This is a genomic window from Duganella sp. SG902, assembly GCF_013376005.1.
Lineage (GTDB): Bacteria > Pseudomonadota > Gammaproteobacteria > Burkholderiales > Burkholderiaceae_D > Rugamonas.
Genome location: NZ_JABMJK010000003.1, coordinates 1 through 458042 on the forward strand (window position 1 = coordinate 1; position 458042 = coordinate 458042).

Genomic DNA, 458042 nt, shown 5'->3' on the forward strand with positions numbered 1-458042 from the left:
CCTTATTTCAGCGCGCCGAGACTGAAATATCGGGATACCGACGACGACGACGCCAGATGGAGGAATTCGCACAACTGCAACCTTCACTCTTTTGAAACCATGTCAACAAAATTATTCCGGACAGCAGTGCGCGCAGGCGGGGACCCATACGGCGCGGACGGCGATGCGGCGTATGGATTCCCGCCTGCGCGGGAATGACGCGGCGGCGGCGGGCAGCCTAGGTGCGCCACCTGCCGGCGCGGGCCAGTTCGGCGACGGCGGCGGCGAAGGCCTGTGGCGCTTCCTGCGGCAGGTTGTGGCCGGCGCCGGGAATGCGCAGGTGCTTGTGCGGACCGCTGAAGTGCGCGGCCGATGCGTTGCCGTCGGCGGCGTAGGCCGCGCCGTCGTCGGTGCCGTCCATGCTGATGGTGGGCACGCGGATCGCCGGCAAGGCCGCCAGCCTGGCTTCCTGTTCGGCGTAGTCGGGGAGGCCATCGGCGTGGCCGAGGCGGTGGCGGTAGGCGTGGATGACCACCTCGACGTAGTCCGGATTGCGGAACGCTTGCGCCGTGCGCAGGAAGGTCGGGCCGTCGAAGTGCCAGCTGGGCGAGTTCCCCTCCCACAGCAGGCGCGCGATGTCGTCGCGGTTGGCGGCCAGGCCCGCGCGCCCGCGTTCGGTGAGGAAGTAGAACTGCTGCCAGCCGCCCGCCTCCGCCTTGGCCGGCGCCGGCAGCGCGGCCTTGGCGATGTCGTCGATCAAATAGCCGTTGACCGCCACCAGCCCCACCACGCGGGTGGGCTTGAGCGCGGCCATCACGCAGGCCGCGCGCCCGCCCCAGTCGTAGCCGGCCAGCACGGCTTCCGGGATGTGCAGCGCGTCCATGAAGTCGATCAGGTCCTGGCCGAGGGCGGCCTGCTGGCCCGTGCGCGGCGTGGCGTCGTCGAGGAAGCGCGTGCTGCCGTGACCGCGCAGATAGGGCACCAGCACGCGGTAGCCCCGCTTCGCCAGCATCGGCGCCACCTCGGCGTAGCTGTGGATGTCGTAGGGGAAGCCGTGCAGCAGGATCACCGGGCGGCCGTCGGCGGGGCCGGCCTCGTGGTAGCCGATGTCCAGCGTGTCGGTCCGCACCTGCTTCACCGGCAGCAGCGGCAGCGGCGCGGTCGGGCGCGTCGGCGGCGCCAGCGGCTTGCCGCGGCCAGCGCGCGCGGGACCGGCCGCGCCAGTGACGTTGGCGGCGTGGGCGGCGTTGGTGGTCAGCAGCGCGCCCGCCGTGCCGGCGGCGGCCAGCAGGAAGCGGCGGCGGTGTTGGATGGCGTCAGTCATTGGTGTTCCTTTCGATGTCGGTGATCAGTTCACTGGCCAGCCATGCCGCCAGCAGTTCGCCGGCTTTCGCCACGCCGGCCGCCTCGCCGCAGCGCGCGGCCAGCCATTCGCACAGCGCGGCGAAGCCGCCGTCGCTTTGCAGCTGCAGCAAGGCTTCGTATTCCAGCAAGTCGACCTGCGTCAGGCAGGAGCGGTAGCCGCGCCGCCAGACCAGCAAGCCGCCCTGCTCCGCCAGCATTTCACTGTCCGGCAGCTCGCGCGCCTCCCACAAGGCCGACCACACCTGCTCCGAATTGGTGAGCGCCGTGGCGGTGCGCAGCGATGGCGTCAGCCGCAGGCGCGCGGTGTCCCAGTCGAGCCGCGCCATCGCCTCCGGCGCCAGGGCCTGCGTGTCCGGCGGCGCGTCGGCGGCGACGAAGGCCGCGCCCAGCGCGTGCTCGATCCACGCCAGCTCGTGCAGGTCAGGATTGTGCGGATACAGCGCCGCCAGCGTCCGCGCGAAGCCGTCGGCGTAGGCGTCCAGCGTCCACGCGTGCGGCGGATGGGCGTCGACGTGGGTGATGGCGGCGTGGCGGAACCCCTCCTCGCCCAGCCACACCCGCAGCTTGGGGTAGCACGCTTCCAGCGCGCCCACCAGCTGCGCGCGGTAGTTGTTCTGGTAGACCGCGAGGCCGGCCATGGCGCGCGGCCCGCCGCCAACGCCGGCCAACACCGCGTCCGGCGGGGCGCCGACCAGCCATCGCTCGAAGCCGCGCTGCAAATCGGCCAGCATCATGCCGCCTCCCGCCGCGCCAGCAGTTCGCGGTCCCACGCGTGCGTGCCGCCCAGCTGGCGCGCGATCCACAGTTCCTGCAGCAGCTCGTCCAGCGGCGGGATATGGTCGTCGCGCTCGATCATGGTGGCCACCGGGCCGACGCGCGCCATCACCTGCGCGTACAGACGCCACACCGCCTCGCACACCGGGCTGTCGTGGGTGTCGATCAGCAGCTCGGCGCCCTGGCTGTGGCCGGCCAGATGGATCTGGCGCACGGCGTCGTACGGCAGGCCGTCGAGGAAGTCGGCGGTGTCGAAGCCGTTGTTGGTGGCGCTGACGTAGATGTTGTTCACGTCCAGCAGCAGGCCGCAGCCGGTGCGCCGGCTCATCGCGCGCAGGAATTCCCACTCGCTCATGGCGGCGCCGTCGAAGGCCAGATAGCTGGACGGGTTCTCGAACAGCATGGCGCGGCCCAGCGCGTCCTGGGCCTGGTGGATGTTGGCGCACACCACGTCCAGCGCCTCCTCGGTGTAGGGCAGCGGCAGCAGGTCGTGCGAGTTGAAGCCGCCGATGCGCGACCAGCTCAGATGGTCGGACACGAACAGCGGCTCGATCTCGTCCACCAGCGCCTTCAGGCGCTTGAGGTAGTCGGCGCGCAGCCCGTCGGCCGAGCCGATCGACATCGACACGCCGTGCAGCACCACCGGGTGCCGCTCGCGCACCTGGCGCAGGATGTGGCGCGGCTGGCCGCCGTCCACCATGAAGTTCTCGGAAATGACCTCGACAAAATCCACTGCCACCTGGTTTTCCAGGAATTCGCGGTAGTGCTCTTTGCGCAGGCCCAGTCCATAGCCTGAGAAGGGTTGTAGGTTCATCGCTGGCTCGCTCTTGGGTTAAATGGCCCGGCGCTGACAATGGCCGGGCCGCGTGAGGGTTACTTCGGTTCGGTCAGGGTGCCGCCGGCCGCCAGGCAGGCGCTCCTGGTTTTCACCAGCACGCCCTCGCCCTTGCAGTTGTTCAGGCCCTTGCAGTCGTTCTTGGCGGTGGCGCACAGGCTGGTGCCCTTGCAGGTGTTGATGCCGTAGCAGCGGCCCAGCGGGTCGCTCTTGTCGGCCTTCTGGGTCTGCTCGGCGGCGTGGACGTTGGTGCCGACGGCCAGCGAGGCCATTGCCAGCATGGCGGAAGCGGCGGCGATGCTCAGACGGGTGGTGGTGCTCATGGGTGTACTCCTTCAGGTTAGTGCGCGTTGTGCGCGGCGGTCAAAATAACGTCGGCGACTTTCTCGGGCTGCGAGATGTAGACCAGGTGGCTGGCCTTGATCTCGGTCACCGTGGCGCCGGCGCGCTGGTACATCCAGCGCTGCAGGTCGGGGCTGAGCGCGCGGTCGTCGGTGGCGACGATGGCGTAACTCGGCTTGCTGCGCCACGCCGCCGCCCAGATCTGGGTGGTGAAGGCGGACGTGGTGGCCGGCACCTGGGCGGCGGCCATGAAGTTGGTGCGGTTCTCGGCCAGGTCGGCGCCGAAGTCGGCGTGGAATCTGGCGCGGTCGAAGAACAGGTGGCCGTCCTGGGTGGCCTGCACCGAGTTGCTCGGCGCGGGCATGGAGCCCAGCACCTGCGCCAGGCTTTCGCCGACGTCGGGCAGCAGCGCCGAGACGTAGACCAGGGCCTTGACCTTGTCGCGGGCGCCGGCGGCGGAGATGATGGCGCCGCCGGAGCTGTGGCCGACCAGCACCACCGGGCCGACCTGCTGGTCGAGCACCTCGCGGGCGGCGGCGACGTCGTCGTCAAAGCTGGTGTGCGGCTGGTTGGCGATGGTGACGTGGTAGCCGGCGTGGTACAGGATGTCGAACACCACGCGCCAGCCGGAGCCGTCGACAAAGGAGCCGGGCACGATGACGACGTTGCGCGCGCCGGCGGCGGTGGGGCCAGCGGCCGGCGGCGCGGCGGGCGCGGCCTGGGCCTGGGCCGGGGCCAGACCGCCGGCGGCGGCCAGCAGCGCGGCGGCGATGGCGGCCGCTTTCAGGGCCAGGATGGCGCGCATTATTTCTTCTCCTTCGGCGTCAGCGAGCCATAGCCTTTCGGCGTCTTGATCCTGGTGCAGGTGCCCTTCTCGACCAGGGTCCAGGCGTCGCCCTGATAGTCGACCGAGGAGGTGCCGGCGCAGCTGGTGCCGGCGCCGGCGGCGCAGTCGTTCTGGCCGGCCTTGGCCACGCCGTAGCATTTCTCGGTGGCCGGCTTGGCGGCGTCGGCGGCCTGGGCGCCGGTGGCCAGCGCGGCCAGGGTCAGGGCCAGCGAGGCGGCCAGCGCGGTGCGGGTGTTGGTCATGGTGTTTCCTTTCTCACAGGTTTAAAAGCGTATTCGATGACATCGGATACGAGTAATTACTTAAACAGCAGACGGTCGAGCGACCAGGCGCCACCGCCCTGGGCGATCAGCGGCAGCAGCACGGCAGTCCACAGCAAGTGGGTCGGCCAGGCGCCGGGGTAGACGAAGAGTTCAATCACGGCCGTCATGCCCAGCAGCGCCAGCGCCGAGACGCGGGTGCACAGGCCCAGCACCAGCAGCAGCGGGAACAGGTGCTCGGCGTAGGCGGCCATGGGCGCGGCCAGCTCGGCCGGGATCAGCGGCAGCGCGTATTCCGTGCGGAACAGTTCATAGGTGAAGGGCTTGATGGTCAGCCAGCCCTGCACCTTGGTGCGGCCGGACAGGAAGAACACGGCCGCGATGCCCACCCGCGCCAGCAGCAATTGCAGGGCGGGCGGCAGCAGGGCCGGCAGGCGGGCGCGCAGGGGCGCGGCGAAACTGAGTGCGTTCATGGGGGAACTCCGGTTATTAATCGCATCCGTTTGCATCGGACGAGATGAATCATACCCACGCGCGCCGGCAAAGTCAATCGCATTTGATTGAATCGTATCCGAATTATTTTTGCTTATTGCGTGGACAGCGACTGGCCGATGTCCAGCGGCCGGATGTCGAGCCGCATGCGCAGGATGGAATAGCTGTGCGGCGCGGCCGAGGCGTAGGCCACGCTGTCGCGCGTCTTGCTGAGGGTGAACTGGAAGCCCAGCTCGGGCAGCGCGCCGTTGCGCCCGCTGGTGGCGATGCCGATCGCCTCGCTGCGGCGGTTGTTCATCAGGTTTTCCATCAGCTGCACCAGCGCGCCGCGACCGAGGATGTCGGGCGAGAACACCGGCTCGGCGCCGAGGTCGGCGCGCGCGCCCAGCTTGCCGCCGGCCTTGGCCGCGGACGGGGTGAAGGTGTGGCTGGCCAGGTCGTACAGGTCGCCGCGGTCGAGGTAGCTGATCACGGCGTTGCTGACGTTGAAGCCGGGCCGCGCCGGGTCGGTGCTGGCGCGCGTCAGGTCGACCAGCAGCGCGCCCTTGCTGCCGACGATCTCCACGCGGCGCCGCGGGTCGACCACCATGGCGGTGTTTTCGTCGATGCCGAGGCCGTATTTATAGCCCTTGGCCAGCATGGCCGGGATCATGCGGGCGAAGCGGCCGCGCACCAGGAAGTGCTGGTCGACGAACACGTCGTCGCCGATGAAGCCGAGGCCGGGGGCGATTTCCTCGCCCTCGCGCACGCCGCCGCGCAGGGTGGCAAACACGGTCTTGGGCGCGTAGAACATGGTGCTGCTCATGACGGCCGCGCCGGCGCTGTTGCCGGCCACCACGCCGCCGCGCCGGTAGACGTCCCAGACGGCGTCCAGCACGGCGCTGCGGCTGCCGTCCGGCCGCACCAGCGCCTGGGTGATGCGGGCCTGGTCGCCGCCGGAGAAGAACACGCCGGCGGCGCCGCGCACGGCGTCGGCCAGCAGGGGGTCGTCGGCGGCCTTGCGGTAGTCGCTGTCGGCCAGCTTGACGGCCAGCGGCACCTGGAAGGCGTCGGCGCCGTAGCGGTTCAGGTAGTCGACGATGGCGGCCGCCACCGGGGCCGGGTCGGCCGCCGCCGACGCGAACACGGCGATGCGCGCGCCCTGCCCGCCCGCCAGCGCGACGATGCGCTGCCAGACGGCCTCGTTGTCGGGCCGCAGGCCGCCGCCGATGATGACCAGCGAGCCGCGCGGGGCGTCGGCCAGGGGGGCGGCCGGGGGGGCGGCCGGGGCGGCGCCGGCGCCGGCCGGCATGGCCAGCAGCACCACGGCGTGGAACAGGAAGTGGATCAGCATGCGCATGAGGGCTCCGGGCTTGCCCCGACCGCCAGGGTCCGGCCCGCCGGGGGCAGGCCCCGGCGCCGGCGGGGTGCGGGTTGCGTGGGTGCCCCTACTATACCTGAAGCCGCGCTAGCGGTAACGGTACAGCGGCTGCGCCAGCTGGATCGGCCGGATGTCCATGCGCAGCTTGAGCACGGAGTAGGCCTCGACCTCGGTCGAGCTGTAGCCGACGCTGTTGATGGTCTTGCTGAAGCGGAACTCGAAGCCCAGCTCGGGGTTGAAGTCGCGCGGGTTGCCGAAGGCGATGCCGATGGCTTCCTGCTGGGCGTTGTCGATCAGGTTGACCATCAGGTCCAGCACGGCGTTGTTGCCGAGGATGTCGTTGGTGTAGACCGGCTCGCGGGTGTCGGGCTGGTTCGGGTCGAGCTTGTTGTCGGCCTTGTCCGGCGAGGGCGTGAATTCGCGCGTGACCAGGTTGAACTTGTCGCCGCGGTCGAGGTAACTGATGGTGGCGTTGGAGATGTTGAAGCCCTTGATGCCGCGGTCGGTGATGGCGGCCGACAGGTCCAGCAGCAGCGCGCCGCTGTAGCCGATGATCTCGACGTCGCGCCGGGCGTTGACCACCATGGCGGTGTTCTCGTCGATGCCGAGGCCGATCTGGTAGCCCTTCTTCAGCATCACCGGGATCATGCGCGCGAAGCGGCCGCGCACCAGCAGGTGCTGGTCGACAAACACGTCCTCGCCGATGAAGCCGAGGCCGGGGGCGATCTCGTGGCCGTCGTTGACGCCCTGCTTGAGCATGTCCAGCGTCGACTTGGCGTCGTAGAACATGGTGGTGCTCATGATGGCGGCGCCGGCCGAGGAGCCGGCCACCACGCCGCCGTCGCGGTAGACGTCCCACACGGCGTCCAGCGCGGCCGTGTGGCTGCCGTCCGGGCGCACCAGCGCGCGCGTGATGCGGGCCTGGTCGCCGCCGGTGAAGTAGATCCCGGTGGCCGAATGGATCATGGCCACGGTTTCCGGGTCCTCGGCGGCCTTGCGGTAGTCGCTATTGGGCCAGGTGACGCCGAGCGGGATGGCGAACGCCTGGGCGCCGTACTGATTGAGCTTGTTGACGGTGGCCTGGGCCGCCGCCTCGGGGTTGATCGAGGCCGAGCCGAACACGCCGATGCGCGCGCCCTTGCCGCCGGCCAGCTGCACGATGCGCTGCCAGACCTCGGCGTTCTCGGTGCGCAGGCCGCCGCCGATGATGACCAGGTTGCCCGCCGGCGGCGCCAGCACCGGCTTGGGCGGCGGCACCGCCTTGGCCGGCTTGCTGCTCTTGCCCGGCACCTGCACCTTGGGCACCGGCGCGCCCGGCACCGGCGTCGAGGCCGCCTGGGCGGCGCCCGCCAGCGCCAGCAGCCACAGCATGCAGAGGCGCAAGCACAGCTGCCGCAGCGTCAAACCCGTTACTTTCATGTTCCCCTTCCGATGAAAACCGGCGCCGGGCTGTCGCCGGGCGCCGTTGCGTCTTGCCAGATGATACCAAGCAATTGCTTAAAAACGCATTACTTGAACGCGTAATTTACACTGGCGTACAGGCGGCGCCCGCGCACGTCGGTGTAGGTCGGATCATAGCCGGAGATGAAGTGGTAGGCCTGGTTGGAGAACGGCGGCGCGGTGTCGAACAGGTTCTGGATGCCGGCGCGCAGCTTGAGCGCCTTGCTGGCCTGCCACGACCCGGTCAGGTCCCACAGCGAGTAGGGCTTGACGCGGTTGGGCTTGACCACCGAGCCGTCGTCCAGGTTGATGGCCGAGTTCTGGTCCTGGTAGCCGCTGGAGAAGGTGTTGGACAGGGTGGCCGCCCACGGGCCCTGGTCCCAGTCCAGGCTGATGGTGTGGCGCCAGCGCTGCACCACGCCGTCGGTGACGAAGCGGCCCAGGTTGGACACATAGACGTCGCCCTTGTCGTTCTGGATCTTGGAATCGGTCACATAGGTGCCGGACAGGCGGCCGCCGAAGCGCCCGGCCCAGGTCTGCACGCCCTTGAAGTCGATGGTCAGGTCGAGCCCGGCCGCCTTCTGGGCGCCGCGGTTTTCCTTGAACTGGTCGATCCACAGGATGTAGTTGTCGTCGTCCGGGTCGCGGTGCACCAGGCTGGCGTACTTGACCGGGTTGGCCAGGATCAGGTCGTCGCCGACCTCGGCGATCAGGTCGGTGCGCTTGATGTTCCAGTAGTCGAGCGTCAGCATCACCTGCTTGGACGGCTGCAGCACCATGCCGAGCGAGAACTGGCGGCTCTTTTCCGGCTTCAGGTTGGGGTTCGAGTGGCGGTGGGTTTCCCAGGCCTCGGCGCAGGAGGCGTAATCGTTGTCGACCACGGCGCAGTAGACCGGGTCCGGCAGCACGGCGGTGCCGCCGACCTGCATCGGGCGGTACAGATCGGTCATGGACGGCGCGCGGAAGCCGCGCCCGGCCGAGGCACGGAACAGCATGGTCTTGTTCGGCATATAGGTCAGGCCCAGTTTCGGGCTGGCGGCGCCGCCCACCACCTGGTAGTGGTCGTAGCGGGCCGAGAGCTGGGCTTCCCACTGCTTGCTCAGCGGCAGCAGCAGCTCGCCGTACACGGCCTGGATGTTGCGCGCGTAGCTGGTGGCCTGGCCGCCCTCGGGCGCCGGGTCGTTGTTGATGTTGTCGCTCAGCAGCAGGGCCGACGGGTTGTAGTCGGTCTTCTCGCGGCGGATTTCGCCGCCGATGGCCAGCGCGGCCTCGCCGCCGGCCAGGGTGCCGACCGCGTGCGAGACCTTGAAGTCGAGCGAGTCGGTGGTGCCGCGCGCGTGGCGCACCTCGTCGTTGACCTGGAGGCTGTTGATCAGGTCGCGGCCGGCCTGGCTGGACGGGCCGAACGGGTTGATCAGGCCGTCGGCGATGCCCTGCACCAGTTCGTTGTACAGCAGGTAGCCGTGGGTGTCGCGGTCGCGCACCACGTTGACGCTGTGGTTGAGGCCGATGTCATAGTCGAAGCCGTTGCGCGAGCCGCTCAGGCCGACCACATAGCGCTGGCTTTCGCTGGTCAGCTCGCTGGTGCGGCGGCCGGCCTCGTTGAGGCGGATGCGCAGCTCGACCTCCGGGTCGCCGCCGGCCTCGTCCGAGCCGAGGTCGTAGCCCTTGAAGGCCGGGATCACGCTGGCGTCGACATAGGCGCGCACCCGCGCCGACGAGGCCGCGTACCAGGTCTTGGAGCGGCTCAGGGCGATCTCGGCGTACAGCTGGTTGTCGGGGTTGAGCTGCAGCACGCCGCGGGTCAGGATGTTGGTCTTCTCCGATTTCGGGTACAGCTCGGTGTCGCCCATGTAGTTGTAGGTGCAGCCCTCGGGGCCGCCGGTGCCGCTCGGCAGGTAGAGGTTGGCCGGCGCCGAGCAGGTCGGCACCGACGGGTTGATCAGGCGGCTGCCGATGGGCTGGCCGTTGATCTTGAAGCCGTTGGCGGCCAGGTAGTCGCGCTGGTCGGCGCTGAGGCGAATATTGGCCGGCGAGGTGTAGCCGGACAGGAGGTGCGGCAGCCGCTCGGGGATGCGCAGGTCGTTGATGAAGCCGCGTTGCGAGGTCGACAGGGCGTCGGTGCGCTGGAAGTCGGCCACCGCGAAGACGTTGTAGCCGTCCTTGCCGAGGTCGCCGTGGCCGGCGGTGATGGTGGCGGTGCGCTTGCCGGCGCCGCCCTCCTCGGTCTTGAGGCCGTAGGCGTTCAGTTCCAGGCCCTGGAAATCCTTGCGCGTGATGAAGTTGATCACGCCGCCGATGGCGTCGGTGCCGTACAGGGCCGAGGCGCCGTCCAGCAGCACCTCGACGCGGGCGATGGCGGCGGCCGGGATGTTGTTGAGGTCGACGCCGGTGTCGTCGCCGGGCGAGGCGAAGTTGGCCATGCGGCGCCCGTTCAGCAGCACCAGGGTGGACGAGGTGCCGATGCCGCGCAGGTTGGCGCTGTTGAAGCCGCGCTGGTCCTTGCCGTCGGTGATGGAGACGCCGTCGGTCAGGCCGCCGACGTTGGCCGACAGCCGCGCCAGGATCTCGCTGGCGGTGGTGACGCCGACCTTGTCGATTTCCTCGCGCGTGATGACCTGCACCGGCAGGGCGGTCTCGGCCTCGATGCGCTTGATGGCCGAGCCGGTGATCTCCACCTTGGGCAGCGGCGCCGCCGGGCTGGCCTCCTGGGCGATGGCCTGGCCCAGCAGGCCGACGCCAGCGCCCACGCTCAAGGCCAGGCGGACGGCGCGCGCCATGCCGGTCATGCGGGTTGCCTTCATATTCTCTCCCTGTTGTTCGATATGTAAATAATTCATTTAAACTAACTGTACGCACATGTGGCCAAAAACTCAAGGCGGCGGCGCGCGCGCGATTTACTTTGTGAAAATAGTGCTACATACTCAATGCTTTACGAACCAGCAGGGCAGGCCATGCAAGCAATCACACATCCATTGTCGGTGGCGCACGCCAACGCCGCGTACACGCTGACCAGTTTCCACTTCGGCACGCCGGGCAGCGGCAAGAAGGTGTACATCCAGGGCTCGCTGCACGCCGACGAGGTGCCGGGCATGCTGGTGGCGCAATTCCTGCGCAAGGAATTGCTGGCGCTGGAGGCGGCCGGGCAGATCCACGGCGAGATCATCCTGGTGCCGGCCGCCAATCCGATCGGGCTGGCGCAGGCCATCCACGGCGCCGCCTTCGGCCGTTTCGACCTGACCACCGGCGTCAATTTCAACCGCGCCTACAAGCACGTGGCCAACGATCTGAAGCGGTCGCTGGAGGGCAAGCTGGGGCCGGACGCGGCCGCCAATGTGGCGCTGATCCGCGAGCACGCGCGCGCCTCGATCGCCGACTGGCAGCCGGCCACCGACGCCGAGACGCTGAAGAAAACCCTGATGACCCTGGCGATCGACGCCGAAATCGTGCTCGACCTGCACTGCGACAACGAGGCGGTGCTGCACATTTACGCCGGCACGCCGCTGGCCGAGGCCATCGCGCCGCTGTCGGCCATCCTCGGCTCGCACGCCACGCTGCTGGCCTACGAGGCCGGCGGCGAGCCGTTCGACGAGGCCTGCAGCCGCCTGTGGTGGGATCTGGACCGGCATTTCGAGCACCGCTTCCCGATCCCGGCGGCCTGCCTGTCGACGACCGTCGAGCTGCGCGGCGAAATGGAGGTCAGCTACGAGCTGGCGCGCAAGGATGCGGCCGGCCTGCTGCAATTCCTGGCGCTGAACGGCGTGCTGGGCGACGCCAACGCGCAGGCGGCGGCGGCCACGCTGCCGGAGCCGCTGTGCGCGCCGACGCCGCTGGAGGGCGTGGAGCCGGTGTACGCGCCGCACGCCGGCATCCTGATCTACACGCGCGAGCTGGGCGCGAAGGTGGCGGCCGGCGAGGCGCTGGCCGACCTGATCGATCCTGTCAGCGGCGAGACCACGGTGCTGCGCGCCACGGTCGACGGCGTGTTCTTCGCGCGCAGCGCGCACCGCCACGTGATCCGCGGCATGAACGTCGGCAAGGTGGCCGGCGCCAAGGCCTATCGTGAGGGCGACCTGCTGAGCGCATGATGAAGAAAAAACTCAAACTCCCGCATACCTTCGTCCTGCTGTTCATCATCCTGGCGCTGATCGCGGCGGCCACCTGGCTGGTGCCGGGCGGGAAGTACGACACCCATCTGGTCAACGGCAAGCAGCTGATCAATCCGGACAGCTTCCACTACATCGACAGCAATCCGCAGGGGCTGGTGGCGCTGATGAAGGCGCCGATCAAGGGCTTCGTCGAGGCGGCGCAGATCATCGGCTTCGTGCTGATCGTCGGCGGCGCGTTCGCGGTGCTGCAGAAGACCGAGGCGATCGACGCCATGATCAAGTCGCTGGCGAAGGCGCACGCCAGCTCGGCGTTTATCCAGAAGGCGCTGATCCCGGTGTTCATCACCCTGTTCTCGATCGGTGGCGCCACCTTTGGCATGAACGAGGAGGCCATCCCGTTCATCCTGATTTTCGTGCCGCTGGCGCTGGCGCTGGGCTATGACACGGTGGTGGGCGTGTCGATTCCGTTTCTGGGCTCACAGGTGGGCTTTTCGGCGGCGTTCCTGAACCCCTTCAACGTCGGCATCGCCCAGGGCATCGCCGGGGTGCCGGTGTTTTCCGGCTGGGGCTATCGCCTGATCGTGTGGGCCATCGCCACCACGGTCACCATCGTCTTCATGATGTGGTACGCGGCGCGCGTCAAGCGCGATCCGACCTTGAGCCCGACCTACGCGCTGGACCTGGAGAAGCGCAAGGACTTGCCAGTGGGCGGCGTGGGCGAGTTCCACGGCATGACCGCGCGCCACAAGCTGGTGCTGTGGATCTTCGCCGGCTCGCTGGCGGTGATGGTGTTCGGCGTGGTGCATTACGAATGGTACATCGACGAGATCGCGGCGCTGTTCCTGTCGATGGCTGTCGTCATCGGGCTGGTCGGCAGGCTCGATTCGACCCAGATCGTGGAGGGCTTCATGCAGGGCGCGCGCGACCTGGTCGGCACGGCGCTGGTGATCGCGCTGGCGCGCGGCACGCTGGTGCTGGCGCGCGACGCCCACATCATCGACACCATGCTGCACGGGCTGATGCCGCTGGTGCAGTCGGCCCATCCGGTGTTTGCGGCGTGGAAGATGTTTGGCATCCAGACGGTGATCAATTTCTTCATCCACTCCGGCAGCGGCCAGGCCGCGCTGACCATGCCGATCATGGCGCCGCTGGCCGATCTGGTGGGCGTGACGCGCCAGACCGCGATCCTGGCGTTCCAGTTCGGCGAGTTCACCACGCCGATGATACCGACTTCCGGCATCACGGTGGGCGTGCTGGCACTGGCGCGCATTCCGTGGATCACCTGGGCCAAGTGGATGATCCCGCTGCAACTGATCTACGCCGTGCTGGCGCTGGCCCTGCTGGTCCCGCCCTGCCTGATGAACTGGCAGTAAATTTGCCGGGTATATAGACACGGTTTCTTAGTCCGGTAGGTTGCCTATTTCTGCCTATTTTCGCCTATTGAATGCCTATTCCGGTAACGCCTCTCCAGAGGGAAATCGGGTAAAAACCGCCTGAAAAATAGGCAAATCATAGGCGAAAATAGGCGAAAATAGGCAACCTGCATGAGGGAGGAACGGTGTGTATATCGCCGGCACGAAATGGCGCGGCTCCGGCTTTTCCCCGCCTGTATAGACAAGAGCGGCGCGTTTTACGGTTTATAATCGCTGGTTGATCCTCCGCGCACTTCCTCTATTTGACTATGACCTCACAATTTTCCAAAAAGGCCGAAGCCTGGTCGGCCCGCTTCAGCGAACCGGTTTCGGACCTCGTCAAACGCTACACCGCCTCGGTGTTTTTCGACAAGCGCCTGGCCAAGGCCGACATCCAGGGCTCGCTGGCCCACGCTGAAATGCTGGCCGCCCAGGGCATCATCAGCGCCCAGGACCGCGCCGAGATCGAGCGCGGCATGGCGCAGATCAGCGCCGAAATCGAAGCCGGCCAATTCGAATGGCTGCTCGACCTGGAAGACGTGCACCTGAACATCGAAAAACGCCTGACCGAGCTGGTGGGCGACGCCGGCAAGCGCCTGCACACCGGCCGCTCGCGCAACGACCAGGTGGCCACCGACATCCGCCTGTACGTGCGCTCGGCCATCGACGACGTGCTGGCCCTGCTGAACGCCCTGCGCGGCGCCCTGACCGACCTGGCCGAAAAGAACGCCGACACCATCCTGCCCGGCTTCACCCACATGCAGGTGGCGCAGCCGATCACCTTCGGCCACCACATGCTGGCCTACGTGGAAATGTTCGGCCGCGACGCCGAGCGCATGGCCGACGCCCGCAAGCGCGTCAACCGCCTGCCGCTGGGCGCGGCCGCGCTGGCCGGCACCACCTTCCCGATCGACCGCGTGCGCGTGGCCAGGACGCTGGGCTTCGACGACGTCTGCCACAACTCGCTGGACGCCGTCTCCGACCGCGACTTCGCCATCGAATTCACCGCCGCCGCGTCCCTGATCATGACCCACATCTCGCGCATGTCGGAGGAGCTGATCATCTGGATGAGCCCGCGCGTGGGCTTCATCGACATCGCCGACCGCTTCTGCACCGGCTCGTCGATCATGCCGCAGAAGAAAAACCCGGACGTGCCGGAACTGGCGCGCGGCAAGACCGGCCGCGTCTACGGCCACCTGATGGGCCTCCTGACCCTGATGAAGGGCCAGCCGCTGGCCTACAACAAGGACAACCAGGAGGACAAGGAGCCGCTGTTCGACACCGTCGACACGCTGGTCGACACCCTGCGCATCTTCGCCGACATGGCCGGCGGCATCACCGTCAAGCCGGAGAACATGCGCGCGGCCGCGCTGCAGGGCTACGCCACCGCCACCGACCTGGCCGACTACCTGGTCAAGAAGGGCCTGCCGTTCCGCGACGCCCACGAGGCCGTCGCGCACGCGGTGCGCGCCTGCGACGACCTGAAGATCGACCTGGCCGAGATGTCGCTCGAGCAACTGCGGGCCTTCTCGCCACTGATCGGCGACGACGTGTTCGCCGTGCTGACGCTGGAGGGCTCGGTGGCCGCGCGCGACCACGTCGGCGGCACCGCGCCCAACCAGGTGCGCGCGGCCATCGCCCGCGTGCGCGCCCAGCTGAAGTAGGCGCCGCGCCGCCCGCCGGGCGGCGCCACGTCCCGCGCGGGCCGGCCTCCATGCCGGGCTGGCATGGCCGGCGCTCCATGGGTTCCCGCCTGCGCGGGAACGACAGCGTCACTGTTTGATCTGGCGCAGTACCGCGCCGCGCCATCGCTCTAGCGTGAAGTCATCTACCACGGAGGATGACATGAACCCACGCACACCCTGGCCCGCCGCCGCCATCGCCCTGACCCTCGCCGCCCCGCACGCCCCGGCCGCGCAACTGATGGCCGCCCCGGTGGCCGTCGCCACCCCGCAGGACGCCGCCGGCCTGGTGGCGCGCCTCACCGCGCTGGACGCCCGCCCCGGCCTGACCAACGACTACAGCTTCCGCATCAGCAGCCAGCACCCCGGCGTGGTGGGCCAGAAGATCACCCGCGCCCAGCACACCTACAAGGGCCTGCGCGTGTTCGGCTCGGAGTCGGTGGTGGTGACCGACGCCAGCGGCGACATCGTCAGCGTCTCGGCCTCCGACCGCCGCCCCGGCCTGGCGCCGCAGGCCACCACGCCCGGCGGCGTGGCGCCGCCGGCGCCGCCGACGCCGGACCAGCTCACCCCCACGCTCAGCGCCGACCACGCCATCGGCAACGCGGTGCGGGCGGTGGCGCCGGCCGGCAGCCACCGCTGGCCGCCCAGCGCCGAGCTGCTGATCTACCCCATGATGAAAAGCGCGCGCACGGCCGCCGCCGCCGGCAAGCCCGAGGACCAGCTCAACGCGCTCGACCTGGAGGAGGTGGTGGAGCGCTACGCGCTGGCCTGGCTGGTGCAGCTGCGCATGGCGCAGGACGGCAAGCTGGTCTACTACGACGTGGTGGTGGACGCGCGCGACGGCGCCATCCTGACCCGCTGGCCGGCGCTGCAGACCGTGACCGGCGTCGGCCACAGCCAGTACAACGGCCAGGTGCCGATCAGCACCAGCGCCACCGCCACCGGCTTCCAGATGCTGGACGGCACGCGCGGCGCGGGCGGCCGCTTCGGCGCCATGGCCATCACCAACGCCAACCACAGCTCGCCCAACAACCCCGACCCCGGCGCCATCTACACCAACGCCAGCAACACCTGGGGCGACGGCCAGCAGTACAGCGGCGGCAGCACCACCGACGCCAACGGCCAGACCGCCGCCGTCAACGCCCTGTGGGGCCTGATGAACACCTACGACACCCACAAGAACGTGCTGGGCTGGCAATCGCTGGACGGCAACAACACCGCCACCCACATCGCCGCCCACGTCGGCACCGCCTACGACAACGCCTTCTACGACGACAGCTGCAAGTGCATGTACATCGGCGACGGCAACAGCTTCACCAGCCTGGGCGTGATCGACGTCATCGGCCACGAGATGTCGCACGGCGTGACCGCCGCCACCGCCGACCTGGTGTACACCGGCGAGTCGGGCGGCCTGAACGAGTCGCACTCCGACATCGGCGGCGAGATGGTGGAGGCCTACGCGCGCGCCGGCGCCAGCGGCGCCGCCATCCCGGCCAGCGGCAACGACTGGATGATGGGCGCCGAGATCAGCAGGAACGGCCAGCCGCTGCGCTGGATGTACAAGCCCAGCAAGGACGGCGCCAGCCCGGACGCCTGGAGCGCCGGCCTGAAGAACCTCGACGTCCACTACTCCAGCGGCCCCAACAACCGGATGTTCTACTTCCTGGCGCAGGGCTCCAGCGCCGACGCCGCCAGCGACCGGCACAGCCCCTACCTGACGCGCGCGCCGGCCGCCATGAGCGGCATCGGCGCCGACAAGGCCTACCGCATCTGGTTCAAGGCGCTGACCACCAAGTTCACCGCGTCCACCAACTACGCCGACGCCCGCAACAAGGTGCTGCAGGCGGCGCAGGAACTGTACGGCGCCGGCTCGCGCGAGGCGGTCGCCGTGCAGCGCGCCTACGCCGCCATCAACGTCGGCGCCGACGTCGACGAGGCCGGCGATGGCGGCGGCGGCGAGGCCGTCGAGCGCGTCGTCAACGGCGGCTTCGAGGACGGCGCCGCCGGCTGGAGCGGCAGCACCCGCGTGATCGGCGCGCACGGCGCCCAGCCGCCCTACGAGGGCGCGCGCTACGCCTGGCTGGGCGGCAACGGCCGGCGCTCGACCGAGACCCTGACCCAGTCCGTGCAGATCCCCGCCAACGCCGCCAGCGCGCAACTGAGCTTCGCGCTGCACATCGACAGCGCCGAAACCAGCAACACCGTGTACGACACCCTGACCGTGTCGCTGCGCGCGGCCGGCGGCGCCCAGCTGGCCACGCTGGCCACCTACACCAACCTGACCCCGGCCGCCGGCTACCAGCTGCGCAGCTTCGACCTGCTGCCGTTCAAGGGGCAGAGCGTGACCCTGTCGTTCGTCATGCGCGAGGACCGCAGCAAACAGACGTCCTTCGTGCTCGACAAGGTCAGCCTGCTGACCCGCTGATCAGCGCAGCGACACGAACACCGGGTTCGAATAGAACCACAGGCTGCGGTAGTTGCGGTCGTTGATGTCGTTGAAGCGCTGGGTGTTGTCGGCGCTGCCGGTGCGCTGGTCGGCCAGCGGCTCGCCGCCCGCCGTCAGGCCGGCCACGTCCACGCCCAGATTGGTGCCGCGCAGGCGGAAGTACTGGTTCTTCGACGCCGTGGTCTCATACGTCACGCTGTAATAGCCGTCCGCGTCGAGCTTCCAGTCGGCCGCCGTGAAGCGCTTCACCACGCGCGTGCTGGCATTGGTGGCCACGCTGTAGGCCGCGCTGCCCGGCGCCGCCCTGGCGCCGACATCGCCGGCGATCAGATCGACGTGATCGACCACCGGCTTGACGTTGGCCGGCGTGCCGCTGTCGACCGGCTTCTCGTAATTGTTCTTGGCCGGCGACTTGAAGCGGATGGTGATGGTGACCTTGTCGCCGCTGGCCACCTTCAGCTCGCCGCCCATCTCCTTGCGGTCATCCTTGCTGGCCAGGTTGAAGTCCAGCGCGTTGATCAAGTCGCCGTAGACCGAGAACATCTTGCCCGAGCGCAGGCCGGCCAGCAGATCCTTGACCGCCGGCGCGCCGCTGCCGCTGTTGAACACGTAATTCTTGGCGTACTCGCCGGGGAAATAACCGCTGCTGTTGCCGCCGACGATCTTGAAGTGCGTGTCCGAATCGGTCAGGTTCCAGATGCGGCGGCCCTCGCCCAGCAGCGCGTCCCACGGGCCGCCCAGCTTGGCCACCACATAATCGACGCCGCCGTACACGCGCAGCGGCGCGTTGTCGTCGGTGTAGGCCGCCGTGTAGCCGCCGCGGTCCGGCTCCATCTGATTGCCCACCATGCCCTCGATGGCGAACATGATGTTGGGCGCGGCGTCGTTGAAGGCGCGGAAGTCGGCGATGGTGTAGCTGCCCTTGTTGCGCGACGGGTGGTTGATCACCGCGTAGCTGCTGTCCGGATAATTCTGCTTCAGCCAATCGATCGCCCGCAGCGCGTCGGCGGCGGTCTTGTTGTAGCGCGTCTCGCCGTATTTGGCCTTCCACGCCGTCACGTCGGCCGCGTCGAACATGGCCGGGTCGCGCGTGGTGAACAGGTACTCGAACTCCTTCATGCCCTTGACGCTGGCGGCCGCGCCGTCGAACAGCCCGATGCCGATATGATCGTGGGTCGGCATGTCCCACTCGAAGCCGGAGAAAATCAGCTTGTCGGCATACGTGCCGGCCGCCTGCAGCGCCTTCACGCGCGGGATCTCGTAGCGCTCGACGCCCAGCGACATTGGGATCGAGGCCGCCAGCGCGGCGCCCTTCTCGTCGCGCGTCGACACCCGCAGGTGATTCGACACGGCCATCCAGTCCAGGCCATAGCTGGTGAAGGCCTTGGCCAGGATCTTGTCGAGCGTCTGGCTGACATCGGCGTCGGCCGACTGCGTGGTGTGGGTGTGCAGATCGCCGGCGATCCAGCGGCCGGCCGGCAGCGGCGGCACCGTGTCCGGCGGCGTGTTGTCGCCGCCGCAGGCGGCGATGATCAGCGCCATGGCGATGGCGGAAGGGAGCAGCAGTTTTTTGTACGGCATGGGGCTATCCTGAAGTGTGGAACAACGAAGCGCGCACCTTAACATTGGTGTATGACAGCCGGATGACCTGCTATCATCGTGGGCTCAAGCGGGCGATCCCCGCGCACAACAACGGGATATGAAAATGACTATCGGTATCGGCGGCAAAACCATCGACGAGGCGCTGGCCTCCCTGTCGGACATGACCGCGGGGGCGGTCCCCATCGGCAAAGACGAACACCTGCAGCGCATCGCGCGCGCGCAAGCCTACATGCGGGCGCAGGGCATCGCCGCCGTCTACCTCAACGCCGGCGCCAACCTGACCTACTTCACCGGCACCAAGTGGCACGCCAGCGAACGCATGGTGGGCGCCATCCTGCCGGCGCAGGGCGCCATCGAATACATCGCCCCCGCCTTCGAAGAGAGCACGCTGAAGGACTTCATGCTGGTGGACGGCGCCGTCAACTGCTGGCACGAGCACGAAAGCCCGTACGCCCTGTTCATCGCTGTGCTGAAACGCATGGGCATCGCGCCGAATTCCGCACAGCCGCCGCGCGTGGGCATCTGCGAAAGCGCCGCCTTCTTCATCTACGACGGCATCCGCCCGCTGGCCGAAGGCTACGCGCTGGAGAACGCGCGCGCCGTCACCGCCCACTGCCGCACCCGCAAATCGGCGGCCGAAATCGCCCTCATGCAGCGCGCCAAGGACATGACGCTGGCGGTGCACATCGCCGCCGCCAGCATCCTGCGCGAGGGCATCACCACCAAGGAGGTGGAGGAATTCATCGACCGCGCGCACCGCAAGGTCGGCGCGCCGGGCGGCTCCTACTTCGTGATCGTGCTGTTCGGCGAGGCCACCGCCTACCCGCACGGCGTCAGCTACGTGCAGACCCTGAAGCCCGGCGACACGGTGCTGATCGACACCGGCTGCAAGCTGCACAACTACATCTCCGACATCACCCGCACCTACGTCTACGGTCCGATCAGCGCGCGCCAGCGTTCGGTGTGGAACAGCGAAAAGAAAGCGCAGGCGGCCGCCTTCGCCGCCGCCCAGCTGGGCGTGCCGTGCGAGGCGGTGGACGCCGCCGCCCGCCGCGCGCTGGAGGCCGACGGCTTCGGCCCCGGCTACAAGCTGCCCGGCCTGCCGCACCGCACCGGCCACGGCATCGGCCTCGACATCCACGAATGGCCCTACCTGGTGGGCGGCGACAAGACGCCGCTGGACGTCGGCATGTGCTTCTCCAACGAGCCGATGATCTGCATCCCCGGCGAATTCGGCGTGCGCCACGAGGACCACTTCTACATGACCGCGGCCGGCCCGAAATGGTTCACCGAACCGGCCCACAGCATCGACGACCCGTTTGGCTTGAACCGTTAAACTCACCCGGAGGCTCACCATGAAGCGCGTGACTGGCATCGGCGGCATTTTCTTTTATGCGAAGGATCCCAAGGCGCTGGGCGCGTGGTACCAGCGCCACCTCGGCATCGACGTGCAGCCGTGGGGCGGCGCCGCGTTCGAGTGGCGCGACGACAGCGGCCAACCGGTCGGCGGCACCACCGCGTGGTGCATCAGCGCCGCCGACAGCAACGCCTTCGCGCCCGGCGCCAAGCCGTTCGTGGTCAACTATCGCGTGCACGACCTGGCGGCGCTGCTGCAGGCGCTGCGCGACGAGGGCTGCGAGGTGCTTGATAAGACCGACGAGTCGGAATTCGGCAAGTTCGGCTGGGTGATCGACCCCGAGGGCAACAAGGTCGAGCTGTGGCAGCCGCCGCCGGGCCAGTGACTCAGCCCTGCACGCGCTTCAGGCGGAAGTAAAAATAGTACGGCGCGGTCACCTGCAGCGCGCCGTCGACGGCGCGCTTGATCACCACCCGGTTGGAATCCCAGCGCAGCCAGCGCGGACCGCGCCGCACGTACACGCTGCCCTCGGCGCTCTCGCCGGCCGCCACGAAGCCGGCCTGCTCGACGCGGCCGACAAAGCTGTCGCCGTGCTGCGCCGCCACACTGCCGTGAACCGGCAGGCAGGCCAGCAGCGACGGCAGGCTGCCGCCGATGGCGCCGCACAGCGCACCGCGCCAGAACGGCGCCGCCGCTTCCGGCGCCAGCAGCAGCCAGATCACCACGATGACGCCGATGATGCCGCCGAAAATCAGCCAGTCGCGCGCGGTGAGCAGCGGGCTGGCCCCCATGGATTGTTTGATGAAGGTTGATCTCATGCCGACATCATACTCCGCTTCATCACCAGCGTCAGGATGTCGTAGCTGGCCACCAGCTCGTCGCGCTGGTTGGTCACCTGCACGTCCCACGCCACCACGCCCTGCCCCACGCCCCTGTCATCGACGCGGTTGCGGTCGACCTTGCGCTTGCAGGTCAGGCGCGCGCGGATGGTGTCGCCTATCGCCACCGGCGCCACGAAGCGCAGATTGTCCAGCCCATAGTTGGCCAGCACCGGCCCCGGCGCCGGCGACACGAACAGACCGGCCGCCGCCGACAGCACGAAATAGCCGTGCGCGATGCGCCGCCCGAACTGGGTGTCGCGCGCCGCCACCTCGTCGAAGTGCATGTAGAAGTAGTCGCCCGAGACGCCGCCGAAGTTGACGATATCGGCCTCGCTGACCGTGCGCCGGTGCGTCAGCAGCGAATCGCCGATCGCCAGATCCTCGAAGTGCTTGCGGAACGGATGCACCTCGCTCTCCCGCACCGCCGCCCCGCGCACGTACTCGCCGGTCACCGCCGCCAGCATGGTGGGCGAGCCTTGCAGCGCCGCCCGCTGCAGGAAGTGGCGCACCGCGCGCATGCCGCCCAGCTCCTCGCCGCCGCCGGCCCGTCCCGGGCCGCCGTGCTTGAGCTGCGGCAGCGGCGAGCCGTGGCCGGTGGAATCGACCGCCGCCTCGCGGTCCAGCACCAGCACGCGGCCGTGCGAGGCCGCCGCCACCGGCACCGCGTACGCCGCGATCGCCGGCTCCTTGGTCACCAGCGTCGACACCAGCGAACCCTTGCCGCGCGCGGCCAGCGCCAGCGCCTCGTCGATGCCGTGGTAGCCGATGATGGTGCTGACCGGCCCGAACGCCTCCACCTCGTGCACCGCCTCGTTGCGTGGGTCGCGGCACAGCAGCAGGGTCGGCGCGAAGAACGCGCCCTCGGCCACGCCCTCGCCCAGCGGCGCGAAGCCGTCGCGCGCGCTGAACACCACCTCGTTGCCGCGCGCCAGCTGCTCGACGCGCTGCGCCACATCGCGCTGCTGATCGCGCGACGCCAAGGCGCCCATGCGCACGCCCGCCACCGACGGATCACCGACGCTGACCTTGGCCAGCCGCTCGCGCAGGCGCGTGCCCACCGCGTCCACCATGTGGTCCGGCACGATGATGCGGCGGATCGCGGTGCACTTCTGCCCCGCCTTGCCGGTCATCTCGCGCGCCACCTCCTTGACGAACAGGTCGAACTCGGGATCGTCCGGCGTCACGTCCGGCGCCAGAATGGCACAGTTGAGCGAATCCGCTTCCGCGGTGAAGGGCACCGAGTTGGCGATCAGGTTGCGGTTGGCGCGCAATTTGGCCGCCGTGTCGGCGGAACCGGTGAACGTCACCACGTCGGCGCCGCCCAGCCGGTCCAGCAGGTCGCCGGTGCCGCCGATCACCAGCTGCAGCGCGCCTTCCGGCAGCAGGCCGGATTCGTGCATCATGCGCACCAGCGCCTCGGTCAGGTAGCTGGTGGCGCTGGCCGGCTTGCCGATGCACGGCATGGCCGCCAGGAAGCTGGGCGCGAATTTCTCCAGCAGCCCCCAGACCGGGAAGTTGAAGGCGTTGATGTGCACCGCCAACCCGCCGCGCGGCACCAGGATGTGGGTGCCGGCGAAGCCGCCATTCTTGCCCAGCACCATGGCCGGGCCCTCGTGCAGCACGTTGGACGACGGCAGCTCGCGGCTGCCCATGCTGGCGTAGGCGAACAGCGTGCCAGTGCCGCCCTCGATATCGACCCAGCTGTCGGCGCGGGTGGCGCCGGTCTGGTGCGAGATGGCGTACAGCTCCTCCTTGCGGCCGAGCAGATACAGCGCCAGCGCCTTGAGCCGCGCCGCGCGCTGCTGGAAATTCAGCTGCATCAGCGCCGGCACGCCGGTCTTGCGGGCGTAGCTGACGGCTTCGTCGAAGTCGATGCGGTCGGCGTGGGTGTGGTAGATGACGGCGTTGGTCAGGGCGCTGTGCAGCGGCGTGGCCGCCTCGCCGCCGATCCAGCGGCCGCCGATAAAGCTTTGCAGTGTTTGTGGCATGGTGCGGTCTCCGTTAATTGGTCTGATGCGGCGCGGCTAGGCGCTGGCATTCTTGTGCAGGTGGAGCGGCAGCGCGCTGTCCCACGCGATGCGCTTGCGGTCCGGCTCGGGCGCGCTCAGGGCTTCGGTCTCGCGCATGGTGTGCATCGAGCGCACCGCCAGCTCCTGATACTGCGCGGTGCCGTCGGTCTTCCATTGAATCTCGTCGTCGCTGAGCGCTCTCGCCACCTTGGCCGGCGATCCGACCGCCAGGCTGCGCGGCGGGATCTCCATCCCGGCCCGCACGAAGCTCATGGCGGCCACGATGCTGTCCGCGCCCACCACCGCGTTGTCCATGATCACGCTGTTCATGCCGACCAGCGCGTTGCGGCCGACGCGGCAGCCGTGCAGCACCGCGCCGTGGCCGATATGCCCGTCCCGCTCGACCACCGTGTCGCAGCCGGGGAAGCCGTGCATGACGCAGGTGTCCTGCAGGTTGGCGCCCTCCTCCAGCACCAGCCGCCCGAAGTCGCCGCGCAGCGCGGCCAGCGGGCCGACGTAGCAGCGCGGGCCGACGATCACGTCGCCGATCAGCACCGCGCTCGGATGGACGTAGGCGGTCGGATGCACCACCGGCGTCACGCCATTGATTTCATAGACCTTGACCATGTCAGCCCCGCTGGCGCAAATCGACCACGCGCCGCGCCTTGCCGGTCAGCGTGCGCTCGATGCCGTTCGGCGGCAGCGGCTTGACCCGCGTGCTGACGCCGACATGGGTCTTGATGCGCTGCTCCAGCTCGCGCGCCAGCGCCTCGGCCTCGGCGGCCGGCGTCTCCGGCCGCAGCTCGGCCAGCACCTCCAGCTGGTCCAGATGCCCCTCGCGGCTGACCACCAGCTGGTATTGCGGCGCCAGCTTCGGCATCCTGCAAATCAATTCCTCGATCTGCGACGGGAACAGGTTCACGCCGCGGATGATCAGCATGTCGTCCGAACGGCCGGTGATCTTGCCGATGCGGCGCATGCCGCGCGAGGTCGGCGGCAGCAGGCGCGTGAGGTCGCGCGTGCGGTAGCGGATGACCGGCAGCGCCTCCTTGCTGAGGGAGGTGAATACCAGCTCGCCCTCCTCGCCGTCCGGCAGCACCTCGCCGGTTTCGGGGTCGATGATCTCCGGGTAGAAGTGATCCTCCCAGATCACCGGCCCGTCCTTGCTCTCGATGCACTCGCTGGCCACGCCCGGCCCCATCACCTCCGACAGGCCGTAGATGTCCACCGCGTCGATGCCGGCGCGCCGCTCGATCTCGGCGCGCATGGCGTCGGTCCACGGCTCGGCGCCGAAGATGCCGACCTTGAGCGGGCTGGCCGCCGGGTCCAGGCCCTGGCGTTGGAATTCCTCGATGAGATTGAGCATGTACGACGGCGTCACCATGATGACGGAAGGCCGGAAGTCCTGGATCAGCTGCACCTGCTTTTCGGTCTGGCCGCCGGACATCGGCACCACCGTGCAGCCCAGCCGCTCGGCGCCGTAATGCGCGCCCAGGCCGCCGGTGAACAGGCCGTAGCCGTAGGCGATGTGCACCATGTCGCCGCGCCGGCCGCCGGCCGCGCGGATCGAGCGCGCGACGACGTTGGCCCAGGTGTCGATGTCGTTCTGGGTGTAGCCCACCACGGTCGGCTTGCCGGTGGTGCCGCTCGACGCGTGCACCCGCACCACGCGCTCGCGCGGCACGGCGAACAGGCCGAAGGGATAGTTGTCGCGCAACTCCTTCTTGGTGGTGAAGGGGAATCTGGCGATATCGGCCAGCGTGCGCAAATCGTCCGGGTGGACGCCGGCGGCGTCGAAGGCGGCGCGGTAGTGCGGCACGTTGTCGTAGGCGTGGCGCAGCGACCAGCGCATGCGTTGCAGTTGCAGCGCTTGCAGCTCGTCGCGGCTGGCGCGCTCGATCGGTTCCAGCTCGGATGGCGCGGGCATGCGTTGGACCATCGGTGCCTCCTTTATATGACTGCACCGCTGACGCGGTGCGATTTGCCGCGGAACAGGGCGATGGTGCGGCCGTCCTGGCTGGTGACTGTGACGTCGTAGATGCCGGTCTTGCCGGCCAGCGCCTGCTCGCTGGCGGTGGCGGTCAGGCGATCGCCCTCGCGGCCGGGCGACAGGTAGTCGATGGTGCAGCCGGCGCCCACGGTGGTGAGGTTGTAGCTGTTGCAGGCGAAGGCGAAGGCGCTGTCGGCCAGCGCGAAGATAAAGCCGCCGTGACAGGTCTGGTGGCCGTTCAGCATGTCGGCGCGGATGGTCATCGACATGCGCGCGTAGCCCGGCGCCACGGCGTCGACGGTCATGCCCAGCGCCTGAGAGGCGGGATCGCGCGCGAACATCGCCGCCGCCACGGCCTCCGCCAGCGCCTGCGCGTCCGCCAGCGCCTGCGCATTCGCGTGCCCCGCCAGGCCGGCCGGCGAGGTGGCGGCTTGGGGCGGCGCGGCGGCGGTGTCGCTCAGCTTAGCCATGGAAACGCCCTCCGCCGGCGTGCTTGCGGCGCAGCAGCGGCGAGACGCGGTAGCGGTCCTCGCCATAGCTGGCGGCCAGGTTGGCCAGCACGCGCACGATCTGCTCGATGCCGATCGCGTCCGCCCACGCCAGCGGCCCGCGCGGGTAGTTGACGCCTTTCCGCATCGCGATGTCGGCGGCGGCCGCGCCGCACACGCCCTGGTTGACCGCGTCCGCCGCCTCGTTGGCCAGCATGGCGACGGTGCGCATCACCGCCATGCCGGGCACGTCGTCCAGCCGGGTGACGGTGAAGCCGGCCGCCTGCAGCAGCCCGACCACCGCGTGGTATGCGGCTGGCGCGCACTGGTCGGCGCGCGCCACGGCGATGCGCGTGGCGGCGCCGTAGTCCAGCGCGAGGTCGAACAGCACCGTGTCCGGATGCTGGTTGTCACGCGCGCGCTGCGTGGCGCTGCGGCCGTCGGTGAGGTAGATGGCCGCGCCGTTGCAATGGAAGGCCGGCGCGTCGTCGTGGGCGCCGGCGTGGCGTATCGTCTCCGGCATCTTGCGCTGAGCGATCTCGATGCCGGCCGCGCGCAGGCGGTCCGCCAGCGCGTCGACCACCGCTCCGCCCACCGCATGCGCCGCGCCCTGCTCGATGGTGTAGCTCACATATTCCGGCTTCGGCTGCGGCGCCTCGGCCTGCGCAAGCGGCGCGGTCGCGTGGTCGCCGTACTGATAGCAACCACGCCCCGCCTTGCGGCCAAGGAAGCCGGCGTTGACCATCTCCTGCTGCAGCACCGACGGCGTGAAGCGCGGATCGCCGAAGTAGGCGTTGAAGACCGATTGCGTGACGGCGAAATTCACGTCATGCCCGATCAGGTCCATCAGCTCGAAAGGCCCCATGCGGAAGCCGCCGGCCTCGCGCATCACGGCGTCGATGGTGGCCGCGTCGGCCGCCTGCTCGCCCAGCAGGCGCCAGCCCTCGGCGTAGAACGGCCGCGCCAGCCGGTTGACGATGAAGCCCGGTGACGAGCGCGCGTGCACCGGGCTCTTGCCCCACGCCGCCGCCGTGTCGGACACCGTCGGCGCCACGCCGGCCTCGGTGGCCAGCCCGCTCACCACCTCGCACAGCGCCATCAACGGCACCGGGTTAAAGAAGTGCATGCCCGCCACGCGCCCCGGCAGCCGCAGGCCGGCCGCGATGGCGGTGACGGAGATCGAGGAGGTGTTGGTCGCCAGGATGCAGTCGTCCGCGACGATCTCCTCCAGTTGCGCGAACAGGGCGCGCTTGGCCGCGAGATCCTCCACGATGGCCTCCACCACCATGCCGGCGTCGCGCACCTGATCCAGCGTGGCGGCGGCGTGCAGGCGCGCGATGGCGCCGGCGCGGTCGGCGGCGCTCATGCGTTCCCTGGCCACCAGCTTGTCCAGCGCCGACGCGATGCCGGTGATCGCCTTGTCCACCGCCTCCGGCCGCGTATCGTGCAAGCGCACCGTGTAGCCGGCGACCGCCGCCACCTGCGCGATGCCGGCGCCCATGGCGCCGCCGCCGATCACGGCGACCACCCGTCCAGTATCCAGCGCCGCCATCTCAGCGCCCCTTGAACTGTGGCGCGCGTTTTTCCATGAAGGCAGCCACGCCCTCGCGGTAATCCTCGCTGCGACCCAGTTCGCTCATCATGCCGCACTCCAGCGCCAGCTGCTGCTGCAGGCTATTGTGGCCGCTGGCGTGCAAGGCCTGTTTGGTGAAGGCCAGTCCCTTGGTCGGCGCGCTGGCGAAGTGGCGCGCCATGGCCTGCACCTCGGCGGCGAAATCGGCGTCGGGGATGGCCTTCCAGATCAGGCCCCAGGCCTCCGCCTTCTCGGCGCTGAGTTTTTCGCCGGTCATGGCCAGCCCCATGGCGCGCGCGCTACCCACGAGGCGCGGCAGGAAGTAGGTGCCGCCGGTGTCGGGAATCAGGCCCAGTTTGCAGAACACTTCGACAAAGCTGGCCGAGTGCGCGGCCAGCACGATGTCGCACGCCAGCGCGATGTTGGCGCCGGCGCCGGCCGCCACGCCGTTGACGGCGCCGATCACCGGCAGCGGCAATGCGCGCAGCGATTGCACCAGCGGCGCGTAGTTCTTTTCCACCGAGTCGCCCAGGTCGACCGCGCGCGCGCCCGGCTCCACCGCGCGGTCCAACAAATCCTGCCCGGCGCAGAAGCCGCGCCCGGCGCCGGTCAGCACCAGCACGCGCGCGCTGCCGTCGCCGGCCGCGGCGGCCGTGCGGCGCAGCGCGTGGCGCACCTCTTCGTGCATGGCTTGCGTGAAGCTGTTCAATTTGTCCGGGCGGTTGAGCGTCAGCGTGGCCACGCCGTCGCGCAGGTCGAACAGGATGTTGTGGTAGTCCATGGGGGTCTCCGTTTTATTCCGCCTGGTCGAAGTCGATGACGACTTTGGCGGTGGTGGGGAAGCTCTGGCAGCTCAACACGTAGCCGCGCGCGATCTCGTAATCCTCCAGCGCGTAGTTGACGTCCATGTCGACCTTGCCCTCGATGACCTTGCAGCGGCAGGTCGAGCACACGCCGCCCTTGCAGGAGTAGCGCATGTCGAGGCCCGCGCGCAGGCCCGCGTCCAGCAGCGATTCCTTGTCCTGCTCCATGGTGAAGCTGGCGGCGTTGCCGTCCATGATGACGGTGACTTCGGTGTGCTGGTGGGCGACGCCGGCGGCGGGGCGCGGCTGGTGCGCGTGCTTCGGAACGCTGGCGGCGAACAGTTCGGTCTTGATGGCCGACTTCGGCATGCCGGCTTCCCGCAGCGCCTCGGACACGCCCAGCATCATGTCTTCCGGGCCGCAGATGAAGGCGACGTCGACGTCGTCCGCGCGCACCCAGTGGCGCAGGAATCGCGCGGCCTTGTCCTTGGTGATGCGGCCGTTGAATAGTTCGATATCCTGCTGTTCGCGGCTCATGACATAGGCGATTTTCAGGCGTTCGAGGTGGCTGTCCTTCAGGTCCGACAGTTCTTCCTTGAAGATCACCGACGACGAGGCGCGGTTGCCGTAGAACAGCGTGAAGCGGCTGTGCGGCTCGGCCGCCAGCGTGGTCTTGATGATCGACAGGATGGGCGTGATGCCGCTGCCGGCGGCGAACGCCAGGTAGTGCTTGCGGTTGGCCGCGTCCAGCGGCACGTTGAAGTGGCCCATGGGCGGCATCACCTCCAGCGTCTGGCCGGCCCGCAGGGTGTCGTTGGCCCAGCTGGAAAACAGGCCGCCGGGCGTGCGCTTGATGGCCACGCGCAGCGCGCCGTCCTGCACGGCCGAGCAGATCGAGTACGAGCGGCGCACGTCCTCGTCGCCTATCTTCGCGCGCAGCGTCAGGTGCTGGCCCTGCTGGAAGCGGAAGCTGTCGCGCAGCGCCGGCGGCACGGCGAAGGTGACGGCGATGGTGTCGCGGGTTTCGTTGCGCACGTCGGCGATGGTCAGCGGGTGGAATTTGCTCATGATCGGTTCAGTGGCACTTGAAGTAGTCGAAGGGCTCGCGGCAATCCAGGCATTTGTAGAGCGCCTTGCAGGGCGTGGAGCCGAACTGGCTGGTGATTTCGGTGTGCGTGGAGCCGCAGCGCGGGCAGGCGACGCGTGGCGCGGCCGGCGCCGCGCGGCGCGAGACGGCGGCCAGCGCGGCGCCGCCCGCGCGCAGGCCGCTGGTGTCGATCACCTGCCGCGCCGGCGGGGCGATGCCGTAGCCGCGCAGGGCGGCCTTGCCGGCCTCGCTCATCCAGTCGGTGGTCCAGGCGGGCGAGAGCTGGTTGTGCAGGCGGACCGTGGCCACGCCGCGCGCGTGCAGCGCGTCGGTGATGGCGTCGGCGATGACTTGCATGGCCGGGCAGCCGGAGTAGGTCGGGGTGATGGTGACGTCGCAGCCGCCATCGGCGGCCACGCGCACCCCGCGCACGATGCCCAGGTCGACGATGCTGATGACCGGGATTTCGGGATCGGGCACCTCGCCGAGCCAGGCCAGGATTTGCTCGGCATGGGCTCCGGCGTTCGCCGCAGCGACGGCGGGGGCGTTCATGGCTGGCGCGCCGTTACCACGCCGCGCCCGGATAGGCGCGCTGAAGGAACTGCATCTCGGCCAGGATGTAGCCCAGGTGCTCGCTGTGGCGGCCTTGCTTGCCGCCCCGCTGCATCCAGGCGTCGGCCGGCGGCATGCTCAGCGTGGCCTCGGCCAGCACCTCGCCCACGTGCGCCAGCCATTGCGCGCGCAGCGCCTCGGCCGGCGGCGCCACGCCGGCGGCCACCATGGCCTCGTCGACCGCGTCGTAGGCGAACACCTCGCCGCTGTACATCCACAGGGCGTCCACCGCGGCCTGGGTTTTCGCGTGGCTGACGGCCGTGCCGTCGCCCAGCCGCACCATCAGGTCGCCGCTGCGGCGCAGGTGGTAGGTGACCTCCTTGAGCGACTTCTCGGCGATGGCGGCGATGCGCGCGTCGCTGGCGCGCGTCAGCCCCTCGATCAGAAAATAATGCCAGGCGTCGAAGAGGAATTGCCGCACCAGCGTGTCGGCGTAGTTGCCGTTGGGCTGCTCCAGCAGCAGGCAGTTGCGGAACTCGTGGGCGTCGCGCAGATAGGCCAGCTGATCCTCGTCGCGCCCCGCGCCCTCCAGCTCGGCCGCGTATTCGTACCACATACGCGTCTGGCCCAGCAGGTCGAGCGCGACGTTGGTCAGCGCCATGTCCTCCTCCAGCGCCGGGCCCTTGCCGCACCACCGCGACAGCTGCTGGCTCAGGATCAGGGCGTTGTCGCCCAGCCGCAGCAGGTAGTTGACTTTGTTGTCCATGGCGCCCGCCCTCCCTACAGGTTCTTGACTTCTTCCGGCATCGGGAAGAAGGTCGGGTGGCGGTAGACCTTGCTGTTGGCCGGCTCGAACAGCGCGCCCTTGTCGGCCGGGCTGCTGGCGACGATGTCGGCGGCGCGCACCACCCAGATGCTGACGCCCTCGTTGCGCCGGGTGTAGACGTCGCGCGCGTTGTTGATCGCCATTTCCGCGTCCGGCGCGTGCAGGCTGCCGACGTGCTTGTGCGCCAGCCCGTGCTGGCTGCGGATGAAGACTTCCCACAGTGGCCATTCCTTGCTCATGCCGCGCGCTCCTTGTGTTTGTCCGCGTGCGCCACCAGCGCCTCGCGGAACCATTCGCCGTCCTCCCAGGCCTGGACCCGCGTTTGCAGGCGCTCGCGGTTGCACGGGCCGTTGCCCTTGAGGACGTTGTGGAACTCGGCCCAGTCGATGGCGCCGAAGTCGTAATGGCCGGTTGCCGCGTTCCAGCGCAGCGCGGGGTCGGGAATGGTCAGGCCCAGGTATTCCGCCTGCGGCACGGTCTGGTCGACCATGCGCTGGCGCAGCTCGTCGTTGGAGAACAGCTTGATGCGCCACTGCGCCGACTGCGCGCTGTTGACCGATTCCGCGTCCGACGGGCCGAACATCATCAGCGACGGCCACCACCAGCGGTTCAGCGCGTCCTGCGCCATGGCCTTCTGCGCCGGCGTGCCGCGGCACAGCGCCAGCATGATGTCGTAGCCCTGGCGCGCGTGGAACGATTCCTCCTTGCACACGCGGATCATGGCGCGCGCGTACGGGCCGTAGGAGCAACGGCACAGCGGGATCTGGTTGATGATGGCCGAGCCGTCCACCAGCCAGCCGATGGCGCCCATGTCGGCCCAGCTCAGGGTCGGGTAGTTGAAGATGCTGGAGTATTTGGCCTTGCCGCTGTGCAGGGCGGCCAGCAGCTCGTCGCGCGACACGCCCAGCGTCTCGGCGGCGCTGTACAGGTACAGGCCGTGGCCGGCCTCGTCCTGGATCTTGGCCAGCAGGATGGCCTTGCGCTTGAGCGTCGGCGCGCGCGTCACCCAGTTGCCCTCCGGCAGCTGGCCGACGATCTCCGAATGCGCGTGCTGCGAGATCTGGCGTATCAGCGTCCTGCGGTAGGCCTCCGGCATCCAGTCCTTGGGCTCGATGCGGACGCCGGCGTCGACGCGGGCCTGGAAGGCTTGCTCCTCGGGACTCATGTCGGCGGCCGCGCGCACTTGCCTGAGGCCGGTCTCCACCAGTTGTGCGTACATGGCTGTCTCCTCCTTCGCCACATCATACGATACGGATTTTATTTTAGCTACGATTATTTTGAGTCATATTAAAATAATGCGTCACGTTAATTTTTGCGCCGCGCAGCGGGTAAACTGGCGCTTCCGCGTTTAGCTTAATCAACCCTCTATGAATTGCAACGACTGGATCGCCGGCTTCCTGGCCACCGACCCGCCGCGCTCGAAGTCGCTGGTGGTGACCATCTTTGGCGACGCCATCGTGCCGCACGGCGGCATGGTGTGGCTGGGCAGCCTGATCGAGCTGCTGGCGCCGTTCGGGGTCAACGACCGCCTGCTGCGCACCTCGGTGTTCCGGCTGGCGCAGGAGGGCTGGCTGGGGGCCCAGCGCGACGGCCGCCGCGCCTCGTACGCCATCACGCCGGAGGCCATGGCGCGCTTCGTGCACGCCTACCGCCGCATCTACGCGCCGCCGAATGTGCACTGGGACGGCAGCTGGACCCTGGTGCTGAACGGCGACGGCGCGCTCAACGCCGCCGAGCGGGCGGCGGTGCGCAAGGAGTTGCTGTGGGAGGGCTATAGCGTGATCGCGCCCGGCATCATGGGCCACCCGGCCGCCGACGGCCCGGCGCTCGACGAGCTGTTGAGACGGCTGGGCGTGGCCGGCAAGCTGTTCGTGGTGCAGGGCAAGTCGATGCGCCAGGTCAGCGCCCGTCCGCTGAGCGACCTGGTGGCCGAGGGCTGGGACGTGGCCGGCGTGGCCGAAGGCTACAACAAGTTCATCGCCCAGTTCCAGCCGCTGCTGGCGGCCTGCGCGCAGGCGCTGACGCCGGAGCAGGCCTTCGTGGCGCGCACCCTGCTGATCCACGCCTACCGCCGGGTGCAGCTGCACGACCCGCAGCTGCCGGTGGAATTGCTGCCGACGCCGTGGCCGGGCGCGCTGGCCTACCAGCTGACGCGCGACATCTACCTGCGCGTGTACGCGGCGGCCGAGCAGCACATCGAGACCGCGCTGCGGCGCGAGGACGCCGCCGCCACCACCGCCGAAGCCGCCTTCTTCGACCGCTTCGGCGGCCTGGCCTAGCCGCGCGCCACCATCGGGAAGGCGGCCGGGTCGCGCAGCGAAGCGACGCTCAGGTCGACGTCCAACGCGGGCCAGTAAAGATGTCCGACGCTGGGCCGCCGCACCTCGCCGATCTGCTCGGCGGTGGCGCCGGCGAACCACGGAAAGTCGGCAAAGCCGGCGTACAAGCGCTCGTCGCCAAGATCGACCCAGAAGCCATGCCCCGACAATTCAAGGATTCTTACTGGATGAGAAGTAGCTTCGCCACGCATCTTTTAGCTCCGATTGGTTGTTTTTTACGAAGTGCTCGACGGTGCGCAATTGGCGCGACGATAAGCCCCGGTTTTCTGCCAGGCTGACCTCCGGCGACAGCCAGAATTTCGCCTCGCCGTCTGGGTGAGACACATGAACATGGATGCGAGTTTCCTCGCGCGGGTAAAAGCGAGGGTGGAAATCCGGCAGCGCCTGGCGCGACCCTGTATCATGTCGGCTCCGCGCCACAAGCGCGACCTCCTTTCCACATAGAATTCACCAGGATTCCGCCATGCCTATCAAAATCAGCCAGCAGTTCGACGCCGGCGCCATCGAGGTGGTGCGCGCCGACGACCCGGCCGCCATCGACCTGAACATCCGCAAGGATTCCCACGCCGACATCGTCCAGTGGTTCTACTACCGCGTGCAGGGCGCGCAGGGCACGCCGCTGACCATGAACTTCCTGAACGCCGGCAACGCCGCCTATCCGGACGGCTGGAAGGATTACCAGGCCGTGGCCAGCTACGACCGCGACACCTGGTTCCGCGTGCCGACCACGTATGACGGCCAGGTCATGACCATCAAGCACACGCCCGAGTACGACAGCGTCTACTACGCCTACTTCGAGCCGTACTCGTGGGAGCGCCACCTGGCGCTGCTGGACAACGCCCAGCTGTCGCCGCTGGTCAAGCTGGTCGACCTCGGCAGCACGGTCGACGGCCGCGACCTCAACATGCTGGTGATCGGCGATCCCGAGGCCGCGCAAAAGGTCTGGGTCATCGCCCGCCAGCACCCGGGCGAGACCATGGCCGAGTGGTTCGTCGAGGGCTTGGTCGAGGCCCTGCTGGACCCGGCCAACCCGTTCGGCCGCCAGTGCCTGAGGGAGGCGGTGTTCTACGTGGTGCCGAACATGAACCCGGACGGCTCGGTGCGCGGCAACCTGCGCACCAACGCCGCCGGCGCCAACCTCAACCGCGAATGGCTGAACCCGACCATGGCGCGCAGCCCGGAGGTGTTCCTGGTCAAGCAAAAGATGCACGAGGTAGGGGTCGACCTGTGCCTGGACATCCACGGCGACGAGGGCTTGCCGTACGTGTTCGTGGCCGGCAGCGAGTCGCTGCCGGACTTCACGCCGGACCAGGCCGAGGCGCAGCAATACTTCATCGACAATTTCCTGATCGCCAGCCCGGACTTCCAGGACGAGTTCGGCTACGGCGAAAGCCCGTACACGGAAGAGACGCTGACCATGGGCTCGCCGCACATCACCCACGCCTTCGGCTGCCTGTCGCTGACGCTGGAGATGCCGTTCAAGGACAACGCCAACGATCCGGACCCGGACACCGGCTGGAACGGCGCCCGCTCCGCCGAGCTGGGCAAGGCGATCCTGCAGCCCGTGCTGCAATCGCTGCTGGCGCAGCAATAAGCCAGACCCTGCGGCGCCACAAGGCGGGCGCCGCAGGGAAAAATACACTGGACCTCAGGCGGCGCACTGGCGCGCCGCGTCTGGAGGTCCATCATGTTGCCCCGCTCCCATTGGCGCCATCGCGCGCGCCGCGCCGTCCCGCTGCTTGTGCCGCTGCTTGTCTTCCCGCTGCTCCCCATCCTGTTGTGCGCGTGCGCCACGCCCTACCGTCCGCCGCTGCTGCCCGACACGCCGCCAGCGGTGTTCCCCGGCTTGATCGACCTGGCCGCGCAGGCCGGCGGCCGCGAGGCCGATGTGCTGTTGGTGCACGGCATCTGCACCCACGATGCCGGCTGGCTGGACCAAGTGCTGCCGCAACTCACGCGCGCGCTGCGCGACGCCAGCACCCCGGCGCCGGCGCACGCGGCCGGCATGGACGGCATGGCGCCGGCCGTGCAAATCGTGCCCGCCACCATCGCCACGCCGGCCGGCCGGCTGCGTTTCGACGCGCTGATCTGGTCGCCGCTGACCAGCGCCCTCAAGCGCCAGCTGTGCTACGACCAGAGCGCCAAGTCATCGCTGTGCGCCGGCACCCCGCCCTACCCGTACACGCGGGCGCGGCTCAACGCGCGCTTCAAGGATGGATTGATCGACGACTGCCTGCCGGACGCCCTGATTTACGCGGGCGCGGCGCGCGAAACCATGCAGCTGCGCATGCGCGAGGCGGTCTTGCAAGTGCTGTCCGGCATGCGGCCGGAGGCGCCGCTGGTGGTGATCTCGCACAGCATGGGCAGCAAGATCCTGTTCGATACGCTGTTGCGCATGAGCGATGAGCCGGCCGGATCGCCGGCGGCGGCGCTGGCGCGGCAAGCGCTGCGGCGCATGCGCTTGCTGATGATGGCCGCCAACCAGATTCCGTTGCTGTCGCTGGCGGAGCAGCAGCTGGCGGCGCCTGAGGCACCGGTGCGCGCCGCCGCGCCGCCGCCCGACAGCCTGCAAGCGCTGCTGCGCCTGCGCCATGCGGCCCGCCAGGGCGCGGCGGACGGCAACCGCCTGACACTGGTCGCCTTCACCGATCCCAACGACCTGCTGTCCTACCCCCTGCCGCCCGAGCGCTACGCGGCGGAAGGGGTCACGGTGTACAACATCCTGGTCTCCAACGCGCCCACCTACCTCGGCCTGCTGGAGCGCCCCGACACCGCCCACCTCGACTACCTGGGCAACCCCGACGTCGGCCGCCTCATCGCCTGCGGCCAGCCGGTCAGCAAACTATGCGACGGCGCACACCCATAGGGTTTGCCTTCCACGGTCACCGCCTATTTTTGCCTATTTCTGCCTATTGAATGCCTATTTTTTTGCATCTTTTTTGCCGAACTTCCCTATGAGAGGCAGAGTCTAACCATTAGAAAAATAGGCATTTTATAGGCACGAATAGGCGAAAATAGGCACCCACCATGAAAAAGACCCACAGGGTATATCTCGAACTGGACTACCAGATGCGCAAACGCGAAGACCTGCGCTCGAAGGAAGAAATTACGCTCATCGCGTTGCAGGAATGGATGGCGCGGCACTATGGCCAACCGACCGAGCACGGCTATCAATGGAAGGACTTGTTCCTGCCGCACGGCACCAGCCTGCGCATCAGCCATCGCGGCATGTGTTACTTCGCGCAAGTGGAAGGCGACCTCCTGATCGCCGATGGCAAGATCGTCACCCCCAGCGCCTGGGCGACCGAGGTCTGCGGCAGCGTGCGCAACGCATGGCGTGACATCTATCTCCGCCGCAACTACCGCGAAGCCTGGACGCAGGCCAGCGCGTGGCGCGCCGCCGCCGGCGAGCGGCCGAAACGCCCCGGCGTCGAACGCCGGCTGCGCGCCCGCCGCATCACCGATTAAGAACCGGCCACCACCATGTTCTCGATCAGGATCGAGCCGGTGGACTTGGTGCCGCGCACCAGCACGTCGTTGCCGACCGCCACGATCTGCGCCAGCATGTCCTTCATATTGCCGGCGATGGTGATCTCCTCCACCGGATACTGGATCACGCCGTTCTCCACCCAGTAGCCGGCCGCGCCGCGCGAGTAGTCGCCGGTCACGTAGTTGGTGCCCTGCCCCATCAGCTCGGTGACCAGCAGGCCGGTGCCCATCTTGCGCAGCATGCCGGCGAAATCATCCTCCGGCCGCGTCAGCGACGAGGTCAGCGACAGGTTGTGCGAACCGCCGGCGTTGCCGGTGGTCTTCATGCCCAGCTTGCGCGCCGAATAGGTCGACAGGAAATAGCCCTGCACCACGCCATCCTTGACCACGTCGCGCTTGACCGTGCGCACGCCCTCCTCGTCGAACGGCGCCGAACCGACCGCGCCGATCAGGTGCGGGTCCTCGTGGATCTGCACGTGCTTGGCCAGCACCTGCTTGCCCAGCGAATCGAGCAGGAAGGTCGACTTGCGGTACAGCGCGCCGCCCGAGGTCGCCTGCACGAAGGCGCCCAGCAGGCCGGCCGCCAGCGGCGCCTCGAACAGCACCGGGCAGGTGCGGGTGTCGATGCTGCGCGCGTTCAGGCGCGCCAGCGCGCGCTCGGCCGCGTAACGGCCGATGGCCTCCGGCGACGACATCTTGGCCGCGTCGCGCACCGACGAATACCAGTCGTCGCGCTGCATGTGCTTGCCCTTGCCGGCGATCGGCGCCACCGACAGCGTGTGGCGCGAGTACGGATAGCCGCCGATGAAGCCGCGCGAATTGGCCGCCACGAAGTGCGATTGCTGCACGTGCACGCCCGCGCCCTCCGAATTGGTCACGCGCGGATCGACCGCGAACGCGGCCGCCTCGGCGCGCTGCGCCAGCGTCACCGCCTCCTCGGTCGAGATGTCCCAGGGATAGAACAGTCGCAGGTCGCGCGGGTTCATCTCCAGCTGGTCCTCGTCGGCCAGGCCGGCGCAATCGTCGTCGGCGGTGAAGCGCGCGATGTTGTAGGCCGCCTCCACCGTCGCCTTCAGCGCCGCCGGCGAGAAATCGGAGGTCGAGGCGTTGCCGCGGCGCTGGCCAATGAACACGGTCACGCCCATGCCCTTGTCCTTGTTCTGCTCGATGGTCTCGATCTGGCTCTTGCGCACCGACACCGACAGGCCGCTGCCCTCGCTGATCTCGACGGCGCAATCGCTGCCGCCCTGGGCTTTCGCGTAGCCCAGCACATCGCGTGCGAGCTGCTTTAACTGGTCTTGGGTGTGGGTAAAATGGGTATCGCTCATGGGCTGTTTTCTTCGGATGGCCGCTAAAACAGTTATCATAGCAGTCGTTTAAAGTTTAAGGGCGCGGCCACGCGCCCGCGTGAAAGTTAATATTATGGTAAATCCCAATCGCAGCGGTGGCGGCGTCGGCTTCAGCTCGGCCGAATTCGAAGACGAATACGAGCGCCCCTCCAAGTCCGAAATGAAGCGCCAGTCCGACGCGCTGCAGAAACTGGGCCAGACCCTGGTCGACGCCCCGCGCGACCGCGTCAAGAAGGTGCCGATGCCGGAGGACGTGCTGGACGCCATCCTCGAATGCCAGGGCATCACCAACCACGAGGGCCGCCGCCGCCAGCTGCAGTTCATCGGCAAGAAGATGCGCACCCTGGACGCCGACGAGGTGGCCGTGATCCAGAAGGCCATCGACAGCTGGAAAGGCGCCTCGAAGGCCGAAACCGCCGCCATGCACGCGCTGGAGCGCCGCCGCGAGAAACTGCTGGCCGACGACAACGCCCTGACCGCCCTGCTGGGCGAGGCGCCGCACCTCGACGTCCAGCACCTGCGCACCCTGATCCGCAACGCCCGCAAGGAGCAGGCCGAGAACAAGCCGCCCAAGGCCTACCGCGAGATCTTCCAGATCCTCAAGCAGCTGGAGGCCGACAAGAAAAAGGCCGGCCAGGCCGGCGATGACGAAGACGACGACGCCACCGAAGCCGATGACGAATAACAGCGCCCCCGCCGCCGGCCAGCCGCTGCTGGTCGGCCTGGTCTCCATCTCCGACCGCGCCAGCGGCGGCGTCTACGCCGACCAGGGCATCCCGGCGCTGCAGGCCTGGCTGGCCTCGGCGCTGACCACGCCGTTCCGCGTCGAGACCCGCCTGATCGCCGACGAGCGCGCGCACATCGAGGCCACCCTGACCGAGCTGGCCGACCTCGCCCGCTGCCACCTGATCCTCACCACCGGCGGCACCGGCCCGGCCAGGCGCGACGTCACGCCCGAGGCCACGCTGGCCGTGGGCACCAGGGAAATGCCCGGCTTCGGCGAGCAGATGCGCCAGATCAGCCTGCACTTCGTGCCGACCGCCATCCTGTCGCGCCAGACCGCCGTGATCCGCGAGAGCGCCGATCACGCGGCCTTGATCCTCAACCTGCCCGGCCAGCCCAAGGCCATCGCCGAAACCCTCGGCGGCCTGAGGGACGCCGACGGCCGCCAGCTGGTGGGCGGCATCTTTGCCGCCGTGCCCTACTGCATCGACCTGATCGGCGGCCCCTACATCGAGACCGACCCGGCCGTGTGCCCGGCCTTCCGCCCCAAATCCGCGCTGCGCCCCCAAGGAAAAGCATGAGCCATCTACTGCAAACCATCGAACGGGAAACCGGCCCCAACCCGACCGCGGCCGTCATCTGGATGCACGGCCTGGGCGCCGACGCCAACGACTTCGTGCCGCTGGTCCCCGAGCTGGACCTGGCCGGCCTGCCGCCCATCCGCTTCATCTTCCCCAACGCCGACACCATGCCGGTCACCGTCAACGGCGGCTACGTGATGCGCTCCTGGTACGACATCGTCGCGACCGACCTCGGCCGCCAGGAGGACGAGGCCGGCCTGCGCGCCTCGCAGGCCAAGGTGGAGGCCCTGATCGCGCGCGAGAACGCGCGCGGCATCCCCAACCTGCGCATCATCCTGGCCGGCTTCTCGCAGGGCTGCGCCATGACGCTGCAAACCGGCCTGCGCCAGAGCGCGCCGCTGGCCGGCCTGATGTGCCTGTCCGGCTACCTGCCGATCGCCGCCAAGGCCGCCGCCGAGCGCACCGCCGCCAGCCAGCAAACCCCGGTCTTCCTGGCGCACGGCCGCATGGACCCGGTGGTGCCGATCGCCCGCGCCACCGCCTCGCGCGACCTGCTGCTGCAGTGGGGCTACCAGGTCGAGTGGCACGAGTACCCGATGCAGCACTCGGTGTGCCAGGAGGAGGTCCGGCACATCGGCGCCTGGCTCAGGCGCGTGCTCGGCTGATATCATACTTGCAATAACAATATGATAACTGAACGGAGCGCATCTTTTCTGTTGGTGTAGCATTGACCACGCCGCAAGCGGGCTCGAGCGGCGTGTCGATATTCCATCAAGACCAACCGAGAGGAGCTATTCCGATGAAACTGAAGCAGATCCTGAGCGGCGCCGCGGCAGCGGCACTGCTGCTGTGGGCCGGCGTCGCCAACGCCGCCCTCTACAACTTCACCGTGAGCGGCGACTACAGCGCCAGCTGGCGGCTCGACTCCGCGCCCACCCCGGACAAGGTCAGCGCCGGCGAGGGCTTCGTCCTGTGGGACGTCAGCGGCAACTTCCCCGGCGCCGTGTTCGGCTTCGTCGACCTGATCTTCTTCCACGGCGGCGGCGGCGGCGGCCTGCAGATCGAGGATTTCTCCGGCGACAAGGTGCTGCTGTCCTCCGACGGCGCCCAACTGTACACCGGCGCCGAGAGCCAGCCCGTGTTCAAGCTCGGCACCTTCGCCCTGAGCGAATTCCAGGGCGGCCGCAACTACACCCTGACCATCGCCGCCGCCGTGCCCGAACCGGCCACCCGCGGCATGCTGCTGGGCGGCCTGGCCCTGGTGGGCGCCGCCGCGCGCCGCCGCCGCGCCTAGGCCAGCGCCGCCACCAGCTGCTCCCAGTCCGGCACCACGCGGTCGCTGTTGGACAGCTGGATCACCGACAGCGCCTGCCGCGGCAGGCGCAGGATCATGGTGTTGAAGCCCCACAGGCAGCCGCCGTGGAACACCACCTCGTGGTCGCCGCGCCGCGTCCACTCCAACCCGAAGCGGTAACTCGGCGCCACGCCGTCGGCCAGCGGCGACGGCTGCAGCATCGCCCGCAACAGGCTGTCCGGCCGCCCCCACTGCCGGTGCCACTCGCGCTCCCACCGCGCCAGCTCCCGCGTGCTGGCGTAAAAGCCGCCATCGCCCACCGTGTTGGCGTTGCCCAGATGCTGCAGATAGCCGCCCGGCCGCGCCGCGTCGGCCTCGTAGCTCGACACCCGCCGCGCCAGCACGTTGCGCCGGTCCTCGTCAAAACCGCTGCGCGTCATGCCCAGCGGCAGCAGCAACCGCTCCCGCACATACGCGCCGAGCGACTGCCCGCTCAGCCGCAGCACCAGCGCCGCCAGCAAAATGTAGTTGCTGTTGCTGTAGCCATGCCGCTCGCCGGTGGTGAACGCCACGCTGTCCATGCGCGCGATCAGCGCCAGGATATCGTCGTTGTTGAAATAGTCCGCCTCGCGCCGGCCCGGCTGGCAGCGCAGGAACTGGAAATAATCGGGGATGCCGCTGCTGTGGTTCAGCAGCGACCGCAGCGGAAACGCCTGCCCGAAGCCGGCCAGCTCCGGCAGATGCGCGCACACGTCGTCATCCAGCCCGACGCGCCCGGCGCGCACCAGCGTCAGCACCGCCGCCGCCGTGAACTGCTTGGACTCGGACGCCAGGTAATACATCGACTCCGCCGACAACGGCACGCCCAGCTCCAGCGACGCCAGGCCGTGATGCAGCTCATACGCCACCTGCCCGTCCCGCACCACCACCGCGCTGAAACCGGGACCGTCGGCCGGCAGCGCGGCCCTCGCCGCCTCGAAGTAATCCCGCATCATGCCGGCAACGGCGCCGCCGCCGTGGAAGGCGCGGCCGTCTGCGCCGCGTTCATCACCATCGCCAGGAAGGTGTAGTAGCCGTTGATGCCCATCAGATCAACCACCCCATGCTCGCCGAACGCCGCCAGCGCCGCCGCGTAGGTGGCGTCGTCCACCCGCTGCCGCTGGTGCAGCTGCACGCAGAAGTCGTACACCAGCGCCTCGTCGGTCGCCAGCCGGTCCGGCCGCCGGCGCGCCGCGATCGCCGCGATGGTCTCGTCCGCGACGCCGTGATCGCGCGCGATCGGCGCGTGGATCGCCCACTCCACCTGCTGGCTCCAGTGGCGCGCCGTCACCAGGATCGCCAGCTCGGTCAGGCGCGTGCCGATCGCCGAGCGATAGCGCAGGTACTCGCCCATGCGCTGCGCCGCCGCCATCAGCTCCGGTGAGCGTATCAGCGGCACGAACGGCCCATACAACGCCCCGCGCGGCCCGTCGATCACCGCCTGCGCCGCCACCTGCTGCGCCGCGCTCATGTCCGCGAACGCGATCGGTCCCAAGCGATCCTCCATCCGGCCTCCCTCCAAAAAATATTGCGCCATGTTCCGGCATAAATCAAAAGCGCGCAAGCCGTTCCGGGCTATCGTCGGCAGTCCGCCCCCACCCGAAAGGACACGCCATGAGCCACATCATCCACCGCGACCTGCGCCGCGCCCCGCCGCTGGCCGTGCGCGCGGCCGGCCTCACCGTCACCGACGGCGCCGGCCGCGAATACCTCGACGCCAGCGGCGGCGCCGCCGTCTCCTCGCTCGGCCACGCCCACCCCGAGGTGCTGGCCGCCATGCACGCCCAGATCGACCGCAACGCCTACGCCCACACCGCCTTCTTCACCTGCGCGGCGGCCGAGGAGCTGGCCGCCCGCCTGGCCGCCGACGCCCCCGGCGACCTCGATCACGTCTACCTCGTCTCGGGCGGCTCGGAAGCCATGGAGACCGCGCTCAAGCTGGCGCGCCAGTACTGGTGCGAGGCCGGCCAGCCGCGGCGCGCCACCTTCATCGCCCGCCGCCAGAGCTACCACGGCAACACGCTCGGCGCGCTGGCCGTGGGCGGCAACCAATGGCGGCGCGCGCCCTTCGCGCCGCTGCTGATCGAGGTGCCGCGGGTGGCGCCCTGCTACGAATACCGCGACCGCGCCGATGGCCAGAGCCGCGAGGACTACACCGCCGCCCTGCTGCGCGAACTGGAGGCGGCCATCCTGGCGGCCGGCCCGGACCACGTGATCGGCTTCGTGGCCGAAACCGTGGTCGGCGCCACCGCCGGCGCCGTGCCGCCCACGCCCGGCTACTTCCGCGGCGTGCGCCGGCTGTGCGACCAATACGGCCTGCTGTTGATCCTCGATGAAGTCATGTGCGGCATGGGCCGCTGCGGCACGCTGTACGCGTTCGAGCAGGAGGGCGTGCTGCCCGACCTGGTGGTGCTGGGCAAGGGACTGGGCGCCGGCTACCAGCCGATCGGCGCGGTGCTGGCGCGCGAGCACATCGTGCGGCGCCTGCGCGACGGCAGCGGCGCCTTCCAGCACGGCCACACCTACATGGGCCACCCGGTGGCCGCCGCCGCCGCGCTGGCGGTGCAAAAGGTGATCCAGCGCGACAACCTGCTGGGCGCCGTCACCATGCGCGGCGCCGCCCTGCGCCGCCTGCTGCGCGACGCCTTCGGCGACCACCCGCACGTGGGCGACATCCGCGGCCGCGGCTTGCTGGTCGCGCTGGAGCTGGTGGCGGAGCGCGACCGCAAAACGCCGTTCGACCCGTCCCTGCGCCTGCACGCCCGCATCAAGGAGGCCGCCATGGCGCGCGGCCTGATGGTCTACCCCATGGGCGGCACCATCGACGGCCGGCTTGGCGACCACGTGCTGCTGGCGCCGCCCTTCATCGCCAGCGAGGCGCAGCTGGCGGAGATCACCGGCCGCCTGGCGGACGCGCTGACCTCGGCGCTGACCTCGGCGCTGACTTCCGCGCCTACTTGCGCGCCTGCCAGCCAATGACCTCGGCCTGCTGCTCGCCCAGGCCGGCGATCCCCAGCCGCAGCGTGTCGCCCTTCTTCAGGAAGCGCTGCGGCTTGCGGCCCATGCCCACGCCCGGCGGCGTGCCGGTGGCGATCACGTCGCCCGGCTCCAGCGTCATGAACTGCGACAGGTAGCTGACGATCTGCGCCACCGTGAAAATCATGGTCGAGGTGTTCCCGGTCTGCATGCGCTTGCCGTTCAGCTCCAGATACAGGTCCAGGTCCTGCACGTCGTAGATATCCTCCCGCGTCACCAGCCACGGGCCCACCGGGCCGAAGGTGTCGCAGCCCTTGCCCTTGTCCCAGGTGCCGCCGCGCTCCAGCTGGTAGGCGCGCTCCGACACATCGTTGACCACCGTGTAGCCGGCGATGAACTGGTGCGCGTCGGCCTCGCTCACGTACTGCGCGCGCGCGCCGATCACGATGCCCAGCTCCACCTCCCAGTCGGTCTTCTTCGAGCCTTGCGGCAGCATGATCGGATCGTCCGGGCCATTCAGCGCGCTGGTCGCCTTCATGAACACGATCGGCTCCTTGGGCGCGGGCAGGCCCGATTCGGCCGCGTGGTCGGCGTAATTGAGGCCGATGCAAATGAACTTGCCCACGCGCGCCAGCGGCACGCCGAAGCGCGGATTGCCGCGCACCAGCGGCAGCGAGGCGTGCGCGATCTTCTCCAGCTTGCGCAGCGATTTCGGCGCCAGCGCCGCCGCGTCGATGTCGGCGATCACGCCGGACAGGTCGCGCAGCTTGCCCTCCTCATCGATCAGGCCAGGTTTCTCTTTGCCGGGGCGGCCATAACGTACAAGTCGCATACTTCATCCTCAATTGAAAAGATGGCGACATTCTACCCGTAGCGCTCCTGCCGCAGCCACTTGTTGGCGATGATCTTGGTGCCGCTCACCACCGGCGCGCCGCCGTGCAGCGTCTGCGGGTCCGGCTGGTGATTGCCGTCGGTATTCAGGAACCACAGCGCATTGCCCTTCTTCGGAAACACCTCCAGCCCCAGGCCCGGGAACACCGTGCCGCCGCCCTGCTCCACATCGCACAGGTACAGCACAAAGGTCGCCAGCCGCTGGCCGCCGCGCGCCAGGTGGGCGCGGTGGCCGGCGCTGTCCGGATCGAGCCAGTCGTAATGCGGCCGGTACTCCTGCGTCACCCCATACTTTTGCAGCTGGAACGGCTCGCTGCACTCGGGCGACCAGTGCGCCAGCGCCGCCAGGCGCCGGTCCACGCGCTCGGCCACCTCGGTCTCGCCACGCTGGATGAAGGCCATCTCGCTGGTGCGGCCTTCGTGCACCACGCTGGCGCCGTCGGCTTCCGCCGTCACCGTGGAACGGGTGTAGCGCGTGCCGCAGTGGGCGATGATGGCGTCGCACTCCTCGTCGCTCAGCACATGCCCGAGCAGGATCACCTGCGGCTTTTTCAGCACGAACAGCACCTCCACCTCGCGGTCCGGCGCGGCGATGCGGTTGCTGGAGACATCGATATACGGCATCGCGCGCGGCGCCGAGAACGCGCTGGCGGCGGCCGGCGCCGGGGCGCTGACGTCGCCATTGGCGCCGGCGCGCTGGCGCAGCGCCGCGTCGATCGCCGCGCGCGCCGCGGCCATGCTGTGCTGCCCGGAGCGCGCCATGCTGTTGGCCATGTCGAGCGGACTGCAACCGCGCTCCAGGTTTTCCGTGATCCAGGCGCGCCAGGTCTGCGGCAGGGAGGCAAAGGCGTTGTCAGAGTCGGTCATCGCGTCATCGGGGCCCGGTCGGAGGGGAAACCCATTCTACCGGATTGCGCCGGCGGCGCCGCACGAACCACAGCAATCCGGGCAGCTGCAGCAACACCAGCGCGCCAAACGCCGCCTGATACGCCGGCGCCGGGTAATGGCCGGAAAAATCCGGCCGCCAGCAGCCCACTATCATGCCGAAACCCGCCTGCACCGCGAACGAGCCCAGGAAAATCAGCAGATTGAGGCAGGTGGCCGCGCGCCCCGTCAGCGCGCCGGGCAGGCTTTGCGCGACGATGGTGTACTCGATGCCGGTCACCGTGCCCACCAGCGTGAACAGCACCGACAGCAGCTGGTAGCTGGGCCGCCAGTCCAGCACAAAGCCCAGCTGCACCGCGACGAACAGCGCCACCCCGGCCGCCGCCACGCTGATCGGCCGCACGCCGCGCCGCGCCGCCCACTCGGTCACCATGCCCACCGCGATCGCGCCGAAGATTACCGCCGCCATGCCCAGGTACAGCAGATAGCCCACCGCCTCCTCCGAATAGCGCGCCACGTCGCTCAGCCAGCGGCTGATCCACAAGCCCTGGATGCCGAAGAACACCGTGTGCGGCACCAGCACCAGCCCCGCAGTCGCGCGGAAGGCCGGATGGCGGTAGACGTCGCGCATCGCCGCCAGCGGCGCCGTCCTGTGCGCGCCGGGCGGCTGCGGCGGCGACAGCGCGCGTATCAGGACGCCGATCAGCGCCGCCGCCGCCGCCAGCCACACGAACAGCCCGCGCCAGTCCATGTAATGCAGCGCGAGGCGCACCGGCAGCGTGGCCGACGCCGCGCCCAGGCCGCCCACCGCGATCAGATAGCCCTGCACCGACGGCAGCCGCGCCGGCGCGATCCAGGTCGAGATGGCCTTCACCGCCGACATGAAACAGCCGCCCAGCCCCAGCCCGATCAGCGCGCGCGCCGCCAGCAGCTGGGCGAACGTCTGGCCGCCGGCGAACGCCAGCGCGCCGACGCCGGCCAGCAGCAGCATCGGCAGCTGCACCTTGGCCGGCCCCCAGCGATCGAGCGCGATCCCGACCGGCAGCTGGGCCAGCGCGAACGCCAGGAAGAAGGCGCTGGTCAGCAGCCCAAGCTCGCCGGGCGTCAGCGCCAGCGCCGCCACCAGCTGCGGCGCCAGCGTCGCGTTCACCGTGCGCATCAGGCTCGAGAGAAAATGCCCGAGCGCGAACGGCAGGAACACCAGCACAAACATGGCCCGCCCCGACAGCGGCGCGGCGCCAGCCACCGGCGCCGCGGGAGCGCCCGCCGTGGGCGAGGGCTCGGCATGATCGCGCATCACCGCCGCCTAGGCCGCGCTGTGCGAATCGCAGCCCGCCGATGGCGCGGCGCCGCCGCCCTCCTGGCGCGCCGCCATCAACGGGATCACCTTGCGCGGCCCCGGCGCGCCGGATTCGCTGCGCGCCCCGCCCTCCTCCTCGAAGAAAAACCGCTCCTTGCCGAACGCCGGCTTCAGCTCGTCCATCCAGGTCGCCCGCGGATCGAACTTCGCGTAAAACGGCTTGCGCACCCAGTCCGCGTTACGCGCCTGCAGGAACTGCAAGGCGAACACCTTCTCGCCGCCTATCGTCGCCACCCCGTCGATCACCACCTTGCCCGGGAAAGCGCTCATCGACGGCCCGCGCACCGTGCGCGACAGGCCGGACACCATCTGGTAGGCCGCCTGGAAAATCTCGTGCGCGCGCGCCAGCGGCAGCTGGAAATACTCGCGCGGGCCGGTGTCGCGCTCGACGAACATATAGTACGGAATCGCCCCCAGCCGCACCCCGGTCTGCCACAGCTCCGCCCACGACGCCGGATCCTCGTTGATGTGCCGGATCAACGGCCCCTGCATGCGCAGGGTGGCCCCGGTGCCGACAATCCGCTTGACCGCCTGCTGCGCCAGCTCCTGCCGCAGCTCCACCGCATGGTTGTAATGCCCCATGATGGCCATGTTCTTGCCGGCCCGGACCACCCGCTCGAAAAGCCGCAGCAGATCGTCGGCGTCGCGGTCCGTCACGAAGCGCTGCGGCCAATACGCCACCGACTTGGTGCCGATGCGGATGTTCTGGATGTGCGCCAGCTCCGGCGCCAGCAGCGGCTCGATGTAGGCCTCCAGCGAACGCGTGTTCATGATCAGCGGATCGCCGCCGGTGATCAGCACATCCGTCACCTCCGGATGCATGCGCAGGTAGGACGCCAGCTCGTGCGACTCCCTGGCGTCGAACTTCATGTCGTCCATGCCGACAAACTGCGGCCAGCGGAAGCAGAACGTGCAGTACGCATGACAGGTCTGGCCCGAGCTCGGGAAGAACAGCACCGTCTCCTTGTACTTGTGCTGCAGGCCCTTCAACGGCGCGTCGTTCACGCGCGGCACGTTGTGCGTCATCTGCCCGGCCGGATGGGGATTCATGCGCAGCCGGATGCGCCGCACCAGCTCCGCCAGCGCCGCCTGGTCGGCCCGGCCCAGCACCAGCTCCTTCAGCCGCGCGTAGTCGTCCGGCGCCAGCATGTCCCGGTGCGGAAAGGTCAACCGGTAAATCGGATCGTCCGGGATATTGTTCCAGTCGATCAGGTGATCGAGCACATACTCGTTGGTGCGGAACGGCAGCACGTGCGACACCACCCGCACCGCCTCCTGCAGATCGGGCGGGATCCACTCCCACTGGCGCGCGTGCGAAATGGTCTGTCGTATGAACGGTTTGAATTTGGGCGTATCCATCGCGGCTTCCTTCATGGTCGGAAAACTCCATGCTAGGCCGCGCGCCGCCAGCCAAATTGCCACGCATCAACTGACTCACGGAAATGTTGCACGGCTTGCGCCAGCGCAATTCGCGCTCCCGGCAGGCACGTAAAGTTCATAGCGCCATCCACCACACAGGAGCCGCACATGAACATCCACACCGCCGCCGCCGTCCTCGCCGCCATCCTCGGCGTGCCGGCCCACGCCAGCGAACCGACCGAGAAGGACGCCATCGCCATGGCGGAAAAAGGCGCCGCCTTCATCAAGGCCAACGGCCAGGAAGCCTTCATCAAAAAGATCGCCGCCAAGGACCCCGATTATCTCCAAGGCTCGCTCTACGTCGACATCCGCGACATCAGGACCGGCATCGTGCTGGCGCACCCGGTCAACCCCTCCATCGTCGGCAAGGACCTGACCGACATCCCCGACGCCAGCGGCAAGAAATACCGCCGCGAGATCATCGAGCTGGCCGCCAAAAAAGGCCATGGCTGGGTCGACTACCAGTACAAGAACCCCACCACCGGCAAGATCGAACCCAAGACCACCTACATCCTGCGCGTCGGCGACGTCGTGCTGGAAGCGGGCATCTACAAGAAATAGCCGGAGCGCGCCATGCTGAACCAACTGCGTATCGGTCCCAAACTGCTGCTCGCGCCGATGCTGGTGCTGCTGCTGTTGATCGCCACCGCCGGCGCGGCCTATCTCGGCATGGTGCGCCAGAACGCCTCGCTGGAGAATCTGGTGCAGGTGCGCGCCGCGCGCCTCAAGGCGGCGGCCGACGTCAGCGGCGAGGCGCGCTACGCCCACGCCAACATCTACCAGCTGCTGGCGTGGGTCAACGGCAGCTTCGCCCAGAACCGCCTGGACGCGCTGGCGCGCGACATCAAGGCGCGCCACGCCGCCATCGACACCCAGTTGCGCAACCTCGACGCGCTGGCCGACGCCGGCGAGCGCCAGATCGTCGCGCAATCGCTGCGGGCGCTGGCGGCCTACCGCAAGGCCGTGCTGCAAACCATGGACATGGCGCGGATGGACCAGAGCATCGCCACCAATTCCATGGCCATCGCGGAAAAGCAGTTCCTGCTGCTGAACGAACAGCTGGCCAGCCTGGCGGCGCTGGAAAAGCGGCTGGGCGAACAGGCCCACGCGCAGGCCAAGGCCGACTTCCGCACCCTCAACACCAGCATGACGGCGATGGTGCTGCTGTCGATCGCGCTGTCGCTCGGCGTCACCATGGCCGTGCGCGGCGCCATGCTGCGCGACATCCGCGCCATCGCCGACGTGGTGATGGCGCTGGCCGCCGGCCGCCTGGCCGCCGGCGGCGGCGTCCACGGCCGCGACGAAATCGCCGACACCGCGCGCATGCTGGACCAGACCATGGCCAACCTCACGCAGACCCTCACCACCATCCTCGGCGCGGTGCGCTCGATCGACCTGGCCGCGCGCGAAATCGCCAGCGGCAATCTCGACCTGTCGACCCGCACCGAAGTCCAGGCCACCTCGCTGGAGCAGACCGCCAGCGCCATGAACAGCCTGACGCAAGCCGTGCAGGCCAACGCCGCCAACGCGCGCCAGGCCTGCCAGCTGGCGGCCGGCGCCAGCGACCTGGCGCAACACGGCGGCGCGGCGATGGCGGACGCGGTGCACACCATGGCCACCATCCGCGCCAGCTCGCGCCAGATCGTCGACATCATCGCCGTCATCGACGGCATCTCGTTCCAGACCAACATCCTGGCGCTGAACGCCGCCGTCGAGGCGGCGCGCGCCGGCGAGCAGGGCCGCGGCTTCGCCGTGGTGGCCGCCGAGGTGCGCACGCTGGCGCAGCGCTCGGCCGCCGCCGCCAAGGAGATCAAGACCCTGATCGCCGCCTCGGTCGCCACCATCGACAGCGGCAGCGCCACCGTGCAGCAGGCCGGCGAGCGCATGGCCGGCATCGTCGCCGCCGTGCGGCAGGTGAACGACGTCATCGCCCGCATCAGCGCCGCCAGCGCCGAGCAGGCGCAGGGCATCGCCGAGGTCAATCAGGCGGTGGGCCAGATGGATGATGTGACCCAGCGCAACGCCGCGCTGGTCGAACAGGCGGCGGCCGCCGCCGCCAGCCTGCGGGAACAGGCCGGGCAGCTGTCGCGCGCGGTGTCGGTGTTCAAGCTGGAGCCATCAGCCGACGGCGCGGTGGGGCTTGCTCAGGAAGCGCGACCCGGCCTCGACGAAGCGCCACGGCAGCTCCACCGCCTTGGAGATGCCGATGCGCATGCCGGCTAGCACCTCGACCTCGCGTTTGCGCTCGCGCGCGATCAGCTGGAACGGCGGCGCCGCCAACGGCAGGTTGTTGAAGTCGCGCGTCACGCCCAGCGCCTGGCACAGCCGCCCCGGCCCGGAGCACAGCAGGCGCTCCTCGTCCAACCCGCGCCGCGCGCGCATCAGTTCCAGCCCGTGGGTCGGCTGCAGCGCGCGGATCAGCACCCCGGCGCCGTGGCCCTCCTCGCGGCAGACGAAATTCAGGCACCAGTGCAGGCCGTGCGAGCGGTACACATAGCTGCGCCCGGGCGGCCCGAACATGGAGAAATTGCGCGCCGTCTCGCCGATGTAGCAATGCGAGGCCGGCTCGCCGCGGTCGTAGGCCTCGGTCTCGACGATGCGTCCGCCCACGCCGTCCACCAGCAGCGTCACGCCGATGAGCTGCCGCGCCACCTCGTGGGAGGGCGCGCTGAAATCGATGCCAGCCAGTTTGGTAATCATGCGTCTATTTTAAATGCCAATCTGGACGGCACGATTACAAAAGTCGTGACAAATGAATATCGAATCCCGCCGATAAATGAAAAAATTCGGCGCCGCGCGCAGAAAATCGCCATAAATTCGCGCAACAGCCCGCCGCTTGCGGCGATAATCGAGGGTACGATTGCCTTTACCCCTGAATAACACCATGACGCCAGTTGCTGCCCCTGCCATGCCAACAGAAAACGCGGTGGAAGACGCGCTGATGCGCTCCATCCGGATTCCGCCCCGGCCCAGCCTGCTCGTCGACCTGCAGCGCGAGCTGGCCCGGGAAGATCCGTCGCCGCGCCAGATCGCCCGCATCATCGGCAACGACGTCGGCATGTCGGGCGCCCTGCTGAAGCTGGCCAACTCGCCGTTCTTCGGCGCCGCGCGCAAGGCCAAGTCGGTCGAGCAGGCCATCAACTTCCTCGGCATCAACCAGTGCGCGGCACTGCTGACCGGCCTGCTGGCGCGCCAGGCGCTGGAAGGCAGGGAGGCCGACCTCAACGCCTTCTGGGAAGTGTCGGCGCGGCGCGCCCAGGCGCTGGTGTTCACCTCGCGCAAGCTGCGCATCGCCCCGCCCGACATCGCCCACACCTTCGGCCTGTTCTGCGACATCGGCGTGCCGCTGCTGATGAACCGCTTCGCCGACTACCGCGCCACCTACGAGCAGGCCTGCAACGACCCGCACGGCGTGTTCACCGCCATCGAGGACGCCCGCTACAGCACCAACCACGCCGCCATCGGCTGCCTGCTGGCGCGCAACTGGGGCCTGTCGCCGGACGTGTCGTGGGCCATCCTGCTGCACCACGACTACCGCGTGCTGGAGGACCCGTCCACCGACGACGCCATCCGCTCGCTGGTGGCGCTGTCGCTGCTGGCGGAAAAGGGCATCCAGCGCCTGCACGGGCGCGGCACCTCGCACGAGTGGGAGAAGGGCGGCGACAGCGCCTGCCGCCACCTCGGCCTGACCGAGGATGAAACCGAGGACCTGCTCGAAGAACTCAACGAAACCTTCCATACCGAACGCTGACAACAATGCCGAAGAACAAGCGCCCCGTCGCGCGCAAAGCCGCCAAGCCCTCCCCGGAAACCAAGGACGAGCAACAATCCACCGAGCTGTGCGCGCTGGCGCTCGAGCTGGCCGACGAATCGGCCGGCGCCGACATCGTGGCCGCCGCCACCCGCGCCGAGCTGGAGCAGAAGCACATCGACTTCCAGCGCCTGCTGCGCCGCCTGCTGGCGCAGGGCAAGGACGAGGCGCTGTACGGCGCCATCGAGCTGGCGCGCGACGAGTCGCTCGACGGCTACCGCTACCTGCGCAACGCCGTCGAGGAAGGCGCGGCCAACCTGCTGCTGCGCCGCGACGACGCGCCCGCGCTGGAGATCGACGCCTTCGCCATCCCGCTGTTCGTGCACAGCCAGGGCGGGCTCGACCCGGCCCACGACTTCCAGGACGGCGACGCCTACGACGCCCTGCTGGCCAGCTTCACCGCGGCCGGCCTGGAAAGCCCGCACGCCAAGGTGGTGCTGGTCAGCCACGCCTACGACGCCGCCGAGGTCGAACGCATCAGCTACGGCCAGCTGCACGCCATGCTGCGCGAGGCCGCGCGCTCGCTGACCGAGAAAAAAATCGCCGCCGCGCCGGCGCTCGAGCGCAGCCTCAGGCACGGCTGGTCGCCCACCGGCTTCGGCGCCGAGGACAGCGCGGTCGAGCTGCGCTTCCTGGTCGGCTTCGCCCTCAAGCGCGCCGACGACGCCTTCTACCAGGTGCCGGCCAGTGAAAAGGCGGCCGACGCCTACTTCGCCAGGCGCGCCGAGGCCTACCAGAAGTGGACCGAGCAATACGCGCCGCTGGTGGCGCGCTGCCTCGGCCGCGCGCGCGGCGCCGACCCGGCGCTCACGCTCAACTTCCAGTACCAGGACCTGTTCTTCGGCGCCCGCGCCCAGGGCCAGTCCGAGTACCACATGCTGCGGCTGCTGTCCGAACTCAACCAGGCCATCGCCGGCCACGACCCGGCCCGGGCGCGGGCCGTGATCGCCCCGTCCGACGACGACGAGGCGCTGCTGGTGCGCCTGTCGCTGGACGGCGCCGAGCTGGTCACGGCGGCCAAGCCGCACGACCCGGCGGCCGAGCTCGCCCTGGCGCTGGAGGACCTGGCCGACGCCCTGTCCAGCCTGGGCCTGAGCGATATCTCGGTCTCGGAAGATCCGCTGGACTGAAAGCGATTTCCTGTTTGACAGTCCCCTCCGAGCCGAGGATACTTTCCTGTACGCGGAACGGAGATTCCGCGGCGAAGGGAGACTGTCATGAAACCATGGGCCCTGATCCTGTGCGCCTGCGCCATCCTCGGCGGCTGCGCCAGCCAGCCGGTGGCGCGCCAGGCGCCCCAGCAGCAACTATTCCACGACCAGCTGTTCCAGCCGCCCAGCGCGCCGGTGGACACCAGCCGCGTGTTCGCCCTCAGCCCGGCCATGCGCGACTACGTCCAGCACGAGATCGGCGCGCAGGCGCCCGGCCGGGACGTGCGGCGCCAGCTGTTCGACGCGCTCTACCGGCGCGACAAGCTGCAGCTCGAATACGACTCCGCCATGACCCGCAACGCCGCGCAAACCTTCGAGGCGCGCGCCGGCAACTGCCTGTCGCTGGCGATCATGACCGCCGCCCTCGCGCGCGAGCTCAACCTGCCGGTGCAGTTCCAGCAGATCCAGGTCGACGAGGTGTGGAGCCGCGCCGGCAACCTGTACTTCGCCAGCAACCACGTCAACCTGGCGCTGGGCCGGCCGCGCACTGATCGCAACCCCTACACCGCCTACAGCATGGACACCGCCAACTCGCTGACGGTGGACTTCATCCCGGTGCCGGCCAAGGCGCGCGAGGAGGCGCGGCCGCTGGACGAGTCCACCATCATCGCCATGTACCTCAACAACCGCGCCGCCGAGCTGCTGTCCACCGGCCAGGTCGACGACGCCTACTGGGCCGCGCGCAAGGCCGCCGAGGTCGATCCGCTCTTCCTCAACGCCTACAACACGCTGGGCGTGATCTACCAGCACCACGGCAACCAGGACGCCGCCGAGCAGGCGCTGCGCTACGCCCACGCGCAAGCGCCCGACAACACCATCTACCTGGCCAACCTGGCGCAAACGCTGGAAAGCGTGAACAAGCCCGGGGAGGCGGCCGTGCTGCGCGCGCGCCTGGCCAGGCTGGAACCGTATCCGCCGTTCCACTTCTTCCTCCAGGGCCAGGAGGCGATGAAGCTGGGCGACTACGCGCGCGCCCGCAAGCTGTTCGAGCGGGAACTGGAACGGGTGCCCGACTACCACGAGTTCCACTTCTGGCTGGCCGTGGCCAACTACCAGCTGGGCAACCTGCGCGCGGCCGACGTCCACATGGCGCAGGCGATGAAAAACAGCACCACGCGCGGCGACCACGACCTGTACGCGGCCAAGCTCGACCGCATTCGCGCCCACGCGGCCGAGGTGCGCGCGAAATAAGGCATGGCGGTGGTATGCTGCATCGGCTTACGCTTGACACATTGTTGCGGTCGCGCAACAATTGCAAGTAAATTAAGCTGCACTTCTTCAGCTGCATACCACAAGGATCCCGTCATGCTCAGACCCTGGCCCGCCCACGCCGCCATTCCCCTCCTCGTCGCTGCATTGCTCGCCGGCTGCGGCGGCGGTGGTGGTGGCGGCGGCACCGGCGGCGGCCCCACCGCCCCCGTCGCCAGCCCGGCGCTGAGCTTCACCCCCGCCAGCGTCACGGCCAGCGTGCTCGCCGGCACCTCGCTGACGGTCAACGTGATGGCGGCCGTCACCCGCCCGGCCGACTTCAGCGGCGCGACCGTGTTCGCCAGCGTGACCGACGCCAACGGCGTCATCCTCCCGAGCTCCAGCGTGGTGCGCGACAGCGACAGCCAGTACCACGCCGTGCTGCTGTCCTCGCCCTCGCTGGCGGCCGGCAATTACAAGGGCAGCTTGAGCGTGCGGCTGTGCCGCGACAACGGCTGCGCCAGCCAGTTCCCCGGTTCGCCGGTGGCGCTGCCATATGACATCACCGTGCTGCCGGCCGGCAGCACCACCTTCAGCGCCGTGCCGGCCATGCCGCTGAGCGGCACCGCCCAGAGCGGCGCGCCGGCCCCGGCCCCGGTCAGCGTGGCGATCGGCGCCGTCGGCCGCAGCTGGACCGCCAGCACCGGCGGCGCCGCCTGGCTCAAGCTCAGCGCCGCCAGCGGCACCGGCGACGGCAGCCTGGCGGTCAGCTACGACGCCACCGGCCTGGCGCCGGGCGGCTACAGCACCAACCTGACCATCACCTCCAACGACAACCAGAGCGTGGTGTTGCCGGTGGCGCTCACCGTGCTGCCGCCGGGCCTGGTCCTGGGCAGCAACAGCGTGACCATCACCGCCATCAACGGCGCGGCCATCCCGAGCCAGATCGTCAGCCTCGACACCGACAACAAGCTCACCGCCAACTGGACCGCCAGCAGCAACGCCGGCTGGCTGAGCGTCTCGCCCACCGCCGGCGCCACCCCGGCCAGCACCGTGCTGAGGGTCGACCCGACCGTGGGCAAGCTGGCCAGCGGCACCTACAACGCCGCCGTCACCATCACGCCGCAGGGCTTGCCGGTGCGCACGCTGCCGGTCACGCTCAACCTGAACAAGGCCACGCTGGCCACGCTGATCACCTCGAACCCCTCGGCCACCACCGTCACGCTGGGCGGCACCTACGGCCGCGACGTTTCCAGCGGCCAGACCCTCCAGCTGAGCCTCAACACCGGCACCATCAGCTGGCCCTGGCAGCTGAACGGCATGCCGACCTGGGCCACGGTGACCGCGACCGGCGGCACTGTCAACGCGGCCGGCGCCACGGTCACCTTCAAGCCCAAGCCGGCCAACGCGCCGCCCGGCGTCACGTCCACGCTGCTGACCGCCGTGGCCAGCGTCAACGGCGACGCGGTGCCGGCGTCGGTGCTGCTGTCGATCAACAAGGACACCCACAAGCTGCTCCCGGCCGAGACCGCCGTGGCCTTCGTCAGCATGCCGGGCTGGAGCCGCCTGACCCGCACCATCACCGTCGGCGACAATTACAACTCCCCCAGCTTCGGCGGCATGAGCGCCACCAGCGACGCGGCGTGGCTGGTGGTCGGCGTCAGCGGCGACAAGCTGATCCTGACCGCCGACCCGAGCCAGCTGCTGAACGACACCCTCAGCACCGCCACCATCACCATCACCCCGTCCGACCCGGACGCGGTGGCGCCGGAAGTGATTCGCGTGGCGCTGTGGAAAGGCGCGGCCGCGCCGGCGGCCGCCGTCAAGGCCGCGCTGCCCTATGCCAACGTGGTGACCGACCCGGCCCGCCCTTACGCCTACGTGCACAACGGCGGCGCCGTGATCGACGTCTACAACGTCTACACCGGCCTCAAGGAAACCAGCATCACCGGCTTTTCGGCCCACCTGGGCGACATGGCGGTCACGCCCAACGGCGACACCCTGTACGTGGTGGACATCGACAACGCCCGCCTGACCGCGGTCAGCCTGAGCGCGCGCGCGATCAGCAAGCAGCTGGTGCTGTCCGCGCCCGGCACGGCCGCCACGCGCCTCAAGGTGATCCGTCCCAACGGCGTGGAGATGCTGCTGCTGAGTGACGGCCAGCTGTTCCTGACCTCCAGCTTCGCCCGCATCGGCACCCTGCCGTTGAGCACCGGCGGCGCGCTCTCGGCCAGCCGCGACGGCAAGCGCGTGGTGCAGCAGGACGAGGGCAACGCCACCGTCCAGCACACCAGCGCCAGCGTCGACTACGCCGCGCTCAACAACGGCACCCTGTTCGCCGCCAAGGTGGCGCCGGCCAGCCACGCCAGTCCCGGCGCCCAGGGCGCCGACGTGTGGGTCAGCGCCGACGCCACCCGCGTCTACAGCGCGGCCGCCACGCCCAAGTCCTGCGTCATCATGAACGCCACCGACCTCGGCATCCTCGGCTACATGCCGATCGGCGACGCCGCGCCCAACAACATCGAGGTGGCGCTGGACGGCCGCATCTTCTGCGGCGGCGCCGCCAAGTCCAGCAACAACGACATCTACATGTACGACAGCGCGGGCGCCAAGATCCTGCAGCAGTACAAGCTGAGCACCACCGGCCGCCAGCTGCTGCCGCGCCAGATGGCGCTGTCCGGCGACGGCTGGATGGTGGTCGCCATCACCGACGACAACGTGGTCACCTTCCTGCCGATCGGTCCATGAGCCTGCCGCGCGACCCCGTGCTCGACCACATCTTCTGGCGGGCGCTGAACGGCGCCCACCGCCAATGGTCGGACGGCACCGAAGGGGCGCGCCGCTACACGCGGGGCTTCTCGCCCATCATCGCCTTCGCCGATCCGGCCCGGCCCGACTTCGCCGCGCTGGCCTCATGCTGCGCCAGCGGCGAACATTTCTACTGCGATGGCTGGACCGGCGCCGCGCCGTCCGGCTGGCGCATCGAAGCGGAAAGCACCATGTTCCGCATGGTGTGGGACGGCGCGCCGCCGCCGGCCGACCCGGCGCCGGACGCGCTGGCGCTGGACGCGCGGCATGCGGAGCAGGCGCTGGCACTGGCCAGCCTGTGCAAGCCGGGACCGTTCGGCATCCGCACCATCGAGCTGGGCGATTACTTCGGGTATGTCGAGGACGGTCGGCTGGTGGCCATGGCCGGCGAACGCCTGCGCGCGCCGGGGCTGTGCGAGATCAGCGGCGTCTGCACCCATCCGGACCACACCGGGCGCGGGCTGGCCAGAAAACTGATCGGCAAACTGCTGCTGCGCCACGCCGCGCGCGGCGAGCGTTCCTTCCTGCACGTCATGCGCGACAACCCCGCGCACCAGCTCTACCTCGCCATGGGCTTCGAGGACTACCTCGAATCCACGGTGCGCGTGGTGGTGAGGGAATAGCTCAACCGTTCTCTTCAGGCGGCCGGCACGCTCGGCCTCGGCGATCACGTCCCGTAAACCGACACCATGCGCCAGCGATGCTGATGACGCGCATCGTAATCGGACGAACGCAGTGAACAGATCTAACTCAACCCCTCTCCCACGACTTTATGCAACGCTAATGTACGTCAGCCTGGCATTAATATGTATCGCATCATCCACTACCTAGATATTGATGGAAAAGATGCCTATCAGGAGTAGCTGGACTCATTGCGTGACCGTCAGGCAAAAATTGCGATCATTCGCCGCACCGCTCGTTTGGAAAGCGGTTTGGCTGGCGATCACAAGTCCGTTCGCGGCGGCATACAGGAACTGCGCGTCGATGTCGGCGCCGGATACAGGGTGTACTATGCTTTCGTTGATCGAACCATCATCCTTTTGACCTGCGGCGGAAACAAACAATCGCAAGATCGTGATATCGCCTCCGCCATTGAAATGCTGCGTGACTGGAAGAAAAGAAATGATCAAAGCACACCGCCCTCATGATGAAGCGACCACGGCCATGTTCCGGAACGACCCTGCGCTCGCCGCTGAATATCTCAACGATGTCCTCGCAACGGGCGACGAGGTGGACCTGATGCTGGCGCTCAGGGCCCTCAGCAAAGCGTTTGGAGGCGTACAAGAAGTGGCACGACAGGCGGACTCCAATCCTAATACGATGTATCGCACTTTGTCGAAGCAAGGAAATCCTTCCCTGAAGACTCTGCGAGCAGTATTGAATTTAATGGGCTTAAGGCTCACGGTTCAACCCGTCGACTACGCCCAGGCCGAGGCGCAGCGCTAGCCAGGCATCACGCTTCGCGGCGTAGGGCAGCGTGTAGGCCGGGCTGCTTGAGGGGAGATTGAAGATGCGGTAACACTGCGCCTGCCCGTTCAATATCTTCAGGCCCAGCCTGGCGGCGGTGCCGCCGTTGAAGGCGATGGCGTGAATGCTGGGATGGCGCGCCAGAAGAGCCGGCAGGTCGTTGTCGTCGCGGTTGCGGATCGCGCTGTCGAGGCTGCCGGGACGGTGGGCTTCCGCCACCACGTCCCACAAGCCGACGCCGTGCGCAAGCAACGTCCGCAGCCGCGCCGCGTACGCCAATGGCACCAGCTCCACGCCCAGCACTTCGGACATCAGCAGCCAGAACTTGTTCTGCCGGTTGGCGTAATACTGCTGTGCAGCAAGGGATTTTTCGCCCGGCAAACTGCCCAGCACCAACACGCGGGTGCGCTCATCCACCACCGGGTCAAAACAACGCTTGCGCAAATCATCAGTCATGGGCGTATTCTACAGGTGTAGAATCAGCCGATAACAATAATGTCCAGGAGACCACCATGCCGGAACACCGCACCATCGACACCCTGCTGGCCAAGTACAGCGAAAGCCACCTCCACCCGACCAACGAACTGATCCACTTCGTCTGCGTGCCGGTCATCGTGTTCACCTTGCTGGGCCTGCTGTGGGCGCTGCATCCGCTGGTGGCGCTGGCCTTCACGGCGGGCGCGATGTGGTATTACTTCAAGCTGTCCCGGCCGTTCGCGCTGGGCATGCTGCTGATGGCGGCGGTGATGTTGTCCATCCTGGCCGCGCTGCCGCCAGCCACCGTGCTGCCGCTGTCGATCACGATCTTCGTGCTGGCCTGGATCGGCCAGTTCATCGGCCACAAGATCGAGGGCAAGAAGCCCTCGTTTTTTGACGACCTGCGCTTCCTGCTGATCGGTCCGCTGTTCGTGCTGGGCTTCCTGTACCGCCGCCTGCACTGGGCCTACTGAGCGCTAGCGGAACCAGGAATGGGCGAACAGCGCCTGCGCCGCGCCCTGCATCTCATCGTCGGCCAGCAACAGCACCAAAGCGGTGCTCAGGGCCACATAGCCCAACAGCGTGACGACTTTGATTTGCAGCGCGGTATTCATGGCGCTCTCCAGAAATAAAATAGGTGTGAATTCACTATACTTGGTATGACGGCCAGCACCGTTGAATTTACACTTCCGTTACAACTTATACATCAATCTGTTGCGTCGCAACAAAAACTGGCTGCTAGGCAAGATATGGCGCGGCCAGCTATACTGGTTTGATGTCTTCTCCATTGCTCTTCGCCATCGCCTGCCTGATCTGGGGCTCCACGTTTTTCGCCATCACGCTGCAACTCGGTGAAGTGCCGCCCGCCGTGTCCGTGGTCTACCGCTTCGCGCTGGCCTCGGCCGTGCTGTTCGCCTGGTGCGCCGCGCGCGGCCAGAAGCTGGGCCTGCCGTGGCGCGCGCAACGCTGGCTGATCCTGCAAGGCGGCGCCACTTTTGCCGCCAGCTACATCTGCACCTACACCTCGGAGCAATACCTGGTGTCCGGGCTGGTGGCCGTGCTGTTCGCGCTGATGGTGTTCTGGAACCCCATGCTGAACCGCCTCGTCTTCGGCACCGCGCTCAACACCCGCACCTGGGCCGCCGGCGGCGTCGCCATCACCGGCGTCACCCTGCTGTTCTACCACTCCATCCATGACGCATGGAATGAGATCTCAACCGGCGGCAACGGCCATTTCCTGCTGGGCCTGATGTTGGCGCTGTGCGCCACCATCGCCAGCTCGGTCGGCAACGTGCTGGTCATCAAGGTGCGCGAACAATCGGACAATGTGCTGCTGACCATGGCCTGGTCCATGCTGTGGGGCAGCTCGCTGGTGGCGCTGTGGGTGCTGGTCAGCGGCCAATCCTTCGTGATGCCGTCCACCGCCAAATACTGGGGCGGCCTGCTCTACCTGTCGCTGCTGGGCTCGGTGATCGCGTTCGCCGCCTACTTCACCCTGATCCACCGCATCGGCTCGGACAAGACGGTGTACATCGGCGTGGTGACGCCGGTGATTTCCGTGCTGCTGTCGATCCAGCTGGAGCACTACCGTCCGGGCGCGCTGGAATGGCTGGGCATGGTACTGTGCCTGTCCAGCGTGGCCTGGGTGCTGAAACCGAATTCTTCCACTACCGCAAAAAACTGATGAGTACTTCCGAACTGACCATCCGCCCGGCCACGCCGGCCGACATCCCCGCCATCTTCGGCATGATCTTCGAGCTGGCCGTGTTTGAAAAGCTGGAGCACATGGTGGTCGCCAACGAAGCCGCCCTGCACGACAGCCTGTTCTGCGACAAGCCGGTGTGCGAGGCGCTGGTCGGCGAGACCGGCGGCGAGGTGGTCACCTTCGCGCTGTTCTTCCATAACTTCTCCACCTTCCTGTGCAAGAAAGGCCTGTACCTGGAGGACCTGTACGTGCAACAGGCGCATCGCGGCAAGGGTTACGGCAAGCAAATGCTGGTGGCGCTGGCGCAACTGGCGGTGGAGCGCGACTGCGGCCGCTTCGAATGGTCGGTGCTGGACTGGAACGCCAACGCCATCAAATTCTACGAAGGCATGGGCGCCACCGTGATGCCGGACTGGCGCATCTGCCGCGTCACCGGCGAGGCGCTGGCGCAGCTGTCGTCGCAGGCGTAAAAAAAATCCCACCCAACGGCAGGCGTTGGATGGGCGGAACCCGTTGTCAGTGGGAGGGAGATTGAATCAACGGATTCACTATATCCCTCCGCCGCGGCCGGCGCCGCGGGCCTTACAAATCATTACGGTGACTTTACATAAAGGTGATACCTGTTAGTGACCGTGCGTTCCAGCAACTCGAACAGGCCCTGCGTCAGCAACGCCAGGACCGCGGCGGGAATGGCGCCGGCCAGCAGCATATCGTTGTCGTTCAGCGCCAGGCCGATGGTGATGCGCTCGCCATAACCGCCGGCGCCGATGAAGGCGGCGATGGTGGCGGTGCCCACGCTCATCACGGCGGCGGTTTTCACGCCGGCAAGTATGACCGGCAGGGCCAGCGGCAGGTCGACGTGCAGCAGGCGTTGCATCGGCCGCAGACCAAGCGCCTGCGCCGCCAGCTTCAGGCCCTTGCGCACTTGCAGCAGCCCGGTGCAGGTATTGCGGACGATCGGCAGCAGCGCGTACACCACCAGCGCCACCAGCGCGGGCGCGGTGCCTATGGTGCCCAGCAACGGGATCAGCAACGCCAGCAAGGCCAGCGACGGCACGGTTTGCAGCATGCCGGTCAGGCCCAGCACCAGTTGGCGCAGGCGCGGCAAGGCGGCGGCCAGTATGCCGAGCGGGACGCCGATCAGGCACGCAAAGCCCACCGCCACCAGCACCAGCGTCAGGTGCTGTCGCGTGAGGCGCCACAGATTGTCATCGAAGACTTTCGCCAGCAGCCCGTCGCGGCGGGTCGCAGGCGCGGTCGACGCGGCGGCGCCGGACAGCGGATGCGCCGCCAGCCAGTCGGCCGCCACGCGCGCAAAGCTCTTGCCGTCGATTTCCGCGGCGGCGTTCATCGCGATCATATCGGCCTCGCTGATGCGCCCTTCCAGCTGGCTGATCGCCTTCCACGCCGCCGGAAAGCGCTGCGCCGCGTCCAGGCGGTACAGCAGCACCGCGTCGTAGCGCGGGAAGTAGCCGCGATCGTCCTCCAGCACCCGCAAGCCATATTGGGCGATACGCGGCTCGGTCGAATAGATATCGATGACATCCACCTGCCGCGCCTTCAGCGCATCATAAGCCAGGCCATGATCCAATCCCTCCGGCCGCTGCGTCAGGCCATAGCGCGCCGCGAGTCCCTGCCAGCCGTCCGCGCGGCCGATGAACTCGTGCGACAAGCCAAACCGCAACTGCCCACGCCCCGCCAGCTCGCTCAGCTTGTGCGGCGCATCGGCCCCGCCGCGCATCGCCAGCGCGTAGGTGTTATTGAAGCCCAGCGGCACCGCCACACCAAGCCCCATGGCCGCCAGCTCCTTGCGCATCCGCTCCATCGAGGTTGGCTGCTGGTGCTTGAGGATCTCCAGATCGATGGTGCCGACATATTCCGGGTAGACGTCGATCCGCCCCGCCTGCAAAGCCGCCAGCACAATCGCCGTGTTCCCCAGGCCCTGCAGGTGTTCGACCCGCGCATGCGGCGCCGCCACCTGCGCCAGCATCTCGCCCAGGATGTAGGATTCCGTAAAACGCTTCGAGCCGATATGCAGCGTATCGGCGGCGGCCGCCGCGCCGGCGCACAGCATCAGCACACCGGCCACCCATCGTCGCACCGCCGCCATCAAGCGCCCGCGCGCAGCATCGAGGCTTTCAATGCCTGACCCAGCGTCTCAACCGTCTCCGACAAATGCGCCTTGGCCTCGCGGCTGATCGGCTTCGCCATCGCGCCGCGCAGCTCGCGCTGCAACTGCAAGGCGTTCTCGCGCTGCAGGCTGCGCACATCGGCCGGCGTGCCGGCCGATGTGCGCAACAGCGCCGCCACCAGCCGCTTCAAATGCTCGCGCTGCAAATTGCGCCGCATGCCGCTGATGTCCTTGCCCGACTTAAGCTCGCTCCACACCGCGTCCTGCACCGTCGAATACAACTCGGCCAGCGTCAACGCCTGCCTGTGGTCGTCCAGCTTTTCCTGCGAATCCAGCAAACGGATCGCCACGCCGTCCGACATCAACTGATCCAGCGCCGCCGCCTGCAGCGACAGCACACGCCCGCCCACCGACACGTCCGGCCGCCCGCGCGAGGCGAAATGGTCCGGACCCAGGCGGCTGATCGTCGCCGGCGAAAATTGGAAGCTGTCCGCCTTGAACAGGCTGTCGGTCAGCATGCGCAACGCGGCACGCTGGCGCGGCAACGGCACCGGGGTGAACGTCGCCCGCCCGGTGCCCGCGTGATCGCGCAGATACGTCACCCCGCCCACGTACTTCACCACCACCGGCAAGGTACGCGCGAACTGCTGGAAGCCGTAATCGAAACTGCGGCGCAGCACCTCATAGCTTTCGCCCGGCTTGAGCGTGCGGTTCTGCACACGGTCCCACAGCTCGCGCGAGATCGTCAGCCGGCGCTGGAAGTAGGCCAGCGGATCGCTACCGAGGTCGTACACATTCACGTCCGGATCGAGGTTGAAGCCGTTCGCATCCTGGTCGGTGCCGAACGCCAGTTGCGGCTCGTTGGAGCGCGCGGCGATCCTTGCCAGTTCCTCCTTCTCCTGCGCCGGCTCGATCGGCTTGTAGGCGTATTCGATCGCCCAGTAATCGTAAGGCCCCAGCGTGGACGCCACATACTCGCCCTGCTTCTCGCCTTTCAGCGACAGGTTGAACGGCGTGTAGTCCATCACCGAGCCTGTCAGGCTGTTCTTCCTGGTGAACTCCGGGTCCTGCAGCTGCTGCAGCGAATAAATGGTCGAGGCGCGGAAGTTGTGCCGCAGGCCGAGCGTGTGCCCCACCTCGTGCATGACCACCGACTTCACATACGCCTGCGCCACCGCTTCCGCTTCCGGCCCGCTCATGTCGAGCAGGCCGCGCGCCTCCAGCACGTCCATGGCGAAGCCCATCTCCTGCGCCGACTCCTGCATGTAATCGCAGCGCATCCCGGCAGTTTGCGGCGGCAGCAGGGAGATGCTGTCCTCGCCCACCATGCGCCGCGCGCCGCGCGCGAACACGTCCGACATGGCGATATCCGCGTCCAGGATCTCGCCGCTGCGCGGATCGACCTGGCTGGGCCCGATGGCGAAGCCGACGTCGCTGCCGACAAACCAGCGGATCGACGCGTGGCGCGCGTCCATGGTGTCGAATTTATCTGTGGCCGCCTGCTGCCTGACCACGATGGCGTCCTTGAAGCCGATACGCTCAAACGCCGCGTTCCAGGCCAGCACGCCCTGCCGCACCGACTCGCGATACTTCTCCGGCACGTTGGCGTCTATCCAGTAGACGATGGGCTGCTTCGGTTCCGACAGCGCCGCCGCCGGGTCCTGCTTCTCCAGCCGCCAGCGCTCCACCAGATGCACCGCCGTGGTGGGCGTCACGTCGTCCGAATAATCCTGGCTGGTGCTGACGAAGTGGCCGATACGGTCGTCCGCGCGGCGGCCATGCATGGCTTGCGCCGGCAGGGGCATGAAGCTGTAGTAGAAGCCGAGGAACATGCTGCGCGGGTCCGGCAGCGTCGAGGGCGGACTCGGAATCGCGGCCGGGATCGGCGGCATCACCGCCGGCGGCGCCGGGATGCGCGGCGTGAAGTAATGCGCGTTGACCTGGAAACCGGTCATGGCCTCGTCCGAGCGGATGGTGAGGAAGCTGCTGTTGCGCGCGTCCATGGCGTAGGTCATGCGGAACGCCGCCTCCAGCCGCGTGGTCATCGACGGAATGTCGCCAAACAGCAGCACGTTCGCATCCACCAGGACCGCCTTCGATTGCGGATGCGGGGTGCTGACCACCGGCGCGATCGCCAGCAGGCTGTCCGAGTACGCCTGCTGCACCGCCAGCGCCTGCGGCGTGCCGCCCTTGGCGCCGAAATCGGTGTTCTTGGCGATCATCTGAACGATGTTGCCCACGCGGTGGAACACCACCACCTGGCTCAATCCCATCTGGCTGCCGTAGATGCCGCGTTCACCGATCCCGTTCGGCATATTCACCGACATGAACATTGGCCGGTCGAACTGGTCGGGCCGCAGCTCGATCCAGACTTTTTCCTCTTTCTGATACAGGTTCAGGAAGCCCGGCAAATGCGAGGCGCCGCGCACCACATCGACGTAAGGCCGCAGCGCGGCGGCCGGCGCGGGGGCGACGGGAACCGGCGTGGCCACCGCCGGTTGCGGCGTCGCGGCGGCGGGTGCATCCGGCGCGTGCGGTACGGGCGGTGTTGGTACAGGTTCTTGCGCCAGGGCGTGGACGCTGAGCGCCGCCAACACGGCGGCGCGCATGGAATTCAGGACGAACATAATGCTTCCCTTGATGACATCCGGATAATGTACCCGAAAGCCCGGCGAAGCGAGAATTTTTTACAATGCCGGAGAGCGCAATTTGCCGGCGTTGACGACCGCGCGGCAGGGATTCAGGCCAATGGCGTAGGACAGGTCGGCCGGCCGCGCGATGCGCCACAGCGCGAAGTCGGCGCGCTTGCCCACCTCCAGGCTGCCGATTTCCTCGTGCAGTCCAAGCGCGCGCGCCGCGTGCAGCGTGCAGCCGGCCAGCGCCTCCTGCGGCGTCAGGCGCCACAGGGTGCAGGCCATGTTCATCGCCAGCAGCAGCGACGTCATGGGGGACGTGCCGGGATTGCAATCGGTCGCCACCGCCATCTTCACGCCGGCGGCGCGCATGGCGGCCACCGGCGGCGGCGTGGTGTCGCGCAGGAAGTAGTAGGCGCCGGGCAGCAGCACCGCCACCGTGCCGGCGGCGGCCATGGCCTCGATGCCGGCCGCGCCCAGGTGCTCAAGATGATCGGCCGACAAACCCTGGTAACGCGCCGTCAGCTCCGCGCCGCGCTGGTCGGACAGCTGCTCCGCGTGCAGCTTGACCGGCAGGCCAGCCTTCCGCGCCGCCTTGAACACGCGCTCCGTCTGTTCGTACGAAAAACCGATTCGCTCGCAGAACGCGTCCACCGCGTCCACCAGCCCTTCGGCGGCCAGCGGTGCGATCATCTTGCAGACTTCGTCCACGTAGTCGTCGGCGCGGCCGGCGAATTCCGGCGGCAGCGCGTGCGCGCCGAGGAAGGTGGTCGCCACCCGCACCGGCAGCTCGCGGCCGATGCGGCGCGCCACGCGCAGCATGGCCGCTTCCGACGCCAGCGTCAGGCCGTAGCCGGATTTGATCTCGATGGTGGTCACGCCCTCTGCCAGCAGGCTAAGTACCCGCGGCAGGCTGAGTTTTAGCAGCTCATCCTCCGACGCCGCGCGCGTGGCGCGCACCGTGGACATGATGCCGCCGCCGGCGCGGGCGATGTCCTCATAGGTGGCGCCGTTCAGGCGCGCCTCGAATTCATCGCTGCGGTTGCCGGCGTGGACGATGTGGGTATGGCAGTCGATCAGGCCGGGCGTGAGCCAGCTGCCGCCGCCGTCGTGCACCGTCACCGCTGTCGCCACCTTCATGGCCGGCATGTCGGCCTGTGGTCCCAGCCACGCGATGCGGCCGTCTTTTACCGCGATGGCGGCGTCGCGCACCTCGCCATATGCGCCATCGGCCATCGTGGCCAGATGCACGTTCGTAAACAACACATCCCACATACCTGCTGCCCTAGTTATAGATGATATCAGCCACCAGCACGGTGGCCTGCTGCGCTTCCATGGTCCAGTCGTCGTCGGCTTCCATCACCACCGTATCGTAGCGCACCATGGCGATGCGTTCGCGCGCGCTGCTCAGCGTCAGGCTCTCGCCCTCAGCCAGGAACAGGATGGTGGTGCCGGCGCGGCGCTTGAGCGCTTCCTTGCCGCGCACCGCGCGCAGCTCCAGCCGGTGGCGGCACACGCCGCGCCGCGTCATGACATTGAAATCGGTGGTGTGCGGGCCGGTGACGGTGGCGTGCACCGCGTCCTCGCCGGCGAACTCGATCAACGGCTCGCTGGGGCTGAGCACAAAGCGCTCATCACCAAAATCCAGCAGCACGCCATCGCCGTCCACCAGCGCCAGCGAGCGGTCGACACCGGGGAAGGAGGAGAACGGGCCATCCTGCGCGATGGTGGCAAGGCTGACGCGCCACTCGAAATCATCGAGATGGGCGCCGGCTGGCGAGATGGCGATTTCCGTGGTGCTGCCGCCGCCGTTCTTCCACGGCGCGGAGCGCAGGTTTGCATACTGGATCAGCTGGGTCATCGGAACTCCCTCAGTTCGGCCAAGGTCTGCCTGAAGCGCGCAGCGATCGCCTGCTGCGCCACGTGCTGCTGATTGCGCACTACCCACTGGCCGCCGACCATGACGTCCTTGACCAGATTGTCGTTGCCGCTGAAGACCAGGCTGCCGAGTACCTCGTCCAGCGCCAACCCAAACATATTCGGATGCCCGTCATCCAGCACCACGATGTCCGCGCGCAGCCCCGGCGCCAGCGCGCCCACCGGCCGCCCCGCCGCTTGCGCGCCGCCACGCAGCGCGCCCTGCCACAAAAAGTCGCCGACGTTGCGCTGCGCCGCCGACACCGCGATATTGCGGCGCTGGTGCCACAGGCGCTGTCCGTACTCCAGCCAGCGCAGCTCTTCCACCGCGCTTTGCGACACGTGGCTGTCGCTGCCGATGCCAAACACCCCGCCCTGCGCCAGGAAGGGCTCCAGCGGGAACAGGCCGTCGCCCAGGTTCGCCTCCGTGGTCGGGCACAGGCCCGCCACCGCGCCACTGGCGGCGATACCGCTCACCTCATCGTCCGTCAGATGCGTGGCGTGGATCAGGCACCAGCGCCGGTCCAGCGCCAAATTCTCCAGCAGCCACTGCACCGGGCGGCGGCCGCTCCAGTCCAGCGACTGCCGCACCTCCGCCATCTGCTCGGCGATGTGGATGTGCACCGGACGCGCCGCCGGCAGCGTCGCCAGCACCTCCTGTATCTGCCCGACCGTGGCCGCGCGCAGCGAATGCGGCGCCACCCCGACCTCGGTCTGCGCATCGCGCAGCGGCTCCAGCGCCTCCACGATGCGCAACACGTCCCGCGCGTCGGTGCGGAACCGTTGTTGCTCGGGGTTCAACGCCTTTTCGCCAAAGCCGGAATAACTATACAACACTGGCAGCATGGTCACGCCAATTCCCGCCAAACGTGCGGCGGCAATGACACGTTCCGCCGTTTCCGCCGGGCGCGGATACATGGCGCCATCCGGCGCGCGCTGCACGTAATGAAACTCGCACAGCGAGGTGTAGCCATGGCGCAGGCATTCGCTGAACAGCTGCGCGGCAATCGCCTCGATATGCTCCGGCGTGATGTTGCGCGCGAAGCGATACATCAGCTCGCGCCAGGTCCAGAAGCTGTCCTTGCTGTCGCCGGCCTTTTCCGTGCGCCCGCCCAGCGCGCGCTGGAAACTGTGCGAATGCAGGTTGATCATGCCCGGCAGCGCGTATTCAACGCACTCAACGCCCTCCGGCTCGGCCGCGCCGGCACCGACGGCCACGATGCCGCCGCCCGCATCCCACTCGATCAGCACATCCTTATGCCAGCCATCCGGCAGCAACGCGTGGCGCGCGAACAGCTTGCTCATGCGCGCCCCCAATCGGCGGCGGCCCGCGTCATCGCGCGCAACGGCTCCTGCACCCGCGAAGCCAGATCAGCGCGATAGCCATACGGCGCCGCTTCATCCATGTAGGTGGATTGGCACATCTCCAGCTGGATCGCGTGCACGCCCTTTTCCGGCTGGCCGTAGAAACGCGTGATATGCCCGCCCTTGAAGCGGCCGTTGACGGCAATGGTGTAGCGCCCATCGGCCCGCGCCTGCGCGACAATCGCCTCGCTCAAGCCGGCCGCGCAGCTCTTGCCGTCGGCCGTGCCAAAGTTCAGGTCCGGCAGCTTGCCCTCGAAGAAGCGCGGCACCACCGAGGCGATCGAATGCGCATCCCACAGCACCACGCGGCCGTGCAGCGCCAGCAAGCGGTCCAACTCGGAGCGCAATTGATCGTGATATGGCTTCCAGTACGCCAGCAGGCGGCGCTGGACTTCCTGCTCGTCCGGCGCGTGGCCGTCGCGGTACAACGGCTCGCGATGGAAGGTATCGACCGGGCACAAACCCGTGGTGTCCTGCCCCGGATACAGATTGGCGTTCTCCGGCGGGCGATTCAAATCGATCACGTAACGCGACCAGCGCGCCGACAACACCGACGCGCCCATCTCCCCCAGGAATTCATACAGGCGGACCAAATGCCAGTCCGTGTCCTGCCTGTCGACGGCGGCCGGGGTCATCGCCGCCAGCACGTCGTCGGGAATATCGGTGCCCACGTGCGGCATGGACACCAGCAAGGGAATACTGCCTGCTTTGAACTGATAGTCCATGCCCCTCTCCTCTTACGGATGCAGCGCCGTGAACAACTCTTTGCACGAGGCGCTCAACTCGCCGCGCAGCACCATGCCCTTGGCCGCCTCGATATCCGGCGCGAAGAAGCGGTCCACCTCATAGAACGGCACCTTCTGGCGCAGCTGCTCATGCACGTGCTCCAGATGCGGCGACGTGGTCAGCGGGCGGTGGAAATCGATGCCCTGCGCCGCCGCCAGCAGCTCGATGCCGACGATGGTGGCGGTATTCTGCGCCATATCCTCCAGACGGCGCGCCGCATAGGTCGCCATGCTGACGTGGTCTTCCTGATTGGCCGAGGTGGGAATCGTGTCCACGCTGCCCGGATGCGCGATCGACTTGTTCTCCGACGCCAGCGCGGCGGCCGTCACATGCGCGATCATGAAGCCCGAGTTCACGCCCGGATCGCGCACCAGGAATGGCGGCAGGCCGGACAAGGTCGCGTCGATCAGCAGCGAAATGCGGCGCTCGGAGATCGAGCCGATTTCCGCGATCGCCAGCGCCAGCGTGTCGGCGGCGAAGGCCACCGGCTCGGCGTGGAAGTTGCCACCCGAGACCACCACCGACAGCTCGCCATCCTTGAACAGCAGCGGATTGTCGGTCACCGCGTTGGCCTCGATCAGCAGCGTGCGCGCGGCGTTGTTGATGATGTCCCAGCAGGCTCCCATCACTTGCGGCTGGCAGCGCAGGCAGTAAGGGTCCTGCACGCGCTCATCGCCCACCAGGTGCGAAGCGCGGATCGCGCTGTTGGACACCAGCTGGCGGTAAATCGACGCGGCGGCGATCTGGCCCGGCTGGCCGCGCACCTCGTGCACGCGCGCGTCGAACGGCGAATCCGAGCCCTTGGCCGCATCCAACGACAAGGCGCCCGCCACCATGCCCGCCTCCAGCAGGCGCTCGGCCATGAACAGGCCATGCAGCGCCAGCGCGGTCGACACCTGCGTGCCGTTGATCAGCGCCAGGCCTTCCTTCGCGGCCAGCACCACCGGCTCGATGCCGGCGGCCTTCAGCGCGGCGGCGGCGTCCTGCAACTCGCCGTTGACCCGCACCTGGCCCACGCCCATGATCGCCAGCGTCATGTGCGACAGCGGCGCCAGGTCGCCCGACGCGCCGACCGAGCCCTTGGCCGGAATCGCGGGCATGATGCCGGCGTTATAGATCGCGATCAGGGAATCGATGATCAGCGGACGCACGCCCGAGAAGCCGCGCGCCAGGCTGCCGATCTTCATCAGCAAAATCAGCCGGCACACCGCGTCCGACATCAATTCACCCGTGCCGACCGAGTGCGACAGGATCAGATTGCGCTGCAACTGCTCCAGCTTTTCATCCGGGATGCGGGTCTTGGCCAGCAGGCCGAAGCCGGTGTTGATGCCGTAGGCGGCATCGCCCTTGGCGACGATCGCCTGCACGGCGGCGGCCGAGGCCTCGATCACGGGATAGGCCTCGGCGGCCAGCGCCAGCGGGCCGGCCGCGTTCCACACGGAGCGCAGTTCCGAGAGCGTGATGGCGCCCGGTTTGAGAGTCAAAGTCATGGTAAAGCTCATTTAATCATTGGAAGGTTGAGGCCATTGCGCTTGGCGCAGGCGACCGCGGTCTCATAGCCCGCGTCGGCGTGGCGCATCACGCCCGAGCCGCTGTCGTTCACCAGCACGCGCGCCAGGCGCTTGGCGGCTGCGTCGGTGCCATCGGCCACGATCACCACGCCGGAATGCTGCGAGTAGCCCATGCCCACGCCGCCGCCGTGGTGCAGCGACACCCAGGTCGCGCCGCCGGCGGTGTTCAGCAGCGCGTTCAGCAGCGGCCAGTCGGAGACGGCGTCGGTGCCGTCCTTCATGGCCTCCGTCTCGCGGTTAGGGCTGGCCACCGAGCCGGTATCCAGATGGTCGCGGCCAATCACGATCGGCGCCTTGAGCTCGCCCTTGCGCACCATCTCGTTGAAGGCCAGGCCGGCGATGTGGCGCTCGCCCAGGCCCAGCCAGCAGATGCGCGCCGGCAGGCCCTGGAAGGCGATGCGCTCGCGCGCCATGTCCAGCCAGCGGTGCACCTGCGCGTGATGCGGGAACAGCTCCTTGATCTTGGCGTCGGTCTTGTAGATATCCTCCGGATCGCCGGACAGCGCCACCCAGCGGAACGGGCCCCGGCCCTCGCAGAACTGCGGGCGGATGTAAGCCGGCACAAAGCCCGGGAAATCGAAGGCGTTCTTCACGCCGTGGTCAAACGCCACCTGGCGGATGTTGTTGCCGTAGTCGACCACCTTGGCGCCCAGCGCCTGGAACTCCAGCATGGCCCGCACGTGCACCGCGCACGCCGCGGTGGCGGCGGCCTTCAGCTCCGCATGACGCGACGCGTCCTGCTGCGCCGCCTTCCACTGCTCGACAGTCCAGCCCTGCGGCAGGTAGCCATTGATCAGGTCATGCGCCGAGGTCTGGTCGGTGACGATATCCGGCACCAGGCCGCCGGCCCTGGCGCGGCGCACCAGCTCCGGCAGCACGTCGGCCGCGTTGCCCAGCAGGCCGATGGAGATGGCGTCGCCGGCCGCCTTGTGGTGCTTGATCATTTCCAGCGCCTCGTCGATGGACGCGGCCTGCTTGTCGAGGTAGCGCGTGCGCAGGCGGAAATCGATGCTGCTTTGCTGGCACTCGACGGTCAGCGACACCGCGCCGGCCATGGTCGCGGCCAGCGGCTGGGCGCCGCCCATGCCGCCCAAGCCGGCGGTCAGCACCCAGCGGCCTTTCAGGTCGCCGCCGAAATGCTGGCGCCCCGCTTCCGCGAAGGTCTCGAAAGTGCCCTGCACGATGCCCTGCGTGCCGATGTAGATCCACGAACCGGCCGTCATCTGGCCGTACATGAACAGGCCCTTGCGGTCCAGTTCATTGAAATGCTCCCAGTTGGCCCATTTCGGCACCAGGTTGGAATTGGCGATCAGGACGCGCGGCGCGTCTTCGTGGGTCTGGAACACGCCGACCGGCTTGCCGGACTGGATCAGCAAGGTCTGATTCTCTTCCAGCTCGCGCAGCGAGGCCAGGATCTGGTCGTAGCACTCCCAGTTGCGGGCCGCGCGGCCGATGCCGCCGTAGACCACCAGGTGTTTCGGATTCTCCGCCACTTCCTTGTCCAGATTATTCTGGATCATGCGGTAAGCCGCCTCCGCGCCCCAGTTCTTGCAGGTGCGCTCGGGGCCGCGCGGCGCGCGGATCTCGCGGCTGGCGTCGTAACGTGGATCACTGTCTAGTTGGATGGTCATAAGGGCTCCTGCCGCGAGGTTGTGAGTATCCTCGCAGCATAAGTTGTATATACAACCAAGTCAACAGGTTTTTTCTATCGCGTCACTTGCGGCTATAGACGCGGCGCCCGCCCATCCAGGTCTGCAGCACCGTGGTCTTGCCCAGTTGTTCAGGCGCGATCTTGAAGATGTCGCGGTCGACCACGATGAAATCGGCCCACTTGCCCGGTTCCAGCGAGCCAATCACGTTTTCCTGGTGCGCCGCGTAGGCCGCGTCCAGGGTGAAGCAACGGAACGCTTCGGCCAGCGTCATGGCCTGGTTCTTGTACCAGCCGCCGGCCGGCACGCCGGCGTTGTTCTGGCGCGTGACCGCCGCGTGCAGGCCCTCGAACGGATTCGGCGACTCGATCGGGAAGTCCGAGCCGCAGGCGATCTTCGAACCCTGGTCGAGGAAGCTGCGCCACGCGTACGCGCCCTTGATGCGCTCATGGCCCACGCGCTGCTCGGCCATGTTCTGGTCCGAGGTGGCGTGGGTCGGCTGCATCGACGGGATGATGCCCAGCTGCTTGAAGCGCGGGATATCCTCCAGCGCCACCACCTGCGCGTGCTCCACCCGGTGGCGCAGCCCGACGTTCTTGTACTGCGGGATCAGCTGGGCGTAGGCGTCCAGGATCTGGCGGTTGCCGGCGTCGCCGATGGCGTGGATGTTGACCTGGTAGCCCGCCTTCATGGCCTTGCTCATCTTGGCGCGCATCTCGGCGTCCGGATAGAACAGCAGGCCCTTGGTGGACGGCATGTCGGTGTAGGGCGCCAGCAGGGCCGCGCCGCGGCTGCCCAGCGCACCGTCCGAATACAGCTTGACCGCCGCCAGCGCGTACACGTCATTGGCGTAGGACTTGAGCGGGCCCTCCTTGGACAACTCGTCGAAATCGCCGGCCGTGTCGCCGATCATGGCGTAGACGCGGGTGGTCAGCTTGCCGTGGTCGGCGTAGTCGCGGTAGATATCGTCCTGCACCGCCTTGATGCCGGCGTCGTGCACGCTGGTCAGGCCGACCTTGGCCAGCGAGGCCAGGGCCACGTCCAGCGTGGCGCGCGCCTCGGCCGGCGTCGGCAGCGGCACCACCTTGTTCACCAGCTCCATGGCGGCGTCCACCAGCACCCCGGTTGGCCGGCCGCTGGCGTCGCGCTCGATCTTGCCGCCGGCCGGATCGCGCGTGTTCCTGTCGATGCCGGCCATCTCCAGCGCCTTGGTGTTGACCCAGATGGCGTGGCCGTCCACCCGGTGCAGCAGCACCGGACGGTCGTTGACCACCGCATCCAGCTCGGCGGCGGTGGGGAAACGGCCCAGTTTCCAGATCTCCTGGTTCCAGCCGAAACCGACGATCCAGGCCTTTTTCGGGTGCGAACGGGCGAAATCGGCCACCGCCCTGACCGCCGCGTTCAGCGAGGTGGGGCTGTAGAGCTCCACGCCGGAGGCGATTTCGCCCAGTTCAAACACATGGCCATGGGCGTCGATCAGGCCTGGCAGCAGGGTTTTGCCCTGCACGTCGATGTGCTCCGCCTTTGGCAGCGCGGCCGCCGTCTCGGCCTCGCTGCCCACCGCCACGATGCGGCCCAGGTCATCGAACGCCAGCGAGGTAAAGCGCTGCAACTGCCCGGCGGCGGTCAGCGTGTAGCCATTGGCGCGGTCGATGATGGTGTCGGCGTGGGCCGGCAGGGCCGCCAGCGCGGCGGCGATGAAAAGGGTGGTGCGCATCGAAATCTCCATTCAGCAGCAAGATTCAGAGTGTATCAGGCAAACCGCGGGAATTCAGTTGCGGGACGGGTACAATGCAGGCTTCCAAGCACCCAGAACACAGAGAACCAGTGTCCAGCCGCCTACTTTACCTTCGCCTGCTTAACGAATTCCGCCCTTACACGTGGATCGCCCTCGTCACGCTGTTCGCGGTCGGCCTGGCCGCCGCCACCGACGTGCTGCTGATCCGCCAGCTGCAAAACGTGGTGGACGCGCTGGCGCCGGCCCACTCCCTCGGCCCGGCCAAGGCGCAAGCCACCGGCATCCTGGCCTGGGTGCAGGACGCGCTGGGCCACCTGCTGCCCGCCGATCCGACCAGGGCCGCGCTGTGGACCATCCCGGCCGTGATCTTCGGCCTGGCGGTGATGCGCATGGTGTCCAGCTTCGCCGGCGAATACGGCGCCGCGTGGCTGAGCAGCCGGGTGCAGGCCAACCTGCGCGAGGTCATGTTCGCCCGCATCATGCGCCTGCCGAACGGCTATTTCGACCAATCGTCCACCGGCACCACCCTGTCGCGCGTGGCCTTCGACGCCGCCCAGGTGGCGCAGGCCGGCCTCACGGTGGTCAACGTGGCGGTGCGCGACTCGGTGGCCACCATCGGCTACCTGATCACCCTGTTCACCATCGACTGGCAGCTGGCGGTGTTCTGCCTTGGCCTACTGCCGCTGGTGGCGGCCATCGTCACCTTCGCCGGCCGCCGCATGCGCAAGTTGAGCAAGAGCGCGCAGGCGGCCATGGGCGATCTGACCAATGTGCTGGACGAGAGCATCAGCGGCCAGCGCGTGGTGAAGATCTTCGGCGGCCAGAAATATGAGCAGGAGCGCTTCGACAACGTGGTCAAGCTGAATCGCCAGCTGGCGGTCAAGCACGCGGCGACGTCGGCGCTCAACTCCGGCATCATCATGATGCTGATCGGGATCACGCTGTCGTCGGTGATTTACTTTGCGCTGCTGCGCGCGCAGGCGGGCGCCTTGTCGCCGGGCGCGTTCGTGGCCTTCATGTCGTCGCTGATGGCGATGCAGTCGCCGATCAAGAACCTGACCAAGATCAACGAGCCGATGCAGCGCGGGCTGGCGGCGGCGGAATCCGTGTTCGGCCTGATCGACCTGGAGTCGGAGGCGGACCAGGGCACCAGGACCATCGCCCGCGCCGAGGGCCGCCTGTCGGTGCAGGACGTGAGTTTCCACTATCGCGGCGCCGACGGCGCGCCGCTGGCCCCGGACGCGCGTCCGGCGCTGGACCATGTGTCGCTCGACATCGCGGCCGGCGAGACGGTCGCGCTGGTGGGCAGCTCGGGCAGCGGCAAGACCACGCTGGCCGGCCTGCTGCCGCGCTTCTACGATGTGAGCGGCGGCAGCATCCAGCTGGACGGCGTCGACCTGCGCGACTACACCATGGCCTCGCTGCGCCGGCAGATCGCGCTGGTGTCCCAGGACGTGGTGCTGTTCAACGACACACTGGCGGCCAACATCGCCTATGGCGACCCGGCGCCGTCGATGGAGCGCATCGAGGCGGCGGCGCGGGCGGCGCACGCGCATGAATTCATCGTGCGCCAGCCGGAGGGCTACCACTCGCCGGTGGGGGAAAATGGCTTGCGTCTGTCGGGCGGCCAGCGCCAGCGCCTGGCGATCGCGCGCGCGCTGTACAAGAACGCGCCGATATTGATCCTGGACGAAGCCACCAGCGCGCTGGATACGGAATCCGAGCGGCTGGTGCAGCAGGCCTTGGAAGTGCTGATGAAGGGCCGCACCACGGTGGTCATCGCTCACCGTCTGTCGACCATCGAGAATGCGGACCGCATCGTGGTGCTGGATCGCGGCCGCATCGCCGAATCGGGGACGCACGAGGCGCTGCTGGCGCGGAACGGCATCTACGCCCGGCTGTATCAAACGCAGAAGAGCGTTCAAACCTGACCCCCGTCGCTCCGGCGAAGGCCGGAGCCCATGGAACGCGAGCGCCACCACAACGCATGCGCCCTATGGATTCCGGCCTGCGCCGGAATGACGCGTCAGGCGGTGTAGCCGCCGTCCACGGTGAAGCTGGCGCCGGTCACGAAGCCGGCTTCTCCGCTCACCAGGTAGGCCACCATTCCGGCCACTTCCTCCGGCTTGCCAAAACGCCGCGCCGGGATCATGGTTTGCAGCGCCGGCGCGTGATGACCATCCACCGGATTCATGTCGGTCTCGGTCGGCCCTGGCTGGACGTTGTTGACCGTGATGCCGCGCGGTGCCAGGTCGATCGCCGCCCCGCGCACCAGCGCCGCCACCGCGCCCTTGGTCATCGAATACACACTGGACGTCGGAAACGCCACGCGGATGCTGGCGATGCTGCCAATGGTGACAATACGCCCGCCCTCTTTCATCACCCTGGCCGCCGCCTGCATGGCGACGAACACGCCCCGCACGTTGGTGGCCACCATGCGGTCGAAGTCTTCCAGCGCATAGTCCTCTATCGGCGCCAGGTTCAGGATGCCGGCGTTGGTGACGAGGATGTCCAGCTGCCCGAAATACTCCACCGTTTGCGTCACGGCCGCCTGCACGGCCGCCGCGTCGGCGCTGTCGGCGCGAATGGCCAGCGCCTTGCCGCCGCTGGCGATGATGGTGGCGGCCAGGTCGTTGGCCTTGTCAGGCGATGATACATAAGTAAAAGCCACAGCCGCGCCGTCCTGCGCCAGACGCTTGACGATGGCCGCGCCGATGCCGCGCGCGCCGCCGGTTACCAGAGCTACTTTCATGATATTTCCTTTCGTTTTGGATCGATTAGTCAAAAACCGAGGTCATGTTAGATTTTCTGGATCGAACGGTCAAGTAAACGTTTCGTGATAATTATCCGCGCAGGCCTTGGACGGCGAAGCTGGCGATGGCGCGCAGGGTAGCGATGGTGGCCCCGGCCTTGGCGCTGATTTTCATGCCGGACAGGGTGGCCGCGACGAACGCGGTAGCTTGTGCGATGTCGGTATCGGCGGCGATTTCGCCGGCTGCGGCGGCGCCGCGCAGTTGCGCTTCCACCGCGTGGTTGAGCAGTTTGGCGCTGGCGTCGCGCAAGGCGTTCACCTCCTCATCGCTGGTGCCGAATTCGGAAATGGCGTTCACGCCCATGCAACCCTTGACGTTGTCGCGCCTGGGGCGGGAGGCGAACGCCTGCAGCATGTTGTGGATGGCCGCCAGCGGCGTGTCGCCTTTCAGGTGGCGCAGCAGGTCGTTGACGCTGGCCTCGTTGTAGCGCCTCAGCGCCTCAAGGTAGAGCGAGCGCTTGTCGCCAAAGGTGTCGTACAGGCTTTGGCGGCCGATCCCCATGGCGTCCAGCAGGTCGGTGGTGGAGGTGGCCGCGTAGCCCTTCTGCCAGAAGACTTCCAACGCCTTGTTCAGTGTCTCGTCGCGGTCGAACTCTCTTTGCCTTGCCACAGATATTCCTTGGTTAGTTTGCGTCGTGGAAGATGATGCCCAGCGTGTGGCGCGATCCGGCGCGCAGCCGGCTCACGCCGTGCCGCAGGTTGACGCGGTAGATGCCGCGCGTGCCCTGCACCGGGCGATGATTGACGGCGAAGATTACCATGTCGCCGCGCTTCAGCGGTACGACCTCCACGCGCGACTGCATGCGCGGGCGCTGTTCGGTCAGCACGAACTCGCCGCCCTCGAAATCCTTGCCCGGCTGTGACAGCAGCACGGCCGCCTGCAGCGGGAAGACATGCTCGCCGTACAGGTCCTGGTGCAGGCAGTTGTAGTCGCCGGCGGTGTACTGGAGCAGCAGCGGGGTCGGGCGCTGCTGCCCGGCTGCGTGGCAGCGCGCCAGGAAGTCGGTGTGCTCGGCCGGGAAACGGTCCGGCAGGTCCATCAGCTCATGCCAGCGGTTGGCGATCGCGGCCAGGGGCCCATACAGGGCGTTGCGCAGGGCGGCGATGGTCGACGGCAGCGGGTAGCGGAAGTACTGGTACTCGCCGCTGCCGAAGCCGTGCTGCGACATCACCACGCGGCTGCGGAACAGTTGCGCCTGCGCATACTGCGCGGCCATGGCGGCGCACTCCTCGGCGGTCAGCATACCGGGGAGGATGGCGTAGCCGTGCGCGTTCAGCTCATCCGCGATGCCCTGCCAGTCGAGGCCGGCCACGTGCACCGCGATCCCCGCCGCCGCGCCGACCGCGCGCCGCGCCACCGCCTGCGCCGCCTCGGAAACGGCCGGGGCCGGCGGTGCGGGCGCCATCGGCGGCACGGTGCGCGGCTTGCGCTGCGCCGCCGCGTCACCGAAATCGAGCTCGCCGTTATTGATTGTGCTCACTGAGCGCCTCCCTGTTCAACAATTCCGCCTTGCGGTCCACGCCCCAGCGGTAGCCGGAGATCGACCCGTCATTGCGCACCACGCGGTGACACGGTATCGCCACCGCGATCGCATTGGCGGCGCACGCGCTGGCAACCGCCCGCGCCCCGCGCGGCACGCCGGCCAGGTCCGCCAGCTCGGCATACGTCACGCGCCGCCCGGCCGGTATCGCCCGCAACACCTGCCACACACGCTGCTGGAACGCCGTGCCGCGCACGTCGAGCGGCAGATCCAGCCCGACCGACGGCTGCTCCACCATGCCCACCACGCGCGACACCACCTGCTCATACTCCGGCTCCGCGCCGATCAACTCCGCGCGCGGAAAGCGGTCCTGCAGGTCCTTCACCAGGAAATCCGGATCGTCATCGATCAGGATCGCGCAGATGCCCTGCTCCGTGCTGGCCACCAGGATCGGCCCCAGCGAACACTCGGCGATCGCGAAGCGGATCTGCTCCCCCGCCCCGCCGGCGCGGAAGGTCGAAGGCTTCATGCCCAGCACCGCCCCCGACTGCGCATAAAACCGGCCGCTTGAATTGAAGCCCGCCGCGTACATGGCGTCCGTCACCGTGGCCTGAGCGGCCAGCCCGGCCTGCACCCGCCGCGCCCGCGCCGCGTTGGCGTAGGCCTTGGGCGTGATCCCCGTCACCGCCTTGAACATGCGATGGAAATGGAAACGGCTCACCCCCACCGCCGCGGCCAGGCTGTCCAGGTCCGGCGCCTCCTCCGCCTCGTCGATCAGGCGGCAGGCCTGCGCCACGATGGCGGCCTGGCGCTCGGCCAGCGGCGGCTGGTCCGGCTTGCAGCGCAGGCAGGGACGGAACCCGGCCTGCTCGGCCGCCTCGCGGCTGTCGTGAAACGCCACGTTCTTGCGCAGGGCCGGACGCGCGCCGCACGACGGCCGGCAGTACACCCCGGTGCTGCGCACCGAATACCAGAACACCCCGTCGGCGCTGGCGTCGCGCTGCCGCACGGCGGTCCAGCGCTTCTCATCGCTACCATACTTGCCCATCTCAGACTCCGTGGTTGGTGGAATGGGGCCATCTTAGCCAGCGTAAAAAAACACCGCACTCCGCCTCTTGCTTTTGAATTGTACTAGCATGCGGTGCTAGAATTCCTGCTTTCCGGGAGAAGCCGTTTGGACGATCAAGCCACGCAAGACAGCACACCTATTTTCCAGCGCATCAAAGACTACCTGCTGGCCGAAATCGCCGCCGGCACGTGGAAGGAGGGCGACGTGATCCCGTCCGAGCAGGCGCTGGTCAAGCAGTTCGGCGTCTCGCGCATGACCGTCAACCGCGCCGTGCGCGAGCTCACCGCCGAGCAGGTGCTGACGCGCCGCCAGGGCTCGGGCACCTACGTGGCCCAGCAAAAATACCAGGCCACCCTGCTGGAGATCAAATCCATCGCCGACGAGGTCCGCGCGCGCGGCCACGCCCACCGCAGCAGCCTGCAGCAGCTGGAGCGCGTCAAGGCCAGCGATTTGATGGCCAAGCAGTTCGACCTGCCGGCCGGCCACCCGCTGTTCCATTCGGTGATCGTCCACTTCGAGAACGGCGTGCCGATCCAGGTCGAGGACCGCTGGGTCAACCCGCTGTGCGCGCCGGACTACATGGAACAGGACTTCGCCCACATCACCCCCAACGAATACCTGATGCAGGCCGCGCCGCTGCAGGGCGCCACCTACAGCATCGAGGCGCTGGCCGCCCCGCGCGACATCGCCGACATGCTGGCCATCGACACCAAACAGGCCTGCCTGGTCCTCAAGCGCCAGACCCGCTCCGGCGGCATGATCGCCACCATGGCCACCATGTGGCACCCAGGCCACCGCTACCAGTTCGCCGGCAGCTTCAATCAATAGGCCCGCCGGCAAACTAGCACCGCGCAAGCCACCGCGCGGCGCGCATTCTCACCGATTGTCACGAAAACAGCCCTGAATTGTTAAATCGACGGCTGTTTCGCTGGCATTCAGGAAGCAATCGTCTTCTTGCCACGGATCCGCCAACGGCCCCGGCTTCGATGCTATAGTGGCCCAGACCCAGCCGCCATAGATCAACGAAAGGGAAGCTCTTGTTTCACTGCCGTTCGCGCTTGCGCCAGCCCCGCTGGCAAGGTTTGTCACGCCGGCTGACAACGTGCGCGCTCGCGCTTGTGCTGACGCCCCTGCTGCCCTGCGCGGCCGGGGCGGCGGAGAAGGTCACCATCCAGCTCAAATGGCAGCACCAGTTCCAGTTCGCCGGCTACTACGCCGCGCAGGATCAGGGCTATTACCGCGACGCCGGCCTCGATGTCACCCTGCTGGAGGCGCGCCCCGGCGGCGATCCGCTGCAGGCCGTGATGCAGGGCCAGGCCCAGTACGGCGTCGGCAACACCACTCTGCTGCTGGCGCGCGGCATCGGCCAGCCGGTGGTGGTGCTGGCCTCCATCTTCCAGCACTCCGGCGCCACCCTGCTGCGCCGCCTCGACGCCGCCGGCAAGCCGCGCCCGTGGCAGGGCAGCCGCCTGATGATCGCGCCCAACAACGAGGAACTGACGGTGTTCCTGAAAAAGCAGGGCGTGCGCATGGACAGCATCCAACAGATCCCGCACAGCTACAACTTCGACGACCTGGCCGAAGGCCGGGTGGACGCCATGTCGGTGTACCAGACCGAGGCCCCGTACGTGCTGGATCGCCTCAACGTGCCGTACGAACTGGTCTCGCCGCGCAGCCACGGCCTGGATTTCTACGGCGACGTGCTGTACACCACCGAGAGCGAACTGCGCGAGCACCCGGCGCGCGCGCAGGCGCTGCGCGAGGCCACGCTGCGCGGCTGGCTCTACGCCATGCAGCATCCGGGCGAGATCGCCGACCTGATACGCGCCCGCTACCCCGAGCGCCACAGCCGCGAGCACCTGGTGTTCGAGGCCCAGCGCATCGCGCCGCTGCTGGAGCAGCCGCTGATCGAACTGGGATACAGCAACCCCGAACGCTGGCGCGCCATCGCCCGCGCCTACGCCGAGCAGGGCATGCTGCCGGCCAGCTTCAACATCGATGGCTTCCTGTACCAGCCACCGGACGGCAATCCGCTGCTGCGCTACGGCGGCTGGATGGCCGGCCTGCTGTTGCTGATGGTCTCGGCGGCCGGCGCCTGGCGCCTGCACGTGCAGGGCCGCACGCTGCGCGCCACGCGCGCGCGCCTGGAAGACGCCGAACAGCGCGCCAGCGCCGCGCTGGAAAGCGCCCGCACCGGCAGCGCCGCCAGCGGCGCCGCCGAGGAGGCGCGCATGTGGGCGCTGGTGGACGCCACGCCCGGCGCGGTGCTGGTCGCCGACAAGCGCGGGCGCGTGTGCCACGCCAATCAGGCCTGCGCGCGCAGCTTCGGCTACGAGGGCAATATGGCCGGCCGCTCGATCGAGCAGCTGGCGCCCGAGGCCATGCGCAACAACGGCCGCGCGCGCGAGCTGTTCTCGCGCCCCAACCTGCCGGGCCGGGTGCTGTGCGCGGTGCGCGCCGACGGCGGCAGCTTCCCGGCCATGGTGCACATGTCGCCGGTGGAGCTGTGCGGGCAGGAGCTGGTCATCATGGCGCTGCGCGACATGACCCAGCGCCAGCGCGCCGAGGAGGCGCTGCACGCCAGCTCCGAGCGCTATCGCCAGATCGTGCAGACCGCCGCCGAGGGCATCTGGATGACCAACGCCGACGACCGCACCACCTTCGTCAACCCCACGCTGGCGCGCATGCTGGACTACGAGGTGGAACGCATCATGGGCCGCGCCATGACCGACTTCATGGACGACACCGGGCGCGAACTGCTCAAGCAGCACCTGCAGCGCCGCCTGTCCGGCGAGGCCAGCCAGGGCGACGTGTGCTTCACGCGCAGCGACGGCAGCACCGTCTGGTGCCTGCTCTCGACCACCGTGATGAACGCCGACTCCGGCCACTACGCCGGCATGCTGGCCATGCTGACCGACATCACCGCGCGCCGCCAGGCCGAAAGCGCGCTGCATGCGTCGAGCCAGCGCCTGGCGTCCATCTTCAACGCGGTCACCAACGGCCTGGTGATGATCGACGGCCAGGGCCGCATCATCGAACGCAACGCCGCCGCCGCGCGCATGCTGGCGCACACCGAGGAGCTGAGCGCGGGCGGCCTGTGGGCCGGGGTGCGCGAGGACGGCACGCCCTATGACGGCGGCAGCCATCCGGTGCAACTGGCGCTGGCCACCGGCATGTCGGTGCGCGACGTGGTGATGGGATTGCGGCAGCCGGACGGCGCCCGCTGCTGGCTGTCGGTCAACGCCGAGCCGATCCCGGACGACAGCGGCGCCGTGCACCTGGTGGTGGCCAGCCTGACCGACATCACCGACCGCAAGCGCGGCGAGGACGCGTTGCGCGAGTTGAACGAGCACCTGGAGGAACGGGTGGCGCTGCGCACGCGCGAACTCGATCAGGCGCGCATGGTGGCCGAGGAGGCCAGCCAGACCAAGGGCCAGTTCCTCGCCAACATGAGCCACGAGATCCGCACGCCGATGAACGGCGTGATCGGCATGGCCTACCTGGCGCTCAAGACCGAGCTCGATCCGCGCCAGCGCGACTACCTGGAAAAGATCCGCTTCGCCGGCGAGCACCTGCTGGGCATCATCGACGACATCCTCGACATCTCCAAGATCGAAGCCGGCAAGCTCGAGATCGAGCAGGTCGACTTCGCGCTCGACCACGTGATCCAGACCCTCAACACGGTGGTGGCGCCGAAGGCCGCCAGCCGCGAGCTGGAGCTGGTGTACGACCTCGATCCGACGCTGCCGAAGGTGCTGCGCGGCGATCCGCTGCGATTGGGCCAGGTGCTGATCAACTACGCCAACAACGCCATCAAGTTCAGCGAGAAAGGCCGCATCGAGGTGCGCGTGCGCCAGGTGGTGGGCGACGCCCATGGCTGCCTGCTGCGCTTCGAGGTGAGCGACTGCGGCATCGGCCTGTCGGAAAGCGAAATCGACAAACTGTTCCAGCAATTCCAGCAGGCCGACACCTCCACCACGCGCGAATACGGCGGCACCGGCCTCGGTCTGGCCATCTGCAAGCAGTTGGCGCAGCTGATGGGCGGCGAGGTGGGCGTGCGCAGCCGCCCCGGCCAGGGCAGCACCTTCTGGTTCACCGCGCGCCTGGGCATCAGCAGCGCCACCGTGCCGGCCCTGATCGACCGCGTGAAGGACGCCGCCGCCGAGCTGCTGGCCTCCTCGCGCAGCGCGGCCGTGATGTCGGCGCTGAAGAACGCCCGCATCCTGCTGGTGGAGGACAACACCTTCAACCAGCAGATCGCGCTGGAGATGCTGGAGGACGTGGGTTCCTCGGTGTGCCTGGCCGCCAACGGCATGGAGGCGCTGGAGCTGCTGCGCCAGACCGCCTTCGACTGCGTGCTGATGGACGTGCAGATGCCGCTGATGGACGGCCTGGAGGCCACCCGCCGCATCCGCGCCGACCCGCGCCTGGCCGACATGCGCGTGCTGGCCATGACCGCCACCGCCACCAGCGAGGACCGGGTGCGCTGCATCGAGGCCGGCATGGACGACTTCATCTCCAAGCCGATCCAGCCGGCGCTGATGTACCAGACCATCGCCAACTGGCTGCCGGCGCGCGACGGCGGCGAGGCGCGCGAGGCGCCGGCGCGGCCGGCCCGTCCCGCCTTCAAAACCACGCTGGGCGGCGACCCGGCCGTGATCGACCTGTCCATCCTGGCCAAGCTGCTCGGCTACCATCCGCACAAGGTGCGCAAGTTCGCCTTCAAGTTCTTGCAAAACACGCAAGATGGCCTGAACCAGATGGAGGCGGCGCTGCAGCGCGGCGACCTGGCCGCCGTGCGCGAACTCGGACACCGCCTCAAGTCGCCGGCGCGCACGGTGGGCGCGCTGGGCATGGGCGAGCTGCTGCTGGAGCTGGAACAATTGCCAGTGACCGACAGCGACGCCGATAATAAGCGCCACGCCCGCGCGCTGCTGCAGAAACTGTGGCCGCTGCTGGAGCGCATCACCGAACAAATCATGACCAATACCACCTTCGCCGACGACAACTGAGATGCGGATACTGCTGCTGGATGACGATGCCTTTATGCTGGAGCTGCTGGCCGACATGGTCGCCAGCCTGGGCGAGCACACGGTGGTGCGCGAGACCGACGGCCGCCGCGCGCTGATCGAGCTGCGGCTGCGCCCGCCGGCGCTGGTGATCTGCGACCTGTCGATGCCGGTGATGGACGGCATCGACTTCCTGCGCCTTGCGGCGGCGCAGCAGTACCGGGGCTGCGTGGTGCTGCTGTCCGGGGTCGATGGCGCGGTGCTGAAAACCGCCGCCCGCCTGGCCGAGGCCCAGGGCCTGGCCATCCTCGACGCCTGCACCAAACCGATGAGCATGGAGGCGCTGTCGGCCCTGCTGGAACGGGCCGCCGCCCGCTGTGCATAGCAAACCAAAACAAACAACCGCACATTTTTAAAAAATGGGTTATTATTTACGCCATCCCTCGCCTGCCGACCTTGTTGCCATCCCCTCTAGACATTGAAATCGTGCAAATGGCACCCAACTGCTGCTCATGGCGGCGTTTGAGGCCCAGTCCCCAGGCGTTATTACTTACCGACCTCGATTGAGGAAAATATGAGCGAAAATATCAAACACATTACCGATGCATCCTTTGACGCCGACGTGCTGAAATCCGACCGCCCAGTGCTGGTGGACTTCTGGGCCGAGTGGTGCGGCCCTTGCAAGAGCATCGCCCCGATCCTGGAAGAAGTAGCAAAAGAATACGAAGGCAAGATCCAGATCGCCAAGATGGACGTCGATTCGAACCAGGCCGTGCCGGCCAAGTTCGGCATCCGCGGCATCCCGACCCTGATCCTGTTCAAGAACGGCGTCGCCGCCGCTCAAAAGGTTGGCGCAATGGCAAAAGGCCAGCTGACCTCTTTCATCGACAGCAATATCTAAGATAAGATATCGCGTTGTACCAGCGGCGCCGCGCCCGCGGCCGCCGCTGAATAATACGAGACAACCCACGTAGTTCCCTCCCCTACCTTTACTTTCCCGTCACGGGACACTCAACAATATGCATTTATCTGAACTCAAGGCCTTACACGTCTCCGCTTTGCTGGAGATGGCGATCGGGCTGGATATCGACAACGCGGCACGCCTGCGCAAGCAGGAACTGATGTTCGCGATCCTGAAAAAACGCGCCAAATCGGGCGAGCAGATCTTCGGAGACGGCGCCCTGGAAGTGCTGCCGGACGGCTTCGGCTTCCTGCGCTCGCCGGACGCCAGCTACATGGCCTCCACCGACGACATCTACATCTCGCCGTCGCAGATCCGCCGCTTCAACCTGCACACCGGCGACTCGATCGAGGGCGAGGTGCGCACGCCGAAGGATGGCGAGCGTTACTTCGCGCTGGTCAAGGTCGACAAGGTCAATGGCGAATCGCCGGAGGCGTCGAAACACCGCATATTGTTTGAGAACCTGACGCCGCTGCACCCGAACGAGCCGCTGCGCCTGGAACGTGACATCAACGGCACCGAGAACATCACCGGCCGCATCGTCGACCTGATCTCGCCGATCGGCAAGGGCCAGCGCGGCCTGCTGGTGGCGTCGCCGAAGTCCGGCAAGTCGGTCATGCTGCAGCACATCGCCCACGCCATCACCGCCAACCACCCGGACGTCACCCTGATCGTGCTGCTGATCGACGAACGTCCGGAAGAGGTGACGGAGATGCAGCGCTCGGTGCGCGGCGAAGTCGTGGCCTCCACCTTCGACGAGCCGGCCACCCGCCACGTGCAGGTGGCCGAGATGGTGCTGGAGAAAGCCAAGCGCCTGGTCGAGATGAAAAAGGACGTGGTCATCCTGCTGGACTCGATCACCCGCCTGGCGCGCGCCTACAACACCGTGATCCCGGCCTCGGGCAAGGTGCTGACCGGTGGTGTCGACGCCAACGCGCTGCAGCGTCCGAAGCGCTTCTTCGGCGCCGCCCGTAACGTCGAGGAAGGCGGCTCGCTGACCATCGTCGCCACCGCGCTGATCGAGACCGGCTCGCGCATGGACGACGTGATCTACGAGGAATTCAAGGGCACCGGCAACATGGAGGTGCACCTGGAGCGCCGCCTGGCCGAGAAACGCGTCTACCCGGCCATCAACCTGAACAAGTCGGGCACGCGCCGCGAGGAACTGCTGATCAAGCCGGACCAGCTGCAGAAGATCTGGATCCTGCGCAAGCTGCTGTACTCGATGGACGAGATCGAGGCGATGGAGTTCATCCTCGACAAGATGCGCGCGACGAAGAACAACACCGAGTTCTTCGATATGATGCGCAGGGGCGGCTAAGGCCCCCCCGTCGTCGTACCGGCGCAGGCCGGTACCCATGGAACGCTGGCCCTCAAGCTCAGCATGGATTCCGGCCTGCGCCGGAATGACGGCAATAACAAACAGGCAACCACGGTTGCCTGTTTGCGTTTACAGGCGTATAATCGTCGATCGCATTATTTTTAAACTCTGGCAAGTGAGCGGCAATCGGGTCATGAAGTGGTACAGACCGACGAAGTGCTGTTTGGCTACCAAACTAACCGAGGTTCCCATGAAAGCAGAAGGCCATCCAGAATACCGTGAAGTTGTCTTCCACGACCTGTCGTGCGATTTCAAATTCATCACCCGTTCGACCATCGCCACCCGCGAAACCATCAACCACGAAGGTAAAGACTACCCACTGGTGAAGATCGAGGTTTCGGCCGAGTCGCACCCGTTCTACACCGGCAAACACAAAATCGTCGACACCGCTGGCCGCGTTGAGAAATTCCGCCAGAAGTTCGGTTCGGTTGGTTCGAAAACCGCCGTCGCTGCAGGCTAATTCGAGCCGCTCCGATAAAAAAAGCAGCCTCTGGCTGCTTTTTTTGTTTGCCGTGCCGTTTTCCTGCATACTCCGGTTCTACTCATAAAAACACACCATCGATGAAGCCAGTCCGTCTTCCCGCCGCCGCTACCCTGGCCTTGCCGCGCTGGGCGCTGTTCGCCCTCGGCCTGTTGTACATCCTGCCCGGCCTGATCGGCCGCGACCCGTGGAAGAACGACGACGCCGCCAGTTTCGGCATCATGTGGACCATGGCGCACGGCGGCTGGCAGGACTGGCTGTGGCCCAACATCGCCGGCCTGTCCTGGCCCGACGAGGGCCCGCTGGCGTTCTGGCTGGGCGCGCTCGGGATCAAGCTGTTCGGCTGGCTGCTGGGCGACGTGCTGGCCGCGCGCGTGGGCACGGTGGCGGTGTTCCTGCTGGGCGTGCTGTCGCTGTGGTACGCCACCTTCCACCTCGGCCGCCGCCAGGACGCGCAACCGCTGCGCCTGGCCTTCGGCGGCCAGCCCGAGCCGGATGACTTCGGCCGCACCCTGGCCGACGCCGCCGTCCTGATCTACCTCGGCTGCCTGGGCCTGCTGCTGCACAGCCACGAGACCACGCCGGAGGCGCTGCAGGTGGCCATGACCGCCTTCCTGCTGTACCGCACCGTGCGCTACGTGGAAAAGCCGTCGCTGCGCAACGCCGCCCTGGGCGGCCTGGCGATCGGCCTGCTGACCTTGACGCGCGGCTGGATCACCCCGGTGCTGCTGATGCTGGCCCTGTTCGCCTGCACCCGCTTCCTGGCCCAGCCGGCCATCCGCGCGGTGCGCGACCTGGGCGCCATGATCGCGGTCGGCGGCGCCGTCACCGCGCTGTGGCTGATCCCGGCCCAGTTGCTGGAACCCTACCACCAGCAGCCGCTCAACGCCTGGCTGGGCTGGAACTGGCTGCAGCTGGACTGGCCAAGCTGGGCCACCGTCAAATTCTTCTTCCGCGTCGGCGTCTGGTTCTTCTGGCCGGCGTGGCCGTTCGCCGCGTGGGCGGTGTGGGCCTGGCGCCGCCAGCGCGGCGTGCTGCACATCGTGGTGCCGCTGGCCTTCGTCACCATGGGCGCGCTGCTGACCCTGTGCCACCCGCAACCGGAACAGGGCCAGCTGCTGGTGCTGCTGCCGCCGCTGGCGGTGATGGCCGCGTTCGGCCTGCTGACCGTCAAGCGCGGCGCCATCAACGCCATCGACTGGTTCTCGGTGATGGCGCTGACCTTGTGCGCGGCCGTGATCTGGGTGTTCTGGATCGCCAAGCTGACCGGCTGGCCGGCGCAGGCCGCCAAGAACGCGCTCAAGCTGGTGCCGGGCTTCCACCCGGAGCTGGGCTGGGTCGCCTTCTTCGTGGCGCTGGCCGCCACTCTGGGCTGGTTCGCGCTGGTGTACTGGCGCGTGTCGCGCCGGCCGTCGGTGCTGTGGCGCGCGGTGGTGCTGTCCTCGGGCGGCCTGATCCTGATCTGGATTCTGTTGATGACCCTGTTCCTGCCGGACGTCAATTACAGCAAGAGCTACGCCGGCGTGGCGCGCCAGATCGCCGACAAGCTGCCGCCCAAGGCCGGTTGCATCGAAACCAACGTCGGCCCGGCCCAGCGCGCCTCGTTCGCCTATTACGCGCAACTGCCGTTCGCCGGCGTCGAGGGCGGCCGCTGCGACCTGCTGCTGTTGCAAGATAGCATCAAACTGCGCGATGACCGCGAGATCGCGCCGCAACATCGCGGCAAGCAATGGGTGCTGCTGTGGGAAGGCCGGCGCCCGGCCGACCGCGAGGAACGCTTCCGCCTGTTCCGCCGCGCCGACTAGGCGCGGGCGGCGGCAACACGGTAATACAGCCGTGTTGCCGCCCGGATCGCATTGCTGCTATGCTTTTCTCCAGAAAGCGGCCAGCCCATGCGATTTATCATCCCGACATTATTCCTGCTGGCGACCAGTAGCTGCGTGCGCGCCGCGCCGCTGCACATCACCACGGAGCACCTGCCGCCGGCCAGCATGGTCGGCGCCGACGGCGTCATCACCGGCCGCTCCACCGACAAGATCCGCGAACTGATGGCGCGCACCGGCACCGAGTACAAGATCGAGCTGCTGCCGTGGAAACGCGCGCTGATGATGGCGCAAACGCAGGCGCACACCTGCGTGTATTCAACCTCGCGCACGCCCGAGCGCGAGCCGCTGTTCAAATGGGTGGGACCGACCGACGAGGCCGAATGGCAGTTCTGGGGCCGCGCCGACCACCGCTTCCCGCTCAATAATCTGGACGACGCGCGCAAGCTGCGCATCGGCACCTCGATCGGCGACGCGCGCGACGACTACCTGCGCAGCCGCGGCTTCAATGTCGACGCCGCCACCAACGACCTGGTCAATCCACAAAAGCTGCTGCTCAACCGCATCGATCTGTGGGCGGTGGCCGTGCGCAACGGCGCCGCCTTCCCCGCGCCGCCCGAGTGGGCCGACAAGCTGGTGCCGCTGATGGTGTTCCATCGCGTGAAGGTCTACCTGGCCTGTAATCCCTCGGTGCCGGACGAGCTGATCGACAAGCTCAACGCCGCGCTGGCCGAGATGCGGCGCGACGGCACCCTGCAGCGCGTCGACCGCAAGTACGACCAGCCGGCCAAGTAGGCGCGCTCAACGGGCGGCCACCACGGTGGTGTTGGCCGGCAGCTGGGCGGCCATCGGCAGGCGCTCGTAGTTGTCGATGGTCAGCTCGTAGCCATTGTCCTGGAAGCTGATGCGGGTGCCGGCCTGGGTGACGAATTCACCGGGCGCGACCGGGAAGATCTCGACCTTCTTCTGGCCCTTGATCTCGGCGTAGTAATGGGCGACCTTCTGCGTGAACTTCAGTTGGTCGCCATTGCTCAGGGCGTAGGAATACAGGTAGTCCGAGAAATCCTGCGCCTTGAACTTGAAGTCGTTCGCGGCCGGCGCGCCGATCCTCACGCTCTCGTTGTCCGGCGGCGCGGCGTGCGCCAGGGCGGTGATCGACAGGGCGGCGGCGACGGCGATGCTCAGCAAAGTGGTTTTCATGATGAATCTCCAATATTGATCAGTGGATGCGGCTTAGCGGCGTGCCGTCATGCTGGTGTTGGCGGCCAGTTGGCTGGCGGGCGACAGCTTTTCAAAGTTGGCGATGCCCAGGGTTTCGCCCTGCTCGCGGAACTCGATGCTGGCGCCGTTTTCGGTCACGAAGGCGGTGCGCGAGACCGGGTAAATCCGCACGCGCTGGCCGTTATCGAGCTGGGTGTAGAAGCGCCCCATCACCGAAGTGAAACGGATGTGCTGGCCGTTCTCCAGGCCATAGACGCTCTTGAAGTTGTAGAACTCGTCCTCCAGCATGTGGTAGCGCTGCGGCGATTTGGAGGTGATTTCCACGCTGGTTTGGTCGGCGTGGGCGACGGTCATCAGGGACGACAGGGCGAGCGAAGCCGCGATGCCTGCAAGGATCGTTTTCATAGGTGTGCTCCATAGGTTGTCAGTTCGATTCACTACCGGAAGCCACCGCTGCAATCTTCAATTCAGCGGCAGACGTGAACAGATTAACAAAGCCTTCGTCAAAGATCCTGCGCATGCGACGAGCGGTCAAAGCGCACGCACCAACTGCAAAAAAACCGGAATAAACGGTGGACGGACGGCATCTGTTGCGCGTCCGGGCTTTTTGTGGGGGGGACGTGATACAAACGCCGCCACGGGCGCTATAGTTGCGCAATGAATGCGTTGCCGTACGGCAGCATATGACAGTCCCCCGGCCGCGCCCTGCTCCGCGTCGCCGGTCACGGCGGCCCCGGCTGCTGCGCCTCATCCCCGCGCCCAGCCCCGGCAGCATGCCTCTGGATGGCACCCATGTTCACCTTGCATAAACTTCAATCTGCCCTGCGTAACAACTACGTCCGCGCCGCCTTGCTGGCGTTGACCCTCGCCCTGGTGATCGTGCTGGGCCTGCGCGCCGACGTGCCGCAGGACAGCGCGCCGGTGCTGCACACCCAGGACATCGCCCAGATCACGGCGCTGCCGGCCAAGCGCGCCCAGCTGGAGTACCTGCTGGTGGCGGCGCCGCAGTCGGAGGCGCCGCGCTACATCATCAAGCTGAAGAACGACGCCAAGCTGGTGGTGGTCAAGGTGCCCGGCACCACCCACCTGAGCCTGGAGCGCGAAGTCCTGCTGCGCAACAACATCCCGTACGCCATCGCGCGCGAGGATTACCTGGCCTCGCACAAGGCGGTGCTGCAGGACGACGATGTCAGCAAGCTGGCCAAGGCGGGCGCCTTCCTGTCGCGCCACGCGCTCGACATCCTGCTGGTGGTGCTGGCGCTGTTCCTGCTGCGCAACGGCCTGCCGGGCATGGGCGTGAACGCCACCGTGCTGACGCCCGACCAGCTGGGCGGCAGCATGGACGACCTGATCGGCATGGAGGACATCAAGCAGGAAGTGCTGCACCTGGAAGACATGATCCGCAACCGCGCCCTGTACAAGGAACATGACATCGACAAGCCGTTCAACGTCATGCTGACCGGCCCGGCCGGCACCGGCAAGACCAAGCTGGCCGGCTACCTGGCCAAGCGCCTCAACATCCCGCTGATCCAGGCCTCCGGCTCGGCGCTGGAATCGGGCTACATCGGCGGCGGCTCGAAAGCGCTGCACGCGCTGCACCGCAAGGCCTGCGCGCGCGGCAACTGCATCATCTTCCTCGACGAGGCGCAAAGCCTGTTCATGCCGCGCGGCCGCGGCGAAAAGAAATGGGAGGACGACACCGCCAACACCCTGCTGAGCTTGCTCGACGGCGTGCGCAGCGACAAGGGCGAGGGCGTGATCTGGGTGGTGGCCTCCAACTTCGACGACAGCTCCACGCGCATGGACGAAGCCATGCTGCGCCGCTTCTCGGTCAAGATCAACTTCCGCCTGCCGAACAAGAGCGAGCGGCGCGAGCTGCTGCGCTCCTTCCTGGCGCGCAAGGCCGACGGCTGCGTCGACTGGAACGATTTGCAGCTGGACCACGTGGCGGAAATCACCGCCAACCTAAGCCCGGCCGTGTTGCAGACCGTGGTCGAGCGCGCCAGCATGCTGGCCATCCAGGAGAACAAGGTCATCAACACCGAGCTGATGTTCCGCGCCTTCGAACGCGCCACCATCGGTCTCACCGACCGCGCCACCACCGCCGAGAAAACCCGCCAGCGCGAACGCGTGGCCCTGCACGAGCTGGGCCACTTCTTCATGCAGATCGACCCATGGCTGCGCGAAGGCTTGTCGCTGGCCGAGGTGAAGGAACGCTCGCCGCTGCTGAAGATCTCGACCGAGTCGGTGTCCAAGCTGGGCGCGCTCGGCTACGTGCTGTCGGCCTCGGACGACGTGGCCCTGCGCACGCTGGAGGAACTGGAACGCGACGTCATCCAGCTGTACGGCGGCGTGGCGGCGGAGGAACTGTTCTACGGCGCGCGCGGCATCTCGGTGGGCAGCCAGAACGACATCGAAAAGGCCACCTCCATGCTGGACCTGATGGTCAACAAACTGTCGATGTACTCGCGCTCCAAGATCGACCACAGCCAGTTCAAGGACAAGGAAGCCGGCCTCGGCCAGGTGGAAGCCAAGGCCGACGAGCTGTACAGCTACACCCTGAACGCCATCGCCGACTACCGCGAGCAGATCGCCGAGCTCAAAGGCGTGCTGATGGACCAATACGTGCTGTCGAAAGACGCCATCTTCGCGCTGCTCGAACAGCAGCAACAAACCAAGGAGGCATGATCATGACCCAACCCAAGCAAGCACCGGTGCTGAGCGCCAAACGCAGCGCCCGCGACATCCTGCGCCAGACCCAGGAGCGCGCCAAGCGCCTGCTGCAACGCCACCTGCTGGCGAAGGACACCATCCGCCATCAAAGCGACTGATCACACCTTCATCGGCAGGATCACCATCTGCAGGCCCTCCAGGTGCAGGCGGCGTTGCGCCGCCAGCGCGGCCTGGTTGTGCAGCAAGCGCGTGAACCAGTTGTCGGAGGCGAAGATCAGCTTGCTGGTGAAGAAAATCGAGTGCGAGAACTCGCCGCTGATCTCCTCGCACAGCCGCGTCACCTCCTCCACCGCGTCGGTGCCGAAGCCCAGGTAGGACGAGGCCGCCATGCCATGGCTGTGGCAAAAGTCGACGAAGAACTCCAGCGTCTCCGCCGCCTCGCTGCGCATCTGCTCCAGCGCGCCCTCGCCGCCGTAGGCGTGCGCGTCGACCGTGCGCGCGTTCACGAACAGGAAATTCTTGAAGTGGCCGGGGAACATGCGCTGCACCCACAGCAAGGCGTGCAAGCCGCCGCCGCGCGAGGTGCCGACGATGAACACGGCGGTCTGATCGTCCACGTTCGGCTCGATCGGCTCCTGGTTGGGGCCGAACGGCTGCGAGGCGAACACCTCGTCCACCGAGTGGATGGCCTGCTTGGTCTCGCGGTAATGCTTGCGGATGTAGAAGCAGAACGCCGCCATCGCCGCGATGATGGCCGCCGTGGCCCAGCCGCCCTCGGTGAACTTCTCGACCAGCAGCACGGCCAGGATGCCGGCGCAAATCACAAAGCCCAGCGCCGACAGCAGCCAGCGCCGCTTCCAGCGCGTGCCCTTCTTGCGGTTGCGCGACCAGTACAACACCAGCCCGAACAGCGAAATCGCGAACGTCAGGAACACCGAAATCGAATACAGCACCACCAGCAAGGTCACGCTGCCGCCGGTCCACCACAGGATGGCGAGCGCGGCGATGCCCATCACCAGGATGCCGTTCTGCGTCACCAGCCGCGTCGACAGGTAGCGGAACTTGTGCGGCACCCACGAATCGGCCGCCATGTTCGACAGCACCGACGGCCCGCCGAGGAAACCGGTATTGGCCGCGACGAACAGCAGGCCGGCCTCGAACGCCAGCACCGCCACCAGCAGCATCTGGTTCACCACCTCGCCGCCCAGGCCCATGCTGGCGATGATGCTCTTGAAGGTGGACGCGTTCAAGGTCTGGCCCGGCACCGGCTTCGCGTCCCACAGCAGGTACAGCAGGATGATGCCGCCGGCCGTGAAGGCCAGCGACAAGGCCATGTACAGCATCGTCATCTTGCCCGTGCGCACGCGCGGCTCGGCCAGCAGGTTGACGTTGTTGGACACCGCCTCCAGGCCGGTGTACGTGCCGCCGCCCTGCGAATACGCCAGCAGCAACATGCCCGCCACGCCGGCCCAGCCGATATGGCTGGCCAGGTCGGTGGTCTCGGCCAGCGTGGTCGGGAGCAGTTCCGGCAAATGCGACGCGTGCGCAAAAATGCCATACACAATCAAGACCAAATGCGTGACCACGAAGCCGAGGAAGATCGGCAGCAGGATCTGGATCGCCTCCTTCAGTCCGCGCAGGTTCATCACGATCAGCAGGCCGATGAAGAATACCTCGGCCCATAGCTTGTAGGGCTGGAACCCCAGCGGCAGGAACGAAGCCAGCGCGTCGACACCGGAGGCGATCGAAATCGCTATGGTCAGCACGTAGTCGAGGATCAGCGCGCAGCCCGAGATCAGGCCCATGTACGGCCCCACCAGCTTGGTCGCCACGCGGTAGCCGCCGCCGCCGGTGGGGAACAGCTCGATCACCTGGTTATAGGCCAGCGCGATGATGAACACCGTCACCGCCGTGGCGATCGCCATGTACAGGCCGAGATGGGTGTGGCCGCCCAGCGCGCGGAACGTCTCTTCGGGGCCGTAGGCGGAGGACGAGAGGCCGTCTGCGCCGAGGCCGACCCAGGCCAGGAAAGCGACCAGCGCCATGGAATGACGCGTCTCGCTCTTCATCGGATCGAGCGGTTTCCCCAGGATAATTTCACGGATCTTATTATTTTTCATGCATCTCTGCGCCGGCGCGAACCGGCAAAGTCTGGCTGTAGGCGTGATGATACCTGCTTCGCGCGGGCAGAATACTTGTTGAAATATAAAAATCGGCGACAGGGTTGCGGCGTGGTTGCAAATCGGTGATAATGCGGGTCGCATTGCAATACACCTGCCTCGGTGGTGGAATTGGTAGACGCAGCGGACTCAAAATCCGCCGCCGCAAGGCGTGCCGGTTCGATTCCGGCCCGGGGCACCACGAACAAGCATCAAACTGTCTCATACAACATTAAAACCCGCACAGTTGCTTACTCTGCGGGTTTTTTGTTGTCTGAAGCCGTCTCAACCAATGTCATGCCATCGCATGTTTATACCGTCATTTTTGACGGTATAGGGCCGACACCGCAACTATGTATCCCGTCAGGATGGGAAATGGCATTAACTGATATTCTTGTTAAGAACGTCAAAGCCCAAGGGCGACAAGTACACTGATGGTGATGACATTTACCTGCAAGTACTCCCGACTGGGAAATACTGGCGCATGGACTATCGCTACCTCGGCAAGCGCAAGACGATGGCGCTAGGAGTGTATCCCGCAATCTCTTGCAAAAGCGCGCCTCAAGCGTACCGATATCCGCGATAGCGGACGGAGTGGATCCCGCATTGGCAAAAAGCGAAGAACGCGATGCGCAGCTCATTGATGCGACCATCACCTTTGAGTTGGTAGCACGCGATTGGCTGGCAAAAACTGCTTCTGAACGCGCAGCTACTACAACTAAAAAAAAGTCGCTGGCTGGACAAAAACTGCTCCCGCAAATTGGCAATATGCCAATCTCCGCGATCAAGCCACGCGACGTCCTCTTGACCGTCCAGAAAGTGCAGGCTCGAGGATTGAATCTGCACATCGCGTCAAACATGTATGCGGCCAGATCCTCCGTTTTGCCATCGCCAGCGGTTTGGCAGAGCGCGACGTGACAGCCGACCTAAGAGGCGCGCTTACTACGTCCGTCACCGAGCACTACGCCTCCATTAACACTTCGGTTTTACTAATCGATGGCTTCATCAACTCGGCGGCGGTACACTCGTCTGAGTGCAATAGCGAGGATGGCCTATGGTCGGTGCAGAACTAATGAGTTATGAACAAGGTACCGATCCAGTACCTGCGCCATCGCACAAAGTGGAGCTGGCAATGCTTCGGCTCGAGTATAGACTCGACTGCTCTAAATTGCACATCGACTTGGCCCTCACGGACATGAAGCACTCGATCATCAGGACGATTTTGCTTATGGCTTTGTTCCAGATCACCGTCGTCAAGGTGCTACTTCTGTACTTGTGGTCACCGCCAAGAGCTGAAACTCTGCCGCTCGATTTACAGAGATATTCGGTTTCTCACTCCGTTTCACCCGATTTTTTACCCGACTACCTCGCAAACCCGCATAAACACAGGGGGTGCAGATGCCTACTATAGGCATCTACCGTTTTCCTTATGATGACTACTCTGCCGCCGCCTGAAGTACCCTCATGTACTCGATGACATGGGCATTAAATACAGAGAGAGAGAAACGCCTTCCCCAACTCGGATGGTCAGCGTACAAACGGCGCCCCGGTTGCGAAGCTTCCTGATATAGCTCTTCTAAAGCTTGCGCAACGCTTTCTAACTCGATCTCTAAACCCATAAGCGCAGCTAGATCATCGGCTACTAGCCATGTCACGGCAGAGTCGATTCTCGCGTGTTTCCGCTGTAGGTGCTGATAAGCGTCTAAAAAAGATTTAGCAGAGTCTGCGATGCCCCGCCAACCATCGGGCTCGATAAGGTCTGGCTCAACGTCCGATGCAGGCCGTGAGGCCGAGGAGCGATGGCCATACAAGTACGTAACTTCTTCCAGAAAGAATGCCAAGGGTTGATGAAAGCGAAATACGAGAGCTGCGGCATTTCGTCGTTGAATGCGCAATGGAATGCTTGCTACCCAATATGCGCCAGCTACCGCGATAACAGCGCCCAGCGCCGCCCCCCACAACGTCGCTGCTCCATCCGGTAATTTGGCATCCCAAATGGCTGGCGCGGCGATTGGAAGAGCAATCAAGGTCCCGATGCCGATGCCTAGGATTAGTGTGGCCGAGGTCCGTGAGAGCATCCTATTTTTTAGTGACATTTTAACGATAGTCCGAGGGTAAAAGGGCCAGAAGGTCTAATATCAGCTCTTCTTTTTGAACGCCATCTGGTGACGCATCGTTCTGCAAATTCCATCCAAGCCAGGGAACATGGTGGCAGCAGACAGTCCCATGAATTGCAGATCTTGTAGTGCCTCTGCTGCGCTTGAAATAGGTATGTCAACGGCCGTGAGCAGTTCTGTATTCATGTTCTTTCCGACCACCCCTAGGTATCCCTCTAAGTTAACCAAATTGGTGAGCAAAAAACAGCCCTGCTGAGCTAGCAATCGCGGATTCTTCCACGGCACGATGCTGAGATGGCTCGCAATTGGTGCGGCAGCCGTCAATGTCACACGAAGACCTGACGCTTGCGATACTGCGGCGTTAAGTGCGTAGATACGGACATGCGTAGAGTCTGGCCTCGAACTCAAATTCTCCAGTGCATCAGAAAATGCAAAGAACGCCGCTACATAGGGGGACTTGGACCAGTCAAGCAATGGTGTGGGTAATCCATGATGCTGCGCAAGTCCAACGGCTATAGCAAAGTCTTCTGGACTCTTGCGATTGAAGCGTTCATCAAGAATAGATTCTGCTAGATTCTGGAATTCGGGCATGGTCTGGTAACAGAAGCGCTCGATACGTGCGCGACCAGCGCGATGAAATGAAGTGGATAAGCTAAATGTACTGCAACCATGACCGCGAAAATCAACGAATCTGCCTTCTAACCGCTGCGCGCTGGCCCATGTTTTGAATTGATCCCAACTGCGTAACTTGCGGGCCTTCACGGTGGGGTATCGTCGCGTCAATTCAAACGAAATTCTTCCCCCCGGACTGTCCGGCGCCGTCCAAGTGCCGGTCAGGCTATTTTCCTGTATCTGTAATTCTGCGGTGACTTGAATTAGCTGATTATAGTCTGCGACGGCCTCAACGGTTGGGAGGAAAAGACCTCCGCCCTCATCAGTTTTATAGACGGCCATCGTCCTTAGCTTGAAAGTCGTTGCCGCAGTTTTGGTGATGCGCATTAGAAGCCCCATACCGCTGGGCTGCGGGCCCAGTGCTATTGCCCATTGAATCATCACCTCGTCTGGACGGTCTGAATCTCGGCACATCATTGCAACGTATCGCTGAGCGCCATCCTCGACAAAGCCTAGTAGTTGAATAGGGAGATCCATGATCGCAATCAAAATTTTCCAATAGTGGCTATTCTGTCATGCGAGCAGTGGCATGCCTAGAAGTAAATCTCAAGGGGGGCGGGGCGCAGGCACCCCACCCCGCCACGCAATTTATCGCCCCACCCTCCTAAATTTTTTTTGAGATGGCCGAGCGAAAAATTTTTTCAGGTTTTTTCCTTGGCCAAAGTCGAATAGCTGGTCAGACGCCAGCATGAACATTCCTCCCTTGATTCGACGACATCGATGAAGCCGAAATTATTTACTCGCCATCAGGCCGTGCCTGACGCCAACGGCCATGTGCGGCGCAACGCCAACTGCCCAGCCATCCACTATCATCACTCCTGTCTGCACGGCAGCGGCTGACTTGGGCCGCCTTCAAAAGGGTAATGGAAAAGCTGGACCGTATTGAGGCGCTGATTGACTCAATTCCACCGCGCTGTGGAACTTCGAGGCTTTGCACCGCCGCAGATTAAGTCCATCAGCTTATATTGCACCAACCCTCGCCATTTGCTCTTTAAGCCGTCTGTCAACCTCCAACGGAAGTGGAGGAAGTCGGTTAGCAATCGTCGCAAGGTCCGCGATGAAATAACTGCGGACGCAGTCACAGAGGTAGATGAGCAATTGCGCTCCGGCCTCCGGGAATTGCACAACTAACTCATTTTTGCGCAACTCCAAGAGCAAGCTGCTGTGATCCAACACTACATGCGGTGCCTGAACCGCCAATGCCACTCCTTCGACAAAACTGTCGTCCAAATAAGCCAGCCAGTTCAACATTTTCTCGATTTCACCTTCGTCGAGCGGTGCATCTGTTCCATCCAAACGCAGCTCCCAGTACCGCTTCAGCCAGCGATCCCATAGCGCCCGTTTTGCCCCCGTCTCCATCGTGCGAAGGAAATTTCCAATGCAACCAGCGAATGTAACCCGATCATTAACGGCACCTAAGTGCATCAAATCGGGCAATAAGTTCTGCATGGGGTCGTCGGCATAGAACACGGCAATAGCAGCGTAGAATTCGATGAACCGACGTCGACGCGGCGCTTTATTCTTCATGCGGGACAGCGCCGCACGAAAACCCGGCAACATTTCTGCTGCCAGCGTCTGATTGAGTTGGCCCCAAGCCAAGAACCCATGCCAAGCTTGAGCGAACCTAGAAGAGTCTGAGTCCGTGAAAAGAGGTAACACTTGTTCTCTCGTCCATACATCGTCCATCCCAGAGAGAAAAGCAATTTGGCTTGCGAGCAAGGCACGTCCATAGCCTCCTTTAGGGCCCGGCTCGATTAGCACGCTCTCGAACCAACTCTTGTATGCGCTTGGTAGGAATCGTTCGTCGCCGGACTTTCCGTGCATTAGCACGGCGAGACTAGCCAGCCAGTATTCGACGATGATCCCGGAGGAACGGTTAATGGCTGTCGCCAGCCAGTCGGAAACTTGCTGGTCAGTTTCGTCATGCCGCTCCGATTGCCAAGTACCGAGAGCCACTTCGTTCGCTTTATCCAGAAGGTCAAGCGCGAAAGGCTTACCGCCATCTTTGACTAAGCCGACAAGCAGCCTGGCAATATCCGTACCGTGAGCCGCTTGGATCTCCAGCTTTCCAGCGATTGTAAGCAGCTCATGCCACTCGTCGGCAGTAAGTTCACTGTCATTGAAACCACGCAGCGCCGCCGCCAAAAGATCTGAGGAGTACGCACCTTTCGCTATCAATGCAACAATAAGGCCGAATGCCCACTGCGGGTTTCGTTTGCAAGCAGTGGTCACCGCCATTAATAAGCCAGACCGGCTTGGACCGAAAAGCCGCGCTCCCTCGTAGGTCAACAACTGGTCAAGCTGATCCTGCGCTGACTTGGCCAGCAGTTGCTCCGTCGGCCAAGGACTTTCATTACCGGCGTAACCAGTCATCCCACTGTAGTGCGTGAAATCCGGGTGTTCTTCAAGCTCCCATTCTGGATGCCGTTGCTTGATCGGTTCCAAAGCAGCTTGAGCGTAAATGCAGTCTGGACGAGCCTGCAAAAGCCAAGACAGCCATGCGAAGCGGGACCAATCCGTCATCTTCTCCGCAGACCAATCGACAGCCGCCGGCACCTTAATAGCAAGTACTGCATCAACCAGCGTTCGGCGCATATCGTCACTCGCTAGTGGATAACTGATTGCGGTTGCGCGGTACACCTCGTGGTGCTCCATTGTGCCCTCAAGACCCACGCGACGGAGTATCCAGTTTAAGCGTTCATCGGCGGACGTAGTGGTCCGTACTGTGCTCGCATGAACAGCGAGTCGTCGCAGCAGAGAGACCTCGACGTTGACGTTCTCGATCCACGCCTCAACAAACAATGGGTGACTCTCAACCATGTGCTCCAGCGCATCGCGCGCTGCGTCGATCAAGACGTCAATTGGTTCGGGGAAGCGATCCTGTTCGTGCCGCTCGATCGCCGAGCGGTGATAACTGTGTGGGTCCCAGCCATCCGATACCATGTCCCAAGTCGCCAGATCACGTTGGATATCTTCCAGTATTTTCGTTATTCCGGATAATAAAGGGAGCGCGATCACGGGCAAGTTCGGCTTGACGTGATCTGTCCATAGATCAGAGAGTAGATTCACATCACAACCGAGCACGCAGGCAGCCTCGAAGCGTCGATGCGGAGCCTCGTCCTCATCGACAATATTCCAATTGCTAGAGGTGGCAGTGAGGGTCGTTTCGTGCTGACACAGATACAAGAAAATTTTGAGGGTGAGCGTATTCTCTCCTGCATCCGCACATCTCTCGGCTAGCCAAACGAGGTTCGTGCGGTCTGTTGCTGGCGGGCGCGTTGCAAGCAGGATGGTTACCCACTTTGCCAGCACGCTCGCCTCTAATGGCACTTCTTTGTCTGTGCCGATCTGGAGCACGAATGCGCTCCACAGAGCAGTACTCAATCGCCCGCCGTGCAGCGCAATAAGTCTAAATACCTCATACGGCTGCTTCAGAGCGAAGTTGCTAACTAACCAATTCATCAGCATGCTTTCGCGTTCGCTTAATGCACCGGGACCGAACAGCGCATCGAAGTGATGCCGAGCATCGAACCAGCGAAGCCACTCGGCACCATTTGCCGCACGCAATAGGAAGCGCGTCGTATGCACCTCACGCAGTCCCTCTTCAATTTCATCAACTACTTCGTCATCGACTGGAGGGGCGCCTGTGCCTAGATCGGTCAGCCGCTGCCGCCAATCCAAGACGCCGCGCGAGGCCAATTCAACCAGTTTGTGCACCCCGTCCTCCAGCGCCTTGTAGCTATTGCCAGTTTCAGCCAACTCGAATCGGATCGGCGTGATGCCGAGGATTTTCCAGTTACCTTCTTTTTCGGTCAGGGCGAAGCGACCGACCACGCCGTCGGCGGGTAGCGCACGCGAAAGATAGTTCATGACTACGTCATCGTGGCTATAGCCGACAAACAGGACTGTGTATCGTCGGAACACTTCAACAAGAAAGCGTCGCGCCCAGCCTTCTGTCAAATAAGCCCGGCCGAAGTCAGCATCCGTAAGCACCAAGTCCGCTGGATGGGAAAGCGCACCGTGGACATGTATGATTCCGTTGAAGTCACTGCCCCGAGGGAGAGCGGGCGCTCTATAAAGGTCTGGTTCTTTCCCGAACGCTGCGATTGAAGCTGATTCAAAGTGAGAGTCGAAATTCGTCGTAACGATCCTGACGCGGTCGACTGTGCCAAATATCTTGAGAAGATCTTGATGAAGCTGTTTCGGCTGGCTTTCCGGCACGGATAACTGCTTTGCGGCGCGCTCATGCACTGGGATGCCTCGACCTTGTAAGTGCCCCAGAAAGCGGTCTAATGGTTCCCCTACTGCAACCCCAGTCCCATTAGCAATGCATTCGGCAAGCACTTGAAAGCTCGGTAGGTTCGACGGTGGGCCCATTGAAACCCCGGCACCAGCGAAGACGACAAGTGTTCCATTGCGCGCCGCGTCGAGTATCCGATTGTCGAAGTTGATTGAGCCTAATTTTGCCATGCTGAGTTCAGAGCGAGAAAACCGTAATGTGCCACTATAGCCTTCTTTGAGCACAGCGTAATATCGGATCGGCACGGTTTCGCTCGCAGACTTCTAATTGCTGCTGACTGGCCGCAGTTTTACTAGGTTAGACATGCATAGCGGCACCCCATACGTCCACGTGTCTCCCTGAGGAGCAGTCCACACAGCGTCAGGAAATGCCGGGAACGGTAGGGCCAAGTTACCAGCTACAGCTCGTACTGTGGTGAGCCGGGCTGCGGGGATGTCTGGCCGAATGGCGGCGTCATAACCATTCCCCCCGCAGTTAATGCACCTCCATCTCCATGGGGGTGTAATGACCAGGCTCCACGCAGGGCGTAATCAGGCCAAGGTCAACAAGACCTGCCGCGATATTGGCATCTTGGATGACCACTTCGCGCTGGCCGCTGACGGCTCAAACTCTTTAAGACCGGGATCGAACGGGAAATCAAAAGATAACGTGGGCATCGGTGGCCTCCGAAAACTGGAAGGTGGCCGCGCTCGCAACGTGATGAGCGGCCGGGAGTTTTACACGCAGGGGAATTGCAGGGTGGTTTGTGGGAACTGGCCGAAGGAACTCGCACGGTATATTGCGCCCGTGGCCTTTGATGGGCCACCTGATGGGTAAGATGTTGGCCTGACGGTATATTTGACGGTATAAGCCGCGCCAAAATGGCAAAGCTAAGGATTCATCAGTGTTCCAGGGTGGTTTTCGATTCCGGCCCGGGGCACCAGAACATAGAAAAAAGCACAGATTTCCCTGTGCTTTTTTTCGCCTTGACTGTTCTGTCCCCTGAATAATTAGCTCGCGCCTCATTTTCCATCATCGCGCCTCCAGACCTTCGCACTGGAACCTCTTGGTCATCCGCCGCCATGGTGCTCCGCGTTTTTTTGACTTGGCGCACAATGACCACTATCGCTCACGTCATCATGAACGCTCATTCCGGCAAAAGGCGCGATCATGTCCATTCCCTTTGACAGCCACAAGTACGCCAAGCGCCTGATGGCGGCCGGCTTGGCGCCCGCATTGGCCGATGTGCAGGCGGAGACCACCGGTGAGTTGATGAACGAACTGAGCCGGATTTCCAGCAAGCTGGAAGAGGTGGACATCCGGACCAACGCGAGGATCGATCAATTCCGAGTCGAACTGGAGGCAAAGATTGCGGAGAGCCGGGTTGAATTGGTACGTTGGGTGGTGGGCATCGCCATTGTGCAATCATCCTTGTTCACCGGTCTGATGTTGAAGTTGATGCCTTGATAAGATGCGATCATGTCCACGCCCTTCGACAGCCACAAATATGCCAAGCGCCTGATGGAGGCTGGCATGTCGCCGGCACTGGCAGACATTCAGGCGGAAACCACCGGCGAGATCATGAACGAGCTAAACCGTATCTCGAGCAAGCTGGAAGAGGTCGACGTCAAGAACAACGCGAAAATCGATCTGGTCGAGAATAAATTGAATACAAAAATCGATCAGGTCAAACTGGAACTGGAAGCGAAGATTGCAGAAAGCCGGGCCGAAGTCGTGCGTTGGGTGGTCGGCATCGCCATTCTGCAATCGTCGGTACTGACAGGCTTTATGCTGAAACTGCTGCATTAACAGCCGGCTTGATCAAATCCTCGCGCTTCACACCCAGCCACATGGCGACGGCGGCGGCCACGAATACGGACGAGTAAATACCGGGGGACAACGAATTGGAGTCGGGGAAATACATAAGAGTTAACCAAACCTGTCGACAATCCGCTTTCTGGGTCAGTGGCGAAGATTGCGACGCGATATGTGGAGCTGCTTGCGCGCCTGCTTCATTGCAAACTGGCGGCGATCGATTCCCCCTTGCCCGCTTTGGTCGATTTCTATAGAGGACTGGGTAACATTTGCTTACTCTAGAAACACTTTTTGCGTCACCGCATTCTTTCCCGAGCTCGTTATAGGAGCAAGCGCCACTGTTGGCGATATTCAGGAGAGAACAAATGGAAAACACCACCCGCACCCGTATTCATCCCATGATGGCTGTTGCCGCCGCTTCGGTGGCGCTGGTTAGCCTAGTTGGCGCCGCCTCGATCGCGGGCTTGCTGCCAAATTCGAACGCGAAGAATGCCCCGGTCGATACGCCTATCGCCGCCACCGCGCCCGAAACCGCCCCGGTCGCCGCGCCAGCCCCTGCGCCTGAACCACGCCGCGTGGTGGAGCATAAAACGGTGGTGCATCACGTCAACGCGCCGCAGCCTCAGCCGCAGCAACAGGTAGCGCAAGCGCCTGCTCCGGCGCCGGCTCCGGCCCCCGCTCCGCAGAACAGCGCGGTTGGCATCGGCATCGGCGCCGTGGTTGGTGGTTTGCTCGGCAATCAGGTAGGTAGCGGTAATGGCCGCAAGCTGGCGACCATCGCCGGCGCGGTTGGTGGCGGTTACGTCGGTAACGAGATCGCCAAGAAGAACCAGCAACAGCAGCAACAACCGCAGCAGTAACTCAGAAGGCGCGGGCGACGGTGAGGACGACGACGTGCCTCACGTCGCCACGGCTGCCGGTGGTTTTACCGTAGATGTCGGTGGTCGTGCCACCGCGCAGGCGCACCATATCGAGCGACACCTGCGCGCGCCATTCCTTGTAGGCGCTTGCCAGTCCCAACCGCGCCTCGACGCGGTTGGACTGCGCGTTATCGAGCGAATAGTAGTAACCGCCGTGCCAGAAAGCCTGCACCCGCGGCCCCAGCACCCAGCCGCCGTTCAACTCCCCATACAGCGAGCGCTCGCCCACGCCCAGATAGTCGGGCGAATAATGCAGCCGTCCGCTGAGGCTATCGCCGGCCAGTCCGACAAACAGTTCGCGGAAGCTCCAGCTTGAATTGTTCGGAAACGCGTAGGCCGACACGCCGGTCTCCCACGACACACCGGACGGCAGGCGCTGCGCATAGCCCGCGTAACCGGTCCACTGCGCGCTGCGATGCGTCTCCACCGCCAGTTGTCCCGTGACCACCTGTCCACCCGCGAACCAGCCGGTCGTGCCATCGTAATTGAGTGCCAGGCGTGCCGCCGGCTTGTCGTCGCTGAGCGAGATGCCGCGATACATGTAGTTGGAGACCAGGCCCGCGCTGCCGCTTAACTGTGCCCGTGCATCATGCGCCAGCAGCAACGGCAGGAGGCTCAGGGCGAGCGTGCGAATCGGTTGCTGGAACTGGGTTGGCACGCGCATGTACATTTTCCTGAAATACGGATGATGGTGGCACAGAGATCAACTCCCGTCAAAGGTGCGCTGCCTTCGTTGGACACGATGCCGTCCCGCAGGCGCGCCGCCGGCAGTTGCGGCTTGAGCTCCTCCAGCAGCGCCAGCATGCCCGAGATATGGGCGGCGGCGTACGAGGAGCCGGCCACCATGCCCCAGCGGCCGCCCGGCATGGTGGTGGGGATATCACGGCCCGGCGCCAGCAAGGCGTGCATGCCGGCGCGCGGCGGCGCGCCGTCCGAGGCCACCGCGAACACGCCTGGCACATTGGCCGGGAAGCCGCCGTCCGCACGCGCGGGATCGACCGCGCCCACCACGCGGACGCCGCGCACCTGCGCCGCCTCCACCAACTGCTGCAGCAATCTGTCCTGCGGTCCGGACAAGCTGAGGTTAATCACCTGCGCGCCGTTCGCCAGCGCGAAGTTCATCGCCTTGGCCAGCGTGAAGCTGTTGCAGCGCGTGGCGCCGCTGGCCTGCCAGCACGCGCGCAGGGCCAGCAGGCGCGCGTCCGGCGCCACGCCTTCGATGCCGACGCCATTGCCCGCCCTGGCGGCGATCACGCCCGCCACCGCGGTGCCGTGCAGCTCCGCCACGTATTTCTGGCCATCGACGAAGTTCTCTTCCAACGCCACCTGCCCCGCCAGGTCGGGGTGATTGCTCTCGATGCCGCTGTCCACCACGGCCACGGTCACCTTGCGTCCGGTGGCGGCCTTGCGCACTTCTTCCAGCTGCCACGGCCCGGCCGCTGGCTGGGTGCGATACAGCGGATCGCTGCCGCCTTGCGCCGCGAAGTCCTGGATCACCTGCGCCCATTCGATGCGGCGGTCGCGCGCCAGCGCTTCCAGCACCGGCGCCGCCGGCTGCCCGGCGCGCAGGCGCATGCGATAGCAGTCGATGTTCAGCACCGGCATGGCCCAGTCTTCAATCAGTTCCAGTTGATAGTCGGCCGCCACCGCGACGGCGATGCGCTTGCGCGCGCTGTGCCCCGCGTCCTCGCGGTAATCGAAGCTGCCGTAGTTATCGGGACGGAAGTGCGGCGCCGGCAGGTTGAACATGACGAGGATCTCGGCCGGCTCCGGCGCTTGCGGCGCCTCGGCCGCTGTCGCCGCGCGCGGCACGATGCGCGGCAGATCCAGCCCGTCCTGTGCCGGGGCAGCGCCACAGCACAGGAACAAGGCCAGCGCCAGCAGGCGCTTCATGGCTGGCCCGCCGCGGTCAGCGATTCGGCCAGTTCCACCGCCGGGTTGGCGCGCAAGGCGGACAGCAGTTCGGCGCGATGGCCGGCATCCACGTCCAGCATGTAGGCGCCGGTGACGGTGGGGCCGCCGATGATCTGCGCGCCGCTGGCTTGCAGCAGTTGTTGAACGTCCTGCAGGCGCGCATCGGCCTTGAAGACCACCAGCACGTCCGGCGTCGATGCGGCGCCGCGCCCCAGCGCCTGGTAGGCCGGCGGCGCCTCGCCGCCGTGCGGCAGCAGCTGCACCGCCAGCACCGCGATCACGCCCAGTTGCGCGGCGATCGCCCAGCCCTGCCAGCCGGTATCGCCCAGCCATGCGCGCAGGCGCGCCAGTGGCGTGGCGCGGTTGACGCGTGCGGCCGGTTGCTGCGGGACCGCGTCCAGTTGCGGCATCAGGCGCGCCAGCGCGCGCTCCGGGTCCAGCCCGGACGGCAGCGGCCCTTCCGTCACCAGCAGCTTGCGCTGCCATGACAGGTCTTCGCGGCAGGCGGCGCAGCCTTGCAGGTGCTCCTGCACGCGCAGCGCTTCGGCCTCGCCCAGCGAACCCGACGCATACCAGGGCAGCAAATCCTGCAGCGCCTGATGCTCGGTGTCGCTCATGCTCGTGTGGGTACTCATTGCATTTCTTCCATATGATCGGACAGCATGTCCTTCAACTTTTGACGCGCGTGGAACATGCGCGTTTTCACCGTGTTCACCGGGCAGCCCATGGTGTCGGCGATCTCCTGGTAGGCCATGCCATGATAATAGGTCAGGCTGACCACCATGCGCTGCTCCATCGGCAGCGCGTCGAGCGCGCGGCTGACGCCCCGCTGCAACTGGCGCGCCGCCAGCGCGTGCTCCGGCTCCGCGCCCGCCTCGCCCGGCTGGTCCTCCTGCGGCTCCAGCGGCACATCCAGTCCGCGCAGGGCCTTCAGCGCCTGCCGGTAGGCGATCGCGAAGATCCAGGTGGACAGCTTGCAGCTGCCGTCGAACGTGGCGGCCTTCTGCCACACCACCATCATGGTGTCGTTGATGATCTCCTCCACCAGCGGCACATTGCGGGTCATGCGGTCGAGGAAACGCGCCAGCCGCGAAAAATAGCTGCGATACAGCGCCTGAAAGGCAAGCCGGTCCCCGCCGCAGACCCGCCGCAGCAGCACATTCTCATCCAACTCGTCCGGCAACGCCATTCTTCCGCCCATCCGCATGCATTTTCTCCCCTGGTGCGGTAAATACGCGGTAGGAAAAAAAAGGTTCAAGCCCACGGCAAAAAATTAATTTCTCCAATTTTGAACCATCTTTGCCCGATTGGCTATTGACCGCAACAACATTAACAGATTGTTCAGCAACCGTGCTTGTCCCCTCCTTCTTCTGCGGCCCCGCCCTGCTTTCCCCGGACCCGGCCGCCGTGGCCCGCCTGCTGCTGGTGGCGCCGCTGCTGGAGGAATGGATTATCCGCGCGGGCGTGCACCACTGGCTGCTGCAGCGGGTGGCGCCGCTGCCCGCGCTGCTGCTCAGCGCCGTCGCCTTCAGCGCCCTGCACCTGGGCTCGGGCGTGGCGGCGGCGGCGCTGGTGTTCTGGCCCGGGCTGTTGTTCGGGGCGGCCTACCAGCGCTGGCGCGACTGGCGCGTGTGCGCGCTGATGCATGGTCTGTCGAATGCTTTTGCAATCACCTTTTGTGGATCCTAGTGACTGGAGAACCGATGAAACACCTACTCTCGACCCACCGCGGCGCGCAGCTTGCCGGTTTGTGGACCATGCTCGCGCTGGCCCACGGCGCGCACGCGGCCGACGCCCTGAATGGCAAAAGCCTGTACCTGAACGGACCGGTGTCCGGCGGCACGGCGTGCGCGTCCTGCCACGGCCCGACGCCGGCCAACAACGTCAACGGCATCCTGGCGGCGGCCAACAACCCCAGCGTCATCAGCGGCGCCTTCAGCGCCAACCGCGGCGGCATGGGTTCCCTGTACAACGGCAAATTCTCCGCCGCCGAACTGGCCGACCTGGCCGCCTTCATCGGCAATCCCAACGTGACGGCGGCGCCGGCCGCCTCGCTGGCGCCGGCCACCCTGGCGTTCGCCGGCACCACGGTCGGCCAGAACAGCGCCGCGCTCAGCACCACGCTGACCAATACCGGCAACGCCGCGCTGAACATCAGCGCCATCGCCGTGGGCGGCGCCAACGCCGGCGACTTCTCCATCACCGGCGGTAATTGCGGGGCCGGCTCCGCTGTCGCCGCTGGCGCCACCTGCAATGTGCAGCTCACCTTCCGCCCGACCGCGGCGGGCGCGCGCAGCGCGGCCCTGAACATCAGCCATAACGCCACTGGCGGCGGCAGCAGCGTGGCCCTGAGCGGCACCGGCAACGCCGTGGCCGCGGCCACCATCTCCGTCTCGGCCACCACGCTGAACTTTGGCGCGCTGGCGACCGGCGCGGCGTCGCCGGCACAGACCATCACCGTCAATAACGCCGGCCAGGCGCCGCTGACCTTCAGCGGCATCTCGCTGTCCGGCGCCAACGCCGCCATCTTCACCCTGGGCGGCAGCTGCGCCACCTCCGCGCCCGTGGCGGCGGGCGGCAGCTGCACCGTGACGGTGACGGCCACGCCAACCGCGGCCGGCGCCTTCGCGGCCAACCTGAACCTCGCCTCCAACGCCTCCAACGGCGCGGTCGCGATCGGCCTTGCCGGCAGCGCCAGCGCCCCGGCGCCTTCGCTGGCGGCCAACCCCAGCGTGGTGGCGTTCGGCTCCCAGACCGTGGGCGCCAGCGCCGCGCAGACCGTGTCCATCACCAACCGCGGCAACGTGCCGGTGACCTTCACCAGCGTCGCGGTGAGCGGCGCATCCAGCGTCACCATCGGCGGCGGAGCCTGCGCCGGCACGCTGGCGGTCGCGGCCAGCTGCAATGTGCCGCTGTCGTTCACCCCGACCAGCGAGGGCAACGTCAGCGCCACGCTGCTGCTGCGTTCCAACGCGCCGGACCTGTCGGTCGCCGTCACCGGCGCCGGCACCACGGCCGCCGTGGCGCGTCCGGTATTGTCGGACACCGCGCCCGTGGCCTTCACCGACACGCAAGTGGGCCAGCAGGCAGCCACGCACAGCGCCACGCTCACCAACAACGGCAACGCCGCGCTGAAGATCACGTCGCTGGTACTGGGCGGCAGCAACCCGGGCGACTTCGCGCTGGGCGGCAGCTGCGCGGTGGGCGGCACCGTCAGCCCTGGCGCCAATTGCACCATCGACTCCACCTTCAAGCCCACCACCGCCGGCGCCCGCAGCGCCGACCTGGTGCTGGTCACTGACGGCGGCGCGCAGTTCAGCGTGCGCCTGAGCGGCAACGGTCTGTCGGTGCCAACCACCACGCCTAGCCTGAGCACCAATCCCCAGTCGTTCGACTTTGGCAGCGCCACCGTCGGCGACACCGGTCCCGTCAAGCGCTTCACGCTGACCAATACCGGCAGCGCGCCGCTGACCATCACCGGCGCCACCTTCAGCGGTCCTTACGCGGCCGTCAACGACGCCACTTCCTGCGCCGCCTTCCCACTGACGCTGGCCGCCGGCGCCTCGTGCGAACTGCCGGTACGCTTCACGCCAACCACCGCCGGCAGCGCGGCCGGCAGCGTCGCCCTGCAAGGCGCCGGCGCCAGCTGGACCATCGCGCTGAGCGGCCAGGGCGCCGCCGCGGCGCCATCCGCTGGCGGTAGCCAGAACCGTGGCGGCGGCGGTTGCTCGTCCGTGAAAGACGGTAACGATCCGATGCTGGCCGTGCTGGTGGTGCTGGCCGCCGGTGTGCTGCTGTGGCGCCGCCGCAAGGCGCGCGCGGCGGCCGGCGCGGCGCTGGCCGCCGTGGCGGCATGCGGCGTGCTGTCGCTGCCGGCGCCCGCATCGGCGCTGGAAACCGGCAAACCCGCCCCCGCCTTCAACCTGAATGGCCTGGATGGCGCGGTCAAGCTGGATCAGTACAAGGGCAAGCTGGTGTACGTCGACTTCTGGGCCTCGTGGTGCGGTCCGTGCCGCCAGTCCTTCCCGTGGATGAACGAGATGCAGGCGCGCTACGGCAACCAGGGCTTGCAGATCGTCGGCATCAACGTCGACGCCAAGTCGGAGGACGCGCGCAACTTCCTGGCCGCCACGCCGGCCAGCTTCGTGATCGCCTTCGATCCTAACGGCAGCGCGCCGCGCACCTACGGCATCAAGGGCATGCCTAGCAGTGTGCTGATCGGCCCTGACGGCAAGGTGCTGTATGAGCACAGCGGCTTCCGTCCGGCCGACCGCGAGGCGCTGGAAAGCCGCATCAAGGCCGCGCTGGGAGCGTCCAAATGAGGGCCCGCGTCGTGATCGCGCTGTGCGCCGCCATGGCCGGCCTGTCCGGCTGTGCGCTGCCGCCGGTGCAGCCATGGGAAAAAGGCCAGCTGGCGCGCCCGGACATGCTGTTGCAGGGCGACGCCCTGGGCGCCCGCTTCAATGAACACATCTACGCCAGCAAGGAGGCCGCCTCCGGCGGCAGCGCCGTTGGCGGCGGCGGCTGCGGCTGCAACTGACAAGGAACACCATGGATAAAGACAAACAGCCATCCGTAGGACAAGCACTGCTGGCGGCGGCCATGCTGCTGCCGGGCCTCGCCCACGCCGAGGCGGCGCCGGAGCGCGGCGCCATCAGCGTCAAATACCTGTACTACAAGGAGGACCAACCGGACCTGGACCGCGTGCAGGTGCACGCGCCGTCGGTGTCGGTGATGGCGCCGATCGCCGGCGAATGGACGGTCGCCGCCAGCGCCACCATGGACGATGTCTCGGGCGCGTCGCCGCGCTTTCACACGGCGGTATCCGGCGCCTCGCGCATGGACGACCTGCGCAAGGCCGGCGACGTCACCGTCACGCGCTATCTGCCGCACGGCACGGTGAGCATGGGCGCGGCCTTCTCCACCGAACATGACTACCGTTCGCGCGCGCTGTCGCTGCAAGCCACCTTTGACAGCGAAGACAAGAACACCACGTGGGCGCTGGGGCTGGGCGGTTCGGATGACGCCATCAACCCGGTCAACCGCATGGTGCTGAACGAGGGCCGCCAGACCGTCAGCGTACTGGCCGGTGTGACGCGCGTGTTCACCCCGGTCGACGTCGGCCAGCTGACGTACACCCACAGCGGCGGGCATGGCTACTACTCCGACCCGTACAAGTTCCCCGACAACCGGCCGCGCAAGCGCGACCAGGACACGCTGCTGGCGCAATGGAACCATCGCTTTGTCGACGCCGACGCCACCAGCCGCCTGAGCTACCGCTACTACCGCGACAGCTTCGGCGTCAGCGCGCATACGCTGTCGGGCGAATGGGTGCAATCGCTGGCCAACGGATGGACCTTGACGCCGAACCTGCGCCTGTACTCGCAGCGCGCCGCAGACTTCTACTTCGATCCGGTGTACGACGCCAAACTGGGCGCGCCGTTCCCGCCTGGTTATGCGTTCGGCAGTTCGGCCTTCGTTTCGGCGGACCAGCGGCTGTCCGCGTTCGGCGCTGTGACCGCGGGCCTGAAGGTGACCAAGCAGATCGACCGCGACTGGAGCGTGGACCTGAAGGTGGAACGCTACGAGCAACGCGGCGCCTGGCGCGTGTTCGGCAACGGCAGCCCGGGACTGGAGCCGATGCGCGCCACCAGCCTGCAGGTCGGCTTCACGCGGCTATGGTAGAAGACATCTACACCGTCTCCTTCACCGCCATGGGCAGCCGCTGCGAGGTAAGAATCGCGGCGGCCGACGCGGCGGCGGCGCGGCACATCGCCACGCAGGCCATCGACGAGGTGCGCCGCATCGAGCAGAAGTATTCGCGCTATCGCAGCGACAGCATCGTCAGCCGCATCAACGCGGCGGCGGGGCTGGGCGCGGTGGATTGTGACGGTGAGACGGCGGCCCTGCTGGCCTATGCGGACGCATTGCATGACAACAGCGAGGGCCGCTTCGACATCACCTCCGGCGTGCTGCGCAAGGCCTGGGATTTCCGCGGCGGCGCGCTGCCGCGTCCCGGGGCGCTGGAAGCGCTGCTGCCGCTGGTCGGCTGGAGCAAGGTGGTGCGCGACGAGAGCTCGGTCTTCCTGCCGCAGCTTGGCATGGAGCTCGACTTCGGCGGCTTTGGCAAGGAGTATGCCGTGGACCGCGCGGCGGAACTGCTGGCGGTGCTGGGGGTCGATCACGGTTACGTGAACCTCGGCGGCGACATGCGCTTTCTCGGCCCGCGCCCGGATGGCAAGCCATGGGACATCGGCATCCAGGACCCGCGCGACATGTCGGCCACGGTGGCCAGCATTCCGATAGGGCGCGGGGCCCTGGCCACCAGTGGCGATTACGAACGATTTATTGAAGTGGATGGCCGGCGCTATTGCCATGTGCTGGACCCGCGCAGTGGCATGCCGGTGTCCTACTGGCGCTCGGTCAGCGTGGTGGGGCCGCTGGCGATCACCGCGGGCAGTTGCACCACCACCGCCATGCTGCTGGAACAGGACGGCATCGATTTTCTCGACCGTTCCGGCGTGAGTTACCTGGCCATCGATCACGAGGGCCGTATTTTTCGGAGAACATGATGAAGTCCATTTTCAAATGGCTATGCGCGCTGGTGATGGCCGCATGGCTGCCATCCGCGCTGGCGGATGATTTCCTGCCGCCCGAACAGGCGTTTGTGCTCAAGGCTGAACTGCGCGACGCGCAAACCGTGGCCCTGCGCTGGAGCATGCCGCCGGGCTATCACCTGTACCGCGAGCGCTTGTCCTTCACCGGTCCCGGCGTCGCGCAACCGCAGCTACCGGACGGGAAACGCAAGTTCGACGAGAACTTCGGCAAGGAGATGGAGACCTATTACGGCACGCTGGAATTGCAGGTGCCGGTGAGCGGCAAGGCGCCGTTCGACCTGACCGTCGGCTACCAGGGCTGCGCGGACGCGGGCCTGTGCTATCCGCCGGTGGCGCTGACCTACACCATCAATCCAACGGTGCCGGGCGTGCTGGCGGCGAAGACGGCGCTTGATGCTCCGGCCACCACCGCGACCGCAGCGCCTGCGGCATCAGTGGCACCGGCTGCATCGCCCACGCCGGCCGCAGCGGAGGATGACACCTCGCTGGCCCAGCGCACGCTGCAAAGCGGCAGCGCATGGCGCATCGGCGGCGCCTTCCTGGTGTTCGGCCTGCTGCTGTCCTTCACGCCGTGCGTGCTGCCGATGGTGCCCATTCTGTCCTCGATCATCGTTGGCGAAGGCAGCGTCACACGCAAACGCGGCCTGCTGCTGGCCGGCGCCTACAGCATCGGCATGGCGCTGGTCTACACCGCGCTGGGCGTGGCCGCCGGCTTGGCCGGCGAGGGCCTGGCCGGCGCGCTGCAAAAGCCCTGGGTACTGCTGACCTTTGGCGCCCTGTTGTTCGCGCTGGCGCTGTCGATGTTCGACGTCTACCAGCTGCAACTGCCTAGCGCCCTGCAAAGCCGCCTGACCGAATCGAGCGGCCGCCAGAGCGGCGGCAAGATGATCGGCGTGTTCGTCATGGGCGCGCTGTCCGCGCTCATCGTCGGCCCTTGCGTGGCGGGCCCGCTGGCCGGCGCCCTGCTCTACATCAGCCAAACCGGCAACGCCGTCACCGGCGGCTGGGCATTGTTCTCGATGGCCACCGGCATGAGCGTGCCGCTGCTGTTGACCGGCCTCTCGGCCGGCAGCCTGCTGCCGCGCGCCGGCGCGTGGATGAACAACGTGAAAAAGGTCTTCGGCCTGCTGCTGATCGCGGTGGCGATCTGGATGATCAGCCCTGTCCTGCCGGTGACCGCCAACATGGCGCTGTGGGGCGCGTTCGCCATCCTGTGCGCGGTATTCCTGCGCATCGGCGACAGCCTGCCGCAAGGCGCCGGCATCGGCGCCTACGCCGGCAAGGCGCTGGGCGTGGTGATGCTGCTCGGCGGCCTGTTTGAACTGGTGGGCGCGGCCAGCTCCGGCACCGACGTGCTGCAACCGCTGGCCCACCTGCGCGCGGGCGGCACGGCGGGCGGCGCGGCCAGCGCGCAGGCGGCCGCGCATGAAGGCCCGCGCTTCACGCGCATCCGCACTGTGGAGGAACTGGACAAGATGCTGGCCTCCACCACCAAGCCGGTCATGCTGGACTTCTACGCCGACTGGTGCGTGGCCTGCAAGGAGATGGAACGCATGACCTTCTCCGAAGGCCGCGTGGCCGCGGCCATGCAGGACATGCAACTGCTGCAGGTGGACGTCACCGCCAACAACGCCGACGACCGCGCGCTAATGAAGCGCTTCCAGCTGTTCGGCCCGCCGGGCATCATCATGTTCGACGCCCGTGGCAAGGAAGTGCCGCAGGCGCGCGTGATCGGCTTCATGCCGCCGGAATCGTTCGTGCGCCAGCTACAGCGCACTAGCGAACAAAGCTAGGCCGCTTGGGCGAGTAGACGAAATCCGGCACCAGGTAGCGCATCGCCATCGCGTCATCGCGCGCGGTGGTGGCGACTTTCTTGTAGAGCGCATGCGCGGCCTGGATGCGATCCATATCCGGCTCGATGCCCAGGCCCGGTTTTTGCGGCACCTGCACCGCGCCGCCGACGATTTGCAGCGGCTCGCGCGTCAGGCGCTCCTGCCCCTCCTGCCAGATCCAGTGCGTATCGATGGCCGTGATCCGGCCCGGCGCCGCGGCGGCGGCGTGCGTGAACATCGCCAGCGACACGTCGAAGTGGTTGTTGGAGTGCGAGCCCCAGGTCAGCCCCCACTGCTCGCACAACTGCGCCAGCCGCACCGAACCCTGCATGGTCCAGAAATGCGGATCGGCCAGCGGAATATCGACGGCGCCCAGCAGATGCGAGTGCGCCATCTGGCGCCAGTCGGTGGCCACCATGTTGGTGGCGGTTGGGATGCCGGTGGCGCGGCGGAACTCGGCCATGATCTCGCGGCCCGAGTAACCGTTCTCCGGGCCGCACGGATCTTCCGCGTAGGCCAGCACGTCGCCCCGGCCCTTGCACAATGCGATCGCCTCGCGCAGAGACCAGGCGCCGTTCGGATCCAGCGTCACGCGTGAATCGGGGAAGCGCCGCTTGATCGCGGCGACCGCCTCCATCTCTTCCTCCCCGCGCATCACGCCGCCTTTCAGCTTGAAATCCCGGAAGCCGTATTTTTCCACCGTGGCCTCGGCCAGCTCCACGATGGCGGCCGGCGTCATCGCCTCCTGATGGCGGCGCCCATACCAGCCGCTGGCGCCGTCGCCGCTCAGGTAAGGCAGGTCGGTGTGGCGGCGGTCGCCGATGTAGAACAGGTAGGCCAGCATCGGCACGCTGTCGCGCTGCTGTCCGGCGCCCAGCAATTCGCACACCGGCACGCCCAGGTGCTGGCCCAGCAAATCGAGCAGCGCCGCTTCCACCGCCGTCACCACGTTCTCCAGCCGCAGATTGATTTCGTGCGGCTGCTTCAGCACCTCAGCCTCCGCCGCCGACGTCACCTGGTATTGCTGGCCGGCCGAGTCCTGGCCGGCGATGGCCGCGCGCAGCGCGTTCAGCGTAAGGTTGTAACGGCCGATCTGGGTGCCCACCACCAGTGGCACGGCGCGCTCCAGCGCCGCCAGGATGCCGGCGCCGCCGGGAACCTCACCCATGCCGGTATGACCGGCGCTGTCGGTCAGCAGCACCAGGTTGCGCGTGAAGAACGGCGCGTGCGCGCCGCACAGGTTCAGCAACATGCTGTCGTATCCCGCCACCGGGATGACCTGCATTGCGGTGATTACAGGGCTTACATTGGTCACAGCGTTATCCTAAAAAAAAACCGCCCCGGCGGGGGCGGGTAAAGGCCCCGCTGGAGAACAGGGGCCAGACGATCAAATCGTTCAGAACTTGGCGCGCAGACCGAGCGAGTAGGTGCGGCCCGGCGAGTACTGCGAGAAGTTCGCATTACTGAACTGGAAGTACGTGCGGCGCGAGTCGTTATTCAGATTGACGATGTCGAAGCTGAGAGTCGGCCAGCCGTCCTTGTCGAACACTTCACCCAAGTCGATGCTCGACGAGAAGTCCAGCTGCTTGTAGTTGTCCGAGAACAGCGCGGCGTTGGTGATGCCGTTCTGGTTCGCGCCGGCGGCCTGGCTACCCTTGGAGAAGGTGTGCGACAGACGCGCCATGTAGCCGTGGTTCTCGTAGTAGACCGAGAAGTTGTTGGTACGCTTAGGCACGCCCAGCGCCACGAAGCCATTCGAACCTTCGCCGCTGGCACGCTGCGTGATGAAGGTCGCGGTTTCGTTGATGCCGAAGCCGCGGATCGGCAGGATCTTGTCCAGCGGTTGCACCCAGCCCAGTTCCAGGCCGCGGATGCGCAGGTCGCCGTCGGCGTTGCGGGCACGGGTCAGCACCACGGTCGCCACGTCAGGACCGCCACGCGAGTTGATCGCGGTCTGCTGGTTCGGCGTCAGCGTGTTGTAGTTGATGCCGTACGCGGCCAGCGAGCTGAATGGCTGGGTGATGTTCTCGTTGATGGTGAAGCCATCCACCGTCTTCTGGAAACCGGTCAGGCTGACGTAGCCTTCGCGGCCGGTGTACCAGTCGATGCCGATGTCGATGTTATCCGACAGGTAGGGTTTCAGGGCCGGATTGCCGACCGAACCCACGTCCGCCGATACCGACGAGAAGTTCACGCCGGGACGCAGCGCGTTCGGATCGGCGCGGGTCATGCTGCGCGAAATGGCGGCGCGGGCGATCACGTCGCTGCGCAGGTTGATCGCCAGCGTACCCGATGGCAGCGTGTTGCTGTAGGTCGTATCCAGGTAAACCCACTGGTCGATGTTCGGATACTTGCTGCCGTTGAGCGTGAGCGTGGCGTTGCGTGGATCGCTGATCGAGTTGAGCGAGCCCACCGACTGGCGGGTGCGCACATAACGCACACCGGCGTTGTAGCGGGCCGGGAAGCCTGCCAGTTCGGTCTTGCCGTTGGCCTCGAAATACAGGCCGGTGGTTTTCTCGCCGATGAAGCCCGAGCTGGCGCCAGTCGACGACGAGCCGCTGGCCGGCGCGTTGTCGTAGTACTGCTGGTACTTCGAATCGGCGGCGAAGCGGTCCCACGCGATGATCGGCTTGCCGTAAGGGCCAGGCACGATGTAGCTGGCCAGCGCCGATTGCGGAATCAGCGAGCCGCCATAGGTCAGCGACGTGGTGGCGCCGGCGGTGTAGCCGGTGCCGTAGCCCGGATACAGCGCGGCGGCGCTGGCGCCCGGCGTCGATGCGCCGTTGCACGGCGGCGCGCCGTTGGGGCCGAGCAGGAACACGCTCGGGTTGTTGCCGCACACCGCGGCCTGCCATGCGGCCGAGTTGTCGGTCGCGCGGATGCGGCGCTGGATGTCGTCATAGGCGACGCCGCCCTTCAGGTTGAACTTGTCGTCGCCCCAGGTCAGGTCGCTGTGGAAGCCTTTGGTCTCGGTGGTGCGGAATTCGTTCTGCACGTTGACGCGGCCGGTGTTCCACACATAGCTGGCCGGGTTGTTCAGGTCCGTGGTGGCCACCACCGACGGGATGCCGCCGTTGTTGTTGTTGAAGGTGACGGTGTTGCCGCTGTTCGGCGGCGTGATCACGTACACGGTCGGCGCTTCGTGGGTGAAGTTACTCTTGGTGTAGTTGAGCTGCGCGTCCAGTTTCAGGGTCGGGGTGATCTTCCACTCCATGCCAGGGTTGATGCCCTTCATGTCGACCTGATCGTGGCGGTAGCCGTGCTCGAAGAAGTTCTGGGTGTTGGCGAAGGTGCCGCCGGTGACGGTGCAGCCGTCGCTGCAATCGCTCTTGTCGACCGTCATGTTCAGCGGGATCATGGCGCCGTTGCGGACCGACCAGTCGTAGTCCATGCGCGTCATCTTGTCATCGCGCTTGCTGTAGACGGTGTCCAGGTAGAAGTGCAGGTTTTCGGTCGGACGGTATTCGGCGCTGAAGATGGCCGAACCCTTGTCCTTGGTGCCGAAATAGTCCATGGTGCGCCCCAGGCGCGGCACGATGGCGTTGTCGATCTGCTGGATGGTCAGGCCCGGGTTGTGCGCCAGCAGCCACGCCTGGTCGATCACCTCGCCGGTGACCAGGCCATTGCCCGCGCCGGCCGGCACCGTGGCCGGGATGGTGAAGTTGCCGCCGCCGGTGTTGTTGCGGTTGGCGGCGGGATTCTGCGCCGCCGACAGGTTGGCGTTGGTGTAGCCCACGGTTTCCCAACCGGTGGTGTGCACCTGCTGGCGCGACAGGCTGACGCCGCCGAGGATACCCCAGTTGCCGAAGGTCTGGCTGGCCAGGAAGGAGCCGCGGCCGCCGGTCTTGTTGGCGATCTGCTGGTTGGTGGCGGTGACGCTGGCCGAGATGGTGCGGCCTTCCTTGTCGAACGGACGCGCGCTGCGCAGGTTGACCACGCCGGCCGCGCCGCCCTCGATCATCTCGGCGGTGGGGCTCTTGCTGACGGTCAGCTTGGTGAACAGGTCGGTCGGCAGCAGGTCGAGGTCGACCTCGCGGTTGGTGTTGGCGCCGTCGATCGGGCCGGACGAGGCGACCGCGATCGGCGCGCCGTTCAGCAGGATCTTGGTGAAGCTGGAGCCCAGGCCGCGAATCTGGATGGTCGAGCCTTCGCCGGTGATGTCGCGCGAGACGCCCACGCCCGGGATGCGGCTCAGCGATTCGGCGATGTTCTTGTCCGGGAATTTACCGAAGTCCTCGGAGTTGATCGAGTCCTGGAAGCCGACGGCTTCCTTCTTGTCCTTGGCCGACGACAGCAAGCTGTTACGGTAGCCATTGACCTGCACCACGGTCATCGGCGCGGCGTCTGCCTGCGCGGCCGGGGCCGGGGCGGTGTCTTGTGCGTATGATTGCGCTATCAAACCTGCCATGACGGTCAGGCCGAACGCCACTTGCCGGCGCGCTTGCCGACCTTTCTGTTGTTTCACTTGCATTTACAGTCTCCTTCGGCGCATCGCCGTGGTTATTGTTATAAGTCACGCAACAGAAACATAAAATGGTTGCGCGATCATTTGAGTGTAAAAGCGTTGAAAAGTTATTGTCAACAGAAATTACACAGAAAATGTTATGCGCAACCATTTTGCTATGGCCGCAGGGAGAGCGGGTGTGGCGCGATTGATACGCCAGCGGCGGACGCATGTCGTTCCGGCGAAAGCCGGAACCCATAGACCGCCGAGCCGGTCTTAACGCATGCGTTCCATGGATTCCGGCCTACGCCGGAATGACGGTTCAACGGTTCAGTACTTGGCGGGCACGTTCCGCGCCGGGGTGGCGCGATTGATACGCCAGCGGCAGGACACCTGTCGTTCCGGCGAAGGCCGGAACCCATAGACCGCCGAGCCAGTCTTAACGCATGCGTTCCATGGATTCCGGCCTACGCCGGAATGACGGTTCAACGGTTCAGTACTTCGCCGCGCCGCTCGGGGTGGCGGACTTGATGAAAGCGCGCAGATCGTCGTTGGCCGTGGCCAGGTCCTCCGAGCGCAGATACATCATGTGACCGCTGCGGTAGCCGGCAAAGCTCAGGCGGTCCTTCATCTTGCCGCTCGGGTCGAGCTGCCACATGGTGTACTTGGCGTCGAAATAGGTGCAGGCGCCGTCGTAGTAGCCGGACTGGATGAACACCTTCAGATACGGATTGGCCGCCATCGCCAGCCGCAGGTTCTCGCCGGTCTTCTCGTTCTTGAAGTCCCACGGATGCACATCGCCAAACAGGTTGTACTTGATGTCGGTCTTGTAGCCGAGGTCATTGCGCAGGTACTGGTTGATGGCCGGCGTGAACGAATGCAGCCACGAAGTCAGCTCGGCGTTGTAATCCACCTTGTCGCCGGAATCGGTCTTGTCGATGCCGAGGTAGCGCGAGTCGAGGCGGCCGATGGTCTTGCCCTGCTTGCGCAGCAGCTCTTTCCAGAACTGCTCCGGTTGCACCGCCAGGTTGTTCTGCACCACGTACTCCACCGACAGGCCGGAATAGCGCGCCACCTTGGCGGCGATCTGCGCCTTCTTCTGCGCGTCGATGAAGCCGCCCCTGGCCAGCGCCGGCAGCAGTTCGTCGGTGGTGAAGGCTTCCACTTCCGGCAGCACGTCCTTCAAGTCCTTGGCTTGTAGGTCGGCCGGCAGCACCTTCTGATACCAGGCGGTAGCCGCGTAGTACGGCAGCTTGAGCGCATCGTCGATCGCGCCTTCGCGCTTCAGGCCAAGCTCCGTCGGCGACACCAGCACCACGCCGTTCAGGTACATCCACTGGGCGTTCTGCAGCTCCAGCGCCAAGCCGGCCACGCGCGAGGTACCGTAGCTTTCCCCGATCAGGTATTTGGGCGAAGTCCAGCGGCCCTCACGCGAGACGAAGGTGCTGACCCACTCGGCCAGGTACTGGATGTCCGCGTTCACGCCGAAAAAGCGCGCGCGGTCGGCCTTGCCGTCCAGGATGCGCGAGAAGCCGGTGTTGACCGGATCGATGTACACGATATCGGCCACGTCGAGGATGGAATGCGGATTGTCCCTCACGCCGTAAGGCTGGATCGGATAGCCTTCCGCGTCCAGGTTGAGGACCTTGGGACCGGTGTAGGCGATGTGCATCCACACCGAGGCCGAGCCGGGGCCGCCGTTAAACGAGATCACCAGCGGGCGCTTGCCCTTGTCGCTCACGTCGCTGCGCTGGTAGTACGTGTAGAACAGCGACGCCGACACCTTGCCGTCCTTGTCCCACACCGGCTGCGTGCCGGCCGTGACCTTGTACGGCACCACCTTGCCCTTGATGGTGACCTGGCCGCTCTTGCTGACCTGTGAATCGGCCTTGAGCAGGCGCTCGCTGGCCTGCAGTTCGGCGGCGCGTTCTTTGCTCAGGGCGGGCGCCTTGTCGGCGTCTTGTGCGTAGGCGGCTGCGCTTATGGCCAGCAGCACTGCAAGGGCAAGCTTGGATTTCATGGCATCTCTCAAGGTTGAAAGAGCCTATGTTAGTGACGAAGCGTTACGGCGTCCAGTCCAGCACCGTCACCGGCGACGGCGGCACAAAAGCCTGTCCTTCGCCATCAACTTGTTGAACATTCTGGACAAATAAACTGAGGATGCCGCTGCGGCGCCACAACTCGGTATCGTAGCTCGGCTCCCACGCGCCGACCGAGGTTGGCGTGAGATCGCGCAGCTGCCACACGCCGCCGGCGACGTCGTGCGCCTGCGCCACCGACACCTTGCCTCCGCGTTCCTCGTCGCGGAACACCAGCAGCGCGCCGGCCGCGCCCACCATGATCTGCGGGCGCGCGATCGGAATCCGTTTGGTGCCCTGCCCTCCCAGCGAGAACGGCGTTTTGCGGAAGTCCAGCGCCCGTACCCGCCACGCCGCTCCGGTGTGATAGATGACGTGATACTGCGGCACGGTGGAACCGGCATCGCGCCAGTAGCTGGCGATGTAAGGCCGGCCTTCGCTGTCGGCCGCCATCGAGGTCTGGTTGATCAACTCACTGTTCCGCGGGATGCGCAGCGCGTATTCCGCGCTGGCGGCGTTGATCGGCAGCGCGTACGGCGTGCCGTCCGAACGCTCCCACGTCACGCCGCCATCGCGCGAGCGCGCGTACGCCATGTCATGGTTGCTGGCCACGTCCGGCGACTCGCGCCACACCCACGACACGTGCAGCGTGCCGCGCTGGTCGAGGAAAGCCTGCCAGTAGGCGTTGCGCTTGCCCTCGCCGCTAATCAGGTTGGTGTGCAGCCGCGTCCAGCGCTGGGTGGCCACGTCGTAGCGGTTGATGATGAGATCACCGCGTCCCGATCCGCCCAGGCGATAAAAGAACAGCAGGTTGCCGTTGGGGAGCCGGTGGAACTCGGGATACGATACCTCGTTTTCATCGGTGCCGGTCATGGCCTGTTTGGGGCCCAACTCCAGCGATCCCGGCGCCACGCCGCGCGCGTAGCGCAGCGGATTGTTGTGATGGTCCCACGAGACGTGCAGATAGCCCGCGCCATCCACCATGATGCTGATGCTGTTGTGCGCATCGGCCGCGTTGCCCTGCCAGGCGGTGCGCCGCGTGGTCCATTGCGTGCCACCCAGCGTGCGCTTGCCCAGCACGAGATAGCGCTCGGCGTCGTAGTAGGCCACGTACTGCGTGTCGCCATGCGTCACCAGCGAATTCTTGCGGAACACCACCGCGTTGACCGAATTATTGGCCCAGCCCTCGCCCACCACCGAAGACACCGGCTCCGCCGCCGCCGCGTGCAGCGATGCGGCAGCGATGGCCGCGATGAATAAACGTTTAATCATGCGCTCCATGCTACGCAAAGCCAGGATGCGCAGCCAATACATTTTGCGCAACCAACCATATGCAAAAAGCATAGCGTAGATCAATACCAACATAGTTTCCATGCGGCAAAGTATGCGATAATTCCTGCCGCATTACCGGCGCCCTAAAATATTGTCGCTATGACCACGCAACACGACCATACTCCTTATCTTGATCAGCTGAACGACGATCCGCATACCTTCTGGGAATCGCGCATCAAGGCCAGCCGCTGGATGATCGCCAAGACCTTCGCGCTCGGCGTGGTGGCGGCCGGGCTGGGTGTACTGGGCCAGGGCTGGCTGGAACAGGGCGCGCCGCTGCTGCCCATCATCAGCCAGAACTACGGCATCTGGCAGACCGTGTACATCCTGGCGCTGCTGGTGATCTTCCTGCTGTGGGCCGCGGCCTTGCGGCAGAAATTCGGCCTGCTCCACAACAGCAAGCAGGGGCTGACCACGCAGCACCGCATCGACGAACAGAACGCGCGCCGCGAAGAGCGCGCTCGCGCCATCCGCGAGCGCCGCGAGCAGCTGCGCGAAGAACGCGCGGAGCACACCATTTACCACAAGGCCGGCGGCCGCAGCAAAAAGTTCGATTACTAAGCCCGTCATTCCGGCGCAGGCCGGAATCCATAGAACGCATGAGCTGTGTTAGCGCAAGCGTTCCATGGGTTCCGGCCTGCGCCGGAACGACAATCACTCGTAGCGCAGGCAATCGACCGGCAGCAGGCGTGATGCGCGCCGCGCCGGGTAAAAGCCAAAGAACACCCCCACCAAGCTGGAAAAGCCGCACGCCACAATCACCGCGCGCAAGGTGATGATCACGTCGAACTTGCCGGTCGCCGTAATCGCCGCCGCCGCGCCGCTGGCCAGCAGGATGCCGAACACGCCGCCGACAAAACAGATCACCACCGCCTCGGTCAAAAACTGCAGCAGCACGTCGCGCGGCTTGGCGCCGATCGCCATGCGGATGCCGATTTCGCGCGTGCGCTCGGTCACCGACACCAGCATGATGTTCATGATGCCAATCCCACCCACCACCAGCGAGATCGCGCCGATCAGGCCTAGCAGCAGCGCGATGCCGGCGCTGATCTTCTGCGCAGTCTCCGCGAACGACGCCAGGTTATCGATGCGGAAGTCGTCCGGCTGGTCGATCTTGATGTGGTGGCGGTCGCGCAGCGTCTCGTTGATGTCCTGGATCGCATCCTGCAGGTTGCCGCCGGATTTACCCTGCGCCACCACGTAGTGCACATTGCCGGGGAACTGCACCTTCACCAGGTTGGCCGCGGCGGCCGTAATCGGCACGATCACATACTCGCTCAAATCGCCGCCATCGACCTGCTTGCCCTCGCCGTAAAGCACGCCCACCACCTGGAACGCCACGTTTTCGATGCGGATGAATTTGCCCAGCGGGTCCTGCTTGTAGAAGAACTGGTCCGCGATCTTGCGGCCGATGACCACCATGCGCGCCGACGCCCGCACGTCGGCGTCGCTGAAGGCGCTGCCCTTGTCGACCTTCCAGCCACGGATCTTGAACATGGCCGGCGTCACGCCGTGCACGGTCTTCGATGCGTTCTCGTTGCCGACCGCCAGATTGAAGCCGCCCTGCAGCACCGGCGCCGCGCCAGCCAGCGACGGCAGTTCGTTGAGCGCCGCCGCGTCGCGTATGGTCAGCGCCGGCTGCGCGCCGTTGCGCAGGCGCTGCTGCTGCGCGCGGTCGCCGCCCGGGGAGATGAACAGCATATTGGTGCCCAGCTGTTCCAGCTCCTTGGCGATGAAGCGCTTCATGCTGTCGCCCACCGCCAGCAGCAGCACCACCGAGGTGATGCCGATGATGATGCCCAACATGGTCAGCAAGGTGCGCAGCCGGTTCGCCAGCATGGAGCGGAACGACTCGACGATGATCTGTAAAAAGTTCATACCGTTTATACCGTTGTGGCGTTCATCTGATGCAGCCCCTCGGCGGCCGGGCCGTCGTACAACACGCGGCCATCCTTGAGCCGCACCAGCCGCTTACTGTAGGCGGCGATGTCCGGCTCGTGCGTCACCAGCAGGATGGTGATGCCGCGCTCCTCGTTCAGCTGTTGGAAGGAGCGCATGATCTCCACGCTGGTTTGCGTATCGAGGTTGCCGGTCGGTTCGTCGGCCAGGATCAGCGGCGGATCACCAACCAGCGCGCGCGCGATCGCCACGCGCTGCTGCTGGCCGCCGGACAGCTGGTTGGGCGTGCGTTTGGCCATGTCCTTGAGCCCCACGCGCTCCAGCTCCAGCAGGGCTTTGGCGTGCGCCCTGGCGCGCGACACGCCGGCATAGATCAGCGGCAGCGCCACGTTCTCCGCCACGCTCATGCGCTTGATCAGGTTAAAGCTCTGGAACACGAAGCCGATGGTGCGGTTGCGGATGTTCGCCAGCTCGTTGCGCGACAGCGTGAGCGTGTCCACGCCGTTGAGGAAGTAGCTGCCGCCGGTGGCCTGATCGAGACAGCCGAGGATATTCATCAGCGTCGATTTGCCGGAACCGGATTGGCCCATCACCGCCAGGAAGTCTCCGCGCGGCACCGCCAGGTCGACGCCGAACAGGACCTGCGTCTCCACGCTGCCGGAGAAGTAGCTCTTGGTGACTTGCCGGATGTCGATCAACAGGCCGCTCACAGGCCGCCCTCTTTCTCGTTGCCGATGGCGCGCGTAATCACCTGATCGCCCTTCTTCAAATCGCCGCCGACGATTTCGGTGTAGCGGAAGTTGGACAGGCCGATCTTCACCTCCTGCGCCTTCGGCTGATTATGCGCATCCAGCGTGTAGACGCGGAACAGGCGCGCCAGGTCGGCCTTGCTGCGGAAACCCGCATCGTCATCCTGCGCGGCGACGGCGGCCGTGGCGCTCGCGCTGGCCGACGCCGAAGCGGAAGCCTTGGCGGCGGCAAGCTTCTTCTGCTTTTCGATTTCCTCATCGCTCAGGCGGAAGCGCAGCGCGGCGGTGGGAATGCGCAGCACGTTCTGGCGATTGCCGACCAGCAGACGCACCTGCGCCGTCATGCCCGGCTTGAGCAGCTCGTCCTGATTGTCCACGTCCAGCACCACGTTATACGTCACCACGTTCTGCACCACGTTGGCGGCCAGGCGGAACTGACGCATGCGCGCGCTGAATTCCTTGTCCGGATAGGCATCGACCACGAAGCGCGCCTCCTGCCCTTCCTTGAGCGAGCCCACGTCCGCCTCCGACACGCTGGTGTCGATCTGCATCTTGGTGAGGTCGCGCGCGATCTGGAACAGCTGCGGCGTGGTGAACGACGCCGCCACCGTCTGCCCCAGATCCACGGTGCGCTTGATGATCACGCCATCGATCGGCGCGCGGATCACCGAGTTGTTGAGGTCCGCCTGCGCGCGCGCCAGCTGCGCTTCCGCCAGCTGGATATTGGCCTGCGCCACATCCACCTCGCGCTTGGACTGGTCCAGCGCCAGCGGCGAGATGAAGCTCTGCGTCACCAACGTCTGATTGCGCGAGTGCGTGGCCTGCGCCAGCCGCAGCGAGGCGCGCGCCGACGCCAGTTGCGCCTCGGCCTGGCGGATCTGCGCGTTGAAGATGGTCGGGTCCAGTTTCAGCAGCACCTGCCCCTTGGTCACATGGTCGTTGAAGTCCGCCTTCAACTCGCTCACCGTGCCGGACACCTGCGAGCCGATGTTGATCAGGGCGACCGGATTGATGGTGCCGGTGGCCGTCACCGACTGCGTGATATTGCCCGTATCGACAGGCGCGGTGCGGAAACGTGGCGCTTCCACCACAGGGGTCTTGCTTTTGGAATAGAACGCGGCGGCGCCGCCGAAGATCACCAGCAAACCGACGGCCAGCGCGAGCTTCTTTTTGGTCAGGAAAGCCATTGTTTTCAATATGTTCCGTAGGGGGACCCGGCGACGTGCGGATCAGCCCGGCAAGTATCAAACAGATTTGCATTTAAAGCAACTCGCCAGTTATCTACCTCTTCCGGGTCACCCCTATCTACCCGCGTGGTGGGATATGCAAAATTGCAATTCGGCTTTGCAGGAATCTCCGTTCTCAAGAGGGAGAATCATCCCTAAGATGGCCTCTCCAAACCACGGAGGACAGCATGACAGAAACCCTCGCCATCAAGGTCGCCGACGGTAGTTTCAACTGCTACGTAGCGCGTCCACGCAATGTCGCCAGCGCGCCAGTGATCGTGGTGCTGCAGGAGATCTTCGGCGTCAACGCCGGCATCCGCGGCATCGCCGACGATTACGCCACCAAAGGTTATATCGCCGTCGCACCGGACCTGTTCTGGCGCGCCGATCCGGGCCTCGACATGTCCGAGGCCGAGCCGGGCGACTGGGCGCGCGGCTTCGCGCTGTACAGCGCCTATGACTTCGATGGTGGCGTGGGCGACATCGCCGCCACCGTGGCCGCCGCGCGGACGCTGCACGGCGCCTCGGGCAAGGTCGGCGTCACCGGCTACTGCCTTGGTGGTTTGATGACCTACCTGACCGCCGCGCGCGCCGACGCCGATGCCTTCGTGTCCTACTACGGCGGCGGCACCGAGAAGTATGCCGGCGAAGCGCGCAACGTCAGCAAGCCGCTGCTGTATCACCTGGCCGGAGAGGACGAATACATCGGCAAGGAGGCGCAAGCCATCATTGGCGCCGCCTTCAAAGCCAATTCGAATATCGAGCTGCATAGCTACCCCGATTGCAACCACGCCTTCGCGCGCCCGGGCGGCAATCACTACGACACCGCTGCCGCCACGCTGGCCAACGCGCGCACCGACGCATTCTTCAAACAACACCTTTCTTAAACCTGGGAGAACATCATGACCGACCAAATCAACCCATCCCGCCGCAATGCCATGGTTGGCAGCGCGGTCGCCGCAGCCGCCACCGCGTTGGCAGCGGTCGGCACCGAAGCCGTTGCGGCGCCAGCGGGCAAAGTGACCAAGACCGTCGCCACCATCACCACCCGCGACGGCGTGGACATCTACTACAAGGACTGGGGCCCGCGCAACGGCCAGCCGGTGATCCTGAGCCACGGCTGGCCACTGAGCTCGGACAGCTGGGAATCGGCGGCGTTCTTCCTGGCCAATAACGGCTTCCGCGTCATCACTCACGACCGCCGTGGCCACGGCCGTTCGAGCCAGCCCTGGGACGGCAACGACATGGACCACTACGCCGACGACCTGGCGCAGCTGATCGAGGCGCTGGACCTGAAGAACATCATCCTGGCCGGCTTCTCGACCGGCGGCGGCGAGGTGGCGCGCTACGTCGGCCGCCACGGCACCAAGCGCATCGCCAAGCTGGGCCTGATCTCGGCCGTGCCGCCGCTGATGGTGAAGACCGACACCAACCCGGACGGCCTGCCGATCGAAGTGTTCGATGGCATCCGCAAGGGCCAGATCGCCGACCGCGGCCAGCTGTACCTCGACATCGCCTCCGGCCCGTTCTACAACTACAACCGTCCGGGCGCCAAGCCGTCGCAAGGCATCATCCAGGCGTGGTACGCGCAGGGCATGCAAGGTGGTTTCAAAAACACCTACGACTCGATCAAGGCCTTCTCGGAAACCGACTTCCGCGACGACCTGAAAAAGTTCGACAAGCCGACCCTGATCATCCACGGCGACGACGACCAGATCGTGCCGATCAAGGCGGCCGGCATCGCCTCGGCCAAGATTGTGAAGAACGCAAAGTTGATCGTGTACCCAGGCGCGCCGCATGGCCTCACTGATACACATAAAGATAAATTCAATAACGATTTCCTCGCTTTCGCCAAGTCGTAAATCGTAAAAGCCAAAAACCGCCTCCGGGCGGTTTTTTTATGTGCTATGGTTTCCTTCATCATGATGGAAATCTTCTCCCCGCCGGACAATCCCGCCCTGCTTCAATACGGCACCTACTCGCCGTGGCTGGTGATCCTCTCGATCCTGGTTGCCATCTTCTCATCGTGGATGGGATTGCAAGTGGCGAGCCAGGCACGCCTGGCCAACACGCGCGGACTGCGTGCAGCCATGCTAGCCACTGGCAGCATGGCGCTGGGCAGCGGCGTGTGGTCGATGCACTTCATCGGCATGCTGGCTTTCAATCTGTGCACCGACGTCGATTACGATCACGGCCTGACCTTGTTATCCGGCCTGCCCAGCCTCGCCGCGTCCTACGTGGCGCTGACCTTCATCAGCCGCCGCCGCATGACCGCGGGTTCGCTGCTCACTGGCGGTGTGCTGGTCGGCGCGGGCATCGGCGCCATGCACTACACCGGCATGGCGGCGATGCAGATGGCGCTCGACCTGCGCTACGACCCGTTCATGTTCGGCCTCTCGATCGTGGTGGCCGTGGTGCTGGCCACGCTGGCCCTGTGGATACGCTTCGGCCTGCGCACGCTCAAGCTGCCGCGCTTTGTGCTGGGCGGGATCAGCGCCACCATCATGGGTTGCGCCATCGCCGGCATGCACTACACCGGCATGGCGGCGGCACGCTTCGTCGGCACGCTGCCGCTGGACGCAACGCCGGAACAGAACTCCACCTTCCTGGCGCTGGCGATCACGCTGATCACGGTCGCCTTCACCGTGTTCGTCATGGCCGCCAACGGCATGCTGCGCTACCGCGAGATGTACCGCCAGCAGGCCGAAAGCGAAGCCTGGATGCGCGCCCTGCTGACCACCACCGTCGATGGCGTGATCACGGTGGACCGGGCGGGCGTGATCCATGAATTCAACGCGTCGGCGGAACGCATCTTCGGCTGGCGCCGCGACGAGATCCTCGGCCGCAACGTGCGCGTGCTGATGGCCGACCCGGAACGCTCGGAGCGCGACGGCCTGCTGAACTACCTGAGCACCGGCGACGCCTCCGTCATCAGCCGGGGCAGCGAGGTGGTGGCCGTGCGCAAGGACGGCAGCCATGTGCCGATCCGGCGCGCGTTGGGCCACGCCAAGCTGGCGCAACGCGACCTGTTTGTGCTGTTCATTACCGACATCAGCGAGCGCCGCGCCATCATGCAGGCGCTGCGCGACAGCGAACAGCAATTCCGTTCGCTGATCGGCAACATCCCCGGCATCTCCTTCCGCAGCAGCATGGCGTTTGACGCGCCGCCGACCTTCATCAGCGACGGCATCGAACGGCTGGCGGGCTATCCGGCCAGCGATTTCGTCGGCGCCAACCGCAAGCGCACGCTGGCCTCCCTGATCTGCGAGGAGGACCGCGAGCGCGTGGCGGCCGAGATCTCGCGCGCCATCGCGGAGCTGACGGCGTATCAGGTCGAGTATTGCCTGATCCATGCCGACGGCAGCCTGCGTTTCATGTGGGAGCACGGCGCGGTCACCCAGGACGAAAGCAACCCCGCGATCCGCTGGATCGACGGTGTGATCTTCGACATCAGCGAGCGGCGCGAGATGGAGCGGCAGCTGCGCGCCGCCAAGGAAACGGCGGAACAGGCGGCGGCCGCACGCGCCAGCTTCGTGGCCAACATGAGCCATGAGATCCGCACGCCGATGAATGCCATCCTCGGCTTCACCGACGTGCTGCTCGATACCGACCTGAATGACGACCAGCGGCGCCACCTCGACACCGTGCGCAAGGAAGGCCGTTCGCTGCTACGCCTGCTGAACGAGATCCTCGACACCGCCAAGCTGGATAAGGGCGCGGTGGAACTGGAGCTGGACGACTACAGCCTGCTCGGCCTGATCGACGAGCTGGCGTCCACCTTCGGCAGCAACGCCCGCGGCAAGGGGCTGGGCATCGACATCATCTACGACCCGGCGCTGCCGGCGTGGCTGCACGGCGATGAGCTGCGCATGCGCCAGATCCTCGGCAACCTGCTGGACAACGCCATCAAGTTCACCTCTGCCGGCAAGGTGAGCCTGCGCGCCTGCGAGCGGCAGGGGCAGTTGCACATCGCGGTGCAGGACACCGGCATCGGCATCGCACCGGAGCGCATCAACGCCATCTTCGATCCATTCACGCAGGCCGACGCCTCGATGACGCGCCGCTTCGGCGGCACCGGCCTGGGCACCACCATCAGCCGCCAGCTGGTGGCGCTCATGGGCGGCAAGATCTGGGCCGAGAGCACACCGGGCGCGGGCACCACCTTCCACGTGCTGCTGCCGCTGGAACCCGCGCGCAACGGCGAGGCGCAGGCGAGCGAGCGCAGCGACTATCCGCTGCCGCCGCTGCACATCCTGGCGGCCGACGACGTGCCGCAGAACCTGGAGCTGCTGTCGCTGCTGCTGGCCAAGCGCGGCCACACGATGGACAAGGCGCAGGATGGCGCGCAGGCGGTGCGGATGACGGCCGAGCGGCGGTATGACGTGGTGCTGATGGACATGCAGATGCCGGTGATGGACGGCCTGGCCGCCACCCGCGCGATACGCGAGCGTGAGCGCGCGGCGCCGCACGGCGCGCCGCCGCTGCCCATCGTGGCGATGACGGCCAGCGTGCTGGCGGCGCACCGCGAGGCCAGTGTGGCGGCCGGAATGAACGGTTTCGCCTCCAAGCCGGTGGACTGGCATGCGCTGTCGCACGAGATCGCGAAGGTGCTCAAGCTGGCGCCCGTGCCGACCGCGCCGCCGCCGGCGGAAGCGCCGCGCCACCGCGTGCTGAATCAGAAGGCCGGCCTGCAGCGCTGGGCCGACGACGACGGCGCCTACCATCAGGCGCTGCACCGCTTCGTCGCCGATTACGGCACGGCGGCGGCCACGCTGGCCAAGCTGCTGTCCAACGCCAGCGCCGCACGGCTGGCGGAAGCACAGGCCTGGTGCCACAAGGTGCGCGGCGTGGCGGCCAACGCCGGCCTCGAACAATTGGCGGCGACGCTGGCGCAGATCGAGAAGCTATGCGGCTCGCCGCAGCGTAACGGCGACGCGGCGGATAACGGCGCGGCTGGCGGCGGTGCGCTGGGCGGCATCCCGATCTCGCTGCAGACCGAACTCGCGCAGGCGCAGCGCACCCTGGCCACGCAGCTGGATGCGGCGCTGAGCGCCATCCACGCGCTGGCGACGCCGCGCGGCCCAGGTGCGCGGCAGGACGAACCGCCGTCCGCCGCCTTCGATCCGGCAGCCGCGCGCCAGGAATCCGCTGCTCTGCTACCATTCCTCCAGCGCGGCGCATTGAACGACGCCGCCCTGGCCGCGCTGGCCGCCGCCCTCACCGGCGCCCCGCCCGCGCTCACGCGGCAACTGGGCGCCGTGCAAGACGCATTGAATGATTTCGACTTCCCGCAGGCCCAGGCCGCGCTGGAAGCGTTGTTGGCCAGCCTGGCCACGGAGTACCCATGACAAGCACGCATCAGCCACACCAGCCGCAGATTCTCGTCGTCGACGACGAGGCCAGCAACCTGCAGCTGCTGCGCCACATCCTGCAGGACCAATACCGCCTGCTGTTCGCCAAGGACGGTCCGCGCGCGCTGGAACTGGCGCGCAGCGAACATCCGCAACTGATCCTGCTGGACGTGATGATGCCGGGCATGACCGGTTACGAAACCTGCAAGCAGCTCAAGGCCGATCCGGCCACCGCCGGCATTCCGGTCATCTTCGTCACCGCCCTGAGCGACACCGACGATGAGCTGGTGGGCTTTGAGGCCGGCGCGGTGGACTACATCACCAAGCCGGTCAGCCCGCCCATCGTGCGCGCGCGCGTGCGCAACCACCTGTCGCTGGTGGGCGTGGATGAGCTGAAAAAAACCCGCCTGGAGATCGTCCAGCGCCTCGGCCTCGCCGCCGAGTACAAGGACAACGAAACCGGCCTGCACGTGATCCGCATGAGCCACTATGCGCGCATCCTCGGACTGGCGCTGGGCATGAGCGAGGCCGAGGCCGACGACCTGCTGCACGCCGCGCCGATGCACGACGTCGGCAAGATCGGCATCCCGGACAGCATCCTGCGCAAGCCCGGCGCGCTCGATGCCGACGAATGGAAAGTCATGCAGTCGCACGCCGCCATCGGCGGCGACATCATCGGCAAGCACCCGGGCGGCATGCTGGCCATGGCCTACGACGTCGCCGTCACCCACCACGAAAAGTGGGACGGCAGCGGCTACCCGAACGGCCTGAAAGGCGAGGAGATTCCGCTGGCCGGCCGCATCGTCGCCATCGCCGACGTGTTTGACGCGCTCACCTCCGCCCGCCCCTACAAGCAGGCGTGGCCGCTGGAGAAGGCCGTCGCGCACATGGAGGCCCAGCGCGACAGGCATTTCGAAGGCCGGCTGGTCGACCTTTTCTTTGAACAGATGCCCGCGCTGCTTGAGGTCAAGGAGCGCTGGGCAGAGCATTAGTTCAGGCGTTCGCCGCGTCCCGCCAGGCGCGCCATCACGCCCACCGCGTGATCGATCTGCGCCCGGGTGTGGCCGGCGTTCATCATGAAGCGCAGGCGCGCCTGTCCCACCGGCGCGGCCGGGAACTGGATCGAGTCCACGTGCACGCCCTCGGCGCGCAACGCCATCGCGTGGCGCTGACACAGCTCCGCGTCGCCGATCAGCACCGGCAAAATCGGCGTGGCGGTCGAGATGATGGTGTAACCCAGCGGCGCCATGCGCTCGATGAAGTAGCGCTGGTTGTCCCATAGGCGCTGGCGGCGCTGCGGCTCCTCTTCCAGGATGTCCAGCGCGGCCAGCAGCGCGGCCGCCTGGTCCGGCGGCGGCGGGCAGGTGAAGCCGTAGGCGGAGCTGGTCAGGCGGATCACGTCCGCCACGTCCTTCTCCACCGCCACGAAGCCGCCGATGGCGCCCAGCGCCTTGCTCAAGGTCCCCATCTGCATGATGTTGGCGCTGTAGCAGTTGAAGTGCTCCGAGGTGCCGCCGCCGTGTGCGCCCAGGATGCCGGTGGCGTGCGCGTCGTCGACGTACAGCAGCGCGCCGTAACGCTCGGCCAGCGCCACCAGTTCCGGCAGCGGCGCGATCGTGCCCTCCATGCTGAACACGCCGTCGCTGACGATGATCGGCGTGGTGCCGTCGACGGCGCCGGCGCGCAGCAGCGATTCAAGATGGTCCATGTCGCAATGGCGGTAGTTGTAGCGCAGCGCGCCCGACATCTGGATACCCTCGCGGATCGAGATATGATTGAACTCGTCCGAGTAGTAGGCGTACTTGTGGCGCTTGCGCGAGCGGAAACCATGCAGGCGCGCCAGCGTGGCCGCCTTGACGATCGACGACAACACGCCGATGTTGGTCATGTAGCCGGTCACGAACAACACCGCATCGCTCTTGTGTTTCAGGGCGCCGAGGCGGCGTTCCAGCTCGCGGTACACCTCCAGGTCGCCGCCCAGCAGGCGCGATTCGCAATTGCCCACGCCATAGCGGTCCAGCCCCTGCTTGGCCGCCGCCACCAGGCGCGGATGGTTGGCCAGCGCGAGGTAGTTGTTGGTGCTGAAGGACACCACCGTTTCGCCGCCGGTGACAAAGGTGGGATCGGGCAGCGTGCTGTGCACCGACGAGTCGTGATGGATGGGATGATGCTGAAGCCAGCTGGCGATGTCGCTTAAGTCGTGCATGATGTGGGAGGCCGGATACGATCAGTCCATCATAGGGCTGGGCGGCTTACCACAAGCTTGCGGTCACATTACCAATTGGTTAGCTAGCCCGCCGCCAGCGGCAGCACGATGCGCGCGACCAGTCCCGGCGCGCCATCCTCCAGCACCAGCTTGCCGTCGTGCGAGGTGGCGGTGGCGCTGACGATGGACAGGCCCAGTCCATTGCCCGGCATGTGGCGGCTCTTGTCGAGGCGATAGAAGCGCTGCGTCACCTTGTCGCGCTCCTCCGCCGGGATGCCGGGACCGTTGTCGTGTACCGAGATCGAGGCGTCGCCGAGATGCAGGCCGGCGCGCACGTGGATGGCGGCGCCGGGCCCGGCGTACTTGATGGCGTTGTCCAGCAGGCTGGCGACGGCGCTGGCCAGCAGGTTGCGGTCGCCGTCCACGTACAGCGAATCCGGCGCGTCCACGGTCAGCTGGATGCCGCTGTCCTCGGCGATGGCCTCGTACATCTCGCCGATGTCGGCCACCACGCGCCCCAGGTCCAGCCGCTCGAACAGGCGGCCGCGCATGCCCGATTCGGCCTCCGCGATCTGCAGCAGGCGCTCGAACAGCCGTATCAGGTCGTCGATATCGTCGATGGCGTCGTGCGCGGCGCCGGACAGGCGCGGCACCGTCATCTCGTGGCGCAGCGCGTCGTCCAGCCGGCCGCGAATCCGGCTCAGCGGCGTGCGCAGGTCGTGGGCGATGGCGTTGGAGACGTGGCGTATGCCCTCCATCAGCAGCTCGATGCGGTCCAGCATGCGGTTGATGTCGCGGTTGAGCAGCGCGAATTCGTCGTTGCCGGTGACGGGGATGCGCGGACTCAGGTCGCCGGCCTCGATCTGCGCGGCCGTGCGGCGGATCTCGCCCAGGCGCGCCTCGATGCTGCGGCGGAACAGCAGCGCGCCGGCGACGGTCAGCATCAGCGACACGCAGGCGCCGGCCAGCAGCGCGCGCCAGATCACCTCGCGCACCGCCTCCTCCTCGCTCAGGTCGCGCCCGACGATCAGCGTGCCGCCCTGGACCAACGGTCGCAGGTACAGCCGCGCCGGCGCGCTGCGGCCATTGCGCAGCACCTTGGAGGTGACCATGTCCGGCGCCTCGGCCACGCTGGGCCAGGAGGCGAGGTTGCCAGCCAGCGGCGAGCCGTCGGTGTCGAGGATTTGAAAGATCTCGCGGTCGCTGTCGACGCCGTCGCTCAGCAGGCGGGTTACGGCGCTCTGCAGGTTGCCGCCGCCGGCGTTGTCCAGCAGGCGCTCGGTCTGCGCCATGATCTTGCCATCGATGTTCTGGTCGATCACGCCGATGGTACCGCTGTAGAACACCAGCGATACCGCCACGATGGAGGCGATCCCCAGCAGGCCGTAGCCCAGCACCAGCTTGGCGGCGATCGAGGTGCGGAGCTTAAACACCCGCCATCTCCGCCTCGTCCGGCGGCGTCACGCCCATGCGGTAGCCAACGCCGCGCAGCGTGTGGATCAGCTGCACCGGGAAGTCCTTGTCGACCTTGGCGCGCAGGCGCGAGATCTGCACGTCGATCACATTGGTCTGCGGATCGAAGTGATAGTCCCACACCGACTCCAGCAGCATGGTGCGGGTCACCACCTGGTTCTCATTGCGCATCAGGTATTCCAGCAGGCGGTATTCGCGCGGCTGCAGCGTGATGACCTTGTTGCCGCGCGTGACGCGCAGCGTGCGCAGGTCGAGCCGCAGGTCGGCCACCTGCAGCTGCGTGCTGTCGGCGCCGGGCGCGCTGCGGCGCAGCAGCGCCTCCACGCGCGCCAGCAGTTCGGAAAAGGCGAAAGGCTTGGAGAGATAGTCGTCGGCGCCGCCGCGCAGGCCGGTCACGCGGGCGTCGATGGTGGTCATGGCGCTGACGATGATGACCGGCGTCTGCTTGCCCAGCGCGCGCAGCTTGTCGACGATGGACAGGCCGTCGATGCGCCCCGGCAGCATGCGGTCGAGGATGATGATGTCCCACTCCTCGCTGCTGGCGTAATCCAGTCCGTCCGGGCCGGTGGCGGCGGCGGTGACCACATAGCCGGCCTCGCGCAAGCCCTTGCAGATGTAGTTGGAGGTTTCGGCTTCGTCTTCTATAACCAGGCAGCGCACGCGATTCTCCGCAATTCAGTGATGATCGCGTATTCTACCTTGGCCGGCCGGCCAGCTCGCGGTACAGCGCATGGTAGTTCTCGGCCATCTTTTCGGCGGTGAACAGTTGCCAGTAGCGCGCCTCGGCGCGGCGGCCCATCCCGGCCGCCAGTTCCGGGTTCTCCCACAGCGTGCGCATGGCGGCGCCCAGCGCGGCCGGATCGTCCGGCGGCACCACCAGGCCGGTGTCCTGGTCGATGTTGATGTAGGTGGTGCCGGTGCCGATCTCGCTGGAGATCATCGGCTTGCCGTACATGGCGCCCTCCAGCAGCGAGATGCCGAAAGCCTCCGAGCGCAGGTGCGACGGGAACACCATGGCGTAGCTCAGCTCCAGCAGCGCCGCCTTGTCCTCTTCCGACACCGCGCCGATGAACCGCACGTGGGTCAGGCCGAGGCGCCGCGCGTGCTCCTTCAACTCCTGCTCGATCGGGCCGGCGCCGACGATCACCACCGGGTAGTCGACATCGGCCATGGCGTCCAGCAGGATGTGCAGGCCCTTGTAGTAGCGCAGCACGCCGACGAACAGGAAGAAGCGTTCGCCAACCTCGGCGCGCCACTTGGCCTTCAATTCCTCGGACGGTACCGGATAAATCGACTTGTCCAAGCCGTAGGTGATGGTGCGGGTCTTGTGCGCGAAGCGCTTCAGCACCGGCGACGAGGCCAGATAGTTGGGTGAGGTCGCCACCACCGTGTCCACGCTGCGCAGGAAACGGCGCTTGAGCGGGGTGTACACGCGCAGCAGGTTCTTCTGGCGCACGATGTCCGAGTGATAGGTCACCACGCTCGGCTTCTTCACGCGCGCCATGAAATGGGCCAGGTCCATGAACGGCCACGGGAAATGGTAGTGGATCACGTCCGCATCGCGCGCCAGGCGCGCCAGCTGGCGGATCGCCGCGAACGAAAAGCCGGTCGACGCCACCTCGAAGTCGAGCGGCACGCGGTGCACCACGTGGCCGTCGATCTCGATCCGCGACGGGCCGTTGCGGCTCAGCGTCAGCACTTCATTGGTCACGCCCAGGCGTCCCGTGCCCACGCACAGCTGGCGGATCACCTGCTCGATGCCGCCCCAGGTGTCGGGGTAATAGGTTTTGTAGAAATGGAGGACGCGCATAGCTTAAGACAGTACTTCCTGATAGACGGCGACAGTGCGGCGTGCCGCCTCGTTCCATGTGAGTTCCAGCGCGCGGCGATGGCCGGCGGCGATGCAGCGCGCGCGCGCGCCGTCGTCGCGCGCCAGCGTGGTCATGGCGGCGGTGATGTCGCCCACCGACAGCGGATCGAATTCCAGCGCCGCGCCGTTGGCCACCTCCGGCAGCGAGGTGGTGTTGGAACAGGCCACCGGCACGCCGCTGGCGAACGCCTCCACCAGCGGCAGGCCGAAACCTTCGTGCAGCGAGGGGAAGATGAAAGCGGCGGCGCCGGCGTAGATGTGGCGCAGGTGACGCTCGTCGGTCAACTGGTCCAGCCACACCACGTTCTCGCCGCGCTGCCGCGCATCCTTGATACGTTTCACCAGTTCCTCGCTGCGCCAGCCCGGCTGGCCGACGATCACCAGCTGGCGCGCCGAGCGCAGCACCGGTGGCAGCGCCAGGTAAGCCTCCAGCAGGCGCTCGACGTTCTTGCGCGGCTGCAGCGTGCCGACGAACAGGAAGTAGCCCTCGCGCAGACCGTGCAGGCCCAGCGTCACGTCGCGCTCATCCACCGACGGCTGCTCGAACCAGTGCGCGGCCACGCCATGGTGCACCACGCTGATCCTGTTTTCATCCACGCCAAAGCACTCCACCAGCTCGCGGATGGAGAAGCGCGAACCGGTGATCACATGCCGCGCCTTGCGCGCGGCCCTGACCTGCAGCCAGTTCTTCAGCTTGCGCATCTTCGGGCTGGCCCATTCGGGATGCGAAATCGGCAGCGCGTCGTGCAGCGTGGCCACCACGGGGCAGTCCATGCGCACGATGCGGTAATCGGTGGCGTGGAAGAGATCGAGCGGCGCCGCGCCCTTGCCCAGCGCAGCCTGAGTGCTCAGGTGCACGGACGACGGCAGGATCAAGTCGCCCAGCGTCGCCAGCGGGAACGACAGCGGCAGGCCGCGGCCCAGCCGCAGCTTGCGGGTATCGCCGTGCGGCGCGAACGACAGCGGCAATACCTCCACCCCGGCGTGCGGCAGGTGCTCCAGCAAGGCGCGGCTGTAGACGCCCAGGCCATCGAGGCGGCCGCCGGTCAGCACCGGTTCGGCCGTCGTCACCGACAGGCCGACGCGCAGGGCGGGCTGGGTGCTCACGCCGAATACATCCAGCGCAGCGTGTCGGCCAGCGGCACGATGTCCAGCGGGCCGGTGGCGGCCACCAGACGGCGATTGTCGCCCACCAGGCGCACCACCTCATTGGCGCGCACGAAGGCGGGATTGACGTGGACATTGATCTGGTAGCCGGCGATGTCGGCCATCATGTCCAGCGCCTCGCCCAGCGAGTAAGCGTGGCCGGAGCAGATATTGAAGGTGCCGCCCAGCGCGGCCGGCGCCGCCAGCAGCTTGCGGTAGCTGCGCGCCACCATGCGCACATCGGAAAAGTCGCGCCACACGTGCAGGTTGCCCAACTCGATATCGGCGGCCTTGCGGCGGAAGTGCGAGACGATTTTCGGCAGCAGGAAATTCTCGTGCTGGCCCACGCCGGTGTAGTTGAAAGGACGGACCATGATCAGCGGCAGCTTGTCCTGCCACAGGCGCGCCATGTACTCCATGGACAGCTTGCTGACTGCGTAATCGTTGGCCGGCGCCGCCGGCACGTCCTCGTGGATCACGCCGACGTCGGTATTGCCATAGATATTGGCGCTCGACGCCAGCAGCACGGCCGACGGCTTGCTCTCCAGCGCGGCCAGCGCCTCCAGCAGGTTGCGCGTGCCGGCCACGTTGACGCGGTAGATTTGTTCAACGTCGCCGTGGGCGACGAAGGCGATGGCGGCCAGGTGGGCCACCACGTCCGGCCGCACTTCCGCCACCACGGCGGCCAGGCCGGCGCGGTCGTTCAGATCGACCGCGTACTCGCCGGCGCCCGGCGCCTGGCCGGGCGTGATGGTGCCGAAGACTTCATAACCGGCCGCGCGCAGTTCCTGCGCGACGTACTGGCCGGTGAAGCCGGACAAACCGGTAATCAGGGCGCGCTTGCCCATGCCTTCAGCGGCCATCGCCACTCCTTAGAAAGAGAAGCCGGCTTTATTGCGGCGCAGGTCGGCCTCCACCATCATCTGGCACAGTTGTTCCAGCGTGGTCGATGGTTTCCAGCCCAGTTCCTTCGTCGCCTTGGCCGGGTCGCCGATCAGCAGCTCCACTTCCGCCGGGCGGTAGAACTTCGGATTCACGCGCACCAGCACCTTGCCGGTTTTCTTGCAGGTGCCGATTTCGTGGTCGGCCGCGCCGCTCCACTCCAGCGCCACGTCGACCGCCTTGAACGCCATCGACACGAAGTCGCGCACGGTCTCGGTGCGGTTGGTGGCCAGCACATAGGTGTCAGGCTGGTCGGCCTGCAGGATGCGCCACATGCCTTCCACGTACTCCTTGGCGTAACCCCAGTCGCGCTTGGCGTCCAGGTTGCCCAGCTCCAGCACGTCCAGCTTGCCGAGGTGGATCTTGGCGACCGAGTCGGTGATCTTGCGGGTGACGAACTCACGGCCGCGCAGTGGCGACTCGTGGTTGAACAGGATGCCGGAGGCGCCGAAGATGCCATACGACTCGCGATAGTTCACGGTCATCCAGTGGGCGTACAGCTTGGCCACGCCGTATGGGCTGCGTGGATAGAACGGGGTATCTTCCTTTTGCGGCACGGCCTGCACCTTGCCGAACATCTCCGAGGTCGAGGCCTGGTAGAAGCGGATCTTCGGGTTGACGATGCGGATCGCCTCCAGCAGGTTGACCGGGCCGACGCCGGTGATCTCGGCGGTGGTGACCGGCTGCTCGAAGGACACGCCGACAAAGCTTTGCGCGGCCAGGTTATAGACCTCGTCCGGCTGCACGGTTTGCATCAGGCGGATGCTGGAGCTCAGATCGGTCAGATCGTATTCCACCAGGTGCAGATTGGGGTGCGACTGGATGCCCAGCTCCTCGATGCGCCAGAAATTAACCGAGCTGGTACGGCGGTAGGTGCCGGTGACTTCATAACCTTTTTCCAGCAACAGTTCCGCCAGGTAAGCGCCATCTTGGCCGGTGATGCCCGTGACCAGGGCTTTTTTCATTTTCTGCATGGTGAATGACGATCAAATCGTGGGTAATCTTAGTAACCCGATATTGTAACAGAGGGCTATATGCGCATTTCTCACGAAAACCCTCGTTTTACATCACTTACATCTTGTTACAGGAGAAATAAATTCGGGGTCAGCTCTGGCAATCGGACATTTTGTCCGATTGCCAGAGCTGACCCCGACTCGGGTACGAATTACGCGTTGCGGTGGGCGACGGCGTCGACCACGCACAGCGCGGTCATGTTGACGATGCGGCGCACCGTGGCCGATGGCGTCAGGATGTGCACCGGCTTGGCGCAGCCCAGCAGGATGGGACCGACCGCGATGCCGTTGCCGGCCGCCGTTTTCACCAGGTTGTAGGCGATGTTGGCCGATTCGATGTTCGGCATCACCAGCAGGTTGGCGTCGCCGGTCAGGGTCGAGCCCGGCATGATCTGGTTGCGCAGCTTGGAGTCGAGCGCGGTGTCGCCGTGCATTTCGCCATCCACTTCCAGCGACGGGTCGCGCTGCTTGACCAGCTCCAGCGCCGCGCGCATTTTCTGCGCCGAGGCGTTGTTGGACGAGCCGAAATTGGAGTGCGACAGCAGCGCGGCGCGCGGCGACAGGCCGAAGCGGCGCATTTCATCCGCGGCCATGCAGGTGATGGCGGCCAGTTCGTTCGGATCCGGGTTTTCGTTGACGTGGGTGTCGACCATCACCAGCTGGCGCTGCGGCAGCACCAGCACGTTCATGGCGGCGTACACGCAGGCGCCCTCGCGGCGGCCCAGCACCTGGTCGATGTAGTGCAGGTGCAGCTGGGTGGTGCCGAAGGTGCCGCAGATCATGCCGTCGGCGTCGCCCTTCTTGATCATCATGGCGCCGATCAGGGTGTGGCGGCGGCGCATCTCCAGCTTGGCGTACTCCTGCGTCACGCCTTTGCGCGCGGTCAGCTCGTAGTAGTCCTGCCAGTAGTCGCGGTAGCGCTCGTCGTGGTCGGGGTTGATGACGTCGAAGTCCACGCCCTGCTTCAGGCGCAGGCCGAACTTGGTGATGCGCGCCTCCAGCACGGCCGGACGGCCGACCAGGATGGGACGCGCCAGTTTTTCATCGACCACCACCTGCACCGCGCGCAGCACGCGCTCCTCCTCGCCCTCGGCGTAGACGATGCGCTTGGCGTCCAGCGGCGCCTTCTTGGCCACCGCGAACAGCGGTTTCATGAAGGTGCCCGAGCGGTAGACGAATTGCTGCAGACTTTCCTCGTAGGCTTGCAGGTCCTTGATCGGACGGGTCGCCACGCCGGAGTCCTCGGCCGCCTTGGCCACGGCCGGGGCGATCTTGGTCAGCAGGCGCGGGTCGAACGGCATCGGGATCAGGTAGTCCGGGCCGAACGACAGGTTGCTGAAGCCGTAGGTGGTGGCGACGATGTCCGATTGCTCGGCGTGGGCCAGCTCGGCGATCGCGTGCACCACGGCGATTTCCATTTCGCGCGTGATGGTGGTGGCGCCACAGTCCAGCGCGCCGCGGAAGATGTACGGGAAGCACAGCACGTTGTTGACCTGGTTCGGGTAGTCCGAACGGCCGGTGCACATGACGGCGTCGCCGCGCACGGCCTTGACGTCTTCCGGCAGGATTTCCGGGTTCGGGTTGGCCAGCGCCAGGATCAGCGGATTCGGCGCCATGGCCTTGACCATGTCCTGCTTCAGCACGCCGCCGGCCGACAGGCCGAGGAAGATGTCGGCGTCCGGGATCACTTCGGCCAGGGTGCGGGCCGGGGTGTCGCGGGCGAAGCGCTCCTTGTCCGGGTCCATCAGCTCGGTGCGGCCCTGGTAGACCACGCCGGCCAGGTCGGTGACGAAGATGTTCTCAATCGGGAAGCCGAGGTCGACGATCAGGTCCAGGCAGGCCAGCGCGGCCGCGCCGGCGCCGGACACCACCAGCTTGCACTTCTTGATGTCCTTGCCGACCAGCGAGATGCCGTTCAGGATGGCCGCGCCGACGATGATGGCGGTGCCGTGCTGGTCGTCGTGGAACACCGGGATCTTCATGCGCTCGCGCAGCTTGCGCTCGATGGTGAAGCATTCCGGCGCCTTGATGTCTTCCAGGTTGATGCCGCCGAAGGTCGGTTCCAGCGCGGCGATCACCTCCACCAGCTTGTCCGGATCCGACTCGTTGATCTCGATGTCGAACACGTCGATGCCGGCGAATTTCTTGAACAGCACGCCCTTGCCTTCCATCACGGGCTTGGCGGCCAGCGGGCCGATGTTGCCCAGGCCCAGCACGGCGGTGCCGTTGGTGATCACCGCCACCAGGTTGCCGCGCGCGGTGTATTTATAGGCGTTGGCCGGATCGATGACGATTTCTTCGCAGGGCGCGGCCACGCCCGGGGAGTAGGCCAGCGCCAGGTCGCGCTGGTTGGTCAGTTGCTTGGTGGGCGTAACGCTGATTTTGCCTGGTGTGGGAAACTCGTGGTATTCCAACGCGGAAGCGCGTAACTGTTGACGAATTGCTTCTTTTTTCTCAGGTGACGAATCCATGCTTTACAGCCTTCCCATATTTGTGCGATCGAAGGCCTATGATTTTATCAGACCAATTCTTTCAATTAAGTAGGTATTTTCACCAACTGACAGCGGCGTTGGCGGCATTTTTCCTGAACATCGCGGGGGTTAGCCGAATTTTTGCCACAATAAACCATGGATAAGCTCAACATAATCAATTTTCCAGAATCATTATGTTTAGCTATCAGTCGATGAAATTTGATTGAAATTGTCGATATTTCACCATGCGGAGCGTGCCCGCGTGTAAATCGGCTAAGCTAAAGTCATCAACCGTACCGCAGGAGAATTCCATGGCCGCCTTGATTGTTTCCAAACGACTTCCCGAACCGGCCGGTGCATCGCCGCAGGGCGCCGCCTGGCAACAATTGCTGCGCTGGCAGGAAAACGCCCAGCAGCTGGCGTTTGTCTACACCCGCTCGCTGGGCGGGCTGATCCACACCGGCCAGGGCAGGCTGGACCAGCTGACGCTGGACGCCGCCACCATCGAGGCCGGCGCCAGCAAGCTGTACATCGTGCTGGCCGGCGCCTCGTACGAGGCCGGGCCGCAACTGTTCTTCACGCCGAATATGCTGAGCCGCTTCCACGTCAACGGCGTGGCCGTGCGGCTGGCCAACCACGACTGGCTGTTCCTGTCGGATGAATCGCTGCCGGCCATCGGCATGGAAAACCTGCAAAAGCGGATTGAATAGCGGCGGTACAATACCGTCATGCTCTCCGAATTCGACCTCATCAAGGAATACTTCCAGCGTCCCCACCATGCCACGCGCGCCGCGCTGGGCATCGGCGACGACTGCGCCCTGATCGCGCCCACCCCCGGCATGCAGACCGCCATCTCCTCCGACATGCTGGTGGAAGGCCGCCATTTCTTTGCCGGCGAGGATGCGCGGCGGCTGGGCCACAAGTCATTGGCGGTCAACCTGTCCGACCTGGCGGCCATGGGCGCGCGCCCGGTGGGCTTCACGCTGGCGCTGGCCCTGCCCGCCGCCGACCGCGCCTGGCTGCACGGCTTCGCGCAAGGCCTGTTCGCGCTGGCCGACGCCTTCAACATCGAGCTGATCGGCGGCGACACCACCAAGGGGCCGCTCAACATCTGCATCACCGTGTTCGGCGAGGTGGCGCCGGGGCGCGCGCTGCGCCGCGGCGCGGCCCGGCCCGGCGACGACATCTGGATTTCCGGCACCCTGGGCGACGCCCGCCTGGCGCTGGCCGGTTATCGCGGCGAGCTGGCGCAGCCGCTCGATGACGCCAGCCAGCGCGGCGCCGCCGCGCGCCTGCACACGCCGGTGCCGCGGGTGGAGCTGGGCGTGCTGCTGGCCGAGCAGGGCATCGCCCACGCGGCCATCGATATCTCGGACGGCCTGATCGGCGACCTCGGCCACATTCTGACGCTATCCGGCGCCGGCGCCACGCTGGACGTCGACGCGCTGCCGGCCGGCGACGTGCTGGCCACGCGCGACACGGCGCTGCGGCGCGCCTACAGCGCCGCCGGCGGCGACGACTACGAGTTGTGCTTCACGGCGCCGGCCTCGGCGCGCGCGGCCGTGCTGGCGGCGGCCGCCAGCGTGGCCACGCCGGTCACGCGCGTGGGCATCATCGAGGCGCAAGCGGGCCTGCGGCTGGTGGACGCCGCCGGCGCGCCGCTCGACCTGCGGCTGGCCGGCTTCGATCACTTCACTTCCTGAGCCACCCGCGGCAGCGCGGTGCTGTCCTCGCCCGGCGCGCCGGCCAGCTTGCCGCTGCCGTGCATCAGCCAGTAATGGTGGAAGGCCAGGCGGATATTGTCGCGCAGCTGGGTGTCGTCCCACGGCTTGGTGTAGAAGCGGTAGATGGCGCCGCGGTTGATCGCATCGAGCACCGCCTCCAGCCCGGTGTCGCCGGACAGGATGACGCGTATGGTCTCCGGATACATTTCCTTGACCTTGCTGAGGAACTCGGTGCCGCTCATCACCGGCAGGCGCTGGTCGCACACCACCACCTGCACCGGGTGCAGCGCCAGCAGCTCGAACGCCTCGGTCGGCGTGGCGGCGGTGAGGATCTGGTAGCCGTCGCGCCGGAACAGCCGGTGCAGCGCGGCCAGCACGTTGGCGTCCTCGTCGACGATCAGCAAGGTCTGCGGCGGCTGGCTGGCCGTGCCCGGCGCCGGCGGCACCCCGCTGCCCGACCGCACCAGCCGGCCCAGCTCGTCCGGCGGCAGCGGTCGGCTGAAGAAATAACCCTGGATCTCGTCGCAGCGGCTGCGCCGCAAATACTCGAGCTGGGCGCGCGACTCCACGCCCTCCGCGATCACCTGCAGCTTGAGGCTGTGCGCCATGCTGATGATGGCCAGCGCGATGGCCGCGTCGTTGGGGTTGGTGGTGATCTCGCGCACGAAGGCGATGTCGATTTTCAGCTTGTCGATCGGGAAGCGCTGCAGATAGGCCAGCGAGGAATAGCCGGTGCCGAAGTCGTCGATCGCCACCTTGACGCCGCTCGCCCTCAGGTTCTTCAGCACGGTGATGGTGCGGTCGGCGTTGGACATCAGCGCGGTCTCGGTCAGCTCCAGCTCCAGCAGCTCGGCCGGCACCGCGTGGCGCGCCAGCGCGTCGCGCACCACCTGCTCCAGGTCGCCCTCGACGAACTGGCGGCTGGCCACGTTGACCGCCACCCGCACCGGGCCGGTGCCGTCGCGCAGCCAGGCCGCGATCTGGCGGCAGGCGGCGTCGATGATCCAGTTGCCGACCCGGACCACCAGCCCGGTGTCCTCCAGCACCGGCACGAACTCGGCCGGATAGACCAGGCCGAAGCCCGGCCGCTGCCAGCGCAGCAGCGACTCGACGCCGGCGATGCCGCCGGTGTGCAGGTTGACCTTGGGCTGGTAATGCAGGCGCAGCTCGTCGTTGTCGAAGGCGCGGCGCAGCGCCAGCTCCATGTCCAGCCGCGCCAGCACCTGCACGTTCATGCCGGCGGTGAAGAAGCGGTAGCCGTCGCGCCCGGCCTGCTTGGCGCGCGACATCGCGGTGTCGGCGTACTTGACCAGGGTTTCCGGATCGGTGGCGTCGTCGGGATACATGGCGATGCCGATGCTGGCGCTGAGCACGGCCTGCTGGCCCTCCAGCTCGAACGGCTGGCGCAGCGTCTCGCGCACCTCGTTGGCGGCGTTGACGGCGTCCTGCTGGTCGCGGTTCATGGTGAGGATCAGGGCGAACTCGTCGCCGCCGAGGCGGCCGGCGGTGTCGCGGATGCGCACGCACTGCACCAGCCGGCCGCTGAACTGGCGCAGCAGCTCGTCGCCGCGGCCGGTGCCGAGCGTGTCGTTGACGCCCTTGAAGCGGTCCAGCCCCACCACCAGCACCGCGATGCGCCAGGCCTTGTCCTGCGCCAGCGCGATGACGTCGCCCAGCGTCTTGAAGAACAGCGTGCGGTTGGGCAGGCCGGTCAGGCTGTCGTAGTGGGCCATGCGCTGCAGCAGCTCCTCCGACTGGCGGCGCTCGCTGATGTCGCGCGCCACGCCCAGCATCACCGACGGCTGGCCCGGGCGCTGCAGCAGCTGCCAGTACAGCTCGACCGGCACGGCGATCAGGTCGCGCCGCATCAGCTCCAGCTCGGCCAGTTCCGGGGCGCGCGCGGGGCCGACGGCGGCGGCGTAATCGGCCATGCGCTCGGCCTGGCGGCGCAGCTCGTCCGGCGGGCCGAGGCCGAGCCGGCTGGCGCTCTGGCCCAGCATCTCGGCGCGCGGATAGGCCAGCATGCGGCAGGCGCCGTCGTTGACGTCGACCACCTCGGCGCTGTCGGCGTCGAGCAGGAAGATGGCGTCGGCGGTGGCGTCCATGGCGCTGCGGAAGCGTTGCAGCTCGGCGGTGCGGTCGCGCACGGTCTGCTCGAGGCGGGCGTTGTAGCCGCGCTCGCGCGCGTGCAGCAGGCGCATCTCCAGCATGTTACGGATGCGCATCAGGGTCTCGATCGGATCGAAGGGCTTGCTGATGAAGTCGCGCGCGCCGCTTTCGAACGCGCGCATCTTGTGGTCGGGCTGGGCGGTGACCACCAGCACCGGCAGCCAGCCGTCCGGCTCCAGCGGCTTGAGCGCCTCCATCACCTCGAAGCCGCTCATGCCGGGCATCTGCAGGTCAAGGATGATGAGGTCGTAGCGGTGCTCGGCGTGCCAGCCGGCCACCACGCGCGGATCGGTGGTGGAGCTGACCGCCTGGTAGCCGGTGGCGTTGAGCAGATACTCGAGCAACTCGACATTGACCGGCTGGTCGTCGACGATCAGGATGCGGGCGTGGCAGAGGTCGGTCTGGCTGATCATTGTGCCTCCGGTGGCAACGTGCTCGACAGTAGATTAACAGCCTGTACAAATGGTGGCGCACGACTGGTACTTTTGCAACACATTGCCACTATAACAAATTTTCGCGCGGCACTGGCATCGGCGCGGAAGTGCATGGTACAGTGACAGCAAGCCCCGACTCAGAGAAGGAGAAGCCATGAGCAACAGCGACACCATCCTCGATCTCGCCGCGCAAGTCGGCAAGGCGTTACAAGACAAAGGGCTGATCCTGGCCACCGCCGAGTCCTGCACGGGCGGCGGCGTGGCCCAGGCCATCACCGAAATCGCCGGCTCGACCGGCTGGTTCGATTGCGGCTTCATCACCTATTCGAACGCCTCCAAGACCGAGATGCTGGACGTGTCGGCCGCGCTGATCGCGCAGATGGGCAGCGTGTCGGAGGAGGTGGCGGGCGCCATGGCCAGCGGCGCGCTCGGTTCCAGCAACGCCCACATCGCGGTGTCCACCACCGGCATCGCCGGCCCGACCGGCGCGGTGCCGGGCAAGCCGGTGGGCACGGTGTGCTTCGGCTGGGCCAACGCCGACACCGTGCACACCGAGCGCCTGGTGTTCAGCGGCGACCGCCGCGCGGTGCGCGAGCAGACCGTGATCCACGCCTTGCAGGGGCTGCTCCGGTTTATCAACTAGCCGGTTGCCTTCGTGCGGCAAAACAATTACTCTCGACGCATTCATGCGTTTCGGGAGTGATTGATGCAAAACACGGTACATTTTATTCTCCAGGGTAAAGGCGGCATAGGCAAGACGCTGGTCTCGACCATCCTCGCGCAATGGATCGCCAGCAAGGACGTGGCCGAGGGGCAGCAGCCGCTGCGCTGCTACGACACCGACCAGGAGAATGCGACCTTCTCGCGCTACAAGGCGATGAACGTCAAGCATGTGCCGGTGATGACCGACAGCCGCACCATCGACAACAAGCGCTTCGACGCGCTGATGATCGACATCCTGGAGCAGGACGGCAACTGCGTGATCGACAACGGCGCCAACACCTTCTCGCCGCTGATGGGCTACCTGATCGAAAACGACTGCTTCGCGCTGTTGCAGGATTCCGGGCGCAAGGTCTACATCCACACCATCGTCGGCGGCGGCGACACGCTGCACGACACCGCCATGGGCTTCGTCTCCACCGCCAAGGCCACCAACGTACCGCTGGTGCTGTGGGAGAACGAACACTTCGGTCTGCTGCAATCGGCGGCCGGCAAGCAATTCATCGAATCGCAGACCTACGCCGACCACGCGTCGCGCGTGATCGGCCGCGTGGTGCTGTCGGCGCGCAACGCCGACACCTTCGGCGCCGACATTAAAAAGATGAACACCGCGCGCCTGACCGCCGCCGAGGTCAGGGAAAGCGACAAATTCAACGTGATGGAAAAGCAGCGCATCAAGGTCGTGTTCCGCGACCTGTTCGAGCAACTCGACAAAGTGCAGTGGTAAGCGGCATGGATCAGCAAAAGCTGCGCACCCTGGTGTTTGAAAAGACCGGCGTCAAGATCGACGTCGACGACCCGGTGTTCGCGCTGGTGGCGTTGAACGAGGCGGTGCTGGAGGAAGCGGTGCAGCGCCACGTCGAGCGCATCGACGCCGCCTCGGCGGCGCTGGCGCGGCTGGCGGGCGGGGCGGCGCCGGCGCAAGACGGCCACGGCCATGGCCATGTGCATGGCGAGACGCCGCCGCCCGGTTACGTGCCGACGCCCTCCTCCGGGCCGGTACGGCCGATCGCCACGCAATCAGCGCCGATCACCGCGCGCGAACTGCGGCTGCTGGGCGCGGCGGCGGGGGTCGCCATCGCGACCGCGCTGATCGTGCTGGGCGGCCAGGCCGCCTTCGGCAAGTCGGGCCTGAGCGCCGAGCAAGCGCGGGCCCTCGAAAAAGCCGAGCGCATCGAACGCGCGCTGCGACAACTCGATCCCAAACTGCGCGCCCAACTGCCCGCCGAACTCCAAAAATAATCCGGGGTCAGGTCCTCCATTTCTACACGGCCTCTGCCGTAGCGTTCGCTACGGCAGAGGCCGTGTAGAAATGGAGGACCTGACCCCGGAGTTTCACTCGGTGGCGAGGCGTTTGGCGAGGCGGTACAGGTATTCCTGGCCGTCGTACAGCGATTTCACGCGGATGTGCTCGTTCAGTCCGTGGGCGCCGCTGCCTTCCGGACCGTGGAACATGCCGCTGACGCCGTAGGTCCAGATGCCGGCGTTGTTCAGGAAGCGACCGTCGGTGCCGCCGGTGGACATGGTCGGTATCACCGGCACGCCCGGCCACATGTCCTCGCTGATTTCCTCCACCGCCTTCATCAGCGTCGCCGTCATCGGCGGCATCGGGCCGTCCACGCCCTCGCCCACGCGGGTGATCCTGATCTTGTCGTCGGCCACCACGCGCTGCAGGGTGGCCTGCACTTCCGCGATCGGCTCGCCCGGCAGGATGCGGCAGTTGACGATGGCGCGCGCGCGCTGCGGCAGGGCGTTGTCGGCGTGGCCGGCGTCGACCTTGGTCGCCACGCAGGTGGTGCGCACGGTGGAGTTGTGACTCGGACTGACGGCGTACAGGCGCTCCAGCGCCGCCGGGTCCGGCGGATCTTGCAGGATGGCCTTCATGTCTTCCGCCACCTGGCCTTTTTCGATCTTGGCCATGCGCTCGTAGAACGCCCGCGTCACCGGCGACAGCTTGAACGGGAACGAGAACTGGCCCAGGCGCGACAGGCCGTCGGCCAGGTGGTAGATGGCGTTGTCCTTGTACGGCGCCGAGCTGTGCCCGCCCGGGTTGGTCACTTCCAGCTGGAAGCTCTGGTAGATCTTCTCGCCGGCCTGAATGCCATGGCGCACCGGCTTGCCATCCTTGTCCAGCAGGCCGCCGCCGCCTTCGTTGAGCGCGATCTCGGCGTCGATCAGCGCGCGGTGGTGGTTGACCAGGTATTCGGCGCCGTCGAATTTGGATGGCACCAGTTCCTCGTCGCAGGTCAGCGCCATGATGATGTCGCGCTTGAGCGGCAGCTTTTCCTTTTTGTAGAGGATCATGTTGTTGACGAAGGACGCGGCCATGGCCTTGTCGTCCGAGGCGCCGCGCGCGTAGAACATGCCGTTTTCCTCGACCAGCTTGAACGGATCGCGCTCCCAGTCCTCGCGGTTGGCCTCCACCACGTCGATGTGGGCCAGCAGCAGCAGCGGCTTCTTGCTGCCGTCGCCCTTCAGGCGCGCCACCAGGTTGCCCTTCTTCGGACCGCCGGGCGGGATGACGAGCTGGATCTCGCTGTCCTTGAAGCCGCCGGCTTTCAGGCGCTTGGCCATCCTTTCCGCGGCCATGGTGCAGGAGCCGACCGAGTTGGTGGTGTTGGTCTCGACCAGTTCCTGGTAGATCGCGCGCATCTGCTTTTGCACGGGCGTCAGCTCCGCGCCGTGGGCCGCGCCGGCCAATGTCAACCCTGCCGCCAACCAAGCCGCCTTCTTCATATCCGCCCCGTCCCGATGAGATTGCCTAAACGGCCAAATTTATACCCCGGCCATAGGGCTGTCAATAAAATGGATTCAGACTCTTGCCAAATTGCCCGGCCGGTCGTTATAATGCGTGCCCTTGGCCTGGTAGCTCAGTTGGTAGAGCAGAGGATTGAAAATCCTTGTGTCGGTGGTTCGATTCCGCCCCGGGCCACCAAGATTCAAAAAACGCCGATCCTTGTGATCGGCGTTTTTGTTTCCGCAACATTCATTCCAGGTGCCGGGTGATATTCAATTCGGCATGCCACCCGCGCGAAATTTCATTAGACCGCCTTCCCGTATCGGCCTACTGTCGCAAGGACCGCTTTCCATTCCACCACATTATAAAAATGAAGAGACTCCTTGCCTCGCTGTGCCTGGCGGCCGGCGCCCAGCTGTGCCTGGCCGCCCCGCCCTCCCCCGCCACCGTCAGGCTGACCGTCGACGCCAGCCAGGTCCAGGGGCCGATGACGCCCATCTGGGCCTGGTTCGGCTATGACGAACCGAATTACACCACGGCGCCCAACGGCAAGAAGCTGCTGAGCGACATCGCGGCGCTGAGCCCGGTGCCGGTGTACGTGCGCGCGCACAACCTGATGACGTCCGGCGACGGCAGCTACGCCCTCAAATGGGGCTCCACCGGCATGTACAGCGAGGACCAGGACGGCAAGCCGGTCTACGACTGGACCATCATCGACCAGATCTTCGACACCTATGTGCAGCGCAAGATGAAGCCGCTGGCGCAGATCGGCTTCATGCCGCGGGCGCTGTCGCAGCGTCCCGAGCCCTACCAGCACCACTGGCAGCCGGGCACGCCCTACAAGGAGATCATGACGGGCTGGGCCACGCCGCCCAACGATTACGACAAATGGGCCGAGCTGATCTACCAATGGGTGCGGCACAGCGTGGAGCGCTACGGCCGCCAGGAGGTGGAGAGCTGGTATTGGGAAGTGTGGAACGAGCCGGACGGCCTGTACCTGATCGCGCCCGACACCAAGCTGGAATACTTCAAGATGTACGACTACGCGGCCGACGCCGTCAAGCGGGCGCTGCCGACGGCGCGCATGGGCGGCCCGCACACGGCGGGCGCCGGCCGCTTCATGGACGATTTCCTGCAACACGCGCTGCACGGGAAGAATTTCGCCACCGGCAAGACCGGCTCGCCGCTGGACTTCGTGGCCTTCCACGCCAAGGGCGCGCCGACGGTGGTCAACGGCGTGGTGCGCATGGGCATGGGCACCCACTTCCAGCGCCTGGACGATGGCTTCGCGCTGGTGCAGAAGTACCCCGAGCTCAAGGGCGTTCCGGTGATCATCGGCGAATCCGATCCGGAGGGCTGCGCCGCCTGCGGCATGCGCACCAACCCGGAAAACGCCTACCGCAACGGCACTTTATACGCCAGCTACACGGCCGCCTCCATCGCCCGCGAGTTCGAGCTGGCCGCCCGGCGCGGGGTCAACCTGATCGGCGCGGTGAACTGGTCGTTCGAATTCGAGGACCAGCCCTGGTTCGCCGGCTTCCGCGACCTCGCCACCAACGGCGTCAACAAACCGGTGCTGAACGTGTTCCGCATGTTCGGCATGATGGGCGGCCAGCGCGTGGCCGTGGGCGGCGACCGGGCCTACGACGCCGCCCGCATCATGACCGAGGGCGTGCGCGGCGCGCGCACCGACATCAACGCGCTGGCCACCCGCGACGGACACGGCATCGCCATCATGGTGTGGAATTACCACGACGACGATGTCATCGACGCCGGCGCGCCGGTGGAGCTGAAGATTTCCGGCATCCCCGCCAGACAGGTGCGGCTGCGCCACTTCCGCATCGACCAGGAGCACGGCAATTCCTACCGCGCGTGGCTGCGCATGGGCTCGCCGGCCAGCCCGAGCGCCGCGCAGGTGGCGCAGCTGACGCAGGCCAGCGAGCTGGCCCAGCTGGGCGCCACCAGCACGCTGAAGACGCCCGGCGGCCAGGCCACCCTGACGTTGCGCCTGCCGCGCCAGGCGGTGTCGCTGTTCACGCTGAGCTACTGAACGGCCGGCGGCCTGGCGTCGGGTGGCGGTTTTGATGGCCGCCGGCGTTGTTGTGACAATGCGCGCGTTTTTTCACGCGGTAAACTGATACTCTTCCCTCTGGTTTAAATAAAAGGAAAGGTTATCATGCGGAAAAGATTTTCATCGGGCGTCATTTTGCTGGGACTGGCCGGCTGCGGCGGTGGTGGCGACGGCCCCACCGGCGTCACGGCGCCGCCCACCCCGGCCCCGCCGACCTACACCGTCGCGGGCAGCATCGCCGGACTCAAGAGCGGCGGCATGACGCTGGCCTCGGGCCCGGATAAACTCGCCATTCCGGCCGCCGCCACCTCCTTCACCCTGCCGACCGCCCTGCTCGCCGGCACGGCTTACGACGTGCGCATCAGCGACCAGCCACCGCGCTTCACCCAGCAATGCGTGGTGGCCAACGGCAGCGGCACCATCGGCAGCGCCAACGTCAGCAATGTCGCCATCACCTGCACCAGCCAAACGGCGCTGGTCAGCACCCTGGCCGGCAACAACAATCCGACCAAGCAGCCCACCGGACCGGCGGCGATATTCAACGAACCGCAAGGGCTGGCGGTCGACGCCAATGGCAACGTGTTTGTGGCTGACCGTAAGTACGGCCGCATCGCCATGGTCACGCCGAGCGGCACGGTCAGCACGTTTGTCGGCGCCACACCCGGCCAGGCCGCCACCGAGGCCGAGCTGGCCTTCGGCTACGCCGACGACATCGCCCGCGACCAGGCCGGCAATTTCTACGTGGTCGGCAAGCACATGGTCCGCAAGATCAGCAAGGAGGGGGTGGTGACCACCGTGGCCGGCGCCGACGAGATCGGCTTTGCCGACGGTCCCGGCGCCCAAGCGCGCTTCAACACGCCGCTTGGCATCGCCGTCGACAGCGCCGGCAATCTGTATGTGGCCGACACGCTCAATCTGCGGATCCGCAAAATCACCCCGGCCGGCGTGGTCAGCACCATCGCCGGCGGCGGCGCCAGGGGCGCCGCGGACGGTGCGGCCGCGCAGGCGAGCTTCAACAATCCCTACGGCGTGGCGGTCGACAAGGCGGGCAATGTGTTCGTGGCGGACACCCTGAATGGCCTGATCCGCAAGGTGGCGCCGGACGGCGCCGTCACCACTTTTGCCGGGCATGTCGCCGACACCGACGCCGGTGACGGCCCCGGCGTCAAGGCGACGCTGAAACAGCCGGCGGACATCGCCATCGACGGCGACGGCAACCTGTACGTGGCCGAACTCGGCGGCAAGGTGCGCACGATCACGCCGTCCGCCTATGTGTCGACCATCGCTGGCCAGTATGGCCTGAACGGTTTCGGCACCACGGATGGGGTCGGAAGCATCGCCACCTTCCGCACGCCGCACGGCATCGCCCTCGACGCGGCCGGCAATCTCTACATCGGCGACGCGGGGAGCGGGCGGATCCGCAAGATCATCCAGCAATAATTATTGGCGTGGCGGGCTTGACCCTGGCCACGCCATGCCCTATATTAAACCAATAGGTTAATTAATCGATTGGTGAAATGTAATGCAGGACCAGCTCAGCCGCACTTTCTCCGCCCTCGCCGACCCCACCCGCCGCGCCATGCTGGCGCGGCTGTCGAGCGGCGAGGCCAATGTTTCCGATCTGGCCCAGCCCTTCCTCGGCGAGATGAGCCTGCCCGCCGTGACCAAGCATCTGCAGGTGCTGGAAAAGGCCGGGCTGATCACCAAGACCCGCAACGCCCAGTGGCGCTCGTGCAAGCTCAATGGCGACGGCCTGAAGGACGCGGCCAACTGGATGGAACAGTACCGCGTGTTCTGGGAGGAAAGTTTCGACCGCCTCGACGCCTACCTGAAAACCGTCACCGCCAAACAACCACCCGAAGGAGATGAAAGTGTCTGAATTCAGCGCCCCGAATGAAATCCGCATCGTCCGCATGTACGACGCGCCCGTGCAGGCCGTCTGGGACGCCTGGACCGATCCGGCCCAGGTCGCCCTGTGGTGGGGCCCGCGCGGCTTCAGCCTGACCACCCACAGCAAGGATTTGCGGGTCGGCGGCATCTGGCACTACACCATGCACGGCCCGGACGGCGCCGATTACCCCAACAAGACGCTGTACCACGAGGTGGAGCCGCTGCGCAAGCTGGTCTACGACCATGGCGGCAATGACGAGCAGGCGCCGCTGTTCCGCGTGACGGTGACCTTCGAGGACCTCGGCGGCAAGACCCGGATGGACATGCGCATGGCGCTGGCCAGCGCCGAGGCGGCCGCGCAAACGCGCCACTTCATCAAGCAGGCCGGCGGCGATTCGACCTGGGACCGCCTGGCCGAATACCTGGGCAAGCGCTGCGCCGACCAGGACCGGTTCGTCATCAACCGCAGCTTCGAGGCGCCGCTGGAACGGGTGTTCGCGATGTGGGCCGAGCCCGAGCACCTGGCGCGCTGGCTGCCGCCGGCCGGGATGGCGATGCGGGTGCTGCGCGCCGACATCCGCACCGGCGGCGACTCGTTTTACTGCATGAGCGGCAACGGCATCGCCATGTACGGCCGCTCGCGGTATGAGCAGGTGCGCCATCCGGACCTGCTGGTCTACACCCAGCAGTTCTGCGACGAGCACGAGAACCCGAGCCGCCATCCGATGGCGCCGGTGTGGCCGGAAACCCTGCGCACCACGGTGGAGTTCAGCGCCGAAACGCCGCGGCGCACCCGGGTGACGGTGACCTCGGAGATCGATGGCGCCGCCACGGCGGAGGAACGCGACGTCTTCCTCGGCGCGCGCGGCGGCATGACCCAGGGTTGGAGCGGCGCCTTCGATAAACTGGAGGCGGCTCTTACCTGATGTAACAAGTGAAGTAATTTCCAGCACATTTACAGCTTCCGGTGTAGGCAATACGCTGTCTACATCGGTGGGCGCCGCCCGCCTTCACTTTAGGAGCTGTCAATGAAAAAGACCCTGATCGCCGGCCTGCTGGCCGCCGCCACCCAATTCGCCCACGCCGGCACCGTGCTGGTGGTGCTGTCCGACCAGGACCAGCTGGACCTCAAGGATGGCAAGGTCATGCAAACCGGTTTCTTCCTGAACGAGCTGATGGAGCCGGTCCAGGCCTTCATCGCCGCCGGCCACACGGTGGTGTTCGCCACGCCGCGCGGCAAGGCGCCCAGCGCCGACCAGAAGTCCGACGACGTGAATTTCTGGGGCGGCAACGAGCAGGCGCGCCAGGAGAGCAAGGCGCTGCTGGCCACGCTCAGGCTGACCGCCAAGGGCGCCTCGCCGGCCATCAGCCTGGCGCAGGTGAAGAAGGCCGGTTACGACAAGTTCGACGCCGTGTTCGTGCCGGGCGGCCATATCCCGATGCAGGACCTGCTCAAGGATAAAAACCTGGGCGAGCTGCTGGCCAGCTTCCACAACGAGGGCAAGGTCACCGGCCTGACCTGCCACGGCACCATCGCCCTGCTGTCCACCATTCCGGACGCGCGCGGCTACGTCGGCAAGCTGGAAGCCGGCCAGCGCCAGCAACCGCCGCAATGGATTTACCAGGGCTACAAGATGACCGCCTTCACCAACGAGGAAGAGGAGCAGGCCAAGGGCTTCCTCAACGGCGGCCAGATGAAGCTGTTCCCGCAGGATGGCCTGACCGCCGCCGGCGCCCAGTTCGTCGAAGCCAGGCCATGGAGCGAGAACGTGGTGCAGGACCGCGAGCTGATCTCGGGCCAGAATCCGCAATCGGCCAGGGCGGTCGCGCTGGCGATGCTGAAAAAAATGCGTTGAGCGCCGAACGGTGTCACCATAGCGCCAACCGACGCCGGTTGGCGTTTTTTTTCGCGGATAACCATGACCCAGAGCCCCCTGCTGCTGCGCCGCCTGCTGCGCGCGAAAGACAAGATGGATGGCGCGCCCCACGAGGAGTGGCCGGTAGCGCGGCTGGCCGAGGTGAGCGCGGTGTCGCCGGCCTATTTCGCGCGCGAATTCAAGAAGGCGTTCGGCCTGCCGCCGCACCGCTACCTGCTGACGCGCCGCATCGAGCGCGCCACGGCGCTGCTGCGCGAGACCGATCTGCCGGTCACCGACATCGCGCTGCAAACCGGCTGGACCAGCCTGGGCACGTTCGGCCGCATTTTCCGCGACATCACCGGCGCCAGCCCCGGCGAGCTGCGCGCGCGGCAACGCGCGCAGCCACAACCCGGCGCGCGGATGCCCGAATGCGTGACGCGCTACGCGCTGCGGCCCGACCTCAATATCGCAGTTTTGGAGAAGCGGCGCATGCGGGCCGCGGGCAAACTGTAAGTCCCCAATCCAAGGAGGTATCCATGACTCAAAGTGTGAATGTGGCCGGCCTGTACGTGCGCGACCAGGATGAAGCGGTGGCGTTTTATGTCGACAAGCTGGGCTTCGTGATCCATACCGATGTGCGCAATGGCGATTACCGCTGGCTGACGGTGCAGGCGGCCGATCAGCCCTCGTTCCAGCTCGGCCTGTTCCGCCCGGGGCCGCCGATGCACGACGCCGCCACCGCCCAGGCGCTGGAGCAGATGGTGGCCAAGGGCGCCATGCCGCCGCTGGTGCTGCAGGTCGACGATTGCCGCGCGGCCTACGAGCGCCTGCGCCAGCGCGGGGTCGAGTTCACGCAGGAGCCGGTGGCGCGCTATGGCACGGTGGATGCCGGTTTCCGCGATCCATCGGGCAATGGCTGGAAGATGGTGCAGCGCTAGCGCAAAAAGAAACACCCCGCGCGCGGCGGGGTGTGGGACGCGCGCGGGGCTCGCTCAGCACGCGCGGCGGCGCAGCGCCACGCCCAGCAGGCCGACGCCGGCCAGCAGCATGCCGTAGGTGGCCGGCTCGGGAACCGGGCTGGTCAGGTAGAGGCCGCCGTTCGACAGGGTGTCGAAACGGGTGTCGACACTGGTGACGCCAGCGGTGCCGGCGTCGAATTTATAGAAGGCGGTGCTTTCCTTCACATGGCCGTCATGGTCGGAACCGCCGCCGATGTGCAGGCCGATCACGGTCAGGCCATACAGGGTTTGGCTGAAGTTCAGGGTCGAGCCGGAGACCGTCGCGTTCAGGATGGGAACGCCATCCGACAGCACGCCGATCAGGCTCAGCATGGAGGCCGCCTCGGTCGCATGGCCCGCGTTCACCAGATTGCCGACCGTGAAGCCGGAACAACTGATCACTGGAACACTGAGGTCGAGCGTGGTGCTGCACGCCGGTGGCGGGCCCGGCGGCCCGGCAAACGCCGACATGCCCAGCATGGCGCTGGCCAGAATGGCCGCCTCGATGCTTTTTCGTACTAACGCTTTCATTTTTATTCCCCCTGTTATTGGATAGCGTGTCACTGAACTACCGCGCTCAGTTCTTTCATGCTAGCAGCGTGAAGGGTTTCCAATTATAAAAAATAGATTTCATTTTTATATTGGTTGTTGTCAGCTCGATAGGGTGTTTGTATCGCCCCAATAGGACTTCACAAAATGCATTAGATATTGTTATTTTTACAAATTCTTTGGCGAAATTTTTGTGCGCAAAAAAACCACAAACGGGCCCCGCGTCAGGCGCGCGCGGCCAGGCGGGCGATGGTCGTCAGGTTGACCACGGCCACCACCACTTCCAGCGCGGTGCCGCCGATCGAGCCGGCGAGGAGGTTGTTGGCGATCCACAGGCAGGTGCCGCATAACATCACCAGCCGCATCGGGATGCCCTGCAGCAGGAACAGGGCCAGGGTGCCCAGGCAGGACGCGGCCAGCGGCAGCCAGTCGCTCGGCTGCCTGGCCAGCGCCAGCCCGAGCGCGAGATTGGCCGCCACCACGGCCGCCGCCACCCAGCGCGAACGCCACGTAGCCGGCGCCCTGCGCCGGCGAAAACCAATCGATCATCATGGCCGGCATGATACGCGATCGCCACGGCTGGTTGCCGCCATCCGGCGGTTCGGCGCCGCCGGCGCGCCGCCTGTCGCATGCCGCGCGCGCGCGCATGCAAAATTGCTATCATGGGCCTCCGTTCATCACCAAGAGGCCACCATGCTCCGCTACGCCCTGCCCGCCCTGTTGCTCGCCAGTGTCTTGCCGTCCCACGCGCAATCCCCCGCCGAGGTGCCGCTGATCGAGCGCGCCAGGATTTTCGGCAACCCCAGCAAGACCGGCGGCAAGCTCAGTCCGGATGGCAAGTGGCTGTCGTGGATCGCCCCGCGCGACGGCGTGCTCAACGTCTGGGTGGCGCCGGCCAACGACCTGGCCAAGGCCCGTCCGCTGACCGCGGAAAAGACCCGGCCGCTGCGCAACAGCTTCTGGTCGCCGGACTCGCGCCATGTGCTGTTCATCCAGGACAAGGGCGGCGACGAGAATTTCCTGCTGTATGGCGTCGAGGTCGCCAGCGGCAAGCAGACCAACTACACGCCGTTTGAGAAGACCCGCGTCCAGGTGCTGCATATCAGCGGCAAGATCAAGGACCGCATCCTGGTCGGCATCAACAACCGCGATCCGCGCTGGCACGATGTCTACAGCCTGGAGCTGGCCAGCGGCAAGCTGACGCTGGTGCTGCAAAACGAGGGCTACGGCGGCTTCCTGGCCGACGATCAGCTCAAGCTGCGCATCGCCGAGAAGCCACGCGCCGACGGCGGCACCAGCTACTTCCGCGTCAGCGACGGCAAGATCGACGCCACGCCGCTGGCCGAGGTCGGCCTCGACGATTCCCAGACCACCGCGCCGGCCGCCTTCACGGCCGATGGCGCCACCCTGTACTGGATCGATTCGCGCAACCGCGACACGGCCGCGCTGGTGGCCCAGGACGTGGCCAGCGGCAAGACCACGGTGCTGGCCGAGGATGGCCGCAGCGACATCGGCAACGGCCTGTTCGACCCGCGCACAGGCCGCGCGCAGGCCTACAGCGTCGAGTACCTCAAGCACGAGTACATCCCGCTGTCGAACGACCTCAAGGCCGACCTCGAGTTCCTGAGGACCCACACCAAGGGCAAGTTCACCATCACCTCGCGCACCGAGGCCGACGACAAGTGGCTGGTGGCGGTGGACCCGGTCACGGCGCCGGCCTCGACCTGGCTGTACGAGCGCAAGGCCAAAAAGCTGACCCAGCTCTACGTCAGCCGGCCGGAGCTCGAGGGCGCGCCGCTGGCGGCCATGCACGCGCAGGAGATCAAGGCGCGCGACGGCCTGACGCTGGTGTCCTACCTGACGCTGCCGAAATCGGTCGACCCGGGTGGCAGCGGCAAGGCCGCCAAGCCGGCGCCGCTGGTGCTGCTGGTGCACGGCGGGCCGTGGGCGCGCGACAGCTTCGGCTACAACGGCTATCACCAGTGGCTGGCCAACCGCGGCTACGCGGTGCTGTCGGTGAACTATCGCGGCTCGACCGGCTTCGGCAAGAACTTCATCTCGGCCGCCGACCTGCAATGGGGCCGCAAGATGCACGACGACCTGCTGGACGCGGTGGACTGGGCGGTCAAGCGCGGCGTCACCAGCGCCGACAAGGTGGCCATCATGGGCGGCTCCTACGGCGGCTACGCGGCGCTGGCCGGGGTGGCGTTCACGCCCACCACCTTCGCCTGCGGGGTGGACATCGTCGGCCCGTCCAACCTGTTCACGCTGCTGCAGACCATACCGCCGTACTGGGAGGCCGGCAAGCAGCAGTTCTACAAGCGCATGGGCGACCCCACCACGGACGAGGGCAAGGCGCTGCTGAAGGAGCGCTCGCCGCTCAACTACGCCGCCAACATCCAGCGGCCGCTGCTGATCGGCCAGGGCGCCAACGATCCGCGCGTCAACGTGCGCGAGTCGGAGCAGATCGTCGACGCCATGGCGGCGCGCAATATTCCAGTCACCTACGTGGTGTTCCCGGACGAGGGCCACGGCTTCGCGCGGCCGGTCAACAACATCGCCTTCAACGCGGTGACGGAGAATTTCCTGGCCAAGTGCCTGGGCGGGCGCGCCGAGGCGATCGGCGGCGCGCTGAAGGCGTCCACCGCGCAGGTCAAGCACGGCGCCGAGTTCGCGCCCGGCGTGGCCGAGGCGCTGCGCTGAGCCCCACCTCGGCCGCCGGCCTTAGGCGCCGCCCGCGCCCTGCCCGGCCGGCGCCAGCGAGGCGCGCACGGTCACGCTGACCGGGTAGTCGCGGGTCACCGGGCGCTGCAGGCCGTAGCAGCGGTTGAGCAGGTCGCTCACGCCGTTCTGCGTCATCTCGCGCCATGGCATGTGCACCGTGGTCAGGCGCGGGGCCGAGAACTCGGCGCTCGGGGTGTCGTCGTAGCCGATCACCGAGATCTCGTGCGGCACGCGGATGCCGGCCTCCTGGAAGTACGCCAGGGCGCCGGCCGCCATCTCGTCGTTGGCGCAGAACATGGCGCTGCAGCGCCGGCCCGATTCCACCAGCTCCCTGGCGGCCGACCAGCCGCCGGCCGGCGAGAAGTCCTTCTCCACCATCCACATGCGCTCGGTGTCGACGCCGGCCGCCGCCAGTTCGCGCCGGAAGGCGGCCACCCGCACCACGTTGTCGGGCAGGCTGGCCGGGCCCGACACCAGCGCGATCTCGCGGTGGCCGTGCGCGAGCAGCGCGCGCGCGGCCAGCGTGCCGCCCAGCGTGTGGTCGACCGTGAAGCATTGCCCGGCGATGCTGTCGAAGTGGTGGTTGAGCAGCACCATCGGCGTCGGCCGCGGCCCCAGCGTGGCCAGGTCCTCCTCCAGCAGCACGTTGGTCATCAGGATCAGGCCGTCGCAGCCGCGCTCGACCAGGAAGGCCATGCCCTCGATGGCCTGCTGGCGCGCGCCGCCCAGGCCGGCGCCGAAGGCCACCACCATGTGCAGGCCGGCCGCGCGCAGCTCGGTGTCGATGATTTGCAGGATGGGGGTGTAGAAGGTGCCGCTCAGCACGGGGATGTAGACGCCGATCATCTTGCTGTTGCCGGACAGCAGGGTGCGCGCCGCGTGCGAGGGCCGGAAGCCCAGCTCGTCGATGGCGGCGCGCACCCTGGCCAGCGTCGCCGGCGACACCGAGCCCTTGCCGCTGACCACGCGCGATGCCGTGCCCAGTCCCACGCCCGCCAGCCGGGCCACGTCTTTAATGGTCGCCACTGTTTTGCTTTTTCACGTAAGTCATGAGGTTGAGGAAGGTGACGCTCCAGTATACCCGACGGCGCGCCGCCAAGGCCTCGGGCCATGCCGGCATGGAAACGTTCCCAGATGATGGCACCGGGGCGCCGGGCTGTCAACGCGCGGGCCGCGTTGGAAACGTTGCCAATTAGCCTCACCCGGGGCGCTTTTTGGGCCCGGCTGCTGCGCTGCGAATTGACTTTGATTTTTCAGGAATGCTATATTCGCAATCGTATTGGAAAGCTTTCCAAGGCCTTCCAAGCGGTACCGCAGGCGCAGTAGTTCATAAAAACCAGGAGATAACATGCATTATCCAAAGGCACGACAAACTTTAATGAGTCTGGCAGTCGCCAGCGCCTGCGCGGCGGTCCACGCGCAGGAAGCCCCCGCCCCGGTGAAGGCCGCCGAGGCGCAACCGGAGGTCCAGAGCGTGGTCGTGACCGGCCTGCGCCAGTCGCTGATTTCCTCGATGAACCTGAAACGCAATTCCGACGGCATCGTCGACGGCATCGTGGCCGAGGACATCGGCAAGTTCCCCGACACCAACCTGGCCGAGTCGCTGCAGCGCATCTCGGGCGTGTCGATCGACCGCTCGATCGGCGAGGGTTCCAAGATCACCGTGCGCGGCGTCGGCCCCGACTTCAACATGGTGCTGCTGAACGGGCGCCAGATGCCGACCTCCAACCTGGGCGACCTGAACGGCCGCGCCTTCGACTTCGCCAACCTGGCGTCGGAGGCGATCTCGCAGATCCAGGTGTACAAGACCAGCCGCGCCGAGTCGCCGACCGGCGGCATCGGCGCCACCCTGAACGTGATGACCGCGCGCCCGTTCGAGCGGCCCGGCCTGCATGCCAGCATCGGCGCCAAGGCCGTGCACGACACCACCAACGGCAACCTGCCGGGCGACGTCAAGGCCGGCAGCTCGACCACGCCGGAGGTGTCGGGCATCTATTCCAACACCTTCGCCGACAACACCTTCGGCGTGGCGCTGACCGGCAGCTACCAGGAACGCAACCTCGGCTACAACACCGCCGCCGTCTCCAACGGCTGGAAGGGCCCGTTCCGCGGCGATGAGAACAACTGGGGCACCATTCCCAACGGCCCGAGCGAGAGCTGCCCGGCCTGCACCATCACCAACCGCCCGACCGGCAGCCAGCTGTACTCGGTGCCGCAAAACCTGAACTACAACTTCAACGGCGTCAAGCGCCAGCGCACCAACGCCCAGCTGACCCTGCAGTACAAGCCGGTCAGCACCCTGGTCACCACGCTGGACTACACGTATTCGGAAAACAAGATCCAGACCAAGCGCAACGATATTTCGGCGTGGTTCAACTTCGGCCCGTCGAGCAGCGCGTGGACCGCCGGTTCGCCATCGAGCCCGCTGATTTACAAAGAAATCATCCCGCTGAAAGACGGCATCGGCACGTCCGACATCGCCATGGGCGCCGCCGACTTCGCCACCAAGACGCAAAACAAGTCGCTCGGCTTCAACGCCGTGTGGAAGCCGACCAGCGAGCTACGCTTCGACTTCGACACCCACCACTCGACCGCCACCTCGGGCGCGGACAGCCCGTTCGGCTCCAGCAACACGCTGGGCACCGCCAGCTTCAGCCGCGGCAACACCACCGCCGACTTCAGCAAGGACTTCCCGGTGCTGAGCATCGAGGGCGCCGACTTCGTCAAGGCCGGCCAGCAGGTCACCGGCTCGGTGTTCACCAATTCCTATATGCGCGGCGAGGTCGACCAGACCCAGGTCAAGGGCGCGTGGAAGGTGTTGGACGCGTCCGAGCTGAAGTTCGGCCTCGGCTACACCAAGGTCGACAACCGCTCGGCCTTCTCCAACAACCAGCGCGACACCTGGGGCGGCGCCACCAAGCCGAGCGACTACCCGAGCAGCGTGTGGCATCCGGCCAGCGTGCGCCAGTACTTCGACCAGATCGACGGCAGCGGCAGCCCCAACCTGTTCAACCAGTTCTACACCTTCAACTTCGCCCAGGTGCGCCAGCTGGTGGCCACCGCCTCCGGCAAGCCGGAGCTGTACCTGCCGAAGACCTTCTTCGACAACGACGCCCGCACCTCGGAGAAATCCAAGTCGCTGTACCTGCAGTTCAACACCGACTGGGATACCGCGCTGCCGATCCACACCGCGCTGGGCGTGCGCTACGAGAAGACCGACGTAGTCTCGACCGCGCTGGTGCCGGCCGCCGTCAACATCCGGTGGGTGTCGCAGAACGAGTTCCCGATCACCTTCGGCGATCCGACCTTCACCACCCTGACCGGCAAGTACAACAACCTGCTGCCGAGCTTTGACTCCGACATCGAGCTGACGGCCAACCAGAAGATGCGCTTCAGCTACGGCGAGACCATCGGCCGGCCGCGCTACGACCAGATCCAGGGCGGCACCACGCTGAATTCGCTGGTGCGCACCGACGGCGGCACCGGCTCGCAGGGCAATCCGTCGCTGAAGCCGGTCAAGTCGAAGAACTTCGACCTGTCCTACGAGTGGTATTACGGCAAGCAGAACTTCGTCTCGCTGGGCTTGTTCAAGAAGAACCTGGAGAACTATGCCGGCCAGTCGCAGATCATCGCCACGCCGTTCAACCTGCACACGCCGGTGGGCGGCGCGCTGTGGAACGAGGCGCTGTCGGCCGGCAAGTGCCAGTCGGCGGACACCACCTGCATCCGCAACTACATCTTCGCCAACCACCCGACGGCGCCGGGCGTGACGCCGCCGGGCGTCAATGGCGACGTCAACGGCTCCATCGTCGGCCAGCCGAGCGATCCGGTCGCCAACTTCCGCATCACCTCCTTCTCCAACCAGAAGAAGGCCGACCTGAGCGGCGCCGAGATCAACCTGCAGCACATGTTCGGCGAGAGCGGCTTCGGCGTGTCGACCAACTACACCTATGTGCACTCGGGCCTGCGCTACGACAACAACAAGCTGGGCGAGCAGTTCGCGCTGGTGGGCCTGTCCAACTCGTACAACGTGATCGGCATCTACGAGGACAAGAAGTGGACCGCGCGCCTGGCCTACAACTGGCGCGGCGAGTTCCTGGCCTCGACCTTCGACGGTTCCGGCCCGAACCCGCAGTACGTGGAGCCGTATGGCCAGGTCGACATCAGCGTCACCTACGCCTTCAACGACAAGCTCAGCGTGCAGCTGGAGGGCATCAACGTCACCAACGAGATCACCCGCGTGCACAGCCGCACCAAGCAGCAGCTGGAGTCGGTGACGCAGAACGGGCCGCGTTACATGGTGGGCCTGCGCTACAAGTTCTGATTGTTGTAGTAATGCCACGAAAAGGCCGCTGTTCCGTCAGCGGCCTTTTTTCGGTTACACTCCCTGTAATCTATTACGTAATAAGACCAGTTATGCTGAGACGTATCGTGATCGTAGGCGGCGGTTCGGCCGGCTGGATGACCGCCGGCCTGCTCGCCGCCGAACATCGCGCCGCCGACGGCGTGCAGGTGACGCTGATCGAGTCACCCGAGGTGGCGCCGATCGGGGTCGGCGAGGGCACCTGGCCCAGCATGCGCGACACGCTGCGCCGCATCGGCGTGTCCGAATCCGACTTCTTCCGGGAATGCGACGCCTCGTTCAAGCAGGGCTCGCGCTTCAACCGCTGGGTCGACGGCGGCGACCACGACTATTACTTCCATCCCTTCGTGCTGCCGCAGGGCTATGGCGAGGTCAACCTGCCGCAATATTGGCAGGCCGGGCATCCGCGGGTGCCGTTCGCCGACCTGGTGAGCTTCCAGCCGCACCTGTGCGCCCAGGGCCGCGCGCCCAAGCAGGTGGTCACGCCCGAGTACGCGGCGGTGGCCAACTATGGCTATCACCTGGACGCCGGCAAGTTCGGCCTGTTCCTGCGCAAGCACTGCCTGGAACAGCTGGGCGTGCGGTACGTGCCGGACCATGTGGTGGGCGTCACCTCGCACGAGAACGGCGACATCGCCGCGCTGCAAACGCAAGGCCATGGCGCGCTCGAGGGCGACCTGTTCATCGACTGCACCGGCATGCGCTCGCTGCTGCTGGGCCAGCATTACGGCATTCCGCTGGTCGCGCAGCAGCACGCGCTGTACAACGACTCGGCGCTGGCGGTGCAGGTGCCCTACCCGGCCGACGACTACCCGATCGCCTCGCAGACCTCGTCCACCGCGCAGAGCGCCGGCTGGATCTGGGACATCGGCCTGCCGAGCCGGCGCGGCGTCGGCCACGTGTACGCCAGCGGCTACATCAGCGACGACCAGGCCGAGGCCGAGCTGCGCGCCTACATCGCGCGCACCAGCGGCCAGACCGACATCGCGGCGCCGCGCCAGCTGCGCTTCACGCCCGGCTACCGCGAAAAATTCTGGCACCGCAACTGCGTGGCGATCGGCCTGTCGGCCGGCTTCATCGAGCCGCTGGAGGCGTCGGCGCTGGCGCTGGTGGAGATGTCGGCGGCGATGGTGTGCGACGAGCTGCCGGCCACGCGCGCGGCGATGGACATCGTGGCCGCGCGCTTCAACGAGGCCTTCACCTACCGCTGGGAGCGGGTGATCGATTTCCTCAAGCTGCACTACGTGCTGAGCCGGCGGCGCGACAGCGCCTACTGGCGCGACAACACCGATCCGGCCAGGACGCCGGCGCGCCTGCGCGACCTGCTGACGCTGTGGCGCCACCGGGCGCCGTCGCGCGCCGACCTTGACCGCATCGAGGAGGTGTTCCCCACCGCCAGCTACCAATACATCCTGTACGGCATGGGCTTCCGCGGCGATTTCAGCCGCGCGCCCCGGCCGCAGGAGGCCGCCATGGCCGACCACTATTTCCAGGAAGCCGCCGAGCTCACCCGGAAAATGCTGGGCGCGCTGCCCGACAACCGCGCGCTCATCGATCACATCAAGCGTCACGGCTTGCAAAAAATCTAGAACGAGAGACCCCTATGCCCAACCCGGTTTTACTGAACAACCTTGAACACCGCGACCTGCGCGTGATCACCCGCCGCGGCGCCGAGTACGGCGACCAGGTGATGTCGGCGGTCACCTTCCCGGCCGAATTCCGCGACGCGCAAGCGTGCTATCCGATCGTGTTCCGCAAGACCGTGGACGGCCTCGGCTTCGAGGCCATCACGCTGTTCGGCTTCCAGGAGGGCGAGAACCTGTTCCTCCAGGGCGAGCGCTGGGACGCGCCCTACGTGCCGATGATGATCGAGCGCCAGCCCTTCCTGATCGGCGTCAACGGCGAGGAATTGATGGTCAACGTCGACCTCGACCACCCGCGCGTGAGCCGCAGCGACGGCGTCGAGGTGTTCAAGCCGCACGGCGGCACCACCGAGTTCCTGGAGCGCGCCAACTCGCTGCTGTTCGCGATCCACCAGGGCCTGCAGGGCGGGCAGGGTTTCCTCAGCGCGCTGCTGGAGCACGAGCTGCTGGAAAGCTTCGTGCTGGACGTCGAGCTCAACGACGGCTCGCAGAACCGCCTGGTCGGCTTCTACACCATCAACGAGGACCGGCTGCAGGCGCTCAGCGGCGAGGCGGTGGCCAGGCTGCACGCGGCCAACCACCTGCAGGCGATCTACCTGGTGATCGCCTCGCTGTCCAACTTCCGCATGCTGATCGACCGCAAGAACGCCACGCTCCATGTCTGACGCCATCCGCGAGGTCGGCGGCCTGGGGCCGGACGACCTGACCGACGAGATCCTCGGCGCCACCACGCCGCTGGTGCTGCGCGGGCTGGCGTCCGGCTGGCCGATGGTGCGGGCGGCGCTGGAATCGGACCGCGCCGGCAGCGACTACCTGCGGCGCCACTACCAGGGCGCCACCGTGGGCGCCATGCTGGGCCCGCCGGAGGCGGACGGCCGCTTCTTCTACAACGGCGACCTGAGCGGCTTCAACTTCCAGCCGGTGCACGTCAAGCTGACCGGCGTGCTCGACGAGATCGAGGCCAAGCGCCACCTGAATCCGGCGCCGACCGTGTACGTGGGCTCGACCACCATCGACACCTGCCTGCCCGGCTTCCGCCGGCACAACGACCTCAACCTGGGGCAGCGCGACGCCCTGGCCAGCATCTGGATCGGCAACCGCACCCGCATCGCCGCCCACTACGACCTGCCCGACAACCTGGCGGTGGTGGCGGCCGGGCACCGGCGCTTCACGCTGCTGCCGCCGAACCAGCTGAAGAACCTGTACGTCGGGCCGGTGGACTTCACGCCGGCCGGGCAGGCCATCAGCCTGGTGGACTTCCTCAACCCGGACCTCGAGCGCCACCCGCGCTTCGCCGAGGCGCTCGCGCACGCGCAAAGCGCCGTGCTGGGGCCGGGCGACGCGCTGTTCATCCCCAGCATGTGGTGGCACCACATCGAGGCGCTGGACGCCTTCAACGTGCTGGTCAACTACTGGTGGCGGCAGTCGCCGGACTACATGGACACGCCGACCAACGCGCTGATGGCGGCCTTCCTCACCATGCGCGACCTGCCGCCCGCGCAGCGCAAGGCATGGCAGGAGATCTTCCGCCACTACATCTTCGAGGCGGACGAGCAGACCGCCGCCCACATCCCGCCCCACGCGCGCGGGGTGCTGGCGCCGCTGACCGAGGATGGCGCGCGGGCGCTGCGCGCGCACTTACTCAAACGCTTCAATCGCTAAGCATAAAAGGAGACCACCACATGCGCGACACGAACAATCGCCACCCCGTCCGCCGCGTCGTCATCTGCGGCGGCGGCACGGCCGGCTGGATGGCCGCCGCCGGCGTATCCAAGGTGCTGGGCAAGCAGCTCGACATCAAGCTCGTCGAGTCGGAGGAGATCGGCACCGTGGGGGTGGGCGAAGCCACCATCCCCACCCTGATGAACTTCCACAACGTGCTCGAGATCAACGAGCAGGAATTCATGGCCGAGACCCAGGCCACCTTCAAGCTGGGCATCAGCTTCGAGGGCTGGCGCAACGTCAAGGAGGACTACATCCACTCGTTCGGCACCACCGGGATCGACCACTGGACCGCCGGCTTCCAGCACTTCTGGCACAAGGGCGTGGAGCGCGGCCTGGCCAGCGACTACGGCGACTACTGCCTGGAGCTGAAGGCCTCGCTGGAGAACCGCTTCGCCCACCTGCCCAACAACGGCATGAACTACGCCTACCACCTCGACGCCGGCCGCTACGCCAAGTACCTGCGCCGCCTGAGCGAGGCGCGCGGCGTGCGCCGCATCGAGGGCAAGATCGTCAGCTACGCCAAGCACGACAACGGCGACGTGCGCTCGATCACGCTGGCCAACGGCGATGAGATCGAGGGCGACCTGTTCATCGACTGCACCGGCTTCCGCGCGCTGCTGATCGGCGAGGCCATGCAGGAGGAGGTGGAGGACTGGTCGCAATGGCTGTTCTGCGACCGCGCCATCGCGGTGCAGACCAGCTCGGTGGGCGACGCGGTGCCGCTGACGCGCTCGATGGCGCACCAGGCCGGCTGGCAGTGGCGCATCCCGCTGCAGCACCGGGTCGGCAACGGCATCGTGTATTCGAGCCGCCACCTGGACGACGACGCCGCGCGCAAGCAGTTGCTGGCCAACGTGGAGGGCAAGACGCTGATCGAGCCGCGCGTGATCAAGTTCAAGCCCTGCCAGCGGCGCCGCACCTGGAAGGGCAATGTGGTGGCGATCGGCCTGTCGAGCGGCTTCCTGGAGCCGATCGAGTCGACCAGCATCCACCTGATCCAGCGCAGCGTGATCCGGCTGATGCAGTCGTTCCCGTCGGATGGCATCCAGCAGGTCGACATCGACGAGTACAACTTCCAGTGCAACAACGAGATCAACCACATCCGCGATTTCATCATCCTGCACTACCACGTCAACAACCGCACCGATTCGCAGTTCTGGATCGACGCGCGCGAGATGAGCATCCCGGCCTCGCTGCGGCACCGCATCGAGCTGTTCAAGGAAACCGGGCGCGTGTTCCGCATCCCGAACGAGCTGTTCGCGGAGAACTCGTGGATCCAGGTGATGCTGGGCCAGGGCATCATGCCGAAGTCGCACCACCAGACCGCCGACCTGATGGGCGACGAGGAATTGCGCGCCTTCCTGGGCGGCATCAAGGGCCGCATCGACCGCACCGTGGTGCAGCTGCCGACCCATCAGGCCTACGTGGAGCGCTACTGCGGCCGGCCGGACGCCAAGGCCGCTTAATCGAAGGCCACGTCCTCGAGACGGTAGCGGTATTTGCGACGCTCCGGCAAGTCCCAACCTTCGCCGGGCGTCACATGGCGCGGCGCGGCCGGCGCCGCCGGCGGCTCAGGCCGCGATGGCGCCGGCTGGCTCGCCCGCACCTGGGCCTGCAAGGCCGACAGCAAGGCGCCGACCGTGGTGTCCGCCAACGAGGCTTCGGCGCCGCCCGCGGTGACGGGTGGCTGTGTGACCTGCCGGGCCAGTTCCAGGCGCAAGCGGTGCGCCATCTTGAACTGTTTGTCGCCAGGACGGCGAACCGACAAATCCATCCACGCATTGCGCATGCTGCGCGCGAACGACTGCGCGAGCTGGTTCGGGGTCACCGCTTTGCCCTTGTGAATGATTTCATCGCCAACGACGCGCGCGTAGTTGTGTTCGCCATAGCTCCATGAGCGAATCTCCGTGCCTTCCGGCAGGAACAGCGATTTCCATTGATAGCCGCGCACGCTGGCGGGATCGCAGTTTTTTGCGAGCTGCGATTGTTCGCGCAGCCACAGCACGATGGCGCTGTTGACCGCCTCCGATACATCCTGCGCGCCACCGCGAATTTTTAGATGAGAAATCAGCTGGAGCAGGAGATCGGTGTCTACCTGCAGGGTCATTGTGGATTTCATTCGATTTTTCCTTCTGCTTTTCTCTATTTAGACCTGCAAACTTCTGCAAAGTTCAAAGCAGAGGAAATCAGAAAAAAACAGAGAAAAACAGAAGACAAAATAGAAGCTTCGCCACAAGGGAATGGCAGACCCACCCCCTCCCCCTATTCTGTTGGCAATTTTCCGCCTGTTCCCGCCGCGCCACACTCTGTAGAAATAATTATCATTCTGGGATTTTGCAAGCCTTCAAGCTGCCGCAGAACACGCCGCTGGCCGAGCGGGTGCGGGTGCAGACCCTGGGCAGGAAATCCTGCGCTCCAAATCGCTGGACCGCGACAGCTACGACGCCGGCGACTGGTTCAGCAAGCTCGACTACAGCTACCAGGCCAACGACTTCGGCGTCGGCCTGCCGCTGGCGGCGGTCAATGCCGGCAACTGGCCGCTGATGGCGCCCATCCTGGCCAATCCGCTGATCAAGTCCGACACCGTGGCCATCGTCGGCGCGCGCGACGCCCTGCGCGAGCTGCTGGCCGGCGGGGACGACTGAGCCGGCGCCCGCTTCGCGCGACTTGGACATCGCCGGGGAATTGGTTATAGTGGGCCGGTGGCAACATTGCCGCGCCCACCACACCTGCGAGGAAATCCATGAAAACACTGTTCATAGCCAGCCTGATCCTGTCCCTGAGCGGCGCCGTGTACGCGGCCGAGCCGACCGCGCAGCAGAACAAGATGAAAACCTGCAACGCCGACGCCGCCGGCAAGAAGGGCGACGAGCGCAAGGCCTTCATGAAGGAGTGCCTGAGCGCCAAGCCGGCCGCCGAGGCGCCCAAGCTGACCCAGCAGGACAAGATGAAGAAATGCAACGCCGACGCCACCGGCAAGAAGGGCGATGAGCGCAAGGCCTTCATGAAGGAATGCCTGAGCAACAAATAAGCCGCGCCCGCGCCGCCCGCCGCCCGCCCGGGCGGTTTTTTTTCGCCCGAATAAAGTGTCTCCGTGGGCACATTAATTGCTTTAAAACTATTCCTTTGTGACGGGCGCAATGTAATGACCACTTACCCTCAAGCCGATTCGGGCAGCTTCCTACCCCACATGCCCGACGTCGCCCGCTGCGAGCTGTCGCTGCGGGAACTCAACCAGATGTGGCGCCTGATCGAGGCCTCCGCCAAGATGAACTGCCCGGCCGAGGCGCGCCTGCTGCTGCCGGCCATGGTGGCCACGCGCACCGGTTTCGCGCACCTGGAACAGGCGCTGGTGTCCAACCTGGTGCAGGAAAAGCTGCGCCACGTGCTGGCCGACCTCGGCACCCAGGCGCGCTACGCGATCGACATCCTGGTGCGCAACCTGTACGAGCGCACCGCCGATGTCGGCTTCCTGGCCACCGACCTCGCGCTGTGCCGCTTCGTCGCCGGCCTCGACGACGACCAGCAGGCCGCGCGCCAGCGCCTGGCCGACTACCGCGACAAGTACACCGTCTACGACCAGATCCTGCTGCTCGACACCGCGGGCCGGGTGCTGGTCCAGGCCGACCCGGCCACCCCGGTCGGCCACAGCCGCGACCCGCTGCTGGCGGCCACCCTGGCCGCCGACGGCTACGTCGAGACCTTCCGCGCCACCGACCTGCGCCCGGGCCAGCCGCGCGCGCTGGTGTACTCGCACCGCATGGCGCACCCGGACAGCGGCGCCCCGGCCGGCGTGCTGTGCCTGTGCTTCCACTTCGAGCAGGAGCTGGACGCCATCTTCGCCGCCTACCGCGATCCCTCGCAGCGCGCCAACATGCTGCTGCTGGACGCCGACGACCGCGTGATCAGCAGCGCCGACCCGCTGTGGATCCCGCCCGGCGCGCGCGTGCCGACCAACGCCGACGGCCAGCCGCGGCCGCTGATGTTCGGCGGCCGCGAATACCTGGTGCGCACCTGCGGCGCGGCCGGCTACCAGGGCTACCCGGGCCCGCCCGGCTGGAAGGCGCAGCTGATGGCGCCGCTCGAGCTGGCCTTCCGCGGCCACGGCGCGCAGGCGCTGGCGGGCGTCGCGCCGGAGCTGATGCGCGGCCTGCTGGCGCACGCGCAGGCGTTCAGCCCGGCGCTGCATGAGCTGATGGGCGCGGTCACGCGCACCACCCGCACCATCGAGCGCATCGTCTGGAACGGCAAGGTCACCAGCGCCGCCAACCACCACGCCGACGGCGCCGACGGCCAGCTCAACACCGTGCTCGACCAGATCACCGAGACCGGCCAGCGCAGCGACGCCGTGTTCTCGCGCGCGATCGAGGACCTGTACCAGACCGTGCTGGCGTCCAGCCTGGGCGAGGCCGGCATGACCGCGCGGCTGCTGGTCGACCTGCTCGACCGCAACCTGTACGAGCGCGCCAACGATTGCCGCTGGTGGGCGCTGTCGGCGCCGCTGCGCGAGGGCCTGGCGCGGCCGTCGGCGCCGGGCGCGCGCGCCATGGGCGCGCTGCTCAACCACATCAACCGCCTGTACACGGTGTACGCGCGCCTGGTGGTGTACGACCGCGGCGGGCGCGTGGTCGCCTGCAGCGGCGACGACGCCCCGCTCGGCCAGCACATCGGCGCCGACACGCTGGCGCGCGTGGTGGCGCTGCGCGACCCGCTGGCGCACCACCCCGAGCCGTTCGGCCCGTCCCCCTTCTATGGCGGCCAGGCCACCTACACCTACCACGCGGCGATCCGCGCGCCCGGCGCCGGCGGCGCCGTGCTCGGCGGCATCGGCATCGTGTTCGACGCCGCGCCCGAGCTGCGCAACATGCTGCTCAGCGGGGTGGCCGGGCGCGCCCACCTGCGCGCCTGCTTCGTCACGCCGGACGGCCGCGTCGTCGCCGGCACCGACCCGGCCCACCGGCCCGGCGCGACGCTGGCGCTGGAACCGGGCCTGCTGGCCGAGGCCGCCAACAACGACGGCGCCAGCGTCACCCGCATCGTGCGCCACGACGGCCAGTACCTGATCGCCGCCTGCGCCCGCGCGGCCGGCTACCGCGAGTTCCGCGCCGCCGACGGCGTCGAGCAGCCGGTGCTGGCGCTGCTGCTGCAGGCGTTCGGCGCGGCGCCGGAGGCGGCCGCGCCGGCGCCGCGCGCCGGCGTGGCCATCGAGCGCGCCGGCGACGCCCCCGACGGCGGCCCCGACTTCGCCATCTTCCACGCCGGCGGCGCCCTGATGGCGCTGCGCGCGGCCCACATCCAGGAGGCGCTGCCGGCCGCGCGCGTGCAGCGCACCGCCAGCGCCGCCCACCCGGCCCGCGTCGGCATGCTGGACGTGGCGCCGGCCGGCGGCGGCCAGCGCTGCGTGTGGGTGTTCGACCTGGCGCTGCTGGTCGGCGGCCGGCCCGGCGTGATCGGCGACGACAGCCAGGTGATGCTGGTGCGCCACGCCGACGGCGTGCTCGGCCTGCTGGTCGACGACCTGCACTCGGTGCGGCGCTTCGACGCCGCCGACCTGACCGACTCGCCGCTGAGCGGCGCGCGCGCGGCGCTGGCGCCGCGCCTGATCCAGGCCAACCAGGGCCGGCTGCTGATCGAGGAGCTGTGCGTCGAGCGCCTGCTGGCGCGGCTGCGGGCGTAGCCGGGGCGCAACACAGGCCCCGATTCGCGCCGTTCATCGCAAACCTGTCGGCAGGGGACCACAAGTTCAGTAAAATTAACATTGTCGATTTTGTTAACCTTACCGAGGAATTCCCATGCGCCGTACCGCCGCCGCCGTCCTGATCCCCGCCCTGCTGGCCCTGGGCGCCAGCGCCCACGCCGCCGAGTCCACGCGCTCGCTGCCGGGCTTCATCGCCATCAACGCCAAGGGCGCGTTCGCGCTCAGGGTGGAGGTCGGCAAGGCGCAGTCGGTGGTGGTCAGCGGCGAGGACAAGTTCGTCAGCCTGCTGAGGACCGAGGTGGTCGACAACGAGCTGCAGATCGTGCTGCCGGAAAAGCAGTTCAGCTCGTCCAAGGGCGCGCCCACCATCAGCATCACGCTGCCCTCGCTGAGCCGGGTCAAGGTGGAGGGCGCCGGCGAGACCCTGCTCAACAAGGTCGACGGCGACCGCCTCGACATCAGCTACCTGGGCGCCGGCCACCTGGCCGCCAACGGCAAGGTCAAGTACCTGCGCCTGAACGCCAAGGGCGTGGGCGAGGTCGACACGCGCCAGCTGCGGGCCGAGCGCGTCGACGTCCAGTTCGAGGGCGTCGGCAACGTCAGCGTGTACGCCACCGAGCTGCTCAACGCGGTGGCCAAGGGCATCGGCGGCCTGACCTATTACGGCCACCCGAAGCGGGTCAACAAGGACGTGGCCGGCATCGGCAACGTCAAGGCTGGTGACTGAAAGCAATAATTGCCGCGGTGACACGAGCGGCGATTGCGGTTACCATCGGAACACCACGCAACCGCTACGCCTGAGGAGGTTCCCCCCGTGCCCGTGCCCGTGGCCAACGACATCGCGCACTGGCGCGCGCAAATCTTCGCCCGCCTGCTGCTGGTGGTGTTCCTGCTCGGCCTGTTCACGGCCGTGCCCAGCGTGCTGCTGGCCGTCAGCGAGGGCATGTGGTCGATCGCCGTGGTCGACAGCGTGGCGCTGCTGTGGGTCGGCCTGATCTGGCGCTGGCGCGGCCTCGGCTACACCGCCCGCGTGGTCAACTTCCTGGCGGTGGCGTTCGCGGTCGGCCTGGCGCTGCTGCTCAAGGTCGGGCCGGTCAGCCAGATCTACCTGATGGCGGTGCCGGTGCTGGCGGCGCTGCTGCTGGGCCTGCGCCCGGCGCTGTGGACGCTGGCGCTGGCCGGGCTGGCCGTGATGGTGCTCGGCTTCGAGGACAACGCCAACCTGCGCCTGGCCGGCCTGCCCGACTACGGCTTCCTCAAGGCCGCCATCATCTCGCTCAACTTCATGTTCATGACCGCCGTGCTGACGCTGTCGTGCGCGGTGCTGCTGCAACACCTGGAGCGCTCGTTCGCCCAGCTGGGCGCGCTCAACGCCGAGCTGCGCCTGACGGCGGCGGCGGTGGCGCGCCTGAACGACATGGTGCTCATCGCCGAGGTCGACCAGGACGCCGCCGGCGCCCGGCGCGTCATCTTCGTCAACCAGGCGTTCGAGCGCCGCACCGGCTACCGGCGCGAGGAGGCGCTGGGCCGCGACCTGCGCCTGCTGCGCGGCCCCGGCACCGAGCAGGCGGTGGTCGACGAGATCGAGCGCCACATGGCGCGCGGCGAGCCGGTGCGCGCCGAGCTGCTCAACTACACCAAGGACGGCGAGCCCTACTGGGTCGAGACCGAGCTGGTGCCGTTCGCCGACGCCGGCGGCGTCAACACCCACTGGGTGGCGGTCGAGCGCGACATCACCGAGCGCAAGAAGTCGCAGGACGACATCCACCGGCTGGCCTTCTTCGACGTGCTGACCGGCCTGCCCAACCGGCGCCTGCTGACGGACCGCCTCGACAAGCTGCTGGCCAGCTCGGCGCGCGGCGGCACCTACAGCGCCGTCATGTTCATCGACCTCGACCGCTTCAAGACCATCAACGACGCCCGCGGCCACGCCATCGGCGACGCCCTGCTGCGCAACGCCGCCGCGCGCCTGAGCGCCCTGATGCGCAAGGCCGACACCGTGGCGCGCATCGGCGGCGACGAGTTCGTGGTGCTGCTGGCCCACCTGTCGCCCGAGCTGGCCGGCGCCAGCCACGCGGCGCTGACGGTGGCCGAGAAGATCCGCGCCGCCATCGGCCAGGACTTCGAGATCGCCGGCCAGAGCTACAACTCCACCGCCAGCATCGGCGTCACCATGCTGCCGCGCGCCGGCCCGCCGCAGAGCGCGCAGGACCTGCTGCGCGAGGCCGACACCGCCATGTACCGCGCCAAGGCCGACGGCCGCAACGGCATCGCCTTCTTCGAGGCCGCCATGCAGGCCGAGGTCGAGCGCCGCCTGACGCTCGAGCGCGAGCTGGCGGCCGCGCTGGGCGCCGGCCAGCTGCGCCTGCACGTGCAGGCCCAGGTCGACCGCGACGGCCGCGCGGTCGGCGGCGAGCTGCTGATGCGCTGGCCGCGCGCCGACGGCGCCATGGTGCCGCCCAACGTGTTCATCCCGGTGGCCGAGGAGTCGGGCCTGATCGTCGAGCTGGGCGTGTGGGCGCTGCGCCAGGCCTGCGCCGCCGTGCTGCAGCTGCAGGCGGCCGGGCTGGAGATGCCGCTCTCGGTCAACGTCAGCCCGACCCAGTTCCGCCAGGCCGACTTCGTCGAGCAGGTGCGGCGCGTGCTGGCCGAGAGCGGCGCGCCGGCGCGCCTGCTGGTGCTGGAGGTGACCGAGGGCCTGCTGATCGACAAGATGGACGACACCATCGCCCGCATGCGCCAGCTGACCGGGCTGGGCCTGCGCTTCTCGATCGACGACTTCGGCACCGGCTACTCGAGCCTGGCCTACCTGAAGAAGATGCCGCTGTACGAGCTGAAGATCGACCGCAGCTTCGTGATGGACACGCCGGACGACGCCAGCAGCCAGGCGCTGGTGCAATCGATCCTGGCCATGGCCGGCCACCTCGGCCTGCGGGTGGTGGCCGAGGGCGTGGAGACCCAGGCCCAGGCCGACTTCCTGATCGCCCACGGCTGCGACTGCATGCAGGGCTACCTGTACGCGCGGCCGATGCCGCTGCCGGAGCTGATCGCCCGGCTGCTGGCCGCGCGCCCGGGCGCCGCGGCCTGAGCCGCTTAATTGACCACCGTCACGCGCTTGCCGCTGACGTTGCGCTGGGCCGGGTTGCCGTACACGGTGACGCCGCCGGAACCGTTGGCCGAGGCCACCAGCGAGCGCGTCACGGTGGCCGCGATGCCGCCCGAGCCGTTGCTGCTGAGGTCCGCGCTCTGGCTGGTGAGGCCGGCCAGGTCGGCGCTGCCGGAACCGTTCAGGCGCACCGTCACGTTGCGCACCTGGCCGCTGGCGCTGGCGCCGCCCGAGCCGCGCAGCTCCAGGCTGAGCGAGTCGCCGTCGATCCGCCCCAGCTCCAGCCGGCCCGAGCCGTTCAGGCGGGCCGCCGTGGCGCCGCTGCGCAGGCCCGACGCGTCGAGGCCGCCGGAACCGTTCAGGCGGGCGTCGAGCCGCTCGACGCTGCCGCTCAGGCGCACCGCGCGCGAGCCGTTCAGCGACAGCTCCAGCGGCGCGCCGTTCAAGCCGCTGACCGTCATCACGCCGGAACCGTTGGCGCTCAGATGGCGCAAGGTGGGCGTGGTGTAGACGACGCGCAGCGGATGGCTGGCGCGGACGTTGCCGTCGACCCAGACGCGCAGCGTGCCGCCGCTGGCGTCGGTGCGCAGCAGCGGCACGATATTGCCGTCGCCCTCCACCTGCAGCGCGCTGGCCTGGCCGACGCGGATCTCGACCTGCATGCCGCCGTTGATGTCGACGCCGTCCAGCGTGGCGACCTGGCGCGTCTCCACCACGTGCTGGCCGTCGCCCTGCACGGCGTCGCCGCCGAACACCGACTTGTAGTGGACGCCGCCGTCGGCGTTGTCCGGCACCACGATGACGGCGCAGCCGGCCAGGATGGAGAGAGCGGCGAGAGCGGGAAGAGTGCGGCGCATGATGGCGGGTCCTTGAAGTTATAATGCCGCCACTATAGCCAGCCGCCGGCGCCGGCGCGCGCGCCGTGCGACGAACGGTAGAAAACAAGGCATGAAACGCAAGGAATGAAACGCCCGATGACGACCTCCGACCTGCATGATCTGCGCGAGCGCACCCGCGAGTTCGCCCGCGCGCGCGACTGGGCGCCCTTCCACACGCCCAAGAACCTGGCCATGGCCATGTCGGTGGAGGTGGCCGAGGTGGCCGAGCACTTCCAGTGGCTGCGCAGCGGCGCCGACGCCGAGCTGGACGACGCCACCCGCGCCGCCATCCGCCTGGAGCTGGCCGACGTGCTGCTCTACCTGGTGCAGCTGGCCGACCAGCTGGACGTCGACCTGCACGCCGCCGCCGTGGAAAAGATGGCGCTCAACGCCATCAAATACCCGCCCAAGCCGCGCTGACGGCGACGCCTCCCGCGGCAGCGGCTCAGCCGGCGCCGGCGCCGGCCGCGCGCCGGACGAACGCCGATTCGGCCGCCCACACGTCGCAGGCGCGCGCCAGCAGCTTGGCCTCGGCGTCGGCCAGCACGTCGTCGGCGTCGGCGATCTTCCACATCGCCTGCAGCAGGCGGCGGCGCAGGGCCGGATCGGTGATCTCGGCCAGCAGCGCGTCGATGGTCGCCACATCCATCACCACGTGCTCGTGGCGCACCGCCGTGCTCAGCATGTCCTGGCACAGCTCGTCGACGATGGCGTGGAAGGTATCGATATCGAGGTCGATGTACTCCAGCAGCCGCGAGCGCTGCAACGCCTGCAGCTCCGACGGGCTCATATTGCCGTCGCCGATCATGCACAGCGCCACCAGGCGCGCGGCCGCGTTGGGACTATTGGGAACATAATTTCGCATCACAAGCTCCTATCTGGGTTCGAATCACTTCTTACGGGTTACGTACAGGCTGGCCACCACGCTGCCGGCGATCAGCAGCGCCACCACCGACAGCGACACGTGCACCGGAATGTGCAGCCAAGGCAGCAGCAGCATCTTCAGGCCGATGAAGCACAGCACCAGCGCCAGGCCGTACTTCAGCAGGTGGAAGCGGTCGGCGATGTCGGCCAGCAGGAAATACAGGGCGCGCAGGCCGAGGATCGCGAACATGTTCGAGGTGAACACGATGAACGGGTCCGAGGTGATGGCGAAGATGGCCGGGATGGAATCGACCGCGAACACCAGGTCGGTCGCCTCGATCAGGATCAGCACCAGCAGCAGCGGCGTCACGTAGCGCTTGCCGTCGCGCCAGACGAAGAACTTCTCGCCGTGCTCGCCCTCGGACACCGGCAGGTGGCGGCGCGCCAGGCGCAGCACCGGGTTGTTCCGCACGTCCGGCTCGTCGTCCACGGCGCGCAGCATCTTGACGCCGGTGTACAGCAGGAAGGCGCCGAACAGGTACAGCACCCAGCTGAACTCGCTCACCACCCAGGCGCCGGCCAGGATCATGATGGCGCGCATCACGATCGCGCCCAGCACGCCGTACACCAGCACCCGCCGCTGGTACTCGGGGCGCACCTGGAAGGCCGTGAAGATCAGCAGGAAGATGAAGATGTTGTCGACCGACAGCGCCTTCTCGATCAGGTAGCCGGACAGGAACTCCAGCGACTTCCGCTCGGCGATCTCGGGACCGGCCGTGCCCTGCAGATACCACCACAGGCCGCCGTTGAACAGCAGCGCCAGCGCGAACCAGCCGAGCGACCAGGCGCCGGCCTCGCGCGCGCTCACCTTGTGCGCCTTGTTGCCGCCGAACACCCACAGGTCCAGCGCCAGCATGGCCAGCACAAACAGCACGAAGCCCGCCCACATCGGGCCGGTGGCGATGTTTTCGATTCCATTCATGAATTGCCTCCCGCGTCATCAATCAATGCGTCATGATAGGCAAGCGCGACCATTCGTACAATTCGAATATACTTGATTGAACCATCGAATAAATCGATGCTTTGAGGGAATCCCATGTCCAACCTGAACTACAAGCACCTGCGCTACTTCTGGATGGTGGCGCGCAGCGGCAGCATCGCCAGGGCGGCCGAGCAGCTGCACCTGACGCCGCAATCGATCTCCGGCCAGCTCAGCGAGTTCGCCGACACCCTGGGCGTGGAGCTGTTCCGGCGCGTGGGCCGGCGCCTGGAGCTGACCGAGACCGGCGCCAGCGTGCTGCGCCACGCCGACGACATCTTCAGCGCCGGCGACGCCCTGCTGGATGTCATCCGGGACCAGGCGTCCACCCCGTCCACCTTCCGCGTCGGCGTCTCCGACTCGGTGTCCAAGGCGGTGGCCTGCCGGCTGGTGGCGCCGGCGCTGGCGCTCGAGCGGCCGACCCGCCTGATCTGCCGCGAGGGCCGGCTGGCGGCGCTGCTGGCCGACATGGCGGTGCACCGGCTCGACCTGATCATCGCCGACCGCGCCATGCCCAGCCACCTGAGCGTGCGCGGCTACAACCACCTGCTGGGCGAGAGCGAACTGGGGGTGTTCGCCGCCAGCGCGCTGGCGCCGGCGCTGAGCGGGCCATTCCCGGCCTGCCTGAACCGCGCGCCGCTGCTGCTCCCGGGCGAGGACTTCGCGGTGCGCGCGCGCCTGATGCAATGGCTGCACGCGCACGTGCCGCGCCTGCACGTGGTGGGCGAGTTCGACGACAGCGCCATGATCAAGGCCTTCGGCCAGTCGGGCAAGGGCTTGTTCTTCGCGCCGGCCGCGCTGGCGCGCACCATCTGCGCCCAGTACGACGTGGTGCTGCTGGGCACCATCCCGGCGCTGCGCGAGCAGGTCTACGCCATCACCACCGAGCGCCGCATCAGCCACCCGGCCACCCAGGCTATCCGCCAGGCCGCGCGCGAGACGCTGTCGGCGTGAGGGCCTTGCGGATCTCGGCCCAGACGATGGGCCACGACGGCGAGCTGGCCGCCACCTCGTCGTAATGGCTGCCGCCGGGCAGCAGCACCACCTCGGCGGCGTCGCCGGCCGCGCGCGCGCGGCGCGCGTAATCGTGGCCCACGCGCGGCGGCGAGATGTCGTCATGCTCGCCGTGGATCAGCACCGTGCGCACGCCGGCCGGCAGCAGCTCGGCCGGCGAGGTGTCGCTGAAGATATCGGGCCGCGCGGCGCTGGCCACGCCGGCCAGCTGCGCCATGTCGCGGCCGCAGCTGGACTTGATCAGCGCCTGCTCGTTGCGCAGGTCGGCCAGGCCGCCAAGGCTGATCACCACCGGCACCGGCAGCGGATCGGCCACGTACAGCGGGCTGGCGCGCGGCAGCCGGGCGCGCGCGCCGGCCCATTGCGCCAGGTGGCCGCCGGCCGAATGCCCGATCAGCACGATGCGCGACAGGTCGAGTCTATGCTCGCCGGCGAGCGCGCGCAGGCGGTCGATGGCGGTCGCCACGTCGTGATACATGCCCGGATAGCCGCCGCCCGCCTCGTCGTGGCGGCGGTACTCCACATTCCACACCGCGACGCCCTGGCGCGCCAGGGCGCCGGCCATGTCGCGCATCTGCGTGATGCCGCCGAACTCCCTGGTCCAGCAGCCGCCGTGGATGATCACCGCCACCGGGAACGGCCCCGCGCCCACGGGTTGGAACAGCTCGGCGAACTGCGACGGCGCCACCCCATAGGCGACATGGCGGGTCGGCGCCGGCCCGCTCAGCGCGAGGTAATCCTGCAGGGTCATGGGCGCGGCCGCGGCCCCGCCCACGCCGCCGGCCGCCGCGGCGGCCAGCAGGCCATGTCGTAGTTTGTTCAGCATGCGCTAATGCTACACGAAAAAAAGGGGCCGCCCCGAAGGGCAGCCCCCAAACTAAACGCCCCCGCTTAGAAAACTCAGAACTTGTAGTTGGCGCGCGCGTAGTAGTAGCCGCCGTTGATGCCGAACGGCGAGAAGGTCGCCAGCACGTGGACCGCCGCGTTGTCGCCGGCCGCGCGCTGGTCGGCCAGCAGCGCCGGGTTCACGCCGTTCGGGTAGGTGTTGAACAGATTGTTCGCCCCCACCGCCACCGACCACGCGTTGTTGATCTTGTAGCCCACCTCCAGGTCGGTGATGGCCTTCGGCTTGATCTCGGTCAGGTGGTACACCGAGCCATCCTCGCTGCCGTACTCCGAGGCCTTGCCGTAGATCGCCTCGCGCAGGTTGACGGTCCAGTTGCCGATCTTCCACAGCGCGCCCAGGTTCACGCGCATCTTCGGCGAGGCGGTCTCCAGGTCCGAGATGGCGGTCTTGTCGAGCAGCGTCTGCGGCAGCAACTGGGCCGGCGCCTGGTTGATCTTGGTGACCTCGACCTTGTTGTAGTTGGCCGCGATCGACCAGTCCACCTTGCCGGCGGTACCGTAGTTGGAATTGATGGTGGTCACGAACTCCAGGCCGCGGCTGCGGGTGTTGACCGCGTTCGAGAAGATGTTGATGCCGGTCTGGCTCACCGTGCTGTCGAGCACATTGCCGTTGGCCTTGATCGCCGCCGTCACCGCCGGCGAGTTCACCGCGCCGCCCGAGCCATACAGCGAGCCCGAGCCGACGATGCGGTCCTTGATCTTGATCTGGTACAGGTCCAGCGTGATCGCCACGTTGTTGGCCGGATTCAGCACCAGGCCGAGCGAGACGTTGTTGGAACGCTCGGGCTTCAGGCCATCCACGCCCACCAGCTTGGCGCCGGCCGAATTCGGCGCCAGCTGCACGAAGGCGGTGGTCGGGCCGACGTTGGTGGCCGAGTAGTATTCCTCGGCCAGGGTGGGCGCGCGGAAGCCGTTGGACACCGTGCCGCGCAGCGCGAACGCCGGCGAGAAGTCGTAGCGGCTGGTGACCTTGCCGACCTTGGCGTTGCCGAAATCGCTGAAGTGCTCGTAGCGGCCGGCCAGGTCCACCGTCCAGTCGGCCACCGGGCTGCCGGCGAAGTCGAGGTAGGCGGCCTGGTTGGTGCGGCGGTGGCTGCCGGCGTCGGTCAGCGAGAAGCCCGGATACGATTGCGAGCCCTCCTTGTAGCGCGACGCCGCGTCGCCGGCCTCGATCTCATACTTGTCGATGCGGTGCTCGACGCCGCCGGCGATGTTCAGCGGCTTGGCCCAGCCGATGTCGAATTCCTTGCTGGCCTCCAGCGTGGTGGTCAGCTGGCTGGCGATGAAGGCGCCGGCGCGGAACACGGTCGGCGTGTAGCCGGTGTCGTTGAACAGCGAGACGTTGCCCGAATCCTCCACCCCGATGCGCGACTTGTCGCGGCCATAGGTGGAGCTCAGGTCCAGGTTCCAGCCGGCGGCCTTGGTCTTGACGCCGACGGTCAGCGCGGTGTCCTCCTCGCGCATGGTTTCCTTGGGCGAGAAGCCGGTCGGGTAGATCTTCGGCAGGCGGCTCGGCAGGCGGTAGTTCTCGAACGCGCGCGCCTCCTTGCGGCCGGCGGTGGCGATCGCGTACAGCTGGCTGTCCGGCGCGAAGTCCCAGCCGAAGTTGGCGGCGAAGATGTTCAGGTGGTACTGGGCGTCGCCGGAGATGTGGTTGACGTGCGGGTAGCCCGGGTGCTGGAACATGCCCGGGTAGGCCGCCATGTTGGCCGGGTTCTCGACGCGCGGGTCGATGCCGCCGCGGTCGCTGTAGCCGTGGTACTTCGATTCCGCGGTCAGGCTCAGGTAGGCGTCCTGGAAGGGCTCGGTGCCGACGTTGGCCGAGCCGCCCAGGGTGCGGCCGCCGCCGTCGACGTAGCCGCCGCCGGTGACCGAGGCGCTGCCGCCATGGTTGTTCGACTTGAGGATGATGTTGACCACGCCGGCGATGGCGTCCGAGCCATACTGCGCGGCCGCGCCGTCCTGCAGCACCTCGATGTGGTCGATGGCCGACACCGGGATGAAGTTCAGGTCGGCCGCCGCGCCGCCCTGGTAAGGTCCGCCCAGCACCGCCAGGTTCGAGGTGCCGTGGCGGCGCTTGCCGTTGACCAGCACCAGCGTGTTGTTCGGGCTCAGGCCGCGCAGGCGGGCCGACAGCGTCAGGTTGGCGGTGTCGCCGCCGAAGGCCTGCGCGGTGAACGACGGCAGGTTCTGCGCCAGCGCCTGGATCAGGTCCGGCTGGCCGGTGCGCTGCAGCGACGCCGCGTCGAGCACCTGGATCGGCGACGCGCTGTTCTCCACCTTGATGCCGCTCGAACGGGTGCCGGTCACGATCACCGCTCCCGCGTTGGGCGTGGCGCTTGCATCGGCCGCCGCCGGAACATCCTCGGCATGCGCGACAAAGGTCAGCGTGGACAACACGGCTGCAACGCCGATCTTGAGTGTGGCCTTATGCATATTTAAATCCCCATTTTTGAATAAAGAAAAAGTAAGACCTGAACCGCAAACTACAAAAACTTATTTCTTGGCCGCGACCACTTCGATCTCGACCAGCCAGCCCGGATTGCTCAGGCCCGCCACCTGCACCACGGCGCGCGCCGGCAGGTTGAGCTGCGGGGCGGGCTGGGCGGTGGGGCCGAAGTACTGGGTGTAGGCCTCCATGAAGCCCTTGGTGTCGGCCTTGCCGCCCTTGGCCGGATCGCCGACCAGGAACACCTGCATCTTCACCACGTCCGACATCTCCAGCTTCATGCCCTGCAGGATTTCCTTGATCTTCTTCAGCACGGTCTCGGACTGCGTCTTGGTGTCGCCGAAGGCCTCCAGCGAATCGCCCGGCGCGTCCTTGTTGACCACCGCCGGCACCTGGCCGCTGATGAAGTGGATGGTGGCGGTGGGCGGAACCGTCACCGCCAGCGCGATCGGGAAGTCCGAGTTGGGAATCTTGTGGCGGATGATGTCCGCCTTGGGGGCGGCGTGGGCGGCGCCGGCGGCGGCGCAGATCAACAGCGAGGCAAGTGCTTTTTTCATCGTCATGGTCTCTCTCAGTGTTTGTTGGACATTACGGAATTGCCGAACGGGTCGACGCCCAGCGCGCTGCGCAGCGCGCCGACGTCGGCCTCGCTCAGGCCGTCGGCCTTGTTGCCCCAGTTGGAGCGCACAAAGGTCAGCACGGTGGCGATATCGCGGTCGCTCAGCGACTCGCTGAAGTCGGGCATGCCGCCGCGCCCCTTGAGCAGCACGGTCGCCACCTCGCTGCCCTTGCCCTGCACGAACTTGCTGCCGGCCAGCGCCGGGAAGGCGCCCGGTATGCCCTTGCCGGTCGGCTGGTGGCATGCCGCGCAGTTCTTCAGGAACAGCGCCTTGCCGTCGGACTCCTGCGCGTGCGACGGCGACGTCGCCGCCGCCGCCAGCGCCGCGACCACCGCCATGGCGGCCTTGATCAAGACTTCCTTCATGCGTTGGCCCTTTCATGGAGCTTGGCGAGCTGCTGCCATGCCGATTCGATGGCGCCGGCCTGCCAGCCGGTCAGGTAGCTCAGGTGTTCGCCGGCCAGCAGGATGCGGCCCTCGCCTTCCAGCAGCGTCGGATAGGCGGCGGCGCGGGTCTTCTCGGTCCATTCGGCCCAGCCGCCCAGGTTGTACTGCACGCGGTGCCACGCCACCGAGAACGAGGTCTCGAAGTTCTCCGTGTATTGCGGGAAGATCTTCTGGCCGGCCGCCAGCGCGAACTCGGCGCGCTCCTTGGGCGACAGGGCGCTGATCTCGATCGCCTGCGTCTGGTACTGGTAGTAGCCGAGCAGCACGCCCTTCTTCTTCTGGAAGCCGTACGACGGCACCGAGATGGTGTTGATGCCCTTCAGGTCGGTCAGGATGTGGCCGCCGTAGATATGGTCATCCTCCTCCCAGAAGCGGCGCTTCATCTGCAGGCCGATCTTGCCCACCGGCGCGTACGCCACAGTGGCCACGGCCTGCTTGAACTTGTCCGAGAAGTCGGTGTCGATCTGGCGCAGCACCGACAATGGAATCGCGCACAGGCAATAGTCGGCGCTGATGGTGCTCACCTTGTTGCTGCCGGTGTCCTTGTAGGTCACCGTCACGCCCTTGTCGTTCTGGCGGATGGTCTGCACCTCGGCCTTGTAGCGGATGTTGCGGCCGACGCGTTTTTCGAACGCCTTGGCGATGGCGTCCATGCCGCCCACCGGCTGGAACATGGTGGCCTGCATCGGGAAGTCGTGCACCGCGCTGTAGACGTTGCCCAGCTTGGACGCCAGCAGATCCTTGAAGCCCAGCGGATCGGACAGCGTGCCGGGGTTGGCGCCGGCGCCGGGATTGACGGCCCAGCCGCGGCCGTTGCGGCCCTTGTACTGCAGGTCGCCGGCCGACAGCGCGCCCTCGTGCTGCAGATAGTCCAGCAGCAGGCGCTGGTCGTCGGCGGTCAGTTCCTGGTCGAGCGCGTGGTTCTTCACCGACTTGGCCAGCAGCTCCGACACATGGCCGCGCATGTCGGCCTTCACCTCCTTGATGCGCAGGCGCTTGCCGGCCAGGGGGCCGGCGTTTTCCGAGTACACATAGGCGTGGTCGTTATCGTTGATCATCACCTCCAGCGGCACCTCGAACAGCCTGGTGTAGTGCAGCGTCGACTGATGGTGCAGCGGAATGCGCCACGGTCCGTGATTGATGTAGTGGCCCTCGTCGAAGGCGCAGGTCTGCTTCTCGCCGCCCAGCTCGGTCAGGCTGAAGCCCTTGCGCGCGGTCTGGCAGCGGCCGCCGGCGAAGGCGCGCGCCTCCAGGATCTGCACCTTGTAGCCCAGCTTCTCCAGCTCGAAGGCGGCGGTCATGCCGGCCAGGCCGGCGCCCAGTATCAGCACCTTCTTGCCCTTGCCGCCGCCGGTCAGCGCTGGCGGTTCGGACGCTGTGGAGGCGATCCCCATGCCCCAGGCGTTCATGGTGTTCAACAGCAATCCGGTGCCGCCGACGGCGGCGGCCCGATACAGGAAATCCCTCCTCGTAAATGAGCTAAACGATTTATATTGTTTTACTGTTTTACTATCCATCTGCTTCCTCACCAGTCTGCTGAAAGATCCTTGGGCGACTTGCGTTCCCATAGTTCCTCTTTAGCAAACTGCGTGCCACAGCATGAACAAAAAATAAACCTGTTTCACGTATTTGTATCTATGTCCTTACATGCGCCCGCGGCGGCGGCGCGGGCGCAAGGACTTTATTTACGCGCGCCTCAGCTGACCAGGCTGCGCAAGCCCTGCGTAGTGCTACGTAAGGGCGTGCCTGGAAGCGCTTTTTGAGTGCGCGGCAGGCGGGCGATTTCGGCCGCCGACAGATGTTGGTGCGCGGCACTGGCGTCGCTCAGGTGGCAGGCGTGGAACTGCAGCGGCGCCGCCGCGTCCAGCAGATACACGGTGTCCAGATTGGCCGGATCGTAGGCCAGCTTGACGCTCCACGCGCCGCGCAGGCGCGCGCGCTCGAACCAGCGCTCGTTGATGGCGCGGGCGCAGGTGTACAGGCTGTCGAACAAGGCGATGCCCTCGGCCGTCACGCTGGCCTGCGCCACCGGCATCAGGCTGCAGCGCAGCAGCTGCTCGGGATAGATCTTCAGGCCGCCGCCGCGATGCTCGCGGCCCCACGCCCACAACTGGCGCGGCGTGGCGTTGCCGGCATGCGCCAGCTGCTGGCGGCTGTTGTAATACAGGACGCAGTCGATCACGATGCGCGTGAACTGCTCCACGTCGATCACGCCGTCGAGCCGGCCCGGCGCGCCGGACACGCCCGGCGCCAGCAGGCGGAAGCGCTTCTCCAGCACCGCGCGCCAGTCGTCCGGCCCCTGCTCCACCGCCACGCTGCGCAGGTTGAAGTTGTTCAGCAGCGTGTCGCCGCTCCAGCCCGGCGTCAGCGCGGCGTTCGCCAGCAGCGCCTCCGGCAGATGGCGGCAGGGCCACTGTTCGGCCTCGATGGCGCGGCCGTAACGCTGGCTGTATTGCTGCTTGTCGGCGCCGCAGTGGGCCAGGGCCAGCATGGCCTGCGACCACTGCGCCTCGCCCATGCCGACGTAGATGCCGCACACCATGCGACTGAAGGCATCGGTCACCACGTAGATCAACGGGCGGCCGATGGCCTGGTTGCGGTCGGCGCGCGACACCAGCCGCACCTCGGCGCGCACCGCGTCCAGGTAGAAGCCGGCGCCGGGCCGGCCCTGCGGCAGCGCGGACGCCGCCAGCGCCGGCGGCGCCGCGCGCGGGGCGGCGTCCGGCGCGCGCGGCGCGCGGCGCGCCACCTCGGGCGGGCGGTCGTCGTCATGATCGAGCCAGTAGTTGAACTGGCCGAAGGTCGGCACCTCCTTCAACAGGCCGGACGGCGTGGTCAGCACGCGGCCGGAATCGGCGTCGATGCGGCGCTCGACGAAGAAATCCGCCAGCATCTGCTGGTAGGCGCCAAGGCGCGAGAACTTGGGCTGGGTGGCCGCGTAGCGGGCCGTGGCGACCCGGAACACGCGGCGGATCTCCTCGTCCGCGTTCAGGCCCGGACCGGTGTCCGCGCCGTTCTTGCGCGGCCGGCCGCGCTTCACCCCGGCCGAGGACTGGCGCACCTTGCCGCGTCCGCCGGAATTGCCGTAGTCGGGCAGCAGCGCGTTGGGCGTCTGCCCGCGCTGCCAATAGCGGCGCAGGTAGCGGTAGATGGTGGGGTGGGAGACCGCGTGCCGCTCGGTGGCCTGCGCGATCAGCGGGCCGCGCAGACGCGCCTCGTAGATCTGCGGCTCACGCGCCACCAGCCCCTCGATGATTTCCCACGCGCGCGCGCGCAGCTGCAGGTGCTTGGGCGGCAGCAGCTCCTGGCTGACCACCACCAGGTAGGGATCGGCCGGCAGCACGCTGGCGCGGCCGGCCTGGATGTCGGCGTGCACGGCCGACAGCTGGATCAACTCCACTTCCGCCGAGCTGGCGGCCACGTCGAAAACATAGGCGTGGGTTTGCTCGGGAGCGATCCACAGGATGCGGACGGTGCGCGGCGACGGATGCGTGTAGTGCAGCAGGTCGTTGCGCAGCAGCATTAGCGCTCCCGCGAGGAGAAGGAAGACACGTTGAACGGCCGCGTATCGACGTAAATCGAATGCAGGCCGACGGGATTCGCCTCGCGCAGCATTTGCGGCTTGATCGAATCAACAAAGGTAGTCCACAGCTTCCTGAATGAAGTCATTGCCATGCTCCTGTGCGTAACGTCTCCAGGTTCCAGGCGCTCCACCGCCGCCTCTTATCACGATTGTGCTATCACATATGCAATAAGCGGGCCAGCGGCCTTCTACTAGGACAACATTGCGCGCGGCGGTGGCGGCGGATTCGTTTTGGTGCAACGCAGCACCGGACTTGCACCGGCCATGTGCACGGCGGCAAAAATGACACGGGGCCTTGCGGCCCCGTGGTGATCAGTACTTCTTCGCTTTCGGCTTGGCGCCCGGCGCCGGTTTCTTCGGCGGCGTGTGCTTGGCCGATTCCGGCGGCATGCGGTCGGCATGGCTGATCTTCAGCTGCGCGCCGCCCACCCACACCTTGCCCAGGTTGCGGAACATATCGTCCGGCATGCCGTCCGGCAGCTCCAGCATGCTGTGGTCGTCGAAGATCTCGATGCGGCCGATGTACTTGGCCTCCAGCCCGGTCTCGTTGGCGATGGCGCCGACGATATTGGCCGGGGTGATCTCATTGTTGCGGCCCACCTCGACCCGGAACGCCGACATCGGCACCGACAGCTTGCCCGGCTTTTCCTTTTTCTTCTTGGCCGGGGCCTCCTCCACCTCGGAGACGGCGGCGCGCACCGCGCGCTCCAGCGGCGAGCCGGCCGGCTTGGCCGGCGCTTCGGCGCGCGCGGGCTTCTCGGCGCGCGCCGGCCTGGCGGCGGGCGCCGGGGCCGGCGCGTCCTCGCCATCGACGCTGATGCGCAGCGCCTGGCCGGCCACGCGGATGCCGGCCATCAGCTCCAGCGCCTCGCGGCTCAGGGTGTCCGGCATGTCCAGCACCGTGAAATCGTCGAAGATCTCGATGCGGCCGATATTCTTGGAGTCGATCCCGCCCTCGTTGGCGATGGCGCCGACGATGTTGCCCGGCTTGACGCCGTGCTGGTAGCCGACCTCGATGCGGTAGGTGCGCATGCCCGGCTCGGATTCGCGCGGAATGCGCTCCTTCTTGCCGAAACGCTCGCCGCGCTCCGGACGGTCGAAGCCCGGACGCGCCGGGCGCTCCTCCCACTGGGTCTGCTGCTTCTTGTCGAGCAGCAGCGGCACGTCGCCGCGCGCCAGCCTGGCCAGCGCGGCGGCGATCTCCAGCGCCGGCACATTGTGCTCGCGCTCGTAATCCTCGATCAGCGACTGGAACTGCTCCAGCCCGCCCTCGGCCAGGGTGTCGGTGATCTGCTGCTTGAACTTGGCGATGCGCACGTCGTTCACCGCCTGGATGGTCGGCAGCTCGAGCTGGCCGATCGGCTGGCGGGTGGCGCGCTCGATCATCTTCAGCAAGCCTTTCTCGCGCGGCGTGATGAACAGGATCGCCTCGCCGCTGCGGCCGGCGCGGCCGGTGCGGCCGATGCGGTGGGTGTAGCTTTCCGGATCGTGCGGCACGTCGTAGTTGACCACGTGCGAGATGCGCTCCACGTCCAGGCCGCGGGCGGCGACGTCGGTCGCCACCAGGATGTCGATCTTGCCGTCCTTGAGCATCTGCACCGTGCGCTCGCGCTGCGCCTGCTGGATGTCGCCGTTGATGGCGGCGGCCGAGAAGCCGCGCGCCTGCAGCTTCTGCGCCAGCTCCTCGGTGCCCAGCTTGGTGCGCGAGAAGATGATCATGCCGTCGAAATTCTCGGCCTCCAGGATGCGGGTCAGCGCGTCCAGCTTGTGCATGCCGGACACCAGCCAGTAGCGCTGGCGGATGTTCTCGTTGGTGCCGGTCTTGGCGGCCACCGTGATTTCCTTCGGATGGCGCAGATAGGTGTTGGCGATGCGGCGGATGGCCGGGGGCATGGTGGCCGAGAACAGCGTGGTCTGGCGCGACTCCGGCGTCTCCTGCAGGATGCGCTCGACGTCGTCGATGAAGCCCATGCGCAGCATCTCGTCGGCCTCGTCCAGCACCAGCGTTTTCAGTCTGGACAGGTCGAGCGAGCCTTTGTCGAGGTGATCGATCACGCGGCCGGGAGTGCCGACCACCACGTGCACGCCGCGGCGCAGGGCCGACAGCTGCGGCCCGTAGCTCTGGCCGCCGTAGATCGGCAGCACGTGGAAGCCCGGAATGTGGGCGGCATAGGTCTGGAACGCCTCGGCCACCTGGATGGCCAGCTCGCGGGTCGGCGCCAGCACCAGCGCCTGCGGGGTGGTTTGTTTGATATCGATGCGCGCCAGGATGGGCAGCGCGAAGGCGGCGGTCTTGCCGGTGCCGGTCTGGGCCTGGCCCAGCACGTCCTGGTTGTTCAGCAGCAGCGGGATGGTCGCGGCCTGGATCGGCGACGGCGACTCATAGCCGACCTCATTCAGCGCCTTTAACAGCGGCGCGCCGAGATCGAGGTCGGAAAAAAGGGCAATTGGGGATACTGGGGATGCAGACATGGCGTCACTCACAAAAATTGTTCGAATCGCCTAATTGCGAAAGAAATTTGTGCGTAGTTTACTCTGTCTGGGCGGATTCAGCTTTTTTTTGCAAGAATTAACCTCCAAATGCACGCTTTTCAGGAGTTTTCCATGATTCGTCCCCTGCTCGCCGCCCTCCTCCTCGCCGGCCCGGCCTCGGCCGCCACCTACGGCCCCCAGCTCGAGGGCTTCCCCTACCCGCACCCGCTGCACAAATACAGTTTCGCCTCCCAGGGCGTGAACCTGGAGATGGCCTATATGGACGTGGCGCCGGCCGCCGCGGCCAACGGCAAGACCGCCGTCCTCCTGCACGGCAAGAACTTCTGCGGCGCGACCTGGGAGCAGACCATCGCCGCGCTGACCAAGGCCGGCTACCGCGTGGTGGCGCCGGACCAGGTCGGATTTTGCGCCTCGTCCAAGCCCGAGCATTACCAGTACAGCTTCCAGCAGCTGGCCGCCAACACCAACGCCCTGCTCAAGCACCTCGGCGTGGGGCAGGCCATCGTGATCGGCCACTCCACCGGCGGCATGCTGGCCGCGCGCTACGCGCTGATGTACCCGGACGCGGTGGCGCGGCTGGTGATGGTCAACCCGATCGGGCTGGAAGACTGGAAAGCGCTGGGCGTGCCGCCGATCAGCGTCGACCAGTGGTACGCGCGCGAGCTGAAGCTGTCGGCCGACAGCGTGCGCGCGTACGAGCGCGCCACCTACTACGGCGGCAACTGGAAGCCGGAATACGAGAAATGGGTCGACATGCTGGCCGGCCTCAATAACGGTCCGGGCAAGAAACTGGTGGCGTGGAATTCGGCGCTGATCTACGACATGATCCTGACCCAGCCGGTGGTCTACGAATTCCCGCTGCTGAAAGTGCCGACCACGCTGCTGATCGGCGACGCCGACACCACCGCCATCGGCAAGGACGCGGCGCCGCCGGACGTCAAGGCCCGCATCGGCCGCTACGACGTGCTGGGCAAGGAGGCCGCCAGGAAAATCCCGCAGGCGCGGCTGGTGGAGTTCAAGGGCATGGGGCACGCGCCGCAGATGGAAGACCCGGCGGCCTTCCATCGCGCGCTGCTGGAGGAACTGAATCGGTAAACGCAGAGAAGACGGAGTTGGAATCCGTCTTCTCTCTTGCGCCGCCCAAGCCCGGAGGGTCCGGGGCGGCACGTCAGGCGCTAGGGCTGCTTGCTTCGGTGCTTATTTGCTGGCCGCTGGAGCCGAGGCCGCCGGCGCCGGGGTCGAGGCGGCAGGCGCCGAGGCGGAGGCCGAAGCCGAAGCGCTGGCCTTGTGGGCCTTCTTGTGCGTGGCCTTCTTGGCTGGCGCCGAAGCGGCGGGCGCCGAGGCGGCCGGGGTCGAAGCGGCCGGAGTCGAGGCGGCGGCCGAGGCGGATGCCGAAGCGGCCGGGGCCTGGGCGAAAGCAGCGGAAGCGAACAGGCCGGCGATCAGGGTGGCGATTACTTTTTTCATGATTCAGTCCTTTAGTATGATTAATTTATACGGTTTATATCGTTAATTACTTGGCTGCCGGTGCGGCGGCCACTGCTGGATTGGCCGCGGCGGCCGGTGCGGCTTCCGCGGTTTTGGATTCTTTGACCTTGTGGACTTTCTTTTTAGCGGCTGGTTTCGCTTCGGTTTTCTCCACCGCGGGCTTGGTTTCAGGCGCGGCGGGAGTCGTCGCGGGCGTTTGAGCGAAAGCTGCGGTTGCGAACAGGCCGGCGATCAGAGAAGCGATTACTTTAGTCATGATGTTTTCCTTTTCGGGGTTTCGGCATCGGGACAATTCCCGTGTCGCATGAGCAAAAAACGCGGCCCGTTGCAGCTGAGTTGACGGGTATTACAAATGCTTACAATCAAGGTTTCACGTCGTCCTTGAGCGCCGCCAGCGCCATCTTCTCCACCAGGCCCGGCGCGATCAGTTTCAGCCAGCGTCCCAGCTTGCCCTTGGCCGACATCACCACCTCGCGCCGGCGCGCCTCCATGCCGTCCACGATCAGCGCCGCGCACTCCTCCACCGGCATGGCCTTGTCTTCCTTCAGGCCGCTGCTGCCCAGCGTCCCGCCGGCCGCGTTGAAGCCGCGATGGCGGATCCGGGTCGCCACCACGCCCGGATAGGCCGTGGTCACGCTCACGCCATGCGGCCGCAGCTCGACGCGCAGCGCCTCGAAGAAGCCGGCCATGGCGAACTTGGTGGCGCTGTACGCCGTCCGTCCCGGCACGCCCACCAGCCCCGCCAGCGAGGACACCGCCACGATGCCGCCGCGCGCCGACTTCAGATACGGCAGCGCCGCGTGCGTGCACCACACGCTGCCCCACAAATTAATCCGCATCAGCTCCTCGTACCACGCCAGGTCCGCCACCTCCTCGAACAGCGCGTGCGCCGAGCGGCCGGCGTTGTTCACCAGCGCGTCGACGCGCCCGAAGCGCCGCACGCAGGCCTCGATCAGGGCCACGCACTGCGCCTGCTGCGACACGTCGGTCGGCGCCACCAGCGTCCGCGCGCCGGACGCCGTGCACTGCGCCGCCACCTGCTCCAGCATGGCCGCGTTGCGCGCCGCCAGCACCAGCGCCACGCCGGCGCCATGCCGGCGCGCCAGCTGCCGCGCGATCTCCGCGCCGATGCCGTCCGATGCGCCGGTGATGATGATGGTTTTCATAGGTCTCCTTTGTTGGGTCGATTTACAGTAAGATTACCGCCTTCCGCACCACACCATGGAGTCAATATGCGTCTTCCGCTGATCGCCCTCGCCGTCGGCCTCACCCTGCAAGCCCACGCCCAGCAACCGGTCGTGGCCGAGGCGCCGCTGCGCGCCCACCTGTCCCTGCTGGCCGACGATTTGTTCGAGGGCCGCGGCACCGGCCAGCGCGGCGGCGACCTGACGGTGCGCTACCTGGAGACGCAGGCCGCCGTGCTGGGCCTCAAGCCGCTGGCCGACGGCGGCTATCGCCAGCTGGTCAAGGCCGAGGGCAGCAAGCTGCTGCCGGGCAGCTTCGCGCGCTTCACCTCGGACAGCGGCAAGATCCTCACCCCGGCCACCGGCACCGAGATCCTGATCGGCACCATGGGCGGCAAGGAGGACATCGCCATCGACGCGCCGCTGGTGTTCGTCGGCTACGGCGCGGTGGCGCCGGAGGAGAAGTGGGACGACTACAAGGGCGTGGACGTGAAGGGCAAGATCCTGGTCATGATGGTCAACGATCCGCAGCCGACCGCCGAGGAGCCGAACCGCTTCGGCGGCAAGGCCTACACCTACTATGGCCGCTGGATGTACAAGTACGAGGAGGCGCTGCGCCAGGGCGCGGCCGGGGCGCTGCTGATCCACACCACGCCGTCCGCCTCCTACGGCTGGAGCGTGCCGGCCACCAGCTTCTCGCACGAGCGCTTCCACCTGGCCGGCAGCGGCAATCCGCTGGAAGGCTGGCTGCAGGAGGACACCGCGCGCGCGCTGTTCGCCGCCGGCGGCTTCGACCTCGACACCCTGCGCGCGCAGGCCGAGCGGCGCGACTTCCGCCCGGTCGACCTCAAGCTCAGGATGCACGCCGAGCTGAAAAGCAAGATCCGCCAGATCGAGCAGTACAACGTGGTCGGCATCGTGCCCGGCACCGACCCCAGGCTGAAATCGGAGGCCGTGGTGTACTCGGCCCACTGGGACCACCTGGGCATCGACGAGAACAAGCAGGGCGACAATATCTGGAACGGCGCCATCGACAACGGCTCCGGCGTGGCCGCGCTGCTGGCCATGGCGCAGGCGGCCGTGCGGCACCCGGCCAAGCGCGCGCAGGTGTTCCTGTGGCCGGCCGGCGAGGAGACCGGCTTCCTCGGCAGCACCGCCTACATGCGCAATCCGGCCTGGCCGCTCGATAAGACCACGGCCGACCTCAACCTCGATTCGATGAACTTCGTCGGCAGGACGCGCGACATCGGCGTCGCCGGCGCCGAGCGCAGCAGCCTGTACGCGGCGGCCGAGGTGGTGGCGAAGAGGATGGGCCTGAGGCTGGCGCCGGCCATCCCCGACCTGTCCGGCGCCTACTTCCGCGCCGACCACTTCAGCTTCGCCAAGGCCGGCGTGCCGGCGTTCAACGTCGGCTCGGCGGTGTTCTCGGGCGACGGCTACTTCGACTTCGTCCAGGACCAGGAAAAGTCGCGCGCGCGCCTGGTGGCATTTAAACAAGATTACCACCAGCCGTCCGACCAGTACCACGCCGACTGGGACCTGTCGGGCATGGTGCAGCAGGCGCAATTCACGCTCAACCTCGGCTACGAGGTGGCCAACGCGCCGAAAATGCAAAGCTGGAAGGCCGGCGATCCGTTCGGCAAGGTCAAACGTTAAAAAAGTACCACACGGAAACTGAGCGGGTCCGCCTATAATTCAGGCAGACATGTTCAGGTGAACCATGAAACTCAAATCCGTGTGGCTTATCGTTTTGCTCATGTTGACCGGCGCCGCGGCGGCGGCCAACGTCAACTTCAACGGCGGCGCCGTCGGCGGCTGCACGCTCAGCGGCAACACCTATAGCTGCGCCAGCATCCCGCTCGGCGCCACCGACTTCGCGGTGATCGCCAGCGGCTACACGGTGGTGGTCAGCGGCAACTTCACGCCCAGCTACCACCAGGGCCTGACCATGAGCGGCACGGCCGCGCTGCAAAGCGGCGGCAGCATCAACCTGTCCAACATCAACCCCAGCAACGTCAGCACCGGCGGCGCCACCCTGAGCGCCGGCGGCAGCTTCGTGCTCGGCTCCAGCACCACCATCAACGGTTCGGTCAACGCCGCCAGCATCGACACCGGTTCCGGCAACACCATCACCGGCTCGGTCAGCGTCAGCGGCCTGGCCGACCTGGGCTCGGCCATCAAGATCAACGGCGACCTCAGCGCCGGCTCGGTCAGGACCGGCTCGCCCGGCACCATCGGCGGCTCGATCACCTCGGCCACCACGGTGGCGATCGGCTCCGGCCTGACCGTCGGCGGCGGCATCAGCGGCACCACCATCACCACCACCTCGCCGGTCACGCTCAACGGCGCGATCAACGCCAGCGTGGCCTTCACGCTGGCGTCGGGCAGCTCGGTCACCGGCAACATCAGCTCGCCCAAGGTCACGCTGAACGCGTCCAACTCCACCGTCAAGGGCGACATCACCACCACCGGCACGCTGGAGATCGGCAGCGGCAACACCGTCAACGGCATCGTCAAGGCCGCCACCCTGAACATGAACGCCTCGGGCGCGGTCATCAACGGCGCCGTCACCGTCAGCGGCGACGTCGACATGGAATCGGGCAGCACCATCAACGGCGACCTCAAGGCGCGCAACGTCACCACCCATTCCGGCAGCGCGGTCATCAACGGCAACGCGGCGGTGAACGCGATTTACATCGACTGGAACAACAGCGTGACCGGCACCATCACCTGCACCGGCGCCCTCAACGGCACGGAGCCGTGCAGCTGCGTCAGCAAGCCGCAGTACTACGCGTACACGCCGCGCTGCGGCGCCGCCAGCGGCGGCGCGCCGCACCACTTCCAGATCAACCACAACGGCGTCGGCCTGACCTGCCAGCCGCAGACCGTCACCGTCACCGCCTGCGCCAACGCCAACTGCACCGCGCCCCACTACACCAGCGACGTCGACGTCACCCTGCAGCCGGGCGGCAAGACCTTCAAGGTCAGCGGCGGCGTCAACAGCGCGGCCACGGTGGAGGCCAGTGTGCCCAACCCCTACACGCTGTCGGCCAGCGCCACCGGCGTCAACGGCGCCACCACCTGTGTCAACAGCGGCGCTGGCCCGGCGTGCGAGATGGTGTTCAAGAAAGAGGGGCTGGTCGTCACCGCCAGCTACCACGTTGCGATGACGTCCGGCGCCCAGGTCACCATCGAGGCCAAAAAAGCGCAGGATGGTTATCCCAGCTGCGTGCCGCTGGTGCAGGACAAGACGCTCAACGTCAACATGGCGTGCGCCTACAGCGACCCGGTCAACGCCGTCGCGACGCCGGTGAAGATGGGCGCGGCCTCCGCCACCTGCGGCAATGGCAGCGCCGGCAACGCGGTCAGCGTGCCGTTCAGCTTCAACAGCGCCGGGGTCGCCAGCGTGCCGCTGGAGTATGCCGAGGTGGGCAAGGTGGGGCTGGACGCCAGCCTGAGCACCGCGGGCTTTTTAGCCACCGGCAACGGCGCGTTCATCGCGGCGCCGGCCAGGCTGCTGATCACCGCCACCAACGCGGCCGGCGTCAGCATTCCCAACGAAGTCGCCACGGCGCCCGCCACCAGGTTCGCCAAGGCCAGCGAGCCATTCTCGCTGAGCATTTCCGCCGTCAACAGCCAGAACGTGGTCAGCAGGAACTTCGGCAAGGAAAGCAATCCGACCAAGGTGAAGATCGGCTGGACGATGAATAATCCGGCCGACGCCGGCGCCAATGGCCAGCTGACGGTGGGCGCCTTCGCCCCGTTCGACGTCGCTGGCAAAAGCAGCGCCGCCGCCTCGTTCAGCGACGTCGGCTATCTCACCCTGAAGGCCGAGCTGGTCGACACTTATTACATGGGCACCCAGCTTGCCATATTCCAGACCAAGGGCCAGCAATACGTGAGCCGCTTCGTCCCGGACCACTTCGACACGGTGTTGTTGACCAATGACGAGATCAACGCCATCGCCCCCAACATCGTACTCGGCCGCACCATGAGCTGCGCGCAGGCCAGCGTCAAGCCCTGCGCCGCCGGCGCCGGCGACAGCTTCATCAACTCGCGGCAACCGTTTTTCGTCAAGGTGCTCGCCTATAACGGCGCCAACGCGCCCACGCTCAATTACGCCGGCTCGCTGGCCAGGAAAATCGAGCTGCGCGCCATGGCCGTCAAGGGCGGCGCACCGGCCAAGGCGGCCGCGGGCACCCTTGGCTGGGGCGGCGAGACCAACGGCGCCACGCCGACACGCTACAGCTTCACCAAAGGCGTCGGCGCGCTGGCGAACCCCGGTCCCATCGGCCCCAACCTGCCGGCCTTCAGTTTCAGCTCCGCCTACCCGGCCGCCGACATCGCGCCGGCCACCATTTATCTGCGCGCGATAGACGCGGACAACGTCAGCTCCCGGCGCGCGCCGGACAGCGACCCGGCGGACGCGCCCAGCTCGGTGGAGGCGCCCCTGACCGTGGTGAGCGGCCGCCTGCTGGTCGCCAACAGCAACGGTTCGCCCGACAGGCCGCTGCCGGTGCAGGTCTACGCGCAGTACTACATGCCGGGCGGCTATGTGTTCAACGCCCAGGAGCAGGGCGCGGGCAATGGCGCACTCGGGACGATATTCAACTACAGCAACTGCCAGAAAAAACTGGACGACCGCGGCAACTGCCGCCCGCTCACCCTCGTCAATCCTTCCGCCCCGCTGGTTTTGAAGAACGGCAGGGGCACCTTCCGCATCGCGCCGCCCAGTTCGCCCTCGCCGTTCACCGGCATCGGCTCGGCCGACGTCAAGCTGTCCATCACGCCGCCGCTCCCCGCCGCGCCGACCAACCATATCGACTACCTGCCCAGCACCACCGGCCGCGAAACCTTCGGCGTCTACCGCTCCGGCCCGGTGGTCTACCGGCGCGAGGTGTATAACTGAGCGGCGCTGCAAGGGCGCGCGAAACGGGGTACGATGGCCGCTTTCTCAACCATCGACCAAGGATACCCATGGAAACCAACGCACAGTGGATCGATATTGAAACCAGCGACGGCAAGTTCGGCGCCTACCTGTCGCTGCCGCGCGGCGGCAAGGGCCCCGGCATCGTGCTGCTGCAGGAAATCTTCGGCGTCAACCAGCATATCCGCAACGTGGCCGACCAGTACGCGGCCGACGGCTACGTGGTGCTGGCGCCGGACGTGTTCTGGCGCCAGGGCGCCCGCATCGAACTGGGCTACGACGACGAGTCATGGAAACGCGCCTACGCGCTGATGCAGGCCACCGATTTCGACCAGGCCCAGCGGGACGTCGCCGCCACCGTCAAGGTGCTGCGCGAACGGGTCGGCGACGCCAGGGTGGCGTCGCTCGGCTTCTGCTTCGGCGGCCGCCTGTCGTATCACACCGCCGCCAACGGCCTGGTGGACGCGGCCGTGGCCTATTACGGCGGCGGCATCCAGAACGCGCTGGACCGTGCCCCGGACATCAAGGTGCCGGTGCTGATGCATTTCGGCGCCGAGGACAGCCACATCCCGCTGGACGCCGTGAAGAACATCGCCGAACGCTTCGCTGACAATGAGCGTGTGGAAATCCACGTCTACAGCGGCGCCGAGCACGGCTTCAACTGCAACCACCGCGCCTCGTACCACCAGCGCGCGGCCGCCGAGGCGCATGGCAACTCGCTGGTGTTCCTGAGCGAAAACCTCTGAACCCGCAACGGCGCGGCCGGCGCCCCTATTTCCCCGCCGCCTTCAGGCGCCGCAGCTGCAGCGCGACGCCGATCAGGAACAGCAGGAACAGCACGCCGGTGATGGCTTTCAACTCGGGCGCCTCGGCGTTGGGCAGGAGCGGCGCCCCGAGCGGCAGACGGGTGGTGGTCTCGGTCACGGCCGGGATCATGTGGAACAGAAACGTCAGCGTATAGCTGACGATGGCCACCTTGGGCGACTTGATGCGCCACGCCAGCGCCAGCACCACCAGGGTGAGCACGCCCAGCGCGTGCGGCTTGCCGAAACCGCCATGCTGGTAGATGCCGAAGCCGGTCAGGCAGGTCAGCACCGTGGTCCAGATGTAGACCTTGCCCAGCGCGCTGGCCGGATCGATATGCCGGTGCCGCACGAAGGCGAGCAGGGCGGCCGCCACCGCGACCAGGCTAATCAGCGTGTGGATCACGCCCAGGTAAGTCAGACCGTAGATCATCGCGCATCCTTTCAGGGTTGATGCGCCGATCGTACACAGGATCGCCGTCGCGGTCGTACCACTAAAGGGCTATTGCGGCCTGCGTTAAAATGGCGGGATCATTGTTGAGGATGGCATCATGGCGCGCTTGAAACTGGACTTCCCGGACGAGTTGTTCATATTTTCCACCCAGCTCACGGTGCGCGTGACCGACATCAACGGCGCCAACCACCTCGGCAACGACTCGATGATTTCCATGATCTCGGAGGCGCGGGCGCGCTTCCTGTACGACTACGGCGTGCAGGAGACCGGGCGGGACGGGGTCGGCATCATCGTCACCGACCTGGCCACCACCTACCGCGCCGAGGCCCATGCGCGCGACCAGCTGGTGTTCGAGGTGGGCGTGATGGACTTCAACCGGTACGGCGGCGACATCATCTTCCGCATCAGCCGCCCGCGCGACGGCAAGCTGGTGGCCATGGCCAAGTACGGCTTCGTGTTCTTCAACTACCACACCAGCCAGGTCACCCCGATGCCGCCGGAGTTCCTGGCCAAGTTCCCGCGGGTGAACTTCCTCGATTAACGCCGGGCCACCTTGGGCGCGATGGTCTTGTTGAACCAGTCGTCCAGCATCTGCTTTTCGTAGCGCAGCGGATCGCTGTCGAAATAGCCGCCCACGCGGCCCTGGTAATTCATGTTCGACAGCTGCTCGTCGCCGCCGCGCAGCACCTGGCCATCGCGCTCCAGCGTGTACCTCAGGTGCATATGCGGCCAGTCGGCGCCGCCGTTCATGATGCGGATCTCCTCGCCGCCGCTGCGGCGCGGATACAGGCGGCCGGCCAGGTCGATGTCCAGCACCTCGATCTTCAGCTGCTGCCCGGCGGGCAGCTTCTTGTCGAGCGTCTTGAAATACGCGGTGAATTCCTTCAGCGTGCGCTCGCGCTCGATGGCGCCGCGCGGCACGTCGGTGTAGTCGTCCGGCTTGACGTAGGTGACCGACACTTGCGCCATGGCGGCGCTGGAGGCCAGCAACGCCGCCACGGCGGCCAGCACGGTTTGCTTGAATCGGCGCATGATGTGTTCCCCCTCGCATGGATACGGACAATATAGCCCTTTTCGCCGCGCGCCGCCCGCGCTGAATAAGTTTGTTACCAATCGGCGCAGTTCGTACATGTCACAGCCCTGTCATACCAGATCGATAAGATTGCGCCCGGCCATAAACTACAACAGGGTAACCACACCATGACCGAGCAACTCGATACTTCCCGTCGCAGCATCCTCAAATTCCTGTCCGGCGCGCCGCTGCTGCCGCTGGCCGGCGGCAGCGCCGCCGCCGCCCTGCTGTCCGCCTGTGGCGGCGGCGACAGCGCCACCCCGGCCGCCCAGCTGATGTCCGTGAGCTTCTCCGGCATGGCCGCGCCGTCGCTGGCCGACGCGCCGAAGATGGCCACCACCACCGTGGCCTCGGCCATGCAGGCGCTGTACTCGGACGGCAAGACCGTGCCGTACAACCTGGCCTACCAGACCTTCTTCATCACCGGCGCGCAAGTGCCGAACGGCAACGGCGGCACCATCCTGGCCGGCGGCTACTACGACATCAACAACAAGCCCATCCTCGACAAGACCGATCCGGGCCAGCGCCAGTTCTTCTCGGACGCGCCGGACGGCACCTCGCTGCTGAAACTGGCCTCGCCCAGCGTGCCCAACATCAAGGGCAACGCCGTGTTCGCGGTGGTGCAGTTCGAGTACACCACGCGCAACGTCAAGGGCGACTCGGTGTACGGCATGCTGCCGTCGCCGATCGCCGTGCTGACGCTGGACCAGGACAAGACCACCGGCGCGCTGACCTTGGTGAAATACCACAACGTCGACACCAGCCCGGCCAACGGCCTGTGGATCACCTGCGGCGCCAGCCGCTCGCCGTGGAACACCCACCTGTCGAGCGAGGAGTACGAGCCGGACGCGACCACCATCGCCGGCAACACCCAGTTCGCCAACTTCTCGACCAACCTGTACGGCGACGCCACCCGGGCCAACCCCTACCACTACGGCCACCTGCCGGAGATCACGGTCAACCCGGACGGCACCGGTTCGTGCAAGAAGCACTACTGCCTGGGCCGCATCTCGCACGAGCTGGTGCAGGTGATGCCGGACGAGCGCACCACCCTGATGGGCGACGACGCCACCAACGGCGGCCTGTTCATGTTCATCGCCGACCAGGCGCGCGACCTGTCCAGCGGCACCCTGTACGTGGCCAGGTGGAACCAGGTCAGCGCCGACAACGGCGGTTCGGCCACGCTGTCGTGGATCAAGCTGGGCAGCGCCACCTCGGCCGAGATCAAGGCCCTGGCCGACCAGCTGAAGGCGGCCGACATCATGGACGTGAAGACCGCCGATCCGAACGACGCCACCTACATCAAGATCCCGTTCAGCGGCAAGTTCAACTGGATCAAGCTCAAGCCGGGCATGGAAAAGGCGGCGGCCTTCCTGGAAACCCACCGTTACGCGGCCCTCAAGGGCGGCAGCCTGGGCTTCACCAAGATGGAAGGCACCACCGTCAACGCCAAGGACAAGATCGCCTATTCGGCGATCGCGGCGATCGGCTCGGCCATGACCAACGGCTCGGGCGGCATCGCGATCAAGGGCCCGAGCGCGGGCGCCGTGTACGCGCTGAACATGAAGGGCGGCCAGGTCGACACCGGCGGCGCGGCCATCAACAGCGAGTGGGTGCCGGTCGACATGGCCGCCGTGCCGGCGCTGCTGAGCGAAGACCTGAAGAGCGCCGACGCGCTGGGCAACCTGGCCAATCCGGACAAGGTCGCCAATCCGGACAACATCAAGTTCTCGGAAAAACTGCGCACCCTGTTCATTGGCGAGGACAGCGGCACCCACGTCAACAACTTCCTGTGGGCCTACAACGTCGACACCAAGGCGCTGACGCGCATCCTGTCGACGCCGTCGGGCGCCGAGTCGACCGGGCTGCACGCGGTGGACGACATCAACGGCTTCGCCTACATCATGAGCAACTTCCAGCACCCGGGCGACTGGGAGGCGGCGCTGCACGGCAAGGTGCAGGCCACGCTCGATCCGCTGATCCGCGCCAACTACCGCGACCGTTACGGCGCGGCGGTCGGCTACATCACCGGCTTCCCGGCGCTGAGCTTCTGAAGCGCCTCACTCCTTAGGCAATTCACAGCCCGCGAGCGCCCCGGCGCCTCGCGGGCTTTTTTTCGCGCCCAGTCAGGCCATGGTGGGAACGGTGCCGCCTTCGGCGCGGATGGCGGCGCCGTTGATGACGGCGGCGCGTTCGCTGGCCAGGAAGGCCACCACGTTCGCCACTTCGTGCGGCTTGGCCAGGCGGTGGATCAGCGACGACGGCCGGTTCTCGGCCATGAATTTCCTCTCGGCCTCGGCGTACGACAGGTCGGGGTTCACCGAGGCGATGAAGCCTTGCAGGCTTTCCGTTTCCGTCGGCCCCGGCAGCACCGAGTTCACGGTCACGCGGCTGCCCCTGGTCAGTTCCGCCAGGCTGCGCGCGATCGACAGCTGGGTGGCCTTGCTCGCGCTGTAGTGCGCCATCGCCGCCATCGGCGTCAGCGCGACCTCGCTGGAGATGAAGATCACCCGGCCGTGGCCCCGCTCCAGCATGCCTTTCATGTAGGTGCGCGCCAGCCGCACGCCGCTCCAGACGTTGACCTCGAACATGCGCCGCCACTCCTCGTCCGGGGTGGCGAAGAAATCGCTCAGCGCGTACGTGCCCATGTTGTTGACCAGGATGTCCACCTCGGGATACCGCGCCGCCGCGCTCCGCTCGCCGCCGGCCACGCTCATGTCGGCCGCCAGCGGCAGGGCGCGCCCGGCGCCGAAGCGCTGGTTCAGGGCGGCGACCGCCTGCGCGACACCCGCCTCGCCGCGGCCGTTGATGATGACGTTGGCGCCGTCCTCCAGCAGTTGCACGGCGATGGCGTGGCCGATGCCGGCGGTCGATGCGCTCACCAGCGCGGTTTTTCCTTGCAAGTTCAAATCCATGATGGTCCTCAAAGTGGTTGGTATGGACGCAGTATGCGTCGGCCGAATTACTTTGATAATCCATCGCAATGGAATAAGATTTGAGAATTCAATTCATAAATGATCAAGATGGACAACCGTAGCGGTGAGATGCTGGTGTTCGCCCGGGTGGTGGAAAGCGGCAGTTTTTCGGCGGCCGGCAAGTTGCTGGACCTGACGCCGTCGGCGGTCAGCAAGCTGGTGGGCCGGGTCGAGGAGCGGCTGGGGACGCTGCTGCTGCAGCGCTCAACCCGTCAATTGACGCTGACCATGGAAGGCCAGCGCTTCTACGACAGCTGCGTGCGCATCCTGGACGACATCGAGGAGGCCGAGCAAGGCATCGCCACCGGCAAGGCCGCCGCCCACGGCGCGCTGCGGGTGAATGTCTCGCTGCCGTTCGGCACCCACCAGTTGCTGCCGCTGATTCCCGAATTCAGCCGGCGCTACCCCGACATCCGCCTCGACCTGTCGCTGACCGACGCCCTGGCCGATCTGCAGCGCGAGCGGGTGGACGTGGCGATCCGCATGGGCGCGCTGGCCGACGCCAGCTTCCAGGCCCGTCCGCTGGGCACCAGCCGGCTGGCGGTGGTGGCCGCGCCCGCCTATCTGGAGACGTTGGGCGTGCCGCGCCATCCGGACGAGCTGGCCGCACACCGCTGTTTCAACTTCAACTTCCGGCGCGCGCGCGACGAGTGGCCGTTCCGGCTCGGCGGGCACACCGTCTACCGGCAAGTCGGCGGCGGCATGCTCACCAACAATGGCGAGACCATGCGCCTGCTCACGCTGAACGGCCTGGGCATCAGCCGCCTGGCCCTGTTCCATGTCGGCAAGGATCTGGCCGACGGCACGCTGGTCGAGCTGCTGCCCGAGTTCAATCCCGGCGACACGGAAGAGGTCCACGCCATCTTCCGCCAGCAGCGCTACATGCCGCAACGGGTGCGGGTGTTCATCGATTTCCTGGTGGAGAAACTGGCGCCCTAACGTGCGGCGCGCCCGGCCGGTGCGGCGGCATAATGCATCTGCGTCATTCCCCGGGAGAACGATCATGTGGCAACGTGTCTGCGCCCTCATCCTGACCTGCAACCTCGCCAGCTGCGGCGGCGGCTCGGTGTCCGTCGGCGTGGGCGCGCCGATCCCGCCCGCCACGCCCACGCCGGCCGGCCCCGACACGCTGGCCTCGGGCCTGAAGGTGCCGTGGTCGATCGCCTTCCACGGCGGCACGCCGCTGGTGAGCGAGCGCGGCACGGCGCGCATCATGGCGGTGGCGGAAAACGGCAACCTGACCAGCATCGCCACCATCGCCGGCGTGAATGGCAGCGGCGAAGGCGGCCTGCTGGGCATCGCCGTGCGCGACGGCTACCTGTACGCCTACTTCACGGCCGGCGCGGAGAACCGCATCGCGCGCTATCCGCTGATCGGTTCGGGTACGACCACCCAGCTTGGCGCGGCGCAATTGCTGCTGGGCGGCATCCCGTCCGGCAGCAACCATAACGGCGGGCGCATCGCGTTCGGCCCGGACGGCATGCTGTACGCGGCCACCGGCGACGCCGGCGCCAGCAGCCGCTCGCAAGACCTGAACTCGCTGGCCGGCAAGATCCTGCGCCTGACGCCGGACGGCCGCATCCCGTCCGACAACCCGTTCGCCGGCTCCTATGTCTACAGCTACGGCCACCGCAATGTCCAGGGCCTGGCCTGGTCCGGCGACGGCGCGCTGTACGCCTCGGAGTTCGGCCAGAACACCTGGGATGAGCTCAACCTCATCAAGGCCGGCGGCAACTACGGCTGGCCCGAGGTGGAGGGCAAGGCCAACAACCCCAAGTACATCGACCCGCTCCAGCAATGGGCCACCGCCGACGCCAGCCCGAGCGGCATGGCCATCAGCGGCGGCAATATCTACATCGCCAACCTGCGCGGCGAGCGGCTGCGCAAGGTGCCGCTGTCGGCCACCGCCACCGCCAGCGAGTTCCACGTCAAGGAATACGGCCGCCTGCGCGACGTGGTGGCCGCGCCCGGCGGCCGGCTCTACGTCCTCACCAACAACACCGACGGCCGCGGCACGCCGCGCGCCGGCGACGACCGCCTCCTGAACCTGCCGGCGCCGTAGCTGGGTCGCGTCGTCCAGATCACTGCGCCGCGCGCTACTCGTGCAGGGCTCACGGTTCGAGGCAGCGGTCGGCCCGCTGCCAGCGCCGGCCGTCGGGAAAGCGCAGCCAGATGGTTTTCCAGGCGTTGCGGGTGCCACAGCCATGACGGTTGCTCAGACCCGATGGCGAGGTCGGCACACCGTCGCACAGGATTTGTTCGTGGTCCACCCGGGCGTAGGTCGAACGGCCGTGATAAATGCTGCGCAGCTCGGTGCCGTTGGGCAGGAACAGCTGCTTCCATTGGTAGCCTTTGGTGAGGTCGCCGCTCGTAGCCGGGGCGGCCAGTGGCGGCGCCGGCCGGGACGGCGCCTGCGCGCCTGGCGCAAGCAGGTCGGCGTCGGTGAAGGCGGTGTACTCTTCTTCCCCGTCGGCGCCGTCGTCATACCTGGGCGCCGGCGCCGGGGTGGTGGCGATCCAGTGGCGAATGAGCTCGCTCAGGATGGCCTCGGATTTGTCGCCGTAGTAGCCTTCGCCGGTGTGGGCGAGGAAGGCGTGGAACACTTTGCTCGGCAGGCCAAAAGGTACGTGGTGGTCCATTTTTTTGCTCCTCTAAAACCTCTAAAAGCTCTAGATCGTTCTAAATCACTAGAAAACGCTCTAAATCGCTCTAAAAAAAGTGGCGCCGAGGACATAGTTTGTCTATTTCGTCTATTTGCTCTAAAAGTCCTCTATGTTTTAGAGAGAAATCTAGCGAAATAGTTCGAAATCTAGCGAAATAGACGTTTTAGAGCTTTTAGAGGTGAGGGAAATACACCACCCCTATACACGCCGCGACCGGGGCAGCGACAGCGCTGTCGCGCGCAAGCCTGGCTTTTCAAAAAAATCTTTGTTTTTAGATAGCAATATTGCCAAAAACGAAGTATTGTTGTGATCGCACATCGCGTTACAGCAGAACGCTGCGCCGTCGCCCGGCACCGCGACGTACAATAAATTCAGGTAAGTGTTGTGTAAGACAACGGGAATATTTATTGCCTGTTGTTAATGGCTTTGGGTCGGACTACAATCGGGAAATTCACCTCAGTCGTGTCATTTTGCGGAAGTTGCTCATATGTCTTTTTTGTCCTCAGCTGCGCCCAAGTTGGCACCGTGGAAAGTCCTGTTGGTCGACGACGAACCGGACATTCATGACATCACCAAGCTGACCCTGAGCCGCTTCCGCCTGGACGGCCGCGCCCTCACCTTCCTGCACGCCTACAGCGGCGCCGAGGCCAAGGACGTGCTGGCGCGCGAGACCGACATCGCGCTGGTGTTCCTCGACGTGGTGATGGAGAAGGAGGACAGCGGGCTGGAAGTGGCGCGCTGGATGCGCGAAGACCTCAACAACCAGTTCACCCGCATCGTGCTGCGCACCGGCCAGCCCGGCCAGGCGCCGGAGGAACGCGTGATCGTCAATTACGACATCAACGATTACAAGGAAAAGACCGAGCTCGACCGCACCAAGCTGTTCACCACCACCTTCGCCGCCCTGCGCGCCTACCGCGACATCATGAAGGTGGAGGAGGCGCACCGCGCGCAGCTCAACTACCGCGAGGGCCTGGAGCGCGTGATCGCCGCCTCGGCCCACATCTTCCAGCAGCGCAACCTGAAGGACTTCGCCAACGGCCTGCTGCAGCAGGTGGTGGCCTTGCTGCGCCTGGAGCACAGCATGCTGCTGCGCCTGCGCGGCGCCACCGCCATCAGCGGCGAGAACGATTACGAGATCCTGGCCCAGATCGGCGACGACGAAGGCTCGCTGCTGACGCCGCAGGTGATGGCCCAGCTGGACGCCGCCAAGAGCAACAAGATCTCGCGCGTGGAGGGCGACACCTACATCGGCTACTTCCCCAACAACAGCGGCAAGGCCTCGCTGCTGGTGCTCAAGGGCGTGGAGGAAATCTCCGAGATCGACACCAAGCTGCTGGAAGTGTTCTGCTCCGGCGTCGCCATCGCCTTCGACAACATCCTGCTGAACCAGGAAATCACCGACACCCAGGCCGAGCTGATCCTGCGTCTGGGCGACGTGGTGGAGTCGCGCTCCAACGAGGCCGGCAACCACGTGCGCCGCATGTCGGAGGTGTGCCACCTGCTGGCCCAGGCCGCCGGCCTGCCGGAGGACGAGGTGGCGGTGCTGCGCCACGCGGCGCCGATGCACGACATCGGCAAGATCGCCACGCCGGACGCGGTGCTGCTCAAGCCGGGCAAGCTCGACGCCGCCGAATGGGAAATCATGAAGCAGCACCCGGCCGTGGGCCTGTCCATCCTGGACGGCTCGCAGCGCCCCATCCTGAAGGCGGTCGCCGTGATCGCCCACCAGCACCACGAGAAGTACGACGGCAGCGGCTACCCGCAGGGCCTGAAGGGCGAGGACATCCACCACTACGCCCGCATCGTGGCGGTGGCCGACGTGTTCGACGCCCTGATGCACAAGCGCTGCTACAAGGACGCGTGGCCGATCGAGAAGGTGGTCGACCACCTGCGCGAGGTGGCCGGCCATCACCTCGACCCGGTCTACGTGGACCTGCTGATCAGGAACATCGACAAGGCGCTGGCCATCAACGAACGCTTGCCGGATTGAATAAGCATATTAGCAATTGTTCGTAGGAACTGGATTTCCTTGCTCGTAAGATCGTGGTCTGTCTCATCAGACCACGCAAGGAAATCACGATGTACAAACACGCCCTCCCGCCCCTGCTGCTGTTGGCCGAGCTGCTGGCCGCGCTGCCGGCCGCGCACGCGCAAGACAGCGCCAATATCGACCAGGTCACCATCGTCGGCTCGCGCGCGCGCAACCGCACCGTGTTCGACTCGGCCGTGCCGATCGACCGCTTCGGCGCGCGCGAGGTCGAGAACGCACTGTCCAGCGGCGAGGTGGGCGCGGCCCTGCAGGCGCTGGCGCCATCGATCAACTTCCCGCGCATCGAATCAAGCGGCGCCTCGGACTCGGTGCGCGGCGTGCAGCTGCGCGGCCTGGCGCCCGACCAGGTGCTGGTGCTGATCAACGGCAAGCGCCGCCACGCCAGCGCCGTGCTGGACACCGAGAGCAGCTTCGCCGGCACGGTGCCGGTCGACGTCAACGCCATCCCGCCCGGCGCCATCGACCACATCGAGATCCTGCGCGACGGCGCCGGCGCGCAATACGGCAGCGACGCCGTGGCCGGCGTGATCAACATCGTGCTCAAGCAGCAGCGCACGGGTGGCTCGGCCTCGGTCAGCTACGGCGCCAACCACACGCGGTTCGAACCGACCGACGAACGCAAGACCGACGGCCAGACCAAAATCGTCAACGCCGACTACGGCGTGCCGCTGGGCGACGCCGGCTACCTGCGCTTCGGCGGCGAAAGCCGCAGCCGCAACCCGACCCAGCGCGCCGGCGCCAGCGACGCCGGCTGGACCTCGTGGAACGCCACGCCGGCCGACCTGGCGCTGGACGGCAAGGTGCTGTTCAAGTCGGGCGACTCGTCATCGCACAACAACTACGCCTTCTACAACGCGCTGCTGCCACTGAGCGAGGGCGTGGACGCCTACTCCTTCGCCACCGTCAACCAGCGCAAGTCGGACGGCAGCGCCTACTTCCGTTATCCGGGCGATCCGTCCAACGTGCCGGCGCTGTATCCGAACGGCTACCGTCCCGTGACGCACGGCGACGCCAGCGACGTCAGCGTGGTGGCCGGCGTGCGCATCGCCAGCGCCGGCTGGAACTGGGACCTGAGCGCGCGCCATGGCGGCAACATCTTCCACTACGACCTGAGCAACTCGGCCAACGCCTCGCTGGGCGCGCAAAGCCCGACCAGCTTCCATCTGGCCACCTTCGACTACCGCCAGAACGCCGTGAACGCCGACCTCACACGCGAGCTGAACTGGGGCGTGCCGGTCAATCTGGCGCTGGGCGCGGAATGGATACGCGAGACCTACATCAGTTCGCCGGGCGACGCCGCCTCCTACGCCGCCGGCCCCATCACCGACGCGCCACCGGGCGCGCAAGCCGGCCCCGGCCTGCGCCCGCAGGATGCGTTCGACGGCAGCCGCAACGTCAAGTCGGTGTACGCCGACATCGAAAGCGACCTGACCAAACAGCTGCTGGTGGGCGCCGCCGCGCGCTACTCGGACTACAGCGACTTCGGCAGCGCCAGCACCGGCAAGCTGTCGGCGCGCTACAAGTTCACCGAGCAATTCCTGCTGCGCGGCTCGGTGTCGAACAGCTTCCGCGCGCCGGCGCTGGTGCAGACCGGCTTCCGCTTCTCCACGCTCAACTTCAACAGCGACGGCAGCGGCTTGCAGACCGCCTCGCTGCTGCCGGCCAGCGATCCGCTGGCGCGCGCGTTTGGCGCGCGGGCGCTGAAGCCGGAAAAATCCACCAACCTGTCGCTGGGGCTGGCGTGGAAGCCGGCGCGCGCCACCAGCTTCACGCTGGACGGCTACCGCATCAGGATCAAGGACCGCATCACCCGCACCAGCGACCTGCAAAGCGACGCCGCCAGCGCCTACCTGGCCGGCATCGGCCGCAACGATATCCAGTCGGTGGCCTACCTGGCCAACCTGCTGGACACCACCACCACCGGCCTCGACGCCGTGCTGAACCACGACCTGACGCTCACCGGCGCCAAGCTGAACCTGAGCGCCGCGCTCAACCTGAACCAGACCCGCATCGACAGCGTGCACCAAAGCTCCGCCGCGCTGGCCAGCATCGATCCCGCGCTGACCGTGCTGACCGACGCCAGCCTGTTCCGCATCCGCAACGCCTCGCCCAGGAACAAGCTGGTGCTGGGCGCCGACTGGCAGGCGGCGGCATGGAGCGTGCAGGCGCGCGCCACCCGCTTCGGCCCGCTGAAGGACTTCTCGTACGACGACCAGGCCGAGCTGATCGACGGCGTGCACGCCCAGCGCTTCGGCGCCGTGTGGACGCTGGACCTGGAGGCGCAATATAAGATCAGCCGGCAGCTCACGCTGGCGCTCGGCGCCGACAACCTCCTCGACCGCTACCCGCAGCGCGTGCGCCAGACCAACAACGCCACCTACGGCGGCGCCCTGCCCTACAACTTCATCAACCCGATCGGCGTGAATGGCGCATACTTCTACGGCCGCCTGCGCTACACCTTTTAAAGGACCCCCATGAAAAAACTGCTGACCGCCCTCGCCCTGAGCGCCGCCCTGGCCGCGCCGGCCCACGCCGGCAAGAACGCCCTGGTGCTGCAAACCGACTTCGGCACCTCGGACGGCGCCGTCTCCGCCATGCGCGGCGTGGCCTACGGCGTCGACGCCGGCCTGACCGTGGCCGACCTGACCCACAACATTCCCGACTACGACATCTGGGTCGGCGGCTACCGCCTGTTCCAGACCGCGAACTACTGGCCGGAGGGCACGGTGTTCGTGTCGGTGATCGATCCGGGCGTGGGCACCACGCGCAAATCGGTGGTGCTGAAGACCAAGGCCGGCCGCTACTTCGTCGGCCCGGACAACGGTCAGTTCACCCTGATCGCCGAGCGCGACGGCGTGGCCGAGCTGCGCGAGATCGACGAGAAGGTCAACCGCCTGGCCGGCTCGGGCGAGTCCTACACCTTCCACGGCCGCGACGTGTACGCCTACGTGGGCGCGCGCCTGGCCTCGGGCGCCATCAGCTACGAGCAGGTGGGCCCGGCGCTGCCGGTGGACTCGGTGATCCGGATCCCGTACCAGAAGGCGGCGCTGGAGAACGGCAAGCTGCGCGGCATCGTGCCGGTGCTGGACGTCAAGTACGGCAACGTCTGGACCAATATTCCGAAGTCGCTGTTCGAGCAGCTGGGCGTCAAGGAGCACGAGCCGGTGCGGGTGCGCATCTTCCACAACAAGAAGCTGGTCAACACGGTGGTGGCGCCGTACGAGCACACCTTTGGCGGCGTGGCCAAGGGCAAGCCGCTGGTCTACCTGAACAGCCTGCTCGACGTGTCGCTCGCCCTCAACCAGGGCAATTACGCGGCCAAAAACAAGATCGACTCCGGCGTGGAGTGGGAAGTGGAAGTCAGCAAGGCGAAGTGATGGGACGCGCCTCTGTCTGAAGGCGGAGGCGGCGAAAAAGCGGGATGTTCCCTGCTAGTATCGGCGCTTTTCCAGTCCAGAAAGGAACATCATGAAATCCCGCCTCATACTCGGCGCCGCCGCCGTGGCCGCCGCCCTGGCCTTCCCTTCCGCCTTCGCCGCGGACGCCAAACCGACCGTGGTGCTGGTGCACGGCGCCTTCGCCGACTCGTCCAGCTGGGACGGCGTCACCGCCAGGCTGGAAAAGGATGGCTACACCGTGATCGGCGCCGCCAACCCGCTGCGCAGCGTCAAGTCCGACGCCGCCGCAGTGGCGTCGGTGCTGAAAAGCGTCAACGGCCCGGTGGTGCTGGTGGGCCACTCGTACGGCGGCTCGGTGATCAGCGCGGCGGCCGTCGGCGCCGCCAACGTCAAGGCGCTGGTGTACGTGGCGGCGTTCGCGCCGGAAGCCGGCGAGACGGTGGTCGGCCTGTCCGGCAAATTCCCCGGCAGCACGCTGGGCCCGACGCTGGCGCCGCCAGTGGCGCTGGCCGATGGCGGCAAGGACCTGTACATCCAGCAAGCCAAGTTCCACAGCCAGTTCGCGGCCGACGTGCCGGAGGCCAAGGCGCGCCTGATGGCCGCCGGCCAGCGTCCGATCACCGACGCCGCGCTCAACGAGGCGTCGCCGGCGCCGGCCTGGAAAACCATTCCTTCGTGGTTCGTCTACGGCAAGGCCGACAAGAACATCCCGGCCGCCGCGCTGGACTTCATGGCCAAGCGCGCCAACGCGAAAAAGACGGTGGTGATCGACGGCGCCTCGCACGTCGTGATGACCTCGCACCCGGCCGAGGTGGCCAGGCTGATCGAGGAAGCCGCCGGCGCCAAATAAGTCAGTGCTGGGTTTCCTGCTGCTTCACCATGCGCTCGGTCATGGAACGCAGTGATTTGAGCGCGTTGGCGACGAATTCGATTTGCTTGTCGTCCTCCGCGCGCTGGGCATCGAACGGCGGCAGCGGCATCTGGAAGGGATTGGCGTTGGCCTCCGCGTCGGCCGAGGCTTGTTGCTCGGCGTAGGCGGCGTAGCCATCGCCGCTGTCGGTCGCCACCGTGTCCGGGGCGCCGCCGTCGGGCGCGGCCTTCAGAATGCCGGCCGCCTGCTTCAACTGGCTGGCCAGGTCCTTCAGCTGCTGCAGCACGGCCTTGGCGTCCTTGCCACCAAACAACAGCAGCATGCGCCGCAGGGCGTCGATCTGCTTCTTGATCTCGGCCACGCGCTCGCGCGCCAGGGCCTTCTGGTCCTGGTCGGCGCGGCGCGACAGGGCGTCGATCGCCTCGGCGTTCTTCTTGGCGATCTCCAACTGCTTTTGCAGCAGCTCCAGGTAGGAGTCCGTGCCGTCGTTGAAGCCGGAAGCGCTGTGGATGGTTATCGGTTGCATGATCTATCTCGCAAAAGGCTAGTCACTCTGCAAGATACAGGCGACGTGAACGGCCTTCGCGTTAAACTCATGCTATTCCAACAAGCCATTGGCCGGCCATGAACCAGACGCTCTCCCGCCCAGTAAAGATCAGCTCCTACCTGGTGACGCTGTTACTGGTGGCCACGCCCACCTTGCTGATCTGGCATCATTTTGGCATGACCAGGACGCTGGAGATTTCCGCCCGCCAGCCGCACGGGGTCAGGCTGGCCGACGACCGCAAGGAATTGAACGGCGATTCGGTGTCGACGCTGACACGCACCGACGACGCGCTCACCATGCACTGCCAGCCGGGGGCGACCCAGGTGGTGTACCGGTTCTGCAAGATGCAATTCCTGGTGGGCGACCCGATCAGGGGCGTGGACTTTTCCCAGTTCGAGACGATCACCTTCGACCTGCGCTACAGGGGCGAGCCGCAAGTCATCAAGCTGCACCTGATGAACTTCGAGCCGGAGCTGTCCGTCGCCGGGGACTGGAACTCGCAGCGGTTCAACGAGGCCGAAATCAAATTGCCGCCGCAGCCGGTCTTCACGATTCCGCTCAACGTCCTGCACACGGCGGAGTGGTGGCGGAGCTCGTACAAGGTGCCCCTATCCCAAAGCTACACGCGGCTGGACCACGTCACGGCCATCGAGCTGTCCACCGTGACGCTCACGCCCGGGCAACCGGTCGCGCTGGAGCTGCGCTCGATCAAGTTCCGCGGCAAATGGATATCGAAGACCAACCTTCTGATGGGCCTGGTCTCGGCGTGGATAGGCTGCGGGCTGCTGGGCTTGTCGCTGGGCCTGCTCCACCTGCGCTTCAGCCTGTCGGCCAGCAACTCGCGCCTGGACAGCCTGACCGCCATCGACCGCGAACGCAAGGCGGCCGAGGCGGCGCGCGAGGCGGCGCTGGCCGAGGCGCTGCGGCTGGCGCGCCAGCGCAGCAACTTCATCGCGCAGATGAGCCACGAACTGCGCACCCCGCTCAACGCCATCATGGGCTACGCGCAGCTGCTGCGGCGCGACGGCCACCAGCTGACCGAACAGCAGGCCACCAGCCTGGCCACCATACACGAGAGCGGCCAGCATCTGCTCACCCTCATCAACGACATCCTGGACCTGGCGCGGGTCGAGGCCGGCAAGATGGCGTTGTACCCGGCCGCCACCGCGCTGGCCGCGTTCCTGAAGGGGGTGGCCGACATCGTGCGCGTCAAGGCCGAGGAAAAAGGCCTGGTCTTCCACTACGAGCTGGCCGCCGGCCTGCCGGACACGGTGATCATCGACCAGACCCGCCTGCGCCAGGTGCTGCTCAACCTGCTCGGCAACGCCGTGAAGTTCACCGATCGCGGCACGGTCTCGCTGCGCATATTGCCGGCGCCGGCGGCGCCGGCAGTCGTCGACGGCCAGCCCGCCGCCGGCTTGCGCTTCGAGGTGACCGACAGCGGCATCGGCATGAGCGCGCAACAACTGGGGCGCGTGTTTCAGCCGTTCGAACAGATGGGCAACATGGAGCGGCGCGAGGGCGGCGCCGGCCTGGGCCTGGCCATCAGCCAGCAGCTGGTGCGCCTGATGGGCGGCGCCATCGCGGTCGTCAGCGAACCGGGCAAGGGCAGCACGTTCTGGTTCGACCTGCTGGCGCCGCTCGCCGCCGGCAGCCCGGCGGGCGCGCGGCCGCCGCACGCCATGGGCGCCTATGAGGGCGAGCGCAAGCGGTTGCTGATCGTCGACGACGTGCCGCAAAACCGCGCGATGCTGGTGGCCTTGCTGCAGGCCACCGGCTTCGTCGTGGCGGCCGCCGAGAACGGCCTGGAGTGCCTGGTCCTGCTGGACAGCTTCCAGCCCGAGCTGATCGTCATGGATGTCATGATGCCTCTGCTCGACGGCAACGAGACCACGCGCCGGATACGCGCCATGCCGGCGTGGCGGCGCACGCCGATCATCACGGTGACCGCCAGCGCCAGCCCGGAGGACGCCTCGCGCTCGTACGCGGCCGGCGCCGACGCCTTCCTGGTCAAGCCGATCGACCACGACGCCCTGCTGCACACCATCGGCACGCTGCTGTCGCTGAGCTGGATCGCCGGGGCCGACGCGGCGGAGTCCGCCATCCCGGCCGACGACGCCGGCGCCCCGCTGGCGGTCCCGCCGGCGCCGCAGATCGAGGCCCTGTGGCAACTGGCGCAACTGGGGAACATGCGCGAGATCAGGAAGTGGGCCGACCACCTGCAAACCCTCGATCCGGCCTACGCGCCCTTCGCGGCGCGCCTGCACACGCTGGCGCGCGGCTACCAGTCACTGGCGCTGAGCGCCTTCGTCGCGCGCTACCGCGAGGACGCCGCGCCCGGCGATTGACCTCACTTGCGCTTGACCTTCGGGAAGCGCAGCCTGTAGTGCAGGCCCATGCCGGGCGCGCTGGCCACCTTGACGGTGCCGCCCAGCGCGCCCGTGACCAGGTTGTACAGGATGTGCGCGCCCAGCCCGCTGCCGCCCGAGCCGCGCTTGGTGGTGAAGAAGGGATCGAACAGCTGGGCCAGCGTGCCGCTGTCCATGCCGGCGCCGTCGTCGCTGTACTCGAAGTCGACGAAGTCGCCGTCGACCTTGCCGCTGATCCTGATCTTGCCCGACTGCCCCTCCTCGAAACCGTGCACCAGCGAGTTGACCACCATGTTGGTGACGATCTGCGAGATGGCGCCGGGGAAGCTGGCCATGTTGATGTGCTCGTCGCAATCGATCTCGACCTGGATCGGCTTGCCCTTCAGCTTGGGCTGCAGCGACAGCAGCACCTCGTCCAGGTACTTGCGCAGGTTGAAGCTGCGGATATCGTCGGACGACTGGTCCACCGCCACCTGCTTGAAGCTGCGCACCAGCGCCGCCGCGCGCTGGGTGTTGGTGGTCATGATCTTGAGCGACTGGTCGATGATGTCGAAGAACTGCGTCAGGCCGTCCTCGTCCAGGGTGCCGTTGGCCAGGTCCTCGCGCGTCAGCTTGAGCTCCTCCACCAGGTGGCTGGTGGCGGTCACGCAAATGCCCAGCGGGGTGTTGATCTCGTGCGCCACGCCGGCCACCAGCCGCCCCAGCGAGGCCAGCTTCTCCTGCCGCACCAGCTCGCCCTGGGCGTCCTTGAGCGAGGTCAGCGCGTTTTCCAGCGCGGCGTTCTGCTCCTCCAGCTGCTCCTTGGACAGGCGGATCTGGCGGTCGGCCTGCAGGCGCGCGATGGCCACCGCCACGTGGCTGGCCATGAAGGCCAGGATGTCGAGGTCGGCCTGGGTGTATCGCACCGTCGCGTCGTAGCTTTGCACGATGATCACGCCATAGGCCACGTCGCCCAGCAGCATGGGCGCGCCCATCCAGCTGTGGATGTCGACATTGCCCAGCGGATGCTCCATCTCGCCGCTGTCGACCAGCGCCTTGAAGCCGGCGCGGTCCAGCAGCATGGCCTGCTTGCGCTGCAGCACATAGGACGACATGCCGATGCCGTAGTCGAAGCGCTTGACCGGCGCCTGCTCGTCCTTCTCATCGACGAAATACGGGATGCTGATCTCGCGCGTGTCCGGGTGGTACAGCGCCATCAGGAAATTCCTGGCCGGCAGCAGCTCGCTGATGATCTGGTGCAGGCGCATGTTCAGGCGGCTGCCGCCGGTGGCGGTGGCCGACAGGTTGGCCAGCTCGTACAGGCCGCGCTGGATGTTCTCGGCGCGGCGCCGCTCGGCCACCTCGTGCTGCAGCTGGGCCGTGCGCTCCTGCACCGCGCGCTCCAGCCGGTCCATGCTCTGCAGGCCTTGCAGCGCGCTGGAGACATGGTTGGCGATCAGGGCGAACAGGGCCTGGTCCTCCTCGCTGAACGTGTGCTGCTTGTCGTAGCTCTGGATCACCACCGCGCCCAGCACCTGGTGATTATGGTCGAACAGCGGGCAGCCCATCCAGTGCTCGGCCACGGTGCCGATGCCGAAGCCGGCGTTGTCCTGCCGCTTGGAGTGGTGCTCGGCGGCGGTCATGACGATGCGCTCGCGGCTCAGGAGCACGGCCGCGGTGGGCGATTCGCCCGCCACCAGCTCGAACAGCTCGTCGCGGCTGGGGGGCTCGTCCACCTCGTCGACGTAGTACACAAAGCGCACCAGGTTGGGCGGGCCGTCCTCGTTGCTCAGCGCGACGAAGAAGTTGGCGGCGTACATGATGCGGCCCAGCGCGGCATGCACGGCCTGCAGGAATTCACTGATATCGGTGCAGCTGCTGGATTTCTGCCCGATCTCGAGCAGCACGGTTTGGACGGCTTCCAGCCGGGAGAGTCGACTTTCCATCAATTTTCCTATGTTATGGCGATGCGGTACATGCGCATAGGAAATACTAGCAGGTCCGGCCCGGTGTCGGCCAGCGCCATGATGAAGCCGGAGCCGGGCGGCGCGCGCCGCCCGGCTTGCGCGGTTGCGCGCGGACGTCTACTTACGCGGCGTCCTGGGATTTACGGCGACGCGCGGCCACCGCGCCAACCAGGCCCAGGCCGCCCAGCAGCATGCCGTAGGTGGCAGGCTCGGGTACGGCGGTCACGGTGGCGCTACCGGTGTAGGCGCCAGCCGCTTTCGACAGCACGGTGCCGCTCACCAGCAGGAAGTAGTTGCCCGCGGCCAGGGGGCCGGAGGTCAGTTCCCACTGATCGGTTTTGCCGGTCGACAGCTGCGTGCCTTTCAGCACCAGGCCATCGTCGTTGAACAGGCTCAGACCCAGGATGTCCAGGCCGTTCTTGGCGTTGCCCGACGACGAGAAGGTGTCGGCAAAGATCGAGCTGCCTTCGCTCAGGGTGAAGGTGTAACGTTCGGCGAAGGTGTTGGCGGCGTTGTTGCCGGTGAACAGATGACCGAAGATGTCGCCGCCGCTGCTCAGGTCCAGCGCCACGTCCGGATTGCTGATATCGGCCGCCATGGCGCCCTGCGCCATCAGGGCCGCGCCGGCCACTACCACTGCGCTTGCGATGCGTTTTGCTATTTTCATGAAACCTCCTGTTGTATAAAAAAAACGGTGTGGGTACACCGCTCGAGGAGGTTCCAAATTTATCAGCTGAGCTCGTAAAAAACGGGGGCGCACGATTGGATGTTACAACCGCTTACACGTTTTCTTAATGAAATCTTAATTCTATTCAAGCATTGGAGCTTTCAAGAACTAAGTTACAATTAAGCCAATCTTAAGGCTTTTTAAAGCCATTTTCTATCCACATGGAAGCAGATGTTACGGTGAGTTTAAAGTTGGGAGCGACGCGCGCCCGGCCGAGCTGCTCGCCGTACTGGTCGAACGCGCTCAGGGTGGCGTAGGGATCGTCCTCGTCGGGCGTGATGTCGAGGCAGACCCTGACCGGGCCGGCATCGGTGCCGACGCTGACATGCTTGTGCAGCTGGGCGTGCAACTGCTGCTCATGGCGGCGGATCACCTCGCTGGCGGTCTTGACCAGGGTGTTGAAGGCGTTGACGTCCAGCGGCTTGGGATTTTTCTTGTCGCGCCCCATGGTCCACGGCCCCACCAGCGCCGGCTCCGGCTCGCCATCCTTGATCATGGCCACGGCCCAGCCGTCGTCGTCCTCGTTCTTGATCACGCGCGCGGTCCAGCCATTGCCCTGCCACCGGCGGTCCTCCTGCACCGGCGCGTCGCCGCCGGCCTCGGGGTAGTCGTTACTCATACTTATGGTCGTTTCGAAAGAAAAGTCGGGGTGGAATAATAAGCGGCTAGCACCGCAACAACAATAGGAACCGGCAATGAAACGCAAGATTTTTCCCGCCCTGCTGGCCGCCCTGTGCGGCGGCGCCTGCGCCCAGGACGCGCTCCAGATCTACGGCCGCCTCAACGTCGGGCTGGAAAGCGTGCAAAACGCCGGCGCGCGCGTCTCGCGGCTGAGCAACAACCGCTCGGTGCTGGGTTTCCGCGGCGAGGAAGAGGTGGGCGGCGGCGTCAAACTGCTGTTCCAGATCGAGGGCACGCTGTCGCCCGACACCGGGGCCGGCAGCCCGGCCGCGCGCGACACCCGTGTCGGCCTCAGCGGCGCGGCCGGCACCCTGTTCGCCGGCAACTGGAGCACGCCCTACAACGGCGCCAGCGCCGGCCTCGATCCCTACTACCCCACCACGGCCGGCTACATGAGCATCATGGGCAACGGCTCGGCGGCCAGCGTCAACAACACCAGCGACACCTCCTCCTTCGACCGCCGCCAGCAAAACAGCGTGCACTACTGGACGCCGGTGTGGAACGGCCTGCAACTGCGTCTGGCCCGCGGCGTGGGCGAGGAACGGCCGGCCAGCGGAGCCAGGCCGTCGCTGAGCTCGGGCGCGCTGGTGTACGAGCAAGGCGCGTGGTACGCCAGCGCCGCCTACGAGCGCCATCACGCGTACCAGGGACCGGGACTGAACGACAGCGCCGCCAAGCTGGCCGCCGCCTATCGCTGGGGCGAGACCCGGGTGGCGCTGGCGGCCGAGCGGCTGCGCTACGAAACGCCGGCCGGCACGCTCGAGCGGCACGACGCCTACCTATCCATCACGCGGCAGATCGGCCGCCACGGCGTCAAGCTGAGCGTGGGCCACGCCGGCGATGGCGGCGGCAGCGCGCCGGACGGGACCACCATCGGCTTTGCCCGCAAGGGCGCGGCCACCGGCGCCACCCACGCCACGCTGGGCTACGACTACACGCTGTCCGGGCGCAGCGCCATGTACGCGTATTACAGCCATCTCTCCAACCGGCGCAACGGCGTGGTGGACTTCGCCATCAACAGCCTGGGCGCGCGGCCGGGCGCCACGCTCAAGGGCGTGGTGCTGGGGCTGCGGCACAATTTCTGAGGCCAGCGCAAAAGCCCGCAAGGCATGCGGGCGGGGGGGAACCTCAGTCGACCTCAGCAGGTCATGCAAGGTGGCCGCTCGGTAATGGGCGGCTTCAGCGGCGTGATGCGCGGGTCGATGGCCGGCTCCGGCATCTGGTAGCTGAACGGCGTGATGATGATAGGCGGAATGGTGGGAGGCGCCGAGGGCGGGCCTTTCGGGCCGCCGCCGGACAGGCGCTGGGCGCTGCGCTGGCGCCGCGTACATTGACGTACCGAGGGGATCGATTGCCCCTCGCTCATTGCTAGCCAAGCCATGTTCATGCCCTCCATGTGCAAGTGAGATTATCAGTGTAGACCACCATGCCTTTAAATCAAGGTCAACTCCGGGGTCAGGTCCTCCATTTCTACACGAGCTCCGCCGTAGCCCTCGGCTACGGCGGAGCTCGTGTAGAAATGGAGGACCTGACCCCGGAGTTGCGCGTTTCATCCCGCGATTCCGCCGGTCTGTCGCAATCCGGTGGCCGCCGCGCGGCGCCATCGGTACAGTTCAACCATGCCAAACGGCATCACAACACAACGAACCGGGGTAACGCCATGAATAGCAAAGCCAAAAAACTGATCTTCGCCACCCTCATCTTCCTGCTGGTAGTTGCCGCATGGCAGTCGATGTTTGGCGACGGCATGACTGTGAACATCGACGGCGACGAGATCGACGGCCCGCTGGGCGCGCTGCTGGCGGTCACCTTCGGCGGCGCCGGCATGCTGCTGGCCGGCGTGATCATGACCTGCGTGGCGATCTTCCTGTGCGTGCTGTTCGCCAGCCTCGGCATCCTGGCCGTGTTCGGCGTCGGCCTGGCGGCCGTGGTCGCGGTGGCGGTGGTCTCGCCCCTGCTGCTGCCGCTGCTGATCCCGATCGGCCTGTACTGGTTGTTCGTCAGCCGCCCGCGCAAGCAACGCCTGCAGGCCACGATGCAACAAGCGGTCTAAGGTTTCAACCGGAAGCGGCCGGGACCTGATGCCCCGGCCGGTCCGCCCCCGCCGCCATCACCTCCACCCGGTTGCGGCCGCCCCGCTTGGCGCGGTACAGCGCCTGGTCCGCGCGGATCAGGGCCGGGTCGCCACCGGGCGCCGCCCCGCCCATCACCGCGATCCCGATGCTGACCGTGACGTCCAGCGCGCGCCCATCGTCGAGCCGCATCGGCGTCCGCTCCACCCGCTGGCGCAGACGCTCGGCGAACACCGCCGCCGCGTCCAGCTCGGTGCCCGGCAGCAGGATCGCGAATTCCTCGCCGCCGATGCGGCCCAGCATGTCGATCTTGCGCTGGCCGTCGCGCATCAGCTCGGCCAGCTGGCGCAGCACGGCGTCGCCGGCCGCGTGGCCGTGCTCGTCGTTGATGCGCTTGAAGTGGTCGATGTCGAGCAGCAGCACCGCCGCGCAGGCGCCGATGTCGCGCCGCAGCCGCCCCTCCTCCTCCCGCAGGCGCGCCATGAATTCGCGCCGGTTCGGCAGGCCGGTCAGGAAATCGGTGGTGGCCAGCACGCGCAGCTCGTCGTCCATGCGGCGCCGCTCGGTGATGTCCAGCGTGGAGACGATCACGAAATCGAGGCTGTGCGTATGGCCCGGCATCACCAGCAGCGTCAGCTCGTTCAGGCGCGCCACGCCGTCCAGCCGCTCGAAGCTGCCCTCGCACGCGAAAAAATGCTGGCCCCGCGCCAGCGCGCTGACCACGCGGGCGAAATTGGGCAGGGCGGCGGCGTCGAAGTTTTGCGCCAGCGTCAGCTCGCCCACGTCCTTGCGCCCGGGCGGCGCGCCCACCTGCTCCAGCGCCGCCGCGTTGACGTCGAGAATGCGCACCAGCGAGGCCAGCCGCCGCAGCTGGCTCGGGTTGGCCTGCAGGTAGGCGGCCAGGTCGTCCACGCCCGACAATTCCAGCTCGGCCAGCGCGTTGCGCACCGCCGACCAGTCCTGCTCCCACAGCGCCACCGGCGCGTGGTCGTACAGGCTGCGGAAGCGCGCCTCGCCGGCGCGCAGCGCCAGCGCCGCCCGCGCCTGCTCGATGGCGATGCCGGCCAGCCGCGCGCCCTGCTCGATCAGCGCGATGTTGGCCAGGCTGGGCAGGCGGGCCTCGCGGTGGTAGATCGCGAACGTGCCCAGCACCGCGCCGCTGGCGCTGATGATGGGGTCGGACCAGCACGACCCCAGCCCCGCCTGCAGCGCCACGTCGCGGTACTCCGCCCACGACGGCGCGCTGCGGATGTCCTCCACGATCACCCGGCTGCGCGTCAGGATGGCCTGGCCGCAGGCGCCCAGCCCGCCGCGGATGGACTTGCCATGCACGGCGGCGTTGAAGAAGGCCGGCAGGCTGGGCGCCGCGCCCACCAGCAGGTGCTCGCCATCCTCGTCCAGCAGCAGCACGCTGCACAACATGTCCTCGTGGTCGGCCTCCACGCCCTGCACCACGCTTTCCAGGATGGTTTGCAGCGGCGCGCCGGTGGCCAGCAGCTCCAGCACGTGGCGGCGGGTCTGCTCGCGCCGCTCGATGCGGGTGCGCTCGGTGATGTCGCGGAACGACCAGATGCGCGCCGCCTCGCTGCCCAGCTGCAGGCCGCGCGTGTGGCGCTCGATCGCGCGCCCATCCTTCAGGTGCAGCACCTCGTGCTCCTCCGCCAGCGGCGCGCCGCGCTGCACGCCCGGCAGCGTCATCTGCGCCGGCTCGTCCAGCCGCAGGCCGCCGCCGGGATGCCGCAGCTGGGCGCGCATATGGGCCATCAGCACCGCGCCGTCGCTTTGCCAGTCGAGGTGCTCGGGCACGTTCCACAGCTCGCGGAAACGACGGTTGGAGTTGAGCACCGTGCCGCGCAGGTTGTCGACCAGGATGCCGTCCACGGTCGAATCGAGAATGCTGCGCAACATGGCCTGGCTGCGCTGCGCGCTGTCGGCCAGCACCATCAGCGTGGCCTGGCCCTCCTTCAATTCCTCGGCCAGCGTGACGCTGCGCCGCTGCCCTTCGCGCGCGCGCACCCGGCCGCGCGACAGCAGCCAGGTCAGCCACGCCAGCAGGGCGCTCAGCGCCACGCCCAGGCCGCCGATCTGCCGCGCCTTGTCGCCGCGCCCCGCGCCTGCCGCCGGCAGCATGGCGATGCGCAGCGTCCAGCGATGGCTGGCGATGCTGATCTGCTGGCGCGTGAAGCGCAGCGCGTGGCTGGCGTTGGGCGCGCTGTCGTACATCAGCTCCGCCGGATCGACGCTGTCGCCGTCGTAGATTTCCACGTCCAGCGCGGCCGCGCGCGGGCCGCCCAGCCCGGCCATCAGGTCGCCCACGCGGAATGGCGCGTACACCCAGCCGCGGATGGCGGCGCGGCGCTCGGCCAGGGTGGCGGTCGGTTGCGGATGGTTGTACAGCGGCAGCGCCACCAGGAAGCCGGCCTGCTCCGGCGCGCCGCCCTCCTGCACCAGGCGGATGCGCGCGCTCATGGCGGGCAGGCCGGAGTCGCGCGCCTGCTCCAGCGCGGCGCGCCGGCGCGGCTCGGAGGCGGCGTCGAAGCCGAACGCGCGGCGGTTGCTGTCGCTGAACGGCTCGATGTAGACGATCGGCGCGTACCAGTCGCGCTGGCCGGGCGGGAACACGCGGTAGTCGGGATAGCCGCCGCGCCGCACGATGGCCTGGTGCGCCTCCAGCTGGCGCGGCCCGATCAGCTGCATGTAGCCAACGCCGTGCACGCCGGGGAAGTGGCGGTTCAGTTCCTGCCCGGTGAGGTAGGTGTGGAATTCGTCGCGGTCGACGTGCTGCGAGCTGGCGAACAGGCCCTGCACGCCATACAGCGCCTGCACATAGGTTTGCATCCGCTGGTCGAGATTGTTGACCAGCTCGCGCACGCGGCCGTCGAAATCGGCCTGCGCATCCTGCTCGGCGTCGACGCGGGCGCCGTGCCACAGCACCGCCGTCACGCCCAGGCAACCGCCCAGCACCAGCACCGGCAGGACCGCTGGCGACAGCAGCTCCTGCAGCACGCGGCCGAGCCGTGCCTGGGCGTCGCCGGCCATCTACCCCTCCGTGCCCACGAACTGATGGTAGCCGCGCGCGCGCAGGGCGCAGGCCGGGCAGGTGCCGCAGCCATAACCCCAGTCGTGCAGCGCGCCGCGCTCGCCCAGGTAGCAGGTGTGGGTGCCGTCGCGGATCAGGTCCACCAGCGCCTGGCCGCCCAGTTCTTGCGCCAGTTCCCAGGTCTGTTTCTTGTCGCGCCACATGAGCGGCGTCTCCAGCTTGATGCGGGTGTCCATGCCGAGGTTGAGCGCCACCTGCAGCGCCTTCATGGTGTCGTCGCGGCAGTCCGGATAGCCGGAGAAATCGGTCTCGCACATGCCGCCCACCAGCACCGTCAGGCCGCGGCGGTAGGCCACGGTGGCGGCCACCGTCATGAACAGCAGGTTGCGGCCGGGGACGAAGGTGTTCGGCAGGCCGTTGGCCTGGGTCTCGATGGCGATATCGTGGGTCATCGCCGTGTGCGAGATGGCCGAGATCAGCGACAGGTCGATCATGTGGTCCTCGCCCAGCCTGGCGTCCCAGTCGGCCGAGTGGGCGCGCAGGCTTTGCAGCAGCTGCGGGCGCACCGTCAGTTCAACCGCGTGGCGCTGGCCATAGTCGAAACCAATGGTTTCAACGCGCGCATAGTGTTTCAGCGCCCAGGCGAGACAGGTGGTGGAGTCCTGGCCTCCGCTAAACAGGACCAGGGCGGAATCGGTAGGCAGCATAGTTTTTTCCAGATGAAGCAATATTATTAGTACGCCATCTTTTGGGCCAATCCGGTAACATGCGCAAAGCGCAAATCTACTTGGAGTTTCATGTTACCGGCATCGCCAGCAAAAAAATGGACAGGATCACGAATTTTGGCACAAGTTGTGGCAAAAGGGTCCGGCTGCCTCGGCGCGGCCATCCTGAGCGTGGCGGCCCAGGCGGCGGACGGCCTGCAATACGAGGTGCGCATCGATGCCCCCGCCGACGTGCGCGCGCTGCTCGAACATAACCTCGACCTGGTGCGCTTCCGCGGCAACGACCGCATGGACCGCGAGCAGCTGCAACGCATGGTGCGCGTGGCGCCGGAGCAGATCCGCACGCTGGTGGCGACCGACGGCTACTATTCCCCGGTGGTGAGCGCGCGGCTGGACCGCGATACCGGCACGCCGCTGGTGCTGGTCAAGGTGGAGCCGGGCGAGCCGGTGCGCGTGGGCGAGGTGGACCTGACGCTGCAGGGCTTCGCCGCCAACCCCGACCAGCCGGCCGACAAGCGCTTCGACGTCAACGCGCTGAAGGCCGGGTGGCCGCTGAAGAAAGGCGCGGTGTTCCGCCAGGAGGATTGGGAGTCGGCCAAGCGCGCCACCTTGCGCTCGGTGGTGCAGACGCGCTATCCGCGCGCGCAGCTGGTGGAGAGCCAGGCCACGGTGGATCCGGAGGCGCACCTGGCCAACCTGCGGGTGGTGATCGACAGCGGCCCCGAGATGCGCTTCGGCGAGCTGCGCATCGAGGGCTTGAAGCGCTACCCGGCCTCGGTGGTCAGCAACCTGAATCAGATTCGTCCCGGCGATTATTACAGCGAGGCGGCGCTGCAGTCGTATCAATCGCGCCTGCAGGACACCGGCTATTTCGCCAGCGTGGACGTCAGCGCGGACATGAGCGCCATCCTCAACGAGCAGTTGGACGCCGCCGCCATGACGCCGGAACAAAACGCCAGCGCGCCGATGGCGCCCCTGCCGCTGCTGGTGCGCGTGGTGGAGAACAAGCGCAAGAACGTCAGCGCCGGCCTGGGTTACTCGACCAACACCGGCAACCGCGCCTCGCTCACCTATGACGACCTGTCGGTGTTCGGCCTGCGCATGAAGAGCGCGCTGACGCTGGAGACCAAGAAGCAGACCGCCAGCAGCAATTTCTACTTCCCGGTCACGCCGGAAGGCTACAACGACAGCATCGGCGCCTCGTTCGAGCGCAGCGACATTTCGGGCGAGGTGACCAGCGTGGCCAGCATCGCCGGCAAGCGCACCTGGGGCACGCCGCTGCTGGAGCGCAGCCTGACGTTGGAGCTGCTGACCGAGACCAAGACGGTGGGCGGAGTGCCGTCCAGCCAGAGCAAGAGTTTGCCGCTGACGTACGGCGTCACCTGGCGCAAGCTGGACAACCTGCTGTTCCCGACCAAGGGCTACGCCCTGAACGCGCAGGTGGGCGGCGCGCTGTTGCCGATATTGACCGATGAGGCGTTCGTGCGCGGCTATCTGCGCGGCGTGGCCTATCTGCCGCTGGGCACCAGCTCGAACGCGATCTTCCGCGGCGAGGCCGGCGCGCTGGCTTCGCGCGACAAGAGCGGCGTGCCGGCGGTGTATCTGTTCCGCGCGGGCGGCGACCAATCGGTGCGCGGTTACGCCTACCAGGAGCTGGGCGTGCCGGTGGATGGCGCGATCACCGGCGGGCGCTATCTGGCCACCGCCAGCGCCGAGTACCAGTACTGGTTCAAGCCGCAGTATGGCGCGGCGGTTTTCTATGATGCCGGCAACGCCGGCGACACGGTCAGCGCCCTGCATCCGAAGTCCGGCTACGGCGTCGGCGCGCGCTGGAAAAGTCCCGTGGGGCCGATTAATGTCGACGTGGCGTATGGCCACGCGGTGCACAAGTATCGTTTGCACTTCTCGTTGGGGTTCACTTTCTAATGGCAGATCAAGAGGACAAGGCGCAGGCGGTGGCGGCACCGCGACGCTGGCCGCGCCGGCTGGCGATCGGCTTCGCGGCGCTGGCGGTGCTGTTGTTTGGCGCGTTCTGGCTGCTGGGGCGGGAATCGACCCTGCAGCAGTTGATGCAGCGGATCGCCAACGCCAGCGGCGGGCAGATCGCGGTCAGCGGCGTCAGTGGCTCGCTGTATCACCGCATGCACATCGATAAGCTGGTGTATCGCGACAAAGGCACGGTGGTGACGGCGGAGCAGATCGACATCAACTGGTCGCCGCTGCAGTATTTCTCCGGGGGGCTGACGATCAGCGAGCTGCACGCGCGCAGTCTGGTGGTGCAAAGTTCAGGCCCTTCCGAGCCGGCGAAGATGCCCGAGTCCCTGGCCTCGCCGATCCGGCTCAGCATCTCCGACGGGCGACTCGACAAGCTGACGCTGACCAGCGAGGCGGGTAGCAACGTGATCGAGCGCCTGCGCTTCCAGCTCGATGGCGATCGCACTGCGTGGCGCTTGCAACAAGCGTCCGCGCACACGGCGTTTGGCGATATCCAGGCTGACGCCACCATCGCCGGCTCCAGGCCGTTCGCGCTGCAAGGCAAGGCCACGCTGGCTTACGGCACGGCGCCGGCCGGCGCGCGGCTGGCGGTGCAGCTGGCCGGCGACCTGTCGCTGATGACATTGAAGGCGCAGGGCGCGGCGAACGGCGCGAGCGGCGAGGCGGTGGTGGCGCTGGCGCCGTTCGACGCCATCATCCTGCATGCGCTCGACCTGACCGGCCGCGATCTCGACCCGGCCGGCTTCGACGCCAGCTGGCCGCAAGCCAAATTCAGTCTCAAGCTGAGCGCGGCCATCGCCAGGGACCAAAAACTGTCCGGCCAGTTCGCCCTGCTCAACCAGGGCAAGGCCGCGCCGCTCGACCAGAACGGCCTGCCGCTGCAGGCATTCAGCGGGCGCCTGGACGGCACCCTCACCGCCTCCCTGCTGGACAATGTGCTGCTCGACCTTGGACCGGCCGGCAAATTCACCGGCGGCGGCAAGGTTCAGCGCAGCGGCCCGGAAGCCGGCATCGACGCGGCCACCTTCAAGCTGCACACCGACCGCATCGACCTGAAGAACCTCCACACCAGCATCAACAAAACCGCCGTCGCCGGCGACATCACGCTCACCAGCACGCCGACCAGGCAAACGCTGGCCGCCGCGCTGGCCGACAAGGGCCTGCGCCTCGACCTGCAAGCCTCGCTGGCCAACGCGCTGCTGCAACTGCATCAGGCGCGCCTGCAGGCGAAGAAAGGCAGCATCAGCGCCACCGGCCAGGCCAGCCTGAAAGACAAGCAAACCTTCACCGCCAAAATCAGCACCGATCATTTCGATCCATCGGCGCTGGGCACCGGCTATCCGATCGCGGACCTGAACGCCGACATCAACGCCAGCGGCGCGCTGGCACCGGCGTGGCAGGTGGCGGCCGGGTTCCAGATCAAGGCCAGCAAATTGATGGGCCAAACCTTCACCGGCACCGGCAAGCTGAATGCCGACGCCCGGCATATCTCCGGCGTCGACGCGCACCTGTCGCTGGCGCAGAACACGGCGGATGTCAGCGGCAACTTCGGCGCGCCGGGCGAGCAGTTGCGCTGGAAGGTCGATGCGCGCCAGCTGTCTGCGGTGAACAGCGATCTGCTGGGCGCGATCGCGGCCAGCGGCATCGTCACCGGCAGCATGGGCGCGCCACGCGGCAGCTTTGAAGCCGATGCGCGCGGCCTGGGCTTCGCCTCCGCCAAGCGGCCATCGGACAGCCTGATTCACGCCGCCGGCGACGTGGCCGTGGTCAAGGGCACGCCGGAGCTGAAACTGAACGGCAGCATACAGCGCTTGAATCCCGCGTCGTTCGGCGCGGCGCAGGCGGGCGCCGTCAACGCCACCTTCAGCGCCGACGCGCGGCTGGCCGACGACTGGCGCGCGGGCGTGAACCTGGCCTTGCAGCCATCGACGTTCGCCAATGCGCCGCTGTCGGGATACGCGAAGCTGACCGCGTCCAAGGGCAGCGTGAGCAATGCGGACGTGGACTTGCGGCTGGCGTCCAACAGCCTGCAGGCCAAGGGCAGCTTTGGCAGCGCGCTCGATAAGCTGGAATGGAAGCTCGACGCGCCGCAACTGGGCGCGCTCGGGCCGCAGTTCGGCGGCGCGCTGTCCGCCAGCGGCACCTTGTCCGGCACCAGCGCGCGGCCGGCGCTCGCGCTCACGCTCAACGGCAGCAAGCTGCGCGCGCCCGGACAGCAGGAGATCGGCGGCATCAAAGGCAGCGCCACGCTCGGCAACACGATCGCGATGGCCGGCGGCGCAGCTCCGGCTCCGGCTCCGGGGCGTTCGCGCGACACGCGTGCGGCGGCGCGCGCGGGCGCGGGGGCGGACGTGATGGCCGATGTGCCGCTCGTCAGCGACATCGAGATCACACGCTATGTCTCGCCGGCCATCTCGCTCGACAAGGCGCGCCTGCAGACCAGCGGCACGCGCTCCGCGCACGTGATCCAGCTCAGCGCCAGCAACCCGGACTTCGACGCCGCCATCCGCGTCAAGGGCGGCTGGGCCGACGACAGCTGGACCGGCGCCATCGACACCCTGCAAAACCGCGGCCGCTTCGCCCTCACCCTGGCCGCGCCGGCGCCGCTGAAACTGGTCGCGCCCGACGGCACCGGGGTGGCCGGCCTGCTCAAGCCCGAGCAGATCGCGCTGGGCGCCACCACCATCAACCTGCCCGCCGGCTCGGTGCGCGTGGATTACCTGGAAAAGAACGGCGCCACCTGGCGCAGCAAAGGCCAGGCCGCCGGCGTGCCGGTCAACTACCTGGCCCAACTCTCCGACGCCTGGCGCGACAACGTCCGCAGCAATATGACCATCGGCGCCGACTGGGGCATCAACCTGCAGGCCGCCACCCGCACGCTGGCTGGCGGCGTCCACGTCTACCGCGAACAGGGCGACCTCACCATCGTCGGCGCCGACCTGCCGCAAGCGCTTGGCCTGCGCACGCTGGACGCGCGCGCCGACGTCACCGACGGCACCCTGCGCGTACAACTCAATGTCGACGGCACCCGCGCCGGCCAGGCCAGGCTCGATGGCAGCGCACAGCTGCACGACGGCCGCTTGGCCGACGACAGCGGCTTCACCATGAGCGGCAGCGCCAACATGGGTTCCCTCGCCTGGCTGGCGCCGCTGGCCGGCCAACCCGGCCTGGAAATCGACGGCACGCTGAAGATGGCCATCAGCGGCAGCGGCACCATCGCCGCGCCACAGCTGAACGGCGACATCACCGGCGACAAGTTAAGCGTCAACTGGCTGGACCAGGGCATCAAGCTGCGCAACGGGCAGCTGCAAGCCCACCTCACCGGCGACCAGCTGCAGCTGCAAAAGCTGGCCTTCGACGGCGCCCAAGGGCGCGCCCAGGCCGATGGCTGGATACGCTACGCCAGCAACGAGGCCACCATGCAGCTCAAGCTCAGCGCCGACAAGCTGGAGGTGCTGTCGCGCCCCGACCGCATCCTCACCATCAGTGGCACTAGCAGCCTGACACGCGACGCCAGGCACTTCCAGCTGGACGGCAAATTCCGCGCCGACCGCGCCAACATCGAACTGGCCGGCGCCGACACGCCCACGCTGAGCGACGACGTGGTCATCGTCGGCAAAGGCAAGGCGCCGGTCAAGGCGCCGCAAGGCATGCCGCTCAATATCGACGTCGAGGCGGATCTCGGCAACGACTTCAAACTCAAAGGCAAAGGTCTGGACGCCGAACTGGCCGGCACGCTGCGCATCCGCGTCGCCGACCGTCGTCCGCCGCGCGTCAACGGCAGCATCCGCGTGGTCAGCGGCACCTACGCCGCCTACGGGCAAAAACTGGTGATCGACCGCGGCGTGATCAACTTCACCGGCGCCTACGACAACCCCGGCCTCAACATCCTGGCGGTGCGCCGCCGCCCGGAAGGCGAGGCGCTCAGCGAAACCAACGTGGAAGCGGGCGTGGAGGTGCGCGGCACCGCGCTGGCGCCGCAGGCCAAGCTGGTCTCCACGCCGGCGGTCTCGGACAGCGACAAGCTGGCCTGGCTGGTGCTGGGCCATGGCATCGACAACACGGCCGGCAACGACATGGCCCTGCTCAGCACCGCCGCTGGCGCGCTGTTCGGCGGCGCCGGCCAGGGCAAGCTGGCCAGCGCGCTGGGCGTGGATGAACTGGGCGTGGGACAAGCGGCCGGCACCTCAAGCGCCGGCGCGGCGACGGGATTGCAGAACACCGTGGTCACGGTCGGCAAGCGCCTGTCCTCGCGCGCCTACCTGAGTTTTGAGCAGGGCGCGAGCACCGCGACCAGTCTGGTGAAACTCAAATACAAGCTGAACCCGCGTATCACGCTGCAGTTCCAGACCGGCACCAACAACGCGCTGGACGTGCTCTACACCTGGGCGTTCGACTAGCTGGGATTGTGATCGGGGACAGGATCATCCTGCGGCGCCGGATGCGGCACATTCGGCGGCGCGGGATCGTCCACGGGCACGACGGGATCGGGGGCGCGGTGAAAACATTTCATGATCGTCACTCCTGGCGGGGAATACCGCCCCCATTCTACGCCGTTGCGTGTTTCACGTATTTCTCCAGCCAGGCGTTGGTTTCGTACAGCATCTGCATGATCGATTCGCGCGCGCGGTAGGCGTGCGATTCGTTCGGGAGCATCACCAGCCGCGCCGTGCCGCCCAGGCCTTTGATGGCCTGGAACATGCGCTCGCTCTGCAGCGGGAAGGTGCCGGAGTTGCTGTCCTCCGCGCCATGGATCAACAGCAGCGCGTCCTTGATCTTGTCGGCGTAATTAAACGGCGACATCGCCTGGTAAACCTGCGGCGCCTGCCAGTACGGCCGCTCCTCCGACTGGAAGCCGAACGGCGTCAGCGTGCGGTTGTAAGCGCCGCTGCGCGCGATCCCGGCGCGGAACAAACGCGTATGCGCCAGCAGGTTGCCGGTCATGAAGGCGCCATACGAATGGCCGCCGATGGCGATCCGGTGACGGTCCGCCACGCCGCGCCGCACCACCTCGTCCACCGCCGCTTCGGCCGACGCCACCAGCTGCGGCAGATAGGTGTCGTTCGGCTCCTCGTCGCCGCTGCCGACGATAGGGAACGATGGATTGTCCAGCACCGCGTAGCCCATCGCCAGAAACACCGCCGGCCCCCAGTAACTGACCGCGTTGAAGCGATACGGCGAACCGGTGGTCTGGCTGGCCGCGCCGGCCGACTTGAACTCCTGCGGATAGGCCCACATCAGCATCGGCAACGGCCCGTCGCGCGCGGCGTCGTAACCGGGCGGCAGCATCAGCGTGGCGGTCAGCTCCACGCCATCGTTGCGCGGATAGCGGATCTGCTCCTTCACCACATCGCGCAGCTGCGGCGTGGGATGCGGATAGTTGGTCAGCGCCGTCAACTGCTCGCCTTCCGGCTTGGTCAGGTCGCGCAGATAGTAGTTGGGCCGCTCGGTGGGCGACTCGCGCGTGGTGAGCAGCAGCGTGCCGTCGTCGTTGAGCACCGCCGCCACGTTCTCAAAATACGGCGCGGCGCTCTGGAACAGGCGCTCCTTCTGGCGCGTGGTCAGGCTCAAACGGTCGATGAATGGCCGGTCGCCTTCCGGCGTGGCGCCCGCGCCGTCCAGCAGCACGGTGGTGCCGGGACCGATCAACAGGCGCGGGAAACCATTCGCGTCCGCGCGCATCACCGGCGAGCCCGGGCTGTTGTAGCGGTCCTCGTAGGAGCCGGCGATGACCAGCTCCGGCGGCGTGGACAAATGGCCGGGCGCGATCATCCACTGCTTATAATCGCGCGTCTTGTGCCACCGCTCGTTGATCAGCGCCACATCGTCGCGGCCCCACGCGATGCCGGCGTAGCGCATGGTCAGGCGCGCCAGCACCAGCGGCGGTTCACGGAACGGCGCCGCGTGCATCAGCACCAGGTCGCGGATGCCGTCGATCACCTCGCGCGCCGGGTCGCCGCCATCCTGCGCCTCGGCCCACACCAGGCTGGCCGGCGCGTCGGCGCGCCACGACACATGCCGCACGCCTTGGGACACAGCGTCATTCCCCGGCGGCAGGCCCTCCTCCAGCGGCAGATCCGCCACCGTGTGCAGCACCTCGCCGTGCAGGTCGCGCACCTCCAGCTTTTCACCGAAGCTGGAGGCCGGCACGATGTAGGAATAAGGCCGCGTGATGCTTTGTGTGAGCAGGTACTCGCCGCTGGGGGCGATCGAGGTGCGCGAGAACTGGCCAGGCGCGCCAAGCAGCCGCGTTTTGCCCTGCAGGTCGACGATGGCCATCTGCACCGTGATGTAGTACTCGAACAGGCGCGCGTCCTCCTCGTTCTTCAACAGGTCCTGATAGGTGCGCAGCTGGCGCACATGGCCGTCCGAGGTGCTGTCCTGTTCTATCGGACCGGATGGAATGCCGCTGGCCACCGGCGGCTTGCCGATGCCGGCCGGGCGCCAGTGCACCAGCAGCCCGCTGCTGTCCGGCAGCCAGTTGAAGCCGCGCGTGAGCACCGTCGACAAGGGCTGCGGCGACAGCTTGCGCGCCTTGCGTTCGGCGATATCCAACACCCACAGCTCCACCGACCCGCGCTCCCCCTGCAGCGCCACGTGTGTGAAAGCGAGGTGGCGCTGGTCCGGCGACCAGCTCAGGTCCGCCAGCCGCAGGCCGCGCGGCAAGCCGCGCAGGCGGCTCTCCTTGCGCGTGCCCACGTCCAGCAGGGACAAGTCGGTGCCGAACGAGAAGCGCGAGGAGGAACAGGTGCGCGGGTTGATGCGCAGGCCGGCCAGTTTCAATTCCGGCTGCGCCACTTCGGCGATGCCGGGCAGCGGCGGCGTTTGCACCACGGCGACCAGGTTGCGTTGGGGGCTCAGGCTCAGGGCCGGGGCGCGCGGCGCATCGACGATGGCCTGCAAGGCGGCGGGCGGCAGGCGGTAACCGCCCTGCTGGGCGCCGGCTTGCGGCGAGGCGGCCATCAGGCCTAAATTCAGGGGCAGCACAGATAATGGTTTGTTCATGGAGATCCTTTCGATCCGAACGGGCTGCTAAAGCCCAGTTTGCTTATGCCGATCGTGATTGTCAATCAGTGCCGTACAATCACTGTTTTAAGCTTTCGCATTCGGACAGATTATGGAAATGACCACACTCGTATTGTTGCTGCTGGTGCCGCTGGCGGTCTGGCGCATTTATTCGCGCCTGAAGGTCGTACTTGGCCGCACCAAGTCCGAGTTGTGGCGCCACTACGCCACGCTGGCGGTGATGACGGTGATGGTGCTGGCGGTGGCCGTGAAGATCCTCGGTAACTGGGTGGCGCTGGCGGCGCTGCTGGCCGGCGTGCTGGTGGGCGCCTTGCTCGGCCAGCAAAGCATGAAGCGCAGCCGCCTGGAGAACCGTCCCGAGGGCTTTTTCTATACCCAGGACCGCAAGCTTGGCCTGTTGGTCATCATGTTGTTCGTCAGCCGCCTGATCTACCGCCTGTTCGAGGCGTATCTGCACATGCACAACGGCGTGGCGCTCGATCCCGATTTCCTGGGCAATCCGATTTCGTCCTGGCTGTTTGGCCTGCTGGGCGGCTTCTACGGCCTGTACTCCTGGCGCCTGATCGAGTGGCGCCGTACGCAAAAACCCGTACCGCGTCCGATTGACATTTTCGACATCAAATAAAGCGACAGTGCTATCTTAAGCGTGCCGTGCGCGGCTGATTTGGTGGTATCCTGAATCTATCCGCACGGCAACAAGATTGCACTGCTATGAACACCTCGATTTACGACAAGACCGCCAAGGGCAGGGAGGAGATTGCGACCCGCAAGTTCCAGCTTGCGTCGCGCTTGCGTGCCTTGTTGGTGTTGGTGGATGGCCACAGGCCGGAGGAAGAACTGCTGCGCAACGTGGCGGGGCTGGGCCTGACGGAAAGCGCCTTGCAGGAGCTGCTGGCGCAGGGGTATATCGTGCTGGCCACCAGTTATGCGTCGCTGCCGGAGCCTGAGCCTGAGCCGGCGCCCGAAGCCGCGCCGCCGATCCCGCAGCCGTCCGACCAGGTGCGGCAATTCCAGTCGGTTTACGATTTCTATAACAAGACCATCAAGAGCACCATGGGCCTGCGCGGCTTCACCTTGCAGTTGAAGGTGGAAAAGGCTGGCTCGGTGGATGAACTGCGCCAGCTGCGCGATCCCTACGTGGAGGCGGTGCAGAAAGCAAAGGGCCGCGATACCGCGGCCCTCCTCGCGCAACAACTGGATCAACTGCTGGCCAATTAATTGGCCAACTGACTAGCTGATTAAGCCGCGGCCTTTTCCTTCTCGTCCTGCTTGCGGCGCTGGAGCACGAAGATAGGTTGCGCCCATTCCGTGTCCTTTTTCTTTTTGCTGGTGATCAGCGTCAGCTCCGATGGATCGTAGACGTCGGTGTTGTGGGTCAGCGGCGTCGTCATCAGGTACTGGGCGTCGGTGTTCTTCAGGAACTCGCCGACCAGCTGGATGTTGCGGATATCCAGGTGGGCAAACGGTTCGTCGATGAACACGAAGCCGCCGGAACCATCTTCCGATTTCAACAAACCAATCAGCAGCACCAGCGATTTCATCACCTGCTGGCCGCCCGACGCTTCACCGTCGTTCATGCCGATCACGCCCTTGCCGTCGAACTTGAAGCGCACGTGCAGGCCGGCTTGCGCCAGTTGCACGTCGTCGTTCTCCAGCCGCACCGGATCGGCCGTCACCTCGATGCCGGCCAGCTGGCCCAGCTCCTTGATGTTGGCCGCGTAGGTCTTGATGGTGTAGCGCAGACGCTCCATGTAGGCGCCGCGCGCATTGCCGGTCGCCTCGATGGCGCGGTTGTTCTGGTAGCGGCGCTCCTCGGTTTCCGACTGGCGCGCATGCAGCTGGTCGTTCAGGCGCTGGTACTGGTCGATCACGGTGGCGTCCAGCTCCCAGTCGCTGCGCGCCAGGCTGGCCTCCAGGCTGTGCACGCGCAGCGTGACCTGGTGCGCGTTCTGGTGTTCCTTGACCAGCGCGGCGCGGCGCGCGGGACGGCGCCAGCCTTGCGGCAGGTGGCGCCATGCCTTGCGCAAGGCCAGCAAGGCCTTGGCGTGGTCGGCGCGCTGCTCCAGTTGGCGCTTGTGATTCAGGCGCATGCCCGCTTCCGCTTCCGACAAGGCGAAGCGCGCGTTCTGCCAGGTGGTGTCCGCGCGCGTGCGCGTCACCACGGCGGTCTTGATCAGGTTTTGCAGCTCGCCCAGGCGCGCGCCAACCTCGGTGCGTTCGGCGCGCAGCGGCACGGCGTTGCGCGCCGCGTCGTCGAACTCCTCCGCGCGCGCGGCCAGTTCCTTGGCCGCGTCCACCCCGGCCAGGCGGGTTTTCAGCGAGCTGATTTCGGTGGCCAGCTTGGACACCTGCAGCGTCAGTTGATCCTCCTGCGCCTCCAGCGCCGGCAGCGATTTCTGAATCGCTTCCATACGCTGCGTGCGGCCGGCGGAGCCGAAGCGGTAGCGCGAGGCTTCCACGAACAGCGAGCGGCCGCCACGGCGTTCGCGGTGGTAGGCTTCCGGCGTGATCCACTCTTCGTGGCTACCCAGCTTGGCGCCCTGGTCCACGCTGTCCACGCGGGTGATGCGCGACAGCTGATCCACCAGCCATGCCGGCACCTTGGCCGAGAACTTCACCACCGACATCAGCGAGTCGTCCTTGACGGTCGGCGCATGCACCAGGTCCGGCACGATGAAGTGGCGATAGCGCTCCTTCTCCGCCAGGCGGTAGGCGGCCGACGCGTCGGACGATTTATCCAGCAGCACCACCGAGGCATAACCCGACAGCACGCCCTCGATCGCGCCCTGCCATTTCGGATCGGTGACTTCCACGATATCCGACAGCATGGCGTGGCCGATGCCGGCGTCGTTCAGCACCTTGCGCATGGCGCGCTGCGCTTCCGGCTCCGGCATGGCGGTCTTGCCCTGCAGCGCGGAGATGGTCGACAGCTCGCCGGCGATCTTCGACGCCACGGCGTCGCGCGCGGTGCGCACGCGCGCCAGCTCGATTTCCTTTTCCTGCAGCGTCTTGGCCACTTCGGCCAGGTCCGCGCCGGAATCGGCCGCCAGCTTCTCCAGACGCGCCTTTTGCTCCAGCAGGCTTTCCAGCGGCTTGAGTTTGGAGTTGATCTGCGTCAGGCGCGATTGCAGCGCGGTCGATTCCTGCTCAAGCACCGTTTCGTGAGCCTGCGCATCCGACAGCGCCTTGGCCTGCGCGGCCAGCATGGCGCGCTTGTCGGCCAACTGCGCGTCGGCCTGCAGCAGCGGCTTGCGCGCTTCGCGCAGCTGGCGGCTGATGTTGGCGTGTTTTTCGCGCGCCTCGTGATACTCCAGCGACGGCAGCACCTCCTCCTGCAGGTTGCGGCGCTCCTTGTTCAGGTCCTCCCACTGGTGGTAATTGGCCACGCGCAGGCGCAGGCCTTCCAGGTTGATCCTGGAGGCTTCCAGCTCCGCTTCGAAGCGTTTCAGTTCCGTCTCGGTGTCGCGCTGGTGGCGCTTGGCCTCGTCGTAGGCGTCCAGCACCTCCTTGTCGCCGAACACCTGGAACACCAGGTCCAGCAACTGGCGCGGTGCATATTCGCACAGCTTGTCGGTTTCGCCCTGCTCCAGCGCCAGCACCTTGGCCATGGCCGGCGACAGGCCGGCGTTCGCCAGGCGCTTGCGGTAGTTCTCCACGCCCAGCCAGTCGTTGCCGACTTCGCCGATCTCCTCGATCTGCACGTTACCGGGACGCATAAGGTATTGGCGCTTCCAGTCGCCGCCGTTCTTCTGGATCTGGCAGAACAGCGTGACCTCGTCTTCTGCAAAGAAGCCGGAGCTGCGGAATGGGCGATTCGACAGCTGTCGGCCCATCGGCTTGTTGTCCACCACGGCGCGCAGCCAGGCGGTCTGCTGGCCGCTGTGGCGCGCGTAGTGCTTGTAGGTGCGGCCCATCGAACAATCAAGGCCGAACAGCGTGCGCAGCGCGTCCAGCAAGGTGGTCTTGCCGGAGCCGTTCTGGCCCGCGATGGTGATGATCTTGGCGTCCAGCGGGATGTTCTTGATGCGTTGCCAGTAATCCCAGTGGACCAGTTCTAGCGATTTAATGTGAAACATGGCTTAGTCCTTGGCTGGAGTGTCTGCGTCGATGGGCGCCGGCGGCGGCGCTTCGAAGGCGGGCAGGATTTCTTCGTCGTCGTTGGCTGCTTCGGCCGGCGTATCGACGGCGATCGGCGGCTCGCTGCGCGGCACCGCGATCATGGTCGGCGGCGAGCGCTTGAACACGTCGGCCAGCGCGCCATTGACGATGCGCTCTTTCAGCAGGTCGGTATCCATCAGCAGGTCGAGCAGCGGACCCTCGACGATCACGTCGCCGCGGCGCTCGATGAAGCCCAGCTTGGACAGGATGCCGAGGTTCATGTCGAGACGGGTCTTCTTGCCCAGCTTATCGCCGAAGTCGGCCAGCAGCGCCTTGTAGGCGATGCCGATGGAGGTATCTTCCGCGCGCGGCAGCGGCTTTTCGACGCCGAACATATCGTTCTGGTTGTCCTCCGCGTGCTGGTGGGTCTCCTGGCGTTCGCGCTTGGGCAGGATGATCTGCGCCCACAGCACCACCAGCAGCGCCACGCCGTCGCGCGACAGGCCGAAGTTATTGTTCTGCCAGACGTCCTTGGCGCCGAAAATCTTCGGCTCGATATTGCGGTGCAGGGCCAGCGTCACATGGTCGGCGTACACGTTATCGAGCAGCTTGAGGCCGACGGCCAGCAGGCGCGCGTCCACCTCGGTGCGGAACTGTTCGTCCGACAGCACACGCTTGACCAGTTTATCGTCGCGGCGCAGGGTTTGGTGGGCCAGCAGGCGCGCGATCAGAATTTGGGAATCGTCATTCATCAGACTTGTCGCCTTCCGGATTCAAAGACAGTGAGAGGGAGGCTAGGGACATGGCGGCCACCTCCAGGTCGGGCAGCTGCACCATTTCATCTTGCGGCGAGAACTTGACCGGCAGGCGCGCCAGTTCGGCGGTGGCGCCCTGCAGGCGCGCCTCATCGGCGTCGCCCAGCAGCGGCAGCAGCGAGGCGCGGTACGAGGCCACGGCAAACGTCGCCGGCAGCAGCGATTCGTGCGCCTGGATCGATTTCGGCGCTTCTTCGGCGATGCTCGGGAAGTTGCCCAGCGCCGCGAAGTCGGACAGGCGCGCCAGCCAGTCGTCCAGCTCCTGCTGCATGGCGGGGCCTTCGCTGATGGTGGTCGGTGCGTCCTGGCCGGTCGGCAGGCCGTTGGATACGATGGTGTTTACACGGTCTGCCATTAATTCGGTTTCTGCTACGTCGATCATTTCCGCAGGCGTGATGAACAGCGGGACCACCGGCTGGTCGATCGCGTCCGTGGCCAGAGAGGCCAGGTCTTCATGCTCCAGCAGCCAGCGCTTGATGTCCGTGGTGGACAGGCCGGACTGGCCCAGGTGCACGCGCTGGCGCTCGATCTGATTGAGGGCGCGCGAGAACATGCCCTGCATGTTCAGCAGCGCCGATTGCGCGCGGCCGATGGCCTGCGCCGCCTTGTGCGTGGCGCTGTCGGCGTTTTCGTCGGTGGTGATGGCGCGCAGGATTTCCGAGCCCTTCTCCACCCAGTCGCACGCCATGTGCCACTTGGCCTGCGAGGCGCGCAGGCGGAATTCCGAACCGGAGGCGATGGCGTCCGAGAATTCCTCGGTCAACTCCACCAGGCGGCCCAGCAGGTGATTCAGCTGGTCGACGGTGACGCCGCCCATCACCTGGGCGCCGGCCACCTGCGACAGCAGGAAGCCCATTTCGGCGTTGTCTTCTTCTTCGCGGCCGAGCGCCAGCAGCGCGTCAATGGCCGACAGCACGTTGCGCGCCATCGGCGTGACGCGGTACACGGCTTGCTGGGCATCCCAGGCCAGCAGCTGGTTGGAGCGCAGGCGCAGCACCGCCGTCTCCAGCGATTCCGGCAGCAGGTAGCCGAGGCGCGTGTTGATGTCGGCGCGGGTGAAGCTGGTGGACGAGGTGTCGCCGGCCAGCTCGCGCAGCACCAGCAGGCGCACCAGCACGCCGTCGAAACCGCCGTGGAACAGGGCCGTGAACACCTGCAGCAGCGGCTGCGCGCGCTTCAGGTGGTAGACCTGCTCGATCTCGTCGGCGGATATGTGCGGCTGGAAGTGGGCCTGCAGGCTGTCGGGTTCCTGCTGCTCCTGTGCGGCTTCACTAGTTGTAGGTTCAATCATTCTTTGCCATTCTGTGGTCCCCGCTATTGTATTTTTTACAAACAATTCCGGTTATCGCGGGGGCGTCAGTATAGCAGGAGCCTACTTCTTCACGGCCTTTTCCAGTACCTGGTCGACAAAGTCGCCATCCGGGTCGTTGAAGCGCACGCGCACCGGATACCAGTCCAGCGACGGCGCCAGCCACAGGTCGACCTGCTGGCCCTTGGCGTCCGGCGGCGGCGCCTTGCTCAGGTGGACCGCGCTGATCTCGCCGGAGCCGATTTCCACGGTCTCGGTCTTGAGCACCTTGAAGCTCCACGGCTCGGCGTCGCGGCGGCCGGCCACGAACAGATGCCATTCGCTGCCCGGCTTGAACTTGTCCGGCGCGGCGCGCGCGATGGCGGCCAGCTGCCACTGGGCGCTGCTGCGATCCTGCTCGCCCCCCAGGATCGGGTAAGTGAGGTCGCTTTCAGTAAACGCAATGGTTTTGGCGTCGCGCTTGAAACTGGTGGTGTAGGGTTCCTTGCGGATGCGCTTCTCGTGGAAGGTGAGCGGCGCCAGGCCGTAATCGTCGACCAGGCCCTCGCTGCGGTTTTCCACGATCTTGCCGAAGATGGAGGCGCGGCTTTCGGTGGCGATGGAGTACTTGCCGTCGCCGGCGCGCCACTGCACGGTGGCCACGCCGTTCAGCGACAGGCCGCTTTGCTTGATCTTCAGGTTGTAGCTCAGGTCCGCCGATGGCGGCGGATTGGTCGGGCGCTTGACGCTCGGATGCTCGTCGGCCGCATAAGCGGAAGCGGCAAGCAGCAGCGCTGCGCAAAGGGTACTGATGTTTTTCATTTGTCTGTCATCTTCATATTGGAGACGGTTTGCGTGGTCAGCGCGCCGTTCGCCTCCGTGTTGCGTATCTGGACCGGATACCAGTTCAGGCCCGGCGCCAGCCAGATATCCAGTTTCGACGAATAGCTGCCCGGCTTGGGCGGCCGGCTCAAATGCCAGGTCACGACCTTGCCGTTTTTGGTGTCGATTTCCTCCTCGCCCACCAGCTGGAAGCGGAAGATGGTGGCTTCCTTCTCCTCCCCCACCTGGATGTCGATGTCGCCGCCGAACTGGTTCACGTCGGCGCGGCCGATGCCGCCCAGCTGGAACGGCACCGTGGCCTTGTCCTGCGCCCCCACCAGCAACGGATAGCTGCGCTCCGACGCGGAGAAGGTGATGGTGCCGGCGTCGCGATTGAAATGGGTCGCGGTTTCGGCGCGGCGCGCGCGTTTTTCGGTGACCGTGACCGGGGCGATGCCGTAGTCGTCGATCTCGCCCTCGCTGCGCAGCACCAGCAAATTCAGTCGCGTGATCAGCAGGCTCACGCCCGCCTCCACCGACGCCTTGTAACGGCTGCCGTCAGTATGCCACGTCATGGTCGCGGCGCCCGTCCATTTGGTGCCGTCGGCGTCGACCCGCTCGACCGTCATGTCGAAGCTGGCCGATGGCGGCAGGTTGACCTTGTAGCGGCGCCCGGCCGGGCGCGGCGCGGCGTCCGGCACCACGGCGGCCGGCGTTTCGCCCTGCGCCACCGCCGGCGGCGGCGTCCCGGTCTGCGCCTGCGCGGCCCCGGCCTGCTCGGCGCCGGCCGCTCCCGCCGCCTCGGCCGCGCCGGGTGCGGCCTGCACCGCCAGATCGCCCAGCTGCGCCGCCTCGGCCACCACCGCCGTGGCCTGCGCCACGCTCGGCCCCGCGTCGGCCACCGGCTGCACCACGGGCTTGCCGCGTGCCGCCGGTTTGCGCGGCGCCGCCAGCGGCGCCACCTCCTCCACCGGCTTGCTCTCGACCCGCTTGGGCAAGGCCAGGCGCAGCTGCGCCGTCATCAGGGACGGCGGCAGCTCCGACGGCCGATGCGTCTGCGCGCTCAGGCGACCTCCCACCCAGTCGATGGCGGCATAGTGCAGCGCCACAGTGGCGGCACACAAAACCAGTACGCGCCGGTGTCGGGCCAGGAAGGAAGGATCGGTCATGGCCGCTAGTTTAAACGGGATCGCCAAGATCAGCTGAATCGCGCAGAAATGTTGTCAAAACCTTTTGAATGACAAACAAATATCTGCTACGCTAAACGCTCATCCCACAGGAGAACCACATGGCGCACAACCCAATGAACGACACGCTGGATTTCGTAAAAAACCTGTGGGGCAGCATGAGCGTGCCGGGCCTGACCGCCCCCACCCTGTCGGTGGAAGAGCTGGACAAGAAAATCAACGACCTGAAAGCCGTTGAGAGCTGGCTCAATCTGAATATGAGCATGCTGCGCGGGAGCATACAGGCGCTGGAGGTCCAGCGCGGCACCATCGCCACCCTCAAGTCGGTGGGCGCCAGCCTGGCCTCGGCCGTCAACACCGGCGTGAACGACAAGTCGATCTTCGACGCCAATCCTTACGCCTCGGCGTTCTTCCACCACGCGCGGGAAGCGGACAAGGCACAGGCAACGCCGGAACCGGAGGCCAAGGCGCAGCCGGAGCCGGAAGCGAAGGCGGAAGAGCCCAAGGCGCCGCCGTTGGGCGCGGGCAGCGGCCAGCCGAACGCCTGGTGGAATCTGCTGCAGGAACAGTTCAAGCAGGCCGTGTCGACCGCCATGGCGTCCGAATCGATGATGACCGACGCCGCCGTGAAGTTCGCCGCGGCCGCCGCGGGCGCCGGCGCGAAGCCCGCGGCCACCAGGCCGGAAGCCGCATCGGGCGCCACGCCGGGGCAAGCGCCGGCGGCGGTGAAAAAGCCACCCGCAAAAAAACCCGCCGCGAAAAAACCCGCCGCCAAGCCAGCGGCCAAGCCGGCTGGGGATAAGTAGGATGGATTACGCCAGCCGCTGGATGCGGATGGCGTCGATCAAGCCGTCGGCCTGACGCTGCACTTTCTCGATATCGATCAGGCCTTCCTCTTCGAGCAGCCTGGCGCTGTCGTGCGCGGCCTGGAAACTGTCCAGGGTATCTCCCTTGGCGGCCACCGGACGAATCCAGGCCACACTCCCCACTTTCATTTTCTTATACACTTCCCTGGCGATATCGCGCATAGGTTTTGCCCTTTATTTGGCCCCGTCTCAAACCAGTGTAATCATTTGACGGGACTGAAACAAGCACGCTGTTGCGTGGCGCGGACGGTTGGTTGCTGCTCAGTCGCTGCTCAGTTGCTCGTGAAGCGGGTCGATTCCGGCACCGGGCCATTGGCCGCCTCGTACTCGCTGGCCGCCGCCGCGGCCACCACGCCGGATACGGGCGCCAGCAGCGCCAGTTGCTCCATCAACTGGGCGAAGCGCTGCTGTCCCGGAGCGATGGCGTCGACGTGCATCAGCACCGAAATGGCTTCGTCGGCCAGTGCGCGGTCGTAGCCGTTCTCCTGCAAATGGGAGATCAGGATCTGCGCCGAATTGAACAGGATGCGCATATTGTGCGGCAGCTGCTTGCGGGCGTCGCGCATCCACGCCACCGCCTCGGCGAGCTTGCCGGTCTTCCACAGCAGCACGCCCTTGTTCATCAGGTCCGCCGCCTCCTGGCGGGCGGCCTTGATCAACTCCTCGCCCTCCTCGGCCATGCGCGCTTTTTCGAAGATCTTCTGCACGTCGTCCAGCAGCGGCGCGTTGTCGTGATTGTTGCGGGTGACGTAGCACAGCAGGTTGACCGGCGCCTCCTTGACGCCCACCGCGAACAGCAGGGTCGCCATGTCGAGGCAGGATTCGGTGTCGGGGCGCTGGCGGTTCTCGTCGGCCAGCATGGCCTCCAGCTCATCGCCGGATTTGCGCGCGCGGCGGAAATCGCCGCTCTCGTGATACACCAGCCCCTCGGTGATCTTGGCGCGCAGCGTGACCTGGTCGCCGCCGAATTGATGGACCGCCGCGTTCAGCAGGCGGATGGCCTCCTTGGTGTCGTTCTTCTGGCCGCACACGCGCGCAAGGCCAAGGTAGGCGTCCACCGTTTTACGCACCGAGAATTCGCCAATCTCGATGCACTTGCGGAAGGCCTTTTCCGCCACCGGGATATTCCCCAGCTTGAGCGCCGTGGTGCCCAGCGCGCGCTGGCGCGGCACGGAATTGGGCGACAGCTTGGCGGCCTTTTGCAGCACGTCGAACGCTTCCTCGGTCTTGCCCTGCTGCTGGAACGATTCCGCCAGCTGGTCGAAGGCGTCGATGTAGAAGCGGTTGTCGGCGATCACGGCCTGGAACATCATGCGGGCGGAATCGAGATCGCCATTGGCCATGCGGATTTTCCCGAGGCCGCAGCGCGCCCAATTGTACTCGCGCTCCTGCAGCACGTCCTCGTACACCAGGCCCGCGCGATCGGGGTCGCCGCTCTTGAGCAGCAGCGTGGCCTTCATGCGCTGCAGGTCGATCGCGTGCAGCGGATGATGAGCGATCTGCTCTTCGCACAGCTTGGCCGCGCGCAGGTAATCCTTGTCGGCGAAGGCCTGGTCGATCTCGCGGAACACCTGCTTGCGCAGCCACACGCGGTTCAGACGCGTGAGCAGCACGCCCTCGGTGATCGGCTTGATGATGTACGCGTCCGGCTGATGCTCGGCCGCGCCCATCACCGACTCCACGCTCTTCTCGGCGGAGACCATCAGCCACACGCTGGACGGCAGCATCAGGTTGCGGATGCGCGCCTCCTCCAGCACCTGCTGGCCGTTCTTGCCATCGCCCAGGTTGTAATCGCACAGCACCACGTCGTAGCGGGTTTTCGACAGCAGCACCATGGCTTCGCCGCCACTCGACGCCTGGTCGATATGCTTGGCGCCGAGGTTGCGCAGCGATTCGCGCAGCAGCTGGCGGATGCCGACGAAATCGTCGATGATCAGGTAGCGCTTTTCCGCCCAGTCGATGCCGCTTTCGGCGGGATTCGGAGAGGTGTTCATGAGGTCACTCATGTTCAAGGCAGGCGCAGCACGAAACAGCCGCCGCCCAGCGTGCCGCCGTTTTGCAGCGCGATACTACCGCTGCGCTGGCGGTGCTTGTGCATCTTCGCCACCTCGCTGGAGAAGTACAGTCCGAGGCCACTGCTGTTGTTGAGGAAGTCGATGCGCGCGCGCTGCGGATCCATGGCGCTGACGCCGGCCTCCAGCAGCGACGCCGGGAAGCCGCTGCCGTTGTCCTCGACGCGCAGCTCAAGGTAGTCGCCGTCGATGCTGATGGCGAGGCGCACGCGGTCGCGCGTGTAGCGGATGGCGTTGTTGATGGCGTGGACCAGCACCCCAATCACGAGGTCCTCGTCCAGCGTCCAGATGGCGTTCCGCGGGTAGTCGACGTCCAGCGTGATGCCGCGCGACTGCAGCAGCATGCGGGCCTGGCCGGAGACCTGTTCCACCAGTTCCTGCACGCTGCGCGGAGCGGGATCGAACGGGTAGCCGGGTTTGCCGACGTCCTTGTAGAGGGCCAGCAGCTGGATCAGGTTATCGTTGAGGCGCTTGGTCTGGTACAGCATGTGCGCCATCTGGTCGTATTCGGGATCGCCGTTGGATGGATGGGCGGCGAGCAGGTTCTCCAGCGTGCCACTGAGGACGCTGATCGAGTTCTTCATGTCATGCACGGTCGATGCCAGGAACATGAACAGCTCCGGCGAGCCTTCATGCTGCGGCGCTTCTTGTTCATCCATTGCGGGGTTCTCCAACGGCGGCACGGGATGGTTGTTGTGGGCTGATTATAGCCGTTATTGACTGCGGCGGCGCTGTTTGAGCAGGAAGCGGCCGGGGTCGAGGGCGTCCACCAGTTGGGCTTCCAGGGGCGGTGGTGTGTGTTCCAGTTGGGCCACCAGCAGTTCCGCCATCAGGGGCGCCCAGATCAGGCCCCGGGAGGCGTAGCCCAGCAGGCAGTGCAGCCCTTCGTGCCGCGGCACGTCGGACAGGAATTCGAGGCGGCCGGCGTTGGGGTAGTCAGGCAAGGCACCGGCCAGCGGCAGGCGGTCCGGCGCGGCGCAGCGGAAGCCCACGCGCCCGGCCAGCGGCGCCGTGCGCGCAAGCGCGGCCACCTCTTCACCGGGGATGATTTCGGCCAGGCGGGCGAGGTTTTCCTGCTGGCTGCTGGCGCGCAGGCCCGGGTCGTCGTCATTGTCGTAGGTGGCGCCGGCGCAGACGATGCCGTTCGACGGCGGGGTCACGTAGGCCTCTCGGCAGACCACCAGCGGCAGCATGGGCGGACGCGTTTCCGCCGCCAGGTGGGTGACCTGTCCGCGCAGTTTGAACAGCGGCAGTTCGTTGGCCTGTTCAAGCTGGCCGGCGCCGGCGCCACTGGCGAGGATGACGGTCGGCGCCTGCGCGATGAGCACACCGTCCGCGCCGCGCACCTGCCATTCGCCATCGACACGCCGCAGGGACAGCGCCTCGGCGCAGAACACGCGTTGCAAGCGCTCACCGCAGGCGTCCAGCATCGCTTCGCACAACGACGATGGCCGCGCCCAGCCGCCTTGTTCGAACAACCAGCCGCCGTGCGGCGTGGCCGCGCCGATCAGGGCGCTGGCTTCCTGCGCGTCGGCCCAGCGGGCGTATTCCAAGGGGTAGTTCCATGTCGTCAGTGCTTCTTGCTGGACGAGCGCGTGACGCTGGTCGCGCGCCAGTTGCAGCACGCCGCAATCGGCGCCTTCGAAAGCGCGTCCGACGCCGCCAAGGCGACGCCACTCGCGCAAAGCGAACAGGTAAGCTGCGCGGCTCAGGCGCGTGGGGATATTGTCGTCCTTGGACAGCAGCGGCATGAAAATGCCGGCCAGATTGCCGGACGCCTCCTGCGCCGGCCGCGCGTGGCGCTCGACCAGCGTGACCTGCCAGCCGCGCGCGCACAGGCGATGCGCGGCCGACGATCCGGCCAGCCCGGCGCCAATCACCACCGCGCGCCGCACCGGCTCCGCCTGCGCCGGAGGCCGGGGCCGGAGGCTGCGATAAACCGCCGCGATATCCGGCGCGCCGCCCGCCGTGTCGCCGGCGCTGGAGGAAGGCGCGATGCGGCACGCGAAGCCGGCGGCGGTAAGCGCCCATACCAGCGCCTCATCTGGCGCGCGCGCGTGGAGCACGGCTCCCTGCAAGGCAAGCTTCGCCAGCGTGCGCGCCATGGCGGGCGTCACCGCGGCATCGAGATGGAACTCATTCACCCGCGCCGTGATCTGCGGCAGGAGCGCGTCCAGCGCGCCCACCAGCAAATCCAGCGTGACCTCATCATTCACGATCACGCGATGAAAGCCCGGCACATTCAGCGGCCACAAGGCCTGCATGCCTTCAGGTGGCGGCGGCAGCGCAGCGGCCACCGCGATGTAGTGCAAACGCCCGCGTTGCGCGCGCGCCGCCGCAAACCGCTCGCCACTAAACCGCGTGTCGAGCACCACCCGCATCATCACTTGCGCGCCTTCCTGCAAAAACAATCCGGCGCATGGTCATCCACCATGCCGATGCCCTGCATGTACGCGTAAATAATCGTCGAACCGACAAACTTGAATCCCAGCTTGGCCAGATCCTTGGAAATCCGGTCCGACAATTCGGTCTTGGCCGGACGCGGCCCCTTGCCGCTCACCAGCGGCTTGCCGCCGACGTAGGACCACAGCAGCTTATCCAGGCTGCCGCCGCTTTCCACCAGCCGCAAATACGCCTGCGCATTGGTGATGGCCGCCGCCACTTTCAGCCGATTGCGCACGATGCCGGGATTGGCCAGCAGCTCCGCCACCTTGTCCGGGCCATAGGCCGCGATTTTCTTCGCGTCCCACTGGTCGAACGCCGCGCGATAGTTCTCGCGCTTGTTGAGGATAGTCTCCCAGCTCAGGCCAGCCTGCGCGCCCTCCAGGTTCAGCATCTCGAACAAACGGCGCTCGTCGTGGCAAGGCACGCCCCACTCCGTGTCGTGATATGCAAGATACAGCGGATTGGCCGGATTGGCCCAGCCGCAGCGTTTCTTTTCCATGAATTAGCCCAGTTCCAGATCGCTCGACAAACCCACGCGGCGACGCTCGCCGCCCAGCACCAACGGCCCGCCCAGATTGCTGACCAGGCGCACCTCGCCATCCGTCACCGCCCGATCCAGCTGCCGCATCAGGCGCGGGAAGACGCCTTCCGCGCGCGTGCTCCCGGTGCTGTACAGGGCCGCCCAGGCATTGCGGCCGGAGCGCTTGGCGATGTACAGGCCCTGGTCCGCCAGCTCCACCACCTGCGACCATGACAGCAGGCGCGGTTGGTCCGGCAGGAACGGGAAGCACGCGAAGCCGATCGAACAGGTCTTCGACAGGCGCGCGCCGTCCGGCAAGGCAAAGTCACGCTCGGCCACGGCGCGGCGCATGCGCTCCGCCAGGCCTGGCGCTTCATCGCGATGGGTGGCGCGCGCCAGCACCAGGAATTCCTCGCCGCCCCAGCGGATCACATAATCCGACTCGCGGAACACCTCGCGCAAGCGCTCCTGCATCTGCACCAGGATCGAGTCGCCGGCGGCGTGGCCATAGCGGTCGTTCACTTCCTTGAAGTGGTCCAGGTCCACCATGAAGAACACCAGATCGTTCGGCGCCTGCAGGTCGCATTCGGTCAGCTCGCGGTGCTGGCCGGTCTCGTAGCCGCGCAAGCTCATGGCCACGTCGGCGTCGACGTTCTGCAGGAAGAAGCGGCGGTTGCGCAGGCCGGTCAGCTGGTCGGTCAGGCTGACCTCCTCCAGCGCCTTGTAGGCCTGTTCCAGTTCCAGGTTCTTTTCCAGCAGCTGTTGCTGCGTGGCCGCCACCTGCCGGTAGGCGCGCGCGTTGTCGAGCGCGATGGCGCCGTAGGCGCACAGCGTGCGGAAGATCAGGCGTTCACGCTCGCCATACGAATGCGCGCGCAGCGACTGCACCGTCATCGCGCCCAGCACGCGCTCGCCCACGCGCAGCGGCGCGAACAGCAGGCTCAATGTCGGCAGCGTGCCGGGAATCAGGTGCGGCGTCACGCCCTGCTCATCCAGCTCGATCAGGATCTCGCGCCGCTCGCGCACGCAGCGCGCCGAATTGGCGCTCGGCGACGACAGCGGAATGCGGATCGACGGCACCGGCTTGCCCGCCTCGATGCCGAAGGTGCACACCAGCGTTTCGCCGTCCGGCTCCAGCAGGAAGATCGAGAAGTGGGTCGCGTCGAGCAGGCCGTGCACGTGGCGGTCCAGCGCGCGGAACACCGCCGCCGCGTCCAGGTGCGCGGTGATCTCCTGCCCGATCGCGCTCAGATGCTCCAGCGTGGCGCTGGTCTGTTGCAGCACCTCGGCGCGCTGCGCCTCGGCGGCCGCCAGCTGGCGATGATGTTCGCCCTCGGTCTGCGCGCGCTCGGTCTGATACTGCACCTGCATGGCGATGGCGCGGTTGGTGGCTTCCTTGCTGTGCGTCTGGTCGCGCGCGGCGTTGGCGCGCTGCGAGATGGTGTAGGCGCGCTCGTAGTCGCCGATCGCCGCATACTCGCGCGCGGCGGCGTCGAGCAGCGTGCCGGGCACGGCGTAGCCTTCGATGGTGGCGGCGATCTCCAGCGCCAGCTGCAGGTAGTGCAGCACGGCGTTGGGCGCCATCATCAGCGCGGGGCCCGGCAGCTCGTGGCGCGCGTGGATGTCGGCCAGCACGTTGAGCGCGGCGATCTGGCTCGACGCATCGCCATGGTCGCGCGCCAGCGCCAGCGCGGCTTGCGCGGCGGCCAGCGCGTCAGCGGGACGCGCCAGGTGCGACAACGCGTGCGCCTGGCCGCGCCGCGCGCTGCTCTGGAAATCGTTCTGGCGCAAGGCGTCGCCGCGCGCGGCCAGGCGGGTGAAGCTGTCCAGCGCCGCCGCGTGGTTGCCGAGGTCCAGCGCCAGGTCGCCTTGGTATTCCAGCGCCACCGCGTAGGCGCGCGATCCGGACAGCGGCGACAAGGTGCCGAGCGCCTCGCGCAGCAGGCTTTGCGCGGCGTCGCGCTGGCCCAGCTGGCGCAGCGTTTCGGCGGTCTGCATCAAACACATGCCGATGCTCAGCGGCCAGCCGGTCGGGCGCGCGAGATCGAGCCCGCGCTGCATCCACTCCAGCGCCGCCTCGTGCGCGTTGAGGCTGGTGAAGCCATTGCCGATGTTGGTGGCGACGATGATGGCGCGGCGGATCTGGCCGGTGGCCAGCGCGGTTTCAAAGCTCAGCATCAGGTGGCCGATGGCGCGGCCATATTCGCTGCGCTGGAACGCGCAGGTGCCGAAGAAGTCGCTGATCCAGCCGGCCGCGATCGGCGCCACGCCGGCCAGTTCGGCGTCGAAGCGGCCGTTCCAGCGCTGCTGCGCCGCCTGCCAGTCGCCGAAGGCGTCGCAGATGCCGGAGGCGGCGTCGATCACGTCGATGCGCACCGGATCGGCGGCCGCGCGGGCGGCGGCGGCGGCCTGACGCAGCCAGCTGTCGCCGGCGGCGCTGGCGCCACGGTCGTTGGAAACCCAGGCCAAGGTCCAGCAGGCGTCCGCGCGGCAGGCCGCCGCCGTCGCCGGCAATGCCGGCGCGGCCTGCTCGCACAGCAGCAAGGCTTGTTCAAGGTGATATTGGGCGGCGTCCAACTCGCCGCGCAGCCATTCCGGCTCGGCGGCGATCAGTTGCAGGCGGGCGCGCAGCAGGGTCACTTCGGCGGCGGGGAGCGACGCCAGCAGCGGCACGATCTCGGCGGACAGTTGCGCGGCGCGCGCCGGGTCACGCTGGCGCAGATGCCAGGCGAGCGCCGTCAGCGCCGGAAGCCGCTCCGCGCCTTGCGCTTCCTGCAATACTGAGTCCCAGTGCGCCAGCTCTTCGTCGGGCGCAAACATGTCCACCAAAATGACTTTCCTCTACTGTGTCGCGGCGGCGCGCCGTTGCGCCGCTACCGCATTATTCCACAGTTTGCAGGCACGCCTTCGGCGCCCCTTTAAGTGCCTGATATCAAAGCCTTTTTGGTTCCACATGGAAACTAGTTTGATGGAAGCGACACGGATTATTGCTTGCTGGAAGTTAAACCTTGCACGGTTTGCAAATGCTGGTCGATGGTGGGCTGCAGCTGCGCGGCCAAGGCCTTGACCTGGGGATCGGTGGCCTGCTTCTGCGCCCCGACCACCTTGGCGTGCGCTTCCTTGTGATCCTTCACCCCGGCGTTTTCCAGGTAGGCCTTGTCGAAGGCCGCGCCCGACAGCGAGTTGAGGTGGTCGGCCATCTTCTTGTGCTTGGCGTCCGGCTCGCTGGGCAGCGTGACATTCTTGGCCTTGGCCACGTCCTGCACCGCCTGCAGGCCCTTGGTGTGGTCATCCACCATCTGCTGGGCGAACTTCTTGACGTCGGCCGATTGCGATTTTTGCAGCGCCAGCTGGCCGGTCGCCACCTCCGCCATATTGGCTTGCGCCAGGTCGTTCAGGATTTGCTGGTCGCCCTTGTTCAGGGACTGGGCGTAAGATGCATTGGCAGCCGCCAGCGCCAGCACGGCGCCGCAGATTTTCAGGTTCATGGCAGGTCTCCTTGATCGATGTGAAATTTATTTTAAGGAGGATGGAATAAAGCGGCCGCACCTTACGTATACGCAATACCTTCACCCAACATAGGAGACTTGCCATGAAACACGCCCTCACCCTGAGCGCCCTGCTGCTGGCCGGCGCCGTCCACGCCGACGACGTCATGAAAAAGGACGGCGTGCTGGTCAACGCCGCCGGCATGACCGTGTACACCTTCGACAAGGACGTCGCCAACAGCGGCAAGAGCGCCTGCAACGGCCCCTGCATCGAGAACTGGCCGGCGGTGACGCCACCGGCCAACGTGGCGGCACCGTACTCGGTCATCACGCGCGACGACGGCGGCAAGCAGCTGGCCTACCAGGGCAAGCCGCTGTACCTGTTCAAGAAGGACGTCAAGCCGGGCGACCGCAACGGCGACAACGTCAAGGAAGTCTGGCACGTGGTCAAAGACTGATGCAGGCGGACGGCCAGCGCCTGCTCGACTGCATACCGCGCCTGCGCCGCTATGCGCACGCGCTGCTGGGCGCGGGCGCCGACGCCGACGACCTGGTGCAGGACACCGTGGCGCGCGGCTGGGACAAGCTGTCCTCGTGGCGGCAGGGCGGCGACATGCGCGCCTGGCTGTTTGGCATCATGCACAACCTGCATGCCGACCACTTGCGCCGCGCGCCGCCGCCCGCCGTCGCGCTGGACGACACGCTGCCGGCGCCGGCCGCCGACGCGGCCGCAGGCCGGCTGGTCCTGCGCGACCTCGATACCGCGCTGCGCCTGCTGCCGCCCGAGCAGCGCGAGGTGCTGTTGCTGGTGGCGCTGGATGAGCTGAGCTATGAGGAGGTGGCGGCCGTGCTGCGCATCCCGCCCGGCACCGTGATGTCGCGCCTGTCGCGCGGGCGTGAACGCCTGCGCTTGCTGATGGAGGGCCAGCCGCTGCCCTCGCCGCTGAAAGTGATCAAATGACCGCCCCCGTAACCGAAGCCGAACTGCAAGCCTGGGTCGACGGCCGCCTGGCGCCGGCGCGCCGCGCGGCGGTGGACGCCTACCTGCGGCAATTCCCGGCCGAAGCCGAACGCCTGCAGGCCTACCGCGCCCAGAACGCCAGCCTGCGCGCGCTGTTCAATCCGGTGCTGGACGAGCCGCTGCCGCCGGCACTGGCGCGCCGTCCGCCTTCATTGGCGCCATGGACGCATGGGCAGTTGCCGCGCCTGGCGGCCATGCTGGCGCTGACGCTGGCCGGCGGCGCGGCCGGCTGGTGGCTGCACGGCGCCGTCGCCCCGGCGGCCAATCCGGCCCTGCAGGCGGCCGCCGCCCTGCCCGGCCGCGCGGCGCTGGCGCACGCGGTCTACACGCCGGAAGTGCGGCATCCGGTGGAGGTCGGGGCCGACCAGCAGGCGCATCTGGTGGCCTGGTTGTCGAAACGGCTGGGCGCGCAGCTCAAGGCGCCGCGACTGGGCACGCTGGGCTGGGAACTCGAGGGGGGAAGATTGCTGCCGGGCCAGAGCGGCCCGGTCGCGCAGCTAATGTACCGAAACGCCGGCGGCGCCCGCCTGACGCTGTACGTCTCGACCGAACAACAGCACGGCCACGACACCGGCTTCCGCTTCGCGCAGGAAGGCCAGGTCGCGGTGTTCTACTGGATCGACGGCCGCTTCGGCTATGCGCTGTCGGGCACGCTGGACAAGGCGGCGCTGGCCGCCGTGGCCGACGCCGTCTACGCCCAGCTGGACCCGGCCGGCGGCTAGGCGCGCGCCGATTGGTTGATCTGGATCAGGCGCGAGCGCATGCCCTCGGTGGCGGCCGGGCCGGGCGCGAACATATAGTCCTCGTCGTTGATGGCCAGGCCGCTGTTGGCATCCACCAACACCTGATCGGCCGGCTTGCCGGTCTCGCGGCTCACCACCAGCAGGCTGGCCCCTTCCGGCGCCAGGTGCTCGTTGCCCCACGCCACGAAGGCCAGCAGCACCGGCTTGAAGTCGCGCCCGGCCTTGGTCAGCACATACTCGTAGCGCGGCGGACGGGCGCTGTACTGGCGCCGCTCCATCAGCCCGCCCTCGACCAGCCCGGCCAGGCGGCGCGTCAGCATGTTCGGCGCGATCTTCAGGCTCTTCTCGAATTCGTCAAAGCGCGTCAGGCCGTAGAAGGCGTCACGCAGGATCAGGATGCTCCACCACTCGCCTACTTTCCCCAGGCTGCGAGCGATCGGGCATGGCATGCTGCCAAAGTCGGTATGTTTCATTTCAACTCCTCCTCTATGGTTTCTTCAGCGCGGGTCGCACACGGGTGCGACTTCGAGGTAATGCGATCACGAACGTAAAATATGACAAAATTTACCGCTGGAAACTCTCCATCAACCACCCTGTTGTTCAATGGTCGCTTTCATTATTGAGGATTTAAAAAAAACATGCTTTTGGCAGAAGCGACAACTATTTTGCAAGCGTAGAAAACTATCAAAAATATTCAAAAGATAGGCATAATACGCAACAGGAAGTGATAAAACTTTATCAACCGTTCGGGGGCGCCATGCCGACCACCCTTGAAAGCAGCCGTTCCAAGATCCTCATCGTGGATGACTCCGCGTTTGAGCAGCGCATGCTGGCGGATTTGCTGAGCGAACTGCCCTACAAGGTCTCGGTGGCCTTCAACGGCCTGCAGGGCTACCAACTGGCGCTGGCCAACCGGCCGGACCTGATCCTGCTCGACGTGCGCATGCCGAACATGGACGGCTACACCGCCTGCCGCCTGCTCAAGGCCAACCCGGTCACCCAGGATATCCCGGTGATTTTCCTCAGCGGCGCCGATGCCGACGACGACCGCATCCTCGGCCTGTCGATCGGCGGCGTCGACTACGTCTCCAAGCCGTTCTCGCCGGGCGAGCTGGCGGCGCGCATCCAGGTGCACCTGAACCTGGCGCGGCGCCAGCAGCAGGCGCCGGCCAGCGCGCCCGAGGATGAACAACAGCTGGAGGCCGAGAGCGAACCGGACGCGGTGCTGGTGAACGCCGTCAAGCGCCTGATCAGCGACAACCTGGCCGCGCTGCCGGGGCTGGCCGAGATCGCGCGCAGCGTCGGCACCTACCGCGAGAAGCTGTCGCAGGTGTTCCGCGAGCAGACCGGGATGACGGTGTTTGGCTTCATCCGCGAGGAACGCATCCGCCGCGGCGAGGAACTGTTGCGCGACACCGATATCGACGTGCAGGACATCGCCCTGCTGATCGGCTTCAACAACGCCGGCAACTTCGCCACCGCCTTCCGCGAGCGCATGGGGGTGACGCCAACCGCCTACCGGCAGGCCATCCACCACAAGAAGCACGGCTAGTCGCGGCACTCGGCCGGCAGCACCTTGGCCGGGATCTCCTCGCCGGCGCACTGCCACGCCACGCGCTTGTTCTCGTCCACGCGCGGCGTGAAGGCGATCGCCTTGCCGCGGTAATTCAGGTCGGACGGATAGACCCGCACCACGCCGTTGCCGGGATCGACCGTGATGTCCTGCACCGCGTGGCCGGGATCGTCCATGGCGTAGCCGGCCTGCTCCAGCGTGGCCGGGCCGCGGCCGTTGGCGTAGAAATAGCGCTCCACCGCCGCCGTCGCCTCATGGCCGACACCGACCGCCTGCACCATGCGCGCCTTGGCCGTGTACTCGCCGTAGGCCGGCACCGCCACCGCCGCCAGCACGCCGGCCAGGACCATCAGCGCCAGCACCGAGCCGACGCCGCCCACGCCCAGCCGCGGCACGAACAACGCCAGCAGGTAGGCCAGGCCGTGGCGGCCGGTCGGCGTGATTTCGTTGCCGTGCGCCAGGCCGCGCACCACGGCCATGCGCTTGACCAGCCACGGGTAGTCGCCGACCAGCTCGTGGAACGACATCCAGAAGCCGCCGCTGTGCTGCGCCTGCGCGGTGTAGTGGCTCACGCTCAGCTGGCGCCAGCGCTTGCCGCCGGCCGCCAGCGCGGCCAGGCCGACCTGGGCGCTTTTGAGGTCGTCGCAGGCGTGGAAGCCATGGCGGTCGCAGGTGTACTCGCGGGCGCGCGCATAGGCCGCGCCCAGCAGCGGCAGCACCGCCGCCGGCGCCAGCAGCGCCGACCAGCGCAGATGGTTGCGCTTGATGTGGCCGAGCTCGTGGCCGATGTAGAAATTGATGGCGTCCGGACGCTCCTCCAGCGCATCCACCACGTCCGAATACAGCACGATGAAATTGCTGCCGAGGAAGCGGGTGGCGAAGGCGTTGAAGGCGCCGCCCATTTGCAGCAGGTAGGCCTGCGGCGGCTGCGCCAGGCCCAGGCGCTGACAGCACGCCTCGATGCGCTGGTGCAGGTCGGGAAACTGGGCCGGGGTGATCTGCACCGCCGTGCCCTTGATGTAGGACACCAGCGCCGATTGCGCGAAGCAGTAGCTGACAAAAAACAGCAACAGGTACACCAGCGCCATGCCCGCCGTGCCGATCAGCAGCGCCGCCCAGATCAGCAGGGACGCCGCCAGCATGATGCCGAACAGCGTTTTCTCATTCTTGTAAATCAGGTTCATACGGCTCCGGCGCGCTAAAAGTTTCCCCGGAGCCATTCTAAGCGCTGCTTTACGAAAAATGCAACTCTTTATGACAACGAAACTTGTAAATCGCCGATATTGATGGGTTTCACCAGGTGGGCGGCGAAACCGGCCTCGCGGCTGCGCGTCTTGTCGTGCTCCTGGCCGTAGCCGGACAGCGCCACCAGCTTGAGGCCGGGGCCGCCGGGCAGCGTGCGCAGGCGGCCGGCCAGTTCGAAGCCGTCCATGCCCGGCAGGCCGATGTCGAGGATGGCCACGTCCGGCATGGCGTCGGCGGCCAGCGCGATGGCCTGCGCCGGGTCGTAGGCCACGGTGGGCCGGTAGCCCAGCGCCCCCAGCAAATCGCCCAGCGAATCGGCGGCATCCTGGTTGTCGTCCACCACCAGCACCCGCAGGCCGCCGCCTGCGGCCGGCGGCGGCGTCTCCTGGCTGGGCGCCGGCGGCGCCTCGGCCACCACCGAGGCCGGCAAGGTGATGGTGAAGGTGCTGCCACGACCCTCGCCGGCGCTGTAGGCGCTGACCTCGCCACCATGCATCTGCACCAGGTTGCGCACCAGCGCCAGCCCGATGCCGAGGCCGCCCTTGGCGCGGTCCAGCTGGCGGTTGCCCTGGACAAACAAATCAAAGATGTGCGGCAGCAGCGCCGGCGCGATGCCGTTGCCGTCGTCGGTCACCTGGATCTGCACCGTGTCGCCCTTGACGCGCGTGCCGAGCGTGATGTGGCCGCCGCTGGGCGTGTAACGCGCGGCGTTGGTCAACAGGTTGGACACCACCTGCGCCAGCCGCGCCGGGTCGCCATGCCAGCGCACGCTCGGCACATCGACCAGCAGGCGGTGCTGCTTCTGCTCCAGCAGCGGCCCGGCCATCTCGATGGCCTTGTCGAGCACCTCGGCCAGCGGCACGGTCTCCTTGCGCAGCTCGACCTTGCCGCTGGCGATGCGCGACACGTCCAGCAGGTCGTCCACCAGCCGCACCAGATGGTCGACCTGGCGCTGGATCACGGCTTGCTCGGGCGCGGTCTCGGTGTCGCGCAGCTTCATCAGCTTGAGCGCGGTGACGATCGGCGCCAGCGGGTTGCGCAGCTCGTGGCCCAGCATGGCCAGGAATTCATCCTTGGTGCGCGAGCTCAGGTTGAGGTCGACGTTCAGGCGTTCGCTCTCGGCCATGGCCTCGGCCAGCGCGCGGTCGCTCTGCAGCCGGCTCAGGGTGCCGCACACGGTGGCCGTGTACTGCTCCAGGAACTGGCGGTAGGCGCCATCCACCGGCAGCCGCGGCGACACGCGGAACGCCAGCGCCAGGTCGGCGCACAGCTGCAATTCGGCGCCCCGGATCACCAGCACGTCGCTGGCCGGACGGGCCACGGCGTCGTCGCCGTCGAGCAGGCTGATGTCCAGCAGGTCGCCCGGATTGTCGATGGTCGATTGCGCCACCGCGGCGGCCACGTCCTGCTCGCTGCGGCAGCCCAGCAGGCGCCGGCCCAGCAGATCCAGCGTGTGGCGGCGGCGCTCGGCCAGCACCTGCGCCGTGGTCTCGGTACACACCACCAGCACCCCGCCCACCTCGTCCCGCTCGTTGAACACGGGGGTGTAGGTGTAGCTCCAGTAGACGTCCTCGATGCGGCCGTTGCGCCAGATCGGCACCAGGTTGTCCGCGTACCAGCGCGCCTCGCGGCCGTTGCGCACCTCGTCGATCTGCGGGCCGATGATGGACCAGATCTCGGGCCAGCACGCGCGCCCGCCCTGCCCCAGCGCCAGCGGGTGCTTGCCGGCGCCAAAGCAGGGCACGTAGGCGTCGTTGTAGATCTGGGTCAGCTCCTCGCCCCACCACAGGAACATCGGGTGCACCGAATGCATCACCACGCTGACGGCCGTGCGCAGCGAGACCGGCCACTCGGCCAAGGGGCCAAGTGGCGTTTCCTCCCAGCGGTGGGCCTGCACCAGGTCGCGCATCGGCGTGCCGCTGCCGATAAAGCGCGGCAGGGTGCGCTGCGGACCAGGTAACAAGGCAACGGGCTGAGCCAGCATAGAAACTTTCCAAGGTTGAGAGTGAAATACTAACAACTGTAGCGTACGGCGGCGCACAATACACATTTGTCCGGGACAGAACCGGCACGCTTGACATTCGCGGCATATCTGGCAAATTGTAGCCATCGATCAAGAGAGGGTTGCTGCATGCAAGCGCGTCACGTGTTATCCGCCATCGCCATTCTGGGCATGGCCGCGCAGGCGCAGGCGTGTGAACTGAGCATGGCGCTCGAGCAATGGCCGCCCTACCTCTACAGCCAGCCGACTGGCGCCCCCGCCGGACTGGATTGGGAGCTGGCGCAAGCGATCGTCAAGGAAGCCGGCTGCAAGCTGGCGGTACAGCCCGAGCTGCCCACGGCGCGCCGCCAGCGCCTGTTCGAGCAGGGCCAGCTGGACCTGATGCTGTCCGCCTCCGACACCGCCGAGCGGCGCCGCTACGCGCGCTTCAGCCTGGCCTATCGTCACGAAAGCGTGGGGGTATTTTCGCGCAGTAACGCGCGCCGGCGTTACCAGCACATCACCAGCATGGACGCGCTGCTGAACAGCAAGCTGGCGCTGCTGGCGCCCAAGGTGGGCTGGTACGGCGCGGCCTATGCGCGCGCGCAGCCGACGCTGAGCGCCACCGGCCGGCTCAGCACCTTCACCAGTTTCCAGCAGGGCTTGCGCATGCTGGACGCCGGCCGCGCCGATCTCATCCTCGGCGACAGCGGCGCCCTGCGCCACGCGGCCAGGGCGCAGGGCGTCGCCATCAGCCCGCTGCCGCTGGTGGCGCTGCGGGCGCCGGTGCACCTCATGCTCAACAAGCGCACCACCACCCAGGCCGAGCTGGACCGCATCAACGCCGCCATCACGCGGCTGGAGCACCAGGGCGTGCTGGGCGCGATACGCGGCCGCTACGGCGAACCGTGATCAATGCTCGCGCCAGTGGTCGAGGTTGTGCGGCTCGGCCAGCGAAACGCGGTTGCGCTCGGCGCGGAAGCGGCCCGAGGCGGCATACACCGCGCGCCGCACGCGCATGATGGAACCGAGCGGGCGGTGCTCGGCGATGCAATGCCAGGGATTGAACTGCATGCCGTCGTCCACCAGCACCGACAGGCCGTGCGTCCAGCCGGCCTGCGGCGGCGCGCTGACGCGGGCCACCGGCACCCACGGCGCGCTCCACTCCACGCTGGCGTCCTCGATCGGCATGCTGGCCAGGTCGGTGCACAGCTGCACCCGCAGCTCCCACTCGGCCGCGTTTTCGGTCATGAAGTCCACCACCGCGCCGCGCAGGCCGTTGGGCTTGTGCTCCAGCGCGACCGGCTGGTCCTTCAACGCCCGCAGCGCCGGCGACAGCGGCGCCAGCGACAGCTTGGCCATGTAGCGCCCGTACAGGATGGGCACCACGGTGTAGAAGGTCTCGCCCAGGATGTGGGTTTCCGGATGGCCGCCCAGGCCCTTGAGCGCGACGCTCTCGCCGCCCACCGCCTCCACCACCTTCTCGGCGCCGCGCAGCGCGGCCGACAGCGCCTTCTTCAGGCCGGGCGCCTTGTCGGTGGTGGCGGCCAGCAGCTTGACGCTGCCGAGGAACTGGTGCGCGGTCGGCGCCTGGAAGGTGGGGCCGTTGACCATCACAAAATCCTGCGTGACATCGCCGACGCCGTCGGGCAGGCGCGCGCCGGGCACGCCCACCACCTTGATCGCCATGCCGCGCGGGGTGGAGACCTTGTCGTCCAGCAGGTCGCCGGGCGTGGTCGACAGGCGCAGCACCACCGGCCAGGCGGCGCCGGGATGGCGGAACAGGCCCTGCGCGTAATCGGGCGGCAGGTTGTCCAGCACGCGCAGCTCGCCGCGCAGCAGGCCGTGGCTCTTGGCGTGCACGCCGCGGTGGGCATGGCCGGTGTCCTGGTCGACGGTGGCGGCGATGTGCCGCATCGCCTCGATCAGGCTGGCGGTGGTTTCAGCCTCGTCCTCCTCCGGCACTTCATAGGCGGGATCGTAGGGCAAGGGCTGGTGCAAATGGCGGGTGGGAAAGTCCATGGGGCGTCCTTGTTGGGTGGCTCGCGCCATCTTGCGCCGCGTGGCCGCACGCGTCTGTGTCGTGCCGCACGCAGCGCGGGCTTGTGATACTTTCGCGCAGGAGGAGGAAAAGCGATGCCATCCATGAAGAAATTACTTTCCATTGCCGCGCTGCTGCCGCTGCTGGCCGGCGCACAACAGCCCAAGCCGCTGGCCAATTTGCTGACCAAGGGCTCGCCCGAATTCAAGCAGGCCATCCGCAAATACCTCGCCCGTGACACGCCAAGCGTGGTGGGCGGGCAGGCGGCGGCGGCCGGTCAGTTCCCGTGGCAGGTGTCGCTGGGCGTGGCCGCGATTCCCGATGCCTACGCCGCGCATTTCTGCGGCGGCTCGCTGATCGCGGAACAGTGGGTGCTGACGGCGGCCCACTGCGTGGTCGGCAATGAAGCGGCCGACCTCAGCATCGTCGCCGGCACCCATGTGCTGAACAGCGACGCCAAGCGCGTCGGCGTCCAGCAAATCCTGATGCACGCCGATTACACCTCGGCCGACAAGGGCCACGACATCGCGCTGCTGCGGCTGGCCCAGCCGCTCAAGCCGGGCGCCGAGATCAAGCGGATCGCGCTCGCCGGCAAGCAGGAGGAAGCCGCGATTCTCGCCGCGCAAACGCCGGCCACCGTGACCGGCTGGGGCGCCACCAGCATGGGCGGGCAAGGCTCGCGCGTCCTGAACTATGCGCGCTTCCCGTTCGTGCCGACGCCACGCTGCAACCGGCCGGAAGCCTACAACGGCGCCATCACCGACGATATGCTGTGCGCCGGCAACGAGAGCGGCGGCACCGACAGCTGCCAGGGCGACAGCGGCGGCCCGCTGGTCGGGCAAGCTGGGAAGGACGAGCGCCTGATGGGCATCGTCAGTTGGGGCGAGGGCTGCGCGCTACCCGACAAGGTCGGGATTTACACGCGCGTTTCCTACTATCGGGACTGGGTGCAGGCTTGCCAGAACGGCAGCGCCGCGTGCAAGGCGATCGTCCGCTAAGGCCGTTTGCCGCACGCGCCGCGCTATCCCCTTAGCGACCGATGCTGGCGCGGCGCGACTGGCGGCGCGCGACCAGGCCCAACAGGGCCAGCCCGGCGCCCAGCATGCCGTAGGTGGCCGGCTCCGGCACCGCCACCACTTGGCCGATGGCCTGGAATTCCGATACCGAGAAGCGCAGGTCGCCGGCGTCGCCGGTGCCGCTGATGCGGAAGGCCGTGGTCAACACCGGTGCCGCCAGCGTGGCGCTGCCGTTATCCTGTCCCCAGCTGCGGTTGGGCGACAACACGGCGGCCGTTTGCCACACATTGGCGCTGTTCAGGTATTCGACCAGGTAGTTGTTGTCGTTGTCGGCCTGGATCACCAGTTCGTTGACCAGCGACTGGTGCGCCAGCGTGACGGTGATGGTGTCCACCCCGTAATTGCCGGTCCAGAACACCGTGCCAACATTCCATTGCGTGTTGATTGGCAGGAACACTCCATCGGTCACGGTGGCGGCGTCCGCCAGCAGGCCGCCATCCCAGCCGGAGCTGTCGCCAAAACCAGCCGTGTTGGACAGCGTAACGCTCGCGTTCAGCGCGACGTTTTCCGCCATGGCGCTGGCGGCCAGCCCGGCGAAAGCCAGTGCAGCTACTAGTTTTCTCATCACTATCCCCTTCATATAAAAATTATAATGTTCAACCAGTTTAACGCGACAGTAAGGGCCACAGCGCACGATTGGCGGCCCCGTCCGCAAGCGGTCAAATTTTCAGATTGTATAAAATATCCAAAATCGGTATGATGTTTGAACCCTCTAACGCAGCCCGAAGGAACCACCATGAGCGACAACATTTTCACCGGCACCATCCCGGCCCTGATGACCCCGTGCAAGGCCGACCGCACCCCCGACTACGACGCGCTGGTCAAAAAAGGCCGTGAGCTGATCGACGCCGGCATGAGCGCCGTGGTGTACTGCGGCTCGATGGGCGACTGGCCCCTGCTGACCGAAGCGCAGCGCCAGGAAGGCGTGGCGCGCCTGGTGGCGGCCGGCGTGCCGACCATCGTCGGCACCGGCGCCGTCAACTCGAAGGAGGCGGTGTCGCACGCGGCGCACGCGGCCAAGGTCGGCGCGCAGGGCCTGATGGTGATTCCGCGCCTGCTGTCGCGCGGTTCGTCGCCGGCGGCGCAAAAGGCGCACTTCTCGGCCATCCTGGAAGCCGCGCCCAAGCTGCCGGCCGTGATCTACAACAGCCCGTACTACGGCTTCGCCACCCGCGCCGACCTGTTCTTCGAACTGCGCGCCAAGCACCCCAACCTGATCGGCTTCAAGGAATTCGGCGGCGCCGCCGACCTGCGCTACGCGGCCGAGCACATCACCAGCCAGGACGACAACGTGACCCTGATGGTGGGCGTGGACACCCAGGTGTTCCATGGCTTCGTCAACTGCGGAGCGACCGGCGCCATCACCGGCATCGGCAATGCGCTGCCGCGCGAAGTGCTGCATCTGGTCTCGCTGTCGCGCAAGGCCGCCGCCGGCGACGCCGTGGCGCGCCGTCAGGCGCGCGAGCTGGAAGCCGCGCTGCTGGTGCTGTCCTCGTTCGACGAGGGCACCGACCTGGTGCTGTTCTACAAATACCTGATGGTGCTGAACGGCGACACCGAATACACCCTGCACTTCAACGCAAGCGACGAACTGAGCGCCAGCCAGCGCCGCTACGCGGAAACCCAGTACGCGCTGTTCCGCGGCTGGTACGCCAACTGGTCGAAAGAAGTGGCCGCGTGAAGGGATTTGCCGTCACCACGGTAGCGGAGCAGGCGGCCGACGCGCTGCGCCGCAAGATCATTTCGGGCGAGCTGCCGGAAGGCGTCTCGCTGCGGCAGGACGCCCTCGCGGCCGAGTTCGGCATCAGCCGGATTCCGGTGCGCGAGGCGCTGGTGCAGCTGGAGGGCGAGGGGCTGGTGAAAATCGTCCCGCACAAGGGCGCGGTGGTGTCCGGCTTGTCGATCGACGAGATCAACGAGCTGTTCATGCTGCGCGCCCTGCTGGAGCCGCTGCTGCTGAAGAAGTCCGCGCCCAGGCTGACGGCGCAGGATTACGCCGAGCTGGACGCCATCCTGGCCGAGTACAAGGTGGAGCTGCACGCCCAGCACACCACCCGCTGGGGCGAGCTCAACACGCGTCTGCACGACGTGCTGCTGTCGCGCGCCGGGCAGCCGCGCACGGCCGCCATCGTCGCCACCCTGCTGCAGCAGACCGACCGCTACACGCGCATGCAATTGTCGCTCAGCGCCGACAGCATCCGCCAAGCGCAGCAGGAACATGAGGAGCTGGTCCAGCTCTGCCGTGCCGGCGACGTGCGCGGCGCGGCCGCGCTGTTGAAGCGCCACATCGAGCACGCCAGCAAGGATCTGGAACAATTTATCTTGTCGCAGCGGCGGCCGTCGAAATAATTGTCGATTTCAGGCGCCGCCGTTCGTCGTGAGAAGGTAATACCCAACTTTTCAACGTGGAGGCGTCATGAAAAAAGAGATCATCTTCAACCTGCCGGTCAAAGACCTGGAGAAATCCAAGTCCTTCTTCGCCGCGCTCGGCTTTACTTTCAACCCACAATACAGCAGCGAGAAAGCGGCGTTCATGGAAATCGTGGAAGGCAGCATCCGCGCCATGCTGATGACCGAGGACTTCTTCCACTCCTTCATCAACAAGCCGGTGGTGCAGGCCCGGGAAGCCAACGAAGTCATCATCTGCCTCAGCTGCGAGAGCCGCGAGGAGCTCGACAGCCTGATCGCCAAGGCCTCCGCCGCCGGCGCCCGCATCCCCCACCCGCCGGAAGACCACGGCTTCATGTACGACCAGGGCTTTGAAGACCTCGATGGCCATCTGTGGAATCTGGTGTGGACAGCGTCTTAGACGAAGTGTTGACGCAGCTCATAACGCCGCGCTTGCAATCACCAAGGGAAAGCACATACTGAACGAATGAACTCACTCGATACCCTCGGTTATTGCAAGCGGCTTGAAGCGGTAGGTGTACCGCGAGACCAGGCGGAGGTGCACGCACAAGTGTTGACGGAAGTGATGAACCAGGTCGTCACCAAAGATGACTTGAAGGAATTCGAAGTGCGATTAAAGGAATGGGTAACGCTTTATGTCAAAGAGCAAATCGCAGAACTCAAGGCTGACATGCTGAAATGGTTCTTCGCTGGCTTGATAGCGCAAACCAGCTTGATTATCGCTGTCTTGCGCTATCTGCCTCAGTGAATTTCAAGCGAACTGCTTGAAGTCCGGCTTGCGCTTCTGGAAGAAGGCCATGAAGGCTTCGCGCGCCTCCGGGGAGGACAGCATGGCGCCGAAGTGTTTGTTTTCGGCGGCGATGGCGTCGCTGACCGGCGCTTTGCGCGCGGCTTTCATCAGTTCCTTGGTCACGCGGATCGAGCTGGCCGGCAGCGCGACCAGCTTGGCAGCCTGGCCTTCGGCAAACGCGCGCAGTTCTTCCACCGGCAACACCTTCGAGATCAGTCCCATCTCCAGCGCCTCCTGGGCACCGAACGCTTCGCCCAGCATCAGCTTTTCGGCGGCGCGCGGGTAGCCGGCGATTTGGGTCAGCAGCAGGCTGGACGCGAATTCCGGGCACAGACCCAGCTGCACGAACGGCATCGAGAACTTGGCGTTGTCGGCCGCGTACACCAGGTCGCAGTGCATCAGCAGCGTGGTGCCGATGCCGACCGCGTTGCCCGATACCGCCGCCACCACCGGCTTGGTCGAGCCGCTCAGCGCCATCATGAATTTGTAGACGGAACGGTCCTCGATCGCGCCGCTGGTCGGGGCGTTTTTCATGAAGTCTTCCAGGTCGTTGCCTGCGGTGAAGATCTCCGGCTTGCCGACGATCAGGATGGCGCGCACGTCGGCGTTGCCTTCGGCGTCGTTCAGGGCGTCGGCCATGGTCTGGTACATCGCGGCGGTGATCGCGTTCTTGCGCTCGGGACGGTTGAATTCCAGGGTCAGGATGCCGTCGTTAATGCTGCTCAAAATTTCCATGAGTGTCTCCAAAGCCTCACGTCATTCCGGCGAAGGCGGAATCCATACCGCGCTCGCGTTCTATGGATTCCGGCCTTCGCCGGAATGACGGTCTGGCTGCCGATGAGCTGGCGCCACCGGCAGTGTCTAGATTAAACGCGCTCGATGATGCCGGCCGCGCCCATGCCTGCGCCTACGCACATGGTGACCATGCCGTATTTCAGGTTGTTGCGGCGCAGTGCGTGCACCACGGTGGCCGCGCGGATGGCGCCGGTCGCGCCCAGCGGGTGGCCCAGGGCGATCGCGCCGCCCATCGGGTTGACCTTGGCGGTGTCCAGGCCCAGATCGCGGATCACGGCCAGCGCCTGCGCGGCAAACGCTTCGTTCAGCTCGATCCAGTCCAGCTGATCCTGGGTGATGCCGGCGGCCTTGCACGCCTCGGGAATCGCGAACTTCGGACCAATGCCCATGATTTCCGGCGGCACGCCCTTGACGGCGAACGACGAGAACTTGGCCAGCGGGGTCAGGTTGTGTTCCTTCAGGATCTTCTCGGACACCACCAGCAGCGCGCCGGCGCCGTCGGACATCTGCGAGCTGTTACCTGCGGTGACCGAACCCTTGGCCGCGAACACCGGCTTCAGCTTGCCCAGCGTTTCGATGCTGGTTTCCGGACGCGCGCCCTCGTCGGTATCGACGGTGCGGGTTTTGACTTTGATTTCGCCGGTCGACAGGTCAGGCGTGCGGGTGATGATTTCCACCGGCGTGGTCTCGTCCTTGAAGAAGCCGGCCTGCTGCGCGGCGATGGCGCGGCGGTGCGATTCCACCGAGAACGCGTCCTGGTCTTCACGCGACACTTTCCACTGCTCCGCCACTTTCTCGGCGGTCAGGCCCATGCCGTAGGCCATGCCGACGTTTTCGTCGGTGAACATGTTCAGGTTCATCGATGGGTGGTGGCCCATCATAGGCACCATGGACATCGATTCCACGCCGCCAGCCAGCATCACATCGGCTTCACCGACGCGGATGCGGTCCGCCGCCATGGCCAGGGCGGTGATGCCCGACGCGCAGTAGCGGTTGATGGTCACGCCGCCGACGGTGCGTGGCAGGCCTGCCAGCAGCACCGATTGACGGGCGATGTTGAAGCCCTGCTCCGCTTCCGGGAACGAGCAGCCGATGATGGCGTCGGTGATCAGCGCCGGGTCCAGGCCTGGCGCCTGCGCCAGGGCCGATTGGATCACCTTGACCAGCAGGTCGTCCGGGCGGGTCTTGTTGAACATGCCGCGCGGCGCTTTGCCGATAGGAGTACGGGTAGCGGCGACGATGTATGCGTCTTGAACTTGTTTGCTCATTGTCTTATTCCTTAGTTGCGGACTGGCTTACCGGTTTGCAGCATGCCCATGATGCGCTCTTGGGTCTTCGGATGATTCAGCAGCTCGAGGAACGCTTTACGCTCCATGTCCAGCAGCCACTGCTCGCTCACGAACGAACCCTGATCGATGTCGCCACCGCTCACGATTTCCGCAATCATGTCGCCCAGTTTGAAGTCGTGCGCCGAGATGAAGCCGCCATCGCGCATGTTGACCAGTTGCGCCTTGATGGTGCCCCAGCCGTAGCGGCCGGTCACCTGGATCGGCGCCTTCAGCGGCGCGCGGTAGCCCTTGTCGAACATGGCGCGCGCTTCGGTCTTGGCGACGTGCAGCAGCTCGTATGGGTTGAACACGATCACGTCGTCTTCTTTCAGGTAGCCCATCGCTTGCGCTTCCAGCGCCGATTTCGACACGTTGGCGGTGGCCGCGTTGGTGAAGCCGGTTTTCAGGAATTGCAGGATGTCGGTGCCCTTGGCTTCCTTGTAAGCGCGCAGTGCCGCTTCTTTCAGGCCGCCGCCGGCTGGAATCAGGCCCACGCCCACTTCCACCAGGCCGATGTACGATTCGATCGACGCCACGCGCTTCGATGCGTGCAGAGCCATCTCGCAGCCGCCGCCCAGCGCCAGGCCGGCCACCGCCGCCACCACCGGCACGTTCGAATATTTCATCGCCATGAAGGTGTCTTGCAGTTCGCGGATGATCGGGTCCACCGCCTTGGCGCCGCCGGCCATGAAGGCTGGCAGTGCCGATTGCAGGTCGGCGCCGGCCGAGAACGCGCCGCCGTCGGCCGCGTCCGCGCTCCAGATCACCAGGCCCTTGAAGTTTTTCTCGGCTTCGGCCAGTGCTTTCTTGAAGCCGGCGATCACGCCCGGACTGATCACGTGCATCTTGGTCTTCAGCGAGATCACCAGCACGTCGTCGCCCGAGTGCCAGATGCGCACGTCGTCGTCCTCGTGGAAGGTGGTGCCGGCTTTGCGGCCGTCGATTTCGCCCGAGCCCAGTACCGGCGCGCGGAATTCCTGGCGCTTGTAGACCGCCAGGTCGGAACGCGGGATGTATGCCTTGGCGGCTGGCGACCACGAACCCTCTGGGGTGTGCACGCCTTTTTCAGCCACAGGGCCTTCGAACACCCATGCTGGCAGCGGCGCGTTGCACAGCGCGCGACCGGCTTCGATGTCTTCTTTCACCCACTGCGCCACTTGCGTCCAGCCGGCGGCTTGCCAGGTTTCGAACGGACCGGTGGTCCAGCCGAAGCCCCAGCGCATGGCGAAGTCGATGTCGCGCGCGTTGTCGGCGATGCTTTCCAGGTGCACGGCGATGTAGTGGAAAGCGTCGCGGAAGATCGCCCACAGGAACTGCGCTTGCGGGTTGGTCGATTCGCGCATGGCCTTCATCTTCTTGACCGGATCCTTTTCTTTCAGGATGCGTGCCACGATGTCGGCGGCCTTGGCGCCGCCCGGCACGTATTCACCGGTGGCGAAGTCCAGGCGTTGGATTTCCTTGCCTACTTTTTTGTAGAAGCCGGCGCCGGTCTTCTGGCCCAGCGCGCCCTTCTCCACCAGCTTGGCCAGCACTTCAGGGGTCTTGTAGACGGCGGCGAACGGATCGTTCGGCAGGTAGTCCTGCATGGTCTTGATCACGTGCCCCATGGTGTCCAGGCCGACCACGTCCGCGGTGCGGAAGGTGCCCGACTTGGCGCGGCCCAGCTTGGCGCCGGTCAGATCGTCGACCACGTCCACCGACAGGCCGAACTTCTCGGCTTCGTGCACGATGGCCAGGATGCCGAACACGCCCACGCGGTTGGCGATGAAGTTAGGCGTATCCTTGGCACGGACCACGCCCTTGCCCAGGGTCGAGGTCAGGAAGCCTTCCAGCTGGTCGGCGATTTCCGGCTTGGTGTCCGGGGTCGGGATGATTTCAACCAGGTGCATATAGCGCGGTGGGTTGAAGAAGTGCACGCCGCAGAAGCGCGACTTCAGGTCCGCGTCAAAGCCTTCGGCCAGCTTGCCGATCGACAGGCCCGAGGTGTTCGAGGCGAAGATCGCGTTGGCCGAAATGTGCGGCGCGACTTTCTTGTACAGGTCGTGCTTCCAGTCCAGGCGCTCGGCGATGGCTTCGATGATCAGGTCGCACTCGGCCAGCTTGGCCAGGTCGTCTTCGTAGTTGGCGACTTCGATCAGCGCCGCGTGTTCTTTGTTGCCCAGCGGTGCAGGCGACAGTTTTTTCAGGTTCTCGATGGCCTTCAGGACGATGCCGTTCTTAGGCGTGCCTTCTTTTCCTGGCAGGTCGAACAGAACGACTGGCACTTTGGCGTTGACGCAGTGGGCAGCGATCTGCGCGCCCATCACGCCGGCGCCCAGCACGGCTACTTTTTTAACGATGAAATTGGTCATGTCGTTTCCTCTGGTTGCTTAGAACAGGTCGGCGTCGAGTGCCATCAGGTTGGCGGAGCCCGAGCGCGCCTGACGGATCAGGGTGGCGGTTTCTGGTTGCAGGCGGGCGAAGTAGAAGCGCGCGGTGGCCAGTTTCGATTTGTAGAAGGTGTCGCCGCTGTCTTCTTTTTCCAGCGCGATCTGCGCCATGCGGGCGAAGAAGTACGAGTACACCAAGTGGCCCACCACGCGCAGGTAAGGCACGGCGGCCGCGCCCACTTCGTCGGCGTTCTGGAAGGCTTTCATGCCTATTTCCATGGTCAGCTTCTGCACTTTGTCGCCCAGGTCGCCCAGCGGGGTGATGAACTCGGACATTTTTTCGTCCAGACCGTTCTCTTCCACATAGGCCTTGATCTTCTCGCCGAACTTGCGCAGCTTGGCGCCGTTGTCGCCCAGGATCTTGCGGCCCAGCAGGTCCAGCGACTGCACGGTGTTGGTGCCTTCGTAGATCAGGTTGATGCGGGCGTCGCGCACGTACTGCTCCATGCCCCACTCGCTGATGTAGCCGTGGCCGCCGTAGACTTGCATCGCTTCCGAGGTGGCGATCCAGGCGTTGTCGGTGATGAAGGCCTTGACGATCGGGGTCAGCAGCGCGACTTCGTCGGCGGCTTCCTTGCGTACGTCCTCGTCCGGGTGGTTCAGTTCGCGGTCGATCTGCAGCGCCACGTAGGAGGTGAAGGCGCGCGCGCCTTCGGCGTAGGCCTTGCCGGTCAACAGCATGCGGCGCACGTCCGGGTGCACGATGATCGGGTCGGCTGGCTTATCAGGTGCTTTCGGGCCGGTCAGCGAGCGCATCTGGATGCGGTCCTTGGCGTAGATCAGCGCATTCTGGTAAGCCACTTCGGTCAGGCCCAGCGACTGCATGCCGACGCCCAGGCGGGCGGCGTTCATGAACACGAACATGGCTTGCAGGCCCTTGTTCGGCTGGCCGATGATCCAGCCGCGCGCGCCGTCCAGGTTCATCTGGCAGGTCGAGTTGCCGTGGATGCCCATTTTCTCTTCGATGGCGCCGCAGAAGATCGGGTTGCGTTCGCCGATGGTGCCGTCGGCGTTCGGCAGGAACTTCGGCACCAGGAACAGCGAGATGCCTTTCGAGCCTTCCGGCGCGTCCGGCACGCGGGCCAGCACCAGGTGCAGGATGTTTTCCGACATGTCGTGTTCGCCGGCCGAGATGAAGATCTTGTTGCCGGTGATCAGCCACGAGCCGTCCGCCTGTGGCACGGCTTTCGAGCGCAGCATGCCCAGGTCGGTGCCGCAGTGCGGTTCGGTCAGGCACATGGTGCCGGTCCACTCGCCCGACACCAGCTTCGGCAGGTACAGTTTTTTCTGTTCGTCGGTGCCGTGTTCCTTCAGGCACTCGTAGGCGCCGTGCGACAGGCCCGGGTACATGGTCCAGGCCTGGTTGGCCGAGTTCAGCATCTCGTAGAACGAGTTGTTCATCACCACCGGCAGGCCCTGGCCGCCGTATTCCGGATCGCACGCCAGCGCGGCCCAGCCGCCTTCCACGTATTGTTTGTAGGCTTCCTTGAAGCCTTTGGGAGTGGTCACGGTGCTGGTGGCGGCGTCGTGCTTGCAGCCTTCGCGGTCGCCCGAGTGGTTCAGCGGGAACAGCACTTCCGAGGTGAACTTGCCGCCCTCTTCCAACACCTGGTTGATGATGTCGGCATCGATTTCCGCGTGCTTCGGCAGCGCCTTCAGTTCGTCTTCCACTTTCAGCAGCTCGTGCAGAACGAATTGCATATCCCGGATTGGTGCGACATATTGACCCATGATTTTCTCCTGATGACTACTTTTGAGTGTTTGAATTAATTAACCAGCTTGTGCGACCACCGCTGCCGGCGATTGCGGATTGCGATACGTCTCGATCAAGCGCTCGAAGCCCTTGCCGGCGCGCTCCAGGCTGCCCGGGATGCGCAGGAAGCGCGCATCGTGGTGCAGGGCCAAGATCAGGCCGTACATCTCGTACACCAGCTGTTGCGGATCGGTGTCGGCCTTGAGGTCGCCGCATTCCACCGACTGCTTCACGCAGCGCAGCAGCGCGCCCTGCCAGGCGCCGACCATCGCCATCAGCTCTTCGCGGATCGGACCGGGGCGGTCGTCATATTCCACGGCGCCGCTGATGTAGATGCAGCCCGAGGCCACCTCCACGCTGACCCGCTTGACCCAGCGCGCAAACATCGCCTTCAGGCGCTGGATGCCGCGCGGCTCCTTGACGCTGGGGAAGAACACTTCCTGCTCGAAGCGGTGGTGATACAGCTTCAGTACTTCCAACTGCAAATCTTCACGCGATCCGAAGTGCGCGAACACACCGGATTTGCTCATGTTCATCTTATCCGCGAGCAATCCGATGGTCAGACCCTCCAGACCATCGCGACTGGCCAGGTCCAGGGCCACGTCGAGGATTGCAGCGCGGGTTAACTCGCCTTTGCGCATAAATTTAGTTGAGGTATTAATAAGATTGCATCCCAGAGTAAGTTTTCAAATCATGGAGAAAGATTATTCTGCTCCAGTTAAATTTACTCTGTGTGAAAAGAATTGCGAACGCTCGTACTATTATCCACTTGGGGGTGAATGTCAAACAGTACTGTTAGAGGTGGCGTTCTATTGCTGCGACGCAGCAATGCGAGGAAGAAATTTACTTTACAGCTTGTCCAGTTCGCGGCGGTCGCGCTTGGTTGGACGGCCCTTGATCGTCGTGCCCGGTTCGCGGTAGAGGCGTCGGTTTTCGGCCACGGCGGCGCGGCGTGCGACGCTCACGTCGGTCTCCTCGTAGAGGTTGCGGGCGACGGTGGCCGGGCCGCGCACGTCCGACAAGCCCATCACGTCCACTTCCCACTGGTCGGAACCGTTGTCGATCTCCAGCACGTCGCCCAGCTTGACGTTGCGCGCCGGCTTGGCGCGGTCGCCGTTGACGATCACGCGGCCCAGCGAGATGGCGTCCGTGGCCAGCGAACGGGTCTTGAAGAAACGCGCCGCCCACAGCCATTTATCGAGTCGTACACCTTCGCTCACGCGTATTTCCCCACTGCGAACACCCGCATCAGTAATTTATAAAACACAAACGCAACCTCGTAGCCGATGCGCCGCACATGGCCGACGTGCTCGAAGTCATCGTAGGTGATGAGCTTGCCTTCGGCCACCGCATCCTCGATGTGCTTGCGCAGGCTTTGCGCGAACGCCGCATCCTTGATCACCACATTGGCTTCCTGGTTCAGGAACAGGCTCAGGCCGTCGACATTGCTGGAGCCGACCGTGGCCCAGTCGTCGTCGATCACCGCCACCTTGGCGTGCAATTGCGTCTTGTGATATTCCACCACTTTGACGCCCGCCGCAAGCAGCTTTGGATAGAAAGAGTGCGCCACCGCATCCTGCAGCCAAATCTCGCCTACGCCGATCAGCAACACCACCTCCACGCCGCGCTCGGCACAGGAAATCAGCGCCTGGCGGAACTTGCGGCTGGGCGCGAAATACGGATTGGCCAACAGCACGCTCTTGCGCGCGCGGCCCAGCGCCTGCAGGTAGGCGCGCTGAATGGTCCTGCGGTTGCGCAGATTGTCGCGCACCACGAAGCCGGCCTGCACGGCGTGCTGGGCGGCGATCTTCTGCACCTTGCGCATATCGCGGTAGAGGCCGATCCGCTTGATGAGGCCCAGCTTGCCCAGGCGGCGCCACTGCGTCACCGCCTCCATCTGGATGTCGGCCACCAGCGGCCCGCGCACCTGCACCGCGAAGTCCCAGCGCGGCGCCGACAGCGGCTTGCTGTGATCGTAATCGCAGAACATGTCGTCGTTGATGTTGATGCCGCCGACATACGCGACCTGGCGGTCCACCACGCAGATTTTCCGGTGCGTGCGCGTGACGCCGCGCCTGAACCAAGGGTTGAACATGCGGTGCTCGACGCCCTTGGCGACCAGCTGCTCGTGCATGCTGTTGACCTGGCGGCGGCCGGTGCCCCACCAGTCGGTAATCATGCGCACCTGCACGCCGCGCTGGGCGGCGCCGATCAGCGCGGCCAACACCTTCTGGCCGGTGTCGTCGCCGGCGAAGATATAGGTCTCGAAATACACCTCGTACTGCGCGTTGTCGATGGCGTCGATCAGCGCGGGAAAGTAGTCGGTGCCGGTATGCAGCAGCCTGACCTCGTTATCGGCAAGGAAATTAACGGTACGCATCGCCAGATTCTAACCTCGTGTCATGAAATAGGGCGGATTACAAGAAACAAGTCTATAATAAATTGCAATTCGGCTCGGAGGCCTAACGCACGGAGTGCCATGCATGGGAGTGCCCATCCTATCCTGTTGTCTGCTGATGGCATCGCTGGCGCCCTGGGCCGCGGCGGCGGAGCCCGCGGGGTGCGCCAAGGTGATCGTCTCCGCCGATCCCGATTATCCCCCCTTGCACTGGTATGACGGCAAGACCTTGCGCGGCCCCAGTGTCGAGCTGGCCGCCCGGGTCCTGTCCGACCTGCAGATTCCCCACGAGGTGCGCTACGTCGGTCCGTGGAAGCGCGTGCTGGCGAACGCCGCCGCCGGCGCCGTCGACCTGGTGGCGACGCTGAAAATCCAGCCGGAGCGCGAACGCTATCTGGAATTCGTGCGCACGCCGGCGTTCCCCAATCCGGTGGCGGTGTTTGTCGACCGCCAGCGCGCCTTCATCTTCAACCACTGGGGCGACCTGGCGCAGCACCGGGGCGGCATCTCGCTCGGCAACACCTTCGGCACGGAGTTCTCGCAGTACGCGGCCAGCCATCTGCAGCTGGAGGAATCGGGCACCGCCGACACCAATTTCCGCAAGTTGGGCCTGGGCCGCATCGACTATTTCGTGGTCGGGCTGTTCACCGGCGAAACCTATCTGGCGCGGCACGGCCTTGGCGCCCGCTTCATGGCCATGCGCCCGTTCCTGACCGAGGACAAGAACTATTTCGCCTTCAGCAAAAGCAGCCCCTGCGTGAAATACCACGACGCGTTCGAGGCGCGGCTCAAAGAACTGGTGGCCGGCAAAACCAATATCGCCATGCTGAACGCCAGCCTGCAGGGGCTGGACATCAAACTCGACGTCGCCAGCTTGAGCCGCAAATAAGCACGGCCCGGCTCAGGCCAGCGTCAGGTTGGCCACGATGGGCGCGTGATCGGACAGCTTGGCCCACAGGCTGCCGTGCATCACCTCCGCCGTCTCGACCTTGAAGCCGCGCACATAGATGCGGTCGAGGCGGAAGAACGGCAGGCCGGCCGGGAAGGTGCGGGCGGGCGCGACGCCGGTCTTGCGGCGCAGCTTGCGCAGCACTTCATCGAGCGCCGAATTGCCGCCGATCTCGTCGAACGCCTCGCGCACGCCGAGCGCGTTGCGCAGCTCGTCGCTGAGGGTGTTGCGCCAGTCGTTGAAGTCGCCGGCGATGACCACCGGCTCGTCGTTCGGCGCGGTTTCCTGGACGGCCGAAATCAGCGCCTGCGTCTGCCTGCGGCGGCTGCCCTCGAACAAGCCCAGATGCACCACATAGCAATGCACCGGCCCGTGCGGCGTGTTCAGCACGCAGTGCAGGATGCCGCGCTGCTCGTAGGCATGGTCGGACACGTCGCGGTTGGCCTGGCTGGCGATGGGGAAGGCGCTGAGCAGCGCATTGCCGTGATGGCCGTGATCGTAGATCGCGTTCATGCCGTAGGCCGAATGCAGATAGCGCGATTCGCCGGCGAAAAATTCATGCTGCGCCGCAGCGGGCCAATGCTTGTGGCCGAGGTGCTCGGCGCCGTATTTGGCGGCTTTGAGGTCGTGCTTGCCCTGCACCTCCTGCAAAAAAACCACATCGGCATCGAACATCCCGATCGCCTGTTTGAGCGCCAGCACGCGCGGTTCCGCGCGGATGGCGGACACGCCCTTATGAATATTGTAGGTGGCGACACGGATCTTCATGTCATCCATTTTAACCCTGAGTCCGGGGCCGCGACAGGTCTCCTGTGTGCGGTCCCGCACCCTCGCCGCAGACTGCTCAGGCCATCAGTGCGCCATGGCCGTATGCCTGGCTGAGGCCAACGACTTCCGCCAGCGAGCCGGTGGTGGCCATGTGCGACACGGTGCTGTACACCGTGCTTTCATAACTGAGCAGATTGGTGTCCTGGTTGACCCCGTCCAGCATGGACCGCGCCGTAGCCGCTGCCGCGTAGCCCGCATAGCCGGCGATCTCGGATGGCTGGTCCAGCAAGGCGGTAAAGTTGGACGCCACCACCACCCGGTTGGCCACCAGGGCGGCATCGATCTTGCCTTGCGCCGTAGTGTTGGCCTCGGCGCCGCCGACGATGTTCAGCGCCAGCAGGCTTTTCGCCACGTTGCCGCCATCCAGCGCGCTCACCCAGAAATCCAGGCCCGGCCCTTCCGGCGGCGTGCGGCCCAGCAGATGAACAAAAATCGACACCACGAAATCATGATTGCTGGCGCCCTTGTACAACACCGCCGATTCCTCGCTGTTGCCGAAGCTGTCGACCAGTTGCTTGACGGCGGCATTGGTCTGGTACGCCAGCACGATGCCGTCGGCGGTGGTGGGCGCGCCGGCCGCGCTCAGCTGGGCCACCATATTGGCCAGGCCGTTGGCGTCGGCCGGGCGGCCGAAGTAGGCCACGTAGAATTTCTGCGCCAGCTGCACGTACTGCGCTTGGGTGGCGTCCTCCGCCAGGCTGTTGACGTTGAGCGCCATGCTGCCGTCGGCAAAGCTGAGGCGTTCGATGTTGGTCAGCTTATCCTTCTGCGCCGGATTGCTGTTCAGCGTGACGCTGTAGCCACTGCTGCTGGAGCTAAAGCTATAGGCGCTGAAATTGCCGCCATAGACCGCGGTGTCAATACCGCTGCCACCGTCCAGCACATTGCTGCCGCCATTGCCCTGCAGATGATTAGCCAGGCTGTTGCCGATCAGCGTATCGTCGCCGCTGCCGCCAATGGCGTTCTCGATCCAGGCGCCATAGGCGATGCCCAGGTTGTTGGTGCCGTCATAAGTAGGGGTGGGTGGCGGCGTGTCGCCCCAGTCAATATCGGTGCGCAGGTCCGACGGGATATGGATCGATGAATAATTCCCCGGGGTGAGATCAATCACGCTGCCGTTGGTGAAGTTGGCCACCGAGATGGTGTCATTGCCGCCCGCGTCCCAGATGGTGCGCAGGAAGGGCGTCGACGGATCGAAGGTGTAGGTATCGTTGCCGGTCTTGTAGCTCAGATTGGCGCCATACTGGTACTGGATGGCGGCGATATCGTTCACCATCGGCGTATCCGGCACTACATGGTAGGACTGCCAGTAATAGCTGCGTGAGGTTTCCGTGATGTCGACGAACAGGCTCTTAGGCGCATCATCGTACGCCATGATGGAGTACTGGCGGTTGGCGTGCGCCAGATCCAGCGTGCCATCCTCGAACGGGTGCTTGAGGCCGAGTGCATGACCCAGTTCATGGATCAGCGACATGTAGTTGTAGGAACCGACGGACCAGTCCGTGTCGGTCAACGCCGAGCTGATCCAGACGTCGCCGCCGGACGGGTAATAAGGATCGGGATAAGACGCCCAGCCCCATGGGGACGAGCCATCGCTGAACGTGTTCGACGCCGACGTGAACGCCAGACGGATATCCCCCACCACGGTACTGCTATCCTGCACCAGCACCGGCGTGACGTTGGCCACGTCGGCCCAGGCCTGCAGCGCATTTTGCGCGGCGGTTCGCTGGATGGCGTTCAGGCCGTAATGCTGGGTGGCGGTGTTTTCGTTCAGGTCGGAATACACGCCGTTCGGACCGGCGAACACGGCGGTGGTATTGGTGGTCCACGGGAAGCTGTAAGTGACGGTGGCGCCGGTACCGGTCGCGCCCCCCCATTTACTGCCGCCCAGCAGGGCGTCGATGGTCAGTTGGCCGCTATTATTGACGTCGCTGGTCTGGCCGGTAGTGCTGGGGCTGGGCATGACAAAAACTCCTTCGTTGTTATCTGTGTATCTCTCTCAGGCAAATAGCCCGTCGTGCGCCACTGGCTGCACCCCCACCAGTTGCACTGGCAACTTGGCGATCGTACTCAGCACCGTGCTCTCGTAGCTGACCACCGGCGTGCTCTGGGTGACGGCATCGAGCAGCGCGCGCGCCGCGCTGGCCGCCTCCGCGCCGGCGTAATTGGCCACCAGCGCCGGCACGTTCAGCGCCACCGTGAAGTTGTCAGCCACCAGCACGCGGTTGGCGACCAGGGCGGCATCTATCTTACCCTGATCTGTCGTGTTTGCTTCGGCGCCGCCAACGATGTTCATCGCCGCCAGGCTGCGCGCCACATTGCCGCTGTCCAGCGCATTGACCCAGAAGTCCAGTCCCGGCCCTTCCGGCGGCGTGCGGCCCAGCAGGTGGGTGAAGATCGACACCACGAAGTCATGGTTGTTGGTGCCCTTGTACAACAGCGCCGATTCCTCGCTGTTGCCGAAGCTGTCGACCAGCTGCTTGATGGCCGGATTGGTCTGGTAGGCCAGCACGATGCCGTCCGCGATGGTGGGCGCCTTGGCGGCGCTGAGCTGGGATACCATGTTCGCCAGGCCATTCGGATCGGCCGGGCGGCCAAAATACGCCACATAGAATTTCTGCGCCAGCGCCGTATACTGGGCCGTCAGCGCATCCTCGGCCAGACCGTCGACCGTCAGCGCCATGGTCACATCCTTGAAGCTCAGGCGCTCAACCTGGTTCATGATGTCGGTCTGCGTACCGTTGCGTGCCTCCACCTGATAATAGCCATCCGACTCCACGCTGACGGTATAGTCGGCAAACTTGCCGGTATAGACCACCGTGTCGGTCCCGCCGTAGCCATTCAGCAGATTGAAGCCGGCGTTGCCCTGCAGATGGTTGTTCACCTCGTTTCCCCACAGGATATCGTCGCCGCTGCCGCCGATGGCGTTCTCGATTATCGCGCCCAGCGCAATGCCAAGGTTGTCGGTGCCGTCATAAGTGGGCGTGGGCGGCGCCTTGGTCCAGTTATAACCGGCGCCGGTGTCGGACGGTATCGCAATCGACGAGTAAGACCCGTCCAGCAAGTCGATGGTGCAGCCGTTGGTGAAGTTGGCGACCGAAATAGTGTCGTTGCCGCCCGCATCCCAGATGGTGCGCAAGAACGGCGTCGACGGGTCAAAGGTGTAGACGTCGTCACCACGGTGGTAGCTCATATTGGCGCCGTACAGATACTGGATGACAGCAATGTCGGCCACCATCGGCGTCTGCGGCGACACGTAGAAGGACGACCAGCTGTGCGTGCTGCCGTCATCGGTGACGTCGACGAACAGGTCATGCGGCGGATCGTCGTAGGCCATCACGGTGTACTGGCGATTATCGAGATCGCTATCCAACACGGTTGTACCTTCAAATGGGTGCTTCAAGCCGAGTGCATGCCCCAGTTCGTGGATCAATGACATGTAGTTGTATGAGCCGGCCACCCACTTGCCGCTGGGGTTGGCGCCGGTGGACATGGTACTGATCCAGATATCGCCACCTTGCGGATAGGTGTTATTGGGGAAATATGCCCAGCCCCACGCCGTGTCCCCGTCGCTGGTCGTGTCGGTTGCAGAGGTCCAGCCGACACGGATATCCCCCACCAGGGTGGCGCTCTCCTTCACTTCCACCGGCTTGATGTCGGCCACATCGGCCCAGGTCTGCAGGGCGTTGCGGAAAGCGTCCTGCTGCACGGTGGTGAGTCCGTAATGAGAGGTCGCGTTCGGCTCATCATCGGAGGAATACGGGGTACCGTTGGCACCGGAGAATACGGCGGAATTACTGCTGGTCCATGGAAAGCTGTAGGTGATGGTAATGCCTGTCCCCACCTTGCCGCCCCATTTCAGCCCCGCTATCAATGCATCGTAGAGATTAATATCGAGTAAATCGACCTTGCTGGTGGGACTGGACGCGGTAGGCGATGACATACATTCTTTCTGGAAATTTGGATTGCATCAGGACCATTGATTGTAATCAATAGCAAGCCAACTTACCAGAAGACTAATTATCAAGAATTAAATTTGGTGCTGAAAGCGCGACAGTTGCAGAATGGCCTCGGCGTTGGATGGCGAGAAGCATTTGTCGGCGGCTTCCAGATACGGCAGCCAGATGTAATTGACGTGCTCGCGCGGGCTGAGGGTGATGGCGATGTCGCGCGGGACTTCCACGCTGAAAACGTGCTCGGTGTTTTCGGTGACGCCGGGCGCATAGCGGTGGCGCCAGACCGGGTAAATCGTGTAGATGTTGGACAGGTGCCAGTCGCGCAGCACGATGGTCTGGCCGTCGGCCACGATGCCGGTTTCTTCGTACAGTTCGCGGGTAGCGGTTTGCAGCAGCGGCTCGTCCGGCGCGTCCAGCGAGCCGGTGACCGATTGCCAGAAGCCCGGCTTGTCGGCGCGCTCGATCAGCAGCACTTGCAAATCGGCGGCGTGGATCACCACCAGCACTGATTCAGGAATCTTGTAAGGCTTCATAGGCACAATAAAAGAAAAGGCGCCGCGGCGCCTTTTCTTAGCAACACAAATTAACCAGCCACTTTCGGCTCGGCCGCGCGCAGGCGGATGTGCAGTTCGCGCAGTTGCTTCTCGTCGACTTCCGACGGCGCGTGGGTCAGCAGATCCTGCGCGCGCTGGGTTTTCGGGAAGGCGATCACGTCGCGGATCGAGTCGGACTTGGTCATCAGCGTCACGATGCGGTCCAGGCCGAACGCCAGGCCGCCGTGCGGCGGCGCGCCGTACTGCAGCGCGTCCAGCAGGAAGCCGAACTTCAGGCGCGCCTCGTCGGCGTCGATCTTCAGCGCGCGGAACACTTTCGACTGCACTTCCTCGCGGTGGATACGGATCGAGCCGCCGCCCAGTTCCCAGCCGTTCAGCACCATGTCATAGGCCTTGGCGATGCAGGCGCCCGGATTGGTTTCCAGCATGTCCTCGTGGCCGTCCTTCGGCGCGGTGAACGGGTGGTGGGTCGCGGTCCAGCGGTCGGCTTCCTCGTCGTATTCGAACATCGGGAAGTCCACCACCCACAGCGGCGACCAGACGTCGTCGAACAGGCCGGCGTTCTTGCCGAATTCCGAGTGGCCGATCTTCACGCGCAGCGCGCCGATGGCGTCGTTGACGATCTTGGCCTTGTCGGCGCCGAAGAAGATCAGGTCGCCGTCTTCGGCGCCGGTCAGTTCCAGCACCTTGGCCAGCGCGGCGTCGTGCAGGTTCTTGACGATCGGCGATTGCAGACCGTCGCGGCCCTTGGCCTTCTCGTTGACCTTGATGTAAGCCAGGCCCTTGGCGCCGTAGATGGCGACGAACTGGGTGTAGGCGTCGATTTCCGAACGCGGCATGTCGGCGCCCTTCGGCACGCGCAGGCCCACCACGCGGCCGTTAGGCATGTTGGCGGCGCCCGAGAACACCTTGAAGTCGACGTCCTTCATCACCTCGGTCAGCTCGGTGAACTTCAGCTTGACGCGCATGTCCGGCTTGTCCGAACCGTAGCTGCCCATGGCTTCGGCGAAGTCCATCACCGGGAACGGGTTGGGCAGATCGACGTCCATGGTGTTCTTGAACACCTTGCGGATCATGTCTTCGAACAGATCGCGGATTTCCTGTTCGGTCAGGAACGAGGTTTCGCAGTCGATCTGGGTGAATTCCGGCTGGCGGTCGGCGCGCAGGTCTTCGTCGCGGAAGCACTTGGTGATCTGGTAGTAGCGGTCGAAGTTGGCCACCATCAGCAGCTGCTTGAACAGCTGCGGCGATTGCGGCAGCGCGAAGAAGTTGCCGGCGTTCACACGCGACGGCACCAGGTAGTCGCGCGCGCCTTCCGGGGTGGACTTGGTCAGCATCGGGGTCTCGACGTCGATGAAGCCCAGCTCGTCCAGGTACTTGCGCACCTCCATGGTGACCTTGTAGCGCAGGCGCAGGTTGTTCTGCATCTGCGGACGGCGCAGGTCCAGCACGCGGTGGGTCAGGCGGGTGGTTTCCGACAGGTTGTCGTCGTCCAGCTGGAACGGCACGGCCACCGAGGCGTTCAGCACTTCCAGTTCCGAGCAGATCACTTCGATCTTGCCCGACTTCAGGTTGGTGTTGATGGTGCCGGCCAGGCGATCCTTGACCACGCCGGTCACGCGCAGGCAGTACTCGTTGCGCACGGCTTCGGCGGCCTTGAAGACTTCAGCCTGTTCCGGATTGCATACGATCTGCACCAGGCCCTCGCGGTCGCGCAGGTCGATGAAGATCACGCCGCCGTGGTCGCGGCGACGGTGTACCCAGCCGCACAGGCTGACGGTTTGGCCAAGCAGCGCTTCAGTGGTGAGGCCGCAGTAGTGAGTACGCATTGAGGACATGTTTATTTCTCGGTTCAGGTTAAGTTACTCAGTTAATCTTGGTGGTTTCAACGGCTTTGGGCGCATCTTCCGGCGCCACCACACCCATCGAAACGATGTACTTCAGGGCCGCATCGACCGACATGTCGAGCTCGACCACATCCTGCTTCGCCATCATCAGGAAAAAGCCCGAGGTCGGATTCGGCGTGGTCGGCACGTACACGCTGACGTAGTCGCCGACCAGGTGGTTCTTCACATCCCCGCCCGGCGCGCCGGTCAGGAAGGCGATGGTCCACGAATTCTGGTGCGGATACGGGATCAGCACCGCCTTGCGGAAAGCGTTGCCGGACGACGAGAACAGCGTGTCCGACACTTGCTTGACGCTCGAATACAGCGAGCTCACCACCGGGATGCGGGTCAGCAGCTTTTCCCACAGGCGCACCACGTAGTTGCCGACCAGGTTGTTGGTCAGCAGGCCGGTCAGGAACACGATGACGATGGTCAGCAAGGTGCCCAGGCCGGGAATGTCGAAGCCGATGAAGGTGCGCGGCTGCCAGCGTTCCGGCACGAACAGCAGGGACTGGTCCATGGTGCTGATCACCAGGTTCAGCACCCAGGCGGTGATCGCCAGGGGCACCAGGATCAGCAGGCCGGTGATGAAGTATTTACGCATCGAATTCCTTGGTGGTGGATGGGGCGCGTCAGTTGTCGCCGGAGCCGCCCGCCGGGGTGGGCGCCGGCGCGGCGGCCGGGGCCGCCTCGGTCTTGGCCGGGCCGCTGGCGGTGCCGGTGGCCGGCGGCGTGCCGCCGCGGAAATCGGTCACATACCAGCCCGAGCCCTTCAGCTGGAAGCCGGCGGCGGTCACTTGCTTCTTAAACGACTCCTTGCCGCACTCCGGGCAGACAGTCAGCTGTGGGTCGGAAACCTTTTGCAAAACGTCCTTGGCAAAACCACATGCCTCGCAGCGGTACGCGTAGATCGGCATCAATTACTCCGCAAAAATCATCAAAACCCTGAATTATAAAGCTTTTTGTGGCGCACCAGACTGTTTCCTGTGGCCAAGCCATGGCCCCGATCGATTTCATTGGGAAAATCTATTCGCCTCTTGGCGGTGAGCATGATTAAATAGCTTTCAACCAGCGTAGATTTCCCAATCCCTGAATCGCCGCCTCGTTAGCTGTCCTCGACCGACGACGCACCAACTCTTTGATTCTTAGGGGAATTTCATGAAAAAATATCTGTATGCCGGCCTCCTGTCGGTTTGCCTCGCGGGCCCCGCCCTGGCGGCCACCGGCAAATTCGTGCCCGAATCGCCAGACGAACCGTTGCGCCGCCGCAGCGTGTTGCTGTGCATGGCCGTGGTGCTGGTGGTTCAGGCCTTCAAGTACCGACCGGGCGGGCAACGCCGCCGTACCCCATCCCAATTAACCGAATAACAACATCGGGGATGCCATGAAAGCGCTCACCTCTTTCCTGCTGCTCTGCGTGCTGCTGTTCGCCGGTCCGGCCTCGGCCATGCGCGCCATCAGCCACCTCGACGCCGATCAGCGCGGCAAGGTGACCTTGCCGGCGGAACAGCCGCCGGCCGTGCTCAGCGTGGACCAGGCGCTGGATCCGTTCGCGCCGGGGGACACGCAGGCGCCCGCGCCGGAACCGGCGCCGCACAACCAGGCGCAGGCCCACGCCGCGCCGCCGGTGGTGAGCCAAGTGCCGGAACCCTCGGGACTGGCCATGCTGGCTTGCGGGCTGTTGCTGCTGTTGCTGGCGCCGTACGGCCGCAACGACGGCTCCATCGAGCCCGACTACGTCAAGCCCGACTCCACGCTATAGGCGGCGCCACACCATCCAGCGCTCCTTGCCGGCGAACACCGGGATGGAGTCGCTCACCGCCTCATCGGCAATGCACACGAAATCGGCTTGCAACAAGCCCTCCAGCCGCGCCCGGTCGATGCCGAACGGCGGCCCCTTGGGCGCATCGTCAAAGAAGAAATACCCAGCCAGCAAAGCGCCCGGCGCCAGCAGTTGCGCCCAGCGCGCCGCCACTTGCGGCCACATGGCGCGCGGCATGGCGCACAGGAAGGCGCGCTCGTAGATCAGTTGCAGCGGCGCGTCCGGCCGCCACTGGAAGAAATCCGCCTCCACCACGCGCGCCGCGTGCGCGCCGGCGCACCGCTTGCCCCGCGCCACGGCGGCCGGGGAAAAATCGATGGCGGTGGCGTCCCAGCCCCGCCCGGCCAGGAAGGCCAGCTCGTAGGCCGAGCCGCAGCCCGGTATCAGCGTCACCAGCGGCGCGCTGGCGGCGGCGAAGTCGCGCAAGGCTTGCGGCACGCCGCCCGCGTCCCACGGCGTAAAGCTGCGTTCGAAACGTTCGTCCCAGAACGCCGGCGAACCTGGGTCGCGCTGCTGGAAGTCCGCCATGGCGCTCAGTGCCAGCGCAGGTACAACTGGCAGCCGGCCACGCCCAGGGCAAGCGCGCCGGCGGCGTAAATCACCAAACTCAACAGACGGTTGGTGCGCTGCTGTTCGCTGATCAGCAGTTTGATGAGCTCGCTGTTATCGGCCGGCCGGTCGGCCTGCCGCTCGAGCGCCTGGTGCACCAGGCGCGGCAGTTGCGGGAAGATGTGGGCGTAGCGCGGCGCCTCGGCTTTCAGGCGCTGCATGAAGCCTTTGACGCCGACCTGCTCGGCCATCCAGTTTTCCAGGTAGGGCTTGGCGGTCTTCCACAGGTCGAGGTCGGGGTCGAGCTGGCGCCCCAGGCCTTCGATGTTGAGCAACGTCTTTTGCAGCAGCACCAGTTGCGGCTGCACCTCCACGTTGAAGCGGCGCGAGGTCTGAAACAGGCGCAGCAGGATCTGGCCGAACGAGATGTCCTTCAGCGGGCGGTCGAAGATCGGCTCGCAGCAGGCGCGCACCGCCGACTCCAGCTCGTCCACCCGGGTTTCCTTGGGCGCCCAGCCGGACTCGATGTGGGCCTCGGCCACGCGCTTGTAGTCGCGGCGGAAGAAGGCCAGGAAGTTCTGCGACAGGTAATCCTTGTCGAAGTCGTTGAGCGTGCCGACGATGCCGAAGTCCAGCGCGATGTAGCGGCCGAAGGTTTCCGGCTCCACCGACACCAGGATATTCCCCGGGTGCATGTCCGCGTGGAAGAAGCCGTCGCGGAACACCTGGGTGAAGAAGATTTCCACGCCGTCGCTGGACAGCTTCTTCAGGTCCACGCCGGCCGCCTCCAGGCGGTCGATCCGCGACACCGGGATGCCGTGCATGCGCTCCATCACGATCACGCTGGACGAGCAGTAATCCCAGAACATCTCCGGCACCAGCAGCAGGTGCGAGTCGGCGAAGTTGCGGCGCAGCTGGCTGGCGTTGGCGGCCTCGCGCATCAGGTCCAGTTCGTCGTGCAGGTACTTGTCGAACTCGGCCACCACCTCCTTGGGCTTCAGGCGCTTGCTGTCGGCCCACAAATTGCCGATCCATTCGGCGGCCACGTGCATCAGCGCGACGTCGTCGTCGATGGACTTCTTCATGCCGGGACGCAGCACCTTGACCGCCACCTGGCGGCCATCCTTCAGGGTGGCGAAGTGCACCTGGGCGATCGAGGCCGAGGCCACCGGCGTGCGCTCGAAGGTCGCGAACAGCTCGTCCGGATGGGCGCCCAGCGACTTGCGGATCTGCGCGATGGCCAGATCGGAATCGAACGGCGGCACGCGGTCCTGCAGGCGCGCCAGCTCGATCACCAGGTCGGCCGGGATCAGGTCGCTGCGGGTGGACAGCACCTGGCCGAACTTGACGAAAATCGGGCCCAGCTCCTCCAGCGCCATGCGCAGGCGCACGCCGCGCGGGGCCGACAGGTCGCGCCAGAAAAACACGGTGTCGATCAGCTTGGCGATGCGCGGCTTGCGCAAGCCGGAGATGGCGATTTCGTCGAGGCCGTAACGCACCGATACCCGCAGGATTTTCAGCAGGCGCAAGAATTTCAGCATTATTGGGATCCCAGTTTCTGTTCCAGCTTTTGTTCCAGCTTCGCCAGGCGCTTGGCGAAGCGCTCAACGTCGTCGCGCAGGCGCGTGACGTCGGCCGAGTAACCGTCCACCGTGCGCGGACGCACCAGCACCTGTTTTTCATCGAGCAGGAACTCGGCCACGTTCTCGGCCAGTTTCTGATGGCCGGTCTTGATGGCCTCGAAGGCGGCCTTGGCGCCGGACACGGCGCGCACGGCGGCGATCGGGCCGATCACTTTTTCCAGGTCGTGCTCGGCTTCCCAGCGCAGGCTCTTGCTGAGGTTGGAGATGGCGTTGGCGAACTCCGCGTCGCCCTCGATCCGCACATAGGAGAACGCGCGCTCGCGGTTTTGCGCGATCAGCGGCAGGTCCGACAGTTTGACGCGGATGGTCACCTGCGCGGCCTCCCCGGCCGGCGCCGCTTCCAGATAGCCGTCGGCCGTCACGCGCAGGCGCAGGCGCAGCGCGACGGTGCCGGCGTCGATGCAGGCGATCTTGCCGGCGTGGCGCCGCAGCTCCTGCCGCGCCCATGGCTCCTGCGCCAGCAAATGATTGATGGCGGCACTGGCCGGCGCCGCGGAGAAACTGCCTGGATTCAATGAGATCATGTTGTAGACGTTGAAAACAAAACCGCCCGATGACGGGCGGCCTTGATCTTACCAGTTTTACCGGTGAACCCGGTTTGCTTACGCCAGTTGCTGAATACCGCCCAGCAGCCAGCCGCTCGAGCCATTGACCGGCTTGACCAGGTTCCACACCTCGTGGAACGGCTCGGCCAGCGCGTCCGGCGCCGGCTTGATCATGCCGGTGAACTTGACGCTGGCCAGGTACTCGGTGTCGGTGGTCTCGATGCCCAGCAGCTCGGCGTCGATGTTGACCACGTCGGTGTAGTCGGCCACGGTGCGCTCGCTGATCTGCATCTTCATCTCGGCGAACACCTCCGGCGTGGTGAACTCGCGGATATCGGCCACATCGCCTTTATCCCATGCCGCCTGCAGGCGGATGAAGTTGCTCTTGGCGACACGCAGGAAACTGGCTTGGTCGAAGTCACCCGGCACGCCCCACTGCGTGTGCGCAGGCTGCTGCACCGGCGCTGCCGCTGGCTGCAGGTGCGAACCGATTTCCGGCGTGGCCGAGCCAGTTTGCTGCGGCATCGCGTACACGTTCTGGTTGCCACCAAAGCCGGCCGGCTGCACCTTGGGCTGCGACTTGCCGCGGATCAGGCGGAAGATGAAGAACGCCACGCCTGCCAGCAGCGCGATCATCAGGATCGAGCCGAGCGCGCTGGCCAGCGCGCCGCCAATGCCCAGGTGCGAGAACAACGCGCCCAGGCCCAGGCCCAGCAGCGCGCCGCCCAGGATGCCCTTCCACATGCTCGGCTTTTGTGGAGCGGCGGCCGGCGGCGTGGTTGGGGCTGGCGCAGGCTGTGCCTGGCGTGGCGCCGGTTGCGGCGCCGGCTGGGCCGGCATGCGGCTGACGTTTTGCGACTGACGGCCAATCGAACGGCCGCCGCCCGCCGGACGCGCGGTCGCTTCGGCCAGCATCGACATGGCGGAGACGGCAATTACGGCGCCGATCAGGATTTTCTTCAGGTTCATGGTCATTCCAGTCATCACATTTTGATACCAGTGTGTAAAGCGGCCACACCTGCCGTCAGGTTGTAATACGTGACACGTTCCAGACCCGCCTCTTCCATCATGCCCTTCAGGGTTTCCTGGTCCGGGTGCATGCGGATCGATTCGGCCAGATAGCGGTAGCTGTCGGCGTCGTTGGCGATCTTCTCGCCCATCCATGGCAGGATCTTGAACGAGTACAGGTCATATGGCTTTTGCAACGGCGCCGCCACTTTCGAGAATTCCAGCACCAGCAGCTTGCCGCCCGGCTTCAGCACGCGGCGCATTTCCTTCAGCGCCTGGTCCTTGTGCGTCATGTTGCGCAGGCCAAAGGCCACGCTCACACGGTCGAAGTAGTTATCCGGGAACGGCAGCTTTTCCGCATCACACAGCAAGGTGGGGGTCAGCAGGCCGCGATTCAAGAGGCGGTCGCGCCCCACGCGCAGCATGGATTCGTTGATGTCGGTCAGCCACACCTCGCCGGTGGGGCCGGCCTGCTTGGCGAACACCTTGGCCAGGTCGCCGGTGCCGCCGGCGATGTCCAGGCACTTGAAGCCCGGACGCACGGCCGCGTTGGCGATGGTGAAGGTCTTCCACAGACGGTGCAGGCCGGCCGACATGACGTCGTTCATGATGTCGTACTTGGCGGCGACGGAGTGGAAAACCTTGGCGACTTCGCGGACTTTGTCTTCTTCCGCGACGGTCTTGTAACCGAAGTGAGTGGTGTTGGTCATGGTATGCGGGCCTGTTAATTTGCCAGCATTATACAAGACCCACTTTTTATTGCGGCTTAAGGTGCTGCCATTCCAGCCCCAGCATGGCGCGCTTGGGGAAGCCCTTCCAGTTGTCGTCCAGATAAGCCTGCAGCGGCGCGGCTTTCAGATGGATACCCAAGAAGGCCGTGACGTAGTGCTGGTTGATGTTGTTGATGCGCCGGCTGTCCCACACCGGCTCGGAATAGGACTGGAAATCGTCCGGATTGCTCCAGTGGGCCGGCGATGGCGGATTGGGCGCCGGGTTGTGGCGGGCGCCGACGTAGGTCAGCAGGTAGCGGTCGGCGTTGACGGCGCCTTTGAACAGTTTGAGCACGCCGTCCTTGTAGCCGGCGACGTCGTCCTGGTCGCCAGCGATGAACAGCGTCGGCGTGCGCACACCGGCCAGGCCGGCGGCGTCCCAGACATTTTGCTCGCCGCCCCAAGGGGCGAAGGCCACCACGGCCTTGATGCGGCGGTCGCGCGCGGCCTCGTATTCCGGGTTCCCTTGCTGGTTGACGGCCAGTTTGCCGCCGGGGACGTAGGCCACGGCCGCCGCGCTGATGCCGGCGCCAACGGTGTTCAGCGCGCCGTAGCCGCCCATCGAGTAGCCGATCAGCGCCACGTTGTCGGCGTCCACCACGCCGGACAGGAAATTGCCGCTGCCCGGCCTGGCCCAGGCGGCCACGGTATTCAGCACGAACAGATCGTCAAGACGGCGGTTCAGCAACGTGCTGGGGAAGCCGGCCTTGTCGGCGCGCGTGGATTCGGGATGGTCGATGGCGACTACCACATAGCCTTTCGACGCCAGATTCTCGGTCAGGTAGGACATCTGCAGCCGCGAGCCGGGATAGCCGTGCGAGACGATCACCAGCGGATAGCGCTCTCCCAGCGGGGCCGCATCGCGCGCGGCGCGGCCGTTGAACTGGAATGGCGTGTTGGGCCGCTTGGGATCATTCGGGCCGGAGCCCAGAACATCGGTATAAACCGTATGTTCCTTTTTCCCGGCGGCCAGGCGCGCCGGATACCATACCTCCAGCACCAGCTTGCGCGTGTAGCGCGGGTCCGGCTGCCCGGCGCTGGCATGCAGGATATCCAGCTGGTCCTTGTTCTCCGCCACCAGCGTGCGCACGCCGACCGGCAACGCGCCCCGCGCGGCCAGCTCCGGCGCATCCGGCCGCGCATCGCCAAAATACTCTTGCGCCCCCGCCCGCCCCGCCCCGACGCCAGCGGCCAATACCAGCACCGCCACCGCCGCGCGCGGCCACTTCCATCCTGCTCCGTGCATGCCTTCTCCTATAAGCCCAAGTGCCCGCGCAGCGTGCTCCCTTCATACGACGTGCGGAACAAGCCGCGACGCTGCAACTCCGGAATCACCAGCGCCAGAAAATCATCCAAACCGCCCGGCAGCGCCGGGGCCATGAAATTGAAGCCATCCGCCGCGCCCTGCTCAAACCACTCCTGCATCTGATCCGCCACCTGCTCCGCCGTGCCTACCACCGTGAAGTGCCCACGGCCGCCGGCGATGCGCTCGTATAGCTGGCGTATCGTCAAATTCTCGCCCTGCGCCAGATCGGTCAGCAACTGCTGGCGGCTGCGCTGGCCGTCCTGCGTGGGCGGCAGCTCCGGCAGCGGGCCGTCCAGCGGATAGGCCGACAAATCGAAGTTGCCGATCATGCGGCCCAACAAAGCCAGACCAGCCTTCGGCTCGATCAGCGCCTGCAACTGCGCGAACTTCTCGTCCGCCTCCGCCTTCGTGCGGCCTACCACCGCGAACAAGCCAGGCATCACCTTCACCGAATCCGGCTTGCGGCCCTTCTCCACCACGCGCCGCTTGATGTCGCTGTAGAAGGCCTGCGCCTTGGCCAGCGTGGGCTGCGCGGTGAACACCACCTCCGCCGTTCCCGCCGCCAGATCGCGCCCCGTCTCAGAACCGCCGGCCTGCACCACCACCGGTCGCCCCTGCGGGCTGGGCGCCACGTTCAGCGGCCCGGCGACAGCGAAATGCTCGCCGCGATGATTCAGCTTGCGCAGCTTGGCCGGGTCGTATGGCAGCGCGCCGGTCTTGTCGCCATTCAGCGCGTCGGCGTCCCAACTATCCCACAATCCTGTGACAACCTGATGAAATTCACGCGCCCGCGCATAGCGGTCCGCGTGCGCCACATGCTGCTCGCGGCCGAAGTTGGCCGCTTCCGCCGCGTTATCGGAGGTGACCAGATTCCACCCTGCCCGTCCATCCGACAGCAAATCCAGCGAGGCAAACTGGCGCGCCACCGTGTACGGCTCGTTGTAGGTGGTGGTGGCGGTGCCGATCAAGCCGATATGCTCGGTCGATGCGGCCAGCGCCGACAGCAGGGTCAGGGGCTCCAGCGACGGCGCACCAGTCAGCGCCACGCTATCGGCAAAGAACACCGCATCCAGACAGGCCTTCTCCGCGCTACGTACCTGATCGCGAAACACCTTGAAAGGATTCGATAACAGGTCCGTCTCCGGATGCCGCCACGCCGCGACGTGGTGGCCATAGCGCATCATGAACGCGGCGATACTCAACTTCCTGGACATCAGAACTCCTTGCGCGCGGTGATACCGAAGTAGCGCTCATCATCACGCGGTACGGCGCGGGTGACATAGCCGGTCGAGGTGACCAGGTTGGTGGCATACGATTTGTTCGCCAGGTTCTTGCCTACCAGCGCCACGCGCCAGCCGCCGACGGGCGAGGACAGCGCAATGCCGGCGTTCACGACGCCATACGCGCCCTGGATCGCGTCGGCCGACTGGAACAGATCGTACTGCGTCTTTGCCTGCCAGCTGTAGTCGGCCGACAGATCGACGACCAGGCCATTCTCCAGCGGCAGCGCGTAGTTGGCGCGGGTAAAGGATTTCCACTTTGGCGAGAACGGCAGCGGCTTGCCATTCAGGTTGCACGACGCGGCGGCGGCCGGCGGGCAATTGAAGTTGTCGATGGTGGCGTCGGTGTAGGCCAGCGAGGCGCTCAGGGTCAGCGCGCGGGTTGGACGCGCGTTGATGTCCAGTTCCACGCCCTTGGTCGAAACATCGCCGGCGTTGATCAGTCGCGTCACCACGGCGCCGGCCACGGTGTCGTAGAAGTTGGCCTGGTAGTTCGCATACTTGGTGTTGAACACGGCCATGTTGGCGGTCAGCTTGCGGTCGAAGGCACTGGCTTTCAGGCCCAGTTCAAACGAATCCGACGTTTCCGGCTTCAGCGCCAGCGTGTCGCGATTCAGCATGTTGAAGAACACATTGTAAGCCGGCCCCTTGTAGCCGCGCGAATAGGTGGCATAGGTGTTCACGTCACGCGAGATATCGTACTGCAGGCCGACGCGGCCCGAGTAACCATCCTCATTGATGGAACCGGCATTCTGTACGGCCGGCTGCACGCCAGGGAAGGCCACGGTCTGGGTCGAAACGCGCTTGTGGTCATAGGACAGTTCATCCTTGGTCCAGCGCGCGCCCGCGATGGCGCGCCACACTGGCGAGAAGTTCAGCGTGCTCTCGCCAAACAGCGAGTAGCTGTCGCTCTTGACACCATAATCCGCGCGGCCGGAGTTGATGGCTGTGCCGTTGTTGACGATGCGCTGATAGGTCTCGCGGTCCTTGCCGTGCAGGTAGTAGGCGCCGACCACGTATTCCGCAAAGTCGCCCTTGGGCGACGCCAGACGCAGCTCTTGCGACGCCTGGCTGAAGTCCACCGTGCCGATATCGCGCGTGGCCGGAAACGCCGCGGTGATGCGTGCCACTTCCGCCGCATTGCCGATGGCCGAGGTGCTGGTGTACTGGGTGTTGTCCCAATCGCGCACCGCCGTGATGGAGGTCAGCGTGTAGCCATTGAAGCGGTAATCGACTTGCGCCGACAGGCCCTTGTTCTTGTCGCGGATATCGGCAGGAATATCGGCATTCACCTGGCGGTTTTCCGGGCCCGCCACCACCGGAGCGATGCCGGCGTTGAACGGGGCTGACGTCGACTTGTAGGCGGTGAAGGTAGGCGAGGAATTCGAGCGCAGGTAGTCCGCGATCAGCGCGATGTCCAGATCCTTGGTCGGCGTGATGTCGACACGGGCGCGCACGCCTTTGCGGTCATAGCCATTCAGCTTGCCGCCGCCGGCGTGCACGTTATCGACATTGCCGTTGAAGTCCGCGTACAGCCCGGTGACCGACGCCGCCACCACGCCCGGCTGGATGGCGCCAGACACGCCGGCGCGCACTCGTTTCTCATTGCCTTCGTAGTAGGCGGCATCGACAAAGCCGGTGGTCTCTTGCGACGATTTGCGGCCAATCACATTTAGCACGCCCGAGGAAGCGTTCTTGCCGAACAGCGTGCCTTGCGGGCCGCGCAGGATTTCAATGTGCTCGATATCCAGCAGGTCCAGCGTGGCCTGGCCCGGACGCGCGTACACCACGCCATCGATCACGGTCGACACAGTCGGCTCCACGCCGGGTGAGGTGGAGATGGTACCGATACCACGAACGAAGATGGTCGAATCCTTGTTGCCGCCCTGCTGGCGGAACGTCACGCTCGGCACCTCCTGCACGATGGTGTCGATGCTGGTGCGGTTGGCGTTGGTCAGCGCTTCCCCATCGAGCACCGATACCGCCACCGGCACCGATTGCAGCGACGCGCTGCGGCGCGTGGCGCTGACCGTCACGCTGGGCACGGAGGCGCTGTCATCACGGTCCTTGATGGGCGTCGCCTCGCCTTCCGCGTAGGCGGTATTCACCAGCAGTGCGCCGATGGTCAGCGCGCCCAAAAAATTCGTTTTGCTCTTCATTCCTGATCCCTTGATTTGAAAGCGCTCCTTGCGCCATATGCGGAAAACCTGCTTTCTTCATCGAAGAACCAGCTTAGTGCTCGGCAGGTCGTTCGCTAAAATAAAGTGGTACCGGTACCCTTTTTTTAGTGTCGCGGCGGGCCGGATTGAAGTCAAAGAATTAAAAAAATCATCGATATGTTTTTTCGGAATATGCAGCCATGAGCGAACCAACAGCACCACGCAAGCGCCGGGGATCTGGCCGTGCCACTGTCCACGACGTGGCGCGGCTGGCCGGCGTCGGCTCGATTACCGTTTCGCGCTATTTCACCGAGCCGGGCAGGGTCGCGGCCGAGCGCAGCGCGCGCATCGCGGCGGCGGTGAAGGAGTTGGGCTACGTGCCCAACCTGGCGGCCAGCGGCCTGGCCTCGGCGCATGGGCGCGTGGTCGGCATGGTGATACCGAACATCTCCGGCCCTATCTTCGCCAACACCATCCAGACCTTCAGCGACACGCTGAACCGCCATGGCTACCAGCTGCTGCTGGCGTCCAGCTACTTCTCGGCGGCCAAGGAAGAGAACGCGGTACGCGCCTTCCTCGGCTGGAAGCCGGCGGCGCTGGCGGTGGTGGGCCGCTTTCACAACCGCGCCACCGAGAAGCTGCTGTCCAGCGCCGGCATACCGGTGGTGGAGACCTGGGACTACCAGCCCAGGCGCAAGCCGATACAGGTGGGCTATTCCAACAACGCGGTGGGCGAGCAGGCGGCGCGCTACTTGTACGGCAAGGGCTATCGCCGCATCGCCTTCGTGCAGAACAGCCTTGCGGGGGACTTGAGCGCGGTCGATCGCAGCGATGGCTACGCGGCGGTGATGCGCGAGCACGGCCTGGAGCCGATCATCTACGCGCCAACGGCGGAGGCGCCGTTCGACGCCGGCAAACAGGCGATTGAAGCGCTGGCCTTGTCGCCCGCGCGCCGCGCGCGTCCGGTCGAGGCGATCATCTTCGCCAATGACAATCTGGCGGCGGGCGCGTTGCTGGCGGGGCAGCGCGCGGGATTGAGGATACCGCGGCAATGCGCCATCGTCGGCTTCGGCGACTACGCCTTTTCGCCGCTGCTGCTGCCCAGCCTGACCACGATCCGCCCGCCGGGACGCGAGATCGGCGAGATCGCCGCGCTGCGCATACTTGAACAACTGGGCGTGCTGCCCGCATCTGCGCAAGATTCGCGATTGAACCTGCTGGCCTGTGAATTGATAGAGCGCGAGAGCGCATGAGGAAAATGATGAAGAAATGGATTTGCTTGTTGCTGGCTGTGCCGCTGCTGTCGTCGGCAGCCGAGATACGCATCGGTTTTCAAAAGGGTTCGGGCTTGCTCAGCATGATGAAGACGCAAGGCGTGACATTACCCGGCCATCAACTCAAGTGGATTGAATTCCCTGCTGGGCCGCAGATGCTGGAAGCGCTCAACGCGGGCAGCATCGATTTCGGCAGCACGGGTGCCCCACCGCCGATCTTCGCGCAGGCGGGCGGCGTGGATTTGTTGTACGTGGGCGCGGAGCCGGCGCCGGTCAACAGCGAGGCGCTGTTCGTGCCCAAGGACTCTCCGATCCACACGGTGGCGGATTTGAAGGGCAAGCGGGTGGCTTTTCAAAAAGGCTCAGGCTCGCACTTTCTGCTGGCTTCCGCCTTGCAGAAAGCGGGGCTGAAGTTCAGTGACATCACGCCGATTTATCTGTCGCCATCGGACGCGCGGGCGGCGTTTGTCAGCAAGGGGATTGATGCTTGGGTGGTGTGGGACCCCTACTTCGCGTCGGCGCAGAAAGCCTATCAGGTGCGCGTGTTGAGCGACTACACTGGGCTGCCGCTGGCGAACGGGTTCTATCTCACCTCGCGCAAGTTCGCTGAGCAATCGCCGCAGCTGGTGTCGGCCTTGCTGGAACAAGTGCGCGCGACCGGCAAGTGGGCTGGCGAGCATCAGAAGGAAGTCAGCACCTTGTTGGCGCAGCAAACCGGCGTCCCGGCCGACATCGTGGCGACATGGATGCAGCGCTCGCGCTTCGGCGCCACGCCGGTGACACCCGACATCGTCGCCAACCAGCAGCGCGTGGCCGATCTGTTCTACCAGCAGAAGCTGATTCCCAAAGCCGTCAGCATCGCCAGCCGCGTGTGGGCCTGGCAGCCGAAGTGAAGCACGTTTGACGCATCGTAAGCCCTCGCTGGTTGAGCCACCTACGCTGGCAGCTCAACCAGCGAGGCCATCATGTCGACCATCTACCTCGAAACCTCCATCATCTGTCACCTGACAGACCCGCCCAGTCCCAACCCCATCACCCGCGCCTGCCAGCAACTAACGCAGTTGTGGTGGCACACACGCTGCGATCCAGCACACACGTTCATCTCGGACTTCGTACAAGAAGAAATTGAAGCTGGCGATCCATTACGCGCAATGTCGCGAATGGCATCCGTTCGACATTTTGTTTCACTCCAGAAGCACAAAAAAATTAAAAGTATCGAGGAACTCCTGATCGGCGGCGGAGGTCTAAGTGCAAAGGAATGGAGAACAGCTATGAAGCTCTGTGGAGTAGAGATCCCCTCTGACATCGAAATACCTGAAATTGACCCCGAGAGCAAGGCGGAGTCGGACGAGTTGCGCGTATCAAACATCCACAAATACGAAGAGATGGAAAAAAACGAGAAGGATCCGCGCTTTGCCTGGTTTTATGCAAACGTGAAACGGATTCCGCTTCCACCTGATGCCGACGAGCCACTGAAATTCAACGTCGAAAAGCTGCGTCTTTTATCGCCGTCGGTACGGGCCCGCATTTTGTATGTGATGCGGGATCAGGTGACGGATTAGTGCTTGCAGCCGCTGCCGCAGCCTCCGCCGCCGTGCTGATGCGTGGACGGACCGGTCAGCGAAACGCCTGGTTCGCGGCCGCTGTCGCCTTCAAAGCCGGAGGCGTGCAGGCGGCCCATGTAGGTCGCCCACAGCGCATCTTTCTGGCTGCCTAGCTTGTACAGGTACTCCCACGTGAAGATGCCGGTGTTGTGGCCATCGCTGAAGGTCGGCTGCACCGCATAATTACCCACCGGCTCGATGCCGGCGATGCCCACTTCGCGCTTGCCCACCTGCAGCACTTCCTGCCCCGGACCATGCCCCATCACCTCCGCCGACGGCGAATACACGCGCAGCAGTTCAAACGGAATCGAGAACGACGCACCGTCGTTGAACTCAATATCCAGCACGCGGGATTTGTTGTGGACCGTCAGGCCGGTAGGGACAGGCTTACTCATAATGCTTTCACTTTCTCGACGATGGCTGCGTGCAGCGCCGGCAGCAGCGCGCGGCGCGCCGCCAGCACTTCCGCCGACGAGGCTCGCTGCGCCACAGCCCAGGTCGGGTTGGGGAAATGCGCATCGTCGCGGTAACGCGGGATAACGTGCCAGTGCACGTGCGGCGTCATATTACCAAAACTGGCCAGGTTCACTTTCTCCGGCGCCATCACCTCGCGCTGCGCGGACTCCACCGCCCACACCACGTCCATGATGCGCACGCGGTCCTCGGCCGGCAGATCGGTCATTTCCTTGACGTGGGCGTTCCACACCACGCGCGTGAAGCCCGGATACTCGGCCTCGTCCACGGCGACCACCGACAGGCGATCGTCGCCCCAGATCAAGGCTGCCCCCGGGGCAGCCAGCAAATTGCACAGATCGCAGGCCATGCTTACACCAGCACCCGTTCAATGCCGCCGTCGTTGGCGCGCTTCACATACTCCGGCATCCAGTTCTCGCCCAGCAGGTGCTTGGCGATCTCCACCACGATGTAGTCGGCGGTGGTGCCGGCATCTTCGCTGTAGCGCGACACGCCGCCCAGACAGGCCGGGCAGCTGGTCAGGATCTTCACCTCGCCGTCGAAGCCATCGGCGCGCAGCTTGTCGGCGCCCTTGATGACTTCCTCTTCCTTGCGGAAGCGCACCTGCGTCGAGATGTCCGGACGCGCCACCATCAGGGTGCCCGAATCGCCGCAGCAGCGGTCGTTCTTCTCGATCTTGACGTTGTCGTGGGTCGCGATCAGGCCGTTGACGGTCTTGGTCGCTTCCTGCAACTTCATCGGTGTGTGGCATGGCTCGTGGTACATATAGCGGGTGCCGGTCACGCCTTCCAGCTTGACGCCCTTCTCCAGCAGGTACTCGTGGATGTCCATGATGCGGCAGCCCGGGAAGATCTTCTCGAACTCATAGGTCGCCAGCTGGTCATAGCAGGTGCCGCACGAGACCAGCACGGTCTTGATGTCCAGATAGTTGAGCGTGTTGGCCATGCGGTGGAACAGCACGCGGTTATCGGTCATCATCTTGTCGGCCTTGTCGTACTGGCCCGAGCCGCGTTGCGGATAACCGCAGCACAGATAGCCCGGCGGCAGCACGGTCTGCACGCCCACTTCCCACAACATCGCCTGGGTCGCCAGACCGACCTGCGAGAACAGACGCTCCGAACCGCAGCCCGGGAAGTAGAACACCGCTTCCGTGTCGGCATTGGTGGTCTTAGGATTGCGGATGATTGGGATGACCTTGTCGTCCTCGATATCCAGCAGCGCGCGCGCCGTCTTCTTCGGCAGGTTGCCCGGCATCTTCTTGTTGATGAAGTGAATCACCTGCTCACGTACCGGCGGCTTGCCCACGGTTGGCGGCGGCGCCTTGGTCTGCTTCTTGGCGAATTTCTTCAGGATGTCGTTGCCCAGGCGCTGCGCCTTGTAGCCGAGACCGACCATCGCCGCGCGGGTGGCGTTGATGGTGGCCGGGTCGGTGGCGTTCAGATAGAACATGGCCGCCGCCTTGCCCGGATTGAAGGTCTTCTTGTCCATCTTGCGCAGCAGGTTGCGCATGTTCATCGACACGTCACCGAAGTCGATGTTGACCGGACAGGGCGTGACGCACTTGTGGCAGACCGTGCAGTGATCGGCCACGTCCTCGAATTCTTCCCAGTGCTTGATCGAGATGCCGCGGCGGGTTTGCTCTTCGTACAGGAAGGCTTCGATCAGCGACGAGGTCGCCAGGATCTTGTCGCGCGGCGAGTACAGCAGGTTGGCGCGCGGAACGTGCGTCGAGCACACCGGTTTGCACTTGCCGCAGCGCAGGCAGTCCTTGACGCTGTTGGCGATGGCGCCGATATCGCTCTGCTGCATTATCAGCGATTCGTGGCCCATCAGGCCGAACGACGGCGTGTAGGCGTTGCGCAGGTCGGCTTCCATGCCGTCCAGATTCAGCAGCTTGCCCTTGTTGAAGCGGCCTTCCGGGTCGACCCGCATCTTGTAGTCGCGGAACGGACCGATCTCGTCTTCCTGCAGGAATTCCAGCTTGGTGATGCCGATGCCATGCTCGCCCGAGATCACGCCGTTCAGCGAACGGGCCAGGGTCATGATGCGCGCCACGGCCTGGTGCGCCAGTTGCAGCATCTCGTAGTGATCCGAGTTGACCGGCAGGTTGGTGTGGACGTTGCCGTCGCCGGCGTGCATGTGCAGCGCCACGAACACGCGGCCGCGCAGCACGCGCTTGTGGATCGCGGTGCATTCGTCCAGGATCAGCTTGTAGGCGGCGCCGTTGAAGATCTGGCGCAGCTGGGCGCGGATTTCCTGCTTCCACGTCACGCGGATGGTGCGGTCCTGGACCACGTCGAACAGGGTGGAGTCCGGCTGGGTCTTCAGGCGCTCCTCGAACACCGGCAGCAGGCGCTCCAGGCCGTGCGCGGCCAGCTCGCCGGTGATGGCGGCCAGCGGCTTGTCCAGCTCGGCCAGCAGATAGCTCCAGCGCGCGTGCACCTGCGACAGCAGCGCTTGCGCCTGCTGGGCGCGGTCGCCCAGCATTTCGGCGTCGCCCACGCTGTCGTCGGCGTCGTCGCTCTTGCCGATCGGCAGATTGCCGGCGGCGAAGAAGTCCTGCAGCTCGTCCACCAGCTGCAGCTTGTTCTTGATCGACAGCTCGATGTTGATGCGCTCGATGCCATCGGTGTACTCGCCCATGCGGTTGAGCGGGATCACCACGTCCTCGTTGATCTTGAAGGCGTTGGTGTGCTTGGCGATGGCGGCGGTGCGGGCGCGGTCCAGCCAGAACTTCTTGCGCGTTTCCGGGGTGACGGCGACGAAGCCCTCGCCCACGCGGGTGTTGGCCAGGCGCACCACTTCCGAGGCGGCCAGCGCCACGGCGTTTTCATCGTCGCCGACGATGTCGCCGAACAGCGCCATCTTAGGCAGCACGCCGCGTTTCGACTTGGTGGCGTAGCCGACCGCGCGCAGGTAGCGCTCGTCCAGGTGCTCCAGGCCGGCCAGCCGCAGGGTCGCGAACTCGGCGCCCTTGGCCGGCAGGCCGTCCAGGTAATCCTTGATTTCCACGATCGAAGGAATCGCATCGCGCGCCTGGCCGAAGAACTCCAGGCAGACGGTGCGGGTGAACTTCGGCATCTTGTGCAGAATCCAGCGCGCCGAGGTGATCAGGCCGTCGGTACCCTCCTTCTGGATGCCCGGCAGGCCGGCCAGGAATTTGTCGGTCACGTCCTTGCCCAGGCCTTCCTTGCGGAACACGCGGCCGGCGATTTCCAGGATCTCGGTCTTGAACGGCGCGCCCTTGGCCTCGCCCTTCGCGGTCGGATGGGTCCACTCCAGCTTGAAGCGGGCCAGCGGGGTGTCGTGAATCTTCGACAGGTTGTGGTCGAGGCGGGTGACCTCCAGCCAGTCGCCGTTCGGGTCGACCATGCGCCACGAGGCCAGGTTGTCCAGCGCCGTGCCCCACAGCACGGCCTTCTTGCCACCCGCGTTCATGGCGATGTTGCCGCCGATGCAGGACGCGTGGGCCGAGGTCGGGTCGACCGCGAACACGAAGCCGGCCTTCTCGGCGGCCTCCGAAACCTTGTTGGTGATGACGCCGGCGCCGGTGTAGATGGTGGCGTATTCCTTGTCCAGACCCGGCAGCACCTTCATCTCCACCGCGCCCATGTTGAGCAGCTTCTCGGTGTTGATCACGGCCGACATCGGCGTCAGCGGAATCGCGCCGCCGGTGTAGCCGGTGCCGCCGCCGCGCGGGATGATGGTCAGACCGAGTTCGATGCAGCCCTTGACCAGGCCGGCCATTTCCTCTTCGCTGTCCGGCGTCAGCACCACGAACGGATACTCGACGCGCCAGTCGGTGGCGTCGGTCACGTGGGTGATGCGTTTCATGCCGTCGAAGCAGATGTTGTGCTTGTCGGTGTAGCGGCCCAGCACCTTGTAGGTGCGCTTGCGCAGGTCGTAGACTTGCTTGAACTCCTCGCCGAAGTCGGCCACCGCCTTGCCGGCCGCCTGCAGCAGCTTCGCCACGTTGGCGCTGCGCTGGCGGGCCGCCTCATCCTTCTCGGCCTCGTCAACGTTGAGGCGGCGCTTGTCCACCTCGGCCAGACGGTGATGCAACGCGTTGATCAGCTCCTGGCGGCGCTTGGGGTTATCCAGCAGGTCGTCCTGCAGGTACGGATTGCGGCGCACCGCCCAGATATCGCCCAGCACCTCGTACAGCATACGCGCCGAGCGGCCGGTCTGGCGCGCGCCGCGCAGGGCATCCAGCAATGACCACGACTCCTCACCCAGCAGACGAATCACGATCTCGCGATCGGAAAACGACGTGTAGTTGTAAGGAATTTCCCGCAGGCGCGTGGCCTCCGGACCGTGGGGCGTTTCCGCCAGTAGAGCTTGGATTTGTGCTGGGGCGTTCATTATGCGATTTGGACTGGTGACAGAACCCGGGAGGGTCATTCTAGCCTATTGCGGCGCACCACGCGGGAACAGCCTTAGACCGCCGAGGGATTCTTCCCCGTGCCGGAAACCGGCGAAAATTCGAAATATAGTGGCAGAACCGCAAGAATATGCCAATCATATCTGTAAAACTGAATTAAATTTACGCATACGCTTATGCGGCAATATGATAACTTGCACCAAATTAGCCCATCATTTGCCCGATCCGATGCCACACTCCGTCCGGCACGTACAACAGCAGCGCGGTCATGGTCAGGTAGCGCAGGAACTTGCCGACCGCCATATAGGCGATGCTGGGCCAGAAAGGCAGCCTGAGCCAGCCGCCCAGGGTGCACAGCGGATCGCCGATGCCGGGCAGCCAGGCCAGCAGCATGGTCTTGGCGCCATAGCGCTCCAGCCAATGGAACCAGCGGCTTTGACGTTCCTTGGCAAAACTTTGCTTGGCCTGCCAGCCGATGTAGTAATCGATGGCGCCGCCGATGGTGTTGCCGAGGGTGGCGACGAAGATGGCGCTCCAGAACAGGGCCGGATTGGCCTTGATGACGGCGAACACGGCCGGTTCCGAGCCGAGCGGCACCAGCGTGGCCGACACCAGGGCGATAATGAAGACCGAAGTCAGGCCTACCTTGGGCGCGGCGATCACGTGCAGCAGCCAGGTAATTGCGGATTCGATCATGGGTTTATTGGGCGCGGAGGAAAGGTGCCATTATAATGAGTCGCACACCGCACGATTGAACAGTCCGATTCCAGCCCACCCGCCAGAATCAGCGCCCCTGCTCCACCCGGTCACCCGCCGGATAGTTAGCATCGCAGATCCGGGGTCAGGTCCGCCATTTCTACACGGCCTCTGCTGTAGCGGGACGCTACAGCAGAGGCCGTGTAGAAATGGCGGACCTGACCCCGGAGTTAACGAATCACTTTGCTTGCACATCATGACTACCGACTATCTGAAGAAAGTACTGACCGCCCGCGTCTACGACGTGGCTGATGAAACCCCGCTGGAACTGGCGCCGACCCTGTCGCAGCGCTATGAGAACCGAATTTATTTCAAGCGCGAGGACATGCAGAGCGTGTTCAGCTTCAAGATTCGCGGCGCCTATAACAAGATGGCCCACTTGAGCGACGCGCAACGCAAGCGCGGCGTGATTTGCGCCTCGGCCGGCAACCACGCCCAGGGCGTGGCCCTGTCCGCCGCCCGCATGGGCTGCCGCGCGGTCATCGTCATGCCCACCACCACCCCGCAGGTGAAGGTCGATGCGGTCAAGGCGCGCGGCGGCGCCGATGTCGAGGTGGTGCTGCACGGCGAGTCCTACACCGACGCCTACAACCACGCGCTGACGCTGGAAAAAGAACAGAAGCTGACCTTCGTCCACCCGTTCGACGACCCGGACGTGATCGCCGGCCAGGGCACCATCGGCATGGAGATCCTGCGCCAGCATTCCGGCCCGATCCACGCCATCTTCGTGCCGATCGGCGGCGGCGGCCTGATCGCCGGCATCGCCGCCTACGTCAAGCAGATCCGCCCCGACATCAAGATCATCGGCGTGCAGTCGCTCGATTCCGACGCCATGGCGCGCAGCCTGAAGGCCGGCGAGCGCGTCACGCTGTCCGACGTCGGCCTGTTCGCCGATGGCACCGCCGTGCGCCTGGCCGGCGAGGAAACCTTCCGCCTGGCCCAACTGTACGTCGACGATGTGATCCTGGTCGACACCGACGCCGTCAGCGCCGCCATCAAGGATGTGTTCTCCGATACCCGCTCGATCCTGGAACCGTCCGGCGCGCTGTCGATCGCCGGCGCCAAGGCCTACGTCGAGCGCGCCGCGCTGACCAAGGACCCGATCCGCAACGAAACGCTGATCACCATCGCCAGCGGCGCCAATATGAACTTCGACCGCCTGCGCTTCGTGGCCGAGCGCGCCGAGCTGGGCGAGGCGCGCGAGGCGCTGTTCGCCGTCACCATGCCCGAGCAGCGCGGCAGCTTCAAGCGCTTCTGCCAGCTGGTCGGCGCGCGCAACGTCACCGAGTTCACCTACCGCATCTCGGACAAGGACGACGCCCACGTGTTCTGCGGCGTGCAGATCGCCGACCGCGGCGAGTCGGGCGCGCTGGCGCGCCGCTTCGAGGAGCATGGCTTCAAGACGCTGGACCTGACCCACGACGAGCTGGCCAAGACGCACTTGCGCCACCTGGTCGGCGGCAAGAGCCCGCTGGCCAGCAACGAGCTGCTGTACCGCTTCGAGTTCCCCGAGCGTCCGGGCGCGCTGATGCGCTTCCTCGATTCGATGGCGCCGAACTGGAATATCTCGCTGTGCCACTACCGCAGCCAGGGCGGCGACGTCGGCCGCATCGTGATCGGCCTGCAGGTGCCGCCGGAGGAGATGAGCGACTTCGCGCAATTCCTCGCCACGCTGGGCTACCGCTACTGGGATGAGAGCCTCAATCCCGTCTACCAACTGTTCCTGGGCTGATCCAGGCGGGACGGCATGGTTTGCGTTACCATGCCGTCCTCGATTGAAACGCCGATACCGCCATGACCAACACCGCCGACCAGTCCCCACTCGGGAAAACCTCCGCCTACCGCACCGATTACGCGCCGGAACTGCTGTTCCCGATCCCGCGCCAGGGCAAGCGCGACGAGCTGGGCTTGTCGGGCACGCTGCCGTTCTTCGGCGTCGACATCTGGAACGCCTACGAAATCTCCTGGCTCAACCAGCGCGGCAAGCCGCAGGTGGCCATCGCGCGCGTCACCTTCCCGGCCGACACGCCCAACATCATTGAATCGAAGTCCTTCAAGCTGTATCTGAATTCCTTCAACCAGACCAGGCTGGACAGCGTGGCCGCGCTCAAGCTGCTGCTGCAGCAGGACCTGTCGGCGGCCGCCGGCGGCAACGTCCACGTCACCCTGACCCAGCCGGAGGAATTCGGCATGGTGGAGATGGGCGAGCTGGACGGCCTGCTGCTGGACCGCCTCGACATCGAGGTCGACAACTACAGCCCGGCGCCCGGGATCCTGAAGGCCACCCACGACGAGGAGCCGGTGGAGGAGAAACTGGTCTCGCACCTGCTGAAGTCGAACTGCCTGGTCACCGGTCAGCCGGACTGGGCCAGCGTGCAAATCCATTACAGCGGACCGCAGATCGACCAGGAAAGCCTGCTCAAATACCTGATCGGTTTCCGCGAGCACAACGAATTCCACGAGCAGTGCGTGGAGCGCATCTTCGTCGACATCCTGCGCCAGTGCCAGCCGCAGCAGCTGGCCGTGTACGCGCGCTACACCCGCCGGGGCGGGCTGGACATCAATCCCTGGCGCAGCAATTTCAGCACGGCACAGAAACCGCCCAACCTGCGTGGCGCACGTCAATAAACGTGTTTATTTTTTCAATCAAACATCAAAAAACCGGCGTATGATGGGTGATCGGCGTGCGGTTCACGCCCTGCGGCCATCGCGGCCGAAAAACGCGTAAAAAAACGGAAAAACGGCCCGGTCCCCAAGCAAATACCGGTGTTTTCGACGAATACGGTGCGGAAATAGCGATTCCTTTCCGGAGTGCATTTTTAGCGGCGCACCGCCCAACGCCAATACAACGGTGGCATCGCGATTTCATGTTACACGGCAGAGAAACAAGCCTATAATTCTGCTCGCATGCCACCCTTGTGCGTTGCAACATTTGACGTCGTACTATGAACAACCTTAGCAAAATACTCTCTCTGGAAAACGTGCAACTGGACCTGGAAGTCTCCAGCAAGAAGCGCGCTTTCGAGCAAGCCGGCCTGATCTTCGAAAACAATTGCGGCATCGCCCGCTCCACCGTCTCGGACAATCTGTTCGCGCGCGAGCGCCTCGGTTCGACCGGCCTGGGCCATGGCGTCGCCGTGCCGCACGGCCGCATCAAGGGCATGAAGAGCCTGAAGTCGCCGCTGGCGGCGTTCGTGCGCCTGGCCGAGCCGATCCCGTTCGAGTCGCCGGACGGCAAGCCGGTCAACCTGCTGTTCTTCCTGCTGATCCCGGACCACGTGACCCAGCAGCACCTGGAGATCCTGTCCGAGATCGCCGAGATGTTCTCCGACGACGCCTTCCGCACCGCGCTGAGCACGGAAACCGATCCGCAAGCGGTGCACTCGCGCATCATCAACTGGCAACCCAGCCTGCAAGCCGCTGGCTGAGCGGCAACGATGGGGTTAAACTAGGGTTAGTTCAACTAACCTGGTGACACGCCCCATGCTGCAAACTCCGCTGACGATACAAAGGCTTTACGACGACAATCGCGAAAGTTTGCAGCTAGGCTGGTTCGCCGGCTTCCCCGGCGGCGAGCGCCTGATCTCCGGCGACGTCGCCTCGGCCGCCGACCAGGTCGGCCACCTGAACACCATCCACCCGGGCCGCATCCAGGTCTTCGGCCACCAGGAAATCAATTACTACCAGCGCCTCAAGTCGCTGACGCGCGCCCACGTCATCGGCGAGCTGATCGCCGGCGGCCCGCCGGCGCTGATCATCGCCCAAGGCCTGGAAACGCCGCCCGACATTCTCGCCATCTGCGACGAGAAGAACATCCCGCTGTTCTCGACCCCGCTGCCGGCGGCGCAGGTGATCGACTTCCTGCGCGTGTACCTGTCCAAGAAGCTGGCGCAGCGCATCATCATGCACGGCGTGTTCATGGACGTGCTGGGCGTGGGCGTGCTGATCACCGGCGACTCCGGCCTCGGCAAGAGCGAGCTGGGCCTGGAGCTGATTTCGCGCTCGCACGGTCTGGTGGCCGATGACGCGGTGGAGTTTTCGCGCATCGCGCCGAACATGATCGAGGGCCGCTGCCCGGCGCTGCTGCAAAACCTGCTGGAGGTGCGCGGGCTGGGGCTGCTGGACATCAAGGCCATCTTTGGCGAGACGGCGGTGCGCCGCAAGATGCGCCTGAAGCTGATCGTGCACCTGGTGCGGCGCGGCGCCGCCGACGAGGAGGTCGAGCGCCTGCCGTTCCAGTTCCCGACCGAGGACGTGCTGGGCCTGCCGATCCGCAAGGTGGTGATCCCGGTGGCGGCCGGCCGCAACATCGCGGTGCTGCTGGAAGCCGCCGTGCGCAACACCATCCTGCAACTGCGCGGCATCGACACCCTGCAGGAATTCATGGAAAGGCAAAGACAAGCCATGAGCGGGGACTAAGCAGTCGATGGTATCATCGCGGCTATGCGCATCGTACTTATCACTGGCATCTCCGGTTCCGGCAAATCCGTCGCACTCAACGTCCTGGAAGACACGGGGCACTATTGCGTCGACAACCTGCCGCCCGCGCTGCTTTCCAGCCTGGTCCAGACCTTGACGGAGGAAGGCCTGCAGGCGCTGGCGGTGGCGGTCGACGCCCGCAGCGCCGAGTCGCTGGCCTCGCTGCCGGCCGACGTCCACCGCCTGCGCGCCGAGGGCCACGATGTGAAGGTGATGTTCCTCACCGCGAACACCCACTCGCTGGTGGCGCGCTTCTCGGAAACCCGCCGCAGCCACCCGCTGTCGCACGAGCTGCGCCCGGGCCAGAACCCGGCCGCGCGCCGCACCCTGATCGAATGCATCATGGAGGAACGTGAGCGGCTGTCGGCGATCGAGAAGCTGGGCCACGTGATCGACACCTCCGAGCTCAGCGCCAACAAGCTGCGCGGCTGGGTCAAGGACTTGGTGGTGACCGCGCACTCGCCGCTGACCCTGTTCTTCGAATCGTTCGCCTTCAAGCTGGGCGTGCCGATGGACGCCGACTTCGTGTTCGACGTGCGCGCGCTGCCGAACCCCTATTACGACCTGACCCTGCGCCCGCTGACCGGGCGCGACGCGCCGGTGATCGACTTCCTCGACGCCCAGCCGAGCGCCGGCGAGATGCTGAACGACATCCGCGCCTTCGTGGAAAAATGGCTGCCCTCGTTCAAGAGCGACAACCGCAGCTACCTGACGGTGGCGCTGGGTTGCACCGGCGGCCAGCACCGCTCGGTCTACATGGCGGAAAAGCTCGCGGCTTACTTCAACACCACCGAGCGCGTGGTCCTGCGCCACCGCGAACAGTCCTAAGCCCCCGTAGGAAAGTCCCTACAACAACTCAAGTTTTTCCCTACGGAAAAATAAGAAGTGGTCTATGGGCAACTTCCCGCCATTCCGCCATCATCGTCTTCCCCCGTTCTTTTTTTGACGATGACATGGACCCAGATTTCGATGCGCGCCGGCCGGCCTGGCGGCGCCCGGCGCTGTATGCCGCGCTGCTGGCCTGGGCCCTGGCCGGCACGGCGGTGCTGGCGGCCGGCTGGCCGCCGGCCGCGCGCCTGGCCGGTCTGGCGCTGGCGGCCGCCGGCGGCTACGCCCTGGCCGGCCTGCGGCGCCCGGCCGCCGCGCCGGCCGGGCGCGGCGACGGCGTGCCGGGCCTGACGCAGCTGTGCGCCGGCGTGCTGCCGGCCTGGTCGGCGCAGGTGCGCCTGGCCAGCGACCAGACCGAGCACGCCATCACCGCGCTGGCCCAGCGTTTCGTCGAGATCCACCGCCGCGTCGGCGAGGCCGTGTCCGACGGCCAGGGCGGCGGCGACGGCGCCCTGCTCGAGCTGCTCGAGCGCTGCCGCCAGGAGCTGGGCGCGATCACCGGCGCGCTGCGCGACGCCCTGTCCGCCAAGAGCGCGCTGCTGGAGCAGGTGGGCGGACTGGCCGGTTTCACCGGCGAGCTGCGCGAGCTCGCGCACAGCGTCGGCGAGCTCGCCCGCAAGACCAACCTGGTGGCCCTGAACGCGGCCATCGAGGCGGCCCGCGCCGGCGAGGCCGGGCGCGGCTTCGCCGTGGTGGCGCGCGAGGTGCGCGAGCTGTCGCTGCTCTCGGGCACGGCCGGCAAGCAGATCGCCGACACCATCGAGGTCATCAACCGCGCCGTGACCGGCACGCTGGACGCGTCGCGGCTGTACGCGCAGCAGGACCAGCAGTCGCTGGCCAACGCCACCGCCACCATCGAACGCGTGGTGGGCGATTTCCGCGGCGCCAGCGCCACCCTGGCGGCGGCCGCGCAGCACATGCGCGCGCACAGCGCGGCGGTCGGCCAGGAGCTGGAACAGGTGCTGGTGGCGCTGCAGTTCCAGGACCGGGTCAGCCAGATCCTGGGCCAGGTGCGGGCCGACATGGACAAGCTCGAGCGCCATCTGGCGCCGGACGCGCCGCCCGGCCCGCTCGACCCGCGGCGCTGGCTCGACGACCTGGCCGCCAGCTACACGGCGCCCGAACAGCACCTGCGGCTGGCGCGCGCCGCCGCGCCGGCGGCGGGCGGCGCCGACGCCGTCACCTTCTTTTAACCCGAGGATTTTCCGTGCCCAAGAACATACTAGTCATCGACGATTCCGCCTCGCTGCGGCAGGTGCTGTCCATCACGCTCAAGGGCGCCGGCTACAACGTGGTCCAGGCCTGCGACGGCGAGGACGCGCTGGCCAAGCTTGACGGCACCAAGTTCCACCTGATCATCAGCGACGTCAACATGCCCAAGCTGGACGGCATCGCCTTCGTCAAGGCCGCCAAGCAGTTGCCGGCCTACCGCTTCACGCCCGTCGTCATGCTCACCACCGAGGCCGGCGACGCCAGGAAGGCGGCCGGCCAGGCCGCCGGCGCGCGCGCCTGGATCGTCAAGCCGTTCCAGCCGGACACCGTGCTGGCCGCCGTCGCCCGGCTGACCCTGCCCTAGCCGACCGCCGCCATGAGCCAGCCCACGCCCGGCGCCAGCGCCGTCACGCTCGCCGTTCCCGCCAGCGAGATCACCATCTTCACCGCCGCCCAGGACCGCGCCTGGTGGCTCGACGCCGCCCGCGCCGGCCCCGCCGTGGTGATCGACCTGGCGGCGGTCGAGCGGGTCGACAGCGCCGGCATGCAGCTGATGCTGGCCGCCAAGCGCCACGCGCGCGCGCTCGGCAACGAGCTGCGCTTCGTCCGGCACGGCGCGCGGCTGCGCGAGGTGCTGGCGCTGTGCGGGCTGACGCACGAGCTCGACGCCGCCCCCGGCCGCGAGGTGGCGCCATGATGCGCGAGGCCCTGCCCACCTTCATCGCCGAGGCCGGCGAACTGCTGGAGCAGATGGAAGGCGGCCTGCTGCACATCGAGCAGGATGGCGCCGACGCCGACGCCATCAACGCCCTGTTCCGCGCCGTGCACACGCTCAAGGGCTCGGCCGGCCTGTTCGGCCTGCACCACATCGTGGCCTGCGCGCACGTGGCCGAGAGCGTGCTGGACGAGGTGCGCGAGGCGCGCCTGGCGATCACCCCGGCGCTGGCCACGCTGCTGCTGTCGGTCAGCGACCACCTGGCGGCGCTGGTGGCGCTGGCCGCCGACGACGTCGCGCCGGACGCCGCGCTGGACGCCGCCGGCCAGGCGCTGGGCGCCGCGCTGCAAGCCTACCTGCCGGCCGCGGCCGAGACGGCGCCGCCCGCGGCCACGCCGCCGATGGCCGCCGCGCCGGCCGCCGCCCACGACGGCAGCCCCCACTGGCACCTGTCGCTGCGCTTCGGCGCCGAGGTGCTGCGCTACGGCATGGACCCGCTGTCCTTCCTGCACTACCTCGGCACGCTGGGCGAGATCGTCCACATCGTCGCCGTCAGCGGCGCGCTGCCGCCGCTGCCCGAGCTGGACCCCGAGCGCTGCCACCTCGGCTACGAGCTCGGCTTCCGCAGCGACGCCGACCCGGCCGCCATCGCCGGCGCCTTCGAGTTCGTCCGCGAGGACAGCCGCATCGAGCTGCTGCCGCCCGGCAGCGGCGCGGCCGACTTCGTGCGCCTGATCGAGCTGCGCGCGGCCGAGGAGCACGCGTGCATCGACCAGCTGCTGATCGCCTGCGGCAGCGTCACCCCGGCCGCGCTGGCGGCCGCGCTGGCGCCGCCCGCGCCAACCGCGGCAAACGCGGCAAACGCGGCAAACGCGGCGCCCGAGGCGCCCGCCGCCGTCCCGGCGGCCCCGGCCGCGCGCGCGGCGCGCGCCGCCGAGGCCAGCCTGATCCGCGTGGACGCCGGCAAGCTCGACCAGCTGATCGACCTCATCGGCGAACTGATCATCGCCAGCGCCGGCGCCAGCCTGGCCGCCCAGCAGGCCGGCGCGCCGGCGCTGCTCGAGTCCAGCACCCGGGTGGCGCGCCTGGTCGAGCAGGTGCGCGACTCCGCCCTGACGCTGCGCATGGTGGCGGTGGGCGCCACCTTCAACCGCTTCCAGCGCGTGGTGCGCGACGTCTCGGCCGAGCTGGGCAAGGACATCCGGCTCGAGATCAGCGGCGCCGACACCGAGCTCGACAAGACGGTGGTCGAGCGCATCGCCGACCCGCTGACCCACCTGGTGCGCAACGCCATGGACCACGGCATCGAGCCGGCCGCCGCGCGCCGCGCGGCCGGCAAGCCGGCGCACGGCACCGTGCGCCTGAACGCCTACCACGACGCCGGCAGCATCGTGATCGAGGTGGCCGACGACGGCGGCGGCCTCGACAAGCAACGCATCCTGGCCAAGGCGGCCGAGCGCGGCCTGGTCGAGGCCGGCGCCGCGCTGGCCGAGCGCGACATCTACAACCTGATCTTCGAGCCCGGCTTCTCCACCGCGGCGGCGGTCAGCAACCTGTCCGGGCGCGGGGTCGGCATGGACGTGGTCAAGCGCAACATCGCGGCGCTGCGCGGCGGCATCGAGCTGTCCAGCGTGGCCGGCCGCGGCACCACCGTCAGCATCCGCCTGCCGCTGACCCTGGCCATCATCGACGGCTTCCTGATCGGCGTCGGCCGCGCCACCTACGTGGTGCCGCTGGAGCTGGTGGAGGAATGCGTCGAGCTCGACGCCGGGCAGGCCGGCGCCGCCCACGGCCACCACTACCTCAACCTGCGCGGCGCGGTGCTGCCGTTCGTGCGCCTGCGCGAGCTGTTCGGCGGCGCCGGCGGCGCCGCGCGGCGCGAGAACGTGGTGGTGATCCGCCACGGCGGGCGCCGCGTGGGCCTGGTGGTGGACCGCCTGATGGGCGAGTTCCAGACCGTCATCAAGCCGCTCGGCAAGGTGTTCCGCCAGCTGCGCGGCATCGGCGGCTTCACCATCCTCGGCAACGGCGAGGTGGCGCTGATCCTCAACGTGCCCGAGCTGATCGGCCAGCTGGCGCGCCAGCACGAGGCCGCCGCATGAGCATACCCCCGCGCCGGCCGGTTTGACGGCAGGCAACGACATTCACAGGAGATCCCCATGGCATTGTTTGGCACCCGGGTCCGCCAGGACCGCATCGACGACCTCGTCCACATCCTCGAGCAGCTCGCCAGCGGCGCCACCGGCCCGCTGATCGCCGACGCCGGCGACGACGCGCTGGCGCCGGCGATGGCGCAGCTGCGCCGCCTGCAGCAGGCGCTGCCGGCCGCGCGCGCCGACTACCTCGACCTGCAGCGCCTGCGCGCCGGCATGGACATCGTCTCGACCTGCGTCATGATGGCCGACGCCGACCTCAACATCAACTACGTCAACCCGGCGGTGGTGGAGATGATGCGGGTGGCCGAGGCCGACATCCGCCAGATCTTCCCCTCGTTCGACGCCAACCGCCTGCTCGGCTCCAACATCGACCAGTTCCACAAGAACCCGGCGCACCAGCGCAAGATGCTCAGCGAGTTCACCCAGCTGTTCCGCACCCAGATCACCATCGGCGCCCGCACCTTCGGCCTCAAGGCCATGCCGATCTTCGAGCCCGGCGGCAAGCGCCTGGGCGCCGTGGTCGAGTGGGAGGACCGCACCGAGCTGATGCACTTCACCGGCGACCTCAGCGCCTGCGTGCAGGACGCCGTGGCCGGCCAGCTCGACACCCGCATCAACTTCGCGCGCCTGCCCGAGGGCCGCCTCAAGGACGCCAGCCGCGGCATCAACGCCATCCTCGACGCCGTGGCCCAGCCGCTCAACGTCACCGCCGCCTACATCGACCAGATCGCCAAGGGCGTGATCCCGGCGCCGATCGAGACCGAGTACCACGGCCAGTACGGCGTGATCAAGGACAACCTCAACGCGCTGGTCAAGATGATGAGCGACCTGCTGGCGCAGACCGACGCCATCATCGAGGGCGCCGCCAACGGCGAGCTGGACCGGCGCGCCGACACCGCCCTGTTCGTCGGCGGCTGGCGCCGCCTGGTGGCCGGCGTCAACCAGACGCTGGACGGCATCGTGCTGCCGGTCAACGAGGCGGTGGCGGTGCTGGAGGAGATGGAGCGCGGCGACCTGACCCGCACCGTCGAGGGCGCCTACCAGGGCCAGCTCAAGGACTTCCAGGACACCGTCAACAACACCATCGCCAAGCTGGCCCAGGTCATCGGCGAGGTGCGCGTGGCGGCCGAGGCGCTGTCGGCGGCCTCGGAGCAGATCTCCGGCACCGCGCAGTCGCTGTCGCAGGGCGCCTCCGAGCAGGCCGCCTCGGTCGAGGAAACCTCGGCCTCGATCGAGCAGATGTCGGCCACCGTGCTGCAGAACACCGAGAACGCCAAGGTCACCGACGGCATGGCCAGCCAGGCCGCGCTGGAGGCCACCGAGGGCGGCGGCGCGGTGCGCGAGACGGTCGGCGCCATGCAGTCGATCGCGCAGAAGATCGGCATCATCGACGACATCGCCTACCAGACCAACCTGCTGGCGCTGAACGCGGCCATCGAGGCCGCGCGCGCCGGCGAGCACGGCAAGGGCTTCGCGGTGGTGGCGGCCGAGGTGCGCAAGCTGGCCGAGCGCAGCCAGGTGGCGGCGCAGGAGATCGGCGACCTGGCCACGCGCTCGGTGCGCCAGGCCGAGCGCGCCGGCCAGCTGCTGGACGGCATGGTCCCCACCATCACCAAGACCTCCGACCTGGTGCAGGAGATCGCCTCGGCCAGCAGCGAGCAGTCGTCCGGCATCGGCCAGATCAACGGCGCCATGGAGCAGCTCAACAAGGCCACCCAGCAGAACGCCGGCGCCGCCGAGGAGCTGGCCGCCACCGCCGAGCAGATGGGCGCGCAGGCGCTGCAGCTGCAGCAGCTGATGCAGTTCTTCACCCTGAGCGAGCCGGCCGCCGCCGCGGCGGCGCCGGCGCCCGCGCGCCGCCCGGCCGCCGCGCCGCCGGCGCGCGCGCCGCGGCCGGCGGCCGGCTTCGTGCGCTACTAGGAGGCGCCATGCACGCCGTCCCCGCCGCCGAGGCGTCCGGCCAGCCCGCCGGCCAGCGGCAATACCTGACCTTCATGCTGGCCGGCGAGGTGTACGCCATCGGCATCCTGGGCATCAAGGAGATCATCGAGTACGCCGAGCCGACCGCGGTGCCGTGCCTGCCCGCCTTCCTGCGCGGCGTGATCAACCTGCGCGGCGCCGTGGTGCCGGTGGTCGACCTGGCCGCGCGGCTGGGGCGCGCCGCCGCCGAGCCCAGCCGCCGCACCTGCGTGGTGATCGTCGAGGTGCGCGAAGACGACGCCACCCACGACGTCGGCGTCGTGGTGGACGCCGTCAACGCCGTGCTGGAAATCGCGCCGGCGCAGATCGAGCCGCCGCCCGCGTTCGGGGCCGCGATCCGCGCCGACTTCATCGCCGGCATGGGCAAGCTGGGCGAGCGCTTCGTGATCCTGCTCGACATCGACCGCGTGCTGTCGGTGGCCGAGCTGGAGCAGCTGGCCGGCGCCGCCGGCCGCGGCGGCTGACATGGGCGGGCGCCGCCACGCGGCGGCCACGCGCGGGCCGCAGCTGACGGAGCGCGAGTTCCACCTGTTCCGCGACATGCTGCTGGACGTGGCCGGCATCGAGCTGTCCGACGCCAAGCGCGCGCTGGTGGCCGGGCGGCTGGGCGGCCGCCTGCGCGAACACGGCTGGGACAGCTACGGCGCCTACTTCCACCACCTGCGCCACGACCACGCCGAACGGCAGGCCGTGGTCGACCTGCTGACCACCAACGAGACCTATTTCTTCCGCGAGCCGCGCCATTTCGAGTTCCTGCGCGACACCATCGTGCCCGGGCCGCGCGCGCCCGGCCCGCTGCGCGCCTGGAGCGCGGCCTGCTCCAGCGGCCAGGAGCCGTACTCGATCGCCATGACGCTGGCGCAGGCGCTGGCGGGGCAGCCGTGGGAGGTGCTGGCGTCCGACCTCAGCACGCGCATGCTGGCGCGCGCCCGCGCCGGGATCTACCGCGCGGCCGACGTCGAGGGCATCCCGCGCGCGCTGCTGCACAAATACTGCCTGCGCGGGGTCGGCCAGCACGAGGGCCAGTCGCAGGTCGACCCGGCGCTGCGCGAGCGCGTCAGCTTCCGCCAGATCAACCTGAACGCGCGCCTGCCGGCGCTGGGCGCGTTCGACGTCATCTTCCTGCGCAACGTGCTGATCTATTTCGGCCACGAGACCAAGTGCGCGGTGGTGCGGCGGCTGCAGGCCCAGCTGCGGCCGGGCGGCTGGCTGATCGTGGGCCACGCGGAAACCCTGAACCGCGTCAACTCCGGGCTGACGCTGGTGCAGCCCTCGATCTACCGCAAGCCCGATGCCTGAGGCCGGCGCCGCCGCCGTCAAGGTGCTGATCGTCGACGACTCGGCCACGGTGCGCCAGGTGCTGTCGGCGCTGCTGGACGCCGACCCGGCGCTGCGCGTGATCGCCACCGCCAGCGATCCGCTGTACGCCATGGAGCGCATGGCGCGCCAGTGGCCGGACGTGATCGTGCTGGACGTGGAGATGCCGCGCATGGACGGCCTCGCCTTCCTGCGGCGGCTGATGCGGGAGCGGCCGACGCCGGTGGTGATCTGCTCCACGCTGACCGCGCGCGGCGCCGACAGCACCATGCAGGCGCTGGCGGCCGGCGCGGTCAGCGTGGTGGCCAAGCCCAAGCTGGGGCTCAGGCAATTCCTGGTCGACAGCGGCGACACCCTGGTGGCCGCCGTCAAGGCGGCCGCGCGCGCCAACCTGGCCGGCCTGACGCAGCGCCCGCCGCCGCGGCTGGGCGCGGACACGGTGCTGCCGGCCGCGCCGCCGGCGCCGGCGCGCGCCACCGGCAGCGTGGTGGCGATCGGCACCTCCACCGGCGGCACGCTGGCGCTCGAATACGTGCTGGGCGCCCTGCCGCGGCGCAGCCCGGGCATCGTGGTGGTGCAGCACATGCCGCCGCAGTTCACCGCCGCGTTCGCGCGCCGCCTCGACCAGCTGTGCGAGATCGAGGTGCGCGAGGCGCGCCATGGCGACCCTGTGCTGCCCGGCCTGGCCCTGATCGCGCCGGGCGGGCGCCACATGGTGCTGCGCCGCGGCGGCGCGCGCTACCAGGTGGAGATCGTCGACGCGCCGCCGGTCAACCGCCACCGGCCCTCGGTGGACGTGCTGTTCCGCTCGGTGGCGCAATGCGCCGGCCGCAACGCGCTGGGCGTGATCATGACCGGCATGGGCGACGACGGCGCGCGCGGCCTGCGCGAGCTGCGCGAGGCCGGCGCCCACACCATCGCCCAGGACGAGGCCAGCTGCGTGGTGTACGGCATGCCGAAGGCGGCGGTCAAGCTGGACGCCGCCTGCCGCGTGCTACCGCTGCGCGAGATCCCGGCCGCCGTGGTCGCCGTCGGCCCGCAACTCGCCGTATAGCGCCAGATATTCCTGGCTCAGCTTGTGGCCGCGGTCGAGATGCACCATCGGCAGGTTGCGCTCGTGCGATTCGCGGATGCGGATCGAGCTCGACAGCTTGCTGGCGAACACCGGCAGGCCCTCCTCCTTGAGCTGCTCGACCATCCGCTGCGGCAACAGCGCGCGCGGCTGGAACTGGTTGACCACGATGCCCTCGATTTTCAGATCGGCGTTGTGGTCGGCCTTGATCTCCTTGATGTTGTTCATCAGCGCGTACAGGGCCTGGCGCGAGAAATCATCGCAGTCGAACGGGATCAGGCAGCTGTCGGCCGCGATCAGGGCGGACTGGCTGAAAAAATTATAGGCGGGCGGCGTGTCGACAAAGATCTCGTCATATTCCTTGCCCAGCTCCCGCAGCAGGTCGCGCAGCTTGTAGATCTTGTTGCGCGACTCCAGCTTCGATTGCAGGTCGCCCAGCTCGGCATGGGCCACGATGATCGACAGGTTTTCGAACGGCGTCGGATGGACGTAGTGGCCGGGCGGCTGGGCGAACATGCTGAAGCTCAGCACCTGCTCGAAGTAGGCGCCCAGCGTCGGCGCCACCGCGTGCGCCGTCGCGCCCAGCACGTAGCGGCTGGCGTTGCACTGCGGGTCGATGTCGATCAACAGGGTGCGCTTGCCCTGGCTGGCGGCGATGGCCGCCAGGTTCACCGCGATCGTCGATTTCCCCACGCCGCCCTTCTGATTGAAGATCACCCGTTTCATAGTCCGCCCATGTGATGATGAAAATACAACCATTCTAGAGCAAAAACGGCGTGCCCCGGATTTTCAGGCCAAGTGCCGCAGCGGGTGGGCGTGGTCCGGCCAGACCGGCTCGAACATGGCCTGCACCATCGCTTGCGTGACGGCCTCCAGGGTGGCCGGCTGCCACTTGGGCGCGTTGTCCTTGTCGATCACGAGGGCGCGCACGCCCTCGATCACTTCGCCGTTCTCGAAGTTGCGGCGCACCAGCGCGCGTTCCATGCGCAGGCAGCCCGCCACATCGAGCGCGGCGCCGCGTTGGATGAGTTCGTGGGTGACGCACATCATCAGCGGCGAGCGGGTGGCCATGATGTCCAGCGTCTTCAGCGCGAACGCGCCGCCGTCCGCCTTCAAGGAGGCGACGATGGCCGGCACCGAGCCGGCGCTGAAGTGGCGGTCGATGGCGGCGCGGTCGGCCGCCAGCTGGCTGTCGCCGGCGTGATGCGCGGCGGCGTAGGCCGCCAATGCGCGCGGCAGGTCGGCACCCGGTGTGGCGCTCAACAGCGCGTCCAGCGCGGCGCGGTCGGCCAGCGGCGCGTAGTGGTCGGCCAGGCCGGCGTACAGCGCGTCGGCCGCGTTGATGGTGACGCCGGTGACGCCGAGGTAATAGCCCAGCGCCCCCGGCGCGCGCGACAGGAAGTAGCTGCCGCCCACGTCCGGGAACAGGCCGATGTTCACCTCCGGCATGGCCATCCTGGTCTTGTCGGTGACGATGCGCACGCGCGCCGCCGGGCCGGCCTGCGCCACGCCCATGCCGCCGCCCATCACCACGCCATCCATCAGCGCGATGTAGGGCTTGGGATAGAAATGAACTAAATGATTTAGCGCATATTCCTCGGTGAAGAAATCCTCCACCAGCGCGCTGCCGCCTTGCGGCGTGGCGCGGCCGGCGTCGTGGAAGAAGCGGATGTCGCCGCCGGCGCAAAACGCTTTCCCGCTGCTGCCGCGGATCACCACGGCGGCGACGTTCGCGTCATCGCGCCATGCCAGCAGCGCCCGGGTAATCGCCCGCACCATGTCCAGCGACAGGGAGTTGAGGGCCTGGGGCCGGTCCAGTACGATCAGGCCGGTGCCGTTGCTAACGCTGGTGTGGATGTTTTCGCTCATGCCGCCAATTCTACTTCAGATGCTCGAGCGGATTGGGCACGTCCAGCGCGCCGCCCAGCCGCGGCTGCCACAACGCCTTGCCGGCCACCGGCGGCCTGCCCTCGTGGCGGTTGTAGAACACCGTCACCTCGCGGCTGCCGACCGGTTCCTGCTCGAAGCCGGTGCGCCGCGCGATCCCCGATGGATCGGCCGACGCGGCCACCGTGAACGCCACCAGCGTATCGAGCCGCGCGTCGTGCACGTCGAGGATGGAGGCCATCAGCGCCAGCGGCGTGGCCGCGTACACCTGATAGTGCAGCGCCTTGCCGGCGCGTTCCATCTCGGCCGGCAGCGCGCCATCGGCCTCCATCTGCCCGAGGGCGTGATTGAGCACCTTGCGGCCCCAGTCCAGGTAGCGCGCCTCGCCGGTCACGCCGCCCACCGCCGTCACCGCCAGGCCTTCCCAGTAGTAATGGTTGTTGCGTCCGCCCTTCTTGGCGTCCGAGTGCGCGATGGTGGCGTCGGCCAGCGCCTTGAACCAGCCCTCGATCAGCGCGCGCTGGGCGGGCGTGGCCTGCCGCTGTATGCGCGCGTAATTGAGGGCCATGCCGCCCAGCGTCCATTTGCGCACGTAATAGGCCTGCTCGCTCGACATCTTGCCCAGCATGGCGTTCTGGCCGGCCCAGCTCCCCAGCCACGCCAGCGCGCAGGCGGCGTCGCCCTGGCCGTTGGCGTCGCGCGCCACCTGCGACAGGAAATCCTCGATCGGCCTGGTGGCCGCGATGTTGCGCGCCCTCAGCACCGGGTCGACCACGGAGTGATGCTTGTCCGAGTAGTAGCTGTTGGCGTCGATGTCGAGGCGCGCCGGCGGCGCCGGTTCGCAGGCGGCCGCGCTGCCCGCCGCCAGCAATAAAATGCAAGTTAAACGTTTAACCATATGATCCTCAAAAAGGGCGCCCTCATGCGCCCTTCGTTGAATGTGCCGGGGCCGTTCTTATAGGGCGGCGGCAGCGGGTTCGTAGCTGTCCGGGATATGCTTGATGGCATCGTGCCCGTGCGATTGAACTTTGGATTTGTACTTCATGACCTGCCGGTCAAGCTTGTCGATCAGGGTATCGATGGCGGCGTACAGGTCTTGCGACAGGCTTTCCACGTACACGGTTTTACCGGACAGACGCAGATTGATTTCAGCCTTCTGGCGTTTCTCTTTCTCTTTAAGGTTATCTACGGTCAGGATGACAGCAATATCAATCACTTGATCAAAGTGGCGGGTGACCCGTTCCAGCTTGTTCTGCACGTACTCGCGAATCGCTGCGGTCACTTCGAGATGATGTCCACTGATGGTGAGATTCATACACACTCCTAAAGATAAGTCGCTTCTGACGGTTAGTGCGGTGCCCATTGCTGCCGGGCGCGCAGGAACCAAGTAACTACAAAGACTTGCGGAGGCTGACTGGAGGGATCTTGAGGGCTTCGCGATATTTGGCAACAGTCCGTCGCGCAATCACCATGCCCTGTTCTCCCAGCATGTCCGCAATCTTACTGTCGGATAAAGGATTTTTCGGGTCTTCAGCTCCTGTGAGTTGCACAATCAAGGCACGTATCGCCGTCGAACTTGCTTCCCCGCCAGCTTCGGTGGCGACATGGCTACCAAAGAAATATTTCAACTCAAACATGCCGTGCGGGGTCAGCATATATTTTTGAGTTGTTACGCGAGAAATAGTGCTCTCGTGTAGTCCCAGTGTATCAGCAATTTCGCGAAGCACAAGGGGGCGCATGGCGACGGCCCCGTGCGAGAAAAAGTTCTTTTGTCTTTCTACTATCGCCTGCGCCACGCGCAGGATGGTGTCGAAGCGCTGGCGCATATTCTTGATCAGCCACTTGGCTTCCTGCAGCTGCGCGCCCATCGCGCTTTCGCCCTTGCCCTGCTTGAGCAGGTTGGCGTACATGGCGTTCACGCGCAGGCGCGGCATGACGTCGTTGTTCAGGCTGACCTGCCAGCCGTTGCGCGACTTCTTGACGATCACATCCGGCACCACGTAGTCCGACACATCGGACGCGAACGCAGCGCCCGGATGCGGGTTGCACTGGCGGATCACGGCCTGCGCCTCGCGCAGGTCCTCGTCGTCGCACAGCAGGGTTTTCTTCAGCTTGTTGAAATCGCGCTGGGCGAACCAGGTCAGGTGGTTCTCCACGATGGCCAGCGCCATGCGCCGCGTCACCAGCGGCACGCCGGGCAAACGCTTGATTTGTATCGCCAGGCATTCGGCGGCGTTGCGCGCGCCCACACCCATCGGGTCGAAGCTTTGCAGCAGCTTGAGCGCGGTCTGCAATTCCTCGATCTCGATCTCCAGCTCCTCCGGCAGGCGCGCGTGGATCTCCTCCAGCGACTCCTCGAGATAGCCGTTTTCGTCGAGCGCGTCGATGATCAGCTCCATCAGCGCGCGGTCGCGCATCTCCAGCACCGTCACCCGCATCTGCTCCATCAAATGCTCGCGCAGCGTGCAGTGATGGGCCTCCAGCTGCGGACGCGCCTCCTCGTCGTCGTTGTTCTTGCTGCGGCCCGGATCGCCCCAGTCGAGGTCGGCCTCGGGCGTGGTGCTCTCGGTGTCGGCGGCGGGCGCCTCGTAGCTGTCGGCCTCGGCGGCCGGGGCCTCGCCGGGCGGGCCCTCCGGCGGCGCCTCGGCGGCCGGCGCCTGCTGGCTGATGGCGCCATCGGCCAGCAGGCGCAGCGAATGGTCGAGCGGATCGTCCAGGCGTTCCAGCAGCGGATTATCGATCAGCAGCTGTTCCAGTTCCTGGTGCAGCTCCAGCGTCGACAGCTGCAGCAGCCGGATCGACTGTTGCAGTTGCGGCGTCAACGCCAGATGCTGCGACGTGCGCAGTTGCAAAGACTGTTTCATTGCGGCTTACATACGGAAGTGTTCACCCAGATAGACGCGACGCACCGACTCGTTGGCGATGATGTCGTCCGGACGGCCCGAGGCCAGCACCGTCCCCTGGTTGATGATATATGCGCGGTCGCAGATGCCCAACGTCTCGCGCACATTGTGATCGGTAATGAGGACGCCGATGCCGCGCTCCTTGAGGAAGCGCACGATGCGCTGGATCTCAATCACGGCAATCGGGTCGACCCCGGCGAAAGGTTCATCGAGCAGCACGAAGCGCGGATTGGTCGCCAGCGCGCGCGCGATCTCCACGCGGCGGCGCTCGCCGCCGGACAGCGACAGCGCCTGGTTCTCGCGCAGTTTCTCGATTTGCAGATCGGCCAGCAGGGTATTCAGCCGTTCATCAATGTCAGCCTTGGATAAAGGCTTGCCGTCCACTTTCTGGATCTCCAGGACGGCGCGGATATTCTCTTCCACAGTCAGCTTGCGGAACACCGACGCTTCCTGCGGCAGGTAGGACAGGCCCATGGTGGCGCGCCGGTGGATCGGCAGCGACGAGATGTCGGTGCCGCTGATATCGATGCTGCCGGCGTCCGACGGCACCAGGCCGACGATCATGTAGAACGAGGTGGTCTTGCCGGCGCCGTTCGGCCCCAGCAGGCCGACCACTTCGCCGCACTCCACTTGCAGCGAGACGTCATGCACCACCTGGCGCTTGCCGTAGGTCTTCTGCAGGCCTTTGACGATCAGGGTGCTACCGCAGGAGGACTCCATCTTATTTCCCCGGTGCAGGCTGGGTGGTCGGCGCAGGCGGCGTTGCCAGCTTGCTCGATGGCTGGATCACCATGGTGCTGCGGCCCGCGCCCGGCTTGGTCTCGCCGCTCGAGGTGTTCTTGACGGCGAAGAATTCCTTGCGGCTGTCGTAGGAAATGAATTCGCCATCGACCTGGCTGGCGGGCTTGCCGCCCTCCAGCTTCTTGATCCGGGCCTTGGCGTACAGCTTCACCAGCTCGGTCTTGTTGTCGTATTCGATGCGGTCGGCCTGGCCCTCGACCCACTGGTCGCCGGCGCCGTCCAGCTTCTGGCGGAAGGTGGCCTGCACGCCCGGGGCGCTGTGCAGCACCACGAACTGGTAGCCTTCCGGATCTTCCGTCACCACCGCCTTGGGCGACTTCATCAGCAGCGTGCCGCGCGTCAGCACCACGTTGCCGGTGAAGGTCTTGATCTGCTTGACGTCGTCGGCGTCCAGCTGATCGAAGTCGATCTGGGTCGGCTTGCTGGAGTCGGCCTTCTCGGCGTGCGCCACGCAAGCGGTCAGCAGCAAGGCCGCCGACAACATCAATTTGTTCATCTTCATCATTCGTTCCTTCAGTGTGCCGCGCGCGGCGGCATCGTAATCGTTCCGCGGCCGCCCAGCGCGATCTGGCGGGTGGCGTTGTTGGCCTTCATGCCGGTGCCGGTGGCGGTCGACGTGCCGACCAGCATCTCGACCGGGGCGTCGGTTTCCATGCGTTCCTCATCCGGGTACACGGTCAGCGTACTGGTCTTCAGGCGCAGCTCCTGCGCTTGCTTGGTGGCGGGTCGCACCACGTCCACATTACCACTCAGTTTGACGCGCGTATTGCCCTGATCGACAACGGCGGTCTGCGCGTGGATATTCATCGGCGGCTGGTCGGTGGCCAGGCCGTGCACGAAGGGCTTGTCGATCAGCGAGGAGTCATCCACCGGGCGGTGCGTCAGCTTGTCGCCGGAGATGATGTAGGCCGGCTGGCCTTCCTTGTTCATGCGCACCGTGCTGAAGCGGTCGATGATGTAGTCCGGCTCGTCGCGGAACTTGTCGGCCTGCGCTTCCTCGCCGGCCTGGTTGACCACCTGCACCAGCCAGAAGCTGCCGACGGCCACGAACACGCCGGCCATCATGATCAGGGTCAGCTGCCAACGGTGTGCTGTTCTTTTACGCATGATTACACCCTGTCAAACCAGGAATTGCGCCATCACGCGCTCGTACAAGCCCTGCGCGTGCAGCACCAGCTCGCATACCTCGCGCACCGCGCCACGGCCGCCATGGGCGGTCGTCACGTGATGGGCGCGTTCCAGCACTTCCTTGCGGCCGTTCGGCACGGCCACGGCAAAGCCGACGCGCGTCAGGATCGGCAAGTCCACCACATCGTCGCCGATGAAGCCGACCTGCTCGGCGCTGAGGCCGGTCTTCTCCAGCAGCGCGTTGAACGGCGTCAGCTTGTCATGGCCGCCCTGGTGCAGGTGGCCGATGCCAAGGTCGGCCGCGCGCCGGATCACCTGGGGCGAGGTGCGCGCGCTGATGATGGCGGTCTGGATGCCGGCTTCCTGGATCAGCTTGATGCCCAGGCCATCCTGCACGTTGAAAGTCTTGAGCGCTTCGCCGTCGGCGCCGTAATGCAGGCTGCCGTCGGTCAGCACGCCGTCGACGTCGAATATCATCAGCTTGACGCGCGCGGCGCGGTCCAGATAGGTCATGCTCATCAGATTACCTTTGCACGCGTCAGGTCATGGATATGCAGTGCGCCAACCAGCTTGCCGTCGGCATCGGTCACCAGCATCTGGTTGATGCGGTACTGCTCCATCACGGCCACCGCATCCACCGCCATTTTCTCAGGCGAGATGGTGCGCGGGTTGGCGTGCATCACATCCCCAATCACCACCTTGCTGAAATCCTGCACTTTTTCGATCATGCGGCGCAAATCGCCGTCGGTGAACACGCCGACCGGCTTGTCGTCGGCGTCGACGATGGCGGTCATGCCCATGCCCTTCTGGGTGATTTCCAGCAGCGCATCGGTCAGCTTGACGCCGGCCGTCACGCGCGGCACGGCGTCGCCGCTGCGCATCACGTCTTTCACGTGGGTCAGCAGGCGGCGGCCCAGCGCGCCGCCCGGGTGCGAGCGGGCGAAATCCTCCTCCTTGAAGCCGCGCAGGTCCAGCAGCGCCACGGCCAGCGCGTCGCCCAGCGCCAGCGTGACCGTGGTGGAGGTGGTGGGCGCCAGGTTCATCGGGCAGGCCTCCTTGGCCACCGCCACGTTCAGGTGGACGTCGGCGATGCCGGCCAGGCTGGAGCCCGGCTTGCCGGTGATGGCGATGACCTTGCTGCCCATGCGCTTGACCACCGGCAGGATGGTCATCAGCTCCGAGCTTTCGCCGGAGTAGGAAATGGCGATAAATGCATCGTCGGCGGTCACCATGCCGAGGTCGCCGTGGGCGGCTTCGGCCGGATGCACGAACAGCGCCGGCGTGCCGGTCGAGGCCAGCGTGGCGGCGATCTTGCGGCCGATATGGCCCGACTTGCCGATGCCGGACACCACCACCCTGCCCTTGCAGTTCAGCAACAAGGAAATCGCCTGCACCACGCTGTCGTCGTCGGCGAGGCGCGCGTTCAGGGCGAGGATGGCATCCGCTTCGTTCCGCAGCGTGTCTTGGGCAAGACGCAGTGCCGTTTTTGCATCAAAAGCTTTCAGCATTGTTTTTTCATGGGTTACACTCATGCCCAAGTATAGCCGAATTGAGAAAGCAAAAAACTTGCCAGTGACAACAAAATGACGTTTTCCCCGCTCGAATTAACCCTGTTGTTGCTGGGCAGTGCCGTGCTGGGCGTGGTCGCCTTCCGCATGCTGCATCTGCCGCCCATGCTGGGCTACCTGGCCGTCGGCATCCTGATCGGCCCGCACGCGCTGGGCCTGGCCGAGCAAAGCGAGACCACCCACGGCCTGGCCGAATTCGGCGTGGTGTTCCTGATGTTCTCCATCGGACTCGAATTCTCCCTGCCCAAGCTCAAGGCCATGAGCCGCATCGTGTTCGGACTGGGCATGGCGCAGGTAGTGCTCACTATCGTCGCCACCATGATATTTGGCTGGACCATCGCCACCCAGCTGCCCCCGGCCCTGCACATCAGCTGGCAGGCCTCGTTCGCGCTGGGCGGCGCGTTGGCCATGTCGTCCACCGCCATCGTGTCCAAGATGCTGACCGAGCGGCTGGAGCTCGAAAGCGAGCATGGCCGCAAAATCATCGGCATCCTGCTGTTCCAGGACCTGGCCGTGGTGCCGCTGCTGATCCTGATCCCCTCGCTGGGCGAGCGCCCGGACAAGCTGATGGAAACCCTGGCCTGGGCCGGCCTGAAGGCGGTGATCGTGCTGGCGCTGCTGCTGGTGGTCGGCCACAAGCTGATGCGCGGCTGGTTCACCATCGTGGTCAAGCGCCGCTCGCAGGAGCTGTTCATGCTGAACCTGCTGCTGGTGACGCTGGGCGCGGCCTGGATCACCGAGCGCGCCGGCCTGTCGCTGGCCCTGGGGGCCTTCGTGGCCGGCATGCTGATTTCCGAGACCGAATACAGGCACCAGGTGGAGGAGGACATCAAGCCGTTCCGCGACGTGCTGCTGGGGCTGTTCTTCATCACCATCGGCATGCTGCTCAACGTCAAGCTGGTGATGGCCAACTGGTGGCTGGTGCTGATCCTGCTGTGCGCGCCGGTGCTGATGAAATTCGCGCTGATCGCCGGCCTGGCCAAGCTGTTCGGCGCCTCGGACGGCGTGTCGATGCGCACCGGCCTGGCGCTGGCGCAGGCCGGCGAGTTCGGCTTCGTGCTGCTCAACCTGGCGGCCGGGCAGAACCTGATGGACGCCTACATCGTGCAGGTGGTGCTGGCCTCGATGGTGCTGTCGATGCTGCTGGCGCCGTTCATCATCGCGCAGTCGGACAAGATCGTGATGAAGTTCTCCAGCAACGAATGGATGATGCAGTCGCTGCAGCTGACCAAGATCGCCAGCCGCACCATGTCCACCAACAAGCACGTCATCGTGTGCGGCTTCGGCCGCAGCGGCCAGAGCCTGGCGACCCTGCTGACCGAGGAAAAAATCGACTACCACGCGCTCGACCTCGACCCCGAGCGCGTGCAGGAAGCGCAGCTGGCCGGGGCCAGCGTGTCCTATGGCGACGCGGCGCGGCGCGAAAGCCTGGTGGCGGCCGGCATCTACCGCGCCAGCGCGGTGGTGATCACCTACGCCGACACCCGCTCGGCGCTGCGCGTGCTGCACCAGGTGCACGAGCTGACGCCGGCGCTGCCGGTGATCGTGCGTTCGCATGACGACACGGATCTGGACCGCCTCAAGCAGGCCGGCGCGGCCGAGGTGGTGCCGGAGCTGATGGAGGGCAGCCTGATGCTGGCCTCGCACGCGCTGGTGATGCTGGGCGTGCCGCTGCGGCGCGTGGTGCACCGGGTGCAGGCGGCGCGCGAGGAGCGTTACGCCTCGCTGCGCGGCTATTTCCACGGCATGAGCGACGTCGACGAGGAGGCCGACCTGGAGCGCCTGCATTCGGTGACGCTGAACGGCAGCGCGCCCTGCGTGGGGCGTTCGCTGGGGTCGCTGGATGTAAACGCGTCGGGCGCGGAAGTGGCCAGCATCCGCCGCGGCAAGGGCGGCGTCGAGGTGACGCCGGAGACCACGCTGCAGGCCGGCGACGTGGTGGTGCTGCGCGGCGCGGCCGAAGCCGTCACCCGCGCCGAACAGCGCCTGACCCGCTGACACCGTCGTTCCGGCGAAAGCCGGAACCCATGGAATGCTTGCAGTACCGCTACGCCGGCGTTCTATGGATTCCGGCCTTCGCCGGAATGACGGACCGCGATGACGCGGTTGCGGCCGTTCTCCTTGGCGTCGTAGAGCAACTCGTCGGCGCGCTCGATCAGCGCGCGCGCGATGGCTTCCGGCTCGCCTTCCGCCATGCCCACCTCCAGGCAGGCCACGCCGATCGACACCGTCACCGACAGCTGCAACTCCGGCGACAGGGTAATCATGCTGCCGGCCACGCTGGCGCGGATGCGCTCGGCCACAAACGCCGCGCTTTCCAGATTGGCGTCGATCAGCAGCACCACGAATTCCTCGCCGCCGAAGCGCGCCAGCGCGTCCGAGCTGCGCAGCTCGTTCTTGATGCGCCCCGCCACCTCGCGCAACACCTCGTCGCCGCCGCCATGGCCGACCGTGTCGTTGACCCGCTTGAAATGGTCGATATCGATGTACATGAAGGAAATCGGATACTGCTGGCGCCGCGCGCGCGCGATTTCCTCCAGCAGGCGGCGGTCGATGTAGCGGCGGTTGTAGACGCCGGTCAGCGAATCGGTCAGGCCGATGTATTTCAGCATCTCGTTGCTGATCACGTTCTCCAGGCAGATGGCGATGATGGACGCCATGTGCTCGATGAAATCCGTGCCCAGGCTGGGCGTGAAACGGGTGGGATCGCGGCTGCCCAGGTTCAGGCTGCCGATCACCCGCTTGTTGCGCAGCAGCGGCACCAGCGCCACGCTTTGCAAGGCGGCCGGCGCGTGCGGGAACGCGCCAGAATGACGTTGCGCGTCGAACATGCCCAGCACGGGCTTGGGCGTGGGCGTGTAGGCGTTGCGGCGGCCCAGGTCGAAGCCCAGCTCGTCCACCGTTTCCACGAAGATCAGGTCGGGAAAATCCTCAAACACCACATCGAGCTTGAGCATCACGGTGCGGATGTCGGCGTCCTCGTCGATCAGCGTCAGGGTCACGCTATCGAGCTCGGAAATAACAGGCAGCACGCGGAAGATGGTGCCGATCAATTCCGGGAAATTGCTGGCGCCGACGATCTCCAGGTCGAACGCCTGGTGCCGGGTCATGATGGAGTGATTGCGTTCGGCCTGCTCCAGCAGGTACGCCATCCGCGCGCGCAAGGCCCGGTTCTCGGCCGCCAGATCGTGTTGATCGGTTTGCGGCGGAAGTTTCCCGGTTGCTGTCTGCGTCATGATGGCCCTTTCTTGCGTATTCCCACATTACGCCAAGTTGGCCCGGTTGGGAATGCCCGGAGTGCTTAAAACGCCAGTGTAACCTCGATTTCCTGCCCCACGCGTACCCGCTGGCCCACGCCGTCGATCAGGATGCTGTTCATGCCGAAGCACAGCGCGCCCTCCACTTCCGGCTTGGCGCGGTAGCTTTGCATGATGTCCAGCGGGTCGGGGCCGAATTCGCCGGTGGCCTGGTCGATCGACGGCATCGGGCAGCGCGGGCATGGCTTGACCGGCTTCAGGACCACGTCGCCAAGCTGGAACGAGGCGGCATAGTCCTCCTCAAACGCCTCGATGCCGTCAATCACCAGATTCGGGCGGAAGCGGTTCATCGGGATGGCGTGGCGGCCGGCCGCCACCAGTTTTTGATTCAGGTCGTCCAGCGAGGCGGTGCTGGTCACCAGCATCGGATAGCCGTCCGAGAACAGGGTGGTGGCTTGCACGCCGTCGGTCCACTTGGTGCTGACCGCGCGCTCGGCGTTGGCGTGGAAGCGCGCCAGCCGGCACGGCACGCCGATGGCCTTGGTGAACCATTCGGCGGTCAGGGCGTCGCAGTCGTAGGCCAGCACGGTGTCGTCCCAGACCTGGGTTTGCAGGGTGGGCGCGGTGGCCGGATCGGGCCGGCCGAGCGGGATTTCCAGGCGCGGCATGCCGGGGGCCTGCACTTCCAGCGTGCTGCCCTTGATGGCCGGCTTGATCAGCGCCATGCGCGGATGCTCGCGCTGGGTCAGGGCGATGCCGTTGCCGTCCACCACCATCCATTCACGATCGTAGATCTGCGCCGACATCAGGCCGAGCGGCGTCAGCGTGGCTTCCTCCAGCGACAGGCCGGCGCAGGATTTGATCGGATAGATGGTGATGGCGGACAGCGTGGGCATTGTTACTCCTCGGTTGGGGCGGCGGCTTTGGCCTTCGGCGGACGCGGCGCGCGCGGCGCGGCGGGCTTGCGGGCCGGCTTGGCCTTGGCTGCGGGCGCGGCTTCAGCGACGGGTGCCACATCGGCGGCAGGCGCTTTCGCCGGTGCGGCGGCGGCCTTCTGCTTGCCCGCATTGGGCTTGCCAGCGCGCGGCTTGCCGGCGGAACGGGTCTTCGCGGGCGCCTGCTCGTCCGGCGCCGTATCCGCCGAGGCCGCAGCGGCGGCAATCGGCGCGGCGACCGGCGCCTCGGCCGGGGCCGGGCCAGGGGCAGCGGCGGCTTGCGGCGCGGCGGCGGCCTCGGTGGATGCCTTGCCTTTTTTCGCCTGTTCCTTCAGCTTGCGCGCTGGCGGCTTGGCGCCGTTCTTTTTCCTGGCCGGCGCGGGGGCGGCGGCTTCGACTGGCAGTTCGACGGCCGCCTCGAGCACGGTCGCAGCGGTTTCGACTGGCGCGGTTTCCTCGACGGCATCTGCCGGCGCGGGGTCGTACCAGGCGGCGGGCGCCGGTTGCGCCACGGCGGGTGTGTCATCGACCGGCGCCACGGCGGCGACATCGCCCTCCTCTGGCGCCTGCGCGCCGCGCTGCTGCTGGGCCAGGCGCTGGGCCTGGCGTTCCGCGAAGCGCTCGGCGGCGGTGCGGCCGCGATTGCGGCTGCGGCGCGATTCCTGCTGGCCGCCTTCCGCGAGCGCGGGGGCCGGGGCGCCGCCTTCGACAGCGACGGGCGCCTCGCTCACCGGCAGCGGCGTGCCGCTGCCACGGTACACATACGCGCCCGACTTCTCATCGCGGCCGAACTCCAGGTAACCACGCGCCTTGCATTCCTCGATCAGGTTGCCGAAGGTGCGGAAGCCATAGTAGGACTCGCTGAAATCCGGCTTGCGGCGCTTGATCGCCTCCTTCAGCACGGACGCCCAGATCTTGCCGCTGTCGCCGCGCTCCAGCACCAGGGCCTCGAACGTGTTGACGGCGATCTCGACCGCCTGCGAGCGGCGTTTCTCCATCTCCTCGCGACGTGCGCGCTCCTCTTCCGGCGTGCGCTTGACCTGCGGCTTGTCGTTGCTGGCCTCGCGGCGCGCGCGGCGGCTCTCGCGCACCAGGTCGTCATAGAAGATGAACTCGTCGCAGTTGGCCACCAGCAAGTCGGAGGTCGACTGCTTGACGCCCACGCCGATCACCTTCTTGGCGTTCTCGCGCAGCTTGGACACCAGCGGCGAGAAATCGGAGTCGCCGGAAATAATCACGAAGGTGTCGACGTGCGACTTGGTGTAGCACAGGTCCAGCGCGTCCACCACCATGCGGATGTCGGCGGAGTTCTTGCCGGACTGGCGCACGTGCGGGATCTCGATCAGCTCGAAATTGGCCTCGTGCATCGACGCCTTGAACGACTTGTAGCGATCCCAGTCGCAATAGGCTTTCTTGACCACGATGCTGCCCTTGAGCAGCAGGCGCTCCAGCACCGGCTTGATATCGAACTTGTCGTAGTTAGCGTCACGCACACCGAGCGCCACATTCTCAAAATCGCAGAACAGCGCCATGCTGACGTTTTCGTTGGAAGAAGCCATGAAGAGTATTTTCTAGAGTAGGGGTAAAGCGGGCAATCCGGCGATTATACCGCGCCTCACAGCGGAGCTCGCGCGATATACTGGCGCTTGTCCATAATCCATTGACGAGACCGCGTTTTGAGCAAATACCTGTTCATCCACCAGAACTTCCCCGGACAATTCAAACACCTGGCCCCAGCGCTGGCCGCGCAAGGCCACGACGTGGTCGGGGTCGGCATGAACCAGCCCACTATCCCGACGCCCGGCGTGCGTTACTTCCGTCACGACATCAACCACGCGGCGCATGGCCCGCGGCCGCCATCGCAGCTGAAGGACTTGTACAGCAAGGTGCTGCGCGGCGAATCCGCGTCGGCGCGACTGGAGTGGCTGAAGGAACAGGGCTTCGAGCCGGACGTGGTGTTTGTGCATCCCGGCTGGGGCGAGGCCTTGTTCGTGCGCGACATCTTCCCCAAGGCGCGACTGCTGATCTACGCCGAGTACTATTACGGCGGCGAAGGCGGCGACGCTTTCTTCGACCCGGAATTCTCCCAACCCAGCATGGCCGCGCTGCAGCGCCTGCGCATCCGCAATACGCATTTGCTGCACGCCATGTCGGTGGCCGACGGCGCGCTGTCGCCCACCGTATTCCAGCGCGACCGCCATCCGGAATGGTTCCGCGACCGCATCACCGTGATCCACGACGGCATCGACACCCAGCGCTTCCGCCCCGAGCCCAGCGCCTACGTGCAGCTGCAGGCCGCCGGCCTGACGCTGCGGCCCGGCGACGAGGTGGTGGTGTTCGTGGCGCGCCAGCTGGAGCCGTATCGCGGCTACCACATCTTCATGCGCGCCTTGCCCGAGCTGATGAAGCGGCGCCCCAACGCGCGCGTGGTGATCGTCGGCGGAGACGGCGTCAGCTACGGCGCCGCGCCGCCGCAAGGCAAGACCTGGAAGCAGATCTTCCTCGACGAAGTGAAGGACCAGATCGACATGAAGCGCATCCACTTCGTCGGCAAGGTGCCGCACACGGTGCTGACGCAGCTGATGCAGGTGGCGGCGGTGTACACCTACCTGACCTACCCGTTCGTGCTGTCATGGTCGCTGATGGAGGCGATGAGCACCGGCTGCCTGATCGTGGCCTCAAAAACCGCGCCGGTGGAAGAAGTGATCGAGCATGGCCGCAACGGCCTGCTGGTCGACTTCTTCGACCCGCAGGCGCTGGCCGCCACCGTGGCCGACGCGCTGGAACGGCGCGCCGGCCTGCAGCACCTGCGCGACGCCGCGCGCCAGACCATCCTCGAGCGCTACGACATGCAGCGGCACTGCATGCCGGCGCTGCTGCGTTTCGTGCAGGCTTAAGCGAACAGGTAGTCACCCAGCGTGGTGGACGGCGTACCGGCCAGCGTGACCAGCGCCGTCAGCTCGCTGGCCGTCACCACCGCGTCCTTGCCGCTGGAGACGAAGCGGTACAGGGTGGTGGCGCTGCTGGTCGACACCACGAACAGAGCTGTGTCGCCGGCATCGTACGCGCCGGTCGCGGAACCGATCACCGCCGCTGCGTTGGCGGTACTGGCCGATACCATCTTCTGCGTGAACAGCATCAGTTCCTCGTCCGTACCGAAGCCGCCTTTGGTGCCGTGTACAGACGCGCCGATGCCGCCATCACCGACGCCCAGCGCGGCCATGTCAAGCCGGATGTGATCAGTGCCCGAAATAAAATCGGTGATGGTGTCGCTACCTACCAGACTGCTAATTACAAACGTGTCCGCATCGGTGCCGCCGGTCAGCGTATCGCTGCCGGCACCACCGTCGAGCACATCCTCGCCCGCACCGCCGATCAATTTATTGGCAGCAGCATTGCCGGTGATGCCGTTGGCCTGGCTGTTGCCGGTCACGTTGACGGCGATGCCGGCCGCCGACGTGACCACCAGGTCTTCCACAAAGCTATCCATCGCATAAGTGCCTGCTGCAACCAGGCCCAGCTTGATCAAGTCATGGCCGCCGTTCTCGGCTTCCACGGAACGGTCACCGAGGTTGTCGGCCTGGTAGACATCGTCGCCATCCAGACCAGTTATGGTATCCGCACCGGTGCCGCCATCCAGCGTGTCCGCGCCAGCCGTGCCATGCAGGCTGTCGTTGCCGGGGCTGGCGATGTTGTCCTGCACTTGCTCCAGCGACTGCTTGTCCGCACCAAAATAGAAAAACTCCACGCCGCGCACCGTGAGGATCTGGCCGTCGCTGCCGGTCAGCACGGTATCGTTGGCAGTGCGGGTGACGGTGTAGCTGTCGCGCGCATTGAGTCCAAACAGGGAATCGGTGCCGGTGCCGCCATCGACCGTGTCGTTGCCGCCATTGCTCTCGATCCGCTCGTCGCCAGCGCCGCCGATCAGCTTGTCGTTGCCGCCGGCGCCGACCAGCGTGTCATTGCCGGCGCCGCCGTTGAGCATGGCGCCACTGCTACTGCCGGCAAACAGGCGATTGTTGCCGTCGTTGCCGGTGCCGCTGAAAGCGGCGCTGCCATTGAACACCATGTCCTCGATATTCGCCGCCAGTGCGTAGGAGGCCGCCGCCACGAATACCGTGTCGTAGCCTTCGTTGGCGCTTTCCTTGATCACATCGCCGCTCTCGGCGACCGAGTACTCGTCGTCGCCGCTGCCGCCGATCAGCGTATCGTTGCCGCCACCGCCGTTGAGCGTGTCGTTGCCGATGCCACCGCTCAGGCTGTTGGCGGCGTCATTACCCGACATGTAGTTGTTGAGTTCGTTGCCGATGACATTGACCGCCACCGTGGAAGTCGTGCTTACAAAGGCGTACTCGACATTGGCAGCCAGGGTGTACATGCCGGCCGTGCTGAAGTCCAGTTTGACGCTGTCGGTGCCGCCGCCTGGCAGTTCCACCACCACGTCGCCCGGTTCCGAGAGGACGTAGGTATCGTCACCCGCGCCGCCGACCATGGTGTCTCTGCCGGGCCCACCGTCGAGCCAGTCGTTGCCGTTGGTGCCGACGATGCTGTCGCCACCGGCGCTGACGCTGTTCTGCAACACCTGGTCCAGCTTCATCGTGGTGCCGGCAAAGTCGAACCACTGCACATTGCGCGCCAATACGGTCGCGCCGCTGTAGTGGGTCAGCTGGACGTCGGTGGAGTTGACGCGCAGGACGGTGTAGTTGCTGAAGTCATCCAGCAGCGCCAGCAGGTTGTTGCCGGCGCCGCCGTCCACCGTGTCCTTGCCCAAGCTGGCCTCGAAGCGGTCGTCACCACGACCGCCGACCAAACTGTCGTTGCCCTTGCCGCCGATCAGATAGTCATCACCGTCGCCGCCGTCGAGCTTGGAACCGCCGTTGCCGGCCACCATCAGGTTGGCCAGCGTGCTGCCCGTGCCGGTGAACATCCCGGCGCCAAAGGCGAACACGGCTTCCACGTTGGCCGTCAAGGTGTAGCTGGACAGCGTGGTCGACACCATGTCGAAGCCCTCGCCCGCCTGCTCGACCACCACATCGCCGGCATCGCTGACGACGTAGACATCTTCGCCCAGGCCGCCGATCAGCTTGTCGGCGCCGGCGCCACCATCCAGCGTGTCGTTACCGTCGCCGCCAGTCAACGTGTTGGCGGCAGCGTTCCCGAACAGCATATTGGCCAGACCGTTGCCGGTGAGGTTGACAGCTACAGACGCCGCGCCAGCGACGACAGCATCTTCGACATTGTCTGTCAGCACGTAGGTGCCGGCGCTGGTCAGCGCCACCCGCACTGTGTCCGTGCCCTCGTTTTCGTTCTCGATGATGACGGTGGCCTTGTCGGTCAGCAAATAAGTGTCGTTGCCGCTGGCGCCTTCCAGCGTATCGGCGCCGCCCAGGCCGTTCATGGTTTCATTGGCCGAGGTGCCATACAGGTGTTCATTGCCGGCGCTTGGCAGGTTGAACTGCAAATCTTCGATTTTCGCGGTCCAGTCGCTGAACTGCACTTCCTCGACATCGCGCAGCGTCACCGCATTGCCCGCGTGATCGGTCAGCACGGTTTCCGTGGCGCTGGTACGCGTGACCGTCACCTGGTCGCGTTTCACCCAGTGCATGTAGGCTGTGTCCTGGCCGCTGCCGCCGTCGAGGGTGTCGTTGCCACCGAGGCCGGACAGCACGTCGTTGCCGGCGCCGCCCATCAGGCTGTCATTGCCAGTGCCGCCCCTGACGTCGTCGTAGCCGTCGCCGCCGTCCAGCTTGTTGCCGTTATTGCCACCCTTGATCAGATTGCTCAAGGCGTTGCCGGTGCCAGTGAAAGCGCCTTTGCCGGTGTAGGTCAGCGCTTCGACGTTGGCGGTCAGCGTGTAGCTGGCCAGCGTGGTTTCCACGCTGTCGTAGCCTTCCTCCAGCAACTCGGTGACCAGGTCGGCATCGTTGAGGATGTAGAGATCGTCGCCGGTGCCGCCCAGCAGCTTGTCGCTGCCGGCGCCGCCGTCCAGGGTGTCGTAACCGGCGCCGCCGGTCAGCGTATTGGCGGCGGCATTGCCGCGCAGGCGGTTGCCGTCGTCGTTGCCGGTCAGATTGATGGCGGCGGACGAAGCCACGATGGCGTTCTCGACGTACTGATCCAGCTTGTAGGTGGCGGCGGTGGCCAGCGCCACCAGCACCGTGTCGTCGCCGCCGTTCACTTCTTCTTCAACGACGTCGCCAATATTATCGACATAGTAGTTATCATCACCTTCGAGGCCACGCATGGTGTCGGCCCCCTGCAAGCCATCCAGCTGGTCCTTGCCACTGGTGCCAATCAGCATGTCGCTACCGATGCTGGGCACATTGACCAGCACATTGTCGATCACGTCCAGGCCATCGGCAAACGCCAGCCACTCGACGTTGCGCAGGGTGAGCGTATTGCCGGCCTTGTCGATGAGCACCGCGTCAACCGCATTTGGACGCTTCACGGTGTAGTCGGCGTGGTTGCCCAGCCCTTCCAGAGTGTCGTAGCCGGCGCCGCCATCGATGGTGTCCTTACCGCTGCCGGCGGCAAAGAGGTCGTCGCCAGTACCGCCGAGCAGGCTGTCGCTGCCATTGCCGCCGTACAGCGTGTCGTTACCGGCGGCGCCGTCCAGTTTGGCCCCTCCGTTGCCGCCGCGGATGACGTTGTCGAGCACGTTTCCGGCGCCGGTAAAGGCAGCGTTGCCGATGTATTCAAGCTCTTCTACATTGGCGCTCAGGCTGTAGCTGGCGGCCATGGCCTGCACCGTGTCGTGGCCTTCGTCCAGCAGCTCGGTGACGGCGTCGCCGGCATCGCTTACCACGAACAGATCGTCACCGTCACCGCCGATCAGCTTGTCCACGCCGGCGCCGCCGTCCAGCGTGTCGTCGCCGCCGCCGCCGTTCAGCGTATTGGCGGCCGCATTACCAATGATGTGGTTGTCCCAGCCGTTGCCATTGATATTCACCGCCACCGCCGCGCCGGCCGTGACCGTGGCATGTTCCACAAAGGAAATGAGGCTGAAGGTGCCGGCCGCCGCCAGGGCCACCTGCACCGTGTCGATGCCGCCACCGCTCTCCTCCACCACCTCGTCGCCAAGATTGTCGACCACGTAGGTATCATTGCCCTTGCCGCCGACCATGGAATCCGCGCCAGCCAGGCCGTTCAGTGCATCGTTGCCGTCGCCGCCGAGCAGCGTGTCGTTGTACGCGCTGGTGACGTTGAACAGCAACTCGTACATCGACTTGCTGGTGTCGGCAAAGGCAAACACCTCCACGTTGCGCGCGCTGACCGAATTGCCGGCCTTGTCGGTCAACAGGATGTCGGTCGCGCTGGCGCGGCTGACCGTGTAGTCGGCGAGTTTGCCGCCGAGCTGGAGCACGTCATTGTCGGCGCCGCCGTCCACCGTGTCCTTGCCGCCACCGCCGTTGAGCGTGTCCGCGCCGGCGGCGCCGCTCAGGCTGTCGTTACCCAGCCCCCCGGTGACGAGATTATTCAGTTCATTGCCGCCGCCGACGAAATTGCCGGTGCCGGCATAGCCGAGATTCTCGACGTTATTGCCCAGCACATAGGACGTCAGCACAGTGCGTACCGTATCGCGGCCCTCCGGCGCGAGCTCGATGAGCTTATCGCCGCTGTTGTCGACGTAGTAGGTGTCGTCGTCCTCGCCGCCCGCCAGCGTGTCAGCGCCTGCGCCGCCGTCCAGCGTATCGTTGCCCCTGCCGCCGCTCAAGGCGTTGGCGGCGGCATTGCCCGCCAGGAAGTTATCCTGCCAGGTGCCGACCACGTTGACGGCCACTGCGCTGGCTGCCGTCACCGTGGCATTCTCCACAAAATTGGTGAGCTGGTAAGTGCCGGCGGCAGTGAACGCGACTTGCACCAGATCCTTGCCGGTGTGGTAGGCCTCTTCCACCACGAAATCGGCCGCGTTGTCGACCACGTAGGTGTCGGCGCCATCGCCGCCGGTCATGGTGTCGGCGCCCTGCAGGCCATCGAGCTTGTCGTCGCCGGCGCCGCCCCACAGGCTGTCATTGCCGCTACTGGCGATGTTGTATTGCAATTCGTTCAGCGTTTTCTCGGCGTCGGCAAAAATGAACTTCTCCACATTGCGCACCGTGATCTGGATGCCAGCCTTGTCGGTCAACACGGTGTCGACGCCATTCGGGCGGCTGACCGTGTAGTCCGCCAGCTTGCCCAGTCCCCGCAGCACATCGCTGTCGGCACCGCCATCAATGCTGTCCTTGCCGCCGCCACCCACCAGCGTATCGTTACCGGCGCCACCTTGCAGGCTATCCGCAGTGGTGCCGCCGGTGAGCAGGTCATCGCCAGCGCCACCGTCCAGCTTGCTGCCGCCGTTGCCGCCGCTGATGGTGTTGTCTTGCCCATTGCCGGTGCCGGTGAAGGCCGCCGCGCCGGTGTAGGTGAGGACTTCGATATTGTCAGTGAGCGTGTAGCTGGACAGCGAGGTGAGCACCGTGTCCCAGCCATCATACGCGACCTCGGCCACCACATCGCCGCTGTCGTTGATGAGGTAGAGGTCGTTGCCGCCGCCGCCGAGCAGCTGGTCGGCGCCGGCTCCGCCATCGAGCGTGTCATTGCCATCGCCGCCAAACAGCTTGTTGGCGGCAGCGTTGCCGGTGAGGACATTATCCAGTTCATTGCCGTTCAGGTTGACCGCCGCGGCCGAGGTGATGCGGGCGTACTCCACATTGGCGCCCAGCCAGTAGGACGCGGCGGCAGTGAATGCCACCTGCACCGTGTCCATGCCTTCGTCCTTCAACTCGATGAGCGTGTCATCGGCGCCGTCGATCACGTAGGTATCGTCGCCCTTGCCGCCGCTCAGGGTGTCGGTGCCGGTCCCGCCGTTGAGCGTATCGGCGCCGTCGCCGCCGTGCAGCTTATCGTTGCCGGCGCTGGCGGCGTTGTCCTGCACCGCATCCAGCGTTTTCTCCACCCCGGCGAACACGAATTTTTCCACGCCACGCACGGTGAGCACATTGCCGGCCTTGTCGGTCAGCACGGTGACGGTGGCGTCCGGACGCTTGACGGTGTAATCGGTAAACGCCGCCAGGCCTTGCAACACATCGATGCCGTCGCCGCCATCGATGCTGTCCTTGCCGGCGCCGGCAACGAGGGTGTCATCGCCGGCGCCACCGGCAAGGCTGTCGTTGCCGGCGCCGCCGATCAGGCTGTCATTGCCGGCGCCGCCATCCAGCTTGTCACCGCCATCGCCGCCGGTGATAACGTTGTCCAGCGCGTTGCCGGTGCCGGTGAAGAGGTCCTTGCCGCTGTATGCCAGGTTTTCCAGATTGGCCGTGAGCGCATAGCTGTTCAACGATGTCTTCACCGTATCCGTGCCTTGCCCAGCTTGTTCCACAACCACATCACCGACCGCATCGACCCAATAGAAATCGTTGCCGCTGCCACCTGTCAGCGTATCGCTGCCAGCGCCGCCATTCAATGTGTCGTTGCCACTGCCCCCCTCGAGGCGATTATTGAGCGCATTGCCTCGGCCATAGAAATTGTCAGTACCCAGGTACCGCAAATTTTCAAAATTGTCCGGAAGACCGACGCTGGTGCCGATAGTCTCCACCAGGTCAATGCCTCCCCCCGCCGCTTCTTCGAGATAGGCCACGCCCGACAGCAATCGATAAACGTCATCGCCGCTGCCTCCGTTCAAGTGATTGATTTTGCCGTCGCCGACCAGGGTATCGTTCCCGGCGCCTCCAAGCAGGGTGGCATCGGCGCCGTCATTCTGCAACAGGTTGTTACCCGCGCTGCCCGTCAATTGGCCAGACGAGTACATGCGGCCATTCTCGATATTTGCCGGCAGCGTGTAATAGGTAGTGGCGCCATAATTCAGCACGACGGTATCGATGCCCTCCCCCTGCTTCTCCACCAGCACCGTGCCGTCTTCACGCAACCAGTATTCGTCATTGCCGGCGCCACCGACCAGCGTGCTGCCCTGGTCACTGCTACCGAACAGCGTATCGTCGCCCGCACCGCCATCAATTGAATCCCTTCCCACGGAAAAACCAGATAAATGGTCATCGCCCGGACTGCCGTAGATCGTGTCGTTCCCGTAGCTGGGAAGGCTGCTGGCGCCAAAAAAATTGGCGCCGGTGAGCTGGCCAACCTTGAGGTTCTTCAGCACAGCAAAAGTGGTCCAGCCGTAGGCATTGCCCGCCGCACCGTCGAGATCTTTTTGCACCAGGGTATCGGCGCCGCTCTGTACCAGGCGCAAATACCCTTGCGCCACCATATCACCACCCTTGAATTGACCCAAGCTGGCACTCGTCGCCAGGATCGACGACAAATCAATGCGGTCACCGCCAGCCCCGCCCTGGAAGTCGGCAACGGTAAACGTCCCCGCCGTGCTCAAAGGTTTGAAGACATCGCTACCGGCACCACCGACAATTCCCAGCTGGCCATTTTTCCCGATCCAGTCACTGATCTCAAAGGTATCATTGCCATCACCGCCATCTGCCAGGCCGCTGCCGCCGCCCACAGAAATGCGGATCAGGTCCTGGCCATCGCCGCCCAACACGGTATCGTTGCCCGTGCCTGCATCCAGCGTGTCGTTGCCAGCCCCGCCCACTAGCGAGTCGTTGCCATCGCCGTAACCGCCGTCCAACTGGTCATTATTATCGCTGCCCAGGATGGTGTCATCCCCCGTGCCGCCATCGGCCGCTAGCCACTTGGCCTGGCGGCCATCGATCCAGTCATTGCCACCGTCGCCTCGCAACGAATCCGTGCCCGCGCTGCCGACGATGGTGTCGTCATAGTAGCCGCCCGTGACAGTGGCGCCGCTCAAGCTTTGGCCGGGAACGCTGGCGCCGTCGGGCGAGAGCGCGTCGACAAAGTTGTCGGCCGTCACGCTGCTGAGCTTGGTATTTTTCAGGATGGCCCAGGTCCTGTAACCATAGGCGCGACCTGCGGAGCCATCGACATCATATTGCAGCAGGGTGTCGCTACCCTGCTGTACCAGCCGCAAGTAACCGCTGGTAAATGGGTTGCCGCCACTATAGGCGCCATAGAAAACGCTATAGTTTTGCAGTGCGCCGACGTCAAAACGGTCGCCGCCCACACCGCCGCTAAAGTCCGTGATGGTGAATGCGCCACGGAAGCCGGTCAGACTGCTGGCGTAGGTATCGACTCCAGCGCCACCCGCGATTTCCAGCGCGCTGGTGCTGTCCAGGAAGTCATACATGCCAATGACAAACCTATCATCACCCGCACCACCATCGACGTGCGCGCTATACCTACCGTTGGCGCGCGCACCTGCAGTGAGGTCGAAGTAATCGTCGCCACCGCCGCCCAGCAGCGTGTCGTTGCGGTAAACACCGCCGCGGATTACGTCGTTGCCGTCGCCTGCATCGACTACATTATCGCCATCGCCGGCATCCAGCGTATCATTCCCGGCGCCCCCCAGCAGCATGTCCTTACCTTCGCCGCCGTCCAAAGAGTCCGCCCCGCTGCCGCCGTCCAATTGATCGTTGCCGTCACCGCCAATCAGGACGTCACGGCCATCGCCGCCAATCAGCGTGTCATTACCGCTGCCACCATCGATCTGATCGCCGACGCGCGCATCGTCCTGGTTGCCGCCGGTGATGCTATCGTCGCCATCACGTCCATACAAGATGGCGGCGCTGTTGCCACCGATGATCGTATCGTTCAGCAGGCCGCCCACCTGAACGTGACTGCCGCTGTCGGCATTGAGCAGTTGCGCCTGCAAGATGCTGCCATCCGGCGCAATAGCCCCCGCAAAGTTATCGGCAGTCAAGGCACTAGCCGAGACCCCCTTCAAGACGAAAATTGTCTGGAATGTTTTCGCTCCATCAACCCCATCGCGATCCCATCGCAGCAAGGTGTCGGCGCCGCTCTGCACCAAGCTCAGGCGTCCAACTTCAGCGGCAAACGGATTGCCGCCTACATATCCCTGTGCCCCCTGCCCCGTCAACAGGTCGGACACGTCCAGGCGGTCCCCGCCAACGCCGGCGGTAAAGTCCTGTATTGTCACCGGGCCGGCATAGTCAGCGTCATAAACCGAGATGGCAAATACATCGCTGCCGCCTCCTCCGGTCAGCGCCAAATTGGCTGCACCAGGTGCATCGTCGATCTCAATCAGGTCATCATCTGCGCCACCGTCCACCACCGCGCCCAACCAGCTCCCCGACCAACCGACGCCAACATAGATGCGATCATTACCATCGCCGCCCAGCGCCGTTTCCACTGCCTGCTGGGAAATGGGAGAGAGCAGCGCAAGAACGTCGTTCCCCTCCCCGCCATCTGCCAAGCCACCATATCCGTTGAGCACCAGCGAGTCATCACCGCTGCCTCCATACAACGCTCCGCTGGCAGCACCGCCTACCAAAGTATCATCGCCTGCACCGCCAAAAATTGTATCGTTCCCATAAGGGCTGATGAGGCTATCGTTACCGTCAGTACCGTTGATCCCCCCCATCGAGGCCAGCGGTGCCACGTTCAGTTGGGCGTGCGGGGAAACAAAATTTTGATCGATCGGAGGTTTACTCACAGGGATGCTTTCTAACTATTTGGCAACGTTACATGCTATCACGTCAACAAATAAGAAATACTATCCATTGGTAACAATTCGATACAAATCCCCAATTAAAATTTACACGCGAAAAAAAACCGCGCCGAAGCGCGGTTTTCATTGCAATCCTATTAACAATTTTCAGACGTTGAACAGGAAATTCAGCACATCGCCGTCTTTGACCACATATTCCTTGCCTTCGGCGCGCATCTTGCCGGCCTCCTTGGCGCCGGCCTCCCCCTTGTACTGGATGTAGTCATCGTAGGCGATAGTCTGGGCGCGGATGAAGCCGCGTTCGAAATCGGTGTGGATCACGCCGGCCGCCTGCGGGGCGGTGTCGCCGATCTTGATGGTCCAGGCGCGCACTTCCTTCACGCCGGCGGTGAAGTAGGTTTGCAGGCCCAGCAGCTTGTAGCCGGCGCGGATCAGGCGGTCCAGGCCCGGCTCCTCCATGCCCATGTCGGCCAGGAAGGCGGCCTTGTCGGCGTCGTCCAGGTCGGCGATCTCGGCCTCGATGGCGGCGCAGATGGCCACGATCGGCGCGTTCTGGGTGGCCGCGTAGGCGGTCAGCTGGTCCAGCAGCGGGTTGTTGGTGAAGCCGTTCTCCGACACATTGGCCACGTACATGGCCGGCTTGGCGGTGATCAGGCACAGCGGCTTGATCAGCAGCATTTCCGCCTCGTCGAGGCCCAGCGAGCGCACCGGCTTGGCTTCGTTCAGGTGCGGCACCAGGCGCTCCATCAGGGCCACCAGCTTGATCGCGTCCTTGTCGCCCGAGCGCGCTTTCTTCTGCTCGCGGTGGATGGCTTTTTCCACGGTGCCGAGGTCGGCCAGGGCCAGCTCGGTCTGGATCACCTCGATGTCGTCCAGCGGGCTGACCTTGCCGGCCACGTGGATCACGTTGTCGTCTTCAAAGCAGCGCACCACGTTGACGATGGCGTCGGTTTCGCGGATGTGCGACAGGAACTGGTTGCCCAAACCCTCGCCCTGCGACGCACCGGCCACCAGGCCGGCGATATCGACGAATTCAACGATGGCGTTCACCAGGCGCTCAGGCTTGACGATCTCGGCCAGCTTGGCCATGCGCGGATCCGGCACCTCCACCACGCCGACGTTGGGCTCGATGGTGCAGAACGGATAGTTCTCGGCCGGGATGCCGGCCTTGGTCAGGGCGTTGAACAGGGTGGACTTGCCGACGTTGGGCAGGCCGACGATGCCGCATTGGAGACTCATGAAAAACCTTTACAGTATGGAATTGCTTGCTATTTACAGCGCTCAAGGGTCCATTGTACCTTTGTTGGCCTCACACTTCAAAAAACAGGAGCTTGCATGAGCATGCGCGACGCCGGCCGGGAGCAGTTCCGCCACTTCCTGACCATCCCCACGCGGTGGATGGACAACGACATTTATGGCCATGTGAACAATGTTGTCTATTACTCGTATTTCGACACGGCGGTGAACCAGTTCCTGATCGAAGCGGGAGTGCTGGATATCCACCAGGGCGAGGTGGTGGGCTTCGTGGTCGACAGCGGCTGTTCCTACTTCCGCCCGGTCGCGTTTCCGGACACGGTGCACGCCGGCATCCGCGTGGCCAAGCTGGGCAACTCCAGCGTGCGCTACGAGATCGCCCTGTACCGCAACCACGATCCCCTGCCCGCCGCCGCCGGCCACTTCGTCCACGTCTACGTCGAACGCGCCAGCAACCGCGCGGTGCCGGTGCCCGAGGCGGTGCGCAAGGTGTTGGCCGGGCTGGCCATCCCCGCCTGACTTTTTTGGTGCTAGACTCCTTGGCCATCACGAACCTCTGGGAAACCTCATGCCTATTTCTCGTCTGCGTACTTCCGTTCTGATCGCCAGCCTGATGCTGGCTGGTGCTTACACCTTGCCGGCGCAGGCGGCGCCGGTCGCGGCGTCGGCCAAGGCCGCGCAGGCGCAGAAGCAGCTGGCCAGGCTGGCGGCGGCCTTCCACACCGCCCGCTGCAAGTTCGGTCCGCTGTTGTTCGCCACCGCCAACGGCGACAGCCGTTACGACGACCAGCTCGGCCTGGCGATTTCGCCCAAGGTGCGGGCGGCGCAGTTCACGCTGTACCGGTCGCTGCAAAAGCAGTTGATGGCGGTGAACCGCGGGCAGCTCAGCGCGCCCGACCAGCTCACCTACGACCTGCTGACCTACGAGCTCAACAACGCGATGCAGATGGAGTCCTTCCCCGACCACCTGCTGCCAATCAACCAGATGGACAACGTGCCGAGCACGCTGGCCAACTACGCCAGCGGCACCGGCTCGCAGCCGCTGGAAACGGTCAGGCAATACCAGGCCTACCTGAGCCGCCTGAACCAGCTGCCGGCATGGATAGACCAGGCCATCGCCAACATGCGCGAAGGCATGCGCGGCGGCGTGGTGCATCCGAAAGCCATCACCGCCGCCATGCTGCCGCAGCTGCAAAACCTGCGCGCCGCCTCGCCGGAGGCCAGTGTGTTCTACTCGCCGGTGACGCGCTTTCCGGCCTCGTTCTCCGATGCCGACAAGAAGAAACTCACCGCCGCCTATCTGAAAACGGTGGATGGCAAAGTGGCGCCGGCGCTGACGCGTCTGGTGAATTTCCTGGAAAACGAATATCTGCCGGCCGGCCGCGGCAGCACCGGCTGGAGCGCCCTGCCGAACGGCGCCGCCTGGTACGCGGCCCACATCAAGGACAGCACCAACCTGCCATTGCAGCCTGACGAGATTCACGCACTGGGGCTGAAGGAAGTCGCGCGCATCCAGCAACAGCTGGCCGCGCTTGGTCCCAAGCTGGGCTACGAAGGCCCGGAGAAACAGCTGCCGCAATGGATGCGCGAGCAAACCAAATTCAACATCTTCACCACCGACGAGCAGGTGCTGGACGCCTACCGCGCCATCTACGCGCAGGTGCAGGCCAAGCTGCCAAGCTACTTCAGCCTGGTGCCGAAAGCCAGGCTGGAACTGCACCTGGAGCCGGAGCTGACGCGCGCCACGGCGTCGGACCACTACACGCCATCGGCCGCCGACGGTTCGCATCCGGGCGTGTTCTGGCCGGTGGTGAACGATCCCAAGAAATACAGCCGGGTCGACATGGTCAGCCTGTTCCTGCACGAAGGCGTGCCGGGCCACCACCTGCACGCGGCGCTGCTGAAGGAAATCGAGCTGCCCGACTTCCGCAAGTTCAGCACCGAGAATCCGAACAGCGCGGCCTTTACCGAAGGCTGGGCGCTGTATTCGGAAACGCTGGGCAAGGAGATGGGTTTGTATGAAGATCCGGTGGCCTACTACGGTCATCTGAACGCCGAGATGCTGCGCGCCGCGCGGCTGGTGGTGGACACCGGCATGCACGCCAAGGGCTGGACGCGCGAGCAGGCGATCAGCTATCTGATGGACGTGCTGGGCTGGACCGAGCCGCGCGCCCGCAACCAGATCGAGCGCTACATGGTGCTGCCGGCGCAGGCGCTGAGCTACAAGATCGGCTCGTTGAAGATCCTGGAGCTGCGCGCCCGCGCGCAGCAGGCGCTGGGCGACAAGTTCAGCTACCAGAAATTCCACGAAGTGGTGATCGGCGACGGCACGCTGCCGCTGCCGATCCTGGAACAGCGCGTCGACCGCTGGATCGCCTCAGCCAGATAAACCGCGCGCCCCGAATCCGGGGTCAGGTCCTCCATTTGAGCATGAGCTCGTGTAGAAATGGAGGACCTGACCCCGGATTTATTTCATGACGTTCATGACCGCCAGCGTCATCGCCTGAGCAGCGGTCTTGATCGACGGTTCCGGCACCGGGGCGTAGTACGGCGAGTGGTTGAAGGCGACCGGCTTGCCGCCCTTGTCCGCTTCCGCCACCACTTTCGGGTCGTACACCCCGGTGAAGAAGAACATGCCCGGCACGCCCTGGTTCACGTATTGCGAGAAGTCCTCGCTGGCCGTCATGGCCGGCATGCGCGAGACGTTGGCGTCGCCGAAGGCTTGCTTCAACACGCCCTCGGTGCGCGTCACCAGCGCGTCGTTGTTGTCGATGGCGAGGCCGCCCGGTATCAGTTGCACGTCCGGCGCCGGCGCGTCGGCCATGGCCGACGAGGCGTTGGCCACGCGGCGCACGCCGGCCAGGATTTTCTCGCGCACCGCCGGGCTGTAGGTGCGGATGGTGCCGCGCACTTTCACCGTGTCGGGGATGATGTTGCCGACCGTGCCGCCGTTGATGGCGCCTATGGTCACGACGCCGAATTCCTTCGGATCCTTTTCACGGCTGATGACGGTCTGCACATCCACCACGAAGCGCGCGGCGATCGTGATCGGGTCGAGCGCCTTGTCCGGCGCCGAGCCGTGCCCGCCACGGCCCTTGAAGGTAATCTCGATCGCGTCGGAGTTCGACGACACGGCGCCGCTGTTGTAGCCGATGGTGCCATACGCCAGCGGCCACGAGTGCAGCGCGAACGCGTAGTCCGGTTTGCCGAAGCGCTTGAACAGGCCGTCCTCCAGCATGGCCTTGGCGCCGGAGACGGTTTCCTCGGCCGGCTGCCCGATGAACATCAGCGTGCCTTTCCATTGCGCTTTCAGCGACACCAGCGCGCGCGCCGCGCCCAGCCACGCGGTCATGTGGACGTCGTGGCCGCAGCTGTGCGCCGCGCCGTTCTTGCTGGCGTAGGGCAGCCCGGATTTTTCCTCCATCGGCAGGCCGTCCATTTCGGTGCGCACCAGCACCAGCGGGCCGGGGCCGTTTTTGTAGATGGCCACCACCCCGGTCTTGCCGACTTTTTCCGTGACCTCGAAACCGATCTTGCGCATCTCGGCGGCCAGCCTGGCGGCGGTGCGCTCCTCCTGGAAGGCGATCTCGGGATGCGCGTGCAGATCCTTGTAGATCGCGTCCAGCTGCGGGTAGATGCCGTTGATGATGGCGCCGGCGTCCTGCGCGTGGGCGGCGCCGGCGGCCAGCAAGGCGATGATCGGTAGGAGTTTCATGGCATCCTTTCAGTCTGTGTGCAGCTTCATGGTGGCGGCGGGGAATTCGCCTTTGACGATTTGCGGCATCACCAGCAGCGATTTCTCGATGGCGCGTTCGATCAGGTCCTGATCCTCCCGGCGCGGACGGTGCAGCACGAAGTCGGCCACCTGCTGCGCCAGGTTGAGCGAGCGCGGATGGCCGATGCCGAGGCGCAGCCGCCAATAATCCTGCGTGCCGAGCGCGGCGGTGATGTCCTTCAGGCCGTTGTGGCCGCCGGCCGAGCCGCCTTTTTTCAGGCGGGCGATGCCGGGCATCAGGTCCAGCTCGTCGTGCACCACCAGCACTTCGTCGGCGTTGATCTTGAAGAAGCGGCACAGCGCGCCGACCGACTGGCCGGAACGATTCATATAGGTCAGCGGCTCCAGCAGATACACTTCCTGGCCGGCGATGGAGGCCTTGGCAAACATGGCGTTGTACTTGGTTTCGCGCTGCAGGCGCGCGCCGCTGTCGTTGGCGAGGTTGTCCACCAGCCAGAAGCCGGCGTTGTGGCGGGTTTGTTCGTATTCAGGGCCGGGGTTGCCAAGGCCAACGATAAGACGGATGGGCATGTGAATCTTTAAGCAAATAAATACGATTATGACGAAAAAAAACCCTGTCGCGCTGAACGCGATCTTGAGCGCGTTCAGGCTACAGGGTTTTTTCAGCCAAATGTAGAATTACTTCTTGGCTTCTTCGGCGGCAGCGGCTTCAGCGGCAACGTGGCCAGCCGGCACCGAGGCGGTGGCGATGGTCAGGTTGTTACCGTGGGTAACAGCGGTCACGCCTTTTGGCAGGGTCAGGTCAGCAACGTGAACCGAGTGGCCTACGTCCACGTTGGTCAGGTCAACGGTGATGAATTCTGGCAGGTCGGCCGGCAGGCACTCGATGTCCAGTTCGTTGGCGACGTGGCTGATGGTCGCGCCGTGCAGTTTCACCGCTGGCGAGATTTCGGCGTTCACGAAGTGCAGCGCCACTTTCACGTGGATCTTCTTGTTGGCGTCAACGCGCTGGAAGTCAGCGTGCAGTACCAGTTGTTTGTATGCGTGCATCTGGAAGTCGCGCAGCAGCACTTTTTCTGCTTTGCCGTCAATTTCCAGGTCCAGGATCGACGAGTGGAACGCTTCTTTTTTCAGAGCGTGGAACAGGGCGTTGTGGTCCAGGGCGATCGCCACCGGGGCTTCGGTGCCGCCGTAGATGATGCCAGGGGTTTGGCCCGAGTTACGCAGGCGGCGGCTCGCTCCGGAACCCTGCAGTTCGCGTTTGAATGCTACTACTTTCATGTGATACTCCAATAAATAACAGGACTTGCGCCCCGTGTTATGAAGCGCCCCGCGACCAGGCGCGCTTCGGGAAAAACGGCGCGCCCGGCAAAATACCGGGCGCGCCGCTGAAAAACTGGGTTGTCGCCGGCGCTTAGTCGACGAACAGGGAGATCACGGAATCGCCCTTGATGATGCGTTTGAAGGTCTCCGCCAGCAGCGGCGCGCAGGTCAGTTGACGGATCTTGGCGCAGCTCTTGGCCGCTTCCGACAGCGGAATGGTGTCGGTCACCACCAGCTCGTCCAGCGAGGAGCTGTTGATGCGGTCGATCGCCGGACCGGACAGCACCGCGTGGGTGCAATATGCTACCACTTTCTTGGCGCCGCGCTCTTTCAGCACTTCGGCGGCCTTGACCAGGGTGCCCGCGGTGTCGACCATGTCGTCCATGATCACGCAGTTGCGGCCTTCGACGTCGCCGATGATGTTCATCACTTCGGACACGTTGGCTTTCGGACGGCGCTTGTCGATGATGGCCAGGTCGCAGCCCAGGCGTTTCGCCAGCGCGCGCGCGCGCACCACGCCGCCGACGTCCGGCGAGACCACCAGCAGGTCTTCGTTGTGCTTCTTCTGCAGGTCGCCCAGCAGGATAGGCGAAGCGTAAATATTGTCAACCGGGATATCGAAGAAGCCCTGGATCTGGTCCGCGTGCAGATCCATGATCAGGACGCGCTCGACGCCGGCTTCTTCCAGCATGTTGGCGACGACTTTGGCCGAGATCGCGACGCGCGCCGAACGCGGGCGGCGGTCTTGACGGGCGTAGCCAAAGTAAGGAATCGCAGCGGTGATACGGCCGGCCGATGCGCGTTTCAGGGCGTCAACCATCAGGATCAGTTCCATCAGGTTGTCGTTGGTTGGCGCGCAGGTCGATTGCAGCACGAAGACGTCCTTGCCGCGGACGTTCTCGTTGATTTCAACCATGACTTCGCCGTCCGAGAATTTCGAAACGTTCGCTTTGCCGAGGGGGATGCCGAGATTTTTTGCGACTCCCTCTGCCAACGCGGGATTAGCGTTGCCGGTAAAAACCATCAGGTTTTCGTAAGCCATTGGGATTCCAGAGAAGTTGTAGAAGATTCTTTGAAGAGCCAGCGCATGCGGCGCGGCGCTGAAACTAAGTAGAATGAGGCGCATCATGCGCCTCACTTTTTGCCCTACCTGGCCGGAGACTAGTGCCTCGACGGTTCCAGATACAAACGAATGGCAGGGGAACAAGGATTCGAACCTTGGTATGCCGGAATCAAAATCCGGTGCCTTAACCAGCTTGGCGATTCCCCTACGCAACTGACTGCTCGTCGTTACAGGCCGATATTATACAGCCTTTTTCACGCTTCGCAAAAACTTTTTTGCCGTCTCACAACTTTGCGCTTATTTTCTCCATAAGCGGATGCCGGTGCAGCGACTTGGCTTTCCAGGCTTTCCACTTCGCCGGCACTTTTGCAAGTACCGCGTCGGCGTCCGCCTCGGTTGCTACCGCGCTGAACACACATGCACCGGAGCCGGTCATCCTGGCGTCCCCGTAAGCACCGAGCCATTCTACCGCTTCTGCCACCGGCGGGAATAACTTCGTTGCTACCTGTTGCAAGTCGTTCTTTCCAAACCCCGTTGCACTGGAGTGGCTGGAAAAGTCCGCTATATTAACGGGCGGTGTGTCCCTTGTCAAATGTTCCGAGCCAAAAATCGCGGCCGTTGGCACCATGACACCGGGTTCGATGACGACATACCAACAATCGGGCGCGCGCACCGGTTGCAGCGCCTCGCCCACGCCCTCCGCGAACGCGGTCTCGCCAAAGATGAAGAACGGGATGTCGGCGCCCAGCGGCAGGCCCAGGTCCATCAGCTCCTGCTTGCCCAGGCCGGCGTTCCACAGCTTGTTCAGCGCCATCAGGGTGGTGGCCGCGTCGGACGAGCCGCCGCCGACGCCGCCGCCCATGGGCAGCACTTTCTCGATCGCGATATCGACGCCGCGCGGCAAGGCCCCGCTGCGGCGCAGCACCTCGGCCTGCAGCAGCCTGGCGGCGCGGATGATGAGATCGCTCTCCTCGGGCACGCCGGGCAGGTCGGTCACGCGGCGCAGGGCGGTGTCGTCGCGCAGGGTGAAGTGCAGCGTGTCGCCGTGGTCGATCAGTTGGAACACGGTTTGCAGCAGGTGATAGCCGTCCGGGCGGCGGCCGTTCACGTGCAGGAACAGGTTGAGCTTGGCCGGAGCCGGGCAGTTTTTGAGCGTAGTGATTGAATGCGTCATGCCGGCATTTTACTGCGCGGCCGGATCGATGACGATGCGGATCGCCATGTCGTCCACCGCCTGTCCCAGCGCGATGCGGGTGGCGTCGATGCGTTTGGGCGCCGGCACGGCGGCGTTTTCATCTTGCCAGCTCACATATTCCAGCTTCCAGCCATCGCGCGTGATGACGCTGTCGTTGGCCGGCGTGGCGACGAAGCGCTGGCCGTCGCTGGCCACGGCATAGCCCTGCAGCCAGTCGCGCAGGCCGGACACCGGCAGCGTCCAGCCCAGCGTCTGCCGGGTCAGCGCGTCCAGGTCGGGCGCGCTGCGCGGCGGCTTGCCGCTTTCCTTCAGGGTGGCCGAGGTGGGCGTGACGTTGATCACGGCCACGGTCTGGCCGGTGGGCGAGATCAGGCTGACGTCGGTGTTGGCCTTGCTCTGCTGCCAGGTGAATTTGCCGTTCAGCGATTCCTTCTTGCCGTCGCGGCTGTAGTTGATGGCGATGCGGCCGGCCAGTTCCACGTTGTCGCGGTAGGGCGCCACGGCGGCGGTCGAGCGCGGAACGGATGGGGTGGTGACGCAGCCGGCCAGCGCGGCGATGATGAGGGCGGTCAGGAGCGGTCGTTTCATTTACAGGCTTTGGTTGAGACGCGCCAGCGTGCTTTTCAGCGCATCGTTTTTCGGATCCTTGGCGTGCGCCTCCTTCCACATCTTCTGCGCGCCCTCGACGTCGCCCTTGGCGAACAGCACCTCGCCCAGGTGCACGGCGATCTCGGGATCGTTGCGCAGGGTGTAGGCGCGGCGCAGGTAGCTTTCCGCCTCGTTCAGGTTCCCCATGCGGAACTGCACCCAGCCCATGCTGTCCATGATGAAGGGGTCGCCCGGCGCCATCTTCAGGGCCTTGTCGATCAGGCTCAGGGCTTCCGGCAGGCGCTCGTTGCGCTCGGCCAGCGAGTAGCCCAGCGCGTTGTAGGCGTGCTGGTTGTCCGGCGCGGCGATCATCACCTGGCGCAGGGCCTTCTCCATCAGCTCCACCTGCCCCAGCTTCTCCGCCACCAGCGCGAAGTCGTACAGCAGGTCCGGATTGTCCGGATAGCGCTTGAGCGCGTTTTCCAGCACGATGTAGGCGGCGCGGTGATCGCCGGCGTCGCGCAGCAATTGGGCGTCGGTCTGGAACACCTGCGCCTGCTCGGCGGGGTCGGCCGGCCTGAGCTCGGCCAGTTGCTGGCGCGCCTGGTCGACCTGCCCTTTGCGGGCCAGCAGCACCGCCATCTTCATGCGCGCGGCGAGATAGACTTTCTCATCGTTGCCCTCGACCTTTTCCAGCCAGTTGTAGGCGGCGTCGATGTCGCCGCGCTGCTCGGCGATCTGCGCCAGGATCATCAGCGCCTTGGAGGGATCGCGCTCGTCGCTGGGATGCTGCTCCAGCGCGGCGACGAAGCGGCTGAAATATTTTTCCGCTTCCGGCAGATCATTGGTCTGCGTCGCCAGCACGCCCAGCGCGTACAGCGTGGCGAGGTTGTCCGGCTGGTCCTTCAGCAGGGTCAGGAATTGCTTGCGCGCGTCGTCGAACTGCTTGTTGTCGACCAGGATGCGGGCGTAGGCCGCACGCACTTCGCGCGCGTTCGGATATTTTTCCAGGAAACCGGTCAGCTGCTTCATCGCGGAATCGATATCGCCCGCCACCTGCGCGCTGGTCAGGATGGCCAGTTCGGAATCGGGCTTGATCGCCATCGCCTTGCCGGCCTCCTGGCGCGCGCGCGCGACATCGTTGAGCGCGAACGCGCCCTGGGCCAGGATCAGGTGGGCCTCCAGCGTGCCGTCGTACGGCATCAGCACGCGCTCCTGCAGCTTGAAGGCGGCCTCCTTGTCCTTGGCGCGCAGCAGGTATTGCTGCATCTGGAACATGGCCAGCGGGCGCGCCTCCGGCTTGGCGTTTTTCAGGCGCTGCTCGAACACCGCTTCGGCCTCGTCGAGGTTATCGGCCACCACGGCGAAGCCGAGGAAATATTGGGTCGCCTCGTCCGAATCCGGCGCCAGCTGGCGCCACAGGCGGATGGCGGACAGCGCCTCGCCGGCCTGCTTGGCGGTCAGCGCCATTTCGGCGGCGCGGCGCGCCAGGCGCGGATCGCGGGTTTGCTGCGCCAGCGCCATCATGGTGATGTAGGGGCCTTGCCAATTGCCCTGCTTGAACTCCAGCTCGGCCTTGGTGATGCGGTACAGCAGGTCGCCGGTCAGCTCGTTGTTCGGCAACGCCTCGGGCGCCGGCGCGTCGGCCGCGGCCGGTTCAGCCGCGTCGGTTTCAGCCGGCGCCGCCGCGGGCGGCTGCGGCGTCGCTGCAGGCTCGGCCGGCGTACGCGGCGCCACGGCGCACGCGGACATCAAGGCGGAGAGAGTTACAATGGCGAAAGCGTTTTTCAAGAGAAATCCTGGCAAGTCAGCATAGTCAGTCAGATTTTACGCCGTTCGCGTCGCGCGCGGAGTTTGACTAGTGTAACCAAATATTCCGTTAGAGCCACATCGATGCCAGAATTACCAGAAGTTGAAGTGACCCGGCGCGGTGTCGCGCCCCATATCGAAGGCCGCGTCGTGCGCGCGGTGGTGCTGCGCCGCGAGGGCCTGCGCTGGCCCTTCCCGCCCGAGCTGCCGCGCTTGCTGGCCGGCCGCAAGGTGCTGGGCACCGGCCGCCGCGGCAAGTACTTGCTGATACATTTCGACCATGGCACGCTGATCATCCACCTCGGCATGTCGGGCCATTTGCGGGTGCTGGCGCCCGGCATCGCGCCGGAAAAGCACGACCACTTCGACCTCGAGGTGGAGGGCCCGGGCGGCCGGCAAGTGCTGCGCATGAAGGATCCGCGCCGCTTCGGCGCCGTGCTGTGGCATGACGCCGCCGATGGCGCGCTGGAACACCATGTGCTGCTGCGCGAGCTGGGCGTGGAACCGCTGGAAGCGGGCTTCAGCGGCAAATTGCTGTACGATCAAACCCGGCAGCGCAGCGCGCCGGTCAAGCAGGTGCTGCTGGCCGGCGACATCGTGGTCGGCGTGGGCAATATCTACGCCTCCGAGAGCCTGTTCCGGGCCGGCATCAACCCCAAGCTGCCGGCGCGGCGCATCAGCCTGGCGCGCTACGAGAAGCTGGCCCAGGCCGTGCGCGAGGTGCTGGCCGAGGCGATCGTGCAAGGCGGCAGCACGCTGCGCGACTTTATCGCCGTCAACGGGCAGTCCGGGTACTTCCAGCAGACGTATTTCGTCTATGATCGGACTGGCGTGCCCTGCCGCGTGTGCGCGGCGCCGATACGCCAGATCAAGCAGGGGCAGCGATCGACCTTTTATTGCGTGAATTGCCAAAAATAACAGGGTGGAGAGATGGTCAGGGACTTTGAACAGTACAGCGCGTGGCGGCAGGGCGTGGTCAGCGCGCTGAAAAACTATCAGGCCTGGGTGGCCGGCGCGTCCCTGACCGATGCCGCCACCGAGCAGCGCATCGTGCGCAACCTGGCGCGCCTGGAGGACGACAAGCTGTCGGTGGCCTTCGTGGCCGAGTTCTCGCGCGGCAAGTCGGAGCTGATCAACGCGATTTTCTTCGCCGACTACGGCCAGCGCATCCTGCCGTCGGCGGCCGGCCGCACCACCATGTGCCCGACCGAACTGCTGTGGGATGGCAGCATGGCGCCGTCGATCCGCCTGCTGCCGATCGAGACCCGCGCCGACAACCTGTCCACCGGCGATTACCGCGAGCAGCCGGCCGCCTGGACCGTGCTGCCGCTCAACCTCGAGGCCGGCGCCGACATGCACGAGGCCTTCAAGCAGGTCAGCAAGACGCGCCTGGTGACGGTTGAGGAAGCCAAGCGCTACGGCCTGTACGACGAGGACGCCCCCGACATGCCGGTCACGCTGGACGAGAACGGCATGGTGGAGATTTCCCATTGGCGTCATGCGATCATCAACTTCCCGCATCCGCTGCTCAAGCAGGGGCTGGTGATCCTCGACACCCCGGGCCTGAACGCCATCGGCACCGAGCCCGAGCTGACGCTCAACCTGATCCCGAACGCGCACGCGGTGCTGTTCATCCTGGCCGCCGACACCGGCGTGACCAAGAGCGATATCGAGGTCTGGCGCAACCACATCGGCGCCGGCGCGGGACGGCTGGTGGTGCTGAACAAGATCGACAGCATGTGGGACGAGCTGCGCAGCGAGGAGGACGTCAACGCCGAGATCGAACGCCAGCAGGCCAATGTGGCGCACGTGCTGTCGCTGGAGCCGGGCCAGGTGTTTCCGGTGTCGGCGCAGAAGGCGCTGGTGGGCAAGATCACGCAGGATGTGGCGCTGCAGGCGCGCAGCCGTCTGCACGCGCTGGAGGGCGCGCTGTTCAACGAGCTGATCCCGGCCAAGAAGGAGATCGTGCGCAGGCAGCTGAGCGACGAACTGCGGGCGCTGAACACGGCGCAGCTGGGCATGCTCAACGGGCGCATCCGCGGCATCGTCGAGCAGTTGCACGAGCTGAAAAGCCTGCGCGGCAAGAACCACAGCGTGGTGGCGCACATGATGCGCCGCATCGACGTCGAGAAGAAGGAGTTCGACGCCAGCCTGTTCAAGCTGCAGGCGACGCGCGCGGTGTTCACGCGCCTGTCGACCGAGCTGTACACCTGCATGGGCATGGATATCGTGCGCGACGACATCGAGCTGGTGCGCGAAGAGATGCAGCGCAGCCGCTTCTTCACCGGCGTGCGCGAGGCGGTGCGCGGCTACTTCGAGCGCACCCGCGCCAATCTCGACGCGGCCGAGCGCAAGACCGTCGAGATCACCGAGATGATGGGCGTGATGTACCGCCGCTTCTCCAGCGAGCACGGCTTGACGCTGGCGCTGCCGATGCCGTTTTCGCTGGCGCCTTACCGCGAGGAGCTGGCCAGCATCGAGGCGATCTACGCCAAGACCTTCGGCACCGCCACGCTGCTGACCACCAGCCGCGTGACCTTGATGGAGCGCTTCTTCGACACCATCGCCTCGCGCGTGCGCGGCTGCTTCAAGGCCGCCAACAACGACGCGGAGGCGTGGCTGAAGGTGATCATGGCGCCGCTGGAGGCGCAGATCCGCCAGCACAAGGATCAGTTGAAGCACCGGCTGGCGTCGATCCAGCGCATCCACGACGCGACCGACAGCCTGGAACAGAAGATCGACGCGTTTGAGCGCGGCCAGCAGGAACTGGAAGCGCAGAAGGCGCGCCTGAATGAATTGGCCGGCGCGATCAGCATCGCCATCAACGCGGAATTCGTGGCGCTGGACGCCGCCGCTTAAGTACAGGAAAAGAATGAAAGTTGTAGCAGCAGAGAATTTTGTTGATCCCAGTTTTTCGGCCGACCTGATCGGCTGGCAAAAGGTCCACGGCCGTCACACGCTGCCGTGGCAGAACACCCGCGACGCTTATCTGGTGTGGCTGTCCGAGATCATGCTGCAGCAGACGCAGGTGTCGGCGGTACTGGGCTATTACGCGCGCTTCCTGGAACGCTTCCCCACCCTGCGCGACCTCGCCGCCGCGCCGGTGGAGGATGTGATGGCGCAATGGAGCGGGCTGGGCTATTACACGCGGGCGCGCAATCTGCACAAGTGCGCGCAGCGGGTGGTGGCCGAGTATGACGGCGTGTTTCCTTCCGATCCGCTGCTGCTGGCGGAGCTGCCGGGCATCGGCCGCTCGACGGCGGCGGCGATCGCGGCGTTTTCCAGCGGCCGGCGCGCGGCCATCATGGACGGCAACGTCAAGCGGGTGTTTGCGCGGGTGTTCGGCATCGACACCTATCCCGGCGAGAAGAAGACCGAGGAAGCCATGTGGCGCCGCGCCGAAGCCCTGTTGCCGGAGGAAGGCATCGAAGCTTACACGCAGGGCTTGATGGACATGGGCGCCACCCTGTGCACGCGTTCCAGCCCGTCCTGCGAGCGTTGTCCGATGCAGGTGCGCTGCGTGGCGTTCAACACCGGTCGCACCAAGGAGCTGCCGGTGCGCAAGCCGAAGAAGGCCACGCCGGAGAAGCATGCGGTGATGCTGGCGATTGTCGATGACGGACAGGTGCTGCTGGAGCAGCGTCCGCCCAGCGGCATCTGGGGCGGTCTGCTGTCGCTGCCGGAGTTGGACGGCCATGTGGCGGCCGAGGACGACGATGTGGCGGAGGCCGATCACGATGCGCTGCTGCGCGCGGTGGGCAAGTTTGGCGAGATGGAATCGTACGAACGCTTGTCGCCGGTGACGCATGTGTTCACGCACTACAAGCTGCACATCGCGCCCTACCGCGTTACCTTGTCGCGCCGCCTGGCGTTGGCCGCCGAGGCCGGTTTCGTCTGGCTGGACTCGGGCAAAATCGCTGATGCCGCCCTGCCCGCGCCGGTGAAGAAGCTGCTGCTGGAGCTGCTGGGCGACCACAATGCCGCACAGCAGCGCATGTTTTAGAGATATTTGATCGCCCCAACGGCCAGTGCCACGATGCTGATCTGCACTCCGAACGTCCACTTCAGCATCATAATGATCGCGCGATTCAGTTTGACATCAAGCTCGTCGCGCAACTGCTCGAACTTGTCATTAACTTCGGTACGCAACTGCTCGAACTTGCCATTCACTTCGGTACGCAACTGCTCGAACTTGCCATTAACTTCGGTACGCAACTGCTCGAATTTGCCATTAACTTCGGTACGCAACTGCTCAAATTTGCCATTAACTTCGGTACGCAACTGCTCAAATTTGCCATTAACTTCGGTGCGCAACTGTTCGATTTTACCGTTGACTTCGATTCGCAACTGATCGGACTTGCTATTCAGCTCGACATGCACGGTGTCGATCTTGGCATTGACCTCGGCAAAGCCAACGCCCATTTCCTCGCGCAGCGCGGCAAATTCATCCTTGCGAACGTAACTGGACTGGATAACGGCCACGTCCGTCTCCAGCGTACTCACTCGTTCAACAATTTGCGGGTCCATGATCTCCTCCTGCCACTCATTCATCATCCACCGCGCACGGGAATGGGTCAAGCTGAGCAATGACGATATGGCTTGAGCCGGATCAAAGCTCGTCCAGCGAGAACAGGCGGCGGTGTTCGCGGATGGCGTAGCGGTCGGTCATGCCGGCGATGTAGTCGGCGATCTTGCGCGCCTGCTTGTTCACGTCGCCGGACTTGTCCTGATAATCCGGCGGCAGCAGCACCGGCTCGGACATGAAGGCCTCGAACAATTCGCGCACGATGCGGCTGGCCTTCACGCGCATGCGGTTGACCTTGTAGTGCCGGTAGAGGTTCGCGTGCAGGAAGCGCTTGAGCTCGGTCGCGTCCTTGCGCATGCCGTCCGAGAAGCGGATCAATGGCGGCGCGTGGCGCACGTCGTCAATATTGCGCGGCGCGGCCTCGGCGATGCGCGCGCTCGAGGTGGCGATCAGGTCGTCCGCCAGCGCGGTGATCAGGCGGCGCAGGGTTTCGTAGATCGCGCGGCGGCCGGACAGGCCGGGGAAGGCCTGCTGCACGTCACGCCACAGGCGCGCGAAGAAATCCACCTGCTCCAGCTGCTCGATGGTGATCAGGCCGGAACGCAGGCCGTCGTCGATGTCGTGGCTGTTGTAGGCGATCTCGTCCGCGAGATTGGTCAGCTGCGCCTCCAGCGACGGCTGGGTACGGTCGATGAAGCGCTGCGCCACCGGCCCCAACAACTTGGCGTTGTTCAGCGAGCAGTGCTTGAGGATGCCCTCGCGCGTTTCGAACATCAGGTTGAGGCCGTCATAGGCGCCGTAGTGCTCCTCCAGCTCGTCGACCACGCGCAGGCTTTGCAGGTTGTGCTCGAAGCCGCCGTAATCCTTCATGCACTCGTTGAGCACGTCCTGGCCGACGTGGCCGAACGGCGTGTGGCCGAGGTCGTGCGCGAGCGAGATCGCCTCCACCAGATCCTCGTTCAGGCGCAGGTTGCGCGCCAGCGAGCGGCCGATCTGCGCCACCTCCAGGCTGTGCGTGAGCCGGGTGCGGAACAGATCGCCCTCGTGGTTGAGGAACACCTGGGTCTTGTACTCCAGCCGGCGGAACGCCGAGGAGTGGATGATGCGGTCGCGGTCGCGCTGGAACTGGCTGCGCGACACGTGCGCGGTTTCCGGATGACGCCGGCCGATGCCGCCTTCGGAATGGGCGGCGTAGGGCGCGAGGAATTGTTCCGGCGTCATGGCCGATTACACGCAGGCGGCCAGCGTCGCCAGCAGCAGCTCGTGCGGCGCGTTGGTGATCTTCGGCGAACCCAGCGGATTCATCAGGATGAACTTGATGGCGCCGCCCTCGTTCTTCTTGTCGACCTCCATCGCCTCCAGCCACTTGGCCACGCCCAGGTCGGGCGCCTTGACCGGCAGGCCGGCGGCGGCCACCAGCTTGCGCACGCGCGCCACGGTGGCCGCGTCGACCAGGCCCATGCGCTGCGACAGGTCGGCCGCCATCACCACGCCGCAGCCCACCGCCTCGCCGTGCAGCCAGGCGCCATAGCCCATGCCCGCCTCGATGGCGTGGCCGAAGGTGTGGCCGAAGTTGAGGATGGCGCGCAGGCCGCCCTCGCGCTCGTCCTGGCGCACCACGTCGGCCTTGATTTCGCACGAGCGGGCGATGGCGTAGGCCAGCGCGCCCTTGTCGCGCGCCATCAGCTTTTCAATGTTCGCCTCGATCCATTCGAAGAACGGCAGGTCGATCACGGCGCCGTACTTGATCACTTCCGCCAGGCCGGCCGACAGCTCGCGCTCCGGCAGGGTTTCCAGCGTGGAAGTATCGGCGATCACCGCGCGCGGCTGGTAGAAGGCGCCGATCATGTTCTTGCCCAGCGGGTGGTTGATGCCGGTCTTGCCGCCCACCGAGGAATCGACCTGCGACAGCAGGGTGGTCGGCACCTGGATGAAGTCGACGCCGCGCATATAGCTGGCGGCCGCGTAGCCGGTCAGGTCGCCGATCACGCCGCCGCCCAGCGCGATCAGCGTGGTCTTGCGGTCGGCCTTGGTCTCCAGCAGCTTGTCGAAGATCGCCATCAGGCTGGACCAGTTCTTGTGCTCCTCGCCGTCCGGCAGGATCACGGTCGTGACTTGCTTGCCGGCATTACGCAGGCCGGCCTCGATGCGCGCCAGGTACAGCGGCGCCACGGTGGTGTTGCTGACGATGGCGACCTTGGCGCCGGTGACGTAGCGCGCCAGCAGCGCGCCGTCGTTCAGCAAGTCCGGGCCGATGGAAATCGGGTAGCTGCGCTCGCCCAGGTCTACGTTTAGCAGGATGTTGGATTGTTCGTTCATCGATGGTTCGGCGTGGGCGACGCAGTTGGGCGCGGCTTCGCACGCCAGCGTGTCCAACTGGGTCAGGATGGTCTGAACCATCGATTGTACGTTAGGACGGCCGGTATCGATGATCAGATCGGCAATTTCCATGTACAAGGGATCGCGCACCGCCATCAATTCCTCCAGCTTCTTGCGCGGATCGGCGGTTTGCAACAACGGACGGTTCTTGTCGTGCGCGGTGCGCTGCAGGATGCTGTGGACGCTGGCGCGCAGGTAAATCACGGTGCCGCGCGCCTTGAGGAAGGCGCGGTTGTCGGCGTTGAGGATGGCGCCGCCGCCGGTGGCCAGCACCAGGCCGCTCTGCGCGGTCAGTTCACGGATGACGTCGGCCTCGCGGCGGCGGAAGCTGGCCTCGCCCTCGATTTCAAAGATCCACGGGATCGAGGCGCCGGTGCGCGCCTCGATCTCGTGGTCGGAATCCACAAACTTCAACCCCAGCTTGCGCGCCAGGATGCGGCCGATGGTGGTTTTTCCCGCCCCCATCAGGCCGACTAGAAACACATTCTGCATTCAACATCCAAGTTTTATAGTGTGTTACTGCACTCCGTAGACGTCCCGTAAGGACTGTTGAGGCCCGGCGGGCTGACGTTCTGGGAGCCGTAATCAGTGCTCAATCCCATCAAGTGTACCAGAGAGGTGTAGCTGGCCTCCGTGCCGCTGGCCTGGCCGCGTATCGTCAGGTTCACATCCAACCAGTAAACCCGGTCCTTCGGATAGACCAGCGAGACCATGGCGCGGCCGCTGGCGTCGGTGGTCACGCTCGGTGTGACGGTGACCGGAATGCCCGGATCCAGCACGCCGTTGCCGTTGAAATCCTCGCCCGCATCCAGGATGCCGTTGCTGTTGACGTCCTCGTTGTTGCAGCCGACGCGCGCGCGCGGCTCCCACGGGCCGGTCGGCGCGGTATAGCCCAGGTAGCCCTTGAAGTACTTCACCGGCAGCACCGACGCGGTCAGCTTGATGCCCGATACCGCGTTGCCGGCGGCGTCGGTGACGATCACCGCGTAATCCATCTGGTAGGTGGCGCTGCTGGGGACGCCGACGGTGTTGCCGGTGCCGGCGCTGATGAACAGCGACTTGGCGCCCACCGTCAGCTTGGCGATGGCGGTGGGACCGGAGCCGCCGATCAGCTTGGCCTGGATCTGCACGCCGTCGGTCGCGGTGGCGGCGGTGCCGGCGATGAAGCTGGTGGTGGCCACGCCATCCGAGCCGGTGGTGACCACGGCCGGCTGGGTCAGGGTGCCGCCGCTCGGGTCGCTGATGATGGAGAAGGCCACGGTGGCGTTCTTGACCAGGTTGTTCTGCGCCGTGCCGTCGCGCACGATGGCGCGCAGCGTGGTTTGCTGGCTGGTGCTGCCCGGGGTGTTGACGCCCACCACGGCCGGATCGGCCTGCACGCTGATGGTGGTCAGGTTGGTGACCGGCGCCACGAACTCCAGGTCGGTCTGGGTGGTCTGGCCGCTGGCGTTGGCGGTCAGCGTGGCCACGCCCGGGCTGGTGGCGTTGACGTAGGCGCTGGCGGCGCCGCCGGACAGGGCCAGGGCGCCGCTCAGCGGCGTGCCGCAGGCGGCGTCGCTGTAGACCGTGCCGCGCGAGCTGCTGATGGTGACGCTGGCGCCCGGGGCGTTGGTCACCGCCACCTGCTGGCAGCCGCCGATCGGCGCCGTGGTTTCCACATTGCCGCCGCCGTCCAGCACGCGGATGGCGAAGGTGGACGAGTTGATCGCGATCCCGGCGGAGGCGATCTCGCCCATCGATTTCACCGTGATCACGTCGGCCGTGCCGCCGCTGGCGGCATAGGTCAGCACCAGCTGGCCGCCGGCGTTGGTGACGGCCGCGCCGCCGCCTTTCACGGTCAGCGAGTTGGCGTTGGAGCTGAACGTCACCGGCTTGCCGACCAGCGCGTTGCCGGCCGAATCGACCAGCTTGACGGTCACATCGGCGCTGGCGCCGGCGTTGATGGTCGGCGCCGCGTTGATGGTCAGCTTGTTGCCGCTGACCGTGACGATGGCGGTCACCGGCGCCGCCCCCGGCACGGTGGCGGTGATCTTGATGAGGCGCGAGGTGGGGTCGCCGCCGGTGCCCAGCTTCTCGGTCACGATGCCCTGGGCGTTGGTGACGAGGTTGGTCAGCGACAGGCTGCCGGAGTCGGACTTCAGGTCCACGGTCACGTTCGGCATGACGGTGTTGTTGGCGTCGCGCACCAGCGCGGTGACGGTGACCTCGTTACCGGCCGTGCCGGCCGAGGCCAGCGTGCCGGAATCGGTGGTCAGCGACAACGTCGGCACCGCGCTCACCACATCCACCGTGATGGGCGCCGAGGTGGCGTTGCCGGCCTTGGCGGTGATGGTGATCTTGCGCGGCGTGCTGTCGCCCTTGACGCTGAGCTTTTCGCTCACCTGGCCGGCGGTGTCGGTCACGCGGTTGGTGCTGCTGATGGTGCCGGAGCTGGCGGTGAACGACACCGTCTCGCCGGCCAGGGCGTTGCCGCCGCTATCCTTGACGATGGCGATCAGCGTCACCTCGGTGCCGTCCAGGCCGGACGAGGCGATGGTGGTGGCGCTGGCGGTCAGGGTGACGCTGGCGGCCTTGGACGGCGCCACGCCGTTGGCATTGGTGCCGGGCGAGCCGCCGCCACCGCCGCAGGCGGAAAACAAGGTGGCACAGGCCAGCGCGGTCAGCCATGCAGAGAACTTTTTCATGAGGCACATCCCATTCAAGTGGAACACATTACCGGGTCGTGGACAGGCGGTCGGCCACGATCTTCGGCGTGATAAACACCAGCAGCTCGGTCTTGTCGTTGGTGCGCGTGTTGCTGCGGAACAGATAGCCCAGCACCGGCACGTCGCCCAGCAGCGGCACCTTGTCGGTGGTGCTGCGCTCGGTCTGCTGGTAGATGCCGCCCAGCACCACGGTGCCGCCGTTGTCGACCATCACCTGCGTCTTGACGTGCTTGGTGTCGATGGCGAAGCCGGAGCGGGTTTCCTGGCCCACGCTGTCCTTGTTGACGTCGACGTCGATGACGACGTTGCCGTCCGGCGTGATCTGCGGCGTCACCTCCAGCCGCAGGTTGGCCTTGCGGAACATGATGGAGGTGGCGCCGCTGCTGGTGGCCACCTGGTACGGCAGCTCGATGCCCTGCTCGATCAGCGCCATCGCCTTGTCGGCGGTGATCACGCGCGGGCTGGAGATGATCTTGCCGGTGCCATCCTCCTCCAGCGCCGACAGTTCCAGGTTGAGGAAGCGGTTGGCGGCGGACGAGAACAGGCTGATCGCCAGGTTGCCGGCCTGGGTGCCGTTGATGTTGGAGGCCGGCAGGTTGACGAACTGGGTGTTGTTGTAGGTGGAGTCGGTCAGCTTGACCTGGCCGGTCACCTCGCCGATGCCGGTCATGTTGCCGGCGATGCCGATGCGGGTGTTGCCGTTGCCGAGCTGGTAGCCGGCGTCGCCGCCGCGGATGGTGCGCAGGTCGGTGAAGCCGAGCTTGGCGCCGAGGTTGCGGGTGAAGGTGTCGCTGGCCTCGACGATGCGCGCCTCGATCAGCACCTGCTTGGTGGCGACGTCGGTCTTGGCGATCAGGCGCCGCACGTCCTCCAGCTTGGAGGCGATGTCGGTCACGAACAGCTGGTTGGTGCGCGGCTCGATGATGGCGCTGCCGCGCTTGGACAGGATGCGGTTCTTGGCGTCGCCGCCCTCCAGCCCGAACACGGTCTTGAACGATTCGGCCTTCTGATAGTTGAGCTGGAAGATTTCCGACTTCAGGGGCTCCAGGTCGGCGATCTGGGCCTTCTGCTCCAGCTCGAGTTTTTCCTTGGTCAGCAATTCCTCCTTCGGCGCGATCCAGATCACCGAGCCGTTCTTGCGCATGTCCAGGTTCTTGGCCTGCAGGATCACGTCCAGCGCCTGGTCCCACGGTACTTCCTTCAGGCGCAGGGTCAGGTTGCCGGCCACGCTGTCGCTGGTGATGATGTTGAGGCCGGAGATGTCGGCGATCGCCTGCAGCGCCGCGCGCACCTCGACGTTCTGGAAATTGAAGGACAGCTTCTCGCCGCGATAACCCTGCGAGCCCTGGGTGAGCTTGTTGGGGTCCTCCTTGATCGGCTTGACGTCCACCACCAGCTGGGTGTCGCTCTGGTACACGGTCTGCTCCCACAGGCCGCGCGCCTCGATGATCAGGCGCGTGTTCTCGCCCTGCGGCACGGTGGTGACCAGCGACACCGGCGTGCCGAAGTCGCCCACGTCCAGCCGACGGCGCAGGTTGTCCGGCACCCCGGTCTTGAGGAAATCGACCAGCACCCCGGTCGGCGTCTGGCGCACGTCCACCGCCACCTGGTTGTTGGGCAGGTCTACCACCACCCGGCCCTCGCCGTTGGCGCCGCGGCGGAAGTCCAGGTCGCGCAGCAGTTGTTTGCCGGCCGGCGCGGTGGCGGCCCTGGCCACCGGCAGGCCGCTGGCGTCGACCGCCGTGGCCACGCCGCCGGAACCGTCGATGGTCAGGATCACCGATTTGCCGTCGATGGCGGTGGCGTAGTTGAGCGTGCGTTTCAGGTTGAACACCAGGCGCGAGCGCTCGCCGGCCTGCACCACGTTGACGCCGCGCAGGTCGCCCTGATTGAGTTCCTGCACGGTCTTGCCGGTGGCGTTGACGGTGGCGCCGAAGTCGAGCGCGATGCGCGGCGGATTGGTGATGGCGAAGTTGATCGGCAGCTTGTCGGGCGCGTTGCGCAAGCCGATCTTGACGATCAGGTTGGCGCCCTGCTGGTTGGCGGTGATCGATTCGATGGCGTTGACGGCGGGCGCCGGGGTCGCGGCGGTGGCGGCGGGCTCGCTGGTCTGCGCCTGGGCGCCGCAGGCGAATTGCAAGGCCAGCGCCCAAGTGGCGGCGGCCAAGGCGCGCCGGGCCGTGTGATGAGCGGTCATTTGGTGTTCTCCTTGCTTTCCTGCAGTTCCAACCGGGACTGGCGCTCGACCCAGTCGCCGGTGGCGTCCTGGACGATTTCCTTGAGGGTGACAGAGTTCTCGTCGATGCTGGTGATGCGGCCATAGTTCTGGCCAAGGTGCTGCCCCACCACCACCTGGTGCACGGCGCGGTCGACCTGCAGCACGGCGTGGATCACGCCTTTCTTCTCGATGGTGCCGACCATCTTGATGGTGTCGAGCGGATAGGTCTCCAGCAATTCCTTGCGGCGCGCGGTGTCGGGCCGCAGCCCGCTGGCGCCGGCCTGCGCCGCCTGCTTGGCCAGCTCGGCCAGCAGCTTGCTGGGATTGAACGGATCCAACTCGTCCTTGTGCTGGTAGGCGAAGGGGATGAAGGTCTTGGGCTCGGCCAGCGGCGGCACCTGGACCTTGGTTTGGGCGTCGACCTGCTTCATCCAGGTGCGCACTTCCTGCACGTCGCTGTCGCCGCAGCCGGCCAGCAGCGTCAGCGCCATCAGGGTGGGGAGGAGCAGCGTTTTCATGATTTTTTGGCCGCCTTCTTCTTGTCGGCGGCGGCCTTGCGCTGCGCGGCCACCTCCTCCGGATCGAGGTAGCGGAAGGTCTTGGCCACCGCCTCCAGCGTCAGCGCGCCATCCTTGCCGGTGCTCAGCGCCAGGTTGTTGAGCGTGACGATGCGCGGCAGGTTGGCGATGTCGCCGGTGAAGGCGCCGACGTCGTGGTAGCTGCCGGTGATCTTGATGTCGATCGGCACCTCGGCGTAGTAATCCTTGACCACCTCCTGCTGCGGCTTGAACAGCTCGAACTGCAGGCCGCGGCCGGCGCCGGCCTGGTTGATGTCGGTCAGCAGCGCGGCCATCTCGGCCTTGCTGGGCAGCTGCTTCTGCAGGCGGTCCACGTACTGGTCGACCTGGGCCTTCTGCGCGCGCAGCGCGTCCAGGTTGATGGCCTGCGCGGTCTTGATCTTGTATTCGTCGCGCAGCTTGGTTTCCCGCAGCGCGCCGGCCTCTTGCTCCTCGAACTGCGAGCTCCAGTAGCCGAAGTAGCCGGCCGCGCACACCGCCGCCGTCACGCCCACCGCGCACAGCACGCGCGGCGCCAGCGGCCACTGGCCGGGGTGGCGGCCGTTGAGGTCGCGGAACTGGTCGGCGAATTGCGCGAACAGCAGATTGAGGTCGAGGTTAGCCTTGGCCATGGCGTCGCTTCCTAGGCGTGGGCCGGCGGCAGGCCGGCGGCTGGCGTGGACGGGGCGGGCGGCGCGCCGCCCGGCGGCTTGCCCTTGGCGCCCTCTTCCGGCTTGTCCTTGTCGCGCGGGCGCTTGATCTTGACGTTGAGGTTGAACTCCACCACTTTCCTGGCGGTCTTGCCCTGCCCCAGCCCGGTCGACTTCACCTCGATCAGATCGGGCCGCTCCAGCCACGGCGACACGCCGGCCAGATTGCGCAGGAACTCCGACACCCGCTCCTGCGACTGCGCGTAACCGTTGACCGCGACTTTCTGCCCATCCTGGCGGAAGGCCTTGAGATACACGCCCGGCGGGGTCTGCCGGACCAGCTCATCGAGCAGGTAGACCGGCTGGTTGCGGTCGCCCTGCAAATCCTCCACCGCCTGCTGGCGCGCTTTCAGCGCCTCGATCTCCTGCTTGAGGGTGGCGATCTCGGCGATTTTCTTGTCGAGGCCGACGATGGCGGTCTTCAGCACCTGGTTGCGCTGCTCCTGGATCGAGATGGCGCGCGCGTTGTAGCCGCCGACCAGCAGCACGATGCCCACGCCCACCACGCCGCCCAGCGCCAGCAAGGCGAAGAAGGCGGCCTTCTTTTGCTTGCGCTTTTCCTCGCGGTGCGGCAGCAGGTTGATGCGTATCATCAGTCGAACCTCCGCAGGGCCAGGCCGCAGGCGACCAGGTAGGCCGGCGCGTCGAGGCGCAGCTGCGATTCGCGCACCGACGGCCCCAGCGTCATGCCCTTGAACGGCGAGATCACCGCACTGGAAATGCGCGTGCGGCTGGCCACCAGGTCCAGCAGGCCGGGGATCAGGGCGCAGCCGCCGGCCAGGAACAACTGGTCGACCCGGGTGTAGGGGGTGGAGGTGTAGAAGAACTGGATGGCGCGCGTGACTTCCAGCGCGGCGCTTTCCAGGAAGGGCGTGAGCAGCTCGGCATGGTAATTGTCGGGCAGGTCGCCGCTTTTCTTGCGCGCCTCGGCCTCGTCGAACGACAGGCCATAGCTGCGCACGATGTCCTGCGTCAGGGTGTTGCCGCCAAACGGCTGCTCGCGCTCGTATACGGTCACGCCGTCCAGCATCACGGAAATGTGGGTGACCAGGGCGCCGATCTGGAACAGGGCGATGACCTGGCCGGCGCCGCCTTCGGGCAGCTGCGCGATCACGCGGTCGAGCGCGGCGCGGGCGGCGTACGACTCGATGTCCATCACGGTCGCCTTGAGGCCGGACGCCTCGGCGATCGCCACCCGGTCCTCGACCTTCTCGCGGCGCGAGGCGGCCAGCATGACCTCGATGTCGTCGGCCGAGTTGGCGGCCGGGCCGATCACGTCGAAATCGAGGCTGACCTCGTCGAGCGCGAACGGGATGTACTGGCTGGCCTCGGACTCGACCTGCACTTCCAGCTGGTCTTCCGGCAGGCCGGCCGGCAGGATGATCTTTTTGGTGATCACCGAGGCGGGCGGCATGCCCAGCGCGGCGTGTTTGGCGCGGGTGCCGCTCTTTTTCCAGACCCGGCGCACGGCTTCCACCACCTGGTCCATGTTCTCGATATTGCCGTCGGTGACGGCGTTGCGCGGCAGCGGCTCGGCGGCGTAGCGTTCCAGCCGGACCTCGCCCTTGGCGCCCTGCACCAGCTCCACCAGCCGGACGCTGGAGGTGGAGATATCGATACCCACCAGCGGCGGGTTGCCCTGGCCCAGCAGGGCCTTCAGATCGATCATACGAGCCCTCCGGCGCCATGGCTGGCGCCCACCCTGCAGTACATCCGAACACAATGTCGAACTGTTTGCATAAAAGGAAACTCGTTTGAAAACCAGCGTTTAGAAGGCTTATATCAGCCTGTACATTAAAACGGGTCTATATAAGTGTAAAGGTATTTCTACTGTGCACAATTGCCGTGGTGTGAGGGTTTCGCCACACTTTTTTCGGCGCCGTAAGCAACAAAACAACTGAGTTGTTTTGTTGGTCACGCGGAAATATTCCTGCCGTAGGGTACGGTGCGCGGCTCGCTTATAATGGCTCGCATAATCAACCGAAACGATCCGACCGCATGGCCTCTTCCGATACCACTCCTCCCTCCTCGAACCCGCCCGGGAAAAAGCCGGGCAAAGGCTCCCGCTTCCTGTGGATGGCCGGCCTGTCCATCGCCGGACTGGGCCTGACCGGCGTGCTGCTGGTGGTGTTCGGCCTGGCCATGGCCTACCCCAACCTGCCTGAGCTCGACACCCTGACCGACTACCGGCCCAAGATGCCGCTGCGCATCTTCTCGGCCGACAACGTCCTGATCGGCGAATTCGGCGAGGAGCGCCGCAACCTGGTGCGCATCAAGGACATCCCGGACGTGATGAAGAAGGCGGTGCTGGCGATCGAGGACGACCGCTTCTACGAGCACGGCGGGGTCGACTACACCGGCATCCTGCGCGCCGCCGTGCACAACGCCGTGGGCGGCGGCGGCCGCCAGGGCGCCTCCACCATCACCCAGCAGGTGGCGCGCAACTTCTTCCTGTCCAGCGAACAGACCATCAAGCGCAAGGTCTACGAGATGCTGCTGGCGTGGAAGATCGAGAAGAATCTGAGCAAGGACCAGATCCTCGAGGTCTACATGAACCAGATCTACCTGGGCCAGCGCGCGTATGGCTTCTCGTCCGCCGCGCAAATCTATTTCGGCAAGAACCTGCGCGACATCAGCATCGCCGAGGCGGCCATGCTGGCCGGCCTGCCGAAAGCGCCGTCGGCCTACAACCCGGTGGTGAACCCCAAGCGCGCCCGCACCCGTCAACAGTACATCCTGCAACGCATGCACGAGTTGGGCTACATCAGCGACAAGCAGTATGAAACCGCCAAGGCCGAGGAGCTCAAGGTCAAGACCGACAGCAGCGAGTTCGGCGTGCACGCCGAGTACGTGGCCGAGCTGGCCCGCCAGCTGGTGTACGAGCAGTTCAAGGAGGACACCTACACCCGCGGCCTGAACGTGTTCACCACCATCACCAAGGCCGACCAGGACGCCGCCTACCTGGCGTTGCGCAAGGGCGTGATGGATTACGAGCGGCGCCACGCGTATCGCGGCCCGGAGGCCTACATCGACATTCCGGCCAACAAGGAGGACGCCGACGACGCCATCGAGACCGTGCTGGCCGAGCATCCGGACAACGACGACATCATCGCCGCCGTGGTGCTGCAGGCCACGCCGCAGCTGATCACCGCCGTCACCGCCTCGGGCGAGGAGATCAAGATTGCCGGCGCCGGCCTGGAGATGGGCCGCTCGTGGCTGTCGGACAAGAACCCGCCGAACAAGCGCATCCGCCGTGGCGCCGTGATCCGCGTGATGCAGGAAGGCAAAGACTGGCTGGTGGCGCAGATGCCGGAAATCGAGTCGGCGTTCGTGGCGGCCAGCACCACCGACGGCGCGATCAAGGCGCTGGTGGGCGGCTTCGACTACAACCGCAACAAGTTCAACCACGTGACCCAGGCCTGGCGCCAGCCGGGCTCGTCGTTCAAGCCCTTCATCTACTCGGCCTCGCTGGAGCGCGGCCTGTCGCCGGGCACCGTGATCAACGACGCGCCGATCTCGTTCGACGCCGGCCAGACCGGCGGCCAGGCGTGGGAGCCGAAGAACTACGACGGCAAGTATGAAGGCCCGATGACCATGCGCAAGGGCCTGACCAAGTCCAAGAACATGATCTCGATCCGCATCCTGCACCGCATCGGCGCCAAGTACGGCCAGGAATACGCGACCCGCTTCGGCTTCGACGCCGACAAGAACCCGCCCTACCTGACGCTGGCGCTGGGCGCGGGCAACGTGACGCCGCTGCAGATGGCCGGCGCCTACGCGGTGTTCGCCAACGGCGGCTACAAGGTCAGCCCCTACCTGATCTCCAAGGTGACCGACGCCGACGGCAAGATCCTGTCGCAGGCCCATCCGGACATGGCCGGCGACGAGAAGAACCGCGTGATCGACGAGCGCAACGCCTTCCTGATGGACTCCATGATGAAGGACGTGGTGCGCTTCGGCACGGCCACCAAGGCGCTGGTGCTCAAGCGTCCTGATATTGCGGGCAAGACTGGCACCACCAATGATTCGATCGATGCGTGGTTCGCGGGCTATCAGGCCAAGCTGGTGGGCATTGCGTGGATCGGCTACGACCAGCCGAAGAACCTGGGCAACCGCGAGACCGGCGGCGGCCTGGCGCTGCCGATCTGGATCGGCTATATGCAGAAGGCGCTGAAGAATATCCCGATCGAGGAACGCGCGGTGCCGGAAGGCGTGATGCTGGTGGGCGATGAGTACTACTATGCGGAGAATCCGCCGGGCGCGGGGGTCAACAACCTCGACGCGCCGGGGCACGGCACTCCGGCCGAGGAAAAGGCCAAGGACGCCGTGAAGAACGAGCTGTTTTAGCGCTGCCGTCATTCCCGCGCAGGCGGGAATCCATAGAACGCTGGTCTTGCATATTCAGCATGGATTCCCGCCTGCGCGGGAATGACGTATTAGCGGAGCTGGACCTTGGCGCCGCCCTGGGCCGAGACCATCTCGGACAGCGAGGCGTACAGCTCGGTGTTGTCGCGGCCGTTGATCCACTGGCCGTCGACCTGCTTGTAGTGGTAGCCGCCCGAGCGCGAGGCCACCCACAGCTCCTTCATCGCCGCCTGGCTGTTGACGATGATCTTGCTGCCGTTGTCGAGAAATTCGATTTCCAGCACATTGCCGCTGCGGCTGCACTCGACGTCGACCACGTCCTCGTCGTTCAAACGGTCCAGCGCCGCCTCGATGGCATCCAGCGCGGCTTCCGCCTGCGCCAGGAATTCTGATTCGCCCATGCTACACTCCAGTATCTGATCTCAAATAAACCGTGATTTTATCGTGAAGTCCTCTCTCCGTTTGATTATCCTGAGCGTATTGCTGAGCGGCTGCGGCCAACCCGGCCCCCTGTACCTGCCCAAGCCTCCAGCGGCCAAGCCTGCCAAGAGCGGCACCGCCCCTGCACCGACTTCTGAACCCGCCGCCCCTCAACAATAATTGCTTATGTCCCAATTTTCGTACCAAGACGGCGTGCTGCACGCCGAGGGCGTCTCGCTGAGCGCCATCGCCGAACAGTTCGGCACCCCGACCTACGTCTACTCCAAGGCCGCCCTGCTGGCCAACTTCGCCTCCTACGCCGACGCCTGCCAGGGCCGCGACGCGCTGGTCTGCTACGCCATGAAGGCCAACTCCAACCTGGCCATCCTGGACCTGCTGGCGCGCCAGGGCGCGGGCTTCGACATCGTCTCCGGCGGCGAACTGCTGCGCGTGCTGGCGGCCGGCGGCGATCCGCGCAAGGTGATCTTCTCCGGCGTGGGCAAGAGCGTGGAAGAAATGCGCCTGGCGCTGTCGCACGACATCCTGTGCTTCAACGTCGAATCGATTCCCGAGCTGCATCGCCTGAACGACGTGGCCGGTTCCATGGGCAAGAAAGCGCGCATCTCGCTGCGCGTGAACCCGAACGTGGACGCCAAGACCCACCCGTACATCGCCACCGGCCTGAAAGCCAACAAGTTCGGCGTGGCATTTGACGATGCGCTGGAAACCTACCGCACCGCCGCCAAGCTGCCGCACCTGGAAGTGTCGGGCATCGACTGCCATATCGGCTCGCAACTGCTGGACGACGCGCCACTGCTGGAGGCGCTGGACCGCCTGATCGAGCTGATCGACCAACTGGGCGCGGAAGGCATCGAGCTGCACCACCTGGACATCGGCGGCGGCATCGGCATCGACTATCGTGAAGCCGGCGAAGCGGCACCGGTGCCCGTGGGCGAGTACCTGGGCCGCCTGTTCGCCAAGGTCGACGCCTGGCGCGCCGCGCGCCACAACGGCAAGCCCATCAAGGTCATCTTCGAGCCGGGCCGTTCCATCGTCGGCGACACCGGCGTGCTGCTGACCAAGGTGGAATTCATCAAGCACGGCGAAGAGAAGAACTTCTGCATCGTCGATGCGGCCATGAACGACATGGCGCGCCCGGCGCTGTACCACGCGTGGATGGACATGCAGCCGGTGGTGCAAGGCAAGGCCGCCGCCGCCTCGTATGACGTGGTGGGTCCGATCTGCGAATCGGGCGACTGGCTGGCGCGCGACCGTTCGCTGGCGGTGGAAGCCGGCGACCTGCTGGTGATGCACACGGCCGGCGCCTACGGCATGACCATGGCCTCCAACTACAACACCCGCGGCCGCGCGGCCGAAGTGATCGTCGATGGCACCGTGCCGCACCTGGTGCGCAAGCGCGAGAAGCCGGAAGACCTGTACGCGCTGGAAAGCGTCATCAAGTAGACGCGGCGGACCTGCCGCCGGGGGGCACCAGCGTGGGCGGTTCCGCCGCGTAGCGCTTCGGCAGCAGGGGATTGGCCAGCGCGAAGCAGCGCATCGTGCTGGATTTAAGTTGCTTGATTTCCTTCTGGAAGTGGCGCGCGGTCAGTTCGTCCAGCGAGCCGTCGCGCTTGGCCGTGGCCAGGCCCTTGTCCACCCGTTCGGCCAGCCGGGGCGTGTTGGGGCTGACGTAGAACATGCTGGGCAGCGGGTAGTACAACACCAGGTCTGGCACCGTGGTCAGCTGCCTGGTCAGCGGCGTGTCCTGCGCCAGCACCGAGCCGGCCTCCGTCACACTAAGCGGCAGATAATCGAAGCGCTTGTTGACCAACATTTCCACCAGCGTGGCCAGATTGCCGCTGTCCTCCACTTTGTAGCCGTTGTGGCGCAACACTTTCACGTCCACCCAGCCACGCCCCAGGCCGGCCGCCAGCTGCTTGAGCTGCGCCGCGTCCGTGATCCGCGCGAAGTCCGTGACCTCGCTCCTGCGCACCAGCAGCGTGCGGTAGCCAAGCAATCCCGCCATGACCGGGGTGTCGACCATGAAGTTGCGCTCCTGCGGAACGCCTTCGTCCATGTCGCGCCATGGACCGACATAGACATTCAAGCGCTGGCCGGTATGGATTTCGCGCCGCACGCGCGAGGTGCTCATGTTGTCCAGCAGCCGGGCGATCGTGTACGGCCCGTAACTGGCCGCCGTTTTGTCGAGCGCGAGCTTGAGCGCGGCGATCAGGTAGTCGTCACGCTTGGGGGTGCGGCCCGAATCCCAATAGCGGTAGGCCATGGCCTCGTCCGCCGCGTGCGTATCCGATACGCCCAGTGCCAGGGACGCGAGCGCCAGCAGTGCGGCGCGGCGTGATGGATGGGTCAGCTTGACAGGAGGCTGCATGAGGCCAGTCTATGCCAAGTAGCTCCGCGCGGCAAGCGTGTGGCGTCAGGGTTTGACCAACGCGGGCGGTTCCGCCGCGTACGCTTTCGGCAGCGTGGGGTTGGCCAGCACGAAGCAGCGCGCTGTGCCGGATTTGAGTTGTTTGATCTCTTTCTGGAAGTGGCGCCCGGTCAGTTCGTCCAACGAGCCGTCGCGCCTGGCCATCGCCAGTCCTTTTTCCAGCCGCTCGGCCAGCCTCGGTTCGCTGGCGCTGACGTAGAACATGGTCGGCAGCGGGTAGAACAGCACCAGGTCCGGCACCAGCGCCAGCTCGCCGGCAAACGGCGCGTCGGGCGCCAGCAGCGAGGCCGCCTCGGTGACGCTGAACGCCAGGTAATCAAACCGCTTGTTGACCAGCATTTCCACCAGCGTCGCCACGTTGCCGCTGTCCTCGACCTTGTAGCCGTTGTGGCGCAGCACCGTCGCGTCCACCCAGCCCCGCCCCATGCCCGCCGCCAGCGGCATGAGTTGCGCCGGCTCGTGGATGGCCTTGAATTTGGCCAGGTCCTGCTTGCGCACGATGAGCGCGCGGTAGCCCAGCAGCCCCGACATGATGGGTGTGCTGATCAGGTAGTTGCGTTCCATCGGGTCGCCGGCCGCCACGTCGCGCCACGGCCCGGCATGGACGTTCAGGTGCTGGCCGGTGTACACCTCGCGCCGCACGCGCAGGGTGCTCAGCGTATCCAGCACGCGGGTGGCGGAGTACGGGCCGTAGGCCGGCCTGGTTTTTTCCAGCGCCAGGGTCAGCGCGGCGAACTGGTAGTCATCACGCCGCGGTGTGCGGCCCCAGTCCCAGTAGCGGTAGGCCATGATCTCGCCGGCGGCGCACGCCGTCCATGGCGTCAGCGCCAACGCGGCTAGCGCCAGCAGGGAGCGGCGGCGGGAATGGTTCGGCGGGATCGGCAACTGCATGCATGCAGTCTATGCGATGTTGCGCCGCGTTGTCACCCACCAATAGAGGCGCGCCAGCAACAACGCGCCCAGCAGCACGCCGAAGATGATGGGCTGGGTGAAGTTGTGCTTGCCCGCCTTCATCCACCAGAAATGCAGGATGGCCAGCGGCGCGATCACGTACACCAGACGGTGCAGCCACTGCCAGCGCTTGCCGCCCAGGCGCTTGATCATGCCGTTGGTGCTGGTCACGGCCAACGGGATCAGCAGCACGAAGGCGATGAAGCCGACCGTGATGAAGGGCCGCTTGAGCACGTCCTTCCACATCTCCCGCACGTCAAAGAAGTGATCGAACCACAGGAAGGTCATGAAGTGCAGGAAGCCGTAGAAGAACACGTACAGGCCCAGCATGCGGCGCAGTTTGATCAGCCAGTTGGCGCCGCTCAGCTTGCGCAGCGGCGTCACCGCCAGCGCCATGCACAGGAAGTACAAGGTCCAGTCGCCGGTGCCGCGCGTGATGAATTCCAGCGGATCGACCAGTTGCCCGGTCACCGTCAGGTACACCATGCGCGCCAGGGGCAGCAGCGCCAGCACAAACACCGCGCCCTTGAGCCAGCTGATTTGCTTCGTGGTCGGCATCAGTAGAACTTCTTCAGGTCCATGCCGGTGTACAGCGAGGCCACGTCGTTATAGCCGTTGAACATCAGGGTCTTGCGCTTGCGGGCCAGGAAGCCGTCCTCGCCAATGCGGCGCTCGGAGGCTTGCGACCAGCGCGGGTGGTCGACGTCCGGATTCACGTTGGAGTAAAAACCGTATTCGTTCGGCGCCGACAGGTTCCACGAGGTGCGCGGCTGATCCTTCACAAAGCGGATCTTGACGATGGACTTGGCCGACTTGAAGCCGTACTTCCACGGCAGCACCATGCGCACCGGCGCGCCGTTCTGGTTCGGCAGCACTTCGCCGTACATGCCAAAGGTTAGCAGCGCCAGCGGGTGGTTGGCCTCGTCGATGCGCAAGCCTTCGGTGTACGGCCATTGCAGCACGCGGCTGCCCACGCCCGGCATCTGCTTCTTGTCGGCCAGCGTGGTGAATTCCACGTACTTGGCGTTGCCGGTCGGCTCGACCTTCTTGATGATCTCGGAGAACGAGTAGCCGATCCACGGGATCACCATCGACCAGCCTTCCACGCAGCGCAGGCGGTAGACGCGCTCTTCCAGCGGCGCCAGCTTCAGCAGCGCGTCGATGTCGAGCGTGACCGGCTTCTTCACCTCGCCCTCGATGGTGACGGTCCACGGCCGGGTTTTCAGCGTGCCGGCGTACATCGCCGGCTCGCTCTTGTCGGTACCGAATTCGTAATAGTTGTTGTAGGTGGTGGCGTCCTTGAACGCGGTCTGCTTGTCCAGCGCCGAATAGGCCGGATTGAGCTTGGCCGGCAGCTTGGTGCCGGTCTGGGCGAACGCTTCGCGGTTGGCCATCTCCAGCAGCGCCGCGCTGCCGACGGCACCCATGGCGATCTGCTTCATGAACGCGCGGCGCGATTCGTACAGTTCGCGCGGCGTGATTTCCGAGGAATACGGCAGGTCGATGCCGTTGGGACTGCGCTTGATCAGCATGTCGGCTCCAGAAGATTGGTCTAGGGCTAAACCTTACACCGAATCTTCCGAAACAAATATTAAACTTAAGTTTACAACTTGCCGTAGGAGTGCAAACCGGACAGGAACATGTTGACGCCAAGGAAAGCAAAAGTCGTCACCAGCAGGCCCACCAGCGCCCACCACGCCGCCGGACGGCCGCGCAGGCCGTTCATCAGGCGCATGTGCAGCCAGGCCGCATAGTTGAGCCAAACGATCAGCGCCCAGGTTTCCTTCGGGTCCCACGACCAGTAACCGCCCCACGCCTCGGCCGCCCACAGCGCGCCCAGGATGGTGGCGATGGTGAAGAAGGCGAAACCGGCCGAGATGGCCTTGTACATCACGTCATCCAGCACCTCTTCCGACGGCAGGCGGTCCTTCAGGTAGCCCGAGGTTTTCAGCAGATAGGCCGAAGCCACCATGGCCGCCAGGGCGAAGTTGCCGTAGCCGATGAAGTTGGCCGGAACGTGGATCTTCATCCACCAGCTTTGCAGCGCCGGCAGCAGCGGCTGGATGTCGGCGGCGTTGCGCGAGGTGGTGTACCACATCAGGAAACCGATCGCGGCCGAGATCACCAGCAGCACGAACGGTCCCATCTGGCGGGTGCCATAGCGCTGCTCGAAGTACAGGTAGAACATGGCGGTGATCAGCGAGAACAGGATGAACACCTCGTACAGGTTGGACACCGGGATGTGGCCGACGTCGGCACCGATCAGGTAGGACTCGAACCAGCGCACCATCATGGCGGTCCAGCCCAGCACCACGGCGGCCCAGCACAGCTTGGAGCCGATGCTGGAGGCCGACGCCGAGCGGCCGGCGAAGCCGATCCAGTAGAACACGGTGGAGATGGTGAACATCACGCTCATCCACAGCACCGCCGACTGGCTGGACAACATCATGCGCAGCCAGAATTTCTTGCTGCCGTTGTCAAGTTGGCCGGCGTACATGAAGATGGCCCACAGCGACAGCAGCGCCACCAGCGGCATCAGCCAGCGCACCGGCTTCCAGTGCCAGCCAAGCGCGGCGAAGGTCGGCACGGTGGCAACCAGGATGGCCTGCTCGTAGACGTCCATGAAGTGGCCGTAACGGTTCAGCGCGAACACGGCGCCGGCCAGCAGCGCCAGCGCGAACAGCCAGTCGATCACGGTCAGGCGCTTGAAGTAGCCGGGCGCCTGTTGATAGGTTTGCTGGGATTGGGTCAGTTCCATCATCTCTCCTGCTTAAGCCGATTGTGGCAGCTTTTCTTTCAGTATTGCGAATTCGCGTTCAAAGTCCAGCGTTTTGCGCTGGGTGCTCATGGCCATCAATGCTTCCGCGCCGGCGGCATCGTCCTTGATCCAGATCCACAGGCGGCGCTCGCGGATGTAGAACATGGCAAACACGCCCAGCACCAGGAACAGGCAGCCAAGATACACCACATTCTTGCCCGGCGAGCGCGTGACCTGGAATACCGAGGCTTGCACGTGGGTGAAATCATCCAGCTGCAGGTAGACCGGGGCGCCATAGAAGAAGGCGTCCGACAGCGCGTTGGTGGCCAGTTGCAGGAAGCGGGCGTGGGTCTCGTCCTCGCTGACCGGTTCCAGGCCGTCCTTGGCGCGGGCCACCTGCCACAGATCCCACAGGCTGCCGTTGAGGATTTTCATGACCACGTCGGCGGCTTTCTCCTGTTCGGCGGCGGGGATTTTTTCCAGGAATTGCGACATGGCCATGAAGCCGCCCACCTTGCCATCGCCCGCGAAAATGCCCAGGCTCTTGTCGGCGGAAGCCAGCAATTGGGCGCGCAGGGCGTCGCCGCTGGGCGATTTCGGCGTGGCGCGGTCGGCGTAGCGCTTGGCGGCGGCGGCGCGCAGTTGGGGATCTTGCAGCGCGGCGCGCAGGCGCATCCATTCGGTCACGCTGTGGCCATCGTCGGCCGGGATGCGCAGGTAGCTGAAATTGTCCGACGGATTGGCGCGCATGCCGGCCAGGAACACGGTGGCGCCGTCCACCGTGACGGGCTGCATGTAGTTCTGGAATTCGCGCGCCTGGCCGGTCTTGTCGCGCAGCTTGTAGCTGACGCTGGGACCGACGTTTTTCAGATTCTTGTTGTTGGCGTTCTTGCCGGCCGAGCCCATGTGCTCGCCCAGTTCTTCCTGCAGGCTCTTGCCCTTTTTCACCGCGCGCGGATCGTCGGTCGGGCCGACGTTTTCCACGTTGAACGGACGGAAGCCCGACCATTCAACGGTGTAGGCATCGCCCAGCGGCGTGCTGGCGCCGACTTCGCCGGCGATCTCGAAACGCTTGCTGTCGTTGCCGGCCATCGGGAAGCCGGTGAGCTTGAGCTTGCTGCCGCCGTCGTCAAAGCTGGACTGATAGATCGCCACGCCCTTGAAGATCAGCGGCTTGTTGACCTCGATGGTGGCCTTGACGGTTTCGCCGGTCTGGTTGTCGCGCACCTCCACATCGCTGGCGAACAGCTTGGGCATGCCGGTGCTGTAGAAATCGATGGTGAATTTCTTCAGGTTGATGGTGAACGGCAGTTCCTGGATCAGCACGCCGTCGGGCCGGGTCAGGGTGGCGGTGTTGCTGGTCTGGCCTTCCGGGATGAAGGTATTGCCGCGGAAAGTGGGATTGCTGGTGCCGAGGCGGTGCTGCGGCGGAATCTGCGAGATCAGGCCGCTGCCGGTGAACGGCGTCTTGCCGAGGAACCACTCCTGCAGGCGGATCGGCACGTCCGAATCCAGCACGCCGCCCAGGCAGATCACCACGATGGCCGAGTGCGCGAAGATGTAGCCGAACTTGTTCGCGGCGCCCTGCTTGGCCGCCACCAACGTGCCGTTGTCCTTTTCGACCAGTTTGACCTTGTAGCCGGCGTCCGCCAGCCGGGCAGCGCTCTGCTGCGCCAGCGCGGCGCGCGCCAGCGGCGAGCGCCACTGCATCTTGTGGTGGAAGTTGAGCAGCGAATTCTCGCGCACGTTCTCGCGCCAGCTGCGCATATCCTTCAGCATCTTGGGCGCATTGCGCACGATGCACAACGTGGTGGAAATCACCAGCACCGCCATCAGCAGCAGGAACCACCAGGCCGAGTACACGGTGTACAGCCCGATCTTGCGGAACACTTCGTACCAGAAGGGGCCAAATTGATTGATGTAGTTGGAACTGGCCTCGCCCTGCTTCATCACCGTGCCGATCACGGCGGCAATCGCAATCATCGCCAGCAAGGCGATGGCGAAACGCATGGAGGAAATCAGTTCAACGATTTCACCGACGACGGGGCGGCGGGTTTTCAGCTGGATGCCGGTGGTGCTGGGACTGCTCATGCGTGTTCAGACTCTTTAAAAATGGTAGCCGCAGCATACCAACAAAAAGGGCAGCCTGCTCGCGCCGCCGCCCTCTCTTTTGCATGATGCCGCTACGTTATTTCAGGCCTGCCACGTAATCCGCGACCGCCTTCATTTCCTCGTCCGACATGCGCTTGGCGATGGTTGCCATTTCTACACTCTTGCGCGTCCCTGCCTTGAACAGGCCCAGCTGCGCAACCGTGTAATCCTGATGCTGGCCGGACAAACGTGGGTACTGCACCGGGATACCGGCGCCCGAGGCGCCATGGCAGCTGGCACAGGCCGGCACGTTCTTTTCCGCGATGCCGCCGCGGTAGATCTTCTTGCCCAGCTCGATCGTATCCTTGTTCTTGGCCGCACCCGGCTTGGCCGACTGCGTGACCAGCCAGGCCGCGACGTTGTGCTTTTCCTCATCGGTCAGCATCTTGGCGTAGGTGGTCATGACCGGTTGATTCCGGTCGGCGGTCGTAAAGTTCACCAGCTGCTTGTAAATATATCCCTCGTGCTGGCCGGCCAGCTTGGGATTGACGGTAATGGTGGAATTCCCACCGGCGCCGTGGCAGGACACGCAGGCCGGCAAGCCGCGCGCGGCGTCGCCGTCGGTGTACAGGGTGGCGCCTTTAGCTGGATCGATTTTCGGAGCGGCAGGTTGGGCGGGCTTCTTGTCGTCGGCGGAGGCGGTGGCCGAAACGGCCAGCAAGGCGACGAACAGGGATTTTACAAACGGTGAAAACACACTATTCATTAAAGCACCCTAGTAGGAGTCTAAAAAGTTATGCACCAAAGTGGTCCCTCCGCAGCACCAAACCGTGCGTAGAAGCACTTGGTAACCACTCATTGTACAATAGCTTAAAAAAATACCTGCTTTAAACTGTTGCTTTTTCCCCAATCCCCATGTCCAAACTCTGGCAAGCCCGCTTCTTCACGACCGTTAACCAACTGCGCGAACTTCCCGATACCCAAGTGCCGGAGATCGCTTTTGCGGGTCGCTCCAATGCCGGTAAATCGACCGCCATCAATATTTTGTGCAACCAGAAGGGTCTGGCGTTCGCCTCCAAGACCCCTGGCCGCACCCAGCATATCAACTTCTTCTCGATCGGCGGCGCGCACGTGGCGCAGCACCGCAAGGATCCGACCATCGTCGAGGAAATCCAGGCCCTGCTGGTTGACCTGCCGGGCTACGGCTATGCGGAAGTGTCCGGCTCGGCCAAGCTGCATTGGCAGCGCCTGCTGGGCGACTACGTGCAGCGGCGCGAACAGCTGGCCGCGCTGATCCTGATCATGGACTCGCGCCGTCCGTTCACCGATCTGGACATCCAGATGCTGGAATGGTTTGCCCCGACCGGCAAGCCGATCCATTGCATCCTGACCAAGGCGGACAAGCTGAACCGCGAGGAATCGATCAAGGTGCTGCGCCAGGCCAAGGCCAAGCTGGACAGCTATGTCGATGAGGACGGCGAAGGCTTCCCGTTCACCGTGCAGCTGTTCTCGGCCGTGAAGCGTGTCGGCATCGACGAAGCGAACGACAAGATTCTCGAACTGGCCGGCCTTTTAGAAAGTGATAGCGATGAGTAAAGTAAGTGCGCAATTCCCTGGCATCCGCATGCGCCGCATGCGCCGCGACCCGTTCTCGCGCGCGCTGATGCGCGAGAACGTCGTTACGGCGGCCGACCTGATCTACCCGGTATTCATCCTCGAAGGCACGCACCAGCGCGAAGCGGTGGCGTCGATGCCGGGCGTGGAGCGGGTGTCGGTGGACCTGCTGCTGAAGGTGGCGGAGGAATGCGTCTCGCTGGGCATTCCGGTACTGGCGCTGTTCCCGGTGATCGATGTCTCGAAGAAAACCCCGGACGGCATCGAGGCCACCAATCCGGAAGGCCTGGTGCCGCGCGCCGTGCGGGCGCTGAAGCAAGCCTTCCCGGAGCTGGGCATTCTGACCGACATCGCACTGGACCCGTACACCAGCCACGGCCAGGACGGCCTGATCGACGAGAACGGCTACGTCATCAACGACATCACCACCGACATGCTGATCCGCCAGGCGCTGTGCCACGCGGAAGCGGGCGCGGACGTGGTGGCGCCGTCGGACATGATGGACGGCCGCATCGGCGCGATCCGCGAGGCGCTGGAAGCGGGCGGCCACATCCACACGCGCATCATGGCGTACTCGGCCAAGTATGCGTCGGCGTTCTACGGCCCGTTCCGCGACGCGGTGGGCTCGGCGGCCAATCTCGGCAAGGGCGACAAGAACCAGTACCAGATGGACCCGGCCAACAGCGACGAGGCGTTGCGCGAGGTGGGCCTGGACCTGGCCGAGGGCGCGGACATGGTGATGGTCAAGCCGGGCATGCCTTACCTGGACATCGTGCGCCGTGTGAAAGACGAATTCAAGGTGCCGACCTTTGCCTACCAGGTGAGCGGCGAATACGCGATGATCAAGGCCGCCGCGCAAAACGGCTGGCTCGACCATGACAAAGTGATGATGGAATCGCTGATGGCCTTCAAACGCGCCGGTGCCGACGGCGTGCTCACCTACTTCGCGCTGGACGTGGCGCGCAAGCTCAAAGCCGGTTGACCGTCATGCCGGCGAAGGCCGGCATCCATGGAACGCCCGCGTTAACACGGCGCTTGCGTTCTATGGGTTCCGGCGTCCGCCGGAACGACTCTAGAAAAATCCGCGTCAAAATTCGGGGTCAGCTCTGACATTCGGACATTGCGGAACTTTTTAGATAAGTAAAAGTTCCCCGATGTCCGAATGTCAGAGCTGACCCCGACTCTGGCCCCGTTTTTAGCGCGAGGCGCCTCGGGTGTATTCAGGGAACATTTCTTTCAGCAGGAAGGCCATCAGTTCTTTTTCGTCTTCCTTGCGCGCGCTCAGGGTCACGACCTTGCCCAGACGGCGCGATTCCCATTGGAAGTCGCCCTGCTTTTCCTTGCGGATGATCTTGATCATCTCTTTCGCCACCGCCGTCTCGATGTCCTGCTCCGCCCCCTGCTCGACGTGGATCTGTTGCAGCCAGTTGCGCTTGAAGTTGGTGTTCCAGCCGCGGAACTTCACTTCGGCGCTGTGGTAGCTCTTGTCGACCTGGAACACGCCGCCGGTGTCGTCCTTGTCGGCGCCGCTGCTCTGGCCGGCGCCGTTGGCGCGCGCGATGTTGGCCTTGGCGATGCGGTTGGCGCGCTCGGCGTCGCTTTCCACCGGGGCCGGCGGCGCCGGCTGCGGGTTCTGCGCTTCACGCGCGGCGCGGCGCTTGGCGATCATCTCCGACATGTCCTGCTCCGGCGGCGGCGTCATCGTGGCCTGCACCGGCGGTACATAGGTCTCCAGCTTCGGCCGCACGGCCGCCGGCGTGTCCTTGCTCACCACCTGCTTGCGCGGCGGCGGCTTGGCGGCGGTGGCCGGCTGCGGCTTGGGCACCGGCTTGTTTGGAGTCTTTTTCTCAGGCAAGGGAGCGATGTAGACCATGTGCCCGCCCTTGGGCGGCGGCGCCTTGGTCGGCTTGGGCGACGGCACCAGCAAGTAGTACAGCACGCCCAGCAAGTGCAGCGCGATCGAGATGCCAATGCCGATGCGGTTGTTCTTCGATTTGCGTTCCCACGTGGCGTACCCATCCTGCGCCGACGGCAGGCGCTGGCCGCAAGTCTCGCAATACTCGGAATGCGCGGAGAGGATGTGGGAGTCGTGGTGCAAAATGCAAACCTTGGGGAACGCTGAAGTCGTCAAAATGGGGCCATAGTGCCAGAGTCCCGCTCTTTTGGGAACCGCTCCGATGGCATGATACCAGTATCAGGCTGCCCACTTTACAAGTTCCCTGTCTTGATGGGTGTTACCGTATGTATCAATCGCTTTACAAAGTGCTATGGGTTTGCACTTGCGCGGCGCTGCGCCGGCGGCTGGCCCGACGTGGATTTTCAGCGATTTGCGCCACCAGCATGGCCACGCAACGGTCGGCGTCCAGCACCTGCCGGGACCGCATCTGCGGCCGTGGCAAGGCGTGCGTGTAGTAGTGCGCGCCCTCGACCGGATAGCCCAGCGCCCACATATTGACCACCACCTCCCCCCGCGCATCGAGCGGCTGGCCGGCGCGGTTGATGTCGATGCCGCCGGGGTGGAAAACACCGTTGTAGTACGGCCGGATCAGGCCGCGTTTTAACAGATTACGGATAAGTAAGGATGTGTCGGTTTCGGGAAAAAACGCGTCCAATCTTGCAATCACGACCACATCCACCGCCTGTTTTTCCACGCCGCCGGCGAATTTGGTGCTGAGCACGTAGGTCGAGTCGCTTTCGTCCATCGCAATGCGGCAGCCGGGGCCGGCACGCAACGCGACCACGCCGGCGTCCAGCAGCGCCAGCAGTTCCTGGTTGCGCCGCAGCGGCGGACCGAAGGCGGCGCGGTTGAAGGCCGGGTGATAAACGTTGAGAAATTTGCGGTGCGAGGCCGGCGTCAATCCGCCGTGTTCGATGGCCGCCTGCAAGGTGGCCCGCACGTCGCGCAGCACGTCGGTGGCGGCCTTGACCGGGCTGCTTAAGTTGCCTCGCAGCGCTTCGGCCAGATCGGCCCGCAACCAGTTGCGGAAATATTGGCGGAACTCGTCCAGCGAGGCGAACTGGCGGTCTTGCAGCGGGAATAGCAATTCGGCAAACAAGGCGTCGTCATCGATGGCGGCCGCGCCCGGCGTGGCGCGGTAGACTTCGCCTATTTCACGCTTGAGCAGGGGCAGCAGTTCGCGGTCGAAATCCAGCTGGCGGCTGCCGCGCTTGATCAGGGCCTGGCGGCGCAATGCGTCCACCGCATCGGGGGTGAAGTAGCGCGGCTGGTGGCGGCCGTCCAGGCCCTTCTGGTTCACGCCACGGGCCGCGTACGGCAGGCAGTTGCGCGAGCACAGCGTCAGCCTCGGCTCACGGCCGGAGGCGAGGTAGCGCAGCCCTCCCTCTTCCGCGATGAACTCGCCGCCGCGCCCCACTGTTAGCTCGGCGATCACGTCGTGCGCGCTCAGCCCCAGCCCCTGGATAGCCACCCGCGCGCCGGCGTCGATGCGTGACAATCGCTCCACCGGATATACGTGGCGCACAAAGGCCAGCCGGCTGTTGTGGCGCGCATGATCCTGCGCGAATTTGACCAGCTCCGCGTCGAAGTCGCTGGGCAGGTTGCTGCCGTGGCCTGTGGTCAGGAATACGAAATCGCTGGGCACGCTGTAGCCGCTCTCCAGTTCGATCACGAAGCCGCCATCCGGTCGCCTGCGCAGGTCGGCCGCGTGCTGGCGGTGGTGGCTCAGCGTGACGCCAGCCGGCAACGCCGCCGCGATCCGCTGGTAGACCCAGCCAAGATATTCGCCCAGCAGTCCGCGCGGCAGGTAGTCGCCATCGGTGAGGTCGCAGCCGCCCTGACCGCCCAGCCGGTAGTAACGCTCGCCCACGCGCCGGTAGCCTTGTTGGTGCGCCCATGCCGTCAGCGACGGTGTGGCGCACACCGGGGCATGCGCCACCGCGCCCGGCGCGGGGAACACGGTGACCTGGCTGGCCAGGGTGTTGATCAGCAAATGCTGCGGCTGGCGCGCGGCATGCACGCCTGCCCCGCATTCGCCGGGGTCGATGAGGATGATGTCGAGCGGGAGTTGGCGCGCGCACGCGGCGGCGGCGAGACGTTCCAGCACGCTCAGCCCGCGCGGGCCCATGCCAATGATGGTGACACTGGTCCGTTTCATCTGATCACCTCTTTATCATGGACAACTTGCCCATGATAAAGAGACGACCTTCAGGCCGGCTTGTGACCGCTCAATGCTTGTTCACGGCCTTCAGCGGCACCGGCTGGGCGGCGTCGTGCTTGACAGCCGGGATGGCCTTGTCGGCGGCGATTTCCTCGTCCAGCATCGGACCGGTGCCGCTGTACTTGTCGAGGAACAGATAGATCACCGGCGTGATGTACAGGGTGATGACTTGCGAGAAGATCAGGCCACCCACCACGGCCAGGCCCAGCGGCTGGCGCAGCTCGGCACCCGCGCCCAGGCCCAGCGCGATCGGCAAGGCGCCCATCAGCGCCGCCATGGTGGTCATCATGATCGGGCGGAAGCGCAGGATACACGCTTCGCGGATGGCCTTCTCCGGCGTCATGCCCTGGTTGCGCTGGGCGTCCAGCGCGAAGTCGATCATCATGATGGCGTTTTTCTTGACGATACCGATCAGCATCAGGATGCCGATGATGGCGATCATGGTCAGGTCCATATTGAACAGGCGCAGCGTGATCAGCGCGCCCACCGCCGCCGACGGCAGGCCGGCCAGGATGGTCAGCGGGTGGATGTAGCTCTCGTACAGCACGCCCAGCAGCACGTAGATCACGCCCAGCGCGGCGATGATCAGGATCAGCTGGCTGCCCTGCGAGCTCTGGAACACCGCCGCGTCGCCGCCGTAGTTGGTGATGATGGACGGCGGCAGGCGCATGTCGGTCGCCCACTGGTCGATCTTGGCGGTGGCCACGCCCAGCGGCACGTCCGGCGCCAGGTTGAACGACAGGGTGATGGCCTGCAGCTGGCCCTGGTGGTTGACGGCGGTTGGGCCGATGGTGCGCTCGACGGTGGCAAAGCTGGACAGCTGCACCAGCTGGCCGGTCTTGTTGCGCACGGAGATGCGGGTCAGCGCGCTGTCGAACTGGCGGTCGGCGTCGGCCGCCTCCAGGATCACGTAGTAGCTGGCGGCCGGCGAGTAAATGGTCGACACCTGGCGTTCGCCAAAGGCCAGATACAGCGCGGTGCGGATATCGCCGATCGCCACGCCGAGGTTGTTGGCCTTGTCGCGGTCGATCTTGAGCGAGGCTTGCAGGCCCTTGTTCTGCGAATCGCTGGTGACGTCGCGGAAGTCCGGATCGGCGCGCATGCGCTCCATGTATTTGTCGGCCCATTCGTTGAGCGCGCCGGGGCTGACCGATTGCAGCGTGTACTGGTAGCGCGACTTCGACTGGCGGCCGCCCAGCTGCAAGTTCTGCACCGGACTCAGGTAGACGGCGATGCCGGGCACCTGCTTGGTGGCCTTGCGCAGGCTGTCCAGCACCTGCGGCATCTTGGCGCGCTGGTTGCGCGGCTTGAGCACCAGGAACATGCGGCCGGTGTTACCGCCGCCGACGAAGGAGGTGACGTCCTGCACGTTGGGATCGGCCTTGATGACGGCGGCGACTTTTTCCTGCAGGTCCATCAGCGCGGCCGAGGAGATGTCTTCCGAGGCCTCGGTGTTGACGCGGATCTGGCCCAGGTCTTCCTCCGGGAAGAAGCCTTTGGGGATGGTGATGTACAGCACCGCCGTCAGCGCGAAGGTGCCCAGCGCGGCCACCAGCACGATGTAGCGGTGCTCCAGCGCCATGTCCAGCGTGCGCGCGTAGAAGTTGCGCAGCGCGCCAAAGCCGGCCTCGAACCAGCGGCCGATGAAGTTGCCCTTGTCGTGTTCGGGATCGATGGCGTCCGGCGGCAGCAGGCGGCTGGCCAGCATCGGCACCAGCATCAACGACACGGCCGCCGACACCAGCACGGACAACGCGACCACCACGGCGAATTCATGGAACATCAGGCCGATCACGCCCGGCATGAAGAAGATCGGGATGAACACCGCCACCAGCGACACCGAAATCGAGATGATGGTGAAGCCCATTTCCTTGGCGCCCACCAGCGACGCCTCCAGCGGCCGCTTGCCCATCTCGATGTGGCGCACGATGTTTTCCAGCACCACGATGGCGTCGTCCACCACCAGGCCGACGGCCAGCGTGATGCCGAGCAGCGAGACGTTGTCCAGCGAGTAGCCGAAGGCGTACAGCAAGGCCAGCGCGCCCAGCAGCGAGATCGGCATGGTGATGGCCGGGATGAAGGTGGCGGCGGCACGGCGCAGGAACAGGAAGATCACCATCACCACCAGCCCCACGGTCAGCAGCAGGGTCAGGTTGACGTCGTGGATCGCCTCGCGGATCGACACCGAGCGGTCGTTCACGAGGTTGATGTTGATCGAGGCCGGCAGCTGGGCCTTGAACTGCGGCAGCAGGCGGCGCACGCCGTCCACCACCTGCACGGTGTTGGCGTCCGGCTGGCGCTGCACCAACAGCACGATGGAGCGCTCGCCGTTGTAGCTGCCGGCCGCCTTGGTCGACTGGAAGCTGTCCTGCACGTCGGCCACGTCTTTCAGGCGCACCGGTTCGCCGTTGCGCTGGGCGATGATGAGGTTGGCGTAGTCGGAGGCCTTCATCAGTTGGGCGTTGCCGGTGATGGTCAGCGTTTGCGACGGGCCGTCCAGGATGCCCAGCGGGGTGTTGGCGTTGGCCGACTTGATCGCCTGCTGCAACTCATCCAGCGTGAGGTTGCGCGCGTTCATCAGGTCGGACTTGGCGCGGATGCGCACGGCAAAGCGCTTCTGGCCGTTGACCGAGACTTGCGCCACGCCCGGCAGCGTCGACAGCGATGGCGCGATCAGGTTCTCGGCGTAGTCGTTGAGCTCGGACAGCGTCAGCGATGGCGAGTTCATGGTCATGAACAGCACCGGCGCGTCGGCCGGGTTGACCTTGCGGTAGGACGGCAGATCGGTCATCTCGATCGGCAGCTGGCGCTGCGCGCGCAGCAGCGCCGCCTGCACGTCGACCGCCGCCTCGTTGACGTTGACGCTGGGATCGAACTCCAGCGTCAGCGAGGAGTTGCCAAGCGTGTTGGTGGAGGTGATCAGCGACAGGCCGGCGATGGTGGAGAACTGTTTCTCCAGCGGCAGCGCCACCGAGGACGCCATGGTTTCCGGCGAGGCGCCCGGCAGGTCGGCCGAGACGTTGATGACCGGCGTGTTGTAGCTCGGCAGGGCCGCCACCGGGATGTAGAAGTAGGACAGCACGCCGGCCAGGATCAGGGTGGCCGACAGCAGCACCACCATCACCGGACGGCGGATACACAACTCGGAAAGGTTCATCGCTTAGCCTTTCTGCTTAGTTCCATCGGCCGGGGCGTCGGCCGGCTTGTCGGCCGGCGTCTCCGCCGACGCTATGCGCACTTTGCCGCCCGGCCGCAGGTTTTGCTTGCCGTCGACGATCACCTGTTCGTCACCGTTCAGCCCGGACACGGCGGCTTTTTCGCCAAACGCGTACAGGCGCTTGATATTGACCACTTTGGCGGACTGGTCCTTGTCGACGGCGTACACAAAGGTGCCGCGCGTGTTGCTAATGATAGCGTTTTGCGGGATCACCGTCGCATCTTTTATGACGTGGGAAGTCAGCTGGGTGTTGACGTACTGGCCCGGCCACAGGGCGGTGTCCTTGTTGTCGAACTGGGCCTTCACGCGGATCACGCCGGCCACCGGATCGACCGTGTTGTCAATGAAGCTGAGCTTGCCGTTCACGGCCAGGCTGGAGTTGTCCAGCTTGACCTGCACCGGCACCGCGCCCTCGCGCTGCGCCGCCATCAGGCCCGCCAGCGCGGTTTCCGGCAGGGTGAAGGCGACCGTGATCGGATCGAGTTGCGTGACCGAGGTCAGCAAGGTTGTCATTTGCACCAGGCTGCCCGGATAGACGTTGATGGCGCCAACGCGGCCGTTCATCGGCGCGCGGATGGCGGTGTAGCTGGCGTCCACGCTGGCGGCGCGGGCGGCGGCGATGTCGGCGTTCAGCAGGGCGCGGGCCGAGTCGACCTGGCTCTTCAGCGTGTCGACCGCGCCCTGGGCGATGAATTTCTTGTCCAGCAGCTCCAGCGCGCGCTTGTACTGGCGCTCGTAGTCGGCCAGCGCGGCGCGGTCGCGTTCGACCTGGGCCTGGGCCTTGTCCACGTTGGCGCGCTCGCTGCGGTCGTCGAGCGTGAACATCAGTTCGCCCGCTTTGACGAACTGCCCTTCCTTGATGTGCACCTTGGAAATGGTGCTGGTGGTTTGCGGATGCAGGTCCACGGTGCTGATCGGGGTCACGGTGCCGTTGGCTTGCAGCACGACCGGCACGTCCTGCCGCACCGGCGCGACGATACGGACCGTGGTCGGCCCCTGCTGGCCGCCGTTCAGCGGCTTGTGGCCGCCTGCCGGCTCGGCGCTGTGATGCGTCATATACCAACCGCCACCGACCACCACCACGATTGCGCCTACCAGGGATGCTAAGGAAGATTTTTTCATTTTAATAATAATTTTGCCGTCGAAAAATATTGCCGCCGTGATAGGGCGAAATATTGTCGCATAGTATCCACGAGAAAAACTGCACCAGTATTACCGCCGGACGCTTTTTTATGCGTAGTGTTGGTTAGCTGCCGGCGTAGTATTCGGGCACGACCAGGGTCACTTCCAGTCCGCCATCCTGGTGGTTCGACAGGGTGACGTTGGCGCCATGTTGCTCGGCGATGTTGCGGGCGATGGTCAGCCCCAGGCCGGTGCCGCCCGACTCGCGCGAGCGCGAGGTTTCGATGCGGTAAAACGGTTCGAACACGCGCGCCATCTGCTCCGGGGCGATGCCGGGACCGCCGTCGCGGATGCGGATGCGCGCCGCGCCGGCCAGCCGCTCGACGGTGACGTGGGCGTAATGGCCGTACTTGACGGCGTTGTCGATCAGGTTGACCAGGCAGCGGCGGATCGCCAGCGGCCGCCCCATCAGCGCCATCGACGCGCGGCCGCGCAGTTCGACCTGCTGGCCGGTGTCGGTGGCGTCGCTGCAGACGCTGTCGAGCAGCGCGTCGAGGTCGAGCGCCTGCATGGTTTCGGTGGAGTCCATGCTGCGCGCCAGGTCCAGCCCCTCCTTGACCATTTGCTGCATGGCCGACAGGTCGTCGATCAGGCGCTGCTGCAGTTCGGGGTCGTTGACCTTTTCCAGCCGCAGGCGCAGGCGCGTCAGCGGGGTTTGCAGATCGTGGGTGATGGCGGCCAGCATCTGCGTGCGCTGGGTGATGTGCTGGCGGATGCGCGCCTGCATGGCGTTGAAGGCGGCGCTGGCCTGGCGGATTTCCCAGGCGCCGCTCAGGACCACCGGCGGATGGTTGATGTCGTTGCCCAGGTCCTTGGCCGCCTGCGCCAGGCGCTTGAGCGGCTTGATGGTCATGCGCGCCACCAGGTAGGCCAGGAAGGCGATGCTGAGCAGGAACGGCAGCAGCGACAGCAGCTCGCTGTGCGGCGAGGCCGGCGGCTGGCGCGGCGGCAGCACGGACAGCTTGAGGATCTGGCCGTCGTGCAGCTGCACGTTCATGGTTTCGCAGGTGCCGCGCCACTGGGTCGGCGCGAAGATGCTGGTGGTCTGGCGCGGCTGGTCGCAGGCGATCGGGTGCTCGGCCAGCGGGCCCAGCTTGTAGCGCTCGCCCAGGCGCTGCTGCAGCGAGGTGGAGAATTCGGTCGGCGGCAAGGCCTGCGCCTGCGGCAGGTCGCTCACCTCGAGCCGCACCGTGCCGCGGCTGGCGGCCACCAGGAAGGTGGGGCGCGCGCTTTCCGGCATGACGTCGGCGGTGGTGATCAGCTGCTCGGCCCGTTCCAGCGCGTGGAAGTCGCGGTAGCGCTCCAGCGCGCGCGTGCGTTCGTTGACGGCCAGCCACTGGGTCAGCGCCGCCGAGGCGACGATACCCAGCAACAGGACCAGGAACACGCGCCCGGTCATCGAACCGAGGAAAGCTCTCACGCCTGTGGCTCCACCGTCACCTGGCCGGCCAGCACGTAGCCGCCGTTACGCACCGTCTTGATGATCTGCGGCATGCGCGCGTCCTCGCCCAGCTTCTGGCGCAGGCGGCTGATCTGGATGTCGATCGAGCGGTCGAACGGATCGGCGTCGCGGCCCTGCGTGAGGTTGAGCAGTTGGTCGCGGTTCAGCACGCGATTCGGGTGCTCCAGGAACACCTTGAGCAGGCGGAATTCCGCGCCCGACAGCATGATGACGATGCCGTCCGGGTTGAGCAGGTGGCGCGCGGTCAGGTCCAGCGTCCAGCCCGAGAATTTCATTTGCTGCGCCTTTTCCGCGCCGACGCCGGTCGGCATGGCGTTGCTGCGGCGCAGGACGCTGCGGATGCGCGCCAGCAGCTCGCGCGGCTCGAACGGCTTGGGCAGATAGTCGTCGGCGCCCATTTCGAGGCCGAGGATGCGGTCCAGCGGCTCGTTGCGGGCGGTCAGCATGATCACCGGCAGGGTCGAGTGGGCGCGCAGCTTGCGGCACAGGGTCAGGCCGTCGTCGCCGGGCAGGTTGAGGTCGAGGACGACCAGCTCCGGGCGCCCCTCGTCCAGCAGCTTCCACATGGCGCCGCCATCGGCCGCGCACAGGGCGCGGTAGCCGTTCGATTCGAGGTAGTCAGCCAGCAGGGTGCGGATATCGCGATCGTCGTCAACGATCAAAATAGTAGATGTCGGTTCCATGCGCTCATTATCCATGCAAGACCATGAACCTATTGTATCGTCTTGTATATGGCTTTAGGTGCTTATGGCGGGGGAAACATCTGGATACAAAAACTTTGACGGGAGCAACGTAAGAGCAACCTTCGGGGACCAAGATGGTCACAAGCGCAGACCACTGCGATGACTTAAATCTCAACCATGAAGGAACGACCATGAACATCTTACGCAAAAGCATACTGATCGGTTTTACGGTACTGGGCATGGCCGCCGCCCACGCACAGGAAACCCAGCCCGCCGGCAAGCCGCACGGCGCCCGTCCGACCAAGGAACAAATGCAGGCCAAGATGGCCGATATGTACGCCAAGCGCCAGGCGCGCCTGCATGATCTGCTGAAGCTGACCGCGCAGCAGGAGTCGGCCTGGGCCACCTACCAGGCCGCCATCAAGCCGGCCGCGCTCGACGGCCAGCGGCCGGAACGCAAGCCGATGAACAAGCTGACCGCGCCGGAACGCCTGAACCTGGCACTGGAGATGACCAAGAAGCGCGAGGCTTTCCTGGAAACCCGCGTGAAGGCGGTCAGCGCGTTCTACGCCCAGCTGAATCCGGCCCAGCAAACGCTGTTTGACGAGCACGGCCTGGGCGGCGGACGCGGCTTCCGCGGCCGTGGCCACCACGGTCATCACGGCATGCACGGCGGCTGGGCCCACAACGGCCAGCACGAAGGCTGGGGCGGCCCAGCCCACCAGGGCTGATCAGTTCAGCACGGCCAGCGATGCGGTGAACTTCGCCGCATCCTGGAAGCCGATCACGCGCGAGTTGGCGATTTCCTTGCCCTGCTTGTCGAACAGGATGATGCCCGGCGGGCCGAACAGGCCGAAGCGTTTGAGCATGGCTTTGTCGTCCTCATCGTTGGCGGTGACGTCGACTTGCAGCAACACGGTGTTGGCCAGCTTGACGCGCACTTGCGGATCGACGAAGGTCAGTTTTTCCATCTCTTTGCAGGACACGCACCAGTCGGCGTAGAAGTCGAGCATGGCGGTCTTGCCGCCGGTCCGGGCCAGCGCGGCGTCCAGCTGTTGCACGGTCTTGATGCGCTGGAAGGCCAGCGGCGCTTCATGCGCGGCCTTGCCGCTCAGGTGCGCCAGCGGCGCCAGCGGATCGCGGCCGCCGCTGACCACGCCCACCAGTTGCGCCACGCCCAGCACGGCGACGATCACGCCCACCGACTTGGCCACCCATTGGCCGGAATTCAGCAGCAGGTACATGCCGTAGCCGACGAACAGCGCGGCCCAGCCCATCATCTGCACCGCGCCCGGCAGCACCGGCGACACCAGCCACCAGCCGACGGCCAGCATCAGCACGCCGAAGAAGCGCTTCACCGAATCCATCCACATGCCGGCTTTCGGCAGCAAGGCGCCGGCCGAGACCCCGACCAGGATCAGCGGCACGCTCATGCCGACCGCCATCGCGAACAAGGCGCCGCCGCCAATCAGGATGTCGCGCGACTGGCTGATGTAGACCAGCGCGGCGGCCAGCGGCGCCGCCACGCACGGCCCGACGATCAGGGCGGAAATCGCGCCCATCACGAACACGCCGGCCAGCTTGCCGGAGGCTTGGCGGTTGGACACGGTGCTCAGTTTGCTTTGCAGGGCGGCCGGGACTTGCAGTTCGTAGAAGCCGAACATGGACAACGACAGCAGCGCCATCAGCAGTGCGAAGGCGCCCAGCACCCATGGGTTTTGCAACGCGCTGGCCAGGCCTTCGCCGGCCAGGCCGGCCGCCACGCCAAGCGCGGTGTAGACCAGGGCCATGCCCAGCGCGTAGGTGACGGACAGCAGCAGGCCACGGCTACGGCTCGATTGCGCCCCCTCGCCCACGATGATCGAGGACAGGATGGGCACCATGGGCAGCACGCAGGGCGTGAACGACAGGCCCAGGCCCAGCAGGGCGAACAGCGGCAGGATAACCAGCAGTTTGCCGGATTTCAGCGCGGCTTCCAGGCGGCCCGATTCGTTGACCGGTGCGGGCGGCGCCACGGCCACCGGCGCCGGTTGCGGGATGTCGGTGGCGGTCGGCTTCGGCACGGTGTAGATCTTGACGCCGGGAGCGGCGGGCGCGGCCTTGCCGCCGTCCACGCCAAAGCTGACGGCGCCCTGCCCGGCCGCCGCCGCCGGGGGCGCGGCCACGCCGGCTCCCGCCGCGCCTGGCGTCGGTGCGCCCGTGGCGGTCAAGCCTGCGGCAGGCTGGGCGGCCGGGGGGGCAGCCGGCAGCGGCACGGAACCGCTGCCGGTCAACGACTCCTTGTAATCCTGCGGCGCGTAGCACAGGCCCTTGTCCGAGCAGCCCTGCGCGCTGGCCAGCAGCGTGAACGCGCCGTTGACGTCCACCGGCATGGTGATGGTCACGCTCTTGCGATACGTCTCCACGTCCTTGGCGAAGGTTTCATCGTAGTGGACTTTGCCTGGCGGGATCTGCGGCGCGCCCAGCTTGGCGCCCTGGGCGCTGAACTTGAAGCGCTCGCGGTACATGTAATAGCCGTCCGCGATCTGGAACGTCACCGCGACGGTGTGCCCGTCCACCATGCGCGCCGAGAACTTGAACGCTTCGGACGGATCAAGGAAATCCTCCGCGCGAGCGGGCTGCAGCAGGAGCGCGATCAACGCCAGCAGCGGCGCGATAAAACGGGCGAATCGGGACATGAAATCTTCTCTCGGAGAACTGGTCATTGGAGCAACCGGCATAGTACACCGTGCACGTTTTTCCCGCCTGAGCACGGCCTTAAAAGCTTGTTTTATGCGAAACTCGGCCCTTTCAACACCCGTGGAGCAAGCCCATGTCCCCTTTCCGCCCTCTCCTGCTCTCCGCCCTGGCGCTGAGCGCATTACCCGCGCTGGCGCAAGCGCCGGCCAAGGCCCTGAACGCTATCTCGTCCAAGGATCTGCTGGAACACATCAAAACCCTGGCGTCCGACGAATTTGAGGGCCGCGCGCCGGGCACGGCCGGCGAATCCAGGACCGTGGCCTACATCCAGCAGGAGTTCAAAAAGCTGGGCCTGAAACCGGGCAATCCGGACGGCTCGTGGGTGCAGGCCGTGCCGATGCGCGGCCAGAAGCCGACGCCCAGCTTCAGCTACACCATCAACGGCCAGAAGGTGGCGCTGAACTTCCCGGACGACTATGTTGCCCATTCGACCAGCCAACCGGCCACGGTCAACGTCAACAACTCGGAAATTGTGTTCGTCGGCTACGGCGTACAGGCGCCGGAATACGGCTGGGATGACTACAAGGGCGTCGACGTGCGCGGCAAAACCCTGCTGATGCTGATTAACGACCCGGCCATTCCCGATCCGAACAATCCAGTCGAGTTGGACCCGAATATGTTCAAAGGCAAGGCGATGACCTATTACGGCCGCTGGACCTACAAATACGAGATCGGCGCCAGGTTGGGCGCCGCCGCCGTGATGATCATTCATGAAACGAAGCCTGCCGCCTATCCCTGGGATGTCGTGCGCAGCGGCGGCGTGGCCGAACATTTCAGCCTGACGCGCAACGGCGACGATCCGGACGCGCCGCCGGTGCCGGTGCCGGGCTGGATACAACTGGATAAAGCCAAGGCCATGATGCACGCCGCCGGCTACGATTTCGACGCGCTGAAAAAACAGGCGCTGACCAAAGAGTTTCGTCCGGTCAGCCTGAAAGGCACTGCGGATTTCAAAATCGAAAATATCTCGCGCAACGTCGATTCCAAGAATGTGGTCGCCAAAATCGAAGGCAGCGATCCAAAGCTGAAAAACGAATATGTGATTTATAGCGCGCACTGGGATCATCTTGGCGTCGACCCAGCCAGTAAAAAGATTTACTACGGCGCGCTGGACAACGCCTCCGGCGTTGCCGCATTAATGGAATTGGCGAAAGCTTATAAAGCATTGCCGAAAGCGCCGAAACGCTCAATTCTGTTTATTGCCACCACTGCGGAAGAAAAAGGTCTGCTGGGCGCGAAGTATTATGCCGCCCATCCGCTCTATCCGCTGAAAAATACCGTCGCGAATATCAATATCGACGGCATTAACGCCTGGGGTAAAACAGCACAGATCGAGAATGTAACCTCCGGCCACTCCAGCATCGACGGATTGCTGGAGAAATACGCCAAAACCCAAGGCCGTTTAATGGAAAAGGATAGCCGCTCGGAGTTGGGCAGTTTCTATCGTGCCGATCAACTGGAGTTCGCCCGTGCCGGCGTGCCGGTTTTATATACCAAGGCCCGCAGCCGTTATCTGGATAAGCCGGAGAATTACGCGCGTGAAGTGGTGGATAATTATTTCACCCACGATTATCACCAGCCGACCGACGATTTCCGTAAGGATTGGGATTTTAGCGGCGGCGTGCAGGATATCCAGCTGCTGTTCCAGGTAGGCCTTGATATCGCCCAAGGCGAGACACCAAGCTGGAATGCCGGGTCCGAGTTCAAGGCCGCCGGTGACCGCCGTTTGAAGTAAGTCAGACTCAAAAATGGTTTATACATGCCAATTTCTGGCATGTGTAGCCTCAGGCGCCAGCCAACTCCCCAGCGCGCCGTTCCGCCGTCACCACGCGGGACGCGCGCTTGCGCCACCAGATGATCACGCCGGTCACACTCAGCATGGCCACCACCACGCCCATGAAGGAAATCAGGATGCGTCCCGGCAGGCCGAGAATGCGGCCGGAGTGCAGCGGGAATTGCGCCTGCACGAAAATATCGGCCGCCGTGCCTTTCCATGGCAGGCGTTCCCCCAGTAATTTACCGGCGCCGTCGTAATATAAATATGCCGGACCGACACCGCCGGCGCCGTGATCGTCACCCGGTTTATAGAAACTCACCCCATAAACATCAAAAGCACTGGTATAAAACACGCTGCCTACCGGCTCCGACCATTTACGTTGCACAGCTTCCCGGCTGGCTGTTTCAATCACCTGCGCATAACCGACGGATGGCGCATATGGCTTATGAATATCGGCTATTGGACGGGTATCAAATGGCGTCGGCGTGACTTTGGAAATCTTGCTCATCACAGGGTAAAACACCTCGCTATATAAATTCAGCGAAAACGCGGTAAAGGCGAGAATAAATAACAGTATCCAGGTCCACAGACTAAATGCGCGGTGCAAATCGAAATTCAGTTTATTGCTGCCGCCGTTCCAGCGAATTTTCCAAGCGGGTTTCCAGCGCTGCATCCAGGTTTTATTTGCGTTCTGGCGGCGCAACGGCAGAGTCAGATAGAAACCGACAAAGCTGTCGATGACCCAGATAATGGCAATGCCGCCCATCAGCCAGATACCCCAGCGGTCGATACTCCACATTTCCGGAATATGCAGGGTGTAATGCAGGCGATATAGGAAGGAAACGAAAGTCTCCTTGGTAATCGGCCAGACCGCGCCCCATTCGCGCTTGCCGAGTTCCACACCGCTCACCGGATCGACAAAGACTTGATTAAAGCCGGGCTCGTAGAGTTTCTGCGTGGCCGGATTCACGCGCGGGGAAACGCCGAAGGCGATGGTCTGGCCGGGTTCCAGCTGCAATGGTACAAAAGACACCTGCACCTGCGGATAGCGCGCCTCCAGTTGCTGGACGAGCGCCAGCGTCGGTTGCGGTGCCCCGGGCGTGTGCGCCTCCATCAAGTGCGGATTGAGCAGGTCGTCCAGCTCGTGGTCCCAGGAAATCACGGCGCCGGTGATGCCGCTGATGAACAAAAACCCGGCAGTCAGCAGGCCAAGATATCGGTGTACCAGAGTCCAGAAGGCGCGCATGGCGGTCTCTCGCTAAGTCAGACAAAATATGAATGATAACGATTCTCATTCCATTGTCAAACGAAAGACAAAAAAAAGCCAGGCTAAGCCTGGCTTTTCAGTACTGCGGGACGACCGGCTGATTACTCGGCGGTTGGTGCGTCTTCCACAGCGGTGACTTCTGGACGGTCCAGCAGCTCAACGTAAGCCATTGGAGCGTTGTCGCCAACGCGGAAACCCATTTTCAGGATGCGCAGGTAGCCGCCGTTACGTGCAGCGTAGCGTGGGCCCAGTTCCGAGAACAGTTTGCCCACGATTTCGCGGTCGCGCAGACGGGAGAATGCCAGACGCTTGTTAGCCAGGGTGTCGGTCTTGCCCAGGGTCAGGATAGGCTCAACAACGCGGCGCAGTTCTTTGGCTTTTGGCAGCGTGGTTTTGATGGCTTCATGACGCAGCAGCGATACGGTCATGTTGCGCAGCATAGCCAGACGGTGGGACGAGGTACGGTTCAGTTTACGGAGGCCGTGACGGTGACGCATGGTACTTCCTTTCGATGATGTTTAAATCCGAGTTCTTCGATCGCTCAACATGAGCGCGGACCGGTTTTAGTGAAACGCCTCAGCAACATGCCAAGGCGGTACTGCAGATCCGTCGTCCCGGCGGAGGCCGGGACCCATGCCGAGCATGCTCAGCATGGACTCCCGCCTGCGCGGGAGTGACGGCTCGAATTACTTCTCCAGACCAGCAGGCGGCCAGTTTTCCAGCTTCATGCCCAGGGTCAGACCACGGGAAGCCAGGACTTCCTTGATCTCGTTCAGCGACTTGCGGCCCAGGTTCGGGGTCTTCAGCAGTTCGTTTTCCGAACGCTGGATCAGGTCGCCGATGTAGTAGATGTTTTCCGCTTTCAGGCAGTTGGCCGAACGCACGGTCAGTTCCAGATCGTCCACTGGACGCAGCAGGATCGGATCGACCAGCGGCGCGCGCGATGGCGCTTCCGCGGCGGCTTCGGTGCCTTCCAGGGCGGCGAACACGTTCAGTTGATCGACCAGCACGCGGGCCGATTGACGGATCGCTTCCTCCGGCGAGATCACACCGTTGGTTTCGATGTTGATGATCAGCTTGTCCAAGTCGGTACGCTGTTCCACACGGGCGGACTCAACGAAGTACGACACGCGGCGCACTGGCGAGAACGACGCGTCCAGGATGATGCGGCCGATGGTTTTGTTGGTGTCTTCCGACAGGCGACGCACGTTGCCCGGCACATAGCCGCGGCCTTTCTCGACCTTGATCTGCATGTCCAGCTTGCCGCCGGCGGTCAGGTGAGCGATCACGTGGTCCGGGTTGATCAGTTCCACGTCGTGTGGCAGATCGATGTCCGAAGCCAGCACCGCGCCCTCGCCTTCCTTCTTCAGGGTCAGGGTGACGGAGTCACGGTTGTGCACTTTGAACACAACGCCCTTCAGGTTCAGCAGCAGGTCGACCACGTCTTCTTGCACGCCGTCCAGCGACGAGTACTCGTGCACCACACCGGCGATCGTCACTTCGGTTGGCGCGTAGCCAATCATCGAGGACAGCAGCACGCGGCGCAGCGCGTTGCCCAGGGTGTGGCCGTAGCCGCGTTCGAACGGTTCCATCACGACTTTGGCGTGACCGGCGCCCAGCGCCTCGACATCGATAATACGTGGTTTCAACAGGCTGTTTTGCATGTAAATGTCCTTTTCAATACCCTCGGCGCGTTAAGCCGATAAGGCTGATGGCATTAGTGAAAACGCCCGCTCAGATGAGCGGGCGGACGTAAAGCTAAATTGGATCCCGGCCTTCGCCGGGACGACGGCTGACGCCGTCGCTTGACTACAGATTAACGCGAGTACAGTTCGACGATCAGCGATTCGTTGACGTCGGCGGCGATCTCGTTGCGCTCTGGCAGGGACTTGAAGGTGCCTTCCATTTTCTTGGCATCGACCGACACCCAGGCTGGCATGCCAACTTGTTCGGCCAGCGACAGCGCTTCCAGGATACGCACTTGCTTCTTGGCTTTTTCGCGCACGGCGATCACGTCGCCCACTTTGACCGAGTACGAAGCGATGTTCACCACATTGCCGTTCACGGTGAAGGCTTTGTGCGATACCAGCTGACGCGCTTCAGCGCGGGTCGAGCCGAAGCCCATGCGGTATGCGACGTTGTCCAGACGGGCTTCCAGCAGCTTCAGCAGGGTTTCGCCGGTGTTGCCTTTGCGGCGGTCGGCTTCCGCGAAGTAGCGACGGAACTGACGTTCCAGCACGCCGTACATACGTTTCACTTTTTGTTTTTCGCGCAGCTGGTTGCCGTAGTCCGAGGTACGGGCGCCCGACTTCACGCCGTGCTGACCTGGCTTTACGTCCAGTTTGCATTTGCTGTCCAGCGAGCGGCGGGCGCTCTTCAGGAACAGATCGGTGCCTTCACGGCGGGAGAGTTTTGCTTTTGGTCCGATATAACGTGCCACGGTGCTTTCCTTTTAAAATTAATGACGTCCCAACTACCTGCGTAGTTAGACGCTAGTCTGGTCTGCGGTGAGCCAGACGTGGCTTGGGTCTGTTGAAGACAGACGACAATAGCCGGGCAGTATAGCCGTCTCCGGCTTCCTGCACCAGCTTTATTGTGTAACAGCGCAGCCGGCAAGCCGGCCAGGCCATTAGATACGACGACGCTTTGGAGGGCGGCAGCCGTTGTGTGGAACTGGCGTCACGTCCTGGATCTCGGTGATCTTGATGCCCAGGTTGTTCAGCGCGCGCACAGCCGATTCACGGCCTGGGCCTGGGCCCTTGATGCGCACTTCCAGGTTCTTCACGCCGCATTCGATCGCGACTTTACCAGCGGCTTCGGCAGCAACCTGCGCTGCGAACGGGGTCGATTTACGCGAACCCTTGAAGCCAGCACCACCGGAGGTCGCCCACGACAGCGCGTTGCCCTGACGGTCGGTGATGGTGATGATGGTGTTGTTGAAGGAAGCGTGAACGTGTGCGATGCCTTCGGCAACGTTCTTCTTGACCTTCTTGCGTACGCGAGCGGCTGCTGCGCTGCTTTGTTGCTTAGCCATGTGATTTCCCTAGATTATTTCTTGAGCGATTGAGCGGCTTTGCGCGGGCCCTTGCGGGTACGTGCATTGGTGCGGGTGCGTTGACCGCGGACCGGCAGGCCCTTGCGGTGACGCATGCCGCGGTAGCAACCCAGATCCATCAAACGCTTGATGTTCATGGACAGTTCGCGACGCAGATCGCCTTCGACGATGAATTTTGCTACTTCATCGCGCAGCTTTTCCAGTTCGCTGTCGTCCAGGTCTTTGACCTTTTTATTGGTCGCAATACCGGTCTGCGCGCAGATGAACTTCGCGCGTGGACGGCCTACACCGTAGATGGCGGTCAGGCCGATAACGGTGTGCTGATGATTTGGGATATTAACCCCTGCAATACGTGCCATTCGTTATTCCTCGATAAATAACGGTTATTAACCTTGACGCTGCTTGTGACGTGGTTCGACGCAGATTACGCGAACAACGCCCTTGCGCTTGATGATCTTGCAGTTGCGGCAGATCCGCTTGACTGAGGCGTTAACTTTCATTATGAACTCTCTTCTAAGGTTCGATTATCTAAAATTACTTGGTCCGGAACACAATGCGGGCGCGGGACAGGTCGTAAGGTGTCAGTTCGACCGTCACCTTATCGCCAGGCAGGATGCGGATATAGTTCATCCGCATTTTACCTGAAATATGTCCCAGCACCACGTGCCCGTTCTCCAGCTTTACTCGAAATGTTGCATTAGGGAGATTTTCCAGGATCTCGCCCTGCATCTGTATGACGTCGTCTTTTGCCATTCGGTGTATGTGAAACCGCGCTTATCGCGTCGGAATTCCGCCTTTGAAGTTTGCTTTGCGCAGCAGCGATTCATATTGCTGCGACATCACGTAGTTTTGTACCTGCGCCATGAAGTCCATGGTCACAACCACAATAATCAACAGAGAAGTACCACCAAAATAGAACGGTACCTTCCACTCGGCTACCATGAATTCCGGCAACAAACACACCAAAGTGATGTAGATGGCGCCAGCCAAAGTCAATCGCGTCAGGATCTTGTCGATGTAGCGGGCAGTCTGCTCACCGGGACGGATCCCTGGCACAAAGGCCCCGCTCTTCTTCAAGTTGTCTGCCGTCTCCTTGCTGTTGAATACCAGCGCGGTGTAGAAGAAGCAGAAGAACACGATGGCAATGGCGTACAACAGTGCGTGGATGGGCTCGCCTGGCCCCATCGATGCGGCCAAATCTTTCAGGAACCGGACCGCCGGGTTAGCCGTATCGGCGCCGGTGGTGAACCAGCCCACGATCGTAGCCGGGAACAAGATAATCGACGAAGCGAAGATCGGTGGGATCACGCCGGCCATGTTCAACTTCAATGGCAGGTGCGAGGTTTGGCCACCGTAAATCTTGTTACCCACCTGGCGTTTCGCGTAGTTGACCAGGATCTTGCGTTGGCCACGTTCCACGAACACCACCAGGAACGTCACCGCCACCACCAGGATCATGATGATGATCGCCGACAGCGCGCCGATCGAACCGTTGCTCACCGACTGGCCGAGGCCACCCAGTGCGCCCGGCAGACCGGCCGCGATACCCGCGAAGATGATGATCGAGATGCCGTTACCGAGACCGCGCTCGGTAATCTGCTCGCCCAACCACATCACGAACATGGTGCCGGTCAACAGCGTAACGACCGTCACGAAACGGAAGGCATAGCCCGGATCCAGCACCAGGCCTGCCTGCGACTCCAAAGCAACTGCAATCCCGAGCGCCTGGAACGCCGCCAGCACCACCGTGAAGTAACGGGTGTACTGCGTGATCTTGCGTCGGCCTGCTTCGCCTTCCTTCTTCAACGCCTCCATCTGCGGCGACACGATCGACACCAACTGCATGATGATCGAGGCCGAGATGTACGGCGTGATACCCAGCGCAAACACCGTGAAGCGCGCGAGCGCGCCACCGCTGAACATGTTCAACATGCCCAGGATGCCGCCCTCTTGCGACTTGAACAGCGCGGCCAATTGTACCGGATCGATCCCGGGAACCGGGATGTGAGCGCCGATACGATAAACCACCAATGCGCCAAGCAGGAACCAGAGCCGGCCCCAGGGGAAACCAGCTGCCGCACTTTTAGCCAATTGTGGATTAGTCGCCAATTTTCGCTCCGATCAAGCTGTTAGCGGTGGCTCAAGCTACCGAGCCGCCGGCTGCTTCGATGGCAGCTTTCGCGCCAGCGGTCACTTTCAGGCCTTTGAGGTTCACCGCCTTGGTGATCTCGCCGGACAGGATGACGCGCACGTCGCGTGCCAGCACGCTCAGTACGCCAGCTTGTTTCAGCACCAGGATGTCGACATCGCCAACAGCCAGGTTGTTCAGGTCGGACAGACGCACTTCAGCTTTGAAGGTGGCGTTGAGCGACTTGAAACCGCGCTTAGGCAGACGACGTTGCAGAGGCATCTGACCGCCTTCGAAGCCGACTTTGTGGAAGCCGCCCGAACGCGATTTCTGACCCTTGTGGCCGCGGCCTGCGGTTTTACCCAGGCCGGAGCCGATACCGCGGCCGACGCGACGCTTGTAGTGCTTGGCGCCATCGGCTGGTTGAATGGTATTCAGTTCCATGATTTCTCCGTGAGTAAGCCGAGGCTTACGCAACTACTTTAACGAGATACGACACTTTGTTGATCATGCCGCGTACCGATGGGGTGTCTTGCAGCTCGGCGACCGAGTTGACGCGACGCAGGCCCAGGCCTTTGACGGTAGCGCGGTGATCTTGACGAGTGCCGATCAGGCCCTTCACCAGTTGTACTTTGACGGTTTTCGTAGTCATGTGGTTCACCTTAACCCAGGATCTCTTCCACCGACTTGCCGCGTTTGGCGGCGATGTCGGCAGGAGTGCTCAGTTTAGCCAGGCCGTCCAGGGTGGCGCGGACCAGGTTGTACGGGTTGCTCGAACCGGTCGATTTCGCGACCACGTCGGTAACGCCCATCACTTCGAAGATAGCGCGCATGGCGCCGCCAGCGATGACGCCGGTACCTGGTTTAGCAGGCGACATCATCACTTTCGAGGCGCCGTGGCGACCCAGGACGGTGTGGTGCAGGGTGCCGTTCTTCAGCGGTACCTTGATCAGGTTGCGGCGGGCTTCTTCCATTGCCTTCTGCACACCGACTGGTACCTCTTTCGACTTGCCCTTGCCCATGCCGATGCGGCCATCGCCGTCACCCACTACGGTCAGCGCGGCGAAACCCATGATACGACCACCCTTGACCACTTTGGTCACGCGGTTGATCGCGATCATTTTTTCGCGCATGCCATCATCCGGCTTGTCGCTTGCCATTTTTGCTTGCATTTTTGCCATGATCGTTCCTTAGAACTTCAGACCGGCTTCACGCGCGGCTTCTGCCAGCGCCTTCACACGGCCGTGATAACGGAAACCGGAACGGTCGAAGGCGACTTCGGTGATACCGGCTTTCAGTGCTTTTTCTGCTACGCGCTTGCCGACCAGTGCGGCGGCGGCGGCGTTGCCACCCTTGCCCGACTTGCCAGCCAGTTCGGCGCGCACTTCCGCTTCCACGGTCGAGGCCGAAACCAGCACTTTGGCTTCCGGGGAGATCAGGTTCGCGTAAATGTGCAGGTTGGTGCGGTGCACCGACAGGCGGTTCACTTTCAGCTGCGCGATCTTGATCCGGGTTTGACGTCCGCGGCGCAGACGAGATTCTTTTTTATCCATCGTCAGCCCCTAATTACTTCTTCTTGGTTTCTTTGATCTTAACCACTTCGTCCGAATAACGGACGCCCTTGCCCTTGTAAGGCTCCGGAGCGCGGTAAGCACGAACTTCTGCTGCTACCTGACCCACCTTTTGACGGTCGATGCCTTTGATGACGATCTCGGTCGGGGTGGCGGTGGCGCAGGTCACGCCGGCTGGCATGGCATGCACGACCGGGTGCGAGAAACCCAGCGACAGGTTCAGCTTGTCGCCCTGGGCCTGGGCTTTGTAGCCCACGCCAACCAGGTTCAGCTTTTTCTCGAAGCCCTTGGTCACGCCGGTCACCATGTTGTTGACCAGCGCGCGCAGCGTGCCGGACATGGCGTTGGCTTCGCGGCTGTCGTTGGCCGGTTCGAAGCTCAGGGTGCCAGCATTGTTTTCTACTTTTACCAGGCCGTTCAGGTTCTGGGTCAGGACGCCCAACGGGCCCTTGACGGTGATCGCCTGCGCGGAGATGGCGACATCAGCGCCAGCTGGCACAGCGATAGGCATTTTAGCTACACGGGACATGTCTAACTCCTTAAGCCACGAAGCAAATCACTTCGCCGCCGACACCGGTAGCGCGTGCTTTACGATCGGTCATCACGCCTTGCGGGGTCGACACGATTGCCACACCCAGGCCATTCATGACCGATGGGATTTCGTCCTTGCCTTTGTAGACGCGCAGACCGGGACGCGACACGCGCTCCAGACGCTCGATAACAGGACGGCCTACGTAGTACTTCAAACCGATTTTCAGTTCCGACTTGCCACCGGCTTCGGCGACAGCGAAATCTTCAATGTAACCCTCGTCCTTGAGGACGTTGGCAATCGCTACTTTGACTTTCGACGATGGCATCGCCACGGTCGTTTTTTGAACGCCCTGGGCGTTGCGAATGCGGGTCAGCATATCGGCGATAGGATCGCTCATACTCATTGCATATTCTCCTATTACCAGCTAGCTTTAGTCATACCCGGGATCTCGCCACGCATGGCGAATTCACGGAGCTTGATACGGCCCAGACCGAATTTACGGAAGGTGCCGCGTGGACGACCGGTGACGGCGCAGCGGTTGCGCTGGCGGGTCGGAGCCGAGTTACGTGGCAGGGCCTGCAGTTTCAGGCGCGCTTCGTAACGCTCTTCTTCCGACTTCGACTGGTCATCAATGATGGCCTTGAGCGCGGTGCGCTTGGCGGCGAATTTGTTCGCCAGTGCCACGCGCTTCGCTTCACGGTTAATCAGTGCGAGTTTTGCCATGATCTCTTAGTTCCTGAACGGGAATTTGAAGGCGGCGAGCAGAGCTTTCGCTTCGTCGTCGGTCTTAGCGGTGGTGGTGATCGAAATGTTCATACCACGCAGCGCATCGATCTTGTCGTACTCGATCTCAGGGAAGATGATCTGCTCTTTCACACCGATGTTGTAGTTGCCGCGGCCATCGAAGGCCTTGCCGTTCACACCACGGAAGTCACGCACGCGCGGCAGGGCCACGGTGATGAAACGGTCGAGGAACTCGTACATGCGGGCGCCGCGCAGGGTCACCATGGTGCCGATCGGGTAGCCTTCACGGATCTTGAAGCCGGCGATTGCCTTGCGGGCCTTGGTCACCACCGGCTTCTGGCCGGCGATCTTGGTCAGGTCGCCCACGGCGTGCTCGATGATTTTCTTGTCCGCGACCGCTTCCGACAGACCCATGTTCAGGGTGATCTTGGTCAGACGTGGAACTTCCATCACCGATTTGTAACCGAATTTCGCGGTCAGGTCGGCGACGACCTTTTCTTTATAGAATTCTTGGAGACGTGCCATGATTTCTTAAGCCTTCACTACTTCGCCGGACGATTTGAAGACGCGGACTTTCTTGCCATCCACTTCCTTGAAACCAACACGGTCTGCCTTGCCAGTCGCGGCGTTGAACAACGCCACGTTGGACACGTGAATCGGCATAGTCTTGTCGACGATACCACCTTGAACGCCAGTCATTGGGTTCGGCTTGGTCGCTTTCTTGGCGACGTTGACGCCTTCAACCACAACGTGCTCTGCGTCTACGCGACGCGAAACGACGCCGCGCTTGCCCTTGTCCTTACCGGCCAGAACGATGACTTCGTCGTTTTTACGAATCTTATCCATTGCTGACTCCTTACAGTACTTCAGGTGCCAGGGACACGATCTTCATGAACTTCTCAGTGCGCAGCTCGCGCGTCACTGGTCCGAAGATACGGGTACCGATCGGTTCCAGCTTGGCGTTCAGCAGCACGGCGGCGTTGCCGTCGAACTTCACCAGGGAACCGTCCTGGCGGCGAACACCCTTAGCGGTGCGCACTACCACGGCGTTATAAATTTCACCTTTTTTGACACGGCCGCGTGGCGCGGCAACCTTGACGGTTACCTTGATCACGTCGCCAATGCCAGCATAACGGCGCTTGGAGCCGCCCAACACCTTGATGCACATGACTTCCTTGGCACCGGTGTTGTCGGCCACTTCGAGCCGGCTTTCAGTTTGAATCATAGTATTCTCTTTCCCAACTTAAGCCGAAGAATCCACACAATGCGGACCTGCGGTCAGTCTTGGTCCCGCCAGAGCGCTCATGCAGAGCCCACTGTTTGGGTGCTTGACCTTCGTACTGCTACTGACCGCACGGTTCAGCGTCTGTGGCCAGACACTTTGCGGCGTTACATGAACGAAGCCCACGAGTATTACACACAACTCGCGGGCTTGCAAGAACTAATTGAAAATCGCCACCCGGACCAGGCCCGGGCGGCGACGGCTTCAATTAAACGATTTGCGCGGCTTGCACCACGCGGGTCACGGTCCATGCCTTCGTTTTGGAGATCGGGCGACCTTCCACGATTTCCACCGTGTCACCGGCTTTCACCTGGTTGGTCTCGTCGTGCGCGTGGTACTTGGCGCTGCGGACGATGATCTTGCCATACAGAGGGTGCTTCACGTGACGTTCGATCAGAACGGTAACGGTCTTGTCCATCTTGTCGGACACAACTTTACCGATCAGCGTGCGCTTCAGCTTTACTTGCTCGGTCATTTTGCTTCCTTCGTGTTCAATACCGTTTTTACGCGTGCGATGTCGCGACGTACCTTCTTGAGCTGCGAGGTGTTGCTCAGCTGTTGCGTAGCGATTTGCATACGCAGGCCGAATTGCGCCTTCAACAGGTCATTCAGCTCTTTTTGCAGAGCTGCCTGGTCTTTGCCGCGGAGTTCAGATGCTTTCATGTTTCACTCCTGTTATTGACCAACTTGGCGCACCACGAAGGTGGTGGCCAGTGGCAGTTTGGCAGCGGCCAGGCGGAATGCTTCGCGCGCCAGTTCTTCGCCTACGCCGTCCATCTCGTACAGGACCTTGCCTGGACGGATTTCAGCAACGTAGTACTCCGGATTGCCCTTGCCGTTACCCATACGGACTTCGGCAGGCTTGTTCGAGATCGGTTTGTCCGGGAACACGCGGATCCAGATACGGCCGCCACGTTTGATGTGACGGGTCATGGCGCGACGTGCTGCCTCGATCTGGCGGGCCGTGATGCGGCCACGGGCCACGGCCTTCAGACCGAACTCGCCGAACGACACGTTGGTGCCGGCGGTGTGCGAAATGCCGGTGTTGCGGCCTTTCTGCTCTTTACGATACTTTCTGCGTGCTGGTTGCAGCATGATTATTCTCCTGCTTTCTCGGCTGGCTTGGCGGCGCGGCGGGCGCCACCAGCACCGGCTGGACGCGGACGGCCAGCTGGTTTGCCGTCTTCACGACGTGGGCCACGTGGCTTTTTCTCGTCCGGTGGGGTATCGATCACAGGGGCTTCGCCGGTCGGCGAGCGGTCGCCCTTGTAGACCCAGACCTTGACGCCGATGATGCCGTAGGTGGTCGAAGCTTCCGAAGTGCCGTAGTCGATGTCAGCGCGCAGGGTGTGCAGCGGCACACGGCCTTCGCGGTACCATTCGGTACGGGCGATCTCGATGCCGTTCAGACGACCCGACGACATGATCTTGATGCCCAGGGCGCCCAGGCGCATCGCGTTCTGCATCGCGCGCTTCATGGCGCGGCGGAACATGATGCGTTTTTCGAGCTGCTGGGCGATCGAGTCGGCGATCAGCTGCGAATCGATTTCCGGCTTGCGGATCTCTTCGATGTTCACGTGCACCGGCACGCCCATGATCTTGCCCAGCGCCGACTTCAGTACTTCGATGTCTTCGCCCTTCTTGCCGATCACGACGCCTGGACGCGAGCTGTAGATGGTGAAACGCGCGTTCTTGGCTGGGCGCTCGATGACGATGCGGCCGACCGAAGCGTTCTTCAGCTTGGTTTTCAGGTAGGTGCGTGCTTTCAGGTCTTCGTTCAGCATGTCGGCAAAGTTACCATTGCCAGCGTACCAACGCGAAGCCCAGTTACGGGTTACCGCCAGGCGGAAACCAGTTGGATGAATTTTCTGACCCATCTTGGCTCCTTAGTTGCCGACGGTCACGTAAATGTGACACGATTGTTTCGAGATACGATCGCCACGACCCTTTGCACGCGCGGTGAAGCGCTTCAGGATCGGACCCTTTTCGACGTAGATCGTTTTCACGAACAGTTCGTCGATGTCGGCACCATCGTTGTGCTCGGCGTTGGCGATGGCCGACTCCAGCACTTTCTTGATGATGGTGGCGCCTTTTTTCGGGCTGAACTGCAGAATGTTCAGCGCGGCGTCAACTTTCTTGCCACGGATCAGGTCAGCAACCAGGCGGCCCTTTTGGTCCGACAGGCGCACGCCTTTGAGGATAGCTTTGGTTTCCATTATTTCTTCGCCTTCTTGTCAGCGGCATGGCCCTTGAACGTGCGGGTCAGCGCGAATTCACCGAGCTTGTGACCAACCATGTTCTCGGAAACGTACACAGGCACGTGCAGCTTGCCGTTGTGGACAGCGATCGTCAGGCCGATGAAGTCAGGCATGATGGTCGAGCGACGGGACCAGGTTTTGATTGGCTTTTTGTCTTTGGACGCTTGCGCGGCTTCGACTTTTTTCACCAGGTGGGCGTCACAGAACGGCCCTTTTTTCAATGAACGAGTCATGATTTATCCTTATTTCTTGCCGCGGCGCGAGACGATCATCGAAGAAGTGCGCTTGTTGCTGCGAGTCTTCTTACCCTTGGTCTGCTGGCCCCATGGCGACACTGGGTGACGACCAGCCGCGGTACGGCCTTCACCACCACCGTGCGGGTGGTCGATCGGGTTCATGACCACACCGCGAACGGTAGGACGAACACCGCGCCAACGCATGGCACCAGCTTTACCGATCTTGCGCAGGCTGTGTTCGGCGTTGCCGACTTCACCCACGGTGGCACGGCACTCGATGTGCACGCGACGCACTTCACCCGAGCGCAGACGCACTTGAGCGTAGGTGCCTTCACGGGCCATCAGCACGACGCCGGCGCCGGCGGTACGGGCCATCTGGGCACCTTTACCTGGCAGCATTTCGACGCAGTTCATGATGGTACCGACCGGAATGTTGCGGATCGGCAGGCAGTTACCGGCCTTGATCGGCGCTTCCGCACCGTTCATCACGGTGTCGCCCACAGCCATGCCCTTGGTGGCGATGATGTAGGCGCGGGCACCGTCGGCGTAGCACAGCAGAGCGATGTGCGCGGTACGGTTAGGATCGTATTCGATACGCTCCACTTTCGCCGGGATGCCATCCTTGCTGTTACGCTTGAAGTCGATCACGCGATAGTGCTGCTTGTGACCACCACCGATGTGACGGGTGGTGATGTGGCCGTTGTTGTTGCGGCCAGCGGTTTTCGATTTTTTCTCAACCAGGGCGGCGAACGGACGGCCTTTGTACAGGTCGCTGTTCACTACCTTCACCATGCCGCGACGGCCTGGGGAGGTTGGCTTCATCTTAACGAGTGCCATTATTTAGCCTCCTCGGTGAAATTGATTTCCTGGCCTGGCTTCAGGCACACGAAAGCACGCTTGGTGTGGTTGCGGCGGCCGATGTGGGCGCCCGAACGCTTTTGCTTGCCTTCGCGGTTCACGGTTTGCACCGATTCCACTTCGACTTTGAACAGCAGTTCCACGGCAGCCTTGATCTCTGGCTTGGTCGCGTCGGTGGTGACACGGAACACGATCTGCTCGTTCTTTTCCGCGACCAGGGTGGCCTTTTCGGAAATCACTGGCGCAACCAGTACTTTCAGCAGGCGTTCTTCGCTAAATTTCAATGCGCTCATGCCAGCATCTCCTCAATCTTCGCCAGCGCAGCCTTGGTCACCAGGATCTTTTTGTAGAAGACCAGCGACATAGGATCGGCGTGACGCGGCTCGACAACCAGCACGTTCGGCAGGTTGCGGGAAGCCAGTTCCAGGTTTTCGTTGGCGCTGTCGGTGATGATCAGGACCGAGTCCAGGCCCATGCCGGTCAGCTTTTGCGACAGCAGCTTGGTTTTTGGTGCTTCGATCGACAGATCTTCGATGACGGCCAGACGGTCTTCGCGGGCCAGCTGCGACAGGATCGAGCAAACGCCGGCGCGGTACATCTTCTTGTTCACTTTGTGGGTGAAGTTCTCGTCAGGCGAGTTCGGGAAGATGCGGCCACCGCCGCGCCACAGTGGCGACGACGACATACCAGCACGGGCGCGGCCGGTGCCTTTTTGGCGCCATGGCTTCTTGGTCGTGTGGTGGACTTCTTCACGGTCTTTTTGCTTGCGGTTGCCGCTGCGTGCATTGGCTTGGTAAGCAACGACGATCTGGTGGATCAGCGCTTCGTTGTAGTCACGGCCGAAGACGGTATCGGCGGCGGCGACGTTAGAGGCGGCTTGACCTTGAGCGTTCAAGAGCTTGAGTTCCATCGTTTAAGCTCCCTTCTTTGCTTTAACTTTGACGGCAGGCGAAACCACGACCTGGCCGTTTTTGGCGCCAGGGATCGCACCTTTGACCAGCAGCAGCTGGCGCTCGGCGTCGATGCGGGCGATTTCGAGGTTCTGCACGGTCGTGGTGACATCACCCATGTGACCGGTCATGCGTTTGCCAGGGAACACGCGGCCTGGATCTTGCGCCATACCGATCGAACCTGGAACGTTGTGCGAACGCGAGTTACCGTGGGTCTGACGACCCGAAGCAAAGTTGTGACGCTTGATGGTGCCGGCGTAGCCTTTACCGATCGAAACACCTTGCACGTCGACTTTTTGACCTACTTCGAACAGCGAAACGGCGACAACTTCGCCAGCTTTCAGTTCGGCGGCTTTGGCGGCGTCGACGCGGAACTCTTTCAGCAGAGTACCGGCTTCAACACCAGCTTTAGCGTGGTGACCAGCAACGGCTTTGGTCACGCGGGAAGCGCGACGTTGACCGAATGCGACCTGAACCGCGGTATAGCCGTCAGTTTCAGGAGTTTTGATTTGCGCAACACGGTTGTTCGATACGTCGACAACGGTGACCGGGATCGAATCCCCGTCATCGGTGAAGATGCGCATCATACCAACCTTGCGACCGAGGAGGCCAAGGCTCATTTTTTCTCCAATTCCCACCTACGATTGGGCGGGGATATGTTGAACTACAAAAATAGTACGGACCAATAAAAAGACGAATCCATACCGAAGCCGGCTAGTGTACTGTGATTTGCCCCTTGACGCAACAACTTAGTACGAGGTATGTCGGTTTTTTGCGGGGAAGCGCGCCGGCGCGGCAAAACGCGGCTGCATGCGGGCTGGCGGCGCGGTCAAGCGGGGCGCTTTCTTGACGAATGCTTAACGCGCAGAAGATGCACGCCATCCGCCAGGACGCGATAAATGATCAAATAGTGAGAGTGCACCAGCAGTTCGCGCGTGTCGGCTTTACGGCCAACATGACCAATTTCAGGAAAGACGGCAAGTATGCTGGCTTTCCTTTCGATCTGGTCGAGCAATTTATCCGCATTCGCCGGGCTGTCAACGGCGACGCGCCGGCCAATCCGGATCAGGTCATTGACCGCAGCCGAGCTCCAGAACACTGGTCGCGGCTGCGCCATTTTATTTAGCCTTGATCGCGGCCCGAATCCGGCGCATGGCCTCGTTATGCGGAATCAACGGAGCGGAATCGTTAAGCGCTTCCTGCACCTCGCCGCTCAACCACTCGTCGTAGCCTTCCTCTTTTGCTAACTGCTTGACCTCAAACCGCTCAATCCCCAAGGCAAGCAAACGCTGCTCGACCGCTTGCAGCGCGTCAAACACCGCAGCTGTTTTACCTTCAAAATCCAACAAGGCGTGATCGCCCTGCTCGTCGTGCACATACACCACCCAGCCCTCGTCCCGCGCTTGAGCGGAGACGCTGAACTCTTTTTCGGTGTTAGCCAACATGGCAAGTGCCGATGGCTGTATGGTCAGGGTCGTCATGGCCAGCCTCCAATCCGATAAGGGAACCAATCTAGCACCGGCTGCGGCGCAAGGTTTGAGACAAAACAAGCCCTCTTCACAGCGTTCCGGCACATGGATGCTGGCCTTGATATGTTTCAAATTTGCCACGATGGTGAAGGTCATGATGACCAGCAGCGACCACGAGCTCCACTTGCCGACGTGCACCGCCGACCAGGCGCCGATCTGGTTGGGATAGCGCCACACGCCCCAGAAGGTGCTGATGTTCTCGGCCAGCCAGATGAACAGGCCGATCAGCACGAAGGCCAGCAGCAGCGGCATCTGGCGCTCGCGGTCCAGCGGCCGGAACACCGCCGTGGTGCGGGCGTACAGGCCCAGCGCGCAGGCCGCCAGGTACCAGCGGTAGTCGCCGATATAGTGGTGGGTGAAGAAGTTGGCGTAGATCAGCACGGCGATCAGCGCCGCCATCCAGTGCGGCGGATGATGGCGGATGCGCAGGTCGAACAGCCGCCAGGCCTGGATGATGTAGCTGCCCACCGCCGCGTACATGAAGCCGGAGAACAGCGGCACGCCGAACAGCTTGCTCCAGGCGAAGTCGGGATAGCTCCACGACTGGATCGCGCCCGAGGTCTTGAACACTTCCAGCGCGAAGCCGACCGCATGGAACAGGCTGACGGCCTTCAGCTCGTCCCAGGTCTCCAGCCGGGCCCACACCATCCAGCCCTGGATCGCCAGCGCCGCCAGCAGCAGCACGTCGTAGCGCGGCAGGCCGAACAGCCCGGCGCGCGGCACCAGGAACACGGTGGCGAAAAACAGCGCCACGAACAGGCAGGCGCGCGCCTCCTTGATGCCGAAGTACCAGAATTCCGTCAGAAAGCGCGCGGCGCCGCGCAGGCCCGGGCGGGCGGCGCCGTCCAGCAGGTGGTGGTCGAGGGTGGCGAGCATGCCCGCTACTCTACCGTGACAGCGCCAAAAAAAACAGGCCGCCGGGACGGCGCGGCCTGCGCAAGTGTTGGGGCGGCACGACCCGCCCCTCCCCCTCTCAGTACTGCAAGAGTCCGTTCAAGCCCGACCTAGCGGTTCAGGCGGTTCAGCAATTGCGCGCGCAGCATGCGCGCGCCCATCTCGTCCAGCGGCGCCAGCGGCCCGCGCGCGGCCGGCGGCAAATGGGCCGCCTCGCCGCCGTCGCTGTCGAACACGTAGTGGCGGAAGATTTCGCGCCACGCCGCGCGCTGCGCCGGCGGCAGGTCGCGCATGGTCATCAGCCCCAGCAGCAAGGCGTTGTGCGGCGTGTCCATCCAGGCCGGCGACTGGCGCCACCAGTAGTTGATCAACAGATTGAACGCCTCCAGCCCCTCCACGTGGTGCCACCACATGCTGGGAATGAACAGCGCGTCGCCAGCCTCCAGCTCGGCCGACTGGGCATGCGCCAACGCCTCGGCGAAGCGCGGGTAGCGTTCGAGGTCGGGCCGGTGCAGGTCGACCATGCTGACCGACTGCCCGGCCGGGGTGAAATCGAGCGGCCCCACATACAGATTCTTCAGCTGCTCCGGCGGGAACAGGGTGAAGCGGCGGCGCCCGGCCGCCACGCACGCCAGGTTGTCCGGCAGGTCGTAATGGGCCGGCACGCGGGTGCGGTTGCCGATCCACAGGCTGGCCAGCGGGTCGCGCGCACCCAGGTTGAGGTCGTTCTCGGCGCGCAAGCCCGGCAGGCAGGTGTCGATGGTGGTCGAGCCCACGTACAGCGTGGGCGGCGCGGGCGCGTCGAGGTGGGCGGCCAGCGCGTCCAGCACCTGGTCGAAGCGCACCATCTGGCTGTGGAAGTTGAGCCCGCTCAGGTCGTCGTTGTAAAAAATGCGGCCGTCGCCGCCGGGCGGCTGATGGCTGGCCAGCACGGTGGCGTCGCGGTAGAAGCGGCGCAGATAGGCGTCGGCGGCGCGCGCCGACTGCCGTCCCGCCCGCACCAGCGGCCAGTGCGCCACCAGGCCGCGCAGCACCAGCGGCACCGGCGAGCACAGCACCTCGTCGGGCAGCGGCTGGCTGCCGTCGCCGCGCAGGTCGGCGCTGCGCGCGCAATCGATCTCGGCGATGGCGGTGAAACTGCGGGACATGAATTCTCTCGAGAAAACAGGCCGCCGCCGGGGCGGCGGCCTGTGGACTTACTCAGCTGCCAATCAAGCTTAGAACTTGTAACGCAGGCCCAGCATGTAACGCGGACCGGCTTGCGTCACATTCAGGGTGGCCGCCTCGGTACGGCCGTGCTGGCGCGTGGTGCGGTCGGTGAGGTTGATCGCCTCGGCCTGGAAGCTCAGGTTCTTGTTGAAATTGTAGCCGATGCTGAGGTCGACCTGGCCATAGGCGTCGGTGTACACCGGCGCCGCGCGGCCATTGCCGTCGACCGTGGCGGCCAGGAAGGAATCGCGCCAGTTGTAGGCCACCCGCACCGACCAGTCCTTGTTCTCGAAGATACCGACCAGGTTGGCCGAGTTGCTCAAGCCCAGGATCGCGAACTGGTCGTTCACGTCGGCGTTGTTGTACTTCAGCGGCGAGTGCACGTAGGTGTAGTTGGCCTGCACGCCGAAGCCGCTCTGGCCGAACATATGCTGCACGTTGACCTCGGCGCCGCTGACGTCGGCCGACTTCTGGTTGGCGTAGGTGGTGGTCTGGAAGTTCAGGATCGGATCGGTCGGCAGGCCGGTGATGGTGCCGTCCAGCATGCCGTCGGGCTTCACGCCGGTCTTCTTGACGCCGGGCTGGCCGTCGAAGTTGCCCAGGATGTAGTTGCGGATGCAGTTGGTGTCGGCCGCGGTACAGCCGCCGGTGGACAACGCCGCCTTGTAGTAGGCGCCGCCGACCGGGGTGTGCAGGTCGTACAGCGACTGCGACACCAGCGTCTGGCCGGCGTAGTTGTCCATCTGCTTGCGGAAGTAGGCCAGCGACAGCACGCTCTGCTTGTCGTAATACCATTCCCACGACAGGTCCAGATTCTTCGACTTGACCGGCTTCAGCGCCGGGTTGCCGACCGAGGCGGTGCCGCCGGTGAACACGTTGGCGATGGTGCCCAGGGTCAGGCCGCCCTGCAGCTGGTCGTAGCGGGCGCGGCCGATGGTGGTGCCCAGGCTGGCGCGCAGCTTCATGTCGCTGCGGATGTCGGCGTCCAGGTTGAGGGCCGGCAGCACGTTGGTGTAGGAGGCGTCGGTGTTGCTGAACGCCTGGCCGCCAAAGGTGATCGGCAATTCATTCTGCGCCACCCACACCACGGCCGTGCCCGGCAGCACCTGCGCCACCGAGGTGACCTTGGTGCGCTCCAGGCGCAAGCCCACCGACGAGTGGAACGGGATCGCGGTATCCCAGTCGGTGTTGAACGAGGCGTAGGCCGAGGTGGTTTTCTCCTGCAAGGTGCGGTCGGTGTCCGGCTTGGTCATGTTCGGCAGGTAGGCGGCCTGGTTGCCGACCGCGTTGGCGGTGAGCTGGCGCACCGTGGCGAAGTCGAAGCTGTACAGGGTGGCGAACAGGTTGGGCGAGTTCGAACCGCCCAGCTTGTTGAAGAACGAGGACATCGGGTTGGCCGTCCACAGGCTGGCCGGATAGTCCGAGGGCTTGGTGGCGCCGCCCCAGGTGTTGTTCTGCACGTTGGAGTAGGTCGAGCGGTTGGTGGTGTCGGTGTAGCTGACGCCGAAGTTCAGGTCGGACGCCTCCAGCAGCTTCAGGTTGGCCTTCGCCTGGGCTTGCTTGATGGTGGATTTCTCGTAGCTGTTGTGGAACCACGAACCGGCCGCCTGGATCGGCGCCGCCGCCAGGTTGGCCGCCGGCATGGTCAGCACCGGCAACTCGGTGGTGAAGTCGACCTTGGTGGTGCCGCGGCTGAAGCTGGCGTTGGACAGCGTGTTTTCGGAACCGAACGGGCTGTCGGCGCCCGACTCGGCGGTCGAGTGGTGGGCGTCGAACTCCACCTTCAGGTCCGGCGTGGCTTTCCACACGGTGTTGAAGCCCAGCGACTTGTTCTTGGTCTTGGTGGCGAAATCGCCGCCCACCACCGAGATGTCCTGCGGCGTCGGGTAGACTTCCTGGTAGGTCAGCGGGCTGACCACGTGGCCGCTCGGCCAGGTGCTGGTCGAGGTCGGGGTCTGGGCGAACCACACGCTCAGTTCGCTACGCTTGGTCTGGATCTTGTTTTCCGAGAAGGTGTAGTCGACCGTGGTGGTCAGGTCCTTGACCGGGCGGAACTGGAAGGTCAGCTGGCCGTTGGTGCGCTGACGCTGGATGGCCGACGAGTTGTAGCCGAAGTTCTGCGGAATCGAGTACAGCGCGTCCGGGGCCGGACGGTTGGTGATGTTCTGCGAGCCGGGCTGGCCGGGCTGCGGCAGGGTCTGGCCGTCGATCACGGCCGAGCCCAGGTACGGGCCCTGGTAGCCGTTGAACAGGCCGGCGCGGTTGACGCCCGAGTCGCGCGACTGGTAGCTGCCGCTCACCGCCACGCCGAAGCGGCCGTCTGCGCTGGTGTTGGTGTAGATGCCCGAGACTTCCGGCGTCACGCTCTTGCCCTTGAAGGCGTCCACCACGTGGTCGTTGGAGGTGTCCTTCAGCGCCTTGACGCCGACGCTGGCGTGCAGGCCGGGATTGTCGAACGGACGGCCGGTCACCACGTTGATGGTGGCGCCGATGCCGCCGCTCGGGCTGTCGGCGCGGCCGGTCTTGTACACCTGCAGCTGGGAGATCGATTCCGAGGCCAGGTTGGAGAAGTCGAACGAGCGGCCGGACAGGTCGCTCAGGTCGGTGGTCGGCATCTGGCGGCCGTTCAGCAGCACCAGGTTGAAGTCCGGGCCGAGGCCGCGCACGGTGACCTTCTGGCCTTCGCCGTTGCTGCGGTCGATCGACACGCCGGAAATCCGCTGCAGCGATTCGGCCAGGTTGGTGTCCGGGAATTTACCCATGTCCTCGGCCACGATGCCATCGACGATGCCATCGGAGTTGCGCTTCAGGTTCAGCGTCGACTGCATACTGGCGCGGATGCCGGTCACCACCACCGACGGCGTGGTGTCGGTGGCGGCGGTGTTGTCTTGCGCTTGGGCCAGGCCGAAGGCGGCGCAGGCGCCGGCCACCGCGACACTGATCAGACGGCGCTGTCGTGGCGCCTTTGAAAACGTTTTCATCGAAGTACGCACTTCATCTCCTTATTTTGATTATTCCGGCGTTGCGCTGCCGGAGTTGATTGCTACTCAAACTGACTGCTGGGTAGTTCTGTACAAAGGCGCCGCAGAACACGGACGGCGGTGTGATGCCCGCCTGGGAGGCTGTCCGACTCGTGCTGAGTGACTTATTAGACAAGTTCAGAATAGGAGAAACGCTTCCATTCGTCAATCGGTCGAACAATCTATGCACCGATTCTGCCCATCGGTGTTGTAACGACGCACCAGAACGGTTAGTTCCGCCCCGCGTTGGATCTTTAGTCGATATGACAAGCTTGGTGTATCATCGGCGGATTCCCCCTTTCGGAACTCCGCCCCATGATCGTTGCCGGCGACCAGCAGTTACTCAAGCAAATCAATCGCATGGCACTGGTGCGCCAGTTGTGCAGCGTGCCGGGCTTGTCGCGCGCGGCGCTGGCCGAGGCCGTTGGCCTGACCAAGTCCACCGTCAGCCTGCTGGTGCGCGAGCTGCTGGACGAAGGCTGGCTGACCGAGAGCGACATCCGCGTCACCGGCGCGCTGGGCCGGCGCGCCACGCCGCTGCAGCTGGACGGCGAACGGCTGGCCCTGCTGGGGGCCGACCTTGGCATCGGCATGGCGCGCATCGTCGCCACCAACCTGCTGGGCGAGGTGCTGGCCGAGCAGGAACTGCCCTACCTCGACCCGGCCGACACCGCCGGCTGCATCGGCCTGATGGCGCAGGGCCTGGCCGAGCTGGCCATGGGCGTGGCGCTGGCCGGGCGCACCGTGCTGGGCGTCGGCGTCGGCCTGCACGGCGTGGTGGACGACGCCACCGGCGTGCTGCACTACGCGCCGCACCTGGGCTGGCGCAACGTCGACGTCGCCGGCCAGCTGCGCGCCCACTTCGCCGGCACGCCGCTGGCCGAGCTGCCGCTGTTCATTCAAAACGAGGCCAACGTGGCGGCGCTGGCCGAGCTGGAGTTCTCCGGCCAGGTCGACGCCGACCCGCTGATCTACCTCAGCATCGGCTACGGCGTCGGCGCCGGCATCATCGTCAACGGCCGCCTGCTGACCGGCTTGTACGGCTTCGCCGGCGAGGTCGGCCACACCATCCTGCAGCAGGGCGGCCCGCCCTGCTCGTGCGGCCGGCGCGGCTGCGCCGACGCGCTGATCGGCCTGCAAGCCTTGCTGGACGAGGTGTACGGCAAGCTGCCGCAGTCGACGCCGGAGCAGCTGGAACAATTGTTCACCGAGGCCGAGGCGGAATCCGGCCACGCCGCGCGCGCGGTGGAGTCGGCCGGGCGCAACCTCGGCGTGCTGTTGAACAACCTGTGGGTGGCGTTCGACCCGATGTGCATCGTCATCGGCGGCGCCGCGCTGCGCCTGGGCGAGCGCTTCATCGGTCCGGGCCGCGGCGTGCTGCACGACTGCGCCAGCGCCACCGGGCTGCCGGCGCCCACCATCCGCACGCCCCACTTCGGCAACAACGCCATCGCGATCGGCGGCGCCGCCATGGCGCGCCACTACCTGATGCGCCCGTTCTCCGAGCAAAGCCCGGCGCGCCGCCACCACGCCCACAAGCTGGGCGAGCTGGCGCCGGCGCTGGCGGCCGGCATGCTGGCCTGGAACTGACGGCCGCCGCGCGCTAATCGAGCCCGGTCTTGCCGGGCGCCCAGTAAGCCTTGCTCTGGCGCCGCGCGGCGCCGACGCCGTGCTCGCGCAGCAGGCGGCCCATGTGCTGGATGGCGCCGGCCTTGCCGGTCAACACCACGTCGGCCATGGGATGGGCCGCCAGCAGCGCCGCCATGTGCGCATCGAGCGCGTGCTCCGCGCTTTCCACGCTGGCGTTGCGCAGCTGCAGCCGCTCGGCGACCGCCCGCGTCTGGCCGGGGTCGCGCGCCGCGAACAGCATGTGGGTGGTGGCCTCGGCCGACAGCGCCACCGCCAGCCCGAGCGAGGTTTCATCGCCAAACAGGATCACCGGCGAGGCCGCCGGCGCCAGGCGCACCGACTTGCGCGGGCCGAAGAAAGCGCAGGCGTCGCCCTGGCGCAGCGTGCGCGCCCAGCGTGTGCCGGGCGCGTCGCCGTGCAGGTAAACCAGGATGCGGGTGCGGCCTTCGGCGGCGTCCCAGTCCAGCGGCGTATAGGTGCGCTGGGTCCAGCCGCCGAGCATCAGTTGGATCTTGTCGCCGGGCGTCCAGTCGACATCGCGCAAGGCGTCGCCGCCCAGGGTGATCAGGCGGAAGTCCGGGCTCGGCTCGGCGATCTCCAGCACCCGCGCGCCGCGCGTGAAGATTTTTTGCAGCGCCGCTTCAAACACGCCGGCGCGTTTGGGGGAAAGTGTGGTGTCCATGCTGAGGTAGACGGGCCACGCGCGCGAATATTTTGGCGCCGCCAAAAACAACGGGCCCGGACGCTTGCGCGTGCGGGCCCGTCATCAGCCGGCAGCCGTGGCTGCCAACTTAAAACCGATTACTGCAGTTTGATTTCGACATCAACGCCGGCTGGCAGGTCCAGCTTCATCAGGGCGTCAACGGTCTTGTCGGTTGGGTCGACGATGTCCATCAGGCGCTGGTGGGTGCGGATTTCGAACTGGTCGCGCGAGGTCTTGTTGACGTGCGGCGAACGCAGAACGTCGAAACGCTGGATGCGGGTTGGCAGTGGGACCGGGCCTTTGACCACGGCGCCGGTGCGCTTGGCGGTGTCCACGATTTCCAGGGCCGATTGGTCGATCAGCTTGTAGTCGAAAGCCTTCAGGCGGATACGGATTTTTTGATTGGTAACGGTCATGATAATTTCCTCAAAGAGCGAACTGGCAACTTTGTAGCGCCAGCAATTTAAAAAGAACGAGTTTTTTAAAACAAGGCCGACATGGTATCACACCATGTCGGCCCTGCTTCACATCACGCTAAAAAATTAGGCGATGATCTTGGCAACCACGCCGGCGCCCACGGTACGGCCGCCTTCGCGGATAGCGAAGCGCAGACCTTCTTCCATAGCGATCGGGTTGATCAGCTTGACGGTGATCGACACGTTGTCGCCTGGCATAACCATTTCTTTATCGGCTGGCAGCTCGATCGAACCGGTCACGTCGGTGGTACGGAAGTAGAACTGTGGACGGTAGTTGTTGAAGAACGGGGTGTGACGGCCGCCTTCATCTTTCGACAGAACGTAGATCTCGCCGGTGAAGTGGTTGTGCGGCTTGATCGAGCCTGGCTTGGCCAGAACCTGACCACGCTGAACGTCTTCACGCTTGGTGCCGCGCAGCAGCAGGCCAACGTTGTCGCCGGCTTGACCCTGGTCCAGCAGCTTGCGGAACATTTCCACGCCGGTGCAGGTGGTTTTCACGGTGTCGGTGATGCCCACGATTTCGATCTCTTCGCCGACCTTGATGATGCCGCGCTCAACACGACCGGTCACCACGGTGCCGCGGCCCGAGATCGAGAACACGTCTTCCACTGGCATCAGGAAGGTGCCGTCAACTGCGCGCTCTGGGGTCGGGATGTACGAATCCAGGGCTTCGGCCAGTTGCATGATGGCCTGTTCGCCCAGCGGGCCGGTGTCGCCGTCCAGCGCCATACGGGCCGAACCTTTGACGATCGGCAGGTCGTCGCCTGGGAACTCGTACTTCGACAGCAGTTCGCGCACTTCCATTTCCACCAGTTCCAGCAGCTCGGCGTCGTCCACCAGGTCGCACTTGTTCAGGAACACGATGATGTAAGGAACGCCAACCTGACGCGCCAGCAGGATGTGCTCGCGGGTCTGTGGCATTGGGCCGTCAGCGGCCGAGCACACCAGGATCGCGCCGTCCATCTGCGCGGCACCGGTAATCATGTTCTTGATGTAGTCGGCGTGGCCTGGGCAGTCAACGTGAGCGTAGTGACGGCCGGCGGTTTCGTACTCGACGTGGGCGGTGTTGATGGTGATGCCGCGTGCTTTTTCTTCTGGAGCAGCGTCGATCTGGTCGTAAGCCTTAGCTTCGCCGCCGAATTTCTTCGACAGAACGGTAGCGATTGCTGCGGTCAGGGTGGTTTTGCCGTGGTCGACGTGACCGATGGTGCCTACGTTGACGTGCGGTTTAGTCCGCTCGAACTTTTCTTTTGCCATTTTGATTCTTCCTCAGAACAAAGTTTTTAAATGTGCGGCCGGATGATCTATCCGGCCGCAAAAATACCAGAATTACTTCGCTTTCGCGGTAACGATAGCGTCGATAACGTGCTTAGGCGCCTCGGAGTAGTGCTTGAACTCCATGGTGTAGGTCGCACGACCTTGCGTTGCGGAACGCAGGGTGGTCGAGTAACCAAACATTTCCGACAGTGGCACTTCGGCTTTGATGATCTTGCCGCCGCCGCCTGGGATTTCGTCCATGCCCTGCACCATACCGCGGCGGGACGACAGGTCGCCCATCACGGTACCGGCGTAGTCTTCCGGCGTTTCCACTTCCACGGCCATCATTGGTTCCAGGATGACTGGGTTAGCGCGTTTGCAAGCCTCTTTGAAGGCCATCGAACCGGCCATGCGGAATGCATTTTCGTTCGAGTCAACATCGTGGTACGAACCGAAGGTCAGGGTCACTTTGACGTCCACCACCGGGTAGCCGGCCAGAACACCGGTGTTCAGGGTTTCGCGCACGCCTTTTTCCACCGCAGGGATGAATTCGCGAGGAATCACACCGCCCTTGATGGCGTCGACGAACTCGAAGCCCTTGCCTTGTTCCTGTGGCTCCAGGGTCACGACGGCGTGGCCGTACTGACCACGACCACCCGACTGCTTGACGAACTTGCCTTCCACATCGGACACGGTCTTGCGCACGGTTTCACGGTAGGCAACCTGTGGTTTGCCCACGGTGGCTTCCACGCCGAATTCGCGCTTCATGCGGTCAACGATGATCTCCAGGTGCAGCTCGCCCATACCACCGATGATGGTCTGGCCCGACTCTTCGTCGGTCTTCACGCGGAACGACGGGTCTTCCTGCGCCAGACGGTTCAGTGCCAGACCCATTTTTTCCTGGTCAGCCTTGGTTTTTGGTTCCACAGCCTGTTGAATCACCGGCTCCGGGAACACCATTTTTTCCAGGGTGATGATCGAGGCTGGATCGCACAGGGTTTCACCGGTGGTCACGTCCTTCAGGCCCACTGCCGCGGCGATGTCGCCGGCGCGCACTTCCTTGATCTCTTCGCGCTGGTTGGCGTGCATCTGCAGAATACGGCCCAGACGCTCTTTACGACCTTTGACCGAGTTGTACACGGTATCGCCGGCGTTGATCACACCCGAGTACACGCGGAAGAAGGCCAGCTGGCCCACGAACGGGTCGGTCATGATCTTGAAGGCCAGCGCCGAGAATTTCTCGTCGTCGGCGGCCTTGCGGGTGGCTGGCTGCTCGTCTTCGTCGGTGCCCGAAACGGCTGCGATGTCCACTGGGGACGGCAGGTATTCGATCACCGCGTCCAGCATGGCCTGCACGCCCTTGTTCTTGAAGGCGGTACCGCACATCATTGGAACGATCTCGGAAGCGATGGTGCGGTCGCGCAGCGCCTTCTTGATCTCGGCTTCCGACAGGTCGCCTTCTTCCAGGTACTTGTTCATCAGGTCTTCGTTCGCCTCGGCGGCGGCTTCAACCATCTTCTCGCGCCACTCGGCGGCCGAATCGGCCAGCTCGGCAGGGATGTCGACGTAGTCGAACTTCATGCCTTGCGAAGCGTCGTCCCAGATGATGGCTTTCATCTTGACCAGGTCGATCACGCCCTTGAAGTTGTCTTCGGCGCCGATCGGGATCTGGATCAGCACTGGGTTGGCCTTCAGGCGTGCGCGCATCTGCTCGTACACTTTGAAGAAGTTCGCGCCGGTACGGTCCATCTTGTTGACGAAGGCCAGACGTGGCACTTTGTACTTGTTGGCCTGACGCCACACGGTTTCCGACTGTGGCTGAACGCCGCCCACTGCGCAGTAAACCATGCAAGCACCGTCCAGAACACGCATCGAGCGTTCAACTTCAATGGTGAAGTCAACGTGGCCCGGGGTGTCGATGATGTTGATGTGGTGCTCAGGGAAGTTGTTCGCCATGCCTTTCCAGAAGCAGGTGGTCGCAGCCGAGGTGATGGTGATACCACGCTCTTGTTCCTGCTCCATCCAGTCCATGGTGGCGGCGCCGTCGTGGACTTCACCGATCTTGTGGTTCACGCCCGTGTAGAACAGAACGCGCTCGGTGGTGGTGGTCTTACCTGCATCGATGTGAGCGGAGATACCGATATTGCGGTAGCGCTCGATGGGGGTCTTGCGGGCCATAATTAATCCTAAATCGTTTAATGGACAAAACCGAGCGCCATTTTTGGTGACAAAAATGAGCCCGGCCTCGAACAACGGATAACAGCCAGCTCAGCAGCTGGCCGATTTTATTAGAAGCGGAAGTGCGAGAACGCTTTGTTCGCTTCAGCCATGCGGTGAACTTCGTCACGACGCTTCATCGCGCCGCCACGGCCTTCGGCCGCTTCCATCAGCTCGCCAGCCAGACGTTGTGGCATGGACTTCTCGCTGCGCTTGTTGGCAGCTTCGCGCAGCCAACGCATGGACAGGGCCATGCGGCGCACTGGGCGGACTTCAACCGGCACCTGGTAGTTGGCACCACCAACGCGACGGGATTTCACTTCAACCAGCGGCTTGGCGTTGTTCAGCGCGGTGGCGAACACTTCCAGCGGGTCTTTGCCCGATTTCTGGGCGATGTGCTCGAAGGCACCGTAGATGATGTTTTCAGCGACCGATTTTTTACCGGACAGCATCAGAACGTTCACGAATTTGGCGACATCGGTGTTGCCGAATTTTGGATCCGGCAGGATCTCGCGCTTGGGTACTTCACGACGACGTGGCATGTCATTTCCTTTATCTTCAGTTGAGTGCCTTGCGGTCACTCGCGGCGGCCATCATAGCCAACCACTTACTCGGTCTCACGACCGGCTCAACTCAATTAATGTAGATTACTTCTTGGCTTGCTTGGCGCGCTTGGCACCGTATTTCGAGCGAGCTTGCTTACGGTCTTTAACGCCCTGGGTATCCAGTGCACCGCGAACCATGTGGTAACGCACACCTGGCAAGTCTTTCACACGACCGCCGCGCAGCAGGACCACGCTGTGTTCCTGCAGGTTGTGGCCTTCGCCGCCGATGTACGAAATGACTTCGAAACCGTTGGTCAGGCGCACCTTGGCAACTTTACGCAGTGCCGAGTTAGGCTTCTTAGGAGTGGTGGTGTACACACGGGTGCACACGCCACGTTTTTGCGGGCTGTTTTCCAGCGCCGGCGATTTGCTCTTCACGACCAGCTTGGTGCGTGGTTGGCGAATCAGTTGATTGATGGTTGGCATCGTTCTAAACCCAACTAAATTACAACGTTAACAACCCGGTCATAGTGCCGGGGACAAAAAACCTTCTCCCGATTTACTGGGCAACGGAGGCGCAAACAGCCACTCTCGCGGAGCAGCCGGATTCAGCGTATACGATGTGCAGAATAAATTGAGAACTCGCGAGTATAGACGTGAAGCGCGGCTCAGTCAACCAATTTCACGGCGCCATGCGGCTTGCAAGGATCAAGAAACACTTGATAATAGCGGACTAATCCATCATCCCCTGTCCGCCGAATGCCATCCCTGCCGCGTCCCGCCCCCTTGTTCGTGCTTGCCAGCTACCTGATGTTGTCGCTGGTGCCCTGCGTGCCCCTGTTGCTGGGCAAGCAGGTGCCGGAGCTGGCGCACGTGCTGGCGGTGGAGGCGCTGGCCTGGCTGGCGGTGTGGAGCGTGTTCGGCCGGCCGGCCTGGTTCCACTGGCTGCTGATCCCGGCGTTCGTGGCGCTGCCGACCGAAATCTACTTGTATATTTATTACGGCCAGGGCATCTCCACCCACCATCTCGGCATCATTGCCGAGACCAGCCCCAAGGAGGCGATGGAGTTCCTCGGCCGCAAGGTCTGGCTGATGGGCGCGGTGCTGCTGGCCATGATACTGTGGGGCGGCGCGGTGCAGGTGGCGGCGCGCCACAGCCCGACGCTGACCTGGCGCGGCAAGTCGCGCCGGGCCGTGCTGGCCGCGCTGCTGGCGCTGGGCGCGCTGTGGGCCTACGGCTGGGAATTCGGCGTGCGCGGCAAGCCGGCGCCGCCGCCGCATGCCAGCGCCAGCGCCGCGTCCACAGCGTCCGCCAGCGAGGAAGAGGCCGAGGAGGACGCGCCGGAAGACAGCGCGCAGGAACACGCCGCCATCGCCGGCGCCGGCCGCACCGGCTGGCACTGGCCGGCGCTGCCCTGGCGCGTGCGCACGCCGCTGGCGTTCAGCGACTTCGCCTCGTCCTGGCCGTTCGGCCTGACCGCGCGCGGGGTCGACTTCTACAAGGAGCGCGAATACCTGGCCGACCTCGGCCGGCGCAGCCGCAGCTTCACCTTCGGCGCGCACCAGCCGCAAAAGAACGACGCGCCGGAGATCGTCATCATGGTGATCGGCGAATCGTCGCGCTACGACCGCTGGGGCATCAACGGCTACTCGCGCGACACCACGCCGCTGCTGCGCCAGGAGCCCAACCTGGTGACGCTGCCGGACGTGATCACCTCGGTCTCGGCCACGCGCCTGTCGGTGCCGGTGATCATCTCGCGCAAGCCGGCCATGCAGGCGCTGAAGGATGGCTTCTACGAGAAATCCTTCCTGACCGCCTACAAGGAGGCCGGCTTCAAGACCTTCTGGCTGTCCAACCAGATCTCGTTCGGCCAGTTCGACACGCCGGTGTCGGTGTTCGCCAAGGAGGCCAACGTGATCCAGTTCATGAACCTGGGCGGCTTCACCAACAACTCCAACTTCGACCAGATTTTGCTGGAGCCGCTGCGGCACGCCATCGGCGACCCGGCGCCGAAGAAGCTGATCGTGCTGCACACGCTGGGCAACCACTGGAACTACAGCCAGCGCTACCCGAAGGAATTCGACAAATGGCAGCCGTCGCTGTTCGGCGTCGACAAGCCGGTGTACACCGACCTGAAGATCAAGCCGCAGCTCAACAACAGCTACGACAACTCCATCCTCTACACCGACTGGTTCCTGTCGCAGGTGATCCGGCAGCTCAAGGACACGCAACAGCTCAGCTCCATGGTGTACGTGGCGGACCACGGCCAGACCCTGTACGACGGCAGCTGCAACATCGCCTTCCACGGCCACAACACCCAGTACGAATTCCACGTGCCGGCCATGGTCTGGTACTCGGACCTGTACAAGGAGCGCTATCCGGAAAAGGTGAGGCAACTGCTGCGCCACCGCAAGGCGCGGCTGGCCACCGAGAACATGTTCCACACGCTGCTGGACCTGGGCGACATCCAGTACGACGATCAAAAGCTGGAGTGGAGCTTCCTCAACAAGCAGTTCAAGCAGCACAAGCGCTACGTCGACAGCTACGGCTGGTCCAACTACGACAACGCCAGCTTCAAGGGCGACTGCCGCGAAGTGATGGACAAGGGCAAACCGCTCAAACAGGAAAAATAAAGAGCATACGTTCCGGCCGGCACCCGGCGCGGGAGCGGCCGGGACCAGCATTGACGCGCCCTAGCGCAGTGCCAGGCGGCCCGCCATACGGCCGCCGCCCGCCGCGTCGCCGATCTTGAACACGCTGACGGTCTGCTGCAGTTGGCCGGCCTGATCCTGCAGCGACTGCGTGGCGGCGGCCGCTTCCTCCACCAGCGCGGCATTCTGCTGCGTCACCTGGTCCATCTGCGCCACCGCCTGATTGACCTGATCGATGCCCTCGCTCTGCTCGCGGCTGGCGACGGCGATTTCGCCGACGATCTGCGTCACCTGATGCACATCGCCCACCAGCGTGGTCATGGTGGTGCCGGCCTGCTCGACCAGATTGGTGCCCAGCTGGATCTTCTGCACCGAATCATCGATCAGCACCTTGATTTCCTTGGCCGCCGCGGCCGAGCGCTGCGCCAGGTTGCGCACCTCGGTCGCCACCACCGCGAAGCCACGGCCCTGCTCACCGGCGCGCGCCGCCTCCACCGCCGCGTTCAGCGCCAGGATGTTGGTCTGGAACGCGATGCCGTCGATCACGCCGGTGATATCGACAATCTTGCGCGAGGCGTCGTTGATGTCATTCATGGTGGAGACCACCTGCTGCATTACCTCGCCGCCTTGCGCGGCCGTGGCCGAGGCGCCCTCCACCAGCTTGCGCGCATGCTGGGCGTTTTCCGAATTCTGCTTGACGGTGCTGGTCAGCTCCTCGATCGAGGCGGCGGTTTCCTCCAGCGAACTGGCCTGGGTTTCCGTGCGCGAGGACAGCTCCATATTCCCGGCCGCCAGTTCCTGCGAGCCGGTGTTGATCACATCCGCGCCCTGGCGCACGCGCGACACGGTGGACAGCAGATCGCCCTGCATGCGCTGGATCGCCTTCAGCAAGCGCTGGATTTCGTTGTCGCCGGAAGCCTCGATGTGCGCGGTCAGGTCGCCGCTGGCAACGCGGTCCAGTTGCTCGACCGCGCCGGCCAGCGGCAGCAGCACGGTGGATCGCAGCATCAGGTGCGCGCCAAACACCAGGGCCAGCGCGATCAGCAGGCCCAGCGCGACCAGCCACATGACCACCGTGTACTCGCTGGCGCGCTTGGCGGCCAGGTCGCTGATCTGCTCATCGCCCAGCTTCTGGAACTTTTCCAGCAGCGTGGAGAAGGCGGCGCCGGTCGGGGTCAGCTCGGCGGAATTGATGGCGGAGTAGGCGGCGGTATCATCCTTGGCCAGCGCGGCGGAGGCGCGTTCCAGCACCACGGACAGCTTGCGGCCGGCGTCCACCAGATCCTTCTTGAGCTGGGCGTCCTGCCCTGGGTAGTTGGGTGTCTTGTCAAACTTGTCGAGGAAGTCCAGCGTGCGCAGGTAGGATTTCTGGGCGCTGGCCAGCGCCGAGTCACGCTCGGCCTTGTTGTCGGCCTCTTTCAGCGCCGCATAGCCGCGCGTCATGGCCGAGCGGGTGCGCGTGGTGTCCTTGTAGGCGTCGTTGATGATGATGATCTGCGAAGCGATCTGATGCACTTCCGCAATCGAGCGGTTCGACTGCTGCAACGCGAAAATTCCGAGCCCGGCGCCGACCAGCAGCATCCCCGCAAACAACACCAGCACGCCCAGCAGGCTTGTCTTCACAGTTATATTTTTCACGCGTGATCTCCCGTCGCATTTAACAATTGCCCTTTAGTAATTATACGCTAATAAACTACATGCAAAATGTAGCTTAATCGGGCCGGCATGCCTTACGCAGGCTTATGCACCATCAGCCAGTACACCACCAGCAACGCGCCAAATGCCGGGAAGCCGAGCCCCGTCCATATCTTTTCATACTGCCAGTAGCGCGAGGGCAGCGCCGCTCCCTGGGCAGCGGCCAGCGCCGCCATGTCACGCATGCGCAGCTGCAGCCACACCACCGGCAGCCAGCACGCACCTGCCAGCAAGTACAGCGCGATCGACCAGACGATCCAGCGCGAGCCGAGCGGAAACCCAGCAAGATGCATCATCCAAAGACCAGACAACGGTTGAATAATGATGGCCGGCGTGGTGAACCACCAGTCCGCGCGCGCCACCAGCCGGGTCACCACGGCGATGGCCGGCACGTTGCCGCTACGGTTAGCGAAAAACATGTAGAAAGCCGTACCGAAGCCGGTTCCGAACATAAAGGTGGCTGACAGAATATGCAGCCATTTGATCGCCATATAGTCCATTATTTACTCGCCCTCCACATCAGGAACATCAACGCCAGCAAGGGCAGGTTCTTACTCAGCGGGCCGAACGGATGGAGCCAGAAGAACGGCAGGCAGACGCTCATCACCAGCGTGTAGCCACCCACCAGCGCCAGCTGCGCCGCCCACAGCCAGCGGCGCGGACGCAACAACAGCAGCGCGCCGATTGCGGCGTCGGTCAGGCTGGCCGCCAGCAGCACGGCTTCCCGCGCGGCGGCCGGCACGCCGCAAGCCGCCAGCCACGCGCGGCTTTCCTCGTGCGGCCAACCGAACCAGGACACGGCCGCGGTCCACAGCCACATGAAGGCTATCATGATGGTGATCAGCGGCGCGGCCCAATCCCACACGGCGGCGAACCGTTGCGCCGGGCGGGCGAAATGCGCCGGATCGCGCGGCGGCCGGCCTAACAGCGCGGTGGCGGGGCCGGCGTCGGCGGTGTTGCCACCATCCGCGCTTTGCTCCAACATCAGCAGCGACTCCGGCGTCAACGCGCTGGAGGGCATCAACGCGGCCACGCGCGCCACCAGGCGGGCCAGCGGCAGCGGCAAATCCAGCACCAGCCCCGGCGGCGCCCGCATGCCTTGCCGCAGGTCGCCCAGATAGCCCGCCATGGTGGTGGCGCGCGGCCCCACCACCGCCAGCTCGCGCGGGCCGGCGGCGACCGCCGTCACCAGCTTGACGATCACAGCGGCCAGGTCTTCGACGTGGATGGGCTGTACCTTGGCGCCATGCGCCATCGGCATCATCAGCGCGGGCAACGTGGCCAGCATGCGGAACATGACGCTGCTGGCGCCCTCCTCGCCATATACCAGCGACGGCCGGATGATGGTCGACTCCAGGCCGCGCGCCAGCAGATCCGCTTCCGCCGCGCCCTTGCTGCGCCAATAGCCGGTGGCGGCGTCCGGATGGCTGCCCAGCGCGGACACCTGCACCACGCGCCGCACGCCCGCGCGCTCGCACGCCGCGAAAACGGCCACCGGCGCCGCGCGGTGCAGCCGGTCGAAATCACCGGGCTGTTGTTCGCGGATGATGCCGACGCAGTTGACCACCGCGTCCACGCCCGCCAGCAACGGCAGCCAGTCCGCCTCCGTGGTCATGCGGCCAAACTCGGCCTCGCGCCAGTCCTGCGGCCGCTCGCCGGCCGGCCGCCGGCGGCTCAATCCAATCACTTCACAACCAGCCGCGCGCAAGGCCCGCAGCGCATGGCTGCCGATTAATCCAGTGGCGCCAAGTATCAATACTTTCATACCGCCTCCCATCTGTTATTTCTGTAATGACAGAAATATTTACCGAAATTTTTTTAATCGCTGCCGAGCAAACGCGCCACTTTGCCGCCCATTTTCAGGAAGCGCTGCATGGTCGCCGGCGGCAGGTGCTTGTAGTCGTCATAGGTGGCCGTGAGCATTTCGAGGAAGTCCAGCACTTGCTCCATCTTCAGCCTGGTGGCCTGTTCCAGTTGCGGATCGTGTTCCGCCTCCACCGCGCAGGCGCGCAGCACCGTCAGGGTGGGATCGATCTCGCGCTTCTTGCGCTCCTCCACAATGACGCGGAAGATTTCCCACACGTCCTGCAGGGCGACGAAGTGATCGCGGCGGTCGCCGGCGACGTGCGTCACGCGCACCAATCCCCAACTCTGCAGCTCTTTCAGGCTGTTGCTGACATTGGAACGCGCCACGTTCAGGGTCTCGACGATGTCTTCGGCGTGCAGCGGTTGATTGGCCAGGAACAGCAGCGCGTGGATCTGCGCCACCGTGCGATTCACCCCCCACCGCGCGCCCATTTCACCCCAGTGGAGAATGTATTTCTGGATGGTCGGGGTCATCTTCATGGGCTTCTCTTATTTCTGTCAACACAGAAATATTAGGCCGCATTCCCCGCAAAGTCAATCATGGTTTGCGGATGGGCCATGTAATCGCCGAGCCAGGCGTGGACCCGGTTGGCCTTGGCGATGATGGCTGGCGCGAAGCCGCGTTCGCCGAGCAGGCGGATGCCGTTGGTATCCTGCAGCAGGCCGGGCGCCAGCCGCCACGCATCGCCGTCGCGGCGCACGCACCACGGTTGCAGGCAGTCGGACAGCAGCGACGCCAGCACCAGATGGTGCGACGCCACCATCACCCGCCCCTGCTGCGCCAACGTGTGCAGCACCGCGGCGGCGGCCGACACGGACTCCAGGTAATTCGTGCCGCGGAAGATCTCGTCGATGATGAACACCGCCGGCCGTCGCGCGGCCAATGCCAGCAGCTCCTGGCCGCGCCGCAGTTCGGCCATGTAGAAGCTTTCGCCGGCGCCCAGCGCATCCTCGTTCTGCATGCTGGAGTAGACCGGCAGCAGCGCCGTCACCGCACGCGCGGCGTAACAAAAGCCGAACGCGCGCGCGGTGATCAGGTTCAGGCCCACGGTGCGCAGCAAGGTGCTTTTGCCGACGCCGTTCTGGCCCGAGATGAACACGCCCTGCTCCGCCATGCCGAACGACAGCGCCGCAGCGTCGTCCAGCAGCGGATGGACGACCTGCGTCAAGGCCACCGCGTCGCCACGCTCCGCCCAGCAGTAAGCCTGCTGCCGCGACAGATGGCGCGCCAAGGCCAGGTCGGCGTCCAACACCGCCACCCGCGCAAAGCTGTCGCGCAGGAAGCCGATATTTTCGTTCACCACCTCACGGCTGCGGTAGTAGTGGCGCACGTTGAGCAACCATAGCCAGTCAGCGTAGTCGCTCACGCCCGGCATCCGCGAGGCCAACGAGCGGCTGATGCGGCGATTCAGCTTGCCCGCCTGCGCGCTATCGTCCCACGCCAGCAGCGTATGCGCGCGCAGCATCAACTGCATGGAATGGAGAATGCGGCCCCACTCCTGCACCGCGTTGTGATGCTGCGCCTGCACCGCGCACAGCACCAGACACAACGCCAGCGCCACGCCCCACAACGGCAGCCATCCGGTCGCCAGCGCCAAGCCAGCCGACAGCAGGAACAGCACCGGCAGCCACGCCAGCAGCGGCAGCCAGCGCGGCGAGGATGGCTGCGGCGGACCAAACACGGTCTCGCTGATCTCGCGGTCGGCGCCGCGCAAGTCCCTGGTGGCCGCTTCCAGTTGCCGGCGGCGCGCGTCGTCCGCCATCAGCGCCCGGACGCGGGCGGCGGACGCGGACACGTCGTCCTCGGCGTGCAATCTGCGATGCAGTTCCTGCTGGCCGAAGATGCTGGTCTCGCGCGCCAGCTCGGCGCTGTAGGCGGGCAACAGCAAGTCGTCCCAGGTTTGCTGATCCATCACGCTGTCCGGTTGGGACAAGATACGGCGGTACATGGCCACGTCGCTGGCGACAAAAGGGTAATCGTTCATGCGGCGGTAGATGCGTGTGGTTGCCAGTTTTTCAAGTCCGGGCGGACAGCGCGGACAAGGCGGACGCCAGTCGGACAGCGGACAACGCTATCCCAGTCCATAAAAATCAAACACTTAGCGAGTGGCACGCTTTCTGCATAACGTTGTCCATCCACTCACAACAGAGCCATCATGATTCGCGACACTTCCAATCAAGACGCCGTCATCGCCCCGCCGAAAGGCCGGGCCGCCAAGCGTCGCATCCTCATCGCCGCCGGCGCCGTGGCGCTGGTCGCCATCGGCTGGTCGTTGCTGCACACCTGGCGCGGCAGCGACCATTCCGTCAACGCCTCGCGCCTGCGCATCGCCGAAGTCGGGCGCGGCACGCTGGTCCGCGACGCCGCCGTCAACGGCCGCGTGGTGGCCGCCGTCAGCCCGACGCTGTACGCGCCGTCGCTGGCCACCGTCACCCTGAAAGTCCACGCCGGCGACACGGTCAAGAAAGGCGACATCCTGGCCGTGCTGGAATCGCCCGACCTGTCCGATGCGCTCAAGCGCGAACAGGCGGCCTACGCGCAGATCGAGGCCGACGTGGCGCGCCAGCGCATCCTGGCGCGCAAACAGAAACTGCTGGCCCAGCGCGACGCCGACACCGCCGAAATCGACCAGGTCTCGGCCCAGCGCACGCTGGAGCGCTACGACGCCGTCGCCAACGAAGGCGCGGTGGCCAAGATCGAATACCAGCGCGCCAAGGACGCGGTGAATTCCGCCGTGATCCGCGCCAAGCACGCCAAGGAAGCCTCGGCGCTGGAAAACGACAACGTGGCGCTGGAGCTGGAGTCCAAGATCAAGCAGCTGGACCAGCAGCGCAGCACCCTGTCCAACGCCCAGCGCCGCGTCGACGAGCTGACCGTGCGCGCGCCGGTCGATGGCTTCATCGGCACGCTGTCGGTGGCCGACCGCAGCGTGGTGCCGGCCAACACGCCGCTCATGACGCTGGTCGACCTGTCGCGCCTCGAGGTGGAGCTGGAGGTGCCGGAGACCTACGTCTCCGACATCGGCCTGGGCATGAACGCGGAGGTCAACTACGGCACCGGCACCACCACCGGCAAGCTGTCCGCGCTGTCGCCGGAGGTGGTGAAGAACCAGGTGCTGGCGCGGGTGCGCTTCAACGGCGAGCAGCCGGCCGGCCTGCGCCAGAACCAGCGCGTCACCGCGCGCCTGCTGATCGATGAAAAGCCCAACACCCTGATGGTGCAGCGCGGCCCGTTCGTGGAATCGGAAGGCGGCCGTTACGCCTACGTGGTGCGCGACGGCATCGCCATCCGCACCCCGATCAAGCTGGGCGCCACCAGCGTCTCCGCCGTGGAAATCCTCGGCGGCCTGAAACAAGGCGACAAGATCGTGGTCGCCGGCACCGAAACCTTTGAGAACGCCGAACGCGTCTCGATCAACCAATAACTTTCTGAAGAGGCCCTCCATGCTGCGCATGAAAAACCTGAGCAAAGTCTATCGTACCCACATGATCGAGACCCACGCGCTGCGCGGTTTCGAGATCGACGTCAAGCAAGGCGAATTCGTCACCGTGACCGGCCCGTCCGGATCCGGCAAGACCAGCTTCCTCAACATCGCCGGCCTGCTGGAGGAGTTCACCGACGGCGAGTACATCCTGGACGGCATCAACGTCAAGGGCATGGACGACAACGCCCGCTCGCGCCTGCGCAATGAAAAGCTGGGCTTCATCTTCCAGGGCTTCAACCTGATTCCCGACCTGTCGCTGTTCGACAACGTCGACGTGCCGCTGCGCTATCGCGGCTTCAACGCGGCCGAGCGCAAGGAACGCATCGAGGACGCGCTGGCGAAGGTCGGCCTGGCTTCGCGCATGAAGCACTACCCGGCCGAGCTGTCGGGCGGCCAGCAGCAGCGCGTGGCGATCGCGCGCGCGCTGGCCGGTTCGCCCAAGCTGCTGCTGGCCGACGAACCGACCGGCAACCTCGACACCCAGATGGCGCGCGGCGTGATGGAGCTGCTGGAAGAGATCAACGCCCAGGGCACCACCATCCTGATGGTGACCCACGACCCTGAACTGGCTGTTCGCACCCAGCGCAATGTGCACATCATCGACGGCCAGGTGTCGGACCTGGTGCGCAAGGCGCCGTCGCTGAGCACCGTCAGCCACGTCGCTTAAGCCAAGGAGCGCAGCATGTTCCAATACTACTTCCTGCTGGGCGTGCGCAGCCTGCGCCGCAACCCGGCGCTGACCGCGCTGATGGTGCTGACGCTGGCCGTCGGCGTGGCGGCCAGCATCGCCACCCTGACCATCCTGCACGTGATGTCGGGCGACCCGATCCCGCACAAGAGCGACCGCCTGTTCGTGCCGCTGGTGGACAACGGCCTGCCCGACAACTACAAGCCCGGCGACAAGCCGGACGACAATCAGCTGAGCTACCGCGACGCCACCAATATCCTTAACAGCAAGGCCGGCGAGCGCCGCACCGTCATCTTCGGCATCGGGGTCGCCATCGAGCCGGAACGCAAGGATATCGGCGCGTTCAACGTGCGCGGCATCGCGCCGACCGCGGACTTCTTCAATATGTTCGAAACGCCCTTCCTGCACGGGCAGGGCTGGACGCCGGCCGAGGACAAGAACGCCGCCGACGTCGTGGTCCTGAGCCGCGCGCTGTCGGAAAAACTGTACGGCGACGCCGACCCGGTCGGCAAGCGCATGACGCTGGGCGGCCACCAGTACCAGATCGTCGGCGTGCTGAATACGTGGAACGTGGTGCCACGTTTCCACCGCATCATCGGCAGCAACGATGGCGCCTTCGGCGAGGAGGATGAACTGTTCGTTCCCTTCGCCAGCGCCATCCGCCACGAATTCCCGCGCAACGGCAGCACCAGCTGCTACGAAGACATCGCGCCCGGCTTCCAGGCCTTCCTCGATTCCGAGTGCACCTGGATCCAGGCGTGGATCGAAACCCGAGGCGCCTCGGACCGCGCCGAGCTGCAAAGCTTCCTCGACTCCTACGCCACCGAGCAGCGCAAGCTGGGCCGCCTGAAACGCAACGCCCCCAACATGCTGTACGACGTGCGCGAATGGCTGGACTACATGAAGGTGGTCGGCAACGACAACAAGCTGTCGGCGTGGCTGGCGTTCGGCTTCCTCGTCTTGTGCCTGGTGAACACCATCGGCCTGCTGCTGGCCAAGTTTTCGGTGCGGGCGGCGGAAGTCGGCATCCGCCGCGCGCTGGGCGCCTCGCGCCGCGAGATCTTCGCGCAGTTCCTGATCGAGACCACGGTGGTCGGTTTGGTCGGCGGCGTGCTTGGCCTGCTGCTGGCCTTCGGCGCGCTGGCGCTGATCGCCATGCAATCGAAGGCGCTGACGCTGGTGGCGCACATGGACTGGGTGATGCTGCTGACCACCTTCGCGCTGGCCGTGCTGTCCGCCGTCCTGGCCGGCCTGCTGCCAACCTGGCGCGCCTGCCAGGTAACGCCGGCCCTGCAACTCAAATCCCAATAAGCGAGCGCCATCATGGAAATCCGTCCTATCCTTTCCGCGCTGCTGCGCAATAAGACCGGCCCGGTGCTGGTGGCGATCCAGGTCGCGCTCAGCCTCGGCATCCTCGCCAACGCGCTGCACATCGTGCAGGTGCGGCAGGCCGTGTCGGCCCGTCCGTCCGGGCTGGAACGCGAGGAAGACATCTTCGTGCTGACCGTGCGCCACCTGAAGCAAGGCGGCCACGAAGAGCAGCTGGCCACGCAGCGCCGGGACACCGCCGCGCTGCGCGCCGTGCCGGGCGTGTTGTCGGTCGCCGAGACCAGCCAGATGCCGCTGTCGCGCTCCGGCAACTACACCGGCCTCGCGGTCGACCGCAAACAAACCCGCACCACCGCGCAATCGACCAGCTACCACACCGCCGATTCGCTGGTGAAGACCTGGGGCCTGAAGCTGGTCGAAGGCCGCGACTTCTATCCGAACGAGGTGCCGGAGATCGACACCACCACCAGCGACGACTTCCCAAAAGTGGGCATCGTCAGCCGCTCGCTGGCCGAGAAGATGTGGCCGGGCCAGAGCAGCTACGTCGGCAAGACGGTGTACTTCGGCACCGGCGACAAGTCGCGCAGCGTGCAGGTGGTGGGCGTGGTGGATCGCCTGCAGACGCCGGGCGCGCAGATCGGCGACACCGGCGAGTATTCGATCATCACGCCGACCCGCCTGACCGGCATCGCCGTCACGCACTACACCATGCGCGCCGAGCCGGGGCAGCTGGACCGGGTGATGAAGGAGACGGCGGAAACCATCCGCACCGCCTCGCCGACGCCGGTGGTCACGCGCGCGCGCAGCGTGAGCGAGATGCGCGCCGAACGCTATCGCGCCGACAACGCGCTGGCGTGGATGCTGGTGACGGTGAGCGTGCTGCTGTTGCTGATTACCGCCAGCGGCATCGTCGGCATGGCCAGCCTGTGGGTCACACAGCGCCGCAAGCAGATCGGCGTGCGCCGCGCGCTCGGTGCGCGCCGCATCGACATCCTGCGCTACTTCATCACCGAGAACTTCATGATCACCAGTGCCGGCGTGGCGGCCGGCCTGCTGATCGCGCTGGGCCTGAACCAGATGCTGGTCAGCCAGCTGGAGATGCCGCGCCTGCCGGCCGGCTACCTTCTGGGCGGCGCCGCCATCTTCTGGGCGCTGGGCTTGAGCGCGGTGTACGGTCCGGCGTGGCGCGCGGCCAGCATTTCGCCAGCCACCGCCACGCGCAGCGCCTGAGTGGAGCGACAATGTTATGCTTACGGCATGCCTACCGTATTAATCATTGACGATAACGCCGCCGTCGCCGTGGCCCTCGAAGTGCTGTTCTCGCTGCACGATATCGCGGCGCTGCGCGCGGCCTCGCCCGAAGCCGGCCTGGCCATGCTGGAACAGCACAGCGTGGACCTGGTCATCCAGGACATGAACTTCACTGCCGACACCACCTCGGGCGAGGAAGGCACGGCGCTGTTCAACGCCATCCGCGACCGCTATCCGGACCTGCCGGTGATCCTGCTGACGGCGTGGACGCACCTGAACGCGGCGGTGGACCTGATCAAGGCCGGCGCCGCCGACTACCTGGCCAAGCCATGGGACGATCACAAGCTGATCGCCACCGTCAACAACTTGATCGAACTGGGGCAGGCCAAACGCGCCTTGCAGCAGCGCGTGCAGGGCGAGTTGCGCCAGCGCCGCGAACTGGAACGCGGCCACGATTTGCGCGGCATGGTATTCCAGGACCCGGCCACGGAGCGCGTGATCCACCTGGCCTGCCAGGTGGCGCGCGCCGACGTGCCGGTGCTGATTTCCGGCCCCAACGGCACCGGCAAGGAACGGATCGCGGAAATCATCCAGGCCAATTCCTCGGTGCGCAACGGGCCGTTCGTGGTACTCAACTGCGGCGCGATTCCGTCCGAGCTGATCGAGGCGGAGTTATTTGGCGCGGAGGCCGGCGCCTACACCGGCGCCTCCAAGGCGCGCGAGGGCAAGTTCGAGGCGGCCGATGGCGGCACGCTGTTCCTCGATGAAATCGGCAACCTGCCGCTGGCCGGGCAGATGAAATTATTGCGCGTGCTGGAGACCGGGCGCTTCGAGCGGCTGGGTTCCAATCGCGAGCGGCAGGTGAAGGTGCGCGTGGTCAGCGCCACCAACGCGGACCTGCAGGCCATGATCCGGGCCGGCACCTTCCGCGAGGATTTGTTCTACCGCCTGAACGTGATCGAACTGCGCCTGCCGCCGCTGGCGGCAAGGCCAATGGACATCCTGCCGCTGGCCATGCACTTCCTCGGGCCGGACAAGCAACTGCATCCGGATGCGCAGGCGGCGCTGCTGGCGCACCAGTGGCCCGGCAATGTGCGCGAGTTGAAGAACGTGATGATGCGCGCGGGCCTGCTGGCCAGCGGCGACGTCATCCGGGTGGCAGATCTCGGCCTGCCGGCGGCGGCGGGCGGCGGCAACGCCGGCGACGAAGCCAGCCGCGAGCCGGACCGCGACGCCATCAGCATGGCGCTGAGCCGCGCCGGCGGCGTGGTGGCGCAAGCGGCGGCGGAACTCGGCCTGTCGCGCCAGGCGCTCTACCGCCGCATGGAGCGGCTCGGCATCGTCCGTCCGTGATGGACGCGCAGGACGACGCCTCCGGCGATCGCGCCGCGCCACCGCCAGGCGGCACCCGCCGGCGCCAGAGCGCGCCGTTGGGCCCCGAGGCGCGGCGGCCGCGCGGATTGCGGCTCTCGCTGCTCACGCGCTGGACGGCGCTGGTCGGCACGCTGCTCACGGTCGGCATCCTGATCGCGCTCGCGGCCGATCACTTCTTCCCCCACAATCCGGGCCTGGTGCTGGCCATCTGCCTGCTGTGCGTGGTGCCGATCTCCATCATCACCATCCGCGCCGAGCTGGAACGCATGCTGTCGCTGTTCCGCGCCCTCACCGGCACCGTCACCAGCTACAAGGACGGCGACTTTTCCTTCAGCCTGCACTGGCCGCAAAACGATGAACTGAGCGACCTTGTCACCGCCCACAACGCCCTCGGCGACGTGCTGCGCCAGCAACGCCTCGACCTCGTGCAACGCGAACTGCTGCTCGACACCATGGTGCAAAACACCCCAGTCGCCATGCTGCTGGTGAGCGAGTCCGGCCCCATCGTCTACGCCAACGTGGCCGCGCGCCAGTTGCTCAACCAGGGCCGCAAGCTGGAAGGCCATAAACTCGACGAAGTGCTGAGCAGCGCCTCGCCGGCCCTGCTGGAAGCGCTGGCGCGCGGCGGCGACGGCCTGTTCACCACCAAGGACGGCGAGGAGGAAGACGTCTACCACCTGGCGCGCCGCAGCTTCAACCTGAACGGCCGCAAGCACGAACTGCTGCTGCTGCGCCAACTGACCATGGAACTGCGCCGGCAGGAAGTGCAAACGTGGAAGAAGGTCATTCGCGTCATCAGCCATGAACTCAACAACTCACTGGCGCCACTGACCTCGCTGGCGCACTCCGGCGCGGAGCTGGTGCGGCGCGGCCAGACCGAGCGCCTGCCGCAGATCCTCGCCACCATCGAGGAGCGCACGCGCCATCTGGAAAGCTTCATCCTCGGCTACGCGCAATTCGCCAAGCTGCCGGCGCCGCGCCTCGAGGCCCAGCATTGGCAACCCTTCCTGACCCAGTTGGGCGAGCAGGTGGTGTTCCAGCAGATCGGCGAGGCGCCGGCCGAACCGTGCGCCTTCGATCCGGCCCAGCTGGAGCAAGCGCTATTGAACCTGCTGAAGAACGCCCACGAATCCGGCTCGCCGCCCGAGCAAGTCAGCCTGGAAGTGCGCCGCCTGCACGAAGGTGTGCGCATCGACGTGCAGGATCGGGGCCCCGGCATGAGCGACACCGTGCTGACCAACGCGCTGGTGCCGTTCTACTCCACCAAGCGCAGCGGCACCGGCCTCGGTCTGGCGCTGGCGCGCGAGATCGCCGAAGCCCACGGCGGCCGCATCACCCTCACCAACCGCGACGGCGGCGGCCTGACCGTGACCATGATCTTGCCGCTGGCCTGATAAACCAACGGGATGTCCAAGTCCTCATCCCCCGCCGTCCGTGTCGACCAGCCCGGCCACCATCACCGAATTCCAGGGCGTGCGCAGCCTGCATCTCGCCACCTCGTGGGCGCAGGGCGCGATGCGCGTCGCCAAGCCGGACAACATCGAGCTCGAATACGTGCAAAGGGTGATTACTTGGTCAATTTGACACGCAGGCAGGAAGCGGCTCCCCCACCCAGCGAAGGACCACCAACTCGCCATCAGCTGTTCTTATTTAGCGATAGACGGCAATCGCCTGCGTATTCAATCGGTCAATGCAACACATCGTTCAAATCGTTGTGCTGGTGTTTCGTAGTCTAACGTCTTTCTTGACCTACTGTTCAGTCGATTCGCCACTGCGTCGAGCTGGCCTTGTGAATAGCCTGACAGATCCAGCCCCTTGGGGAAATACTGCCGAAGCAAGCCGTTAGTGTTTTCATTGGAACCGCGCTGCCAAGGGTTTTGTGGATCGCAGAAGTAGACTTGGATATCGGTCGCCAACTTAAATCGCTTGTGATCGGCGAGCTCTTTACCCCTGTCCCACGTCAGCGATTTGTAGAGTTCCTGCGGCAGTTTGATGGCGTGCTGAATCAGTGCATCCACGACAGTTTGCGTGTCTTTACCCGCCACCTTGACCAACATAACGTAGCGCGTCTGGCGCTCGACGAGCGTGGCGATTTGACTGTTGTGACTGCCGAACAGCAGATCGCCTTCCCAATGCCCTGGGACCGCGCGATCCGCTGCCGACGCGGGGCGCTCGCTAATCGAAATGGCATCCTTGATCCTGCCGTGGTTATCGGTCTTCTGCGTGTGATGACGGGAGCGGCGCATAACACGTGTCCGGCGCAGATGCTCAAGAAGCTCCTTCTTCAGCGCGCCACGGGCCTGGATGTAAAGGCTGCGATAAATCGTTTCGTGCGACACGTGATCCCCCTGCGAACTCGGGAACATATGCCTGAGCCATCCAGCAACCTGCTCAGGCGACCAATCGAGCTTGAGCTTGTCGGCGACCAGTTCGGCCAGTCGCGGGCTCTCGACCAGCTTACAAGGTTTGGGGCGACGCGCCTGATCCCAAGCATGCTGATCGGCCTGTACGGCGCGATAGGCCGAACGTCCGCCATTGCGGTTGATTTCCCTGCTGACCGTCGATGGCGCGCGTCGCAGGCGCCGCGCAAGTGCGCGCACGGATTCACCTGTGATGACCGAGCGCGATATCTCTTCGCGTTCAGTTAGTGTAAGTACCCTTGCAGACCGGCAGCGTTGTGCTGGACGTATGCCGCCTGTCTGCGCAAGAATAGGCTGGATCGACGAATGGTTTCGATCGAACAATCGCGCAATCGTCTGAAGGGAATCGCCTTGTTTCCAACGATCCCACATCAGTGCCTTCTGGCTTTCAGTGTAATAGATCCGAGGTCTCTGTTTCATGATCAACACTCCTCATGCTTATGCATTTAGGTTAGAGTGTTGCGACCACCGATTGAATCCGCACCCCGAAGCCGCCGTTCGCGTGGGAGCATTGCACATCAAATTTTAGCTACAGATTCATCAATCGCGGCAATCGAAGCTTTAACATATGGATTATCACTCGCACGCACTTCTGTAGCAAAAACCGGCAATGACTCAAGCAGAGAGCGAGAAAGTGAGAAGCTCTTCGACATGCCTTTATCGTTTTCAAGAATAATAAAATCAGCAGCTCGAAGGACCATACATATTTGGTGAACGGAATCAATATAACCATTTAGATTCGACGTAACACTAGGGGCCTTTTGTTTAGAAGCTTCTAGCATTGCACTTGCGACGATGTTAGAAATAAATATGAAGTAGCTAGGTCGTTTATTTTCATCAATACCCGAATAAGCATTTAATGCATAAGAAATAATATCTGCCTCATAGGTGCTGCGGCGCAAAATAATTCGCAACATCTCATTATCTGTCCGCTGCCCTGCTGGAGCTGCTGGGACATTAACTATAGATGATTTTATCCCTAAGCCCATGGTTGCCTGCGCTTCTGACATCTTAGTAACTACGCCTTGGATACTACTAAGCTGCCCTTGTGAAGCAAGGATCCCTCTGTCTAATGCCTCGATTTTATCGGTAATAGTATCAACCCGAACCAGGTGGGTTTTAAATTCCGAACTGTATTCCGACAAATCCCCTGCAACGTCCTTCAAATTTTCTAATTCCCGAGCCAATATCCCAGACATGGCCTGTTGGGAATCCCCTTGAACGAAGCTATAAATGATAGCAACTACAGCTAAAATAATTGATGATATCGTCCCGGCAAAAGAAATATAATTCAAGACACTTTGCGAATCAGCGAACTCGATGGACACATGAAATATCCAGTATTCCACCATCAACAATATACAAATCAAAAACAGCCACTCTCTACGGCTAAACCTATTCTTCTTATTATTAGCAAAGCTTTCAGAAACAGAATCCATCAAATCACTCTTTCATAAAAACTAACAATGACAATGGCGGCTTATGGCCGATTGGCGACAGCTTGCCGGTCAGATTGTTTATAGGTCACGCGACTCTTCACTCACTGATCGGTTCAGGATTTTAGGCACCCAATCGGCGAAAGCATCAGCACGAGTTGCATACGCGACTTCGATACCACTAGCTTGTGAGGCACCAATGTAGATTCCGAGAATATCCCAAGTTGCTCCCCCAACCGACTTCTTCTTAATTACTGGACCGCCCGAGCATCCGTCGCCGGCGATATCGCTAATCTCGTAGAACGCGACACCACGGTAAACTGACATAGGTAGACTGCGACTAATGCGCCTGCGGATGTACCCATGTGTATAAACCAGATCAGGGTTATCCAGTCCGTCTTCCTCATACTTACTTGAAAGTTCAGCTATGGCAATCGGATAACCCCAGCAGTCATAGGTACAACTTTGATTCTCTGAGGTATGCGAAATCACCAGCCATGACGGATGTGGAATTGAAGCTAGCCGTAAGATGCCAACATCCTCAGTCGGGTGTTTCTCTGATTCCAGAATTCGAATAGGCACCCATACACCAGCAGCACTAACAGCGCCGACTGCAGCGCCGCCTCCATCGTCAGCAATCTGATCGATTACGTGAGCGGCCGTTATAGCAAATCCGCGTTTCCCGATACTAAAGGTGGTCCCCGTTATTGTTCGATATTCGAACTCGTTGTCTTTCCAAGCACCGAGGAATATCGGACAAACAACATCACTGATTTTTGGACTATGAACGGTCATAAGATCTAATTTCATTAGTAAGCGGCGAGAAGCGACCGCTGAGGTGATAGTGGCTCTGGGACGTACTGTCCCAATCTTGGAATCCGCATAACGCAATACCGGCAAGTTCGAACACCTGCTTCTGGCCGTTCTCGGCCTGTGTCCATGAGGATAGCATTTTGTTTATGTGGAAAATACGCGAAACCTCACGTCCAAGGGCTATGTCGGTTTTATGGGTACGGAGCAAGCGGGAGGTGCCTCGCGTCGTCAACTTGGTGAAAAAGAAGGCACAAGCCAAGCGAAACATCGCGCTGCTCTACTGTTTATTTGGCCTCGGCCCGCGTGCCAAAGAAATTGCGGCGCTGTGCATCACAGCATGTGTTGGGCGCCAATGTTGGCCCATTCGTTCACCGCTATGACCTCTTGCGCGATGTGCACATCCATTGAGCCTGCTAAACTGACAGGCTATGTCCAAGTCTTCAAAGCTCTCCACAGCCAACATCCGGTTCGATCTACCCGGCCATCCTCCTGCAACCATCACGGAATTTGAGGGCGTGCGCAGCCTGCATCTCGGCACCTCATGGGTGCAGGGCGCGATGCGCATCGCCAAGCCGGACAACATCGAGCTCGAATACGTGCAGATGATGATGATGTGGCTTCTGTTTAATGACCAGCCGCGCCACATCGTGCAGCTGGGCCTGGGCAGCGCCGCGCTCACCAAGTTCTGCTACCGCCGCCTGCCGCAGGCGCGCGTGACCGCCATCGAGCTCAATCCCAACGTGATCGCCATGTGCGAGGCGCAGTTCGCCCTGCCGCCCAATGATGAGCGCCTCAACGTGCGCGAAATGAACGCGATGGACTTCGTGCTCGATCCAGCCAACCGCGACACGGTCGACATCCTGCAGGTGGATTTGTACGATGAGGAGGCGCGGGGTCCGGTGCTGGATTCGCAGGAGTTTTACGAGGGCTGCGCCAACGTGCTGCGCGACGGCGGCATGATGACCACCAATGTGTTTGGCGACGACTTCAAAAACTATGACAAGAACCTGCAGACCATGGAGCTGGTGTTCGACGCGGTGGTGTGGCTGCCGGAGGTGCACGATGCGAACATCGTCGTCATCGCCTTCAAGAACGCGCCCGCGCTGGACTTCAGCGTGCTGTACGAGCGCGCGGCCGAGATCAGGAAAACCCTGAACCTGCCGGCCAAAAACTGGGTCAACGGCCTGAAAGGCTGGATGCGCGATCACCAGTAGTTTTCCGCATATCGATATGCATCCGCCTCATACCGATGCATGCGCGCCACACTTTTGGGCGCCCATGCACCATGTTCGTTCCGGGCCGCCGGTTACTTTACGATACATTACGTTTCAGTGCACGAAATATTGGTAAATGTGCACATTGCGCAACATTGTGGTGCATGCCGCGTTGTCGCTCATTGGAGGCTACCTTTAGTATTTTTATCAACGGCCCTACCCCGCTGGCCGTCTTCAAATACCTAGAGAGAAAACCAATGCAAAGAGCACCACAATTTAAACGCACCTTGCTGGCCAGCGCTATCCTGCTGTTGGCCGCGCAAAGCGCTTTCGCGCAGTCGTCCACCGACGGCGCCGCCAAAGCCGATGATCAACAAACCGTGGTCGTACTGGGCTCGCGCTCGGTCGCCAAAACCGCGCTGGACACCTCGGCGCCGGTGGGCCTGATCGGCCTGAAAGACCTGCAGACCGCCGGCCCGCTGGAGCTGGGCAAGCTGCTGCAAACGCTGGACCCGTCGTTCAACTTCTCCACCACCTTTATCAGCGACGGCACCGACTCGATCCGTCCGGCCACCCTGCGCTCGCTCGGCCCTGACCAGGTGCTGGTGCTGATCAACGGTAAACGCCGTCACCAGCAGGCGCTGGTCAACGTGCAGCAAACCATCGGCCGTGGCTCGGCCGGTACCGACATCAACGCCATTCCGCTGGCCGCCATCCATCACATCGAGGTGCTGCGCGACGGCGCCGCTGCCCAATACGGCTCGGACGCGATCGCCGGCGTGATCAACATCGTCCTCAAGTCGAACGTCGGCGAGACCGCCGTCAGCGGCCAGCTGGGCACCACCTCGGAAGGCGACGGCGACATGTACTCGGCCAGCGTCAACCGCGGCTTCGCGCTGGGCGAGAACGGCGGCTTCGTCAACCTGACCGCCGAGTGGCGCAAGCGCGGCGAAACCAACCGCGCCGGCCCGGACTCGCTGCGCGTGAACCCGCCGCGCGTGACCCAGCACATCGGCGACAGCAACACCAAGGACGCCTACCTGTGGTGGAACGCCGCCCTGCCGATCGACAAGAGCAGCGAGTTCTACGCCTTCGGCGGCGTCTCGCAGCGCAAGAGCGATTCGTATGGCTTCTTCCGCTCGGCCGGCGACGCCCGCACCGTGCCGGAAGTGTATCCAAACGGCTTCCTGCCGGCCATCCACACCGACATCAAGGACGCCTCGTTCGCGTTCGGCTACCGCCGCGACCTGGCCGGCGACTGGAAGGCCGACGTCAGCATCAACTACGGCCAGAGCGAGCTGGCGTTCCACGAGTCGAACAGCTTGAACGTCTCCTACTGGTACGAACCGAAACCGGGCGGCGGCATCTACGCCGAATCGGCGCGCGAGGCCGACACCGGCACGCTGAAGTTCAACCAGCTGACCTTCAACGCCGACGTCAAGGGCCCGGTCAAATTCGGCGAGACCGAAGTGAATCTGGCCACCGGCTTCGAGTACCGCCAGGATAACTATCAGATCGTCGCCGGCGATCCGATCTCCTACCAGTACGGCCGCACCAACAACCCGGCCATCGTGATCAAGACGCCAAGCGGCGCCACCGCAGCAGCCGGCATCCAGGGCTTCCCTGGCTACACGCCATCGACCGCCGTGGATTCGGGACGTCACAACATCGCCCTGTTCCTGGACGCCGAGACCAAGCCAGTCAAGGAGCTGACCCTGGGCGGCGCCGTGCGCTATGAAAAATACTCGGACTTCGGCGACACCGTCACCGGCAAGCTGAGCGCGCGCTTCGACCCGACCAAGGAAGTGGGCTTCCGCGCCAGCGCCTCGACCGGCTTCCGTGCGCCCAGCGTGCAGCAGGAGTTCTACAGCTCCGTGTCGACCAACCTGAATAACGGCGTGCTGACCGAAACCCTGACCGCGCGTCAGGGCAGCGCCGTGACCCAGGCCTTCGGCATCAAGCCGCTGAAAGAGGAAACCTCGACCAGCATCAGCGGCGGTATCGTGCTGCGTCCGGCGAAGAACATGTCGCTGACCGCGGACGCGTACCAGATCAAGATCAAGGACCGCATCGTGTTCTCGAGCGAGATCGCGCCTGAAGCCGGCGGCGGCCCGATCGCCAACATCCTGAAGCCACTGGGCGTGGGCCAGGCGCAGTTCTTCACCAACGCTGTCGATACCCGCACCCGCGGCCTGGACATCGTGGCGGAGCACACCACCAAGTTTGACGCGTCGACGCTGGTGCTGTCGGGCCAACTGGGCTTCAACAAAACCGAAGTGACCAAGCGCCACTCGACGTCCACGGTGCTGAGCGGCGAGAAGCTGTTCGACAAGTCGCAAGTGACCCTGATCGAACACGGCCAGCCACGCAAGCACCACGTGGTGGGCGCGGACTACACGGTCGGCGCATGGAACCTGAACGCGCGCGCCAACTACTTCGGCGAAGTGTATGCTGAAAACTTCAGCCCTCTGCAGAAGTGGGACGCGCGCTGGCTAGTGGACACCACCGTGCGCTACGGGTTCAGCAAACGCACCTTCCTGAGCGTGGGCGTGAACAACGTGTTCAACCAGCTGCCTAACGAGTGGACCAACGGCGGCGACTTCCCGAAACTGGGCTTCACCCGTTGCTGGGAAACCTGCCCTATCGGCGTGAACGGCCGCTCGTTCTACGTGCGTGCTGATACGGCGTTTTAATTGAACGGTTGGCGGCGTACGCCGCGAGGTGGATCAACGCCGCCAACTGTTTGACCAGTCCCTCCATCCGCTCGGCTGGCACTTGTGCATAGCCGAGCATCAAACCCTTCCATCCCGAATCTCCCTGTGTGTCGTGCTGGCTTAGCGCGTTGACCGCGATGCCGTGCCGCTCGGCCTGCGCCGTGACCTCGACGTCATCGATGCGCGCGTCGTTGAAGCGCAAGGACAGGTGCATGCCGGCCGAGCCGCCGTGCACCGTGGCCACCGATCCCAGATGCTTTTCCAGCGCGGCCACCAGCGCATCGCGGCGCTGGCGATACAGCCTGCGCATGCGGCGCAGGTGCAGCACGAACTGGCCGCTGCGCAGGAACTCCGCCAGCGCCAGCTGCTCAGCCACGCGGCCGCGCGCCGACGATTGCGCGCGCATCAGGGCGAAGTCCCCGGCCAGCGCCGCCGGCACCACCACGAAGCCGATGCGCAGCGACGGGAACATGGTCTTGCTGAAGGTGCCCAGGTAGACCACTGGCGCATCGGGCGTCAGGCCCTGCATGGCGTGCAGCGGCGCGCCGTCGTGGCGGAATTCGCTATCGTAGTCGTCCTCGATGATCAGCGCGCCCGCCGCGCGCGCGGCCTCGATCAGCGCATGGCGGCGGCGCAGGCTCAGTACACTCCCAACCGGATACTGGTGCGAGGGCGTGGTGTAGATCAGCTTTGGAGGACGCAGCAGCCAGTCCTCGCGGCGCGGCGCCATGCCGTCGTCATCGACATCGATGCCGGCCACCACCAGCCCGGCCGCGCGCGCCGCCGCCAGCGCGCCGCCGTAGCCGGGATTCTCGATCCAGATGGTTTCGCCGGCATCGGCCAGGGCGCGCATGCACAGGTCAAGGCTGCTCTGCGTGCCATCGGTGATGAACACCTGGCCGGCACCGCACAGCACACCGCGCGAGGCGCGCAAATGGCCGGCGATCGCTTCGCGCAGCGGCGCCTCGCCGGCGGGGTCGCCGTAGTTCAGTTGCAGCGCCGTCATGCCGCGCAGTGCGCGCTCCAGCATGCGCCGCCACAGCGCCATCGGAAAGTGCTCGAGCGCAGGCACGCCCGGCACAAACGCACCCATGCGGTCGGCATCGCCCGGCAGCGCGCGCAGGTTGCGCACGCGCTGCGACAGGCCCGGCGGCGCCGCGCCGAGGCCCGGGTCTCTCGCCGCCGCAGCGCGGCCCTTCGGCGCGTGCGCGGTCGTCGCCGGCGCGGTGAGGGTCGCGACCATCGTGCCGCGCCGGTCGCTGACAACGTAGCCTTCGCCGCTCAACTGCTCATACGCGTACAGCACCGTGTTGCGCGCCACGCCCAGCTCCTCCGCCAACGCGCGCGACGCGGCCAGCCGGGTGCCGGCGGCCAGCGTGCCCTCGCGGATGGCGGCGCGCAGGCATTCGTGCAGCATGCGCTGACGCGGCCAAGCGGCGTCGCCATGGCGCTCCGCATAGCGGTTGAACAGCAATACAAAATCCATTCTTGGCTCCATAAAATTAGCAATCCGTGGATCTATTGATAGAGCCAGCATTTCATTATATTGCCCTTTTTATGAAAGGGAACCATGAACCAGCCACCGAGTGACCGCACCCGCATTCGCCGCGTCGCCAGCAACGCGCACTACGACACCGCCACCCTGCACGCCATCGTCGATGACGCCTACCTGTGCCACATCGCCTTCAGCGACGGCAAGGGCGCTCATTGCATTCCCACCGCCTGCTGGCGCGAGGGCGAACATCTGTACATCCACGGCTCCAACGGCAGCCGCATGGTCAAGCACCTGCTGCAAAACGAATGCTGCGTGACCATCACCCACCTGGATGGCCTGGTGCTGGCGCGGTCGGCGTTCAACCACTCGATGAACTTCCGCTCGGCCATGATCTATGGCCGTTTCGAAGCGGTGGAAGGCGGCGCCGCGCGCCACGCGTTGGAAGCGTTCATGGAAAAGCTCGCGCCCGGCCGGCAAGCCGAGATCCGCCCCGGCTCGGACAAGGAGTACGCCGCCACCACCGTCCTGCGCATCCCGCTGGCGGAGGCGGCCTGCAAAATCCGCGCGGGCGGGGTGGAAGACGACGCCGAAGACCTGAACTGGCCGGTGTGGACCGGCGTGCTGCCCTTGGCGCGCACGCCGTTGGCGCCGCTGCCGGAGCCCGACTGCAAGCTACCCGCGCCAGCCTACGTTCTGCAATGGGACTCATGTAGTTCAGCTACATGACGACACATCTTTCTGTAGCATAGATACAACTTTATCCGACTACAGAGGCGAAGTAGTCGACGTAAACCGTATTTCGGCACAAACATTGTTTGACTGTTATTCTAGTTTTAATACAAGATCGAACGAAGCGTCACAAGAACGCGCCATTCGACACACACCTGGAGACTACAATGCAGCTCAATCAATCCCGGCGCGGCCTGCAAGCCGCGCTGCCGCTCAGCCCTGTCGCCGCCGCCTGCGCGGTGCTGATTTCAGCCCTGTCCGCGCCAGTCCACGCGACGGCGGCCGACACCCCGCAAGCCAGCGACGCGCCCACCACCGTGGTGGTGGCCGGCATCCGCCGCGGCATCGAGGACGCCATCTCGGTCAAGAAGGACGCGACCTCCATCGTTGAAACCATCTCCGCAGAAGACATCGGCAAACTGCCGGACGTCTCGATCGCCGAATCCATCGCGCGCCTGCCCGGCCTTGCGGCGCAACGCGTGGCCGGCCGCGCGCAAGTGATCTCGATCCGCGGCCTGTCGCCGGACTTCGCCACCACGCTGCTGAACGGTCGCGAACAAGTCAGCACCGGCGACAACCGCTCGGTCGAATTCGACCAGTATCCATCGGAGCTGCTGAGCGCCGTCACCATCTACAAAACACCGGACGCGGGCCTGATCGGCCAAGGCCTGTCCGGCACCATCGACATGCAGACCGTGCGCCCGCTGGCCTTCTCCGGCCGCACCTTCTCGGTCAACGCGCGCGGCGAGAAAAACTCGCTGGGCAAGATCGCCAACGCCAAGGACACCGGCCACCGCGTCAGCGCCAGCTACATCGACCAGTTTGCCAACCGCACAGTCGGCGTGGCGCTGGGCATCGCCCATCTGGAGTCGCCGATCCTCGACCATGAAACCGGCACCTACGAGCCATTCTCGCAAAGCGCCGTCTCGGGCGTCCCGGCCGGCACCTACATCACCGCCGGCGTGAAATCGCTGGCCAAGAGCGGCGTGCTGAAACGCACTGGCCTGATCGGCGTGCTGGAATACCGTCCGTCGAAAATGTGGACCAGCACCCTCGACGTGTTCGCGTCCGAATTCAAGCAGGTCGACACCAACAACCAGTTCGAGGTAAACCTCGGCGGCTACAACGGCAGCAACAACCCGGTCGGCTTCAACTACCAGACCGTCAACGTGGTGAACGGCACGCTGCTGGGCGGCACCGCCACCGGCGCCTACCCGCTGGTGCGCGGCCAGTACAACAACCGCAAGGACCAGATCCGCACCGCCGGCTGGGCCAACCGCTTCAACTTCGGCAGCTGGACCCTGCTGGCCGACGCCAACTACTCACGCGCCAAGCGCGACGAGACCTACCTCGAAAACAACCTGCAGCTGCAGACCGCGACCGGCGGCGCCTACAACGATCCGCTGATGACGGTAGGCTGGAAGACCGGCGACTTCGCCACCATCCACGGCACGCTGGATTACAGCGATCCGACCAAGCTCTTGACCGGCAACTCGATCTACGGCTACGGCAGCACCTACTCGCCGCACCTGGTGGACACCATGAAGAGCTTCAAGCTGGTGGCCACCGTGCCGGTGCCGGACGCGCTGGAAAGCGTGTTCCATAACGTCGACGTCGGCGTCAATCACAGCAACCGCACCAAGACCAAGCGCCAGCCTTCGGGCCAGCTGTTCGCCAAGGGGAATCCGACCATCTCCAGCGACCTGCTGTACGCGCCGGTGGACCTGGGCTTCGCCGGTTCGGGCATCGTGCCGTCGTGGAACGTGCCGGCGGTGATCGCCAAGTACTTCGATCCGATCAACTACAGCCTGGCCAATAACGCCGGCACCATCAGCCGCGCCTGGGACGTGACCGAGAAAATCACCACGGGCTTCGTGCGCGCCAACCTCGACTCGGACCTGGGCGGCGTATCGCTGCGCGGTAACGTCGGCGCGCAGCTGGTGCACACCAACCAGTCGTCGGACTCGCTGTACGCGGACAATGGCGGCGTGGCCCACCCGATCAGCGACGGCAAGAGCTACAACGACGTGCTGCCGAGCGTGAACCTGGCCTTCGGCCTGGCCAACGACCAGACCCTGCGCGTCTCGCTGGCCAAGCAGATCGCCCGTCCACGCGTGGACCAACTGAACGCCGGCTTCAACTTCACAGTCGATACCGGCACCCGCCTGCCGAGCGGCAGCGGCGGCAACACAAAACTGGATCCATGGAAGGCCAAGGCGTTCGACATCTCGTGGGAAAAATACTTCGCCAAGAAGGGCTACGTGGCGCTGGCGGGCTTCTACAAAAAGCTCGACACCTACATCTACACCTTCTCGGAAACCCGCGACTTCTCGCAGTACACGGCAGGCACCATCGCCATCACCAATCAGGGCCAGTACACCACGGCGTACAACGGCAACGGCGGTATCCTGAAAGGCGCGGAGCTGTCGGTGTCGGTGCCGTTCGACATGCTGACGCCGGCGCTGGACGGCTTTGGCGTGCTGGCATCCACCTCGTACACCGAGAGCCACATCGACATCAAGGAAGTCAACTCCACGATCGGCAAGATCCCGCTGCCCGGCCTGTCGCGCAACGTCACCAACCTGACGCTGTACTACGAAAAAGCGGGCTTCTCGACCCGCGTGAGCACCCGCAAGCGTTCCGACTACGTGGGTGAGATCGGCAACTTCGCCGGCGACCGCCAACTGCGCTACGTGGTGGGCGATAGCCCGGTCGACTTCCAGATCGGCTACACCTTCAACGAAGGCGCCTACAAGGGACTCGGCGTGCTGCTGCAGGTGAACAACCTGACCAACGAGGCGTATGAAACCTACGCCAACAGCAAGGACCGTCAGCTGGAGTACGCGAAGTACGGTCGCACTGTCCTGTTTGGACTGAACTACAAGTTCTGATTCCGGCCAAGGACGCCGGCCCCGCAATATGGGCCGGCTTTAGCCCTGCGCTTCGCGCGCAGGGCTTTTTTCGGCGCTTTGCTCGCGATACCAAAGGGCCAGCATGGACAACGCAAACAGCACCCCGAACGGAGCGGCCGGCAACGGCCGCTCCGCCGCACCGCCAGTCGCCACGATTGCCGCAGCCGCCGAACGTGTCGCGTACCGCGCGGTCGCTTCACGCCGCAGCGCGCGCTGCCACGCCGGCCAATCATTGGCGGCATAAACGTATTCCAGGCCCGGCGCCTCCATGCCTTCCGCGTTGAACTTGATCCATCCGGCTTTCTGTGGCCAGAACGCCGCGCATACACCATCCGCCTTGTCGGCGCGAGGCTGCAAGGCCATTGCCGCATAGCCTTCCGCCGCCAACATCACGCCTGTCTTCACACCTTGCGCGCACACTTCGCTGCGCAAACCCGGCACCGGCATCGGATCGTTCAATTGCCACACCGTTTTTTGCACGCTATCCAGCGCAATCCGATCCATGGCGGATTGCCACCACAACGCCAACAGCCGTGGCTCGCTGATCGCATACTTGTGCCACTCCGTCACGCCCAGCCACACCACGCGGCCCTTGCCGACGGCGCGGCTCCACATCCACGGCTGCTTTTTCGCGTCGCGTGCCAGCACCGACCACGGCTCGGCTGCATTCTCGGCCGGATTCAAGCCGGCGGGAGGCATGGCCAGCGTGGCGTTGAACTGCCGCACGTCCTCTTTTTCAGTGGTCGGCGATTGCGGATGCAGCGGCAGCCCGAAATCACGTTGCCACATCCCGACATCCGAGGCGCTGCCGCCCAGCACAACCAACGGCACGCCCTGCCCCACCTGCGCCAACAAACTGCCGCGCGCCGATGGACTTAGATGCTCGACGTAGGCCGCATCGACAAACATCACATTCGGTGCGGTGAGCGGCGCGCGCGCCGTTTCGCCGCGCGTGATGGCCTTGCCCAGCGTGACATTCCAGTCCAGGATGGCGTTACCGTCAGCCAGCAACTGGTTCAGCACGCGCGCATCAAATGATGGCGCGTCAAAGCGGCCCTGTACCTGCAACGGCACCGCATCCGTCACCTGCAGCGGAACCGGCCCTTGAGCGATGATTTTGCCGGCGGCGTCCAGCAAGCGCGCCTGCAGCACCATGGTCTCGGCCACCGGCGGCAGCCACTGCACCGTCAACTGCGTCGCCGCAGCCGGCGCGCCGGAATCGGCCAGCACCTGCTTGTTCTCCGCCAGCAGCTGCAAGCGCCACGCGGCCTGCGTCAGTGGACGACGCACGGAGAGTGTGAAGATGCGGCCCAGCGATATCGAACGCGGGAAGTCCAGCCAGAGCAGATCGGCGTTGGCCGCCGGCGTCCATTGCAGCGGACGCGCAGGCAAATCGCGCCAGTCCGCCTCGCGCACGCCGTCCCCGCTGAGCGCAATGGCGGCGGCGGCGGGAATCGCAAGGCGGTCGGCGTCACTGAGATGGCCCGCCTCGGTGCTGACGGACAGCGGGGCGGCGTTGAGGGCGGCAGGCAATCGGACATCCGCGATCGACACCGCCAGCGCGGCGCCTGCAACGCCGGCCAAGGCAGCGTTGAGCCACTGTTTTTTGCGGCCATACAGCGCCGCGCTGATCGCGCCCGCCGCCAGCGCGGCCAGCGGTGGTGCTATCGCCGCGAGATCGGTAGCGATCATCATTTTGCTTGCTCCTTGCCGGCCCACGCGCGGCGGAAAGTCGAATCCGCCGAGGGCCTCGCCTGCAGCAGCACCGGCGCTTCCGCCAAGGTGCCGCGCAGCCAGGCGCGCAGCTCGGCGCGGCATGGCACACAGCCGTCCTGCACATCCTGCACCGCGCGCTGGGCGCTGAGTTTCTGTTCCTGATCGGTGACCCGCGCGGCGATGGTGTCGCGCGCGGCCTTGGCCCACAGGGCCGGCAAGGCGCCGTCCTGCGACAACGCTTGCACCAGCTCGCGCACCTCGGCCGGCACGCTGTCGTTGGGTGCTCCCTGTTCACGTTTGTAGCTCATGGCGCCGACAATGTCGCCGGTCATACGCTTCTCCTCCTTCAGCGCCGGTGGCACGAAGGCCGTGCGGTGCAGGTAGACGCGTTCCGCCGACTGCAGTTCCTTGATCGCGTCCAGCGCCTTGTATTCCGGCGCCAGCGCCGTCTTGGGCGAGATCGCGCGCAGGGCCTTCTCGGCATCCCACATGGCGGCCAGCGCGCGGCGCAACACCGCCTTGGTTTGCGGATCGAAGATGGTGGCGTTGCCTTCCTGGTCGTGCGCGTGGCCGAAGGCTTTCATCACGGAGATTTCGCTGCCTGGACGTTCCTGGGCGCCGCCGCTTTCGTGGTGTTCCTCGTGTTCTTCCTCGCCGAACAAGCTGGATTCCTCGCCCAGGAACTGGCCGTAGCGCAGGCGCAGCTTGGTCTGGTCGGCGGCGATGGCTTCGCTGCGGTTGCGCAGGGTGGCGGCCGGCATGTCGGGATGGGCTTTCAGGTCGGCCACCAGTTGCTCCGTGTCGATGATGATCTGGCGTTGGCTGCGCAGGTTCTCGGGCTTGGTCATGGTCGGCAGCGCGGTGGATTCGAGGCTTTCCGCATCCGGGCCTGGCAGGCGCAGGGTGTAGGTTGGCGATTGCGCGGTGTGCGGGCTTGGCGCGTTGTCGGTGGCGCGCAAGAAGAAGTAGAGTTCATCGCCCGGTTCCATGCCGAGTTCCGCCAGCGTCCATTGTTTTTTCCAGTTGCGGGATTTCGGGTCGGTGGATTGCGGCAGCGGGACTTCCTTGTCGCTGAAGCGGATGTTCTCGCCGCTGCCGCGCGCCAGCGTCATGTGCAGACTGGCGCGGACGATGGCGTAATCGTCCTTGGCGCCGACGGAGATCTGGACCGCCTTGGCATCTTTTGCCAGCAGGTGGATTAACTCGGTGGGCGCGGCGATGGTGATTTCCGGCGCCTGGTCCGGCGTGACGCGGATGTTGTAGCGGGTGCCGCCGGCGCCACGGGCGCGCCAGAACAGAGAGTCTTCAACGCGAAGTTTTGCACACTCCGGGGTGACGTCCAGCGTTTGGCCGTCGCCCAGTTCTATCACGGGCTGTGCGCCAGCCGGATTGCGCACGCACCAGCGGACCTCGGAGTATTGGGGAACCTGGATGTCGCGAGCGCCGGTTTCGAATGCGGCGACACCTGTGTAGGCCGGCGGTGTGACGCGCAGGTGGACTTCGCCATCGACGATGGGTTTATTGGCTTGCTTCGCGGTGGCTGGCGATGGCGCGGCGGTTGGGCGGGTGTGCCAGGCGGCGGCGCTGCCTGCGGCCAGCAGGCTGAGTACGAGCGGCAGGATGGTGAAGCGTGCGCGTTGGCGCGCGATGGTTTTGTAGTCGTCGGCGGCCAGTATGCTGGCGAGTCGGGCTTGCAGGCGTTGCTGCTGAAGCCTGGCGATTGGCGTTCTGGCCTCTTCGGCCAGCAGGGTACTGCTGTCTTCCAGTTGCGGGATGGCCTGGTTCAGCCACGAGGCCCATTGCTGGTTGATGCGATGGCGCCAACGGGCCGCGTCGACGGCGATCCAGACCAGGCAAAGCGCGACGGCGGACAACACGAACAGCCAGGCGTTGCTGACGGTAGTCGCCGGATGGAGCACGATGGCGGCTACCGCCAGCGGCGCGAGGACGGCCAGCCATTGCGGCACGCGGCGGCGCAGGATGGCGGCCCAGAGGCTGTCGCGCAGGTGGTCAGTTGCGCCGTGCATGGGTGAGTATCCGTTCGATGATGAAGAGCGCCAGCAGAGCCAGTGCCAGCCAGCTCGCAGGCTTGGCGCTCACGATGGCAGGCAGCGCGTTGCGGGCGGCGGCGAAGGTTTGCGATGGCGTTGGGTAGGCTGGTGCAGGTGCTACGGCCAGCGACTGCCAGGCTTCGTACAGCACGCGCGCGGTGTCGGCGTCGCGCGGTGGGAAAGCGTCCGACGTCCACAGACGGCCGCGCGGCGAGTCTGTGTACTTCAGCGTGATGCCGTTGATCGTCAGCGTGGAAGCTTTGGCCAGTTCGGGGAAGGCCGCCGGCGTGGCGATCCACCAGTGTGGCGCGTGCCAGTCAGCGGGCGGCGTTGCGTTGGGCGTGTCCCAGACGATCAGCGGAGTCTTGGCGTCCGGCTCGGCGGCGACCACGTAGCGGGTGGCGCCCTCCCCTGCGCTGCTGAATGCGGCGAACAGGGAGCGCCATGCCGAAGCGCGCGCGTCTGTCGCCGCAAGCGCCACGCGGCGCTCGACCGGCGTGGCGATGCCCGACGCGCGTGGCGCGGCTACGGGCTGAGTGCGCAATTGGAGTTGATGGTTGTATTGCGGCAGGCGGGCCGGCATGGCGATTTGGTCAGCGCGGGCGACGATCAGCAGTTTGGCATCGCTACGCCAATCGCGTTCGTTCGCGCGCAGCCATTGCAATGCGTTTGACGGCAGCTCGGCGCGCGCGGCGGCGCCGAAGCCGGCGGCTGCTATTTCCTTTTCCGCCCATGCTTTGTCCACGCCGGCGTCGATCAACACCGTGTCGCCGCGCCACGGGAAAATGGTCGCCGCCAGCCAGGCGATCAACGCCACCAGCATCAGGCAGCGTACCAGCAGCAGCGCTTTGTCGCGCCACTGCCAGACGCGCAGCTGCTCCGGCGGTGCGGACGGCAGGAAGCGTGCCGTCGCCAGCATCTCGGCCTTCAGCCGCTGGCGCTTCTGGCGATGCCACCATACCGGCAGCAACAGCACCGGCAGCGCCAGCCACCACAGGGGGTAAGAACTCAACATCATTTGGCCCGTGCTCCCGCGAGCTGCAACCAATTGCGTAAAACACCACTCAAAGGCTGCTCGATGCGGGCCTCGTAATGGACGATGTTATGTTGACGGCAGCGGGCCACCACATCGTCGAAGTGTGCTCGGCTCTGCTGTTTGTAGGATTCACGGTCCGCATTGCTCATGCGATGCAAGCCGTCGTTCTGTTCCGGGTCGCGATAGGCGGTGCCGGACTTGAACGACGCCTCCACCTCGGCCTGGGTGCGCAGCGTCAGCAGGCGTACGTCGTGCCGCATGTTGCGCAGGCGGAGCAAGGCTTCGCTCAGTGGCGAAGGCCAGTCGAGGAAATCGCTGGCGGCGAAGATCATGCTGGGCGCGCGGGCGAAGTGCAGACTGGCTTTCAGCACGTCGGCGGATGGCAAGCTGCCTTGCGGCGTGGCCTTGTTCATCGCGGCCAGCACGCGCTGCAACTGGCGCGGCCCGCGCGCGGCCGGCGTGAATTCGACTTTGCCGTTGGTGCAGACCACTAGACCGAAGGCGTCACCCTGACGCTGGGCGATGGCGGCCACGCAGGCCAGCACGGTGCGGGCGAACCACAGTTTGTCGATGCCGTTGATTTCACGGCTGGGCTCCGCCATCGACGCGGTGGCATCCAGCCAGAGCCAGACGGCGACGTGGCTGTCGCGTTCCGCCTCGCGCACGAAGTAGCGGTCGGCGCGAGCCAGCAGCTTCCAGTCCACGCGGCGCCATTCGTCGCCGGGCGCGTAGGCGCGGTACTCGGAGAACTCGACTCCGGCTCCACGCTCGCGGCCCGCGTGGATGCCGTGGCCCAGCCCCGCCAGCACGTGACGAATCACCAGGTCCAGATCCTTGGTCTGGGCCATCATCGCCGTCATGTTAGCCTGCGCGGTAACTTGCATCAGTCAGGACGGATATGCTCGCGCAGCGCTTGCAGGATGTCGGCGATCGCCACACCGTCCGCTTCCGCTTCGAAGTTGCGCAGCACGCGGTGCGCCAGCACCGGCAGCAGCATCTCCGCGATGTCTTCACGCGTGACGGCCAGGCGGCCGTGCATCAGCGCGCGCGCCTTGGAGGCCAGCACCAACGCCTGGCCGGCACGCGGGCCGGCACCCCAGCCGATATGCTTGGTCACCGCAGGCACCGTCGTCAATGCAGGACGCGTGGCGCGCACCAGGCGCGTGGCGTAGGCTACCAGGTGATCGCCAATCTCGATATCGCGCACCAGCTGCTGCAAGCGCAGGAGCGTGGCGACGTCCATCACCGGCTCGGCGTCCTTCAGGCCGGCGTGCGTGGTGGCGGACACCATCCGGATCTCTTCCTCTTCGGTCGGATACACCACATCGATGCGCAGCAGGAAGCGGTCCAGCTGCGCCTCTGGCAGCGGATAGGTGCCGGCCTGTTCGATCGGATTCTGCGTCGCCAACACGAAGAAGGGCTTGGGCAGCTTGTGGGTCTGGCCGGCAAAGGTCACCGAGCGCTCCTGCATCGCCTCCAGCAGCGCCGATTGCGTCTTCGGCGGCGCGCGGTTGATCTCGTCCGCCAGCAGCACCTGCGTGAACACCGGGCCTTGCTGGAAGCGGAACTCGCGTTTGCGCGTCGCGTGGTCCTCTTCCAGGATCTCGGTGCCAACGATATCGGACGGCATC

402 protein-coding genes, 3 tRNA genes and 3 pseudogenes (1 of these 408 running past the window's edge) are annotated in these 458042 nt (G+C 65.6%); 159 read left to right on the forward strand and 249 right to left on the reverse strand.

Annotated features, from left to right (window positions below; genetic code table 11):
* Positions 1 to 198: hypothetical protein (locus tag FHW83_RS30455; RefSeq protein ID WP_218106204.1), on the forward strand; the 198-nt coding region annotated here is incomplete at its 5' end.
* Between the two features lie 19 nt (positions 199 to 217).
* Here FHW83_RS30455 and FHW83_RS06680 read toward each other — a convergent pair.
* From FHW83_RS06680 to FHW83_RS06725, 10 genes are all read right to left on the reverse strand, one after another.
* Positions 218 to 1303 (reverse strand): alpha/beta fold hydrolase, encoded by a 1086-nt coding sequence (locus FHW83_RS06680; RefSeq protein WP_176645597.1) that lies wholly within the window; start codon positions 1301 to 1303, stop codon positions 218 to 220.
* Entirely contained in the window at positions 1296 to 2078 is a 783-nt protein-coding gene (locus tag FHW83_RS06685; protein WP_176645598.1) for a DNA-binding domain-containing protein, read from the reverse strand. Before FHW83_RS06685 ends, FHW83_RS06680 begins: the two co-directional genes overlap by 8 nt.
* The gene (locus FHW83_RS06690; protein WP_176645599.1) at positions 2075 to 2932 is read right to left on the reverse strand and encodes a DUF692 domain-containing protein; all 858 of its coding nucleotides are present in this window, start codon (positions 2930 to 2932) and stop codon (positions 2075 to 2077) included. The genes FHW83_RS06685 and FHW83_RS06690 overlap by 4 nt, the downstream gene beginning before the upstream one ends.
* A 59-nt stretch (positions 2933 to 2991) precedes the next feature.
* Positions 2992 to 3276, reverse strand: a complete 285-nt coding sequence (locus FHW83_RS06695; RefSeq protein ID WP_176645600.1) for a hypothetical protein — start codon at positions 3274 to 3276, stop codon at positions 2992 to 2994.
* A gap of 17 nt (positions 3277 to 3293) precedes the next feature.
* Positions 3294 to 4100: an alpha/beta fold hydrolase gene (locus tag FHW83_RS06700; protein WP_176645601.1), complete on the reverse strand. Its 807-nt coding sequence runs from the start codon at positions 4098 to 4100 to the stop codon at positions 3294 to 3296.
* On the reverse strand, positions 4100 to 4384 hold the full coding sequence (locus FHW83_RS06705) for a DUF2282 domain-containing protein (RefSeq protein WP_176645602.1): 285 nt from the start codon (positions 4382 to 4384) through the stop codon (positions 4100 to 4102). Before FHW83_RS06705 ends, FHW83_RS06700 begins: the two co-directional genes overlap by 1 nt.
* Before the next feature lie 56 nt (positions 4385 to 4440).
* On the reverse strand, positions 4441 to 4875 hold the full coding sequence (locus FHW83_RS06710) for a DoxX family protein (protein ID WP_176645603.1): 435 nt from the start codon (positions 4873 to 4875) through the stop codon (positions 4441 to 4443).
* A gap of 113 nt (positions 4876 to 4988) precedes the next feature.
* Positions 4989 to 6233 (reverse strand): cyanophycinase, encoded by a 1245-nt coding sequence (locus tag FHW83_RS06715; RefSeq protein ID WP_176645604.1) that lies wholly within the window; start codon positions 6231 to 6233, stop codon positions 4989 to 4991.
* 108 nt (positions 6234 to 6341) lie between these two features.
* Positions 6342 to 7673 (reverse strand): cyanophycinase, encoded by a 1332-nt coding sequence (locus FHW83_RS06720; RefSeq protein WP_176645605.1) that lies wholly within the window; start codon positions 7671 to 7673, stop codon positions 6342 to 6344.
* An 89-nt stretch (positions 7674 to 7762) separates the two neighbouring features.
* On the reverse strand, positions 7763 to 10498 hold the full coding sequence (locus FHW83_RS06725) for a TonB-dependent receptor (RefSeq protein ID WP_229224066.1): 2736 nt from the start codon (positions 10496 to 10498) through the stop codon (positions 7763 to 7765).
* Positions 10499 to 10648: 150 nt separating this feature from the next.
* On the opposite strand from FHW83_RS06725, the gene FHW83_RS06730 reads away from it, so the two are divergent.
* The 4 genes from FHW83_RS06730 to FHW83_RS06745 all read left to right on the forward strand — a co-directional run bounded on the left by FHW83_RS06730 (position 10649) and on the right by FHW83_RS06745 (position 17325).
* Positions 10649 to 11782: a succinylglutamate desuccinylase/aspartoacylase family protein gene (locus tag FHW83_RS06730; protein WP_176645606.1), complete on the forward strand. Its 1134-nt coding sequence runs from the start codon at positions 10649 to 10651 to the stop codon at positions 11780 to 11782.
* Entirely contained in the window at positions 11779 to 13176 is a 1398-nt protein-coding gene (locus tag FHW83_RS06735; protein ID WP_176645607.1) for a YfcC family protein, read from the forward strand. Before FHW83_RS06730 ends, FHW83_RS06735 begins: the two co-directional genes overlap by 4 nt.
* A 308-nt stretch (positions 13177 to 13484) precedes the next feature.
* Positions 13485 to 14879 (forward strand): argininosuccinate lyase, encoded by a 1395-nt coding sequence (gene argH / locus FHW83_RS06740; RefSeq protein WP_176645608.1) that lies wholly within the window; start codon positions 13485 to 13487, stop codon positions 14877 to 14879.
* Between the two features lie 181 nt (positions 14880 to 15060).
* Positions 15061 to 17325, forward strand: a complete 2265-nt coding sequence (locus FHW83_RS06745; RefSeq protein WP_176645609.1) for a M4 family metallopeptidase — start codon at positions 15061 to 15063, stop codon at positions 17323 to 17325.
* Here the strand turns inward: FHW83_RS06745 and FHW83_RS06750 are convergent, their stop codons facing one another.
* Positions 17326 to 18927, reverse strand: a complete 1602-nt coding sequence (locus FHW83_RS06750; RefSeq protein ID WP_176645610.1) for an S-layer protein — start codon at positions 18925 to 18927, stop codon at positions 17326 to 17328.
* 130 nt (positions 18928 to 19057) lie between these two features.
* On the opposite strand from FHW83_RS06750, the gene FHW83_RS06755 reads away from it, so the two are divergent.
* Together FHW83_RS06755 and FHW83_RS06760 are read left to right on the forward strand one after the other, a co-directional pair.
* A complete protein-coding gene (locus tag FHW83_RS06755) occupies positions 19058 to 20284 on the forward strand; it encodes a M24 family metallopeptidase (RefSeq protein ID WP_373997185.1) in 1227 nt (408 codons plus the stop codon).
* A gap of 19 nt (positions 20285 to 20303) precedes the next feature.
* Positions 20304 to 20690, forward strand: coding sequence for a VOC family protein (locus FHW83_RS06760; RefSeq protein WP_176645612.1), 387 nt, complete (start codon positions 20304 to 20306; stop codon positions 20688 to 20690).
* A gap of 1 nt (position 20691) precedes the next feature.
* Here FHW83_RS06760 and FHW83_RS06765 read toward each other — a convergent pair whose 3' ends face one another.
* From FHW83_RS06765 to paaA, 12 genes are read right to left on the reverse strand one after another with little or no spacing between them, the layout of a single operon-like run.
* Complete coding sequence (locus FHW83_RS06765) at positions 20692 to 21123, reverse strand: hypothetical protein (protein ID WP_176645613.1); 432 nt, start codon at positions 21121 to 21123, stop codon at positions 20692 to 20694.
* Positions 21120 to 23174 carry a phenylacetic acid degradation bifunctional protein PaaZ gene (paaZ, locus tag FHW83_RS06770; RefSeq protein ID WP_176645614.1) on the reverse strand — a complete coding sequence of 685 codons (2055 nt, stop codon included), beginning with the start codon at positions 23172 to 23174 and terminating at the stop codon, positions 21120 to 21122. The genes FHW83_RS06765 and paaZ overlap by 4 nt, the downstream gene beginning before the upstream one ends.
* Before the next feature lie 36 nt (positions 23175 to 23210).
* Positions 23211 to 23822, reverse strand: coding sequence for a phenylacetic acid degradation protein PaaY (paaY, locus tag FHW83_RS06775; protein ID WP_176645615.1), 612 nt, complete (start codon positions 23820 to 23822; stop codon positions 23211 to 23213).
* Position 23823: 1 nt separating this feature from the next.
* Positions 23824 to 25134, reverse strand: coding sequence for a phenylacetate--CoA ligase PaaK (paaK, locus tag FHW83_RS06780; RefSeq protein ID WP_176645616.1), 1311 nt, complete (start codon positions 25132 to 25134; stop codon positions 23824 to 23826).
* Between the two features lie 11 nt (positions 25135 to 25145).
* Entirely contained in the window at positions 25146 to 25655 is a 510-nt protein-coding gene (gene paaI, locus FHW83_RS06785; RefSeq protein WP_176645617.1) for a hydroxyphenylacetyl-CoA thioesterase PaaI, read from the reverse strand.
* The gene (gene paaH / locus FHW83_RS06790) at positions 25648 to 27225 is read right to left on the reverse strand and encodes a 3-hydroxyacyl-CoA dehydrogenase PaaH (RefSeq protein ID WP_176645618.1); all 1578 of its coding nucleotides are present in this window, start codon (positions 27223 to 27225) and stop codon (positions 25648 to 25650) included. The genes paaI and paaH overlap by 8 nt, the downstream gene beginning before the upstream one ends.
* A 1-nt stretch (position 27226) precedes the next feature.
* Positions 27227 to 28027 carry a 2-(1,2-epoxy-1,2-dihydrophenyl)acetyl-CoA isomerase PaaG gene (gene paaG, locus FHW83_RS06795; RefSeq protein ID WP_176645619.1) on the reverse strand — a complete coding sequence of 267 codons (801 nt, stop codon included), beginning with the start codon at positions 28025 to 28027 and terminating at the stop codon, positions 27227 to 27229.
* Positions 28028 to 28040: 13 nt separating this feature from the next.
* Positions 28041 to 29117 (reverse strand): 1,2-phenylacetyl-CoA epoxidase subunit PaaE, encoded by a 1077-nt coding sequence (gene paaE, locus FHW83_RS06800; protein ID WP_176645620.1) that lies wholly within the window; start codon positions 29115 to 29117, stop codon positions 28041 to 28043.
* Between the two features lie 7 nt (positions 29118 to 29124).
* Complete coding sequence (gene paaD / locus FHW83_RS06805) at positions 29125 to 29688, reverse strand: 1,2-phenylacetyl-CoA epoxidase subunit PaaD (RefSeq protein WP_176645621.1); 564 nt, start codon at positions 29686 to 29688, stop codon at positions 29125 to 29127.
* 13 nt (positions 29689 to 29701) lie between these two features.
* Positions 29702 to 30454 (reverse strand): 1,2-phenylacetyl-CoA epoxidase subunit PaaC, encoded by a 753-nt coding sequence (gene paaC, locus FHW83_RS06810; protein WP_176645622.1) that lies wholly within the window; start codon positions 30452 to 30454, stop codon positions 29702 to 29704.
* A gap of 14 nt (positions 30455 to 30468) precedes the next feature.
* On the reverse strand, positions 30469 to 30753 hold the full coding sequence (paaB, locus tag FHW83_RS06815) for a 1,2-phenylacetyl-CoA epoxidase subunit PaaB (protein WP_155467427.1): 285 nt from the start codon (positions 30751 to 30753) through the stop codon (positions 30469 to 30471).
* A complete protein-coding gene (paaA, locus tag FHW83_RS06820; protein WP_176645623.1) occupies positions 30750 to 31733 on the reverse strand; it encodes a 1,2-phenylacetyl-CoA epoxidase subunit PaaA in 984 nt (327 codons plus the stop codon). The genes paaB and paaA overlap by 4 nt, the downstream gene beginning before the upstream one ends.
* A 148-nt stretch (positions 31734 to 31881) precedes the next feature.
* Between paaA and paaX the strand changes: the two genes are divergently transcribed.
* Positions 31882 to 32793, forward strand: a complete 912-nt coding sequence (paaX, locus tag FHW83_RS06825; protein ID WP_176645624.1) for a phenylacetic acid degradation operon negative regulatory protein PaaX — start codon at positions 31882 to 31884, stop codon at positions 32791 to 32793.
* On the opposite strand, the gene FHW83_RS06830 is transcribed toward paaX, so the two are convergent.
* Together FHW83_RS06830 and FHW83_RS31290 are read right to left on the reverse strand one after the other, a co-directional pair.
* Positions 32790 to 33044, reverse strand: coding sequence for a DUF2442 domain-containing protein (locus FHW83_RS06830; RefSeq protein WP_176645625.1), 255 nt, complete (start codon positions 33042 to 33044; stop codon positions 32790 to 32792). The two genes, paaX and FHW83_RS06830, sit on opposite strands and share 4 nt — an antisense overlap.
* The gene (locus tag FHW83_RS31290; RefSeq protein ID WP_373997172.1) at positions 33004 to 33273 is read right to left on the reverse strand and encodes a DUF4160 domain-containing protein; all 270 of its coding nucleotides are present in this window, start codon (positions 33271 to 33273) and stop codon (positions 33004 to 33006) included. Before FHW83_RS31290 ends, FHW83_RS06830 begins: the two co-directional genes overlap by 41 nt.
* 43 nt (positions 33274 to 33316) lie before the next feature.
* Here FHW83_RS31290 and FHW83_RS06840 point away from each other — a divergent pair, with 43 nt between their 5' ends.
* The 3 genes from FHW83_RS06840 to FHW83_RS06850 all read left to right on the forward strand — a co-directional run bounded on the left by FHW83_RS06840 (position 33317) and on the right by FHW83_RS06850 (position 36321).
* Positions 33317 to 34447 (forward strand): carboxypeptidase family protein, encoded by a 1131-nt coding sequence (locus tag FHW83_RS06840; RefSeq protein ID WP_176645626.1) that lies wholly within the window; start codon positions 33317 to 33319, stop codon positions 34445 to 34447.
* A 93-nt stretch (positions 34448 to 34540) separates the two neighbouring features.
* A complete protein-coding gene (locus tag FHW83_RS06845; RefSeq protein WP_176645627.1) occupies positions 34541 to 35719 on the forward strand; it encodes a hypothetical protein in 1179 nt (392 codons plus the stop codon).
* A 161-nt stretch (positions 35720 to 35880) separates the two neighbouring features.
* Positions 35881 to 36321 carry a hypothetical protein gene (locus tag FHW83_RS06850; protein WP_176645628.1) on the forward strand — a complete coding sequence of 147 codons (441 nt, stop codon included), beginning with the start codon at positions 35881 to 35883 and terminating at the stop codon, positions 36319 to 36321.
* Here the strand turns inward: FHW83_RS06850 and pmbA are convergent.
* The gene (gene pmbA / locus FHW83_RS06855) at positions 36318 to 37670 is read right to left on the reverse strand and encodes a metalloprotease PmbA (RefSeq protein ID WP_176645629.1); all 1353 of its coding nucleotides are present in this window, start codon (positions 37668 to 37670) and stop codon (positions 36318 to 36320) included. The genes FHW83_RS06850 and pmbA overlap by 4 nt on opposite strands.
* Before the next feature lie 94 nt (positions 37671 to 37764).
* Between pmbA and yjgA the strand changes: the two genes are divergently transcribed.
* The 4 genes from yjgA to FHW83_RS30615 all read left to right on the forward strand — a co-directional run bounded on the left by yjgA (position 37765) and on the right by FHW83_RS30615 (position 40289).
* Positions 37765 to 38376: a ribosome biogenesis factor YjgA gene (gene yjgA / locus FHW83_RS06860; RefSeq protein ID WP_176645630.1), complete on the forward strand. Its 612-nt coding sequence runs from the start codon at positions 37765 to 37767 to the stop codon at positions 38374 to 38376.
* Positions 38366 to 38995, forward strand: coding sequence for a molybdopterin adenylyltransferase (gene mog / locus FHW83_RS06865; protein WP_176645631.1), 630 nt, complete (start codon positions 38366 to 38368; stop codon positions 38993 to 38995). Before yjgA ends, mog begins: the two co-directional genes overlap by 11 nt.
* Positions 38992 to 39660 carry an alpha/beta hydrolase gene (locus tag FHW83_RS06870; RefSeq protein WP_176645632.1) on the forward strand — a complete coding sequence of 223 codons (669 nt, stop codon included), beginning with the start codon at positions 38992 to 38994 and terminating at the stop codon, positions 39658 to 39660. Before mog ends, FHW83_RS06870 begins: the two co-directional genes overlap by 4 nt.
* A 134-nt stretch (positions 39661 to 39794) precedes the next feature.
* Positions 39795 to 40289, forward strand: a complete 495-nt coding sequence (locus FHW83_RS30615; protein ID WP_229224067.1) for a PEP-CTERM sorting domain-containing protein — start codon at positions 39795 to 39797, stop codon at positions 40287 to 40289.
* Here the strand turns inward: FHW83_RS30615 and FHW83_RS06880 are convergent.
* Together FHW83_RS06880 and FHW83_RS06885 are read right to left on the reverse strand one after the other, a co-directional pair.
* Positions 40286 to 41284, reverse strand: coding sequence for a serine hydrolase (locus FHW83_RS06880; RefSeq protein ID WP_176645633.1), 999 nt, complete (start codon positions 41282 to 41284; stop codon positions 40286 to 40288). The genes FHW83_RS30615 and FHW83_RS06880 overlap by 4 nt on opposite strands.
* Positions 41281 to 41835, reverse strand: coding sequence for a carboxymuconolactone decarboxylase family protein (locus FHW83_RS06885; RefSeq protein WP_176645634.1), 555 nt, complete (start codon positions 41833 to 41835; stop codon positions 41281 to 41283). The genes FHW83_RS06880 and FHW83_RS06885 overlap by 4 nt, the downstream gene beginning before the upstream one ends.
* 107 nt (positions 41836 to 41942) lie before the next feature.
* Here FHW83_RS06885 and FHW83_RS06890 point away from each other — a divergent pair, with 107 nt between their 5' ends.
* Positions 41943 to 43307, forward strand: coding sequence for an aspartate aminotransferase family protein (locus FHW83_RS06890; protein WP_176645635.1), 1365 nt, complete (start codon positions 41943 to 41945; stop codon positions 43305 to 43307).
* On the opposite strand, the gene FHW83_RS06895 is transcribed toward FHW83_RS06890, so the two are convergent.
* From FHW83_RS06895 to FHW83_RS06910, 4 genes are read right to left on the reverse strand one after another with little or no spacing between them, the layout of a single operon-like run.
* Positions 43282 to 44136: a fumarylacetoacetate hydrolase family protein gene (locus FHW83_RS06895; protein ID WP_176645636.1), complete on the reverse strand. Its 855-nt coding sequence runs from the start codon at positions 44134 to 44136 to the stop codon at positions 43282 to 43284. The two genes, FHW83_RS06890 and FHW83_RS06895, sit on opposite strands and share 26 nt — an antisense overlap.
* A gap of 32 nt (positions 44137 to 44168) precedes the next feature.
* A complete protein-coding gene (locus tag FHW83_RS06900; protein WP_176645637.1) occupies positions 44169 to 45062 on the reverse strand; it encodes a 2OG-Fe(II) oxygenase in 894 nt (297 codons plus the stop codon).
* A 4-nt stretch (positions 45063 to 45066) separates the two neighbouring features.
* Positions 45067 to 46377, reverse strand: coding sequence for an MFS transporter (locus tag FHW83_RS06905; RefSeq protein ID WP_176645638.1), 1311 nt, complete (start codon positions 46375 to 46377; stop codon positions 45067 to 45069).
* 9 nt (positions 46378 to 46386) lie between these two features.
* The gene (locus FHW83_RS06910; RefSeq protein WP_229224068.1) at positions 46387 to 47799 is read right to left on the reverse strand and encodes a KamA family radical SAM protein; all 1413 of its coding nucleotides are present in this window, start codon (positions 47797 to 47799) and stop codon (positions 46387 to 46389) included.
* Positions 47800 to 47967: 168 nt separating this feature from the next.
* Between FHW83_RS06910 and FHW83_RS06915 the strand changes: the two genes are divergently transcribed.
* Positions 47968 to 48420 carry a cache domain-containing protein gene (locus FHW83_RS06915; protein WP_176645640.1) on the forward strand — a complete coding sequence of 151 codons (453 nt, stop codon included), beginning with the start codon at positions 47968 to 47970 and terminating at the stop codon, positions 48418 to 48420.
* Positions 48421 to 48432: 12 nt separating this feature from the next.
* Positions 48433 to 50082: a methyl-accepting chemotaxis protein gene (locus tag FHW83_RS06920; RefSeq protein ID WP_176645641.1), complete on the forward strand. Its 1650-nt coding sequence runs from the start codon at positions 48433 to 48435 to the stop codon at positions 50080 to 50082.
* Here FHW83_RS06920 and FHW83_RS06925 read toward each other — a convergent pair.
* A complete protein-coding gene (locus FHW83_RS06925; RefSeq protein ID WP_176645642.1) occupies positions 49978 to 50559 on the reverse strand; it encodes a DNA-3-methyladenine glycosylase in 582 nt (193 codons plus the stop codon). The two genes, FHW83_RS06920 and FHW83_RS06925, sit on opposite strands and share 105 nt — an antisense overlap.
* 184 nt (positions 50560 to 50743) lie before the next feature.
* Here FHW83_RS06925 and FHW83_RS06930 point away from each other — a divergent pair, with 184 nt between their 5' ends.
* The 7 genes from FHW83_RS06930 (at position 50744) to FHW83_RS06960 (ending at position 58323) form a co-directional block, all read left to right on the forward strand.
* A complete protein-coding gene (locus FHW83_RS06930; RefSeq protein WP_176645643.1) occupies positions 50744 to 51610 on the forward strand; it encodes an HDOD domain-containing protein in 867 nt (288 codons plus the stop codon).
* A gap of 5 nt (positions 51611 to 51615) precedes the next feature.
* Complete coding sequence (locus FHW83_RS06935) at positions 51616 to 52800, forward strand: hypothetical protein (protein WP_176645644.1); 1185 nt, start codon at positions 51616 to 51618, stop codon at positions 52798 to 52800.
* Positions 52801 to 52887: 87 nt separating this feature from the next.
* Positions 52888 to 54072 carry a tetratricopeptide repeat protein gene (locus tag FHW83_RS06940; protein ID WP_176645645.1) on the forward strand — a complete coding sequence of 395 codons (1185 nt, stop codon included), beginning with the start codon at positions 52888 to 52890 and terminating at the stop codon, positions 54070 to 54072.
* 114 nt (positions 54073 to 54186) lie between these two features.
* Positions 54187 to 56817, forward strand: coding sequence for a BACON domain-containing protein (locus FHW83_RS06945; RefSeq protein ID WP_176645646.1), 2631 nt, complete (start codon positions 54187 to 54189; stop codon positions 56815 to 56817).
* Positions 56814 to 57500 carry a GNAT family N-acetyltransferase gene (locus FHW83_RS06950; protein WP_229224069.1) on the forward strand — a complete coding sequence of 229 codons (687 nt, stop codon included), beginning with the start codon at positions 56814 to 56816 and terminating at the stop codon, positions 57498 to 57500. The genes FHW83_RS06945 and FHW83_RS06950 overlap by 4 nt, the downstream gene beginning before the upstream one ends.
* A 249-nt stretch (positions 57501 to 57749) precedes the next feature.
* The gene (locus FHW83_RS06955; protein WP_308936738.1) at positions 57750 to 58025 is read left to right on the forward strand and encodes a type II toxin-antitoxin system RelE/ParE family toxin; all 276 of its coding nucleotides are present in this window, start codon (positions 57750 to 57752) and stop codon (positions 58023 to 58025) included.
* Positions 58000 to 58323, forward strand: coding sequence for a DNA-binding protein (locus FHW83_RS06960; RefSeq protein WP_176645647.1), 324 nt, complete (start codon positions 58000 to 58002; stop codon positions 58321 to 58323). The genes FHW83_RS06955 and FHW83_RS06960 overlap by 26 nt, the downstream gene beginning before the upstream one ends.
* On the opposite strand, the gene FHW83_RS06965 is transcribed toward FHW83_RS06960, so the two are convergent.
* Positions 58270 to 58800 carry a DNA-deoxyinosine glycosylase gene (locus FHW83_RS06965; RefSeq protein WP_176645648.1) on the reverse strand — a complete coding sequence of 177 codons (531 nt, stop codon included), beginning with the start codon at positions 58798 to 58800 and terminating at the stop codon, positions 58270 to 58272. The two genes, FHW83_RS06960 and FHW83_RS06965, sit on opposite strands and share 54 nt — an antisense overlap.
* Before the next feature lie 56 nt (positions 58801 to 58856).
* Between FHW83_RS06965 and FHW83_RS06970 the strand changes: the two genes are divergently transcribed.
* Positions 58857 to 59294 (forward strand): DUF962 domain-containing protein, encoded by a 438-nt coding sequence (locus tag FHW83_RS06970; protein WP_176645649.1) that lies wholly within the window; start codon positions 58857 to 58859, stop codon positions 59292 to 59294.
* Between the two features lie 3 nt (positions 59295 to 59297).
* Here the strand turns inward: FHW83_RS06970 and FHW83_RS06975 are convergent, their stop codons facing one another.
* Entirely contained in the window at positions 59298 to 59435 is a 138-nt protein-coding gene (locus FHW83_RS06975; RefSeq protein ID WP_176645650.1) for a hypothetical protein, read from the reverse strand.
* Between the two features lie 161 nt (positions 59436 to 59596).
* Here FHW83_RS06975 and FHW83_RS06980 point away from each other — a divergent pair, with 161 nt between their 5' ends.
* Positions 59597 to 60505 carry a DMT family transporter gene (locus tag FHW83_RS06980; RefSeq protein WP_176645651.1) on the forward strand — a complete coding sequence of 303 codons (909 nt, stop codon included), beginning with the start codon at positions 59597 to 59599 and terminating at the stop codon, positions 60503 to 60505.
* On the forward strand, positions 60505 to 60996 hold the full coding sequence (locus FHW83_RS06985; protein ID WP_176645652.1) for a GNAT family N-acetyltransferase: 492 nt from the start codon (positions 60505 to 60507) through the stop codon (positions 60994 to 60996). The genes FHW83_RS06980 and FHW83_RS06985 overlap by 1 nt, the downstream gene beginning before the upstream one ends.
* A gap of 122 nt (positions 60997 to 61118) precedes the next feature.
* Here FHW83_RS06985 and FHW83_RS06990 read toward each other — a convergent pair whose 3' ends face one another.
* The 9 genes from FHW83_RS06990 to FHW83_RS07030 form a co-directional block, all read right to left on the reverse strand.
* On the reverse strand, positions 61119 to 62636 hold the full coding sequence (locus FHW83_RS06990; RefSeq protein WP_176645653.1) for a glycine betaine ABC transporter substrate-binding protein: 1518 nt from the start codon (positions 62634 to 62636) through the stop codon (positions 61119 to 61121).
* Entirely contained in the window at positions 62636 to 65284 is a 2649-nt protein-coding gene (locus FHW83_RS06995; RefSeq protein ID WP_176645654.1) for a zinc-dependent metalloprotease, read from the reverse strand. The genes FHW83_RS06990 and FHW83_RS06995 overlap by 1 nt, the downstream gene beginning before the upstream one ends.
* 60 nt (positions 65285 to 65344) lie before the next feature.
* Positions 65345 to 66565, reverse strand: a complete 1221-nt coding sequence (gene hutI, locus FHW83_RS07000) for an imidazolonepropionase (RefSeq protein ID WP_176645655.1) — start codon at positions 66563 to 66565, stop codon at positions 65345 to 65347.
* A gap of 10 nt (positions 66566 to 66575) precedes the next feature.
* Positions 66576 to 67151 (reverse strand): HutD family protein, encoded by a 576-nt coding sequence (locus FHW83_RS07005; RefSeq protein ID WP_176645656.1) that lies wholly within the window; start codon positions 67149 to 67151, stop codon positions 66576 to 66578.
* Positions 67148 to 68512, reverse strand: a complete 1365-nt coding sequence (locus FHW83_RS07010; protein WP_176645657.1) for a formimidoylglutamate deiminase — start codon at positions 68510 to 68512, stop codon at positions 67148 to 67150. Before FHW83_RS07010 ends, FHW83_RS07005 begins: the two co-directional genes overlap by 4 nt.
* Entirely contained in the window at positions 68509 to 69297 is a 789-nt protein-coding gene (hutG, locus tag FHW83_RS07015) for an N-formylglutamate deformylase (protein ID WP_176645658.1), read from the reverse strand. Before hutG ends, FHW83_RS07010 begins: the two co-directional genes overlap by 4 nt.
* Before the next feature lie 12 nt (positions 69298 to 69309).
* Positions 69310 to 70848 carry a histidine ammonia-lyase gene (hutH, locus tag FHW83_RS07020; protein ID WP_229224070.1) on the reverse strand — a complete coding sequence of 513 codons (1539 nt, stop codon included), beginning with the start codon at positions 70846 to 70848 and terminating at the stop codon, positions 69310 to 69312.
* A gap of 8 nt (positions 70849 to 70856) precedes the next feature.
* Entirely contained in the window at positions 70857 to 72560 is a 1704-nt protein-coding gene (hutU, locus tag FHW83_RS07025; RefSeq protein ID WP_176645660.1) for a urocanate hydratase, read from the reverse strand.
* 82 nt (positions 72561 to 72642) lie between these two features.
* A complete protein-coding gene (locus FHW83_RS07030) occupies positions 72643 to 74295 on the reverse strand; it encodes an amidohydrolase (protein ID WP_229224071.1) in 1653 nt (550 codons plus the stop codon).
* Positions 74296 to 74405: 110 nt separating this feature from the next.
* Here FHW83_RS07030 and msbA point away from each other — a divergent pair, with 110 nt between their 5' ends.
* Positions 74406 to 76247: a lipid A export permease/ATP-binding protein MsbA gene (gene msbA / locus FHW83_RS07035; RefSeq protein ID WP_176645662.1), complete on the forward strand. Its 1842-nt coding sequence runs from the start codon at positions 74406 to 74408 to the stop codon at positions 76245 to 76247.
* A gap of 95 nt (positions 76248 to 76342) precedes the next feature.
* Here msbA and FHW83_RS07040 read toward each other — a convergent pair whose 3' ends face one another.
* The 4 genes from FHW83_RS07040 to ada form a co-directional block, all read right to left on the reverse strand.
* Positions 76343 to 77068 (reverse strand): SDR family oxidoreductase, encoded by a 726-nt coding sequence (locus FHW83_RS07040; protein WP_176645663.1) that lies wholly within the window; start codon positions 77066 to 77068, stop codon positions 76343 to 76345.
* Positions 77069 to 77159: 91 nt separating this feature from the next.
* A complete protein-coding gene (locus tag FHW83_RS07045; protein WP_176645664.1) occupies positions 77160 to 77738 on the reverse strand; it encodes a TetR/AcrR family transcriptional regulator in 579 nt (192 codons plus the stop codon).
* Positions 77739 to 77751: 13 nt separating this feature from the next.
* Complete coding sequence (locus FHW83_RS07050) at positions 77752 to 78534, reverse strand: 2OG-Fe(II) oxygenase (protein WP_176646064.1); 783 nt, start codon at positions 78532 to 78534, stop codon at positions 77752 to 77754.
* Positions 78535 to 78592: 58 nt separating this feature from the next.
* The gene (ada, locus tag FHW83_RS07055) at positions 78593 to 79657 is read right to left on the reverse strand and encodes a bifunctional DNA-binding transcriptional regulator/O6-methylguanine-DNA methyltransferase Ada (protein ID WP_176645665.1); all 1065 of its coding nucleotides are present in this window, start codon (positions 79655 to 79657) and stop codon (positions 78593 to 78595) included.
* Positions 79658 to 79783: 126 nt separating this feature from the next.
* Here ada and hutC point away from each other — a divergent pair, with 126 nt between their 5' ends.
* The 8 genes from hutC to FHW83_RS07095 all read left to right on the forward strand — a co-directional run bounded on the left by hutC (position 79784) and on the right by FHW83_RS07095 (position 90128).
* The gene (gene hutC, locus FHW83_RS07060; RefSeq protein ID WP_176645666.1) at positions 79784 to 80506 is read left to right on the forward strand and encodes a histidine utilization repressor; all 723 of its coding nucleotides are present in this window, start codon (positions 79784 to 79786) and stop codon (positions 80504 to 80506) included.
* Between the two features lie 290 nt (positions 80507 to 80796).
* Entirely contained in the window at positions 80797 to 84690 is a 3894-nt protein-coding gene (locus tag FHW83_RS07065) for a PAS domain S-box protein (RefSeq protein WP_373997173.1), read from the forward strand.
* A gap of 1 nt (position 84691) precedes the next feature.
* Entirely contained in the window at positions 84692 to 85072 is a 381-nt protein-coding gene (locus FHW83_RS07070) for a response regulator (protein WP_176645668.1), read from the forward strand.
* Positions 85073 to 85261: 189 nt separating this feature from the next.
* Positions 85262 to 85588, forward strand: a complete 327-nt coding sequence (gene trxA, locus FHW83_RS07075) for a thioredoxin TrxA (RefSeq protein ID WP_090182984.1) — start codon at positions 85262 to 85264, stop codon at positions 85586 to 85588.
* 118 nt (positions 85589 to 85706) lie between these two features.
* Complete coding sequence (gene rho, locus FHW83_RS07080; RefSeq protein ID WP_176645669.1) at positions 85707 to 86969, forward strand: transcription termination factor Rho; 1263 nt, start codon at positions 85707 to 85709, stop codon at positions 86967 to 86969.
* Between the two features lie 250 nt (positions 86970 to 87219).
* On the forward strand, positions 87220 to 87489 hold the full coding sequence (locus FHW83_RS07085) for a type B 50S ribosomal protein L31 (RefSeq protein ID WP_176645670.1): 270 nt from the start codon (positions 87220 to 87222) through the stop codon (positions 87487 to 87489).
* A gap of 101 nt (positions 87490 to 87590) precedes the next feature.
* On the forward strand, positions 87591 to 89315 hold the full coding sequence (locus tag FHW83_RS07090; RefSeq protein WP_176645671.1) for a glycosyltransferase family 39 protein: 1725 nt from the start codon (positions 87591 to 87593) through the stop codon (positions 89313 to 89315).
* A gap of 87 nt (positions 89316 to 89402) precedes the next feature.
* Positions 89403 to 90128, forward strand: coding sequence for an ABC transporter substrate-binding protein (locus FHW83_RS07095; protein ID WP_176645672.1), 726 nt, complete (start codon positions 89403 to 89405; stop codon positions 90126 to 90128).
* Positions 90129 to 90134: 6 nt separating this feature from the next.
* Here FHW83_RS07095 and FHW83_RS07100 read toward each other — a convergent pair whose 3' ends face one another.
* Together FHW83_RS07100 and FHW83_RS07105 are read right to left on the reverse strand one after the other, a co-directional pair.
* Complete coding sequence (locus FHW83_RS07100) at positions 90135 to 90533, reverse strand: gel scht (RefSeq protein WP_176645673.1); 399 nt, start codon at positions 90531 to 90533, stop codon at positions 90135 to 90137.
* 33 nt (positions 90534 to 90566) lie between these two features.
* Positions 90567 to 90959 carry a gel scht gene (locus FHW83_RS07105; RefSeq protein WP_176645674.1) on the reverse strand — a complete coding sequence of 131 codons (393 nt, stop codon included), beginning with the start codon at positions 90957 to 90959 and terminating at the stop codon, positions 90567 to 90569.
* A 387-nt stretch (positions 90960 to 91346) separates the two neighbouring features.
* Here FHW83_RS07105 and FHW83_RS07110 point away from each other — a divergent pair, with 387 nt between their 5' ends.
* Together FHW83_RS07110 and FHW83_RS07115 are read left to right on the forward strand one after the other, a co-directional pair.
* Entirely contained in the window at positions 91347 to 93242 is a 1896-nt protein-coding gene (locus tag FHW83_RS07110; protein WP_176645675.1) for an AAA family ATPase, read from the forward strand.
* A gap of 2 nt (positions 93243 to 93244) precedes the next feature.
* Positions 93245 to 93385, forward strand: a complete 141-nt coding sequence (locus FHW83_RS07115) for a hypothetical protein (RefSeq protein WP_176645676.1) — start codon at positions 93245 to 93247, stop codon at positions 93383 to 93385.
* Here the strand turns inward: FHW83_RS07115 and FHW83_RS07120 are convergent, their stop codons facing one another.
* Positions 93386 to 95347, reverse strand: coding sequence for an APC family permease (locus tag FHW83_RS07120; RefSeq protein ID WP_176645677.1), 1962 nt, complete (start codon positions 95345 to 95347; stop codon positions 93386 to 93388). It abuts the gene before it with no gap.
* A 156-nt stretch (positions 95348 to 95503) separates the two neighbouring features.
* On the opposite strand from FHW83_RS07120, the gene FHW83_RS07125 reads away from it, so the two are divergent.
* The 3 genes and pseudogenes from FHW83_RS07125 to FHW83_RS07130 all read left to right on the forward strand — a co-directional run bounded on the left by FHW83_RS07125 (position 95504) and on the right by FHW83_RS07130 (position 96459).
* Positions 95504 to 95588 (forward strand) — tRNA-Leu (locus FHW83_RS07125).
* 192 nt (positions 95589 to 95780) lie between these two features.
* Entirely contained in the window at positions 95781 to 95972 is a 192-nt protein-coding gene (locus FHW83_RS31295) for an Arm DNA-binding domain-containing protein (RefSeq protein ID WP_373997174.1), read from the forward strand.
* 8 nt (positions 95973 to 95980) lie between these two features.
* Positions 95981 to 96459: pseudogene (locus FHW83_RS07130) on the forward strand (tyrosine-type recombinase/integrase).
* Between the two features lie 363 nt (positions 96460 to 96822).
* Here the strand turns inward: FHW83_RS07130 and FHW83_RS07135 are convergent.
* The 3 genes from FHW83_RS07135 to FHW83_RS07145 form a co-directional block, all read right to left on the reverse strand.
* Positions 96823 to 97464, reverse strand: a complete 642-nt coding sequence (locus FHW83_RS07135) for a hypothetical protein (RefSeq protein WP_176645679.1) — start codon at positions 97462 to 97464, stop codon at positions 96823 to 96825.
* 60 nt (positions 97465 to 97524) lie between these two features.
* Positions 97525 to 98652, reverse strand: a complete 1128-nt coding sequence (locus FHW83_RS07140) for an FRG domain-containing protein (RefSeq protein WP_176645680.1) — start codon at positions 98650 to 98652, stop codon at positions 97525 to 97527.
* Between the two features lie 483 nt (positions 98653 to 99135).
* Complete coding sequence (locus FHW83_RS07145; protein ID WP_176645681.1) at positions 99136 to 102720, reverse strand: DUF4020 domain-containing protein; 3585 nt, start codon at positions 102718 to 102720, stop codon at positions 99136 to 99138.
* Positions 102721 to 102979: 259 nt separating this feature from the next.
* Here FHW83_RS07145 and FHW83_RS07150 point away from each other — a divergent pair, with 259 nt between their 5' ends.
* From FHW83_RS07150 to FHW83_RS07165, 4 genes are all read left to right on the forward strand, one after another.
* Positions 102980 to 103291 carry a hypothetical protein gene (locus FHW83_RS07150; protein WP_176645682.1) on the forward strand — a complete coding sequence of 104 codons (312 nt, stop codon included), beginning with the start codon at positions 102980 to 102982 and terminating at the stop codon, positions 103289 to 103291.
* Between the two features lie 333 nt (positions 103292 to 103624).
* A complete protein-coding gene (locus FHW83_RS07155) occupies positions 103625 to 103921 on the forward strand; it encodes a hypothetical protein (protein WP_176645683.1) in 297 nt (98 codons plus the stop codon).
* A gap of 12 nt (positions 103922 to 103933) precedes the next feature.
* Positions 103934 to 104263, forward strand: a complete 330-nt coding sequence (locus FHW83_RS07160) for a hypothetical protein (protein WP_176645684.1) — start codon at positions 103934 to 103936, stop codon at positions 104261 to 104263.
* Positions 104264 to 104634: 371 nt separating this feature from the next.
* Positions 104635 to 105129: a glycine zipper 2TM domain-containing protein gene (locus FHW83_RS07165; RefSeq protein ID WP_176645685.1), complete on the forward strand. Its 495-nt coding sequence runs from the start codon at positions 104635 to 104637 to the stop codon at positions 105127 to 105129.
* Position 105130: 1 nt separating this feature from the next.
* On the opposite strand, the gene FHW83_RS07170 is transcribed toward FHW83_RS07165, so the two are convergent.
* From FHW83_RS07170 to FHW83_RS07185, 4 genes are read right to left on the reverse strand one after another with little or no spacing between them, the layout of a single operon-like run.
* Positions 105131 to 105793 carry a TorF family putative porin gene (locus FHW83_RS07170; RefSeq protein WP_176645686.1) on the reverse strand — a complete coding sequence of 221 codons (663 nt, stop codon included), beginning with the start codon at positions 105791 to 105793 and terminating at the stop codon, positions 105131 to 105133.
* Positions 105794 to 105804: 11 nt separating this feature from the next.
* Positions 105805 to 107082, reverse strand: coding sequence for a S8 family serine peptidase (locus FHW83_RS07175; RefSeq protein ID WP_176645687.1), 1278 nt, complete (start codon positions 107080 to 107082; stop codon positions 105805 to 105807).
* A complete protein-coding gene (locus FHW83_RS07180; RefSeq protein WP_176645688.1) occupies positions 107079 to 107738 on the reverse strand; it encodes a zf-HC2 domain-containing protein in 660 nt (219 codons plus the stop codon). The genes FHW83_RS07175 and FHW83_RS07180 overlap by 4 nt, the downstream gene beginning before the upstream one ends.
* Positions 107735 to 108292 (reverse strand): RNA polymerase sigma factor, encoded by a 558-nt coding sequence (locus tag FHW83_RS07185; protein WP_229224072.1) that lies wholly within the window; start codon positions 108290 to 108292, stop codon positions 107735 to 107737. The genes FHW83_RS07180 and FHW83_RS07185 overlap by 4 nt, the downstream gene beginning before the upstream one ends.
* Before the next feature lie 161 nt (positions 108293 to 108453).
* Between FHW83_RS07185 and mrtJ the strand changes: the two genes are divergently transcribed.
* Genes mrtJ through dsbD (FHW83_RS07215) form a run of 6 tightly spaced genes read left to right on the forward strand, consistent with a single transcriptional unit; the run spans position 108454 to position 115513 of the window.
* Positions 108454 to 108792 carry a JDVT-CTERM system glutamic-type intramembrane protease gene (mrtJ, locus tag FHW83_RS07190; RefSeq protein ID WP_176645689.1) on the forward strand — a complete coding sequence of 113 codons (339 nt, stop codon included), beginning with the start codon at positions 108454 to 108456 and terminating at the stop codon, positions 108790 to 108792.
* A gap of 14 nt (positions 108793 to 108806) precedes the next feature.
* On the forward strand, positions 108807 to 111425 hold the full coding sequence (locus FHW83_RS07195; RefSeq protein WP_308936739.1) for a choice-of-anchor D domain-containing protein: 2619 nt from the start codon (positions 108807 to 108809) through the stop codon (positions 111423 to 111425).
* On the forward strand, positions 111422 to 111643 hold the full coding sequence (locus FHW83_RS07200; RefSeq protein WP_176645690.1) for a DUF4266 domain-containing protein: 222 nt from the start codon (positions 111422 to 111424) through the stop codon (positions 111641 to 111643). The genes FHW83_RS07195 and FHW83_RS07200 overlap by 4 nt, the downstream gene beginning before the upstream one ends.
* Before the next feature lie 11 nt (positions 111644 to 111654).
* Positions 111655 to 112788, forward strand: a complete 1134-nt coding sequence (locus FHW83_RS07205; RefSeq protein ID WP_176645691.1) for a DUF3570 domain-containing protein — start codon at positions 111655 to 111657, stop codon at positions 112786 to 112788.
* Entirely contained in the window at positions 112782 to 113675 is an 894-nt protein-coding gene (locus FHW83_RS07210) for an FAD:protein FMN transferase (protein ID WP_176645692.1), read from the forward strand. Before FHW83_RS07205 ends, FHW83_RS07210 begins: the two co-directional genes overlap by 7 nt.
* The gene (gene dsbD, locus FHW83_RS07215) at positions 113672 to 115513 is read left to right on the forward strand and encodes a protein-disulfide reductase DsbD (RefSeq protein ID WP_176645693.1); all 1842 of its coding nucleotides are present in this window, start codon (positions 113672 to 113674) and stop codon (positions 115511 to 115513) included. Before FHW83_RS07210 ends, dsbD (FHW83_RS07215) begins: the two co-directional genes overlap by 4 nt.
* On the opposite strand, the gene FHW83_RS07220 is transcribed toward dsbD (FHW83_RS07215), so the two are convergent.
* From FHW83_RS07220 to FHW83_RS07235, 4 genes are all read right to left on the reverse strand, one after another.
* A complete protein-coding gene (locus tag FHW83_RS07220; protein ID WP_176646066.1) occupies positions 115497 to 116837 on the reverse strand; it encodes an enolase C-terminal domain-like protein in 1341 nt (446 codons plus the stop codon). The genes dsbD (FHW83_RS07215) and FHW83_RS07220 overlap by 17 nt on opposite strands.
* Before the next feature lie 111 nt (positions 116838 to 116948).
* A complete protein-coding gene (locus tag FHW83_RS07225) occupies positions 116949 to 120023 on the reverse strand; it encodes a TonB-dependent receptor (RefSeq protein ID WP_176645694.1) in 3075 nt (1024 codons plus the stop codon).
* Between the two features lie 466 nt (positions 120024 to 120489).
* Entirely contained in the window at positions 120490 to 122016 is a 1527-nt protein-coding gene (locus tag FHW83_RS07230; RefSeq protein WP_176645695.1) for a S10 family peptidase, read from the reverse strand.
* 43 nt (positions 122017 to 122059) lie between these two features.
* Positions 122060 to 123346, reverse strand: coding sequence for a BNR repeat-containing protein (locus FHW83_RS07235; protein WP_229224073.1), 1287 nt, complete (start codon positions 123344 to 123346; stop codon positions 122060 to 122062).
* A gap of 159 nt (positions 123347 to 123505) precedes the next feature.
* Between FHW83_RS07235 and FHW83_RS07240 the strand changes: the two genes are divergently transcribed.
* On the forward strand, positions 123506 to 123967 hold the full coding sequence (locus FHW83_RS07240; protein WP_176645697.1) for a hypothetical protein: 462 nt from the start codon (positions 123506 to 123508) through the stop codon (positions 123965 to 123967).
* A gap of 93 nt (positions 123968 to 124060) precedes the next feature.
* Here FHW83_RS07240 and FHW83_RS07245 read toward each other — a convergent pair whose 3' ends face one another.
* The 3 genes from FHW83_RS07245 to FHW83_RS07255 are packed head-to-tail and all read right to left on the reverse strand — an operon-like array spanning position 124061 to position 127241.
* Complete coding sequence (locus FHW83_RS07245; RefSeq protein ID WP_229224074.1) at positions 124061 to 125284, reverse strand: ABC transporter permease; 1224 nt, start codon at positions 125282 to 125284, stop codon at positions 124061 to 124063.
* A 5-nt stretch (positions 125285 to 125289) separates the two neighbouring features.
* On the reverse strand, positions 125290 to 126015 hold the full coding sequence (locus tag FHW83_RS07250) for an ABC transporter ATP-binding protein (RefSeq protein ID WP_373997175.1): 726 nt from the start codon (positions 126013 to 126015) through the stop codon (positions 125290 to 125292).
* Positions 126012 to 127241, reverse strand: a complete 1230-nt coding sequence (locus tag FHW83_RS07255; protein ID WP_176645698.1) for an efflux RND transporter periplasmic adaptor subunit — start codon at positions 127239 to 127241, stop codon at positions 126012 to 126014. Before FHW83_RS07255 ends, FHW83_RS07250 begins: the two co-directional genes overlap by 4 nt.
* 227 nt (positions 127242 to 127468) lie before the next feature.
* Here FHW83_RS07255 and FHW83_RS07260 point away from each other — a divergent pair, with 227 nt between their 5' ends.
* From FHW83_RS07260 to FHW83_RS07275, 4 genes are read left to right on the forward strand one after another with little or no spacing between them, the layout of a single operon-like run.
* A complete protein-coding gene (locus FHW83_RS07260; RefSeq protein WP_176645699.1) occupies positions 127469 to 128167 on the forward strand; it encodes a dienelactone hydrolase family protein in 699 nt (232 codons plus the stop codon).
* Between the two features lie 15 nt (positions 128168 to 128182).
* Positions 128183 to 129142 carry an alpha/beta fold hydrolase gene (locus FHW83_RS07265; RefSeq protein WP_176645700.1) on the forward strand — a complete coding sequence of 320 codons (960 nt, stop codon included), beginning with the start codon at positions 128183 to 128185 and terminating at the stop codon, positions 129140 to 129142.
* A 60-nt stretch (positions 129143 to 129202) separates the two neighbouring features.
* Positions 129203 to 132628: an MHYT domain-containing protein gene (locus tag FHW83_RS07270; protein ID WP_229224075.1), complete on the forward strand. Its 3426-nt coding sequence runs from the start codon at positions 129203 to 129205 to the stop codon at positions 132626 to 132628.
* Complete coding sequence (locus tag FHW83_RS07275) at positions 132625 to 133623, forward strand: two-component system response regulator (protein WP_176645702.1); 999 nt, start codon at positions 132625 to 132627, stop codon at positions 133621 to 133623. Before FHW83_RS07270 ends, FHW83_RS07275 begins: the two co-directional genes overlap by 4 nt.
* On the opposite strand, the gene FHW83_RS07280 is transcribed toward FHW83_RS07275, so the two are convergent.
* The 8 genes from FHW83_RS07280 to FHW83_RS07315 all read right to left on the reverse strand — a co-directional run bounded on the left by FHW83_RS07280 (position 133620) and on the right by FHW83_RS07315 (position 143752).
* Positions 133620 to 134837 (reverse strand): pyridoxal phosphate-dependent aminotransferase family protein, encoded by a 1218-nt coding sequence (locus FHW83_RS07280; RefSeq protein ID WP_176645703.1) that lies wholly within the window; start codon positions 134835 to 134837, stop codon positions 133620 to 133622. The genes FHW83_RS07275 and FHW83_RS07280 overlap by 4 nt on opposite strands.
* 83 nt (positions 134838 to 134920) lie before the next feature.
* Positions 134921 to 136270, reverse strand: a complete 1350-nt coding sequence (locus FHW83_RS07285) for a HAMP domain-containing sensor histidine kinase (protein ID WP_176645704.1) — start codon at positions 136268 to 136270, stop codon at positions 134921 to 134923.
* A complete protein-coding gene (locus tag FHW83_RS07290; RefSeq protein ID WP_176645705.1) occupies positions 136263 to 136970 on the reverse strand; it encodes a response regulator transcription factor in 708 nt (235 codons plus the stop codon). The genes FHW83_RS07285 and FHW83_RS07290 overlap by 8 nt, the downstream gene beginning before the upstream one ends.
* A gap of 34 nt (positions 136971 to 137004) precedes the next feature.
* On the reverse strand, positions 137005 to 138120 hold the full coding sequence (locus FHW83_RS07295) for a glycosyltransferase family 4 protein (RefSeq protein WP_176645706.1): 1116 nt from the start codon (positions 138118 to 138120) through the stop codon (positions 137005 to 137007).
* 3 nt (positions 138121 to 138123) lie between these two features.
* Positions 138124 to 139287, reverse strand: coding sequence for a glycosyltransferase family 1 protein (locus tag FHW83_RS07300; protein WP_176645707.1), 1164 nt, complete (start codon positions 139285 to 139287; stop codon positions 138124 to 138126).
* Positions 139284 to 140189: a GDP-mannose 4,6-dehydratase gene (locus FHW83_RS07305; RefSeq protein WP_176645708.1), complete on the reverse strand. Its 906-nt coding sequence runs from the start codon at positions 140187 to 140189 to the stop codon at positions 139284 to 139286. The genes FHW83_RS07300 and FHW83_RS07305 overlap by 4 nt, the downstream gene beginning before the upstream one ends.
* A 9-nt stretch (positions 140190 to 140198) precedes the next feature.
* Positions 140199 to 141242, reverse strand: coding sequence for a GDP-mannose 4,6-dehydratase (gmd, locus tag FHW83_RS07310; protein ID WP_218106207.1), 1044 nt, complete (start codon positions 141240 to 141242; stop codon positions 140199 to 140201).
* A gap of 191 nt (positions 141243 to 141433) precedes the next feature.
* Positions 141434 to 143752, reverse strand: coding sequence for an NADP-dependent malic enzyme (locus FHW83_RS07315; protein WP_176645710.1), 2319 nt, complete (start codon positions 143750 to 143752; stop codon positions 141434 to 141436).
* A 311-nt stretch (positions 143753 to 144063) separates the two neighbouring features.
* Between FHW83_RS07315 and FHW83_RS07320 the strand changes: the two genes are divergently transcribed.
* Together FHW83_RS07320 and thiL are read left to right on the forward strand one after the other, a co-directional pair.
* Entirely contained in the window at positions 144064 to 144462 is a 399-nt protein-coding gene (locus FHW83_RS07320; RefSeq protein WP_176645711.1) for a hypothetical protein, read from the forward strand.
* Between the two features lie 18 nt (positions 144463 to 144480).
* The gene (gene thiL / locus FHW83_RS07325; RefSeq protein WP_176645712.1) at positions 144481 to 145455 is read left to right on the forward strand and encodes a thiamine-phosphate kinase; all 975 of its coding nucleotides are present in this window, start codon (positions 144481 to 144483) and stop codon (positions 145453 to 145455) included.
* Here thiL and FHW83_RS07330 read toward each other — a convergent pair.
* The gene (locus FHW83_RS07330; protein WP_176645713.1) at positions 145440 to 148058 is read right to left on the reverse strand and encodes an EAL domain-containing protein; all 2619 of its coding nucleotides are present in this window, start codon (positions 148056 to 148058) and stop codon (positions 145440 to 145442) included. The genes thiL and FHW83_RS07330 overlap by 16 nt on opposite strands.
* Positions 148059 to 148233: 175 nt before the next feature.
* Here FHW83_RS07330 and FHW83_RS07335 point away from each other — a divergent pair, with 175 nt between their 5' ends.
* From FHW83_RS07335 to FHW83_RS07345, 3 genes are all read left to right on the forward strand, one after another.
* On the forward strand, positions 148234 to 148722 hold the full coding sequence (locus tag FHW83_RS07335; RefSeq protein ID WP_176645714.1) for a CinA family protein: 489 nt from the start codon (positions 148234 to 148236) through the stop codon (positions 148720 to 148722).
* A 63-nt stretch (positions 148723 to 148785) separates the two neighbouring features.
* Positions 148786 to 149526, forward strand: coding sequence for a hypothetical protein (locus FHW83_RS07340; protein WP_176645715.1), 741 nt, complete (start codon positions 148786 to 148788; stop codon positions 149524 to 149526).
* A 5-nt stretch (positions 149527 to 149531) separates the two neighbouring features.
* Positions 149532 to 150041, forward strand: a complete 510-nt coding sequence (locus tag FHW83_RS07345) for a hypothetical protein (protein WP_176645716.1) — start codon at positions 149532 to 149534, stop codon at positions 150039 to 150041.
* Positions 150042 to 150134: 93 nt separating this feature from the next.
* Here the strand turns inward: FHW83_RS07345 and FHW83_RS07350 are convergent, their stop codons facing one another.
* A complete protein-coding gene (locus tag FHW83_RS07350) occupies positions 150135 to 151535 on the reverse strand; it encodes a M20/M25/M40 family metallo-hydrolase (protein ID WP_176645717.1) in 1401 nt (466 codons plus the stop codon).
* Positions 151536 to 151658: 123 nt separating this feature from the next.
* Between FHW83_RS07350 and FHW83_RS07355 the strand changes: the two genes are divergently transcribed.
* From FHW83_RS07355 to FHW83_RS07390, 8 genes are all read left to right on the forward strand, one after another.
* Positions 151659 to 151734, forward strand: a tRNA-Phe gene (locus tag FHW83_RS07355).
* Positions 151735 to 151906: 172 nt separating this feature from the next.
* Positions 151907 to 153586 carry a beta-xylosidase gene (locus FHW83_RS07360; protein ID WP_176645718.1) on the forward strand — a complete coding sequence of 560 codons (1680 nt, stop codon included), beginning with the start codon at positions 151907 to 151909 and terminating at the stop codon, positions 153584 to 153586.
* 126 nt (positions 153587 to 153712) lie between these two features.
* On the forward strand, positions 153713 to 155047 hold the full coding sequence (locus tag FHW83_RS07365) for a hypothetical protein (RefSeq protein ID WP_176645719.1): 1335 nt from the start codon (positions 153713 to 153715) through the stop codon (positions 155045 to 155047).
* Between the two features lie 82 nt (positions 155048 to 155129).
* Entirely contained in the window at positions 155130 to 155486 is a 357-nt protein-coding gene (locus tag FHW83_RS07370; protein ID WP_176645720.1) for a helix-turn-helix transcriptional regulator, read from the forward strand.
* Complete coding sequence (locus FHW83_RS07375; protein WP_373997176.1) at positions 155479 to 156423, forward strand: SRPBCC family protein; 945 nt, start codon at positions 155479 to 155481, stop codon at positions 156421 to 156423. Before FHW83_RS07370 ends, FHW83_RS07375 begins: the two co-directional genes overlap by 8 nt.
* Positions 156424 to 156525: 102 nt before the next feature.
* On the forward strand, positions 156526 to 157353 hold the full coding sequence (locus FHW83_RS07380; RefSeq protein WP_176645722.1) for a type 1 glutamine amidotransferase domain-containing protein: 828 nt from the start codon (positions 156526 to 156528) through the stop codon (positions 157351 to 157353).
* A gap of 63 nt (positions 157354 to 157416) precedes the next feature.
* Positions 157417 to 157869, forward strand: coding sequence for a helix-turn-helix transcriptional regulator (locus FHW83_RS07385; protein WP_176645723.1), 453 nt, complete (start codon positions 157417 to 157419; stop codon positions 157867 to 157869).
* 23 nt (positions 157870 to 157892) lie between these two features.
* Positions 157893 to 158294, forward strand: a complete 402-nt coding sequence (locus FHW83_RS07390; protein WP_176645724.1) for a VOC family protein — start codon at positions 157893 to 157895, stop codon at positions 158292 to 158294.
* A 54-nt stretch (positions 158295 to 158348) separates the two neighbouring features.
* On the opposite strand, the gene FHW83_RS30625 is transcribed toward FHW83_RS07390, so the two are convergent.
* Together FHW83_RS30625 and FHW83_RS07400 are read right to left on the reverse strand one after the other, a co-directional pair.
* Entirely contained in the window at positions 158349 to 158885 is a 537-nt protein-coding gene (locus tag FHW83_RS30625; RefSeq protein WP_176645725.1) for a PEP-CTERM sorting domain-containing protein, read from the reverse strand.
* A gap of 242 nt (positions 158886 to 159127) precedes the next feature.
* Entirely contained in the window at positions 159128 to 159397 is a 270-nt protein-coding gene (locus FHW83_RS07400) for a YgjV family protein (protein WP_373997177.1), read from the reverse strand.
* Between the two features lie 199 nt (positions 159398 to 159596).
* On the opposite strand from FHW83_RS07400, the gene FHW83_RS07405 reads away from it, so the two are divergent.
* Positions 159597 to 161606, forward strand: coding sequence for a S9 family peptidase (locus tag FHW83_RS07405; protein ID WP_176645727.1), 2010 nt, complete (start codon positions 159597 to 159599; stop codon positions 161604 to 161606).
* 21 nt (positions 161607 to 161627) lie between these two features.
* On the opposite strand, the gene FHW83_RS07410 is transcribed toward FHW83_RS07405, so the two are convergent.
* Positions 161628 to 162653: a LacI family DNA-binding transcriptional regulator gene (locus FHW83_RS07410; protein WP_176645728.1), complete on the reverse strand. Its 1026-nt coding sequence runs from the start codon at positions 162651 to 162653 to the stop codon at positions 161628 to 161630.
* Between the two features lie 352 nt (positions 162654 to 163005).
* Here FHW83_RS07410 and FHW83_RS07415 point away from each other — a divergent pair, with 352 nt between their 5' ends.
* The 5 genes from FHW83_RS07415 (at position 163006) to FHW83_RS07435 (ending at position 170824) form a co-directional block, all read left to right on the forward strand.
* Positions 163006 to 165951 (forward strand): TonB-dependent receptor, encoded by a 2946-nt coding sequence (locus FHW83_RS07415; RefSeq protein ID WP_229224076.1) that lies wholly within the window; start codon positions 163006 to 163008, stop codon positions 165949 to 165951.
* 92 nt (positions 165952 to 166043) lie between these two features.
* Positions 166044 to 167579, forward strand: a complete 1536-nt coding sequence (locus FHW83_RS07420; protein WP_176645730.1) for a tryptophan halogenase family protein — start codon at positions 166044 to 166046, stop codon at positions 167577 to 167579.
* Positions 167580 to 167593: 14 nt separating this feature from the next.
* Positions 167594 to 168298, forward strand: coding sequence for a SapC family protein (locus FHW83_RS07425; protein WP_176645731.1), 705 nt, complete (start codon positions 167594 to 167596; stop codon positions 168296 to 168298).
* On the forward strand, positions 168291 to 169295 hold the full coding sequence (locus FHW83_RS07430) for a cupin-like domain-containing protein (protein ID WP_176645732.1): 1005 nt from the start codon (positions 168291 to 168293) through the stop codon (positions 169293 to 169295). Before FHW83_RS07425 ends, FHW83_RS07430 begins: the two co-directional genes overlap by 8 nt.
* 20 nt (positions 169296 to 169315) lie before the next feature.
* Positions 169316 to 170824, forward strand: a complete 1509-nt coding sequence (locus tag FHW83_RS07435) for a tryptophan halogenase family protein (protein WP_176645733.1) — start codon at positions 169316 to 169318, stop codon at positions 170822 to 170824.
* On the opposite strand, the gene FHW83_RS07440 is transcribed toward FHW83_RS07435, so the two are convergent.
* Complete coding sequence (locus FHW83_RS07440; protein ID WP_176645734.1) at positions 170821 to 171477, reverse strand: hypothetical protein; 657 nt, start codon at positions 171475 to 171477, stop codon at positions 170821 to 170823. The genes FHW83_RS07435 and FHW83_RS07440 overlap by 4 nt on opposite strands.
* Before the next feature lie 391 nt (positions 171478 to 171868).
* Here FHW83_RS07440 and FHW83_RS30630 point away from each other — a divergent pair, with 391 nt between their 5' ends.
* The 5 genes from FHW83_RS30630 (at position 171869) to FHW83_RS07465 (ending at position 178144) form a co-directional block, all read left to right on the forward strand.
* Positions 171869 to 172003 (forward strand): hypothetical protein, encoded by a 135-nt coding sequence (locus tag FHW83_RS30630; RefSeq protein WP_229224104.1) that lies wholly within the window; start codon positions 171869 to 171871, stop codon positions 172001 to 172003.
* A 98-nt stretch (positions 172004 to 172101) separates the two neighbouring features.
* A complete protein-coding gene (locus tag FHW83_RS07450) occupies positions 172102 to 172389 on the forward strand; it encodes a PsiF family protein (protein ID WP_176645735.1) in 288 nt (95 codons plus the stop codon).
* Between the two features lie 114 nt (positions 172390 to 172503).
* Entirely contained in the window at positions 172504 to 175035 is a 2532-nt protein-coding gene (locus tag FHW83_RS07455; RefSeq protein WP_176645736.1) for a chemotaxis protein CheW, read from the forward strand.
* 115 nt (positions 175036 to 175150) lie between these two features.
* Positions 175151 to 175783, forward strand: a complete 633-nt coding sequence (locus FHW83_RS07460; RefSeq protein WP_176645737.1) for a GIN domain-containing protein — start codon at positions 175151 to 175153, stop codon at positions 175781 to 175783.
* Between the two features lie 87 nt (positions 175784 to 175870).
* Positions 175871 to 178144 (forward strand): putative bifunctional diguanylate cyclase/phosphodiesterase, encoded by a 2274-nt coding sequence (locus tag FHW83_RS07465; RefSeq protein WP_373997178.1) that lies wholly within the window; start codon positions 175871 to 175873, stop codon positions 178142 to 178144.
* 5 nt (positions 178145 to 178149) lie between these two features.
* On the opposite strand, the gene FHW83_RS07470 is transcribed toward FHW83_RS07465, so the two are convergent.
* Positions 178150 to 179019, reverse strand: coding sequence for a GIN domain-containing protein (locus FHW83_RS07470; protein ID WP_176645738.1), 870 nt, complete (start codon positions 179017 to 179019; stop codon positions 178150 to 178152).
* 117 nt (positions 179020 to 179136) lie between these two features.
* On the opposite strand from FHW83_RS07470, the gene FHW83_RS07475 reads away from it, so the two are divergent.
* Positions 179137 to 179460: a nucleotide pyrophosphohydrolase gene (locus tag FHW83_RS07475; protein ID WP_229224077.1), complete on the forward strand. Its 324-nt coding sequence runs from the start codon at positions 179137 to 179139 to the stop codon at positions 179458 to 179460.
* A 25-nt stretch (positions 179461 to 179485) separates the two neighbouring features.
* On the opposite strand, the gene FHW83_RS07480 is transcribed toward FHW83_RS07475, so the two are convergent.
* The gene (locus FHW83_RS07480) at positions 179486 to 179905 is read right to left on the reverse strand and encodes a TerB family tellurite resistance protein (RefSeq protein ID WP_176645740.1); all 420 of its coding nucleotides are present in this window, start codon (positions 179903 to 179905) and stop codon (positions 179486 to 179488) included.
* A 24-nt stretch (positions 179906 to 179929) separates the two neighbouring features.
* Positions 179930 to 180886: a TerC family protein gene (locus FHW83_RS07485; RefSeq protein WP_176645741.1), complete on the reverse strand. Its 957-nt coding sequence runs from the start codon at positions 180884 to 180886 to the stop codon at positions 179930 to 179932.
* Between the two features lie 114 nt (positions 180887 to 181000).
* On the opposite strand from FHW83_RS07485, the gene nhaR reads away from it, so the two are divergent.
* Positions 181001 to 181897 carry a transcriptional activator NhaR gene (gene nhaR / locus FHW83_RS07490; RefSeq protein ID WP_176645742.1) on the forward strand — a complete coding sequence of 299 codons (897 nt, stop codon included), beginning with the start codon at positions 181001 to 181003 and terminating at the stop codon, positions 181895 to 181897.
* On the opposite strand, the gene FHW83_RS07495 is transcribed toward nhaR, so the two are convergent.
* From FHW83_RS07495 to FHW83_RS07530, 8 genes are all read right to left on the reverse strand, one after another.
* Positions 181860 to 182783: an alpha/beta hydrolase gene (locus FHW83_RS07495; RefSeq protein WP_176645743.1), complete on the reverse strand. Its 924-nt coding sequence runs from the start codon at positions 182781 to 182783 to the stop codon at positions 181860 to 181862. The genes nhaR and FHW83_RS07495 overlap by 38 nt on opposite strands.
* A gap of 74 nt (positions 182784 to 182857) precedes the next feature.
* Positions 182858 to 185299 carry a TonB-dependent siderophore receptor gene (locus FHW83_RS07500; RefSeq protein WP_176645744.1) on the reverse strand — a complete coding sequence of 814 codons (2442 nt, stop codon included), beginning with the start codon at positions 185297 to 185299 and terminating at the stop codon, positions 182858 to 182860.
* Positions 185300 to 185359: 60 nt separating this feature from the next.
* Positions 185360 to 185869 (reverse strand): RidA family protein, encoded by a 510-nt coding sequence (locus FHW83_RS07505; RefSeq protein WP_176645745.1) that lies wholly within the window; start codon positions 185867 to 185869, stop codon positions 185360 to 185362.
* 14 nt (positions 185870 to 185883) lie between these two features.
* Positions 185884 to 186297, reverse strand: coding sequence for a cytochrome c (locus FHW83_RS07510; RefSeq protein ID WP_176645746.1), 414 nt, complete (start codon positions 186295 to 186297; stop codon positions 185884 to 185886).
* Positions 186294 to 187946, reverse strand: coding sequence for a flavin monoamine oxidase family protein (locus FHW83_RS07515; RefSeq protein WP_308936741.1), 1653 nt, complete (start codon positions 187944 to 187946; stop codon positions 186294 to 186296). The genes FHW83_RS07510 and FHW83_RS07515 overlap by 4 nt, the downstream gene beginning before the upstream one ends.
* Before the next feature lie 128 nt (positions 187947 to 188074).
* Positions 188075 to 189901 (reverse strand): Mu transposase C-terminal domain-containing protein, encoded by a 1827-nt coding sequence (locus FHW83_RS07520; protein WP_176645748.1) that lies wholly within the window; start codon positions 189899 to 189901, stop codon positions 188075 to 188077.
* On the reverse strand, positions 189901 to 190047 hold the full coding sequence (locus FHW83_RS07525) for a hypothetical protein (protein WP_176645749.1): 147 nt from the start codon (positions 190045 to 190047) through the stop codon (positions 189901 to 189903). Before FHW83_RS07525 ends, FHW83_RS07520 begins: the two co-directional genes overlap by 1 nt.
* Positions 190048 to 190273: 226 nt before the next feature.
* Positions 190274 to 192433 (reverse strand): DEAD/DEAH box helicase, encoded by a 2160-nt coding sequence (locus tag FHW83_RS07530; RefSeq protein WP_176645750.1) that lies wholly within the window; start codon positions 192431 to 192433, stop codon positions 190274 to 190276.
* A 132-nt stretch (positions 192434 to 192565) separates the two neighbouring features.
* On the opposite strand from FHW83_RS07530, the gene FHW83_RS07535 reads away from it, so the two are divergent.
* Positions 192566 to 193549 carry an alpha/beta fold hydrolase gene (locus tag FHW83_RS07535; RefSeq protein ID WP_176645751.1) on the forward strand — a complete coding sequence of 328 codons (984 nt, stop codon included), beginning with the start codon at positions 192566 to 192568 and terminating at the stop codon, positions 193547 to 193549.
* Positions 193550 to 193651: 102 nt separating this feature from the next.
* On the opposite strand, the gene FHW83_RS07540 is transcribed toward FHW83_RS07535, so the two are convergent.
* From FHW83_RS07540 to FHW83_RS07550, 3 genes are all read right to left on the reverse strand, one after another.
* Positions 193652 to 193921: a hypothetical protein gene (locus tag FHW83_RS07540; protein WP_176645752.1), complete on the reverse strand. Its 270-nt coding sequence runs from the start codon at positions 193919 to 193921 to the stop codon at positions 193652 to 193654.
* A gap of 46 nt (positions 193922 to 193967) precedes the next feature.
* A complete protein-coding gene (locus tag FHW83_RS07545) occupies positions 193968 to 194198 on the reverse strand; it encodes a hypothetical protein (protein ID WP_176645753.1) in 231 nt (76 codons plus the stop codon).
* Between the two features lie 106 nt (positions 194199 to 194304).
* Positions 194305 to 195108, reverse strand: a complete 804-nt coding sequence (locus tag FHW83_RS07550) for an SDR family oxidoreductase (RefSeq protein WP_176645754.1) — start codon at positions 195106 to 195108, stop codon at positions 194305 to 194307.
* A 66-nt stretch (positions 195109 to 195174) separates the two neighbouring features.
* Between FHW83_RS07550 and FHW83_RS07555 the strand changes: the two genes are divergently transcribed.
* The 3 genes from FHW83_RS07555 to FHW83_RS07565 all read left to right on the forward strand — a co-directional run bounded on the left by FHW83_RS07555 (position 195175) and on the right by FHW83_RS07565 (position 200799).
* Complete coding sequence (locus tag FHW83_RS07555; protein ID WP_176645755.1) at positions 195175 to 196782, forward strand: M28 family peptidase; 1608 nt, start codon at positions 195175 to 195177, stop codon at positions 196780 to 196782.
* Between the two features lie 64 nt (positions 196783 to 196846).
* Positions 196847 to 200035 carry a DUF6701 domain-containing protein gene (locus FHW83_RS07560; RefSeq protein ID WP_176645756.1) on the forward strand — a complete coding sequence of 1063 codons (3189 nt, stop codon included), beginning with the start codon at positions 196847 to 196849 and terminating at the stop codon, positions 200033 to 200035.
* Positions 200036 to 200103: 68 nt separating this feature from the next.
* Positions 200104 to 200799: a dienelactone hydrolase family protein gene (locus FHW83_RS07565; protein WP_176645757.1), complete on the forward strand. Its 696-nt coding sequence runs from the start codon at positions 200104 to 200106 to the stop codon at positions 200797 to 200799.
* 25 nt (positions 200800 to 200824) lie between these two features.
* Here the strand turns inward: FHW83_RS07565 and FHW83_RS07570 are convergent, their stop codons facing one another.
* Positions 200825 to 201289, reverse strand: a complete 465-nt coding sequence (locus tag FHW83_RS07570; RefSeq protein ID WP_176645758.1) for a hypothetical protein — start codon at positions 201287 to 201289, stop codon at positions 200825 to 200827.
* A gap of 118 nt (positions 201290 to 201407) precedes the next feature.
* Here FHW83_RS07570 and FHW83_RS07575 point away from each other — a divergent pair, with 118 nt between their 5' ends.
* Positions 201408 to 201851, forward strand: coding sequence for a thioesterase family protein (locus FHW83_RS07575; protein WP_176645759.1), 444 nt, complete (start codon positions 201408 to 201410; stop codon positions 201849 to 201851).
* Here FHW83_RS07575 and FHW83_RS07580 read toward each other — a convergent pair.
* On the reverse strand, positions 201848 to 202342 hold the full coding sequence (locus FHW83_RS07580; RefSeq protein ID WP_176645760.1) for a DUF3016 domain-containing protein: 495 nt from the start codon (positions 202340 to 202342) through the stop codon (positions 201848 to 201850). The two genes, FHW83_RS07575 and FHW83_RS07580, sit on opposite strands and share 4 nt — an antisense overlap.
* A 168-nt stretch (positions 202343 to 202510) precedes the next feature.
* Between FHW83_RS07580 and FHW83_RS07585 the strand changes: the two genes are divergently transcribed.
* Positions 202511 to 204436 (forward strand): PhoX family phosphatase, encoded by a 1926-nt coding sequence (locus FHW83_RS07585; protein ID WP_176645761.1) that lies wholly within the window; start codon positions 202511 to 202513, stop codon positions 204434 to 204436.
* A 72-nt stretch (positions 204437 to 204508) separates the two neighbouring features.
* Here the strand turns inward: FHW83_RS07585 and FHW83_RS07590 are convergent, their stop codons facing one another.
* Positions 204509 to 205297, reverse strand: coding sequence for an SDR family NAD(P)-dependent oxidoreductase (locus FHW83_RS07590; protein ID WP_176645762.1), 789 nt, complete (start codon positions 205295 to 205297; stop codon positions 204509 to 204511).
* 99 nt (positions 205298 to 205396) lie between these two features.
* Here FHW83_RS07590 and FHW83_RS07595 point away from each other — a divergent pair, with 99 nt between their 5' ends.
* Together FHW83_RS07595 and FHW83_RS07600 are read left to right on the forward strand one after the other, a co-directional pair.
* On the forward strand, positions 205397 to 206296 hold the full coding sequence (locus FHW83_RS07595) for a LysR family transcriptional regulator (protein ID WP_218106209.1): 900 nt from the start codon (positions 205397 to 205399) through the stop codon (positions 206294 to 206296).
* A 64-nt stretch (positions 206297 to 206360) separates the two neighbouring features.
* Positions 206361 to 207419: a sorbosone dehydrogenase family protein gene (locus FHW83_RS07600; protein ID WP_176645763.1), complete on the forward strand. Its 1059-nt coding sequence runs from the start codon at positions 206361 to 206363 to the stop codon at positions 207417 to 207419.
* Positions 207420 to 207468: 49 nt separating this feature from the next.
* On the opposite strand, the gene FHW83_RS07605 is transcribed toward FHW83_RS07600, so the two are convergent.
* Positions 207469 to 207996 carry a hypothetical protein gene (locus tag FHW83_RS07605; RefSeq protein WP_176645764.1) on the reverse strand — a complete coding sequence of 176 codons (528 nt, stop codon included), beginning with the start codon at positions 207994 to 207996 and terminating at the stop codon, positions 207469 to 207471.
* Positions 207997 to 208507: 511 nt separating this feature from the next.
* Between FHW83_RS07605 and FHW83_RS07610 the strand changes: the two genes are divergently transcribed.
* The 4 genes from FHW83_RS07610 (at position 208508) to FHW83_RS07625 (ending at position 214321) form a co-directional block, all read left to right on the forward strand.
* Positions 208508 to 210013 carry a response regulator gene (locus FHW83_RS07610; RefSeq protein WP_176645765.1) on the forward strand — a complete coding sequence of 502 codons (1506 nt, stop codon included), beginning with the start codon at positions 208508 to 208510 and terminating at the stop codon, positions 210011 to 210013.
* Between the two features lie 89 nt (positions 210014 to 210102).
* Positions 210103 to 212538, forward strand: a complete 2436-nt coding sequence (locus FHW83_RS07615) for a TonB-dependent siderophore receptor (protein ID WP_176645766.1) — start codon at positions 210103 to 210105, stop codon at positions 212536 to 212538.
* Between the two features lie 9 nt (positions 212539 to 212547).
* On the forward strand, positions 212548 to 213450 hold the full coding sequence (locus FHW83_RS07620; RefSeq protein ID WP_176645767.1) for an S-adenosyl-l-methionine hydroxide adenosyltransferase family protein: 903 nt from the start codon (positions 212548 to 212550) through the stop codon (positions 213448 to 213450).
* A gap of 91 nt (positions 213451 to 213541) precedes the next feature.
* Positions 213542 to 214321 carry an alpha/beta fold hydrolase gene (locus FHW83_RS07625; protein ID WP_176645768.1) on the forward strand — a complete coding sequence of 260 codons (780 nt, stop codon included), beginning with the start codon at positions 213542 to 213544 and terminating at the stop codon, positions 214319 to 214321.
* A gap of 1 nt (position 214322) precedes the next feature.
* Here the strand turns inward: FHW83_RS07625 and FHW83_RS07630 are convergent, their stop codons facing one another.
* Positions 214323 to 214868 carry a hypothetical protein gene (locus tag FHW83_RS07630; RefSeq protein WP_176645769.1) on the reverse strand — a complete coding sequence of 182 codons (546 nt, stop codon included), beginning with the start codon at positions 214866 to 214868 and terminating at the stop codon, positions 214323 to 214325.
* A gap of 98 nt (positions 214869 to 214966) precedes the next feature.
* On the opposite strand from FHW83_RS07630, the gene FHW83_RS07635 reads away from it, so the two are divergent.
* Positions 214967 to 217237 carry an ATP-binding protein gene (locus FHW83_RS07635; RefSeq protein ID WP_176645770.1) on the forward strand — a complete coding sequence of 757 codons (2271 nt, stop codon included), beginning with the start codon at positions 214967 to 214969 and terminating at the stop codon, positions 217235 to 217237.
* Between the two features lie 2 nt (positions 217238 to 217239).
* On the opposite strand, the gene FHW83_RS07640 is transcribed toward FHW83_RS07635, so the two are convergent.
* From FHW83_RS07640 to FHW83_RS07650, 3 genes are all read right to left on the reverse strand, one after another.
* The gene (locus FHW83_RS07640; RefSeq protein WP_176645771.1) at positions 217240 to 219183 is read right to left on the reverse strand and encodes a GAF domain-containing sensor histidine kinase; all 1944 of its coding nucleotides are present in this window, start codon (positions 219181 to 219183) and stop codon (positions 217240 to 217242) included.
* A 142-nt stretch (positions 219184 to 219325) separates the two neighbouring features.
* Complete coding sequence (locus FHW83_RS07645; RefSeq protein ID WP_176645772.1) at positions 219326 to 219871, reverse strand: FxDxF family PEP-CTERM protein; 546 nt, start codon at positions 219869 to 219871, stop codon at positions 219326 to 219328.
* 190 nt (positions 219872 to 220061) lie between these two features.
* Positions 220062 to 220550 carry a hypothetical protein gene (locus FHW83_RS07650; RefSeq protein WP_176645773.1) on the reverse strand — a complete coding sequence of 163 codons (489 nt, stop codon included), beginning with the start codon at positions 220548 to 220550 and terminating at the stop codon, positions 220062 to 220064.
* A 76-nt stretch (positions 220551 to 220626) separates the two neighbouring features.
* Here FHW83_RS07650 and FHW83_RS07655 point away from each other — a divergent pair, with 76 nt between their 5' ends.
* Complete coding sequence (locus FHW83_RS07655; RefSeq protein WP_176645774.1) at positions 220627 to 221697, forward strand: porin; 1071 nt, start codon at positions 220627 to 220629, stop codon at positions 221695 to 221697.
* 53 nt (positions 221698 to 221750) lie between these two features.
* Here the strand turns inward: FHW83_RS07655 and FHW83_RS07660 are convergent, their stop codons facing one another.
* The gene (locus tag FHW83_RS07660; RefSeq protein ID WP_176645775.1) at positions 221751 to 221993 is read right to left on the reverse strand and encodes a hypothetical protein; all 243 of its coding nucleotides are present in this window, start codon (positions 221991 to 221993) and stop codon (positions 221751 to 221753) included.
* Positions 221994 to 222272: 279 nt separating this feature from the next.
* Between FHW83_RS07660 and FHW83_RS07665 the strand changes: the two genes are divergently transcribed.
* Entirely contained in the window at positions 222273 to 222665 is a 393-nt protein-coding gene (locus FHW83_RS07665) for a hypothetical protein (RefSeq protein WP_176645776.1), read from the forward strand.
* A gap of 4 nt (positions 222666 to 222669) precedes the next feature.
* Here FHW83_RS07665 and FHW83_RS07670 read toward each other — a convergent pair whose 3' ends face one another.
* Together FHW83_RS07670 and queC are read right to left on the reverse strand one after the other, a co-directional pair.
* The gene (locus tag FHW83_RS07670; RefSeq protein WP_176645777.1) at positions 222670 to 225723 is read right to left on the reverse strand and encodes a CHASE domain-containing protein; all 3054 of its coding nucleotides are present in this window, start codon (positions 225721 to 225723) and stop codon (positions 222670 to 222672) included.
* Positions 225724 to 226431: a 7-cyano-7-deazaguanine synthase QueC gene (gene queC, locus FHW83_RS07675; RefSeq protein ID WP_176645778.1), complete on the reverse strand. Its 708-nt coding sequence runs from the start codon at positions 226429 to 226431 to the stop codon at positions 225724 to 225726.
* Between the two features lie 90 nt (positions 226432 to 226521).
* On the opposite strand from queC, the gene FHW83_RS07680 reads away from it, so the two are divergent.
* Positions 226522 to 228375 carry an autotransporter assembly complex family protein gene (locus FHW83_RS07680; RefSeq protein ID WP_176645779.1) on the forward strand — a complete coding sequence of 618 codons (1854 nt, stop codon included), beginning with the start codon at positions 226522 to 226524 and terminating at the stop codon, positions 228373 to 228375.
* Entirely contained in the window at positions 228375 to 232844 is a 4470-nt protein-coding gene (locus FHW83_RS07685) for a translocation/assembly module TamB domain-containing protein (protein ID WP_176645780.1), read from the forward strand. Before FHW83_RS07680 ends, FHW83_RS07685 begins: the two co-directional genes overlap by 1 nt.
* Positions 232845 to 232992: 148 nt before the next feature.
* Here the strand turns inward: FHW83_RS07685 and FHW83_RS07690 are convergent, their stop codons facing one another.
* The gene (locus tag FHW83_RS07690) at positions 232993 to 235449 is read right to left on the reverse strand and encodes a prolyl oligopeptidase family serine peptidase (protein ID WP_176645781.1); all 2457 of its coding nucleotides are present in this window, start codon (positions 235447 to 235449) and stop codon (positions 232993 to 232995) included.
* 118 nt (positions 235450 to 235567) lie between these two features.
* On the opposite strand from FHW83_RS07690, the gene FHW83_RS07695 reads away from it, so the two are divergent.
* Together FHW83_RS07695 and FHW83_RS07700 are read left to right on the forward strand one after the other, a co-directional pair.
* Entirely contained in the window at positions 235568 to 236095 is a 528-nt protein-coding gene (locus FHW83_RS07695) for a hypothetical protein (protein ID WP_229224078.1), read from the forward strand.
* Positions 236096 to 236181: 86 nt separating this feature from the next.
* Positions 236182 to 236688 carry a hypothetical protein gene (locus FHW83_RS07700; RefSeq protein WP_176645783.1) on the forward strand — a complete coding sequence of 169 codons (507 nt, stop codon included), beginning with the start codon at positions 236182 to 236184 and terminating at the stop codon, positions 236686 to 236688.
* Positions 236689 to 236708: 20 nt separating this feature from the next.
* Here the strand turns inward: FHW83_RS07700 and FHW83_RS07705 are convergent, their stop codons facing one another.
* From FHW83_RS07705 to FHW83_RS07725, 5 genes are all read right to left on the reverse strand, one after another.
* A complete protein-coding gene (locus FHW83_RS07705) occupies positions 236709 to 239546 on the reverse strand; it encodes an ATP-binding protein (protein ID WP_176645784.1) in 2838 nt (945 codons plus the stop codon).
* A gap of 3 nt (positions 239547 to 239549) precedes the next feature.
* Positions 239550 to 240320 carry a hypothetical protein gene (locus FHW83_RS07710; protein ID WP_176645785.1) on the reverse strand — a complete coding sequence of 257 codons (771 nt, stop codon included), beginning with the start codon at positions 240318 to 240320 and terminating at the stop codon, positions 239550 to 239552.
* On the reverse strand, positions 240313 to 241674 hold the full coding sequence (locus FHW83_RS07715) for a hypothetical protein (RefSeq protein ID WP_176645786.1): 1362 nt from the start codon (positions 241672 to 241674) through the stop codon (positions 240313 to 240315). The genes FHW83_RS07710 and FHW83_RS07715 overlap by 8 nt, the downstream gene beginning before the upstream one ends.
* Positions 241675 to 241755: 81 nt before the next feature.
* The gene (locus FHW83_RS07720; RefSeq protein WP_176645787.1) at positions 241756 to 242493 is read right to left on the reverse strand and encodes a DUF3108 domain-containing protein; all 738 of its coding nucleotides are present in this window, start codon (positions 242491 to 242493) and stop codon (positions 241756 to 241758) included.
* Complete coding sequence (locus FHW83_RS07725) at positions 242490 to 243662, reverse strand: DUF3108 domain-containing protein (RefSeq protein WP_176645788.1); 1173 nt, start codon at positions 243660 to 243662, stop codon at positions 242490 to 242492. Before FHW83_RS07725 ends, FHW83_RS07720 begins: the two co-directional genes overlap by 4 nt.
* Positions 243663 to 243781: 119 nt before the next feature.
* Between FHW83_RS07725 and FHW83_RS07730 the strand changes: the two genes are divergently transcribed.
* Positions 243782 to 244486 (forward strand): PhaM family polyhydroxyalkanoate granule multifunctional regulatory protein, encoded by a 705-nt coding sequence (locus FHW83_RS07730; protein WP_229224079.1) that lies wholly within the window; start codon positions 243782 to 243784, stop codon positions 244484 to 244486.
* Between the two features lie 6 nt (positions 244487 to 244492).
* Here the strand turns inward: FHW83_RS07730 and FHW83_RS07735 are convergent, their stop codons facing one another.
* From FHW83_RS07735 to FHW83_RS07765, 7 genes are all read right to left on the reverse strand, one after another.
* A complete protein-coding gene (locus FHW83_RS07735) occupies positions 244493 to 244675 on the reverse strand; it encodes a hypothetical protein (protein ID WP_229224080.1) in 183 nt (60 codons plus the stop codon).
* 143 nt (positions 244676 to 244818) lie between these two features.
* Positions 244819 to 246540, reverse strand: coding sequence for a tetratricopeptide repeat-containing response regulator (locus FHW83_RS07740; protein WP_176645790.1), 1722 nt, complete (start codon positions 246538 to 246540; stop codon positions 244819 to 244821).
* 14 nt (positions 246541 to 246554) lie between these two features.
* Positions 246555 to 247277: a sensor histidine kinase KdpD gene (locus FHW83_RS07745; RefSeq protein WP_176645791.1), complete on the reverse strand. Its 723-nt coding sequence runs from the start codon at positions 247275 to 247277 to the stop codon at positions 246555 to 246557.
* Between the two features lie 54 nt (positions 247278 to 247331).
* Positions 247332 to 249029: an FAD-dependent 5-carboxymethylaminomethyl-2-thiouridine(34) oxidoreductase MnmC gene (gene mnmC / locus FHW83_RS07750; RefSeq protein WP_308936742.1), complete on the reverse strand. Its 1698-nt coding sequence runs from the start codon at positions 249027 to 249029 to the stop codon at positions 247332 to 247334.
* Positions 249002 to 249562, reverse strand: coding sequence for a DNA-3-methyladenine glycosylase I (locus FHW83_RS07755; protein WP_176645792.1), 561 nt, complete (start codon positions 249560 to 249562; stop codon positions 249002 to 249004). Before FHW83_RS07755 ends, mnmC begins: the two co-directional genes overlap by 28 nt.
* Positions 249563 to 249565: 3 nt before the next feature.
* A complete protein-coding gene (locus FHW83_RS07760; RefSeq protein ID WP_176646074.1) occupies positions 249566 to 252403 on the reverse strand; it encodes a diguanylate cyclase in 2838 nt (945 codons plus the stop codon).
* Positions 252404 to 252567: 164 nt separating this feature from the next.
* Complete coding sequence (locus tag FHW83_RS07765) at positions 252568 to 253071, reverse strand: DUF4142 domain-containing protein (protein ID WP_176645793.1); 504 nt, start codon at positions 253069 to 253071, stop codon at positions 252568 to 252570.
* 104 nt (positions 253072 to 253175) lie between these two features.
* Between FHW83_RS07765 and FHW83_RS07770 the strand changes: the two genes are divergently transcribed.
* Genes FHW83_RS07770 through FHW83_RS07780 form a run of 3 tightly spaced genes read left to right on the forward strand, consistent with a single transcriptional unit; the run spans position 253176 to position 254814 of the window.
* Complete coding sequence (locus tag FHW83_RS07770) at positions 253176 to 253529, forward strand: hypothetical protein (RefSeq protein ID WP_176645794.1); 354 nt, start codon at positions 253176 to 253178, stop codon at positions 253527 to 253529.
* Positions 253529 to 254032, forward strand: coding sequence for an RNA polymerase sigma factor (locus tag FHW83_RS07775; RefSeq protein WP_176645795.1), 504 nt, complete (start codon positions 253529 to 253531; stop codon positions 254030 to 254032). The genes FHW83_RS07770 and FHW83_RS07775 overlap by 1 nt, the downstream gene beginning before the upstream one ends.
* Complete coding sequence (locus tag FHW83_RS07780; protein ID WP_176645796.1) at positions 254029 to 254814, forward strand: anti-sigma factor; 786 nt, start codon at positions 254029 to 254031, stop codon at positions 254812 to 254814. The genes FHW83_RS07775 and FHW83_RS07780 overlap by 4 nt, the downstream gene beginning before the upstream one ends.
* On the opposite strand, the gene FHW83_RS07785 is transcribed toward FHW83_RS07780, so the two are convergent.
* On the reverse strand, positions 254811 to 255308 hold the full coding sequence (locus FHW83_RS07785; RefSeq protein ID WP_176645797.1) for a helix-turn-helix domain-containing protein: 498 nt from the start codon (positions 255306 to 255308) through the stop codon (positions 254811 to 254813). The genes FHW83_RS07780 and FHW83_RS07785 overlap by 4 nt on opposite strands.
* 284 nt (positions 255309 to 255592) lie before the next feature.
* Here FHW83_RS07785 and FHW83_RS07790 point away from each other — a divergent pair, with 284 nt between their 5' ends.
* Positions 255593 to 256387, forward strand: coding sequence for a response regulator (locus FHW83_RS07790; RefSeq protein WP_176645798.1), 795 nt, complete (start codon positions 255593 to 255595; stop codon positions 256385 to 256387).
* Here FHW83_RS07790 and FHW83_RS07795 read toward each other — a convergent pair.
* Both FHW83_RS07795 and FHW83_RS07800 read right to left on the reverse strand, forming a co-directional pair.
* Positions 256384 to 257592 (reverse strand): M48 family metalloprotease, encoded by a 1209-nt coding sequence (locus FHW83_RS07795; RefSeq protein WP_176645799.1) that lies wholly within the window; start codon positions 257590 to 257592, stop codon positions 256384 to 256386. The genes FHW83_RS07790 and FHW83_RS07795 overlap by 4 nt on opposite strands.
* Before the next feature lie 68 nt (positions 257593 to 257660).
* Positions 257661 to 259637, reverse strand: coding sequence for an ATP-binding protein (locus FHW83_RS07800; RefSeq protein ID WP_176645800.1), 1977 nt, complete (start codon positions 259635 to 259637; stop codon positions 257661 to 257663).
* Positions 259638 to 259784: 147 nt separating this feature from the next.
* Between FHW83_RS07800 and FHW83_RS07805 the strand changes: the two genes are divergently transcribed.
* Entirely contained in the window at positions 259785 to 260546 is a 762-nt protein-coding gene (locus FHW83_RS07805; RefSeq protein WP_176645801.1) for an ABC transporter substrate-binding protein, read from the forward strand.
* On the opposite strand, the gene FHW83_RS07810 is transcribed toward FHW83_RS07805, so the two are convergent.
* Complete coding sequence (locus tag FHW83_RS07810; RefSeq protein ID WP_176645802.1) at positions 260547 to 261656, reverse strand: catalase family protein; 1110 nt, start codon at positions 261654 to 261656, stop codon at positions 260547 to 260549.
* A gap of 123 nt (positions 261657 to 261779) precedes the next feature.
* Here FHW83_RS07810 and FHW83_RS07815 point away from each other — a divergent pair, with 123 nt between their 5' ends.
* A complete protein-coding gene (locus FHW83_RS07815) occupies positions 261780 to 262673 on the forward strand; it encodes a serine protease (protein WP_176645803.1) in 894 nt (297 codons plus the stop codon).
* A 31-nt stretch (positions 262674 to 262704) separates the two neighbouring features.
* On the opposite strand, the gene FHW83_RS30635 is transcribed toward FHW83_RS07815, so the two are convergent.
* A complete protein-coding gene (locus FHW83_RS30635) occupies positions 262705 to 263316 on the reverse strand; it encodes a PEP-CTERM sorting domain-containing protein (protein ID WP_176645804.1) in 612 nt (203 codons plus the stop codon).
* Between the two features lie 171 nt (positions 263317 to 263487).
* Here FHW83_RS30635 and FHW83_RS07825 point away from each other — a divergent pair, with 171 nt between their 5' ends.
* The 4 genes from FHW83_RS07825 to FHW83_RS07840 all read left to right on the forward strand — a co-directional run bounded on the left by FHW83_RS07825 (position 263488) and on the right by FHW83_RS07840 (position 265908).
* Positions 263488 to 264432: a dihydrodipicolinate synthase family protein gene (locus FHW83_RS07825; protein ID WP_176645805.1), complete on the forward strand. Its 945-nt coding sequence runs from the start codon at positions 263488 to 263490 to the stop codon at positions 264430 to 264432.
* Positions 264429 to 265100: a GntR family transcriptional regulator gene (locus FHW83_RS07830; RefSeq protein WP_176645806.1), complete on the forward strand. Its 672-nt coding sequence runs from the start codon at positions 264429 to 264431 to the stop codon at positions 265098 to 265100. The genes FHW83_RS07825 and FHW83_RS07830 overlap by 4 nt, the downstream gene beginning before the upstream one ends.
* 67 nt (positions 265101 to 265167) lie before the next feature.
* Positions 265168 to 265560 (forward strand): VOC family protein, encoded by a 393-nt coding sequence (locus FHW83_RS07835; RefSeq protein ID WP_176645807.1) that lies wholly within the window; start codon positions 265168 to 265170, stop codon positions 265558 to 265560.
* A gap of 66 nt (positions 265561 to 265626) precedes the next feature.
* Entirely contained in the window at positions 265627 to 265908 is a 282-nt protein-coding gene (locus FHW83_RS07840; RefSeq protein ID WP_176645808.1) for a hypothetical protein, read from the forward strand.
* A 3-nt stretch (positions 265909 to 265911) separates the two neighbouring features.
* On the opposite strand, the gene FHW83_RS07845 is transcribed toward FHW83_RS07840, so the two are convergent.
* The 7 genes from FHW83_RS07845 to clsB all read right to left on the reverse strand — a co-directional run bounded on the left by FHW83_RS07845 (position 265912) and on the right by clsB (position 274635).
* Positions 265912 to 266685, reverse strand: coding sequence for an enoyl-CoA hydratase (locus FHW83_RS07845; protein ID WP_176645809.1), 774 nt, complete (start codon positions 266683 to 266685; stop codon positions 265912 to 265914).
* Between the two features lie 131 nt (positions 266686 to 266816).
* The gene (locus FHW83_RS07850; RefSeq protein WP_176645810.1) at positions 266817 to 268013 is read right to left on the reverse strand and encodes an acetyl-CoA C-acyltransferase; all 1197 of its coding nucleotides are present in this window, start codon (positions 268011 to 268013) and stop codon (positions 266817 to 266819) included.
* A gap of 11 nt (positions 268014 to 268024) precedes the next feature.
* Positions 268025 to 270424, reverse strand: a complete 2400-nt coding sequence (locus tag FHW83_RS07855) for a 3-hydroxyacyl-CoA dehydrogenase/enoyl-CoA hydratase family protein (protein ID WP_176645811.1) — start codon at positions 270422 to 270424, stop codon at positions 268025 to 268027.
* A gap of 18 nt (positions 270425 to 270442) precedes the next feature.
* Entirely contained in the window at positions 270443 to 272233 is a 1791-nt protein-coding gene (locus FHW83_RS07860) for an acyl-CoA dehydrogenase C-terminal domain-containing protein (protein ID WP_176645812.1), read from the reverse strand.
* A 39-nt stretch (positions 272234 to 272272) separates the two neighbouring features.
* Positions 272273 to 272896, reverse strand: a complete 624-nt coding sequence (locus tag FHW83_RS07865; RefSeq protein WP_155466198.1) for a TetR/AcrR family transcriptional regulator — start codon at positions 272894 to 272896, stop codon at positions 272273 to 272275.
* A 207-nt stretch (positions 272897 to 273103) separates the two neighbouring features.
* Positions 273104 to 273475 (reverse strand): S4 domain-containing protein, encoded by a 372-nt coding sequence (locus FHW83_RS07870; protein ID WP_176645813.1) that lies wholly within the window; start codon positions 273473 to 273475, stop codon positions 273104 to 273106.
* Entirely contained in the window at positions 273472 to 274635 is a 1164-nt protein-coding gene (clsB, locus tag FHW83_RS07875; RefSeq protein WP_176645814.1) for a cardiolipin synthase ClsB, read from the reverse strand. The genes FHW83_RS07870 and clsB overlap by 4 nt, the downstream gene beginning before the upstream one ends.
* Before the next feature lie 103 nt (positions 274636 to 274738).
* On the opposite strand from clsB, the gene FHW83_RS07880 reads away from it, so the two are divergent.
* Positions 274739 to 275542, forward strand: coding sequence for an ABC transporter substrate-binding protein (locus tag FHW83_RS07880; protein WP_176645815.1), 804 nt, complete (start codon positions 274739 to 274741; stop codon positions 275540 to 275542).
* Between the two features lie 12 nt (positions 275543 to 275554).
* Here the strand turns inward: FHW83_RS07880 and FHW83_RS07885 are convergent, their stop codons facing one another.
* The 7 genes from FHW83_RS07885 to FHW83_RS07915 all read right to left on the reverse strand — a co-directional run bounded on the left by FHW83_RS07885 (position 275555) and on the right by FHW83_RS07915 (position 283743).
* Positions 275555 to 276370: an endonuclease/exonuclease/phosphatase family protein gene (locus tag FHW83_RS07885; RefSeq protein ID WP_176645816.1), complete on the reverse strand. Its 816-nt coding sequence runs from the start codon at positions 276368 to 276370 to the stop codon at positions 275555 to 275557.
* 76 nt (positions 276371 to 276446) lie between these two features.
* A complete protein-coding gene (locus FHW83_RS07890; protein ID WP_176645817.1) occupies positions 276447 to 278393 on the reverse strand; it encodes a M10 family metallopeptidase C-terminal domain-containing protein in 1947 nt (648 codons plus the stop codon).
* Between the two features lie 36 nt (positions 278394 to 278429).
* Complete coding sequence (locus FHW83_RS07895; RefSeq protein WP_176645818.1) at positions 278430 to 280373, reverse strand: M10 family metallopeptidase C-terminal domain-containing protein; 1944 nt, start codon at positions 280371 to 280373, stop codon at positions 278430 to 278432.
* A gap of 87 nt (positions 280374 to 280460) precedes the next feature.
* Complete coding sequence (gene nudB, locus FHW83_RS07900) at positions 280461 to 280919, reverse strand: dihydroneopterin triphosphate diphosphatase (protein ID WP_176645819.1); 459 nt, start codon at positions 280917 to 280919, stop codon at positions 280461 to 280463.
* 50 nt (positions 280920 to 280969) lie between these two features.
* Positions 280970 to 282769 carry an aspartate--tRNA ligase gene (gene aspS, locus FHW83_RS07905; RefSeq protein WP_176646075.1) on the reverse strand — a complete coding sequence of 600 codons (1800 nt, stop codon included), beginning with the start codon at positions 282767 to 282769 and terminating at the stop codon, positions 280970 to 280972.
* Between the two features lie 37 nt (positions 282770 to 282806).
* The gene (locus FHW83_RS07910; RefSeq protein ID WP_176645820.1) at positions 282807 to 283430 is read right to left on the reverse strand and encodes a DUF502 domain-containing protein; all 624 of its coding nucleotides are present in this window, start codon (positions 283428 to 283430) and stop codon (positions 282807 to 282809) included.
* 28 nt (positions 283431 to 283458) lie between these two features.
* The gene (locus tag FHW83_RS07915; protein WP_176645821.1) at positions 283459 to 283743 is read right to left on the reverse strand and encodes an FmdB family zinc ribbon protein; all 285 of its coding nucleotides are present in this window, start codon (positions 283741 to 283743) and stop codon (positions 283459 to 283461) included.
* A gap of 241 nt (positions 283744 to 283984) precedes the next feature.
* On the opposite strand from FHW83_RS07915, the gene FHW83_RS07920 reads away from it, so the two are divergent.
* Together FHW83_RS07920 and FHW83_RS07925 are read left to right on the forward strand one after the other, a co-directional pair.
* Positions 283985 to 284194 (forward strand): hypothetical protein, encoded by a 210-nt coding sequence (locus tag FHW83_RS07920; RefSeq protein WP_176645822.1) that lies wholly within the window; start codon positions 283985 to 283987, stop codon positions 284192 to 284194.
* A gap of 16 nt (positions 284195 to 284210) precedes the next feature.
* Positions 284211 to 284588 (forward strand): hypothetical protein, encoded by a 378-nt coding sequence (locus tag FHW83_RS07925; RefSeq protein ID WP_176645823.1) that lies wholly within the window; start codon positions 284211 to 284213, stop codon positions 284586 to 284588.
* On the opposite strand, the gene FHW83_RS07930 is transcribed toward FHW83_RS07925, so the two are convergent.
* The 8 genes from FHW83_RS07930 to FHW83_RS07965 all read right to left on the reverse strand — a co-directional run bounded on the left by FHW83_RS07930 (position 284583) and on the right by FHW83_RS07965 (position 293908).
* Entirely contained in the window at positions 284583 to 285176 is a 594-nt protein-coding gene (locus FHW83_RS07930; RefSeq protein WP_176645824.1) for a methyltransferase domain-containing protein, read from the reverse strand. The two genes, FHW83_RS07925 and FHW83_RS07930, sit on opposite strands and share 6 nt — an antisense overlap.
* A 5-nt stretch (positions 285177 to 285181) precedes the next feature.
* Complete coding sequence (gene ubiB, locus FHW83_RS07935) at positions 285182 to 286741, reverse strand: ubiquinone biosynthesis regulatory protein kinase UbiB (protein WP_176646076.1); 1560 nt, start codon at positions 286739 to 286741, stop codon at positions 285182 to 285184.
* Entirely contained in the window at positions 286738 to 287364 is a 627-nt protein-coding gene (locus FHW83_RS07940) for an SCP2 domain-containing protein (RefSeq protein ID WP_176645825.1), read from the reverse strand. The genes ubiB and FHW83_RS07940 overlap by 4 nt, the downstream gene beginning before the upstream one ends.
* 78 nt (positions 287365 to 287442) lie before the next feature.
* Positions 287443 to 288354 carry a Tim44 domain-containing protein gene (locus tag FHW83_RS07945; RefSeq protein WP_176645826.1) on the reverse strand — a complete coding sequence of 304 codons (912 nt, stop codon included), beginning with the start codon at positions 288352 to 288354 and terminating at the stop codon, positions 287443 to 287445.
* 14 nt (positions 288355 to 288368) lie between these two features.
* Positions 288369 to 289103, reverse strand: coding sequence for a bifunctional demethylmenaquinone methyltransferase/2-methoxy-6-polyprenyl-1,4-benzoquinol methylase UbiE (ubiE, locus tag FHW83_RS07950; RefSeq protein ID WP_176645827.1), 735 nt, complete (start codon positions 289101 to 289103; stop codon positions 288369 to 288371).
* Positions 289104 to 289149: 46 nt separating this feature from the next.
* On the reverse strand, positions 289150 to 290409 hold the full coding sequence (locus tag FHW83_RS07955) for an alpha/beta fold hydrolase (protein ID WP_176645828.1): 1260 nt from the start codon (positions 290407 to 290409) through the stop codon (positions 289150 to 289152).
* An 8-nt stretch (positions 290410 to 290417) separates the two neighbouring features.
* Positions 290418 to 291683 (reverse strand): LLM class flavin-dependent oxidoreductase, encoded by a 1266-nt coding sequence (locus tag FHW83_RS07960; protein ID WP_176645829.1) that lies wholly within the window; start codon positions 291681 to 291683, stop codon positions 290418 to 290420.
* Positions 291683 to 293908: a TonB-dependent receptor gene (locus FHW83_RS07965; protein WP_176645830.1), complete on the reverse strand. Its 2226-nt coding sequence runs from the start codon at positions 293906 to 293908 to the stop codon at positions 291683 to 291685. The genes FHW83_RS07960 and FHW83_RS07965 overlap by 1 nt, the downstream gene beginning before the upstream one ends.
* A gap of 200 nt (positions 293909 to 294108) precedes the next feature.
* Here FHW83_RS07965 and FHW83_RS07970 point away from each other — a divergent pair, with 200 nt between their 5' ends.
* From FHW83_RS07970 to FHW83_RS07980, 3 genes are all read left to right on the forward strand, one after another.
* On the forward strand, positions 294109 to 295161 hold the full coding sequence (locus FHW83_RS07970; RefSeq protein WP_176645831.1) for a LacI family DNA-binding transcriptional regulator: 1053 nt from the start codon (positions 294109 to 294111) through the stop codon (positions 295159 to 295161).
* Positions 295162 to 295169: 8 nt separating this feature from the next.
* The gene (locus tag FHW83_RS07975; RefSeq protein WP_373997186.1) at positions 295170 to 296075 is read left to right on the forward strand and encodes a sulfonate ABC transporter substrate-binding protein; all 906 of its coding nucleotides are present in this window, start codon (positions 295170 to 295172) and stop codon (positions 296073 to 296075) included.
* Positions 296076 to 296147: 72 nt separating this feature from the next.
* Positions 296148 to 296744, forward strand: a complete 597-nt coding sequence (locus FHW83_RS07980) for a hypothetical protein (protein ID WP_176645833.1) — start codon at positions 296148 to 296150, stop codon at positions 296742 to 296744.
* Here the strand turns inward: FHW83_RS07980 and FHW83_RS07985 are convergent.
* From FHW83_RS07985 to FHW83_RS08000, 4 genes are all read right to left on the reverse strand, one after another.
* Positions 296741 to 297181, reverse strand: a complete 441-nt coding sequence (locus FHW83_RS07985; protein WP_176645834.1) for a gamma-butyrobetaine hydroxylase-like domain-containing protein — start codon at positions 297179 to 297181, stop codon at positions 296741 to 296743. The two genes, FHW83_RS07980 and FHW83_RS07985, sit on opposite strands and share 4 nt — an antisense overlap.
* On the reverse strand, positions 297178 to 297609 hold the full coding sequence (locus FHW83_RS07990) for an HIT family protein (RefSeq protein ID WP_176645835.1): 432 nt from the start codon (positions 297607 to 297609) through the stop codon (positions 297178 to 297180). The genes FHW83_RS07985 and FHW83_RS07990 overlap by 4 nt, the downstream gene beginning before the upstream one ends.
* A gap of 2 nt (positions 297610 to 297611) precedes the next feature.
* Positions 297612 to 301622 carry an FAD/FMN-binding oxidoreductase gene (locus FHW83_RS07995; protein WP_176645836.1) on the reverse strand — a complete coding sequence of 1337 codons (4011 nt, stop codon included), beginning with the start codon at positions 301620 to 301622 and terminating at the stop codon, positions 297612 to 297614.
* 223 nt (positions 301623 to 301845) lie between these two features.
* A complete protein-coding gene (locus tag FHW83_RS08000) occupies positions 301846 to 302337 on the reverse strand; it encodes a YqaA family protein (protein ID WP_176645837.1) in 492 nt (163 codons plus the stop codon).
* Positions 302338 to 302593: 256 nt separating this feature from the next.
* On the opposite strand from FHW83_RS08000, the gene ilvA reads away from it, so the two are divergent.
* The 13 genes from ilvA to FHW83_RS08065 all read left to right on the forward strand — a co-directional run bounded on the left by ilvA (position 302594) and on the right by FHW83_RS08065 (position 316198).
* Positions 302594 to 304129 carry a threonine ammonia-lyase, biosynthetic gene (gene ilvA, locus FHW83_RS08005; RefSeq protein ID WP_176645838.1) on the forward strand — a complete coding sequence of 512 codons (1536 nt, stop codon included), beginning with the start codon at positions 302594 to 302596 and terminating at the stop codon, positions 304127 to 304129.
* A 62-nt stretch (positions 304130 to 304191) separates the two neighbouring features.
* A complete protein-coding gene (queF, locus tag FHW83_RS08010; protein WP_176645839.1) occupies positions 304192 to 305025 on the forward strand; it encodes an NADPH-dependent 7-cyano-7-deazaguanine reductase QueF in 834 nt (277 codons plus the stop codon).
* 317 nt (positions 305026 to 305342) lie between these two features.
* On the forward strand, positions 305343 to 305825 hold the full coding sequence (locus tag FHW83_RS08015) for a PTS sugar transporter subunit IIA (protein ID WP_176645840.1): 483 nt from the start codon (positions 305343 to 305345) through the stop codon (positions 305823 to 305825).
* 55 nt (positions 305826 to 305880) lie between these two features.
* Positions 305881 to 306816 (forward strand): HPr(Ser) kinase/phosphatase, encoded by a 936-nt coding sequence (gene hprK, locus FHW83_RS08020; RefSeq protein ID WP_008444515.1) that lies wholly within the window; start codon positions 305881 to 305883, stop codon positions 306814 to 306816.
* 24 nt (positions 306817 to 306840) lie between these two features.
* Entirely contained in the window at positions 306841 to 307704 is an 864-nt protein-coding gene (gene rapZ / locus FHW83_RS08025) for an RNase adapter RapZ (protein WP_176645841.1), read from the forward strand.
* A gap of 125 nt (positions 307705 to 307829) precedes the next feature.
* Complete coding sequence (locus FHW83_RS08030; RefSeq protein WP_176645842.1) at positions 307830 to 308957, forward strand: methyl-accepting chemotaxis protein; 1128 nt, start codon at positions 307830 to 307832, stop codon at positions 308955 to 308957.
* Between the two features lie 14 nt (positions 308958 to 308971).
* Positions 308972 to 309340 carry a response regulator gene (locus tag FHW83_RS08035; RefSeq protein ID WP_176645843.1) on the forward strand — a complete coding sequence of 123 codons (369 nt, stop codon included), beginning with the start codon at positions 308972 to 308974 and terminating at the stop codon, positions 309338 to 309340.
* Between the two features lie 12 nt (positions 309341 to 309352).
* A complete protein-coding gene (locus FHW83_RS08040; RefSeq protein WP_176645844.1) occupies positions 309353 to 309673 on the forward strand; it encodes a lipid asymmetry maintenance protein MlaB in 321 nt (106 codons plus the stop codon).
* Entirely contained in the window at positions 309670 to 311793 is a 2124-nt protein-coding gene (locus FHW83_RS08045) for a chemotaxis protein CheA (protein ID WP_176645845.1), read from the forward strand. The genes FHW83_RS08040 and FHW83_RS08045 overlap by 4 nt, the downstream gene beginning before the upstream one ends.
* A gap of 57 nt (positions 311794 to 311850) precedes the next feature.
* Complete coding sequence (locus FHW83_RS08050) at positions 311851 to 313767, forward strand: methyl-accepting chemotaxis protein (protein WP_229224081.1); 1917 nt, start codon at positions 311851 to 311853, stop codon at positions 313765 to 313767.
* Between the two features lie 8 nt (positions 313768 to 313775).
* Positions 313776 to 314291, forward strand: a complete 516-nt coding sequence (locus FHW83_RS08055) for a chemotaxis protein CheW (RefSeq protein WP_176645846.1) — start codon at positions 313776 to 313778, stop codon at positions 314289 to 314291.
* Position 314292: 1 nt separating this feature from the next.
* Entirely contained in the window at positions 314293 to 315126 is an 834-nt protein-coding gene (locus tag FHW83_RS08060; RefSeq protein ID WP_176645847.1) for a protein-glutamate O-methyltransferase CheR, read from the forward strand.
* Positions 315119 to 316198, forward strand: a complete 1080-nt coding sequence (locus tag FHW83_RS08065; protein WP_176645848.1) for a chemotaxis response regulator protein-glutamate methylesterase — start codon at positions 315119 to 315121, stop codon at positions 316196 to 316198. The genes FHW83_RS08060 and FHW83_RS08065 overlap by 8 nt, the downstream gene beginning before the upstream one ends.
* On the opposite strand, the gene FHW83_RS08070 is transcribed toward FHW83_RS08065, so the two are convergent.
* The 10 genes from FHW83_RS08070 to FHW83_RS08115 all read right to left on the reverse strand — a co-directional run bounded on the left by FHW83_RS08070 (position 316139) and on the right by FHW83_RS08115 (position 324443).
* Positions 316139 to 316942: a ParA family protein gene (locus FHW83_RS08070; protein ID WP_176645849.1), complete on the reverse strand. Its 804-nt coding sequence runs from the start codon at positions 316940 to 316942 to the stop codon at positions 316139 to 316141. The genes FHW83_RS08065 and FHW83_RS08070 overlap by 60 nt on opposite strands.
* A 63-nt stretch (positions 316943 to 317005) precedes the next feature.
* Positions 317006 to 318085 carry an enoyl-CoA hydratase/isomerase family protein gene (locus FHW83_RS08075; RefSeq protein ID WP_176645850.1) on the reverse strand — a complete coding sequence of 360 codons (1080 nt, stop codon included), beginning with the start codon at positions 318083 to 318085 and terminating at the stop codon, positions 317006 to 317008.
* Positions 318086 to 318095: 10 nt separating this feature from the next.
* Positions 318096 to 319001, reverse strand: coding sequence for an alginate lyase family protein (locus FHW83_RS08080; RefSeq protein ID WP_176645851.1), 906 nt, complete (start codon positions 318999 to 319001; stop codon positions 318096 to 318098).
* Positions 319002 to 319058: 57 nt separating this feature from the next.
* Positions 319059 to 319418 (reverse strand): ribosome hibernation-promoting factor, HPF/YfiA family, encoded by a 360-nt coding sequence (gene hpf, locus FHW83_RS08085; protein ID WP_176645852.1) that lies wholly within the window; start codon positions 319416 to 319418, stop codon positions 319059 to 319061.
* Positions 319419 to 319494: 76 nt separating this feature from the next.
* Positions 319495 to 320967 carry an RNA polymerase factor sigma-54 gene (locus tag FHW83_RS08090; RefSeq protein WP_176645853.1) on the reverse strand — a complete coding sequence of 491 codons (1473 nt, stop codon included), beginning with the start codon at positions 320965 to 320967 and terminating at the stop codon, positions 319495 to 319497.
* A 6-nt stretch (positions 320968 to 320973) separates the two neighbouring features.
* Positions 320974 to 321726, reverse strand: coding sequence for an LPS export ABC transporter ATP-binding protein (lptB, locus tag FHW83_RS08095; protein WP_176645854.1), 753 nt, complete (start codon positions 321724 to 321726; stop codon positions 320974 to 320976).
* 1 nt (position 321727) lies between these two features.
* Positions 321728 to 322312 carry a lipopolysaccharide transport periplasmic protein LptA gene (gene lptA, locus FHW83_RS08100; protein ID WP_373997179.1) on the reverse strand — a complete coding sequence of 195 codons (585 nt, stop codon included), beginning with the start codon at positions 322310 to 322312 and terminating at the stop codon, positions 321728 to 321730.
* Between the two features lie 8 nt (positions 322313 to 322320).
* The gene (gene lptC / locus FHW83_RS08105; protein ID WP_176645855.1) at positions 322321 to 322914 is read right to left on the reverse strand and encodes an LPS export ABC transporter periplasmic protein LptC; all 594 of its coding nucleotides are present in this window, start codon (positions 322912 to 322914) and stop codon (positions 322321 to 322323) included.
* 12 nt (positions 322915 to 322926) lie between these two features.
* Positions 322927 to 323454 (reverse strand): HAD family hydrolase, encoded by a 528-nt coding sequence (locus tag FHW83_RS08110; protein WP_176645856.1) that lies wholly within the window; start codon positions 323452 to 323454, stop codon positions 322927 to 322929.
* Entirely contained in the window at positions 323454 to 324443 is a 990-nt protein-coding gene (locus FHW83_RS08115; protein ID WP_176645857.1) for an SIS domain-containing protein, read from the reverse strand. Before FHW83_RS08115 ends, FHW83_RS08110 begins: the two co-directional genes overlap by 1 nt.
* A 75-nt stretch (positions 324444 to 324518) precedes the next feature.
* On the opposite strand from FHW83_RS08115, the gene FHW83_RS08120 reads away from it, so the two are divergent.
* Positions 324519 to 326501, forward strand: a complete 1983-nt coding sequence (locus tag FHW83_RS08120; protein WP_176645858.1) for a cation:proton antiporter — start codon at positions 324519 to 324521, stop codon at positions 326499 to 326501.
* Between the two features lie 62 nt (positions 326502 to 326563).
* Here FHW83_RS08120 and FHW83_RS08125 read toward each other — a convergent pair whose 3' ends face one another.
* The 3 genes from FHW83_RS08125 to FHW83_RS08135 all read right to left on the reverse strand — a co-directional run bounded on the left by FHW83_RS08125 (position 326564) and on the right by FHW83_RS08135 (position 330254).
* Positions 326564 to 327739 carry a diguanylate cyclase gene (locus tag FHW83_RS08125; protein ID WP_176645859.1) on the reverse strand — a complete coding sequence of 392 codons (1176 nt, stop codon included), beginning with the start codon at positions 327737 to 327739 and terminating at the stop codon, positions 326564 to 326566.
* Positions 327740 to 327804: 65 nt separating this feature from the next.
* On the reverse strand, positions 327805 to 328656 hold the full coding sequence (locus FHW83_RS08130) for an MOSC domain-containing protein (protein WP_176645860.1): 852 nt from the start codon (positions 328654 to 328656) through the stop codon (positions 327805 to 327807).
* A gap of 2 nt (positions 328657 to 328658) precedes the next feature.
* Entirely contained in the window at positions 328659 to 330254 is a 1596-nt protein-coding gene (locus FHW83_RS08135; RefSeq protein WP_176645861.1) for an NYN domain-containing protein, read from the reverse strand.
* Between the two features lie 117 nt (positions 330255 to 330371).
* Here FHW83_RS08135 and FHW83_RS08140 point away from each other — a divergent pair, with 117 nt between their 5' ends.
* Entirely contained in the window at positions 330372 to 331592 is a 1221-nt protein-coding gene (locus tag FHW83_RS08140; RefSeq protein WP_176645862.1) for a glycosyltransferase, read from the forward strand.
* Here the strand turns inward: FHW83_RS08140 and FHW83_RS08145 are convergent.
* The 3 genes and pseudogenes from FHW83_RS08145 to ychF all read right to left on the reverse strand — a co-directional run bounded on the left by FHW83_RS08145 (position 331589) and on the right by ychF (position 342466).
* On the reverse strand, positions 331589 to 339670 hold the full coding sequence (locus FHW83_RS08145; RefSeq protein ID WP_229224110.1) for a calcium-binding protein: 8082 nt from the start codon (positions 339668 to 339670) through the stop codon (positions 331589 to 331591). The genes FHW83_RS08140 and FHW83_RS08145 overlap by 4 nt on opposite strands.
* 408 nt (positions 339671 to 340078) lie before the next feature.
* Positions 340079 to 341140: pseudogene (locus FHW83_RS31300) on the reverse strand (calcium-binding protein); the annotation flags it as partial.
* A 234-nt stretch (positions 341141 to 341374) separates the two neighbouring features.
* On the reverse strand, positions 341375 to 342466 hold the full coding sequence (ychF, locus tag FHW83_RS08150) for a redox-regulated ATPase YchF (RefSeq protein ID WP_176645864.1): 1092 nt from the start codon (positions 342464 to 342466) through the stop codon (positions 341375 to 341377).
* Positions 342467 to 342562: 96 nt separating this feature from the next.
* Here ychF and FHW83_RS08155 point away from each other — a divergent pair, with 96 nt between their 5' ends.
* Positions 342563 to 343000 (forward strand): thioesterase family protein, encoded by a 438-nt coding sequence (locus FHW83_RS08155; protein WP_229224082.1) that lies wholly within the window; start codon positions 342563 to 342565, stop codon positions 342998 to 343000.
* A gap of 49 nt (positions 343001 to 343049) precedes the next feature.
* A complete protein-coding gene (locus FHW83_RS08160) occupies positions 343050 to 344870 on the forward strand; it encodes a DUF885 family protein (RefSeq protein ID WP_176645865.1) in 1821 nt (606 codons plus the stop codon).
* 78 nt (positions 344871 to 344948) lie between these two features.
* Here the strand turns inward: FHW83_RS08160 and FHW83_RS08165 are convergent, their stop codons facing one another.
* From FHW83_RS08165 to FHW83_RS08200, 8 genes are all read right to left on the reverse strand, one after another.
* On the reverse strand, positions 344949 to 346196 hold the full coding sequence (locus tag FHW83_RS08165) for an amidohydrolase (protein WP_176645866.1): 1248 nt from the start codon (positions 346194 to 346196) through the stop codon (positions 344949 to 344951).
* A gap of 9 nt (positions 346197 to 346205) precedes the next feature.
* Positions 346206 to 346787 carry an aminoacyl-tRNA hydrolase gene (gene pth / locus FHW83_RS08170; RefSeq protein WP_176645867.1) on the reverse strand — a complete coding sequence of 194 codons (582 nt, stop codon included), beginning with the start codon at positions 346785 to 346787 and terminating at the stop codon, positions 346206 to 346208.
* A gap of 108 nt (positions 346788 to 346895) precedes the next feature.
* Positions 346896 to 347498, reverse strand: a complete 603-nt coding sequence (locus tag FHW83_RS08175; RefSeq protein ID WP_176645868.1) for a 50S ribosomal protein L25/general stress protein Ctc — start codon at positions 347496 to 347498, stop codon at positions 346896 to 346898.
* A gap of 133 nt (positions 347499 to 347631) precedes the next feature.
* Positions 347632 to 348582 (reverse strand): ribose-phosphate pyrophosphokinase, encoded by a 951-nt coding sequence (locus tag FHW83_RS08180; RefSeq protein ID WP_176645869.1) that lies wholly within the window; start codon positions 348580 to 348582, stop codon positions 347632 to 347634.
* A gap of 151 nt (positions 348583 to 348733) precedes the next feature.
* Positions 348734 to 348810 (reverse strand) — tRNA-Gln (locus FHW83_RS08185).
* 76 nt (positions 348811 to 348886) lie between these two features.
* Complete coding sequence (gene ispE, locus FHW83_RS08190; protein ID WP_218106211.1) at positions 348887 to 349777, reverse strand: 4-(cytidine 5'-diphospho)-2-C-methyl-D-erythritol kinase; 891 nt, start codon at positions 349775 to 349777, stop codon at positions 348887 to 348889.
* 9 nt (positions 349778 to 349786) lie between these two features.
* Positions 349787 to 350386: an outer membrane lipoprotein LolB gene (locus FHW83_RS08195; protein ID WP_176645870.1), complete on the reverse strand. Its 600-nt coding sequence runs from the start codon at positions 350384 to 350386 to the stop codon at positions 349787 to 349789.
* Positions 350387 to 352138 (reverse strand): tetratricopeptide repeat protein, encoded by a 1752-nt coding sequence (locus FHW83_RS08200; protein ID WP_176646081.1) that lies wholly within the window; start codon positions 352136 to 352138, stop codon positions 350387 to 350389.
* 141 nt (positions 352139 to 352279) lie between these two features.
* On the opposite strand from FHW83_RS08200, the gene mutM reads away from it, so the two are divergent.
* Genes mutM through mutY form a run of 3 tightly spaced genes read left to right on the forward strand, consistent with a single transcriptional unit; the run spans position 352280 to position 356198 of the window.
* On the forward strand, positions 352280 to 353113 hold the full coding sequence (gene mutM, locus FHW83_RS08205; protein WP_176645871.1) for a bifunctional DNA-formamidopyrimidine glycosylase/DNA-(apurinic or apyrimidinic site) lyase: 834 nt from the start codon (positions 352280 to 352282) through the stop codon (positions 353111 to 353113).
* Positions 353114 to 353125: 12 nt separating this feature from the next.
* Positions 353126 to 355054, forward strand: coding sequence for a dynamin family protein (locus tag FHW83_RS08210; protein WP_176645872.1), 1929 nt, complete (start codon positions 353126 to 353128; stop codon positions 355052 to 355054).
* Between the two features lie 13 nt (positions 355055 to 355067).
* Positions 355068 to 356198: an A/G-specific adenine glycosylase gene (gene mutY, locus FHW83_RS08215; RefSeq protein WP_176645873.1), complete on the forward strand. Its 1131-nt coding sequence runs from the start codon at positions 355068 to 355070 to the stop codon at positions 356196 to 356198.
* Here the strand turns inward: mutY and FHW83_RS08220 are convergent.
* The 9 genes from FHW83_RS08220 to FHW83_RS08260 form a co-directional block, all read right to left on the reverse strand.
* Positions 356195 to 356722 carry an apolipoprotein A1/A4/E family protein gene (locus tag FHW83_RS08220; protein ID WP_176645874.1) on the reverse strand — a complete coding sequence of 176 codons (528 nt, stop codon included), beginning with the start codon at positions 356720 to 356722 and terminating at the stop codon, positions 356195 to 356197. The genes mutY and FHW83_RS08220 overlap by 4 nt on opposite strands.
* 82 nt (positions 356723 to 356804) lie before the next feature.
* On the reverse strand, positions 356805 to 357941 hold the full coding sequence (locus FHW83_RS08225) for a deoxyguanosinetriphosphate triphosphohydrolase (RefSeq protein WP_176645875.1): 1137 nt from the start codon (positions 357939 to 357941) through the stop codon (positions 356805 to 356807).
* Between the two features lie 6 nt (positions 357942 to 357947).
* Positions 357948 to 359591 carry a bifunctional shikimate kinase/3-dehydroquinate synthase AroKB gene (gene aroKB / locus FHW83_RS08230; protein ID WP_176645876.1) on the reverse strand — a complete coding sequence of 548 codons (1644 nt, stop codon included), beginning with the start codon at positions 359589 to 359591 and terminating at the stop codon, positions 357948 to 357950.
* 14 nt (positions 359592 to 359605) lie between these two features.
* Positions 359606 to 361783 carry an Ig-like domain-containing protein gene (locus FHW83_RS08235; RefSeq protein WP_176645877.1) on the reverse strand — a complete coding sequence of 726 codons (2178 nt, stop codon included), beginning with the start codon at positions 361781 to 361783 and terminating at the stop codon, positions 359606 to 359608.
* Positions 361784 to 361811: 28 nt separating this feature from the next.
* Positions 361812 to 364001 (reverse strand): type IV pilus secretin PilQ, encoded by a 2190-nt coding sequence (gene pilQ / locus FHW83_RS08240; protein ID WP_176645878.1) that lies wholly within the window; start codon positions 363999 to 364001, stop codon positions 361812 to 361814.
* The gene (locus FHW83_RS08245) at positions 363998 to 364540 is read right to left on the reverse strand and encodes a pilus assembly protein PilP (protein ID WP_176645879.1); all 543 of its coding nucleotides are present in this window, start codon (positions 364538 to 364540) and stop codon (positions 363998 to 364000) included. The genes pilQ and FHW83_RS08245 overlap by 4 nt, the downstream gene beginning before the upstream one ends.
* Positions 364537 to 365211, reverse strand: a complete 675-nt coding sequence (locus FHW83_RS08250) for a type 4a pilus biogenesis protein PilO (RefSeq protein ID WP_176645880.1) — start codon at positions 365209 to 365211, stop codon at positions 364537 to 364539. Before FHW83_RS08250 ends, FHW83_RS08245 begins: the two co-directional genes overlap by 4 nt.
* Positions 365212 to 365222: 11 nt before the next feature.
* Complete coding sequence (locus FHW83_RS08255; protein WP_176645881.1) at positions 365223 to 365882, reverse strand: PilN domain-containing protein; 660 nt, start codon at positions 365880 to 365882, stop codon at positions 365223 to 365225.
* The gene (locus FHW83_RS08260; protein WP_176645882.1) at positions 365882 to 366958 is read right to left on the reverse strand and encodes a pilus assembly protein PilM; all 1077 of its coding nucleotides are present in this window, start codon (positions 366956 to 366958) and stop codon (positions 365882 to 365884) included. Before FHW83_RS08260 ends, FHW83_RS08255 begins: the two co-directional genes overlap by 1 nt.
* A gap of 329 nt (positions 366959 to 367287) precedes the next feature.
* Here FHW83_RS08260 and FHW83_RS08265 point away from each other — a divergent pair, with 329 nt between their 5' ends.
* Positions 367288 to 369636 carry a penicillin-binding protein 1A gene (locus tag FHW83_RS08265; protein ID WP_176645883.1) on the forward strand — a complete coding sequence of 783 codons (2349 nt, stop codon included), beginning with the start codon at positions 367288 to 367290 and terminating at the stop codon, positions 369634 to 369636.
* A gap of 89 nt (positions 369637 to 369725) precedes the next feature.
* Here FHW83_RS08265 and cyaY read toward each other — a convergent pair whose 3' ends face one another.
* Positions 369726 to 370055: an iron donor protein CyaY gene (gene cyaY, locus FHW83_RS08270; protein ID WP_176645884.1), complete on the reverse strand. Its 330-nt coding sequence runs from the start codon at positions 370053 to 370055 to the stop codon at positions 369726 to 369728.
* A gap of 43 nt (positions 370056 to 370098) precedes the next feature.
* On the opposite strand from cyaY, the gene FHW83_RS30645 reads away from it, so the two are divergent.
* Together FHW83_RS30645 and lysA are read left to right on the forward strand one after the other, a co-directional pair.
* Complete coding sequence (locus tag FHW83_RS30645) at positions 370099 to 370254, forward strand: lipoprotein (RefSeq protein WP_373997180.1); 156 nt, start codon at positions 370099 to 370101, stop codon at positions 370252 to 370254.
* 6 nt (positions 370255 to 370260) lie between these two features.
* The gene (lysA, locus tag FHW83_RS08275) at positions 370261 to 371538 is read left to right on the forward strand and encodes a diaminopimelate decarboxylase (protein ID WP_176645885.1); all 1278 of its coding nucleotides are present in this window, start codon (positions 370261 to 370263) and stop codon (positions 371536 to 371538) included.
* Here lysA and FHW83_RS08280 read toward each other — a convergent pair.
* The 7 genes from FHW83_RS08280 to FHW83_RS08310 form a co-directional block, all read right to left on the reverse strand.
* Positions 371531 to 372463 (reverse strand): transporter substrate-binding domain-containing protein, encoded by a 933-nt coding sequence (locus FHW83_RS08280; protein ID WP_176645886.1) that lies wholly within the window; start codon positions 372461 to 372463, stop codon positions 371531 to 371533. The two genes, lysA and FHW83_RS08280, sit on opposite strands and share 8 nt — an antisense overlap.
* A 45-nt stretch (positions 372464 to 372508) precedes the next feature.
* Positions 372509 to 373414: a hypothetical protein gene (locus tag FHW83_RS08285; RefSeq protein WP_176645887.1), complete on the reverse strand. Its 906-nt coding sequence runs from the start codon at positions 373412 to 373414 to the stop codon at positions 372509 to 372511.
* Between the two features lie 9 nt (positions 373415 to 373423).
* Positions 373424 to 374032 (reverse strand): sulfite oxidase heme-binding subunit YedZ, encoded by a 609-nt coding sequence (locus FHW83_RS08290; protein WP_176645888.1) that lies wholly within the window; start codon positions 374030 to 374032, stop codon positions 373424 to 373426.
* Entirely contained in the window at positions 374032 to 375006 is a 975-nt protein-coding gene (gene msrP, locus FHW83_RS08295; RefSeq protein WP_176645889.1) for a protein-methionine-sulfoxide reductase catalytic subunit MsrP, read from the reverse strand. The genes FHW83_RS08290 and msrP overlap by 1 nt, the downstream gene beginning before the upstream one ends.
* 71 nt (positions 375007 to 375077) lie before the next feature.
* Positions 375078 to 376232, reverse strand: coding sequence for a c-type cytochrome biogenesis protein CcsB (ccsB, locus tag FHW83_RS08300; protein WP_176645890.1), 1155 nt, complete (start codon positions 376230 to 376232; stop codon positions 375078 to 375080).
* A gap of 12 nt (positions 376233 to 376244) precedes the next feature.
* A complete protein-coding gene (locus FHW83_RS08305; RefSeq protein WP_176645891.1) occupies positions 376245 to 378323 on the reverse strand; it encodes a cytochrome c biogenesis protein ResB in 2079 nt (692 codons plus the stop codon).
* A 97-nt stretch (positions 378324 to 378420) separates the two neighbouring features.
* Positions 378421 to 379089 carry a cytochrome c gene (locus FHW83_RS08310; RefSeq protein ID WP_176645892.1) on the reverse strand — a complete coding sequence of 223 codons (669 nt, stop codon included), beginning with the start codon at positions 379087 to 379089 and terminating at the stop codon, positions 378421 to 378423.
* Positions 379090 to 379238: 149 nt separating this feature from the next.
* Here FHW83_RS08310 and yihA point away from each other — a divergent pair, with 149 nt between their 5' ends.
* Entirely contained in the window at positions 379239 to 379919 is a 681-nt protein-coding gene (yihA, locus tag FHW83_RS08315; RefSeq protein ID WP_176645893.1) for a ribosome biogenesis GTP-binding protein YihA/YsxC, read from the forward strand.
* Positions 379912 to 380919 (forward strand): porphobilinogen synthase, encoded by a 1008-nt coding sequence (hemB, locus tag FHW83_RS08320; protein ID WP_176645894.1) that lies wholly within the window; start codon positions 379912 to 379914, stop codon positions 380917 to 380919. The genes yihA and hemB overlap by 8 nt, the downstream gene beginning before the upstream one ends.
* A gap of 213 nt (positions 380920 to 381132) precedes the next feature.
* Here hemB and FHW83_RS08325 read toward each other — a convergent pair whose 3' ends face one another.
* The 6 genes from FHW83_RS08325 to FHW83_RS08350 form a co-directional block, all read right to left on the reverse strand.
* Positions 381133 to 382035 (reverse strand): hypothetical protein, encoded by a 903-nt coding sequence (locus FHW83_RS08325; RefSeq protein ID WP_176645895.1) that lies wholly within the window; start codon positions 382033 to 382035, stop codon positions 381133 to 381135.
* Between the two features lie 157 nt (positions 382036 to 382192).
* Positions 382193 to 384052: an FAD/NAD(P)-binding protein gene (locus FHW83_RS08330; RefSeq protein WP_176645896.1), complete on the reverse strand. Its 1860-nt coding sequence runs from the start codon at positions 384050 to 384052 to the stop codon at positions 382193 to 382195.
* A 70-nt stretch (positions 384053 to 384122) separates the two neighbouring features.
* Complete coding sequence (locus FHW83_RS08335) at positions 384123 to 387272, reverse strand: efflux RND transporter permease subunit (RefSeq protein ID WP_176645897.1); 3150 nt, start codon at positions 387270 to 387272, stop codon at positions 384123 to 384125.
* A 3-nt stretch (positions 387273 to 387275) separates the two neighbouring features.
* Positions 387276 to 388454 (reverse strand): efflux RND transporter periplasmic adaptor subunit, encoded by a 1179-nt coding sequence (locus FHW83_RS08340; RefSeq protein ID WP_176645898.1) that lies wholly within the window; start codon positions 388452 to 388454, stop codon positions 387276 to 387278.
* Positions 388455 to 388578: 124 nt separating this feature from the next.
* Complete coding sequence (locus FHW83_RS08345) at positions 388579 to 389934, reverse strand: ATP-binding protein (RefSeq protein ID WP_176645899.1); 1356 nt, start codon at positions 389932 to 389934, stop codon at positions 388579 to 388581.
* Positions 389931 to 390659, reverse strand: coding sequence for a response regulator (locus tag FHW83_RS08350; RefSeq protein ID WP_176645900.1), 729 nt, complete (start codon positions 390657 to 390659; stop codon positions 389931 to 389933). Before FHW83_RS08350 ends, FHW83_RS08345 begins: the two co-directional genes overlap by 4 nt.
* A 191-nt stretch (positions 390660 to 390850) precedes the next feature.
* Here FHW83_RS08350 and FHW83_RS08355 point away from each other — a divergent pair, with 191 nt between their 5' ends.
* Positions 390851 to 391390, forward strand: coding sequence for a Spy/CpxP family protein refolding chaperone (locus FHW83_RS08355; protein WP_176645901.1), 540 nt, complete (start codon positions 390851 to 390853; stop codon positions 391388 to 391390).
* Here the strand turns inward: FHW83_RS08355 and dsbD (FHW83_RS08360) are convergent, their stop codons facing one another.
* A complete protein-coding gene (gene dsbD / locus FHW83_RS08360; RefSeq protein ID WP_176645902.1) occupies positions 391391 to 393337 on the reverse strand; it encodes a protein-disulfide reductase DsbD in 1947 nt (648 codons plus the stop codon).
* A 317-nt stretch (positions 393338 to 393654) separates the two neighbouring features.
* Between dsbD (FHW83_RS08360) and FHW83_RS08365 the strand changes: the two genes are divergently transcribed.
* On the forward strand, positions 393655 to 395133 hold the full coding sequence (locus FHW83_RS08365) for a M20/M25/M40 family metallo-hydrolase (RefSeq protein ID WP_373997181.1): 1479 nt from the start codon (positions 393655 to 393657) through the stop codon (positions 395131 to 395133).
* Positions 395134 to 395182: 49 nt separating this feature from the next.
* Here FHW83_RS08365 and FHW83_RS08370 read toward each other — a convergent pair whose 3' ends face one another.
* The 33 genes and pseudogenes from FHW83_RS08370 to FHW83_RS08530 all read right to left on the reverse strand — a co-directional run bounded on the left by FHW83_RS08370 (position 395183) and on the right by FHW83_RS08530 (position 416669).
* Complete coding sequence (locus FHW83_RS08370) at positions 395183 to 396421, reverse strand: PepSY domain-containing protein (RefSeq protein ID WP_176645904.1); 1239 nt, start codon at positions 396419 to 396421, stop codon at positions 395183 to 395185.
* 122 nt (positions 396422 to 396543) lie between these two features.
* Positions 396544 to 396939 (reverse strand): 50S ribosomal protein L17, encoded by a 396-nt coding sequence (gene rplQ, locus FHW83_RS08375; RefSeq protein WP_155468015.1) that lies wholly within the window; start codon positions 396937 to 396939, stop codon positions 396544 to 396546.
* Between the two features lie 189 nt (positions 396940 to 397128).
* Complete coding sequence (locus FHW83_RS08380; protein ID WP_072786829.1) at positions 397129 to 398106, reverse strand: DNA-directed RNA polymerase subunit alpha; 978 nt, start codon at positions 398104 to 398106, stop codon at positions 397129 to 397131.
* Between the two features lie 152 nt (positions 398107 to 398258).
* On the reverse strand, positions 398259 to 398882 hold the full coding sequence (gene rpsD / locus FHW83_RS08385) for a 30S ribosomal protein S4 (protein ID WP_176645905.1): 624 nt from the start codon (positions 398880 to 398882) through the stop codon (positions 398259 to 398261).
* Positions 398883 to 399071: 189 nt separating this feature from the next.
* On the reverse strand, positions 399072 to 399476 hold the full coding sequence (gene rpsK, locus FHW83_RS08390; RefSeq protein WP_072786827.1) for a 30S ribosomal protein S11: 405 nt from the start codon (positions 399474 to 399476) through the stop codon (positions 399072 to 399074).
* 14 nt (positions 399477 to 399490) lie between these two features.
* Positions 399491 to 399856: a 30S ribosomal protein S13 gene (gene rpsM / locus FHW83_RS08395; protein ID WP_072786826.1), complete on the reverse strand. Its 366-nt coding sequence runs from the start codon at positions 399854 to 399856 to the stop codon at positions 399491 to 399493.
* A gap of 27 nt (positions 399857 to 399883) precedes the next feature.
* Positions 399884 to 399997 carry a 50S ribosomal protein L36 gene (gene rpmJ, locus FHW83_RS08400; protein WP_005663407.1) on the reverse strand — a complete coding sequence of 38 codons (114 nt, stop codon included), beginning with the start codon at positions 399995 to 399997 and terminating at the stop codon, positions 399884 to 399886.
* A gap of 34 nt (positions 399998 to 400031) precedes the next feature.
* Positions 400032 to 400250: a translation initiation factor IF-1 gene (infA, locus tag FHW83_RS08405; protein WP_005663428.1), complete on the reverse strand. Its 219-nt coding sequence runs from the start codon at positions 400248 to 400250 to the stop codon at positions 400032 to 400034.
* 21 nt (positions 400251 to 400271) lie between these two features.
* Positions 400272 to 401606, reverse strand: coding sequence for a preprotein translocase subunit SecY (secY, locus tag FHW83_RS08410; RefSeq protein ID WP_176645906.1), 1335 nt, complete (start codon positions 401604 to 401606; stop codon positions 400272 to 400274).
* A gap of 31 nt (positions 401607 to 401637) precedes the next feature.
* Positions 401638 to 402069, reverse strand: a complete 432-nt coding sequence (gene rplO / locus FHW83_RS08415; protein WP_092280158.1) for a 50S ribosomal protein L15 — start codon at positions 402067 to 402069, stop codon at positions 401638 to 401640.
* Positions 402070 to 402094: 25 nt separating this feature from the next.
* Complete coding sequence (rpmD, locus tag FHW83_RS08420) at positions 402095 to 402277, reverse strand: 50S ribosomal protein L30 (RefSeq protein WP_155468011.1); 183 nt, start codon at positions 402275 to 402277, stop codon at positions 402095 to 402097.
* Between the two features lie 10 nt (positions 402278 to 402287).
* A complete protein-coding gene (gene rpsE, locus FHW83_RS08425; RefSeq protein WP_072786822.1) occupies positions 402288 to 402806 on the reverse strand; it encodes a 30S ribosomal protein S5 in 519 nt (172 codons plus the stop codon).
* Positions 402807 to 402815: 9 nt separating this feature from the next.
* The gene (gene rplR / locus FHW83_RS08430) at positions 402816 to 403178 is read right to left on the reverse strand and encodes a 50S ribosomal protein L18 (RefSeq protein WP_154379308.1); all 363 of its coding nucleotides are present in this window, start codon (positions 403176 to 403178) and stop codon (positions 402816 to 402818) included.
* A gap of 13 nt (positions 403179 to 403191) precedes the next feature.
* Positions 403192 to 403725, reverse strand: coding sequence for a 50S ribosomal protein L6 (rplF, locus tag FHW83_RS08435; RefSeq protein ID WP_176645907.1), 534 nt, complete (start codon positions 403723 to 403725; stop codon positions 403192 to 403194).
* A gap of 10 nt (positions 403726 to 403735) precedes the next feature.
* Complete coding sequence (gene rpsH, locus FHW83_RS08440; RefSeq protein ID WP_176645908.1) at positions 403736 to 404131, reverse strand: 30S ribosomal protein S8; 396 nt, start codon at positions 404129 to 404131, stop codon at positions 403736 to 403738.
* Positions 404132 to 404145: 14 nt separating this feature from the next.
* Positions 404146 to 404451, reverse strand: coding sequence for a 30S ribosomal protein S14 (gene rpsN / locus FHW83_RS08445; RefSeq protein ID WP_176645909.1), 306 nt, complete (start codon positions 404449 to 404451; stop codon positions 404146 to 404148).
* A gap of 6 nt (positions 404452 to 404457) precedes the next feature.
* Entirely contained in the window at positions 404458 to 404997 is a 540-nt protein-coding gene (gene rplE / locus FHW83_RS08450; RefSeq protein ID WP_155468001.1) for a 50S ribosomal protein L5, read from the reverse strand.
* 6 nt (positions 404998 to 405003) lie between these two features.
* Positions 405004 to 405318 (reverse strand): 50S ribosomal protein L24, encoded by a 315-nt coding sequence (gene rplX, locus FHW83_RS08455; protein WP_092280168.1) that lies wholly within the window; start codon positions 405316 to 405318, stop codon positions 405004 to 405006.
* Positions 405319 to 405328: 10 nt separating this feature from the next.
* Positions 405329 to 405697: a 50S ribosomal protein L14 gene (gene rplN, locus FHW83_RS08460; RefSeq protein WP_008444317.1), complete on the reverse strand. Its 369-nt coding sequence runs from the start codon at positions 405695 to 405697 to the stop codon at positions 405329 to 405331.
* A gap of 265 nt (positions 405698 to 405962) precedes the next feature.
* Complete coding sequence (gene rpsQ, locus FHW83_RS08465; RefSeq protein ID WP_055937633.1) at positions 405963 to 406229, reverse strand: 30S ribosomal protein S17; 267 nt, start codon at positions 406227 to 406229, stop codon at positions 405963 to 405965.
* Complete coding sequence (rpmC, locus tag FHW83_RS08470) at positions 406226 to 406417, reverse strand: 50S ribosomal protein L29 (protein WP_176645910.1); 192 nt, start codon at positions 406415 to 406417, stop codon at positions 406226 to 406228. Before rpmC ends, rpsQ begins: the two co-directional genes overlap by 4 nt.
* Before the next feature lie 12 nt (positions 406418 to 406429).
* Positions 406430 to 406849 (reverse strand): 50S ribosomal protein L16, encoded by a 420-nt coding sequence (rplP, locus tag FHW83_RS08475; protein WP_092280172.1) that lies wholly within the window; start codon positions 406847 to 406849, stop codon positions 406430 to 406432.
* Between the two features lie 2 nt (positions 406850 to 406851).
* Positions 406852 to 407631 (reverse strand): 30S ribosomal protein S3, encoded by a 780-nt coding sequence (rpsC, locus tag FHW83_RS08480; protein ID WP_176645911.1) that lies wholly within the window; start codon positions 407629 to 407631, stop codon positions 406852 to 406854.
* Positions 407632 to 407640: 9 nt separating this feature from the next.
* Positions 407641 to 407973 (reverse strand): 50S ribosomal protein L22, encoded by a 333-nt coding sequence (gene rplV, locus FHW83_RS08485; protein WP_174864456.1) that lies wholly within the window; start codon positions 407971 to 407973, stop codon positions 407641 to 407643.
* Positions 407970 to 408245 (reverse strand): 30S ribosomal protein S19, encoded by a 276-nt coding sequence (rpsS, locus tag FHW83_RS08490; protein WP_155436392.1) that lies wholly within the window; start codon positions 408243 to 408245, stop codon positions 407970 to 407972. Before rpsS ends, rplV begins: the two co-directional genes overlap by 4 nt.
* A gap of 9 nt (positions 408246 to 408254) precedes the next feature.
* Positions 408255 to 409085 (reverse strand): 50S ribosomal protein L2, encoded by an 831-nt coding sequence (gene rplB, locus FHW83_RS08495; RefSeq protein ID WP_176645912.1) that lies wholly within the window; start codon positions 409083 to 409085, stop codon positions 408255 to 408257.
* Positions 409085 to 409399: a 50S ribosomal protein L23 gene (rplW, locus tag FHW83_RS08500; protein ID WP_176645913.1), complete on the reverse strand. Its 315-nt coding sequence runs from the start codon at positions 409397 to 409399 to the stop codon at positions 409085 to 409087. The genes rplB and rplW overlap by 1 nt, the downstream gene beginning before the upstream one ends.
* The gene (gene rplD / locus FHW83_RS08505; protein ID WP_176645914.1) at positions 409396 to 410016 is read right to left on the reverse strand and encodes a 50S ribosomal protein L4; all 621 of its coding nucleotides are present in this window, start codon (positions 410014 to 410016) and stop codon (positions 409396 to 409398) included. The genes rplW and rplD overlap by 4 nt, the downstream gene beginning before the upstream one ends.
* A 3-nt stretch (positions 410017 to 410019) precedes the next feature.
* Positions 410020 to 410676: a 50S ribosomal protein L3 gene (gene rplC, locus FHW83_RS08510; protein ID WP_176645915.1), complete on the reverse strand. Its 657-nt coding sequence runs from the start codon at positions 410674 to 410676 to the stop codon at positions 410020 to 410022.
* A gap of 209 nt (positions 410677 to 410885) precedes the next feature.
* Positions 410886 to 411173, reverse strand: a complete 288-nt coding sequence (locus FHW83_RS31305; protein ID WP_176645916.1) for a type II toxin-antitoxin system RelE/ParE family toxin — start codon at positions 411171 to 411173, stop codon at positions 410886 to 410888.
* A 451-nt stretch (positions 411174 to 411624) separates the two neighbouring features.
* A pseudogene (locus tag FHW83_RS08520) lies at positions 411625 to 412461 on the reverse strand (DUF817 domain-containing protein); the annotation flags it as partial.
* 128 nt (positions 412462 to 412589) lie between these two features.
* Positions 412590 to 413627 (reverse strand): cupin-like domain-containing protein, encoded by a 1038-nt coding sequence (locus FHW83_RS08525; protein ID WP_176645917.1) that lies wholly within the window; start codon positions 413625 to 413627, stop codon positions 412590 to 412592.
* 69 nt (positions 413628 to 413696) lie between these two features.
* Positions 413697 to 416669 (reverse strand): TonB-dependent receptor, encoded by a 2973-nt coding sequence (locus tag FHW83_RS08530; protein ID WP_176645918.1) that lies wholly within the window; start codon positions 416667 to 416669, stop codon positions 413697 to 413699.
* A gap of 354 nt (positions 416670 to 417023) precedes the next feature.
* Here FHW83_RS08530 and FHW83_RS08535 point away from each other — a divergent pair, with 354 nt between their 5' ends.
* The gene (locus tag FHW83_RS08535) at positions 417024 to 418298 is read left to right on the forward strand and encodes an ROK family transcriptional regulator (RefSeq protein ID WP_176645919.1); all 1275 of its coding nucleotides are present in this window, start codon (positions 417024 to 417026) and stop codon (positions 418296 to 418298) included.
* A 13-nt stretch (positions 418299 to 418311) separates the two neighbouring features.
* On the opposite strand, the gene FHW83_RS08540 is transcribed toward FHW83_RS08535, so the two are convergent.
* The 6 genes from FHW83_RS08540 to rpsL form a co-directional block, all read right to left on the reverse strand.
* Complete coding sequence (locus FHW83_RS08540; RefSeq protein ID WP_176645920.1) at positions 418312 to 419019, reverse strand: siderophore-interacting protein; 708 nt, start codon at positions 419017 to 419019, stop codon at positions 418312 to 418314.
* A 119-nt stretch (positions 419020 to 419138) separates the two neighbouring features.
* Entirely contained in the window at positions 419139 to 419456 is a 318-nt protein-coding gene (rpsJ, locus tag FHW83_RS08545) for a 30S ribosomal protein S10 (protein WP_072786805.1), read from the reverse strand.
* Between the two features lie 126 nt (positions 419457 to 419582).
* Complete coding sequence (gene tuf, locus FHW83_RS08550) at positions 419583 to 420773, reverse strand: elongation factor Tu (protein WP_176645921.1); 1191 nt, start codon at positions 420771 to 420773, stop codon at positions 419583 to 419585.
* Positions 420774 to 420845: 72 nt separating this feature from the next.
* On the reverse strand, positions 420846 to 422951 hold the full coding sequence (gene fusA, locus FHW83_RS08555; protein WP_176645922.1) for an elongation factor G: 2106 nt from the start codon (positions 422949 to 422951) through the stop codon (positions 420846 to 420848).
* Positions 422952 to 423061: 110 nt separating this feature from the next.
* On the reverse strand, positions 423062 to 423532 hold the full coding sequence (rpsG, locus tag FHW83_RS08560) for a 30S ribosomal protein S7 (RefSeq protein ID WP_155468423.1): 471 nt from the start codon (positions 423530 to 423532) through the stop codon (positions 423062 to 423064).
* Between the two features lie 105 nt (positions 423533 to 423637).
* A complete protein-coding gene (gene rpsL, locus FHW83_RS08565) occupies positions 423638 to 424021 on the reverse strand; it encodes a 30S ribosomal protein S12 (RefSeq protein ID WP_092281397.1) in 384 nt (127 codons plus the stop codon).
* A gap of 273 nt (positions 424022 to 424294) precedes the next feature.
* Between rpsL and FHW83_RS08570 the strand changes: the two genes are divergently transcribed.
* The gene (locus tag FHW83_RS08570; RefSeq protein WP_176645923.1) at positions 424295 to 426169 is read left to right on the forward strand and encodes a phosphoethanolamine transferase; all 1875 of its coding nucleotides are present in this window, start codon (positions 424295 to 424297) and stop codon (positions 426167 to 426169) included.
* Between the two features lie 60 nt (positions 426170 to 426229).
* Here the strand turns inward: FHW83_RS08570 and FHW83_RS31310 are convergent, their stop codons facing one another.
* The 5 genes from FHW83_RS31310 to FHW83_RS08595 all read right to left on the reverse strand — a co-directional run bounded on the left by FHW83_RS31310 (position 426230) and on the right by FHW83_RS08595 (position 431733).
* Positions 426230 to 427825 (reverse strand): methyl-accepting chemotaxis protein, encoded by a 1596-nt coding sequence (locus tag FHW83_RS31310; RefSeq protein ID WP_176645924.1) that lies wholly within the window; start codon positions 427823 to 427825, stop codon positions 426230 to 426232.
* A 92-nt stretch (positions 427826 to 427917) separates the two neighbouring features.
* Positions 427918 to 428382: a DUF2269 domain-containing protein gene (locus tag FHW83_RS08580; RefSeq protein WP_176645925.1), complete on the reverse strand. Its 465-nt coding sequence runs from the start codon at positions 428380 to 428382 to the stop codon at positions 427918 to 427920.
* Positions 428382 to 429647, reverse strand: coding sequence for an SDR family oxidoreductase (locus tag FHW83_RS08585; protein WP_176645926.1), 1266 nt, complete (start codon positions 429645 to 429647; stop codon positions 428382 to 428384). Before FHW83_RS08585 ends, FHW83_RS08580 begins: the two co-directional genes overlap by 1 nt.
* A 53-nt stretch (positions 429648 to 429700) precedes the next feature.
* On the reverse strand, positions 429701 to 430228 hold the full coding sequence (locus tag FHW83_RS08590; RefSeq protein WP_176645927.1) for a GbsR/MarR family transcriptional regulator: 528 nt from the start codon (positions 430226 to 430228) through the stop codon (positions 429701 to 429703).
* A gap of 32 nt (positions 430229 to 430260) precedes the next feature.
* Complete coding sequence (locus FHW83_RS08595; protein ID WP_176645928.1) at positions 430261 to 431733, reverse strand: DNA mismatch repair protein MutS; 1473 nt, start codon at positions 431731 to 431733, stop codon at positions 430261 to 430263.
* Between the two features lie 171 nt (positions 431734 to 431904).
* Here FHW83_RS08595 and FHW83_RS08600 point away from each other — a divergent pair, with 171 nt between their 5' ends.
* Genes FHW83_RS08600 through FHW83_RS08630 form a run of 7 tightly spaced genes read left to right on the forward strand, consistent with a single transcriptional unit; the run spans position 431905 to position 439459 of the window.
* The gene (locus tag FHW83_RS08600) at positions 431905 to 433173 is read left to right on the forward strand and encodes an efflux RND transporter periplasmic adaptor subunit (protein ID WP_176645929.1); all 1269 of its coding nucleotides are present in this window, start codon (positions 431905 to 431907) and stop codon (positions 433171 to 433173) included.
* A gap of 19 nt (positions 433174 to 433192) precedes the next feature.
* Positions 433193 to 433900, forward strand: coding sequence for an ABC transporter ATP-binding protein (locus tag FHW83_RS08605; protein ID WP_176645930.1), 708 nt, complete (start codon positions 433193 to 433195; stop codon positions 433898 to 433900).
* A 15-nt stretch (positions 433901 to 433915) separates the two neighbouring features.
* Positions 433916 to 435232 carry an ABC transporter permease gene (locus tag FHW83_RS08610; RefSeq protein WP_176645931.1) on the forward strand — a complete coding sequence of 439 codons (1317 nt, stop codon included), beginning with the start codon at positions 433916 to 433918 and terminating at the stop codon, positions 435230 to 435232.
* Between the two features lie 12 nt (positions 435233 to 435244).
* Complete coding sequence (locus tag FHW83_RS08615) at positions 435245 to 436480, forward strand: ABC transporter permease (protein WP_176645932.1); 1236 nt, start codon at positions 435245 to 435247, stop codon at positions 436478 to 436480.
* 27 nt (positions 436481 to 436507) lie between these two features.
* The gene (locus FHW83_RS08620) at positions 436508 to 437854 is read left to right on the forward strand and encodes a sigma-54 dependent transcriptional regulator (RefSeq protein WP_176645933.1); all 1347 of its coding nucleotides are present in this window, start codon (positions 436508 to 436510) and stop codon (positions 437852 to 437854) included.
* Positions 437854 to 439269: a PAS domain-containing sensor histidine kinase gene (locus FHW83_RS08625; protein WP_176646082.1), complete on the forward strand. Its 1416-nt coding sequence runs from the start codon at positions 437854 to 437856 to the stop codon at positions 439267 to 439269. The genes FHW83_RS08620 and FHW83_RS08625 overlap by 1 nt, the downstream gene beginning before the upstream one ends.
* A gap of 40 nt (positions 439270 to 439309) precedes the next feature.
* Positions 439310 to 439459 carry a hypothetical protein gene (locus tag FHW83_RS08630; protein WP_229224084.1) on the forward strand — a complete coding sequence of 50 codons (150 nt, stop codon included), beginning with the start codon at positions 439310 to 439312 and terminating at the stop codon, positions 439457 to 439459.
* Positions 439460 to 439554: 95 nt separating this feature from the next.
* Here the strand turns inward: FHW83_RS08630 and FHW83_RS08635 are convergent, their stop codons facing one another.
* The 3 genes from FHW83_RS08635 to FHW83_RS08645 all read right to left on the reverse strand — a co-directional run bounded on the left by FHW83_RS08635 (position 439555) and on the right by FHW83_RS08645 (position 442541).
* Entirely contained in the window at positions 439555 to 440715 is a 1161-nt protein-coding gene (locus FHW83_RS08635; protein ID WP_176645934.1) for an IS30 family transposase, read from the reverse strand.
* A 98-nt stretch (positions 440716 to 440813) separates the two neighbouring features.
* Positions 440814 to 441734 carry a hypothetical protein gene (locus FHW83_RS08640; protein ID WP_176645935.1) on the reverse strand — a complete coding sequence of 307 codons (921 nt, stop codon included), beginning with the start codon at positions 441732 to 441734 and terminating at the stop codon, positions 440814 to 440816.
* Between the two features lie 78 nt (positions 441735 to 441812).
* Positions 441813 to 442541 carry a trypsin-like peptidase domain-containing protein gene (locus tag FHW83_RS08645; protein WP_176645936.1) on the reverse strand — a complete coding sequence of 243 codons (729 nt, stop codon included), beginning with the start codon at positions 442539 to 442541 and terminating at the stop codon, positions 441813 to 441815.
* A 431-nt stretch (positions 442542 to 442972) separates the two neighbouring features.
* Here FHW83_RS08645 and FHW83_RS08650 point away from each other — a divergent pair, with 431 nt between their 5' ends.
* Both FHW83_RS08650 and FHW83_RS08655 read left to right on the forward strand, forming a co-directional pair.
* A complete protein-coding gene (locus FHW83_RS08650; RefSeq protein ID WP_176645937.1) occupies positions 442973 to 443758 on the forward strand; it encodes a methyltransferase domain-containing protein in 786 nt (261 codons plus the stop codon).
* A gap of 257 nt (positions 443759 to 444015) precedes the next feature.
* Complete coding sequence (locus FHW83_RS08655) at positions 444016 to 446451, forward strand: TonB-dependent siderophore receptor (protein ID WP_176645938.1); 2436 nt, start codon at positions 444016 to 444018, stop codon at positions 446449 to 446451.
* Here the strand turns inward: FHW83_RS08655 and FHW83_RS08660 are convergent.
* Positions 446399 to 447958: a PLP-dependent aminotransferase family protein gene (locus FHW83_RS08660; RefSeq protein ID WP_176645939.1), complete on the reverse strand. Its 1560-nt coding sequence runs from the start codon at positions 447956 to 447958 to the stop codon at positions 446399 to 446401. The genes FHW83_RS08655 and FHW83_RS08660 overlap by 53 nt on opposite strands.
* Positions 447959 to 448042: 84 nt before the next feature.
* On the opposite strand from FHW83_RS08660, the gene FHW83_RS08665 reads away from it, so the two are divergent.
* Positions 448043 to 448693 carry a pyridoxamine 5'-phosphate oxidase family protein gene (locus tag FHW83_RS08665; RefSeq protein WP_176645940.1) on the forward strand — a complete coding sequence of 217 codons (651 nt, stop codon included), beginning with the start codon at positions 448043 to 448045 and terminating at the stop codon, positions 448691 to 448693.
* A gap of 170 nt (positions 448694 to 448863) precedes the next feature.
* Positions 448864 to 451587 (forward strand): TonB-dependent receptor, encoded by a 2724-nt coding sequence (locus FHW83_RS08670; protein ID WP_176645941.1) that lies wholly within the window; start codon positions 448864 to 448866, stop codon positions 451585 to 451587.
* 39 nt (positions 451588 to 451626) lie between these two features.
* On the opposite strand, the gene FHW83_RS08675 is transcribed toward FHW83_RS08670, so the two are convergent.
* The 5 genes in view from FHW83_RS08675 to FHW83_RS08695 are tightly spaced (at most 23 nt apart) and all read right to left on the reverse strand, a layout consistent with a single transcriptional unit that may run on beyond the window.
* The gene (locus FHW83_RS08675; protein ID WP_229224085.1) at positions 451627 to 453303 is read right to left on the reverse strand and encodes a hypothetical protein; all 1677 of its coding nucleotides are present in this window, start codon (positions 453301 to 453303) and stop codon (positions 451627 to 451629) included.
* Positions 453300 to 455351 (reverse strand): DUF4175 family protein, encoded by a 2052-nt coding sequence (locus tag FHW83_RS08680; RefSeq protein WP_176645942.1) that lies wholly within the window; start codon positions 455349 to 455351, stop codon positions 453300 to 453302. Before FHW83_RS08680 ends, FHW83_RS08675 begins: the two co-directional genes overlap by 4 nt.
* A complete protein-coding gene (locus FHW83_RS08685; RefSeq protein WP_229224086.1) occupies positions 455335 to 456393 on the reverse strand; it encodes a hypothetical protein in 1059 nt (352 codons plus the stop codon). Before FHW83_RS08685 ends, FHW83_RS08680 begins: the two co-directional genes overlap by 17 nt.
* Positions 456390 to 457271, reverse strand: a complete 882-nt coding sequence (locus tag FHW83_RS08690; protein WP_229224087.1) for a DUF58 domain-containing protein — start codon at positions 457269 to 457271, stop codon at positions 456390 to 456392. Before FHW83_RS08690 ends, FHW83_RS08685 begins: the two co-directional genes overlap by 4 nt.
* A 23-nt stretch (positions 457272 to 457294) precedes the next feature.
* Positions 457295 to 458042: the 3' portion of a MoxR family ATPase gene (locus FHW83_RS08695; protein ID WP_176645943.1), read on the reverse strand. It continues 254 nt past the right edge of the window; the window shows 748 of its 1002 coding nt (coding positions 255–1002); its start codon lies beyond the right edge, outside the window; the stop codon is at positions 457295 to 457297.

Excerpts from the sequence above, each read along its gene's own strand:
- FHW83_RS07710 (WP_176645785.1), bottom strand. The coding sequence starts at position 240,320 with ATGAATGACGATTCCCAAATTCTGATCGCGCGCCTGCTGGCCCACCAA.
- FHW83_RS07205 (WP_176645691.1), top strand. The coding sequence starts at position 111,655 with ATGGATAAAGACAAACAGCCATCCGTAGGACAAGCACTGCTGGCGGCG.
- FHW83_RS07255 (WP_176645698.1), bottom strand. The coding sequence starts at position 127,241 with ATGGCTTTCCTGACCAAAAAGAAGCTCGCGCTGGCCGTCGGTTTGCTG.
- FHW83_RS08110 (WP_176645856.1), bottom strand. The coding sequence starts at position 323,454 with ATGAGCATGACCTATCTGGACCGCGCCGCGCGCGTCAAGCTGATGATA.
- rplO (WP_092280158.1), bottom strand. The coding sequence starts at position 402,069 with ATGGAACTGAATACCATTCAACCAGCCGATGGCGCCAAGCACTACAAG.
- FHW83_RS07380 (WP_176645722.1), top strand. The coding sequence starts at position 156,526 with ATGAAAAAGACCCTGATCGCCGGCCTGCTGGCCGCCGCCACCCAATTC.
- FHW83_RS07755 (WP_176645792.1), bottom strand. The coding sequence starts at position 249,562 with ATGGAAAAGAAACGCTGCGGCTGGGCCAATCCGGCCAATCCGCTGTAT.
- FHW83_RS06915 (WP_176645640.1), top strand. The coding sequence starts at position 47,968 with ATGAACATCCACACCGCCGCCGCCGTCCTCGCCGCCATCCTCGGCGTG.
- FHW83_RS06980 (WP_176645651.1), top strand. The coding sequence starts at position 59,597 with ATGTCTTCTCCATTGCTCTTCGCCATCGCCTGCCTGATCTGGGGCTCC.
- FHW83_RS30625 (WP_176645725.1), bottom strand. The coding sequence starts at position 158,885 with ATGAAAGCGTTAGTACGAAAAAGCATCGAGGCGGCCATTCTGGCCAGC.
- FHW83_RS07845 (WP_176645809.1), bottom strand. The coding sequence starts at position 266,685 with ATGGAAATTTTGAGCAGCATTAACGACGGCATCCTGACCCTGGAATTC.
- FHW83_RS06735 (WP_176645607.1), top strand. The coding sequence starts at position 11,779 with ATGATGAAGAAAAAACTCAAACTCCCGCATACCTTCGTCCTGCTGTTC.
- FHW83_RS07920 (WP_176645822.1), top strand. The coding sequence starts at position 283,985 with ATGAAAAAATATCTGTATGCCGGCCTCCTGTCGGTTTGCCTCGCGGGC.
- pilQ (WP_176645878.1), bottom strand. The coding sequence starts at position 364,001 with ATGACCGCTCATCACACGGCCCGGCGCGCCTTGGCCGCCGCCACTTGG.
- FHW83_RS07450 (WP_176645735.1), top strand. The coding sequence starts at position 172,102 with ATGAAAACACTGTTCATAGCCAGCCTGATCCTGTCCCTGAGCGGCGCC.
- FHW83_RS07260 (WP_176645699.1), top strand. The coding sequence starts at position 127,469 with ATGACAGAAACCCTCGCCATCAAGGTCGCCGACGGTAGTTTCAACTGC.
- paaX (WP_176645624.1), top strand. The coding sequence starts at position 31,882 with ATGAATTGCAACGACTGGATCGCCGGCTTCCTGGCCACCGACCCGCCG.
- FHW83_RS06880 (WP_176645633.1), bottom strand. The coding sequence starts at position 41,284 with ATGATGCGGGATTACTTCGAGGCGGCGAGGGCCGCGCTGCCGGCCGAC.
- FHW83_RS06975 (WP_176645650.1), bottom strand. The coding sequence starts at position 59,435 with ATGAATACCGCGCTGCAAATCAAAGTCGTCACGCTGTTGGGCTATGTG.
- FHW83_RS07010 (WP_176645657.1), bottom strand. The coding sequence starts at position 68,512 with ATGAGCAAGCTGTTCGCGCGCCACGCGTTGCTGCCGGATGGCTGGCAT.
- FHW83_RS07455 (WP_176645736.1), top strand. The coding sequence starts at position 172,504 with ATGACCACTTACCCTCAAGCCGATTCGGGCAGCTTCCTACCCCACATG.
- FHW83_RS08645 (WP_176645936.1), bottom strand. The coding sequence starts at position 442,541 with ATGAAATTAGATCTTATGACCGTTCATAGTCCAAAAATCAGTGATGTT.
- FHW83_RS06925 (WP_176645642.1), bottom strand. The coding sequence starts at position 50,559 with ATGATTACCAAACTGGCTGGCATCGATTTCAGCGCGCCCTCCCACGAG.
- FHW83_RS07105 (WP_176645674.1), bottom strand. The coding sequence starts at position 90,959 with ATGAAAACGATCCTTGCAGGCATCGCGGCTTCGCTCGCCCTGTCGTCC.
- FHW83_RS07315 (WP_176645710.1), bottom strand. The coding sequence starts at position 143,752 with ATGGATTCGTCACCTGAGAAAAAAGAAGCAATTCGTCAACAGTTACGC.
- FHW83_RS07245 (WP_229224074.1), bottom strand. The coding sequence starts at position 125,284 with ATGAACTTTTTACAGATCATCGTCGAGTCGTTCCGCTCCATGCTGGCG.
- FHW83_RS08180 (WP_176645869.1), bottom strand. The coding sequence starts at position 348,582 with ATGGCTTACGAAAACCTGATGGTTTTTACCGGCAACGCTAATCCCGCG.
- FHW83_RS08135 (WP_176645861.1), bottom strand. The coding sequence starts at position 330,254 with ATGGCTTCTTCCAACGAAAACGTCAGCATGGCGCTGTTCTGCGATTTT.
- FHW83_RS07940 (WP_176645825.1), bottom strand. The coding sequence starts at position 287,364 with ATGATCTCATTGAATCCAGGCAGTTTCTCCGCGGCGCCGGCCAGTGCC.
- FHW83_RS08335 (WP_176645897.1), bottom strand. The coding sequence starts at position 387,272 with ATGAACCTTTCCGAGTTGTGTATCCGCCGTCCGGTGATGGTGGTGCTG.
- FHW83_RS07835 (WP_176645807.1), top strand. The coding sequence starts at position 265,168 with ATGAAAAAAGAGATCATCTTCAACCTGCCGGTCAAAGACCTGGAGAAA.
- FHW83_RS07695 (WP_229224078.1), top strand. The coding sequence starts at position 235,568 with ATGACCACACTCGTATTGTTGCTGCTGGTGCCGCTGGCGGTCTGGCGC.
- FHW83_RS07975 (WP_373997186.1), top strand. The coding sequence starts at position 295,170 with ATGAAGAAATGGATTTGCTTGTTGCTGGCTGTGCCGCTGCTGTCGTCG.
- FHW83_RS06695 (WP_176645600.1), bottom strand. The coding sequence starts at position 3,276 with ATGAGCACCACCACCCGTCTGAGCATCGCCGCCGCTTCCGCCATGCTG.
- argH (WP_176645608.1), top strand. The coding sequence starts at position 13,485 with ATGACCTCACAATTTTCCAAAAAGGCCGAAGCCTGGTCGGCCCGCTTC.
- rpsH (WP_176645908.1), bottom strand. The coding sequence starts at position 404,131 with ATGAGTATGAGCGATCCTATCGCCGATATGCTGACCCGCATTCGCAAC.
- FHW83_RS07995 (WP_176645836.1), bottom strand. The coding sequence starts at position 301,622 with ATGAACGCCCCAGCACAAATCCAAGCTCTACTGGCGGAAACGCCCCAC.
- FHW83_RS07370 (WP_176645720.1), top strand. The coding sequence starts at position 155,130 with ATGCAGGACCAGCTCAGCCGCACTTTCTCCGCCCTCGCCGACCCCACC.
- rplW (WP_176645913.1), bottom strand. The coding sequence starts at position 409,399 with ATGAGCGCATTGAAATTTAGCGAAGAACGCCTGCTGAAAGTACTGGTT.
- lptB (WP_176645854.1), bottom strand. The coding sequence starts at position 321,726 with ATGGAGTCCTCCTGCGGTAGCACCCTGATCGTCAAAGGCCTGCAGAAG.
- FHW83_RS07280 (WP_176645703.1), bottom strand. The coding sequence starts at position 134,837 with ATGCACGACTTAAGCGACATCGCCAGCTGGCTTCAGCATCATCCCATC.
- FHW83_RS07915 (WP_176645821.1), bottom strand. The coding sequence starts at position 283,743 with ATGCCGATCTACGCGTACCGCTGCGAGGCATGTGGTTTTGCCAAGGAC.
- FHW83_RS07390 (WP_176645724.1), top strand. The coding sequence starts at position 157,893 with ATGACTCAAAGTGTGAATGTGGCCGGCCTGTACGTGCGCGACCAGGAT.
- FHW83_RS07385 (WP_176645723.1), top strand. The coding sequence starts at position 157,417 with ATGACCCAGAGCCCCCTGCTGCTGCGCCGCCTGCTGCGCGCGAAAGAC.
- FHW83_RS07660 (WP_176645775.1), bottom strand. The coding sequence starts at position 221,993 with ATGGCTTGGCTAGCAATGAGCGAGGGGCAATCGATCCCCTCGGTACGT.
- FHW83_RS07440 (WP_176645734.1), bottom strand. The coding sequence starts at position 171,477 with ATGAAATCCACAATGACCCTGCAGGTAGACACCGATCTCCTGCTCCAG.
- FHW83_RS07825 (WP_176645805.1), top strand. The coding sequence starts at position 263,488 with ATGAGCGACAACATTTTCACCGGCACCATCCCGGCCCTGATGACCCCG.
- FHW83_RS07775 (WP_176645795.1), top strand. The coding sequence starts at position 253,529 with ATGCAGGCGGACGGCCAGCGCCTGCTCGACTGCATACCGCGCCTGCGC.
- FHW83_RS07760 (WP_176646074.1), bottom strand. The coding sequence starts at position 252,403 with ATGTTTGCGCCCGACGAAGAGCTGGCGCACTGGGACTCAGTATTGCAG.
- dsbD (WP_176645693.1), top strand. The coding sequence starts at position 113,672 with ATGATGAAGTCCATTTTCAAATGGCTATGCGCGCTGGTGATGGCCGCA.
- FHW83_RS06970 (WP_176645649.1), top strand. The coding sequence starts at position 58,857 with ATGCCGGAACACCGCACCATCGACACCCTGCTGGCCAAGTACAGCGAA.
- rpsC (WP_176645911.1), bottom strand. The coding sequence starts at position 407,631 with ATGGGTCAGAAAATTCATCCAACTGGTTTCCGCCTGGCGGTAACCCGT.
- FHW83_RS07220 (WP_176646066.1), bottom strand. The coding sequence starts at position 116,837 with ATGCAGGTCATCCCGGTGGCGGGATACGACAGCATGTTGCTGAACCTG.
- FHW83_RS07265 (WP_176645700.1), top strand. The coding sequence starts at position 128,183 with ATGACCGACCAAATCAACCCATCCCGCCGCAATGCCATGGTTGGCAGC.
- FHW83_RS07955 (WP_176645828.1), bottom strand. The coding sequence starts at position 290,409 with ATGCACGGAGCAGGATGGAAGTGGCCGCGCGCGGCGGTGGCGGTGCTG.
- FHW83_RS08265 (WP_176645883.1), top strand. The coding sequence starts at position 367,288 with ATGGCCTCTTCCGATACCACTCCTCCCTCCTCGAACCCGCCCGGGAAA.
- FHW83_RS08130 (WP_176645860.1), bottom strand. The coding sequence starts at position 328,656 with ATGCCCACGCTGTCCGCCATCACCATCTATCCGATCAAATCCTGCGCC.
- FHW83_RS07515 (WP_308936741.1), bottom strand. The coding sequence starts at position 187,946 with ATGGGAACGCAAGTCGCCCAAGGATCTTTCAGCAGACTGGTGAGGAAG.
- FHW83_RS07120 (WP_176645677.1), bottom strand. The coding sequence starts at position 95,347 with ATGAAAAATAATAAGATCCGTGAAATTATCCTGGGGAAACCGCTCGAT.
- FHW83_RS07050 (WP_176646064.1), bottom strand. The coding sequence starts at position 78,534 with ATGGCGCCCGCACCGCCGGCCCCGGCCGTTTCCGAGGCGGCGCAGGCG.
- FHW83_RS07805 (WP_176645801.1), top strand. The coding sequence starts at position 259,785 with ATGCAAGCGCGTCACGTGTTATCCGCCATCGCCATTCTGGGCATGGCC.
- FHW83_RS07210 (WP_176645692.1), top strand. The coding sequence starts at position 112,782 with ATGGTAGAAGACATCTACACCGTCTCCTTCACCGCCATGGGCAGCCGC.
- FHW83_RS08030 (WP_176645842.1), top strand. The coding sequence starts at position 307,830 with ATGGACCCAGATTTCGATGCGCGCCGGCCGGCCTGGCGGCGCCCGGCG.
- FHW83_RS07605 (WP_176645764.1), bottom strand. The coding sequence starts at position 207,996 with ATGGACCACCACGTACCTTTTGGCCTGCCGAGCAAAGTGTTCCACGCC.
- FHW83_RS08165 (WP_176645866.1), bottom strand. The coding sequence starts at position 346,196 with ATGAAACTCCTACCGATCATCGCCTTGCTGGCCGCCGGCGCCGCCCAC.
- FHW83_RS07780 (WP_176645796.1), top strand. The coding sequence starts at position 254,029 with ATGACCGCCCCCGTAACCGAAGCCGAACTGCAAGCCTGGGTCGACGGC.
- FHW83_RS08210 (WP_176645872.1), top strand. The coding sequence starts at position 353,126 with ATGGTCAGGGACTTTGAACAGTACAGCGCGTGGCGGCAGGGCGTGGTC.
- FHW83_RS08050 (WP_229224081.1), top strand. The coding sequence starts at position 311,851 with ATGGCATTGTTTGGCACCCGGGTCCGCCAGGACCGCATCGACGACCTC.
- FHW83_RS07885 (WP_176645816.1), bottom strand. The coding sequence starts at position 276,370 with ATGAAGATCCGTGTCGCCACCTACAATATTCATAAGGGCGTGTCCGCC.
- FHW83_RS06940 (WP_176645645.1), top strand. The coding sequence starts at position 52,888 with ATGAAACCATGGGCCCTGATCCTGTGCGCCTGCGCCATCCTCGGCGGC.
- FHW83_RS08000 (WP_176645837.1), bottom strand. The coding sequence starts at position 302,337 with ATGATCGAATCCGCAATTACCTGGCTGCTGCACGTGATCGCCGCGCCC.
- FHW83_RS07090 (WP_176645671.1), top strand. The coding sequence starts at position 87,591 with ATGAAGCCAGTCCGTCTTCCCGCCGCCGCTACCCTGGCCTTGCCGCGC.
- FHW83_RS07635 (WP_176645770.1), top strand. The coding sequence starts at position 214,967 with ATGAACCAGACGCTCTCCCGCCCAGTAAAGATCAGCTCCTACCTGGTG.
- FHW83_RS07730 (WP_229224079.1), top strand. The coding sequence starts at position 243,782 with ATGGCGCACAACCCAATGAACGACACGCTGGATTTCGTAAAAAACCTG.
- FHW83_RS08615 (WP_176645932.1), top strand. The coding sequence starts at position 435,245 with ATGGAAATCCGTCCTATCCTTTCCGCGCTGCTGCGCAATAAGACCGGC.
- FHW83_RS08530 (WP_176645918.1), bottom strand. The coding sequence starts at position 416,669 with ATGAAAACGTTTTCAAAGGCGCCACGACAGCGCCGTCTGATCAGTGTC.
- FHW83_RS08255 (WP_176645881.1), bottom strand. The coding sequence starts at position 365,882 with ATGATACGCATCAACCTGCTGCCGCACCGCGAGGAAAAGCGCAAGCAA.
- FHW83_RS07840 (WP_176645808.1), top strand. The coding sequence starts at position 265,627 with ATGAACTCACTCGATACCCTCGGTTATTGCAAGCGGCTTGAAGCGGTA.
- FHW83_RS08250 (WP_176645880.1), bottom strand. The coding sequence starts at position 365,211 with ATGGCCAAGGCTAACCTCGACCTCAATCTGCTGTTCGCGCAATTCGCC.
- FHW83_RS08015 (WP_176645840.1), top strand. The coding sequence starts at position 305,343 with ATGAACAACCTTAGCAAAATACTCTCTCTGGAAAACGTGCAACTGGAC.
- FHW83_RS07530 (WP_176645750.1), bottom strand. The coding sequence starts at position 192,433 with ATGTCTGCATCCCCAGTATCCCCAATTGCCCTTTTTTCCGACCTCGAT.
- FHW83_RS06870 (WP_176645632.1), top strand. The coding sequence starts at position 38,992 with ATGAGCCATCTACTGCAAACCATCGAACGGGAAACCGGCCCCAACCCG.
- FHW83_RS07860 (WP_176645812.1), bottom strand. The coding sequence starts at position 272,233 with ATGGGTCAATATGTCGCACCAATCCGGGATATGCAATTCGTTCTGCAC.
- hpf (WP_176645852.1), bottom strand. The coding sequence starts at position 319,418 with ATGAATCTCACCATCAGTGGACATCATCTCGAAGTGACCGCAGCGATT.
- FHW83_RS07335 (WP_176645714.1), top strand. The coding sequence starts at position 148,234 with ATGAGCAACAGCGACACCATCCTCGATCTCGCCGCGCAAGTCGGCAAG.
- FHW83_RS07575 (WP_176645759.1), top strand. The coding sequence starts at position 201,408 with ATGGCGCGCTTGAAACTGGACTTCCCGGACGAGTTGTTCATATTTTCC.
- FHW83_RS08075 (WP_176645850.1), bottom strand. The coding sequence starts at position 318,085 with ATGAGCGAAAACATCCACACCAGCGTTAGCAACGGCACCGGCCTGATC.
- rpmD (WP_155468011.1), bottom strand. The coding sequence starts at position 402,277 with ATGACTACGAAAACCGTCAAAGTACAACTGGTGAAGGGCCTGATCGGC.
- FHW83_RS07275 (WP_176645702.1), top strand. The coding sequence starts at position 132,625 with ATGACAAGCACGCATCAGCCACACCAGCCGCAGATTCTCGTCGTCGAC.
- rplB (WP_176645912.1), bottom strand. The coding sequence starts at position 409,085 with ATGGCACTCGTTAAGATGAAGCCAACCTCCCCAGGCCGTCGCGGCATG.
- FHW83_RS07505 (WP_176645745.1), bottom strand. The coding sequence starts at position 185,869 with ATGAAAAAAGCACTTGCCTCGCTGTTGATCTGCGCCGCCGCCGGCGCC.
- FHW83_RS07945 (WP_176645826.1), bottom strand. The coding sequence starts at position 288,354 with ATGAACCTGAAGAAAATCCTGATCGGCGCCGTAATTGCCGTCTCCGCC.
- FHW83_RS07165 (WP_176645685.1), top strand. The coding sequence starts at position 104,635 with ATGGAAAACACCACCCGCACCCGTATTCATCCCATGATGGCTGTTGCC.
- FHW83_RS07690 (WP_176645781.1), bottom strand. The coding sequence starts at position 235,449 with ATGAACAAACCATTATCTGTGCTGCCCCTGAATTTAGGCCTGATGGCC.
- ubiE (WP_176645827.1), bottom strand. The coding sequence starts at position 289,103 with ATGACCAACACCACTCACTTCGGTTACAAGACCGTCGCGGAAGAAGAC.
- ccsB (WP_176645890.1), bottom strand. The coding sequence starts at position 376,232 with ATGGAACTGACCCAATCCCAGCAAACCTATCAACAGGCGCCCGGCTAC.
- FHW83_RS06760 (WP_176645612.1), top strand. The coding sequence starts at position 20,304 with ATGAAGCGCGTGACTGGCATCGGCGGCATTTTCTTTTATGCGAAGGAT.
- rpsK (WP_072786827.1), bottom strand. The coding sequence starts at position 399,476 with ATGGCTAAGCAACAAAGCAGCGCAGCAGCCGCTCGCGTACGCAAGAAG.
- FHW83_RS07480 (WP_176645740.1), bottom strand. The coding sequence starts at position 179,905 with ATGCGAAATTATGTTCCCAATAGTCCCAACGCGGCCGCGCGCCTGGTG.
- FHW83_RS06745 (WP_176645609.1), top strand. The coding sequence starts at position 15,061 with ATGAACCCACGCACACCCTGGCCCGCCGCCGCCATCGCCCTGACCCTC.
- FHW83_RS07720 (WP_176645787.1), bottom strand. The coding sequence starts at position 242,493 with ATGAAAAACATCAGTACCCTTTGCGCAGCGCTGCTGCTTGCCGCTTCC.
- FHW83_RS06680 (WP_176645597.1), bottom strand. The coding sequence starts at position 1,303 with ATGACTGACGCCATCCAACACCGCCGCCGCTTCCTGCTGGCCGCCGCC.
- FHW83_RS07865 (WP_155466198.1), bottom strand. The coding sequence starts at position 272,896 with ATGCGCAAAGGCGAGTTAACCCGCGCTGCAATCCTCGACGTGGCCCTG.
- FHW83_RS08155 (WP_229224082.1), top strand. The coding sequence starts at position 342,563 with ATGAGCATGCGCGACGCCGGCCGGGAGCAGTTCCGCCACTTCCTGACC.
- rpsE (WP_072786822.1), bottom strand. The coding sequence starts at position 402,806 with ATGGCAAAAATGCAAGCAAAAATGGCAAGCGACAAGCCGGATGATGGC.
- FHW83_RS08045 (WP_176645845.1), top strand. The coding sequence starts at position 309,670 with ATGATGCGCGAGGCCCTGCCCACCTTCATCGCCGAGGCCGGCGAACTG.
- FHW83_RS06765 (WP_176645613.1), bottom strand. The coding sequence starts at position 21,123 with ATGAGATCAACCTTCATCAAACAATCCATGGGGGCCAGCCCGCTGCTC.
- FHW83_RS07745 (WP_176645791.1), bottom strand. The coding sequence starts at position 247,277 with ATGGATGAACAAGAAGCGCCGCAGCATGAAGGCTCGCCGGAGCTGTTC.
- rplQ (WP_155468015.1), bottom strand. The coding sequence starts at position 396,939 with ATGCGTCACCGTCACGGCCTCCGTAAACTGAACCGTACCTCGTCCCAC.
- FHW83_RS07850 (WP_176645810.1), bottom strand. The coding sequence starts at position 268,013 with ATGAGCAAACAAGTTCAAGACGCATACATCGTCGCCGCTACCCGTACT.
- FHW83_RS07340 (WP_176645715.1), top strand. The coding sequence starts at position 148,786 with ATGCAAAACACGGTACATTTTATTCTCCAGGGTAAAGGCGGCATAGGC.
- FHW83_RS08260 (WP_176645882.1), bottom strand. The coding sequence starts at position 366,958 with ATGATCGATCTGAAGGCCCTGCTGGGCCAGGGCAACCCGCCGCTGGTG.
- FHW83_RS07625 (WP_176645768.1), top strand. The coding sequence starts at position 213,542 with ATGAAATCCCGCCTCATACTCGGCGCCGCCGCCGTGGCCGCCGCCCTG.
- FHW83_RS07610 (WP_176645765.1), top strand. The coding sequence starts at position 208,508 with ATGTCTTTTTTGTCCTCAGCTGCGCCCAAGTTGGCACCGTGGAAAGTC.
- FHW83_RS07135 (WP_176645679.1), bottom strand. The coding sequence starts at position 97,464 with ATGCTCTCACGGACCTCGGCCACACTAATCCTAGGCATCGGCATCGGG.
- FHW83_RS07040 (WP_176645663.1), bottom strand. The coding sequence starts at position 77,068 with ATGAAAGTAGCTCTGGTAACCGGCGGCGCGCGCGGCATCGGCGCGGCC.
- infA (WP_005663428.1), bottom strand. The coding sequence starts at position 400,250 with ATGGCAAAAGACGACGTCATACAGATGCAGGGCGAGATCCTGGAAAAT.
- FHW83_RS07985 (WP_176645834.1), bottom strand. The coding sequence starts at position 297,181 with ATGAGTAAGCCTGTCCCTACCGGCCTGACGGTCCACAACAAATCCCGC.
- FHW83_RS07175 (WP_176645687.1), bottom strand. The coding sequence starts at position 107,082 with ATGAAGCGCCTGCTGGCGCTGGCCTTGTTCCTGTGCTGTGGCGCTGCC.
- FHW83_RS07485 (WP_176645741.1), bottom strand. The coding sequence starts at position 180,886 with ATGAATGGAATCGAAAACATCGCCACCGGCCCGATGTGGGCGGGCTTC.
- FHW83_RS08370 (WP_176645904.1), bottom strand. The coding sequence starts at position 396,421 with ATGCGCGCCTTCTGGACTCTGGTACACCGATATCTTGGCCTGCTGACT.
- FHW83_RS08605 (WP_176645930.1), top strand. The coding sequence starts at position 433,193 with ATGCTGCGCATGAAAAACCTGAGCAAAGTCTATCGTACCCACATGATC.
- FHW83_RS07670 (WP_176645777.1), bottom strand. The coding sequence starts at position 225,723 with ATGGCCGGCGACGCCCAGGCACGGCTCGGCCGCGTGCTGCAGGAGCTG.
- FHW83_RS07115 (WP_176645676.1), top strand. The coding sequence starts at position 93,245 with ATGACCCAACCCAAGCAAGCACCGGTGCTGAGCGCCAAACGCAGCGCC.
- rpsG (WP_155468423.1), bottom strand. The coding sequence starts at position 423,532 with ATGCCACGTCGTCGTGAAGTACCCAAGCGCGAGATCCTGCCGGATCCA.
- FHW83_RS06895 (WP_176645636.1), bottom strand. The coding sequence starts at position 44,136 with ATGCGACTTGTACGTTATGGCCGCCCCGGCAAAGAGAAACCTGGCCTG.
- FHW83_RS08065 (WP_176645848.1), top strand. The coding sequence starts at position 315,119 with ATGCCTGAGGCCGGCGCCGCCGCCGTCAAGGTGCTGATCGTCGACGAC.
- FHW83_RS06905 (WP_176645638.1), bottom strand. The coding sequence starts at position 46,377 with ATGCGCGATCATGCCGAGCCCTCGCCCACGGCGGGCGCTCCCGCGGCG.
- FHW83_RS07590 (WP_176645762.1), bottom strand. The coding sequence starts at position 205,297 with ATGGATTTGAACTTGCAAGGAAAAACCGCGCTGGTGAGCGCATCGACC.
- FHW83_RS07655 (WP_176645774.1), top strand. The coding sequence starts at position 220,627 with ATGAAACGCAAGATTTTTCCCGCCCTGCTGGCCGCCCTGTGCGGCGGC.
- FHW83_RS07700 (WP_176645783.1), top strand. The coding sequence starts at position 236,182 with ATGAACACCTCGATTTACGACAAGACCGCCAAGGGCAGGGAGGAGATT.
- hutU (WP_176645660.1), bottom strand. The coding sequence starts at position 72,560 with ATGACCATCCAACTAGACAGTGATCCACGTTACGACGCCAGCCGCGAG.
- FHW83_RS06725 (WP_229224066.1), bottom strand. The coding sequence starts at position 10,498 with ATGAAGGCAACCCGCATGACCGGCATGGCGCGCGCCGTCCGCCTGGCC.
- FHW83_RS08595 (WP_176645928.1), bottom strand. The coding sequence starts at position 431,733 with ATGAACGATTACCCTTTTGTCGCCAGCGACGTGGCCATGTACCGCCGT.
- aroKB (WP_176645876.1), bottom strand. The coding sequence starts at position 359,591 with ATGCAGAATGTGTTTCTAGTCGGCCTGATGGGGGCGGGAAAAACCACC.
- FHW83_RS08355 (WP_176645901.1), top strand. The coding sequence starts at position 390,851 with ATGAACATCTTACGCAAAAGCATACTGATCGGTTTTACGGTACTGGGC.
- FHW83_RS06840 (WP_176645626.1), top strand. The coding sequence starts at position 33,317 with ATGCCTATCAAAATCAGCCAGCAGTTCGACGCCGGCGCCATCGAGGTG.
- paaI (WP_176645617.1), bottom strand. The coding sequence starts at position 25,655 with ATGGCTAAGCTGAGCGACACCGCCGCCGCGCCGCCCCAAGCCGCCACC.
- FHW83_RS07790 (WP_176645798.1), top strand. The coding sequence starts at position 255,593 with ATGCCGACCACCCTTGAAAGCAGCCGTTCCAAGATCCTCATCGTGGAT.
- paaA (WP_176645623.1), bottom strand. The coding sequence starts at position 31,733 with ATGTACGCACAACTGGTGGAGACCGGCCTCAGGCAAGTGCGCGCGGCC.
- FHW83_RS07680 (WP_176645779.1), top strand. The coding sequence starts at position 226,522 with ATGTTACCGGCATCGCCAGCAAAAAAATGGACAGGATCACGAATTTTG.
- FHW83_RS06985 (WP_176645652.1), top strand. The coding sequence starts at position 60,505 with ATGAGTACTTCCGAACTGACCATCCGCCCGGCCACGCCGGCCGACATC.
- FHW83_RS08160 (WP_176645865.1), top strand. The coding sequence starts at position 343,050 with ATGCCTATTTCTCGTCTGCGTACTTCCGTTCTGATCGCCAGCCTGATG.
- FHW83_RS06930 (WP_176645643.1), top strand. The coding sequence starts at position 50,744 with ATGACGCCAGTTGCTGCCCCTGCCATGCCAACAGAAAACGCGGTGGAA.
- FHW83_RS08685 (WP_229224086.1), bottom strand. The coding sequence starts at position 456,393 with ATGATGTTGAGTTCTTACCCCCTGTGGTGGCTGGCGCTGCCGGTGCTG.
- FHW83_RS07650 (WP_176645773.1), bottom strand. The coding sequence starts at position 220,550 with ATGAGTAACGACTACCCCGAGGCCGGCGGCGACGCGCCGGTGCAGGAG.
- FHW83_RS07645 (WP_176645772.1), bottom strand. The coding sequence starts at position 219,871 with ATGAAAATAGCAAAACGCATCGCAAGCGCAGTGGTAGTGGCCGGCGCG.
- mutM (WP_176645871.1), top strand. The coding sequence starts at position 352,280 with ATGCCAGAATTACCAGAAGTTGAAGTGACCCGGCGCGGTGTCGCGCCC.
- FHW83_RS08125 (WP_176645859.1), bottom strand. The coding sequence starts at position 327,739 with ATGACGCAGACAGCAACCGGGAAACTTCCGCCGCAAACCGATCAACAC.
- FHW83_RS07810 (WP_176645802.1), bottom strand. The coding sequence starts at position 261,656 with ATGGACTTTCCCACCCGCCATTTGCACCAGCCCTTGCCCTACGATCCC.
- FHW83_RS07240 (WP_176645697.1), top strand. The coding sequence starts at position 123,506 with ATGACCACGCAACACGACCATACTCCTTATCTTGATCAGCTGAACGAC.
- FHW83_RS06705 (WP_176645602.1), bottom strand. The coding sequence starts at position 4,384 with ATGACCAACACCCGCACCGCGCTGGCCGCCTCGCTGGCCCTGACCCTG.
- rplP (WP_092280172.1), bottom strand. The coding sequence starts at position 406,849 with ATGCTGCAACCAGCACGCAGAAAGTATCGTAAAGAGCAGAAAGGCCGC.
- FHW83_RS07235 (WP_229224073.1), bottom strand. The coding sequence starts at position 123,346 with ATGATTAAACGTTTATTCATCGCGGCCATCGCTGCCGCATCGCTGCAC.
- FHW83_RS07560 (WP_176645756.1), top strand. The coding sequence starts at position 196,847 with ATGAAACTCAAATCCGTGTGGCTTATCGTTTTGCTCATGTTGACCGGC.
- FHW83_RS07140 (WP_176645680.1), bottom strand. The coding sequence starts at position 98,652 with ATGGATCTCCCTATTCAACTACTAGGCTTTGTCGAGGATGGCGCTCAG.
- FHW83_RS07540 (WP_176645752.1), bottom strand. The coding sequence starts at position 193,921 with ATGAAAAAAGTAATCGCCACCCTGATCGCCGGCCTGTTCGCTTCCGCT.
- rpsJ (WP_072786805.1), bottom strand. The coding sequence starts at position 419,456 with ATGACCGTTACCAATCAAAAAATCCGTATCCGCCTGAAGGCTTTCGAC.
- lysA (WP_176645885.1), top strand. The coding sequence starts at position 370,261 with ATGTCCCAATTTTCGTACCAAGACGGCGTGCTGCACGCCGAGGGCGTC.
- FHW83_RS08665 (WP_176645940.1), top strand. The coding sequence starts at position 448,043 with ATGAACCAGCCACCGAGTGACCGCACCCGCATTCGCCGCGTCGCCAGC.
- FHW83_RS07365 (WP_176645719.1), top strand. The coding sequence starts at position 153,713 with ATGCGGAAAAGATTTTCATCGGGCGTCATTTTGCTGGGACTGGCCGGC.
- fusA (WP_176645922.1), bottom strand. The coding sequence starts at position 422,951 with ATGGCCCGCAAGACCCCCATCGAGCGCTACCGCAATATCGGTATCTCC.
- FHW83_RS07405 (WP_176645727.1), top strand. The coding sequence starts at position 159,597 with ATGCTCCGCTACGCCCTGCCCGCCCTGTTGCTCGCCAGTGTCTTGCCG.
- FHW83_RS07470 (WP_176645738.1), bottom strand. The coding sequence starts at position 179,019 with ATGCGCCGCACTCTTCCCGCTCTCGCCGCTCTCTCCATCCTGGCCGGC.
- FHW83_RS07510 (WP_176645746.1), bottom strand. The coding sequence starts at position 186,297 with ATGAAGGAAGTCTTGATCAAGGCCGCCATGGCGGTGGTCGCGGCGCTG.
- FHW83_RS07160 (WP_176645684.1), top strand. The coding sequence starts at position 103,934 with ATGTCCACGCCCTTCGACAGCCACAAATATGCCAAGCGCCTGATGGAG.
- FHW83_RS07735 (WP_229224080.1), bottom strand. The coding sequence starts at position 244,675 with ATGAAAGTGGGGAGTGTGGCCTGGATTCGTCCGGTGGCCGCCAAGGGA.
- FHW83_RS06730 (WP_176645606.1), top strand. The coding sequence starts at position 10,649 with ATGCAAGCAATCACACATCCATTGTCGGTGGCGCACGCCAACGCCGCG.
- FHW83_RS08585 (WP_176645926.1), bottom strand. The coding sequence starts at position 429,647 with ATGAAAGTATTGATACTTGGCGCCACTGGATTAATCGGCAGCCATGCG.
- FHW83_RS08340 (WP_176645898.1), bottom strand. The coding sequence starts at position 388,454 with ATGAAAAAATCTTCCTTAGCATCCCTGGTAGGCGCAATCGTGGTGGTG.
- paaG (WP_176645619.1), bottom strand. The coding sequence starts at position 28,027 with ATGGACTACCACAACATCCTGTTCGACCTGCGCGACGGCGTGGCCACG.
- FHW83_RS07005 (WP_176645656.1), bottom strand. The coding sequence starts at position 67,151 with ATGACCCAGCTGATCCAGTATGCAAACCTGCGCTCCGCGCCGTGGAAG.
- FHW83_RS08525 (WP_176645917.1), bottom strand. The coding sequence starts at position 413,627 with ATGTCCCGCAGTTTCACCGCCATCGCCGAGATCGATTGCGCGCGCAGC.
- lptC (WP_176645855.1), bottom strand. The coding sequence starts at position 322,914 with ATGCGTAAAAGAACAGCACACCGTTGGCAGCTGACCCTGATCATGATG.
- FHW83_RS07640 (WP_176645771.1), bottom strand. The coding sequence starts at position 219,183 with ATGGAAAGTCGACTCTCCCGGCTGGAAGCCGTCCAAACCGTGCTGCTC.
- FHW83_RS07330 (WP_176645713.1), bottom strand. The coding sequence starts at position 148,058 with ATGATCAGCCAGACCGACCTCTGCCACGCCCGCATCCTGATCGTCGAC.
- rplR (WP_154379308.1), bottom strand. The coding sequence starts at position 403,178 with ATGGATAAAAAAGAATCTCGTCTGCGCCGCGGACGTCAAACCCGGATC.
- paaD (WP_176645621.1), bottom strand. The coding sequence starts at position 29,688 with ATGAACGCCCCCGCCGTCGCTGCGGCGAACGCCGGAGCCCATGCCGAG.
- FHW83_RS08690 (WP_229224087.1), bottom strand. The coding sequence starts at position 457,271 with ATGACGGCGATGATGGCCCAGACCAAGGATCTGGACCTGGTGATTCGT.
- FHW83_RS06690 (WP_176645599.1), bottom strand. The coding sequence starts at position 2,932 with ATGAACCTACAACCCTTCTCAGGCTATGGACTGGGCCTGCGCAAAGAG.
- FHW83_RS07230 (WP_176645695.1), bottom strand. The coding sequence starts at position 122,016 with ATGAAATCCAAGCTTGCCCTTGCAGTGCTGCTGGCCATAAGCGCAGCC.
- FHW83_RS07460 (WP_176645737.1), top strand. The coding sequence starts at position 175,151 with ATGCGCCGTACCGCCGCCGCCGTCCTGATCCCCGCCCTGCTGGCCCTG.
- FHW83_RS08225 (WP_176645875.1), bottom strand. The coding sequence starts at position 357,941 with ATGACGCCGGAACAATTCCTCGCGCCCTACGCCGCCCATTCCGAAGGC.
- FHW83_RS06945 (WP_176645646.1), top strand. The coding sequence starts at position 54,187 with ATGCTCAGACCCTGGCCCGCCCACGCCGCCATTCCCCTCCTCGTCGCT.
- FHW83_RS07200 (WP_176645690.1), top strand. The coding sequence starts at position 111,422 with ATGAGGGCCCGCGTCGTGATCGCGCTGTGCGCCGCCATGGCCGGCCTG.
- FHW83_RS08610 (WP_176645931.1), top strand. The coding sequence starts at position 433,916 with ATGTTCCAATACTACTTCCTGCTGGGCGTGCGCAGCCTGCGCCGCAAC.
- FHW83_RS07895 (WP_176645818.1), bottom strand. The coding sequence starts at position 280,373 with ATGTCATCGCCTACCGCGTCCAGTCCCACCAGCAAGGTCGATTTACTC.
- paaK (WP_176645616.1), bottom strand. The coding sequence starts at position 25,134 with ATGGTCCAACGCATGCCCGCGCCATCCGAGCTGGAACCGATCGAGCGC.
- FHW83_RS07890 (WP_176645817.1), bottom strand. The coding sequence starts at position 278,393 with ATGCCCAGCCCCAGCACTACCGGCCAGACCAGCGACGTCAATAATAGC.
- hutH (WP_229224070.1), bottom strand. The coding sequence starts at position 70,848 with ATGACTTTGACTCTCAAACCGGGCGCCATCACGCTCTCGGAACTGCGC.
- FHW83_RS06935 (WP_176645644.1), top strand. The coding sequence starts at position 51,616 with ATGCCGAAGAACAAGCGCCCCGTCGCGCGCAAAGCCGCCAAGCCCTCC.
- mog (WP_176645631.1), top strand. The coding sequence starts at position 38,366 with ATGACGAATAACAGCGCCCCCGCCGCCGGCCAGCCGCTGCTGGTCGGC.
- ispE (WP_218106211.1), bottom strand. The coding sequence starts at position 349,777 with ATGACGCATTCAATCACTACGCTCAAAAACTGCCCGGCTCCGGCCAAG.
- FHW83_RS07420 (WP_176645730.1), top strand. The coding sequence starts at position 166,044 with ATGCTGAGACGTATCGTGATCGTAGGCGGCGGTTCGGCCGGCTGGATG.
- FHW83_RS06990 (WP_176645653.1), bottom strand. The coding sequence starts at position 62,636 with ATGGCGGCGGTGCGACGATGGGTGGCCGGTGTGCTGATGCTGTGCGCC.
- FHW83_RS30635 (WP_176645804.1), bottom strand. The coding sequence starts at position 263,316 with ATGAGAAAACTAGTAGCTGCACTGGCTTTCGCCGGGCTGGCCGCCAGC.
- gmd (WP_218106207.1), bottom strand. The coding sequence starts at position 141,242 with ATGCAGAAAATGAAAAAAGCCCTGGTCACGGGCATCACCGGCCAAGAT.
- FHW83_RS07725 (WP_176645788.1), bottom strand. The coding sequence starts at position 243,662 with ATGACCGATCCTTCCTTCCTGGCCCGACACCGGCGCGTACTGGTTTTG.
- FHW83_RS08590 (WP_176645927.1), bottom strand. The coding sequence starts at position 430,228 with ATGAAGATGACCCCGACCATCCAGAAATACATTCTCCACTGGGGTGAA.
- FHW83_RS08660 (WP_176645939.1), bottom strand. The coding sequence starts at position 447,958 with ATGGATTTTGTATTGCTGTTCAACCGCTATGCGGAGCGCCATGGCGAC.
- FHW83_RS08580 (WP_176645925.1), bottom strand. The coding sequence starts at position 428,382 with ATGGACTATATGGCGATCAAATGGCTGCATATTCTGTCAGCCACCTTT.
- FHW83_RS07180 (WP_176645688.1), bottom strand. The coding sequence starts at position 107,738 with ATGAGTACCCACACGAGCATGAGCGACACCGAGCATCAGGCGCTGCAG.
- FHW83_RS07600 (WP_176645763.1), top strand. The coding sequence starts at position 206,361 with ATGTGGCAACGTGTCTGCGCCCTCATCCTGACCTGCAACCTCGCCAGC.
- FHW83_RS06830 (WP_176645625.1), bottom strand. The coding sequence starts at position 33,044 with ATGCGTGGCGAAGCTACTTCTCATCCAGTAAGAATCCTTGAATTGTCG.
- paaB (WP_155467427.1), bottom strand. The coding sequence starts at position 30,753 with ATGAGCAAGGAATGGCCACTGTGGGAAGTCTTCATCCGCAGCCAGCAC.
- clsB (WP_176645814.1), bottom strand. The coding sequence starts at position 274,635 with ATGCGTACCGTTAATTTCCTTGCCGATAACGAGGTCAGGCTGCTGCAT.
- FHW83_RS07520 (WP_176645748.1), bottom strand. The coding sequence starts at position 189,901 with ATGCTGCTGCGCAACGACCTGCTGCACTACACGCATCCGTCGCCGCGC.
- FHW83_RS07595 (WP_218106209.1), top strand. The coding sequence starts at position 205,397 with ATGATCAAGATGGACAACCGTAGCGGTGAGATGCTGGTGTTCGCCCGG.
- FHW83_RS08380 (WP_072786829.1), bottom strand. The coding sequence starts at position 398,106 with ATGCAAAACAGCCTGTTGAAACCACGTATTATCGATGTCGAGGCGCTG.
- FHW83_RS07765 (WP_176645793.1), bottom strand. The coding sequence starts at position 253,071 with ATGAACCTGAAAATCTGCGGCGCCGTGCTGGCGCTGGCGGCTGCCAAT.
- FHW83_RS07580 (WP_176645760.1), bottom strand. The coding sequence starts at position 202,342 with ATGCGCCGATTCAAGCAAACCGTGCTGGCCGCCGTGGCGGCGTTGCTG.
- FHW83_RS07770 (WP_176645794.1), top strand. The coding sequence starts at position 253,176 with ATGAAACACGCCCTCACCCTGAGCGCCCTGCTGCTGGCCGGCGCCGTC.
- FHW83_RS07415 (WP_229224076.1), top strand. The coding sequence starts at position 163,006 with ATGAGTCTGGCAGTCGCCAGCGCCTGCGCGGCGGTCCACGCGCAGGAA.
- FHW83_RS08310 (WP_176645892.1), bottom strand. The coding sequence starts at position 379,089 with ATGAATAGTGTGTTTTCACCGTTTGTAAAATCCCTGTTCGTCGCCTTG.
- FHW83_RS07360 (WP_176645718.1), top strand. The coding sequence starts at position 151,907 with ATGAAGAGACTCCTTGCCTCGCTGTGCCTGGCGGCCGGCGCCCAGCTG.
- FHW83_RS06845 (WP_176645627.1), top strand. The coding sequence starts at position 34,541 with ATGTTGCCCCGCTCCCATTGGCGCCATCGCGCGCGCCGCGCCGTCCCG.
- FHW83_RS07350 (WP_176645717.1), bottom strand. The coding sequence starts at position 151,535 with ATGAAGAAGGCGGCTTGGTTGGCGGCAGGGTTGACATTGGCCGGCGCG.
- FHW83_RS06885 (WP_176645634.1), bottom strand. The coding sequence starts at position 41,835 with ATGGAGGATCGCTTGGGACCGATCGCGTTCGCGGACATGAGCGCGGCG.
- FHW83_RS07685 (WP_176645780.1), top strand. The coding sequence starts at position 228,375 with ATGGCAGATCAAGAGGACAAGGCGCAGGCGGTGGCGGCACCGCGACGC.
- FHW83_RS08245 (WP_176645879.1), bottom strand. The coding sequence starts at position 364,540 with ATGAAAACGCTGCTCCTCCCCACCCTGATGGCGCTGACGCTGCTGGCC.
- FHW83_RS07070 (WP_176645668.1), top strand. The coding sequence starts at position 84,692 with ATGCGGATACTGCTGCTGGATGACGATGCCTTTATGCTGGAGCTGCTG.
- paaC (WP_176645622.1), bottom strand. The coding sequence starts at position 30,454 with ATGGACAACAAAGTCAACTACCTGCTGCGGCTGGGCGACAACGCCCTG.
- FHW83_RS07155 (WP_176645683.1), top strand. The coding sequence starts at position 103,625 with ATGTCCATTCCCTTTGACAGCCACAAGTACGCCAAGCGCCTGATGGCG.
- FHW83_RS07585 (WP_176645761.1), top strand. The coding sequence starts at position 202,511 with ATGACCGAGCAACTCGATACTTCCCGTCGCAGCATCCTCAAATTCCTG.
- FHW83_RS07970 (WP_176645831.1), top strand. The coding sequence starts at position 294,109 with ATGAGCGAACCAACAGCACCACGCAAGCGCCGGGGATCTGGCCGTGCC.
- hutG (WP_176645658.1), bottom strand. The coding sequence starts at position 69,297 with ATGGACTATCAGTTCAAAGCAGGCAGTATTCCCTTGCTGGTGTCCATG.
- FHW83_RS07930 (WP_176645824.1), bottom strand. The coding sequence starts at position 285,176 with ATGGCGGACTTCCAGCAGCGCGACCCAGGTTCGCCGGCGTTCTGGGAC.
- FHW83_RS07320 (WP_176645711.1), top strand. The coding sequence starts at position 144,064 with ATGGCCGCCTTGATTGTTTCCAAACGACTTCCCGAACCGGCCGGTGCA.
- FHW83_RS06890 (WP_176645635.1), top strand. The coding sequence starts at position 41,943 with ATGAGCCACATCATCCACCGCGACCTGCGCCGCGCCCCGCCGCTGGCC.
- hprK (WP_008444515.1), top strand. The coding sequence starts at position 305,881 with ATGCTGCAAACTCCGCTGACGATACAAAGGCTTTACGACGACAATCGC.
- FHW83_RS08670 (WP_176645941.1), top strand. The coding sequence starts at position 448,864 with ATGCAGCTCAATCAATCCCGGCGCGGCCTGCAAGCCGCGCTGCCGCTC.
- FHW83_RS08570 (WP_176645923.1), top strand. The coding sequence starts at position 424,295 with ATGCCATCCCTGCCGCGTCCCGCCCCCTTGTTCGTGCTTGCCAGCTAC.
- FHW83_RS07435 (WP_176645733.1), top strand. The coding sequence starts at position 169,316 with ATGCGCGACACGAACAATCGCCACCCCGTCCGCCGCGTCGTCATCTGC.
- FHW83_RS08680 (WP_176645942.1), bottom strand. The coding sequence starts at position 455,351 with ATGCACGGCGCAACTGACCACCTGCGCGACAGCCTCTGGGCCGCCATC.
- FHW83_RS08290 (WP_176645888.1), bottom strand. The coding sequence starts at position 374,032 with ATGCCGACCACGAAGCAAATCAGCTGGCTCAAGGGCGCGGTGTTTGTG.
- FHW83_RS07545 (WP_176645753.1), bottom strand. The coding sequence starts at position 194,198 with ATGACTAAAGTAATCGCTTCTCTGATCGCCGGCCTGTTCGCAACCGCA.
- FHW83_RS07085 (WP_176645670.1), top strand. The coding sequence starts at position 87,220 with ATGAAAGCAGAAGGCCATCCAGAATACCGTGAAGTTGTCTTCCACGAC.
- rplF (WP_176645907.1), bottom strand. The coding sequence starts at position 403,725 with ATGTCCCGTGTAGCTAAAATGCCTATCGCTGTGCCAGCTGGCGCTGAT.
- FHW83_RS08675 (WP_229224085.1), bottom strand. The coding sequence starts at position 453,303 with ATGATGATCGCTACCGATCTCGCGGCGATAGCACCACCGCTGGCCGCG.
- mutY (WP_176645873.1), top strand. The coding sequence starts at position 355,068 with ATGAAAGTTGTAGCAGCAGAGAATTTTGTTGATCCCAGTTTTTCGGCC.
- FHW83_RS07270 (WP_229224075.1), top strand. The coding sequence starts at position 129,203 with ATGATGGAAATCTTCTCCCCGCCGGACAATCCCGCCCTGCTTCAATAC.
- FHW83_RS08235 (WP_176645877.1), bottom strand. The coding sequence starts at position 361,783 with ATGAAAAAGTTCTCTGCATGGCTGACCGCGCTGGCCTGTGCCACCTTG.
- FHW83_RS08620 (WP_176645933.1), top strand. The coding sequence starts at position 436,508 with ATGCCTACCGTATTAATCATTGACGATAACGCCGCCGTCGCCGTGGCC.
- FHW83_RS07880 (WP_176645815.1), top strand. The coding sequence starts at position 274,739 with ATGGGAGTGCCCATCCTATCCTGTTGTCTGCTGATGGCATCGCTGGCG.
- FHW83_RS08330 (WP_176645896.1), bottom strand. The coding sequence starts at position 384,052 with ATGAAACGGACCAGTGTCACCATCATTGGCATGGGCCCGCGCGGGCTG.
- FHW83_RS08535 (WP_176645919.1), top strand. The coding sequence starts at position 417,024 with ATGATCGTTGCCGGCGACCAGCAGTTACTCAAGCAAATCAATCGCATG.
- FHW83_RS08070 (WP_176645849.1), bottom strand. The coding sequence starts at position 316,942 with ATGAAACGGGTGATCTTCAATCAGAAGGGCGGCGTGGGGAAATCGACG.
- FHW83_RS08220 (WP_176645874.1), bottom strand. The coding sequence starts at position 356,722 with ATGGACCCGCAAATTGTTGAACGAGTGAGTACGCTGGAGACGGACGTG.
- FHW83_RS07345 (WP_176645716.1), top strand. The coding sequence starts at position 149,532 with ATGGATCAGCAAAAGCTGCGCACCCTGGTGTTTGAAAAGACCGGCGTC.
- FHW83_RS08625 (WP_176646082.1), top strand. The coding sequence starts at position 437,854 with ATGGACGCGCAGGACGACGCCTCCGGCGATCGCGCCGCGCCACCGCCA.
- FHW83_RS08600 (WP_176645929.1), top strand. The coding sequence starts at position 431,905 with ATGATTCGCGACACTTCCAATCAAGACGCCGTCATCGCCCCGCCGAAA.
- FHW83_RS07980 (WP_176645833.1), top strand. The coding sequence starts at position 296,148 with ATGTCGACCATCTACCTCGAAACCTCCATCATCTGTCACCTGACAGAC.
- FHW83_RS07430 (WP_176645732.1), top strand. The coding sequence starts at position 168,291 with ATGTCTGACGCCATCCGCGAGGTCGGCGGCCTGGGGCCGGACGACCTG.
- FHW83_RS07910 (WP_176645820.1), bottom strand. The coding sequence starts at position 283,430 with ATGCGTAAATACTTCATCACCGGCCTGCTGATCCTGGTGCCCCTGGCG.
- FHW83_RS07785 (WP_176645797.1), bottom strand. The coding sequence starts at position 255,308 with ATGAAACATACCGACTTTGGCAGCATGCCATGCCCGATCGCTCGCAGC.
- FHW83_RS08200 (WP_176646081.1), bottom strand. The coding sequence starts at position 352,138 with ATGTCCGCGTGCGCCGTGGCGCCGCGTACGCCGGCCGAGCCTGCAGCG.
- FHW83_RS07525 (WP_176645749.1), bottom strand. The coding sequence starts at position 190,047 with ATGACTTCATTCAGGAAGCTGTGGACTACCTTTGTTGATTCGATCAAG.
- FHW83_RS08540 (WP_176645920.1), bottom strand. The coding sequence starts at position 419,019 with ATGGACACCACACTTTCCCCCAAACGCGCCGGCGTGTTTGAAGCGGCG.
- rpsM (WP_072786826.1), bottom strand. The coding sequence starts at position 399,856 with ATGGCACGTATTGCAGGGGTTAATATCCCAAATCATCAGCACACCGTT.
- FHW83_RS08060 (WP_176645847.1), top strand. The coding sequence starts at position 314,293 with ATGGGCGGGCGCCGCCACGCGGCGGCCACGCGCGGGCCGCAGCTGACG.
- FHW83_RS08305 (WP_176645891.1), bottom strand. The coding sequence starts at position 378,323 with ATGAGCAGTCCCAGCACCACCGGCATCCAGCTGAAAACCCGCCGCCCC.
- ychF (WP_176645864.1), bottom strand. The coding sequence starts at position 342,466 with ATGAGTCTCCAATGCGGCATCGTCGGCCTGCCCAACGTCGGCAAGTCC.
- rplE (WP_155468001.1), bottom strand. The coding sequence starts at position 404,997 with ATGGCACGTCTCCAAGAATTCTATAAAGAAAAGGTCGTCGCCGACCTG.
- FHW83_RS07030 (WP_229224071.1), bottom strand. The coding sequence starts at position 74,295 with ATGCGCACCACCCTTTTCATCGCCGCCGCGCTGGCGGCCCTGCCGGCC.
- rpsN (WP_176645909.1), bottom strand. The coding sequence starts at position 404,451 with ATGGCAAAACTCGCACTGATTAACCGTGAAGCGAAGCGCGTGGCACTG.
- lptA (WP_373997179.1), bottom strand. The coding sequence starts at position 322,312 with ATGATGAAGATGAACAAATTGATGTTGTCGGCGGCCTTGCTGCTGACC.
- FHW83_RS07185 (WP_229224072.1), bottom strand. The coding sequence starts at position 108,292 with ATGGCGTTGCCGGACGAGTTGGATGAGAATGTGCTGCTGCGGCGGGTC.
- FHW83_RS07925 (WP_176645823.1), top strand. The coding sequence starts at position 284,211 with ATGAAAGCGCTCACCTCTTTCCTGCTGCTCTGCGTGCTGCTGTTCGCC.
- nudB (WP_176645819.1), bottom strand. The coding sequence starts at position 280,919 with ATGAAGCCTTACAAGATTCCTGAATCAGTGCTGGTGGTGATCCACGCC.
- FHW83_RS06960 (WP_176645647.1), top strand. The coding sequence starts at position 58,000 with ATGATCAAAGCACACCGCCCTCATGATGAAGCGACCACGGCCATGTTC.
- FHW83_RS08635 (WP_176645934.1), bottom strand. The coding sequence starts at position 440,715 with ATGAAACAGAGACCTCGGATCTATTACACTGAAAGCCAGAAGGCACTG.
- FHW83_RS08080 (WP_176645851.1), bottom strand. The coding sequence starts at position 319,001 with ATGGTTAAACGTTTAACTTGCATTTTATTGCTGGCGGCGGGCAGCGCG.
- FHW83_RS07795 (WP_176645799.1), bottom strand. The coding sequence starts at position 257,592 with ATGAACCTGATTTACAAGAATGAGAAAACGCTGTTCGGCATCATGCTG.
- FHW83_RS07555 (WP_176645755.1), top strand. The coding sequence starts at position 195,175 with ATGCGTCTTCCGCTGATCGCCCTCGCCGTCGGCCTCACCCTGCAAGCC.
- FHW83_RS08280 (WP_176645886.1), bottom strand. The coding sequence starts at position 372,463 with ATGCAGCCTCCTGTCAAGCTGACCCATCCATCACGCCGCGCCGCACTG.
- thiL (WP_176645712.1), top strand. The coding sequence starts at position 144,481 with ATGCTCTCCGAATTCGACCTCATCAAGGAATACTTCCAGCGTCCCCAC.
- nhaR (WP_176645742.1), top strand. The coding sequence starts at position 181,001 with ATGTCCAACCTGAACTACAAGCACCTGCGCTACTTCTGGATGGTGGCG.
- rapZ (WP_176645841.1), top strand. The coding sequence starts at position 306,841 with ATGCGCATCGTACTTATCACTGGCATCTCCGGTTCCGGCAAATCCGTC.
- rplX (WP_092280168.1), bottom strand. The coding sequence starts at position 405,318 with ATGGATAAGATTCGTAAAAACGACGAAGTCATCGTTCTGGCCGGTAAG.
- FHW83_RS08090 (WP_176645853.1), bottom strand. The coding sequence starts at position 320,967 with ATGAAACAGTCTTTGCAACTGCGCACGTCGCAGCATCTGGCGTTGACG.
- FHW83_RS07800 (WP_176645800.1), bottom strand. The coding sequence starts at position 259,637 with ATGCTGGCTCAGCCCGTTGCCTTGTTACCTGGTCCGCAGCGCACCCTG.
- FHW83_RS07620 (WP_176645767.1), top strand. The coding sequence starts at position 212,548 with ATGAAAAAACTGCTGACCGCCCTCGCCCTGAGCGCCGCCCTGGCCGCG.
- FHW83_RS06920 (WP_176645641.1), top strand. The coding sequence starts at position 48,433 with ATGCTGAACCAACTGCGTATCGGTCCCAAACTGCTGCTCGCGCCGATG.
- FHW83_RS08350 (WP_176645900.1), bottom strand. The coding sequence starts at position 390,659 with ATGGAACCGACATCTACTATTTTGATCGTTGACGACGATCGCGATATC.
- FHW83_RS07990 (WP_176645835.1), bottom strand. The coding sequence starts at position 297,609 with ATGGCCTGCGATCTGTGCAATTTGCTGGCTGCCCCGGGGGCAGCCTTG.
- FHW83_RS07425 (WP_176645731.1), top strand. The coding sequence starts at position 167,594 with ATGCCCAACCCGGTTTTACTGAACAACCTTGAACACCGCGACCTGCGC.
- FHW83_RS08115 (WP_176645857.1), bottom strand. The coding sequence starts at position 324,443 with ATGCTGAAAGCTTTTGATGCAAAAACGGCACTGCGTCTTGCCCAAGAC.
- FHW83_RS07615 (WP_176645766.1), top strand. The coding sequence starts at position 210,103 with ATGTACAAACACGCCCTCCCGCCCCTGCTGCTGTTGGCCGAGCTGCTG.
- FHW83_RS08055 (WP_176645846.1), top strand. The coding sequence starts at position 313,776 with ATGCACGCCGTCCCCGCCGCCGAGGCGTCCGGCCAGCCCGCCGGCCAG.
- FHW83_RS06965 (WP_176645648.1), bottom strand. The coding sequence starts at position 58,800 with ATGACTGATGATTTGCGCAAGCGTTGTTTTGACCCGGTGGTGGATGAG.
- FHW83_RS07550 (WP_176645754.1), bottom strand. The coding sequence starts at position 195,108 with ATGAAAACCATCATCATCACCGGCGCATCGGACGGCATCGGCGCGGAG.
- dsbD (WP_176645902.1), bottom strand. The coding sequence starts at position 393,337 with ATGTCCCGATTCGCCCGTTTTATCGCGCCGCTGCTGGCGTTGATCGCG.
- trxA (WP_090182984.1), top strand. The coding sequence starts at position 85,262 with ATGAGCGAAAATATCAAACACATTACCGATGCATCCTTTGACGCCGAC.
- FHW83_RS31305 (WP_176645916.1), bottom strand. The coding sequence starts at position 411,173 with ATGGCGCAGCCGCGACCAGTGTTCTGGAGCTCGGCTGCGGTCAATGAC.
- FHW83_RS06720 (WP_176645605.1), bottom strand. The coding sequence starts at position 7,673 with ATGAAAGTAACGGGTTTGACGCTGCGGCAGCTGTGCTTGCGCCTCTGC.
- FHW83_RS06995 (WP_176645654.1), bottom strand. The coding sequence starts at position 65,284 with ATGTTCGTCCTGAATTCCATGCGCGCCGCCGTGTTGGCGGCGCTCAGC.
- FHW83_RS07295 (WP_176645706.1), bottom strand. The coding sequence starts at position 138,120 with ATGCGCGTCCTCCATTTCTACAAAACCTATTACCCCGACACCTGGGGC.
- FHW83_RS06900 (WP_176645637.1), bottom strand. The coding sequence starts at position 45,062 with ATGACCGACTCTGACAACGCCTTTGCCTCCCTGCCGCAGACCTGGCGC.
- FHW83_RS06850 (WP_176645628.1), top strand. The coding sequence starts at position 35,881 with ATGAAAAAGACCCACAGGGTATATCTCGAACTGGACTACCAGATGCGC.
- yjgA (WP_176645630.1), top strand. The coding sequence starts at position 37,765 with ATGGTAAATCCCAATCGCAGCGGTGGCGGCGTCGGCTTCAGCTCGGCC.
- msrP (WP_176645889.1), bottom strand. The coding sequence starts at position 375,006 with ATGCTGATCAAGCGCAGTCCCAACGGCATCGACCTGCCGTATTCCTCG.
- FHW83_RS07965 (WP_176645830.1), bottom strand. The coding sequence starts at position 293,908 with ATGAAGAGCAAAACGAATTTTTTGGGCGCGCTGACCATCGGCGCACTG.
- FHW83_RS07715 (WP_176645786.1), bottom strand. The coding sequence starts at position 241,674 with ATGATTGAACCTACAACTAGTGAAGCCGCACAGGAGCAGCAGGAACCC.
- FHW83_RS07565 (WP_176645757.1), top strand. The coding sequence starts at position 200,104 with ATGGAAACCAACGCACAGTGGATCGATATTGAAACCAGCGACGGCAAG.
- tuf (WP_176645921.1), bottom strand. The coding sequence starts at position 420,773 with ATGGCAAAAGAAAAGTTCGAGCGGACTAAACCGCACGTCAACGTAGGC.
- FHW83_RS08640 (WP_176645935.1), bottom strand. The coding sequence starts at position 441,734 with ATGGATTCTGTTTCTGAAAGCTTTGCTAATAATAAGAAGAATAGGTTT.
- FHW83_RS08285 (WP_176645887.1), bottom strand. The coding sequence starts at position 373,414 with ATGCAGTTGCCGATCCCGCCGAACCATTCCCGCCGCCGCTCCCTGCTG.
- FHW83_RS06700 (WP_176645601.1), bottom strand. The coding sequence starts at position 4,100 with ATGCGCGCCATCCTGGCCCTGAAAGCGGCCGCCATCGCCGCCGCGCTG.
- FHW83_RS08650 (WP_176645937.1), top strand. The coding sequence starts at position 442,973 with ATGTCCAAGTCTTCAAAGCTCTCCACAGCCAACATCCGGTTCGATCTA.
- FHW83_RS07740 (WP_176645790.1), bottom strand. The coding sequence starts at position 246,540 with ATGAACACCTCTCCGAATCCCGCCGAAAGCGGCATCGACTGGGCGGAA.
- rho (WP_176645669.1), top strand. The coding sequence starts at position 85,707 with ATGCATTTATCTGAACTCAAGGCCTTACACGTCTCCGCTTTGCTGGAG.
- FHW83_RS07475 (WP_229224077.1), top strand. The coding sequence starts at position 179,137 with ATGACGACCTCCGACCTGCATGATCTGCGCGAGCGCACCCGCGAGTTC.
- ilvA (WP_176645838.1), top strand. The coding sequence starts at position 302,594 with ATGACTACCGACTATCTGAAGAAAGTACTGACCGCCCGCGTCTACGAC.
- FHW83_RS06910 (WP_229224068.1), bottom strand. The coding sequence starts at position 47,799 with ATGGATACGCCCAAATTCAAACCGTTCATACGACAGACCATTTCGCAC.
- rpmJ (WP_005663407.1), bottom strand. The coding sequence starts at position 399,997 with ATGAAAGTTAACGCCTCAGTCAAGCGGATCTGCCGCAACTGCAAGATC.
- rplD (WP_176645914.1), bottom strand. The coding sequence starts at position 410,016 with ATGGAACTCAAGCTCTTGAACGCTCAAGGTCAAGCCGCCTCTAACGTC.
- pmbA (WP_176645629.1), bottom strand. The coding sequence starts at position 37,670 with ATGAGCGATACCCATTTTACCCACACCCAAGACCAGTTAAAGCAGCTC.
- queC (WP_176645778.1), bottom strand. The coding sequence starts at position 226,431 with ATGCTGCCTACCGATTCCGCCCTGGTCCTGTTTAGCGGAGGCCAGGAC.
- FHW83_RS07305 (WP_176645708.1), bottom strand. The coding sequence starts at position 140,189 with ATGGCCGCTGAAGGCATGGGCAAGCGCGCCCTGATTACCGGTTTGTCC.
- rpsS (WP_155436392.1), bottom strand. The coding sequence starts at position 408,245 with ATGACTCGTTCATTGAAAAAAGGGCCGTTCTGTGACGCCCACCTGGTG.
- FHW83_RS08175 (WP_176645868.1), bottom strand. The coding sequence starts at position 347,498 with ATGAAAGTAGTAGCATTCAAACGCGAACTGCAGGGTTCCGGAGCGAGC.
- queF (WP_176645839.1), top strand. The coding sequence starts at position 304,192 with ATGACCAACACCGCCGACCAGTCCCCACTCGGGAAAACCTCCGCCTAC.
- FHW83_RS07665 (WP_176645776.1), top strand. The coding sequence starts at position 222,273 with ATGAATAGCAAAGCCAAAAAACTGATCTTCGCCACCCTCATCTTCCTG.
- FHW83_RS07100 (WP_176645673.1), bottom strand. The coding sequence starts at position 90,533 with ATGAAAACCACTTTGCTGAGCATCGCCGTCGCCGCCGCCCTGTCGATC.
- paaE (WP_176645620.1), bottom strand. The coding sequence starts at position 29,117 with ATGAGCAAATTCCACCCGCTGACCATCGCCGACGTGCGCAACGAAACC.
- paaH (WP_176645618.1), bottom strand. The coding sequence starts at position 27,225 with ATGGCGGCGCTGGATACTGGACGGGTGGTCGCCGTGATCGGCGGCGGC.
- FHW83_RS07960 (WP_176645829.1), bottom strand. The coding sequence starts at position 291,683 with ATGTCCAGGAAGTTGAGTATCGCCGCGTTCATGATGCGCTATGGCCAC.
- FHW83_RS07495 (WP_176645743.1), bottom strand. The coding sequence starts at position 182,783 with ATGCTGAACAAACTACGACATGGCCTGCTGGCCGCCGCGGCGGCCGGC.
- ada (WP_176645665.1), bottom strand. The coding sequence starts at position 79,657 with ATGGGCAAGTATGGTAGCGATGAGAAGCGCTGGACCGCCGTGCGGCAG.
- aspS (WP_176646075.1), bottom strand. The coding sequence starts at position 282,769 with ATGCGTACTCACTACTGCGGCCTCACCACTGAAGCGCTGCTTGGCCAA.
- FHW83_RS07630 (WP_176645769.1), bottom strand. The coding sequence starts at position 214,868 with ATGCAACCGATAACCATCCACAGCGCTTCCGGCTTCAACGACGGCACG.
- FHW83_RS07500 (WP_176645744.1), bottom strand. The coding sequence starts at position 185,299 with ATGCATAAGGCCACACTCAAGATCGGCGTTGCAGCCGTGTTGTCCACG.
- FHW83_RS07705 (WP_176645784.1), bottom strand. The coding sequence starts at position 239,546 with ATGTTTCACATTAAATCGCTAGAACTGGTCCACTGGGATTACTGGCAA.
- FHW83_RS06685 (WP_176645598.1), bottom strand. The coding sequence starts at position 2,078 with ATGATGCTGGCCGATTTGCAGCGCGGCTTCGAGCGATGGCTGGTCGGC.
- FHW83_RS07095 (WP_176645672.1), top strand. The coding sequence starts at position 89,403 with ATGCGATTTATCATCCCGACATTATTCCTGCTGGCGACCAGTAGCTGC.
- FHW83_RS08120 (WP_176645858.1), top strand. The coding sequence starts at position 324,519 with ATGACGTTTTCCCCGCTCGAATTAACCCTGTTGTTGCTGGGCAGTGCC.
- FHW83_RS07570 (WP_176645758.1), bottom strand. The coding sequence starts at position 201,289 with ATGATCTACGGTCTGACTTACCTGGGCGTGATCCACACGCTGATTAGC.
- FHW83_RS06715 (WP_176645604.1), bottom strand. The coding sequence starts at position 6,233 with ATGCGCATGCTGATCCACTTCCTGTTCCACGCCGTGGTGCTGCTGGCC.
- cyaY (WP_176645884.1), bottom strand. The coding sequence starts at position 370,055 with ATGGGCGAATCAGAATTCCTGGCGCAGGCGGAAGCCGCGCTGGATGCC.
- yihA (WP_176645893.1), top strand. The coding sequence starts at position 379,239 with ATGTCCAAACTCTGGCAAGCCCGCTTCTTCACGACCGTTAACCAACTG.
- FHW83_RS06750 (WP_176645610.1), bottom strand. The coding sequence starts at position 18,927 with ATGCCGTACAAAAAACTGCTGCTCCCTTCCGCCATCGCCATGGCGCTG.
- rpsQ (WP_055937633.1), bottom strand. The coding sequence starts at position 406,229 with ATGACCGAGCAAGTAAAGCTGAAGCGCACGCTGATCGGTAAAGTTGTG.
- rpmC (WP_176645910.1), bottom strand. The coding sequence starts at position 406,417 with ATGAAAGCATCTGAACTCCGCGGCAAAGACCAGGCAGCTCTGCAAAAA.
- paaY (WP_176645615.1), bottom strand. The coding sequence starts at position 23,822 with ATGGTCAAGGTCTATGAAATCAATGGCGTGACGCCGGTGGTGCATCCG.
- hemB (WP_176645894.1), top strand. The coding sequence starts at position 379,912 with ATGAGTAAAGTAAGTGCGCAATTCCCTGGCATCCGCATGCGCCGCATG.
- FHW83_RS07225 (WP_176645694.1), bottom strand. The coding sequence starts at position 120,023 with ATGCAAGTGAAACAACAGAAAGGTCGGCAAGCGCGCCGGCAAGTGGCG.
- rpsL (WP_092281397.1), bottom strand. The coding sequence starts at position 424,021 with ATGCCAACCATCAATCAACTGATTCGCCAACCACGCACCAAGCTGGTC.
- rplN (WP_008444317.1), bottom strand. The coding sequence starts at position 405,697 with ATGATTCAAACTGAAAGCCGGCTCGAAGTGGCCGACAACACCGGTGCC.
- pth (WP_176645867.1), bottom strand. The coding sequence starts at position 346,787 with ATGCCCATCCGTCTTATCGTTGGCCTTGGCAACCCCGGCCCTGAATAC.
- FHW83_RS07535 (WP_176645751.1), top strand. The coding sequence starts at position 192,566 with ATGATTCGTCCCCTGCTCGCCGCCCTCCTCCTCGCCGGCCCGGCCTCG.
- FHW83_RS08655 (WP_176645938.1), top strand. The coding sequence starts at position 444,016 with ATGCAAAGAGCACCACAATTTAAACGCACCTTGCTGGCCAGCGCTATC.
- FHW83_RS06710 (WP_176645603.1), bottom strand. The coding sequence starts at position 4,875 with ATGAACGCACTCAGTTTCGCCGCGCCCCTGCGCGCCCGCCTGCCGGCC.
- rplC (WP_176645915.1), bottom strand. The coding sequence starts at position 410,676 with ATGAGCCTTGGCCTCCTCGGTCGCAAGGTTGGTATGATGCGCATCTTC.
- FHW83_RS08040 (WP_176645844.1), top strand. The coding sequence starts at position 309,353 with ATGAGCCAGCCCACGCCCGGCGCCAGCGCCGTCACGCTCGCCGTTCCC.
- FHW83_RS06950 (WP_229224069.1), top strand. The coding sequence starts at position 56,814 with ATGAGCCTGCCGCGCGACCCCGTGCTCGACCACATCTTCTGGCGGGCG.
- FHW83_RS07855 (WP_176645811.1), bottom strand. The coding sequence starts at position 270,424 with ATGACCAATTTCATCGTTAAAAAAGTAGCCGTGCTGGGCGCCGGCGTG.
- hutI (WP_176645655.1), bottom strand. The coding sequence starts at position 66,565 with ATGTGGGATGTGTTGTTTACGAACGTGCATCTGGCCACGATGGCCGAT.
- FHW83_RS30615 (WP_229224067.1), top strand. The coding sequence starts at position 39,795 with ATGAAACTGAAGCAGATCCTGAGCGGCGCCGCGGCAGCGGCACTGCTG.
- paaZ (WP_176645614.1), bottom strand. The coding sequence starts at position 23,174 with ATGCCACAAACACTGCAAAGCTTTATCGGCGGCCGCTGGATCGGCGGC.
- FHW83_RS07150 (WP_176645682.1), top strand. The coding sequence starts at position 102,980 with ATGACCAGGCTCCACGCAGGGCGTAATCAGGCCAAGGTCAACAAGACC.
- FHW83_RS07815 (WP_176645803.1), top strand. The coding sequence starts at position 261,780 with ATGAAGAAATTACTTTCCATTGCCGCGCTGCTGCCGCTGCTGGCCGGC.
- FHW83_RS07195 (WP_308936739.1), top strand. The coding sequence starts at position 108,807 with ATGAAACACCTACTCTCGACCCACCGCGGCGCGCAGCTTGCCGGTTTG.
- FHW83_RS07110 (WP_176645675.1), top strand. The coding sequence starts at position 91,347 with ATGTTCACCTTGCATAAACTTCAATCTGCCCTGCGTAACAACTACGTC.
- FHW83_RS08195 (WP_176645870.1), bottom strand. The coding sequence starts at position 350,386 with ATGAAACGACCGCTCCTGACCGCCCTCATCATCGCCGCGCTGGCCGGC.